Below are 461373 nucleotides of genomic sequence, written 5' to 3' on the forward strand. Positions count from 1 at the left end.
TCACGCTGATGCGCTCGCAACAGCGTACCGACCTGTTCGGCATCCAGCAGACCAGGAATACCCAGGAAGTCCTGCTCCTCTTCACTGCCCACGGCAAGGTTGCCGGAGGCGAACTCGGCACCATCGAACAGCACACCGTGGAAGGACGCCTCGGAGCCGAGCGCCTCGAACTTGCCGCGTGCCAGCTGCTCGGAGGCGCGCTCCTCGCGGTTTGCTTCTTCGAGCAGGTGATCGTCCAGGCCCTCAACCATGGGGTCGATTTCCTGGGGTGCGCCGCGGTCGAGGGCGTGGTCGCGTTCTACTTCCATGTCGTTGGCGAGCATCATCAGCTGCGGCACAGACGGCAGGAACACGGAGGCGGTTTCGCCGCGCTTGCGGGCACGCACAAAACGGCCAATCGCCTGCGCGAAGAACAGCGGGGTGCTGGTGCTGGTGGCGTACACGCCCACGGCGAGGCGGGGCACGTCCACGCCTTCGGACACCATGCGCACGGCGACCATCCAGCGCTGCGTGCCTTCACGGAATTCGTCAATTTTTGCGGAGGCTTCACGGTCGTCAGAGAGAATCACGGCGGGGTATTCGCCGGTAATTTTTTGAAGCTGCTCGGCGTAGGCTTTGGCGTCCGCGTGGTCGGTGGCGATGACGAGCGCACCGGCGTCGGGCACGGTGCGGCGCACCTCGGTCAGGCGCTTATCGGCCGCCGCGAGCACGGTCGGAATCCATTCGCCGTTGGGGTCGAGGGCGGTTCGCCACGCCTGGGAGGTGATGTCCTTGGTGAAACCCTCGCCGAGGTTTGCCGCCATTTCCTCACCGGCGGAGGTGCGCCAACGCATCTGACCCGAGTACGCCATGAAGATGACCGGGCGCACCACGTGGTCCTTCAGCGCGGGGCCGTAACCGTAGGAGTAGTCTGCCTTGGAACGGCGGATACCGTCGTTATCGACCTCGTAGGTGACGAACGGAATCGGGGAGGTGTCCGAACGGAACGGGGTACCCGTCAGCGCCACACGGCGGGTCGCGTCATCGAACGCTTCACGCAGGCCGTCGCCCCAGGACAGCGAATCGCCGGCGTGGTGAATCTCGTCAAAAATCACGAGGGTTTTCGTCGCCTCGGTGTTGCGGGCGTGCAGCTGCGGCTTATTCGCAACCTGCGCGTAAGTCAGCGCCACGCCCTTATAGTGGCGGCTAATGGTCACATCCGCGTTCTTGAAGTTCGGGTCAATCGGAATACCGACCTTCGCGGCGGCGTCTGCCCACTGCTTCTTCAGGTGGTCGGTCGGCGCCACAACAATGAGCTGGCGAACCGTGCCGCGGTTGAAGAGTTCCTTAGCGAGGGTCAGCGCAAAGGTGGTTTTACCCGCGCCGGGGGTTGCGACTGCCATGAAGTCGCGGGGGTTGGTTTCGAAGTACTTCTGCATGGCTTCTGCCTGCCAGGCGCGCAGGCTGACGGAAGTACCCCAGGGGGCGCGGTCGGGGTATGCCGGGGAGAGCTTCGGCTTCACCATACTGTCGAATAGTGTGGGTTCCTCTGCGGGTGCGCTCATTCTCTCCTTCTTCCTCGTCTGCCTCTGCTGTTGCGGCGGGTTAGGCTCGGGACGGCTGATGCCCGCCGGGCACAGCGAGGTTAAATTCTAGCACCACATCCGCGGGTTGGGCCGGGCTGTGGTGCAAGAATTTGGTGCTAGTCAGCAAAGTCTCATGGGCGGTGTTGTGCCGTTGAGTCTGGCTGCTGCGTGTTATTCAGATGTAGTTATTTCAGTCGTATTGTCTGAGGTGTCTTGCTTGGCGCGTATTATTCGCCGGAGCCGTTGTCGCCGTCGTTACCGGGTGCGAGGCCTTCGTAGATTTCCTTGCACTGGGGGCAGACCGGGAACTTCTGCGGGTCACGGCCGGGTACCCACATTTTGCCGCAGAGGGCGCGTACGGGTTCACCGGTCAGCGCCGATTCGAGGATCTTTTCCTTGCGTACGTAGTGGGAGAAGCGCTCGTGGTCGCCGGGCTCAGAAAGCTGGGTTTCTTCGCGTTCGAGCAGGGCGGTGCCGCCTGCGGTTCCGGGGCCAAAGGGGTCTTCGATGCCTTCGATCGAGCTCATGTTTCTCCTTGATGATGAGGTGGGATACATAGGGTGAGGGGTGCCGCTGCACGGTTGGGTGATCGGCGCCTTCTCTATTTTAGTAGCTGTTGCGTGGTGCTGGGCCCAGGGGCGGTCAATATGGAGGCAGACCACAGCTAAGGCGCAGACTCGTAGTGTTGCGGCGAGCTTCTTTCCGCTAGAAGTTCGGGGCTAGAATTTCGGGCGGTATAGAAGCATAGAAAAGGGGTTCCGTGCCAGGCTTAGTACCTAACACGGACCCCTTCTCGTTTATTCCTGATGTGCTGGAGCTTCGACTCTCGTTAGTTCGTTTGGAAGCGTGCCACGCGTTCCAGCATCTTGGAGCTGACCTTGTCGTAGCGGTGACCGCCCCACGCCACGCCGCCCACGAGCAGTGCGGCACCAATCAGGAGCTGAATCAAGCCACCGAAGACGAGGGTTAGTAGATCTTGGGTCACGAAAATGTACACAACAACCGAGATACCGCCGGGTAGCGCGCTGAGCATCACCAGAATTACGGTGAGCATCAGCAGCAACTGATTAGCGAAGCCCTCATTGTTCTTCGGGTTCTTGAACGGGTTAGCACCCGGAGGCGCCACGGGCGGGCTAATGAAGGTGTCCATCACACTGCCCATGCCAGCCGCTGCGGCGAGCACGCCCAGCTGGTGCATCAGCACAATGGGGAAAAGCTCCAGGTGTCCATTTGCCGCTGAGGCGACGAACACCATCACCACTACGATCGGAACCATCAGGATGCTGTAACCCCAAAGACGGCCGAGACGATCGTCAATACCGCGTAGCGGGGAGAGCACGTGTAGGCTGAATGCGGTGTTGTCGTATGAGACGAGGTAGCACATGTAGTAGCCGGTGAAGACGGTGCAGAAGTACATCCAGAATCCGAAGAGTTGCATGACGCCGCTATTGATAATCTGGTTAGCTTCAGCCGCGTTGATGCCATTAAAATCAACCTGGGTTTTAACGGACCCTACAGAGCTCAGGAACAGCGGCATACCCACCGTCAGTATCAGGTAAAGCATGGCGGTGCTTACGGTCAGCAACTGCAGACGGTTGTCTTTCAGAAATGAGTGCAGGGTTCGTGCCGCCACGGCGCCGCGCGGGGTTGAGGGGAACCGTGCAAACAGGCCCAAATCACCTGCGGCGACTTCGGTTGCGCTGGCGTGGTGGGCGCTACCGCCCACATTCGCCATGGAGCGTGCCAGGTTCTTACCCCACAGCAACCAACCGCCGACCAGGTAGACGAGGGTCAGAGCCAGGCAGCCAAGGGCAACACCCATATTGCCGGTCGCCATGAAGTAGGGCACCGCAAATGCCGATCCGAAGGGCGTCACGCTGAGCCACGGCAGGTAGGGCAGCACCTCTTCCCAGTGCTTGGTCAGGTAGGTTATCGTTCCACCGAAGATAAAGCCGGCGCTCATCATCAGTAGCATGGCAACGATCATCAGGGTGTTGGCGATGCGCGGGTTATCGTTCAGCGCCATGCCCAGGCGGTTGGCGAGGCGCGCCCACACCATGAGGTTCGCAAGGCCGAGCACGCAGCAGATGAGGTACACGACCAGCGCGAGCGGTTGCGATATAAACGCGATAGCGCCCAGCAGCACGGCAATGATGCTCGCGATGCCGGGGATACCCACGAACCCGCCGAGGAACTGGCCCTTCTGCAGGGTGGAGGGTTTGATGGGGAAGAGCACGAATCGGCTCTCGTCCAGGGTGCCGTCCAGTCCGCTAAAGAAAATGGGGACGATAGCCCAGGCGAGCGCAATAACAGCGCCTACCAGGAGGGCGCCGAGCTGACCGTATTCGGGTACCTCCGAGTTAGCGATAACGTATGCGGAGCCGAGGCCGAAGAGCATACCGCCCGCATAAAGCGCCGCAAAAATCAGGCCGATGAGCGCCCAGATGCTTCGGCGGAAGGAAGCGAGCACATACTGCCACTTTAGTGAGACGAGGTGCCCAACCATGACAATCCTTCCGAGGAGGTGCGGCCACCGACCAGCTGCACGAATCGTTCTTCAAGGCTCACGCCGGCGCGTACTTCGTCGACGGTTCCGGCGGCGAGAATACGGCCGGAGTCCATGACGGCTACGTGGTCGCACAGACGCTGAACAAGGTCCATAACGTGCGAGGAGATAATGACAGTTCCGCCGGAGGCAACGAAGCCACGCAGAATGTCCTGAATGTTGGCTGCGGAGACCGGGTCGACCGCCTCGAAGGGCTCGTCCAGGATCAGCACGGAGGGCGCGTGAACGAGGGCGGCGGCGAGCGCAATCTTCTTGGTCATACCGGCGGAGTAGTCGGCAACGGCACGGCCTGCAGCGTCGGTCAGGTCCATTGCGGCGAGCAGGTCCTTGACGCGGGAGGCAACGGTTTCCTTATCGATTCCGTGCAGGTAGCCGGAGTAGGTGATGAGCTGCTCACCGGTGAGCTTGTCGAAGAGGTGCACGCCGTCGGGTAGCACGCCCAGGTGTGCTTTGGCTTTGAGCGGGTCGGCCCACATGTCGATGCCGCGCACGTATGCGGTGCCTTCGTTGGGCTTGAGCATGCCGGTGACCATGGAGATGGTGGTGGTTTTACCGGCGCCGTTGCGGCCGACCAGTCCGTAGAACGATCCGGAGGGGATGTCGAGGTTGATGCGGTCGACGGCGACCTTCTGACCGAATGCCTTGGTGAGGCCGCGGATTTCGATGGCGGGGCGAGCGCCAGCTGCCGGCACGGTCTGCAGGGTGACGGGTAGCTGCGGTGCTACCGATGCGGGAACTACAGCTTCCGGAGCAGCAGGCTCTAGGTTTGCAGATTCGGGGGCTACAGCCTGGGGCGCTGCCGCGGCGGGTGTTGCCTCTAGTGCGGTCTCTTGTACCGGGTTCTGCGGTGAACCTGGTTCTTGCGGATTCGGGTTCTGGGAAATGTGACTAGTGTTCATATTCTCACCCTATCACCCCCCCATGAGGTCTAGCAGGTTTGGTGATGAAACCTGCATTATTAAGTACTCACAATGCATAATATGGACATTTCGGGGTGCTATAGATGCCATCCAACCGCGCTATCAGACAGGTTGAGTCACCTGCTCTCGCTCTCTCCCCCGCCTCAAAACCACTTCAAACCCGCGAACGCAGAACGGGCTACCGCCTACCCCGCAGCCCGAGTGCGGGGGTAGACGATAGCCCGTCCGTAATTCAAAGTTCCAGGGTCAAAGTGTCAGCCGATTAGACCGGTTCATGACGATTCCCGGATGACAGCTGTTTTTAGAACAGCGCCATGGTCAGTGCCGCACGCGCCTTGACGGTGCGCGGGTCAGATGCACCCACCACGTCGAAGAGCTGCACGAGGCGCTCGCGCACACGCCCCTTATCGTCGGGGCCTACCGCACTGAACAGGCGCAGCAGATGGTTGTATGCATCCTCCACGTGACCGCCCACCAGGTCCAGGTCGGCTACGTTGAACGCGGCGTCAATATTCATGGGGTCTGCCGCAGCCGCCGCGCGTTCGGTTGCCATGTCCAGGTCCTTCACGCGAGCGAGCAGTTCGACCTGTTCCAGGCCGAGCTTCGCTTCCTTATCGCCGGGGTTCTCGGTGATCGCCTTGCGGTATGCGGCGCGGGCGCCCTCCAGGTCGCCGCGGTCAAGGGCGGCGACGGCTTCTGCGTGCAGGGGCGGCAGGGGCTTTTCGTCTTCGGGAACGACCGGGTCGAAGCCGCCGGGCAGCTGGTACTGTGCCGCGAGCTGCAGAACCTGGGAGAGCACATCGCCGAGGTCTTCTGCGCTGACCGGGCCGGTGTAAATCGGTGCCGGGCGGCCCGCCAGAACGGCAACGCCCGCGGGCACGCCGCTCACGCCGAATGCCTGGGCTGCTTCAGGGAGCTTAGTAACGTCCACGGCGGCACAAATCATGCTACCTGCGGCGGAGTCGACGAGCTTCTGCACGCCTTCGAGCATCTGCAGGGAGGACGGCGAGTGCGGCGCGTAGAGCGCAAAAATCACGGCACCCTGGCTGGAGAGCTGCACGAACTTCTGGAACTCTTCGGGGGTGTTGACCTCGTAGCGCCAGGTGGGAGCGGAGGGGGTCTGCTCGCCACCCTGTGCACCAGCAGACTGTGCCGCTGCGTTCTGTGCCCCGGCGTTGGGGTTCAGTTCCATGGCGTTGCGTACGGAGGCGGGAATCTCCTGCGCTGCCCCGTTCTGTGCTGCACCACCCTGCGCGACGTTACCCTGTGCCGCGTTCTGGGATGCGCCGCGGTCTGCCGGATCAAAAATAATGCTCATCCTGGGCTCCTTTACGTTCTGTATCTATTGTTGCGTGCGGGCTAGATCCTTCACGCGTTCCTTTCTCTATTATCCCCGCATTACGCCGTTGCGAGTGCGCGTTCCCTGCCGCCTACGCTCTGAGCTCATGCCGGGACTAGCGCTTAGACTAATCCTTGAACAGCGCGTAGATATCTCTCCCACTTGCGCTCCCCTATCTCTAACGTTCACCCTTGACGCCGTAACAAAGTAAACCAGCCGGTAGAATGGCACAGTAGAGAAAAATACCCGGAATGATCCGGAAAGGAAGAGCATGAGCGAGAAGAAAGCCTCAGCAGCTCACGAAGAGACGACATCGTCCCACGAGACGCGCAAGAAGGAATCCCTCACCGACCAGCTGACGGAGACCTTCAGCGAGATAACCGAAAGCATTAGCCAGGTGCGTTCCAACCGCCGCCGCGCTTCCATGCCTCCTACGGATACCATCCCGGTGGTCCCTGCCGCTTCTGAGGATGTGCCTCCCGCCCCGAAGGTGGTCGGTAACGGCAAGACCTCCATGATGCATAACCCGGTTGCTTTTGGTTTCCTCATGACCGTGGGTGTGGGTTTGGCGCTCCTTGCCTACTACATTTTCAATAATGTGGGTGCCCTGGTGGGTTGGGTGACCGGCGCTATTTTCATTGCTCTGGGTCTGGACCCGATTGTGCGCCGCCTGGAGTCTTGGGGCATTAAGCGCGGTATCGGTGTGATTGCTGTGCTTGCTGGTTTTGCTGGCGCTGTGACCGGCCTGGTCATGACGATTGGCCCGGTCATTAGCGAGCAGGCGTCTAAGTTTGTTCAGTATGCGCCGGGTATTTATCAGAACACGATTGATTCTGATTGGTATCACGAGCTTGATCAGCGTTTTAGCATCAGCACCTGGGTGAATGAGAACGTCCCGAAGTTCTTGGAGTCGACGTTCTCCTCTTCGCAGGTCAATAGCTTCATGTCTAGCCTGGTTACGGCTGGCTCCACCCTGGCGCAGAGCGTGACCGGCGTGATTATTGTGCTGTTCCTGTCCCTGTACTTCCTCACGTCGATGGACACGATTAAGGCGTGGGGGGTGCGTCTGGCGCCGGCATCTAAGCGTGTGCGCGTCAAGTACATTACCGACAAGATTACTGAGTCGGTGGGTAACTACGTTATGGGTCAGGCGATGGTAGCCATTCTGAACGCCCTCTTCGCATTCTTCATAATGTTGTTCTTGGGCTTTAGCTTCCCGCAGTTGATGGCTTTGGTCGTCATGATTCTGGCGTTCATTCCGCTGGTTGGTGGTGTGATTGCGCTGGTTTTGACTTCGCTGATTCTGCTGACTCAGGACTGGAGTCTGGCGCTGTGGTTTGCGGTGGCGTACTTCCTGTACTTGCAGGTGGAGGCGTACCTGATTTCTCCGCGTATTATGGCTCGCGCTGTCTCGGTTCCTGCCGGTGTTGCGATTATTTCGGTGGCTGCCGGTGGCGCGCTCTGGGGCGTGCTGGGTGCGCTGATTGCTATTCCGGTGGCGGCTTCCATGCTGATTCTGGTGCGTGAGGTGTTCATTCCTCGCCAAGATCAGCTGTAGTCACCTCTAGGTTCCCTACGCGTTCGTTGCTCTTCCACCGAGCAGGCATTGCATATAAGACAAAAGGCGGCGGCTTTGGATGTTCTATCCAAAGCCGCCGCCTTTATATTTTTATGCCGAACCTTAAAGCTCAGTGATTTCTTCTGCCACCGGGCCGCTGTACTCGGTGGGCAGTTCGGTGGGTACACCGGTCACGATGCTAACCACGGTGTTCAGAACCTGCTGCACGGACTTCTCACCCACCCACAGGTGCTTGCATCCCTCAAAGGGAATCACCTGAGTACGCGGTACAGCCGCAAAACGCTCACGCGCCGCCGGAGGCTGCAGGTAGTCGTCGTGCTCGGGCACCAGCGCGTACAGCGGGTTCGAGATCTTGTTCCACTCGTCCAGCTCAGCCGGGTGCACGCGGTGCAGCGGCGGGGAGAGCAGAATAGCGCCGGTGAACTCGTTCGCGTATTCGGGCGCATACTTGAGCACCAGTTCGGTGCCGAAGGACCAGCCGATGAGCCAGGGGTTCGGCAGGGCGCGCTCGCGTACGAACTTCAGGATGGCGTCGAAGTCCTTCTTCTCGGCAAAGCCACCGTCAAAAACTCCTTCGCTGGTGCCTCGAATCGAGGAGGTACCGCGAGTGTTGAAACGCAGCACCGCAATGTTCGACAGCGCCGGCAGGCGGAAGGACGCCTTCTTGTACACGTGCGAGTCCATGTAGCCGCCGTGGGTGGGCAGCGGGTGGAAGGTCACCAGGGTTGCCTTGATGTCGCCTTCGGGCAGGGCGAGTTCACCGACGAGGCGCTTGCCGTCCGCGGTGGTGACGGTGAAGTTCTCGCGGCGTGCCGGCAGGACGGTACGTGCCTTAATGGGGGTGGGTTCAGCGGCGGTGCTGAAAACGTAGCGAGCGGGATCGAATTCCTGCTCGCGGGTGATATCGGCGGTGTTGCTCATTGCGTTCCTTCAAGAATTGGATTCGAGAATGTGGTCTTGGTCGAAATATAGTCTTAGGCTGCACCTTATGTGCGATGTTCAGCCTATTTGCGACGGATTCGCCAGCAGTGCTGATGCCAGTGCCTGCGCTCATCAATGGCGCGGCTACGTCCCATCGTGTGGCTTTCTTGCCACACCACCAGATGCGCTGTTCTGGGCGGAATCGGGCGGTAGCATTCGGGGCAAGTGTAGGTTTTTTGGGCGTTGACGGCGGGAATGTATTGCACCAGCCAGTCACCGTATCGGTCACGTTCCAACCTGGGTGCAGGGTCGAGGATCCTGCTGATATCACGCCCTGCAGGTGCTTGACGGTGCCACTTATCGCTGGTGGTGCCGGATACTCGCCTGCCGGGATGATTCTTACGTGCCATGAGCCCTATTCTACCGCGCCGCTGGGCTATCTCTACCTACCGGCCCTGCCGCTGTTCGCTCTGCGCTCTTCCCCGTTCTGACCTGGCGCTCCCCCACCCTGTACCGCCCCCTACTGTGCCCTGTACCGCACTCCGTGCCGTGCACAGGTTCCCTAGCTCATACCCTCACCTGCTAGAGCCAAACACTCGTACCTGCTAGAGTGGACGGATGCGTATTGTCATTGCTGAATGCTCCGTAGATTATGAGGGCCGCCTCCGCGCCCACCTGCCCCGCGCTACCCGCCTGCTGATGGTCAAGAATGACGGCTCCGTCCTCATTCACTCCGACGGCGGTTCCTACAAGCCTCTGAACTGGATGAGCCCTCCCTGCTCCCTGCTGGTGGCTGAGCGCAAGGATGTTCCGCAGAGCATCCGTGAGGATCTGGAGTCTGATGTTCAACAGCTGTGGACCGTTCAGGCGGCGAAGAGCGATGACCGCCTCATGATTCGTATCTACAAGATTGAGCACGAGTACACCACCGACCTGGGTGTTGACCCCGGCCTCATTAAGGACGGTGTGGAGGCTGACCTGCAGCGTCTGCTTGCCGAGCAGATCCACACTCTCGGTGAGGGCTATTCGCTGGTGCGCCGCGAGTACCCGACCGCTATCGGTCCGGTAGACATCATGGCGAAGGATGCGCACGGCGTCTCCGTGGCGGTCGAGCTCAAGCGTGTGGGCGATATTGACGGCGTGGAGCAGCTGACCCGTTACCTGGAGCTACTCAACCGTGACCCGCTGCTGGCTCCGGTGCGCGGCGTGTTTGCGGCGCAGACGATTAAGCCGCAGGCTCGTACCCTGGCTGAGGACCGCGGTATCCGCTGCGTGAGCCTGGATTACGACGCGATGCGCGGCGTGGACGATTCGGCTGACCGTCTGTTCTAAACGGCTCTCTGTTCTAACCAGCTCTAGCTAGGCGGCTACACATAGCTTGAGGGGCGCCTCCCAACCATGGGAGGCGCCCCTTTCTGTGCACGCTGTCATTCTATGCACGCCATCTTTCTGTGCATTCTCTTTCTGCGCGCGCTCTTCTACACACACCCTACCCCTGATACACCAATCGCCGGTGCCCCTCCCCTTTCGGGAAGGAACACCGGCGAGGTGTACACAGCGGTCAATTCCCCCTGCGGGGAACCGGCTTTAGATCTGTGCGTGCTTTGCAGCGATGGTCACGTGATCGTTCGAGACGGTCAAGAAACCTGCGTTGAGGGTGGTCTTAATGGTCTCACCCTCAACAGGTTCAATGAGCAGCTCGCCGTCCTGTGCCAGCAGCGTGCAGGTGGGGATCATACCCGGCAGGATGCCGAGGTCACCGCTGACGGAGCGTGCACGAACGTAGTTCGCTTCGCCAGTCCACACGACGCGTTCGCGGGAAACAACTTCAACTTTCAGAGCCATGATTACTTAGCTCCAGTCTGTGCCTTGATTTCCTCGTAGCGGCGCATAACGTCGTCCATACCACCAATGTTGTAGAACGCCTGCTCGGGGATGTGGTCGACATCGCCGTTGCAGATCATCTGGAAGGACTCGATGGTGTCCTTCAGCGGAACGGTCGAACCCTCGACACCGGTGAACTGCTTTGCGGTGTAGGTGTTCTGGGAGAGGAACTGCTCGATACGACGTGCACGTGCCACGACAATCTTCTGCTCCTCGGAGAGCTCGTCCACACCCAGAATCGCGATGATGTCCTGCAGTTCCTTGTTCTCCTGCAGAATAGCCTTCACGCGAATTGCGGTGTCGTAGTGCTCCTGACCGATGTACTGTGCGTCCAGAATTCGGGAGGTGGAGGACAGCGGGTCAATTGCCGGGTACAGACCGCGCGATGCGATTTCACGAGAGAGCTCGGTGGTCGCATCCAGGTGCGCGAAGGTGGTTGCCGGCGCCGGGTCGGTGTAGTCATCCGCAGGCACGTAAATTGCCTGCATGGAGGTGATGGAGTGACCGCGGGTGGAGGTAATACGCTCCTGCAGCAGACCCATTTCGTCCGCCAGGTTCGGCTGGTAACCCACTGCGGAGGGCATGCGGCCCAGCAGGGTGGAAACCTCAGAACCTGCCTGAGTGAAACGGAAGATGTTGTCGATGAACAGCAGCACGTCCTGGTTCTGAACATCGCGGAAGTACTCCGCCATGGTCAGACCGGTCAGTGCCACGCGCAGACGGGTTCCCGGGGGCTCATCCATCTGGCCGAACACAAGAGCGGTGTCCTTCAGAACGCCTGCTTCTTCCATTTCGACCCACAGGTCGTTACCCTCACGGGTACGCTCGCCAACACCGGTGAACACGGAGGTACCACCGAAGTTACGAGCCACACGGGTAATCATTTCCTGGATCAGCACGGTCTTACCCACGCCTGCACCACCGAACAGACCGATCTTACCGCCCTTGATGTAGGGGGTCAGAAGGTCGATGGACTTAATACCGGTCTCCAGCATTTCGGTGGAGCCTTCCAGCTCTGCGAAGCCGGGAGCGGCACGGTGGATCGGCCAGTAGGTGTCAGCCTTGATCTCGGAGTTCGGCACGTCGAGTGCGTCACCGAGAACGTTGAAGATGTGGCCCTTCACGCCGTCACCAACGGGGACAGAGATCGGTGCGCCGGTGTCGACTACAGCCTGACCGCGGACCAGGCCGTCAGTCTGCTGCAGGGAGATAGCGCGAACGATCGAGTCGCCCAGGTGCTGTGCGGTCTCGAAGGTGATGGTGCGGGTGCGACCGTCGAGGGTCAGCTCGGTGGTCAGAGCGTTGTAAATCTCGGGGACCTGACCGGCGGGGAACTCGACGTCGACCACGGGGCCGATGACGCGGGCAATACGACCCGTTGCGCCCTGAGTCGGTGCGGAGACCGATTCGTTGTAGGTGGCAGTCATATTTCTCACTTACTTAGAAAGTTTGGACAGTTGATGGCTTCGTTGGCGTACCAATACTAGGAGCCGAGGGCGTCTGCGCCGCCCACGATTTCGGAGAGCTCCTGAGTAATTTCCGCCTGACGTGCGTTATTCATCAAACGGGTGTACTTGGTAATCAGCGTCTCAGCGTTGTCACCTGCGGTCTTCATTGCGCGCTGGCGGGATGCCAGCTCACTTGCTGCTGCCTGCAGGAGGCAGGAGAAGATACGGGATGCAACGTAGCGCGGCAGCAGCTCGTTGAGCACTTCCTCAGCGGAGGGCTCGAACTCGAAGGATGCCGCCTGCTCGTACTCAGCCTTGGTCAGTTCCTGGTCGGGAACGATTTCCTCGCCCATAGCCTTTGCGTCACCCACGTGGATGGGCAGCAGACGCAGAATCTTGGGTTCCTGAACAACCATCGACTTGAACTCGGTGTACACGATGTGCAGTTCGTCCACGCCGCCCTCTTCGAAGGGCAGGTCGTAGGCTTCGAGCAGCGCGTCACGAATTTCGACGGCGGTTTCAACGCGAGGTGCATCGGTGTGGCCCTCCCACGCACGGGCGTAGGGGCGCTCACGGAACTCGAAGTAAGCCTTTGCCTTACGGCCAACCAGGTACAGCTGTACCTCCTGGCCGTTAGAGCGCAGCCTCTCAATCAGAGATTCGGTACGACGCAGGATAGCGGAGGAGTACGAACCTGCCAGGCCGCGGTCGCTGGTGACAACCAGGATTGCGGAGCGGCGGTGTTCGTAGGTTCCGAACTCGTGCGGCTTGTGAATCAGCGGGTGCTTGATGCCATGCTGAGTCGCAACCGCAGTCACCACGCGGGTCAGAGCGTTCGCGTAGGGGCCGGCTGCCTGAGCAGCGTTACGAGCCTTGTTAATGCGGGAGGTCGCGATCATCTCCATCGCCTTGAAGATCTTCTTCATAGACGACGTCGAAGCAATCTTCTGTCGGTAAACCCTAATCTGGGCTCCCATAGAGCTTCCTTTCTCCTTGCTTTCTGCCCCGCCCCAGCCTCATAGCTGAGGCGGGGAGAAGGCGAGGACTAATCGCTAACCGATGGTTTCCTGAGTGATGTCGCTATCGCGAGCTGCCTTGTGCTCCTCGTGACCTGCGTCGACGAGGTGGCTGCTGCCCTCAGACTTGAAACCCTGCTTGAAGTCAGCAACTGCGGTCTTCAGCGCGGCAACGGTGTCATCCTCAAGCTTGCCGGAGGAAGCGATATCGGTCAGTACCGAGGTCTTGTGACGCAGGTACTCGATGAAGCCTTCCTCAAAGCGCAGCACGTCGGAAACCTCAATGTCGTCGAGGTGACCGGAGGTACCAGCCCAAATGGAGACAACCTGCTCTTCAACTGCGTACGGGGTGTACTGCGGCTGACGCAGCAGCTCGGTCAGGCGAGAACCGCGGGTCAGCTGTGCCTTGGTAGCGTCGTCCAGGTCGGATGCGAACATTGCGAACGCTTCCATAGCACGGTACTGTGCCAGCTCCAGCTTCAGGGTACCGGAGACCTTCTTCATAGCCTTGGTCTGTGCGGCACCACCAACACGGGAGACGGAGATACCGACGTCGACTGCCGGACGCTGGTTAGCGTTGAACAGGTCGGACTGCAGGAAGATCTGGCCGTCAGTAATGGAGATGACGTTGGTCGGAATGAAGGCGGAAACGTCGTTTGCCTTGGTCTCAATGATCGGGAAACCGGTCATCGAACCTGCGCCCAGGTCGTCGGAGAGCTTAGCGCAACGCTCCAGCAGGCGGGAGTGCAGGTAGAAGACGTCACCGGGGTATGCTTCACGTCCCGGCGGGCGGCGCAGCAGCAGGGACACAGCGCGGTATGCTTCTGCCTGCTTCGACAGGTCGTCGAAGATGATGAGGACGTGCTTGCCACCGTACATCCAGTGCTGGCCGATAGCCGAACCGGTGTAGGGTGCCAGGTACTTGAAGCCTGCTGCGTCGGATGCGGGAGATGCCACGATGGTGGTGTACTCCAGCGCGCCGCGAGTCTCAAGGGTGTGGCGGACAGCTGCAATGGTGGATGCCTTCTGGCCAACAGCCACATAGATGCATCGAACCTGCTTGTTGGGGTCACCCGAAGCCCAGTTGTCCTTCTGGTTCAGAATGGTGTCGATCGCAATAGCGGTCTTACCGGTCTGGCGGTCACCAATAATCAGCTGACGCTGACCGCGACCAATCGGAATCATCGAGTCGATTGCCTTCAGACCGGTCTGCAGCGGCTCGTGAACCGACTTACGCTGGGTCACGCCGGGAGCCTGCAGCTCCAGTGCGCGGCGGCCTTCAGCCTCAATGGGGCCCAGGTCATCGATCGGGTTACCGAGGGGGTCAACAACGCGACCGAGGTACGCGTCGCCAACGGGCACCGAGAGGACCTCACCGGTGCGGTGTACGACCTGGCCCTCTTCAATACCGGTGAAGTCACCCAGGACAATCACACCAATATTGCGGGTATCCAGGTTCTGTGCGAGGCCGAGGGTGCCGTCTTCGAAACGAAGCAGCTCATTCGCCATAACCGAGGGAAGGCCCTCGACACGAGCGATACCGTCGGAGGCCGATACAACTCGACCCACCTCAACACGTTCTGCATTGCCGGGTTCGTAAGACGCTGCAAACTCGTTCAGCGCATTACGGACATCTTCGGCATTGATGGTCAGTTCGGCCATCTTGTGTCCCTGCTCTCTCATTGTGGTTGCATTCCGTCAACGGAACCAACCGAAACTTGCAATTCGGGTTGAACGGGCGGGCAATGCCACTGCTTCTGCGAAGGAGGCATCTGCCACGCACCCGCTACCCGAGGTATCTTCTAAATCACCGTTGCGACGAACGGTTCAGCGTCGCTAGCTTGAGCCGCTAGCCGATGGAACGAGCCAGGTCGGACATGCGGGTCTCGACGGTACCGTCGATCACCTCGTCGCCCACCTGAACACGCAGACCGCCCAGAACGGCGGGGTCCACCGAAACGTCGAGCTTCAGCTCACGGCCGTACACGGCGTTGAGCGCGCGACCGAGACGTTCAAGCTGTGCCTGCGACAGCGCAATCGCGCTAGTTACTCGCGCAATGTAACGGTTCTGTCGCGTGACGATGATTTCTGCGAACTCATCGGCTACCCGTGCAGCGTGACGGCCGCGGGGGTTGGAGCCAACTCGTTCGAGCAGAAGCACACCTTCGGCGGTGGTGGCGGGGCCACCGAGCGCCACGGCGAGCTTCTTCTTTGCTTCTTTGCTTGCCTGATGGTCGGACAGCGCTTCCTGCGCCTGAGCGTTGGAATCAACGGTACGCACAAAGGTGAGTAGTTCGTTGAGTACCTCGTCCAGGGCGTCCACGCCACCGCGAGACTGAGCCGATGCGGTCACGGCGAGCACTGCTGCACGCTCCAGGGCGTTCGCCAGATCAGCATCATCAGACCAGCGCTGAGCCACCGCATTGGTGAACACAGCCATAGCCTGAGAAGAGATCTTGCCGCCGAAGACGGTGTTAGCGATACCCTGACGTGCTGCTGCATCACGCGAAGAATCGGTGACAGCACGGCGCAGGGTGCCGTTGTGGTCGAGAACATCAACCACAGCGAAAAGCTCGCTCGCCAGGTTCAGGGGCTGCAGGGAAGCGTGAGCTTCCAGCACCTCTTCCACCTTGCTCAGTGATTCAGTAGATACTCCTGCCATTACCGAGCCGCACCTGCGTTCTGCTTCTCGGTTTCAAGGTCAGCAAGAAAACGATCTACCACACGGGCCGATCGCTCATCATCGTTGAGGGCTTCGCCCACAATCTTGCCGGCAAGGGTCGTAGCAAGAGTGCCAACCTCGGAACGGAGGGACACTGCTGCTGCCGCACGCTCTGCCTCGATAGCCTTTGCTGCATTATCGCTAATGCGCTGAGCCTCAGCGGTTGCACGCTCGCGAGCATCGGCAATGATTGCCTCGCCCTCTGCGCGTGCCTCTTCACGAATCTTCTGAGCCTCCAGTCGAGCGCTTTCGAGCTGCTGGGTGTACTCATCGCGAGCCGCTGCAGCCTCTGCCTGTGCCTTCTCGGCCTTGGCAAGGCCACCTTCGATTGCTTCCTTACGGTCCTGGTAGATCTTCTCGAACGCCGGGACAACGTACTTAGCAACGATGTAGTAGAGGATCAGGAATCCGATGAGGGTAATGACAATTTCCCCGACGTCGGGAATCAGGGGGTTCGAAGTTGCCTCCGCTCCCCCTTCGCTTGCCAGATAAATCATGGAGGGAATCCTGTTCTATGGGATGGGTCGTTTAGGATGTGGCAGAGCCGGTTACTTGATGAAGACGAGAACCAGGCCCAGAATTGCCAGTGCCTCGACCAGTGCGAAGCCCAGGAACAGCATGGGCTGCAGGGTCTTCTGGGACTCGGGCTGACGAGCAACGCTGGTCATGTATGCCGCGAAGATCAGACCCACGCCGATGCCGCCGCCAATAGCTGCCAGACCGTAGCCAACCGCAGTGATGGAACCAACCATTATTTTTCCTTTCAACAGTGTTCGACCGGGAACATACCCGGACCGAACAGAGTTTGATTTGAGTTAATAGCCCGCACAGTGAACGTGTGGGTTGCTTTATTCACGCCCAATGACGAACGCGAAAACCTAAAAAACTAGAGAGTTTAGTGTCCCTCGGAAACCGAGCCCTGCAGGTACACAGCCAGCAGTAGAGCGAACACATAAGCCTGGATGCACTGAATCATGAATTCCAGGAAGTACAGGAACATGCCCAGAGCACCGGGAGCAATAGCGGCCAGGTAGCCGATGCCGCCCAGAGTCTCAACCATGTAGGTCACCATGCTGGATGCAACCATCAGCGCCAGGTGACCACCGAACATGGTCGCGAAGAGACGCAGCGCGTGAGTTGCGGGACGAATCAGCAGGTTCGAGAAGAACTCGATCGGGATCAGGATGGGGTAAATCCACACCGGCAGACCCGAAGGCATGGTGATGTCCTTGAAGAAGCCGCCCAGGCCCTTGCGCTTGATACCAACGCCAACCCAGGTCAGGTACGCTACGCCAGCCAGTGCGTAGGCGCTACCGGGGTGGGAGAAGGAGGGCAGCTGAACAAACGGAATCGAACCGAAGAGGTTGTTCACCAGAACGAAGAAGAAGGAGGCGAACAGAATCGGCACGAAAGGCTTGTAGTGCTGTACGCCCAGGGTTTCCTTACCGAGGGAGTTACGAGCAAACATGTAGCCAGACTCAGCGATGAACTGAGTCTTGCCGGGAACCATGGCGCGCTTACGTGCTGCGGTGAGGAAGAAGACCGCGATAATCACCACGGACAGCAGAATCAGTACGTTCTGCTTACCGAAAGCGAAATCACCAATGGTGAAGAAGGGGGGCAGATGCATGTCTTCGGGGGTCGGCGGCACATAGGCTTCCGCGAGGATCAACCCGTTCTCGATCAAAGCAAGTCCTTTCTTGCTACTAGTGGCTATCAAGAGCCCATGTCTGCCTCTAAGCGACTGACATGCTAACTACATGGATGAATGTGTGACCTAGCGGTCCGCGTTCAATGACCTAGCGGTCTTTATTCTGCCTGGTCATGTGGGTAAAGACGAGGGTCAGACCTCCGACAGCGCCAATCAAGACGCCAACCCACACCAGCCAGGTGGTGGAGAAGACCAGGTCACCGAGGTAACCGATGCCTCCCCACACTGCTACACCGATGATCAGATAGAGAATCGACATGACTGCGCCGGAGAGACCTCCGTCAGATACCAATTCTCCGGTAGTGCGGAGCTTTTTATCTCCGTCCCACCATTTCTTCTCTTCGGCCAAACGTATTTCCTTTCAAACACCGATCGCGTTACCGACCATGGTCTTCTAGATCGGTGTCGAAGTATAGAATTCTCAGTCGTGCGATGCTGACTGTTTCAATAACAATCCACAGAATCACGCCGGTACATGCGCCTGCGAGAGTCCAACCGTGCCTCAAGTTCTCGGGGAACGGCACAAACATCAATACCAAACCGAGTAGGGCAATCTTCACGAGGTAGCTCACCACCAGCGATTTGGGTACACCCCAGTCGAAAATGGGAGCAACCAACATAACTAATACGCCCAGAGTGAAGCATATATAGATTATCAGAAAGCCCAATGTTATTCCTAGCGCGCCCACAGGGCCCGCAAACAGGTACGCACTCATCATACCGCCCAACCAAGCCAGCAGAGAGTAAGCCGATACCCTGTAGAACAAAAATTTCCAGGAAAGCTCCTGGCTCTCAAAAGAAGAGGCCTTCAAACCTGCTTGAGCGCGCTCTCGGCGGCGTTTCTGCTGCCGCCTACGTTCCGCCGGCGGATACCACAGAACGTCCACCACGCGCCTCCAGAGAGGCTCAGCAGGAACCTCAGCCGAAGGTTTAGAGTGTTCAGAAGTCATTAGTGTTTCTCCCCACGGTTTCGATGAGAAGACGGCTGAATAGAGGAATGAGCAGCAGAGGAGCGAGCAGTAGAAGAGCCGTCTGCACGGTCTTTCACAGAATCCGGCATAATCGGCTCCGGATGCAACGAGGTCGGCTCCACATTCTCAGGAGTCGCCGGAACACCAGTTGCAGAAGTCAACGAACCGGTAGCAGGCTCCGAAACAGTCTTCTTCGCCTCAGGAGCTGACGTCTCAGGAGTCGAGGCAAAACGCTTCGACAAATCAATCGCAGAAGTAGGAGCCTCGCCGCCAAAGAGCTGCGGCATACGCAGATACACGACCAACACGGCAAGAGCCACCAGCACCACGCCCACGGTCGCCACAACAGATCCCGCAGTGTACAGGTCAGACGCAAACGCCAACAGCACCCACACCAAAATGGTCGTACCCGTCACCACGGCGGTCGAACCAAGGTGGCTGAAACCAACATCCGTCAGACGCTGATACGTGTGAGTACGGTGCGGCTTATACCACTGCTCCCCCGCCATAAAACGACGGAACAGAGTCGTACCCGCATCCGCAAGGTAGGTCACCAGCGGAGCAAAAGACAGCAGGAACGGAACATCCGCAAACCACGCACCCACAGCCATCGTGCCCAGCGCCGCACCCAAAACATAAGAACCCGCGTCGCCCAAAAACACGTTCTTACCGGGGCGCACATTCCACGGCAGGAACGCCGCAAAAGCACCGGCAACAGCCACACCGGCCAACGCCAGCCACGGCAGGTTCACCATCCAGCCGGTCAGCGCATACGCCAAACCAGCCACCAGGCCGTGAGCACCAGAAATGCCGTTAATGCCGTCCATAAAGTTCGCCACGTTAATGTAACCGGCAATAAAAATCGCACCCAAAACCAGCAGCAGAATGTTCGTGCCCTGCACCGTCGCAAAGCTTACGCTCACCAGAAGACCAATGACCAACTGCAGGCCCGCACGACGCACAATGCTCACGCCGCGAATATCCTCCAGCCAGCCCAGGGCAAGAGCGCACAGAATCGCCGCGGCAATCGTCACCGCCAGCTGCAAAGACTCAGAAGAACGGTACGTCCAGCCAAACAAAGTAGCCGCCACAAACGCCAGCAAAGTCGCTGTAGCAGTCGCCAAACCCATACCGCGGTAGGTCGGAGCAGTATGCGAAGAACGCTCATTAGGAACATCCACCATATTGTTGCGGTGCAAAATCGGGCGCACCGCAAACGGCAAAAGGGCACCCAAAACAAAAGCAAGAGCAAAAATACTCAACAGCTCAGAAAAGGAGGTCATACCAGCTCCAAGGCATTGGCACCGTCGAAGCTGGAACCAAACTCCAGAATCGCGGCTAAGGGACGATATGTGTGTAGTGTGTGTTTACTTCGTATTCTATAGAACTCTTCTGAAGCCCGGGGCTAAACGTTACAGAATCTCTCCATACGCTCCGCATATTCTGCGTCCTGAAATGTTCTACACCGAGAAAGGGAAAAACACCGGATGCCGCACCCGCCACGCAAGTGCAGCATCCGGTGTCATTCCGTAAAGATTAGAACGTCTGTGCATCCGCCAGAGTACGCGGATCAGGGGCACGCTCCAGGCCATGACGCTCATAGCCGCTGTGCTCCCGATAGTTCTGAATCCACCGCTCATAATCGAGCTCATCAGGGTCAAGTGCCGGGGCACTCGACCGGGAAATATACCGGTTCTCCTCACTCGGTACCAGCTTCTCGGTACCGCCGAAGAGAGTCTCATCCAGCTTCTCACCCTTGCGAAGACCAATCTCCTTGATCTCCACGTCATACCGCTCATATGCCTGGCGCATCGCCTTCGCAACGTCCAGAATCTTGACCGGCTGGCCCATGTCCAGCACCATGACCTCGCCCGGGCGACCAATTGCACCGGCAAGCATCACCAGCAGGCAGGCATCGGTAATCAGCATGAAGTAACGGGTCGCGCGCTTATCCGTCAGGGTAATCGGACCACCCGAAAGAATCTGCTTCGTAAAGAGCGGCTTAATCGAACCGCGCGAACCAAACACGTTACCGAAACGAACCGACACGTAAGTGTTGCCGGTCTTCTCGCCAAAGTACGCGGTCAGACGCTCCGCCACGCGCTTGGACTGGCCCAGTGCAGTCTTCGGGTCCGCAGCTTTATCGGTCGAAACATTCACGAAGGTCTTTACGCCCACCGCCTCCGCGGCACGCAGCACGTTGAGGGTACCCAGAGAGTTCGTCTTCCACGCCTCCTGCGGGTACGCCTCCAGCGCCGACACATGCTTCAAAGCCGCAGCGTGGAACACCACCTCGGGGCGACGCTCACGGAAAATCTCCAGCAGATTATCGCCCTCACGAATATCAGCCAGAATAATGCGGTCATCGTCCAGGCTCGATTCGTGAGTAATCGAAACCTTCGTCTCCATCAGCAGAGTCTCATCATGATCAAGCATCATGAGGGTCTCAGGCTCAAACTCGCTAATCTGACGGCACAGCTCAGAACCAATCGAACCGCCCGCACCCGTGACCAGCACGCGCTTACCGTGCAGATACGAACGCAGAATATCGCGGTCAATATCGTAGTTAATCTCGCCACGAATCACGCGCATCAGGTCGTTATCGCTCGCGGTAATCAGACGCTCACCCATCAGGCGAGCATTCGCGCTACTAATACGCTGAACCTCAACCTTAAGCTTACGCATGCGGTTGCAGAAGGACTCGAAGTAATCCTCCGGCATATCCGAAATCGTCACCAGAATCTTACGGGTACCCGACTCACGAATCACCTGCTCCAGCTCGCGGTACGTCGTAATCACCGAAATGCCGTGGAACTTCGTACCAGCCTTCAGCTGGTCATCGTCGAAGACCGCAACCGGGCGAAGCTTCGCCTCCTCATCATGCAGCATCGAATCCATGACCATGCCGCCAATAAAACCGGCACCGTACACAATCACCGGCTCACCGGTCAGCTCACGCACCGCACCGCGCTCAGTGTACACACGCTTCGCCATACGGGCACCAGCCATCATAATCAGGCTAAATGCCGCCGCAATCGCAGGCACACTATGCGGGATATGCGGCAGACCCAGCAGCTCATCCACAAAGGAGAAAGCAGTCAACGCCGCGCCCGCACTCAAAGCAGCCGCACCGGCACGCCATGACTCGTCAAACGAACCGTACGAATACACGCCGTTATAAATCTTCACGCCCGCCAGACCAATAGCCAGATGCAACACCACAGCCAAAGTAGCGGTCATCGTCAACGACGCCGGGTGAATAATATCGAACACCGAGCCGTTACTGAGCAACACACTATAGCGGAGCATATATGCGAACAAAACCGCCAGCAGCCACGCGCTCGAATCAATCAGAGCCTGCGCAATCAGCCACCACGGCTTACGCTCATACAGGCGGTTCACCAGCATCGTGCCGGAGTCACCTTCCGTCACCATCGTGCCGCGCTGAGCAGCCTTCTGCATCACCACATGAGCGTGAGGTTTCAACTGAGCCACTACATGCCTCCTTCAGATGCGGTACCAGAAGAACGAGAAGAAGCACGAGCCGTCAAAGACGACAACGCACGAAACGCCGAACGGCGCACCTGCTCAGGAATAAAACGGTACACACTACGCACCGCCATATTCTGAGCCCACTGAAGCTTAGAAATACCGTGACCGGTGTACAGTCGACGCTGAATCGCCAGATCCTGCAACCAGGCGTCCACTCCCCCGCGTTTCGTGTACGCGCCCGCACCCACGCGGTAACGCACCAGAGCCTCGGGGATATTACCCAGACGGTAGCCGGCATCGCGCAGACGCATCCACAGCCACCAATCCTCAGCACCGGGCACAAACTCGTAACCGCCCAGCTGCTGCACGGCGCTCTTCACAAACGCCACAGACGGGTGATAAATCGGGTTACGCGAATCCATCGCGCGCAGCAGACGCGCAGAATCAACAATCGCCTCGCGAGTCGACTCCACCGCAGTATTGCTCTCATTCACCTCAAGCATGGCAGAGCCCAGCACCGTGTAGCCGCCCTGCGCCAGGGCAGGAATCAGACACGCAAAACGAGTCGGCTCAGACAGGTCATCAGAATCAGCACGAGCCACCAGCTCATAGGAACACGCCTGCAGACCGGCGTTCAGCGCCTCCGCCAAACCAACATTCTGAGCCAGCTCCACCACCTGAATCGGCGGGCAATCCAGATTCTCGGCGCGCTGAACCCAGCGGTCCACCACGGCATCCAGCTCGGGGGTCAACGGGCCGTCCTTGACCAAAACCAGTTCAGAAGGACGCACCGTCTGGTTCAGAAGATTCGACTCCAACGCCTGATCCAAGTAGGCGGGATTCTCCTTCGCGTACACGCTCATCAGCACCGAAAAATCGGGTACAGAGCTCACACAACCGCGCGCCTTCTCAGCCTCAACGGCACTAGCAGAAGCCGGCACGCCGTAGCGGCCAGGGAAAGTCAGCGGGTAAATACCCTCAAGCACCTGAGCATTCGGGCGAGGCGCGCGCAAACCATCACGCACACCATTGAGGAAATACCCCAGGTAGGTGCGGCGGTCATCAGTACGCAGAACAGTAGAAATCCACAGGCGCGCCGAGGAGCCACCGTAGAGCAGCTTCTCCAGCGGGTTCAGGGTACGCGAACGGGTAAAGACCCACAGCTTATTACGCACATCGTTATAGAAACGCGGACCCGGGTCAGCGTTCGTCGTACCAAAAGTCTTCGTGTGATGCTTAGCCACCGAGGAAGGTACCGCAATACCGTCACGGTGATGAATCAGACGAGTCGAAAACTCGAAGTCATCATTCCAAATGAAGAACTCAGCAATCGGCAAACCACCATTACGGCGAATAGCCTGCGCATCCATCAGAATCGACACGAACGAGGCGCTACGAATCGGGCGGGCACCCACAGCCTGCGCACGAGCATGACGCTGCTCCCCCGCCGCAAACATGGTGCGCGGAGTATTCATCGGGTGATCCTCGCCGTTCGTCCACACCACGCGAGATGCCACCACCGCGGGGCGCTGCGAAGGCACCGGCGAATAGTTCAGCCAGGCGGCAACCGCCTCCGACAGGGTGTTCTCGGTCGGCTCGGTGTCATCGTCCATCACCCACACCAGGTCCGGGTTATGGCGTTCCAGGGCGCGATCAATACCCACCGCGAAACCGCCAGCGCCACCCATATTGCTCTCCAGGCGGATGCAGTCCACCGGCAGCTCATAGTCCAGGGCGCGCAGATACTCGGCGGTACCGTCCGTAGAGGCGTTATCAACAATCACCACCGCAGCAGGCACGCGCTCACCAGAAGCGATACCAGCGAGGGTCTTCGGCAGCAGGTCCTCACGGTTATAGGTCACCACCACGGCGACCGTGCGGGGATACTCGCTCAAAGAATTGCGAGAAGAAGACTGGTCGGAAGAAGGCTGTTCTGAAGAAGGCTGGGCAAAAGCGGTCACGTCGCTGTACTTTTCTGCCATAAGTTCTCCCTCCGCGGCGCGATGCGCCTGAATCAGCCGGTACGCAATACACCCATACCGTGCCGGGCGCTTCTGGTGTTTCTCACGCCCGCAGTATTCAACCGTGTGGATATATCACTCAAAGAAAACATTTTACCCGCGGTCTCCACTAGAGAGTGAACCATCACCCCAAAAGACGCGCTATATGACAAATAAACAACCGAATTCAGTTGATTTATCCGCATATCGGACGTACCCGCACACCCACTTTTGGGTATCCATCAAGCTATCAGCTTCACAGCCTGTGTTTGCGCTGTGCACCCCGTGCGAAAAAACGACCAGAGACCGAATAAAACCCCACAAATTCCCCATAAACTGTTCAAATATGGGAAAGTTGAAATGACCCCATTTTTCCCCGCAACGTACGCGGGCTCGTGAGAGGTAAAAGAGATGTCCGAATCCAAGTGGAAAGTCATTGGCGCCAGCGGCTTCGTTGGTTCCTCCATCGTCGCGCGTCTGAACGCAGAAGGTATCAGCGTCGACCCCATTGAGGCACCTCGACTCGCAACCCGAGCCCTTGACGTAGACAGCATCATCGACGAAGCAGACCAGCTTGAAGGCATCATCGACTCCCTCGCAGAAGCCTTCGCGGGCGCGCAGGTTGTCGTCAACGCAGCGGGCCTCGCCGCACCCAACATGCAGGATCTGCCCCCGCTTGTCGGCGCAAACGCCCTGCTTCCCGCCGTAATCGCAATCGCCGCGCAGCGCACCGGCGTGCGCCGCGTCATCCACCTCTCCTCCGCAGCGGTACAGGGCCCGCGCCTCGTGCTGGATGACTCCGAAGAGACCAACCCGTTCAGCGCGTACTCCTTCTCCAAGGCGCTCGGCGAAGAAGCACTGCTCGACCTGCAGGACTACTTCCTCGAAGAGCACCCCGACAGCGCACCCGAACTGTGCATCCTGCGCGCAACCAGCGTGCAGGGCCGCGGCCGACGCACCACTGAACTCTTCGCCAAGATAGCCTCCTCCCCCTTCGCCTCCGTTGCGGGTGCAGGCACCGGCAAGTCCCCGGTCTCCAGCGTGCACGCCCTCGCAGAATTCGTGGTCATGCTCGGCACCTTCCCCGGCGAGCTACCCGCCATCGTGCTGCAGCCTTGGGAAGGCGCAACCGTCGCCTCCGCAACGCTGGATGCAGGCCGCCGCAAGCCGCTGCACCTGCCCGAATGGCTCTGCCGTGCAGCAGTGAAGGCGGGTTATACCGTCTCCGAGCTGATGAACGATAAGTTCTCCGGTTCCGTGCGCAAGGTCGAGGTCATGTGGTTCGGCCAGGGCATCGACGATTCCTGGGCACGCGAAAACGGCCTGCTGCCCACCCCGCGCGTGCGTGAAGTACTGCGCAACGCCCACACCGCGTTGGGTAAGAAGAAGGACCGCCGCTTCGACAAGAACTAGGTGGTGCAGAACTAGATAGCGTGTGTGCTCTCCTAGAGGTGCACAGCCTGAGGCACGTAGCCTAGGGGCTTGCTGACTGAGGCGCAGAACCTAGAGACTCATAACGAAAGGGAACCCCCGATATATCTGAACGATATATCGGGGGTTCCCTATACGTTTATATGTTCCGAGATTTTACGCTCCAGGCTCTATAACGCGCAGAGGTTTAGAGGTGATCCTCCGGGGCGTCCTTCTGCTCGGTCTTTGCCTCAGCCTCAGTTGCAACAGCCTCGGTCTCAGCCGCCTCAGCCTTAGCAACATCAGTCTTAGCGTCTTCAGCCTTAGCTTCTGCCGGCTTAGCCTCGCTCTGAGCGGGGGCACTCTTAGCGGCAATCTCAATCTTCGACTCGCCAAAGACCAGCGCACGCGCAGTATCAGCAGGAACCGGCAGAGTCTGCGGCTCATCCGCACGAACCGGCTTCGGAGTGTTGTCACGGTAGCCGCGCGCACGCTCCTGATCCACGCCGGTGCTGAATGCGGAAGACAGCGCCGAACCAGCGCCCAGCAGGGACGCCGCGACAGAGCCGGCAGCCGGCGCCGAAGCGCGACGAGCAGGCTCACCGCTCACAGTATGGGTGCTGTCCCACTGCTCGTATGCCTCATCCAGGTCAGCCTGATCGTCCAGAGCACGCTCAGAAGGAGTCGACTCAGACGACGCGGAAGAAGCAGACTCAGCTTCCTCAACCTTACGAGCCGCCTGCTCGTCAGCCTCCGCACGAGTCAAGATGGTCGGAACAACCTCGCGCAGTTCCTCCACCGAAATTGCGCCCTCACGAACCACCACGTAGGGGAAGGAGGTGCAATCCAGAATCGTGGACGGTGCCGGCTCACGCTCAGTCACCACAACCACGCCGTCCTCATTCGGCTCAGATTCAAGCGGCTTAGGACGAGCGCCACCGTCAATGATCACGGCAACGTCCTCGCCCAGGGAATCCATGGCGGTCTGCGCATCCAGAGCGGCTTCCTGACCGGTCTTGTTCGCGCTCGAAACCGCCAGCGGACCGTGCTCAGTCAGCAGCTTCAGGGCGAACTCATCATCGGGAACACGCACGGCAACGGTACCGCGGGTCTCGCCCAAATCCCAGCTCAGCGACGGGTACGCGTGAAGAATAATAGTCAGCGCGCCGGGCCAGAAGCGGCCACCCAGGTCGTAAATATCGTCCGGAACGTCGTCGACCACGCCAGCGAGCGCAGCAAGATCAAAGATCAGTACGGGCGGCGGCATGGTGCGGTCGCGGCCCTTATCTGCCAGCAGCTTGGCAACGCCTTGATGCGAGAAAGCATCGGCGGCAATACCGTAGACGGTATCGGTGGGCATCACAATCGTGTCGTGCGCCTTCAGCGCCTCGCGGGCAGCCTCGATGGCCTCGCGGGTCTCAGTTTCAGTCGTTACGGGGTACAGCTTTGCAGTCACGGGTCTTATTCTCTCATGTTTTTCTGGATGCGGCGAGACACCGGCACCCACAACGCGCCATGTGGAAGCGCTCTTCCGGGGGTTCGTCATATTTCACCGGCTCTAGGCTGGTTACGGGGGCGGACGCGTTGCCTTCACGCAGCCCAGCACGGGCTAGGTGGTGCATTTACTAGTCTAAAGGCTCTAGTGGGCGCGGTTTATAACCGACGCTATGACGCGGACGATTATTCAGGTCACGCACCGGGTAGCAGCGCTCGAAGCCGACGCGTGCTAGCAGCTTGGCGACGGCTTCTTCCTGGGTGTCGTCGTGCTCCATGATGAACAGACCGCCGGGGGCAAGAAGCTCGAAGGCGCGGGCGGCAATTGCGGAGGGCATCTGCATGCCGTCCTCTCCCCCGCCGTACAGCGCCATGTCCGGGTCGTGCAGGGCGGCTTCCGGGTCGGCGGGTACGTTCGCCGGCGGAATGTACGGAGGGTTCGAGAGTACCGCGTCGAAGGTTCCGGCAAGCTCGGGCAGGGCGGTGAGAGCGTCCCCCTGCACCAAGTGCACGCCGAGCGGCTCCAGATTTTTACGGGTGTAGGGGATGGCATCTTCGGAGAGTTCCACCGCGAACACCTGGGCGTTCGGCAGTTCGCTCTTGATTGCCGCGGCGATAGCCCCGGAGCCGGTGCATAGGTCGACGATGCGCAACTGACCGGTTGCCGATTTGGTGCCGCTTGCTGATTTGGTGCGTGTGTTCAGCACTTTGAGGGCTTCTTCGACGAGTAGCTCGGTCTCGGGGCGGGGTACGAACACGCCCGGCCCGACCGACAGTTCTAGACGGTAGAAGGGAGCGGATCCGGTGATGTGTTGCAGCGGTTCGCGGCAGGCGCGGCGGGCGACCAGTGCCTCGTACTCTGCGACCTGTTCGGGGGTGAGCCGCTCCCCCATGAGCGCGGCGTGCTGGAGGCGCGAGCGTGAGCCGTCGTAGAGCAGGTGCGCGGCGAGTAGCTCGGCGTCGACGCGGGGGCTGGGCACCTGCGCCAGTGCCGCGGTGGCGCGTGTGAGTACCTGCGCGAGTTCTTCCCCGCGCGGGTCGTGCACATTCACCTTCATGAGCTCTCCTTTTTCATCTCTCAACGGCTCAAAACCTGTCACAGTATATGGCTGAGGGGCTCCACCGCCGTAGCGGCGAGCCCCTCACCAACATCTCACGTCGATTCAGCGAATCGGCACGAGTCTATATACAGAACTACTTCTGTACAGAGCTACTTCTACTTCTGTTCCTGGCCCACCTGAGCGAGGCGGTGCGCCTCATCCATTTCAATAGCGGACTGAACCACAGGCTCCAGGTCACCATTCAGTACAGCATCCAGGTTGTACGCCTTGTAGCCGGTACGGTGATCCGCAATGCGGTTCTCTGGGAAATTGTAGGTACGGATACGCTCCGAACGGTCCATGGTACGCACCTGCGAAGCACGGTGCGCCGCGTTCTCAGCGTCAATCTGCTCCTGCTGGTGAGCCAGCAGTCGCGCACGCAGAACGCGCATCGCAGCTTCACGGTTCTGCAGCTGAGACTTCTCATTCTGCATCGCCACCACAATACCGGTCGGCAGGTGGGTAATACGCACCGCCGAGTCAGTGGTGTTCACAGACTGGCCACCGGGGCCCGAAGAACGGTACACGTCAATCTTCAGGTCGTTCTGGTTAATCTCGATTTCCTCGGGCTCATCCACTTCGGGGAACACCAACACACCGGCGGCGGAAGTGTGAATACGGCCCTGAGACTCAGTCGCCGGAACACGCTGCACACGGTGCACACCACCCTCATACTTCAGGTGCGCCCACACGCCCTCAGCCGGCTCATTCGAGGAGCCCTTAATAGCAATCTGGGCATCCTTATAACCGCCCACGTCAGTGCTGGTCGAAGAAATAATCTCAGTCTTCCAGCCCTTGTGCTCGGCGTAACGCATGTACATGCGCAGCAGGTCACCAGCAAACAGAGCCGCCTCGTCACCACCGGCACCAGCCTTCACCTCAAGAATGACGTTACGGCCATCATCCGGGTCACGCGGAATCAGCAGGCGGCGCAGCTTCTCCTGAGCAACCTCCAGCTCCTCCTCCAGACCGGGAATCTCCGCCGCGAAATCCGGATCCTCATCAGCCATCTCGCGAGCAGCCTCAAGGTCATCCTTCAGCGAAGTGTACTTATTGTATGCAGTCACAATACCGGTCAGCTCCGCGTAGCGGCGGCCCACACGGCGTGCCTTACCCTGATTCGCCTGCACGGCGGGGTCAGCCAGCTGATTCTGCAGGTCAGCGTGCTCATCCAGCAGAACCTGAATAGATTCAAACATTCTGTTCTCTCTTCCATCTCCCGCACTTTACGCCGCACGGGCAGGCACTAGACATCTCACACCCCTCACAACGGGGATGCACAAAACGAACGGCTCACGCGCCCCACCCACAATGAGGAGGTGGGGCGCGTGAGATACGAGCCTTAGTCGACCAGACGCAGACCGTTCTTCTGAACCGTCAGAAGGAACTCCACGTTGCTTTCAGTCTTACGCAGCTGGTTGGTCAGAACACCCAGAGCCTGCTCGGGTTCCATACCCGCCAGGGCACGGCGCAGACCCCACATAATCTTGATCTCATCCGGGGAGAGCAGGTTCTCCTCGCGGCGAGTACCAGAAGCATTAATATCAACCGCCGGGAAGATACGCTTATCCGCCAGCTGACGGGACAGGCGCAGCTCCATGTTACCGGTGCCCTTGAACTCTTCGAAGATCACTTCGTCCATCTTCGAGCCGGTCTCAACCAGGGCGGTAGCCAGAATGGTCAGCGAGCCGCCCTCTTCAATGTTGCGGGCAGCACCGAAGAACTTCTTCGGCGGGTACAGTGCGGCAGAATCCACACCACCGGACAGGATACGACCGGATGCGGGAGCCGCCAGGTTGTATGCGCGGCCCAGGCGGGTCATGGAGTCCAGCAGCACGACCACATCGTAGCCGAGCTCCACCATACGCTTCGCACGCTCAATAGCCAGCTCAGCCACAGTGGTGTGATCCTCAGCGGGGCGGTCGAAGGTCGAGGCAATAACCTCACCCTTAACGGTGCGCTGCATATCGGTTACTTCTTCAGGACGCTCATCCACCAGGACCATCATCAGGTACACGTCCGGGTTGTTCACGGTAATCGCGTTCGCAATAGACTGCAGCATGAGGGTCTTACCCGCCTTCGGCGGGGACACAATCAGACCACGCTGACCCTTACCAATCGGGGACACCAGGTCCACCACGCGGGTGCCCAGCTTCTTCGGGGTGGTCTCCAGGCGCAGACGCTCCTTGGGGTACAGCGGAGTCAGCTTCGAGAAGACGCGGCGGTTCGCTGCTTCCTCAACGCTCTGACCGTTAATCGCCTCAACCTGAACCAGCGCATTGAAACGCTGACGGTTGTTCGACTCACCCTCGCGCGGCACACGAATCGCACCGAGCACGTGGTCACCCTTACGCAGATTGTACTTCTTCACCTGAGCCAGGGAGACGTACACGTCGTTGGTGCCGGGCAGGTAGCCGGTGGTACGCACGAAAGCGTAGTTATCAAGAATGTCCAGAACACCCGAAATCGGTGCCAGCACATCGTCTTCGTTCAGGCGAGGCTCGTTCTCCTCGCGGCGGCGAGCCTGCTTCTCAGCACGCTCAGCCTGGCGGTCACGCTTAGTGCGACGCTCGGTGCGCTCCGCGCGTTCTGCACGCTCAGCAGCCTTACGCTCGGCACGTTCACTACGCTCAGCGCTGCGCTCTGCACGCTCAGCCTGACGGTCACGCTTAGTGCGGCGCTCGGTACGCTCACCATCCTGATCGCGGCGACGCTCACGAGTGCGGGTACGCTTCGAGCTCTTCTCACCGTCGGGGGTACCAAAAGTCATGTCCAGGGCAGCGTTCAGGCTGTCCAGGCTCGCGGTGCCGTCAGCGGTAGTAGCCTTCAGCTCAGCAGAGTTACCGGGCAGGTCAATCTGCTCCGAACGCTCGCCAATACGCTCAGCAGCCAGCTCAGCGCGCACATCCAGCGGAGGAAGCTCAGCGGGCTTCTCGTCCTTACGGGTGCGGGTGCGGCGGGTACGCTTCTCAGACTTCTCGTTCTGCTCAGTCTTCTCGGACTTCTCAGCCGATGCGTCCTCACCCTCAGCGGCACGGCGAGCGCGCGCACGCTTCTGAGCGGGAGTCTCGTAACGGGAAGAGCGGGTGTGCTTCTCAGACTTTTCAGCCTTCTCAGCGCCCTCAGCGGGGGCTTCAGCAACCTCAGCGTTTTCGGTCTTCTCTGCCTTTGCCTCAGCATCCTTCTGGGCGCGAGTACGGCGGGTACGGCGAGGCTTAGACTCCTCAGCCTTCTCAGCAGCGGGGGTATCAGCAGATTCAGCAGCAGCCTCAGTGGGCGCGTCAGACTTGGATGCTTCAGACTTGGGCGCAGCAGGAGCGGCTACGGCGCCACCACGCTGATGCTCCTCAAGAGCCTGAACCAGCTCAGCCTTCTTCAGCTTCAGATAGCCTCGGATACCAAGCTGCTGGGCGAGGACACGCAACTGCGCGACCTTCAAGTTCGCAAGTTCCGGTGCGGCAGCTTCCGTACCGTACTCATCGGTGACAACAATATTCTTTGCCAACTACAATTCCTTTGGTTATAAGCCCTGAAAATCTTCAGAATAAAGATCGGGCGGGCGCTATAGCGCGGTCAAAGGTTTAGACACTGCCGAAAGAAAACAGCAGTCTGCACCTTCGACTCCCTCGAACCGCACTGGAGGCGGTTCGCGTCTCTTACCGTACCCGCTGATTCAGACACAGCGAGCACACACGGAAGATAAGGCGCTCTATCACAAATGTGGGCAAGCCCAAACCATCATCTCTAAGAACCATCTACGCGAGATGAAGAGGACGGATTGGTCACTTTGAAAGGGCACCCGCCGCGAAACCGAACCCCCAGAAAAGTCTTCCCCTATGCGTCAGAAATAAAGAAAGACATTAATCCCAAAGGCACTCCCCCGAACCCTGCCGGCTCCCGCTCAGATACAAAAGCATCTGAGGCATCAGGGGAAACGGAAGTACGTTACGAAGGATAGTATCGACGGTCTACATTGAACGACGGGCGAACCTCAACATAGGACGAACTAATAACGTCCTACTGAGTAACTATAACACCTTCAGTGTCAATTTCAAGGGGAAGCACCCGCCAGTTCAAGCGGCAATCCACAATAGCGCTACAAGGGTGAGTCGCCTCAAACTCGGCAATCGCCTCCTGAACCTGTCGCACCTGCTCGTCACCGTGCGCAAAGGTCAAAACAGTAGGGCCAGCGCCAGAAATCACCGCAGCAAAACCCTGACTGCGCAGGTACGCAACCAGCACAGCGGACGGCTCCATCGCGGTCACGCGGTACCCCTGATGCAGGTAATCCACGGTCGCATCCATCAGGTACTCGGGAGCATCAGAGAGAGTGCGCACCAGCAACGCCGCACGAGCGGAGTTCGCCACCGCCTCAACGTGGGGCATCTCCTCAGGAATCAACGAACGAGCAAGCTTCGTCGACACCTCATAATCGGGCACAGCCACCACAGGGTGAACATCAGGATGCACCGGAATAATCAAGGTCTTCCAGTTGCCCATCTCACCCCAGGACACCGACAGGTTGCCGTAAATCGCCGGAGCCACATTATCCGGGTGGCCCTCCATATCGGAGGCGACCTGCAGCATCTGCTCACGGCTCAGACGGTGCTCCTCCGGTAGCAGACCGCTCGCCGCAGCTACACCCGCCACAATAGCCGACGCCGAAGAACCCATACCGCGAGAATGCGGAATCTTATTATCAGCAATCAGCTTCACCGGCGGCAGTTCATCCAAACCAGCCGCCGCAAAACCAGCCTTCATCGCCTGCAAAACCAGGTGGCTCTCGTCGCGAGGAACATCCGCGCTACCCTCACCGCTGAGCTCAAACTCCAGGCCGGATTCAATACGCTCAACAACCAGCTCATCATAGAAGCCAAGACCCAAACCCATGCTGTCATAGCCGGGGCCCAGGTTAGCGCTCGTAGCGGGAACGCGGACCTTAACGGACGCGCCCACCGGAATATCAGAAATATGCAGGGAAGACATGAGAAGAACCTCGCGATCGGTGACGTAATGAGTGAATAGGTGAAAGATACAAAAAGGGCTGTCATGCAGGTGCACCCCGCCCCGAAAAATCGGGACGGAGTGCACAACGTAGTATGAATAGGCTAGTGCAAATCGAGAATATCTGCCACAGCAACCACGTCGAAGGGAGCCTTAGTCGGCTCAACCTTCACGCCGTTCACAGCCTGCAGAGCCCACTGCGGGTCCTTCAGACCGTGACCGGTCACGGTAATCACGATGGTCTTACCCTCGGGAGCTTCACCGGCGCGGTGCTTCTTCAGCAGACCCGCAACGCCAGCAGCCGAAGCCGGCTCCACGAAGACACCCTCACGGGCAGACAGCCAGCGGTGCGCCTCCAGAATCTCCTCATCGGTGACAGCCTCAATCACGCCGCCGGACTCGTCACGAGCAGCTTCAGCCTTCTCCCACGAGGCGGGGTTACCGATACGAATCGCGGTCGCAATGGTCTCAGGAGCCTCAATCGGGTGACCAGCAACGATCGGTGCAGCACCAGCAGCCTGGAAACCCCACATAATCGGACGCTTAGTCGCAACCGGCTCCAGAACCTTACCGTCACGGTTGGTGTAAGGCTCCGAGTACTCCTTGTAGCCCTTCCAGTACGCGGTGATGTTACCCGCGTTGCCAACCGGCAACAGGTGGTAATCGGGAGCATCACCCAGGGTGTCGACAACCTCAAACGAACCGGTCTTCTGACCCTCAATACGGTAAGGGTTGACCGAGTTCACCAGGAACACCGGGTAGTTCTCGCTGAGCTTGCGAGCAATCTCCAGGCAGTTATCGAAGTTGCCGTCAATCTGAATGATGTCAGCACCGTGAGCGATAGCCTGAGACAGCTTACCCATAGAAATCTTGCCGTCCGGAACCAGCACTGCACAGCGCATACCAGCCTGCAAAGCGTACGCGGCAGCCGAAGCGGAAGTGTTACCGGTCGAAGCACACACAACAGCCTTCGCACCGTCACGCTTAGCGGCGGTCATCGCGCTGGTCATACCGCGGTCCTTGAACGAACCGGTCGGGTTCATACCCTCAAACTTCAGGTAAACGGTGTTACCGGTCTCAGCAGACAGTGCCGGCGCGTGAATCAGCGGGGTACCACCCTCACCCAGGGTCACAGCCTTCACATCGTCCGCGAAAGGCAGACGGTCACGGTACTCATTGATAACGCCCTGCCACACGTGTGCCATTGGCTTCTCCTTCAATCTTGGCGCCCCGCTCACCGGACCTCCCATAGGTCCGGCGCGGTAGCGGGTACGCGGGTTAGTTAGTGAGCGATGCACCCGCAAGCGAGCATCGCAGGTTTAGTGAGCGGCGCGTGCCGCACATAGATAACGCTTTTGAACCTTAGTGCTTCTCGGACTCCACGCGGATGACCGAGTTCACCTCACGCACAGTGTCCAGAGCGTCAATCACAGCAATCGCACGGCGCAGATCGGAATCCTTCGCCGAGTGGGTCACCATACGAATCTGAGCCGCGCCCTCCTTCGGGGTGGACTGGCGCAGCGAATCCACCGAAATACCGTGCTCGGCAAGGATACGGGTAATATTCGCCAGAACGCCCAGGCGGTCCTCCACCAGAACACCCACCGAGTAGCGGGAAATCACATTGTCCAGGCTAGTTGCGTGCAACTGAGCGTGAGAAGTCTCCGGAACACCGGGGCCGCCCAGCACCAGACGACGCGCCAGGGACACGAAGTCACCCAGAACAGCCGAAGCAGTCGGAGCGCCACCCGCACCGGGACCGTAGAACATCAGCTCGCCAGCGTTCTCCGCCTCCACGAACACAGCATTGAACGCACCGTGCACGCCCGCCAGCGGGTGCTGACGCGGAATCAGGGTCGGGTTCACGCGAATGTTCGCGCCGTTCTCACCCTCGCGCTCGCAAATAGCCAGCAGCTTGATGACGTATCCATCAGCATCCGCGGCAGCAACATCATCAGCGGTGATGGAGGTAATGCCCTCGGTGTGCACATCATCGATGGTGAAGTCAGAGTGGAACGCCAGCGAAGCAACAATCGCAGCCTTCGACGCGGCATCGTGGCCCTCAACGTCAGCGGTCGGGTCAGCCTCCGCGTAACCCAGCTTCTGAGCCTCAGCCAGTGCATCCGCGAAGGAAGCGCCGGTGGTGTCCATCTGGTCAAGAATGTAGTTGGTGGTGCCGTTCATGATGCCCAGAACGCGGGTCACACGGTCACCAGCCAGGGAGTCACGCAGGGGGCGCAGAATCGGGATAGCGCCCGCAACAGCAGCCTCGTACGAGAGCTGAGCACCGGACTCGTCAGCGGCAGCCTGCAGCTCCACACCGTGCTTAGCCAGCAGCGCCTTGTTACCGGAGACCACAGACTTACCCGCCTTCAGAGCACGCAGAATGCGAGTGCGAGCCGGCTCAATACCGCCGGTCAGCTCGATGACCACGTCCGCCGCATCAATCAGGGATTCAGCGTCGGTGGTGTACAGCGAGGGGTCCGCATTCCAGTGGCGGGATGCATTAGTATCGCGCACAGCAATACCGATCAACTCCACGGGGGCGCCAATGCGCTTCTCAAGGACGGCGTTATCCTCGACCAGGATACGAGCAGCCTGGGAACCGACATTACCGGCACCAAGCAGTGCTACTTTGATCTTTTCAGCCACGATAGTCTCTTTCTACGGTCTGTTCCGGGTTCGCCCCGGTATCTCTTCGGGCTAAGGCACGGATGCGGCGCAGAGCACGCACCCAACAACCACTTTATCAAGAGGCGGGGACGGCTCAGCAGCCTCAAGGTGCGACTTTTACTCTCTGAGATGAGGTTTCCCTCACAGTTATGAGGTGAACCTTATCTTCTGCAAAGTTTTGAACGCACAAAACCGTGAAGCCCCACCCGCAACCGCCACCTCACGACGCGCATTGCAAGGACGGGAACTTCACGGTTTCTCAGGTTCCGGGGTTCTGAGGTTCTGGGGTTATGAGCTAAGGACTCTAGATATCCGAGCCCATATCCAGCGCCAACATATCCTCCTCGCACTGACGGCGAATCATCACGCGCGAAGGCTGACCCTGCGCGGTCGCAATCACCGGCGGGCGAGTCAAGAAGTTATAGTTCGAACCCAGCACATAGCAGTACGCACCGGTCGCCGGAACCGCCAGAATATCGCCAGCCTGCAGATCAGCAGGCAGGTAGCAGTAGCGAACCACCACATCGCCGGACTCGCAGTGCTTACCCACCACGCGAGAGAGCACCTGCTCCCCCGCCGGGGCGCGATTCGCCAGGGTCACCGAATAATCCGATTCGTACAGCACCGGGCGGGCGTTATCGCTCATACCGCCGTCCACCGAAACGTAGCGGCGCACGCGAATCTCGCCGTTCTCGTCCTCGATGCTCACGTTCTTGATGGTGCCGACCGTGTACAGGGTCGCGCCCGAAGGACCGGAAATGGAACGGCCCGGTTCGAAAGACATGTGCGGAATCTCCATGCCCAGACGCTCGCAGGTCGCCGCAACGGAAGCGGCAATCGACTCGGTCACCTCGGTAATGGAGCGGGGGTGATCCGCCTCGGTGTAGCCAATACCGTAGCCGCCACCCAGGTCCAGCTCCGGCAGGGTCACGCCCAGGTCACGGTTGAGGCGGTTCATGAACTCCAGGGCGGTAGTAGCCGCCTGCTCGAAGCCCTCCGCCTCAAAAATCTGCGAACCGATATGGCAGTGAATACCGCGGAAATCCAGGGAATCGGTCGCGTTCAGAATCGCGGCAGCCAGTGCCGCGTAAGAATCGGTCGCCTCAACACCCCAGTGTTCCATCTCTGCTTCTTCCAGACCGGCGAGCGCGGCGGTGCCGGGCTGCAGGGACATGCCGAACTTCTGGTCCTCGTGCGCGGTCGCAATGGACTCGTGAGTCGAAGCATGCACGCCGGGAGTGATGCGAATCAGCACCGGAACCGGGGCGTAAGGCTCCTCGCCCTCAGCCACACGCTCGGCGGCAAGCTCGGCGTACACGTCCTCAATGAGCTTGAGCTCGTCCACCGAATCAGCCACCACGCGGCCCAGACCGTTACGGATCGCGCGGGCAATCTCAGCCTCCGACTTGTTGTTACCGTGCAGAGCGATATTCGCGCCCGGCATCTGCGCGCGCAGAGCCAACGCCAACTCACCACCGGAGGCGGTATCCAGGCACAGCCCCTCCTCGGTCGCCCAGCGCGCCACCGCGGTGGACAGGAACGACTTACCGGCGTAGTAGACGCTCACCTTCGCACCGTGCGCGGCGAAAGCCTGCTCAAAAGCAGTGCGGTAGGCGCGGGCGCGGGCACGGAAAGTCGTCTCGGAGAAAACGTACTGCGGGGTTTCGTGCTCAGCGACCAGGTCGCTGACGGTCACGCCATCAATACATAGCTCGCCCTGCTCATTGCGGGTGAAGGAGTCAGTCCAGATGGTGCGGGACAGGGCCTCGGGGTGCTCGGGGTAGGTGAGCCATTCGGGGGCGTAGAGGGCGCGGGCTTCGCTCATCGTGTCTCTTTCTTAGCTATCTTTGCCGGCATACGCTCAACCCCCGCCCCGGTCATACGGGGTCGGGGGTTGAAACGAGAGTATTACATGCGCTCGGGTGCGCTCACACCCAGCAGGTTCAGACCGTTAGCCAGCACCTGCTCTGCTGCGTTGTTCAGCAGCAGGCGGGTACGGTGCAGGTCGGTGACCTCTTCATCAGCCTTGGGGGCAACGCGGGAGACGCCGTACCAGCTGTGGTACGCCGAAGCGAGCTGCTCCAGGTAGCGGTTCACGCGGTGCGGCTCGTAGAACTTCGCGGCGTCGCGCACGGCGGCGGGGAACTGGCCGAGCACAGCCAGCAGCTCACCGTCAGCAGCCGAGTCGAGCAGGGAGGTGTCCACGCCGTCCTCAACCTTCACGCCAGCCTCCGCGGCGTTACGTGCCACAGCGGCGGTACGTGCGTGAGCGTACTGCACGTAGTAGACCGGGTTCTCGTTGCTCTTGGAGGTCAGCAGGCCCAGGTCAATGTCGATGGGGGTGTCCACCGAGTAGCGGGTCAGCTCGTAGCGTGCCGCGTCAACGCCAACGGCCTCGACCAGGTCCTCGAGGGTGACCACGGTGCCGGCGCGCTTGGACATACGGACGGGCTTGCCGTCCTTGACCAGGTTCACCAGCTGACCGATCATGACCTCAATCTGGTCGGCGCGGTAGCCAAGAATCTGGGCGATAGCCTTCAAGCGGCCCACGTAGCCGCTGTGGTCAGCACCGAGCATGTAAATCGCCACGTCGGCAGGGTTTACCGCACGGGTCATCTTGTCCTGGTAGTAGGCGATATCGCCCGCCACGTAGGCGTGGTTGCCGTCAGACTTGATGACCACGCGGTCCTTGTCGTCACCGTAGTCGGTGGTGCGCATCCACCATGCGCCGTCAGCCTCGAAGAGCTGGCCGTTCTCACGCATGGTCTCAAGCAGGGCGTCCACCTTGCCGCCTTCAAACACGGAGTTCTCGTGGAAGAACACGTCGAAGTGGGTGCCGAACGCCGCCAGGGACTCCTTGATCTGATCGAACATCAGGTGAGTACCGATTTCGCGGAAAATCTCTTCGGGGTTCTCAGCCTCAAGCGCGTCGGGGCGCTGAGCCAGAATCTGGTCCTTAATGTCAACAATGTACGCGCCAGCGTAGCCGTCCTCGGGGGTCTCCTCACCGCGTGCAGCGGCAATCAGGGAGCGCACGAAACGGTCAATCTGGGTGCCGTGGTCGTTGAAGTAGTATTCGCGCACCACGTTAGCGCCCTCAGCCTCAAGGACGCGGGCGAGCGCATCACCGACGGCAGCCCAGCGGGTGCCACCCAGGTGGATGGGGCCGGTGGGGTTCGCGGACACGAACTCAAGGTTGATGGTCTTACCGGCGAACTTGTCGCTACGGCCGTATGCTTCGCCAGCCTCAACGATGGTGGCGGCAAGCTCACCGGCAGCTGCGGCGTCCAGGGTGATGTTCAGGAAGCCGGGGCCAGCAATATCTACGGATGCGACACCGGGGATGGCGCCAATCTTCTCAGCCAGAAGAGCTGCTGCCTCGCGCGGGTTCTTGCCCACCTTCTTGGCGAGCTGCAGAGCGACGTTGGTTGCCCAGTCGCCGTGTTCGCGGGACTTGGGGCGCTCCACTCGGACGGCGGGCAGTTCAGCGCCCTCCACGAGGGTCAGCTGGCCGGAGGAAATGGTTTCTTCAAGGGCAAGCGCAATGGCTTCGGAGAGTTCTTCAGGAGTCATAACAAACTATTCTAGCAAGCCTTGGCAGGTGCCTGACCCGTTATCTAGTGCTTATCTGATACCATAAGTGGGTTGCCTCTGTAGCTCAGCGGATTAGAGCACCAGTTTCCGGTACTGGGGGTCGAAGGTTCGAATCCTTTCAGGGGCACGATGTTCTTATTCGAGAGGGAACACGGGAGCCGATACTCACACAGCGGGTGTCGGCTCCTTTTTATTTAACGTCCACCTCTGGGCAAGCGTTCATACGGCACTCTCCAACACCAGAGCGTGGACACTACCCGCCTCCCTATTGTGGCAACGCTCGCACCCTTGAGAGAATGGGGAAACGCGCACACCGTTCACATCAGCACGGCCCAAGTCACAACAGCGGAGGTAACCCGATGACCACCATGCGCCAAATCCAGCTCACCGAATGGGGCGACGAAAGCGTTCTGCACGAAGCAAACGTACCCATCCCCTCGCCGGTGCGCGGTCACGTGCTCATAAAGACGGTTGCCGCCGGTGTCAATCCGATTGATGTGACCACTCGCAAGGGTCTGGGTCCCGCCGCTCAGCTGGCAGATCCGTCGTACAAGCCCTTCGTGCCCGGCTGGGATGTTGCCGGCACCGTGGTTGCTACCGCCGGCGACTACACAGGTTTTAAAGTGGGCGACGGCGTATTTGGTCTTGTTTCTTTCCCCTCCCCCGCCGGCGCGTACGCCGAGTATGTTCTCGCCCCGGCGCATCAGCTGGTGAAGGTGCCCGCCGATGTTCCCTGCGCACAATTGGGCGGCGCTCCCCTAGCGGCGCTGACCGCATACCAGGCACTCTTCGAAGTAGCGCGATTGAAGGAAGGCGAGCGCGTGCTCATTCACGCCGGTGCCGGAGGGGTCGGTCACCTCGCCGTTCAGCTGGCGGCTCAGGCGGGCGCTCAGGTTTTTGCGACCGCTTCCGCGGCGAACCACGAGTTTGTGCGCTCGCTCGGTGCCCAGCCCATTGATTACCGCACCGAGGATTTCCGTGCCGTACTGGGGCAGACCATGGACGTGGTGCTCAATTCCACCGGTCAGCAGACCTTCCTCGATTCGCTGGAGGTGCTGGTTCCCGGCGGCCGTATTGTGACCCTGACCAGCCCCGATCCGCTGGATGTGGCGCGTGAGCGCGGCTTTGAGGCGCAGTGGCTGACGGTTCACCCGGACCGTGTGCAGATGCAGGAGATTGCCCGCCTCATGTCCCTGGGCCTGTTGAAGGTGCACGTGGATCAGGTGCTTGATTTTTCGCAGGCTGCGCAGGCTCACGCCCTGGTGGCGGCGGGACGCACCCGCGGCAAGATCGTACTGGTTCCCTAACGCGGCGCTGATTTATGCAGACTTCTGAGAGCGCGCCGAAGATTGAGGGCGCAATGAACGCTGAGGGTGCGATGAACGCTGAGAATACCGAGTACCGCTGCGGTTTTTACCGCGAGGCGGGCTTTTACGATGCCCACTCGCTACCCGACTACGGCGCGCAATCGCCGGTAGCTCGCGAGGCGTTCGCCTACGACTTCTTCCCCGCGGCTGTTGAAAGTTCTTCCCCCGCGCCGCTGCTTGTGTGGGTTCACGGTGGCGCCTGGCGCTTCGGCACCAACCAGGCCCTACGCGACACCGTCCTGCGCACCCCTAACGGGGAGCAGCCCAACACCCAGGCGCTCATGCGCGCCGCCTTTCAGCAGGCAGGCTGGGCGGTCGCATCCATCAACTACCGGTATTCGCATCAGGCGCTCTTCCCCGGCGCCCTGCACGATGTGAAGGAGGCGGTGCGTTTCTTCCGCGCCAACGCGCACGAGTTCGGTATTGACCCGCAGCGCATTGCGGTAGCGGGCGGAAGCGCCGGCGGGCACCTGAGCATGCTGGTTGCGCATACGGGAGATTCCGCCGCAGAGAGTTCCGCGAGCGCGCCCGAGCACGAGGAATACTTTGAAGGCAGGGCGGCGAGCGCCTACCCGCACCATAGTTCGCAGGTGGCGGCGGCGGCTTCGTTTTACGGGGTCAGCGATTTGAGGACCATCTTCACCGACCGTCCCCTGGCTGGCTACGCCCTCGATCACCCCGAGGATGACGGCGCCGAATGGCGACTGCTGGGAAGCACCTACCCGGTGCCCGCCGATGCGTCTACTATCGACGCGTCCAAGGGTGAGCGGGCGGTTCCGGGTGTCTGCATCGAGCGTGCCCAAAAGAACTGGGAGCGTGCGCATCCTATCGATGCGGTACGCCCCCAGAAACGAGTGAATAAGTTCGAAAGTGCCTTAGCACAGGGTGCAAGCGGCGGTGCCACGCCCCTCATGCTCGTGCACGGTATTAGTGATTCGTGTGTGCCGTACCAGCAATCGGTGCGGGTGTATCAGGTGCTGCGCACGCGGCAGGTGCCTACCGATTTGGTGCTGGTTCCGGATGCCGAACACGGGGATTCGCGCTGTTTTAGCCCCGAGATTGTTCAGCAGATGCTGCAATTTCTGAACCGTACTGTCTGACCAGAGTGATTGATCAGACGGTGATTGATTCAGACGGTGATTGACCAGATGCGGGTTTAGCGAACGCGGCGGTTCACGTATTCGTGCTCAAGGCGGTAACGTTCGAGGTCATCAAAAGCAACGCGACGGTGCGTGTTAATGCGCTCGAACGGAATATCTCCGCGCTCCAGCAGGCGAACAACGGTCGGGCGGGATACGCCCAGGTAGTCTGCCGCCTCCTGCGTGGTCATCAGGCGGTCCTGGCGTACCACGCAGACATCCTTACGGTCGGCGAATGCGCGCGCTACGGAGGTGAGGGGTCCGTACATTTCGGGAGAAATCTGTACGCGCTCGCCGTCGCCGGTGACCAGGTAGAGGGTTTCTTCGGCGCTGAGGCGGTCGAAGTGGGTGCGCAGACTCGCGTGAACGAGGGCTTGGAAGAGTTCTTCGCAGCGGTGGTGAATTTCTTCCTGCTGCCCATCTTCGCAGCAATCCAACACTGCAGCACGTGTTGCCGGGTACGTCTTTGGTGATGGCATAGTCACTCCTTCGTTACTGTGTTATTCACCACTGTAGCAGTTGAACGAAACTATCGAAAGAAAGTTAAGAAGCACAGTTAATTCGCATCTGTAGTGCATATAATTCAAATGAATATTTATTAGCTATATAGATAGCATTTGATGTTATTTATTATATCTTAACTACCCTTTTGAGGGCCATCATTCCGCCGCTGCCCACCCCGGGTTCCCGCGAACAAACCCAAATATGACAAACAAAGCACACCCCAAGCCCACCGCGGGCAAGGCGAGTACACTGGATAGGATATGTCTGAGCAGAAATCCACGAAGAAACACGCAGATACTTCTAAGGCCCCCCGCACCGCCCCCACCATGGCGAGCATGGCAGCCGCAATCCACGCGGCAAAGGTACGATCCTCCGAAAAAACCGGTGCAAAAACCAGTGCAAAAACCGGCGAAAAGACCGCAGCTAAAACCGCTGAGAGCAACGCGGTAAATAACGGCGCCCCGAAGAAGGGTGCGCAGAAGAACAGCGCCCAGAAGAATAACGCAGACCGCCAGAACTCCTCCCGCGGTGCCTCCGAACGCAACTCCAACGCCTCCCGCTCCAACCGACGCGGAGGCGGTCCCAACCGCGCCCGCAAGCAGGGCAACCAGCAGGGCGGCAACCAAAGCAACCAGGGCAACCAGCAGGGCGGCAACCAGCAGAACCGCCCGGCACCGCGCCGCTACGAGCCGCTCATCCCCGAGGTCATCACCTACCCCGAAGAGCTGCCCGTCAGCGAACGCCGCGAAGACATCATGAACGCGATCCGCGACAACCAGGTCGTCATCATCGCGGGTGAAACCGGCTCCGGTAAAACCACCCAGATTCCCAAAATGTGCCTCGACCTGGGCCTGGGCGCAAAGGGCCTCATCGGCCACACCCAGCCGCGCCGACTCGCCGCACGCTCCGTCGCCGAACGCATCGCCGAAGAACTCGGACAGAAAATTGGCGAAACCGTCGGCTACCAGGTGCGATTCACCTCCGAAGTTGGCGAACACAGCGCCATCAAGCTCATGACCGACGGCATTCTGCTCGCCGAAATTCAGACCGACAAGCTACTGCGCCGCTACTCCACCCTCATCATTGACGAGGCGCACGAACGCAGCCTGAACATTGACTTCATCCTCGGCTACCTCAAGCGCATCCTGCCGCAGCGCCCGGATCTGAAGGTCATCATCACCTCCGCGACCATCGACCCGGAACGTTTCGCGCGCCACTTCTCCCCCAGCTACGTGCCGGGCAAGGGCATCGTCGACGAAAACCTCAGCGCCGAAGAACGCGAAATCGCCGAAGCTATCCTGCCCGACGACGCGCCGCCCATCATTGAGGTGTCCGGCCGAACCTACCCCGTGGAAATCCGCTACCGCCCGCTCGACGAGGAAGACTACCTCAGCGACGACGAAATCGAAGACGACCACGACCCCACCGACGGCATCCTCGACGCCATCAAGGAGCTCTCCAAGGAAGCCCCCGGCGACATCCTCATCTTCTTCTCCGGCGAACGCGAAATTCGCGACGCCAAAGACGCCATCGAGGCAATGGTTCTCAAGTCGCCGCGCCTGAACTACGAAGTGCTACCCCTGTACGCGCGCCTCTCGCTCGCCGAACAGCACCGCGTGTTCTCCCCCGGATCCCGCCCGCGCATCGTACTCGCCACGAACGTTGCCGAAACCTCGCTGACCGTGCCCGGCATCAAGTACGTCATCGACACCGGCACCGCACGCATCTCCCGCTACTCGGCACGCACCAAGGTTCAGCGCCTGCCCATCGAACGCATCTCGCAGGCAAGCGCCAACCAGCGCTCCGGTCGATGCGGCCGCGTCAGCGACGGCATCGCAATCCGCCTCTACTCCGAAGAAGACTTCAACTCGCGCCCCGAGTTCACCGACCCCGAAATTCTGCGCACCAACCTCGCAGCCGTCATCCTGCAGATGATTGCAATCGGCGTGGTCCGCGAACCCGGCGACATCTCCCGCTTCCCGTTCGTGCAGCCGCCCGCATCCCGCGCCATCAACGACGGCGTGAACCTGCTCCGCGAGCTCGGCGCGCTCACCGAACGCCCCCGCGCCCCCCGCAAGGTCCGCGGCAATAGCGCAACCCTCACCGCCATCGGCCGAGCCATGGCGGCATTCCCCGTGGACCCGCGCCTGGCCCGCATGATCATCGAAGGCGGCCGCCGCGGCTGCGCCAAGGAAATGATGGTGCTCGCCGCCGCCCTGACCATCCAGGACCCGCGCGAACGCCCCGCCGACGTGCGCGCCGAAGCAGACGCCATGCACGCCCGCTTCATCGACGACACCTCCGATTTCTCCTCCTTCCTGCTGCTCTGGGACTACATCAACGAACAGCAGGCGGCGCTGTCCTCCTCGCAGCTGCGCAAGATGTGCCACCGCGAGTTCATCAACTACCTGCGCATCCGCGAGTGGCAGGACCTCTTCGCGCAGCTACGCGAAATGGGACGCACCGCCAACATTCACGCCAGCGGCGGCAGGGACATCAACGCCTCCGCCCACGAAATCGACATCCACAAGAGCCTGCTCTCCGGCCTGCTCTCGCACGTGGGCGCCAAGGAAGAACGCGAAAAGGACTCCAAGGGACGCAACCGCGGCCCCCGCGAATACCTCGGCGCACGCGGCACCAAGTTCGCGATCTTCCCCGGCTCCGGCCTGTTCAAAAAGAGCCCCGACTGGGTGCTCTCCGCCGAACTCGTCGAAACCTCCCGCCTGTGGGCGCGCACCAACGCCTCCATCGACCCGCAGTGGATCGAAGAAATCGGCAAGCACCTCATCAGCGTGCAATACTCCGAACCGCACTGGTCCCTCAGCTCCGGCGCGGCAGTCGCCTACGCCAAGGGCACCCTCTTCGGCCTGACCATTTACGCCGACCGCCCCGTGCAGTACGCCCGCGTAGACGCCGCAGCAGCCCGCGAACTGTTCATCCAGTCCGCCCTCGTCGAAGGCCAATGGCACACCCAGCACAAGTTCTACCTGCGTAACCAGCGCGCCCTCGCCGAAGTCGAAGAACTCGAAGCACGCCTGCGCCGCCGCGACCTGCGCGTAGACGACTCCGTACTCTTCGCCTTCTACGACGCACGCATCCCCGCCCACGTGACGGATGTGCGCTCCTTCGACAAGTGGTGGAAGCAGGCACGTCTCGAAGACGACAACTACCTGGACTTCAACCCCGAAAAGCTCATCAACGAGGAAGCCGCCGACTACGACGACTCCCAGTTCCCCCGCCAGTGGGTGCAGCGCACCGACAGCGGCGAACTGACCCTCGACCTGCGCTACGAATACGCCCCCACCGCCGGCATCGGAGGCGCCCGCACCGACGCCGCCAAGCGCGACGGTGTGGCCGTGCAGGTACCGATTCTCTTCCTCAACCAGCTGAGTCCCGAACCGTTCCGCTGGCAAATCCCCGGCCTGCGCCACGAACTCGTCACCGCACTCATCAAATCGCTCCCCAAGGCGATTCGACGCAACTTCGTGCCCGCACCCGACGTGGCACGCGCCGCCTGCGCCGCCCTGGAAGAGGACTACTCCCCCGCCACCGACGAACTCATCCCCTCCCTGGCACTCGTACTACGCCGCCTGCGCGGCGTCGTTGTCGAGCCCGAAGCCTTCAACTGGGACGCCGTGCCCGAACACCTGAAAATGGGATTCCAGGTGCGCAACGCACGCAACAAAATCCTCGGCGAAGGCAAGGACCTGCGCGCCCTGCAGCAGCAGCTCCACAAGGAGATCCGCAGCGCCCTCGCCGACTCCCTCGGCGCATCCGACGACACCATGGCAAAAATGGTGGCGCTCGCCCAGGGCGGCACGGGCAGCTCAGGCAACTCGGGTAGCTCCGCGGCTTCTGCGAAGAAGGGCGCGAAAAACGCACAGGGCGGCACCGCGCAGACGGCACAGCCGACCGACGCACACGGCTCGCAGGTACGCGAAATCAGCGGCCTCACCGAATTCCCCGCCGACCTCTTCCCCAACGGAGAAATCCCCCGCAAGGTACAGCGCATCATCGCCACTCAAGCGGTCAACGGCTACCCCGCCCTCGTCGACGAAGAAACCAGCGTAGGTCTGCGTATCTTCCCCACCGAAGCCGAACAGCTCCACGCCCAGCGCCGCGGCATCATCCGCCTGCTCCAACTGCAGGTGCCCTCGCCCGTACGCTACGTGAGCGAACACCTCTCCCACAAGGAGAAAATCGTCTTCACGCAGAACCCGCACGGCTCCATCGACGAACTCATCCGCGACTGCACCGTCGCGGCACTCGACCACCTCGTGCCGCACACCCCCATCTTCACGTACGCCGAATACAGCGAACTCTACGAGCACGTACGTGCCGAACTCATCGAGACGGTCTTCGACGTCACCAAGCTCGTCGCCGAAATCCTCTCCGAAGCCACCGCGCTGAAGAAGGCCATCAAGAAGGCAACCTCGCTGACGACCATGCACGCCGTCTCCGACGTGAAGGCACAGATGGAGAACCTCGTCTACCCCGGATTCGTGGCGAAAACCGGCTACGACCAGCTGGTTCACATCCCGCGCTACCTCAAGGCCGCCCAGGTGCGCCTGACGAAGCTCGGCCCGAACCTGCACCGCGACAACCAGCTCATGCTCACCGTGCAGGACCTGGAAGACTCCTACGATAACGCGGTCAAGTCGCTACCGGCAGGCACCATCGTGCCGGATGCGCTCCACCGCGTGAACTGGATGATTGAGGAGCTGCGCGTCAGCTTCTTCGCACAGGAGCTTGGTACCGCCTACACGGTGTCTGAGAAGCGCATTGCAAAGGCTCAGCGTGAGGCGCTGGACGCTATCAAGCGTTAGATCTTGAGACTACCGGTTGTGCGGACGGCGGTGTTCGTCCTCGCTCCTACAGGGGAACCCGCCCTCGCTTCGCTTCGGGCACCCTGATGTCGCTACGGACGACACCGCCTTCCGCGGTAGGTTCCCGCCTCGGCTTGCGCCGTGAACGGCAAAGAGCCCCCGCACGATCACCTCGTGTGGGGGACTCTTTGTGTCTCTACGGTTTTCTACACCCGATGGGTCGGCAAGCTATGCACTTCCTCCGCTCCTACAGGGGAACCCGCCGCGCCCGGACGCTCCGCTCTTCCTTGCTCCGCTGCGGAGAGCGCCCGGGACGGCACCCTGATGTCGCTTCCGGAAGGCATAGCCGCCTCCCACCCGTGAATTGGCAAGAGTAACCAAGAAGGTTAGGCTGCCGCCTCGCAGAAGGTCACCGTCACGGAGCCGTTACCGCGCTCGCGCATCCACTGCGGCGCATTCTCAGCCGAAACAATCGCGCCCTCGCTCACGGACGGTGCAATGTACGAGCCGCCCGCGCCACCTGCGCCGCCCTGCATCGTGTAGCCGACGCCCTGACGCACGCCAGTCGGGCTGTTCAGCCACTTCTGGGTCAGCACAATCGAGGAGACGGACTGCGCCGCGCCGGAACCGCCGCCTCCGTAGCCTGCGCCGCCGCCACCGGACACCACGGACTGGTAGCCGTTGAAGTTCTGTGCGTACGCGCCCTCGTCATGGTAGATGTCCAGGTCCCAGCTGCGGTCCTCGTAGGTGCCCTTCTCGTGCACGCTGGCAGGGTTCTCATCCAGCTGGTAGGAGTACGCGCCCGCACCGTCACCGCCGTTGCCCGCGAAGCCGCCCGTGCCCGCGTTACCGGCAACAAACTGGCTGAACAGCACCTGGCTGTTGGTGGTTTCAAAGCCGATGATGGGGCCGCTAACCGGCAGGGTGCCTGCCGCGCCGCCTGCACCGCCTACGCCCGCTGCGCCGCCGAAGCCGGAGTTGTAGGTCAGGACCTTGGTGCGTTCAGCCTTGTAGATTTCGGAGCCGGGGGTGCCGTTGGAGCCTGCCGCTGCGGAGGCGCTACCCGCCGCGTCGAACTGCGGGGATGCATCCGAGCCGAGGGGCGCCACACCTGCGTCGATCTGGCCGTCGAGGTTGGAGTACCAGGGGTCTGCGTAGGACACGCCGGAGCTGGTCATGCCCGCGCCGCCACCGCCACCTGCCACAGCTACGACGGCGCCGTCGATGAGCAGTGCGGAGGAGCCGCCGCCGGATGCGGCGTAGACCTGGCTCTTGGAGTTCGCCGGGTCCGCGTACTTGGCGTCGACCTGCGCGGTGATGTTGCCGGGGATGGTGTAGACGGGTACGGAGCCGCCGTTACCGTAGCCTTCACCGCCGGCGGTGGGGGTGAGGGAGCCGTCACCAATACCGCCTGCTGCGGCGATGATTTGCACGGTGGAGCCGGGGGTGACGGGAATGATGCCGCTGACCTTCGCGCCGGATCCGGCCGGGGTCATGCGGTTGTTGGTGCCGCCTGCGCCGCCAACCAGCTCGAAGCGGAGCTTGTGAACGTTGTTGGGCACGGCGAAGCTCTGCACGGTCTTGGTGCCTTCGTCGGTGCCGGAGATGTTGTACGCCGGGTGTGCGGCAAAGGTGCAGTCTGCCGCGACGGACGCTGCGTAGGAGGGGATGGTTGCGGAGGCTGCGACGACGGGTGCCGCCCAGGCTGCACCGGCGACGAGCTTGCGGCGGGTCATGGAAGTAGACATGGTATGCCCTTTATTCAGTTGGGGTGATGTGTGTGTCGCGGATGCGGGAGCCTGTAGGTCTGCGCCCGGACGCTGAGGAAAAGCATACCTTGAACCTCAGCTTTAACATAAATCCCTGGTTAGCTAAATCCCTGGTTAGCGCACTGTATGGGTGCCTTTGGACGCCTCGCGCTCCCTTCCTGCGCTCCTGCAGGGGAACCCGCCGCACCCGAACGCTCCGCCGATCCTTGCTCCGCTCCTCCTTGCTTCGCTACGGAGAGCGCCCGGGGTGGCACCCTGATGTCGCTTTTGGGTGGTGCGGCTTTATGCGAGCCGCACGTTCCGTCCGCGTACGCAACGCCAGCAGAGGGTCTGCAAGTTCTCGGGCTCGTTGTTGCCGCCTTCGGAGAGCGGCACCTTGTGGACGACCTCTAGGATGAGGATTCGTTCACGCATGATGGAGTTGCTGCATCCGGGGTTTTGGCAGGTGTAGTTGTCGCGTTCTTTGATGCGTTGGCGCAGTTGGGCGGTCATGAGGGTGCGTTCGCCGCCTTCGGGCCACGCCCAGCGTATTTTGCGTTCTAGGGTTTCGGAGAGCGCGTCGAGGGTTGGGGTGTCGAGGGTGACGGTGACGGCGCGGTTTTCTTTGCCGCCGGGCGAGGCGTATTCGAAACGGTAAACGGGGTACGGCACGGTCAGTCCCACGTGGCAGACGTTGAGTTTGTTCCAGAACTCGTTGGCGTATTGCTTGGTGATGAACTGGGGCGGGTTGATGTGTGCGAGCATGTCGTCTTCGCGGCGTCGCACGTTGTCGATCGCGGTTTCGAGGCGCGCGATATCGTCGGAGAGTCGTTGTACGTCTTTGAGGGTTTGCAGGTCGGCTTCAATGTGGAAGTATTTGGTGAGGCTACCGATGGGGTCCCGCTCAGCTTCTTGGATGGTTGAGGCAGAAGCGGTGTAGACGTGCGGGTGGCGTCCTTCAGGTTTCTTCTGTAGCAGCGTCTGCCAGGTTTTGGGTTGTTGAACTTCGACGGTGGCGAGGTGGCTGTACATGCCGTTGGTGGGGGTGCCGAGTTCGTAGATTCCGCGAGTGTAGATGTCGTGTATGTAGCTGGCGACTTCGTTGTATTCGCTGGCGAGTGTGGCGGTGCGTTGGCGGTGCGTCTGGAATTCGGGGGATGCGAAGTACCGGTTTTTGCGGATGGTCAGGATGATGCCCAGAATGAGCACGATGATGACAACGCCAAGGATGACGTACCAGAGGGAGAAGGCGAGGCATACGGCGAAGAAGATGCCGAACCCTTTGAGGAAGGATTTCACGGGTGTTCCTTTGCGATACGGCGGTGTATCTGTGAGTGATAGATTTCCTCCATTAGAGTATCGGAGGTGGGTACCACGCGCAAAGCTTTTGGTCATACCAGTGAGCTATTGAAAAGGTTCGGCGGCAGGCTTACACCTTCCGGATGCGCCCTCAGGGTGCCCGAAGCGAAGCGAGGGCGGGTCCCCTGCGACGGCGCAGAGGAAGTGTGTAAGATGCACGCCTTACAAATGCAGGCTTGGCGGAGCCAGCAGAAGGCCGAGAAGGTGACAGCTCCCTCCCCCTCCAGTTCGTTATGCCGGTATCGTGCACCCAAGCCCCGCACTTACTGAACCGGGGCCGAGTGTTTCACCTACGAGGCGGAGGGGTGGTGTCCTCCGTCGTGATGTCCGAGGCGCTGAGCGGTGCGAACGTATTTTCCGGATGCGCCCTCAGGGTGCCCGAAGCGAAGCGAGGGCGGGTCCCCTGCGACGGCGCGGAGGAAATATACGCAGCACCGCCTCCAGAGCATGCATAAGAACAAGGAGGAGCACCCCCTCCGCAAACCCAAGAAACCAAAAAGTTAAACACAAAACCCCTTAGCCGTAAAGCTAAGGGGTTTATCTGTGCGCGATACTGGGATCGAACCAGTGACCTCTTCCGTGTCAGGGAAGCGCGCTACCGCTGCGCCAATCGCGCTCACAAAACAGTTGTTTTGTTGCGAGGTGAGGACGGGATTCGAACCCGCGTACACGGCTTTGCAGGCCGCTGCCTAACCACTCGACCACCTCACCGCATACGCTCCACGAAGGAACGCGTTCGAACTCTTGGAGTCCTTACGAGCGGTTGACGAGACTTGAACTCGCGACATCCACCTTGGCAAGGTGGTGCTCTACCAACTGAGCTACAACCGCATATCAGCGTATTCAATTTGAATCATTCCGAGGAGTTTTTCGCTCCGTCGTGCTGACAGGTAAATACTATACGGGGTTTTTGAGTGTTTGCCAAATCCTTTGCCAATTACCCTATGTTCCGCGTGTTTCCGGGGCAGAACGGGGTGTTTTGCTTTGTTTTTGAGGAGCGCGAGCAAAATTTATTTCCATGGTGCCGGTCACATTTTCAGGGTTTTGGGGTGGTTACTGGTCCCGTGAGGGTAGCTGCGGGCGCACGATACCCACTGAGCATCCACAAAATTTTTCAAAAGAGAACGAAAAGGAGGGGCGGGGAACCGGGTCCCCTACCCCTCCCCTATGAAATCCGCACCGGAAATCCGCACCGGCGAAAACGCCAGGCTCATGTTTTCTAGAGTCTCTAGAGTTCTTCGAAGAAGAGTCGCTCGTAGACCTTGCGGGCGTTGCGGGTTTGGCGCAGGTAGTCCTCTTCGAGGGCGCGTGCACTGCCGGCGGGGTATCCGCACCAGCGGGCAATCGCCTCCAAATCGTCACGACCTGAGGGCAAAGTATCCGACTGGCGTACGCCGCGTAGCACGTTGCCGCCGCGAATCTTCGTGGCAAGCAGCCAGGCGCCGCTGAGGATTTCAGCGTCCGCAGCCTCGACCAGTCCCGCCTCAACCGCCGCGTCCAGCGCTTTCAGGGTGGAGGTGGTGCGCAGCCCCGGCACGGCGTGCGCGTGGCGTAGTTGCACAAGCTGGACCAGCCATTCCACGTCGGAGAGTCCGCCGCGGCCGAGCTTGAGCTGGCGGGTGCGGTCGGCACCGTGCGGCATGCGTTCGTTCTCGACGCGCGCCTTCATGCGGCGAATCTGCTGCACCTGTTCGGGCGTGAAAGTTGCCGGGTAGCGGTACGGGTCGATGAGCTCCACGAAGGCGTGCCCGAGCTCCTCGTCGCCGGCGATGGGGCGGGCGCGGGTGAGCGCCTGGAATTCCCAGGTTTCCGCCCAGCGTTCGTAGTAGGAGCGGTAGGAGTCCAGCGAGCGCACGATAGCGCCCTGCTTGCCTTCGGGGCGCAGGTCGGCGTCCACTTCGAGGGGCCGTTCGGCGCGAATGGCGGGCTTGACGGGCTGTTTGAGGAGCGCCAGGGTGCGGTTGACGATGCGTGCCGCCTGTTCCTGTGCGGCGTCTTCGTCGGCCCCGTCGAGGGGTTCGTGGACGAACATGACGTCCGCGTCGGAGCCGAAGCCGTTCTCTGCGCCGCCGAGGCGGCCCATGCCGATGACGGCGATGCGGGTGAGCAGCTTCTCCCCCGCTGCCTCCTCAGCTTCGGCGGCTTCGGTAGCTTCGGCTGCTTCGGCAGGTTCAGTACTTTCCTGTGCCGCCTGGAGTTCGCGCAGGGCAATCTGCAGCGCCGCACCGATCGTGCACTCGTCAATGGCGGCAAGACCGGCGCAGGTGTCCTCGATGTCGACGATGCCCAGCGTCCAGCCCATGGCGGTGCGCAGGGTTTCGCGGCGGCGCAGGTAGCGCACGGCGCGCATCGCCTCGGCGGCGTCCTCGTGGCGTGCCAGCAGGGAGGAAATCTCGGAGGCGAGCGCCTCCTCCCCCAGCGGTTTGAGGTCGGCGACCTTGTCCAGCCAGGCGATGGATGCTGAGGCGTCCTCGAGCAGGTCGGTCATGAGACGCGAGCTGGAGAGCAGCTGGCTGAGGCGTTCGGCGGCTGCGGGTGAGTCGCGGAGCATGCGCAGGTACCAGCTGGTGCTGCCGAGCGATTCGGAGACGATGCGGAATCCGAGCAGGCCGGCGTCCGCGTCCACACCGCAAGCGAACCAGCCCAGGAGCACGGGCATGAGGTGACGTTGAATGTCTGCACTGCGGGAAAGACCCGTGGTGAGTGCCTTGATGTGGCGCATGGCGCCGCGCGGGTCGCGGTAGCCAAGGGCAGCCAGACGGTCCTGTGCCGCCTGTTCGCTGAGCACCACTTCGTCGCGGCTGAGCGTGGAGACGGCGGCGAGTAGCGGGCGGAAGAAGATTCGCTCGTGCAGTGAACGGACGTTCCGTTTAATTTTCTGCCACGCCTTGAGCATCTGCTCGGCGGAGAGCGTGCCGTTGCGTTCCGGGGACAGAATCGAGCGGGCGAGGGCACGCTGTTCGGCGTCCTTCTCGGGCATCAGGTGGGTGCGGCGCAGCTGCTGCAGCTGGATGCGGTGCTCCAGCACTCGCAGCTTCTTGTAGTCGCGGCTGAACGCCTCGGCATCGGTGCGGCTAATGTAGCTGACGGCGGTCAGCGCCGCCAGGGAATCCACGGTGGATTTGGTGCGCACGGCGGGGTCGGTTCGACCGTGCACGAGCTGCAACAACTGTACGGTGAACTCAATATCGCGCAGACCGCCCGGTCCCAGCTTAATCTGGCGATCCACCTGGTGCGAGGGAATATTGTCGGTCACGCGGGCGCGCATCGCCTGCACGGATTCCACAAAGGAATCACGGGCGGCGGACTCCCACACGAAGGGGTCGATTGCGCGGGCGTAGCGGGCGCCCAGCTGCGCCGAACCGGCGATGGGGCGCGCCTTGAGTAGCGCCTGGAACTCCCAGTTTTCGGCCCAGCGTTTGTAGTACTGAACGTAGGATTCGACGGTGCGAACGAGCGGGCCGTCCTTGCCTTCGGGGCGCAGGTTCGCGTCGACCTCCCAGAGGGCGGGTTCGGGTGCGGGGCCCATGATGGCGCGGGTGAGGGCGTGCACGAGCTCCGTGCCGATGGCGGAACATTCGTTCTCGGTGAGCTTGAGCGGGGCGCTCTCCCCCTCCACCCCGGTATTGGCTGCCCCGGTATTGGGCGCGGCAGCGGGTTCTACGGGCGCAACCACGTACACCACGTCAACGTCAGAGATGTAGTTCAGCTCGCGGGCACCGCACTTACCCATGCCAATAATCGCCAGGTCCAGGGCATCTACGGCTTCGCCTCGGCGTGGAGCCACCAGGCCGGGGCCCAGCCCCTCCGCTACCTCGGTACGCGCAATGGCGAGCGCACCCTCCAGCGCGGCAGCAGCCAAATCGGCGAGGTGACGACCGATGGTGGGCATCATTTCGACCGGGTCTTCACAGCACACGTCGAGCAGGGCGATGCGCGCCAGGGCGGCACGGTAGGCAACGCGCAGGGTCACGTAGCCGTCTTTGCCGGTCTGTTCGGCGGCAGCGCGCGGACGCTCCGCACGGGGGTCGGCGCCGAGTGCGGTGAGGATATCGCGGCGATAGGGGGTGTCCAGCGGTGCGATGGGGGTCAGGAATTCCCCGTCGGTTTCCGGCAGAATCGACGCCGGGTGCTGGGAACGAATCAGCACGCTCTCAGCCGGGTACACCTGCGTGTCGAAGAGCGGGTCGATGAGCTCGGGGCGGCGGTAGAGAAAATCGCCAATCGCCTGGGAGGCACCAAGCAGGCGGTACATGCCGAATTCTTCTTTGCCGCGGTTGGCGCGCTCGGCGACCGCCGGGTGCTTCTCGATGAGGCGCACGAGGGCGGGCAGGGCAATATCCGGTGAGGGGGCGAGGTGCAGCCCGGCAAAGAGCGCATCCTGCGAGACGTGCTTCAGTTCGGGTGCGTTGAGCCAGCGTTCGGCCTTGGACGGGTCGTGGAAGCCGGTGGCAATCATGCGGGTGTGCATGCGTAGCTGGGCTTTGCGTTCGGCTTCGGCGCGCTGCTCGTCGTCGAGCGCGTCGGGGGCAATGTCGGTGAGCGGTTTGGGTTCTTTGGCGGGGTCGATAATGCGGATGAGCCCGGTGGCCGGGTAATGGGAGCTGTCAGTCATAGCGTGAGAACCGTGGGTAGAGATCGGTGGGTAGAGACCTGTGGGTAGAGACCTGTGGGTAGGGAATAGATCCGTGGGGTGGAGAGTAAAGATTTCGGCGAAGACAAGTAATGCTGATACGCCTGTGGGCGGTACCCGCCGGCATGTTGACCGGTAGCGGGTACCGCCCTGAGGCTGTCAGCGTTCACTCATCGTCCGAGGAGGTGAAAGGATCCAGCCGTTAGAGGATTCCGAGGTTGTGCTTGAGCTCGTACGGGGTCACCTGAGCCTGGTACTGGTCCCAGTCGGCGCGCTTATTGCGCAGGAACTGCTCGAAGACCTGCTCACCCAGAACCTCCGCCATAAACTCGGATTCTTCGGTGATGTTGATGGCTTCACGCAGGGATGCGGGTAGCGGGTTGTAGCCCATGGCGCGGCGTTCGGCGTTGGTCATGGCGGCGAGGTCTTCGGTCACGGCGGGCATGAGTGGGTACTCGTTTTCGATGCCCTTCAGGCCTGCGGCGAGAATCACCGCGTAGGCGAGGTACGGGTTCGATGCCGAATCCAGGCCGCGGTACTCGATGCGTGCGGACTGCATCTTGTTCGGCTTGTACAGGGGCACGCGCACGAGCGCGGAGCGGTTGTTGTGGCCCCAGGAGACGTAGGAGGGCGCCTCGCCACCGCCCCAGAGACGCTTGTAGGAGTTGATGAACTGGTTGGTGACCGCGGTGAATTCGGGGGCGTGCTTGAGCACACCGGCAATGAAGTGGCGTGCGGTCTTGGACAGCTGGTATTCGGCACCGGCTTCGAAGAATGCGTTGGTGTCGCCTTCGAAGAGGGAGAAGTGGGTGTGCATGCCGCTGCCGGCGTACTTGGTGAAGGGCTTGGGCATGAAGGTGGCGTACATGCCCAGCGAGTAGGCGACTTCCTTGATGACGGTGCGGAAGGTCATGACGTTGTCGGCGGTCTGCAGGGCGTCGGCGTGGCGCAGGTCGATTTCGTTCTGGCCGGGGCCGGTTTCGTGGTGGCTGAATTCGACGGAGATGCCGACTTCTTCGAGCATGGTCACTGCCTTGCGGCGGAAGTCCTGCACGATGCCGCCGGGGGTGTGGTCGAAGTAGGATTCGTAGTCCACGGGCACGGGGAATCCGTCAGCACCGAGCTTGGAGGATTCGAGCAGGTAGAACTCAATTTCGGGCGAGGTGTAGCAGGTGAAGCCCATCTCGGCCGCCTTGTTGAGCACGCGCTTGAGCACGCCGCGAGTGTCGGAGGCGCTGATCTCGCCGTCGGGGGTGAGCACGTCACAGAACATGCGGGAGGTGTAGTCTTCCTCGCCGCGCCAGGGCAGAATCTGGAAGGTGGAGGGGTCCGGCTGCAGCAGCATGTCGGATTCGTAGATGCGGGAGAAACCCTCAATCGAGGAGCCGTCAAAGCCCAAGCCCTCATCGAAGGCGCTTTCTACTTCAGCCGGTGCGAGCGCAACGGATTTGAGGGTGCCGACCACGTCGGTGAACCAGAGGCGGATGAAGCGGATGTCGCGCTCTTCGATGGTGCGCAGTACGAATTCCTGTTGACGGTCCATGAGTTGCCCTCTCGGTGCGGGCGCGCATCCGCACGGTACCCGTCTGTGGGTGGCGGAGGCGCGCTAAATTTGCTGCCGAGGTGCGGAAGACCCTGCTACGAAAGGCCCAGCTGCGGAAGACCCTTCATGTCCCGTAGGTTCCAGAAGATTCCAGAGGATTCCAGGGGGGTGCGGCGGGCGGCGTGCCAGCGGTGCTGGCGCCTCCTTGCCCCGGCGTGTGTCCTGTTGTTATCTAGCCTATCGGGTTCTGCTGTGTGGCGGGTGGGTGGGAGGTTTCGTTTGTGTAAATTCTCGCTTGTGTGCTGCGGTAGCTCAGATTCTGGGCGGTGCTGGGGTGATGGAGGGTGACCGCTCCCCCACTTTTGCTACGGTCGGGTGGTTACTCCCTACCTATGCTTGTCTACCTGTGCCCAGATAGTCGGCATATGACGGTTCGCGGGGCGTGTTCAGGGTCGCCTTGCGATAATGGGGGTATGCTACATTCCATTCTTCTTCCCTCGACCGTACAGCTTCCGCTGGCGTCCAGCATCGTCGCTGCCGACCCCACCGGTTTAGAGTGGCTGCTGCTTATTGCGGCACCGGTTGTTTTCTGCATTGTCTACCTGGCGTGCATTATGGCGATTGCGGCGTTTGGTCCGCTGGTCATGAGGAACAACAAGTCTGGCGGCGCAACCTACCTGCTGGACCGCCCTTCCCGCGTGGCGTTTAGGACTCGCACCGTGGCGTTCTTTGCTGTGGTGGGTGCGTTTGTGGAGCTTCTGTGGCTCGGTTATACGGGTCGTGTGGGGTCGATTGCGGTCATTCCGATTCTTCTCTTCACGTGGTCGTGGAAGTTCGCGTTCTTCTTCCTGCCGTTGCAGCTGATTCGTGCCTGGTATGTGCACGCAACGCGCGGCAAGTATGATTCTCTCTCCGCTGAGGGCGCTCAGCGCCGTGAGAAGCTGAACCGCAAGAGCGCCTACGAGGTGTCGAAGATGATGCAGCGTGAGCCGCAGCAGTTCGCGATGAGCAAGGAGCTGCATACGCTGGCGCGCGGTCAGAAGATTGCGGGTGTGCGTCCATTCCAGAACCTTGACGAGGCGGGCAAGAAGCGCCGCACGAACTATACGGTGGAGCTGGCTGTGGCGCTCATGCAGGCGCGTGCCATGAACCCCGGCAAGCTTCCTTCGGAGGCGTTCGGTGAGAGCATCCTGGGTATGGGTGTTGGCATAACGTCTGATCGCGCGGTGGAGCAGACCTGGTTGACTCTGTGCACGGAGCGTGTCAACGCACCGGATGCGCCGAACTACCCGGATTCGCTGTACCCGGTTGCGGCTCGTTTTTCGCTGTTTACCACAATGTCACTGTTGCAGCCGGTGATGGGTCGCCCCTATTCGCCGTTTACTGCTAAGGATGCGCGCCGTTTTGTTCCACGTGATTTCTCGGCGGATACCGTGCTGTTGAAGACTGAGGAGCTGGGCAAGAAGGCTCTGGCGCAGAGCGCGATTTTCCGTCAGATTCATGAGCGTCTTCTGCCCTTGCATCAGCAACAGCCTCAGCTGGTGGATGGCCGCGCCCTGGCGTATTGCGGTGCCCTGCAGGCGACTGTGGCGAAGGCTGAGGCAGAAAGCCAGCGGTTGACGAGCCAGATTCTGGCGGCGGCGGCTTCTGAGCGCGGCATCCTGTCCTATGGTTTGTTCTCGCAGATTGCTGAGGATTATCAGTGTGTTCAGCGTCTGCTGAATCTGATGGTGAAGGCGACCGCGGACATTGAGCGTTTTATCAATGCGGTGGAGGCGCTGGTGCAGATGCATTCCGGTCCGGTTCAGCCCTCCGGTATTGCGTACGAGAAGGCGCAGATGGAGTACATCGCTGCTCTTCTGGACGTTATTGTCTTCTCTTCGCACGCCCCGCTTGCCGGCTCTATTCAGGCGTCGTACGCCCTGCTGAAGGCAGACTATGAGGCGTTTACTTTCAACACCACCGATGAGTTGAGCCGCAGCTACTGGTTGCAGTACGCGAAGAACGCGGTGAACGCCTGCGATACGGGGCTGTCTCAGGGTTATGAGGGTTTCTTCGGCACCGATGACGCGGCGAAGAAGGCGTGGGAGTCCTACGCGGAGGACGTTGTGAAGGAAGTCTGCACCTACTCGATTACCCAGCTCTACTGGGATGCGCTGGTGCAGCAGGCGCTCATTCAGCGCGATCTGCCGCGCGAGTTTGAGGATGCTTCTTCCGCTATTCCGGAGCTGATGAATAAGAACGCCGCTGCGTCGTTCCCGACCTACTACATCAACCTCATCTGGAACTAGGCATAGTTGTTCCCTCGTGGTGAGCGGTACGCCAGGTTGGAGCCGTACAGGGTTAGAATAGTCAGCATGACTACTGAGCGTTCTTCCGAGATCTCTTCGCCCTACGCGGCACAGCCTGCCGCTACCTCCGCGGATGCTCCCGCGACTGCTTCTGCATCCGCATCGGCACAGAAGCCTTTTGACCTGGACACCGTCAAGAAGGTGCGTACCGTTCACCTGGCGCAGGCCAAGGCGACCGGGCAGAAGTTCTCCATGCTGACCTGCTACGACGCCCTGACCGCGCAGATTTTTGATCGCGCGGGCATCGACATGCTGCTGGTGGGCGATTCCGCGGCGAATGTGGTGCTCGGTTACGAGTCGACCCTGACCATTACCCTGGATGAGATGATTCCGATGGTTGCGGCGGTTTCTCGCGGCGCTTCCCGCGCCATGGTGGTTGCCGATTTGCCGTTTGGTTCGTATGAGCAGTCCCCGCAGCAGGCGGTGGCGAGCGCTGTTCGCCTGATGAAGGAGGGCGGCGCGCACGCGGTCAAGATTGAGGCGGACGCTTCGATGACCGAGTGGGTTCGTGCCCTGGTGCGTACCGGTATTCCGGTGGTGGCTCATGTTGGTTTCACCCCGCAGTCGGAGCATGCCCTGGGTGGTTTCCGGGTTCAGGGCCGCGGCGATGCGTCTGCGCGTGTTCGTGAGGATGCGGTGGCGTTGGCTGAGGCTGGCGCGTTCTGCGTGCTCATGGAGATGGTGACCGCCCAGACCGCGCAGCTGGTGGATGAGGCTGTGGGCGCCGTGCCGACCATCGGCATTGGTGCCTCGAATGTGACGACCGGTCAGGTGCTGGTGTGGCAGGACATGATGGGTGTTCGTTCCGGTCGCGTGCCTCGTTTTGTGAAGCAGTTTGCGCAGGTTGGCCAGGTCATGGAGGACGCTGCGCGTGCTTATCGTGAGCAGGTTCGTTCGGGTGAGTTCCCGGCGGCTGAGCACACTTTTGAGTAGGCTTTAGGCTGAGAAGAAAGCCTGAGAAAAAGCTTGATGAAGAAAGACCCCCGTATCCGGTGTTTCCGGGTGCGGGGGTCTTCTGTGTCTCAAACTTTTTGTGGTGTTGGTAGCCTCAAACAACGCCGGGAGCGTTGAATCTTTAGCTCCAGTCGCTGTCCTTATCCCAAGCTTCGTTGCGTTCGCGGGCGCGGTCCATGGCGTGTGCCGCCTCCTCGTAGGTTTTGAAGGGGCCCCACAGGGAGGTGACGGCGCTCTGCTGGCCGTGCTCAACCTCGCCGGTTTTGAGGTTGTACCAGTACTCATCGGGATGCGGGCTGGTGGCTTCGGTCGCCGAGTTCAGGGTCTTTTCGACCGCCGATTCGATGGCTTCGCTCAGGCGGTTTTTCTTCTCACTCATGGGTTCTCCTTCGATGGTGAGGGGTTGGTGTTTCTAGCTTCTCACGCGCAGGGGTTCGTGGCAATGTGGCAGGCGGGGCTTCTCACGGTCCTCCTCCCCTCCCGGTCTTCTGTCCCTGCCTTCCACCCCGCACACTTTTACCGCTCGCGTGCATGAAATTTTATTCACAATCTGGGAAAAAGGTACGGCTTATGTATCCGCCGCTTTTTAGCGCTCCCGCAAGGGACACAACCCGCCCGCGCCCGGTAAGATGAAACTATGTCTTCAACCAAAACGAATACTTCGCATAATCTTCCCGCAGAGCCCGGTCGCGCACCCGTCGGTTGTCTGACCCCCGGACGCGTCACTCCCATGCGCCCGGTCCCCTCGCACATTGTTCGCCCCGAGTACGTGGGTAAGCCCACCGCCAACGAGGGTAACGACTCGAACATGTACACCCCCGAGGAAGTTGAGCGGGTTCGCGCAGCCGGCAAGGTCGCGGCAGGCGCCATCGTTGAAGCATCCAAGATTTGCGTGCCCGGCACCACCACCGACGAGATTGACGTGCTGGTCCACGAGTACATTTGCGACCACGGCGCGTACCCCTCCACCGTGGATTACCGCGGCTACCCCAAGTCCGTGTGCACCTCCCTGAACGAGGTCATCTGCCACGGCATCCCGGACTCCACCGTGCTGGAGGACGGCGACATCCTCAACCTGGACGTCACCGCATACCTGGACGGCATGCACGGCGACACCAACAAGACCCTGCTCATCGGTAACGTGGATGAAGAGTCCCGCCTGCTGGTTGAGCGCACCGAGGAGTCCCTGAACCGCGCGATTAAGGCTGTGAAGCCGGGCCGCCAGATCAACGTGATCGGTCGCGTCATTGAGAAGTATGCGGCACGTTTCGGTTACGGCGTGGTTCGCGACTACACCGGTCACGGTGTGGGTCGTGAGTTCCACTCTGGCCTCATAATCCCCCACTACGATGCGGCACCCGCCTACGACACCGAGATCCGTGAGGGCATGATTTTCACCATTGAGCCCATGCTGACCCTCGGCACCATCGAATGGGATCTGTGGGATGACGACTGGACCGTGGTCACCCGCGATTGCAAGCGCACCGCACAATTCGAGCACACCCTCGTGGTGACCGCTGACGGCGCGGACATCCTCACCCTGCCCTAAAGCGCAGACCTCTGGGTTTCCTACCCCGCAGGTACGACTTGTGCAGGTACGAGCCCAGCACCTCACTTTTATATCAGTTCACCCACTAACAAACCCGCCCGCTCCCCCAGTTACACGGCAGTAGGCGGAACGAAAGAGAGAAAACCATGAGCGATTACGCAGAACCCGGCGTCATCACCGAACTGCCCGCACCCACCCCCAAGGACCTGCAGATTGGTGTGGACATTGGAGGCACCGGCATTAAGGGCGGCATCGTCGACCTGCGCACCGGCAACCTCGTGTCCGACCGCTTCCGCATCGACACCCCCAAGCCCGCAACCCCCGCCGCTGTGGCTGAGGTTGTACGCCGCGTAGTTGATGAGCTGCAGGGCCGCGACCTGGCGCCGGACCCCGAGTCCGCTGTCGGCATTGACTTCCCCGCAGTGGTGAAGAACGGTATGGTCTTCTCCGCAGCGAACGTGGACGACTCCTGGATTAACACCGACCTGGAGCAGGTCATGAGCGAGGCGCTGGACGGCCGCACCGTCTACGGCCTCAACGACGCTGACGCAGCAGGCCTGGCTGAGGCAACCTACGGTCAGGGCCGTAACCGTGACGGCCTGATCGCTGTCATCACCCTGGGCACCGGCATCGGCTCCGCCCTCATCAACGACGGTAAGCTGATCCCGAACACCGAGCTGGGTCACCTGGAGCTGGACGGCCACAACGCCGAGTCTCAGGCTTCCGCTCGCGCCCGCGAGGTGCACGAGCTGTCCTGGAAGAAGTACGGCAAGCGCCTGTACCGCTACTTCGAGCACGTTCAGATGCTCTTCTCCCCCGACCTGTTCATCATCGGCGGCGGCATCTCCAAGAACCCGGAGAAGTTCATGCCCTACTTTGAGGATCAGATTCGTACCCCCATGGTCATGGCTGCCCTGCGCAATAACGCCGGTATTGTGGGTGCGGCACTGTGGGCTGGCGGTATGCTGCCCGAGCGTCAGCGCCGCGGCGAAGCGTAAGAGCTACTTCCCGCTGTACCCGCGGCCGCGTCAGCGCCGCGGCGAAGCGTAAAGCCTAAAAGCAACTGAAAGGGACCGCCTTTCCGAATGATTCGGAAAGGCGGTCCCTTCTGCATGCCGCCGCTCGTCTATAGCGGCTACCGGTTTAGTTAGCTACTGGGCGATGCGGTCCTCACGCAGACGCGCAATCGCCTCCTCAAAGTCTTCAAGGTTCTCAAAGGCCTGGTACACGCTCGCAAAACGCAGGTAGGCGACCGCGTCCAGCTTCGACAGCGGCTCCAGGATGGTCAGACCCACCTCGTGCGCGTTAATCTCCGCCAGACCGCGAGCACGAATCAGCTCCTCAACTTCCTGGGCGAGCTTCGCCAAATCGTCCTCCCCCACGGGGCGGCCCTGGCATGCCTTACGCACGCCGGCGGCAATCTTCGAACGGTCAAAAGGCTCGGTCACGCCGGAACGCTTAATCACCGAAATGGTGGTGGTTTCAACGGTCGTGAAGCGGCGAGCGCAGGAGGTGCACTGGCGGCGGCGGCGAATTGCGGCGCCGTCATCGGTGGTGCGGGAATCCACCACGCGCGAGTCGGTGTGCTTGCAATAGGGGCAGTACATTCGTTTCTCCTTGGCTGGGCGCTAGCGCCCGCGTATACAGCGCTCAAGAATATTTATACCTATTCTACCGTGATATACAGCGCAGACACCGTATGTTGTGAGTGAATATACGCTCAGGGTGGACTCTGCTATGCAGAATCCACCCTGTCATTCCCCTCACGGGGGCGTTATGAGCGCGCGTTATGAGCGCGCGTTGTTAGCGTCGAATGCAGCTCGGACCGAAAATCGTCTTGATTTCACCGAAGAGGCTCGGGTTCGGTTCCACGCGCACACTCGGGTCCAGCAGCACCAGTTGCTCCTTATCGCGGGTACGCACGAGCATGCGCACATCCGCGGTGCCCTTGTGGTCGCGCAGGGTCTCCTTCAGCTCCTTCAGGTTCGCCTCGGTCACCAGGTACTCGGGTACCACGATGGTGATGGGTGCGGCGCGGCCGTCATCGCTGATTTCCAGGATCTGCAGTTCCTGCGCGCTCATGTTCACGCTGCCGTCGTCGCGGCGTTGCACGCGGCCACGAATCGAGCAGATGAGGTCATCCGCCAGGGCGGCGCCCATCGTCTCGTAGGCGCGGGAGAAGAACATGACCGTAATGGTGGCGCCCGAGGGGTCTTCCAGCTCCACGGAGGCGTACTGGTTACCGCTGGACTTGGCGATACGGCGCGAAACGCCAGTGAGCATACCCGCAATGGTGACGGTTTCGCCGTCGCGCACGTGCGAGTCTTCACCGATGATGTCGTGCACCGAATGGCTTGCCGCATCCGAGAGGGCACGCTCCAGGCCGCGCAGCGGGTGGTCCGAAACGTACAGGCCCAGCATGTCACGTTCAAAGTTCAGCTTCTCGCGGCGGTCCCATTCAGGAACATCAGGAATGGTCACGGTCAGCTCATCGCCCAGGGCGTCATCCATGCCGAGGGAGCCGAAGAGGTCGAACTGACCCGCTGCCTCCTTACGCTTGACCGCCACGGCGGCGTCCACTGCCGCCTCGTGAATGAGAGACAGCGAACGGCGCGTGTGGCCCAGGTCGTCGAAAGCGCCCGCCTTAATGAGCGATTCGATGGTGCGCTTATTGCACACCTGCAGCGGCACCTTCTTCAGGAAGTCGTTGAAGGACTCGTAGCGGCCCTTCTCCTCGCGGGCGGCAATCATGCCTTCGACCACGTTCGCGCCCACGTTACGGATCGCGCCCATACCGAAGCGGATATCGTCACCAACAGGGGCGAAGGTCAGGGTGGACTCGTTCACATCCGGTGCGAGCACGGTAATGCCCATGGCGCGGCACTCATTCAGGTACAGCGCGAGCTTGTCCTTGTTATCGCCCACGCTGGTCAGCAGCGCGGCCATGTACTCCTGCGGGTAATGCGCCTTCAGGTACGCAGTCCAGTAGGACACCAGACCGTACGCGGCCGTGTGCGCCTTGTTGAACGCGTAGTCAGAGAACGGCAGCAGAATATCCCAGAGCGCCTTAATAGCGCCCTCAGAGTAGCCGTTAGAAATCATGCCGTCGTGGAAGGTAGCGTACTGCTTATCCAGCTCCGCCTTCTTCTTCTTACCCATCGCACGGCGCAGAAGGTCTGCCTCACCCAGAGTGTAGTTCGCGACCTTCTGAGCAATCGCCATCACCTGCTCCTGATACACAATCAGGCCGTAGGTGGTGTCCAGAATGTCCTTCAGCGGCTCTTCCAGCTCGGGGTGAATCGGCTCAATCTCCTGCTTACCGTTCTTACGCAGAGCGTAGTTGGTATGCGAGTTCGCACCCATCGGGCCCGGACGGTACAGCGCCAGCACTGCCGAAATGTGCTCGAACTCCTCGGGCTCCATGAGCTTGAGCAGCGAGCGCATCGGGCCGCCATCGAGCTGGAACACGCCGAGGGTATCGCCGCGCGCCAGCAGACGGTACGATTCCGGGTCGTCCAGCGAGAGAGATTCAAGGTCCAGGTCAATGCCTCGGTTAGCCTTAATGTTCTCCACCGCATCAGAGATGATGGTGAGGTTACGCAGACCCAAGAAGTCCATCTTGATCAGGCCCAGGCCCTCACAGGTGGGGTAATCGAACTGGGTGATGACCTGGCCGTCAGCCTCGCGGCGCATCACGGGGATCACGTCGATAAGGTCCTTGCTGGACATAATCACGCCCGCAGCGTGCACGCCCCACTGGCGCTTCAGACCTTCCAGGCCCTTCGCAGTTTCGAACACCTGGCCGTAAATCTTATCGACCGGGTCCTCAATGAGGGCGCGCAAATCTGCCGCCTCGGCGTAACGCTTATCCTCTTCGTTGTACACGTTCGCCAGGGCAATGTTCTTACCCATGACGTCCGGCGGCATCGCCTTGGTGAGGCGCTCGCCGACCGAGTACGGCTGATCCATCACGCGGGAGGCGTCCTTGAGCGCCTGCTTCGCCTTAATGGTGCCGAAGGTGACAATCTGTGCGACCTTCTCTTCACCGTACTTTTCGGTCACGTAGTCGATGACTTCGCCGCGGCGACGATCGTCAAAGTCCACATCGAAGTCGGGCATGGAGACGCGGTCGGGGTTGAGAAATCGCTCGAAAATCAGGTCGTGGTCGAGCGGGTTCAGGTCGGTAATACGCATCGCGTATGCGACCATGGAGCCTGCACCGGAGCCACGGCCGGGGCCCACGCGAATACCGTTGCGCTTCGCCCAGTTGATGAAGTCGGCGACCACGAGGAAGTAGCCGGGGAAGCCCATGGAGGTAATAACCCCCACCTCGTACTCTGCCTGCTTGCGCACAGCGTCGGGAACACCCTGCGGGAAGCGGTAGTGCAGGCCCTTCTCAACCTCCTTCACGAACCAGGATTCCTCGTTTTCGCCCTCGGGCACGGGGAAGTTCGGCATGTAGTTCGCCTTGGTGTTGAACTCCACGTTGCAGCGTTCAGCGATTTCGAGGGTGTTCTCACACGCGCCGGGAATGTCGCCGAACAGGGCGTACATTTCTTCTGCCGAGCGCAGGTAGAAGTTATCCGCGTCGAACTTGAAGCGCTTGGGGTCGGTGAGGGTCGATCCGGACTGCACGCACAGCAGCGCCGCGTGGGCGGTGTGGTCTTCCTGGCGGGTGTAGTGCAGGTCGTTGGTTGCGACGAAGGGCAGGTTCAGCTTCTTGGCGAGGCGGTGCAAATCCTCCTGGACGTTGCGTTCAATGTCCAGGCCGTGGTCCATGACCTCGCAGTAGAAGTTATCTTTGCCGAAAATATCGCGGAATTCGCTCGCTGCCTGGACTGCCTCGTCGAACTGGCCCAGGCGCAGGCGCGTCTGAACCTCACCGGAGGGGCAGCCGGTGGTCGCAATCAGACCCTTCGAGTAGGTCTGCAGCACCTCACGGTCCATACGCGGCTTGTACAGCTGACCTTCCAGCGACGCAATCGAGGAGGCACGGAACAGGTTGTGCATGCCCTCGGTGGTTTCAGCCCACATGGTCATGTGGGTGTACGCGCCACCACCGGAGACGTCGTCGCGGGAGCCGTCGCCCCAGCGCACACGCGAACGGTCGGTGCGGTGCGTGCCGGGGGTCAGGTACGCCTCCACACCAATGATGGGCTTGATGTCGTGCGCTTTAGCCTGGCGCCAGAAGTCGAAGGCACCAAAGAGGAAGCCGTGGTCACTGGTCGCCATGGACTTCATGCCGAGTTCTTTAGCGTGGGTGAACAGGTCACCCAGGCGCGCGGCACCGTCGAGCATAGAGTACTCGGTGTGCACATGCAGGTGCGTAAATTCTTTGGTTGCCACGGATATCTCCTGGAGGTGTGGGTTGGAGGATGGGCGGTGAATGTGAAGCTGTGTGCGGCGGCCCGCGGGCGGCTCTACCTAGCTGGGCTGTCTAGCAGAGCCGAGCTGTCTAGCCGAGCTGAACCTTACCCTCACGCAGAGCGGTCAGCGCGTAGGACAGGTCGAGCGGGTACTCGCTGGTGAAGGTCACGCGCTCACCGGTGCCGGGGTGGTCGAAGCCCAGGCGGTGCGCGTGCAGCCACTGGCGAGTCAGACCCAGTTCGGCGCTAAAGCGCGGGTCAGCGCCGTAGGTCAGGTCACCGCAGCAGGGGTGGCGCAGCGCGGAGAAGTGCACACGAATCTGGTGAGTACGTCCGGTTTCCAGGTGCACCTCTACCAGGGATGCGGGGCCGAAGGCTTCGAGCACATCGTAGTGGGTGATGGAGTTGCGTCCGTCTTCAACCACGGCGAACTTCCATTCGTTGCCGGGGTGGCGGCCGATGGGTGCGTCGATGGTGCCGCGCAGAGGGTCGGGCAGGCCCTGCACGAGGGTGTGGTAGACCTTGTCCACGGTGCGTTCCTTGAAGGCTCGCTTGAGTTCGGTGTAGGCGCGTTCGCTGCGGGCTACGACCATCAGGCCGCTGGTGCCCACGTCCAGGCGGTGCACAATGCCCTGGCGTTCTGCCGCGCCGGAGGTAGCAACCGAAATGCCCTCGCCCATGAGCGCGGAGATGACGGTGGGGCCGTGCCAGCCGGGTGAGGGGTGTGCCGCCACGCCTGCGGGCTTGTCCACCACAACGATGTCCTCGTCCAGGTGCACGATGCGGAAGCCGTCCACCTTCTCGGGGCGGATGTCCGCCAGATCGCGCGGTGCGGGGGCATCCACGACGACCTCGTCCCCTGCGGACAGTTTGTAGGACTTGCCGATTTTCACGGCCTTGCCGTTGTTGGTCACGCTCACGTGGCCGTCACGAATCCACCCGGAGGTGCGGGTGCGCGGTGCGTCGAGGGCACCGGCGAGCGCGGCGTCCAGGCGCATACCGGCAAGCGCGCCTTCAACGGTGAATTCGGCGCGGATGCGTGCCGAATCTTCGGCGGCGTTGGTGGTTTCGCTCATGCGGCTCTCCTTCGGGTGGTGTTTGCTTTGGTTGTCTGTGTGGGAGGGTTGTCTGTGTGAGAACGTCTGTAGGCACGTGTAACGGCGATGTAGCCGGACAAGAAGCTACTTGGCGCTCTTCCCTGCCGCATTCTTGTCGTCAGCCTGCACACGGGTGCCGTTGAGGTTCAGACCCTTGAAGTTCAGTAGCACAATGAACGCCATGCACACGCAGATTGCGGAGTCTGCAATATTGAAAATCGCGAAGTTCGGCACGGAAATAAAATCGACCACGTGGCCGGAACCGAAGCCGGGCTCACGGAAGAGACGGTCGAAAAGGTTGCCGCAGATACCGCCGAGCAGACCACCCAGCGCGAGGGTCCAAGACAGGGCACGGGTGCGGCGCAGCAGGTAGAGCACCACGGATGCGGCAACGATCATGACGAGGGTAAAGACCCAGGTGACGTTCTCACCCATGCTGAATGCGGCACCGGAGTTACGGATCGAGTACCACCACAGAAGCCCGTCAATGACGGTGATGCGCTCCCCCAGCTGCATCTGAGTAACGACCAGGTATTTGGTGCCCTGGTCGATTGCGAATACGACGGCGGCGAGCACGAGCGCGAGGATGCCCGCGGAGCGAGCCGAAAGGATGCGCACGCGGCGTCCGTCAGCCTTTGTAGCGGTGTGTGAGACTGAGGATTCAGCAGTCTTGGGGGTGTTGGTCATAGCTCTCCTCTAGTCTGTGCCGGTTGCTACGCGCCCGAACGCAAACCTGGTGCGGTACCGTTCGATAGTGCCCCTCTAGCTTAGCAAATCGGGGTAGTGCATCGAGTATTCGGCGGTGATTTGGCGGATGCTCTCCCCCGCTTCGCGTGCTGGGTTCTGCGTGCTGGGTTCTTGGGGGTTCTTGGCTCGTGCCGGGCGGACATGAGAATACCGCCCGGTTCTCTCGATCTTCCCCGGTGAATAGCGGTGGAAGAGAAAGAAGCCGGGCGGCATACGCCTCAAAGCGTCGTTAGCTTAGCGTCGTTAGATTATTCTGGCACGCTGATTTATGCGGAAGCCTCGATTTTATGCGGAAGCTTCGATGGACTTGAGGTTCTTCAGCTCCTGAACCTGTGCATCCAGGTGCTGCAGCAGCTTGGAGCGGTAGCGGCTCTCGAAGCCGCGCAGAGCCTCAACAGCAATCTCCAGTTCTTCCTTCTCGTCGGTGAGGCGAGAGAGAACCTCTTCGCGCTGCTGCTGAGCTTCGCTCACCATAGCGTCTGCCTTCCTCTCTGCCTCTTCGAGCAGTTCAGCCTTAGCCTTCTCGCCCTGTGCCACGTAGTCGTCGTGAACCTTCTGCGCCATGGCGAGCAGCGCCGCCGCATCCTGAGGTGCAGCCGATGCCGCCGAGGACTGTGCGGGTGCTACAGCCGCTGCGGGGGAATCGGGTGCGTTTGCAGAGAGCTGCTCAACCTGACGCTCCAGGGCGTCACGCTCGGAGTAGAGTGCGCGCAGTTCGACGACGAGCTCGTCCAGGAAGTCATCGACCTCGTTGCGGTCGTAACCGGACTCTTCGGTTACGATCTTGAAGCTCTTAGTGATCAGGTCTTCGGGGGTGATTGCCATGGGCTTCTCCTCTGGGTATCCCTACGGTGTTTGGTGGTGAAGATGAGTGCCGCGGATTCACCAGCCAGATAGGTCGTGGCCCCAATATTTCAGGGTCCCGATGGTTCAGGGCATGGTCATGCCGCGATGCAGTCGTTGGCACCAATTCTACTATTCTTTGGTTTCTGTGCCCGGTTATACGTCGGTTGAACCGTAAAATATTGCTCTGCGCAAGGGTGGGATTCACCACGTCTAATATCCTCCCTAGTCCCCGCTATCACCCGTGTATTTTCTGCCCTGCGGTGCATTTCGAGGTGGTTTTCGAGAAGGCATTTTGACGCTACCCCCGGCACTATACACAGGCAGAACGCAGGCACAGAACCCAGGCACAAAACGCAGGCGCAGAAAACCCCCGCTCTGCATCAACCCGTGAACGGGTCAGGCAGGCGGGGGTCCATCGTTTCTTAGCTATCGTCTCTTATTCCCAAGCTGTCGCCTCTGAGCGAGGCAGTCGCCTACGAGAAGGCCGCGGTCATCCGCATCATGATGCTCAGCAGCAAAGACAGCAGAACAATCAGAATCAGGAAGCCGGTGTCCAGCGCAACGTTACCCACACGAACCGGCGGAATCAGGCGGCGCAACTGGTTCATCGGCCAGTCAGTCACCGCGTACACGCCGCTGGCGAAGAGCAACACAATGCCCTTGGGACGCCACTCCGGTGCGAACATGCGCACCCAGTCAAAGAGCATGCGCAGCAGCATCGCAATGTAGAGAACGTAGACGACAATCGTAATGAGGGCGAAAATATAACCCATCTATCAGTCCTTAGCCCTGGTCGAAGGGGAATTCGCCGTCGGTCTCAAAGCCGGCGGGAACCTCGGAGTTAGCCACACCCAGAACCTCCAGGTTGGAGGGGGTCAGCAGGAACACCTTAGCGGTGACGCGCTCAATGCGGCCCTCCAGTGCGAATGCCAGACCGGATGCGAAGTCCACCAGGCGCTTTGCGTCTGCGTCAGGCATTTCTTCCACGTTCATAATCACGGGGATGTTCTCGCGGAATGCCTCACCAATGATCTTTGCGTCATTGTAGGAGCGGGGGTGGATAGTGGTGATGCGACGCAATTCGTCCTCTTCTTCCTCGTAACCGTAGGTGTATCCGTTGGTTTCTTCGGGCTCGTAGCCCTGGTCGTAGTAGCCGTCGTTGGAGTACGTCTCGGCGTACTGCTCGGTGTATTCGGTATTCGGCACCGGGGTGTCCTCCCAATTGTCTGCGCTGGCGTCGTCCCAAGTCTGCTCGGTTTCTGCCAGATCAGCTGTGGTTTCAGGTGTATGAGCGGTGGCGTATGCCGCTGCATCTACGGTTGCTCGTCCGTCGGCAGGTTCTTCTGCGTCCAGATACTCGGTTTCTGTACCGTCATCGTAGCTATCAGCCTGCAGGTACTCTTCCTGTTCAGTATAGGCGGGTTCGTCCTGCGGGTGGTAGGTTTCGCTCTGCGACTCGGCATCGCTGTACTGTGCCGAGCCGGGCAGTGCTGAGAGCCTGTTGGCGCTGTCGGTCTTCTGCGCTGTAGCAGCCTGCCCTGCGGAGGCGTTTGCCTCCCGGCGGGTTTCAGCCTGCACAGCCTGCGGGGATTCTTCCGGCGTCGTCTCAGCGCCCTGGTATCGTTCCAGGCCGAGGAAACCCGCCAGACGGCTTTGTTTCGCCATGATTCTCTCGCTGTTCTTTCACGTTGGTGGTGTACAGGTTCTGCCGTGGTGCTTCGTCAGAAGGTGTGTGCGTAACGGTACGCCATGCACCGGCATGTATATATTACCAGCGCCCACCCCGCGCAGGCGGTCAAGGGCACCGATGATTATGCCGCCAGTCTGCCCCGAGGGTAGCCCAGAGCTCGAAGGGCAACGTACGGTGTGTACCTTTGTTGCGAGGCTAGAGCGCCGGGCGCTGACCCATGATGTCGCTACCCACGCGCACGCAGGTCGAGCCCCAACGCACCGCCGCCTCCAGGTCCCCGCTCATGCCGGCGGAAATCTCGGTCGCGTGCGGCACCTGCTCACGCACCAGCGAAGCCAAACCGTAGAGCTTCTCAAACGCCTCATCAGGGTTCATGCCCAGCGGCGCCACCGCCATCACGCCACCGCAGCGCAGATGCTCGTGATTCTCGATGCGCTCTACCAGCTCCAGCAGCTCGGAGGCGCTCGTACCGCCGCGCGCGCCCTCGGCGGCATGGCCAGCCGTCGCAACCTCCGCCAGGGACACCTGCACCAGGCAGGTCAGCGCACCATGCTCCGCTGCAGCGGGTGCGGGCGCCTCCCCCGCCTCAAAGCGAGAGAGCTGGTTCGCGTACGCCTTCGCCAGCGCATCCGCCAGGGAGGGGCGGTCCACCGAATGCACGCTGGAGGCGTACTTGACCACAGACTTCGCCTTATTCGTCTGCAGCTGGCCAATAAACGCCCAGTGCGGGGGCTGCACCTCACGCTGGGCGCAGTATGCGGCAAGCTCACGAGCCTTCGCGCTCGCCTCCTGGTCGCGGTTCTCACCGAAGAGGGCCACTCCCCCATCCAGCAGCGCCGCCGCGTCGGAGGCGGGGAAGAACTTCGTGACCGTCACCAGCTGCACCGGAGCGCTCGCCTCGGTACGCACGGCGCTGTGGTCCTGCTCCGCGGTGCGGATACGCTCAAGCACGCGGCGGTAGTTCTGCAGCAACTGCTCGGCACGTTCGGGAGTGTACTGCAGGTTCTCTTCTACGTTCATTTCAGACATCTTCTCTCCTTCAGCGGCTCTATCTTTAGCGACCCTATCTTTAGCAGCTCTAGGCGGCGGGCTCTGCCGCCTTCTCAACCCACACCAGACCCGCGATACGGCCCGGCTTCTCACCGCGGTTCGTGAACCCGCGATGCGAATACACCTCGGGCTCCTCAAACGTGCACTGCGCACAATCCATGCACACCTCCACGCCTGCATCCTCCAGCACCGCGCGGGCACCGGCGGGCAGATCCAGGCCGGGAGTGTGCTGGCTGGTCACCGCGTGCACCTGCGGAATCAGTTCGGTGGACTCGGTGCGCATCGCCTCGGGCACCTCGTAGCAGCTGCCGCAGATGCTCGGACCCAGCCAGGCGGTAATTTTCTCCGCGCCGAGCTGGCGCATCCGCTGCACGGTCTGCTGGAGCACGCCGTCAAGCAGGCCGCGGCGACCCGCATGAGCCACCGCCAGAATCGGTTGCCAGTTCGCGACCCGCTCACCCACCAGCACCACGGGAATGCAGTCCGCCACCATAATCGCCAGGGGAACGCCCTCACTGCTAATCGCCGCATCGGCGACCGGAGAGTTCTCCAGCACCGCGCGGGCACGCTCAACCGTACGCTCCTCGGGTGCACCGGGCGCGTAGGATTCCACCGGGTAGTCTTCCGGGTAGGCAATCTGCACACCGTGCACCTGGTTCAGGTAGAAGAACGGGTCGGTACCCAGCGCCTCCTCCAGGGCGGCACGGTGGTTGAGGGTGCGCACCAGGGAGGCATCCATACCGCCGCCAAGCTCATCGTCCACGTGCAGGCCCAGGTTGCCCGCCGCGCGGGAGGTGAAACCCACCCGCACACGCCAGGGACCCAGGGTGCGGGTATCGGCAGAGGCAAGTAGCGAAGTTTTGGGGTTATCGCTCATCTTCTATTCCTTCATCAGATGTCAGCGGGTATAGCAAAGGGGAGCCGAGAACAGCACAATGTGCGTGTTTCTCAGCTCCCCTATAGCTTCATAAGACTCTCAGCCGTACAACGCTAAGCGTTCCCAGCCGAGCAGACTACTTCAGGAAGTCAGGGACGTCCAGGGTGTCGCGGCGAGCCGGAGCTTCCTCCACAACCGGGGGAAGGTCAACGTCGAAGCCAGCAGCACCGGTGGAAGCCGGAGCAGCAGCGGGTGCGTTGTAGCCGTAGCCGTTAGCAGCCGGAGCGGTGGAACCGCCGAAGGATGCCTGGGTGCGCTGAGCCTGAGTAGCCGCAGCAGTGGAAGCGTTGGAGTTGGTCTCCGGGTTCACTGCGTCGAAGCCAGCAGCAATCACGGTCACGCGAGCCTCATCACCCAGTGCGTCGTCAATAACAGCACCGAAGATGATGTTTGCGTCGGGGTGAGCAACTTCCTGAACCAGGCGTGCAGCCTCGTTAATCTCGAACAGACCCAGGTCGGAGCCACCCTGAATGGACAGCAGAACGCCGTGTGCACCGTCAATGGATGCTTCCAGCAGCGGCGATGCGATAGCCAGCTCAGCTGCCTTCACGGCACGGTCCTCACCGGATGCCGAGCCAATACCCATCAGAGCCGAACCTGCACCCTGCATGACGGACTTAACGTCAGCGAAGTCAAGGTTAATCAAGCCGGGGGTGGTGATCAGGTCGGTAATGCCCTGCACACCGGAGAGCAGAACCTGGTCAGCGGACTTGAATGCGTCCAGCATGGAGACGTTGCGATCCGAAATCGACAGCAGTCGGTCGTTCGGAATAACAATCAGGGTATCAACCTCATCGCGCAGAGCAGCGATACCGGTCTCAGCCTGGTTGGAGCGGCGACGGCCTTCGAAGGTGAAGGGGCGGGTCACCACACCAATGGTCAGAGCGCCGAGGGAGCGGGCAATACGTGCCACGACGGGTGCGCCACCGGTACCGGTGCCACCGCCCTCACCTGCGGTCACAAAGACCATGTCTGCGCCCTTGAGGACTTCCTCAATTTCCTGCGCGTGATCCTCGGCTGCCTGACGGCCAACCTCGGGGTTTGCGCCCGCGCCAAGACCGCGGGTCAGCTCACGACCAACGTCCAGCTTAACGTCTGCATCGGACATCAGCAGAGCCTGAGCGTCAGTGTTGATAGCAATGAACTCAACGCCGCGCAGACCAACCTCAATCATGCGGTTGACTGCGTTGACGCCACCGCCGCCGATACCAACGACCTTGATGACTGCCAAGTAGTTCTGGGGAGTTCCAGCGTCCATGTATTCCTCGATTGTTCCGTGTTCCAGCTTCGGAAGACCCGCAGCTTAATCTAAGCCTGAAGGTTTCCTCTAAAGAATGACTTTATCTGCTAGGATACCAAACTGTTTTTGTCGGTTCCTAGTCACACAGCGCAATTACCCCCTCTTTTTGTGTATTTCACACAAAAAGGGAGGATAAAGCGCCTGAATGGCTCCCCTAACGGGTCACCGGTACGCGCGGGGCAGACACGTCATAGACGGTCACCTTCTGCGTCTGTGCCTCGGAAGAACTCTCCTCCTGAGCACGCTTAGCAATAGCCTGGCGCAGGGAGAGAAGGACCTTAGCCTTCAACTCGCTCTCCTCAGCGGTTCCCCACTGCACCGTAGTATTATCCCTCAAGGTTAGAGTGATACTTGAGGTTGAGGTGGCGCCGGCTTCCTTAACCTGAGCTAGAAGCTCAGAGGGCATCGCCGAAAGCGCGGTAGAAATAGTGCGAAACTCAGCCGAAGTCTTCGGGTCATCACCGCTGAAACGCACCAGCGGCACCGACGTATCGGGCTGAGTCGCCGACTCCAGCAGGCTCACACCATCACTATCAACAGTATGGTACGTATCGCCCTGCTTCACAACCGCAACCGCGGTACGCTCCTTCAGAGTCACCACCAGCTCATGCGGCGGGCGGCTCTCCACCTGCACACTACGAATCACATTATCCTGCCCAATCAGCTCACGCACCTTCTTCTCGTCAATGCGAGTGAGCGGAACACCGTGCAGAGGCTCCAGCTTCTGCTCCACTTGACTGGTTTCCAGCAGGGATGCGCCGCGCACCGTAATCTTCTGAGTCGCCAGCAGGGGCGAGAAGAAGACCAGCACCACGTACAGCACCGCAATAATAGCCAGCGCCGAGGCGGTGTACAGCAGCTTACGGGCACGAGTCAGAGGCGCACGTTCCTTACGGGGGCGCTCCTCAGCACGCAGACCGTCCAGGCCCGGATCCTGACGCAGACGCTCACGCTGAGCCTGACGGCTCGCCCGCTCGCGTTCCTTCTCAATCTCCGCGGCACGCTGCTGCTCACGCTCAGCACGCCAACGACCGAAACGGCTCGCGGGGCGAGGCTCTTCAGAGGCCTTCTCCCCTGCCTTATCGACGGTCTTATCGGTGCTTTCTTCAGCCTTCGGAGCGGCAGACTCTTCGCGAGATTCAGCAGAACCGGCAGACGCCTTGCCAGCGGTGGACACCGACTTCTTGTCAGAACCCTTATCGCTATCCTTGCCTACGCTCTTCTCCGACTGCGAGGACGCGACCTGAGCAGATGCAGTCTTAGAAGATGCAGTCTTAGACGAAGAATCCTCAAACGCCTCAACATCAAACAGCACGGGAGCGTGCTCAACCTCAGACACGGTACGACCGGTCATCAGCGCCGAACGCACCGAATCCTTCAAAGACTGCGCCGAAGAATGAACCGCCGCAGCGCTCTTGGAAGCCGCAGAATCAGTACCGTGCTGAGCGGAGGCCTTATGCACCACAGGCTTACGCGGCATGTGTCGAACGGAGCTCGAAGACTGAGTAGCGGCAGAGCCGGCAGATACCCCAGAAGAGGCAGGCTGAGCGGATGCTGCAGGTTTTACAGATTCGGCAGCCTTTGCGGTCTTTGCCGCCTGAGGCTGAGCTACCTGAGGCTGCACGGACTTAGCCTGCACAGACTTAGCCTGTACCGCCTCAGCCGGTGCCACCTCAGTCTGCACATTCTCAGGTGCTTGCTGGGCACGCAGACGAGCACGCGAACGCGGGGCCTTCGGCGCGCGCGAGGAGGAATGCCCCTCCGAAGAGAGACCAGAACTCATCGGCACAGCCTAAGCCTCCGACTTCTTCGACTCGCCACCGTGACGGACCTGCAGGGACTCCAGCAGACGCGCACCCAAAGCGGTCACGTCACCAGCACCAACAGTCATCACGATATCGCCGGCCTGAGCGCAGGCCACAATATCCTCAATCGCGCTCTCAGCCGTAGCGTAACGAACCTCAGAGAAACCAGCACCGGTAATCAGCTCACTGGTCACGCCCTCAATCGGCAACTCACGAGCCGGGTAAATATCCAGCACATGAGCGCGGTCAGCCATCGACAGGGCCTCCGCAAATTCCTTCGCGAACTCACGAGTACGAGAGAACAGGTGCGGCTGGAAAATCACGTACAGGTTATGGCCATCAGCCACGGTACGGCCGGTCTCCAGGGCACGGAACACCTCGGTCGGGTGGTGCGCGTAATCGTCAAAGACCTTCACGCCAGCAACCTCACCGCGCAGGGTGAAGCGGCGGTCAGCGCCCACAAACTCAGCCAGCGCACGAACAATATCGGCAGCCTCGTAACCAGAAATGAGCGCCGAGATAAAAGCAGCCGAAGCGTTCAGCTGGTTATGGATACCGGGCACCTTCAGAGCAAGATCCTGCTCACCCTCATAACGCACTCCGCGGCATTCAAAAGACCACGACAGGTGCGACGATGAGGAAGAACCAGCGCTCGTAATCTCGCTAATGCGCAGGTCAGCATCCTCAGACTCACCGTAGGTCACCACGGGCACACCCGCCGCACGAGAACGAGCCGCCAAAGTCGCCGCGCCCTCATCATCAGCGCAGGTCACCACAACACCGTTAGGTGCCAGCGAACCCACAAAACGGTTGAACGCCTCAAAGACACGCTCGTCCGTCTCGTAGAAGTCCAGGTGGTCCGGCTCAACATTCGTCACCACAGCAATAGCCGGGCGGTAACGCACAAACGAGCCGTCCGACTCATCAGCCTCAGCCACAAAAATCGACTCCGGACCCTGAGCACCCAAGTGAGCGTTCGTGCCGCGACCAGCAATCACAGTACCCACTGCAAAGGACGGATCCGCACCCAGCTGATCAAACATCACAGAAATCATGGAGCTGGTCGTGCTCTTACCGTGAGTACCGGCAACAGCAATCACCTGAGACTCACCCATCACAGCGGCAAGCGCTTCAGAACGATGCAGCACACGCAGACCCTGCGCGCGAGCGGCAGCAAGCTCCGGGTTATCCTCACGAATCGCAGTAGAAATCACCACGGTATCAACGTCCACAATGTTCTCAGCCTGCTGAGGAACACCCACACGAGCACCCGCAGCACGCAAAGACTCAACAGCAGCCGACTCGGCACGGTCAGAACCGCTCACCGTCACACCAGCCTGCAGCATCAGAGCGGCAATAGCGCTCATACCCGCGCCACCAATACCGATGAAGTGCACACGGCCCAACTCGCTCATCTTCGCACGCTCAGGGAACGGCGGGTTCAGCGGTGCCGGCAACACCATCTCAAGATTCATCAATTCAGTCATTACTTCTCAGCTGCCTTCAATACTGCTTCAGCCATAACGCGCGCCGCGTCACGGATACCAAGTTCATACGCCGCAGCGCCCATACGCTCCAGCTCCTCCGGGTTCGCCATAAGAGCCGGAATCTCACGGGCAAACCACTCACCGGTGACCTCTGCATCCTTCACCAGCAGAGCCGCAGACGCCTCCACCAGAGAACGAGCATTCAGAGCCTGCTCACCATTACCAATGGGAAGCGGCACAAAAATCGCGGGAACACCCACCGCAGCAACCTCACTGACGGTCGCCGCACCCGAACGCACCAGCAGAAGATCAGCGGCAGCGTACACATCCTGCATGCCGTTGCTGAACTCAATCTGACGGTAATTCGGCGCGCTCAACAGCTCACCGTTCTCATCCAGAACAGCCTTACCCTTACCGGTAATATGCAGAATCTGGAAGTCCCACTCAGCAAAGTGGTCACGGCACGCCGCCACCGCGTTGTTCAGGCTCTGCGCACCCAGCGAACCACCGGTCACAATCACGGTCGGCTTCTGCGGGTCCAGACCCAGGTTACGGCGAGCCTTCGAACGGTGCGCCTCACGATTCAGGTAGGCAATCTCATCCTTCATCGGCATGCCCACCAGGGTCGCGCGCGGGAACGGAGTATTAGGGAACGCCACACCGGTGAACTTCGCGAACGTACCACCCAGGCGGTTCGCCAAACCGGGCTTCGCGTTCGCCTCATGAATCACCACGGGAATCTTAGACATCAACGCCGACAGATACGCCGGCGGGCACACGTAGCCGCCCACGCCAACGACCACATCTGCATCTACGTCCTTGAGGATGCGGCGGGTCTTCGACAGGCCACCAAAGAACTTAGCGGGGAAAGCCAAAGCGGCACGGTTAATGCTACGAGGGAACGCCGCACGAGGAATAAACTCAATATCGAAACCAGCTGCCGGAACCAGCTCGGCTTCCATCTTGTCCGCAGTGCCCAGCATCAGAATCTTAGCGTTCGGTTCAAGATCACGAACCGCACGCGCAATCGCGAGCATCGGATTAATATGACCGGCGGTGCCACCACCGGCGAAGACTATAGAGGGCGCCTTCTTCGTCATAGGTCTTTCTCCCAACACATCGGTACAGCATCATTTTACGCTATCGCACCTGTTCAAAAGAGCGCCCCCGCCATTGAGCCATAACTCAATAGCGAGGGCGTTATCTCATATTCAGCACATATTCATTACGGGCGGAGGCACAAACCGCGACCCGCTCCCCCGAATCTCAGTCCCCGCAACGCAGGCTTCGCGGAACGGGTTCCACGGGGCTTAGCCCTGCTGGCGAGTGTTGCGCTGAGCGGAGTTCCGAGCCGCCCCCTGAGCCGGACGCTGCCCGTGCTGAGCACCGTTCTTCGGAGCATCATTCTTCGGGGCGCCCTTTGCCTGGGCACCCTGTCGCGGTGCCGCCTGACGCTGAGCACCCTGACGAAGATTACCCTGCTGAGGATTACCCTGTCGCTGGGCACGACGCTGACGATCCTCAGGATGCAGCGGTTGCAGACCCGCAGGCAGCGAACCCGACGGACGGTGCTGGGCGCTACGAGGCTGGGCACCGCGAGGCTGCTGCACTCGCTTCTGCGCGGCAGGCTGCTGAGCAGTACGAGGCTGAGCATCACCAGCCTGAGCGGTACGAGACTGAGCGGGGCGCTGCTGTACCGCCTGCTTCGGTGCCGCTTGCTTCGGAGTCACAGGCTTCTGGCCTACAGGCTTCGCAACAGTCGTCTTCTGAGCGGGGCGAGCCTCGGCCGGCTTACCCTGTGTAGCTCGGGTAGAGGCAGTGCTCTTCTGAGCAACACGAGCCTGCTGACCGGTACGAGGCTGGGCGGAAGCCTTCTTCGGCGTTGCCACCGTCGATGCAGGCTTCTGCGAGGCCTTCTGCTTCTGAGTTTCGGTTTTCTGCTTCTGCGCTGCGGCCTTCTGCTCTGCCTTCACACGGGCAGCTTCCTCACGAGCCAGACGAGCCTGCTCCTTCTGCTGCTCCCGAACCTGACGCTCCTGCTCCTTCTGCTGCTCACGAGCCATACGAGCCAACTCACGCTGCTGATCCGGCGCAAAACCCAACCAGCGGCGCAACGTACTCTCCGGGCCGAAAACAACCTTCAAAGGATTATGTTCCTTCAACAGGTGGCCACCGGCAGCCGCACGAGCAGCCTCCTCCTGATTCAGCACATCCTGCAAGGGCGTACGACGCTTCCAATCAGCATTCGCACGACGAACCTCACGCGCGCTCTGGGTCTCAATATTCGACGGTGCCGTCGCGCCACGCAACGGAGTCTGCCGCGCAAACGCCAACAACAAACCCGCCGCAAACAACGAAGACAACAGCGACGAACCGCCATAAGAGACAAACGGCAGAGGCACACCAATCACCGGCAAAATACGGGACACCATACCCATATTGATAATTGCCTGAGAAGTCAGCCAAATCATGATGCCGCCCGTAGCCAAACGCACCAGCGGGTCAGTAGTGCGCAGCATAATACGAACCGCACAATACACCAGGCCCGCATACAGCAGCAGAACCGCCAGCGTACCCAGCAGGCCCAGCTCCTCACCAATAATGGCGAAAATATAGTCGTTATGCGCCTCAGCCAAGTAGTTGTACTTCTGACGCGACTGGCCCAGACCAACACCGAGGAAACCACCGGTCGTCAGTGCCACCTCACCAGAATTCGCCTGGTCACAGTTAGCGTTCGTACACGAACCCCAAACACCGAAAATACGAGCCACACGGTTCGCGCTACTGAGAACACCCACCAGAGCCAACGCCGCAAACGCGCCGCCAATCTTCAGCAGCGAGCTGCGAGAAGCACCCGCCAGCCACATCATGCCCACAAAGATGAAGCCGTACACCATGGCGGTACCCATATCGCCACCGAGCATAATCAGCAGCACCAGGGCACCCACACCATAAATCGAGGGGAACAGAGTACGCCAAATACTGCGAGAAATATCGCCGTGACGGCTATACACCCACGCCAGCCACATAATAATCGCCAGCTTCGAAAACTCCGACGGCTGAATCTGCACGCCGCCGGGGAATTTCAACCAGTTACGGTTACCGTTCACCTCAACGCCAACAACCACCACAGCAAGCTGCATGACCAACGCGGCAATCAGCATCGCGTTCACCACAAACTCCTTGTGATAAACACCCACCGGGATACGCGTAATACCCGCCATCGCAATCACGCCAAGCACCAAGAACATGACCTGCGACGAAACCTGCGAGAACGGCGACTGCCCCTGAGAAATCATGGTGACGCTCGAGGCCGACAGCACCATAATGCAGCCAAAAATAGCCAGACCCAAGGTGGTCACCAGCAGCATGACCGGCACATCCCACAGGTCAGCCTTCAAACCACGACGGTACAGCCTACCGGCACGAGCACGGAACGGCGCAGAGAAATCCTCCCAACCGGCTCGCAAAGACGCCCAACGACCACTCGCGGTCGAACGCGCCGAAGAAGCCGAACGCTCCGAAGATGCGCTGGTACTCACATGCCCTCCTATAGGCCTCAACTGCCACGGATTCGTCGTGGCGACTACACGAAAAAGGTTCAGGGGTGGGACACCGTTACCATCCCACCCCCGAGAAGAACCCGCAGAAAGCGTCCCGGTCACCCGAGACGCCCCCTGCAGGCAACGTCCTAAGAGTCTGCCAGCTGGGCGGCAACAGCATTCGCAAACGCATCACCGCGCACCGCATAATTCTTGAACTGGTCCATCGACGCAGACGCGGGAGCCATCAGCACGGTATCGCCCGGATGCGCCAGCTCAGCAGCCTTCGCAACGGCCGCGTTCATCACGGCAATGCCGTCCGAAGAATCAGCCACAGCGGCGGTCATATTGTAGGTCGGAACCTCCGGAGCGTGGTTAGCCAACGCCGACTTCAACGCCGCAGTATCAGTACCGATAATCAGCACAGCCTTCAGGCGCTGAGCGTGAGCGGCGATCAGCTCATCGTACTCAACACCCTTCGACAGGCCGCCAGCAATCCATACCAGAGACGGGTAGCCGCTCATCGACGCATTCGCGGCGTGAGGATTCGTAGCCTTCGAATCGTTCACCCACATGATGTCGTTTGCGTAGCCCACCAGCTGGTTACGGTGCGCACCGGTCTTGAAGGAACGCAGGCCAGCGCCCACAGTCTTCGGGTCAATATCAGCCGCACGGCACAGCGCCGCAGCCGCCAGAGCGTTCTCCACGGTGTGCTTCGCGGGCATCTTACCGGGTGCCGGTGCCAAATCCTCTAGAACAGCCAGCTCGTACGCCTCGTTGTAGCGGTTCTTCAAGAAGGCACGGTCCACCATGATGTCCTCAGCCAGGCCGAGCATCGACACGGCGGGCATCTCAGTGGAGCTGAAACCAATCGCGCGAGCGCCCTCAATAACGTCCGCGTTCTCGACCATGCGCAGGGTGTCTACGTGGTCGGTGTTGAAGATGCAGGCAACCTGAGTGTGCTCGTACACACGTGCCTTATCGGCCTTGTAGGCGTCGAACGAGCCGTGCCAGTCCACGTGATCCTCAGCGATGTTCAGAACCACCGAAGCATACGGGGACATCGAGTAGGTCCAGTGCAGCTGGAAGCTGGACAGCTCCACCGCGAAGAACTCATAGGGCTCATCGTCGGCAATGGCGTACACGATGGGCATGCCCACGTTACCCACCTGAATAGACTTCTTACCGGCAGCCTTCAGGATGGAATCAACCATACCCACGGTGGTGGTCTTACCGTTCGTACCGGTCAGGCACAGCCACTTGGGGGTCGGTCGGTCGCTGCGCTCATTCAGGCGCCACGCCAGCTCCACATCGCCCCAAATCTGGATGCGACGCTCATAGGCGTCCAGCATGACCGGGTGGTCCGGACGCACGCCCGGGGAGGTCACCACAAGCTCGGGTTCCTGACCGTCCACCAGGGGCAGTGCACGCATGTGCTCGGGACCGAACAGGCCCTCAACATTACCGTAGGCGTTCTTGTAAATCTCGATGCGCTCACGCTTCTCCGGGGTGTCAGCCCCGTCGATGACAACGATATGTGCACCCAGCTGGGCGAGCACATCGGTCGCGGCGTCGCCGCTGGTACCCATGCCCACCACAACCACGCGCAGGTTAGCCCAGGGGGCACCCCAGTGAGTCAGCTCCGCGAGGCGCTCGTTCTCATATACCGGGTTCACCGCAATAGCGGCGGCGTTCGCTTCAATGCGAGCGGCATCCGGCTGTTCATTAGTTGACATTAGTGAATCACTCCAGAAGTCTGCGAGAACCAGTCACCGAAGAACAGCGCCAGGGCAACGAGCACGCAGAGGGCGTTAACAACCCAGAGGCGGAACACGGAGTTCACTTCGCCGCTGCTGACGGTACCGGGGGCAAGACCCTTCTTATCAATTGAGTATTTGCCGTTGACGCCGACCTTCTCCATGTGGTGGTGGAAGGGGGTCATACGGAAGTAGCGGTGCGCGTGCAGGGGCTTCTCCCCCGCTGCAACCGAACGCTTACGGCTGGTCTTGAACACGAACTTCTGCACGATCACAGAGAACACTTCCAGCACGGGGATCAGAGCGATGACCAGCAGAAGCAGCTCGGTGCGGGTGAACAGCGCGAAAGCAACCATTGCGCCACCGAGTGCCAGGGAGCCGGAGTCGCCCATGAAGATCTGTGCCTTCGACACGTTCCACCAGAGGAAGCCCGCCAGCGAACCCACCAGGGATGCGGCAATCAGTGCCAGCGAACCGGGGTCGCGCACATCGTAGCAGGCGGTGCCGGCGCCAGCGGAGCAGGCGTGCACGTACTGCCAGATGCTGATGGTCAGGTAGCCGGAGAAGATGGTCATCATGATGCCGCCAGCCAGGCCGTCCAGACCATCGGTGAAGTTTACAGCGTTCGTGCCGGACAGAGAGATGATGGTAATCCACGCAACCATCAGGATGCTGCCGAAGACCGCACCCGCCGCGAACAGGTCGATGGGCAGGTCACGTACAAAAGAGATAGCGGTCGACGCCGGGCGAGCACCCGACTCGTTCGGGAACTGGAATGCCAAGTACGCAAAGGGCAGGGTCACAGCCAGCAGACCAATGGTCTTCTGCTTCTCGGTCAGACCCTCGTTGCCCTTATTGCGGAACTTCATGATGTCGTCCGCCGCACCCACACCGAGCATGCCCAGGGTGAAGGCGATGGTCAGCCACGCGGTCGCGGTCGGTACCGGCGCGGTACCAAAGAGCAGGGCGCTCACCGCCAGGGTCAAGAAGTAGGCGAGAATCGCCGCGGGGATGAAGATTAGACCTGCCATAGTGGGGGTGCCCGCCTTATGCTGGTGGGCTGCCGGGCCTTCCTCACGAATGAGCTGGCCAAGCTTGAGGGACTTCATCTTCTTGATGAACACCGGCAGCGCGGTGAGGGAGATGAGGAATCCGAAGATTCCAGCAATCAGCACGGTAATCATAAAGCGCTACCCTTCGTTCGTGGTCTGTTCGGTCGAGGTACGGTCACCGTTAGCGGCACCGTCCAGGTGAGCGGCAAGGTGGTCACTCAAATCGGTGGTTTCAACAAAGTCACCGGCAGAAAGCCAGGTCGGTGCCTGCTCTTCCTCAGTGCCGAAGGTGTACTCAGCGAAAGCAACCTGGTCGCCCAGAATGCCCAGCTTCGCGCCGTTCGAGGATTTGAAGAGCACAATGTCGCCGGGGCGAACCTCGGCGCGCAGAATCTGCTCTGCCTCTTCCGGGGTCTTCACCCAGGTCGCCTCATTACCCCAGGAGCCTTCCAGGTGAGCCGCGTTGTAGGTCGGCTTCGTCTCATCACCCACAGCAATCAGCTTGGAAATGTTCATACGCACCACGAGGCGGCCGATGCGGTCGTGCTCCTCCACGGAGGCGTCACCGAGCTCCAGCATGGCGCCCAGAACAGCCCAGGTGCGGTGCGGCTGACCGGTCGCCGGGTCAACGGTGCGGCCCAGCTGCGCCAGAGTGCGCAGTGCCGCAGCCATCGACTCGGGGTTCGCGTTGTAGGCGTCGTTAATGACGGTCACGCCGTCGGCACGGTCGGTGCGGGCCATACGCCACTTCGAAGCTGCCGCCGCCTTGTTGAGGGCGCGAGCAATCTTCTCACCCGAAATACCGCTGTTGTAGGCGATCGTCGCCGCAGCCAGCAGGTTGTGCACGTGGTGCTCACCGATCAGCTGCGAGGAAATCTCGTACTCGCTACCGTCGGGCAGGCGCAGAGTGAATTCGGGGCAGCCGGCGTCGGTGGTGCGCAGGTTCAGCGCCGCCACGTAGCGTTCGTAGGGCTGGCCGTTCGCGTCGGTCTTCTCACCCACGCCAAAGTAGGTAATGGGTGCAACCGAACGCGACGCCATACGCAGTACGCGCTCATCGTCAGCGTTCAGCGCCAGGGAACCGGTCGGCTGAACGCCCTCAGCCAGCTCGCCCTTGGTGCGCTCAATATTGTCCACGCCGCCGAACTCGCCAGCGTGCGCGGTACCAACCTTCAGAATCGCACCGTGGTCGGGGTGCGCAATATTCGCCAGGTACTCGATGTTGCCCACACGGTCCGCACCCATCTCAATGACCAGGTAGCGGGTGGACTCATCCGCGCGGAAAACGGTCAGGGGCACGCCCACTTCACTGTTGTAGGAGCCGACCGGGGCAACGGTCGGGCCCTCCGGGGTGAAAATGGCGGCAAGAAGGTCCTTGGCGGTGGTCTTACCGGCAGAACCGGTAATACCGATAACGGTCAGCTCGCCCTGAGTGCGCATCTGCTCAATGGAGTAGCGCGCCAAATCGCCCATCGCCAGCACCACATCGGGCACCTGGATGCTCGGGTAGGGCACGCCCTGCTCGTCGAGTACTTCACGCTCGACCAGCGCCAGGGTCGCACCCTTCTCAAACGCCATGGGGATGAACCTGTGGCCGTCAGTGACCGCGCCGGGCTTCGCCACGAACAGGGTACCGGTCTGCACCTCACGGGAGTCGGTGGTGGCGAAGTCTGCGTACACCTGCTCCTCACGGCCCTCCAGGCCGATAGCGGTGCCGCCGGTTGCCTCAATAATCTGGGCGGCGCTGAGCTTAATCATTCTTCACCATACCTTCAGCGGTCTTAGAGTCACTTTCATCGAGCATGCGCTGGTAGTCAGGCAGGATCTCGAAACCGTGCGCACGCAGGGCACGGGCGGTTTCAACGCGGTCGTCCAGGGCGATATCCACGCCGTCAACATCCTGTTCGGTTTCGTGGCCGCGGCCAGCAATCAGGATGGCGTCATGCTCGCCCGCCAGGGCAATTGCCGCATCAATAGCGGCGGCACGCGGAGAAATATTCAGGATCTGGGTGGCTCGGCGGTTCTCAGCCTTCTGCGCGCCCTCCTCAACGGCGGCACGAATCGGCTCGGGCGCCTCACCGTGCGGATCGTCATCAGTCACAACCACAATATCTGCGTACTGTGCCGCAATCGCACCCATAATCGGGCGCTTGAGCTGGTCACGCTCACCGGTCGCGCCGAAAACAATCATGACCTTGCCGTCGCCGGGGCGGTCCATCGCCTCCAGGGCACGGGTCAGGCCGTCAGGGTTGTGGGCAAAGTCCACAATCGCGTGCGGAGCCAAAGAAATCAGCTGCATACGGCCCGGCACCACCGGAGTCAGAGCCGAACCGGACGCCAGCTCGGGCAGCAGGCGCTCACGCTCAGCAGAGTCAGTGTCCAGGTACGCCATGAGCGCCGCCAGCGCGGCATTCGAAACGTTAAAATCAGCGGGCAGACCGGTGTAACATTCAATGCTCTCACCGGCACCATTAGCCACGTGGAAGCGGTGGCCCAGGCCCTCACGCTGAACCTTCACCACAGCCCAATCGCGGGCACCAAACTCTGCGGGCACCTCAGCCAGGCCGGTACCTCGAGCAGTTACCAGACGGTGAACCTGCTGCGCACCCATCTGCTCGCAAGCGGTGGAGAACATCTTCTCGCCCCACTCGTCATCAGCAGTAATCACCGCCAGCTCGGCGCGCTCGGGAGTGAACAGCTGAGCCTTCGAGTCGAAATAATGCTCCATGGTGCCGTGCAGATCCAGGTGATCCTGAGTCAGGTTCGTAAAGCCAGCAACCGCATACTTCACGCCGTCCACACGGTGGTAATCAATCGCGTGCGAGGACACCTCCATCGCCGCGCAACGCACCTGATGCTGACCCATAATCGTCAGCAGAGAATGCACGTGAGGAGACTCCGGGGTGGTCATCTTCGAAGGAACCGACACACCATCAATCAGAATCTGAATAGTGCCAATCAGACCCGTCTTCACACCCAGGCCGGTGCGGAACACCGACTCCAACATGTAGGTGGAGGTGGTCTTACCGTTCGTACCGGTCACCGCGTAACGGTGAGTAGCGGGGAACGAAGCCGAACCATAAATCAGCGCAGCCAACGGACCAACGTACTCGCGCAGGTTCTCAGTCACCAGGACAGGCACCGGCGCCTCACCCAGCAGCTGCGCACCGGCAGCATCCGTCAAAATAGCGGAAGCACCCAGATTCAACGCGGCCTCAGCAAACTGCGCACCGTGCACCTTCGCACCGGGCAGAGCCACGTACAGGTCCTGCGGGCGAACACCTCGGGAGTCCATGCTAATACCGGTAACCTCAACGGAATCACCGGATTCAGAACCCTGAACGCCACTAGCCAGCTGGGAACTCACCTGAGCACCCAATCCCTGCAGATGTTCGCGAAGGTGCGCCAAACTCACCGGGCGCACAGCATTCGGGCGCAGAGTCTGAGCGTCGCCGCCCAGCAGGTTCTGGCCGGGTGCGTGAGATGCGGTATCCATCGTCCTTCTTTCCTCTCCGCTGTCCGAAGCGGTGAGCTCTGTATGGTCAATGCGCTCAAGGCACACAGGGTCATTCAATATTCTACGGGCTTTAGGCTTCGACAGGTGTTCAGTCCCGGGGCTTCTTCATCACGAATCAGCTACCGGGAACCTCTCCCCCGCTCGCCTTTAGCTCGTCTTATTGGGGCTATCCTCAGCAAAAAGCGGAATCAACTCCGGTTCACCGGTAGAACGCGGCACATTATAGGTGTGCAGGGTCTTCTCCATAATCTTGGAGAACTCAGCCGTCGTACCGTTCGCACCCACGCTACCCTCAGGACGCTGCATGGTCACCGCCACCAAGAACTGCGGGTTCTCAATCGGCGCCACACCAATAAAGGAGGTCGTGTTGCCGTCGTAGCCGCCCTTCTCACTCGGAGTTTCCGCAGTACCGGTCTTACCGCCCACGCGGTAGCCGGTCACCTTCGCCGGACGGGCGTGGCCTTGCTCCACCACATTCTCCATGAGAGTCAGGCAGGAAGCGGCAGTCTCCTCGCTGACCATGCGTTCGCCAGGCTCTACGGCACGCTTATGTTCGGTACCGTCGGCGTCAATGATCGCGTCCACAATGCGCGGCTTCAGACGAACGCCCTTATTGCCCAGCGCCTGGAAAATCATGGCGGTCTGCAGCGGAGTCTGCGCAACACCCTGACCGAACAGCACAGTGTACTGCTGACGGCCATCCCAATCACGCCAATCAGCGATTATACCCTGCTCCTCACCGGTCAGCTCAATGCCGGTAAACTCGCCGACGCCGTACTTCTTCAACCAGTTGTAGCGCTCTTCCTTGCTGAGCTTCTGACCGACCAGCACCGTACCGGTGTTCATCGAGTCATGAATAATGCCCGAGAAAGTACGCCGCTGCGCCCCGTGCTCAAACGCATCCTTGAAAGTCTGGCCGTCAATCGTGAGGGTCGCGGGCACATCATACACACTAGTCGGAGTCGTCAGGCCCTGCTCAATCAACGCAGAAGAAGTCAGCATCTTCTCGGTCGAACCGGGCTCCACGTTCTGCGAAATAGCGCGCGGAGTCATATCCGCCGCATCCTCAATGGTTGCCGCACCCGGGTCCATCGTAGAGGAATCAGCGAGAGCCAAAATGGAGCCGTCACGCACATCCATAACAATGGCGGTACACCATTCAGCCTTCAGCTCCTCAGCGCGAGCACGTACCACCTGCTGCGCAAAATACTGCACATCACGGTTAATGGTCAGACGAATATTCTTACCGTCCACCGCCAGGCGCTGCTCTTCCTTCGCCACGGGGATACGCACACCATCAGCACTAATCTCGTAGGTACGCTCACCGGGAGTACCGGCAAGCTCCTTTTCGAAGACACGCTCAATGCCCACCGAGAAGTTACGGGAAACCGTACCGCCCTTACCGTTGCCGTCAGCCTCTTCAACAATGTTGTACTTGCCGACCACAGAGCCGCCCACACTGCCATTGGGGTACAGGCGCTGGGAGAACGCCTCACCGTAGATGAAGGGCGCACCCAGGGCATCAATCTTATTGAAAATTTCCGGGGTGATATTCGCCTTAATCACCGAGTACTTGGAGGTGCCATCCAGCTTGGACTTGATGAACTCGTCGGTAATGCCCGGGTCAACGGTCTTGAGAATATCGACCATCTCGTACACCAGCTGGTTGGGGGTCACCTCAATCTTCTGGGTGCGGTCCTCGTTGTAACGCTTGAAGGTCGCCACGGCGCTCTGATCTGCGGTCAGGTTATAACGCTGCACAGTACGCGCCATAACGTTGCCGTTGATATCGAGAATCTGACCGCGCACAGCCGGAAGCACCTGCGAGCGCAGACGCTTCTGACGGGACGCATTCGCCACCGCACCGGGATCAAAGCCCTGGCGGATAAACAGGTTCGCACCGATGACGCCCAGAGCGCAGGTGGCAGCGGCGCCTGAGACAAAGCCACGGCGGGTCAGATCCGGCTGACCGGATGCCGATTCGTTCGCGTTCTTACGCGCGTCGGAGCTCATGCGGTGGTCCTTTCGCTGGTCTAGTCTATCGGTGATGCTACGCATCCTGTGGTCAATGGTGTTTATCGTGCAGCCTGGCTTGCTGCGGGCTGCTGAGCGGCGCTCGGTGCGGCGGAAGCGGCGGGGCTAGCTGAGGGGCTCGGTGCGGGCTGCGCTGGGTTAGCCTGCTGTGCCGGGTTAGCCTGCTGAGTAGGGCTTGCCGAGGCGCTTGCAGATGCCTTAGCCGCAGCACTCGCCTGGCCGTGTCGCTGCTGGACGGACTTGTCAGCTTCCACAATGCCCTTGGCGTAGCTTTCGTTCGAGCCGGCCGCCGGAGGCGCAATCAGGTTCTCCTGCTTAGACCCTTCAGCACCGGTCGGGCTTGCAACCGGGGTGGGGGTGCCCTCAATCGTGGAGGACTGCAGGTTCAGGGTCGCCTGCGAAGAGCTCACAAACATGCCCAGGGTACTTGCTCGAATCGCCAAATCCTGCGGGGCTTCCTTGAAGCCAATCTCCTGCTGCAGCGCCTGGTTTTCTTGCACAAGCTGCTGCTCCTGCGCACGCAAATCCACCATGTCGTACTGGCGGCTCACAATCAGCACGTTGAGCAGCAGAATAAAGATCAGGGTCAGCGGGATTGCCGCGAAGACAGCGAGCATCGTGGGCGGGCTGAGCTTACGTGCTCGGCGGCGCACAGTGGACAGCGGGTTACGCTGCTTAGGCTTCTCTTCTCGGGTCTCTTCGGTGCGTGCTGCTGCACGGACGCTCGAGGGAACACGGCTTGCGTTCGTTGAGGTGCGCTTACCGCCGTGCGATGCGGCGGTGCTGGCGGGGCGGACCACCGGCTGGGAGGCGGTGACCGGCTCCAGACGCGCGGCGCGGGTACGGCCGGAGTGGGCTCGGGTGGAGGCGCGGCTCACCCCGGTAGCGCCGCCGGTAGAGCCAGTAGAGGATGCGCGGGTAGAGCCAACGGCGCCGGGGGTGCCGGCGGCAGGGCGCGAGGAACCGGCGCGTCGACTCCGCGGGGCGCCCTGGGTGCGGGTGGGGCGCTGGGATGCGTGCTGGGTGCTCACTCTTCTTCGCTTTCTGTCTTCTACTTGGCGGGGATGCGGATCTTCTCGGCGGCGCGCAGCTTGGCGCTGGCGGCGCGGGAGTTCTGTTCGATTTCCTCGTCGGTAGGCGGTTCGGCGCCGCGGGTAATGATTTTGACGGTGGGCTTGTGTTCTTCAAGCTCTACCGGGAAGCCCTTGGGCGCCTTGGAGGTTGCCTCTGCGGTCAGTGCCCTCTTGACGATTTTGTCTTCGAGGCTGTGGTAGCTCATGGCGACGAATCGGCCGCCGAGGTTGAGCGCCTCCAGGGCTGCCGGCACGGCGCGTTCGAGGGCTTCAAGCTCGTGGTTCACCTCGATACGCAACGCCTGGAAGGTACGCTTGGCGGGGTGGCCGCCGGTGCGCTGCGCGGCGACGGGCACCGCCTTCTGGATAATGCGCACGAGCTCACCGGTGGTTTCCAGGGGCGCGTTGGCGCGGGCGGTGCAGATGGCGCGGGCGATACGCGATGCGAACTTCTCTTCGCCCCAGTTGCGGATAATGCGGCGCAGCTGGTCTTCACTGTATTCGTTGACGACAATGCGGGCGGTGAGCTCATCTTCGGAGTTCATGCGCATGTCCAGGGGCGCGTCGTAGGAGTAGGCGAAGCCGCGGGTGCGTTCGTCCAGCTGCATGGAGGAGACGCCCAGGTCCATCAGGATGCCGTCGATGCCCTGCACGCCGGCGGTTTCCATGGCGCGGTCAATTTCATCGTAGACGGCGTGGACGGGCACGAAACGCTCACCGAAGCGTGCCAGACGCTCACCGGCGATGGCGTGCGCCTGCAGGTCGCGGTCAATACCGATCAAAACAAGGTTTTCGAAGCGTTCGAGCAGCGCCTCGGAGTGGCCACCCATGCCGAGGGTACCATCAATAACGTAGGCGGTGCCGCGTTCCTCAACGGCACGCTCAATACCGGGCGCCAGCAGGTTAATGCAACGGTCCAGCATGACGGGCACGTGGCGTTCGCTGGCTTCACGCTGGGAGAGGTTCTCAATGGATGCGCCGGTCACCTTAGCGGCAGCGCCGGAGGCGGTCGTACCGGTTTCGGGGGCGTGTTCTACGCTCATGGGTGCTCCTGTGAGAGTTTGTCCTGCGGGAAGGCTTACGGAAGAGTGGTGCGGGTGCTAGAGATGCCGGGGCGGTAGCCGTCGCGTCGGCGGGATGCCGGTTAGAGCAGCGGGCTGAACGGGTCCTCGTCGAGGGCAGCGAATTCAGCTTCGGTGCGGGCGAGGTATTCTTCCCAGGCTGCGGCATCCCAGATTTCTGCGCGGGTTCCGGATCCGATGACGACGAGGTTGTCGGTCAGCCCCGCGTATTGGCGCAGTATCGGCGGGATGGTGATGCGTCCCTGCTTGTCGGGCAGTTCGTCGGAGGCTCCTGAGAGGAAAACTCGCAGGAAGTCTCGGGCGGCTCGTCCCGGCAGGGGTGCGGTGCGCATCTGTTCGTGGATGCGTTCAAATTCTGCGGCGGGGAAAACGTACAGGCATCGTTCTTGACCGCGGGTCAGAACGAGGCCTGCTGAGAGTTCCTCACGGAATTTGGCGGGAAGGATGATGCGTCCTTTGGCGTCCATTCGTGGTGAGTAGGTACCAAGGAACATTCACTTCACCTCCCCGATGTGTGCCGTTGCGCTAAAGCCTGCGGGAGCGGGGTTGCTCCACAATCCTTGGAGGTGCCGGTGGCGGGGTGTGCCGGGCCGGCGCCTCCGCCGCGTGTTTGAGGGCACGGCGATAGGACTGACTTTCAGCTTTCCTCTCCACTTTACCCCACTTTCCACCACCTACCCCACCCGGCAGAGTATCTTTTAGTGTTTTTATGCTCTCTTCTGCATTTTTAACGCTGACGCACAGCTTCTACACAGCTTCGGGCGTGCGTACTCAGCGCTCCACCCTCATCATGCTTGCCATGTCCAGGCTCAAGGGCGGGGCTAGTTTCAGGGGGGTTAGTTTCGGGGTTTGGCGTGCTCCGCCCACCAGCCCCTCATACTTCCATCTCTCACCAGTTCGGGCATAGAAAAAGCGGAGGTAAGAGAATTCTTACCTCCGCTTAATCAGTCTTGAGTCAGTCTTGAGTTTTGAGATTTTCGCGTCGGGGGTCAGCCCTATGAGCTGGGCCGCGAAGCTTCTGCACCCTGAATACTTTAGAACTGAACGCTTTAGAGCTGACCGTTATTACGCTCATCCCAACGGTCCTCCAGGCGGTTCATGAAGGAAGAGCGTTCCTTCTGCTCACGCTGACGCACACGGGCTGCGCCTTCCGCCTTACCACCGAGGAAGGAATCTACCGGGGTCTTCTTGCTGGTGGTTGCGAAGTACACGCCACCGGCCGCGAAGAGGAAGCCGAATACACCCAGCCAAATCATGTTAGATGCGACCGCACCAATAATGATGCCCAGGCCAATGAGAACGAAGAGAATACCGAGAGCCAAGTGGCGAGCGCTAAAGACCGGCGCGGTATTGCCGGTTGAAGACATGGAGGAGGCAAAGTGCGGATCCTCATTGCTCATGAGTTCTTCGAGCTGGTCCAGAACCTTCTGTTCACGCTCGGACAGTGCCATCGTTTTCTCCTTTGAGGTGTCTTTGCTCAAGATGACGTCGGTATCAACCGGGTTAGGACCGGGTTAGCTAGTGTATCAGCTAGCGCGGTGAGCGCTTCTTGCCGGCCGTATGCTTCCCATCGTACCGCGCCGGGTGGGGTTGGCGCATTCTTTTTCGGTCAGAAGCTCTTTATGTCTTTCTTCCGCCTTCTGCGAAGGTGTTCCTCGCCCGCACTTTACGAGTAACCGGCTGCGATATAGCCGCTGACCATGCTATGGCCCAGGCTGTATCGACTCCCCAGTTGTTGCCCCTCAGCTATTCCTTATTGTGGCTCTTTTCTTCGATATTCTTCTCTTCGATATTCTTCTCAGGCGCGGTGACTCCGGAGGCTGGTTTGAGGCTTTCCTGCGAGTACTTGCGGTGAATGGCGTCCATGACGTGCTCCACCTCGGACCATCTGCCGCTTTTCACGAGGCGAGCACCAGACCCCAGGCTATTGCCCGCTCCCCCGCCGCCTCGTTGCACAGAGACAGTTTGTGCAGAGGCGGTTTGTGCAGAGGCGGTTTGTGCGGAGCGTGAGCTTGCCCCACTCTCGATGGAATCGAAGAGGGTTTGTTGCACCCCGTCTTCTGCGCGGGCGAGCTTTTCGGCGCGCACTCCGATAAGTCGCAGGGCGCGGGGCGCATCCTGCCCTACCAAGATTCCATCTGCGCGCAGTGCTTCCAACGCCAAGGAGGCAATCTGCATGCCGGAGTCCACGGGTACGTTCAGGGCAATAGCGCGGGTATGCGTTTCGAAGGTGCTGTAGCGGATTTTGAGACTGAGCCCGCCGGCGAGTTTCCCTGCGGTGCGCAGGCGCTTTCCCAGCTTGAGACTCAGCTCCCGAATAGCAGCACTAATCTCCCGGGCATCGGTCGTATCCGTCTCGAAGGTGTGCTCGCCACCCATGCTTTTCTCTTCGCGTTCGGTGATCACGGGGCGCTCGTCAATGCCGCGCGCCATGGCCCAGAGGTGCTCGCCCTGGGCGGTGCCGAAGCGTTCTTTGAACCAGTCCAGGCTCATGGACCTCATCTGGGCGATGGTGTGAATACCGTATCGGGAGAGCTGCTCGGTGCTTTTCGCGCCCACTCCCCACAGGTCGGAAACTTTTCTCGGGTCAAGAAATTCTTGAACGCGCTCGGGCGGGATGACCCACAGCCCGTTCGGTTTACTACCGGTGGAGGCCATTTTGGCGAGCAGTTTATTGGGCGCAACCCCCGCGGAGGAAGGCAGGGAGAGTTCCTGGGCGATGCGGTCGCGAGCGCACTGCGCCAGGGCGACGGGGTCTTGACCGTGTAGGTAGGCGCCGGTTAGGTCCACGAAGGCTTCATCCACGCTGACCTGCTCAACGTAGGGGCTCAGATCGTTCAGGATTGCCATGACGGCGCGGGAGTAGTGCCGGTAGTCGCCGCGCAGCGGCAGGACGGTGGCGTTGGGGCTGAGGTTCCGGGCGCGGCTGAGCGGCATGCCGGAGCGCACTCCGTGGGCGCGTGCCTCGTAGGAGGCGGAGCAGACGACCGAACGGGGCCCCAGGGGTGCCACGATGATGGGTTCGCCGCGCAGGGCGGGGTTTTCGAGGAGTTCGACGTTGACGAAGAAGGCATCCATGTCCAGGTGCATAATGACGCGGCCATTCCTTGCACCACTGTTCCTCGCACCGCTATTCTTGCCGGTTCGCGTCTGCCCCATGTCGCCTCCTCTCATAGCTTCTACGCCCACCTACCGAAAATATAGCACATTTCTACGAAAAATAGAGGCAATATATCGTAAACGTGTTCGTAAATGCGTTCTCTTGGGCTTTTCTCCACTAAGCTAGAAGAAGTGCACACCGCACCCCATCAGGACCGTACACAGCGACCTTCAGCGAGGATAGTATGACTCCCCCTTCTCCTTCCGGAGCACCCACTCCCCAGGCGACCGAGAGCCTCACCGTAGCGGCGCCGAATATCCCGGCGGCTTCTGCGCACCTTGCTGAGCGTATTGCTGAAGAGCAGCGAGCCTACCTGCACGCTTTTGACACTCTCATGGCTGAGTTTTTTACCCGCCAGCGCGAGCTGCTCGAGGGCATTTCTGCCGAAACTCTACCCCTGCTGGAGGCTATTGAGTCCCTCTCCACCGGCGGCAAGCGCCTGCGTGCCCTGCTGAGCTACTGGGGTTGGCGAGGTGCGGGCGGCGCACCCGTAACCGAGGACCGCGCATCCTGGTCTATTGTGAAGGCAGGCATGGCGGTGGAGCTGTTCCAGACCTCCGCGCTGATTCACGACGACATTATCGACCGCTCCGATACCCGCCGCGGCGCACCCTCCGTGCACAAGCGTTTCGAGGCGGCGCACGAGCAGAATAGCTGGCGCGGTGATGCTTTCAACTACGGTCTGACCGGCGGTATTCTTGCCGGTGATCTGACCCTGGCGTGGTCTGCGGAGGTTTTCGCGTCCCTGGGTGAGGGAGCGATTTATGGCGCCCCCGCGCGCACTATTTTTGACCGGATGCGCACCGAGGTTCTGGCGGGTCAGTACCTGGACGTCTACTCCGAGGTTCTCGAAACCGAGGACGCTCAGGCGGCTCTGCAGCGTGCCCTGAACGTGATTCGTTTCAAGTCCGCCAAGTACTCGTGCGAGCACCCCTTCACGATTGGTGGCGCTCTGGCTCTGCAGGCTACCGCGCTGGAGAACGGCGCCGGTGCCGTGAGCGAGCAGCACCCGGTACTTGTCGGTTACCGCGCGTTCGGTCTGCCGCTGGGTGAGGGCTTCCAGCTGCGTGATGACGAGCTGGGCGTCTTCGGTCAGCCCGAGGTGACCGGTAAGCCCGCCGGCGATGATCTGCGTGAGGGTAAGCGTACCGTCTTGGTGGCGCTCACCTCCGCCGCCCTCGACGAAAAGGATGCGACGCTTCTGCACAATAGTTTGGGCAACCCCGAGCTGAGCGATGAGCAGGTGGAGCGTATCCGCGAGCTGATGGTTTCTTCGGGGGCTTTTGCCAAGCATGAGCAGCTGATTGAGCAGAAGTCTCAGGCTGTGTTTGAGGCGCTGGAGGCGATGAACCTGGACGAGCTGGCGCACGCGGCGCTGACCGATATTGTGGGCCGTGCGCTACGCCGTAAGGCATAGAAGGTCACTACAGTTATAGACGTTAAATAGTTGAGGCGGCATACCGGAGTATGCCGCCTCAACGTATTTAGCTATAGTGCCGGACCGCTATTACCAAGCTGGTATCACCAAGTAGGTACTACCAAGCCAGTGCCTGCGCACGGCGACGGATTTCAGTCTTACGACCGTCGATCAGTGCGTCGATGGGACGGCCGGGCAGGGACTCGTCGTTGGTGTACAGCCACACGATGGCTTCTTCATCGCTGAAGCCGGAATCCTTCAGGACCACGAGGGTGCCCTTGAGAGATTCGAGAACTCGCGAACCGTTCAGGAACAGTGCGGGTACCTTGCGCACGTTGGTTTCCGGGTCGCGCAGCGCGATGAGCGTACCGTCAGAAATCAGGTTGTGTACGCGGGTCACCTTCAGGTCGAGGGCCTGCGCAATTTCGGGGATAGTTACCCAATCGCCGACGAGGGCGAAGGTCTGAGCAATATTTTCGTTAGTCACCTTTTAAGAGTGCCAGAGCTGGCACGTATTTACCACTTTTGACCCGCCGCGCTTTCGGTGCCCCTCCCGGTTTCTTTCGTTATAGTGTGCTGCCGCGGTTCGTGAGGCGGAGTCGGGTCCGTGAGGTGGGGCCGGGTCCGCCGGCTTTTTGTAAGAGTTCGCTGAGTGTTCACCTGCCAGGCCCCCTGTGGCATCGCGTCTCTCCAGGTGGGCGGGCTAAAATGTTGAGACGTATGAATACTCCCAGCCCACGCCGGATTTCTCCCGTGAACCCTCGTTCTTCTTCTAATACTTCTGTTCCTCCCGCCACTCGTCCCGCTGCCCCCGATACCTCTATCGGTTCTTCGCAGTGGCTCAGTGGCGCCATTATTGAGGGTCACTACCAGGTGGGTTCGCTCATTGGCCGCGGCGGCATGAGCGAGGTCTATTATGCGCTGGACCTGTGGTCGAATAACCCGGTCGCACTCAAGGTTCTCTCCCCTGCTCTGGCCGAGGATGCGGCAAACCGCCAGAAGTTCCACCGTGAAGAGCGTTCGATGCGCCAGGTGGGTGGCGGCGGACATACGGTGGGCGTGATCTCTTCGGGTACCGAATATTTTTCGGGTCAGATGGTCATGTACATCGTCTTGGAGTATGTGCACGGCTGCACCCTGAGTCAGCTGTTGCGTGTGCGTAATGCCCTGTCCCTGGGTGAGGCTCTGGATATCCTCATTCCGGTGGTGGAGGCGCTCTCGGAGGTGCACGCGAACCGCTACCTGCACGGCGATATTAAGCCGGGCAATATTCTGCTGGACGCTAACGGCCAGGTGAAGCTCACGGACTTCGGTCTTTCCCGCCGTGATGATCAGGTGGATGCGGGCGCCCCCATGGGTACCCCCGCTTACGTTGCACCGGAGGTCCTGGACCCGAAGGTGAAGGTCGGAGCTCAGGCTGATATTTTTGCGCTCGGTGTGATGATGTACCGCATGCTTTCAGGTCGTCTGCCCTTTGTGGGTCTGGAGAATGACCAGCAGGTGCTCTACCACAACGCCAACATTGAGATGCCCGCGCTGACCGATGTGGCGCCGGGTGCAGACCGCGACATTGCGGGGCTGATTTCGTGGTGTACCCGCAAGCAGCCTCACGCCCGCCCGGAGGATGCGACCGAGCTGTTTACGGCTCTGCTGGAGATTTCTGAGTCGTTGGGTGAGTCTGAGCGTGCTTGGCGTGCCCCCTCGTGCCCGGAGCCGGAGCTTCCTCTATGGGAGGCTGTTGCCGATATTGCGGAGCGTAGCGGTGCCGCGCAGATGGTGCGTAACACCCCGATTAGCGCGTTTAGCGATGCCCGCGATCTACTCGCCTACGATGTCTACTCCCCCGACAGCCTCGTGTACGATGCCTCGACGGCGGGTCAGGGCGTGCACCTTGCCGACGTGGACGCTGAGGACTCCGTGCTGAACCGCCAGGGCATTCCGCCGCTGGTGAGTTCCGCCTCCGATGATGACGACTCTGACGCTGACCAGGAGCAAGACGGCGTAACGGGTAAACCCGGTAAGCGAGGCCTGGGCTCGTTCATGGGCCGCCGCGCATCCGCTGCGAAGAGCCCGCTGACTCAGTCCGTTGGCATTGGCCCGCAGACGGAGCAGGAGTTCATCTCGGCTCACGGTGAGTACGCCCCGATCCATGCCGAGCGTTCGTTGAGCCCCTCGGGTTCGCGCCGTTCGAAGGCTAAGGGGGCGGCGAGCACTTCTGAGGCTTCAACGGCTGAGGAGACCGCTTCTTCTCAGGATTCCGAGCAGTCTTCGCAGAAGGATCCTCGCCTACCCGCCAAGCAGTTTAGGACTCCGCCTTCCGGTATGGCGGTGGGCGGTTGGGCTCTGGTGCTGATTCTGCTGGGTATGGGTTCGAGCTTTACCGGTTGGTGGCTTGCGACCTCGCTGGTGCAGTCGCAGTGGTGGCGCAATATTGAGGCGTTCCTGACCTTCTAGCGCCCTGATCGTCTAGCGCCTGTAGTGCCGCTCTTCTGCCGCGCCATTCTTTTGCCGAGTGCAGGTTAAACGCAAATGCCCGGGTCTTCATCCTTGTCAGGTGAAGACCCGGGCATTGTCGTGTCTACTACTCCCTACCGCCTATCGCGGCGAACAGCGTAAGCGTTTTATGCGCGGTTCTTGAGGTACTCGGAGACCAGGAACGCGATTTCCAGGGACTGCGAGTGGTTCAGACGCGGGTCGCACAGGGACTCGTAGCGGTCAGCCAGTGCTGCCTCGTCGATGGCGTCGGAGCCGCCCAGGCATTCGGTCACGTCGTCGCCGGTCATTTCTACGTGGATACCGCCGGGGAACGAGCCCAGCGCCTCGTGCACCTCGAAGAAGCCGCGAACCTCGTCGAGCACGTCGTCGAAGCGGCGGGTCTTGTAGCCGGAGGGCACAGAGATGGTGTTGCCGTGCATCGGGTCGGTAACCCAGACGACCTTCGCGCCTTCAGCCTGCACGCCCTCAACGATCGCGGGCAGCTTCTCGCGGATGTTCTTCGCACCCATGCGGGTGATGAAGGTCAGGCGGCCGGGCTCGCGGTTCGGGTCGAGCTTGTCGATCAGTGCGAGTGCGTCCTCTGCGGTGGTGCTGGGGCCCAGCTTCACGCCGATGGGGTTGCGGACCTTGGAGAGGAAGTCGACGTGTGCATCGTCGACGCCGCGGGTGCGCTCGCCAATCCACAGGAAGTGTGCGGAGGTGTCGTAGGGCAGCTGGGTGCGCGAGTCGATGCGGGTGAGGGCACGCTCGTAGTCCAGCACGAGCGCCTCGTGGCCGACGTACAGGTCGGTGGTCTTGAGCGCTTCGAAGTTAACGCCGCAGGCTTCCATGAACTTGAGGGCGCGGCCGATTTCGCTGGCGGTCTCCTCGTAGCGCTCGTGCGCGGGGTTGGAGGTGAAGCCGCGGTTCCACTGGTGCACGGCGCGCAGGTCTGCGAAGCCGCCCTTGGTGAAGGCGCGCACCAGGTTCAGGGTGGAGGCGCTGGTGTGGTAGCCGCGCAGCATGCGCTTGGGGTCGTGTACGCGGGCTTCGGGGGTGAAGTCAAAACCATTGACGGTTTCACCGCGGAAGGAGGGCAGGGTGACGTCGCCGCGGGTTTCCATGTCTGCGGAACGGGGCTTGGAGAACTGACCCGCCATGCGGCCCATCTTCACCACGGGCATGGAGGCGCCGTAGGTGAGCACTGCAGACATCTGCAGGATGGTCTTGACGCGGCCGGAGATCTTGTCGGCGGTTGCGCCCGCGAAGGTTTCTGCGCAGTCGCCGCCCTGCAGGAGGAATGCGCGACCTTCAGCAACCTCACCGAGTGCCTGGCGCATAGCGTCGACCTCACCGGCGAAGACGAGCGGCGGTACCGAGTTCAGCTCGGCGATGGTGCTCTCAAAATCTTCGTGCTCGCTCCAGGTGGGCTGCTGGTCAATGTGCAGCTGGCGCCAGGTGTCCAGGCCGTGGTCGGGGGCCTGCGAGGTGCTGAGGTTTTGATTGCTCATCTTCACTCCATCGGGATGGTCTTGTGCGTTTTCTGATTCAGCCCCGTTTCGGGTGCTCGGCGCACCGTGTATGGCGTGCCAGCTTACGATTTTTCAGGCTGAATAGACCTAATTGTACTCTTGCTTGCTTCAACACCTAACCCCGAGGTCAGGTACATCTCACATGTTTAGATAGCGTCCCGGTGTCGGTGATAGATGTCGGCGATCAGCGGGTTGATGGGCAGCGGGATAAAAGGAACGGTTGCAGAACGGCAGACGAAAGGGCGGGAGGCGGTATGTACGCATCCCGCCCTCTGGCGTATGTGGGCACCCGGGGAGCTGTCCCAGGGAGCTGGAGCTGTCTCAGGGTGCTGTCTCAATGTTTAGTGCTGCAGGTGTACGACTGCTTCGTCAGCACTCATGTTCTTATCAGCCATGAGCTTCTTAACGCGGTCGGCGTACACGTCCACGTATTCCTGGCCGCTCAGGGCACGGATCTCGGAGCCAATACGGTCGGCGATTTCACGCTGAACGCGATGGCTCATGTCTGAGCCGTCGGTGTATTCCTCGAAGGTGAGGGGCTTGCCGATGATGGTGCGCACCCGAATGGGCTTGCCGTCGTGGCGCAGGCGAATACGGTTCGAGCCGGAGGGCTGAATCAGGTCGGTACCAATCTGGCCGACGGGCACTACGGGCACGCCTGCTTCAACTGCGAGGCGGGCGACGCCGACCTTGGGGCGGTAGCCTCGTCCGTCGGGGCTACGGGTGCCTTCGGGGTAGATGCCGATGACGCCGCCGTCCTTGAGGACCTGCGCGCCGGCGTTGAGGGATTCCTGGCTCTTCTGGCCGCCGGAGCGGTCCATGGGAAGCTGGCCGACTCCGCGGAAAAATGCCGCCATGGCGCGGCCCTTCACGCCGGGGGTGGTGAAGTAGTCGCTCTTGGCGAGGAAGTTTACGGTGCGAGGCATGGCGAGAGGAATAAAAATGGAGTCGCAGAATGCCAGGTGGTTGCTGGCGACAATGTAGGGACCCTCGGGCAGATTTTCGAGGCCCACCACGTCATGGTGGTACAGTCCCCGCAGCAGGGGGGAGCCAAAAATCTTGAGCGTTGAATAGAGGGCGGTGTTAGGCATGGGGTCTCCTCTCTGAATGTTCCCGGCTCAATTCTAGCGTGTCTGGAGAGGCGCGAGAGAACGCGCGATAATTAAAGAAAGAGAACGATTTTTCTGCGCACCGGTGTATCGGTGCGCTGGGGGCGATATACCAGCACCGGTGCTGTATCCGCGGTAGCCGGTCAGGATACGCTATAGAGCCTCACCTGCACTCATATTCGTGCAGGTTGGCGAAGGAGGACCATGAGCATTTTCGATAACTCGCTGGAACCGCTCAAGCGGATGCGCCGCAAGGCTCGCGAGCGCCGGCTTCTTGCGACCCAAAATGTTAAGGATTCCCTGGCGCGTCGTCTCGGGGAAGAGCAGGATGCGTTCGATCACTCCCCCGTGTCTTTTACCCCTGATTCGGCGCAGCATCCCGTGGGTATTTTGCTGGTGCATGGTTTTACGGGTTCGCCGCACAGTATGCGCCCGGTAGCGCAGCGTTTTATGGAGCTCGGCTATGCGGTGGAGATGCCCGTGCTGACTGGTCACGCGACCCGTTGGCAGGATTTGCGTGATAGCACGTACCAGCAGTGGCTGGCTTCTGCCGAGCAGGGGTACCGTCGTCTGACCGATCAGGGTCTGCAGGTGGTGGTCATTGGCATGTCCATGGGTGGCACGGTGGCGACTCATCTGTCGGCTCGTCTGCCGGTGGTGGGCACGGTGCTGATTAACCCCTATATGGTGGATGTGAACCCGATGATGCGTCACGCCGGTAGGGTCTCGAAGGTTCTGCCGGTGCTCAAGGCGATTGGTTCCGATATTGCGGTTCCGGGTGTGAATGAGGGCGCTTATTCGCTGGTTCCGACGGCGGCGGTGCATCAGTTGCATCTTTTGGGTGCTGAGACTCGTGCCCTGATTCCGCAGTTGAAGTCGCCGGTCCTGTATTTGCGTTCACTGGGCGATCATACTGTGTCGGATAGCTCCCACAAATATTTTCTCGAACATTGTTCAGTTCCTGTAGAATTTAGGTGGCTGACCCGCAGCTACCATGTGGCAACCCTGGACTATGACGCAGAGTATCTGCTCTCCACCATCCAAGATTTTGTCGCATCCCTAAACCACTAATTCTGCGGCTCCGCTCGCTGCAACTGGCGCAAGCATCACCCGCCGTGGCGAGTAGAACAGCAGATAGATATTACGGCTCCTCGGGCCATCGAGGGCACCCCGCGGCACCGGATCCGCCACGGGCTCACGCCCTGATTTGAAAGGCGCATTATGAAAGTCTTCTCCACTCCCGCTGAGGTTATTGTCGACCCCTCGCTGAACCTGACAAGCATTGTTGAGCGCCACCGTGCCGATAGCTCCAATCCGGTGCTGTACCGTCGTCAGATGTCTCCGGGTAACTGGCAGCCGGTTCGCGCCCAGCAGTTCCACCAGATGGTGACCGACCTGGCTAAGGGCATGATTGCCGCTGGCATCCGCCCGGGTGACCGTGTGGGTATTATGAGCCGCACCCGTTTTGAGTGGACTGTCATTGACTTCGCGATTTGGTATGCCGGCGCTGTCTCCGTGCCGGTGTATGAGACGAACGCTGCCGCACAGGCGGCATGGGCGCTGTCCCATTCTGAGGCAGTCGCTATTTTCGTCGAGGATGAGAAGCTCCTGAATCGTGTGGCTGAGGCGGAAGAATACGCCGCTTCTACTTCTGAGCCGTGCCAGCTCAAGCACCGCTGGGTCATTGAGAACGGCGACCTTGATACCCTCAGCGCTCGCGCGTCCGAGGTGAGCGCTGAGCAGCTGGAGCAGGTACGTTCCGCTGCAGGCTGTGATGACATCGCGACCATTGTGTACACCTCCGGCACGACCGGTCGCCCCAAGGGTTGCGCACTGACTCACGGTCACTTCCTGAACCTGAGCGCGAACACCAAGTTTGCAGAGTCTGAGATTGCGAACTCCCGCAACTCCTCCATTCTTTTCTTGCCGCTTGCGCACGTTCTGGCGCGCCTGATTCAGGTGCTGGCGCTGGACGCCGGCCTGGTCATCGGCCACTCCCCCAATATCAAGAACCTGGCTGCTGACTTGGATAGCTTCAAGCCGACCATGCTGCTGGTGGTGCCCCGCGTCTTTGAGAAGGTGTACGAAGGCGCCATGGCGAAAGCAGCTAAGGGCGGTAAGTTCAATAAGTCGCTCTTTGAGCGTTCCACCGACATTGCAGTGCGCTGGTCGCAGGCGAAGGTTGAGGGCCGTGTCCCGCTGAAGCTGGCAGCGCAGTACGCTCTGTACGACAAGCTGGTCTACTCGAAGCTGCGTGCGGCTCTGGGCGGCGAGCTGCGTTACGCGGTTTCCGGCGGCGGCCCCCTCGGCGAGCGCCTGGCGCACTTCTTCCACGCGGTAGGTGTGCAGGTGGTTGAGGGTTACGGTCTGACCGAGACCTGCGCCCCGATTGCTGCTGGCCGCATCAACCCGTACCAGATTGGCATGATTGGCCCGCTCATCCCCGGTTCCGAAGGCTATATCGCTGAGGACGGCGAGCTTCTGGTTCGTGGCGTGGGAGTGATTAGCAGCTACTACAAGAACCCCGAAGAGGACGCTCAGGCGTTCACCGAGGACGGCTGGTTCCGCACCGGTGACCTGGCTCGTTTCGATGAGCGCGGCTACCTGAAGATTGTGGGCCGCAAGAAGGAAATCATTGTCACTGCCGGCGGTAAGAACGTGATTCCGGGTATTGCGGAGACTCATCTGCGTACCTCTCCCCTGGTTTCTCAGGCGATGCTGATTGGCGATGAGAAGCCGTTCATTGCGGCTCTGGTGACTCTGGATCCGGATACCCTGCCCGAGCAGTTGGAGCACCTGGGTCTGCCGCGTTCGCTCTCCATCCCGGAGGCTGCTGTTCACCCGGCGGTTCGTGCCGCGATTCAGAAGCTCGTGGACGAGGCGAACCAGCTGGTTTCCCGCGCCGAGGGTATTCGCGAGTTCCGTATTATGAACCGCGACCTGACCGAGGCGGACGGCTATCTGACTCCTTCGCAGAAGCTACGCCGTGCGAAGATTTTGCAGGACTTCTCCTCCTACGTGGATGAGATGTACGGCAAGGTTTCCGATAGCACCTCGGATTCTTTGGCTCGTCTGCAGGAGTACGCGGCGGAGCAGTCTGAGAAGTTCGCTGAACTGCGTGAGCAGGCTGCTGAGCGTCTGCACGAGTACGCGGATCATCAGGCGGAGCGTCTTGCCGAGCTGCGTGAGCAGGCGGCTGAGAAGTTTGAGGAGCTGCGTGAGCAGACCGCCGAGATGATGCAGAAGCCTCATGAAGAGAAGGATAAGGACTCTTCCGCCGAGGATTCTTCCACTGAGGACTCTTCCGCAGCGGCTCCCGCTGAGAAGCCCGTTGAGAAGACCGCTCAGACTGAGAACAAGACCGCGCAGCGGAGCCCTCAGAGGTCTGAGGGCGACAAGGCATAACCGGCTCTGGCCACCGTCAACGAGAGGCCATATACAAGAGGAGGGGGTCGTACCGCTTAGGTACGACCCCCTCCTCTCATATATTGGCTCGTGTATGTTGACCGCCCATAACCTTCGGCTTCCGCGCGTTATCTAGCCGGCGTTAGTTGGTGAGCGTTAGTTGGCGGGCTCGTCGAATTCCAGGCCGAGCAGCGCGTTCTCAACGATTTCGGTCAGTGCCGGGTGAATCCAGTACTGGCCGCGTGCGAGGGTGCGCGCATCCATGCCGAAGCTCATTGCCTGCAGCAGCGGCTGGATGAGCACGGAGGACTCTTCACCGACCAGGTGCGCGCCGAGCAGCTCGCCGTTGTCCTTGCGGGCAATCAGCTTGCACAGGCCGACCTTGTCTTCCATTGCCCAGCCGTAGGCGGTGTCACCAAAGTTCTGTGCCTTGACGGTAATCTCAAAGCCTTCACGTTCAGCTGCCTGGCGCGCCTGCTCTTCGGTCATGCCGACCACGGCGATCTGCGGGTTGCTGAAGACCGCAGCCGGTACGTAGCGGTGGTCGCTGGCATGCAGGTCCTCGGGGTGGCTGAGGTTGTGCTGCACAACGCGTGCCTCGTGGTTTGCCACGTGCTTGAGCTGGTAGCGGCTGGACACGTCGCCGAGGGCGTAGACGCCGGGTACGGGTGCGCCGTTGTAGAGCACGCGCTGGTACTTATCGACGCTGAGCTGACCGCCGTCCTGCACGTCGAAGTAGTTCTTCGCGTTGAGGGTGTCGGTGTTGGGGCGGCGGCCGGTTGCCACGAGCACAGCGTCTGCCGGGATTTCGAGCAGTTCTTCACCGTTCTCGGTAGTGTGCTTAGCTACGACGGTTACGCTACCGTCGGCGTTCTCACGGATTTCGGAGAGGGACGCATCCTTGACGATGTTCCACTGCTTGCTTGCGGCTTCTTCAAAACGTGCCACCACCTCTTCGTCCACGCCGCGCAGCAGGCGGGAGGAGCGGTTCAGCTGGGTTACTTCGGTGCCGAATGCGGAGAAAACGTGGGAGAATTCTGCCGCAATCACGCCGCCGCCGATGACGACCATACGGGCGGGCAGCTCGTCCATGCGCATAACGTTGTCGTTGGTGTAGACCTTGGAAGAGTCGATACCGGGCACGGGAGGCAGCACGGCGCGCGAACCTGCCGCAACGACAATCTGGCGGCCCTGCAGGCGGGTGCCGTCGGTCAGTTCGACGGTGTGGGAGCCGACGAAACGCGCGTACTGGTCGTAGAAATCGACGTTGGGCAGACCGGCACGCCAGTTGCGGCCGCCTTCAACAATCGGGTCAATGCGGGAGGCAAAGATGCGGTCACGAATCTGCGCCCAGTGCACGGCATCTACGTGTGCATCGACGCCCAGGTGCTTGACCTCGCGGGTCTTCTGCGCGATGGTCGCCGGGTAGACGTACATCTTGGTGGGGATGCATCCGACGTTCAGGCAGGTGCCGCCGAAGATACCGCCGTCGATGAGGGCGACCTTCTTGTCGTCCCATTCGGGGCCGATGAGGGTGTTTCCGGATCCGGAGCCGATGACGATGAGGTCGTACTGTGCTACGCCGTCAATGCGTTCTACGTTCTCGATGCTCATATGGTCCTCTCGTTGATGGTGTTGAGGCTGGGCTCATTCCCAGCGTGCCCCTCGATGACGGGCTTATTCCTGTTACTGCCACTATAACGTGTACGGGCGGCACGCTATTCCCGCTATCTCATCTCTTTACCTGCTGATACGCGAAAGTGCGCCCTCCCAAAGACCGCAGCACTGAGAGCACAGCGCTGAAAAAACAGCGGTTCTTTGAGAAGACGCACTCAAGCATTGAAACTATGTATGCCCGCGGATTAGTAAGGCCCAGATGTCTGCGCTTAGATATCAGCGCTTAGAGATCGGCCATGAGCCCAGCCAGCAAGCGGGTGAAGTCAATGGCGGGATCAACCGATTCTTCGTCGGGCCAAAAATGAATCGGGTACGCGGCACCCTGGGCGCGCTGCAGCACGGGGCTTTCAGCGAGCACGGGTTCTGCCACGAGCTCGCCGAAGAGGGAGCGCATTTCGTCGCGTCGGTAGCGGTGTTCGCTGTCGTTGGGGCGCATCTTGTTGATAACTACTCCCGCACCGTCAATGCTGATGCCGCTTTCCTGCTGAAAACGCACGATGGCGCGCAGGGTTCGTTCGGTGCCCGCCACGGAGAAGAGAGATGGTTCAGCGACCGAGAGGATACGCTCACTCACCGCCCAGCCCATCGAAGACAGGGTTCCGAGGAACGGCGGGCAGTCAATCAGAATCACGTCGTAGGCGTCCGCTGCCGCCTCCACCATGCGCTTGAATCGGCGGATGAACGGCGCGGCTTCCTGCCGGTCCACGAGGGTGGAGCGCGCCGAGCCTCGCGCCACCTTCACGCTACCGGTGGTCACGGGGTTATTGGTCAGCAGGGTGGGTTTGCCGACGAGCGCGTTCCAGGAGGAGCTACCGGCTTCCTCCGCGAAGGCGCGTTCATTGGAGCTGGCAATCAGGGAGGCGACGTCGGGGATGGTTTCATCCACTGCCAGGCCGGTGCTGGCGTCGCCGTGGGGGTCGAGGTCAATAACAAGTGTGGAGAGTCCGCTGTGTAATGCCGCGGAGGCGAGCCCCAAAGTGATGGACGTTTTGCCAACGCCACCCTTGAGGCTGCTGATACTGACGATGCGGGGCATGCAGGTCCCTTTTATGAGTGAGGTGTAATGCCCCTTTATTTTAGCGAATCTTCGCTTTTCTTCTGGCTCTGACAGGGGTGTATCTTGAGTTTTTTCTCAAGTGAGCATTGAATATTCCCTCGCATTTAAAGCTTCAGCCCGCGCTCGCTACCCGATAGGTAGTGAGCGCGGGCTGATTCACGTTTTGTGTTTTATGCCTGTGCGCGGCGGGCACGGCGGGCGGCAAGTTCGTCGCCTTCGAAGTTTTCGTGCATCTCTTCGCCGGGCTGGCCGTTGAGGTTCATTTCGATTTCGCGCCAGACGCGACCGATAGCGATGCCGAAGACACCCTGACCTGCCTGAACCAGGTCAATGACTTCGCTCGGGGAGGTGCATTCATAGACGGTGGTGCCGTCACTCATCAGGGTAATGTTCGCGAGGTCGTCAATGCCGCGGGTACGCAGATGCTCGATGGAGGTGCGAATCTGTTGCAGGGACACGCCGGTGTCGAGCAATCGCTTCACAATCTTGAGCACGAGCACGTCGCGGAAGCTGTAGAGGCGCTGGGTGCCGGAGCCGGATGCGCCTCGCACGGTGGGTACGACCAAATCGGTGCGTGCCCAGTAGTCGAGCTGGCGGTAGGTGATGCCGGCTGCCTTGCAGGCGACGGCGCCGCGGTAGCCGAGGTTTTCCTCGACGACAGAGACAGGGTCGGTGAAGAGCACGCCCTGTTCACCACGCGGAGGCGGTGCTACAGGGAAGAGGGTATCGAAGCCATCCAGGGGCTGGTCGAAGCCCTGGGGTGCGTGCGTGGTTGCGGCCTCGCCTGCATTTTCGGCTACCTGCTGCTCTAGCACGGTCCCTCCTTTTCGTTAAACCCTTTTAAGTGCTTCACCGCGCCCTATCAAATGCGGTCGATATCGTTCCGGTGTAGACCCGATTCTCGGGGTGAGATTCTAGGGTTGAGGTCTAGAATCTGCGTCTATGATTCGCGTGGCTCCTCTACTGGGTTCCGGCGCGGTTTTCAATACTACACAGCGGTTCGACAGTGCGACCGATGCGCGATAGGCGCGGCTGTTCAATCTATTTTAACTGATAGAGGGCTCTACTTAAAATTGAACCCACCGGAGCGAATGATCTTTTCAGATTCATTCTTGCCTCATTAACGCCGTGTAGGGGCGCCCCTCCCCCCTGTTCCGTTCGCTTTTTCTGGGCGCCCCGCACAGGGGGAGTTAAAACAGGGGAAGTTTAAAAAGTAAATGCGTACGGGCTGGTAGTCCGTACGCATTTACCGCTGAGTTGAGTGAATAGCCTTGGCAGGCCGGGAGCCCCCTGGTGAGAAAGCTCTTCGTGTTGGACGAAGGGGTAGAAATTCCGAGCGTGCCAGCGTCGGCTTCGTCCAAGTCTAGAGGCCGCTACCCGTTGGTGCGGGTAGGGACTATAGAGGGAATCACCGTGGTCAGCGGTGTTTCCCGAGGGAAATCCCCGTTCGGGGTGCGGTAGAACCGCTGAGGGTTTACGAGCGGCAGACTGTCCGGTAGTCTGCGTCTTCGTGCGCCTACTCGTAGGTAGGCATTGCCGATTCGACGAGGGTTGCGTGCAACTGCAGGCACAATTTGCGAATCTTGTCGGCACGTTCCTGCGCCTGAGCCTGGGAGGCTGCGTCGCGGCGCGAAGCCAGCGGAGCTACCGCAATTTCCACGAGGGAGATTTCGCGGTCTGCTGCAGACTTGAATGCGCGCAGGTGACGGGGCTGAATGCCGTGCTGGGTCAGCTCTGCGCTCACGCGGGCGATCAGCACGTCGTAATCGGTGTACTCCACATCCGACCCGTCTTCGAGCAGTCCAAAGTCAATCAGCTCGCGAATCAGTTCGGGGGTGGTGTTAGCGTATTCTGCCAGCTCGCGGAGAGTGTAGGTGCGACCTTCCTGCTCGTTCGGGCCAAGGACGGTGTCTAGCACGTCTTCGCTTACGGTGGCAGGCATGGAGTTCAGTACGCGACCGGCTTCCATGTCCTCCAGGTGCTGACGGATTACCTTGAGCGGCATGTAGTGGTCGCGCTGCATGGTGAGGATGTAGCGCAGGCGCTCAATATCCGTCTGGGAGTACTTGCGGTAACCGGTTTCGGTACGGCTGGGGTGCACGAGACCGCGCTCCTCCAGGAAGCGGATCTTGGATGCACTAATTCCGGGGAACTCCAGGTCAAGCTGGCTAAGAACCTGACCAATGGTCCGGCTCTTAACGTCACGCGGGTTACGGTCAGAGCCGCCGTTCTCCACGTCCTCTAGTTGAACCTCAGCGTTAGTGAGGTTCTCATCGATGCGTGAGGTCATCTATGTCTTTCGGGTACTTGTTCAGACGATGTCGATACGAGCCGAAATTTGAGTGAGTGGCTCGTTCCCCCGGTCGGGGGTCTCGCTCCGTGCCGAACATCTTTGCTTAGTGTTGAGAGTGTGATAGATAAGTTTAGTTGTTTATCACGAAATGATAAACCGCAAACCTTCGAGACAATCTTATAGCCTCACAAGGCATTTTGCTATTTAGTTCGCCCTTTTCAGGGGCTTTTTGAACCCAAAAATAGCCACACAATCAAACATTAATCAGTAGAGACAGTACCAATTTTAGCAAAATTCCAATACTTCGAACACATATATCTCATATTGGACTGCTTTACGAGGAAAATTTTATCTTCTCGCGATAGTTGAAGTTTTCATCACATTTAACTTGAAAGAGGCTCCCACTAGGGGTTTAGTCATCCTTCAAGCCCCTTTAGTGAATTCCTACACCTTCAAGACGAACCTTAAATGCGCCCAACTATTTGCGTTTGTGTGCATTTTAAAAGAAAAACGGCGAGACCAATCGGTCTCGCCGTCTCACCACTACATACCTCTTATCCGAGGCCTATAGAAGGTCTTAGAGTCTATCGACTTAGAGCTTGTCCAGCTCAGCCTTGTACGCCTCTGCATCCAGCAGGTTCGCCAGGTCATCAGCGTTCTCGGGGCGAATCTCAATGATCCAGCCCTCGCCGTAGGGATCGGAGTTAACCAGTGCGGGGTCATCCTCCAGGCCCTCGTTCACTGCGACAATCTCGCCCGCAATGGGAGCGAAAAGATCAGAGACAGACTTGGTGGACTCAATCTCACCGAAGCTATCCTCAGCAGCTACAGAGTCGCCGACAGAGGGAAGGTCGACGTAGACGACGTCACCCAGTGCATCCTGAGCGTGGTCGGTAATACCAACACGTACGGTGCCCTCGGCGGTGAGAGCGGAAACCCACTCGTGCTCAGAAGTGTACGAGAGTTCTGCGGGAACGTTGCTCATAGCAGCGGTGTCCTTTCAGTGTGTTCTTGCGTAGCGCGGACCGTCCCGCGCACGGTGTCGTTCCGTATGTGGGATGACGGAACGTCCTACACCAATTATCACATAAGAAGTAACGCGGGGCACGTCCAAACACCCCCGTACCACTTCTATGACACTATATTTTCCTTATCCTATCTAACCGCTCAACAAGCGCCCCTTCCCAAGGCCCTAGAAGCACCCCTATTACTCACCTCCAGCAGGGAGCCATCAGACACACCAAAAGGCTCAGGGCCCCACACCATGATGGTGCAGGGCCCTGAGCCTTAGGCTAGAGAGCTAAACTCTCACAGCGCCTTAGCGGGAAGAAATGACGCGCTCGGAGAAGCGGTTCGGGTTACCGAAACGGTGTGCGGTAATCGAAACAGCCTGCTCGCGGAGGAAGGGCAGCATCTCGATACGGCCAGCCTCGGTGACGGGTGCGAAGTACACTGCAACGTCCGGGCGACCACCCAGTGCGGTGTAGAGGGACTTCTCATCGTTACCGATGTAGCGGATACGGGTGCCTTCCAGCGGGGTACCAGCCAGTGCGCGAACCGGGGTCTTAGCGTTCGAAGCCAGGTACTCGCGGAACTGAGCGTCCGACTTAACTTCGTACTTGATGCCCTTGTTCTCGAGGACGCCACGAACGTCGACCGGCAGGTCCTTACCGACGGACAGAGCAACCGGTGCGTTAGCTGCCAGACCGGCGAGCACAACGCGCAGGGTCTCTGCTGCGGATGCGGACTCGTCTGCACGAACCAGAACCTGGGTAGGTACGTAGCGCAGGATGTTGCGCTCCACGCCCAGCTTCGAGGGATCGTGACCGAAGCCGAACTCGGTGTCCCAAGCGTGTGCGTCAGAGGAGACACCGCGCTTGATGAATGCGAAGTCCTCACGCTTGCCCAGCTCGGAGTTCTCGATGGTAGCCAGGGTCTCGCGGACGGTCACCGACTGGGTGGTTGCGGTCGCGGTTGCCTGTGCGGGCTCCCAATCGGACAGAGCGATCAGGTAGCTGGGGCCACCAGCCTTGGTACCGGAGCCAACGGTGGACTTCTTCCAACCACCGAAGGGCTGACGCTGAACGATTGCACCGGTAATTGCACGGTTGACGTACAGGTTACCTGCCTGGACCTTGGAGAGCCACAGCTCGAGCTCGTCAGCATCCAGCGAGTGCAGACCTGCGGTCAGGCCGTAATCGGGTGCGTTCTGCAGCTCGATTGCCTCTTCCAGGGTGTCAGCGGTCATGATACCCAGGATGGGGCCGAAGTACTCGGTCATGTGGTACTCAGAACCGGGCTTGACGCCTTCACGAACACCGGGGCTCCAGAGGCGACCGGTCTCGTCCAGTTCCTTGGGCTGGATGAGCCAGCGCTCGCCCGGGCCGAGGGTGGTCAGACCGCGCAGCAGCTTCTCTTCCGGCTTCTGAACAACGGGGCCCATCTCGGACTCGATGTCCTGCGGGTGTGCCACGTGCAGGGAGCTGACAGAGTCAATCAGCTGACGACGGAAACGCTCGGACTGTGCAACGGAGCCAACCAGGATGACGGTCGAACCAGCGGAGCACTTCTGACCTGCGTGACCGAATGCCGAGTAGACGACGTCCTTGACGGCGAGGTCGATGTCAGCGTTCGGGGTGACGATGATGGAGTTCTTACCCGAGGTCTCACCGAACAGGGGCAGGTCATCACGCCAGGAGCGGAAGAGCTCAGCGGTCTCGTAACCACCGGTCAGGATCAGGCGGTCAACCTCGGGGTGCGAGATGAGCAGCTTACCTGCAGCGCGGTCAACAACCTTGACGAGCTTCAGAACTTCCTTGGGAACGCCTGCATCCCACATGATCTCTGCGATCAGGGCACCGGTGCGAGCGGTGATGGTTGCGGGCTTGAAGATGACAGCAGAACCTGCAGCCAGACCAGCCAGAACACCACCGGCGGGAATAGCGGTCGGGAAGTTCCACGGGGGAACAACCAGGGTCAGGTCAACAGACTTGGGCTTTGCGCCGTCGATCTTCTCGAGGTCCTCAGCCAGCATTGCGTAGTAGTATGCGAAGTCGATTGCCTCGGAGACCTCGGTGTCGCCCTGCTCCAGGGTCTTGCCAGCCTCAGCTGCCATAACCTCCAGCAGGTCACCGCGGCGCAGTGCGATAGCCTTACCGACCTTGCGCAGAATCTCTGCACGCTCGTGGCCGGAGAGCTTGCCCCATGCCTTACCAGCTTCCTCAGTTTCCTTGATCAGCTTCTCAGCGTCAGCTTCGCTGGTCAGCTCGTTAGCCTTGAGGGTTTCGATGCCCAGCTTGGTGGTCTTGGAACGCTCGAGGATTGCGCGGCCCCACTCGCGGTTACCGGAGAGTGCAGGGTCGGTGTCGGGGGTGTTCTCGAAGCGGCCTGCCGGTACGAAGACGTTGTCCTCGTTCTCGGTCAGACGGTTCTGGGTGCGCTTGGATGCGGGAACCTCGTCGGTGACGGAGTTCAGTGCACGCATGAAGCGGTCCTCTTCGCGCTTGAAGATGGACTCGTCGGTTGCCAGGTCGAAGATACCGGACATGAAGTTCTCGGAGGAAGCGTTCTCCTCGAGACGACGGATCAGGTATGCGATAGCAACGTCGAATTCCTTGGGGTTCACGACGGGCACGTACAGCAGCAGGTGGCCAACGCGACGGCGGATGATCTCTGCCTGCTGCTCAGCCATACCAATCAGCATCTCGAACTCGACGCGGTCCTTCACGCCGCGGTCCTCGGACAGCAGCAGTGCGAAAGCAACGTCGAAGAGGTTGTGGCCTGCAATACCGAGGCGAACGTTCTTCACGTGCTCGGGGCGCAGTGCGTAGTCCAGAACGCGCTTGTAGTTGGTGTCAGCAGCCTGCTTGGTGTCCCAGGTGGTCAGCGGCCAGCCGTGCATAACAGCTTCGACGATTTCCATGGAGAGGTTTGCGCCCTTAACCAGGCGGACCTTGATGCCTGCGCCGCCAGCAGCAACGCGCTTTGCGGACCACTCCTGCAGGTGCTGCATTGCAGCCAGGGTGTCGGGCAGGTATGCCTGGAGCACGATACCGGCTTCCAGGTCCTTCAGGTGGGGCTGGTCCAGGATCTTGGTGAACACCTCAATGGTGAGGTCCAGGTCCTTGTACTCCTCCATGTCCAGGTTGATGAACTTCTTGGGGGAGCTGGATGCAGCCAGCTCGTACAGCGGGGTCAGGCGGCGAACAGCGGTCTCAACGACCTCGTCGAATGCCCAGTGCTGGTGGGGGCCGGAAACAGCGGACACCTTGATGGAGACGTAGTCAACGTCGTCACGTGCCAGCAGGCGCTTGGTCTCAGCCAGGCGGTGCTCTGCTTCCTTGTCACCCAGAACTGCCTCACCGAGCAGGTTGACGTTCAGGCGGTTACCGGTCTTGGTCAGCTCTGCAATTGCGTCGCCCAGCTTCTCCTCGGAAGCGTCGACGATCAGGTGACCAACCATCTCGCGCAGCACGCGGCGTGCAACGGGAACGGTGGGCCATGCGACCTTGCCAGCCAGCTTGCCACCGAAGCCAACAGCGGACTTCATGTACCAGGGCAGGAAGGAAGGTGCCAGGCCGGAAATGCGGGAGAGGTTGCGGCCGGAGACGTTGTCGTCTTCGGGGCGAATAACGCCATCAACAAAGCCGACGGTGAAGGGAAGACCATTGGGGTCCTTCAGAACACCGGCGAGCTGCTCAGCCGCGAAGGTGGGCTTGATCGACTGGGACTCGTTTACCCACTGGCGAACAAGCTGACGAGCTTCCAGAGCCATCTTCTGGTAGTGCTCAGATGCGAAAGGATGGGTCATCCTTGACTCCTAACTATCTCACTGTGTGCGGTGCACACCACGTTTGGCGATGTCTCTATTTCACCACAAAAGGGTAATAAATACCTCATTAGAAAAACTGAATGTTTTTTCCAAAATCCATTTAGTTTTTCTAAATGATTGTGCGGTGAGGTTTTCACCCCACGCCCCCTCCGAACCTCCTGTTCGAAGAGACAAGGTGAAGTTTGTAGCGACATCGCTATCCATCTCTCTCAGGCTAGCACTTTCAGAAAGCAAATACCGAACCGATTTCGTAACAATCGAACACTTCAAAACCATTCCCAAAAGCATCTTCGGCTCTAAGAATCATCACATTCAGCGCGAAAATACTCGCTACACAAGCCAACATGCCGGCACCCCACTTCAGGCGTCTCAAAAAGAGCCAGCCGGAAGCCCACGCGGTACCATAGACAAGAGTCCACGATGAGAGACGCACCACGGAAGAACTCAGAGGCACAATCTGCAGAACAACCGGGCGCGCCAGGGAGGAAACACATGTCAATCTACGACATCCGACGCATGCAAATGCTCCTCGAAATCCAAGAACGCGGCACCGTCATCGCTGCCGCAGAAGCGCTCAGCCTCACCCCCTCCGCCGTCTCCCAGCAGATTGCCACCCTCGAAAAAGAAACCGGCACCCCGCTTCTGCAGCGCATCGGCAGGCGCGTACAGCTCACCAGCGCCGGACTCATCATCGTCGACAGCGCCCGCAGCATCCTGCGCGAACTCGACCGCATGCAAACCTCCGTCGCCAACCTCACCGGCGAACCCGCAGGCATGGTCCGCCTCGCCATCTTCCAGTCCGCGGCCTTCGCACTGCTACCGGAAACCCTCAGCTACCTTGCCGAACACGCACCCTCACTCACCCTGCAGGTACTGCAAATCGACCCCGAAACCGGAACCTCCCTGACTCGAAGCCGCGAATACGACATGGTGCTCTCCGAAGCCTACCCGCACCACCACATCCCCGAATACCCCGAACTGCACTCCGAACTACTCACCGAAGACCCGCTCAGCCTGATTGTGCCCAGCACCTCCACCATCACCTCAATCGAGGAGGCGCACGCACTGCCCTGGGTTCTCGAAATGGAACAGAACACCTCCCGCAGCTGGGCGCTCAACCAGTGCCGCACCGCAGGATTCGAGCCGGTCATCCGTTACAGCGCCAATGACATGATTACGAACTCCAACCTCGTCAAAGCAGGATTCGCCGTCACCATCGTGCCCGGCTTCATCCTCTCCTCCCTCTCCACCACCGAGGGGCTACGCATCGTCGAGCTACCCGGCAAGCCCTGCCGCAAAATCTTTACCGCCGTACGCCGAGAGTCCGCCGCCAACCCCGCCATCGCCATGGTGCGCGAAGCACTGCACCACGCGGTGCAGGTTGCATTCGGCGAACACGACAGGAGCGAAACCGCATAAGAAAAATTAACTGCCAGCCACGCCAGCAGACTAGACAATGCAAAGGTCGGGGCCGTTCCCAGGAACGACTCCGACCTTTCAACATACCTTTTTGAACAGGCGCCTATATATAAGGTATAAAAACACACAACGGAGCCACTCCCCCGCCGCGCCCATCCTTCACTAGGCCATTTTTCACAAGGGCCAGCTCAACTGCTAGTTCAGCGAAGCAACCACAGCCGGGCTCTGCACTTCGTAGAACGAAGAGGACAAACCAGCCGCCGCCATATCCAGCACAGCGCTCACATGAACCTGCTTCAACGCAGAACCGGCAACATCCGAAGCCACCTGATAATTCAGCTGAACATCCAAGCGGTGACCGCGAGGAATAGCAGTACGCAACTCCAGAACGTTCTCGCTGCCGGCACCAGCTTGACCGGTCTGCTCGCTACGGCGCACCGCATCAAGATTCAGAGCATCCACAGGAGCCACCAGGGCTGAAGCACCCAGGCTACCCGAAGGTAGCACCGCCTGCCCCGAGGTAACACGAAGAGTCACCGCTGGATTCAACAACAAACCAGTCTTCGGGTCCTGCGCGCGAGCACGCACCATCAGGCGAGTACCCACCGGCAGCGTCGAATTGCCCTCATTAATAATGCTCAGGCGAGTCGGCAGATTCCGGAAAGCAACAGTACGCGCCGGCTGACTCTGCAAAGACACAGCCTGCACACCGTTAGCAGCCTTCAACTCCAGGCGGATGCACGACTCGTTATAGCGCATCGGAACCTGCACCAGCGCAGAACTCGCCGCGCCACCGTGCTGACCGCGTTGCCCGCCGCGCTGTCCGCCAGGACGCTGGGTCACGGGGGTCACGCGAGCGCGCTTACCGCCCGAACGAGTTGCCGCCTCCGCAGCGCTCACGCCGCCAGCTACCAAGGCAGCCGAAGCGCCCGCAACCTTCAACGCGGTACGGCGAGAAGCGTTCATCAGATTATTCTTAGTCATTTTCTACTCCTCTAAGCCTTCGCGATACGGTACACGCCGCTAATCGTGCCCTGCCACCAGGTGCCGTAACGGTCAATCGTGCCCACCATCTGCAGGGTGTCACCACCGCCAAGCAACAGGCTCACATGCTGAGGCAGGCGCTGCTCATGCATCGTCTTACCGGTTTCCATGTCCAGCGCGACCGCCCACGCGTAGGCGCCATTCGCCAAACCAGCCGGACCGCGGCGACGCTCACAGGTGTAAATCAGACCGTCAGCAGTGGAGTAACGAGGAACAGCCGAAGAGTACACGTCCTTACGGTCCCACATCTTACGCAGACCGCGGTCGGTAATATCCCAACGCTCCATACCGGGAGCAAAAAGCGCATTCGCAGGAACCGACGGGCCGGCGCCCTCCGGGTACTTCGGGTAGGGGTAGCCGTAGGTGCTTGCACCGACCATCGTGTTACCCACACCGATCATGGAATTCTCAGTGCCAGAGGTACCGGCAGTAAACAGGCCAGCGCTACCGACCTTCACACCGTTATCAGTGCGGTACACAATGACCGACTCCTGAATATCAGAGTTATCGGTCAGCATCACGTAATCCGAACCGTTCGGGCCAAAGAACGTCGGGGAGGCACCGGAACCCCACGCGAGCTTACCGGGCTTGCGGGCGCTACCTCGATCGTACGCATGCCACCACTTGAGGGTGGGCGCACCGGTTGCGGTAGCGTTCAGCATATAAATAGCGTGGGAAGTAACCACACTCACGCCCTGCGGGCACGCCGAAATCGAGTTATCGATACGCTCACCCGCAATCGACGCCTTATTCAGGCGCATCGAGCGAATCGTGCCGCGGGCAGAATCAATCACCGCAATGTAGCCGTTCTTCGTCGCAACCCAAATGCGACCGGACCAGTCGGGTACCAGACCAACCACAGCGTCATTGGCGCTCTGGGCGAGCATGCGGCTCAGGTCAATACGCTCATCAACTCGGATGCTGCGACCGTCAGCAGAGTGGGAGAGGCGCAACAGGCACTGAGAGCCATCCACCAGAACCATACGGTCCTGCGCGTCAAGGTAGGCGTACACACCACCGAGCAGCGCGCCCTTCGGGATGTCCAAGTGGGAGAGCTCGCGGCCGGTATGCGGGTCAAGGATAGAGAGCTTCGGGGTGATGAACTCGCCGTGGGCGAAGACCTGGGTGCAGAGCACCTGAATGAAGCCGTCACGTCCGGCAAGAATCGTCGGGCAGGCGCCGCCGAGCTTCGTGCCGGTAATCTTCCAGTCACCGGCGCCGGGGCCGGCAAGAGGAGTAGCGTCGGAAGACTGGGCATCACCGTGCATGGTGGTAATGCCGGGTGCGCCCAGGTGCGGATTCGCCTGGGCGTTATAGGTGGGGGTCATGGTTGGTTCTTTCTAACGGTGAGTGGCGCACACCTTCAATGGAGTGCACAAATATGCGCTTTCACATGCGCAAACGTTTCACATTGTAGGGTCAGAAAGCAGTTTTTGACGACACTAAAGGACACCTTGAAACATTGTTCAGGCGACGCTTGAGATCTTCACCTGGAAAGCTCTCAAGCACTACCTTTCAGATTCAAGGCGCCCCTTTACCCCATCACCACGGACTCTCATACCCGCGGCGATTATTTTTAGCTATTTCTCCATGAGCGCCTTTGCCAGGGCATCATCAAGAACCAAGTCAGTAATTGCGCCCGTACGCAACGCGCCGCGCAAAGCACGCACACGGTGAGTACCGGACGCAACGCAAATACGGCGCGGAATGCGGGCAAGCTCCTTCGGAGTCGGACCGGACGCACGCTTATTCAACTCAAGATCAGCCCACGAGCCGTCCTCACGCAGAAGAATCGTGCACATATCCCCCACAACGCCCAGCTCACGCAACTGACGCTGCTCCTGCACCTCAAAATAGCCACCCGAATACACGTGAGAAGGAATAGGTCCACCAAAAGCACCCACGCCAAAAATAGCGAGGTCAACATTCTGCTGGGCATGCAGATTCTTCTGCACGCTACGCTCACGCCACATGGCGGTCTTCGTGTCCGCATAGTCAAAGAACGCGGGAACCGGAAAATGGATAGTCTGCGCATCATAGGCATTCACCAACTGCCCCAGCAGGGAACCCAGGTACGGAATGCCCGAATGGTGCGCGTTACCGGCACCATTCATCTGCACCACAGTCACGCCCTTCAGAGGGCGGCGCGGCAGATGACGAGAAATCTCGGTCATCGTTGAACCCCACGCCACACCCAGGCTCGTTCCATTATCAATCAGGGAATCAAGTAGAGCCGCCGCAGTACGGGATACCTGGCTCATGCGGGCGATGGGGGTGGCGTCCGAACGGACATTCACGAGAGTAACGCGCACCTTATAGCGCTCACCGATGCGGCGCTCAAGCTCGCTGCGGGCACGGAAGGAATCATCTAGACGGATCTGCACCATGCCGCTCTCACGAGCACTTTTAAGCAGACGCGACACAGTGGCTCGAGAAACCCCCAGACGAGCCGCGATAGCGTCCATCGTCATGTTGTGAATGTAGTAAAGCTGCGCTGCCTCGTAGGTATGGTTAGCGCGTTCGTTCATCTGCCACAGACCCCCAGTGAAAATCCGTTCATACTGCTTGGTTATTATTTCACCATTGGGTTTTACTAAATGCAAGATGAAACCCCCACGCCGCACAAGCGGCAATACAGGAAAGAGCAGTACATGAGCTCCCAGCACATTGCACAGCAGTCTCAGCTGACCGCCGAGTCCCGCGCCAAGGCGCTCAAGAGCATGGTCAACGAAGAACTCGACATCTTGGTCGTCGGCGGCGGCATCACCGGTGCAGGCATTGCCCTCGACGCAGCAACCCGCGGTCTGCGCACCGGTATCGTCGAAGCAGGCGACTGGGCTGCAGGCACCAGCGCATGGTCCTCCAAGCTCGTTCACGGCGGCCTGCGCTACCTCTACAACCTCGACTTCAAGCTCGTGACCGAAGCACTGACCGAGCGCGGCCTGCTGCTGAACAAGATCGCACCCCATCTGGTGCACGCACAGCCCTTCCTGTGGCCCCTGAAGATGCCCGTCATCGAGCGCGCATACTCCGCAATCGGCATCGGCATGTACGACACCCTCGCATTCCTCGGTTCCCGCGGCAACAAGGGCGTCCCCTCCCAGCGTCACTTCACCAAGACCGGCACCAAGACCGTCTTCCCCGACATCAAGGACTCCGCATTCAGCGGCGCAATCCAGTTCTACGATGCACGCGTTGACGACGCACGCCTCGTCATCGACGTCGTCCGCACCGCTGCAGGCTACGGCGCACTGGCTGCATCCCGCACCCAGGTTGTCGGCTTCACCAAGGATGCATCCGGCCGCGTCATCGGCGCAGAGCTGGCAGACTTGGAGACCGGCGAGCGCCTGAACGTACGCGCAAAGCACATCATCAACGCAACCGGCGTGTGGACCGAAGAGTCTGAGTCCCTGGCTAACCCCGATGCAGGCCTGGAGGTTCTGGCTTCCAAGGGTATCCACATCGTGGTTCCCCGCGACCGCATCAACGCAACCAGCGGTATCTTCACCAAGACTGAGAAGTCCGTTCTCTTCATCATCCCCTGGCAGCGTTACTGGATCATCGGCACCACCGACACCCCCTACTCCGAGGACCGCGAGCGCCCCGTCGCAACCAGCAAGGACATCGACTACGTGCTGATGCAGGCTAACAAGCTGATCGCTAACCCGCTGACCCGCGAGGATATCATCGGCACCTACACCGGCCTGCGCCCGCTGCTGCAGCCCAAGGTCAAGGACGGCGCAGCATCCACCAAGGTTTCCCGCGAGCACACCGTGACCGAGGTTGCCCCCGGCATGAGCGCAATCGCAGGCGGCAAGCTCACCACCTACCGTGTGATGGCTGCCGACGCTGTGGACTTCGCACTGGGCGAGCAGGCTAAGCAGAACCCCTCCGTAACCGCAACCATCGGCCTGGTCGGCGCAGACGGCTACCACGCAATCGCTGCTAACCGTGCACGCTACGCAGAGCGTTACGGCTGGGATGAGGACCGTATCACCCACCTGCTCGAGCGTTACGGATCGCAGATTGAGGACCTCGGCGCTCTCATCGACGCTGACCCCTCCCTCGGTGCTCCCCTGGCTAAGGCACCCCAGTTCCTGCGTGCAGATGTCGTCTTCGCTGTCCGCTACGAAGGTGCCCTGCACCTGGAGGATGTACTGGTCCGCCGCGTACGCCTCGACCTTGAGCAGCGCGACCGCGGCCTGGCAGCAGCAGACGAAATCCTCGACATCATGCGTGCCGAGCTCGGCTGGGACGACAAGAAGGTCAAGGAGGAACTCGACCTCTACGCCGCACGCGTACAGGCTATCCGCGAGGCAGAGTCCACCTCCACCGACGCTGAGGCATCGGCAAAGATTGAGGCTGTCACCCCCGTGGCACCCCGTGTGAAGCTCTAATCCGTAGAGATTCCACGCACCTTTCGTGACCGGTTATCCGGTACGAACCGACCGTTCACCCCTCACCGAGCATGGGTTATCTCATATTTTCGGTGAGGGGTGGACGAGAGGTTAAATAACCGTTTACGATAATCCCCTGCATAAGAAGCAGCGAGCTAAATACAGGGTTAACCCACTGGTACGATCTGCTTCTCAATCAGACATTCAACCAACAATTTTCGTAGCAACCGCTACACATTTCAGCACAGCGTTGTGCCCCGATCCGCCCGTGCGGTGAGGATGCACGGGAACATGCAAGCAAAGGTTCGCTTGCCTTCCAGACGCTTCGTCTTCAAGGAGCAACAATGTCTCTTCTTGCTTCCGCAGGAACTGTACTTGCAGCCGGCTCTTCCGCTCTCGTGGATGCATCCGGCGCCCCCACCACCCTCGGAATCTTCGCTTCCGAGTTCTTCGGCACCTTCATCCTGATTCTGCTCGGTGCCGGCGTATGCGCCGCAGTGACCCTCAAGAAGTCCTACGCTAAGGACGCAGGCTGGGGTGTTATCACCTTCGGATGGGGTCTGGCAGTGTTCACCGCCGTGTACCTCTCCTTCCATTCCGGTGCACACCTGAACCCCGCTGTGACCGTTGGCCTGGCAACCGCAGGCAAGGACCTGGCAACCGGCGTTCCCGCAACCCCCGGCAACATTGCCCTGTACATCGTCGCTCAGATGCTCGGCGCAATGGCCGGCGCAACCGGAGCGTACCTCACCTACAAGAAGCACTTCGATGAGGACCCGGGCGACCGCCTCGGCATCTTCGCAACCGGCCCCGCCATCAAGTCCTACGGCTGGAACTTGCTCACCGAGATTATCGGCACCTTCGTCCTGATTGGCTGGATCATCGCATCCGGTAAGACCCCCGCCCAGACTGGCCCCTTGGCTGTTGCCCTGGTCGTTGTATCCATCAGTATGAACCTCGGTGGCGCAACCGGTTCCGCTATCAACCCCGCACGTGACCTCGGCCCCCGTATCGCCTACACCTTCCTGCCCATCCCCGGTAAGACCGGTTCCAACTGGTCTTACGCATGGGTTCCGGTTGTTGGCCCAATCATCGGCGCTATCCTCGCAGGCCTGATCGTTCCGGCAGTTCTGCCCCTCTAAACCTCTCTAATACCCCCGTTCTTTTGTTCTAAGGAAAAATCAATGACGACTTCTCTGCACTCCGCAACCCTCAACGTCGAACGCAAGTACATCCTCTCCATCGACCAGGGCACCACCAGCTCCCGCGCGATCCTGTTCAACAAGGCGGGCGAGAACGTGGCTCAAGGCCAGCTCGAGCACGAGCAGATCTTCCCCAAGGCCGGCTGGGTCGAGCACAACGCAACCGAGATTTGGCAGAACGTCCGTAAGGTCGTAGCAATGGCTATGGCAAACGGCGAAGTCAACCACCACGAAATCGCTGCAGTCGGCATCACCAACCAGCGTGAAACCACCGTCGTGTGGGACAAGAACACCGGTGAGCCCGTCTACAACGCAATCGTCTGGCAGGACACCCGCACCCAGGAAATCGTTGAAGAGCTCGCAGGCGAAGAGGGCGTTGGCAAGTACCACGACATCGTCGGCCTGAACCTCTCTACCTACTTCTCCGGCCCCAAGATCAAGTGGATCCTGGACAACGTTGAAGGCGCACGCGAGCGCGCAGAACGCGGCGACCTGCTCTTCGGCAACACCGACACCTGGCTGGTCTGGAACCTGACCGGTGGTGTTGACGGCGGCGTTCACGTCACCGACGTAACCAACGCATCCCGTACCCTGCTGATGAACATCCGCACCCTCGAATGGGATCCGCAGATCGCTGCAGACATGGGCATCCCCATGAGCATGCTGCCCGAAATCAAGTCCTCCTCCGAGGTGTACGGCTTCGGCCGCGCAACCGGTCTGCTTAACGGCACCCCGATTGCCGGTATCCTGGGCGATCAGCAGGCTGCCACCTTTGGCCAGGCCTGCTTCGAGAAGGGCATGGCGAAGAACACCTACGGTACCGGTAACTTCATGCTCATGAACACCGGCAACGAGCCCGTCTTCTCCAACAACGGTCTGCTGACCACCGTCGCATACAAGATTGGCGACGCAGCACCCGTCTACGCTCTGGAAGGCTCGGTCGCAATGAGCGGCTCCCTGATCCAGTGGCTGCGCGACAACCTGCGCATGATTGAGCACGCTGCAGAGTCTGAGGAACTGGCTACCTCCGTCAAGGACTCCGGTGGCTGCTACGTTGTTCCCGCATTCTCCGGCCTGTTCGCACCCCACTGGCGTTCCGACGCTCGCGGCGTGATCGTTGGTCTGACCCGCTACGTGAACCGTGCACACATCGTGCGTGCGGCATTGGAAGCAACCGCATTCCAGACCCGCGAGGTTCTCGACGCAATGAACGCTGACTCCGGTGTTGAGCTCTCCGAGCTGCGCGTGGACGGCGGCATGACCGCTAACGAGTTCCTCATGCAGTTCCAGGCTGACATCCTCGGCGTTCCCGTAATCCGCCCGAAGGTTGTTGAGACCACCGCTCTGGGCGCAGCATACGCTGCAGGTATCGCTGTTGGTTTCTGGACCGGCGAGCAGGACGTTGTGGACAACTGGGCTGAGGACAAGCGCTGGCTGCCCTCCATGGAGCCCGCAGAGGTTGACCGCCAGTACCGCCTGTGGAAGAAGGCTGTCTCCCGCACCCTCGAGTGGGTTGACGAGGACGTTCCGACCGCCTAATCACAGCACCCGTTGCCTAACGGCACGGCCCGCGTACTAGCGACGCCCCGGCTGCTTCTCCCCCGCTATGGGGTTGAAGCAGCCGGGGCTTTTCGCTGTTTTATGACGCTCAATTCAGCGTTTATTGCGGCGTAATTTCTACAAAAATTAGTGCTAGGGTACCGTTGGTTTTTGTAAATTTGGTATCTTCCGCCGATCACCTGGCGCGGTGTTGTTCGTGAGGTGTCAGTACCGCACAGGACGCGTACGCGACATATTCATGCGCTGTCCTGACAGGAATCGACGATTCGCGCTGATACTTTATTTACGTTCCCGTCCGCCGTGGTGCTTCACGTACCGCGGCGGACGGACTTTTAGCTCTTGTTACAGGCTTCTCTGCGTTAACGACAAGTGGGGAATCGCTTCTCTTATTGCAGTTCTCACCGTAAAAATCACTCGTTTTATGCCTCTTGTTGAGATACCCGTTCACCTGTTATGTGGGGTTGGTCTAACAGCGTTTGTTTGCCTTTGATGTCCACTTCAAGCGCCGTATCATAGATATATAGGCTTATTGATTCTAATCTGGCCGCCGAAGATGGCGGTTGGTTACGTATCTGGCACCTTCCGGTGCTCATGAGAACGGAGAGAGGCTCCGTTGGAAGGAGGGAGCGGGTTTTCCCGCACCGATTATGGTTGATGTCCGTCGCCGTAAGCTTGCAATTATTGCTATGAACGTTTCGGTACTTGCAGCTGCTCTCTCCTGGCTGTTAGTGCTCTTCTCCGTTATGTATTCTCCCGCAGCTGTACCGTGGGCTCTGGGCGTTGCTATCGTACTGACTGTGATTGGCGCCTACGCGCTGTACCGCTACTACTCCAAGTACTCACACGTGCTCCCGAACGAGGACCCGGACGCGCACGATGTGCTCGGTCACGACCTGCACTCGACTCACCTGCCGCATCTGCACCACACGGAGGGCAACGCTGACCGCGCGTAATTCTGACGGAGCGTAATTCTGACAGGGCAGCCGCTAAGTAGCGAGCTTCTCTAGCCTTAGACAGCATAAATGTGCCGCCTCACTGATACCGGTGAGGCGGCACATTTACTTTAAGATTGCGGTTCAGAGTCCGGTCCTGCAACCATGTCTGAACGGTTCGATTCAGCGCTTTGACGCGATTCAGCTTCGGCTCTGGCTAGTTCTATCTTCTTGTTCTCTTGAACGATAAGAGCATTATATTTCCAGCCGGGGATTCGTTCAACAAGCCACCCAACCCAGATGAGCGCAGCGGTAATGAGAGCGACAGGAATCAGAAAGATGAGGACTTTCGGGTCGCGGGTATGGTCTGAGGTGCTCCCCGCGGTGAGCTCCCACAGCGCAAGGATTGGTACCGCCATTATAGGCATCACTATAAAAAGGATGATGGCATAGTAAATGCCCATCATGCTACCGGGCCTACCTCTATTCATACGGGCCTGGGTAACAGCTCTCTTCAGACGTTTGTATTCCTGCAAGGTTTCACCGTCTAGATGCGAAGCATCAGGGATCTTGGCCATGACGTACTGTACGGCTTCAAGATCTGAGGGCGAGCAAATAAAGATATGTCCCTGGGACATAACGGTATATTCTTTCGCGATGTCGAGGCACGCCTGCGCGTAACGGTTATTGAGCTCTCGGCTCTCCGGGTTTTCGTTGAGTTGCCGGCGGATATCTTTCAGGTCTTCCATGTTTCTCCTTGCAATTTCAGTCATCGTTGAACCCATCGGTAAGGCACGAGAAACACAGGTCACCCCCACCCGGTGCGGGGTGGAGAAGCCGGAGTATTGAATTGCGGTGTATCGGTGTGTACTTCACAGAATGCCAGCTCTTCGGGCTCAATCAAAATTGGCAGGCATCCTGAGATATTTCAACGGTGGTGCATACATCTCATACATTGCGGTCAATTATAGACAAAACCCGGCACGGGTACGGTACGGAGGCGCCCCTCCCCTATGATGGTTGAAAGGGATATTTGCCCCTAATACCATCTGCAGTACACACCCACGAGCCAACGAGGAAGAGCATGACCAAAGCGACCGATTCGCCGCAGCCGCCGGAAGCGTTCACGCGCTGGCACACTCGCTACTCGAGCCCCATCGGCGTGCTCTACATTGCCGCCCGCGCGGATGCGATTGTGGGCATCTGGTACGAGGATCAGGCGCATTTTCCTCTCCCCCATGAGCTCGGTGAGCTGATCGAAAATCCCGAAACCTATCTGCGGGAGCACGGCACGGCGGAGGATGAAGAGCCTGCCGGCGAGTATGCTGCGGCGCAGTTGCTGTCTCGCGCTGAGGTAGAGCTTTCCGAGTATTTTGAGCGCAAGCGCACTTCTTTTACGTTGCCGTTAGATCCTGAGGGCACCGACTTTCAGCTGATCGTGTGGGAGCATCTGAAGACTGTTCCTGCCGGGTACACCACCACTTACGGCGAGATTTCGCGTGCGGTTGGCCCGGGTGCCCCGGCGCAGGCTGTGGGTCAGGCGGTCGGCCGCAATAAGGTTTCTATTATGATTCCCTGTCATCGCGTTATTGGTGCTGACGGTAGTCTGACCGGTTACGCTGGCGGGGTTGAGCGTAAGCAGTTCCTCCTCGATTTGGAGGAGCCGGAAGAGGTGCGGGAGGCGCGGCTCTTCTAGCGTCTATCGGCTAGTCTTCGAGGCTTATGACGGGGTGGGGTATACACTGGGTGCGTACCCCACCTTTTTTCGTACCTGTTTTCGGTTTTGTTGACCCACAACACGACATGTAATCGAATATAGTTGCGATTCGCTCTTGCTAGAGCTAATGTTTAAGTAGAACATGCTTCCGAAATACTCGGATCAGCTCAGCAATATCAGAGAGGAGAAACCATGACCTCGCAACCCAATATTCCCGCCAAATCCTTCGAAAACACCCCGAGCTACCCCACGTGGGTAACCGACGAACTTCTGCGCGACTACTACGACACCGAATGGGGCATGCCCATCACCGATGAGCGGGGACTCTTCGAAGCCCTGAGCCTCGAGGCTTTTCAGGTGGGGCTCTCCTGGCGAACAATTCTTGCCCGCCGCGAAGCATTTCGTCGCGCTTTCGAGGGTTTCGATCCCGAACGCGTGGTTGCCTTCACCGACCGGGATGTTGCGCGACTCCTTCAGGATGAGGGCATCATCCGTAATGAGCGGAAGATTCGCGCGGTTATCTCCAATGCGCGGCTGACCATTCGGATGCGTGAGCTTGCCGCCGTGCCGCATGAGACTTACGCGGAGGATATTCGCCTTCCCCTCATCATTCCCACTTCTACCCCGACCAATACGGATAGCCTTGAGACGGCAAACACCCGCCGTCGTCGAGTTCGTACCCTCAGCAATGAAGACCTGAACCGGATGCGCGAACGCATCCTGCCTGACGGCACGCGGGTACCGGTCGGGTTGCCAGCGTGGCTGTGGTCCTTCGCGCCGAGCGAGACGATCGCACCGCATACGCTGGAGGATATTCCTACCGATACGCTCGAGTCCGCGCTTCTTGCCAAGTCTTTTAAGGCACTGGGTGGAGTATTTTTGGGTCCGGTGACCGCCTATGCGCTCATGTGCGCGGTCGGCATGGTGGATGCACACCTGGTGGGCTCGCATCGGCGCGGCTGTTCGGGTCTTTTCGCCTAAACCCTCGAGCCTCTGACACGAAGGCGCGCGCGGGCAGAGAAAAACCGCATGCCACTTCGGTGAAGTAAGCATGCGGCTTCGATGCGTCGAGAGCTTCCGCCCTGAGCTAGATTGTCGCAGAATCAAATCGTCGCAGGATTAGAGCATCACGAAGAGGAAGATCAGGGACAGCAGCGGCGGGGTCAGCTGAATCAGTGCCGGCTTGCGCTTATCCGGGGAGGTGAGGAACAGGTAGGCACCGGCAACCGCCATGGAGCCCAGACCTGCGAACATGAGTGCCACGCCCACCTGCGGGGAGCCGAACCAGAAGGCGAGCAGACCGGTTGCTGCGATCCAGGCGAGCATCAGGTTGTACAGGCCCTGGTTTGCCGCCATCTCCTTAGTGGACTCGGCAAATTCTTCGGTCATGCCGAAGGTTTCGCGGCCCTTGGGCTTAGTCCACAGGAATGATTCGATAATCCAGATGTACACGTGAATAGCGATTGCTACGAATGCAAAGACGGTGGTAATCGTTGCGAGCGTCTGCATTGTTTTTCCTTAAGCAGTAGGTGTTCTATTAGGCACCTGCCCGTTCTTTCTTCTGAGCACAATCTGTGGTGATGTGCAGAATCATGCAGGAGCAAGCACAAGAAGTAATTCTACGCCTCTTCCCGGCCTGTTGGAACTTCCCTGAATATGCGTGAAACCCCTCGATTTGTCTTCTGCAGGGAAAATTGCAGGGTTCTCATCGAGGGGTTTCGTATGCAGGGTTACGCCGAATCCGGTATCGGTCTTTAGCCCATCATGAGCGACAGAGCGAAGGACCAGACGCAGACCAGGCCCAGCAGAATAGCGCTGTACTTAATGGACATGGAGGTAATCTTCGATTCCTCGCCAGCGCTATTTACTGCGGCCGCCGCGATTGCGATGGACTGCGGGGAGACGATCTTACCCATCACGCCACCGGCGGTGTTTGCGGCAACGAGCAGGGTCGGGTCAACAGCAATCTGGGCTGCGGTGGTGGACTGCAGGCCCGCGAAGAGCACGTTAGCGTTCGTCACGGAGCCGGTCACGAACACGCCAATCCAACCGATGATCGGGGACAGCAGAGGGAAGACCGGGCCGGCTGCCGCGAGCGCCAGGGCGATGGAGGTGGTCATACCGGCGTGGTTCATCACGTTTGCAACGGACATGACCAGGCAGATCATGAGGATCGGCATCTTCAGCTGGTTCCAGGTGCCGCCGAGTTCTTCAAAGGCTTCGCCCCAGCTAATCTTCGAGGTCAGCACGGTAATGAGTGCCGCCACCAGAATTGCGGTGCCGGATGCGCCCAGGGTGTTCCATGAGAACATTGCGGTCACGGTCTTACCGGCACCGGTGACGATTGCCTCGTGGATGCCGGGGATGGGGAACGCCAGGGTTGCGGCACCCAGCGGACCAGTGGTTGCGAACACGGGCTTGAGCGCGGTGGACCAGAGCAGGATGGTTGCGGAGAGGAAGATGAAGGGGCTCCATGCCTTAACAATCTCAGCGCCGGTGTGCTTGACGCCCTGCTGCGCCTGAACTTCTTCGAGGCTGGGAGCGGTAGGTTCACGGTAAATGTGCTTGGGCTGCCAGGAACGCATGACGAGTGCCAGCGCCACCAGGGACAGCAGTGGCGGGATGATGTCGACCAGTTCGGGAGAGCCGAGCAGCATCAGGATAGCTGCCTGACCGCCGGAGAAGATGACACCGGTCATGAGCGCTACGAGACCGACTTCGCGGATGCCGCGCATACCGTCCTGGATGGCGACCATCAGTACCGGCACGATTGCCACGAAAATCTGCAGTACCGGGACCATACCCGCGGACAGGTGTGCGGTGTCCAGGCCGCCGACCTTAGCTGCGGTGGTCACGGGAATACCGATAGCGCCGTAGGCGCCGGATGCGGCGTTGGCTACCAGCGCCAGCATTGACGCCTTGAGGGGGTTGAAGCCCAGGGACACCAGCAGTGCCGCGGAGATAGCAATGGGGATACCGAAGCCTGCCGCGCCTTCGATGAAGCCGCCGAAGCAGAAGGCAATCAGTAGCACCTGGATGCGCTGGTCGTTCGAGATGGAGGAGACGGAGGCGCGCACGATGTCGAAGTTACCGGCACGCACGGCGATGCGGTAAAGCCACACCGCCATGAGCACGATCCAGCCGATGGGCCATGCGCCCGAGAGGAAGCCGGAGAGGATGGAGCCGGCACCTGCGGTGATGGGCAGGCCGAAGACGGCGCAGCCGATGATGAGGGTGGTGCCGAGGGTCAGCAGTGCTGACTTGAGGCCGCTGAGTTTCAGGAGGGTCAGGCCCAGCAGGAAGAGGATGATGGGTACTGCTGCGACCAGTGCGGAGAGCACCGGCGAGTTCAGCGGGTTATAGGTTTGCTGCCACATAGGGCGGGTGTTCCTTTCGGTCTGTGCGTTGTTGCGGTTGCTTCTTCCGATACGGCTCCTGTGCTGTATGGAAGCGCTAGGCCGCATAAAACCGATGGGTTCCTCCGCTATGTGGCGGAGTGACCCATCGGTGAAGCGTTATGGTCATCAGTTCCCAGGGGCTGAAGTTGTTCCCTGGTTTTAACTGAAAGAAAGCGGGATTATTCCCGCTAACTAGGTGCTTGTGACTTTATCTGTCTAAGCTATCAGGTCTCCCCCATGAGTTCAGGATAGGATAACCTTAAGTGTGCACAAACGATATTTATGTGCATATTTACGCTCCCCGGTATTCGCCCCCCCTAACCGCTCTCCTTCGAGCCATCAGCCGCGCATCCCACCGCACGCCCCTAACAAGCCTAGATAACGTAAAAGCCCCCTCCTACCGAAGTAGAAGGGGGCTTGATACAGACCGTATTGCGGCGCCTCACTCTCAACCAGAGCGGGCTACACGCATCGGAGCTTCACGCTGTTTAGGAAACAACCAGGGACAGGACGTAAACCCAAACACAGGTGATAGCCAGCAGTGCTGCACTGTACTTGATCGCCATGGAGGTAATCTTGGATTCCTCGCCGGAGCTGTTCACAGCAGCCGCTGCAATTGCGATGGACTGCGGGGAAACAATCTTCGCCATCACACCACCGGCGGTGTTAGATGCAACCAGCAGGGTCTGGCTGACGCCAATCTGCTGTGCGGTGGTAGCCTGCAGGCCAGCGAAGAGGATGTTGTTGTTCACCACGGAGCCGGTCACGAACACGCCAATCCAACCGATGATCGGGGACAGCAGCGGGAAGATAGCACCCACAGCGGCAACAGCCAGTGCGATGGAGGTAATCATACCCGCGTAGTTCATGACGTTAGCAACGGACATGACCAGGCAGATCATGAGGATCGGGGTCTGCAGCTGCTTCCAGGTTGCGCCGAGTTCCTCGATAGCCTCGCCCCAGCTGATGGAGGAGGTCAGGATGGTGATGATGGCAGCCACCAGAATTGCGGTACCGGATGCGCCCACAATGTTCCAGGTGTAGGTCACGTCAATAGGCTTGGGGGTTGCAACGATCGGTGCCGCCTGCGAGATGCTCTGGTGCAGCCAGGGCAGGGAGAACGTGACGTTGGTGAAGCCGAGCGCGCCCTTAGCGGCGAAGACGGGCTTCAGAGCGGTGGACCAGAGCAGAATCACGACGGACAGGTAGACGAAGGGGCTCCATGCCTTGAGGATTTCGCCACCGGTGTGCTTGGTGCTCTGCTGAGCCTGAACTTCTTCCAGGGAGGGAGCGGTGGGCTCGCGGAAGATGTGCTTGGGCTGCCACTTCTGCATGATGAGTGCCAGAGCAATCAGAGCCAGCAGCGGCGGGATGATGTCGACGAGCTCGGGGTTACCGAGGGCTGCGAGCAGGACGGACTGGCCGCCAGAGTAAATCAGACCAACGATCAGTGCTACCAGACCGACTTCGCGGATACCGCGCAGACCGTCCTGAATAGCAACGAGCAGTACGGGGATGAGAGCCGCCATAATCTGGAGAACCAGGACCATTTCGATGGACAGTGCGTGCAGGTCCACGCCACCGCGGGTTGCTGCGGTGGTCACGGGGATACCGATAGCGCCGTATGCACCGGAGCTCACGTTAGCAATCAGTGCGAACATTGCAGCCTTGAGCGGGTTGAAGCCCAGGGACACGAGCAGTGCAGCACAGATAGCAATCGGGATACCGAAGCCTGCAGCGCCTTCGAGGAAGCCACCGAAGCAGAATGCGATCAGTAGCATCTGGATGCGCTGGTCGGTAGAGATGGAGGAGATGGAGGAGCGGACGATTTCAAAGCCGCCAGAACGCACGGAAATGCGGTAGAGCCACACTGCCATAAGCACGATCCAGCCGATGGGCCACATGCCCGAGAGGAAGCCGTAGAGGATGGAGCCTGCACCTGCGGTGACGGGCATGCCGAAGATGGCGCAACCGATAACCAGTGCAATGACGAGGGAGATAACGGCAGATTTAATACCGCTGAGCTTCAGGACGGTGAGGCCCAGAAGGAAGAAAATAATCGGGACTGCTGCCACGAGTGCGGAGAGTGCGCTCGAGTTCAGCGGGTCGTAGACTTGCTGCCACATGATGTACTGTGTTCCTTTCCAGCCCACGGGGGCGGGATCGAGTTGTGCCGTAAAACCTTCCCAGCAACGCTTGTGGCGGCGTGTGTGCCGTGTGTTGTAGGTGCGTGCACCTAGCTGTTTGATGCGTTAAGGACGCTATCCCTTGGGATATATGCCTTCACTTGGGTTCGTGTTGGTTTTGCGGCTATGAAATTTAGCGTGTTGAAACGGCGTTTTTGTCACAAAAACCTAAATATTCCTTGATTTGTCAAGGGAATTTCAGGGTCAGGACAATGAATCCTTAATCCCAAAAACGCAATTCCTTGTGTACCCAATGTACCACTTAACACCCACAAAATCGGGCATATTCCAACATTTAGATTCAAGCTCATAATTGCAACCTAACCTAAAGCCCACCCCGGGTTGAGGGCTCATCCAGCCCCCTCCCCCGCTATTTCAAGGAAGAAACAGCACCCCGGCGCTTTCGGCAGTACACACAGAGCATATCCTGATTACAAACCGCTCAAACTATCAAACCCCGCGAACCCCTAAACGGCATACAAAAAAGCTCCGGAAGGAAAAACCTTCCGGAGCTTTATCTGTCGGGTTGACAGGATTTGAACCTGCGACCCCTTGACCCCCAGTCAAGTGCGCTACCAAGCTGCGCCACAACCCGATTCGTTATTCACGATATTGTTTTCAAGGTTTCCCCTGAACACTCGAATAACTATACCGGGCTTTCAACCCCCACGCAAGCCAGAATCCCCATTTTTAGAAAAAATCTTAAAAATCTTTCTCGCGCAGATTTTCTGCACAGAATCCAGCACGTGGGGGCCAAGCCTAGCAAGGGATCAGCCCAGCACCACGGCATCGGGCAGGCACATCCCCGCTACTAGCGGCGGCCGCCCTTACCCTTCTTAGCCTTCGCGCTCTGACGCTCACCCAGGGAGCGGCGCTCACGCACACGCATCGAAATCTCAATCGGAGTACCCGTGAAATCAAAAGTCTCACGCAGACGACGCGTAATGAAGCGGCGGTAACCCGGATCCAAGAAACCGGTCGTAAACAGCACGAACTTCGGCGGACGCGAAGACACCTGAGTACCGAACAGAATACGCGGCTGCTTACCGCCACGCAGAGGGTGCGGATGCGCGGCCACAATCTCGCCCAGGAACGCGTTCAGGCGACCGGTCGGAATACGCGAATCCCACGACTCCAGCGAGCGCTCCAGGGCGGGCACCAGCTTGTCCTTGTGCCAGCCGGTCTTCGCCGAAATGTTCACGCGAGGAGCCCACTGCACGTGCGCCAGGTCGCGCTCAATCTCACGCTCGAGCATGTCGCGGCGATCCTCATCGAGGGTATCCCACTTGTTGAATGCCAGGACCATTGCACGACCCGAATCAATCACAGTCTGCACAATACGCACATCCTGCTCAGAAATCGGCTCGGAAACGTCCAGCAGCACCACGGCAACCTCAGAACGCTCCAGAGCAGTCTGAGTACGCAGCGAAGAGTAGAACTCCGCGCCCTTAGCCATGTGCTGGCGACGGCGAATACCCGCCGTATCCACGAAACGCCAGGGGTAGCCGCCCAGCTCAATAATCTCGTCAATCGGGTCACGAGTCGTACCAGCCAGGTCGTTCACCACGGCACGCTCAGAACCAGCCAGCTTGTTCAGCAGCGAGGACTTGCCCACGTTCGGGCGACCCACCAGAGCCACACGACGCGGGCCACCCAGCGCCTCCGGCTGAGCGAACTGCGAGTGCTCCGGCATGACCTCAAGGATCTCGTCCAGAGCATCCGCCAGGCCGCGGCCGTGCAGACCCGACACCGGGAACGGCTGACCCATACCCAGCGACCAGAGGTTATAAATCTCCGGCTCCAGGTGAGCATCGTCAATCTTGTTAGCAATCAGAATGATCGGCTTCTTCACGCGGCGCAGCATACGCACAATCTGCTCGTCCGAAGCGGTCACACCCACACGGGCGTCCACCACCAGGACCACAACATCGGCCTGCTCCACAGCAATCTCAGCCTGCTCAGCAACCTGAGCATCAATACCGCGGGCGTCAGACTCCCAACCACCGGTATCAACCAGGGTGAAGCTCTTACCCAGCCACTCAGCCTTATAAGACACGCGGTCACGAGTCACACCCGGCTTATCCTCAACCACCGCTTCACGGCGGCCCAGAATACGGTTAATGATGGTCGACTTACCCACGTTCGGGCGGCCAACAATCGCCACTACCGGATCAGCGAGCTGCTCTTCCTCTTCCTCAATGTCGAAGCCCCAGGCACCCAGCAGGGCGCGGTCCTCTTCATCCAGGTCGTAATCCTCAAGGCCCTCAAGCAGAGCCTGAGCACGCTGGTCAGCGGTCTCATCATCAATCTCAGCGAGGCGCTCGGTAACGTCGTCCTCGCCACCGCCCAGGTACTTCTCTTCGTAATCGTCGCGGATAGCGTCCTCAGCCATGCGCATTCCTTTCTCTACCCGCCCCGCGCCCAACCCGTAGGTCAGCACGCGAGCGCGGCTCAACGTCTTATCGGGAGCGGATGCACCACTCCCCCAGCGTTTCGGCGGGGCCTAACCCGCGCGCTTCGCCTTCAACTGGTCATTCACAGCGTTAATCACTGCAGAGACCGTCGCATTAAAATCAAGATCCGAGCTGTCCACCAGGGTCACGCCCTCGGCAGCTTCCATAAAGTTATTGACCTTCGAATCCTTCGCATCACGCTCAGCGATCTGCTTGCTCAAGTCACCCGAAGCGCCGGACTTCTCCGCGTTCTCCAGGCCACGGCGCGCCATGCGCACCTCTTCAGAAGCAGTCAGCAGGATGCGCGCATCAGCGTCAGGAGCGACCACGGTGGTGATGTCGCGGCCCTCAGCGACCATGCCGTTAATAGCGTGGTCAATCATCCAACGCTGCAGGCCAATCAGGTGCTCACGAACCGCCGGAACCGAAGCCACAGCAGACACCGCCGAAGAAATGCGCTCGCTACGAATCTCCTCACGGATATCGGTCGAACCCATCAGAATCTCTTCTTCCTTAATGTTCGTACCGAACACCAGGGGCATCTCCTCGACAGCCTTCGCGATCGCCTCAGCGTCGTTCAGGTCAATGCCAAGTTCCAGCACACGGTAGGTTGCGGCACGGTACATTGCACCGGTGTCCAGGTACGCCAGGCCAAAGTGGCGTGCAACTTCCTTAGACACAGACGACTTACCGGAACCGGAGGGACCGTCAATAGCAATCGTCAGTTTAGGGTTCTCGTGCATCAGCACTCCTTAAAATTCGTCTCAAACTTTATGCCGGAAAATACAGCTTTAACTCTACTTCACAACACGCCAACCGCGAGCCGACAAATCGCGGACCAGCGCCTCATGAATAGACGGATTGACCGAGATTTCAGCCATACCCACCGGGGCACCCGTCGAGTGCTCCAGACGCAAATCCTCAAGGTTCGCACCCAACTCACCAATCTCGGCAAGCAAACGAGCCAGCGTGCCGGGGGTGTCGTCCACCAGCACCGTCATCTTTGCGAACGCGGCGGGGGCAGTACCGTGCTTACCCGGAATACGGCTCACGCCCGCGTTGCCTTCGCTCATCAGCTGCGCCAAATCCAGGCGAGCGCCGGAAGCCGTCGGGTTCTCCAGCGTCGCGATGAGGCGGTTCAGGTCATCACGCACACCGTAGAGAGTCTGCACAATCGGGTCAGCGTTCGCCGCAAAAATCTGCACCCACAGCGTCGGGTCTGAAGCCGCAATACGCACCGTATCGCGCAAACCCTGACCCGCCAGGGACAGCGCATACAGCGGAGTGTCCTGCAGACGCGAAGCCAACAGCGAGCTCATCGCCTGCGGCACATGAGAAATCAGGGCAACCGTCTGATCATGCTCCTCAACGCCCAGAGAAGTCACAATCGCGCCCAGCTCCACCGCCACAGAACGCACCAGACGCACACACTCGGGGCGAACCGAATTGTGCTCGCAGATGATCCACGGACGCGCCTGGAACAGCTCACCGCGAGCAGCCACCGGGCCAGACTTCTCACGTCCAGCCATCGGATGCGAACCCACGTAACGGGACGCATCCGCACCCGAGGCAAGCACATCAGCCAGCGGCTGCACCTTCACCGAGGCAACATCCGTCACCACGGCGCCGGGGTAGCCCGCCTCCGGTCGAGGCGCATAGGTGTTCAACGCGCGAGCGCACACGGCACCGGCACTATCCGGAGGCGCAGCCACCACCACCAGCTGCGGGGCGAACGCGGCGCGTTCCTCCTCCGACAGGGTGGAGAAGCTTGTACCGGCACCGATATCCTGCGCCACAGCCTCGGCGGTGGGTGAAATATCTTGGACGTACACGTCCTCGCATCCTGCCGCACGCAACCCCAAACCAATGGAGGCACCCAGCAGACCCGAGCCGATAATGAGCACCGGTCCGGTCAGTGTTGAGTCGATGGGCAGCTCAGATGCGGAAAGCTCAGCGGGCAAGCTCATGACAACTCCTTAGCGTTATTACATGTCGACCGAAGCGAGCAGGTGACCGATCTCGACCTTGGAGAGGTTACGGACGGTACCCTGCTTCTGCGAACCAATACGGATCGGGCCCATCTCGACGCGGACCAGGCGCTCAACCGGGTAGCCGACAGCGTCGAAGAGACGGCGCACGATGCGGTTCTTACCGGAGTGGATGGTCACCTCAACGAGCACGTGGCCGGGAGTGGAGTCCACCAGCTTGAACTCGTCCACGCGAGTCACGCCGTCTTCCAGGCGAATACCCTTCTTCATGGCTGCGCCGACGCCGGGCTCCATCGGGCCGGGAACCTGCACCAGGTAGGTCTTGGGCACCTCGTAGGAGGGGTGGGTGAGGCGGTTCGCCAGTTCACCGTCGTTGGTCAGCAGCAGCAGACCCTCGGTTTCGACGTCCAGGCGGCCCACGTGGAACACGCGCTCGCTCATGGAGGAACGCAGGAAGTCAGAGATGCAGGGGCGACCTTCGGGGTCTTCCATGGTGGAGACCACGCCGGCGGGCTTGTTGAATGCCATGTAGACGAGCTTGTCGTTGGTCTGAACGGTCATGCCGTCCACCTGCACGGTCACCTTGGAGGGGTCCACGCGCACACCCAGCTCGGTCACGACTTCACCGTTAACGGTGACGCGGCCTTCGGTAATCATTTCTTCGCAGACGCGGCGGGATGCCACACCGGCCTGAGCCAGCAGCTTCTGCAGGCGCACGCCGTCGTGGTCGTAGAACTCGTAGTGGTCTACCGGGGCGTTGCGGGGGCGGCGGGGGCGGTGCGGGCCAGCGTAGTTGCTGACGCGGTATTCGCCGCGCTCGTTTGCGAAGGCTTCACCGGAGCGGTAGGGGCGGCCCGGTGCGCGGCGTTCGCGCTTGGGCAGTTCGGTACCGCGGCCTCGACCTGCGCGGCCTGCGCCGAACTTCTTCTCGCCAAACTTCTTCTCGCCAAACTTCTTGTCACCGAACTTCTTCTCGCCGAAGCCCTTTGCGCCGCCCTTGCCTGCGCCGCTCTTCGGTGCGCCGGGACGACCGCCGCGTGCGGATGCGCCCTTAGCGCCGGGCTTACCGCCCTGACCGGGACGAGCAGCGCCGGGACGGCCACCGCGGGAGTTCTGGGGGCGACCGGATGCAGAGCGGCCGCCGCGGGAGGAGTTTCCATATGCCATGGTGTTCTTCTCTTTTCTGTCGTATAGTGCGAACGTTTCAGGCTTTTCCAGAACGTTCGTTCGTCTTATTGATTCGTTGTCTTAGTCGTTGCCCTCGGCAAGCACTGCGGCTTCCGTGTCATCGGGCAGGAAGGGCGCGAGCGCCGGTAGCTCCTCCAGGGAGTTCAACCCGAGCTTCGCCAGCAGCAGCTCCGTGGTTTCGTAGAGGGTCGCGCCGCTTCCGGCTTCTCGCCCTGCTTCACGAATCAGCTGCCGTTGCAACAGCTGACGGATTGCCGCGTCCGCGTTTACGCCTCGAATGGAGGCTACCCTCGCCCTGGTCACCGGCTGCTGGTAGGCAATCACGGCAAGCGTCTCGTAGGCGGGCTTGCTGAGGGTCGCGCTCTTGGAGCGGGTCACGAAGCGTGCCACCCAGGGGGCGAAGTCGTCGCGGGCGTAGAGCTTCCAGCCTCCTGCGATGTTCCGCAGCTGGAATCCGCGCGGTTCGGGCGCCACCCGGTTTTCGTCTTCTCCGTAGCCGCTTTCTTCGCCGTTGTACTCGCGGTACAACTGGTCGAGCGCGTGCTCAACAGCTCGTTCGCTGACGATGAGCGCGGCGGAGAGTTCTTTGACGCCCACGGGCGCTTCGGCAACGGCGAGGATCGCCTCGATGGCGCTTTTGACGCCGCCGGGGATTGCCTCGACCTTGGAGAATTCGGCTTCGGCATCGACCGCCACACTGGGTGCGGTGGAGGGGCCTCCCGCCGGAATCTTCGCAGGTTTCTTCTCTGCGTGGGGCGCAGGTTCCTGCGGTGCCTCGGAGCTGTCGGAAATGTCGGAACCATCGGAGTCCTCTACCGTTTCAGCGGCTTCAGCCTCCTCAGCTTCTTCGGTCACCTCATCCAAAGGAGCTGCCGATACCGCATGCTCAGCCGGCTCAGCTTCCGCCTCAGCAGGCTTCGAGATTTCAGCCTCTGCCGCCTCTACCGGCGCCAAATCGGCCTGTTCCGAATCCTCGTCTGCGTTCGGATCCCAGTAGCCCATGTTCACGATGGCAAGGTCGTCAGGGGTGAATTCACGGTCAAAGCGTGAGCCGTGATTACTCATAATCCTCCTCTACCTGTTCCGTGTTAGCTTCAGATTCGTTCGCAGAGTCGTTCACTTCGGGTGATTCAGGCGCTTCACTGATTTCGTGCGCTTCCTGAGCGCCTGCGGCATCTGCAGTTTCTTCGCGAATCACGAATTGTGCCGCGCTCGCGCGTACCCGAATGGCTCCGAGCGGTGCGTCCTGTTCTACGTGCAGGGCGCCTTCTTTGTAAAGCTCCAGTAGCGCCAAGAAACGAACCACCGCGATTTCTAGCTCACCGGATCCTTGAACCAGTTCGGTGAAGCTGAGTTCCCGCGCCGCGGTATCGAGCAGGCTGTGCAGAATGTAGTGTTCTTCAGCCGCGATAGTGGTCAGCGGAACGTGCAGGTGCTCGTTGAGTTCTTCAACGATTTCTTCGGGTTCCGGCTCGGGCTCTTTGGGGGTTCGGCTCAGCGCGGCGGCGGCGATGCGGGCGAACTCTTCGGCGCCTCCGGTGAACACCAGCTCGGGTAGCGCCTGGGCGAATCGTTCTTCGAGGGCTACCGCACGAGGAAAACGTTGTGCTTCTTGCGCCCAGCGTTCAGCAAAAATATCGGCAACTTCGCGGTAAGCGCGGTATTGTAGCAGACGGGCGAAAAGCAGGTCGCGTGCCTCCAGCAGTGCAACGTCCTCTTCGAGGGGTTCACGATGCTGCGGGAGCAGGCGTGCGGTTTTGAGTTCCAGCAGGGTTGCGGCGGTGACCAGAAATTCGCTGGCTTCGTCGAGTGCGCGTTCGGTGCCTTCAGCGTAGAGGGCGTGCAGGTATGCGAGGAACTCGTCGGTGACCTCTGCGAGCGCCACCTCGGTAATGTCGAGTTTGCGGCGCGAAATCAGGGTCAGTAGAAGATCAAAGGGACCCTCAAAATTACTGAGGGTGAGGGTGAAACCGCGTTCCGGGTTCTGCAGGCCGCGGCCCTCAGTCCGGGCGTTTGCGGCGGTGTCTGCGTTCGGTGTCGGTACCCTCACGGCAGCGACGTTCGTGGTCATAAACGACCTATTCTCCTTAGGTTTATTCTCCCCGGCTTCGTTGGTGCCGTCTCAGATGCGGCTTCCACTTCGCCTATTTTCGGCGCGAGTAGTGTGCGGGGGTCTTTAGAATCCACACAATTATACGCCCTCTGCCGGTGTGACTCAAGGGTGAGAGTCACCTCAGCAGAGGGCGTATAGATGTGGGGGCTTTAGCGTGCGCCGCCCTTATAGATCAGTTCGCGTGCCACCTGGCGGTATGCTTCCGCGCCGGGGTGGCTGGAGGCGTAGCTGAGAATCGGCTCAGCGGACACCGACGCGTCCGGGAACTTCACGGTGCGCTTGATGACGGTGTCGAAAACCTTGTCGCCGAATGCGTCCACGATGCGTGCCAGAACTTCCTTGGAGTGGATGGTGCGCGCATCGAACATGGTGGCAAGTACGCCTGAGATTTCGAGGTCGGGGTTCAGACGGTCCTGAACCTTCTCGATGGAATCGACCAGCAGTGCGACGGCGCGCAGTGCGAAGAACTCACAAATCAGCGGAATGATGACGCCTTCGGAGGCGGTCAGTGCGTTGACGGTCAGCAGGCCCAGGGAGGGCTGGCAGTCGATGAGGATGACGTCGTATTCGTCGCGGACCTTGCGCAGCGCCGAGGCGAGAACCTGCTCGCGAGCCACTTCGTTGACCAGCTGAACTTCAGCTGCGGAGAGGTCAATATTGGCGGGCAGCAGGTCGATGTTCTCCACGCCGGTAGGCAGGATGACGTCCTTGATGTCGACCTTGCGGTCCATCATGACGTTGTAGACGGTTAGGTCCAGTTCGTGCGGGTTCGCACCGAAACCGGCCGAGAGAGCACCCTGCGGGTCGAAGTCGACCAGCAGCACCTTACGGCCGCATTCTGCCAGTGCCGCGCCCAGGTTAATGGTGGAGGTGGTCTTACCCACGCCGCCCTTCTGATTCACCATAGAGATAATGCGGGCGGGACCGTGGCTGCTCAGCGGAGCCGGGTCGGGGTATACGCGCAGGGGTCGACCGGTGGGGCCGAGTTCTTGAGCCTGAGCTTCAGTCAATGGTTCACCTTCATCAATGAATTCGAAGTTTTAAAGTTTAAGCGTTGTCTATAAGGTTACCTCAAGAGCGCCTGTTCCGCGGATTGACGGGGTTTTATCCCCGTTCGTGGGCACGCGGATGCGCCATGCGGTACACCTCCATGAGCCCCTCAGGCGTAACCTTGGTGTACACCTGAGTGGTGGCGATGGAAGCGTGCCCGAGCAGTTCTTGCACCACGCGAATATCGGCACCGCCCTGCAGCAGGTGCGTTGCGAAGCTGTGGCGCATGGAGTGCGGTGAGAAGTCGGAGCTGAGCCCGGCGGCTTCGGCGGCTTCCTTGAGGATGAGCCAGGCGCCTTGGCGTCCGAGTCTGCTGCCTCGGCCGTTGACGAAGAGCGCGGCGGTGCCTTTACCGTGCGCTACGAGGGAGGGGCGGGCACGCACCAGGTAGTCTTGGATTGCTTTTTGGGCGTAGCTACCAATAGGTACGAGTCGCTCTTTATTTCCTTTGCCGAAGAGTCGAACGTAGCCGGGCAGAGTGATCTGGTTGCCGTCTTCATCGGTGAGGGTTCCTTCGAAGTGCACGTCGTCGATATCGGCGTTGAGCATTTCGCTCACGCGCGCGCCGGTGGCGTAGAGGAATTCGAGGATGGCTCGGTTACGTAGCCCGGTTGCGGTTTCGCGGTCGGGTACGGCGAGTAGCCGCTGGATGTCTTCTACGCTGACTGCTTTGGGTAGGCGTTTAACGTTCTTGGGCGGGGTGACCGGTGCCGCCGGGTCGGTGGGCACGATGAGCGCGGAGACCCAGAAGGCGTGTGCTCCGCGGACTGCCGCCATGGTGCGGGCGATGGAGTTCGGGCCCAAGGGCAGGGGCAGGCTCGGCGCGCCTTCAGCGGTTGGCGTTTCTTTTTCTGGCGCCCCGGCTTTCTCCGGCTGCCCGGCACGACCTTTTCCAGTACCTCGCCCCGACTCGGAGGCGATCATCAGCGCCAGCGATTCTGCGGCTTCTTCCTGTACTTCCTGAAATTCCTGCGCGTTCTGCTTGTTCTTCTCCCCCGCTTCAAATCCGGCAAGGGGCACGGTGGGGGCGGCGAGTTCCCGCATGAAGGAGCGTACCTGCGCGGTGGTGATGCGTTCGGGGTCGATGACGCCGAGGGTCGCCATGTAGGCGCTGTATCGTCGCAGGTCGCGCGCGTAGGAGGCGATGGTGTGTTCACTGCTTCCTCGCTCCACGCGCAGGTGGATGAGGTACTGCTCGATGGCTCTCTGCAGCGGGGTCTGCGCCTCCTGGTGGGAAGCACCCAGGGCAGAAGAACCCAGCATGGAGGAACCAGCAGAAGAGGGCACGCCGAGCAGACCCGCGCCGCGGGGTGTCTTGCTCACCGTACTTTTTGCCTGCTTCACGCTATCTCCTCTGCCGGTTCTGTTGATATTTGGGCCTCTTGACGTTTGGGTTTGCCGTAGGCGAGACTACTCCCCCGCCCTACGTTCGGTTCTTAGTGGTTGCGGAAGTTCTCCGGCTTTTCGCGGCGCTGTCCCATGTAGGGGTGGAACTCCCAGCCGCCCTCGGCGGGGCGCAGACCTTCAAAGTTGTTCTGCGCCGCCGCGTAGGTGGCGAGTACCGCCTGGATAGCGAGCGCGTTGTGAACCTTTCCGCCCAGTACCAGCTGTACTGCCTCGGCGAGGGGCACCCAGCGGTAGGTCATTTCTGCTTCTTCGTCGGTGCGTTCGCTACGTTCTTCGGCGGGCAGTTCCGAGAGGTTACGCGCCAGGTAGACGCGGCCTGCTTCGCTGGTTGCGCCGGGGCTGCTGAAGTAGTCGGTCAGTGCGTTCCAGGTGTCTGCCTGCAGGTCTGCCTCTTCGGCAAGTTCGCGCTGCGCGGCGACCAGGGGGTCTTCACCGTCGATGTCGAGCAGTCCTGCGGGTACTTCCCAGAGGTTCATGCGCACCGGGTGGCGGTACTGGTTGAGCATCAGCAGTTCGTTGTTGTCGTTGAGGACCGCCACGGCGACGGCGCCGGGCATTTCCACGACGTCGCGGGTCAGCACGGTGTTTTTGTTGAGTTCGTACTCTTCAACGGTCGTTTCGATCACGTAGCCGCTGTACTTCACGGTGCGGGTGCGGATGGTGCGTTCGGAGGGTGCATCAATAATCTGCTGGTTGTTGCTCATTCTTTCATTGTAGGCGGCTTCTTAGCCCCGCTACGTTTGGCGCGTCAGGTACGGGCACGGAATAAGGCATGTTCAGGTTTAAACGAAAGCATCCCGCTCTCCCCTGCGCGGGGTGAGCGGGATGCTGAACGTTTGTGCCTAGACGTTAGGCGCCGCGGCGCTCCAGAGCAGCCTTAATCAGGCCGGAGAAGAGCGGGTGCGGGCGGGTCGGACGCGAGCGGTACTCGGGGTGTGCCTGAGTTGCCACGTAGTAGGGGTGTGCTTCTGCAGGCAGTTCCACGTACTCGACCAGCGAGGAGTCCGGGGAGGTACCGGAGATGCGCAGGCCTGCTTCTTCAAGCTGCTCGCGGTACTCGTTGTTCACCTCGTAGCGGTGGCGGTGACGCTCTGCAACCTCGGTTGCACCGTACGCCTTAGCTACCTGAGAGCCGGGAACAAGGTTTGCCTTGTACAGGCCCAGGCGCATGGTGCCGCCCAGGTCGCCTGCACCTTCGACGAACTGCTTCTGCTCTTCGATGGTTGCGATGACCGGTACGGAGGTTTCCGGATCGAACTCGGTGGAGGATGCTTCGGTCAGACCCAGTACGTTGCGTGCGTACTCGATGACCATGGACTGCAGGCCGAGGCAGATGCCCAGGGTCGGAAGCTTGTGCTCGCGTGCGTACTTGAGGGCACCGATCTTGCCGTCCAGGCCGCGGATGCCGAAGCCGCCGGGCACGAGGATTGCGTCCATGTTGCGCAGCTGGTGGTCTGCATCTTCGTCGGTTGCGCACAGGTCGGCTGCAACCCACTTGATGTTGACCTTCACGTTGTTTGCGAAGCCGCCGGCGCGCAGAGCCTCGGAGACGGACAGGTATGCATCGGGCAGGTCGATATACTTACCGACCAGGCCAACGTTGACCTCTGCTGCGGGGCGGTGCACTGCGTCGAGCAGGCGGTCCCACTGGGTGAAGTCCGGTGCGGGAGCCTCAATGCCGAAGTAGTCGAGGATGTAGTCGTCGAGCTTCTGGCTGTGCAGGGTCTTGGGGATGTCGTAGATGCTGGGTGCGTCGGCGCAGGAGATGACTGCGTCGCTGTCCACGTCGCATGCGTTACCGATCTTGGTACGGTGCGAGACGGGGACCTCACGCTCACAGCGCAGGATCAGACCGTCAGGCTGGATGCCCAGGCCGCGCAGTGCTGCGACGGAGTGCTGGGTCGGCTTGGTCTTGAGCTCGCCGGAGGGGCCGATGAAGGGTACCAGGGAGACGTGCAGGAAGAAGACGTTCTTGCGGCCAACATCGCGGCGTACCTGGCGTGCTGCCTCCATGAAGGGCAGGGACTCGATATCGCCGACGGTACCACCGATTTCAGTGATGATGATGTCGGGTGCGTTTTCAATTTCCGCTGCGTGACGCATACGGGCCTTGATTTCGTCGGTAATGTGAGGGATGACCTGGACGGTGTCGCCGAGGTATTCGCCGCGGCGTTCCTTTGCGATGACGGAGGAGTAGACCTGGCCGGTGGTCACGTTAGCGGACTGGTCGAGGTTTTCGTCCAGGAAGCGCTCGTAGTGTCCGATGTCGAGGTCGGTTTCAGCACCGTCGTCGGTGACAAAGACTTCACCGTGCTGGAAGGGGTTCATCGTACCGGGGTCGACGTTCAGGTAGGGGTCGAACTTCTGCATGGTCACAGAGAGGCCACGTGCGCGAAGAAGCTGACCGAGGGAAGAGGCCGACAGGCCCTTACCGAGAGAAGATGCAACGCCGCCGGTCACGAAAATCTGGCGGGTTACCTTGTCGTTAGAGGACGCGTTCAGAGCGTTATTTTTTTCATTCACCACGGAATTCAAGCCTACCATTTTCTTGTCTGCTATCCAAGCAGAGGGTTTTGCCGCGAGAGGATTCTCTCAGGCGGCTTTCCCTCCCCTATTTGTCCTTATCACCACTGTAAACGGAGCTGGGGATTTATTATTCCCGCCGCGCCGTGTAGAAGCAGGTGTAGGAGCATTCACAGAGTATCTCACATCCTCTGGGCTCCATGCGCCGCTATTGGTCACCGGCGCGGGTAACACCGACAACTTTCTGAGGCGTGCTCGCGTGCCTCAGCACCTTTGATGGTCTTTGGTACGAAAGATGCCACCTTTCGGCGCTTTTGCCAGCACTTTCCTCATGCTTTTCCCTGCCGGTTTGCCGCCGGCTTGCCGCCGGCTTGCCGCCGGTTTCAGCGCCCCTGCGGCACTTCTCGACCGGCGGCAAGCAACTCTCGGGCGTGCTCTCGCGCCGATTCTGATTGATCGTGCCCGGAGAGCATTCGCGCCAGTTCCACCACGCGTTCCTCTTCGGAAAGTACCTTGACCTTTGAGAGGGACGCGTCATCGTTTTTCAGCACGAGGATGTGCTGGTCCGCGAAGGCGGCAACCTGCGGCAGGTGGGTGACCACCAGAACCTGCACGTGTCGGGCGAGCATGGCGAGGCGGCGACCGATTTCGATAGCGGCCTTACCGCCCACGCCGGAGTCCACCTCGTCGAAGATGAAGGTGGGTACGGGGTCCACTTCGGCAAGCACTACCTCCAGGGCGAGCATCACTCGGGAGAGCTCGCCGCCGGAGGCGCCCTTACCGAGCGGGCGCGGCACAGCGGTTCGGTGGGGCGCCAGCATGAAGGTCACGGTGTCTCGACCGTGTACCGAGAACTTTTCGGCTTCGGCAACTTCCACGACCAGGGAGGCGTTCGGCATGGCAAGAGCAGTGAGCTCCTCGCTGACGGCATCCGCCAGTTTCTGCGCGGCGGCACGGCGCAGGGCGGTCAGCTCTTCTGCCTGGGCGCCAAGTACCTTGCGTAGCTGTACCAGCTCGGTTTCCAGGGTTTCCTGTCGCTGCGGGTCATCCACCAGGGTTTCGAGGCGTGCGCTGGATTCTTCGGCCCATTCGAGGACCTCTGCAATGTCGGCACCGTACTTGCGGGTGAGGGTCGCCAGCTGGGCGCGGCGAGTCTGCACCTGCGCCAGACGTTCGGGGCCTTCAACATCCAGGGAGGCCATGTAGGAGGACAGATCCGAGGAGATATCGGTGGCAAGAATCAACAGTTCGTTGACGCGCGCGGCGAGGGAGGCAAGCTCTTCGTCAGCGTCTGCCTGCGCCTGTAGCGCGGAGCGGCTTGCATCGAGCAGGCTCATGACGCTCTGCTCGTCGCCGGTGGAGTATTCGCTACCGCTGAGCGCTGCGGAGGCGGTTGCCGACGCAATGCGTAGTGCCTCCACGTTCATGAGCTTCACCATTTCGGCTTTGAGCTCTTCTTCTTCGCCCGCCTGCGGGTTGACGGCGCTGATTTCTTCGAGGGCACCCTGCAGGGTCTGCGCTTCGAGGGCTCGTGCGCGCGAGTTTTCGCGTACTTCCTTCAGCTCTGCGGCGGCGGCGCGGTATCGCTCGTAGTTTTCGCGGTACTTCTCCAGCAGGTTGGCGAGCTCTTCGCCGGCGTACAGGTCGAGGGACTGGCGCTGCTCTGCCGCTGATTTGAGGCGCAGCTGATCGGACTGGCCGTGGACTGCAACAAGAGTCTGACCAATCTGAGACAGGGTTCCGATGGGTGCGGAGCAACCGCCGACGTGGGCGCGGGAGCGTCCCGAGGCGTTGACGGTGCGCGCCAGAAGCAGTTCGGAGGTCTGTTCGTCAATGTCTTCGGCGGTGCCGCCGGCTTCTTCGGCAAGCTCGAGGGCGCGGTGCCCGTGGGGCAGGCGAATCACTGCTTCGGCGAGGGCGCTCTTAGCACCGTTGCGCACGCTGGAGGCGTCGGATCGGGCGCCCAGGAGCATGCCGAGGGCGGTGACAACCATGGTTTTACCTGCGCCGGTTTCGCCGGTCAGCACGGAGAATCCGGGTTCGAGGGGGAGCCTCGCATCGGTGATGATGCCGAGGTCTCGAATATGGATTTCCTCAATCACGAACGTTCATTCCTTTTCTTTAGTGCTTCTCGGTGTCCTGCGGGCCGCGCCAGCCACGGATCGGAAGCTCAAATTTACGCACCAGTCGCTCTGAGAAGGGAGCCGGGTGGATACGGGCGAGCAGCACCGACTTTTCGGAGCGTCGCACCTCAATACGGGATCCGGGGTCCAGCTCCACGGTTCGGCGGCCATCGCACCAGAGCACGCCGGAGGCACCGTTTCCGGGCATCATTTCTACCGCCAGGGTGGAGGTTGGCGCTGCTACCAGCGGGCGCGCGAAGAGCGCGTGAGCCGAGAGCGGCACCATGAGAATTGCTTCAACTTCGGGCCAGACGACCGGGCCACCGCCGGAGAAAGCGTAGGCGGTCGAGCCGGTGGGGGTTCCCATGACCACGCCGTCGCAGCCAAAGCTGCTGAGCGGGCGGCAGTCCACCTCGATAATGACTTCAATCATTTTTTCGCGGTTGCCCTTTTCGACACTGGCTTCGTTCAGCGCCCAGTCGCTGTGCACGCGCTTGCCGTCGTTCCAGACTTCCACATCAATTGCCATGCGTTCTTCAACGGTGTATTCGTTGTTGACGATGCAGCGAACGGTTTCGGTCAGGTCGCTCTCTTCAGATTCGGCGAGGAATCCGACGTGTCCCAGGTTCACGCCAATGAGCGGAACGCTGGTTCGGCGTACCATTTCTGCGGCGCGAAGAATCGAACCGTCACCGCCGAGCACCACGCCGAGTTCAATATCGATGAGCGCTACAGATTCGTGGACGACCTGCACGGGGACGGGCTCGTCCCAGTTTTCGCTCAGGGTCTCCAGATCGGAGCGAGTCATGACGGGTGCGAGTCCCGCTTCGTAGAGCTGGGTGCATGCCTGTCGGGCGGCATCTCGTGCTTCTTTGCGCCCCACGTGGGCGAAGACGAGAATCTTACGGTGACGCTGCCCTACCGAGTCTTCGGAACCATAACGATCAGGCTCATGGCGTTCGGAACCATAACGCGCACCTGCGGCAGCCACCTGTGCGGTTGCCTCCTGCGGTGCGTGGCTTTCGTGTTCTGCCATAACGACTCTCTCCCATCGGGTGTTGAGATGGTGTATCTACACCTATCATACCGAATATGTTCTCGAAAATTTCCCAAAGCACCATATTTTTAGAAAATTATTTCGAATAGCGTACAGCTGGGTCTCTCTAAAATACCCATGACTATAGCGCCAGTGAATAGCACGACAGCCTGAGAATACCCCGTCCTCAACGCGTCCTGCGTTACCGGGCGGGTTTCTCAGACTGCCTGAGCACTATTTATTTTCGACACCATATCTATTTTCGGCACCGTGTTTATTTTTGACACCAGAGGAAGTACTCTACGTTGCCGTCCTGTCCGGGGAGCGGGCTGGGTTCCATACCCATCACGCGCAATCCGTGGCTTACCGCAGATGCCTGGACTTTTTCCACTGCTTCACGGCGGGCGGATTCTTCGTGCACCACTCCCCCGCGTCCGATGCGGTGCTTGCCGACCTCGAATTGCGGCTTGACCATGAGCACCAGGTCGCCGCCGGTTTCGGTTGCGTTCGCTAGCGCCTCCATGACCAGGGTCAGCGAGATGAACGAGAGGTCAGAAACCGTCAGTTCGACCTGCCTACCAATGTCTTCGGGCTTCATGTAGCGAACGTTGAGCCCTTCGTACACGCCAACTCGCGGTTCTTCGCGTAGCGTGTCCACGAGCTGCCCGTGTCCCACATCAACGGCGGCTACGTGGGCGGCTCCTCGACGAAGCAGCACGTCGGTAAAGCCTCCGGTGGATGCTCCCGCGTCCAGGCAACGCTTGCCCTCCACCTCAATATCGGGGAACGCGTCGAGGGCACCGGCGAGTTTGTGCCCTGCGCGGCTGACGTATTCGGTCAGCTCGCTCTGGCGCACGTAGAGGGTGTCCTCGGGACCTACGAGCATGGACGCTTTGCGTGCAACTTTGCCGTTGACTTGCACGTCTCCTGCCGCAATGAGTTTTGCGGCTAGGGTTCGGGAGCTCACGAATCCAGCTTCAACCAGGTATTTATCGAGGCGCACAGTGTCCTTGTCTTCTTTCTCTCGTCTGGTGACGGGTTATCTAGTGCCCCCTCAGAGCATCGCTGTTCTGAGGGTTCACCGCCGCGAACTAGGAGAGGTTTTCGAGGTCCTTCTCCAGTTGCTCACTCATCGTTTCGAGGCGCTTGACGCGCTCTACGGGGTCCATGGCGAGGGTCGCCGCCAGCTGACGCTCAAATTCTGCGTCAAGCTCAGTGTTTTCCTCTGCCGTGCTGTTAGTCTCCGGTTCTTTAGGCACCGGGAATCCCCTGGATGTTGGGGCGTGCACCCTGTTCGGGGTTTGCTGCCCACCATGCCGCGCAGGCTACACGCCATGCTTCGGCTTCGCTCTCGCTGCCCGCGAATGCTTCGACATCTTCATTCTCGGGGCCGGTCAGGCTGAGGTTTTCACCGCGAACTCGTGCCTGCCAGGTGGGGCCGGTTGCGATGACTTCGTCGCCTTCGTAGAGCACCTCAATTTCAGGGTAGGGTGCAAAGAAGTCCTCGAGGGTGCGCAGAATATAGGTCGGACGCTGGTTCGGCACGGCCTCGATGACGTCCTGGTAGGTCTGTACGCCGGTGAGGACGAGGGCGCCGTCCATCTTTGCATTGTTGGCGCCGAGAATGTCGGTGTCCAGGCGGTCGCCCACGATGACGGGGCGGCTGGAGTTCACAGCCTGAGCTGCGGTGTGGAAGATGGGCGCTTCGGGCTTGCCCGCGACGAGCGGAGTGCAGCGGGTTGCGCTTGCCACGGCTGCTACGAGGGTGCCGTTACCGGGTGCCTGGCCTCGTTCCTTGGGGATGCTCTGGTCGGTGTTGGTTGCAATCCAGAGGATGTCGGGGTTTGCGAGGGTGTAGGCGGCTTCCGCAAGGTCTTCCCAGCCGATCTTGGGGTCGAATCCCTGAATGACGGCTACGGGGCCTTCTTCTTCCTTGCGTACGGTTTCGAGGCCTACTGCACGAACGCAATCGGCAAGTGCTTCGGTGCCGGTGATGAGTACCTTGGAGCCTGCGGGTACATGCTGTGCGAGCAGTGCGGCACCTGCCTGTGCGGAGCTGACGACGCGTTCTGCTCGGGTGTGCACACCCAGTTCACGCAGGTGCTCTGCTACAGATTCTACGGAGCGCGAGGCGTTGTTGGTAACGAAGATAACCGGTACGTTGAGTTCTTCTTCGGCGCGGTTGAGCGCTTCGGGTGCACCTTCGATAGCGAAGGGGCCTGCATAGACTACGCCGTCCAGATCGGAGAGGAGGGCATCGTAGCGGGATAGGAGTGCGTTCGTGGTCATAGAGTGTTCCTCTCGGGGTCTCTGGCGGTTGTCGCTATTAATCGTACCTGTTAGACACTCTAGCGTTGGTGCCTTCGGGCGATTATATGAAAAACCGCTGGACGCTCTCCCCTGCTTGGGTGCGGCGTCCAGCGGTTTCACGCTGACACGTAGGTCAAGTATTCAGAATTCTTAGATTCGCTGCAGTCTTATTCTGCGGAGTTTTCTTCTGCTTCTTCAGGCTTGGGTGCTTCGGTCTTAGGCGCTTCGGTCTTCTCGTCCTCAGCTACTTCGTCCTGGGTTTCGCTTGCTTCCTCTTCTGCGGAAGCTTCAGCAGTCTCTTCCGCTTCGTCTGCAGTCTCAGTGAGTTCTACGGACTTCTCTTCCTGTTCGAAGAGGCCTGCTTCACCGAAGATGTCGAAGATTTCGGGTTCTGCGAAGTTGCCCTGGCCCAGTGCTGCTTCTGCCATGAAGGCGAGGCGTGCCCAGCGTTCTGCTTCCTGGTTGCGGCCTGCGTTAGCCAGCGCGTCGGAGTATGCGCTGAACAGGCGGGGGCTGTACTCGAAGGCGCGCTTGGGGTTCAGCTGAGGAATCTGCAGTGCTACGACAGCCTCAGACTTCTTGCCCTGATCGCTGAGGATACCGGATTCAACGATGGCGAGCTCTACGCGCACGTTGGCGGGCAGTTCTTCCTTCTTGAATTCTGCAATCATTTCCATTGCCTTGGGCAGGCGGCCGAGTGCACGCTCGCAGTCCACCAGCAGTGCTAGGTGGTCTACGGAGCCGCTGATACGGCGGTGGGTGCGCAGTTCGCGCAGTGCCAGTTCGAAGTCTTCTGCCACGTATGCGGCGACGCCAACAGCTTCGCGTACTGCGGCAATACGACCCGCGCTGCGGGATGCGGCAACGGCGTGTTCCAGCGCGAATTCGGGGTCGATGTCGAGGTAGCGACCTGCCATGGCGAGGTGCTTTGCGACGGTTTCTGCGTTGCGCGGTTCTAGGGCGCGCAGCTGACGGAAGGTTGCACCGTCCAGCTCACGGCCGGTGATGTCGTCGTCAATTTCCGGTGCCTTGGGCTTTGCAGGACGGTAGCCTGCACGGCCACCGATGCTGCGTACTTCTTCGCGAGGTGCTTCAGCCTCGGGACCGTTGGAGCGAGGTGCCTTGGAACGGGAGTCGGAGCGACGACCGTCGAACTTCTTGCCTCCGCGGTCGTTACGTTTGAAACCGCCCTTGCCGCCAAAGTTCTTGCCGCCCTTCTTGGAGCGGAAGTCCTTTCCTCCGCTGTTCTTGCGGTGCTGGCGGGGGCCGGAGCCGTTAGACTCGTGACGGGGGGTCTCAGACATGAATCTCCTTGGGAGGTATCCGCCAGTGTGGGCGGGTAGGGTATGCAGTCGATTCGGGCGAACCGCTGCCTGAGGCATCAACTCTATGAGGGGTGCTTTAGATACACCCGCTAATGCCTAAACATAAGCCATACCATTTTAGTATAGAGAGCACCTTCCGTGCACCCGTACTGATGGGATGTTAAAGACAAATGGGGAGGCCGTTAGGTCTCCCCAAACAAAAATAGCCCCGGCGAAGCCGGGGCTATTGAATAATAAAGCGGCGATGACCTACTCTCCCACACCCACAAAAGTGCAGTACCATCGGCGCAAAGAGTCTTAGCTTCTGGGTTCGGAATGGAACCAGGCGTTTCCCTCTTGCTATAATCACCGCAAACCTACGGGATTGTTATCCAAAAACCATACAGTGAACGCAAACAACAAAACACTTCTTGAAAAGTAAGCCTTCGGCCTATTAGTACCAGTCAACTCCACGAGTCTTCAGTCCCCGCTTCCATACCCGGCCTATCAACCTCATCATCTATAAGGAGCCTCACACACCAAAAAGTGCCAGGAAATCTCATCTCGAAACAGGCTTCCCGCTTAGATGCTTTCAGCGGTTATCCCTCCCGAACGTAGCCAATCAGCCATGCACCTGGCGGTACAACTGACATACCAGAGGTTCGTCCGTCCCGGTCCTCTCGTACTAAGGACAGCCTTTCTCAAATTTCCAACGCGCGCAGCGGATAGGGACCGAACTGTCTCACGACGTTCTGAACCCAGCTCGCGTACCGCTTTAATGGGCGAACAGCCCAACCCTTGGGACCGACTCCAGCCCCAGGATGCGACGAGCCGACATCGAGGTGCCAAACCATGCCGTCGATATGGACTCTTGGGCAAGATCAGCCTGTTATCCCCGAGGTACCTTTTATCCGTTGAGCGACGGCCGTTCCACAACGTACCGCCGGATCACTAGTCCCGACTTTCGTCCCTGCTCGACCTGCCAGTCTCACAGTCAAGCTCCCTTGTGCACTTACACTCAACACCTGATTGCCAACCAGGCTGAGGGAACCTTTGGGCGCCTCCGTTACACTTTAGGAGGCAACCGCCCCAGTTAAACTACCCATCAGGCACTGTCCCTGAACCAGATCATGGCCCGAAGTTAGACATCCAGATTGACCAGAGTGGTATTTCAACAACGACTCCACACAAACTAGCGTCCATGCTTCACAGTCTCCCACCTATCCTACACAAGCCAAACCAAACACCAATACCAAACTATAGTAAAGGTCACGGGGTCTTTCCGTCCTGCTGCGCGAAACGAGCATCTTTACTCGTACTGCAATTTCGCCGAGTTCATGGTTGAGACAGTAGGGAAGTCGTTACTCCATTCGTGCAGGTCGGAACTTACCCGACAAGGAATTTCGCTACCTTAGGATGGTTATAGTTACCACCGCCGTTTACTGGGGCTTAAATTCTCAGCTTCGCCCAAAAAGGGCTAACCAATCCTCTTAACCTTCCAGCACCGGGCAGGAGTCAGTCCGTATACATCGTCTTACGACTTCGCACGGACCTGTGTTTTTGATAAACAGTCGCTTCCCCCTGGTCTCTGCGACCCATACACGCTCCAGGCAGCAAGTGCCCATCACGCTCAAGGTCCCCCTTCTCCCGAAGTTACGGGGGCATTTTGCCGAGTTCCTTAACCATGATTCTCTCGATCGCCTTAGTATTCTCTACCTGATCACCTGTGTCGGTTTAGGGTACGGGCGGCTAAAACCTCACGCCGATGCTTTTCTCGGCAGCATAGGATCACCAAATCCCCCAAAAACGGGGTCCCATCACGTCTCAGGCACACAGCCGGCGCATTTAACAACCGACAACCCTACACGCTTAGACCACGACAACCATCGCGTGGCTTGGCTACCTTCCTGCGTCACACCTGTTAACACGTTTACCTCCAAAGATCGGGTCCCACAACCCACACAACACACAAACAAAAGCCTGCACATCATGCTTCGCATGGTTAGCATCACAATATCAGTATGGGCGGTTTTTCACCGGTACGGGAATATCAACCCGTTATCCATCGACTACGCCTGTCGGCCTCGCCTTAGGCCCCGACTAACCCAGGGCAGATTAACTTGACCCTGGAACCCTTGATCATCCGGCGGATGAGTTTCTCACTCATCTTTCGCTACTCATGCCTGCATTCTCACTCGCATAGCCTCCACCACTGGTTTACACCGCAGCTTCACCGGCTACACGACGCTCCCCTACCCAACAACCCTCAAAGGGTCATTGCCACAACTTCGGCGGTGTACTTGAGCCCCGCTACATTATCGGCGCAGAATCACTTGACCAGTGAGCTGTTACGCACTCTTTCAAGGATGGCTGCTTCTAAGCCAACCTCCTGGTTGTCTAAGCAACTCCACATCCTTTCCCACTTAGCACACGCTTAGGGGCCTTAGTTGGTGGTCTGGGCTGTTTCCCTCTCGACAATGAAGCTTATCCCCCACTGTCTCACTGCTACGCTCTCACTTACCGGCATTCGGAGTTTAGCTGACGTCAGTAACCCGTGAAGGCCCATCGGCCATCCAGTAGCTCTACCTCCGGCAAGAAACACGTAACGCTGCACCTAAATGCATTTCGGGGAGAACCAGCTATCACAGAGTTTGATTGGCCTTTCACCCCTATCCACAGCTCATCCCCTCCATTTTCAACTGAAGTGGGTTCGGTCCTCCACGACGTCTTACCGTCGCTTCAACCTGGCCATGGATAGATCACTCCGCTTCGGGTCTAGGTCATGCCACTCAAACGCCCTATTCAGACTCGCTTTCGCTACGGATACCCCACACGGGTTAACCTCGCGACATAACACTAACTCGCAGGCTCATTCTTCAAAAGGCACGCTGTCACCCCAAAAGGCTCCAACGGCTTGTAAGCACACGGTTTCAGGTACTATTTCACTCCCCTCCCGGGGTACTTTTCACCATTCCCTCACGGTACTGATTCACTATCGGTCATTAAGAAGTATTTAGACTTACCAGGTGGTCCTGGCAGATTCACACGAGATTCCACGAGCCCCGTGCTACTCGGGTGGCCACACCACGGACAGAACAATTTCGATTACGGGACTCTCACCCTCTACGGCCGACCATTCCAAGTCGTTCACCTACCATCCTGAACATCATGCCGGCAGCCAGTTAGAACTGCCACTGTGACTCCCACAACCCCCATGATGCAACGCCTAACCGCTATCACACACCACAGGTTTAGTCTCTTCCGCTTTCGCTCGCCACTACTCACAGAATCATTACTTTATTTTCTCTTCCTGCGGGTACTGAGATGTTTCACTTCCCCGCGTTCCCCCCAACCAGCCTATACATTCAGCTGGCGGTAACTCACCATGAAGATGAGCCAGGTTTCCCCATTCGGAAATCCTCGGATCACAGCCCAGTTATCGGCTCCCCGAGGCTTATCGCAGATTCACACGTCCTTCATCGGCTCTTAATGCCAAGGCATCCACCGTGTGCCCTTAATAACTTACACACAATCAAGAAAAATAAGAATCTAAAATCAACAATCAAACCAACACCAAAGCATTGATTCAACGCAAATTCCAGAAGATGCTCGCGTCCACTATATAGTTCTCAAACAACAACCCACAACACAACAACAACACAAACAAAAACATTTGCATCATCACCATGCCAGGCAAACAAAGGAACAACACAATGTGTTACCCCAAAACCCAACAATGCGCCTCATCCAACCCAAAACCAACATTCCACCCATGAGCAAAACCACCCACCCGACACTCGCGGACAGCATGGCCAACTAAATGTGCTCCTTAGAAAGGAGGTGATCCAGCCGCACCTTCCGGTACGGCTACCTTGTTACGACTTAGTCCCAATCGCCAATCCCACCTTAGACGGCTCCCTCCCAAAAGGGTTAGGCCACCGGCTTTGGGTGTTACCAACTTTCGTGACTTGACGGGCGGTGTGTACAAGGCCCGGGAACGTATTCACCGCAGCGTTGCTGATCTGCGATTACTAGCGACTCCGACTTCATGGGGTCGAGTTGCAGACCCCAATCCGAACTGAGACCGGCTTTTAGGGATTAGCTCCACCTCACAGTATCGCAACCCTCTGTACCGGCCATTGTAGCATGCGTGAAGCCCAAGACATAAGGGGCATGATGATTTGACGTCATCCCCACCTTCCTCCGAGTTGACCCCGGCAGTCTCCTATGAGTCCCCACCATAACGTGCTGGCAACATAGAACGAGGGTTGCGCTCGTTGCGGGACTTAACCCAACATCTCACGACACGAGCTGACGACAACCATGCACCACCTGTATACCAGCCCCGAAGGGAAACACCATCTCTGATGCGGTCCAGTATATGTCAAGCCTTGGTAAGGTTCTTCGCGTTGCATCGAATTAATCCGCATGCTCCGCCGCTTGTGCGGGCCCCCGTCAATTTCTTTGAGTTTTAGCCTTGCGGCCGTACTCCCCAGGCGGGGCACTTAATGCGTTAGCTACGGCGCGGAAAACGTGGAATGTCCCCCACACCTAGTGCCCAACGTTTACGGCATGGACTACCAGGGTATCTAATCCTGTTCGCTCCCCATGCTTTCGCTTCTCAGCGTCAGTTACAGCCCAGAGACCTGCCTTCGCCATCGGTGTTCCTCCTGATATCTGCGCATTCCACCGCTACACCAGGAATTCCAGTCTCCCCTACTGCACTCTAGTCTGCCCGTACCCACTGCAATACACGGAGTTAAGCCCCGGCCTTTCACAGCAGACGCGACAAACCGCCTACAAGCTCTTTACGCCCAATAATTCCGGACAACGCTCGCGCCCTACGTATTACCGCGGCTGCTGGCACGTAGTTAGCCGGCGCTTTCTCTGCAGGTACCGTCAATCTCTCTTCTTCCCTGCTAACAGAGGTTTACAACCCGAAGGCCGTCATCCCTCACGCGGCGTCGCTGCATCAGGCTTGCGCCCATTGTGCAATATTCCCCACTGCTGCCTCCCGTAGGAGTCTGGGCCGTGTCTCAGTCCCAGTGTGGCCGGTCACCCTCTCAGGCCGGCTACCCGTCGTCGCCTTGGTGAGCCATTACCTCACCAACAAGCTGATAGGCCGTGAGCCCATCTATAACCACTACATAACGCTTTCCACCAACACCCCATGCGGAGATTGGTCGTATCCGGTATTAGACCCAGTTTCCCAGGCTTATCCCAGAGTTAAAGGTAGGTTACTCACGTATTACTCACCCGTTCGCCACTAATCCACCTAGCAAGCTAGGCTTCATCGTTCGACTTGCATGTGTTAAGCACGCCGCCAGCGTTCGTCCTGAGCCAGAATCAAACTCTCCGTTGAAAAATAGAAAAGCTTGATAATCTGATCTCAAACAGCGAATCACACACGGGGGTGCGTGACTCAAGCTGACTAAATTTGAAACCATTTGATGATTATCAAATATCAATAAATATTTGGTATTAGTTTCAGTTTCCATCACCATTCGGTGATTTTATTGAACAAAGCACACTATTGAGTTCTCAAGCAACACACCGATTCAACACCTCAACTTACTCTATTTGAGAAGTCTTACCGTTGAACGGTCATTCATGTTTTTTCATCGCTACCGCGTTCCCGCGGCAACCCAATCAACTATACCAGCGTTTCGTTTGCCATGCAAATCCGTTTTCCGTGATTCACACCACAAAGTTTCTTTCCTAAACTCTTCCATTATCACCAATCAGGCGACCCGGATTTCCTTCAAGCAAGAAACCAAAACACTATACAATTGAAAGTCATTCAACCGCTTCTGACTAGGAGAAACACCGAAGAAGTTCTTCGTTTTTTCCTCCTCGCCGCGGCGACTCATACAACTATACAGATGCCGAAATGGGTCTGCAACCCGAAATAGGGTGAAGTAGACCACAAACAAGGCCTTGAAAGAGTCTCAGATACCCTTCCAGACACCAAAATACCTAGTCAGGGCGTTTTATGGGTGGTAAAAAATCTTTAAAAACTTCCAAAAAACCTCAAAAATCTGCGAATTTCCCTCCCTGAAGGCCGCTGGAGCCCGAAAACAGAGACGCAAGGTGCCCCAAAGCCCCCGTAAACAAAGGCCCTCGTAAACAAAGACAGGCACAGAACCAGGTGGCAGGTGGCAGGTGGCAGGTGGCAGGTGGCAGCAGAACGATACAAGAAGAGCCCCTTCCTAACGGAGGGGCTCTGTGTATATAGGGAACGTATAGAGGGAACAGAAAAGGAGGGGCACTCCCCCACCGAACATTCAGTACCGAACACCCAGTACTCAACGCTCAGCAGAGAAGAGCCCCTCCCCTTTCTATATGTATCGAGAAGACTAGATTAGCGCTGTATTAAATCAGCTCTACAGCACCCTGGTTCTTCTTGCCACGGCGAACCATCGCAAAACGACCGTGCAGCAGATCATCCTTAGAAATAGCTGCGTCCTCGCCCTGAACCTTCACGCCGTTCACCGAAGCGCCGCCCTCCTTCAGAATGCGACGAGCCTCAGAGTTAGACTTCGCAAAGCCCAGCTCAGTCAGAACAGAAATCATGTCCAGACGATCCTCGGTCAGCTTCGCAGAAGGAAGCTCCGCAACCACAGACTCCAAGGTAGCCTCATCCAGAGCAGCGAAATCGCCCTTACCGAACAAAGCCTCCGAAGCAGCCACAGCCTGATCAGTAGCCTCAGTACCGTGAACTAGCGAAGTCACCAGGTACGCCAGAGTCTTCTGAGCCTCACGCTTAAACGGCTCCTTCTCAACCTTCTCCGCAAACTCAGCAATCTCAGCACGAGTCAAGAACGTAAAGACCTTCAGACGATCCACCACATCCGCATCCGCAGTGTTCAGCCAGAACTGGTAGAAAGCATACGGCGAGCACATCTGCGGGTTCAGCCAAATAGCGTTACCCTCACTCTTACCGAACTTAGTGCCATCAGAGTTAGTAATCAGCGGAGTACCAATAGCGTGAACGCTCTTACCCTCCACCTTACGAATCAGCTCAGTACCGCTCGTCAGGTTACCCCACTGATCAGAACCACCGGTCTGCAGAGTACAACCGAAACGACGGTTCAGCTCCAAGAAGTCCAGGCCCTGCAGAATCTGGTACGAGAACTCGGTGTACGAAATGCCCTCATCAGAGTTCAGGCGCTTCGCAACAATCTCCTTCTTCACCATGGTGCCCACGCGGAAATGCTTACCAACATCGCGCAGCAGCTGCAGAGCAGACATCTGACCGCTCCAGTCCAGGTTATTCACCATGCGGGCAGCGTTCTCACCCTCGAAAGAGAGGAAACGCTCAATCTGAGCGCGCAGAGACTTAACCCACTCAGCAACAACCTCAGGAGAGTTCAGCACACGCTCAGAAGTCTGACGCGGATCACCAATCAAACCGGTGAAACCACCCACCAGACCCAGCGGCTTGTGACCAGCCAGCTGCAGACGACGCATCACCAGCAGCTGCACCAAGTGACCCAGGTGCAAAGAAGCCGCAGTCGGATCATAACCCGTATAGAAAGTCAGGCTCTCCTCGCTCAGCGCCTTCTCCAGAGCAGCCTCGTCAGTGCTCACGTGCACCAGGCCGCGCCACTTCAGCTCCTGCCAAATATTCTCGAAGGTATCGTCATTATGCTGCGCGTTGAGGATCTCGGCAGACATGCTTCTCCCATTCACAAGGTAACAACGCCCGAAGGCGCTCGAACAAAATATGTAACAAGCCTAGCACCGCACCAGCCCAAACGCTCAGAAAAACCCAAGCGAGCGCCCAAACCGGTGCGGCACCGGCTCACAGAAATAACAGATAGAGGCTACACAAGCCACCAGGCTACAGACCCGCGGGCATCCGCGAACCCACCATGTGCAGGCGCTGAGTCGGACGAGTCATCGACACGTACAAATCACCCACAGCACCATCAGCATCATCAATCAGCTGCTGCGGCTCAACAATCACCACAACATCAAACTCCAGGCCCTTCGCCTCCCACGGAGTCAGAACCAGCACCTGATTCTCCAACGCAGTCTGCGCGGTACCCGTACGATCAGCATGGGCACGAGCCACAGCCTGAGCCGTCTGAACATACAGGCTCGGCGGGCACACCACACCAATCAGAGCGCCACCCGAATGAGCGACCTCCTCACTGACCACAGCCACGGTCTGCTCCACAACAGACTCGGAAGCAACCTCATGAACCAGCGGAGCCCAACGGCCCTCACGCACAGCACGAGGCGCAGACACCTCATAGCCAGCAGCCTGAGCAACCGACACCGCCGCCTCCGCAATCTGAGCCGGAGTACGGTAATTAATCGTCAGCTCCTCCAGAGTGAAACGATCACCGACAAACGGCTCCAACGCCTGCGACCACGAGGAAGCAGCCGCAGCAGAAGAAGCCTGAGCAATATCGCCCACAATCGTGAACGACTTCATCGGGCAACGACGCATCAGCAGACGCCACTGCATGGGCGAGAGCTCCTGAGCCTCATCCACCACAATATGGCCATACGCCCACGTACGATCAGCCGACGCCGCAGCCGCAGCAGTCATACGCTCGCCACGAACCTCATTCATCATCGCAATCTGCTCAGGAGTAATCACGCCATCAGCGCCAATATCCTCCAGCGACTGGTGAACATTCTCCAGAGCCTTCGCCGCATTCTCAAGGTTCGCGCGATGCTCCGCCGCAGCACGAGCCGCAGCAGCCGCACCGGTCACCTTCGAAAAATCACCCAAAAGCTCAGCAGCCTCATCCAACAGAGGAACATCAGCCTCCGTGAAAGGGGCATCCGCCGGGCGAGCCAGCAGCTCACGCTCAGCCTTCGACAACTCACGAGTCGCAGACTCCAGATAGTGCGGCTTCGAGAACAGCGAGCGCAACAGAGTCTCCGGTGACAGCGGCATCCACGCCAGGTTCAAGGCACGGCGCACATCCATCGAGGCACGCACATCATCCTGCAGATACGGACGCTCCACCACACGACCCGCCGCACGGTTCAGCTGATCATCCAGCTTCGCGGTCAGCTCCTTCAACAGAATCTTCACGAACGTCTCACGAGCCTCATTATGCGGCTTGCCCGTCGAACGAGCACGAGAACGAGCCGAACGAACCATCTCCGGAGTCAGCTCAACATCAGTGCCCTCAACATTCAGACGCTGAACCTGAGCCGGCACCTTCTGACGATCCGCCACCGCACGCTTAATAACCTTCACCATGCGCAAATCGCCCTTCAACGCGGCAACCGCACGGTCCTTCTCAGGCACAGCACGCAGACCCGGATACAGGGTCGCCAACGAAGACATCACCACGCCGGTCTCACCCAGCGAAGGAAGCACACGCTCGATATACCACATGAACGAATTCGACGGACCAACCACCAGCACGCCAGCCTTCGACAGGCGCTCACGGTTCGTATACAGCAGGTACGCCGCACGATGCAGCGCCACAGCAGTCTTACCGGTACCCGGACCACCCTGCACAACACGCACGCCCGGCAGCTCCGAGCGGATAATCGCATCCTGCTCAGCCTGAATCGTCGCCACAATATCGCCCATGCGGCCGGTACGCTTCTTATTCAACGCCGCAAGCAGAGCGCCCTCACCGTGGAGGGCGTCCTCATCCTGCAGCATCTCCGAATCGAAGACCTCATCCTCAATATTTACGACAGTGCGGCCCTCAAGCATCAGGTGACGGCGGCGGCGCACACCCATCGAGTGGAAAGCAGTCGCCTGATAGAACGTACCCGCCTCCGGAGCACGCCAGTCCATCAGCAAACGCTGCTGATTGCTATCCGTAATACCAATACGACCGATATAACGCACCGCATCGGCGCCCTCACGATCCATATCCAGGCGGCCAAACGTCAGACGAGAATCCACAGCATTCAGCTGCGCCAAACGATCCTCATAGTGAGTAGCAAAAGAGTCACGCTCCGAACGGTTCTGATGACCGCCCACCGCCTGATTCTTACGCACAGCAGCCAGCTTCTCAGCCGTCTCCTCACGGAGCTCATCCAGGCGAGCATACACGCGAGCAACATACTCACGCTCCGCAGCCATCTGCTCAGCAAACAGCTTCTCAGCCGCCGAAGAATCAGCAGGCTGCTGGGGTAGAGATTCAGATGACACGTAAGCTCCTTAAACCTATGGTGCCTCAAAGACAGGGTGCGACAGACACCCAAAAATACGGGTCACTATTTTACAGGACAGGCTCCGAAGGGCAGAAATATTACCCCCGCATAAAACCCACACAGGCATACACAGCAAAGTGCCCCACCGGCTCAACCGGCGGGGCACCCCTCGTCAATATCGGCTGCGCACACCCAAAGGGCGGTCAGCCTCACACTCTATAAAACTACTTCGACGGCAACGGGTACTCAGACACCAAGCTCAGCGTCTCAAGACGGTAACCGTCCAGCGCCTCACGGCCGCCCAGACCATCCAGCTCCAGAAGAGCGCCAACGCCGGCAACCTTCAGGTTCGCACGCTCCACCAGCTTCGCGGCAGCCACCAGGGTACCGCCAGTCGCCAGCAGATCATCCAGCAGAAGAACACGAGTGCCCGGCGCGAAATCATTACAGTGAATCTCAATCGCCGCGCTACCGTACTCCAGCGCATACTCCTCACGGTACGTCTCACGCGGAAGCTTACCCGCCTTACGGACCGTCATAACGCCAGTACCGGTAGCGTACGCGAGCGCAGAAGCCAGCAAGAAACCGCGAGCCTCAACACCAGCCACCACATCAAACTGACCCTCAAAACGAGCAGCCAGCTCATCAATGCACGCCTTGAACACCTCAGCATTAGCGAAGAGAGTGGTCACATCGTAAAAGAGGATACCCTCGTGCGGGTAATTCGGAATCGTAGCGCAAGCAGCCGGAATCAACTGCTCAATAGGGGTTCGCGAAGCCTCAGAAGCGGGAACGCTCATGCTCTCTCTTTCGTGAAGGGGATAGCCCCGGAAAAAACACTCGGGAACAATAACGCGGTAGAAGCCGCCTACAAGATTCTACCCCCTTCACCCGCGGTTGTCCTCAGATGAACACCAAGAACCGTCTACCGGGATTAGCCCCGCTGAATCAAAACCCGCAAGTCACGCTTAAGAATCTTGCCGGTCGGGCCCAGCGGCATGCTCTCCACCATCACGTAGCGGCGAGGATACTTATACGCCGCCAAACGAGTACGCGCCAACGCATTCAACTCCGCCTGCAGCACACCCTCATCAGCACCCGGACGCGGCATCACCACGGCGACGACCTCCTCGCCCACGCGCTCATCCGGCACACCCAACACCGCTACCGACTGCACCTGCTCATGGGTATAGAGAACATCCTCAATCTCACGCGGATACACCGAATAGCCGTTACGCAGAACCATGTCCTTAATACGATCCACAATAAAAATATTGCCCTGCTCATCAACACGAGCAACATCGCCGGTCGCAAACCACTCGCCGTCAAAAACCTCAGCAGTAGCCGCCGGATTATTCCAGTAGCCAGCCATCACATTCTCACCGCGCACCCACAGCTGACCGCTCACACCCGGCGTGCACTCAGAACCTTCCGGGCAACGGACCTGCACCTGCACGCCCGGCAGCACACGACCCACCGAACCGAGCACCATGCCAAACTCCGCCTGATTAAACGAAACCACCGGCGACGTCTCACTCAAACCGTAGCCCTCATACACCGGGCACTCAATCAGCGTTTTCAACGCAGAATGCACCGGCGCAGGCAACGGCGAACCGCCCGAAATACCGAAACGGATGCGACCACGCAGCGAGCGCGCACGCTCAGGCTCAGCCTCCAGCGCCGCCGCTAACGACACATACATGCTCGGGACCGCCGCCAACACCGACACCCCCGCACGCTCCATCAGATTCAGCGCACCATCAGGGGTAAAACGCGGCAGCAAAGCAACCGTAGCCGACGCCGCAAACGCCGCGTTCATCGACACCGTCTGACCAAACGCGTGGAACAGCGGAAGACCGCCAAAAATGACGTCCTCAGCGGTGAAACCAAAAACGCTCACGCAACTACGAGCATTCGAGAGGATATTCGCGTGAGTCAGCGTCGCACCCTTCGGGCGGCCCGTCGTACCCGAGGTGTACAGAATAATCGCCGGGTCACTCGCCGCCACCGGGACAGGCTCCAGCACCGCATCGGACAGCCCATCAAAAGGAGCCATCGGTGAGCCCTCTCCCCCGGTGAAAATCTCGCAACGAATCGAGCCGTTCTTCACCGGCACCGTCGAGGAAGCCTCCGACGCCAGACGAGTACCCGCAAAAGCAAAAAGCACCTTCGCTCCGCTATCGCGCAGATGATACTCCAGCTCAGCACCCGACAACAGCGGATTCAACGGAACACAAATCGCACCCGCAGCCACAATGCCGTAATACAGTGCCGGCATCAACGCCACATTCGGCATAGACAACGCCACACGGTCACCGCGCTCAACACCGAGCGCCGCCAAATGACGCTGAACCTGCGCGGTAGCGGACGCCAACTGCGCGTAGCTCACCACCTGCACATCAGCAGAGTCAGAAGCCGGAATCGCCAAAGCCGCCTTAGCCCCGGCATCAGAAGCAGCCTCCGCCAACAGGTAGGCAATATTGTTCGCTGAATCGTGCATTTCAGACATGATAGAAAACTCTCACCACAGAAAAATCGGTATATCTAGAAGAGGAGAAGCCGAGCTAGAAGCCCGGCAAAGAGCCCGAAGACAGCAGAAGGGCGTACCCTCAACCGCTCCCCCGAAACATCAGAAGAACAGCGCAAGATACGCCCCAGCTACTACTGAGCAGCAGACCAATCCAAGAAGCTCTCGGCAAGCGCAGCCCCGCCATTGGGGTCACGAGTAACCACTATGACCGTATCGTCACCGGCAATAGTGCCCATAATCGCTTCAAGACCGCCCTGATCAATCGACGACGCCAAGAACTGCGCAGCACCCGGAGGAGTACGCAGAACCGTAATATTTGCCGAACCCTCAGCGGTAATCAGCAGTTCCTTAAACAGGGAAATCATACGGGCATCAGGTGCAGTACCACCGCCACGACGGGCAGGGTAATTCGGCACAGCATAAATCAGGCCGGCGCCTTCATCGCGGATGCGCTCAGCGCCAATTTCAACAAGATCACGGGAAAGGGTCGCCTGAGTAACCTTCATACCATCATCGGTCAGGTACTGCGCCAGTTCAGCCTGGGAGCGGACACGTCGGGTCTGCAGCAATTCAACGATGCGTGCCTGACGCGCGATCTTGGTCGAGGGGAAAGGCATAATATCTCTTCTTCCTACGGTGCCAATCACGAATTCAGAACGGAGCTGCCCAACGGTGGCGCAGCGCAACATTCTTTACTACCCAAGATAATACATATGCACATAAATATGCGCACCAAATACGGATTATTCCAAGATATGGGGGAAATTTCAGGGTTTATCTCACCAGCTGTCACGCAAAACGCCGCGAATGTAGCGTGTATCTACACATTCGGGCGCATAACCTCGCAATGAATGCATAGCGTGCAAGAATATTGTGGGCTGGGGCGCCGCACCGATCAAGAAACCCCCGGTACGCGAGCACGAAAAAGGAGCCCGCCTCCAGCACACCACGTGCGCCAGAAACAGGCTCCCTCAACAAAACCTTGACCGGTCAGTCCTTAGGATTCAGAACGCCTAGCGCTCGTCCTCCACCAGACCGTCCAGATCCTCATACTCGACATCGCGCGAACGGCGGTTCAGCCACACAGCAAAACCCAGACCCAGCAAAAGCACCAGCACCGCACCAACAATACTTGCGATACCGGCAAAACGCTCAGCATTCACGCTTGCCTCAGTCACAGGCTTCAACGTGCCCTTCTCAGCGGTGTAGACAACCTCGAGGTTTCCGTTCTTCTCCACCAGCAGGCCATCCACCTCACGCGGGAACTCGGAGGGAACATCACCAGTCTGCGAACCGCGGAACTCAATCGGAGCCCCCGAAGTCACCTGATACTTATCCTTCAGGTTCGACACATAGGTCTTACCGTTCAGCGCGTCATCAGCCGGCAAATTGCCCTTATAACGAGCCACATTACCCTTCGTAATCAGGTCAGGAGTCAGATCCTGGTAGGTGCCCTGAATAACCCAGCTCTTACCGGCATACTCAGCGTTATTATTCACCGACGCAAAAGCACGGACACCCACAACAGCCAAAACAATGGAAAGAATAACCGCAACAGCAGCAGAAAGAACCGACAGCCAGTTCACGCCCGGACGGTCATCCAGCTCTTCCTCACTCATCGCGAAAAGAGAGGAGTTCTCTTCCTCATCGTCGTAATCCTCGTACTCGTCGTACTCCTCATATTCAGAATCCTCGTACTGAGAATCACCATACTCAGAATCTTCAAAGTAGGTTTCTTCGACCTCCGACTGTGACAGCTCATCCTGCTCGCGCGAGTTCTCTCGATTAGCCATTACTCTCTCCCTCACTTCATCTATCTTCTAGGGTACCCATAACCACATGAGTTCACCAACGAAAGCGCTTATCAACGCTTCATAAACCAACCCCACCGGTAAACCCGCTACACAACACCAAAAGCTACGGGGTGGGAGCCAACAACTCCCACCCCGTCAGCACTAGGCATTACGCCATAGGGTCAGACCGGTTAGACACGCGGTTCCGCACCCAGCTGCTCAACAGCCGCAGCCACAGCAGCCTCACGAGCAGCCGACGCCTCATCAGCAGTCAGCGTACGATCCGGCGCGCGGAAACGCAGAGCAAACGCCAAAGACTTCTTCGACTCATCAATACCGACACCGCGGTAATCGTCAAAGACGCGGATATCCTCCAGTAGCTCACCAGCGCCCTCACGCAGAACACGCTCCACCTCAGAAGCAGGCAGATCGCGGTCCACCAGAAGCGCTACGTCCTGAGTAGCAGCCGGGAAAGTCAGCACCGGAGTAGCCTGACGCGCCTCAACACGAGCCGCAAACAGCGCCGAGAAATCCAGCTCGAACGCACAGGTACGCTCAGGCAGGTTCAGCTCCTGCAGAAGCTTCGGGTGCAGCTCACCAGCAAAACCAACACGCTCACCGGCAGCATTCAGAACCTCAGCCACACGGCCCGGGTGGAACGCAGTATGCACACCGTTACGCATCTGAATCTCAGCCGAAACAGCGCCAGCAACCAGACGCACAGCATCCAGAGCGTCACGCCAATCGTAAGCGCGCGGAGCAGCACCGGGCATCACCTCATGCTCAGTACCGGCAAACAGGCCAGCAATGAAAGTAGGCTGATGCGGAATACCGGCATTCAAATCAGCCAGTACCTCATCCGAAGGACGAGCACCCAGCGGCGGAATAGACTCCGAACCCAGCTGCTCACCCGGAATGAACACGTGACCCGCCTCAAAAATAGCCAGGTTCTTGAAACCGCGAGACAGGTTACGTTTCAGATCCTCAACCAGGCCTGGCAGCAGCGAGCGGCGCATCCAGCCCTCAGCCGAAGAAATCGGGTTCTCCAGGCGAATCGAAGGAACCTCAGTCACCGGGTTCTCAGGGGTGCTCACCCACGGAGCCGACCACAGGTTGTTCGCATCAGCCGACACGAAGGGGTACGCGAAAACCTCAGTCAGACCCGCAGCCGCCAGCGCGTTCAGCGCACGACGCTTACCCGCCTGCTCCGGAGTGTAACCGCGACCGGCAGGAGCCACCGGCAGAGTCGAGGGGATGTTCTCGTAGCCGTCAATACGTGCGATCTCCTCAGTCAGATCCTCCTTCGCACGCAGATCAGTACGCCACGACGGGACAGTCACCGCGTAACCAGACTCGGTACGCTCCACCGTACAACCGATCTCACGCAGGCAGGACTCGATCTGCTCCGGCGAGTAATCCACGCCAATACGACCGGCGGTGTAATCAGCGGGCAGATCAATCACGACCGGCTCATAGCCGAGAGACACATCGGTAACGCCCGGCTCAGCCTGAGCGCCAGCCAGCTCAACCAGCAGCTCAACCGCACGCTGAGCAGCCGCAGCCTGAATCTGCGGATCCACGCCACGCTCAAAACGCTTCGAGGACTCAGAAATCAGCTTGTGACGGCGAGCAGTACGAGCCACCGACACCTCATCAAAACGAGCAGACTCCACCAGAATGCGGGTGGTCGAATCAGTCACCTCAGTCGAGGCGCCGCCCATCACACCGGCAAGACCAATTACGCCGGAATCATCAGCAATGACAATATCCTCGGGGTGCAGGGTACGCTCAACACCGTCCAGGGTCACCAGCTTCTCACCGGCAACGGCGCGACGCACCACAATCTCACCCTGAACCTTGTCAGCATCGTAGAAGTGCAGAGGCTGACCGGTCTCCAACATCACGTAGTTCGAAATATCCACCGGCAGCGACAGCGAGCGCACACCCGCCAGACGCAGACGCGAAGACATCCAGGTCGGAACCGGCGCATCCGCCTTAACACCCGACACCTCACGCATCACAAAGCGAGTGCATGCGGGGTTACCGTGAATCGGGGCGTCATCACGCAGAGAAACCGGGTGACCGGACTCGTTCGCCTCCGGGGCGCGCTCGCCGTACGCCAGCACAAAATCCTCGAAGGAAGAACCGGTAGCGTGGCACCACTCGCGAGCAATACCGCGCAGAGAGAACGCGTAACCGCGGTCCGGGGTCACGTTCACCTCAGCAGCCTGATCGTACAGGCCCAGTAGTTCCATTGCGTCGGTGCCAACCTCCGGGTCCAGGCCCAGAGTCGAAAGCACCAGAATGCCGCCGTGATCATCGCCAATACCCAGCTCACGAGTCGAAGCAATCATGCCAGCCGACTTGTGGCCGTAGGTCTTACGGGCGGTAATCGCGAAACCACCGGGCAGAACAGCGCCGGGCAGGGTCACAACAACCTTGTCGCCGGGCTTGAAATTGTGGGCACCACAAATAATGCCCTGAACGCCGGAAGGCTCAATGCCCTTACCGGTCAGAGTCTGCTCCTGACCCTCCGGAACCACACGCACCTGGCACCAGTTCACGGTCTTGCCGTTCGAGTGGGTCTCAGGCTCCATAGAGAGCACCTGACCAACCACAATCGGGCCGGACAGCTCATCAGAGGGGCGGTGAACGTCTTCTTCTTCCAGGCCAACCTTCACCAGGGTTGCCATCAAATCTTCAGCCGAAGCATCCTCAGCTACAGGCACAAACTCGCGCAGCCATGACAGGGGTACACGCATAATTTAGATCTCCATCCCGAACTGCTCAGAGAAACGGATGTCGCCTTCAACCATGTCATGCATGTCGGCGACGTTGTTACGGAACATGAGGGTACGTTCAATACCCATACCGAAAGCGAAGCCCGAGTACTCCTCAGGATCAATACCCGCAGCACGCAGAACATTCGGGTTCACCATGCCGCAGCCGCCCCACTCAATCCACTGCGGGCCGCCCTTAGCGTTCGGGTGCCACAAATCCAGCTCAGCGGAAGGCTCAGTGAACGGGAAGAAGTTCGGACGCAGGCGAATCTTAGCGTCCTCACCGAACATGGCGCGTGCCATGTACTCCAGGGTGCCCTTCAGATCAGCCATCGTCAGGCCCTTATCCACGGCAAGGCCCTCAATCTGGTGGAAGACCGGGGTGTGGGTCGCGTCCAGCTCATCGGTGCGGTACACCTGGCCCGGGCACACAATGTACAGCGGCAAATCACGCGAAAGCAGCGAGCGCATCTGCACCGGCGAAGTGTGAGTGCGCAGCAGCAGGTGAGCGTTCTTCGGCTCAACATAGAAAGTGTCCTGCATTTCGCGTGCCGGGTGATCCGGCTTAATGTTCAGAGCGTCAAAGTTGTACCACTCAGACTCCAGCTCCGGGCCGTCAGCAACTTCCCAACCCATACCGACGAAAATGTCAGTCAGACGCTCCTGCATCAGAGCAATCGGGTGGCGACCGCCCAGGGAACGGCGAGGCGAAGCAGCAGAAACGTCCACAGCTTCCTCAGCCAGGATGCGAGCCTCACGCTCAGCCTCCAGCTCAGCGGTACGAGCCTCAATAGCCTCAGTCAGGGCGGCACGAGCCTGACCCATCAGCTTACCCACCGGGCCCTTGTGCTGGTTCTGAAGATCACGCATCTGACGGTTAGCGATGCTCATGATGCCCTTCTCACCGAAGAAGCTCAGGCGCACCTCCTTGAGGCTGTCAAAGTCCTTAGCCTTCTCGCGAATCTCCTGCTTGGCACGCTCACGCTCAGCCTCAAAAGCCTCACGGATAGCGTCCAAACCGTTCTCGGGGTTCTCCTCCAGAACCTGCGCAATGCGGGCGAGAACCTGAGCCGGGCCGTTAAGACCCTCGTGTTCCTGCACGGAATCGGTCATTGTCACTCTTCTCTGCATACCACCGGCACTATGCCGGCTGGCTCGTAATACACCTTAGGCAGCACCGTCTGCTCTCCCCGGCTGCCCGCACAGGGTGCGGAACAGGGGTAAGCGACGGGCGCATATCCTATCCATTTTAGACCAGAGAAGGAAGCGTAAACAGCAGAACGCCCGGATAGTCCATCCGGGCGTTCTAGAGTATATCTTTTCAACAACAGGGTTGAAGGGGCGCCTCTACTTCAGAGCCTGCTTCACAGCCGGGTCGAAAGAAGCACGAATCCACAGCACGTTCGCAATGAACCATGCCGCGTACAGGGGCACAAAACCGTAGCGCTGAGCGTCAATGACATTACCAATCAGAGACAGAATCGCCACGAACGCACCCAGAATTGCAAAAATCAGACCAACGGTCAGACCCAGACGCTTGCCCTTCTGAATCGTGAAGTACACCCAGGTATACACGACAGCCGACACAATCAGCAGGCCGATACCGCCTGCAATACCGACCTCCGGCAGACCCTGCAACGGGGACAGGTTACCCGGCGCAAATGAGGAAATAACACCGTGGATCAAGCAGAGCAGCGCGGAGACAATCATAATCTCCTGCAGACGCAGAATCTTCGGGTGCTTGGTCGGCGAATGGAACAGAATCCCGCGCGAATCAGCGCCGCCTTCCTGAATATAAATAGCTTGAGTGTCCGAGGGAACCGCGTCGGAGCGGTAGGTACCCGGATCAAACGGGGGTTGAGCAGTCATCATTGTCTCCCAATACGTATGTGATTTCTCCCTCAATACTACCCGCCTACCGGTTGGTTTCCAAAGTATGCACCCGTGTCGAACCCATATGTGACAAAGTCCCCTCCCCAATCAAAACCCACCAAGAGACAACCCAAACACCCCGCCGCTAGCAAAGCAGCCACCGCACGAGCCTTAACGGAAGAAAGCAGGAGGCAAAACACCTCCTGCTTTCACCGTGCACAATGCACAAGCCAGCACGCTAGCTGAAAAGACCCGAGCAGATGTAGTCGTTCTCATCCTTCACACCCGGCGGCACCGCGAACAGCGCACTACCGGTATGACGCAGATACTCACTCAAAGCATCCGAAGAAGTCATCGTGCTCAGCATCGGAATAAAATGCGTGCGCGGATCGCACACATACGCGATGAAGAACAAGCCAGCGTCCAGACGGCCCAGCTCATCAGCGCCATCCGTGTAGTTGTAGCCGCGGCGTAGAATCTGCACACCATCATTCTGATCCGGGTGCATCAGACGCATATGCGAATCTGCCGGAATCAGAGGACCCGAGCGGCCCTTCTCCGAAAAATTAGGAGCCGTGAACTCATCGCCACCAGACAGCGGCGCGCCAGTGACCTTAGTGCGGCCCACAATCTCCTCCTGCTCACGCAGACGGGTGCGGTCCCACGTCTCAATATTCATGCGGATACGACGAGCAGCCAGATAGCTACCGCCCTCCATCCACGCCGGGTTATTCGCCGAATTCTCGGACGAAGTCCACACATGCTTCTTCAGCAGATTCGGGCTCTCCACCTTCAGGTTGTTCGTACCGTCCTTGAAACCGAACAGGTTACGAGCCGTCACCTGGCTCGTCGACGTCGAAGAAGTACGACCGAAGCCCTGCTGATTCCACGCCACCACGGCACGGCCACCAGCAATACGAATCAGGTTACGAATCGCGTGGAACGCCACCTGCGGGTCATCCGCACACGCCTGAATGCAAATATCGCCGTTGCTACGCTTATCTTCCAGCGCATCACCGGTCATATGAGGGATGCGGACCAGCGCCTCCGGGAGCTTAGAGGCAAAGCCGAAGCGATCCTTGCCCTCATCATCAACGAAGAAGCTACGACCCAGACCAAAGGTGAGAGTCAGGTTCGCGGCAGACAGGTCCATCGCCTCGCCGGTGTCCTTAGGAGGCGCCTCATAGGAGCGGTCCTCGCCCACCAGCTCGCCCGCCTGCAACTTCGCAGCAGCGGCACTCCACTCCTTGAACAGGGACTGGATTTCGTCACGGTCGGTAGTCTTTAGGTTCAGCGCCGCAAAATACATGCGGTCCTGCACCTCAGTCGAGATGCCGCTCTGATGCTCACCGTAGAAAGAATGGGAATCCTTCACCGCAGTCGAGGAAGCACTCGCAGAAGTCTGCGCGCTGGAGTTGGAGGAGCAGCTGGCGAGCGCTCCGAGAGCACCCAGAGCACCGGCACCAGCCAGTGCGGCGCCGAGCGCACCGCGACGGGAGGTACCAGCAGGCTTAGCTTCGGTAGCTACTTCCGGGGTGTGGTGGTTGGGGTCGGTAGGCATGGGAAGGCCTTTCGTATGGTGTGTGAATGATGAAGAATGCAGCGGCTACTATGCGAGCAACACTGCATGAAAAATGCACCTGTGCCGGGCAGAGACACGAGGGCAGAGACACGAATCAACCGTAGTCCCCACCCGGCATACCCGCGGATATCACATACCGCGGCAGGTGAGAGTCGGCGGGATACTACTTAGTACCCGCGCCGGTCACAACCTCAGTCATCTTCGAAACCGGCTCAGAGAGCGCCTCCACAGCATCGGAGAGCTCACGTACCTGCTCCTTGGTCAGCTCCTCGTAGGAAACGAAGCTATCGCCCTTCTTGTGCTGGTTCAGCAGCTTCTGCACAGCGTCGAACTTCTTCGCGATGTCCTCAGCCAGCTTCGGGTCCTTCTGCTTCAGAATCGGCAGAACATCCTCATACGCCACGCGGGCACCATCAATATTGCCCTGGAAGTCGGACAGGTCAGTGTGCGACCAGGTCTCTTCCTCACCGCTAATCTTGGTGTTGACCACCTCATCCAGCAGTTCCTTGGCACCGTTAGAAATCTGGAAAGCCTCAAGCTTGAACTCGGAGGAGTGAACCTCGTCGTAGAGCTTCTGGGTGTCAGCAACAAGCTTCTTCGCCAGCTCAGCGCGCTGTTCCTTGGTCAGCGGAGTGTACTCCTTACCGCCGTTCTTCTCAGCGGTGGGCTGCCACAGATCCTTCTCAATCTTGTGCCAGCCGGTCCACTCCTTGCCCTCTTCCACGTCTGCTTCACGTGCGTCCAGGGCGGGATCCAGATCGCCGAAGGACTCAGCCACCGGCTCAATGCGTTCGTAGTGCAGGCGTGCGGAGGAGTACAGTGCCTTCGCTTCTTCCACCTTGCCGGCGGTGTACAGCTCAGCGAACTGCTCAGTCTTAGTCTTCAGCGCCTCCACCTGGTCCTTGACGTAGGCGGTGTACTGGGTGACAGCGGTATCACGCAGAGCCTGCTCATCAGCGGAGATAGTCCCCGCGTTCTCGTTCTTAGTCACGGTGAAATCACCGGTGATACCGTCACCAACCATGCCGGGCTTGCAAGCAGTCTTGTAGCTGCCCTCGCTCAATTCCACGGTCAGGTCGCGGCTGAGGTTCGGACCAATGTTCTCCACCTCGGAGATAATGCGCAGACCGTCAGAGCCAAGCACATAGAACTCGTTGACCTTAGTGCCCTCATTCTTGACCTTGAAAGTCACCTTTCCAGCCTTCGCAGTGGTCACCGAGAGCTTGCAGGCGGTATCGGATGCGGTCACATTAATGACGCCGTCGGAAGCCGCCGCGCCCGAAGCCGAGGACGAGGACGAAGACGAAGCTTGGGTGTTGGGGGTGCAGCCGGTCAGCGCGAGCGCACCAACCGACAGCAGTGCACCGGCGGAGGCGAGAGTCTTACGCATTGGTTCTCCTTATGTATGGTCCCGTGAAGGGTGAATGTATGAGTAGGTAGGGTTCGCGACCAGTCATTGCCGCAAAAATCTAGGGGTGCCTCCCCTAACAAGGTGGAGGGACAAGGTGGAGGCTAGATCGGCTGAGGACGCCATCTTTTAGGCTGCGGCCTTTTCGGCCTCAGACTTCTTAGCCGATGCCTTCAGACCCGGGCGCTGCGCACGGATAAACAGCGGCATCACGATGCCCACGTACAGAATCCAGGCGCCCGCCTCAAGCCAGGTGGTGGTCGAGGACAGGTTGAATACAGCCTTGAGTAGGGTGCCCACAAAACCGCTCGGATCAATGTAACGGTAGGACTCGAACGCGATATTGTTCAGACCCGGCAGGATAGCCGCCTCCTGCAGGTCGTGAATACCGTACGAGAGCACGCCCGCCGCCACAATGACCAGGAACGCGCCGGTAATCGTGAAGAAGCGGGAGAGGTTAATGCGCATCATGCCGCGCATCATGCCCCACGCCATCACAATGGCGATCGCGATACCGACCAGCGCGCCGAGCATGGGGGTTGCATTAGCTTCCTGACCGGCGGTGCGGGTAGCCGACCAGATAAACAGGGTGGTTTCCAGGCCTTCACGGCCCACGGAAAGTGCCGCCAGCAGAACCACAGCCCAGGCGCTGGTCTGTGCTGCGTCTAGCTTGTCTTTGAGCTCAGCAGAGAGCATGCGGGCGTTTTCTGCCATCCAGAAAATCATCCAGGTGACGAAGCCAACCGAAATGATGGACAAGGAGCCTCCGATGGCTTCCTGCGCTTCGAAGGTGAGGGTTTCAGGTCCGAAGGTCAGCAGAGCGCCAAAGCCGAGGGACAGCAGGACCGCCACACCGACGCCGGCCCACATGGGTGCCAGCAGGTGAGTGCGCTGCGTTTTGCGGATGTAGGCGAGCAGAATACCGACAACCAGTGCCGCTTCGAGGCCTTCACGCAGACCAATCAAAAAGTTTCCGAGGAAGGCTCCCCAAAAGTTCATCTCAGTATCACCAATTAAATAGTTTTTTCTTACCTAATAAACATACGGTGATTGGCGCAGGATTTCATCCCGGATTTTGGGGCTACACATACCTAAAATCGCCTATCTCTTTACGGTGCATGTTCTTAGACACGACCTGTAGCCATAACTTTACGCGCTTTGAATAAACACCCCAATAAACACGCAAGTCAGAATCATATGGCGCATAAATCACCCTCAAAATATGCATCAAGGCGGGACTCCCCACAGGGAATCCCGCCTTCAAAAAGTGTCAAAAAAGATAGAGAAAATTTATCCTGTTACCGCCGCGAATTTGTCACACAACGGCGAATTAGCCTCGCACCGAACTAACACAGAGTCTTAGCGCTACAGCGTTAGGATTACGCCTCGCCAACACCTGCATCCTGCAGCTGCTGAAGAAGAGCCACAACAATCGGCAAATCCGCCGGAATCCACGGCAAACCCAGCAAATCGTCATACGCCTGCGCGTCATCCTTAGACTTCGGTAACGGCATCCACCGCAGAGCACTGTGGTCTTCCAACGTATCCGGAGTACCCGAAAGAATCTCAGCAAAGAACACACGCATCGCCAGACGCTCGCTCAGGCGCCAGCCCTGCGGGTACGCACCGGGCACCTCAGCGCCCAAACGCGCCTGCACGCCCAGCTCCTCCTTCAGCTCACGCACCAGCGCCTGCTCACAGCTCTCCCCCGGCTCGACCTTACCGCCCGGGAACTCCCACATGCCGGCAACAGTCTGCGGCTCAGAACGCTGAGCCACCAGCATACGGGTCGGAGCCTCCAAAGAATCAACCACGGCGGCGCCAACCACCTGAACCTCAAACGAGGGCGACACTTCACTCATCTTTCTCTACCTTCTTCTACGCTTTAGATTCCTTCGTCGGATGCGCATCTTCAGCAGCGTGCTCCGCTACTTCCTTCTTAGCATCCTCAGTAACCTCAGGCTCAGGAGCTTCCTCCACGCCTTCCTGCCACTCTTCTTCCTCATCATTCATATTCGAGGCTTCTGCCACCTCACGGCGAATAGTAGTGCCGTCATTGAGCAGAATCAGAAGGCGGTTACCGTTCTTGAACTCCATGAGGAAAACATCCTCAAGTTCGACCCCAACGGCACGCAACTGCAGGTACACCCAATCCTCGGTCTTGTGCGCATCCGCGATATCGCGAGTGACCAATTTGCCCTTCACGATCAGAGCAAAGTTCGGCACGCCGTCACCCTTACAGATCACGCTCAGCGCACCGTTCGGTTCAATCTGAGCGAACTCAATTTCTTCCAGGTCGTAAATACCCTGCGCACGAAGGTCAGCAATCAGGCGCATCGGATCAAGAACCACATCTGCCTGCTGGAAGCTCTTAATATCGATATCACCATCCGTAATGACCGGCACGCGCTGCTCACGCACCGCCATATGCAGAAAACGAATCTTCGTGGTCGCCACGTTCAGCAGCTGAATCATGCACAGCGTAAACACCATGTAGATGACAAAGTAGAACAGGCTAATCTGCGTGCTGTACAACACGCCACCGAACACACCACCGATGACAAAGTTACCGATGGTATCAATCGGGGTCTGGTGCCCTGCCTGAGAACGGTGAGTCAGACGCAGGTACACCAAAAGAATGATCAGGCCAACGAAAATCTTTAGCAAACCCTCAACGATCATCTCAACGGTCATACCAAAAAGCTCCTATAACTAAGCCCGGAAAATATCCGGCTCCAAATAAATGATGCGTGCCGCAGGAACAGCCTCGCGAATACGTACCTCAGCCGCGTCAATCTCATCAGCAACCGCGCGACCAGTGTCAGCATCATGAATACGAATCTTCGCCGCCACCAGAATCTCCTCAGGACCCAGGTGCACGGTCTTAATGTGGATAATGCGCTCGCTATCGCCATCCTCAATCGCCGCGCGAATCTTCGCCAAATCCTCCGGCGAAGCAGCCTCACCCAGAATCAGCGACTTCATCTCCACCGCAAGGAACACAGCAATAAAGACCAGCAGCACACCAATAGCCAGGGTGCCGAACGCATCCCACAGACCATTACCGGTCAACAGGGTCATACCCACACCAAAGAGCGCAAAAATCAGACCCAGCAACGCACCCGCATCCTCCAGCAGAAGCACCGGAAGCTCCGGGTTCTTCGAAGTACGCAAGAAACGCATCCAGCTCTGCTTGCCCTTCAGCTCACGCGACTCCTTCACCGCTACGCGGAACGAGTTACCCTCCAGCAGAATCGAACCCACCAGAACAGCCACCGGAACCCACTGCCACTCAGTAATACCGTGCGGGTCATGCAGCTTCTCATAACCCTCATACAGAGCGAACAAGCCACCCAGGGCAAAGATAATAATCGACACAATAAACGCGTAAATATAGCGGTTACGGCCATAACCAAACGGGTGTTCCTCATCAGCCTGCTTCTGCGAAGCGCGACCGCCCAGAAGAAGCAGAAGCTGATTACCCGAGTCAGCCACCGAGTGAATAGCCTCCGCCAGCATCGACGAAGAACGAGTCAGCGCAAAAGCCAAAAACTTCAGCACCGCAATACCCAGGTTCGCACCCAGCGCCGCAATAATCGCGCCCGAACCCGAATGACCAGAAGGAGCAGACATAATTTCCCTTTCTCAGCCCTCAACTAAAACTCTAAAACCTATACGGCTAAAGCGGCCCACCGCTGTGCCACAGCCGCGAACCGCCCAAAACCTAGCGAGAAACGCCGCGCTGAGCCATCGCCGAAGCATACAGACACACAGCAGCAGCCGTACCCACATTCAAAGACTCAGCCGAACCATAGACAGGAACAGCCACGCGCATCGTAGCGGCAGCCTTCTCCTCAGCATTCAAGCCCTGAGCCTCATTACCGAAAAGCCACATGGTCGGCTTCGAAAGATCAAAATTACCCTTCACACCGGACGGGGCACTCGCCTCCACACCGGCACGACGAGCCACCGTGTACTCACTCAGCTCCTGCAAATTCACCGCACCATAGCCGTCAGCAGCCAACACAGCAGTACCCTGAGACTTCACATCCTCCGCGAAATCCTCCAGCTGCACGCCCTGAATAATCGGCACATGGAACAGCGAACCAGCGGTAGAACGCACCGTCTTCGGGTTATACAAATCCACCGAACCCTTAGTCGTAATCACCAGGTCAGCACCGGCCGCATCAGCCACACGAAGAATAGTGCCCGCATTACCCGGATCCTGCACACGAGACAGCACAGCAATCAGCTTCGGGTTCAACGCGCCCTCACCCCACAGCAGCGAGAACGACGCATCCACCATAAAGGAAACCGCAATAATACCCTGCGGGCTCACCGAATCAGCCATCGCCTCCATCACCTCATCGGTCACCACACGCATAAAGACGCGGCGGCCCTCCTCCGGGGTCGGGGTGCCGTACATCTGCTCCAGCAGCTCAGCAATATCCTCATGACGGTCAAAAGCCGCCTCCGTAACGTAGACAGCATCCAGAATCGGCTTCTTCAGATGCGCCTTCAACGCCTCACGCACAGCCTGCGGGCCTTCCACCAGGAACTGGCCCTTCTTCGTGCGGGCAGCGCGGGTGCGCAGCTTCGCAATATCGCGCACACGATCTGCCTGCGGATTGGACATCACAACGGGGGTACTAATACGTTCAAAAAAGTTCACTCTTAAAGGGTACAGGCAAAGGCACACCCAAAAACACGGAACAGCCACAAGCACAACCCCAGATACGCAGAAAGCGGCCGCCCACACTCAAAAGTGCAGACGGCCGCTCACGACGCTTAAGCATCCTACCCCGAACCTAGATCTTCGAGGTAAGAACACAACCTAGGCTAATTACGCCTTGGGAGCCGAGGTGTCCTCGGGCAGGTTGTTCTTAGCAATCTCAACCAGTGCGTTGAAGGCGGCGGGCTCGTTAACAGCCAGCTCAGCCAGCATACGGCGGTCAACCTCAACACCAGCAGCCTTCAGGCCCTGGATGAAGCGGTTGTAGGTCAGGCCCTGTGCGCGGGAAGCAGCGTTGATACGCTGAATCCACAGGCGACGGAAGTCACCCTTCTTCTTACGACGGTGGTCGTAGCTGTAAACCAGCGAGTGAGTGACCTGCTCCTTAGCCTTACGGTACAGGCGAGAACGCTGACCGCGGTAGCCGGATGCACGATCGAGAATAGTACGGCGCTTCTTGTGCGCGTTAACCGCGCGCTTCACACGTGCCACGTGTGTCTCCTTCGTCTTATGTCCTGAACAGCTCACATATCACGCTGAACAGGAGCGAGTCTTTAATCAGTGCGCACCACTATCAGTGCGCCAGGTGCAGAGAGTAAGCGTTGCTTACTTACCCAGCATCTTCTTGACAACCTTTGCCTGGCCGCCGGTAACGATCTGGTCAGAAGCCAGACGACGGGTCAGACGAGAGGACTTGTGCTCCAGGTAGTGGCGACGGTTCGCCTGCTGGCGCTTAACCTTGCCGCTACCGGTGAGCTTGAAGCGCTTCTTAGCACCAGAGTGGGTCTTCTGCTTCGGCATAGCTGCCGTTCTCCTTACATTCATCCCCCGCCACAACAGCGGGGTAGCTTAGTGGGGCTGCGTACGCGAACGCATCAGCCCCAAGGACCAAAGGTGAGGCCCCCCCAACGAGGTGCCTCGGAACCGGCACCGGGTGAACCCGCAACACCCACCGAGCGGTGGAGGCGCGTGCCCATCCTAAAGTGACGACCCGGTTCCCTACTCGGCGGAAGCCTGTGCCTTCAACTCGGCAGGCATAGCGTCTGCCAGAGAATTAGTTACGGGCTTCGCCTTGGTCGTGTCAATACGCTCGCGACCCTTGCGACCGCCGGCGCCCTGCTCACGGCGAGCCTCTGCCTTACCGCGAAGCGGAGCCAGAACCATCACCATGTTGCGGCCATCCTGACGGGGGCGAGACTCAACGGTGCTCACCTCAGCCAGCTCAGCCGCCAGACGCTCCAGCAGACGCACACCCATCTCGGGGCGCTGCTGCTCACGACCACGGAACTGAATCATTGCCTTGACCTTGTCACCACCGGAAAGGAAACGACGAGCGTGTCCAACCTTGGTTTCGTAGTCGTGGGTATCAATCTTCAGGCGGAAACGGATCTCCTTCAGAACGGCATTAGCCTGCTTCTTGCGGGATTCACGAGCCTTGATTGCGGCTTCGTACTTGTACTTACCGTAATCCATGAGCTTGCACACGGGCGGCTTCGCGTTCGGGGCAACCTCGACCAGGTCGAGTTCGGCGTCCTCAGCCAGACGCAGAGCGTCCTTCAGAGGGACAACGCCTACCTGCTCGCCACCGGGACCGACAAGACGGACCTCGGGAACGCGGATACGATCGTTAATGCGTGGTTCGCTAATGACTAGCTCCTGTGCTCTGTGGGTTTCCCCGTGAATACTATCCGTTGCGGGCACTAAAAAAGCCCCCGCAGTTACACAAGCGGAGGCACAAACCAGCGTACGCCGAAAGCGGCGGACAAACCCGTTCACCTCAAAACTCGCAAGCTAACGCTTGCGGCGGTCAACCGGGTGGGAGGCACGCTCCACTTGCAAACTGCCTACAACCATACCGCAGAACCCCCGACAGGCGCAAGGGATTAGACGTAAAACACCATAAAAATTGCGGGGATTCCTCCAACGATTCCACAGAAGCGCCCACTCTTAAGGACGCATTTACCGAAACAAACGAAATATGAGATTCTAGGACTATGAGCACTGAAAACACGAGTTTCCGCTTCACCGCGGAAGAAGAAACCCCCGTACACGGCCACACCGAACTCACCGAAGAGCAGGTCGAAGCCGTCAACGAACAGCTGCGCGACATCGCAGACGTACCCGCCATCGAAATCATCAGCTCCGCAGCCATCCACATGATGAGCGCCGCAGCCGTCAAGTGCGGCCTGGCAGCAGACGAAAACGCCGACGACCTCAAGGACCTCGACGAAGCACGCAAGCTCATCACCGCACTTGCCGGCCTCGTCACCGCCGCAGCACCCGAAATCGGCTCCCAGCACGCAGCACCCCTACGCGACGGCCTGCGCACCCTGCAGCTCGCATTCCGCGAAGCATCCCCCTTCCCGGACGAACCCGGCAAGGGCCCCGGCGAAAAGCTCACCGGCCCGGTGTACTAAGCCAACTGGTTTGCTGAGCCAACTGGTTTGCTGAGCCAACTGGTTTATGCGATCACGATGCCCCGCCTCCCTCGCACTGAGGAAGACGGGGCTTCGTCATATACAACACCTATGCGGATAAGAAATCTGCGGGGATAAGAAATCTACGTAGGCTAGATACGTGGGCTAGGGCGAACCGGTAGCTTTAGCGGGAGTCAGATTTAGCAGGAGCGATAGCTTTAGCGGGAGCCAGCGGCCTCAAGAGCCTGCTCAAAACTAAAGTTACCCACATACAGCGCCTTACCAAGCACCACGCCCTCCAAACCAGAAGGCACCATAGAACGCAGCTTCACAAGATCATCCAGCGACGACACGCCGCCAGAAGCAACCACCGGACGGTCAGTCTGAACCAGCACCACATCCAGCAGCTCCGCACCGGGGCCCGCCAGAGAACCGTCCTTACTCACATCCGTGACGATATAGCGGCGCACGCCCGCGCCCTCCAGCCACGCCAGCGCCTCCGCCACAGCAGGACCCGACCAGTCGGTACCGCGAGCCACCGTCACCCAGCCCCGCTCGGGGGTGTAACGGGCATCGAGGCCAAGAGCCAGAAGATCAGAATCGGCATAACGAGCCAGAGTATCTTCAAGCCAGGAAGAATCCGCCAGAGCCGCACTAGTCACGTTCACGCGGTCCGGATTCAGGCTCAGGGCGCGTTCCAGACTCTCAGCATTACGCACACCGCCGCTGACCTGAATACGAACCGGAGCGGAGCCGGCCATCCGGGCGTTCTCGGCACGGACGGCGGCAACCACCTCAGCCAGAACCTCAGTATTCGTACCGCGACCAAACGCCAGATCAAGGTCCACCAGGTGAATCCAGCGAGCACGAGCCTTCACCCAGGTCAGAGCCGCCTCAACCGGGTCGAGGCGCTGCTCGCCACCGGAGAGGGTACCGCCCACCGGGCGCACCGCGTAGCCTTCAGAAATATCAACAGCGGGCAGAAGTTCAAGAACGGGTGCAGACATTAGTTACCTCCCGCATGAGCAGCAGCGGAGCCCTCAGAGGACAGAGATTCAGAGGATAGCGAGAGGCGACCAGTCACCGCCAGGGACGCAACCCAGCGACGAAGAAACTCCGCACCCAGCTCACCAGATCCCACCGGGCAGAACTGCACCGCCGTCAGCGGGCCGTTCTCAACCGCCGCAATATAGGCAGGCTCGGTGACAGTCCACGTCACCGCCGGCGGGGCAATATATTCAATGCTCTGATCAAAAGCCCACTCAAAAACGCCGTGCTCAGATTTGAACTGAGCCTCACCCTCAAGACCCTTGAGCAGCGCACTATCGGAGGAAGAACGAAGGACAGAAGCACCGGGCACCAGGTCGCGGGTAGAAAGCTCCACGCTCTCGCCGGGCCACTCCCCCATGCACTGCACCTGAATCTGCCCCATCTGCGGATGCTTCACCGTCACCGAGTCGAAGAGGCAGCTCAACGCTGCACCGGCAACCAACACCGGACGACCGCCAGCCACACGGCGACCAATCACGCGCTCAGCGTCCTTAGCTTTCAGGTCTTCGTACGCTTCAAGAGAGCTCGCACCGCCGGTCACCACCATGCCGTCAGCCTCACGCAACTGATCGGGCACAGCGGTCAAGATAACGTCCGCCCCCGCATCCTGAAGAAGCTTCACCAGGGCACCACGAGTTCCGGGTTCCCCCAAAACGGCAACCACAGGACGAGCAGTCTGAGCACTCTGTGCAGATTCAGTTTTGACGGGTGTGGGTTCAACGGGAACAGGCATCGGTGCGCTCCTAGTTCATAGGCTCAAGAATTCGACTCAAGCGCTCTAGCTTGAGAGATAGAGGATTCGGAGTCAAGACATCAACCTCACGCAGAAGCCAACCACACACGGGTCCGTGCTTAGCGCTGAGGCTGAGGAATTTCCAGACGCTGACCGGCATCAACAGAGGTGCTGGTCAACGAGTTCAACTCCATAATACGAACCACAGTATCACGGGTGTCACCCTGCGGATCCACCGCCTGAGCAATATCCCACAGGGTCTCACCGTGCTTGACCACAACGACGGTTCGAGTCACCGAAGCGTTCTCCATGGAAGCAGAAGCCGCCGGGCCAAAGAAGCTAATAGCGCCGAGCACAATCAGCGCCGCCAAAGTCAGCAGAGGCAGCCCCTTCAGGAAACCGCGCGGGGTGCCAAGACGACGAATAGAAGCGGGAACCTCGCGCAGAAGCTCGCCACCCTTAGCCAGAAGAACACTCTTCACGCTGGGCGCCTGCGCATCAGAAGCAGCCTGCGCACCAGAAGCTACAGAGCGAACCGGCGCCTGAATAGAAGCAGCAGGGGTAGAAGCAACGGGGGTAGCAACGCCGGGAGCTTGGGTAGGCTGAGCTACCTGCGCAGGACGGGGTGCATGAGCCGCACGAGAAGAGCGAACAGACTGCGAAGACGCAGGCACACGAGAACGCCCCTGCGCGGTACGGACAGCCGTGTTGCGGGCGGGTGCGGTGCGGGCGGGGTGAAGTACCACCAAACCTGCCGGAAGGTGTGCAGAAGTGCCACGAGAAGCAAGAGGTGCTGCAGTAGTCATTGTGGTTCCTTTCTCTCAGCTCTCCCCGGGGTTACCCCGCGGGTCTAGCAATGCCGAGCGATACCCGCTCGGAGGTCCTAGTTGAGTGATAACTATGGAGTGGTGATTGTTAAGCGATAACTAGTGGATAGCTATTCTCTAGTTAGGTCAGAGCGTCGGGTGCACCGGGTTAGAGGCACAGGGTTGCCCCGGAACCCCATCCCCTGCGCTCTCTCCTCGCCAGATGCCCTCTAGAGCATCCGGGGTAGATCATGCGAAGAGAGAAGCAGAGGATTCGAATACATTCGAACACTCATTCACTCTCCTCTCCCGAAAGACTCCGGGTCGAATCTTCGAATATTTTTCGAACATTCGCCCGTAAATCCTGAATTTCAGGAGAGATTCAAGAGTATATACGAACTCTTGTTCTAAAGTCTAGCAGAGATGTACTAAAAATTTCTTCGAGTTTCGAAGAAAAAATCTAGAATATTTGTTTGAGTTTTTCGGTGTAGTGTTCTACACTGGTGTCAAGAGACGTTCCACACGCTCCTGATGAGTCCTACTCACAGCAGGTTTCTGTACCCGTTACAGCTTGGTTCTGTATCGAGTGCAGGTGCCGCTGGCTGAGTTTTATAGGGCGGAGGCGCATACTCGTTGCCTGTGTATCGCTCCGGTATCGCTCCGGCACGGATAGAATTCCTCCACCCCCTGACGAGATAAGACCCATTTCGGCAGAACCCCAAAAAATTTTTAGGACACCATCAGAAAACGTGTGAAGCACCCATCCGTGCCCCGACCGGACTGTGGCTCAGACAGACTGCAGAGACCGGAATACAGAAATCGGGGCACAGACCGAAGGAAAAGAAATGGCAACAGCACCCCGTCCGGCGCTGACCGCGCGCCAGCAGAAGATTCTTGACGCGATCCGCACCGAGATTGAACAAAAGGGTTACCCGCCGTCCATGCGCCAGATTGGTGACATGGTGGGTCTTGCGTCCCTGTCCTCGGTCACTCACCAGCTCGGTCGCCTCGAGACCATGGGCTACATTCGCCGCGACCCCAAGCTCCCCCGCGCTATTGAGGTGTTGGATGAGAACGGCGTCGGCATCCACGGTAGCGCTTCCTCTTCCCTGCCCGAGCTGCCGAACTTCGAAGTCGGCGATGAAGACCTCGTACCCGTTCCCCTGGTTGGACGAATTGCAGCGGGCGGTCCCATTACCGCCGAGCAGTCCGTGGAGGATGTGCTCGCCCTGCCCCGCCAGCTGGTCGGTAGCGGCAAGCTCTTCATGCTCAAGGTCAAGGGCGATTCTATGATTGACGCCGCAATCTGCGACGGCGACTGGGTGGTTGTCCGCGAGCAGCACACCGCAGACAACGGCGATATCGTTGCTGCGCTACTCGACGATGAAGCAACCGTGAAGGTGTTCCGTCAGGTCGACGGCCACACCTGGCTCATGCCGCGCAACTCCAACTACGAGCCGATTATGGGCGACCGCGCAACCGTCATGGGTAAGGTCGTCTCCGTGCTGCGTAGTCTTTAGAAGATGTAGTCTCTAGAAGACGCTGGCTCTAAATAGCACAGCCTCTAGAAGACATCACCGTTAGGGCTTTGAGCTCTATATAGAAATCACCCCGGTGATACGTGAAGGTTCACGTATCACCGGGGTGATTTCTATATGTCCAAATTTATATGTCCAAAGCGGGGCGGTGGTGTCAGGAATGGACCCTGCCCGAGCTAACGCTCAATACTCGCTGAAAGACGAGCCAGTGCACCAATGACGGCTGCCTTATTCTGCGTCGACCACATCGGCGGCATCGCCTTCATCAAGAAACCGCCGTAGCGTTTAGTCGCCACACGAGAATCCAGCACAGCCACCACGCCGCGGTCAGACACCGAACGGATTAGGCGACCCGCGCCCTGCGCCATACGAATCGCCGCGTGGTGAGCAGAAACCGCCATAAAGCCGTTACCGCGGTGACGGTTCACCGCCTCCGTACGAGCCTGCGCAATCGGGTCATCCGGGCGCGGGAACGGAATGCGGTCCATCACCACCAGGCGGCAAGAGTCGCCGGGAACGTCCACGCCCTGCCATAGGCTCATCGTTCCGAACAGGCATGAGTCGATGTCCTCGCTGAACTCCTCCACCAGGGCCTTGAGCGAAGACTCTCCCTGTAGAAGAATGTTCAGGTCACTATGCTCACGCATGTACTCGGCGGCACGCTCAGCGGCACGCTTCGAAGAGAACAGGCCCAGGGCGCCGCCCTCCGACGCCTCGCACAGCTCACGTAGACGCTCCAGCTGACCCTCGTGCACACCAAATCCCGGAGGCTTCAAATCTCCGGCAACATACATGATGCCCTGCTTGCGGTAGTCGAACGGCGAACCCACATCGATGCTCGTCCAGCGCGGCGCGCCCTCACCCTGCAGTCCCAGGGCACCGGCTGCAACGTCAAAAGAGTCACCCACCGTCAGGGTCGCACTCGTCAGAATCACGGTGCGATCAGCGAACAAGCCGTCACGCAGCTGCAGGCCAACGCTCAACGGAGCGATATTCAGGGTCGCCGGGTCGGTGTCGGAAGCAGCCACATAGCGGCCGTTCTCCCAGCCGCCCTGACGAGAAATCCACAGGACGTCCTGCTCGCCCGAAGCCTCCAGAATGCGGCTACTCATATCGTGTACCTCAGAGACACGCGAGCGCGCCATCTGCAGGCCGGCGTCAACGTCCTGACCGTCCGGTTTTGTATCGGACAGGGCAGTGCGGGCGGCATCGTTGACCGCAGAAATAGCGGTCAAAAGGCGACCGTCCAGGCCCTTCAGCAGGCCCTCGGCAAGACCCTCGAAAGCGGTCTCCAGGGTGCCAGCTGCCATTTCCAGCGCGCCGGAATCAGCCTTCGAATGCTTCTTCACGCTACGTGCCGCACGGCGAACCATCGCAACCGTCAAAGAACCAGACACGGCGCCGGTCACGCGGTCCACCAACTCATGAGCCTCATCAATAATGACCGTCTCATGCTCGGGCAGAACCTTCATGCCTTCAAAAGCGTTAATCGCCAGCAGGGCGTGGTTCGTGATGACAATGTCAGCCTCAGCGGCACGGCTACGCGCCATCTCACTAAAGCACTCTTCCACCAGCGGGCAGCGGCGGCCCAGACACTCAGCGGCACTGACCGACACCTGAGCCCAGGCGCGGTCAGAGACGCCGGGCTTCAACTCGTCACGGTCGCCGGTCTCCGTGCGGTCAGCCCACTCGCGTAGGCGCACCACTTCCTCACCCACGCGGGAGGTCGAAGAAGGCATGTCAAAGAGAGCATCCGGTTCGTCTTCCGGGTAGCCGCCCTCCAGCTTGTGCAGGCAGAGGTAGTTATTGCGGCCCTTGAGCAGAGCCACCTGCGCCTGCGACTCCGGGCGCGGCTCCAGCGCTTGCAGAAGACGCGGAATATCGCGGTTCACGATCTGCGCCTGCAGGGCGAGGGTCGCCGTCGCAACCACAATCGGCTGGTCCGACTCCCCCACCCGCGCCAGGGCAGGAACCAGGTAGCCCAGGGACTTACCGGTACCGGTACCCGCCTGCACCAGCAGATGACGCTGAAGTTCAAGAGCCTGCGCCACATGCGCCACCATGGTGCGCTGACCGGCACGGTTCTGACCGCCGGTGGCGGCAACCGCCTCGTCCAACAGAGTCAGGGCATCCTTCGCACCGGGCAGGGTCTCAAGCTCCTGCCCGGTGAATCGGGTGCCGTCGGTTGCCGGTCCGGGTACGGTTCCGGGGGCGTTTTTGGGCGCGTTGATGCTCTCGGTCACGCTCATACGCCCCTAGAGAGCCTCAGCGGTAGAGGCCTGCTCGGAAACAGAAGCGGTCGCTTCAGCCAGGGCGTGCGCCTCCGCAAGTTCCTCTTCCAGAACCTCCAGCAGGTCGCCTTCCAGCACATACTCGGACAGTTCGGAGGCGACATCCTCACGGACCAGAGCCACCACGAAGGTGCCGTCCGATACGAAATCGGTGCTCTTAATTTCGGCATCCCACTCGTGCAGGCGCGAAATAATCTCACCGTGCGAGTACGGAATCAGCAGCTTCACCTCAATGGAGGGGCGCGGAATGGTGTCCGCGATCTTCTGCTTCAGCTCCTCAATACCCTCACCGGTGCGCGCCGAAACAATCACGTGCTCCGGCTCGCGCTGACGCATACGCTCCAGCACGAACGGATCGGCGGCATCCGCCTTATTCAGCACAATGATTTCGGGAATATGGCGGGCGTCAACCTCCGCGATAACCTCGCGGACAGCACGAATCTGCCCCTCCGGGTCCGGGTGCGAAGCATCCACCACGTGCAGGATGACGTCAGCGTCAGCGACCTCTTCTAGGGTGGAGCGGAACGCCTCCACCAGCTGGGTCGGCAACGAACGCACGAAACCGACCGTGTCAGAGAGGGTGTAGCCGATACCGTCCGGGGTCTGGGCCTTACGGACGGTCGGGTCCAGGGTCGCAAACAGGGCGTTCTCCACGAGCACGCCGGCATCGGTCAGACGGTTCAGCAGGGAGGACTTACCCGCGTTCGTGTACCCGGCAATAGCAACCGAAGGCACACGGTTACGGCGACGGTTCAGGCGCTTCGTCTCACGCGCCGGCGCCATCGCAGCAATCTCACGCTTAAGCTTCGCCATGCGAGCGCGCAGGCGGCGGCGGTCCATCTCAATCTTGGTTTCACCGGGACCACGCGAACCGATACCCTCACCGGCTGCGGCACGGCCACCCGCCTGACGGGACAGGGACGCACCCCAACCACGCAGACGCGGTAGCATGTACTCCAGCTGAGCCAGCTCAACCTGCGCCTTACCCTCGCGGGACTTAGCGTGCTGAGCGAAAATGTCGAGAATCAGGGCGGTGCGGTCAATGACCTTGACCTTCACGATGTCTTCGAGGGCACGACGCTGCGAGGGAGCCAGTTCGGAGTCGACGATGACGGTGTCGGCGCCGGTCGCCTCCACAATGTCCTTGAGTTCCAGCGCCTTACCTGAGCCGAGGAAGGTGCCGGGGTCCGGCTTGAGGCGGCGCTGAACCAGGCCATCCAGAACCTCGGAACCTGCGGTTTCAGCCAGTGCCGCGAGCTCACGCAGGGAGTTCTCTGCGTCCTCTACGGTGCCTTCAGTCCACAGACCAGCCAGCACCACGCGCTCCAGGCGTAGCTGGCGGTACTCGACCTCGGTGACGTCTTCAAGTTCGGTGGAGAGGTTCGCGATACGGCGCAGTGCGCGGCGCTCAGCGAGATCTTCCTGGTCACCGTCATATTCGGAGTGCTCACGCTGAACGTCAGAAATTTCGCGCGCGCGAGTATCCAGCACACGGCGGCTATTGTTGCCGTGGGTGCTGGAAGAGTTATCGCTGTGATGCGCGGTACCGGCTGCGTCATAAGTAGTGACGGAGGCGGCGGCCTGGGAGCGGCCCAGAACGCGGTCTACGGTGCGGCGTAGCTGCTCATCGCTGGGCAGCTTTTCGGTATCAGATACGGGGGTGTTCTTAGAATTCATACGACTCTAATTCTACCGCCGTTGCCCGCATCAGGTAGGGGGTTCGGTCGCCTGTGCGCTCAGGGCGTGCAAGCTGCCGACCCGCCCCGCGCATACACTGCCCGTGTGCGGCGGGTTCTTGCCCTACCGGTACACTGGATAGCATGAGCGAGCAGCATTATTTCTCTGAAACCCCCGAGACCGAATTCAAGCCCCGCCCCGTGCAGGTGGAGCTTGCAGGCCGCAAGGTCACCGTCACCACAGCTAACGGCATTTTCAGCCCCTCCGGCATTGATAAGGGCACCGCTATTTTGCTGCAGGAAGCACCCGACCCGCAGGGTACACGCATGCTCGACATCGGTTGTGGTTGGGGCCCCATCACCCTGACTTTGGCGATGCTCGCCCCGCAGGCGCAGGTGCACGCGGTGGATGTGAACTCCCGCTCCATTAGCCTGACCGAACGCAACGCCGCCGCTCTCGGCCTGTCCAACGTCACCGTGGGAACCCCCGAGTCGGTTGACCCCGAACTGCGTTTTGACACCATCTGGTCGAACCCGCCGATTCGCGTGGGCAAGGAGGTTCTGCACGAGATCCTGCTGACCTGGCTGCCGTGCCTGGCGCCCGGCGGTGACGCCTACCTGGTGGTTCAGAAGAACCTGGGCTCTGATTCTTTGCAGAAGTGGATGGACGCGCAGCTTGGACAGCTGTACCCCGGCGAGTTTGAGGTGTCGCGCTATGCGACCTCGAAGGGCTTCCGTATTCTGCAGGTGCACCGCTACGAGGACTAAACCTCTGGCGCTCAATGCTCTGGTGCTAAATGCTAAAAACATAAAAGCGGCGGGTATTTTCTGAACGTGTTGTCAGAAAACACCCGCCGCTTTTGTCGATAAAATCTCTGTTCTAAGACTGCTCTATCGCTGCAGACTATCGCAGCACGACGGTCGCAACCATCTGCGCCGGACCAGCCAGAACAACATGCTCCAGGTCGTCCGGACCCAGCACGAAAGTCACCGCGAGGGTACCGCCGGGTACATGCACCAGCCACTCATCAGGTGCTTCCTCGCCGCCCCAGAAACGAGTCGCCGCAGCCGCCGCACACGCGCCGGTACCGCAGGACAGAGTCTCACCCACGCCGCGTTCGTGCACGCGCATACGGATAGCACCCACATGCGCACCGCTCTCAACGTCCAGGTCGACCGGCACCACAAACTCAACGTTCGTACCGTTGACCGGAGCGGGGTTCACCTGAGGCAGGCTGTGCAGGTCCAGGCCGTCCAGCTTACCGTCGGAGCCGAGCATCACCACGGTGTGCGGGTTACCCATCGAAATGGACAGGCCAGCGCGCGGAGTCTTCAGGCCGCGAGCAGACACCAGGCAGTCCTCGCCCCCCTCGCGGGCAGCGTCACCGTGAATGAAGCTCCACGGACCCATATCAATCGCGTAACCATCTTCGGTGCGCGCCACAGTCTTCACGCCCGCACGGGTACCAATCTTGACGGTCTCGCCCACCTCAAGCTCAATCAGGCCCTCAGTGCGCAGGTACTCCACGAACGCACGTACACCGTTGCCGCACATTTCAGCGACAGAGCCGTCACCGTTGCGGTAATCCATGAACCAGACAGCGTCCGGGTGCTCCTCGAGCAGCTTCTGACCCGCGCGGGAGGCGGTGCTGCGGGCAGCACGAATGAAGCCGTCCGCACCAATGCCGAAGTGGCGGTCGCAGGCGCGGGCTACCAACTCGGGGGTGAGGGCAATTTCTGCGTTCTCGTCCGTCAGAAAGATGAAGTCGTTACCGGTGCCGTGACCCTTGGTGAGGGTCAGGCCTGCCAGCTCGCCCCAGATGGAAGGGTTCTCGCTCATATGCTGTCCTTAAAGTTGGTGACCAGTCCGTCTATGATTTTACCGCGCCGACCGGTTCGAAGGGGTATCTGTTCGGTTGCGGCTCGTTATTGTGGTTTATCGGGTGCTTTCGCGGATGATGGCTTCCGCCTCATCTGCAAGGGTGGGTGAGAGCGCATCCAGCCAGTGCACGCGCGGGTCCGCACGGAACCAGGTCAGCTGCCGGCGCGCAAACTGGCGGGTCGCAATGGTCGTATCCTCAATCGCCTGCTCCACGCTGTAGCCCAAATCCTCAAGGGCGCGCGCGAACTGCGCGTAACCAATCGCGCGGGAAGCAGTCTTACCCTCCTGCAGTCCCTGCTCGTTCAGGGTGCGAATCTCATCGAGCAGACCCTGCTCGTGCATCAGCTCCACGCGGCGGTGCAGACGCTCGTGCAGCAGGGCGCGATCCATATCCAGACCAATCTGAATACTCTCCGTCACGTACTCGCGCACCGGCATGAACGCCGAGAACGGGCGACCCGTCACCTCGAACACCTCCAGGGCACGAATAATGCGGCGCTCATCCTTCACGCGCGCAGCCGACTCCGGGTCTACCTCCGCCAGGCGGGCATGCAAAACACCAATACCCTCGGTACGTGCCTGCTCCTCCAGGCGCTCGCGCACCCGCGCATCCGTGCCGGGGAACTCCAACTTATCCAGAGCGGCACGCACATACAGGCCGGAACCACCCACCAGAATCGGGTAGCGGCCACGGCCGCGGATCTGCTCAATCAGCTCACGGCTACGCTCCTGGAATTCCGCCACGGACGCCTCATCCCGCACATCCATAATGTCCAGCAGGTGGTGCGGAACGCCGCGCATCTCCTCCGCAGTGACCTTCGCGGTACCGATATCCATACCCCGGTAGAACTGCATGGAGTCAGCGTTAATGCACTCACCGTTCAGGCGCTGAGCCAGCTCAATGGCGAGCGCGCTCTTCCCGGTGCCGGTCGGGCCCACAATAGCGATAACGGGCAGAGTTTCGGAGATAGTCATGCGCCCCATTCTACCGGTTCCCTCGCCCCCACTTGCGGTGGCGGCAAGAGCCCGAGGAACAGGGCGCATGATTCGTTATAGGTTTTAGGGGCGCAGACCGATGGTCGGCATGCCCAGACCCACCGGCGCACCGGGCACCTGGGTGGTACCGGTACCGCAAGAGTCAGCCTGGGAGCGGTCCCACGCGTCACCGGCGCGGGTGCGGCGCAGCTGGTACTGCTCGGCGGTCGGGTCAGAAATCAGGTGGAAGGAACCAGCCTCGGTAATGGGCACGGTGACCATGTCGCCGGGGCGGGGAGTCTCGCAACCCTCGGGCACCGAGAAGTGCACGAGGCGCTGGTCCGGGCCACGACCGGAGAGGCGGTGAGTCTGGTCCGCCTTACGACCTGCCTCCGCAACGACCATCAGCTCGACGGTCTTGCCGAGCTGCTTGCGGTTCTCCTCGCCGGCGATGCGGTCCTGCAGGGCAATCAGACGCTCGTAGCGTTCCTGCACGACCTCCTTCGGGATCTGGTTCTCCATGGTCGCCGCCGGGGTGCCGGGGCGGATCGAATACTGGAAGGTGAACGCGGAGGAGAAACGAGCCTGCTCCACAACCTTCAGGGTGTCCTGGAAGTCCTCTTCAGTCTCGCCGGGGAAGCCCACAATGATGTCGGTGGTAATCACGGCGTTCGGGATGCGCTCGCGCACCTTGTCCAGAATGTTCAGGAACTTCTTGGAACGGTAGGAGCGGCGCATATCCTTGAGCACCTTATCGGAGCCGGACTGCAGCGGCATGTGCAGTACGGGCATGACGTTCGGGGTCTCCGCCATCGCGTCAATCACGTCATCGGTGAACATTGCCGGGTGCGGGGAGGTGAAGCGTACACGCTCCAGGCCCTCAATCTCGCCGCAGGCACGCAGCAGCTTGGAGAATGCCTGGCGGTCGCCGAACTCCACACCGTAGGAGTTCACGTTCTGGCCCAGCAGGGTCACCTCGATAGCGCCGTCATCGACCAGCGCCTGAACCTCAGCGAGAATGTCGCCGGGGCGGCGGTCTTTCTCCTTACCGCGCAGAGACGGCACGATGCAGAAGGTGCAGGTGTTGTTACAGCCCACCGAGATGGACACCCAGCCGGAGTACACGTGGTCGCGCTTGGTCGGCAGGGTGGAGGGGAAAACTTCGAGGGATTCGAGCAGTTCTGCCTGCGCCTCGTGGTTGTGGCGGGCGCGCTCCAGTAGCGCCGGCAAGGAACCAATGTTGTGGGTACCGAACACGACGTCCACCCAGGGCGCCTTCTCAATGATGGCGTCCTGGTCCTTCTGCGCCAGGCAGCCGCCCACAGCGATCTGCATGCCCTTGTGGGCGCGCTTGACCGGCGCCAGCTGACCGAGGTTGCCGTACAGGCGGTTGGAAGCATTTTCGCGGACCGCGCAGGTGTTGAACACCACCAGGTCGGGCTGGGTGCCTTCCTCAGCGCGAACGTAGCCGTTAGCCTCCAGCAGGCCGGACATTCGTTCGGAGTCGTGCACGTTCATCTGGCAGCCGAAAGTGCGCACTTCGTAGGTGCGGGGGCTGGTTTCGGGGGTCTGGGCGGAATCGCTGAGGGTCGAAGTCATGCCCTATAGGGTATCCGATGGGGGATAATGGCTCTATGCAGGTTTCCCTTAGTAGCAACTTTCCGGCTCTGTCACCGAACGATTCTTCCGCCCCCACCCCTGACGGGGAGCGTCTGAACACCCTCATTGAGGAGGCGATTGCCGCCTACTCCCCCGTGCCGCCTCAGGCGAGCGCTGATTCTGCCTCGATGCGTCAGACCCTGATGCAGCTGCTCAGCTGGGCGCATTCTTTGGAACAGGTGGCTGGTCGCGCGGTTGAGCGCGTGCAGATTCTGGGCACCGGCATGCGTTCCGTTGTGGTGCGTGTGGCGTATGAGCCTGCCGCCGAGTCTGCCCAGTCTTTCGAATCTGCACAGTCTTTGCCGACCTCGATTATCGTGAAGCGTTACCGCCGCAAGGATTCGACGGTGAACGCGGGCGGTTTCGGGTACCTGCGCGAGCGCTACGGTCTGGAGGCGCTGAACCAGCAGGTTCCGGGTCTGTTCCCACAGCTCTACGGCGCGGATCCTGAGCTGCGTGTGCTGGCTCTGGAGGATGTGAGCGCCGGAACCGTGGAGGGCGAGCAGTATTCGGTCGCGCACGCCCTGCTGGAGGGCACCGAGCAGCAGGCGCTGGATGCGCTGAACTACTACATTGAGGCGTACCGTTCCCTTGCCGCCAGCGGCATTATGGGCGAGGCGGTGGAGGATTACCGCCTGAACCTGGCGCGCGCCGACCGCAAGGCACAGTTCCCGGGCGCTATTGCCTCGCCGGGTTTGGCCGAGCGCGGTTTGAAGAAGCTGTACGGTGTGGCTGACGAGGCGCGCACCCCCGAGCACGATGCTGACAGCCCGGCTTCCAGCTCTGCCGCGCATGAGGACGCGCCCGTTCTTCCCGCCGCCGTTGAGGAGCTGTCCTTCCGTTTCCGCCGCGTTCTGCAACCTTTCTTTACCAAGCGCCCGCCGGTACCCGAGCAGTTCAAGCTCAACCGCGGCAGGGTGTATATGCTCTCTTCGGGCGATTTTTCGCCGCAGAACGTGCTGGTTGGTTCGGCGGACGGCGCGCAGGTGCGCATGGTCGATGCGGAGGGCACCTGCCTGCACCACCGCGGCTTCCCCTTCGTTGAGGCGATGCTGGGCTTCCCCTCCTCGCCGGAGTACCCGCGCTATCGGGTGGACCGCAAGAAGGCGCTGCCGGCGCTGTACTCTGCCCTCTTTGAGGACGCCCCGCTGGATGAGCACCTGGCAGAGGACCTTGCCGTGTGCACGGCGGTGACCGTGTGCGCCTTGTTGGAGCTGTACTCTTCTTCGGCGCGTTCCGATCTGTTGCCTCGTATTCGCCGTGAAGGTGCGCAACTGATGCGCCTGCTCCTAGAAATCGCCGGTTCTCAGGATGCAACCCTCGCCGAGCTCGCGAACCGTCTGGGAGCCGCTGAATAAGCAGCGGAGTAAACAGCGGATATAGCCTTCGACAAGGCGTTTGATAAAGCTCAAAAGCGTAAGGGTGAGCCCGCCACAGAGTATGTCTGTAGCGGGCTCACCCTTTATTGTGCCTATTTTTACGGTCACCCCGGCATGGGTCTATCCGTGCGTGCGGACCATCTTTATTCGCCCTCTACCAGAGCTCGTCCTCCGCACCGTAGGCGGCGAGTTCCTCACGAATCACCGACAACGACACCGAGGAGGAGTACCCGCGGCGAGCCAGCATCCCCAGCAGTCGGCGGGTCACCCTATCCTTTTCAGCGCGGTCACTCAAATCCATGCCGAGGCGCAGCTTCTTACGCACCAGCTCGGCGGCGTCCTCACGTTCCTGCTCGTCGGTGCGCTGAGCCAGTGCGTTCTCTGCCTCTTCACCGCGCACCCCGCGTTCAGCGAGCTCACGGCGCAGCGCGGCGCGGGAGAGCTTCTTGGTGCGGCTCTTCTGCGCCACGAACGTTTGGGCGTATTCGGCGTCGTCAATGAGTTTTGCCGCCTCGAACTTATCGAGCAACGGCTCAATGAGCTCCGTGTCAAAGCCTTCTGCCTGCAGCTTCTTCCGCAGCTGACCTCGGGTTTTTGCCGAGTACGCCAGCTGGTTGTACACGATGGTTTTAGCGCGCGTGTAGGGGTCTGTTTCTTCCGCGGCTCGGGCGGCACGCACCTTCTGCTTCCAGGAAGGCACGTTGCTTTCCGACGGTAAGGAAACCTGTCTCATCTGAGAGCCGCCCGGTTGGGAGCCGCGTGCTCGAGAACCGCCCTTTGGGGATCCAGCCGAAGCGGCGCGGCGCTTTCCGGTACCGACGCCCTGTGCCTCCTCCTCGGCAATACCGCGGATGAGCGCTTCTTCGGCGGGGGTGAGTTCTTCGTTCAAGCTACTTCCCTCCCTAAATAGGTTGCTCCCCGAGCCGCGGCCCGCAGGACTCTTGCGGGTTTCCTCGTCGTCACTTCGAGCCCCGAAGGCGGGCGCGTAGGGCGAGCGGCTCCGCATTTTCTCTTGCTGCACCGCACTCATGCGGCGGAACCCGCGCTTGTAGTCGGTGTTCTTGGAGGCACGCGAAGACTTGCGTTTCTTCTGCTTAGCCCGCTGAGCGGCTTGCCTCTCGATCTCGTCCTTCTCTTCGGCAGTGAGCCCCGATCCGATGGATGCGGCACCCGCTCGACTCATGCGCCCCGCCGCCATAGGGCGCGGCTCAGCACCGCCGGGGGTGAAGGCGCGTTGGGGCGCTTCGTCAATAGAGACGGCGGGCAGGTTCGGGTCAACGAGCAGGCTACGGCGCGGGGATTCGCTACCTTCTTCGGAACTGCCATCTTCAAAGTTGCCGGGCACAGCCTGCAGGGGTAGCTCGGGTACGCGGAACTCACCGGCGTAGTCGCCGCCGTTATCGCGGGCAATGCTTTCTTCAACAAAGCCGTGCGAGGCGGGGTGCCAGTCCGGGAACTCCTCAGCGGCTACCGAATCCGTCCTCCTGTTCCGCACCCACTTTTTGGGTGCGTTTTCTGTGGCCGCTGACTTCTTCTGAGGCGCTGACTTCTTCTTATGTGCGAGCTTTTCAGCCTGCCGCGCTTTCGGCTTGGGTTTTTGGGGTGAGGGTTCTTGGCCCCCACGCTGCTCCGCTATCGCTTCTGGGGGTGCCGCTTCGTCCGAGGGTACCCAATATTCCCCCGCATAATATTCCCCTGTGTACTCTGCTTCAGGGTACAAAGGCTCTGCCGGATACGCAGGTTCATCCTCGTAGGGAGGCTCGTCAGGGTATGGGGGCTCATCCTCATACGGGAGCTCTCCAACAATAGGAGGCGCAACAACAGGAGGTGTCTCCCAGTTGAGGGTGGGCTCCGCCAGGGCGGCGGGCGCCTCAAAATTGAGCGCCTCGAAGCCGCCTACCTCAACCGGCGGGGCGGTAGATTCAAACGAACCGGTAGCTTCAAAGGAAACAGGCGCAGAGAAAGTCGAGTCCTCGAAGGCAGGGTCATGGAAGGCTGACCCCTGCAGAGCTGAGGAGCCGAAGTGCGGTTCGGTCGCATCCAGCGCCGCAAAACCAGCGTCGCCGTCACGCGCGCTGTTTCGCTCGTGCTCTTCATGACCGTTCTGTTCCGTCATGTTCAGTTCCTCCTCTCCCCTGTGTTGGCTCGCTTGATGGCCCGTGCGCCGGGGTTGTACGGCGCTCCCCCATTGTAACGAGGCTTTATCTCGGCGCCCCCGATACTCCCCTTAATGCACGCCCGTTAATGCGCTTCCGTTAACGACAGATTGCCGTGCACCGTGCGGAATGCACAGCACACGGCAATTAGTCGTGGCGTTAGCAAGAAGCTACGCGGGCCGGTTTAGAACTCCTCAGCCAGCTCGTCCAGCGGGTCGTTACCCTCGGACTCAGCGGCTACCTGCTCCTCAGCTTCTTCCTCAATGATGCCCAGCTTCACCAGAACCTTGTACTGCAGTTCCTCGGTGAGCTCGGGGTTGTCCTTGAGCAGCTTACGAACGTTCTCGCGGCCCTGGCCCAGCTGCTCACCGTCGTAGGTGAACCATGCGCCGGACTTCTTGACGATGTCGTTCTCCACCGCCAGGTCCAGGATGCCGCCCTCAACGGAGATGCCCTCACCGTAGAGGATGTCGAACTCAGCCTGCTTGAAGGGCGGAGCCATCTTGTTCTTCACAATCTTGGCGCGGGTGCGGTTACCGATCGGGTTAGCGCCGTCCTTGAGGGTCTCAATGCGGCGGATGTCGATACGGACCGAAGCGTAGAACTTCAGCGCCTTACCACCGGTGGTGGTTTCGGGAGAGCCGAAGAAGACACCAATCTTCTCACGCAGCTGGTTGATGAAGATTGCGGTGGTGCCGGTTGCGGAGAGGCGGCCGGTAATCTTACGCAGCGCCTGGCTCATGAGGCGAGCCTGCAGACCCACGTGGGAGTCACCCATGTCGCCTTCAATTTCGGCGCGGGGAACCAGCGCGGCGACGGAGTCGACGACCACGATATCAACGGCGCCGGAACCAACCAGCATGTCCATGATTTCCAGTGCCTGCTCACCGGTGTCGGGCTGAGAGACCAGCAGCTGGTCGATGTCCACGCCCAGCTTAGCCGCGTAGATTGGGTCCAGTGCGTGCTCGGCATCGATAAACGCCGCCACGCCGCCTGCCTTCTGAACGTTCGCTACAGCGTGCAGCGCAACGGTGGTCTTACCGGAGGACTCGGGACCGTAAATCTCGATGACGCGGCCGCGGGGCAGACCGCCAATACCCAGAGCGGCATCCAGGGCGATAGCGCCGGTGGAGATAACCTCGGTCTTGGTGATTTCCTTATCACCCAGGCGCATGACTGCACCCTTGCCGTAGTTCTTGTCGATCTGTGCCATCACGGCTTCAAGTGCCTTGGCGCGACCCTCTTCGGGAACGCGAGCTACGCTCTGAGACTTGGTGTTCTTAGCCACGGTAGTACCTCGTTCTTTGTGTTGTCAGTGGTTGACGGGAGTAATGTTTCTTCGGAATCGGTGGGACTCGTAATCGAGACCTTGAAGGTTTTGGCCTACCGGTTCCTTCTGAGACTACTCTAGGGTCACAGCCTGACAGGATAAGGCCATTTTTTAAAATCTGTGGAAAACTTTGAAGATTTTTCCAAAAAATTCCTGATGTGGAAAAGTCTAGCATGAGTCGAACAAAATTACGACCCAGTTTCGAATAAATCGGATAGGGTTTCGGCATATATTTTCGAAAAACCCCGGATTATCGGCTAATTATTCGAAAATACCTCCCGCGCAGGCGCTAGCACTCGAACAAACGGCAGGCCCCGCCCCTACGCGAGAAAACGCCAGACTCACCGACTAGCGCAATGGCTCCTTATCGGGACCCAGGCGGCGCTCCTGCGGAATCTCCTGCTCCTCACAGATCGCAAGCCACACATCCTTCGGGTTAACGCCCTGGTCCAGCGCCTCCGCAGCGGTCACATGCCCCAGAGAGCCCAGCACCAAGTCACGCGCCAGCACCGGCGCATACCCGGCACCAAACTCATACTCCATGCACGCCCAAAATTCGCTCAGCTTCACAAGCACTCCTTACGCTTCACCGCTAGTTCGCTTCATAATTCGTCACATCGCCCACATCTCGCCCGAGAGCAACCCCCAGAATAAACCGAGAGTAAAGCCAGAATAAGCGATGCCGCACACCCCCACCTTACGGGGATGCACGGCATCGCTTCACGTTTAGCGCGGCATGTGCCGCCTCTCGTTACTTCGAGAGAATGTAGTAATCGCTCTTGTACTGCTCAGACATCTCAGCCGGAACAGTATCCGGAATCTGAACGCCCTCGAGAACCGCCATACGGTCGGCAACCTCACGCAGCATCTGGGACATCGGAATGTCCAGAGCCTGGCAAATCCACGCCAGCAGTTCGGAGGAAGCTTCCTTCTGACCGCGCTCAACTTCGCTCAGGTAACCGAGGGAAACACGGGCACGCTGGGAAACCTCGCGCAGGGTGCGGCCCTGACGCTGGCGAACATCGCGAAGAACCTCACCGATTGCCTGTCGCAGGGGAACAACCTTAGCTTCCTCAACGACCGGGGCGACCTGCCGGGGGGTCTCCTCGATTTCCTTCCACTTAGTAATGCCATTAATCGATACGCGCTGCTTAGCCATGAGCTTCTATATCACTTTCCTGAGTAGGTATTCCCGACCTGCGGGACTGTACAGAGTTAAGCCTAACTGATTTTTGGAGCGTGAGCTAGGGGCCCCGCCATTTTCGTCCTCTTCTTATGGCTTGTATCTATTCAAACAGGCGAACCTATGCCTTTATTCCTGCGGAGCTGAAAGAACCCTGTGAATATATTTGAACCGTATTTTTTTAGGTAGGCGCCGCACAGACGACGACACAGCCGTTCCAGGCACCGCACAGCCCAGCCCTAGCACGCTACGCCAGCTCGTCCTTCAGAACCCCACCGGCACCACCGCGCACCGCACGTGCCAGCAAAGCAATCGCATCCGCGCTCGCCGCCGCACGAATCTGCGCGCGATCCCCTGAATAGTGGCGCTCAAACACCTCAGAACCGCCCGGGGAACACACACCGATATAGACCGTACCCACCGGCTGACCGTCCGCAGGGTCAGGACCGGCAACACCCGTGGTCGACACCGCATAATCGGCACCGCACACACGCGCCGCACCGACCGCCATCTGCACCGCCACCGCAGGATGCACCGCACCCTCACGCGCCAACAGCTGAGCGTCTACGTCCAGCACCTGAGCCTTCACCTCGTAGGCATAGGAAATCACGCCGCCGCGGTAATACGCGGATGCGCCCGGCACCGTACAAATCGCACCGCCAACATCCCCGCCGGTCAGCGACTCAGCCGTCGCCACCTGCACCGGGCCTTCCTGGGCGGCGCGCAACTGCACCGCATCACGCAGCAACAGCGCCGCCGCCTCCGGGGTACCGGAGAAAACCTCAGCGGAGGAAAGCTCAAGGGACAGAGCATCTTCAAGTACGAGGGGAACCATTATTCTCTCCTTTCAGCGGCGAACCGCCGCCCAAAACCTCACGCGGCACACAACGCACCGCAGGTACAGCGAAGGGGAGCAGCACACGCCACTCCCCTCGCCTCTAATGACCGCCGCCCTGGGAAGCCTGAGCCTGCAACCAGTTACGACGCAAAATATACGCATCACGCACATACACCAGGCCGGTCCACACGGTAATCGCGGTGACCGCGCCCATCAAAACCCAACCAGGAATCAGCCAGCCAAGACCCAGCTGACCCAGCGGCATAAGCATCAGCACCAGCGCCACCGTCTGCAGCACGGTCTTAATCTTGCCGCCCTTACTAGCGGCCATCACACCGTACTTAATAACGAACAGACGCATGATTGTAATGCCCCACTCGCGCAGCAAAATCACAATCGTGACCCACCACCACAGCTCACCCAGCGCCGACAGCACAATGAACGCCGCGCCAGTGAGGAACTTATCGGCAATCGGGTCAGCAATCTTACCAAAGCTCGTAATCAAGTTACGCGAGCGCGCCAGGTAGCCATCCGCCCAGTCCGTGAGCATGGCAAGAATAAAAATAATCCACGCCAGCCAGCGGTGCGTCGGATCAGCGGCACCAAAAGTACCGCCCGCAACCAGGGCAACAATGAAGAAAGGAACCGCAATAATACGCAGAACCGTCAACACATTCGGCACATTCCAGTTCGAAGGCTTCGCTGTGCTGACCGCACCGGCGGATGCGGAATTGCGAGCTTCACTCATAACGGCTCCTTACGGGTAGATGGCTTTCGACGGTGAGAGACCGCGTACGCACCGACACCTAAACGTATCGGGGATACGCAAACACCCCGTACCGTCCATTATACGTGTGCCGTAGCAGACATCACAGGGACGATACGGGGCGCATGTCGCGCACTCACTCAGCCGAGTGGACTCAGCCGAATGGATAGGGCGCTGAAAGGCTAACGGCCGGTCAACTGCCAGGCGTCCTCCGAGCCCTCATCATCGGGCTCATCGAAATAGTCGGTGACCGGCTCACCCGGGTCCACCGCGTTCGCGTACGGGTCGGCGGTCGGAGGCTCCTCACCGCGAATACGCGCCAGGGTCGCCTGCAGGTCATCCGGGCGGATCAGCACCTCACGTGCCTTCGAGCCCTCCGAGGGGCCCACCACGCCCTGCGATTCCAGCAGGTCCATGATGCGGCCAGCCTTCGCGAAGCCCATGCGCAGCTTACGCTGCAGCATCGAGGTCGAACCGAATTGAGTCGTAATCACAATCTCCGCCGCCTGCAGCAGATCATCGAGGTCATCGCCGATTTCCTCATCAATCTGCTTCTTCGCGGCAGAGACCATCACGTCCTCACGGTAGATGGTCGGCGCCTGCTTCTTCACGTGCTCAACCACGGCGTGAATCTCAGATTCAGACACCCACGCGCCCTGAACACGCATCGGCTTCGAGGCACCCATCGGCAGGAAGAGCGCGTCACCCTGACCAATCAGCTTCTCAGCGCCGGGCTGATCCAGCACCACGCGAGAGTCAGTGACCGAGGAGGTCGCAAACGCCATACGAGATGGAACGTTCGCCTTAATCAGACCGGTCACCACATCCACCGACGGACGCTGGGTCGCCAGCACCAGGTGAATACCCGCCGCACGCGCTAGCTGCGTAATACGCACAATGGCTTCTTCCACGTCACGCGGAGCGACCATCATCAGGTCGGCGAGCTCGTCAACAATCACCAGCAGGTACGGGTACTCGTGCACCGTGCGCTTGCTACCGGGGTCGGGCTGAACCTTACCCTCACGCACCGCCTTGTTGAAGTCGTCCACGTGCTTATAGCCGTAATGGGCGAGGTCATCATAGCGGGCGTCCATCTCACGAACCACCCACTGAAGAGCCTCAGCAGCCTTCTTCGGGTTCGTAATGATGGGCGTAATCAGGTGCGGAATACCCTCGTATGCGGTCAGCTCCACACGCTTCGGGTCGACCATCACCAGGCGCACCTGGTCGGGGGTTGCGCGCATCAGAATCGAGGTGATCATCGAGTTCACGAACGAAGACTTACCCGCACCGGTCGCACCAGCGACCAGCATATGCGGCATCTTCGCGAGGTTCGCCAGCACGAAGCCGCCCTCAACGTCCTTACCCACACCCATGACCATCGGGTGGTGGTTCGCGTGAGCCTGCGGGGAACGCAGCACGTCGCCTAGCGCAACGGTCTCACGGTCCGTATTCGGAATCTCAATACCAATCGCAGACTTACCCGGAATCGGGGACAGAATACGAACATCCGGGCTCGCCACAGCGTACGCAATGTTCTTGCTCAGCGCGGTCACACGCTCCACCTTCGTGGCGGGACCCAGCTCAATCTCGTAGCGGGTCACGGTCGGGCCGCGCGAGAAGCCGGTGACCTGCGCATCCACCTTGAACTGCTCCAGCACATTCGTCAGAGCCTCAACCACGTGCTCGTTGACCTCGGATGATTCCTTAGCGGGAGGACCGGAAACCAGCATCTCCTCCGAGGGAAGCACATAGGTGCCGCGGGAGGACTGCACAACCTGCTCGCCGCGCGCCTGCTCGGTGGTCGCCACCTGAGTGTTATTCTGCAGCGGGCGGGATGCGCCAGCCTCGGGCGCTCGCGAAGCCGCGGGAGCCGCGGGAGCCGCGTTCTTCGGGTGCGCACCCGGCGAGTGCATGCGGGTCGGGATCGGCGGCTGAGCCGCGGATGCGGCAGGAGCCTGGGACGCGGAAGCCGAGCCGGCGGGCTGTGCGGCAGACTGCGCAGGGTTCACTACCTGGTGCGGCTTCGTCTGCGGTGCAGCTTGCTCAGAAGCGCCGAAGCCATCGTATGCCTCAACGTCAAAGAGGGGCTCCTCGCCCGGAATACGGTTCACGCGGCCGTTCGCCACGGCGGCGCGCTGCACCTGGTCCAGGCGGGCTGCGGGTGCATCCGATGCCTCAACGTCGAAGAGGTCGGGGCTACTCGAATAAGTGCTGTTCTGCGCAGAAGCACCCTGCGCCGTACCCTGCGCAGCCGGTGCCTGGTTGAGGCGACCGGGCAGGCGGGACAGGCGGTTCGGCTTAGCCGCCGGGCGCGCCTGCTGAGCGGAATCCTGTGCAGAGTCTGCCGGCTGTACCGGCATCTGCGTAGTCTCCGGGTGAGTCTCATCCACCACGGCGCTCACGAATGCTTCATCACCGGCGTACTCGTCCAGGGAAGAATCGGTCGACTCAGCGGGAGCAAAGCCCAACCAGCCGCGTAGACGAGAGAACAGGCCGCCAGACTTCTGAGCCGTGCGTGCCGGTTTCTCATCCTCGTACAGGTAGCTACGGTCGTGCTCCTCAGCGTTTAAATCCACGGTCTGAGTCGCATCCGAAGGGGTGTCCTTCACGGAGGTTCGAGTCGTGCCATTGGGCTTCTCACCCAGAGCCAAACCGACCAGGTGCAGGGTACGCGGCACCACCTGACGAATCGGAGTGTTCGTCAGAACCATCAGACCGGCAATACCCAGCAGCAGGTGAATCAGAATCTCAACGAACGCAATACCGCCGCTCACACGCACAATGGGGGTGCCCAGCAGCACGCCAGCCACGCCGCCACCAGCCCAGACGGCGTCAAACCCATCCGCAAAAGTCGGGTGACCCGCATGGCGAGCAAAGAACAGGGAGGCCGCCACCAGCATGATGAAGGAGCCCACCGCCACGCGGTTATTACGTTTAATCAGGTCGGGTCCACGGAAAACACACCACGCCATGATGAGGCAGAACACCGGAATCAGCAGAGCGCCCTGACCGAAAATACCGCCCAACATGGTGTGCCAGGCGTCCAGGGGCGCTCGCAACAAACCGAGGGAGGTGTGGGCGCGCCAGTTGTACCACTCCACTCCGGCGCTAATCAGGCCGAACAGCAGGATGGTGAGCGCGCCGCCGTCGCGGCGGTCTTCGGGCGCAAGGTCGGTGCGCACCGCGCCAATGGAGCGGAAGAGCCCACCGATAGCGTGAGCAATGCTCAGCCAGACGGAGGAGATAGCACCCGCAACAGGGTTCGCCGCGTTGGCACCGCGCTGGGCGCCACCTCGGGAGGTGGTGCGCTTGCGGGTGGTCTTCTTAGTGTTTGCTTTAGTAGAGGTCGTGTTACGACCCTTCGTGGTCCGTGGAGCCATACCTTTTAGGGTATCAACCTTCCCGTTAATGTACCGATTCTTTCGTTATCAGTGAGCTAAAAAGTGCGCCCCGCCCGGTGCCTGTGAGGGCATTGATAGGGCGCTGATGAGGCGCTTCTCCCCTGCCGCGCTCACTTTCGACCTGCTTTCGCGTAGCTTTCACGTAGCTTTCGCCCATGCGTTCTGCAGATACACAGCAGGCGGGGCCGACACAACGTATCGACCCCGCCTTTTCGCTGTTTACAGGCAGCTAGCCTCGCGTAGCGTGTTAGTTCTTCGCGGCCTTCGAGGTGTTCTCAACAACCACGGGAACAATCATGGGCTTGCGGCGCAGACGGCGAGAAATCCAGGCACCGATGGTGCGGCGCACAATCTGCTGCAGCTGCTGCACGGTGTGCACCTTCTCGGGTGCGCGGTGCAGAGCATCCTCCAGAGCGGCGGTAATCTTCGGAACGATCTCGTCAAAGACCGAGTCGTCCTCAGCGATACCGCGAGCGTGAATATCCGGGCCGGTCACCACGCGCTTAGTTGCGCGGTCAATGACGGTCACGATAGACACGAAGCCCTCTTCACCCAGGATGCGGCGGTCCTTCAGGTCGCTCTCGGTGACCTCACCGACGGAGCGGCCGTCAACGTACAGGTACTCGCAGGGAACCTCGCCCACCACGGACGCCACGCCATCGCGCAGGTCCACGACGGTGCCGGACTCGCAGAGCAGCACGTTCTTCTTCGGAACGCCGGTCTCCATCGCCAGGTCGCCGCTGGCAATCAGGTGGCGAACCTCGCCGTGAACCGGCATAACGTTCTTCGGCTTGAGAATGTTGTAGCAGTACAGCAGCTCACCCGCGGCAGCGTGACCGGAAACGTGAACCTTCGCGTTGCCCTTGTGCACCACGTTAGCGCCCAGCTTCATGAGGGCGTTAATGATGCGGAAGACGCTGGTCTCGTTACCGGGAATCAGCGAGGACGCGAGCACCACGGTGTCGCCGGGCTCAATCTGAATCTTGTGGTCACCGTTCGCCATGCGCGACAGTGCCGCCATCGGCTCGCCCTGCGAACCGGTGCACATCATTACAATCTGGTCGGGGCGGTAGTCGTCAACCTTCTTCAGATCCACCAGCACGTTCGCGGGAACCTTCAGGTAGCCCAGCTTCTCAGCAATGGTCATGTTACGCACCATGGAGCGGCCCACGAGCACGACCTTACGGCCACGCTCAGCGGCTGCGTCCAGTACCTGCTGCACGCGGTGAACGTGCGAGGAGAAGGACGCCACAATAATACGGCCGCTTGCGTCACGGAAAACGTTCGACAGCACCGGACCGATGTTCTTTTCGGTCGGGGTGAAGCCGGGAACCTCAGCGTTGGTGGAGTCCGGCAGGAACAGGTCCACGCCCTCCTCGCCCAGGCGGGCGAAGTGGCGCAGGTCGGTCAGGCGGCCATCCAGCGGCAGCTGGTCCATCTTGAAGTCGCCGGTGTGCAGAACCTTGCCAGCCTTGGTGCGGATGTAGACAGCCAGCGCATCCGGAATCGAGTGGTTCACCGCAACGAACTCGCACTCGAACGGGCCGAAACGCTCCACCTGGTGCTCCTTCACCGCGAGGGTGTAGGGCTTGATGCGGTGCTCGGCGAGCTTCGCCTCAACCAGTGCCAGGGTCAGTTCGGAACCGACCAGGGGGATGTCGGGGCGGCGGCGCAGCAGGTAGGGCACCGCGCCGATGTGGTCCTCGTGGCCGTGGGTCAGAACCATGGCGACCACGTCGTCCAGACGGTCAACAATGTAGCTGAAGTCGGGCAGGATCAGGTCCACGCCGGGCTGGGACTCTTCGGGGAAGAGCACGCCGCAGTCAACAATCAGCAGCTTGCCGTTAATTTCGTACACGGTCATGTTACGACCGACTTCGCCCAGGCCGCCCAGGGGCACCACGCGCAGGGTGTCCTTCTTCAGGCGGGGCGGGAGGGGAAGATTCGCTTCAAAGACGCTCATCGTGTGTCTCCTCTTTCTTCTATGTTTTCTTGTGATGTCTGTGATTCGTAGGCGACGCTTCGTACCGCAAGCACTCCGGCTGATTCGGCTCTCATATGCCGAGGCTGCGAAGGTGCTGCCGGTGCGTCCAAATCACCGAAAGTATTCAAAAGTATTTGGGGCGTAGTGCGCGGGTGCCTCTGCCTAAGGCCCTGTCTGAGTGGGGGCTAGAGTCGCTTGATTCAACAGGCAACGATAAACCGCGGCAATACGCCAGAGCGGACCCCTCACCTAGTGTTAGGTGTGGAGTCCGCGTCCGTTGGCTATCTCATGCGTCCCGAGGGCGGGGCGTACGATAGCCGAAGTCCTCTATATATACGCGCTCTGCACGAATAGTTGTGCAGGTTCTGCGTTAAAGTTTAGGCGTTCTTCAGGGTGTGAGCGATGCTCGAGGAGAGCAGATCAGCTCGCATAGCCTGGGCAACCTCCGGTTCGGAGAGTACGTGCGGCAGGCGAACGACGGGCTCATCCAGCACACCCTGCCAGGAAAGAATTTCCTTGGCGGCAACGCAACCGGGGGCACGGCCCATGGTTGCTCGGACAATCGGAGTCAGTTCCAGGTGAAGACGCTGCGCCTCCACCAGGTCCTGTGCAACGACAGCATCAATGAGGGCACGGAAGAGTCCGGGTGCCACATGTGCAGTCACCGAAACGAGGCCGACGGCGCCCATTGCCATCCAGGGAAGGGTCAGTCCGTCGTCGCCGCTGTAGTAGTGCAGGTCGGTGGTTGCCATGACCTCGGTTGCGGCACCGAAGTCTGCCTTAGCGTCTTTCACCGCTACAATACTATCAATTTCTGCAAGGCGACGGTAGGTTTCGGGTGCGATGGGGATGCCCGCACGACCCGGAATATCATAAAGCATGACGGGGGTCTCAGTTGCTTGAGCAACGGTCGCAAAATGGGCGTAGACACCCGGCTGAGTCGGCTTGTTGTAGTAGGGGGTCACAACCAGCAGACCGTCCACACCAATCTTTTCGGCGCGGTGCGCCAGCTCAATAGTATGCGCGGTATCGTTCGAACCAACACCGGCAATAATCTTCGCGCGAGAACCGACGGTATCCTTCACAATCTGGAAGACGCGCTCGTTCTCGTCATCGGTCATGGTGGAGTATTCGCCGGTGGTACCGCAGACCACCAGGCCGTCGTGGCCGTTCTCCACAAGGTAATTCGCCAGGTCTGCGACCTGCTTTTCGTCAACGGAGCCGTCCTTCGCGAAGGGGGTCACCATTGCGGTCAGGAGGCGACCGAAGACGGGTTCAACAAAAGTACCGGGGTTCGAAAGGTTCTCAGACATATGTCCAGAGTACGCCCGAACTGCAGATTTTTGCTACAGAACGCATAAGTTTTCATGCATGTTCTACTATTCGGACTTTTTCAAATCCGCGGTACTTTCGCGGAGATTCCCCCACAGAAGCTATGAACACAGAGGCTATGAATACAAGGGCTATGAAACCGGGCGCGAAGCCTCGGCGCTATCTACCAACCGCACACCGAAAATAAATGCGGCATTAAGGATGGGCCACCAGGGCAGCCCCTAGCGCATACCCTTCACCTGGCCGCCCGAACGCAGCGCCCACGCGTTACGCATCGCCGCGCGGGCACGCTTGCGCTCGCCGCCCGCATCGTACATGCACGCCAGGTTAAACCACGCCTTCCAGCTATTCGGCTCCTGCTCCACCGCCGCCGCGAAGCTCTCAAACTCCACCGCAGCAGCCTCACGGTCCACACGGCCGGAGGGGGTGCGCGGCAGGGTATCCTCCGCCAGCTCGCCCGAAGCCGCAAGCTCATGAGCCATACGCTGAATACGGGCACCGAAAAGCACCTCACGCACCAGCGCCCATGCGCCCAGAATCGGCAGTAGAATCATGCCCGCGCCAAGCACAATGCCAGCCACAGAACCGGAGGTGAGCATCACGAAGCCCTGCTGCGCAATATGCGCCAGGTACAGGGTCAACAGGGCGCAGGTCAACGCCGCGAAGGTCTTACCCCAACCGCCAGCATCCACTGTCACAAAGACGGCACTAAAAATCAGCACGCCCAAAATAGAGGCACGCACCGTCAGCGGCAACGGCAGAATCAGCACGGTCAGCACCATCAGCACGCACGCGCAGATGCTCCACAGGCGCAGCGAAGTCCACCAGGGGCTACGAGCCTCAGAAGATGCCTGCAAATTCTCAGGCGAAGTCTGTTCAGACAATACTCTCTCCTAGGACAAATCCATGTAGGCGTCCAAGCCCACGCTCAAACCGGGATGCGCCGCCACCTCACGCACACCCAGCAGAACACCGGGCATAAAGGAGGCACGGTCAAAGGAATCGTGACGGATCACCAGCTGCTGACCGGGGTCACCCAGCAGAATCTCCTGGTGAGCCACCATGCCGCGCAGACGCACCGCGTGCACGTGAATATCGTCAATTACGGCGCCGCGCGAACCCAACGGGTCGGAGGTGGTGGCATCCGGGCTCGGACCCACGCCAGCCTCCGCGCGGGCGGCAGCCACCTTGCGGGCAGTGTGCACAGCGGTACCGGAGGGGGCGTCCACCTTATTCGGGTGGTGAATCTCAATGATCTCTACCGACTCAAAGTAGCGAGCCGCCTTCGCAGCGAACTCGGTGGCGAGGATCGAACCAATCGCAAAGTTCGGGGCGATGAGCACACCCACCTCGGGGTGCTCAGCCAGTAGTGCCCGCAGGGAGTCCAGGCGTTCGGGGGTCCAACCGGTCGTACCCACCACAGCGTGCATACCGTGCTCCACCGCGAAGCGCACATTCGCCTCGCTGGATTCGGGAACGGTCAGGTCAATAACAATCTCTGCGCCAGCGTCAACCAGCTCCTGCAGGTCGTCGCCACGGCCCAGTGCCGCCACCAGGTCCATGTCTGCGGAGGTGTTGACGGCGCGCACCGCCTCGGAACCCATGCGGCCTGCGGCACCGAGTACCGCTACCTTCCAGATTTTTTCGTCGCCCTCGTGGGCCATGATTCTCTCCTCCGTAGCTTTTGTGCACCCCGACTATGGGGCTTTTGCGGCATACAGCCCCTATTATCCCCTGTCCGAACGCGCTGGGCGTCATCGTACACACTGGGTGAGATGCCCCACGGAACCTCAACGGCATAAAAAGCGCAATAATCTAACCGTCATATAAGTCGTTTAATACGTTATCTATAGATAGCAACCATATAATTAGGAAGTATTTCTCTATTTTCCATCCTACGGAGTGCTTTCACAGTATGAAGTCCCTCTTTACATCCTCCGTGCGTCCAGATGAGGCTAACCGGCGTTATATTCTGCCGGGTCTGGACGGCCTGCGAGCAATCGCTGTGCTCCTCGTGATGGTGTACCATTTCTGGCCCACCGTGCTACCGGGCGGCATGATTGGCGTGGATATCTTCTTCGTCATCTCCGGTTTCCTGATTACCTCTCTGCTTCTGCGTGAGGGTGCGCTCACCGGCAAAATTGCCCTGGGCAACTTCTGGATTCGTCGTGCCCGCCGCCTGCTTCCCGCCATTACCCTGCTGATTCTGGTCATGGGACCGGTCAGCCTGCTCATTGGTGGCGATATTCAGGTGAATCTGGGCCGCCAGCTTGCCGGTGCGGCGACCTTCTCGTCCAACTGGATTTCTATTTTTGCCGGTAACGACTACTTCGCGCAGACCTCCCCGGAGCTCTTCACGAACTTCTGGTCCCTGGCGGTGGAAGAACAGTTCTACGTGGTCTGGCCCCTGCTGATTGTTGGCGCCGGGGTGCTGCTACGCCGGTCGTGGCGTCGTTTCAGCGTGGTCATGGTGCTCGGTATTATTGCGTCGCTGAGCACCGCCACCGCGCTGCTGATGTCCGGTGCCCCCATTAGCCGCGTCTACTACGGCACCGACACTCACCTGTACGGCCTGCTGCTCGGTGCGCTACTGGCGTTTGCGCGCCCCTGGTCGCTGTACCCGCCGCTTCAGCAGTCCGTGCTGTACCGTGTGGCTCAGCCCTTCGGCCTGGTCGCTTTCGCCCGCGTCATGATCAGCTGGCTGTCCCTGTTCGCGCTGATTCCCTACGCGATTTTGGTTCCCGAGTCGGCACCCGGAGCGATTCCCTGGGGCCTGTTCGGCGCCTCCCTGCTGGCGCTGGGCGTGATTCAGGGTATGCTGCCCGATATGCTCGCTGGTGCCTCCGAAATGCTGCGCCGCCTGCTGAACTTCACTCCCCTGCGTTGGGTGGGCGAACGTTCCTACGGCCTGTACCTGTGGCACTGGCCACTCGCCGTGGTCATGCACTACCTGATGGGTGCGGACCGCTCCCCGCTGGTGAACGTGGGCGTTCTGGTGGCGACCTTCGCTATTGCGGAGATGTCGTACCGCTGGGTTGAGACCCCGATTCGCCGTTACGGTTTCCGCGGTAGCGCGAACCGTGTGGTGGCGGCGTTCCAGTCCTCGCGCACTAAGTTCCTGCCAGTTTCGGTGGCTCTTGCCGTTGTCGTGGCTGCTGCTTCTACCGGCCTGGCGGTGCACACCGCTCCGGCAATGACTACCGCCCAGCAGTCCGTTGAGGACGGTAAGCGTGCCGCCGCTGAGCGTCTGAAGGCTCGTCAGGAGGCGCAGGCTGCGAGCGCCTCTGCAAACCCGAGTGCTTCTGCTGCGGGTAAGGATGCGAAGGCTTCGGCTAGCCCCTCAGCCTCGGCAGTTTCGGCAGGTTCGGTGAATTCCTCGCAGGTGACCATTGTGGGTGACTCCATTGTGGTGGCGGTATCCCCCGAGCTGTACGACAAGATGCCCGAGGCGCAGATTGATGCAGCGGAGGCACGCACCATCGCCAAGGCCCTGCCGATTATTAAATCCATGGGTGCCAACGGTCAGATTCGTAAGACCTTCGTGCTGTCGGTGACCGCGAACTCGACCATTCTGGACGGTCAGCTCGACGAGGTTCTGGCGGCTATACCCGCCGATTCTAAGCTGGTGCTCGTCACCGGTTACGGCCCGCGCAACCTGACCTGGATTGACTACTCGAACGGTAAGATTCGCGAGTTTGCGGCTCAGCATCCCGACCGTGTGGTCATTGCGGATTGGAACTCTACGATTCGCCAGGCTCTGCAGACTCAGAGCGGTCTGCTGGCCTCTGACGGTGTTCACCCGGAGGCTGCCGGTCAGGAGCTCTATGCCCAGGTGCTGATGGAAGCTATTGCCAAGGCACAGAAGTAGCCCTGAGCAGTAGCTCTCAGAGGTAGCTTTTTTCGGTGCTGCCGCTCATGCTGAGCGTCAACAGCATGGGCGGCTAAGCACCCGGAAGTACCTCTTGGTAGCGTCTCTTCGATAGATACCAATGCAAACAAAATGCCCGTTCCCTTCCCCGCATTGGGGGTGTGGGAACGGGCATTTTCGTGCCGTAAGCGTTGAGGGTTAGCGCACGATGGTGGTAATCATCTGCTGCTGCCCCAGGTACGCCGCCAGGTCGCGAACCTCCTCCAGGGAGACCGCACGAATCTTCTCCAGCAGCTCATCGGTGCTGGTAAACAGACCCGAATCCAGCTCGGCGCGGCCCAGGCGGGACATACGCGAACCGGAATCCTCGCTACCGAGCACGGTGGAGCCTGCCAGCTGGCCGCGGACCTTCGTCAGCTCCTCCTCGGTAATACCGGCGGTGGCGAGCTTATCGAACTCGTAGCCCATGACCTCGCGCACCTGCTCGGTCTTAGCGGGCAGGCAGCCCGCGTACATGCCGAAGTAGCCGGCATCCGAGTATGCACCGGAGAACGCAAAGGTGCTGTACGCCAGACCGCGCTTCTCGCGAATCTCCTGGAACAGACGCGAAGACATGCCCGCACCGAATGCGCTGGTCAGCACGCTCATCGCGTAGCGGCGGTCATCCCCGGCGATAATGCTCGGGCAGCCCATCACAATGTTGGTCTGCTCGAAGCCCTTCTCCACCTCACGCAGCTCGCTCAGCGGAACAATGCCGCTGTCGGTGCGCACGCGACGCGGTGCGGGCGCCACGCCCTCCTGCAGGTTCCAGCCGTAGCGGGTCAGCGCCTCCAGCACGAGGCGGACCATGGTGCTGTGCTCCAGCGAACCTGCGGCAGAAATAACCAGGCGGTCCGGGGTGTAGTAGCGCTTGTAGTGCTCCCACACGGCGTCACGGGGCACCTCGGTAATCTCCTGCGGGGTACCGCCAATGGGGCGGCCCAGCGGGTTCTCGCCCATGAGCTGCTCCACGAAGTTCTCGAAAGCAACGTCGGTCGGGTCGTCCTGGTCCATGGCGATCTCTTCGAGGATCACGCCGCGTTCCTGCTCCAGGTGAGCCGGGTCCAGCAGGGCGTTGGTGACCATGTCGGTGATGACGTCCACCGCCATGGGCGCGTCATCGTCGAGCACACGCGCGTAGTAGCAGGTGTGCTCCTTAGCGGTCAGCGCGTTGGATTCGCCGCCTACCGCGTCGAAGGAGGATGCAATGTCCAGGGCGGTGCGGGTTCCGGTGCCCTTGAACAGCAGGTGCTCCAGGAAGTGGGTGGAGCCGAGCATGCCGGGGGCTTCGTCGCGGGAGCCGACTCCCACCCAGAATCCGATGGATACGCCGCGGGTACCGGGCATTTTTTCGGTAATCACGCGTACGCCACCGGGCAGGATGGAGCGGCGCACCTCGTTACCGCCCACACCCTCGTAGATGAGGCGGCCGTGCTCGTAGTTGAGCTCTTCGGCAATCGCCTCAAGCTCGACGGGCAGGGAAATAGACATTCAGCATCCTTCGATATTTCGATTAGCTAATTTTTCGTTCAAGAGAGCGAGGCAACGCAAACAGCGGAACCCGCAGTTTCTGAGCGCAGTACCCCATCAAGAGCGAGGCGAGGATCGCGAAGATCGTTCCTCCCACCAAGAACAAGGGCACCGAGAAGAAACCGGACTTCGTCAACACGAAACGGAAAGCTGCACCGCACACAATATGCGCGATAAAGATTTCCAGAGAGTGACGGCCCAGGTAGGCGAGCCAGCCACTCCACGGAACCCGCGCCAGCAGGTAGGAGAGCGAGAGCACCGCCAGCGAGGACAGCAACGAAGCGACAATACCCATGGCGATTGCCGCCGGGTTATTCGCAAAGTAGGGCACCACAGTCGGCGGAGCGGCCTGTACATTCACCAAAATTACGGTGTAGATGGCAAGACCGACTACCGCAATGGCGGCGTGTACTGCCAGCGGTACGGACTCCATAATAGCCTGGAACCTCTCGTGGCCTAGAGCCACACCAAGCATGAAGAAGACCGCTAGAGAGATACCTCCAGTACCTACATAATCGCCGCTATAGCCCCAGAAGACGATGGCAAGAACCGCGCACACCGTCATAACTGCGTAGGCTTTGATGTCCTTCTGCCAGACGCGGCCCAGCACAGCAATAATGGTGACAATCATGAGCCAGGGGAAGAACCAGAGCTGACCCTCGGGCTTCCACAATTCAAGCAGGCTCATAACAGTTGTCTTATCGGAAGAGTTAGAGGGAAGCACAAGCTTCATACCCACCTGCAGAACCTGCCAAATAACATAGAGGTATCCGAAGAGAACCAGACGCTTCGTCAGGTATGAGGAGGGAGTAGTCTTCGTTGCTCCTCGTGCCACAAAAAGGCCGCTCAGAAAAGCAAAAACTACCAGGTGCCAGAAATAAACCCCATAATCCAGCATGAACTTGTAGGGGCGCAGGGCCTCGGTGCCCAACCCTGATGCCCACATTCCTCGATGAATATGTCCAAAAACAATCGCGATAATCGCGATGCCCTTGGCAATATCAATCGTCGTATCTCGTCGAGTCGACAATTCCGATATTCCTTTCATAGTGAGAACAGCAGTCTGCATTCCGCTGTTCTCTGTCCTCATGAGATGAGGGGCGCCCGGTGCATCCGGCGGGGAGTGAACCGCACCGGGTGCGCCGAACGCCCCTCATCATTTAGCGGGGGTTACGACTACTCGTCGTCGCCACCCTCAACAACCGGTGCCAGCGAAAGCTTGCCACGGTCATCAATCTTGGTGATCTCCACCTGAACCTTCTGGCCCACGGAGACAACGTCCTCAGCGTCAACAACGCGCTTACCGCCGTTGAGCTTACGCATCTCGGAGATGTGCAGCAGGCCGTCCTTACCGGGGGTCAGGGAGATGAACGCACCGAAGTCGGTCACCTTCACCACGGTACCCAGGTAGCGTTCGCCAACCTCGGGAACCTGCGGGTTAGCGATAGCGTTCACTGCCGAACGTGCAGCCTCGGCGGAGGGGCCGTCAGCTGCGCCGATGTATACGGTACCGTCGTCCTCAATGGAGATGTCTGCGCCGGTGTCTTCCTGGATCTGGTTGATCATCTTACCCTTGGGGCCGATGACCTCACCGATCTTGGCAACCGGGATCTTCACGGAAATAATGCGCGGTGCGAACTCGCTCATCTCATCCGGTGCGTCAATCGCGCTGACGAGCACCTCGAGGATGTGTAGGCGAGCCTCACGTGCCTGGGTCAGTGCGCCAGCAAGCACGGATGCGGGGATACCGTCGAGCTTGGTGTCCAGCTGGATAGCGGTCACGAACTCGGAGGTACCTGCAACCTTGAAGTCCATATCGCCCAGTGCGTCTTCCGCGCCGAGGATGTCGGTCAGGGCTGCGTAGCGGGTCTCGCCGTCAACCTCGTCAGAGACCAGGCCCATTGCGATACCTGCAACGGGTGCGCGCAGCGGCACACCGGCGTTCAGCAGGGACAGGGTCGATGCACAGACCGAACCCATGGAGGTCGAGCCGTTGGAGCCCAGAGCCTCAGAGACCTGACGGATCGCGTAGGGGAACTCTTCGCGGGAGGGCAGCACCGGGGTGATTGCGCGCTCTGCGAGTGCACCGTGGCCGATTTCGCGGCGCTTGGGCGAACCCACGCGGCCGGTCTCACCGGTGGAGTACGGCGGGAAGTTGTAGTGGTGGATGTAGCGCTTGGACTTGAGCGGGTGCAGGGAGTCCAGCTGCTGCTCCATCTTGAGCATGTTCAGGGTGGTGATACCCATAATCTGGGTCTCGCCACGCTCGAAGAGGGAGGAGCCGTGCACGCGGGGCAGGATTTCAACCTCGGCGGTGAGCTGACGGATATCGGTCAGGCCGCGGCCGTCGATGCGCACCTGATCGGTGAGGATGCGCTGGCGCACGATGTGCTTGGTCAGGGCGGCGAATGCCACGTCGACCTCGTTGGAGCGCTCTTCGAATTCCTTGCCCTCGCCGGTCAGAGCCTCCTTGAGGTCTTCCTTCAGCTCGGCTGCGGCGGCTTCGCGCTCCTGCTTGCCGGCGATGGAGTACACCTCGACCAGGCGGTCTGCGGCGAATTCCTTCACGGCTGCGTCCACGTCCTCGCCGTGGCCGCCGAAGAAGGGCAGCTCGAGGGCGGGCTTGCCGGCGCGGGCTGCCAGGTCGGACTGAGCCTTGCACAGGGCGGCAATGAAGGGCTTAGCGGCCTCTAGACCCTGGGCGACGACCTCTTCGGTGGGGGCGGTCTGGCCGTCCTCCTTGATGAGCTTCCAGGAGTTGTCGGTGGCCTCAGCCTCGACCATCATGATGGCCACGTCTTCGGTACCGTCAGCCTTGGTGACGATACGGCCTGCAACAGCCATGTCGAAGACAGCGTTTTCCAGCTGGGAGTACTTGGGGAAGCAGACCCACTGGCCGTCAATCAGGGCCATGCGCACGCCACCGATGGGGCCGTTGAACGGCGCACCGGACAGGGAGGTCGATGCGGATGCAGCGTTGATTGCGAAGGTGTTGTAGATTTCGTCCGGGTTGTAGGTCAGGACGGTCACGACGACCTGCACCTCGTTGCGGATGCCCTTGGTGAAGGCGGGGCGCAGCGGGCGGTCAATCAGGCGGGCTGCCAGAATGGCCTCGGTGCTGGGGCGGCCTTCGCGGCGGAAGTACGATGCCGGGATCTTGCCGGCTGCGTACATGCGCTCTTCCACGTCCACGGTCAGCGGGAAGAAGTCGAAGCCCTCGCGGGGAGACTTGCCGACCACGGTTGCGGAGAGCAGGGTGGTCTCGTCATCGATGGTGACGAGCACCGAGCCGTTAGCCTGCTTGGCGAGACGGCCGGTTTCAAAGCGCACGTGGCGCTTACCGTAAATGCCGTTGTCGATTTCGACTTCAGCAAACTTGATTTCGGGACCTTCCACGGTTCCTTCTTTCTTCTTGGCAGGCCGTACGGCGCACGAGTCGGCCTTCGATAGGAAACCACGGCACCTCTCCCCTACCTTGTACATCACGTGTGTGCGCGACGTGTGACGGCAAGGTGGTGGGGGTGGTGTTATTCCGTAATTCGCTACCGAGGACCGCGGCGTGTGTGCCGGCACGGCCTTCTATTCTTTCTTTCAGGTGGGACGGCATCTTCTCACGATTTCTCGCTACGGAAGCTAACGTTAGATTCTCGCGCTAGAAACTAGCGTTGGAATCTAGCGAGCGGAAGATGCGCCCCTCAACGCGGCAGTACGGACGCGCTGGCGCTACCCGCCTCCGTGATGGAGGCATGGTAGTGCTGACAGCACGTCCGCACACACCGCCTAAAGGCGATTAATCACCACAAAAGCGTCAAGACGCTCCTGTTTTATCGGCGCAGGCCCAGGCGCTCGATCAGCGAACGGTAACGCTCGATGTCGACGCTCTTCAGGTAGCCGAGCATGTTGCGGCGACGACCAACGAGGATCATCAGGCCACGACGGGAGTGGTGATCGTGCTTGTGGAACTTCAGGTGCTCGGTCAGGTCGGCGATACGACGAGACAGAACTGCAATCTGAACCTCGGGCGAACCGGTGTCGCCCTCGTGGGTTGCGTATTCCTTGATGATTGCCTGCTTGACAGCGGGATCCAGTGCCACTTTTAACTCCTAGAGTTAGTACCGCATACGTCCCGTACGGACGGTTGCCGCCGGGTGGTGGGCTTACGCCCTGTAATACACGTCGTCTACTGCGGACTGCAGACGCGTTCCTCCCATTCTACGCTACCGGGGCGCTTTCGCGGAAGGGTGAGCAGAAGCCCGGCCACAGGTAGCTCATCACACTACCGGTCGCCGGGCTTCACAGCCGGGTTCTCACCCCTGGCTCTCACGCGGGATTCTCACACCGGGCTCTCGCACCGGGTTCTACGTTGAGAGTCAGCGTTTACGCTTCTGCTCTCTACGCTTCAGCGCGAGCGCGGACCACCACGAGGCGGTAGTAGCCCAGCAGGAACAGGCACCAGATTGCGCCCATCACCAGCGCCAGCTGGGTATCGGCAAAGCAGCCGAAGAGCACCACGATAAAGATCATGAACGCCAACGCCAGGTAGCTCAGCCACAGGGGCTGGCGTACCGGCTGCGCTTCGGTATCGGCGCCGCTGCGCTTGAACGCGATGTGCGCCAGCAGAATCATGACCCACACGAACACGGTTGCGAAGGTTGCCAGGGAGGCGACCACCTCGAACGCGTTCTCGAAGAGCACATTCACGATCACGCCGACCGCCATGACCAGCACCATGATGAGGGTGGTCATCCAGGGCGCACCGTTCTTGGTGACCTTCGCGAAGGAGGCCGGTGCCAGGTTCTGCTTCGCCAGGCCGTACATCATGCGGCCGGCACCGTACACGTCCGCATTCAGCGCAGAGATTGCGGCGGTAATGATGACCACGTTCAGAATCGAAGCGGCAGCCGGAATACCCAGGCCCTCAAAAATCTGCACGAACGGCGAGTTCGCCTTCGTCACCGAGTACCAGGGGTACAGGGACATGATGACCGAAAGGGTCAGAATGTAGAAGATGAGGATGCGGAACGGCACCGTGCGAATCGCCTTGGGGATTGAGGTGCGCGGGTCCTTCGCCTCACCGGCGGCAATACCGATGTTCTCAATACCGCCGAAGGCAAACATCACCACGGTAAAGCAGGCGAGGAAGCCGGTAAATCCATTCGCGAAGAAGCCGCCTTCAAGAGCCCAGAGGTTCGTGACGGAGGGCGCCACGGAGTCGTGTGCCTGCACACCCACGAAGAGCAGAATCACGCCGCCAACAATCATGGCGATAATGGCGCTGACCTTCACGAGGGTAAACCAGAATTCGGTCTCACCGAACGCCTTGACCTTCGCCAGGTTAATGGCGAGCAGAATCAGCAGGACTGAAACAATCCAAATCCAGGAGGGGCTGTTCGGGAACCAGAACTTCATGTACACGGCAAAGGCGGTGACGTCCGCAATGGCGACCAGCGCCATTTCCAGGGCGTAGGTCCAGCCGGTCACGAAGCCAGCCCAGCGTCCGAGGTAGCGGGTGGCGTATTCGGAGAATGCACCGGAGACCGGGTGCGCCAGGGCGAGTTCGCCCATTGCGCGCATCACCATGAACACTGCCGCGCCGCCAATAACGTAGGCAAGTAGCACGGAGGGGCCCGCAAGCTGAATGGCGGACGCCGAGCCGTAGAACAGGCCGGTGCCGATGGCGGAGCCGAGGGCGATGAACATGATGTGGCGCAGGGAGAGTCCACGCGCTAGCTGCGGGTTCTCGGATGTCTCTGCTCCCTGCTGTACCGGGGATGAGTCCGGAGTGGTATTCATCTTCTTCTTTTCCTTTACCTCGTGGGGTGTACCCGCCGGTGGCGGGGAAACGTATCGGGTGGTGCCTCGCAGGTGTTGTCCTGGTAGGGCACCGCTTGGTTTACTCCCCATCGAGTAATGGGGCGTTGTGCAGAAGGTGTTGCCTTCGCGCATCGCCCCGGCGCATTCCCACCCAGCCTGAACGGTGGGTGGGAATGCAAAAGACGGCGGGAAGGCAACGTTGCCTTTCCGCCGTCTTTGTGTTAAAGACTACTTCTGTCGCTTACGTCCAATGACGATGGAGGACAGAGCGGTTACAGCAGTCACGGTGTAGACTGCAGGCCACGCGCCAAGCTTCTTGGCGAGCGGATGAGCGGCGCCGAACGCGCCGAAGTAGAGAGCGGTGAGGAAGGTGGCACGGCCTGCGCCAGCCTTACGCTTCCAATTCTTGTAAGCCACGGCACCGCACAGTGCCAGGACAGCGCCACCGAGCGGGCGGATGCCGGTGCTAGATGCAACCTTGTAGCCACCGAGCAGACCGGTGACGGAGGCGAGGGTCGGACAGAACTTCACGACGTACTCCTCTGTGAGATCGGATAGTTTCTTCAAACATAGTACTCCACAACACACAGAATGTATATTCACCGCGATTAATATTTCTGCATTTCTCACGAGCCGGGTCCATCAAGGTGCCGGGCGGCAGAAAGAGTGGCGTACAAAAACCGGCGTAAAAAGACCGCTACGAAAAGACCGGCTCAAAAACCGGCACAAAAATGCCGGGGCGCAAACCATTGAGGTTCACGCCCCGGCACTTCTCAACGCGAGCCCACATCTGGCCGCATGCCCTAAATCTTTAGAGCGCCAGATCTTTAGAGAGCCAGGTCCAGCGCCTCCAGCTGCGCTTCGGTCCACAGTTCAGCAGCCAGCTGCAGAGCGTAACGAGCCGAACGAGGAGCCACTACATCCACGGAGAGGTGGAAGTCCTGGTCAGCCTCCGGGCCGCACAGGTCAGAGACGCAACGCACACCGATAAACGGAATCTCGTAGTTGTGGCAGACCTGCGCAATAGCGGTGGTCTCCATGTCGGTGCTGATGGCACCCTCGAATGCTTCGCGGGTGTCCTTCACGTTGTGGGCGGTCACGAAGGAGTTACCCGCCAGCATCTGGCCGCGGCGCACCTCCCACGGGCTCTCAGCCTGCTCACGCACCGGCTCCAGTGCGGCGAGCGCATGCTCCAGAGCATCCTGCCACTCATCCGCCTGACCGTCGTAGCTTTCGGGCATGCCGGGAACCTGGCCGCGCGCGTAACCGAACGCGGTCGCGTCGGCGTCAGTGTAGGTGTAGTTCTCGCCAATCAGCACGTCGCCCACGTTGATGCCGCGAGCCAAACCGCCGGCGGTACCTGCGCTAATGACGCCCAGGCAGTTCGAGGAGTAGCTAATCGCCTCGGTGACGGCGCTCGCCGCGTTCACCAGACCAATCTTGGAGCGAACCAGCAGCAGCGGAACCTGGTCCTCGCCCACCTGCAGGTAGCGCGGGTGGAATACCGCGGCACCCTCGGTGAAGGAGGGCTGCAGCTCCTCGGTCACCTTCAGGAAGGGTGCGAGCTCCTCATCCATAGCCACCTGAATGATGATGGCGTTGGACATGCCGTCCATCAGCTCAAACATGCTGTTGAACGCCTCAGCCGGGTCGAAAGCGTTCGGGTCAAAGTCCACCGGGTTGAAGGCGGATGCGAAAGCGTCGGGAATCTGTGCGCTCATTACGCCATCACCTGCGCCCACTCATCGCGTGCCGCGAGGAACTCGCGAGCCGCCGCCTGCGCGCCTTCGAGGGTGTGGTTGGCGCCCCAACCGCACTGCACCTCGTTCGCTGCCGGAACCTCGGTCGCGTTGAGGATATCGTTGAGGGTTGCTTCCAGGATGGGGAAGAACTCCTCGGGCTCCAGGCCCAGGGTCAGCGCGTAGAAACCGGTCTGGCAACCCATCGGGGAGAAGTCAATCAGACGGTCGGTATGGTTGCGCATGTGCTCGGCGCTCAGGTGCTCGATGGAGTGCACGGTCGGCATTTCCAGGTGCGCGGTGTTCGGCTGGGTGAAGCGGATATCGTACTTGATGAGGGTGTCGCCACCGGGCAGGACCTTGCGGTCTGCGATACGCACGTAGGGTGCTGCTACGGCGCGGTGGTCGAGGTTGAAGGATTCGACGTTCATTTTTTCCATACCCCTATCTTCTCTTAAAACCGGGGCGACTAAAACGGGGAGGGCTAAAACAGGGGTGCCGCGCGGGTAACGCAGGATGTTTCATGGGCGACGCACAAGGTCAGGCGCAGTACAGTGCCCACTGCAGCGCATCCGGTCGGGTACGCGAAGCCCCGGCGGCAGATCCGAAAATCTTACCGCCGGGGCATCACACGTCATCACCGCAGAAAACGCAGGCTGCGGCTCCCAATAGTGGGGTGAGAGGTGGTGGGGTTAGAAGTGGGGATGCTTCACTTCCGCCTGCACCGGGCACTCCGGCGGGCAGTAGTTCTTCGCGTCCTCAGCCAGCACCTCGCGGGTCTGCACCACGTCATCGCTAATCTGCTCGATCAGCGCCTCAACGCCGGTGTACGCCACCATGGGGCGCAGACGCTTCACGAATTCAATCAGCACACGCTGACCGTACAGGTTGAAATCCTCCACGCGCTCTTGCGGGCGGTCAATCACGTGCGCCTCAACCTGGCGGTGCTCAATACCGTCAAAGGTCGGGTTCGTACCCACCGAAATAGCGGAGGGGTGACGGTTACCGGATTCGTCCACGAGCCAACCGGCGTACACACCGTCGGCGGGAATCAGTCCGCGCGCCTCAAGCTCAAGGTTCGCGGTCGGGAAGCCCAACTCGCGGCCGCGCGCCAGACCGTGCACGACCTCACCAGCCATCATGTGGTGGCGGCCCAGCAGCTCGGTTGCGGCGGGCATATCGCCCTCCAGCAGCAGCTGGCGGATGCGGGTCGAGGAGCAGCGGGTGTTCTCATCCACCATCAAATCCTCAACGACCACGACCTCAAAGCCGTACTTCTCCCCCAGCTCACGCATGGTGTTCAGGTCGCCGGAGTTGTTCTTACCAAAGCGCACGTCGTCACCGATGACCACAAAACGCGCGTTCAGCGCATCCACAAAGGTGGACTTCACGAACTCCTCGGGGGTCTGCGCAGCGAACTCCAGGTTATAGTTCAGCAGCAGGTAGTCGTTCAGACCCAGCAGGCACATGAAGTAGCGGCGCGAACCCTGACCCATAATGTCGTGGTGGGCCGCCTCGGGACGGTGCACCTGCATCGGGTGCGGGTCAAAAGAGACCGCGATAGAGCTCAAACCGTGCTCTTCAGCAAGGGAGACCACGCGCGAAATCACGCGGGCATGTCCACGGTGCACGCCGTCAAAATTGCCGATGGTCACGACCGAGGGGCCGTAGCCGGCGGGGACCTCGCTCAAAGCGGTGTAGAGGGTCACGGGCTCTCCTGAAAAAGATAAATGTACCTAACCATCCTAGACCACAGGCGGCAGGATGCAGAATTCAAAACGGGAATCAACAGGGAATGAAACGGCGCCCCTCACAGGCGGTGCCCTCTCCCCTAGTGCGGCGGATGCGGCGGGGCATCTGACACGCAACTGTGCAGCCTCCGCACATGGAAAATCCACGCACATCACCCCGCCCGCAGAAAACCCAGCCTATAAGCAAGCCCCGCCCAGAAAAAAGCCCGGGCAGGCACCCCACCGTGCGGCAGGAACCTTCCCGGGCGTTACGACTACTTACGAGTCTGGTTACGAGAAGCCTTCAGCATCTCCTCGCGAATCTTATTGGACTTGTTAATCCAGCCGTACCACACCAGCAGGCACGGAGGAATCACAAGCTCAGTCACCATCAGCACGATCAGCGACCAGTGCGGGGTGCCAAAGAACGCCCACGACAGGATACGACCCACGCCGCCCAGGAAAACCACCAGGCAGGAGAACGCGAGCATGTTCACCCACTTGAACTTAATGGCAATGAACACGAAGGACAGGCCCACGCCCACATAGGTTGCCGCGAAGAACACGTAGTTCGACTGCACCGAGGGGTTCGCAAAATCCTGAGGCGCATCCGGAATGACGCGGATACCGCCCAGAACCTGCCACACACCGTACGCAATCATGAACAGACCGTACAGCGCCACCGCCGCGCGGAACGCCGCACGGTTCTGAGGCTTAGCCGCCTCCTCAATGCTCTTGGGGCGGGCAAACGCCTCGCGGGTTGCCTTCTTCTCAGCCTTCTTATCTGCCTTCTGCGACGCCTTATCGCTGGACGCCGGTGCGGCTACGCGAACACCCTCGGGTGCCTTCGCCGCAGAAATGGGCTCAGCGCTCTTAGCGCCGGTAGCCTTCGCGGCACCGCCCTGAGTAGCAGCTCCGGTCGCAGCAGCCCCGGTTACGGTAGCTTCAGCCTGTGCAGACTCCACACGGGGTACCGGCGCGGTACGAGGCTCACTCGCCTTCTTAGCGGAGCTCTGGTTCTCGCTCATCTTCTCTCCTTCAGCAGGGCCGGGCGGCACCCGCACGAGTAGTCATGTGTGTTCAGGGGTTGTTTACGTTAGCGTGTTGAATGAATAGGGCGCATATTCAATAGGCGCTGAATCAATCAGGATTGAAGGATTCAGGTTTGGGCAAATCAGCTTTGGGTAGGCGCAAACACCGAACCCTCTTCGCCCATCATAAGCCCTCAACGCCTAGTTGAAGGAACGATTCGCCTCAAAAACCAGCACCGGGGCGGCCTGCACCTTCCCGCGCTGCTTCTTATTCTCCAGGAGAGCAACCAGGGTACCGTCCGGAGCGAAGCCCGCCACAATACCCTCAACGCTGGCATGCTGCACCGCGCCGGACTCATCCGCGCTCGCGTGCACGGAACGCTTCACCACGGAACCGTCACCGCTGGGGCTAATACGACGACCGTAGGAAATATCGCTCGCCTCCGCAGCAGAGAGCTCACGCGCACCAAAGATGCGGCGTGCTGCCTCCTCCAGGGGAAGCAGCGGCAAATCTTCCAGCGGTGCCTCGGACTCTTCACGGCGCTGCTTCAACTGCGCCAAATCGGCGGCATCCTCAAGCACCACAGCACCCACACGGGTACGGCGAAGAGCCGTCAGATGGCCACCGGTGCCCAGAATCTTGCCCAGATCACGCGCCAGGGCACGAATATAGGTGCCCGAGGAACACGAAACCGTCACCTTGCAGTCAATCACGGGAACCGAGGTTGCCGCGTGTTCGCCCTCGTTCTCGGGGTCCTCAATCACGTACTCGGCAAAACCGGGGTTGATGAAATGTACCGTGAACTCGCTAATCGTCACCGGACGCGCCGCCAACTCAACCTGCTCACCGCTACGCACACGCGCATACGAACGAACACCGTTGATCTTAATAGCGGACACCGCAGAAGGAACCTGCAGAATATCGCCGCTGAGCTGCGCCACAGCCTCCAGGATGCGCGCACGCATCTGCTCAGCGTCCAAACCGGTCAGCGCCTCAACGGCATCAGGATGCGCGGCGGTGTGCTCACCCTCGGCGTCCTCAGTCAGCGTCTCAATGCCCAGGCGAATCGTCGCGTCATAGGTTTTATCCTGACCGACCAGGTAGGTCAGCAGCTTCGTCGCCTTATTGATGCCCAAAATCAGCACGCCGGTCGCGGCGGGATCCAGCGTACCGGCGTGACCAACCCGCCGGGTGCCAGCAATACGACGCATCTGAGAGACTGCGTCGTGGCTACTCATCCCGGCGGGCTTATCAATGACCATCAGGCCGGACGGGCCCTGAGGTTGCTTCTTCGCCACTTAGGCGTCCTCACCCTCGGCAGGCTCGTCCTTCTTGTAGGGGTCAGCCTCACCAGCGTACTCGGCACCCTCAGCTGCAGCAGCCAGGGCGGCGTCGCGCTCGCGAGTCTCACGCAGAAGCGCCTCAATGTGGAAGGCGTTCTCGGGAACCTCGTCAGCGACGAAAGTCAGGGTGGGGGTCAGGCGGGCAGTGATGTTCTTACCCACCTCGGCGCGCAGAATGCCCTTAGCGGATTCCAGCGCCTTCTTAGTGTTTGCGGCGTCCTCTTCGGAGCCGAACACGGTGTAGTACAGGGTTGCGTGCTGCAGGTCGTTGGTCACGCGGGCATCGGTAATGGTCACAAAACCGAGGCGGGGATCCTTAACACGACGCTCCAGCGCCTTCGCCACAATTACCTTGATGCGGTCGGCAAGTCGTGCCGCGCGGGCTGCATCAGCCATGTGTTTCTCCTTGAAATCTCGTGGTGCTTCCGCGAACACTCGGGGTGTTGCGGAGGCGTTCCAGGTAATGCGGAAGCGCCCGCCCCGCCAGCATCCGCCCCTCAGGCTCTATTCTCTAGAAGCCTGCGGGTGCGGGAACACTAGCGGGTGACGGGCGCATCAGCGTGTGAGTCTTAGACACGCGGCTTTTCGCGCATCTCCCAAGTCTCGATAATGTCGCCTTCCTTGATGTCGTTGAAGGAGCCGAGGCCAATACCACACTCGAAACCTTCGCGAACCTCGGTAGCGTCGTCCTTGAAACGACGCAGCGACTCGATGGTGAGGTTGTCTGCCACCACAGAACCGTCGCGCACCAGGCGTGCCTTGGCGTTGCGCTTGATGATGCCGTTCTTGACGATCGAACCTGCGATGTTGCCCCACTTGGAGGAGCGGAAGACCTCGCGGATCTCTGCGGAGCCGAGCTCCACTTCCTCGTACTCGGGCTTGAGCATACCCTTGACGGCCTGCTCAATTTCCTCAATCGCACGGTAGATGACCGAGTAGAACTTCATCTCGACGCCTTCGCGGTCGGCAAGTTCTGCAACGCGCTCTGCCGGGCGGACGTTGAAGCCGATGATGACCGCGTTGTCCACGGTAGCCAGGTTCACGTCGTTCTGGGTAATAGCACCCACACCGCGGTGGATGACGCGCAGCTGAACCTCGTCGCCACCGGCGTCGATCTTCATCAGGGACTCTTCCAGCGCTTCCACAGCACCGGAGACGTCACCCTTAATGATCAGGTTCAGGGTGTCCATCTTGCCCTCAGCCACAGCGGCGTCGAAGGACTCGAGGGTCACGCGCTTACGACGCTTAGCCAGCTGAGCGTTACGATCAGCAGCCTCACGCTTCTCAGCGATCTGACGAGCGGTGCGCTCTTCCTCGGTGGAGAGGAAGGTGTCGCCTGCACGAGGAACGGTGGACAGACCCAGCACCTGAACGGGGCGGGACGGGCCAGCTTCCTTCACAGCCTGACCGTTCTCATCGAACATTGCACGAACGCGACCGTGAGCAACACCGGCAACGATAGCGTCACCGACGTGCAGGGTACCGGACTGAACCAGGACGGTGGAAACCGCACCGCGGCCCTTGTCCAGGTTTGCTTCAATAGCAACGCCGCGTGCTTCCTTGTTCGGGTTAGCGGTCAGTTCGAGCACGTCAGCGGTCAGGGTGACAGCCTCAAGCAGCTCGTCGATGTTGGTGCCGTTGCGAGCGGAGACGTCCACGAACATGGTGTCGCCACCGTACTCTTCGGGGATCAGACCGTACTCGGTGAGCTGGCCACGGATCTTCTCCGGGGACGCGCCTTCCTTATCGATCTTGTTCACAGCAACCACGATCGGCACGTTAGCTGCCTGTGCGTGGTTCAGTGCCTCAACGGTCTGGGGCATAACGCCGTCATCAGCTGCGACCACGAGGATTGCCACGTCGGTGACCTTCGCACCACGGGCACGCATAGCGGTGAACGCCTCGTGACCGGGGGTATCGATGAAGGTAATCGCGCGGTCTTCACCCTCAACGGTGGTGTGGACCTGGTATGCACCAATGTGCTGGGTAATGCCGCCGGCCTCACCCTCAATGACGTTGGTGTTACGGATAGCGTCCAGCAGGCGGGTCTTACCGTGGTCAACGTGACCCATGACGGTAACAACCGGGGGACGAACCTCCAGGACGTCCTCGCCCTCAGCTTCTGCTTCGGCTTCGAGGTTGATGTCGAAGGATTCGAGCAGCTCGCGCTCCTCATCCTCCGGGGAAACGATCTTGATGACGTAACCCAGTTCGGCACCCAGCAGCTCGAAGGTCTCCTCGTCCAGGGACTGAGTCTGGGTAGCCATCTCACCCAGGTGGAAGAGAACCGTAATCAGCGATGCCGGGTTTGCACCAATCTTCTCAGCGAAGTCCATGATGGACGCGCCGCGGCGCAGACGAATCTCGGTCGAGCCGTCGCCGCGAGGAACAACCACGCCACCGGGTGCCGGTGCGTTCAGCTGCTCCTGCTCATGGCGGCGAGCTGCCTTGGACTTGCGGCCCTTACGCTTGGAGCCACCGCGACCGAATGCACCCTGTGCATTACCGCGACCGCCGGGGCCGGGACGACCCGGACCGCGGTTGAAGCCGCCGGAACCGCCGCCGCGACGTGCGCCGCCGCCGTTACCGCCACCGTTGTTGGAACCGGACGCGCCGCCACCAACGTTGGAAACCTTGGGCATCATCGAGGGGTTCGGGCGTGCGCCGCCGCCACCAGCCGGACGGGGTGCACCGGGACGTGCGCCACCTGCCGGGCGAGGACCGCCGTTACCACCGGGACGTGCGCCACCTGCGGGGCGGGGACCGCCGTTACCGCCGGGGCGTGCGCCACCGTTGCCACCGGGACGACCGTTACGTGCCGGACGGGGACCGCCGGAACGCTGGGAGTCGCCGCCGCCACGCTTCATGCCCTGCTGGGATGCGAAGGGGTTGTTACCGGGGCGAGGACCGGGCTTGGGGCCGGGCTTCGGAGCGGCAGGCTTGGGTGCTGCCGGCTTCGGTGCTGCCTCGGGGCGTGCCATGCCCTGCTGGGATGCGAAGGGGTTGTTACCCGGGCGGGGGCCGCCGGGCTTGGGTGCTGCTGCCGGCTTTGCGGCGGGCTTAGCTGCTGCAGGCTTGGGAGCTGCGCTCTCAGCTGCGGGCTTGGGTGCCGACTTAGCGGCAGGCTTAGCCGCTGCGGGCTTGGGAGCCGGCTTAGCGGCAGGCTTAGCCGCTGCGGGCTTGGGAGCCGGCTTAGCTGCCGACTCTGCGGGACCTGCCTTTGCGGCAGGCTTAGCCGCTGCGGCGGGGAATTCCGCGCGCAGCTTCTTCAGAACCATGGGGTTCAGGGTGGAAGAGGAGCTCTTAACGAACTCGCCCATATCCTTGAGCTTGGCGATAACTTCCTTGGAAGGTACGCCTACTTCTTTAGCAAACTCGTGTACTCGAGGCTGAGCCAAATTTTCTCCATTCCCGGTCCGCACCGGGAATGGTGCGGACACTAATGTTTACGGGGTGCACGCCCGAAGGCGCGCCAATTCGTGAAATTGCCGGTGGGTGAGCACGAAAGGGTACTCATTTCGCGGCACTCATTAGATATCCATCAGTTTTCTGACTCGCTTTCAGATAAGAAGTCGTCAAACTCGTTGACTTACAGAGGGCATATACCCGAAAAGCGTCTACGAGGGGGTCGAGTCCGCAATCACGGCTCGAATCTGCTCGCAGCACGCCTGCAGCTGGGCTGCAGGGACCGCTTTTTTGAAGGCTCGCGCCAGACCGTTCTTTTTCTGCAGAGCGGCTACGCACTTTTCGCTCGGATGGATCCAAGCGCCTCGTCCGGGCATAGTTCCCGCCGTATCGGGCTGATAGGGCGGGGTGTCCGTCTGCTCGGTAGCAGACGTGACGAGTGTGCGGGCGATGCGCAGCAGGTTGCGCTGTTCATCGCGGGCACGGCATCCGATGCAGGTGCGGACCGGTCCTTCAAACGCTTCGGAGGTTGCGGTGAGGTCGTGATTGCTCATGGTCCTCTCCCCTCTCTAGCGTGTGTGCAGAACCGCGTTCGCAGTACATTCGTGATGCTCTATCCGGTGTGTGCGAGGGCGCGTTAAAGCGCCCGGTTACACACCGGCACATCTTAATAGTGTATCCCGTTTTTAAGAATCATGGGCAAAACTGTGACGCAGGCGCAAGAACACCGGGCACGTTCCTGCCCGATCTCTTGCGCCTGCATCAAAAGGATATGCCGCGGGATACGCCCCTCACCGGGGCTAATGCTTATTCAGCGTCCTGTGCGGACTCTTCTTCTGATTCTTCAGCCAGGCTACGAGCCACGCGAGCTGCAACCTCTTCCTCGGCACGAACCTGAGCGTACTTGGACTCGGAGAGAATATCGATACGCCAGCCGGTCAGCTTCGCTGCCAGACGTGCATTCTGACCCTCACGGCCGATAGCCAGGGACAGCTGGTCATCCGGAACCACGGCACGAGCGGAGTACTCACGCGGGTTCGCGATAATGACCTCGGTGACCTTCGCCGGGGACAGCGCCGCAGCGATGAAGGTTGCCGGATCGGTCGAGTAGTCGACAATGTCAATCTTCTCGTCGTTCAGCTCGGCAGCAACCGCACGCACGCGGGCACCCATATCGCCGATGCACGCACCCTTCGCATTAATGGTCGGGTTCTTCGCGGACACAGCAATCTTGGAGCGGTGGCCAGCTTCACGGGCGATGGAGTTAATGGAAACCAGGCCCTCAGAGATTTCGGGAACCTCGTGCTCGAACAGGCGCAGAACCAGGTTCGGGTGCGAACGAGAAACCACAATCGAGGGACCCTTGGGGCCGCGGCGAGCCTCAACCAGGTAGGCGCGCAGGCGGGAGCCGTGCGGGTACTTCTCGCCCGGAACCTGCTCGTTGCTGGGCAGAACAGCTTCAACGGTGCCCAGGTCAACCTGAACCATACGCGGGTTGTTGCCCTGCTGAATCACGCCGGACACCAGGGTGCCCTCACGGTCCTTGAACTCACCCAGAACGGATGCGTCCTCAGCGTCACGCAGACGCTGCGAGAGCACCTGACGGACGGTTGCGGCAGCGATACGGCCAAAGTTGTTCGGGGTATCGTCGAACTCGTCAATCTTCTGGTTGTCCTCATCAAGCTCAGGAGCCAGAATGACGAACTCGCCGGTGGTGTGGTCGATGACGGCACGAGAACCCTTAATGGCGCCGGGCTGCTTCATGTACGCGAGCAGCAGGGCGTTCTCAACCAGGGTGAAGAGCTCCTCCATGACGAGAGAGCGCTGCTTCGCCAATGCGCGCAGTGCGCCCAGGTCAATAGTTTTAATATCCTCCACGCTTTTCAGCCTTTCCCAGTTAGCACGGCGCCGGGACGCTTAGTGCGCCCCGGCTCCCGAACGGTATATACCTGGCACGGAGCACCCCGTGCCTGAAGCTTTAATAACTCTATTCTACCGGCTCAGCGGGCGAATTGAAGTCAATCTCGACGTGAGCAGAAGCAATATTTTCCCACGGAAGCAAGCTCGGCTCGTGGTAGGACTCCTTCTGACCCTTCTTCGTGTTCTTCTTACGAGCCAGCACCGGACCTTCATCCTGCACCTCGTGCAGACGCGCCAGGTACTCGGTGCCGTCGGGTGCGGTGACCGCGATCAGGCGGGTACGGGCACGTTCCCAGTGGCGGCGCTCGGTCAGGGCACGGGTAGCACCCGGCGAGGACACCTCCAGCTCGTAGGGGAAGAACTCGTCGTTCTCATCCGCACGGTCCAGGGCGCCCGAAATCGCACCGGAAATCTCCGCGAGGGAATCCAGCGACAGCGAATCGGTACGCTCAGCGGTGTAGTCCACCGTAATCTTCACGGTGCGGTTCGCCGCCGGGCCCGAAATCTTCAGACCCTCCAGCACCAGCGAGAACTCGGAGATAACCGGGGCAATCGCCTCGGCAACCTCTTCCTCACGGATCGCGCGGGTACCCACGCGCACCGGTGCCTCCACCACGGGCTCACTCTCAACTCGAGTGCGGGGAGTGTTCACACCATTCGCCACGCGGGATGCGGCACGGCGAGCGCGTGCATTCGGGGCGCTCTTCTTAGAGCCAGAACGCTTCGGCTTATATGCCATAGTTCTCTTCTTTCATTCTTCCGCCGCTACCCTGCCCCACCTCTTGGGAGGCGGGGCAGGTGGCGACGGTTTTACGTTTTTGCGGGCTAGTGGCGTGCCTTAGGCGCCGCGCACCTCAGCGATGACCTCAGCCACCGCGTTCTCGACGGACACCTCGCGAGCCTCACCGCTGCGGCGGTCCTTCAGTTCCAGCACGCCGTCCTTGAAGCCGCGACCAATCACCAGGATGGTGGGCACACCCAGCAGCTCGGCGTCGCCGAACTTCACGCCGGGGCTGGTCTTCGGGCGGTCATCCAGCATGACCTGCAGGCCGGCGGATTCCAGGGATGCGCTGAGCTCTTCAGCGTACTCGTGGGATGCTGCATCCTTGCCGGTGATGACGATGTGCACGTCTGCCGGTGCCAGGTTACGCGGCCAGATCAGGCCCTTCTCGTCGTGGTTGCCCTCGGCGATAGCAGCCAGTGCGCGGGTCACGCCCACACCGTAGGAGCCCATGGTCACGGTCTGCAGCTTGCCGTTCTGGTCCAGAACCTTCAGACCCAGTGCCTCAGCGTACTTGCGGCCCAGGGCGAAGATGTGCCCCATCTCGATGCCGCGGGCTGCGACCAGTTCGCCGGAGCCGTCCGGTGCCGGGTCGCCTTCGCGCACCTCGCACGCCTCAATGACGCCGTCGGCGGTGAAGTCGCGGCCGAAGACCAGGTTCGCCACGTGCTTGCCCTCTTCGTTTGCGCCGGCCACCCAGCGGGTACCGCGCACCACGCGGGGGTCAACGAAGAAGGGAATACCGGTTGCGGAAGCCACCGCATCCTCGTCCTCGGTGTGCGCACCGAACAGGGGCGCATCCAGGCTCAGGCCGGGGCCAATGTAGCCCTTGACCAGCTGCGGGTATGCCTTCAGGTCCTCTTCGCTGGCTGCCTCAACCTCAACCTCGCCGCCGATGCCCAGCAGGGCACCGATGTTGACCTCAACGCGGCCCAGGTCCACGGCACGGTCGCCGGGAACGCCCACGGCGAAGACCTTACGCTCGCCGGAGGGGGTGATGACGGTGCCCAGGAAGCACTTGAGGGTCTGCGAAGCATCCAGGGTGCCGCCGGTAACCTCGGAGTGCAGCTCGTTCATGCGCTCCACCAGGGTCTCAATGGTGGCGGAGTCGGGGGTGCCCACAAGGATTGCCGCCGGGGTGTCCTCGGTGATTTCGATTTCCTCGGGAACCACGGTGGTGACGGCCTCAACGTTTGCCGCGTAGCCGCCCGCGGAACGCACGAAGGTGTCCTCACCGATGGGGGTCGGGTGCAGGAACTCTTCACTGCGGGAGCCGCCCATCGCGCCGGACTGTGCGGTCACAATGACAATCTCCAGGCCCAGGCGCTCGAAAATGCGCTGGTAGGCGGCACGGTGCGCCATGTACGCCTCGTTCAGGCCCTCATCGTCAATGTTGAAGGAGTAGGAGTCCTTCATGACGAACTCGCGGCCGCGCAGCAGGCCCGCGCGGGGGCGTGCCTCATCGCGGTACTTGGTCTGAATCTGGTACAGGTAAACCGGCAAATCCTTGTAGGAGGAGTACAGGTCCTTGACCAATAGGGTGAACATTTCCTCGTGGGTGGGTGCCAGCAGCATGTCTGCACCCTTGCGGTCCTTGAGGCGGAAGAGGTTATCGCCGTACTCGTCCCAGCGGTTGGTTGCCTCGTAGGGTTCGCGGGGCAGCAGCGCGGGGAAGTGAACTTCCTGCGCGCCAATGGCGTCCATCTCTTCACGGATGATGTTCTCGACCTTGCGCAGTACCTTCAGGCCCAGGGGCAGCCAGGTGTACACGCCGGGGGCTGCGCGGCGGATGTAACCGGCGCGAACCAGCAGCTTGTGGCTGGCGACCTCAGCGTCTACGGGGTCCTCGCGCAGAGTGCGCACGAAGAGGTTGGAAAGGCGAAGTACCACGATTCTCCTTGAAAGGTCGATAGGTTTAGGTGGGGTGCCCACGGCTCACCGGGTAAGCCGTAAATAGGCACAGTCGTCTTTAATTTTATAGCGTTTTAGGGTTCGGCGTGTTTAGCGCTCAAAAATGATGGTCGAGAACTGCCCAATCTGCTCCCAACCAGTCCCCCGGTACATGGCAAGAGCACGGGCGTTGTAGTCGTTCACGTACAGGCTCAAATGCGGGTAGTAGCGCTGCAGAATCTGCGCGGCGGCGGCAAAGAACGGCTTAGCCAGACCGTAGCCGCGGTAGTCCGGATGCAGCCACACGCCCTGCACCTGCGCGGCGTCCAGGTTCACGATGCCCGCATCCGCCTTGAAGATAACCCGCCCGTTCACATCGGTGACAATGGCGCTGCGCTGACCGGCAATGAGCGTGCGCAGGCGCGCCGCATAGCCGTCACCGTAGCGAGCAACCGGGTCGAAGCCGACCTCCTCGGTGAACATGGCGGCCGCGGCGGGCAGAAGCTCCCCCAGGTCCGCAGAGGTGGCAAGGCGCGCATACCCGGCAGGCTCACCGCTGAGTTGGACAGCACCGGCGGGGCTCTGCCCCGGCTTGAGGGGCTCGGGTTTGATGGGCACGGGTTTGAGAGGCGCGGGCAGGTGCGCCGGCAGCTCAGGAAGCTCCGCGGCGTAGAAGCGAGCGAGATCCTTCTCCGGCGGCAGATACAGCAGCGGCTGATTGGAACGCTCCGACAGAACCCGCGCACGGTGATCACAACCGTCACCCAGGCTCGGCTGCAGTATCTGCAACAGCGGGCTCTTACCGCCGCGAGTCTGCTCGCACAGCTCCTGCATGCGCGTCCACAGGGGCATCACGAAGGCGCTCTCACCGAACATGGAATCCAGGCGAGAACCCACCTGCAGAAGTAGCTGAGCCAGCGCGTCACGATGCGCGAGCGCCGTAGCATCCAGGGTGGGAGTGTCCGGGGCGGGGGCATCCGCCGCTTCAGCCCCATGAGAGTCCGCACCTTGCTCAGCATGTTCAACAGCGACACCGCACAGCCGCACCGGCACCACATTCGAACCCAACAACAGCACACAGCACAGCTGCCCGTCACGTTCACAACCCACAAAACCCTGATAGTAGTGCAGCGGAATACGCGGGGACCTCATCGGAAGAGGGCACGCCAAATAATGCTCAATGGAGTACAGATTCGGGACCGGGTCACTGAACAGGACCTCCTCCAGCTCATCGCACCACCGAGCATCCAGAGCAAAAACGTGTTCCTTCACGCGATCAGGCATAGGGAAAGAATCCATCGACGAAACAGCAGCAGACGAAACAGCAGCACGCCGGGCACGATTAGCCTTACGGCGGCGAGAAAAAAGAGTGAACATGACCTGTTGAGTGATAGAGAAAGAGCGACAAAAATAAGTGAAAACACGGGGACACGCACCCCGAAAAAGCAACCGGATCCTGCGGCCACAACCAGCAGCGGCAAGCACCAAGCCTGCCACCACCATAACCGGACATAACCGGAAAAGCGCGGAGGCGCCCTCACCAGGGCGCCTCCGCGCACAAAAGCTAACTAGCTCACCGAAACAGCCGGGGACCCCTCGGGAACATACTCGCCCGAAGCCTCCATCTCAGCAGCAATACGGGTCGCCTCTTCAATCAGAGTCTCAACGATCTGATCCTCAGGCACAGTCTTAATGACCTCACCCTTCACAAAAATCTGGCCCTTACCGTTACCGGACGCCACACCCAGGTCAGCCTCACGAGCCTCACCCGGACCGTTCACCACGCAACCCATCACGGCAACACGCAGCGGAACCTTCATGTGCTCCAGGCCCTTAGTCACGTTCTCAGCAAGCTCCCACACGTTCACCTGCGCACGACCACACGACGGGCACGAAACGATATCCAGCTTGCGGGGGCGAAGGTTCAGCGACTCCAGGATCTTGGTGCCCACCTTCACCTCCTCAACCGGAGGAGCAGACAGCGACACGCGAATAGTATCGCCAATACCCTGAGACAGCAGAGTACCAAACGCCACCGAGCTCTTAATAGTGCCCTGGAACGCCGGACCAGCCTCAGTAACACCCAAGTGCAGGGGCCAGTCACCACGCTCAGCAAGCTGACGGTACGCCTCCACCATCACCACAGGGTCATTATGCTTCACAGAAATCTTGAAATCGCGGAAACCGTGCTCCTCAAAGAGCGACGCCTCCCACACAGCAGACTCAACCAGAGCCTCCGGAGTAGCCTTACCGTACTTCTCCAACAGACGCTTATCCAGCGAACCAGCATTCACACCAATACGCAGAGAAACGCCGTGGTCCGAAGCCATCTGAGCGATTTCCTTCACCTGGTCATCGAACTTACGGATATTACCCGGGTTCACACGCACAGCACCGCAACCAGCCTGAATAGCCGCATACACGTACTTCGGCTGGAAGTGAATATCAGCAATCACCGGAATACGGGACTGCTTCGCAATAATGGGCAGAGCCTCCGCATCCTTATCAGTCGGGCACGCCACACGCACAATATCGCAACCGGCAGCGGTCAACTCAGCAATCTGCTGCAGAGTCGCACCAATGTCGTGGGTCTTAGTGGTCGTCATCGACTGCACCGAAATCGGAGATTCAGAACCAACACCGACAGAACCCACCTTAAACTGGCGAGTCTTACGACGCGGGGACAGAACCGCGGGAGCGGGCTTCGGCATACCAAGGCTGACCGACAAGGTTTTCCTCCATACATGGGTTATGAAGGACGTACGACGCATCCTTCGTTCAACTTTTTATTGTGCCACTGACGCGAAAGAAAGCACTAATACGGGTACCCTTACCGCGCGCAACAACACACTAAAACAGGGTGATGGGCTTAACAATATCCGCCACAATCAGAATGACAGACATCACAATAAACGCGCCTGCCACCACATACGTCAACGGCAACAACTTCACCGGATCAAACGGACCCGGATCCTTACGCCCAGTCAAACGTGCAAAGAAACGACGCACCCCCTCCCAGAGCGCACCCAACACGTGGCCACCATCCAGAGGCAGAAGCGGAATCAGATTAAACGCAAAAAGCATCAAATTCATATTCGCCACCAGCGAGACCAACATCGCAGCCTTCGCCTTCACATCAATACGGTCAGTAGCCGTCACCTCACCGGCAATACGACTCACACCAACCACAGACACCGGCGACTCAACACTACGCTCACCACCAGTCACCAAAGTCACCGTCAACTCCCACACACGCTGCGGCAACGACAACATCGACGAACCCACACGAGAGAGCGTATCGCCCACCATCGCAGGCACCTCAGTAATAGAACCAGGCACCAACTCACTCGACGGCGACACACCCACAAAACCGCCGCGAGTCGTCGCAATCGAACCATCCGCAGCACGCGCATACTGGCCCTTACCATCAGAAACCGGGCGGATCATCTCAACCGGAGTCACCAACAAATCCAGACGCTGACCATCACGCTCCACCGTCAAAGTGCTCGGGTGAGAACCCGCCGCACGAATCGCCGAAGACACCGCCTCCCACGAACCCGTCGACGCACCATTCACAGCAACCACACGGTCACCCACCCGCACACCAGCAGCCTTCGCAGGCGACGGAGTGGACTTATCCGTACACTCGCCATAGCTAATCGAATCATGAGTGACATTCACGCTCGGCACGCACTCAGACACCGCTGACACCTTATTCGTCACCTGCGCCGTACCAAAACCACAAATCAGCACAGCAGTACACACCACACCAATCAGCAGGTTCATCGTCGGGCCACCCAGCATAATCACCATGCGCTTGAGCACCGGCAACTTATAGAACAGGCGGTCCTCATCGCCGGGCTTCAGACGCTCAGCATCCGCCGCACGCGCTTCCTCAGCCAAGGACGCAAACGGGCTGGTACTGCCCGAATGGCCCTCCTCATGGTGCTCCTTCACCTCAGCAGGGCTCGGCGGGTACATGCCAATCATCGAAATGTAGCCGCCCAACGGGATCGCCTTGAAACCGTACTCAGTCTCGCCGCGGCGGAAAGAGAACACGGTCTTACCGAAGCCAATCATGTACTGCGGAACGCGCACATTGAACAGCTTCGCGGGCACCAGATGCCCCACCTCGTGCAGGGCAATCGAGACGGCAATAGCGATTGCCATGAGGATAATGCCCACAGCGTACAGCAGGATTTCCACGCTTTTTCTCGTTTCGGTTCGGGGATACGAAGCTTCTAGGATACTCGCTTAGCCTGTGAAGGCGCCCTCCCCCGCCTCATATGACTATGCAGGACGGTGTGGGTGGGTACGCTATACCCTTCCTCCGGTGAGGTGCGGGCATGTGGAGGGGTGGTGTTCGTCCTCGTTCCTACAGGGGCACCCGCCCTCGCTTCGCTTCGGGCACCCTGATGTCACGTTCGGACGACACCGCCCCTCCACACGCACGCTAGGCTACCCGAGGTGGCGCGCCGTGTTTTCCGGATGCGCCCTCAGGGTGTCACACGGACGCTCTTCCGCAGCGAAGCGAGGAGAAAGCGGAGCGTCCGGGTGACGGGTGCCCCTGCGTAGGCGCGGAGGAAACATGCGGCGTGCCTCCCCAAACGCTATGGTGCTGAATGAGGACGAACACCGCACCTTCACGCCTTCCTCAACAACTAGCCTGCCGCCAGGGTCTGTGCCGGATCAATACGCGAAGCCTTCGCCGCCGGGTACAGACCAGCCAACACACCAACCAGCGCACCAGCGCCCAGGCCCAGCAGAATAGTGTCGGCACTAATAATCGGCGTCCAACGGTTCATCAAAGACACAATCGAGATGCCGTTAACCGCCAGCACAATACCAGCCACAGCGCCCAGGATGCCGGTCAGCAGCGCCTCCGCCGAGAACTGCAGCAGAATACCCGAAGGGCGCATACCAATAGCCAGACGCAAACCCACCTCACGGCGACGCTCCATCACCGCAACCAGGAACGTGTTCATAATGCCCATTGCACCAATCACGAGGGTAATAACGCTCATGGCAAGAAGCATGGTGCGTTGCTGCTGGTCGACGGCTTCGCGAAGGGTCTTCGGCTCCGGCGGAACACTCACGCTATACAGCGCGGGGCGTTCCGGCGAGAGCGCGTACGGTGCTTCCTCCGCAATCTGGTTTGCGGCACCGGCAACAGTACTCACCACAATCTGAGTGGAACGCTTACCGGTCTGCGCCGCAACGGCACCGCCACCGGCAGCGGGCTGCGATTTTTCAACATCGGCACCAGGCTTCGCACCCAGAGGCAGGTAGACCGAACCGTACGACAGAGTCAGCGAGGGATTCTCCCGCACCACACCGATGACAGTGTACGGCTCATCGTGAATATAGACCGTAACTCCGGGGCTATAGGGTAGCGCAAGCTGGCGCATCACGCTTTCGCTGAGCACCACGACCTTATCGTTACGCTCCACGTGCCCCTCATCGAAGGTACGGCCCCACACCAGCTCGTGACCCTGCACGCTAAAGATAGTGGGCGTTGCAGCAAGGACGGACGCCGTCACGTTAGCGCCGCGCTCGCCAAAGTTGTCGGGGCCGCGCTGAATATCGGTGGATTCATCCAGCTGATCCACCAGCGCGGTACCGGTCACTCCGTTCAGCTGGCTAACACGCCGATAATTCTCGCTTGCCGCTAGGCTCAGAAGTTCAGCCCGGCTCATAGCTTCGGTTCGGGTAGAGCTAATCGTCAGGTGCTTAGCTCTAAAAATGTCGAAGCTGTCCGCCAGCTGCCCAGAAATGGTGGCGGTCAGACCAACGGTCAGCACAAGCGAAGCGATACCCAGAACCACACCAAGCATGGTGAAGATATTGCGCCTCACCCGGTGAACGGTAGCGTCCCACGCTTCTTTGAGGGAGGCGAGCGCCCAGGGTGCACGCCCGCTCCCCTGCGGCTTAGATGCTTGTTCCTCAGTAAAGCTAGGCTGGTTCAGAAGCTCACGAGCGGTCGTTTCTTCCTGCTGCGGCGCTTTCTGCTCGATGAGCTGCCCCTCGTGCATGCGCAGCACCCGGTCGCAGTGCTCCGCCACGAGCGGGTCGTGGGTAATCACAATCGTGCTTTGCTGATCGCCCGTACATTCGCGGAGCAGGTCAATCACTTCACGGGTGAGCTCTTCATCCAGCGAGCCGGTCGGCTCATCACAGAGCAGCAACGCCGGTTCCCCAATGAGCGCACGAGCAATAGCCACACGCTGCTTTTCACCGCCTGAGAGAGTGGTGATGGGTGCATCCGTTCGGTGGCTCAGCCCCAGCAGGGCGAGAGTATCCGCAACCCGTTGCGCTCGTTCTGCCTTGGGGACACCACGGTAGATGAGCGGTAGCTCAACGTTGCGGTACACGTTCTTATGCTCGATGAGGTGGAACGCCTGGAAGACGAAACCGATGCTGTCCAGGCGCGCTTCAGCTCGCTGTGCCGCGTTGAAGGTTGCGGTGTCTGTACCGTCCAGCAGGTAGCTGCCGGAGGCGGGCGTGCTGAGCAGACCGAGGATGTTCAGCAGGGTTGATTTGCCGCTGCCGGACGGTCCCAGGATTGCGACGACTTCTCCGTAGCGGACTTTCAGGTCAATATTTTTGAGCACGTCAATTCGAGTGTCACCCTGCATAAAGTGCTGGGACACTCCCTGAATATCGACGCTATAGGCTGGTGGGTGCGCGTGAGCAGCGCGGGAGTCAGTCATGGCTACTCCCTACTTTTTCTCGCGCATGATTTTGACGCTGTCGCCTTCGTGCAGGTCACCGGTGACGGCGTTCTTGCCATTGGCGTTGCTGATGACGGTAACGGTTACCTCGCGTTCTTCGCGGGCCTTCGATCCGTTGGAGCTTTCGGGGCCGAGCACGATGACTCGGGTCTGTCCGTCACGGGTGTAGAGCGCCGATGAGGGCACAACCAGGTGCGTTTCGGGGGTTTCTTCGAGGGTGAGTTCCGCGTTGACGGAACCTCGGAGGCTGTCCGCCTTATCCCCTACGTCGAGGGTGAGGATGCGTTCGCCTTCGGTGCCTCCTGCCGCACCGGCTACGCCGTTGAGGTTGGAGCCAGCTGCGCCTTCTGCACCATTAGCCTGGCGACCGGCCTGGCTGTTGCCTGCGGCGCCAGCAGCTTCAGAAGTGTTCTTGTAGCCGAGGGTTGCGACGTACTCAGTATCGCCGAGGGAGGGCACGGTTACCTTCTGACCGCTACGAGCTTCGGGGGTGAGCCTGCCGGTGGTTCCGGTGCAGCTGAGAGTCTTGTTACCTTCTGCGATGGTGGCTACGGGACCGTCCGCGATAGCGCCGGTTGCGCGGGGGTTGCCGGTGACGAGTCCGGCACGGTTGATGATGAGGAAGTAGCGGGCGGGAATGGGCTGGTCAGTCTTGACGTGCGCGTAGCCGAGGCTGTCGAGGAGGTTGTTGAGAGCCTCGTAGGTGTCTTCGGTAATGCGCGCGGGCTGCGGGCCCTGACGTCCCATGGCGGTCAGTGCCTCGTTGAGGAGTGCGGCGTCGGGGCCGCTATCATCGAGTTTGAGATCGCGGTAGAGCGCGAAGCCGCCGGTGAGGGTGATGAGAGGTTCACCGTTGACTTCTGCGATGAGGGTTCCGTTGCCGACGGTGTCACCGTGTTTGATGGTGATTGCGGTGTACTGTCCTTCGCCGCTGTAGCGTAGCGGGGTTGAGGTGGCATAGTTGGCGGTGCAGGTCAGCGGCACGGTGGTGCGCAGTTTCTCGCGGGTGACTGTGGCGGTGATGGTGGAGGGGTCCGGGGGTGCCGCTTCTGCGTCTTTTTGGGCGGTGGTTTTGATGTTTTGGGCGCTGATGAGCGTGCCGACGGTGATGATGAGGAGCAGGGCGATAATGCCGTAGAGCCAGAGGGTTTTCTTCTGGCGGGTGGGGGTGGCGCTCATGGTGTCCCTTCTTTGGGTGCGCGTGTGGGAACGCTATTGTCTGTGCCGTTTGGGCTTAGGCGGCGGCGGTGCCGTGTGGGGTTAGTTTGTGCCCGGCACGGGGATACGTGCCGGGCACAATACGCTGTGACGAGGTGTAGCCGTTGCAGCTACTCTGTAAGCCTGTTCTGGTTAGTCCGGTCTGATTAGTCCGGTCTGATTAGTCCGGTCTGATTAGTCCGGAGGGTTAGCTCAGAATCTTTCGGGCGTTCTCTTCAGCGGTTTTCTTGGCGGTGGTCACCTGCTCGATGAGGCCCTGCTCCTTTTCGAGGAAGGAACTCAGGTAAGCGATAGCTATCTTCCGCTGTTCGGCATCCAGCCCGGTTGCTTCGCGGCAGGTCGCGTCGTTGATTGCCAGTTCGTGGGTGTCTTGGTTGTTCTGGCGGTACTGTAGGCGAGCCATATCCGGAGTGGTGTAGTCGCCTCCAAAGTGTTCTTTCATGCACTGTGCCCACTTCTCGGTGGCAGGCCCAAGGTCTTTGAAGATTGCGTCGTTGTTAAGATAGTGAACGGCAGTAATGTAGACCTTTCGTATGGTCGCGCGGGATTCCTCTGAACCGAAGACTGCGCGGGTGGCTTCTTGCCGGCAACCGCCCTTTCCTTCGGTACCGTCAAGAGCCTGCTTTTCAGCGTCGCTCATAGTCCGGCTCTGCTCTTCCAGCTCAGCAGTCACCAAGGATGAGCGCTCTTTGTATCCGCGAGCGCGGGCATCCGCAACGGTGAGAGGTTCGAAACCAGTGGTCTGTAGCAGCGGGGGTTCAGTTTCTCCTGCAGGAACCTTGTAGTTCTGGAATCCTCGTTCAGCCATGCACTGGCTCAGGGAACGCTGGTAGGCACGAACAACGTTGTCAGAAAGTGAGGCGAGGTTCTCTACTTTTTCGATAGCTTGACTATCGGGGCTCTTGGAGGCGCTATACGCCTTCTCAGCGTTAGCGGAAGCCGAGGAGTCGGCACTGGGCTGCCCGGATGCGCAGGAGCTAAGCACCAGGGTCAGCGGGAGTAGAGCCCCGGCGAGGGCTCGTAGGGTGTTCTGTCGACGCATAGGTGTGCACTTCCTCGTGAAATATAGCTGCATCTTTGTTCACTCGTTCACAGGGCTCATCGTTGTTTGCCCTTGAGAGAAGATGATTTGAACACTAGCCTACCATGCAGTGTCTGGGCGGCGCACCGCATGTTTTTCTATCGGGATACGGGGTGGCGCGCCGTGTTTTCCGGAAGCGCCCTCAGGGTGTCACACGGACGCTCTCCGAAGCGAAGCAAGGAAGAGCGGAGCGTCCGGGTGACGGGTGCCCCTGCGTAGGCGCGGAGGAAACATGCGGCGTGCCGTCCCAACCAGCGAGGCGAAGACGAACACCGCCCCTTCTGCACCGGCCGCATCCCCTAGAAATGCGGGTGCCTCCCCCAGAACCGGTTAGTTGCCGGTCATACCCAGCAGCTCATTCGCGCGAACGCGAGCCCAACGCTCCGCGTTCAGCACAGCCTCCAGCGTCAAATCAGCGTCAGAGACAGCCTCAGCGCTGCCGGTGTGCTCCTCCAGCACGCGCGCGACCGAATCGACAATGTCGGTAAAGCGAATCGCTCCCGCATGGAATGCAGCGACGGCTTCCTCGTTGGCGGCGTTGAACACTGCCGGGTGGGTGCCACCGATCTTACCGGCGTCCTTGATCATGCGCACGGCGGGGAATGCTTCCTCGTCCAGAGGCTCAAAAGTCCAGGATGCCGCCTTCGACCAGTCACAAGCGGGCACGGCACCGGGGATGCGGTGCGGCCAGGTCAGACCCAGCGCGATGGGCAGCACCATGCTCGGCGGCGACGCCTGCGCGATGGTCGAGCCGTCCACGAACTGCACCATGGAATGCACGATCGACTGCGGGTGAACCGCCACGTCAATACGGTCCAGGTCCACGCCGAACAGGTGGTGTGCTTCAAGCACTTCGAGTGCCTTGTTGACCATGGTTGCCGAGTTGGTGGTGACGACCAGGCCCATGTCCCAGGTGGGGTGTGCGAGCGCCTGCGCGGGGGTCACGTCGTGCAGCTGTTCGCGCTTGTAGCCGCGGAACGGGCCGCCCGATGCGGTGAGAATCAGTCGGTCGATTTCTGCGTCAGTTCCGGAGGCGAGTGCCTGCGCGAGGGCGGAGTGTTCGGAGTCGACGGGCACCATGGGGGTGTTCAGGGGCGATGCGTCGACGGCGGCGCGTACGAGCGGGCCGCCTGCGATGAGGGATTCCTTGTTGGCCAGTGCCACGCGGTAGCCGCTGTTGAGGGCGGTGAGGGTCGGTTCCAGGCCGATGGAGCCGGTGATGCCGTTGAGGACGGTGTCTGCCGGGTGTGCTGCCGCCTGTACGGAGGCTTCGGCGCCGTGAGCGATTTGCGGGGTGTAGCCGGTAATGCCGGCTTCGGAGGCTGCCGCTTCGATAAGTTCGCGGAGGCGCTGCGCGTCTTCTGCGGTACCGCTGGTGGCGATCAGTTCGGCGCGCACGTGCACTGCCTGGCGTGCGAGCAGTTCGAGGGATCGGGAGCCTGCGGAGAGGGCGACGACCTTCAGCGGTGCGTCGTCGGCGGAGGCGCTGGTGCCCTTGAGCGCGGCGAGGTGGTCGATGACTTCCATGGCTTGGGTGCCGATGGAGCCGGTTGAGCCGAGGAGGGTGACGCGCTGCGGTGCGCGGGTGAGTTCTGTGAGGGCGTCGGTGAGGCGGTCGCGGCTGCCGCCGACGCGTGCTGAGGATCCAAACTTCATGGTTCTAGTGTCTCATGAGCTCGCGGCTTCGCAGAGGCACGCTGATTCGCCGCTACGTAGAAGGACTCAACCTAGATGAGCCCAGCGTAGAAGAATCCCCCACCCTGTCATACGGGGCGGGGGATTCAACACATAACGTTTTAGAGCAGATCTTGCAGCAGCTCAATGCAGCGGTCCAGGAAAGCATCCACCTGCGATTCCTCGTAGCTGACGGTGCCGGAGGCGGGGCGGAACTTTGCGTGGCGCACCACGGAGGGGTCCAGCGGCTCTTCGCTGTTGAGCTGGGCGTACACGCGGTCGCAGATGGCGTCCACATCGCCGACGAAGTAGCCCATGTGGCGGCGCTTGCTGGGGCGGCGGAAACGCTCACCGGCGGGGCGTTCCAGGCGGCCAGCGAGCAGCTCGCCGGTCTCCACTAGGGAGCGTTCCCAGTTGTCCAGGCCGTACGCCTCAATGTAGCGGCTGCGTTCGAGCTTGGCGAAGCGTTCCTCAATCTTTTCGAGGGCGCGGTCGACCACATCCAGCTGGTAGCCGCCGGGCTCTTCACGGAAGACGACCTGGCGGATTCGTCGGGAGGTGTAGAGGTCTTCGGGTAGCTCGGAGGCTCCGCTGAGCTTCTCGTAGTCCTCGGCAAGGCGGGTGAACAGGCGGTCTACTTCACTGCGCTTGTAGCCGGGTTCGGTTTCTGCTGCACGGGCAAATCCGTCTCCGCGGGTGGTGCTTGCCAAGGTGGCTCCTCTCGACGATTGAACTTTAAGAATACCAATGCTGAGGCTACCCGATGCAAGGTTGGCGGGCGGTGTCTTAGATATAGTCCCCTACACCCCTGATTCACCGGGTACAGAAAAGGCAGGTACAGCAAGATGGGTACAGCAAACGGGTATAGCAAAGGCGAGGCGCCCCTCCCCCACTCGTGGGAAGAAACGCCCCGCCTCCTGCAATCAATCAAAGCTTCAGGCCTAGAGCGGCATAATAAACCGGAAAATCAGGCAACCAGCCGCCGCAGCAAAAAGAATCGAGTCCAGGCGATCCATCATGCCGCCGTGACCGGGCAGAATATTCGACATGTCCTTCACACCCATACGGCGCTTGAACACGGACTCCACCAGATCACCGGCAGTCGAAGCGACCACCATAACCGCCGCCAGCGGAATAGCCCAGTACCAGGGCGACCCCATGACCGCCAAGGCGATAGCACCAACAACCGCCGAGCCGACGAAGGATCCAGCCAGGCCCTCCCAGCTTTTCTTCGGGGAAATCTTCGGCGCCATCGGGTGCTTACCCCAATTCACACCGGCAATAAAGCCGAACGTGTCATTGCAGATGGCCATCAGCAGAATCATGAGGACGCCACGCTCGCCGTGGTCCGTCTGGAAGTAGACCATGGCGATGCCCAGCATCAGCGGCACCCACAGCAGAGCCAGGGCGCTACCGCTCAAAGACTTACCCAGTGAGACCTGACGGTCAGCACGCACAAGAGCAGAAGAGAACAGCAGCACCAGCAGGCTCACCGCCAGGGCGATGCCCAGCCCGGTAAAACCGAACAGGTACGACACCACCACAATTGCGCCAGACAGGCCACCCAGCAGGTACTCCGGGATGCCGTAGCCGCGGCGGGTGTTGAGCACGTGCCCAATCTCCCAGGCGCCCAAAGCTGCCGCGCCGGTAGCGATCGCAACAAAAATCGGCTGGTACATCAGACCCAGCGCCAGCAGCATGCCGAAACCAACGCCCACACCAATGGCGGCGGGCAGGTTACGGCCAGCTTTGGCGCTGCGCGACTTCACCGGCGTTGCAGCGGTCTGCGGGCTCGGCTGTGGCGCAGGCGGTGCGCTTCTCTCTTCTTTCGCTTCTTTGCGTGCACTCATTAGGGTTTAGACCTCGAGCAGTTCAGCTTCCTTGTGCTTGTACAGTGCGTCGACCTGGTCGATGTGCTTCTTGGTCTGTGCGTCCAGTTCCTTCTCAGCGCGTGCGCCTTCGTCCTCACCGATTTCGCTGTCCTTGACGAGCTTGTCGATAGCGGTCTTAGCGTGGCGGCGAACGTTACGGATGGAAACGCGGGACTCCTCAGCCTTGCTGTTGACGAGCTTGGTGTATTCCTTACGGCGCTCAGCGGTCATTTCGGGCATGACAACGCGGATAGCTGCACCGTCGTTGCTGGGGTTAACACCCAGGTCAGAGTCACGCAGAGCCTTCTCAATAGCCGCCAGTGCGGTCACGTCGAAGGGAACGATCTTGACGGTACGTGCGTCCTCAACGTTGAAGGACACCAGCTGCTGCAGCGGGGTCGGTGCGCCGTAGTACTCGGCGGTCAGGCCGCTGAAGATTGCGGGGTTCACACGACCGGTACGAACCTTAGCGAACTCAGTCTTGGTTGCTTCGATGGTCTTTTCCATCTTCTCGCCGGCTTCGGCAAGGATTTCTTCGATCACGAAAGGATCTCCTTTGTCGGTATTCTGGGGTACCAGAATTGTCGGTGGGTGCGCGTTCAGCCTTCATGATTTCCCTACCGGTTCGCGGCGCATCCGAGGCGAAAACCTGAGGAATAATGCGAAGTCGACGGGAAAGAGGCAGAACGTCGTATTTGATATAAGTCTAGACGGTACCGGCGGGCATAAGCGAGTTTTAGCGCCTACCCGCGCGGTACCGTCCAGAATAAGTCCGGGCTATCGAGCACGGTCACAATCAGAGGGGCATCAAACATGCCCCGGCCTAGAAAATTAGGCGTTAGCGAGTAACGAGGGTACCCATCTTCTCGCCCAGAATCGCGCGGGTCACGTTACCCTCACCCTGCATGCCGAACACGCGCATGGTCACGTTGTTGTCACGGCACAGGGAGAACGCGGTCTGGTCCAGCACGCGGATGTTGCGCTGCATTGCCTCATCGTAGGTGAGGTTGTACAGGCGCTCAGCGTTGGGGTCCTTGTTCGGGTCAGCAGTGTAGATGCCGTCCACGCCGTTCTTAGCCACCAGAACCTCATCTGCGTGGATTTCCAGGGCGCGCTGAGCAGCCACAGTGTCGGTGGAGAAGTAGGGCAGACCCGCACCAGCACCGAAAATCACGACGCGGTCCTTCTGCATGTGGCGAATCGCGCGGCGAGGAATGTAAGTCTCAGCAACCTGCGGCATGGTGATAGCCGACTGAACGCGGGTGTCAATACCCTCCTGCTCCAGGAAGTCCTGCAGAGCCAGGGAGTTCATCACGGTGCCGAGCATACCCATGTAGTCTGCACGGGAACGATCCATACCCGCCTGAGAGAGTTCAGCGCCACGGAAGAAGTTACCGCCACCAATCACGATGGAGGTCTCAACCTCGCCAACAGTTGCGGCGATCTGCTTAGCGATGCTGCGCACGACCTCGGTCGAAATGCCAACTTCACCGCCACCAAAAACCTCACCGGAAAGCTTGAGCAAAACGCGGCGGCGGCCGGTTTCGTCACGGTGCATCGGGCGGGGATTCGCTTCAGTCATGGTTCCTCCAGTGGCTTACCTAGGGATTGTTATGGGTGATTGGGGCGGACTCCTGCCGCCTAGTCCTTATCAAGGATACAGCAAAGCCGGGTAGCCACCAGTGGTGACTACCCGGCTTCAGGCTATAATCCCAACCTCATACGATTTCCCTTACCGGGAACCCGCAATACGGAAGGGTAGAACTGCAGCGAGTCCTTATGCGCCCACGCGGAAACGTGCGAACGCGGTAGCGGTTGCGCCAGCCTCGGACAGAACCTGTGCGACAGACTTCTTGGAGTCCTTCGCGAAGTCCTGATCGAGCAGGGTGTTCTCCTTGAAGAAGCCCTTCAGGCGACCCTCAACGATCTTGTCCAGAATCTTCTCGGGCTTGCCCTCAGCGATTGCGGTCTCGCGAGCAACGCGCTTCTCGGTCTCGATCTGGTCTGCGGGGATGGACTCGGAATCCAGGTACTTGGGGCTCATTGCAGCAATGTGCACTGCAACGTCGTGTGCGATCTCGTCGGTGTTCTCACCGGAGACAGCCAGCAGAACGCCAACCTGTGCCGGCAGGTCCTTGGAGGTCTTGTGCAGGTAAACTGCAACGTTCTCGCCCTCAACGCGTGCAACGCGGCGGACAACGATCTTCTCGCCGAGCAGTGCACCAGCGTCGGTGGTCAGCTCCTCAACGGTCTTGCCCTCGTAGGATGCAGCCTGCAGCTCTTCCAGGGTGGAAGCGTTAGCAGCAATAGCAGCCTCGAGCACGTTCTGGCCGAAAGCGATGAAGGGGTCGGACTTTGCCACGAAGTCGGTCTCAGAGTTGACCTCGATCATGTAGCCAACGCCGTTCTCAACGCGTGCAGCTACCAGACCCTCAGCGGTTGCGCGACCCTCGCGCTTGGTGATGCCCTTCAGACCCTTAACGCGGATAATCTCGGCAGCCTTCTGCTGGTCGCCGTTAGCCTCGTCCAGAGCCTTCTTGACGTCGAGCATACCTGCGCCGGTCTTCTCGCGCAGTGCCTTGATGTCTGCTGCGGTGTAGTTCGCCATTGTGAACTCCTTGTGTTGCTGTAATAAATCGGGATGACATCCCGGTGGTACAAATGGCGGACGGCGCCGCGCCCAGGTCAGGGCGGGCGCCGTCCGAACGTGGTCCCCGCAGGCGGGGGCCACAAAGCATAAAGCTTAGTGGGCTAAGAAAGCTTACTTAGCTGCCTCTTCAGCCTGTGCAGCCTCGTGCTGCTCCAGGAGCTCGCGCTCCCAAGCTGCCATGGGCTCCTCAGCTGCTTCAGCCTTGCCGTTCTTCTTAGCGTTGCGCTCGATCAGGCCGGCTGCCACTGCGTCAGCAATCACGCGGGTGAGCAGGTTGACGGAGCGGATAGCGTCGTCGTTACCGGGAATCGGGAAAGCAACCTCGTCGGGGTCGCAGTTGGTGTCGAGGATAGCAACAACGGGGATGCCCAGCTTCTGAGCCTCGTTAACTGCCAGGTGCTCCTTCTTGGTGTCAACAACCCACAGGAGGGAGGGAACCTTGGACAGGTTACGGATACCGCCGAGGGTCTTCTCGAGCTTCTCGAACTCGCGACGCATGAGGAGCAGTTCCTTCTTGGTGTAGCGAGAACCTGCTACATCGTCGAAGTCAATCTGCTCGAGTTCCTTCATGCGCTCGATGCTCTTGGAGATGGTGCTAAAGTTGGTCAGCATACCACCGAGCCAGCGGTGGTTCACGTAGGGCATGTTCACGCGGGTTGCCTGCTCAGCGATAACTTCCTGAGCCTGCTTCTTGGTACCCACGAACAGGATGTTGCCACCGTGTGCGACGGTCGACTTAACAGCCTCGTATGCCTTGTCGATGAAGGCGAGGGACTGCTGCAGGTCGATGATGTAGATGCCGTTGCGCTCGGTCAGGATGAAACGCTTCATCTTGGGGTTCCAACGGCGGGTCTGGTGACCGAAGTGAACGCCGGAGTCCAGCATTTCACGCATAGTTACGACGGGCATGTCGTCTCCTTTTTGGTGCCGCGCGGACCTCCCATTCGGGCTAGCCCAACGCGCGCATAGTAGTTATCAGTTTTTCCTGGCGGCGGTTAGCGTTCACGGTTACCGTTTAGCTCAGGCCCTAACCACCCTGTGTGGGTGGACCGAAGGTCCCTTATCGGCTCCCCATTTGAGGATGCCGCTCACGCCGCGCGTCGTCAGTGAAGCTGTGCGGAATCCCTCGATGAGGGAGAATACCCGCGCAGGCACACTGCAATACGACATTGTACCGTATATTCCGCGATTAATCCGCCGGATTAGGGTTAAAACCTGCGCAGGCGCGGTGAGTGTGTGCAGGGGCACTGTGGATAAAGGATTTTAAGGCGAAAACGGCGGGGTTATCCACAATTTTTCGTGAGGCGCTACGGGGCGAGGCAATTCGTGATGTGCTCAGAAGATGAAGCAGAACATGAAGACATTAGCGACAACGCTACGGCGCACGATGCTGGTGGCGTGCTGCCTGCTGGGTGCACTTGTGATCTCGGGTGGGCAGGTCTGTTCAGGCTGGCTCAGTTTTACAGGCGGGGCAGGGTTTACTGACGGTGCCGCATCAAGTACACAAGTTCCCGGCAACGCGCACATTCCCCACACCGTTGAGCTCACCGCGAGCCGACTACGCTACCGCTCCCCCACCGCCGAATCCAGACCGCGGGTGATCCGCCCCTTTGAGAAGCCCACCCAACGCTGGAGCGCGGGGCACCGCGGCGTAGACCTTGCCGTACCCGTAAACGACCGGCGCGTCTACGCACCGGCACCCGGAAAAGTGGTTTTCAGCGGCACGGTCGTCAACCGCAAAGTACTGGTCATTGCGCATCCGGATGGGCGACGCAGCACCTTCGAACCCATGGACGAAGCACTACCGGTCGGCACCACCGTTGCAGCCGGTGATGTCATCGGCACTGTCGCAGGAACGGCGAACGGCAACAGCGAGCGCCCCTACCGGCGATGCTCCACCCCCTGCCTGTACTGGGGTGTACGACAGGGAGGCGCCCGCGGGGACGGCAGCGGCAAGACCACCGAGTACGTCAACCCCATGAGCCTGCTGGGGTCGAAGAAACCTAGCATTCTGCTACCCGTGCCGGGCGGATATTAGGCGTGGGTACTGGTTATTAGGCGCGGGTATTAGCGCCGAGTATGAGCCGAACCAGATACAGCTGTGGCCCGTCACCTCCGGGGAAGGAGGCAACGGGCCACAGGAGCCAGCCTAAGTTGTGCCCACTAGCGTAGGTGCTAGAGGCAGCTACTTACTGGAGGACGTCACCGTCATCAGCACCGAACTGGTTCGGCTGTACAGGCTGCTGAGCAGTCTGACCGGGCTGAACCGGCTGCTCAGTCGGAGGGATATACGCGGGCATTGCCTTGGTCGGCTCGTTCTCGCCGTAGTTCACGCCGTGCTGCGGGGTGAACACCTGAGTCGGCGAATCATCCCCCGTAGCGTAGGCGGTGTTCTGCGCCGGGTAGCCCCCCTGTGCCTGGTAACCGGGCTGAGCGGCATAACCATTCTGAGTAGCGTAGCCGCCCTGTGCCTGGTAGCCGTTCTGTGCGTCAGCCTGGGTTGCGCCGTAACCGGTCGCAACACCCGCCGCCGCGCCCAGTGCCGCAGCCGAAGCGGCACGACGCTCACGACCCTTCGCGCGAGCCGCCGCAATCTTCTTGCGGAACAGGAAGAGCAGAACCAGGATGAGCAGCAGCAGACCCACAATAACCGCATCCACGATTACGTCGGTCATGCTCAGACCGGACACCGGAACAGTCAACGCGTTACCGCTAAACACACCGTTCTCACTCTTGACGCTCAGCTCGCCACCATTGACGGTGAACTGTACACCGGCACGCGCCAAATCATAGTTGAGGGTGTTCACCTTCTGCTGGTCCAGCGAGGAGAAGGTCGGTGCCTTGAAAGTGAGTTCGTAAGGAACACGGTAGTAGTTACCCAGCTTCTGAACGAGCTTAATATCCGGCTTCAGAGTGTAGTCACTGCCGAAGGGGTGGTAGCCACCGGAGCGGGTGACGGTCACCTTCGATTCGGGCAGGTATTCATTCAGTCGCTGGTTGAACTCAGCTTCGTCTTTACCGCGAACCTTCACGCTCACGATGGTGGCGTCGCCGTCCTGGCGGACCTCAGTCTCGTCATTGCTACCACCAGCAAAAGCATTCTTCAGAGCCTCTTCTGCACCAGCTACGTCAGAGCTCGGGAAGGAGTAGAGGAAACGTGCCTCCATGGAACCGTCCAGGCCCAGGGAAGTAGCCACCTTCATGCCCTTCATAGCCACCTGCTGCGAAAGGTAACGGCTCAGGTGAAGGACGCTCTTCGAAGAGGAAGAGCCAGAGTTGCCGGTGTTATCAACCTGATAGCTGTGGTCGGAGCTGTCCTTCAGGATGACTTCCAGGCCGTCGCCTTCCGGAGAACACAGCAGCGAGCAGTCCAGCACGCCCTTCATGGTCTTACGCACATAGAAGGTCTTCGACTCTTCCTTGACCTCTCGGGTGTAGCTCAAATCGGTGGTACCTGCACCCAGCAGCTTCTTCAGCTTAGTGTTCAGGTCGTCCAGGGAGGATGCGCTGAAGGTCAGGGTACGACCCACTTCTTCCTTCGCCGCACTGGTAGAAGCAGATGGAGCCATGTAGGTTGCCTGGGAAGACTCCAGACCCTTCTTCAGCTCGGAGCCTTCAGGCTTGACCTGGTTCAGGTAGGCGTCGATCGCAGCAGCGGTCTCCGAGTTCATGATGTCCTTCGCTACGAAGGAGGCAGTAGCAGAGTAGCCACCGTCCTTTTCCTGAAGCTCAAGAACCATCGCCTTGAATCCACGGTCCTGCACGTCCTTCGCAGAGATAGTGGAACCGCCGGAATTCTTTACTTCCTTCTCGCCAAACTTCACAGTGGTTTCGCTGCCGCTGCTGTTGAACACACTGTTCTTGTTGGAGGATTCAATCACGCCATCAACAACAAGAGCTTCGGGGACCCAATCCAGCAGCTCCTTCGAGCTGAAGTTTTCCTTCACCTGGATACCCTGCACCAGGCCCTGCTCGGTATTGAGAATAGTGACGGTAGGCTCGGTCTTGGAACCAGCAGCCTTCAGGATAGAAGCAACCTTGTTACGGTACTCATCCACAGAGGAGAAGGGAATGGTGAAGGTCGCACGTGCCTTGTCACCCTCAGACTGAATACCACCGTATTCCAGGCCCTCGGGCAGGTGCTTACGCACGGACGCATCCAGAGCCTCCGAACCGCCCCTAATCTTGTCCTTGTTGTCCTTGAGGTTAAAGGAAACCTGCATGGTACGGGTGCCCTTCTCGGCACTCTCAAGGCCCAGCTGAGTCTCAATCTTCGCACCGCAGGCACTTAGAATCAGGGCGGCAATGGTCAGCAGAACCGCCAGGAACATCCAGCGCTGACGAGTCGGCGCGCTCGGGGCGTGAGTCATCGCGTGCATACTAGGCTCCCATCAGGCGAATAGCCACGTAGTAAACAATCATGGAGGCAAAAACCCACGCAGTGCTCAACGCTGCATGCATAATAATCGGGGACTTCGCGAAACGACCCAGACGGTTCAGGCCCAGGTAGGTGAGCGCCTCGCCCGAGAACACGGCGAAAGCAAGCCCCAGGCCCATGAGCATGGTCAGGAAGGACGCACCGTCACCGCTACGGCTGAGGGTCATGAAGAACACGAGCAAGTTCAGCAGCAGGAACGAAGGAATCAGCGCCAAAGAAGACACCGACACCGCGTGCATACTCGCGGTGAAAGACGCCGGAGCCTTGCCGATACGCGCGGTCAGTTGCAGCTGCACACCGCGCAGAACCTGCACACCGAAGATGGCGAGAGCCATCAGCACGTACGCCAGAATCATGCGTCCGGTCGGCACGGCCTGCGAGGCGTAGGCGCCACCGTAGGCACCGCCTCGACCGTACATATAGCCCATCATGGACATCGCGACAGTGGCAGCCAGGATAACCAGCCGGCTGAAGAAGAAAGCGCCCACCAGCGACTGCAGAGTCGTGGGAACAATCCAACCCCACGCACCTGCGGAAGAGATGCGGGCGTGCGCGGTCGCCGGGTTGCTGGAGAAAACATCCAGGAACGCGTTCCAGGTAGCCCCCAGCGCCTTCACTGCCGGATGCGGTGCGCTCGGCGCATAGGTTGCCTGGCCGGGCTGACCGGGCTGCGCGGCCCCAGGCTGAGCAGTACCGGGCTGGGGTGCGGCGGCGGGCTGACCGGGCTGTGCGGGGGTTGCCTGAGCCTCAGAATTCGGCTGTGCATTAGCGTTTGCCTGAGCGGGCTGGGGTGCCTGCTGAGGCTGAACAGGCTGCTGCGGTGCTACCGGTGCGGCAGGCTGAGCAACATTACCCTGCTGGCTCGGCTGCACGGGCTGGCTCGGCTGGGCAGCCTGAGCTGCATTACCCGGCTGAGCAGCCTGACCCGGAAGCGAAGCATCCTGCGCGGGATGCGCGCCAGCATCGTAGCCGTAGCCGCCGGCTGCACCCTGCGACGGGTTGTTGGGAGTGTTCTCCGACATTGAGATCCTCTCGTATGGTGTGTGGATGCAACACCTACCGGCTGAATCGGCATCTACCGGCGGCATCACACTGTCTTTCGTGACAAGACTCTTCAACCCTACAGTATTGAACGCTATGATGCGTCTTCGTTCGTCATTTACTCATTTTCATCACCGTTGATGCATTCCATGAACAAAAATAGGCACCCTGAGTGCACGACAAAAGAGCACGAAAAGAGGGCACGAAAAAGCCCCGCCCGCCGACAAGTGGGTGAAGTCGACGGGCGGGGCCGTAGGGAGTGCGGGGCTCGAACCCGCGACCAAGGGATTATGAGTCCCCTGCTCTAACCGGCTGAGCTAACTCCCCATCCGGTGCAGTGACGGCACGCAATGGGCGCCAGCACCATCCTCTAGAGTACCTGAACGGCGACTGAGAACGAAAAACGCTCTCTCCTACTCAACGCTCAGAATCTAGAGAAGCTTAGCGGCGCGAATCCAGGTAACGCTGGTACGGAGCATCACTCACGTACAGTTCCTCGAAGGTGCGCCAGGTGTTCTCAGCGCTGTGGAAGCCCACGATGCGGCGGGACTCGCGGCCCATCTGCTCACGCTCAGCGGCGGGCAGGGAGAGCACCGCCTCCAGCTTCTTCGCCAAATCCTGAGCGTTATTGGGTTCGAAGAGGTAGCCGTTCACGCCATCCTCCACCAGGTGCGGCAGAGCCAGCGCGTTCGCAAGCACCACGGGGGTGGAGGCGCTCATCGCCTCCAGGGAAACCAGGGACTGCAGCTCGGCGGTACCGGGCTGGCAGAACACGTCAGCCATCTGGTACACCTCGGGCAGATGCTCATCCGGAACGAAGCCACGGAAAATCACGCGGTCGGACACGCCGCAATCGTGCGCTTTCTGCTCAAGAGCTTCACGCAGCTCACCGCCACCGGCGATATCCAGCACCACGTGCTCGAGAGTGTCGGGCAGCAGGGAGAGCGCCTCGATGAGCACGTCCACGTTCTTCTCTTCGGCAAGGCGACCCACGAAGGCAATACGCAGCTCACCGGGAACCTTGCCAGCGTCAGCGCCCTCAGCCAGCTCGTAGTCGCTGATCTCAATACCGTTAGAAACCGGCATAACGGGGCGGTCAAAATGGCCCAGGTCGCGCATCGCATCCGCACCGATCTGGGTGGGGGTGGTAACGACCGCAGTCTTGGAGAAGCAGAAACGCATGTCCTTCCAGGTGACCTTCTCAATCACGCGCTTCACAGGAGCGGGGAAAGGCAGGAACGGGTCAAGGTTCGCCGGCATGAAGTGGTTCGTTGCGATAACGCGGATACCGCGGCGCTTCGCCTGGAAGATGAGGGCACGGCCAATAATGTAGTGGCACTGCACGTGCACCACGTCCGGGCGGACCTCGTCAAGGATTGCACCAACCTCGGACCAGATCTCCCAGGGCACGCAGATGCGGTTCGTCTCGTGGGTCGGAGGCAGGTGCGAGCGCAGGCGGTGCTCCACGATGCCACTCTCTACTTCGGTGCGGTAGCTGGGGCCGGGGATGGGGCTGGCGGCGACCACGTGCACGGAGTGACCTCGCTTGAGCATGGAGGTGGCGAGGCGGTGACCGAATTGTGCTGCACCGTTGATGTCCGGCGGGTAGGTTTCTGCGCCAATCAGAATCGTCTTTGCCTGTTCCATGACGGGGCTCCTCATCGGGGTGTAGTGTGTCGGTGACTTTGGGGTTTCGGGTGCGACGGTGCGCCGCTTCTACCTCTGTCTGCCGCGTGCACCGGGTGGGTCCAGTACGTACAGCACTTGTCTATTCTACCTGTGAGCTGCGTCCTTCTCCGACTTGAGGCGGGCGGCTTTGGCTGGGAGTTACCTCTAAACCAACCGTTGAGACAGACGCCCGGAACCTGCCCGTAGACGCACAAACGCCCCGATACAAGTATCGGGGCGTTTGGACGCTTGGCGTTAAACCTGTGCGCCGGCTTTAGCGGCGACTGGGTTTATGGTGTACCGGGTTTAGCGGCGTACCAGGCGGTTCAGGAAGTGCAGGACGGTTGCAATGGATGCGCCCAGTGCTGCGAAGGACTTCCAGCGTGCCTGCAGAACCTCGGGCTTGCGCACGTTCTCTGCCAGGCCGCGGCCGGTAGCTGCTGCACCTGCGGCAACCTCGGAGGGCACTGCCTTGAGAGCATCCAGAGCCTGCTGGGTGTTGTTCTGAACGTCGCCGGTGTAGGACTGCAGGTCGTCGCGCAGGGCTGCCAGGTGCTGGCGGCGTTCTGCGGTGCGCTGCTTGAGCTCTTCGAAGGTCGGCGGCTTGGGCTCTTCCTCACCGCGTGCCTTGCGCTCTTCAGCTTCCTGACGTGCGCGTTCTGCTGCTTCTTCAGCTTCCTTAGCCTTCTGCTCTGCACGCTCTGCCTGTTCCTTCTTCAGGCGCTCAGCGGACATGGCGGTACCTTCCTTGAGTACGCCGAGGTCGAAGAGCAGACCGAAGATTGCGGATTCGGGCTTGAACGGCAGCTGTGCCTTGACCTTCTTCAGACCGACCAGGGCGCAAATTGCCAGGACGATGAGGAAGATGAGGGCGAAGACCAGCGCGGATGCCCAGTAGGGCATGACGGTGCCGAGGCCGAGGATTGCTGCGGCGACCAGCGCAATGATCAGGAACAGACCGAAGACTGCTGCGACGCCGAAGAAGGCTGCGCCCTTACCAACGGCGATACCCTTGGTCTTCAGCTCGTGCTTTGCAATCTGGATTTCGTCCTTGACCTGGCTGGGTCCGAGGGTCTTGAAGGTTTTGCCAGCGTCGATGATGTTCGCGACGCCGGACTTAATCCCGCTGATGCCAGCAAAGAAACGCTTGGGTGCCTTGGGATTAGTAGTAGTGGTCATGACCACCTCTCCGTGACGTGTTTTTGGAGGCTTCTTTTTCGCACTCCACCTCCTATAGTTTAGCCCCTTATGATACCTCCGCGTGACCGTTTGGGTGGGGGTTTGCGCTATCTCTTCAGGTATTTTCGACTTTCTGGAGGCTACATTGAGCTGCAGGCGTAGCTTTCTGGGTTTGGTTGCGCCTGTGGATTTGCTCTGGAGTAGGCGTAAGAGGATGCCGATGCGCCGCTCCCCCGCTACGCGCCGAGTGGGCGTGTGGTTGATGTGGGTAAGGAACTTCTCTGTGCGTTAGACTTCACATTTTTGCAGGGTACATTTTTGCAGGATGAAGTATCTTTGCCTCGCCGGGGGCGTAAGCCCGAGGAGTTACTCATTCACGACTTGGAGAGAACGTTCCGACTGGACTCGACACAGCGGGGTAACGGTTTTTCCGAGCGCGAGAGGAAGTAAAAACCGTTACCCCGCCGAGGGCGCAAGCCCGAGGGCCTGGAGGGAGCGCCCCAGCGCCTGCGTAGGGCGGAGTGGTTACTGGTTCACGACTTAGAGGGAACGTTCCGACTGGACTCGCCTAGCGAGGCGAAGATTTTCCGAGCGCGCGAGGAACCAAAAATCTTTGCCTCGCCGAGGGCGTAAGCCCGAGGGGTTACTGGTTCGAGCCAGAGGAACGTATATAGCAAGAGCCCCGGAACTTCGTTCCGGGGCTCTTGCTATATTTGCTCCCCCGACTGGACTCGAACCAGTAACCCTTCGATTAACAGTCGAATGCTCTGCCAATTGAGCTACGGGGGATTATTGTGTTTTAGTTGCTGGTTTCCCTTGCAACGAGTAATAACTATACCGGGGCTGTTTGGGCTCCGCAACTTGAAATGCCGTGAAGTGCATCACTTTTGGGTTGTGTGGCTGGTTTGGGTGGTGAGGGAAGCTTCTACCCCGCGGTATTCCCCGGCTACCTGTGGAACGTAGAGGTTCTGCAGGCAGCCGGGGTATTCACAAGGAACCGTACTTAGCCGCGCTGGGCTGTGAGCTGGCGGCGGCGCATTTCCAGTTCGAGGAGCTGACGCTGTACGGCTTCGAACTCTTCGTCGTCGGGGTTGGCGCTGAGCTGTTCCAGGCGCATCATCAGGTCGGATTTTTGGCGGGCGATCTGCTGTTCAAACAGAGCATTGAGCGCGCCAGTCACAAAACCGGGCAGGCGCTCGGCGCTGCTGACCGGTAGCGGTGAGACGGCGAGCTCCGCGATGGCGGGGTGCACGCCATCCACAGCGCCGGAGCGCACGCAATTGATCCATTCGATGCCGGGGGTGGGCGCCATGACGGTTGCCGCGTGAATAATGCCGGCGGCCACCTCGCGGTGGGTGCGGTAGCGGAACTGCACGGTGGCGAGGTTGCGCCACTGTTCCACGCTGATGAGCTCGGGGTGCTGCAGGGCAATCTCGAGCGCCGCCTTTTCGAGGCGGGCAACCGGGTCGCGCGGGTCGGGGGTGAGGAATTCCTCGACGGCGGGGACGGTCGCCTCCGGCTGGGGTGCGGTGGTCTGAATGCTGCTCGGCGGGTGCGCGGCAGCGTTCTGCCCGGCGTAGGCGCTGGGTGCGGCGTGGTCTTCCGGGGGCGGTGCGTCGTAGGCGGGGTCGTAGGGCGCGTCAGCATGAACTGTCCCCTGGCCACCCGCGTAACCCTGAGCACCCGTATAGCCCGGCGCGCCCGCATAGCTCGGCGTGCCCGGCGTGCCCGGCACTCCCTGCGGCCCCTCGTTCAGACGCTCGTAACGCGGCGCGGCTGCGGGAGCCTCCGCCTGCTGGGAGCGAGAAAGCTTCGGGTGGTTCTGCGCATATGCCACGGCACGCTGAATCTCGTCAAGCTCCAGACCGAGCTGACCGGATACCTTACGCATGTAGGCGGGGCGCAAGTCGCGGTCCTTAATGCCGGCAATAATCGGGGCGATAGCGCGCATCGCCAGCACACGGCCCTCAAGGGTCGCCAAATCGTACTTGGCGAGGGTCGAATCAATCGCGAACTCGAACAGCGGGCGGCGCGAAGCAATCAGCGAGCGCACGGCGGCGTCACCCTTGTGCAGGCGCAGGTCGCAGGGGTCCATGCCGTTCTCGGCAACCGCCACGAAGGTCTGCGCGACGAAGCGCTGGTCCTCCTGGAATGCAGCCATGGCGGCTTTCTGGCCTGCGGCGTCACCGTCGAAAGTGAAGATGATTTCGCCGCCGGAGCCGTCATCGGTAATCATGCGGCGCACCATCTTGATGTGGCCGGGACCGAACGCGGTGCCGCAGGTGGCAACGGCGGTGGTGATGCCGGCGAGGTGTGCCGCCATGACGTCCGTGTAGCCTTCCACGATGACGACCTGCTTGGTCTTGGTCATATCGCGTTTTGCCAGGTCAATGCCGTAAAGCACCTGGGATTTCTTGTACAGCTGCGTCTCGGGGGTGTTCAGGTATTTGGGGCCTTGGTCGTCGTCGAAGAGGCGGCGGGCACCGAAACCGATGGTTTCACCGGCGATGGTGCGAATCGGCCAGATGATGCGGCCGCGGAAGCGGTCGTACAGGCCTCGGTTGCCCTCCGAGAACATGCCGGTCGCCTTCAGCTCCTCGTCCGTGAAGCCCTGGGAGCGAAGGTGCTTGAGCAGGTGGTCCCAGCCGCGCGGGGCGTAGCCGACACCGAACTTGCGGGTAGCGGCGGGGTCGAAACCGCGGGCGCCGAGGAAGCGCTGCGCCTCCTGAGCATCAGCGCTATAGAGGTTACGTTCAAAGAACTCGGCGGCAATCTTGTGCGCGTCAAGCAGGCGGCGGCGCATACCCGCCTCGTAGCGGTCACCGGGCTTACCGCCCTCATAGTGCAGGGTGTAACCAATACGGGCGGCTAGACGCTCCACCGTCTCAACGAAGCTGGTGTGTTCCATCGCCATGACGAAGGAGTACACGTCACCGGATTCACCGCAGCCAAAGCAGTGGTACGAGCCGACCTGCGGGCGCACATTGAAGGAGGGCGTGCGCTCGTCGTGGAACGGGCACAGCCCCTTGAAGGTGCCTATACCGGCGCTTTTGAGGCTCACATAGCCTTCAATGATTTCGCGGATATCGGTACGGGCGCGGACTTCGTCAATGTCTTCTTTGCGGATTAATCCAGCCATAAACTCAATTCTACGGTGAGGGTCAACAGGTAGCCTCTGCAGGCGTTATAGGCGCGGGAAATAACGCACGAACAGGCTCACAAAAAGGATGCGCCGCGACGCGCAAACAGCACGCCGCGGCACACAAGTACAGGTGTTTAGCCGCCGGAAATATCCAGCTCAGCCTCCGCCAGGCCCAGACGCTCAGCGTCCCCCAGGATACGCGAATCTAGCCAGCCATCGGGCAGGTGCGGCTGCTTGGGGCTGCCGGCGCGACCGCGCGAACCCTCCACAGCGGCACCCGGGTAACCAATCGAGTGGTCCAGCTGAGCAATCAGTTCACGGAACGTCGCCAGGTCGGGCACCTGAGCCATCTTCGCGCGCAGCTCGCCACCAACCGGGTAGCCCTTGAAGTACCACGCCACGTGCTTGCGGATCTCGCGCAGGCCTCGGGTCTCATCGCCGAAGGTTTCCACCAGCAGTTCTGCGTGGCGGTAAATCATGTCCGACACCTCAGTCAGGGTCGGGCGGATACGCTCCGACGAACCCTCAAACGCATTCTGCAGGTCACCAAATAGCCACGGGCGACCCTGGCAGCCACGACCAATCACCACGCCATCCACGCCGGTCTGCTCAACCATGCGCACCGCATCCTCGGCAGAGAAAATATCGCCATTACCCAGGATCGGCACGTCCGGAATCAGCTCACGCAGCTGCGCAATAGAATCCCAGTCAGCCTTACCCGAATAATGCTGAGCCGCAGTACGACCGTGCAGGGCAATCGCCGCAACACCGGCATCACGCGCGATCTTGGCGGATTCCAAGAACGTAATGTGGTCATCGTCGATGCCCTTACGCATCTTAATAGTCAGCGGAATATCGTTGCGGGACGCCTCCTTCACCGCGGTCTGCACAATCGCAGTGAACAGGTCAGTCTTCCAGGGCAGGGCGGCACCGCCACCGCGGCGAGTCACCTTAGGAGCCGGGCAGCCAAAGTTCAAGTCAATGTGGTCGGCACGGTCCTCTTCAACGACCATGCGCACAGCCTTACCGACGTTGACCGCGTCCACACCGTAAATCTGGATGGAGCGGATCTTCTCGTCCGGGTCATGCTCAATAATGCGCATGGACTCGGGCTTACGCTCCACCAGGGCGCGCGCAGTCACCATTTCGGTAACGTACAGGCCGCCGCCATATTCACTGCAGAGGCGGCGGAAAGCCTTATTGGTCACGCCAGCCATCGGGGCGAGAACCACGGGAGTATCAACGGTCAGATTGCCCAGTTTCAGGGGCGGAAGGGTAAGACGGGGTGCTTCAGAATTCACCCCTATATTGTGGCATACGGGGGCAAATCGAGAACCGGACTCAGCTGAGGGGGTACAGGAGCACTGTGCAAGCTCAGCAACCGTGAGGAGGCGCAGGTACGCGAGAGGGGCGGAGGAGCATTCCACTCCCCCGCCCCTTCAGCAAGAGTCAGCCAGCAGGTTCAGTACCGAGAATCTACTTGGCAACCTACGAACCTACTCGAGAATCTACTCTCGAACCTACTCGGTCACGTAAATATAGGTCGGGTCACCCTCCACCGAAGCAGTACCGGCACGCAGCAGCACGTCGGTCACCTGAACCAGCGCCTCCATGGCGTCGTCAACCTCAACCAGCACCGGGTACTTAGCGCTCAGCAGGGACAGCACCTGCATAATCGCCTCCACGGCACCCTCATTATCGAAGTCGTAACCCAGCAGCAGTTCGGTGGCGGTGTTCTCATTCACCAGCGCCGCCTCCGGGTCCGTCTCAAAGGGGTGGTAGCTCACCGCAAACGCCACAATCGGGCCCTTCTTACCCTCTGCAGCCGCCTCACGAATATGGTCACGAAGCACCACGGCGCCAAAAGCACGCACCTCATCCGAGAGGAAGTAGCGGTTCACGGTGCCCAAACCCACCTCAGCAGGAACATCCCACTCGTGGGCGCGGCGGTAGAAATCCCACAGCGCGGCTGTCAGCTCAACCGAACCGGTCGCCAAATCCTCAATCGCCTGAGTCTCGTTACCGTCAGCGTCCTCACGCAAAGACACCGGAGGAATCGCACCCGGCTCCACACGTACCATACGGGAACGCTGAATCAGCTTCATACCAGCAGCCTGCGCAAACTCCTCACCGTCACTAAACGGCGACAGCTTCACGCGCAGAGCAGTGGTCTGACCGTGCGCCGCCGCAATCTCACGTAGCGCATTCAACAGGGCAGTACCAATACCCTGACGGCGGTGATCAGCTGCCACCTCAATGTAGGACCATAGACGCGTCGGATGCAGCAGCGAAGCCACCACAGTACCCGCAGCCACCGGCACACCAGAAACAGTCACCACCAGGGTGCGGCTAAACGGCGCATCCGTATCCGGGCCGAAAAGGCCACGCTGGCGCTCCTCAACCTCATTGCGGGCAGAGTTCCAAATCTCAAGCAGGGCAAGGTCATCACCCTCCTGCCAAGGGCGAATCTCAAATTTTTCGCTGAGGCGTTCAGCCATATCCGTGCACCTTTCCTTTGCTCGCATCAATCGTGCCAATCAGTCTAACCAGGGTAGCCTAAATACACGACGGCGGGTAGCCTCTTTCGCTCTAAGAGGCTACCCGCCGACCATGTTATAAATTATTTTTAGCCTGCCAGGCGTGCAGCCAGGTAAGACTTCACCTGATCCAGAGCCACACGCTCCTGGTTCATGGTGTCGCGCTCGCGGATGGTCACAGCCTGATCCTCAAGAGTGTCAAAGTCCACGGTGATGCAGAACGGAGTACCGATCTCATCCTGGCGGCGGTAACGGCGACCAATAGCGCCCGCCTCGTCGTAATCCACGTTCCACAGGCCACGCAGCTCGTTCGCCAGCTTGGTTGCGGGCTCAGACAGTTCAGCCTTCTTGGACAGCGGCAGAACAGCAGCCTTCACCGGTGCCAGGCGCGGGTCGAGCTTCAGCACGACGCGCTTATCCACGCCACCCTTAGTGTTCGGTGCCTCATCCTCGACGTATGCGTCAACAAGGAACGCCATCATGGAGCGGGTCAGACCAAAGGACGGCTCAATCACGTACGGCACGTAACGCTCACCTGTAGCCTGGTCGAAGTACTCAAGCTTCGCGTTAGAGTGCTCATTGTGCACGCCCAGGTCGTAATCGGTACGGTTCGCAACGCCCATCAGCTCACCCCACTCGGAACCCTGGAAGCCGAAGCGGTACTCAACGTCAATAGTGCCAGCCGAGTAGTGTGCACGCTCCTCCTGAGGAACGTCGAAGCGGCGCATGTTATCCGGGTTAATACCCAGGTCAACGAACCAGTTCCAGCAGTCCTCAACCCACTCGTTGAAGTACTTATCAGCGTCATCCGGGTGCACGAAGTACTCAATTTCCATCTGCTCGAACTCACGAGTACGGAAAATGAAGTTACCGGGAGTGATCTCGTTACGGAACGACTTACCAATCTGGCCAATACCGAACGGCGGGCGCTTACGAGAAGCAGTGACCACATTGTTGAAGTTCACGAAAATACCCTGAGCGGTCTCGGGGCGCAGGAAGTGTAGACCCTCCTCATTATCAACCGGGCCCAGGTAAGTCTTCATCAGACCGGAGAAGTTCTGCGGCTCAGTCCACTCACCACGAGTACCACAGTTCGGGCAAGCAATCTCCTCCATACCCTCAGCCGCGCGGCCCTTCTTCGCCTCAAAGTTCTCCAGCAGGTGATCCTGACGCAGACGCTTGTGGCACGACAGGCACTCAACCAGCGGGTCGGTGAAGGTCGCCACGTGACCGGATGCCTCCCACACCGCACGAGGCAGAATAACAGAGGAGTCCAGGCCAACCATGTCCGCACGGGAGCGGACGAAACGCTGCCACCACTGCTGACGGATGTTTTCCTTCAGCTCTGCACCGAGGGGGCCGTAGTCCCATGCGGAGCGGGAACCGCCGTAAATTTCACCGGCCTGGAAAACAAAGCCGCGGCGCTTCGCGAGCGCAATAACGTTATCGAGGGTGGACTTTTCAGCCATAGTTACTCCTTCTGCCCCGCCACCGGCTGTGACGTGCGTGAGTTCGGGTTCATAAGGGACGCGACCCAGAACGGGGCGCCCGTATTCGCGCTCATCGGCGCAATATGCACACTTTTTGATGCAAGACACTAGGGTACCATCACCACCCCACCCCTGGGTATGCCTACCCGACCCACCACTCCCCCATTTTTACCGGACGCCAGGATGCACCCGGCGGGATAAACTAGAGAGCATGGAAGAAATTTTTATTCGCGACGACATGATCCGCCTCGGTCAGTTCCTCAAGCTCGCCAACCTCGTAGAGGACGGCGCGCAGGCACGCGAGGTCATTCAGCACGGCCTGGTAAAGGTCAACGGCGACATTGAAGAAGCACGCGGCAAGCAGCTGCACCCCGGCGACACCGTCAGCTTTAACGGCGTGACCGTGAAGGTTGCGCACGAGGACTAGCCAGACCTTTTATTCCGTTTAGATAGGGTGTTAGGTCAAGGCGAGGGGCGATGCTCGTCCTCGTTCCTTTCCCTACCCCCTACCGGAGGCGGGGCGCGCCGCATATTTCCTCCGCGCCTACGCAGGGGCACCCGTCACCCGGACGCTCCGCTTCCTCCTCGCTCCGCATCGGAGAGCGTCCGGGCTGACACCCTGAGGGCGCATCCGGAAAACGCGGCCGCGCCCGCACAGCTCTACGGACAGGCCTGCTAACTCCAGCGCGGAAAGGCGGTATCGTCCGAAAGTGACATCAGGGTGCCCGAAGCGAAGCGAGGGCGGGTTCCCCTGTAGGAACGAGGACGATAACCGCCTTTCCAAGCGGAACCGTGCATCCCACGCGGAAGCAGAACTACAGTAAAGCCCCCGAGTCATCAGACCCGGGGGCTTTCCACATGTCGTTTTAGGCGTCAGAGCCTTCCGCGGTGCCGGTCGCCTCCGCAACCTTCTGCGCACGAATACGCGGCTCCTTACCCTGCACCTTCACCTCCAGGAACTCGCCCACATGGCGAATCTCCATGGCGCTCACGCCGTGACCCGCACCGGCGTACAGCACCTTAATGCCGTCGGTGTACTTGCGGATCCAGTCGTAGGTGTAGTTCACCATCTCCTGCGGGATGACGGGGTCTTCCTGGTCGCGGCCGAAGAACACCGGCAGTTCGGTCTTCTTCAGCTCCTCATCCTTGAAGTACGGCGAATCTGAGTCCACCGCGTAGCCGGACAGACCCACCACGGCGGCGAACTCGCCGGGAGCGTGACGCACCATCGAGGTTGCGATACCCATGCCCTGCGAGAAGCCCAGCAGGGTCACCGAGGCGTACGGGGTGCGGTTCGCGCGTACCCACTCCAGCACGTAGTCGCTGGCCTGCTCGATGGCGCGCTGATCGGATTCGAGCTGCTGGTTTAGCGGGTACCACTGGTAGCCGATAGCGTCCGCAGCAATGTAGGCGCCGGTCGAGTCCGCAGAGAACTGGGTACCGACCGGCTGCGGTGCACGCATGGAGGCGTAGGTGAAGCCCTCCTGCGGAAGGTGCGCCGCCAGAGACAGCAGATCGTGTTCCTGGGAGCCGTAGCCGTGCAGCATGAGCACCAGGTGGGTGCCTGCGCGTTCGTTCTCGGGGCGGGTGTATTCGACGACGTATTTGTTTTCGCTCATGCACCCATCTTAGCGAGGACTCCTCCACAAACCTGCACCGCAGGTTCCGCCGCTAGCTTGACCCTCACCTAACGTGAGGTTTTAGAGTGAAACCATGGACGCGAACATAACACCGCCTGACGGGCAACACGAATACACCGTAGGAGAAGCGGCATCATTGCACGGGCTAACAGTGCGCACGCTTCACCATTGGGAGCAGCGGGGCTTACTCAACCCGGCACATGATGAGTTCAACGGGTACCGGTACTACACCGATACAGACCTTGAACGAATCACCGTCATCATGGGATACCGCGCCACCGGCATGAGCCTTGATGCCATTCACAAAATACTGCAGGACGAAGCGAACAGCACCGAGCATCTGCTCGCTCAGCGGGATATGCTTCAACGCAAAATCGCCGCGTACGGGCGCATGCTTGAAACCATCGAACACCTTTTGGAGGACACCATGGCACCTAAGAATGAGCAGCTCAGCGCTGCCGAAAAAGCAGAGATTATGGGTGAAGGGTTCAGCCTCGCCCACCAGCAGGAAGCGCAGGAGCGTTACGTGAAAACTGACGACTGGGCTGAATACCAGCGCCGCACTGCCTCAATGGACCGTGCCGACTGGCAGAACGGCAAACAGCAGATTGACGAGGTAGAACAGGCCCTCGTCGAGGCATTCAACCGCGGCGTGCAGCCGGGCAGTGAGGAGGCGAACGCGCTCGCCGAGCGGCACCGCGCCTCCCTGTTCTTCTTTGAGGTCACCCCCGCTAAGCACGCTATTCTAGCCCGCGGTTACGTTGAGGATGCCCGCTTCAAAGCGTACTACGAGAAGCTCGCGACCGGGCTCGCGGAGTGGTTGCGAGATGTCATCTACGAGAATGCTCGTGCACACGGTGTTGACCCGCAGGAAGCTAACTGGGGGTAAGCTACCCGAGGTTAAACCTTCGGGCTGAAAATACCCAGTAGCTAGGGGTGAGTAGCTGAGTGTGAAAGCTGAGCACGAAAAAACGCCCGGTATTCCCCGTGATAAGGGGAATACCGGGCGTTACATGCTGTATCTGCATGAAAACTAGATGGCTACCTAGCGGGTGCCGTCGAGGTGACGGCGGTGCTCCTGAATACGGCGATCCAGGTGCTCAAGGTTCTGTTGCAACCCCGCAATCTCATTCTCAATCTTTCGGCGGGCTCGCTCCATCACGTCGATGGAGAGAGCATGATCATCCGGATTGTCCAAGATTGTACGAATGTCGGCAAGACTCATGCCGGCCTGACGGCAGGTAGCAATAAACCGTGCAGCGGAGATAGACTCCGCATCAAAAATACGGGTTCCGTGAGCATCGCGGGGCACAGCAATGAGCCCCTCTTTTTCGTAATACCGCAGGGCGTGGGTGCTCACCCCCAACTGCTCCGCTACCTCTTGAATACTTACCACAACTTCAATGCTATGGGGTTAGAGCAGGTCTAAAGCAAACCGAGAACCATTACCTTCCAGTGCAACAGGAGGGTACTTCCGCGGTATCTCGCGGCGGTTTCAAAAGCATCTAAAAACCCGGAAAATATTCCCCGGCTTGGAACAATACCCGTCAGGCGGGTGCAATAGAATGCCGGGCGTTCGCATCATATGAATGCCCGGCATTCTATTGCATAACCCTGAGGGTGAAGGTTAATTCTCGGTGGACGGAAGAACCTGTGAAGACACTATCTGCCCGCCCGAAAATTACCGGCACTTAGGTGGCGTAAACAGCATCCAGAGGGCACAATCAACGCCCCGTGGATGAACATCCCGTGGATGCTCGCGATTCTAGCGGGCCGCCGTAGCGTACAGGCGAGTCATCGAGTCCAGCGCCTCACGCTCACGCTGCGCCTCACTCGGGGCTGCGGATTCATCTTCAACGCCGAGGGCACGCGCCAGAATCTTCTCCACCTGCTTCGCCTCAATCAAGAAGCCATCATGGCCGTGATTCGACTCGATAATGTCCACGGGCACCGGGGTGGGCAGCGCCTCCGCCAGGCGGTGCGACTCATGCGGGAAGAACAGACGGTCCGTGTTCACCGCCGCAATCGTCCACTCGCAATCGGTGTGCGCCAGCGCCTGCGCCAGGGTACCGCGGCCACGTGCCACGTCGTGCGAAATCAGTGCCTCGTTCACGGCAAGGTAGCTGTTCGCGTCAAAACGCTCAACCAGCTTGGCGCCGTGGTGGTCCAGGTAGCTTTCGATGGCGTAGCGGCCACGCGGCTCACCCAGCGAGCCGCCCACGGTGCTTTCGCCACGGTTCTCTTCGCGGCCGAAGCGGTGCTCCAGCTCGGCGGGGCTGCGGTAGGTGGTGTGCGCGATACGGCGCGCCAGGGCAAGACCGTTTACCGGCGCGGGACCGGAATAGTAGTCGCCGCCGGCGAAGTTCGCATCCGAACGAATCGCAATGTTCTGGGTGTGAGCCCACGAAATCTGCTCCGCAGTAGCCGAAGGACCGGAGGCAATCACCGCACATCCGCGCACCAGCTCAGGGTTAGTTGCCGCCCACTCCAGGGCGCGAGCGCCACCGAGGGAACCACCAATCACGTAGCGGAAGCTGGTCACCCCCAGGGCACGCGCCAGGCGCGCCTCAGCGCGCACAGAGTCGCGGATGCTCACCTGCGGGAAGCGGGAGCCCCAGTGTTCACCGGCGCCCGGGTAGCCTTCGGGAATGATGCTTGCCGGTCCGGTGGAGCCGTAGCAGCCGCCCAGAATATTGGGTGCAATCACGAAGTAGCGGTTGGTGTCCACGACCGAGCCGGGGCCCACGATGCCTTCCCACCAGCCGTCGGATTCGATAGCGCGAATCAGCGGGGCGGGCATATCGGGGGTGGGTACGCCGCGGGAAACATGCGTGTCACCGGTGAGCGCGTGCAGGATCAGGATGGCGTTATCGCCAGCCTCGTTGAGGGTGCCCCAGGTTTCGTAGCCGATGATGACCTGCGGCAGGGTCACGCCGGATTCGAGCTCCAGGTCGCCGATGTTCAGCTGACGCAGGTAGCCTTGCGCTTCCGGATGTTCGCGCTGAGTGCCCGCCACGGGGATGGGCGCGGTGACAGGCTGGTTGATAGTGCCGGGCTGGGCGGTACCAGACTGGCTAGTGCCGGACTGGCTAGTGCTCTGGGTGGTCATGGGGGGGTTCCCTTCACTGGGTTGGCCGGCGAGGTGGTGCCGGGTGTGAGCGGGGTAGGTGTGAGCGGGGTACTCGTCTGCAGGTAGAAGGAGCAACGGGTTGGGCGGCTCCGCGCCGCGCAGTGACAAAATGCTCCATAACGGGGAATCCGCAGGTGGACCGAGAAGCCGTAGCTTACCGGTCCACCTGCGGGTTGCATCACCGTTTAGGAGAGGGTGTCGAAGCCCAGCTGCAGGTCGGCGAGAATATCGTCAATGTTCTCAATACCGACTGCCAGGCGGACGAAGTTCGGGTACACACCAATCTTCTCCAGCTCCTCAGTGGAAAGCTGAGCGTGGGTGGTGGAGGCGGGGTGAATCACGAGCGAGCGCACATCACCGATGTTCGCCACGTTGGAGTGCAGCTTCAGTGCGTCCACGAAGTTGCGGGTCTGCCCCAGGGTTGCATCCTTGAGGGTGAAGCCGAGCACCGCACCGGGGCCCTTGGGCAGGTACTTCTGTGCGCGCTCGTACCAGGGGGAGGATTCCACGCCAGCCCAGATGACCTTCTCGACCTGCGGGTTTGCTTCGAGCCAGTGGGCAACCTTGGTGGCGTTCTCAATGTGGCGTTCGATGCGCAGGGAGAGGGTTTCCAGACCGATGCCGATGTTGAAGGCGTTGGTCGGGGAGATAGCGGCGCCGGTGTCACGCAGCAGGGAGACGCGCGCCTTCAGGATGTAGGAGAGGTTCGCGCCGAATGCGGAGTCCTTGCCCAGGTCGCGTGCGTAGACCAGGCCGTGGTAGCCGGGGGCGGGCTGGTTGAACTTGGGGAACTTCTCGGGGTCTGCACCGTAGTCGAAGTTACCGGAGTCAACAATCACGCCGCCGATGGAGGTGCCGTGGCCACCCAGGTACTTGGTGGCGGAGTGGACGACCACATCCGCGCCGTGTTCAATGGGGCGCAGCAGGTAGGGGGTGGGTACGGTGTTGTCCACAATCAGGGGTACACCGTTTTCGTGCGCGATTGCTGCGATGGGCTCAATGTCGAGCACGTCGTTGCGGGGGTTGGGCACGGACTCGCCGTAGAACAGCTTGGTGTTGGGGCGAACCGCGGCGCGCCACTCGTCCAGGTTATCGGGGTCCTCAACGAAGGTGGTTTCGATGCCGAGGTCGGCGAGGGTGTACTTGAGCAGGTTGTAGGTGCCGCCGTACACGGAGGGGGAGGCAACAATGTGGTCGCCTGCACCGGCAATGTTCAGGATTGCGTAGGTGATGGCCGCCTGGCCGGATGCCAGCAGCAGCGCGCCTACGCCGCCTTCGAGGGAGGCGATGCGGTTTTCGATGACTTCCTGAGTGGGGTTGGTCATGCGGGTGTAGATGGGGCCCAGCTCGGCGAGGGCGAAGCGGTTCGCTGCCTGCTCGGCGCTGTCAAAGACGAAGGAAGTGGTCTGGTAGATGGGTAGTGCCCGAGCTCCCGTTGCGGCATCCGGTGCCTGTCCCGCGTGAATCTGGCGGGTTTCGAACTTCCAACCGGCGGGGTTGGCGGGAGTCGGGACGGTAGTGTTGTTGCTCATGCGTGGCTCCTAATGGGGATTCTTAGGGGGCCGCATGCCGAGCGGTACAGGAATCGTCGTCGAATAATCCTGTCACGATTGATGTACCGGATTCGGTCACATCGGTCCCGCGCTTGCGTCACGCTTTTGCGTGTCGCCTGGTCTTCACCCAGGGCACCCCACCGCGGAGGAGGGTTGCCGGCCAGCTAGCTGGGGCTTATCGCTGGCGCTCTTGACCTGTATTCAGGGTGTCATAGGGCGCGGGGCGGGGTCAAGGATTTTGTGGGTGCGCGGCACTTTAAGACATTTCATTGCAAAGATGACGTTTTTTAACGTCTGTAACAAAACGTTAGTAACGAAGCCGGGGCAGTCGGGGTGCGAAGGTACCCACCCAAAACCGCCCGTATAGTAACCCTCATCACTTTTAATCGTGCTTTTCGGTACACTGGGACTACGCATACACTCGTGCGGGGCTTCACACACGTCGCCTACCCCTCGCCTACCCTTCCGGCGCAGAAGCCGGAAAACCGACCTCAAAGGTTGTCCATCATGTCTCTCGTTCTCGATGCGGCGCAGCTTAGCCGCATCTTTGGCACGGGCGAACGCGCCTTCACCGCCGTCGACCGCGTGTCCCTTCGCATCAGCTCCGGCGAGATCCACGCCCTTCTCGGTCCCAATGGTGCGGGTAAAACGACGACCGTGCAGATGTGCTCGACTCTACTCTCCCCCACCGGCGGTAGCCTCACCGTGAACGGTATTGACGCTATCGCCCACCCGCAGCGGGCGCGCCGTCACGTGGGTCTCGCTTTGGGCGGGGATAACGGCTTCTACCCGCGCGCCAGCGCACGCGATAATCTACTGTTCTTCGCAGATATTGCGGGGGTCTGCGGGCGGGCTCGACGGTACGAGGTGGAGCATGCTCTAGCCCGCGTGGAACTCACCGACGCCGCCACGCGGCCCGTTCAGGAGTTCTCCCGCGGCATGAAGCAGCGCCTACACATTGCCCGCGCTACGCTCGGCTCCCCCGCTCTGCTCCTGCTGGATGAGCCAACGAACGGGCTCGACCCCGATATCGCTATGACCGTGCGTGCCCTGATCCGTTCCCTCGCAGAAGACGGTGCCGCCATTCTGCTGACGAGCCACCTGCTGGGCGAAATTGAGGATCTGGCGCACACCATCACCGTTTTGGGTGCCGGCTCCGTTGCTGTGAGCGGTAGCCTCGAGGATGTTGCCGCACACGCCGGTATTGCCGCCACGACCGTGGTTCAGGTTGGCGCCAACGCGACCGAGGGTCTTGATACGCTGCGCGGATTCCTCAGCAATCAGGCGGCGGTACTTTTTGCCCCGCGCGGTTCCGGCTGGGAACTCACTCTCTACTGGCACGGCGAGCGCGCCACCTTCGAGGCGGGCGCGGCGCACCGCATCCTGGCGGAGGGGCTTGCCGCCGCACGCATCGGGGCGCGGACCGAGCCGTACACGCGACCGGCGACTCTGGAAGAGGCATACCTGGCAATGGCGGAGGGGCTCAAGCGATGAACGCACACAGCGCGCACGGTAGTGAAGGTGTGAAAGACCCCCGGCAGCAGACCCAAGGGTACGATTTGAGCCAGGAGTGCGCCCGCCAGTTGCGACTTATGGGCTTTAGCCTGCGGCAGTTTCTGACGGTCCCCTACTTCATTCAGCTGCTCATCAGTACGGTGCTCGGGTCGGTTATTATTCAGGCTCTTGCAGTGCACGCGGCGGCGCAGAGCTCCGAGGGCCACTCCGTTGACCCGACCCTGGCGTGGACTCGCGCCGGTATTGTGGGCATGTGGTCGGTCTGTATTGTGTCTGCGGGCATCATTAATTTTGAGCGTTTCCGCGGGACTCTCGTGTACCTGTGTTCGGGGTCGATTTCTCCGGTGCGGGTGCTGGCGGCTATAGTTTCGAGCGCCTCCATTGTGGGTCTGGCGGCCCTACCCCTGTCGTGGCTCATCTGGGCTCTTGTGACACTCAATCCGCAGGTCACTGACTTTTCCGCCCTCTGGCCCCGCTACGTTCTGGGCGTTCCTCTGCTGTGGCTTGCGTGCCTGTCGGTCACGTTCATGATTGCGGTGTTCTTCGTGGCGACGCCGAACGCTATCGCCTACGAGGAGCTTCTGCTTGTGCCGGTGTTTATTCTCTCCGGGGTTCTCTTCACGACCGTTGAGGCGCCCGACTGGCTGAACGCTGCGGGTGTGCTCATCCCCCTGCAAGCGCCGGTGCACCTGCTACTTGGGCGTACCGCTATCACTACCCCGGCGGATGCGTTCCTGCCCGTGGCGCAGACCCTATTCGTGAGCTTCATCTGGGCGTTGTGTGCCTTCCTTTTCGCTCGCAAGGCTCTCGCCTCCGCCCGTCATCACGGCACCCTGGGGGCGATGTAGCGTGCGTGCTCTCTCTTCTGTTGCCCTGCCTGGCGCTGTATCACTGTCTGGCACGGTGCGTCGGGCTCTGTCTACCGCCTCTATTGGCTGGTCGTCGTCCATTACCTTTGCGACCCTCGGAACGGCTATCACTACCCTGGTGCTCGTGCCGGGCCTCAACGTGCTTTTCACGGTGCTTCTGGGCGCCGACCTCGCCGCAAACGATACGGTACGCATCGGCTGCGCAACCGCCCTGATTGCCACCCTCAGCTCGGTGGCCGCCGGTATTGTCGCGCGCGTCGCCACTGACCGTTGGATTGGTGTCTTCGAGTACGTATGCACGGCACGCCCCGTGGATGCGGGCTATTGGCTGGGCGCGGCGGCGGTGCCGGCCCTGTTGGCGTCCGTGACGGGTCTGAGCAATGTGGGCATCGTGTGGTTGCTATCCCTCACTGTGCCCTCTACCGGAGCGGTTTCGGGGCTTCTGCTGGGCGCTCTTGCGTTGATGCCGGTTGCGGTTCTGGGCGGGGTCTGCCTGGGCATTTTTGCCGCCGGCCTGGGACTATACCTGTCGGATCCGTATACGGGGTCCAATTTTCTGGCGATTATTCTGCCGGTCAGCGCGGGCGTGATTGTGCCGGTGAGCACCTACCCCGCGTGGCTTGCGTGGCTGTGTTCGTGGGTTCCGGGGTCCCGGCTGGTGCAGGCGTTAGATACCTCTGGCGGTATTGCGGGCAGCACCGCGCCGGATCTCTTCGCGCTCTTGGCTGCAGACACAGCCCTGGGGGTGCTCTACGCCGCTATCGGGTTGGGGCTGACGTATCTTGCGGCCCGCCGCATCCGTGCCGGTGCCCGCGCCTCGCTGCTATAGGGTATGAAACCCAAAAAGAACGAACCTTTTAAGTGCCCACTACCCGGCGCATTATCCAGGTGTCATATTCAACCGGGCGCCACAACCAAGAAAGAACCTCCTGTGACCATCACTCCCGCCGCGTACACGCTAGAGACCCTCGGCTTCGACCCATCCTGGCAGGGTGCGGCAATCCGCGCCGCGTTCACCCTCGACGGTACCCTCGAGGATTTCACTCTCGCCCGCGTCAGCGCCGTGCACCGCACCCGCTGCGAACTGCTGACTTGTGAGCGGGGCGAGCTCGTGAAGCTCTCCGCTCCCTTGCGTCCGGTCGAAAATGACTACGGCGAAGAAGAGTACCCCGTCGTGGGCGACTGGGTGCTGGCTCAGCCCATCCCCGGGACCGGTAGCGATAGCCAGCCCGCGGAGCATAAGCCCCTCGCGATTCTGCCCCGCCGAAGCTACCTCACCCGCCCCAGCGCCACCCGCGAATCCTCGGATCAGCCTGTCGCCGCCAACGTGGATATGCTCTGCATCGTTGAGCCGTGCTTCCCCGAGCCGTCCATCGGGCGAATCGAACGCTACACCACTCTGGCGCACGCTTCCGGGGTGCAGGTCGCGCTGATTCTCACCAAGGGTGATTTGGTGACGGCGGAACAACTCGCCGGGTATCAGGAATCCCTGGGTAGCGGCGTGGATGCGGTGCTCACCGTCTGCACGGACAACGGCTACGACCCCGCCCCGGTTGCGGAGCTTGTCGCCGGGCGTACCGCCGCGTTCCTGGGCCGCAGCGGTGCCGGAAAATCTACCCTCGTCAACGCCCTGCTCAACCCCGGAATTGACCCCCGCGAAGATGCCGCAGAATACCAGGTTCAGGCTACTTCCGCGGTTCGCGGAGCCGACGGCAAGGGGCGCCACACCACCACCAGCCGCCAGATGATTGTTCTGCCCGGTGCTGGATACTTCGGTGCTGGAGAATCCGGCGCAGAAGGCTCCGATGCAGAGCCCTCACTCGGCACGGTACTGATCGACACCCCGGGCGTGCGAGCCCTCGCCGCCACGAGCGACAGCGCCGCCATTGACGAAACCTTCGACGACGTCTCCAGCTACGCCTCCTCCTGCCGGTACAGCGACTGCTCCCACAGCTCCGAACCCGGATGCGCGGTGCAACAGGCTCTCGCTGACGGTGCCCTCGACCCCGAGCGCTTCGAACGCTACCGCAGGATGATTGCCGAATCCGCGCGCCTACGTCTGCGGTCTCAGGAGCGCGAATACCGGCAGAGCAACCGCGCCTTCACGAAGGCGAATAAGGCGGGTCGCCGCACCCTCATGTCCCTTAAGGGGCGCGCCAACTAGCCGCTGAACGCACACGTCCCGGCGAGGCTCCGGTGAGGCTTCCACAGGCTGAACCGGGTACCCCTGCGCAGGCGGCAATATAGTAGCCTCCCTCACTCTTCGATACACTAGAACTAGGCGTGCCCACAGTCCCCCGCACCCCGTCCCCTCGGCGGTAGAAGAGGCGGGCGCAGACGGCACACACCATTCACAAACCCATAACCCAATGAAAGAGGTGGCAGCATGGCTGAACAGAACCTCACCCCGCCCGTACCGAAGAAGGTCGAGCACCGCCGCGAACACCACGGCGACGTCTTCATCGACCCCTACGAATGGCTCCGCGACAAGGAAAGCGAAGAGGTCCTCAACTACCTCAAGGCAGAAGCCGAATACACCGAAGCTGTCACCGCAGACCAGCAGCCCCTCCGCGAATCCATCTTCAACGAAATCAAGGACCGCACCCTGCTGTCAGATCTGACCGTCCCGAACCGTATCGGTGACTGGTGGTACTACAGCCGCATGGTACCCGGCGGCCAGTACCCCGTCTTCTACCGCTACCCCGCCCTGCACGAAGGCGACGAGGTGGTGCGCTACACCCCGCCGACCGTCACCCCCGGCGAAGTACTCGAGGGTGAAGTCATCATCCTCGACTGCAACGAATACGCCAAGGACATGGAGTTCTTCTCCCTCGGCAGCTTCCAGCCCGCACGTAACGGCAAACTGCTGAGCATCTCCGTGGACGAAAAGGGCGACGAACGCTACGAGCAGCGCTTCCTCAACATGGAAACCGGCGCCTTCCTCGAAGACACCATCCCCAACATTGCGGCGGGATCCTTCTTCATCAACCACGCCGAACAGCTCATCTACCTCGTCCCCGACGAGTCGTGGCGCCCCTGGCGTGTCTACGTGCACGACGTCGGACAGGACACCGAAGACCACCTGATCTACGAGGAACCGGACAACACCATGTGGCTCGGCGCCGCCATGAGCTCCGACCGTTCCTCCGTGGTCATTACCAGCTCCAACTCCGAATACACGGAAGTGCGCCTCATCCCCACCCGCGAACCCAAGGGTGAGCCGACCCTGCTCATCCCCAAGAGCGCGGGCATCGAATACTACGCCGAGCCGCTCAACATTGCCGGCGAACAGCACCTGCTGATTCAGCACGACTACAATGCACTGAACTCCGAGCTGGTCCTCGCAGACATGCCGCGCGAAGGTGAAAGCCTCGAAGAGTACGCGCAGCGTTGGGTGCCGGTCATCCGCCACAGCGAACACGTGCGCCTGGAGGGCTTCACCTTCACCGCAACGCACCTGGTCGTCACCGCCCGCGCGGACACCACCACCCGCATCTTCCTCGCACCGCGTGAGCAGTTGCCCATCCAGTGGCGCCGCCGCCGACCCGCCGGCGTGACCTTCATGGAACCTGCCGGTTTCGACGAGGAACTGTACACCGCCTCCGTGCTGCGTGCGGAAAACTACTCCCCCGTGCTGCGCATCGCCTACACCTCGTTCCTGACGCCGCGCCGCGTCTACGACTACTTCCCCATGTCGCAGACCCTGCTGCTGCGCCGTGAAACCCCGGTACTCGGCGGCTACAACCGCGAGGACTACCGCGCCTACCGCGACTGGGCGCCAGCGGCGGACGGCACGCTCATCCCGATCTCGGTGATTCACCGCGCCGACCTGGACATGAGCAAGCCGCACCCGGTCATCCAGTACGGTTACGGCTCCTACGAGTCATCCATGGACCCGATGTTCTCCATCCCGATGCTGTCGATCCTGGACCGCGGCGTCATCTACGTCATCGCGCATATTCGCGGCGGCGGCGAGATGGGCCGCTCCTGGTACCAGAACGGCAAGAAGCTCGCGAAGAAGAACACCTTCACCGACTTCGTGGACGTCACCAGCTACATTGCGGCTAAGCCGTGGGCTGATGAGGCGCATATCGGCTGCTACGGTGGTAGCGCCGGCGGCCTGCTCATGGGTGCTGTGCTGAACCTCGCCCCCGAGAAGTATGCCGCCTGCCTGGCTGCCGTACCGTTCGTGGATGCGCTGACCACCATCCTCGACCCGGAGCTGCCGCTGTCGGCGATGGAGTGGGAAGAGTGGGGCAACCCGATTGAGGACCCGGAAGTGTATGCCTACATGAAGTCGTACACCCCGTACGAGAACATCCGCCCGGTCCGCTACCCGGCGATTGCTGCGGTGACGAGCCTGCACGACACCCGCGTGCTCTACGTGGAGCCTGCGAAGTGGGTTGCGGCGCTGCGTGAGCAGATTGACCCGTCGTCGCCGGTGCCTCTGCTGAAGATTGACATGTCGGGTGGTCACGGTGGCGGTTCCGGCCGGTATACGCGTTGGCGTGAGATTGCGTGGGATTACGCGTTCCTGCTGAGCAACCTCGGCGTTACTGAGTAGGCTGTATACACGCCAACCGCACATTAAATAGAACGCTCCGTCTGTATCTTGAGGGATACGGACGGAGCGTTTCTCGTTTAAGTACATTGCGTTACTGGAGGGACGGCGTTCGTCCTCGTTCCTCTCAGGCTGGGAGGGGCGGGGCGCCGCATATTTCCTCCGCGCCTACGCAGGGGCACCCGTCACCCGGACGCTCCGCCCCTCCTCGCTCCGCATCGGAGAGCGTCCGGGCTGACACCCTGAGGGCGCATCCGGAAAACGCGGCCGCACCCGCACAGTATCCCAGCGCGGAAAGGCGGTATCGTCCGAACGTGACATCAGGGTGCCCGAAGCGAAGCGAGGGCGGGTGCCCCTGTAGGAACGAGGACGATAACCGCCTTTCCAAGCGGAATCTGAGAGAGCACGAAAGAGGCGCCGCCTCCCACCTCGGGAGACAGCGCCTCTTTTACGTTAGAGCCGGGTCAGCGGAAAAGCTTAGCCTTCCACGCCGCACTCAGCCAGGATCAGCTCACGCACGCGGGCGGCGTCAGCCTGACCGCGGGTAGCCTTCATGACCTGACCGACGATAGCGCCAGCAGCCTGAACCTTACCGGCACGGATCTTGTCGGCAACGTCGGGCATTGCTGCCAGTGCTTCCTGGACGGCTGCGGTGAGCGCGCCGTCGTCAGAGACCACGGCGAGGCCGCGTGCCTCAACGATTTCGGCGGGGGTGCCTTCACCGGCGAGGACGAACTCGAGCACCTGGCGGGCGATCTTGTCGTTGATCTTGCCTTCGGAGATGAGCGCTTCGAGGGCGACCACGGTTGCGGGCTCCACGCCGAGGGCGGTGAGCTCAACCTCAGCCTGCTTTGCGCGGCGGGCGATTTCACCCATCCACCACTTGCGGGCTGCTGCTGCGGTTGCGCCTGCGGCGACGGTCTCTTCGATGACGTCGAGTGCGCCTGCGTTGACTACGTCGCGGAACTCTTCGTCGGAGTAGCCCCATTCGCCCTTGAGGCGGCGGCGGCGTTCTGCCGGGGGTTCGGGCAGTTCGGCACGCAGACGCTCAATCCACTCGCTGTTGGTGACGACCGGTACGAGGTCCGGTTCGGGGAAGTAGCGGTAGTCGTCAGCGTCGGACTTGGGGCGACCCGAGGAGGTTTCGCGGGTGTCTTCGTGCCAATGGCGGGTCTCCTGGGTGATCTTTTCGCCGCGTTCGAGGATCGCTGCGTGGCGGCGAATCTCGTAGCGGACGGCGCGCTCAACCGAACGCAGGGAGTTCACGTTCTTGGTTTCGGAGCGGGTGCCAAACTTTTCGGCGCCCTTGGGCATGAGGGAGACGTTGGCGTCGCAGCGGACGTTACCGCGTTCCATGCGGGCGTCGGAGATGCCGAGGGAGCGGACGATGTCGCGGATTGCGGCAACGTAGGCGCGTGCCAGTTCGGGTGCACGCTCGCCGGCGCCGACGATGGGTCGGGTGACGATCTCAATCAGGGGCACGCCTGCGCGGTTGTAGTCGACCAGGGAGGAGGTTGCACCCTGGATTCGGCCGTCTGCACCGCCGACGTGGGTGAGCTTGCCTGCGTCTTCTTCCATGTGGGCGCGCTCAATTTCGACGGTGAAGATGGTGCCGTCTTCGAGCTCAACGTCCAGGGAGCCGTTTTCCGCGATGGGGCCGCCAGCCTGGGAAGTCTGGAAGTTCTTCGGGGAGTCCGGGTAGAAGTAGTTCTTGCGGGCAAAGTAGGACTTGTCTGCAATCTCGCAGCCCAGTGCCAGGCCGAGCTTGATGGCGGACTCAACAGCGGTCTTGTTCACCATGGGCAGCGCGCCGGGCAGGCCGAGCGATACGGGGGTGACGTTGGTGTTGGGTTCGTCGCCGAACTCGTTGGGTGCGGAGTCGAACATCTTGGTTTTGGTGTTCAGTTCGACGTGCACCTCGAAGCCGAGGACCGGGTCGTACTTTTCGATGGCTTCTTCGAAGCTGAGGACTTCTTCACTCATTACTTGGTTCCCCCAAAGTCAAAGTCGCGGATCAGGGTTTCGGTGTCGGGCAGGCTCTTGTAGAGCGGTGCGCCCCACTTTGCGGTCAGCAGTTCTTCCAGGGCTGCACCGACGCGGTAGAGGCGTGCATCCTCGCGGGCGGGTGCGGTGAACTGGATGCCGACGGGCAGGTTGTTCTCTTCGGAGAGGCCGCCGGGCAGGGAGAGCGCCGGGACGCCTGCCAGGTTGACGGGCACGGTTGCGACGTCGCCCAGGTACATTGCCATGGGGTCGCCTTCGGTCTTCTCGCCGAGTTTGAACGCGGTGGAGGGCGCGGTCGGGGAGATGAGCACGTCGCACTTTTCGAATGCTGCTGCGTAGTCTCGCTGGATGAGGGTGCGTACGCGCAGTGCGGCGCCGTAGTAGGCGTCGAAGTTACCTGCGGACAGTGCGTAGGTGCCGAGGATGATGCGGCGCTTGACCTCGTGGCCGAAACCTGCGGAGCGGGTTGCGGACATGACGCGTTCGATGGTGACGGGGCCGTCTTCGGGTACGACGCGCAGGCCGTAGCGGACGCCGTCGTAGCGTGCCAGGTTGGAGGACACCTCGGAGGACATGATCATGTAGTAGGCGCTGATGGCTTCGGTGACGGAGGGCAGGGAGACCTCGATAATCTCTGCGCCTGCGGCACGCAGCTCTTCGACGGATTCGCGGAAGCGTGCGAGGACGCCTGCTTCGAAGCCTTCGCCGTCGCCGCCGCCGAGTTCCTTGATGACGCCGATGCGCAGGCCGGACAGGTCGCGCTTGCGTGCGGCTTCTGCGCCTGCCTTGGCTCCTTCAACGAAGTTGCCGGGCTCATCGGGCAGGGAGGTTGCGTCGAGCGGGTCGTGGCCTGCGATCGCTTCGTGGAGCAGTGCGGTGTCCAGGACGGTGCGGGCGACGGGACCGACCTGGTCGAGAGAGGATGCCATGGCGATGACGCCGTAACGGGAGACGGAGCCGTAGGTGGGCTTGACGCCGACGCTACCGGTCAGTGCTGCGGGCTGGCGGATGGAGCCGCCGGTGTCGGTGCCGAGCGCCAGGGGTGCCTGGAAGGCGGTGACGGCTGCTGCGGAGCCGCCGCCGGAGCCGCCGGGTGCGCGGTCGAGTGCCCAGGGGTTGCGGACTACGCCGAATGCGGAGTGCTCGTTGGAGGAGCCCATTGCGAATTCGTCGAGGTTGGTCTTGCCGAGGATGGGCATGCGTGCTTCGCGGACCTTGCGGGTGACGGTGCCGTCGTAGGGGCTCATCCAGCCTTCGAGCATGCGCGATGCTGCGGTGGTGGGCTGGCCCTTAGTGACGATGAGGTCCTTGACGGCGATGGGTACGCCTGCGAGCAGGGGCAGTTCCTTGCCTGCTGCGCGGTCTGCGTCCACTGCTGCTGCGGTGGCGAGTGCTTCTTCGGCGTTGATGTGCAGGAAGGCGTTGAGGCCGCTCTTGCCGTCTGCTCGGTTATCGCTTAGGGGTGCGCCGTCGGTGGCTGCGATGCGGTCCAGGTGTGCCTGGGTGAGCTCGACGGAGGTGATTTCGCCGGATGCGAGCTTTTCTGCTGCTTCTGCGGCGGTGAGCTGGATCAGTTCGTTCACTTGGTTGTTCTCCTCTTAGTCTTCGTCGAGGATTGCCGGCACGCGGAACTTGCCGTCCTGTGCGTCGGGGGCGCCGGAGAGCGCCTCTTCCTGGGTGAGGGTGGTGACGGGTACGTCTTCGCGGAAGACGTTCTCGAGGGGGATGGGGTGGCTGGTCGCGGGGATGTCGGCAGTTGCTTTCTGCGACATGGTCTCAACGGATGCGACGATGACGTCCAGCTCAGACGCCATCGCGGTGAGTTCTTCATCGGTCATCTCAATGAGTGCCAGCGATGCCAGGTGCTTTACCTGTTCAAAGGTGATGGCAGACATGGTTCTCCCGTAGTTTGTTTTCTTGTCTCTTCTCTAGTGTAGTGGAGGTTGCGTGTTCCGTCTCATTGGGGGTTGGAGGGTTTACCTGCTGGTTTGTGTGTTCAGGCGGTGTCCTTCTCCCCTGTTTTAGGGTTAAATGCTCAACGCCCCGCTCCTCGTGTGAGGTGCGGGGCGTTGGGCCACAACGTGTCCACGTTACGCTTGAGGGTTAATCCTTAGGCGGGGATGGTCAGAACCTGGCCGGGGAAGATCAGGTCAACGTTGTAGATGATGTCGGTGTTCGCAGCTGCGATTGCCTGGTAGCCGCCTGCAACGCCGAGCTTTGCAGCGATCAGCGAGAGGGAGTCACCGGGAACCACGGTGTAGGTGCCTGCTGCAGCCTTGGGAGCTGCAACGGGTGCTGCTGCGGGAGCCTCAACTGCCGGTGCAGCGGGTGCTGCGGCGGGTGCCTCAACTGCTGCGGGAGCTGCCTGAGCTGCCGGTGCAGCGGGTGCCTCAACTGCTGCGGGTGCAGCCTGAGCTGCAGGAGCTGCGGGTGCAACCTGTGCCGCGGGAGCGGTGTAGGTCTGCTGGGTCTGCGACTGTGCAGCCACGGTGGTGGTGGGCTCGGTGTAGGTGGGAGCTGCGCCGGTCTTGCCGTAGAGGCCAAGCTTAGCGGAGCATGCGGGCCATGCGCCCCAGCCCTGGATAGCGAGCAGACGCTCGCCAGCCTCGATCTGCTGTGCACGGGAAGCGGTCGCGGGGGAGCCGGACATGCCGACGCCGTTCCAGGACTGCTGGGTGAACTGCAGACCGCCGTAGAAGCCGTTACCGGTGTTGATGGACCAGTTGCCACCGGACTCGCACTGTGCCAGTGCATCCCAGGTAGCACCGTCTACTGCGTTTGCAGCAGGCATCGACAGGGTAGCTGCTACAGCGCCACCGATGGCGAGAGCTGCTGCGGTACGACGAATGGAAGTGTTCTTCATAATGCTCCTTGGGGCCGTCCCCGCTCGTTCCGTCCCCGGAACTCTAACGCGCCGCCGCTCACCCTTTGATAACGAAGTAGGTTACTCATGTTCTGGCTCTACCATGTGAGCGGCTCTCCACCGATTTCATGTCACCGTGAGCGATTCTGCACTTGTGTGCGGAATCCGGGTGGCACTTCCTCGATGGGGACGTGCGGTAGAACCGGGCATCGTTTCAAGCATTCCAAGCTTGAAACCACACAGGCGATTCCCTTGCGAGAATCTATCTGGTCTCAAAGATAGCCGAGGTTTTTTATGATTCCAACCTGATTTCAAGTTCACAGCGAACGTCCCGAGTTCTCCCAGGGTTCTTTCAGGTAAAAAGTGCAGGAAACATTAATTAAGACCTCGAGCCCCGCGTACCTTAGGGGTTTTCCCCCGAAATTTCGGGGTTTTCTAGGGGTTTAACTCGGATGCACTCCCCCGCTGAGCTTTCTGATTCGGGGTTGATGAGCGCCACCTTTAAGGGTTTTGAACGGCGTGTAAATATTTTTTAAATATTTCTTCGCTTTGGGAGTGTTTTAAGGCGCTTCCACCTTAAAAGCTGTGGTAATTATAAATGCCAAAAATTGGCATTCAGGCTCTGGAGCACGCACTCCAGAGCCTGAATGCTCTATATATTGCACTCTATATATTGCAGGGGTCAGGTTCAGATGACCCCGCTACCGGGCCTACTCGGCGGTAGCCTCGACCGCCTCCGGACCGCCCTCGAGCAGGGCGGTGAAGCCCTCCTCATCCAGTACCTTCAGTCCCAGCTGCTGAGCCTTATCCAGCTTCGAGCCGGCGTTCGCGCCTGCGACCACAAAGTGGGTTTTCTTAGACACCGAACCGGATGCCTTACCGCCGCGAGAAATAATGGCTTCCTTCGCACCGTCACGGGTGTAGCCGTTCAGCGTACCGGTCACGACCACGGTCAGACCCTCCAGGGTGCGCTCCACGGACTCGTCGCGAGTATCTTCCATACGCACGCCGGCGGCAGCCCAGGAGTCCACAACCTCGGCGTGCCAGTCCTCAGCGAACCACTCAATAATCGAGTCGGCAATCGTGGTGCCCACACCGTCCACAGCGGCAAGGCGTTCACGGTCAGCCTCGCGGATCGCCTGCATCGAACCGAACTCCGCGGCGAGCGCGCGGGCAGCGGTCGGGCCCACGTGGCGAATCGAGAGGGCAACCAGCACGCGCCACAGCGGCTGCTGTTTTGCCTTCTCCAGCTCGGCGAAGAGGTTCAGCGTATTCTTCGTGGGCTTCGGCTCGGGGCGTGCCTTGGTCGGTTTGGTGTAGAAGTAGGGCACACGCTCCATCTTTCCGGTGCCCACGCCCTTGACCTTCTTCTCACGCTCGATGGTGACCTCGCGCAGGTCCTCGATGTTGAGGCTGAACAGGTGTGCCTCTGTCGTGAGCGGAGGGGTGTCCGGGGTTGCGGGGCTGGTGAGTGCCTTTGCTGCTTCGTAGCCGAGCGCCTCAATGTCGAAGGCGCCGCGGCTTGCCGCGTAGTACACGCGCTCGGTCAGCTGTGCAGGGCAGGAGCGCGGGTTCGTGCAACGCAGGTCCACGTCGCCTTCCTTGCCGGGGGCAAGGGGCGAGCCGCAGGAGGGGCATTCGCTGGGCATGACGAACTCGCGTTCGGTGCCGTCACGCAGGGCGACCACGGGGGCGACAATCTCGGGGATCACGTCGCCTGCCTTGCGCAGCACCACGGTGTCACCGATGAGCACGCCCTTAGCCTTGACCACGTCCTGATTGTGCAGGGTGGCGCGTTCCACGGTCGAGCCGGAGACGAACACGGGCTCCATGACGCCGTAGGGGGTCACGCGGCCGGTGCGTCCCACGTCCACGCGGATGTCCAGCAGCTTGGTGTGCACCTCCTCGGGCGGGTACTTATACGCAACCGCCCAGCGCGGCACGCGGGAGGTGTAGCCCAGCTGAGCCTGGGTCGTGAAGTCGTTGACCTTAATGACGATGCCGTCGATTTCGTGCACTAGGGAGTGGCGCTGCTCGCCGTACTTGTTAATGAAGTCGAACACCGCCTCGGTGTTATCGGCGATTTCGCTGTAGGGGCTCACGGGCAGGCCCCAGGAGGCGAGCAGGTCGTAGGTCTCGTACTGGGTGGCAATATCCAGGCCGGTGCGCGACCCGATGCCGTGCACGTACATGCTCAGCGGGCGCGATGCGGTCACCGCCGCGTCCTTCTGGCGTAGCGAGCCTGCCGCGGCGTTACGCGGGTTCGCGAAGGGGTTCTTGCCGGCGGCAATCATGGACTCGTTGAGCTTCTCAAAATCGGCGGAGGAGATGAACACTTCGCCGCGGATTTCAATCTCTTCGGGGTGGTTCTCGCCGGTCAGCTGCTGCGGGATGCTCGCAATGGTGCGCACGTTGTGGGTGACGTCTTCGCCGGTGGTGCCGTCGCCGCGGGTTGCCGCGCGCACGAGGGTGCCGTTGCGGTAGAGCAGGTTCACCGCGAGGCCGTCAATCTTCAGCTCGGTCAGCCACTGCGGTGCGCTACCGGTGAGGTTGCGGACACTCTCATCGGTTTTGGTCAGCCAGGCGCGCAGCTCCTCGAAGGAGAAGACGTCCTCGAGGGAGTACATGCGCTGCAGGTGGGTGACGGGCGCGAAAGCTTCGATGGCTTCACCGCCGACTTCCTGAGTGGGCGAGTCATTCGCAATGATGAGCGGGTGCTCCGCCTCTATGATTTCGAGGCGGCGGTAGAGCGCATCGTACTCGGCGTCGGAGAGGAAGGGCGCGTCCTCGTTGTAGTAGGCGCGGCGGGCGGCACGAATCTTATCGGTCAGTTCCGCGTACTCGGCACGCAGGGCCTCGGTAATTTCCGCGGTGTTTTCTGCGGTGCTCTCTGCTCGAGTCTCGGCGGGGGCAGTCTGCTGGGTGGTGTTGTTCTCAGTCACCCGTCCAGTCTAGCGTTTTTGCCGGTCCTCTCCCCTATTACTCGTCATCCTCTCCCCTATCGCTCGTCATATTGCCGGGTTCCGCAGGCGCATATTCACTGCCTCTACGCTCAATCTCTACGGTCAGTAACGCTGCCTTCGGATACAGTTCACCCCCGCCTCCTATAGGCGCTCAATCGAGCACCCGAGAAAACGGGGGTGAATCACACGGTATGAAGTTTAGGCTTCGACAGCGTCGGCAACAATCACGGTAATGTTGTCGCGGCCGCCCGATCGTAGCGCCTCGTGCTGGAGCACGTCAGCGGCGTCCTGCGGGTGGCGGATCGAAGTAAGCACGCGCGCCATGTACTCGTGCGAAAGCTCACCGGAAAGACCGTCGGAGCAGAGCATCAGGCGGTCACCGGCGCGGGCGGGCAGAACCCAGAAGTCCGGTTCCCAGTAGTTGCCGGTACCCAGCGCGCGGGTAATCACGTTGCGGCGCGGGTGGGTCAGCGCCTCCAGGGCGGTAATCTGACCCTCGTCGACCAGGTACTGCACCTCAGAGTGGTCGCTAGTGACCTGCTCCAGCGAGGCGGAGCCCTCAGCGCCGGGCAGCTTCTCCATGGCGGAGTGGTGAATACCCTCGTCCTCACGTAGCAGGCGATAGGTTCGGGAGTCACCCACGTTGAAAATAACCCACAGGTTACGGTCACCGATGCTGGTCAGCCAGGCGCCGGTGACGGTCGTACCGCCGGAGCGGGAGAGCGCCTGCTTAATTTCTTCGTTGGTTTCGCCGAGGATATCGTGCAGGCGGTTCAGGGTGCCCACGATTTCGTTGTTAAGCAGGGTGTTTGCGCGGCGGCGGCGCTTGGCGGGGTCTTCCTCGTCAATAGCTGCGAGGCGCTCAAGGTAGGTCTGCTGTTCCTCTTCGCTACGGCCACCGGGCATCGTGAAGAACGGCGAGTAGGCGAGCTGACGCACGCACAGGCGCGAAGCAACCTCGCCCGCCTCGTGGCCTCCCATGCCGTCCGCGACCACGCAAAGGGAACCGGCGACGACCATCGAATCTTCGTTATTTTCTCGATGTGCGCCGCGGTGCGTTGCACCACCGGTACGTAGTTTCAGTTCAGTCATGAGAGGTCTATCTCCATTGTGTAGTTCACGCGACGAGTCACCGCCACGGGGTCTACGTTACCAAAGCTTCTAACGTTTCGCGTTCCTTGAGAGGTGAGAGTATAGCGATTTCCCACCTGTCGGAGCGTGTTTGCTGTCTCATTATCGGTCAGCACGGTACCCGGTTCAGCCAGGGAGACCAGGCGCGCAGCCAGATTCACGCTGGAGCCGTACACGTCGCCGCGGTTAGCCAGAACCTCGCCCCAAATGAAGGCGACGCGTGCATCCGGCAACTGCGGGTCGGCACCGATCTTTTCGGAGAGCTGCAGGCTAATTTCTGCGATAGCGTCCGGGGTTTCAGTGAGGAAGAAAACTTCGTCACCAAGAGTCTTAATAATGCGACCGCCCAGGGGTGCGATAACGTCCAGGCAGCTCTGCTCGAAGTGGTTGATGAGCTGAGAGAGAGCCGCGGCGTCCAGGTTACGCACCAGGGAGGTGTACGAGACCAGATCAACGAATCCGACACCGCGCACCAGGGGCAGGCGGGAAAGTCCGGAGGTGGTCACATTGTTTTCGCGCAATCCCAAGCGCAGGATTCCGGCGTACATCTGGCGACGGTATGCGTACAGCGCCAGACGCTCGAGAACCTCAAGGTAGCGCGGGAAGTCTTTGAGGAGCTTGCGGCGGGCATCATTATCGCTGAGGTTTTCGGTGACCATGATGTTGTGCACGAGCGCCTCAATCTGCCAGGCGACGGTGCGGTCGGTCAGTTGACCTTCGGCGCGCACGAGGGATGCCACATATTCCATGCGGATGTCGCCTTCTGCGTCCAACTTCTGCAGGTCGGCGAGCATCTGCACGTCTGTTTCAGTGAAGTAGGGCGCGTGGTCGGCAATGGTCGGGAAGCCCATGTTGTGCCAGATGCGCTGGGCGGTTTCGAGGGGAAGTCCGGCGCATTCTGCGGCTTCTATGGGGGTGTAGCGGCGGCCCTGTCCCAGGAGCGACTTTTCGAGGGCTCGGATTCCTGCCTTGGATTCCTCGTCTCGGTAGATATTGTTCTGGGCGAGGTTCTGCAGAATTTTGAGGTTCAGCATTTGGGTTTCGGGGCCCATGGTGGCGCCGGTGCCCTGCGGAGAGTGTGCAGGTTTCTGGGGGTCTGCCGTGCTCATTGCCGCTGCCGCTCCTTTCAAATCTGCCGAATCATCTGTTCTATCGTGCGAGTGCGCTAGCGTGTGCCGTGCGTCGATTGTGCACTGCTTCACTGTATAGCGCCTTGTTACTATACCCCCACTGCGATGTTATGGGCGTCAAAGCGCCCACATCCAAAGATATTTTAGTGGAGTAATTCACATTTAAGAATACTCTAATCCGCATTTTTTCGGCAGATTTAGGTGCCGGGTTAGACTCTGAGCCAACCGGCCCGCCCCCCTGTAGCGGGCGGCCGCACCCCGGAGAGGGCTAGATGTAGCGGGAGCGCAGGGCGTAGTAGTCGCGTCGGGCGGCCTTAATTTCTTTTTCAAAGCGCTTGGGCTCGGGCACGTAGGTCAGGCGGTGGTGCACCCCGCGGCAGACCACATACACCGAACCGTAGCCCAGCCACGCCCCCAGGCCGCGCTGTTTTGCCCAGCGTTCCCCCATGGAATCCAGGTAGAGGGATTCATCTCCGCTGCGGGTCATCATGCCGCGGCGCACTACGAGCCGGTGGGTGGTCAGCAGGTAGTAGGTGGTTGCCCAACGCCAGGCGGTGCGCACGGCGCTAATCAGGGTACCTACCGCACAGATCATGCCGAGAGTCCACAGAATCGGTGAGGACCGTGCCGTGGAGGCGAAGGTTGAGGCGGCTATAGCAACCAGCAGGTAGGCGAGCGCGGGCAGCAGGGCACCGTAGTGCTGTCGGGTCGCAATGATGACATGCTCACCGGGGTTGAGTTTTCCGCGCAAACGCATGGTGTTCCTTAGCTGTGCTGGTTGTTATGTTCCGGCTGGAGGCGCCGGTTGAGGTGGTGTGGGGTGATGGAGTTGCCGTGCTGGGCAGAAATTTTATGGGCTGAAGTTTTATGGGCAGAAATTTTAGGGGTTGGTTCTAGTGTGCCTGCTGAAAATCTCCGTAGCTACCGTTGGCGGGGCGAAGGTGCTCAATATCGCCCACCGCGTAGGGCTCTAGGGTTCCGTCCTCGCGGCGAATGAGGATGCGCCCCTGCGCGTCAAGGTCTTCGGCGATGCCTTCTACGGTGCTTCCGTCGGGCAGGCTCATGCGCACGCTGGCTCCGAGGGTTGCGGTGGCGGCGCGTGCCTGGTCGAGCAGGCTGATGCTCTCGGGCTTGAAGGGGTCGGAGTTGAGGGGGTCGGGGCGTTCGGGGTCGCCGCCGGCGCGCACGAAGGCGCGGTAGCGGCGGGCGAAGATGCTCAGCAGTCGGGTGAGCACCTCGGAGGAGTCGATGACCTGCCCGGTGCACAGACTCAGGCTGGTTGCGGTGGGCACAGGCAGCTGTTCGGCGGACATGTTCGTGTTCTGGCCGATGCCCACAATAATGCTGCGCCGCCCCTCGGTGGAGCCGCTTTCGGGAACAAGCTGGGCGAGGATTCCGCAGCCCTTAGCGCCCTGTGCGATGACGTCGTTGGGCCATTTGAGGGCGGCGTCTACCCCGTAGCTGCGCCAAATATCGACCACGCTGAGCCCGGCGATGAGGGTCAGCCAGTGGTAGCTGTCTTCGGGTAGTTCTCGGGCGAGCGGGTCTGCGGAGGCGTGCGGGCGCACCACGATACTTGCGGCGAGGCAGGCTCCGGGTGGGGCGGTCCAGGCTCGGGCGAGGCGGCCGCGTCCGGCGCTTTGGTAGAGGCTGGCGTAGACGGAGAGCTCGCCGAGCTGTTCGCGTTCGGGGTCCGTGCCGTCCATGAGTAGTTCGCGGGCGCGGGTGGTGGTGGAGTCGACTTCATCGTAGAGGTGTACGCTGGAGTACCCGGTTTCCATTGCGATGGTGCGGATGCGCGGGGCATCCAAAACCGAATGACCGCTCTCGGTATGCATATTCTCTTCCATGGGCTGCGCCTTTCTGTCCTGTCCAAAACTACTCTGCCGTATGTCGACCCGCTTTCAGCTCACCGCCAAAACCTGCCGGTTTCTACCGAGTCGCACTGGCTTCTCACCATATCAATTTCTTGCCGCCGGTGATGCCCGTCCGGCGCCCGAGACGGTACATTAGACAGTGAGGGTGCATGAAGCACCGACCGGCTGCGGAGGTTCCTCCGCCCTGCTCGAAAGAAGACCGTTATGGCTTATTACGCAATTACTTATGTTTACGCAGCTCCCGAGGAGCAGGCGAAGTACCGCCCGGCTCACCGCGAGTACCTTGGTTCGCAGATTGAGGCGGGCAACCTGATTGTTTCCGGTCCTCTGCTGGATGGCGAGACCCCCGCCGGCGCTCTGCTGATTGCAAAGGTCGACTCCGTTGAGGCGGCCGAGAAGCTGGTTGCCGGCGACCCGATGAACATTGGTGGAGCGGTTCTGTCTCACACCATCACCGAGTGGAACCCGGTTCTGGGCACCATCTAAGCGTCATTCACGCTGAAAAAGCTTGAACGTGAACCCCCTTTTTTCGCCGGCAAGGTTTGCCGGTGCGAGAGGGGGTTTTCTGTGCTCTCTTGAGTCGTTCTTTCGCACTTTTCGTTCGCTATATGCACCTTCTTCTGTGCTGAGTGCATAAAAGTGTATCTAGTGTTGATATTCTGGCTTCTCACCTGGCATATGTGCGCTAGTTCGCACTATAGTTGAAAGATATGCACATTGTTCAAGAGTGCTCTTCGGGGCACCTGAGCACCCTATCACCGCAACCACTGGCTCCCGACGATCGGGTGGAGCAGGAACGAGGAATAATGTCCGAGAACCTCCAGCAGGAATTTGACTTGAGCACCACCGCCGGTAAGCTCGCTGATTTTTATGCACGTCGAGAGCGCAGCTTCGCGCCCAGCGGTGAGGCAGCTATTGAAAAGCAGCACGCGCGCGGCAAGCACACCGCCCGCGAGCGCATCGACATGCTTCTGGACGAGGGTTCTTTCGTAGAGTTTGATGCCCTTGCCCGCCACCGCACCACCGCATTCGGTATGGAGGCGAAGAAGCCTCTGGGCGATGGTCTGGTCTCCGGTTACGGCACCGTGGATGGTCGCCTAGTTGCCGTGTATTCGCAGGATTTCACCGTCTACGGCGGTTCCCTCTCGCAGGTGAACGGCGAGAAGATTGTGAAGGTGCAGAAGTTCGCGCTGAAGAACGGCTGCCCGGTTATCGGCATTAACGACGGTGGTGGCGCCCGTATTCAGGAGGGCGTGGCTTCCCTGGCGATGTTTGCCGATATTTTCCGTATGAACGTGCGTGCGTCCGGTGTGGTTCCGCAGATTTCGGTCATTATGGGCCCCTGCGCTGGCGGTGCCGCGTACTCCCCCGCGCTGACTGACTACATCATCATGGTGGACAAGACGTCGCACATGTTCATTACCGGCCCGGACGTCATTAAGACCGTGACCGGCGAGGACGTGGACATGGAAACCCTCGGTGGTGCGCGTCAGCACAACTCTGTGACCGGTACCAGCACCTACCTGGCTGAGGATGAGGAAGACGCTTTCGACTTTGTGCGCGAGCTTCTGGAGTTCCTGCCCTCGAATAACCTTGCGGAGTCCCTGCCCCTGGAGCATGACCAGGAGGCGCAGGTGAGCGTGGACGATCTGGATTTGGATACTCTCATCCCGGATTCGGCGAACCAGCCTTACGATATGCGCGCGGTCATTGAGTCCGTGGTCGATGACGGCCACTTCCTGGAGATGCAGGCGCTGTACGCCCCGAACGTGATGATTGGTTACGCCCGCGTTGAGGGCCGCACGGTCGGTATTGTGGCAAACCAACCGATGCAGTTCGCCGGTTGCCTGGACATTTCTGCCTCCGAGAAGGCTGCCCGTTTTGTGCGTCATTGCGATGCATTCAACATTCCGATTCTGACTTTTGTGGATGTTCCCGGCTTCCTGCCCGGCACCGATCAGGAGTTCAACGGCATTATCCGCCGCGGCGCTAAGCTGCTCTACGCTTACGCGGAGGCGACCGTTCCGCTGGTTACCGTCATTACCCGTAAGGCGTACGGCGGTGCGTACATTGTGATGGGCTCGAAGAAGCTGGGTGCCGACATTAACCTGGCGTGGCCCACCGCTCAGATTGGTGTGATGGGCGCTCAGGGCGCGGTGAATATTCTGTACCGTCGTGAGCTGGCTGCTCTGGCAGCTGAGGGCGGCGATGTTGAGGCTCGCCGCGCTGAGCTGATCGCCAAGTACGAGGAAGAGCTGCTGAACCCGTACCAGGCTGCTGAGCTGGGTTACATTGACGAGGTTATTGCCCCGAGTGAGACTCGCGTGCGCATTATTTCTTCACTGCGTGCCCTGCACGATAAGCGTGCGTCTACCCCGGCAAAGAAGCACGGCAACATCCCACTGTAGGCTTCCGTTGTGCGTTGTGCCCGCGCCGCCTGTGGCGCGGGCATTCCCAGGATTTTAGGTTTTCCCAGGATTTTAGGTTTTCGCAGGGTTTTAGGTTTTAAGGAGGCGTGCCTTTGGCAGGCTACAACCCGCTGAGTTATTTCTCATTCGGTAAAAAGAAGGATAGTTCGGAGGCTACTGAGAGCGCCGAGCAGCTTGAGCGTAGCTCCGCACGTTCTTCTGCGCACGCGGATACCGCCTCCAGCGCCGCGAAGGATTCCGCTCAGTCTTCGGTGGATACTGACGCTGAGCAGGAGCCGCTGCTGAAGGTGATTAAGGGCTCCCCCACTCCGGAGGAGATTGCCGCCCTCACTGCTGTGGTGGCAATGATGCAGGCGAGCGCCGCAAAGCAGGAGCAGAACTTGCTGGTGGGTGCCGCTTCGCGCATCCTGAACCGCGGTCAGCGCCTGGGTGTTTCGTTGCGTCCCGGTCCCGGTTCGTGGAGGCGCGCTCGCCCCATGTAGCGCGGGCTGATAACTCTGCTTCTTATATTCCCGTCACGCCGGCTGGTGTGACGGGAATATATTGTTTTGCCTCAAATTCAGGATATATATTGCGCTATTGAACATCTAATGCGCTGATTCTTGCGGTTTTGTCATATTAGAAACGATAAAGCGATGATGATACGCCCTGATGCTACGATGTATATACCGTCACATAAGTATTAATAATTGGCAGGGACCATGGCAAAGATGCTGAATAAAAACCATAGGCCCCCACCGGATGTCTACATCGCGCTTCTGTTGCCGACGCTACGGCGCTTGTCGAAGACTGTGCCCCGCACCGCCGCCTATGTTAGTGAGCAGTTGCGGCAGCAGACTAAGGCGTTGGGGTCGAAGAAGAACCTACCGGCTCTTGAATCCACCGATTTTGCGGTGGCTGTGCGCACCACCTTGAAGATCTTGGTGGCACTTCGTTATGCCCAGTTGATGCCTCGTCTGACCCCGTGGGAGAAGAGGAAGTATCTGCTCACTCCCCTGGGTGCAGAGCTGACTTGCACCCCGCATCTGCACGGTTCGGTGCCGCCGCGGGTGGTGAAGCAGGTGCAGGCGTTGTGCGCTCAGAGTCTGACGGCAAAGAGCGCGAAGAAGCTGAAGAAGCAGGCGAACGCGCTATTGGAGAATGCGGAGGAGGAGCATCGCCTCATTTTTGGTGCTTCTGATACCGGCACCCTTCATGCTCTGCCGCATTTCTCAGGCGCTGATTATGCTCAGCTGAGCCCCGCTGCTTATGCTGCAGCCGATGCCGGCTACCCTATACCCGCCCAGGATTCTGCTGGAACTGCGAATTCTTGGCCTGCCGGTCAGTCTCCGCTGGATATTATTTTGCGTGCCAGCGATTCGCCGGTGATTCACGCTCAGGCTGAGTTTGCTGAGCATTTTACGCAGGATTTGATTCAGCATATTCACGCGGTGACGCCAGAATATTTTGAGCAGATTGTTGCCGATATTTTTACGGCTCTTGGTTTTAGTACCGAGGTGACCGGCGGTGCTGACGATAAGGGCGTTGACGTTATTGCCCGCTATTCTGATGGGCTGGATTTCGCGCCGATTTATATTCAGGTGAAGCATTATTGCGGAACCATGAAGGTCACCCCTAACGAGATTCAGAAGCTCGCCGGTGCGGTACTTTTACACGGCGGTTTGCAGGGCGTTTTGGTGACCTGCGGTGCTTTTGCGCATCCGGTGCCTAAGTATTTGCAGGGTTTGCCGGGCGCACGCAATATTGCTCTGGTTGATCAGCACCACCTGGTGGAGCTGATGATTCGCCACCGTGTGGGTGTGCTTGATGGTGAGGGCGAGTGCGGTTATCGCATTGATGAGGAGTATTTTGCCCGCGGCATGGAGTAGACCTCACCGTTTGGAGTAGCCCTCGCGGTTTGGAGTAGCCGGGGTGTTTTTGGGGTGGGTATTTCCCTCTAAATATCTCTGACCTTCGCGCATTTCCTGCGTCATTTCACTTAATGTATTTTCACTTTTCCGCGAGGATATTTTTCACATATCGGCTGGTTTTAGAAATCTCGATGATTTCTGAAACCAGCCGATACAATAATGAAGGTAATGCGTTATATATTCTTCGCGTTATTTCACGAAGTGAATATACCCGCGACGGTCTAGACACTTCACCATAATTTAAGCGTTCTTTTCGAGTGCACGTCATAGAAGACCGTACGTAAGCGGAACGGGCTGAGAAATCTGCCGTTCCTACTTCTCTTCACGTGCTTCTCTTCATGAGGGGTTACCAAAGTGTCGGCGGGTTACCAAAGCGTCGGCCCAAAAATAAAGATGGTGTCACCCAGTATTGTGTGAATATTTTCCCGCTCGAATGACTGCACTCTATGAAGAACGCCCGCACGATAAATAACACCAGATAAGGAGCCCAGCGTGGCTTTTGTGAATAAAACAATGCTCCATATCGACCATTCCGAATTGCACTCTTTGCAGCAGGAAACCTCGTGGGAGGCCCTACCCGAGGAAGCACGCACTCTCAGCGTTGCGGCGGCTTTCTCTCTGCTCCGCCATTTTGAGCGCGCTCAGGATCGTGGCGAGAAGGTTTTCTTCCCCGATATGTACACCCCCGTAGGTGTGGACCTGGGGTTCAACATGACTCAGCGTTTCATTGCGGTCGGTGACAATGTTCTCTTCCGTGAGGCGCTCAATAAGCTGATCGCGGCACTGGTCAATGCTGACTATCTTGAGGTGTCCCTCAGCCAGCTACATCCGGGCAACTTGCACTACACCCTCAGCGAGGCTGGCCGCGAACTGCTCGGCACCCCGAAGGAACAGCAGGCGCAGGCGCTTCTGCCGGTTCTGCCCCTCCTCAGCGGCGTGTACCTCTACTACCTGAAGCAGTTCTACCCGGTTCTGCTCTCGCACATTACCGTGCATGAGCTTCTGCCCATCGTTCTGAGCGTGACCCCCTCCTACCCCGCGGCGGCGCCCGTGAAGATTCGCGAGCTGGTGCTGCGCGAGTGCGGTTTTGTGCAGGGCTGGTACGGTCTGTCGTACCTGGAGCAGCGCATTATTGAGCCGGTGATTGCTCAGGCGCTGAGCCTGCTGACCCGCGAGGGCTACCTGCGCACCAAGACGATTCACGAGCACACGGATTCTCCGCTGACTCTGTACTCGCTGTCGCCTTCCGCGAAGGACCTCGTGGAACGCTACGAAGAGACCGGCGTGCCGGCGAGCGAGCTGAGCTCCGTGCTGGCGCTGGTGAAGGATGAGGGCGCCTCCATTACGGCTGAGGATATTGCCGCAACCGATGCTCTGCTGACCCATATGGGCGTTCTTCTGCTCGACACCCTCAACGACCATGGCGCCGATGTGGAGCTGAGCCTTCCGAGCCTGGAGCAGGTCTTTGACCGCGACGAGCGCATCCAGCAGGCCTCCTCGAACCCCTATTTTGTGCAGATTGACGCGCAGGATTACCTCTACGATGTGCTGACCGCCCACCACTACCTCTCTGAGCGCGAGACCGTCTACTCGCTGGGTCCTGCTTTCGCGCCGGCTCTGGCGCAGATGGCTGAGCCGAGCGTTCAGAAGCTGGTGGCCTCGGCCCTGCTGGATCCTGCGGCGGTGGACGCTCTGCCGTACCCGCATCAGCTGCTGTACCCGATTCTGAAGCTCGTGGAGGAGAACCCGCGTATCTCCTACTACGACATCTACGATGAGTTGAAGATCGCCCTGGATATCCCGTACCTGCAGGGTGAGGTTGCTCCGCACCGTTATAAGCTGACCCCGCGTCTGCGTAACCGCTATTCGGTGGCGATGCACGTGCTCAAGGGCGAACGCTACCTGAACGCTCTGCGTGAGGGTACCGGTCGTACCTCCCGTAAGAACCCGGAGCGTTATGAGCTGAGCGAGGCGGGTAAGGAGCTGCTCAAGCGATTCCCGGAGGGCGCTCCGGAGGCGGTGACCGCCCGCATGGCGCCGCTGCCGCCGCAGTCGCTCAAGCACAAGCTGCCTCAGGATATTGCGGCTGAGTTGCAGGCTCGTGAGGAGGCTCTTCAGGCCGCTAAGGAGGCGCGCGCGGCGGAGCGTCAGGCTCGTCTGGCTGCTCGTGAGGGTGCTTCTCGTGAGCCGTTGGCTCCGGTGCCGGGTGCTTCTCCGGCGTTGTTGGCGCGTCCGGCTGGTTCGCCGGTAGCGGCTACTGTCCAAGCGACTACTGTCCAGGCACCCGCTGAGGTTCCGGCGGCACCGGTCGCTGAGGCTACCGCCCAGCCTGCTGTGCCCGCTCCTGCTGTTTCTGCGCCCGTTGCAGCTCCTGTTCAGCCGGTTGTTTCCGCTCCTGCTGTGTCCACTCCGGCTGTTTCGACTGCTGAGCCCTCGACCGCGCTGCAGGTGGCTGCCGCTCAGGTGCGTGAGGCGCTGAAGCGTTACCGTCAGGTCTTCCGCCGCGAGGCGCTGGCTCCGGCACTCGCTCAGGTGTCTGAGGAGCGCTTCCGTAGCATTGGTTTCGATCTGTTCCTGATGCGCGGCTACACGGTAGAGGCTCTGGATGCTCAGGGCGTGGACGGCGTAGCAACCCCCGCCTCCGGCGAAAAAGAACGCGCGTTCTACGTGCGTACTCTGCGCCCGGTAGCTGGCGGTGTGCTCTCCGCAAGCGTTCAGCCGCAGGATATTACCGCATTCTTCCTGGCGATTCACGCCCGCGGCGGTCAGCTCGGCACCTTCATCACGAACGCTGCGTTCAGCGATGAGGCGTACGACGAGTTCATCCGCTGCTCGACCAAGTACCCGAACATTCTGGTGGACTTGGTCTCCGGCGATGAGCTGCAGGACCGCCTCATTGCGCACCGCCTCGGCGTGGTCGAGGGTGCGAACGGTCTGCTGGAACTCAACGGTGAATACTTCGCCGGCTAGCAGTTTTTAGCCTATCTGGGGCGCCCCGGTCTTCTCTTCCCTGCGCGTTCAGGGAGAAAGCCGGGGCGTTTTCGCGCCTTTACCCCGGTGAGTTGTCCACAGGTAAGCCGTTTTCCTCGCATTCGGTGCCGCTCAATCCGTAATATTGCCGGTTTAGGCGACCTAAATCACCGAAATTCGTGGTTCAAGGCACACCCCTGAGTTAGGATATGAACATGAGCACTTACCAGGAACTTCCCAGCATCTACCGATTGAAGCGCTCGCTGACCGACGTCGATCAGATTGCTAACGAATATTTTGAAAAGGTCCTCGACCTGAACCCCGTCCAGGCGACCGAACTTGGTCGTAAAGGCGTAGAGACCCTATACCCCGACTACTCGCCCGCCGGCGAGAAGGCTTTTGCGCGCCTTGCGAAGAAGACTTTGAAGAAGGTTGACCGCGTTCTGCCTATTGACGACGTTGACCTGGTCACCCTGGATGCTCTGCAGGAGCGCCTGAGCCTGTACCGCAAGCAGTACAAGGCTGGTTTTGGTGGCTGGCAGCTGAACAATATTGCCTCCGTCCCGCAGGAGGTGCGCTCGGTTTTTGACCTGATGAAGCGCAACACCCAGCAGGACTGGGAGCACATTATTGGTCGTATGCACCGCGTGACCGAGGCGTTGGAGGGCTACATCCAGACTCTTGAGGCGGCTCGTGAAGAGGGCAAGGTTGCCCCGCGCCGCCAGGTGGATATTGTCATTGAGCAGACCGCCGCATACTACGCTCCCGGTGGTTTCTTTGACGAGCTCGCCGCCGAGGTCGCCGAAGCGGTCCCCTCCTTGAAGGATGAGGCTGCCGCCGGTGCCGAGGCTGCGAAGGAAGGCTACCGCCGCCTCAACAGCTACCTGGTGGAGAAGCTGCAGCCGGTCGCTCCCTCCCGCGACGCTGTGGGCCGTAAGGCGTACAGCCTGCACTCCCGTTCGTTCCTGGGTACCACCATTGACCTGGACGAAACCTACGCCTGGGGCGTGAAGGAACTGGAGAGCATTATTGCTCGTCAGCGTGAGGTTGCCGAGGAGATTGAGCCGGGCGCAAGCATTGAGCGTGCAAAGCAGCTGCTCGATGAGGATCCGGCGCGTCAGCTGCACGGCACCGATGAGCTGAAGGCGTGGATGCAGAAGCTCGCCGACGCCGCGGTAGAGAACCTGGCTGGCAGCCACTTCGAAATTGGCGGCCCCATGCGCCGCATTGAGTGCTGCATTGCGCCCACGAACGAGGGCGGTATTTACTACACCGGCCCCTCCCCCGATTTCTCGCGTCCGGGTCGCATGTGGTGGTCGGTTCCCGAGGGTGAGGACACGTTCACTACCTGGCGTGAAACCTCCACCGTGTACCACGAGGGCGTTCCGGGCCACCACCTGCAGATCGCTATCGCTACGGCTCTGCAGGGCACCATGAACTCCTGGCGCACGAACATGCTGTGGGTTTCCGGTCACGGTGAGGGCTGGGCACTGTACGCCGAGCGCCTCATGGAGGAACTGGGCTACCTGAAGGATCCGGGTGACCGCATGGGCATGCTGAACGCTCAGCGTATGCGCGCCGCCCGCGTGGTCTTCGATATTGGTGTTCACTGCGAGATGCCGATTCCCGATGAGTGGGCTGAGCAGCTGGGCGTTGAGCAGGGCACCATCTGGACTTCTGAGCTGGGTTACGAGTTCTTGAAGCTGAACCTGGACGAGTCCGAGGGTCACCTGCGTTTCGAGTTCCTGCGTTACCTGGGTTGGCCGGGTCAGGCGCCGAGCTACAAGATTGGCGAGCGCCTCTGGCTGGAGCTGCGCGATCAGGCTCTGCGCCGCGGCGATGACATGCGTGCGTTCCACACGCGTGCGCTTCTGCTTGGTTCGGTGGGTCTGGACACTCTGCGCCGCGCCCTGACCGATGAGATGATGCTTCCTCTGGATACTGAGGATGACGACGACGAGGACGACGAATAACCTCTAGATGAGTAGCCTCTGGACTAGAGCCTCCGCATAGGAACTCTATAGATGAAGCCCCCGCTTCAGCTTTGGCTGAGGCGGGGGCTTCGCTGTATTTTCGTGACTTCTGAGTGCTATCCGAAGTTTGCGGTGCCGGGGTCGGTGGTGCCGAACCCCATGCCGGTGGAGTCGTTCAGATCCACCAGGTGCGGGGCGAAGCGGCACCAATAGTCGGTGAGCGCGCCGTTCGATTCGCGGATACCCACGCCTACGGTGCGTCCGTCGACCACCCACACGCCGAGGATGGGGTGGCTGACCGGGTTGATAATGCCTTCGTAGCGCGGTGCCGGGATGTACTCCTGGTAGATGAATTCGCTTTCGGGGGCGTTGGCGAAGAAGTCGTCGTCTTCGGGTTTGATGAAGACGTCGTAGTCGGGGGCGTAGATTTCTACGCCGTCGCCTTCGCGTCCGAAGATGGGTTTGCGAACCCAGTTGCGCATGCCGCCGCGGTGGCCCGCGTAGGTGGGTACGAGGTTCGGGTGGCCCGGGTATTTATCCCAGAGCGCGGCGAGCAGCAGCTTATTGGAGAGGAACATCTTCCACGCCGGCTCGATCCAGCGGTCCATAGCGCCGTGGTAGGCGAAGAGGAGCTTGTCGTAGCCTGCTTCGCTGTCGGTGACCAGGTCTTCCCAGGGGTAGAGCTTGAAGAGATTGGTGATGGCGCGCCCTTGGGCGTCTTCCCAGCTCTTGGTTTCTTCGTTGAAGATGACTTCGTCGATGGGAATCATGTGGGTTTTGATGCCCGCCTGCTGCGCCGCGTAGGCGATGAGCCAGAGGTTGTTGTAGTCCTCGTTGTTCTCGTCAATCTCGGGGCTCACGTGCGCCAGATGCAGTACGGGCTTCACGCCGGCGGTGATTTCGGGGGCAAAGATGTGGCGCCAACGGTTGGTGAAGGCTTCACCGATTTCGCCCCAGTGGGCGTAGCCGCGGGTGTCGAGGCGCTGGTCTTTCGCCCAGGTTTTCTGGCTGACTGCCGCCTCCACGATACCGGTGGGGGTGTCGGCGTTGTATTCGAGCAGCTTCATGGGGTCGCCGGGCACGCCCGAATAGGTGAAGTCGAAGCGTCCGTAGAAGTCGGCGTCGCGGCGGTTCCAGGATTCTACGGCGAGGTTGAACGCCGCCTGGGGCAGGCCGAGGGTACCGAACGCGCCGGAGGCAATATACTCGACGGTTTCCAGGCACATGCGGTGCATTTCTTCCGCCTGGGCGCGCACAGAGTCCATTTCTTGCGGGCTGAAAATGTAGGCGGCGTATTCGTTCCAGTAGTGGTCGGTGTCGTGGGGGCCGTCCACGCTGTAGGTGAGGCCTTCCTCAATGATGACGTTCTCCCAGTCGGGTCGGCCGACGGGAAATTCTTCGCGGCGCATGAGGGGCTAGGCTCCTTCGAAGTAGTGAATGGAAAATAGTGAGGAAAATGCGGGCGGGACCGCTCAGTCCCTGCCCGCATTCAGTGTCATGGCTGATGGCTTAGCCGCCGGAGGTACCGCCACCGGACTTCGAGCCGCCGCCGAAACCGCCCTTGCTGCCGGACTTCGAGGAAGAACCAGACTTCGACGAGGAGCCAGACTTCGAGGACGAACCCGACTTGGAACCGGACTTCGAGGTGTTCGACTTGCTGTAGGAGCCGGTGCTACCGCTATTGCTGGTGCCCTGCTTACCGCTGGAGACCGAGCCGGTCGTCTTATTGCGTACCGCGGAGGTCTTACCGGAGTTGTTGGTGCTAGTCACCTTGCCCGAGGAGACGGTGGAGGACTTCTTCGCGGTGCGGTAGGAATCTTCGAAGCTACCGCCCTTGGAGGACACACCGCTGTAGACGGTGCCGTTGCTGGGGCGGGTGGTGCTGCCTCCGGAGAGCTTGGTGCCCACACCGGGAACCGTGGGGGTGCCGGTAGAGTTCGCGGCACTTTGGCGGCCCAGGTAGTACCAGAGGAACGCATTCGAATTATTGTGGGTGGTGGTCGAACCAGATGAGGTAGAACCGGAGGAGCTAGAGGAGCCCGAGGAACTGGAAGAACCCGACGAGCTCGACGAGCCCGAGGAATCGCTACTGGACGAGTCGGTCGGCTCCTGAACACCTGCCTTCTCGCATTCGCTATCTTCCACGCGCAGACCAGTCTTCGCATCCTGGCAGACGCGGGCGTACTCTTCGCCCTGCGACAAGAATGCGTTCTCTTCCTGGTGCATGGAGTTGTAGGCGAAGATGCCACCGCCAACCAGCAGCACGCCAGCGCCAGCTACGGCAATCATCTTGGCGATGCCGGGGCGGGTCGCGCCCAGGTTCAGGGTCTGCTGGGCTGAGGTCTGTGCGGCGCGGGTAGCGAAATCTGCAACCGCTTCCATGCGCTTGCGGGGCTTCTTCGGGCCGTTAGGGGTGGTGGTTCCGCCGGGGTATTGGGGAGCAGAACTCATGCATCTCTCCTTGAAAGGTGGTGCGTGGCGTAACGCTCAACGCGTACATGAAGCTGAGTGGGTACAGCATCATCCGGCGACTTTCGCCGGACTATCGGTGTGGTTCCAGCATATCAAGCCCTAGCTTTCGGATTATTAGCTGACGGCAAAATCTCAGCAAGCTTCCCCGCATGTTGCGCAGTTGTTTCCTTTCTGTTTGCTTTTGCGGTGGCTCCCGAATAACTATCAGCCGTTTTAACCGCCTATGGGGGTCAGCTGGCGGCACCAATGGATGCACTTGTTGGATGCGCTGGTGGGCGCGCTGTTGGATGTGCCGTTGGATGTTTTGTTAGTTGCGCTACCGAAAGGTGCTCTCTCTCTCTCTCTCCCCCCCCCCCGAAAGGTGCCGCAGGAAGGTCACGATTCGTCATACATCCCCTCCACTGCACCGGGTTGCAATACTTCTTCACACAAACTCGCGCCGGAGTGCGCAAAAGTTTTAGAGTATGCCACATGTCTACACCGCATGCATCATCTCGTTCACCTCTGCCCAAGTGGGCTACTTCTTTCGGCAACCAAATCATTGCCTCCCTCATTCTGGGTATTGTTCTCGGCGCGCTCGCTCTCGCACTGGGTGGGGACGCGAAGAGCAACCCCAACTGGCTCATGGTGACCTTAGATACCATCGGCTCCTCCTACGTCACCCTGCTGAAGGCTGCTGTTGTTCCGCTGATTTTCACCGCCGTGGTCGCCTCCATCTCGAACCTGTCGCAGGTGACGAACGCGGCGCGTCTGGCGGTTAACACGCTCATCTGGTTTGCGATTACCGCGTTCTTCGCGGTGCTCATTGGTATTGCAATGGGCCTGATTGTCCAGCCGGGCGTGGGCGCGCAGGTGCAGGGCAATGCGTACACCGGCTCGACCGGTTCGTGGACCGCATTCCTGACCGGTCTGATTCCGGTGAACTTCCTGGGTCTGGGTGTCAGCGCTAAGTCCGGTGATTCAGGCATCACCGCCTCGGCATCCTTTAACGTGCTGCAGATCCTGGTCATTTCCGGCGCGGTCGGCATTGCCGCACTGAAGGTCGGCGAGTCCGCTAAGCCGTTCATTGACGTGGTCAAGAGCGCCCTGGCGATTATTCAGAAGATTCTGTGGTGGATTATTCGCCTGGCACCGCTGGGCACCGTGGGTCTGATCGCTAAGGCAGTGTTCGCGTACGGTTGGGCGTCGATGGGTTCGCTGGTCGCGTTCGTTATCGCCCTCTACATTGGCCTGCTGCTGGTCTTCCTCGTGGTCTACCCGATTATTGTTCGCGCGAACGGCCTGTCGGTCCGCCAGTACTTCTCGGGCGTGTGGCCGGCGCTTCAGCTGGGCTTCGTGTCCCGCTCCTCCATGGGTTCGATGCCGATGACCCAGACCGTTGCCGAACGCAACCTGGGTGTTCCCCGCGCCTACGCATCCTTCGCGGTTCCGCTGGGTGCGACCACCAAGATGGACGGTTGTGCCTCGGTTTACCCGGCTCTTGCCGCGATCTTCGTGGCTCAGTTCTACGGTATTCAGCTGGACTTCACCCAGTACCTGCTGATTGTGATGGTGTCCGTGCTCGGTTCGGCTGCGACTGCCGGTACGACCGGCGCTATCGTGATGCTGACCCTGACCCTTTCCACTCTGGGTCTGCCGCTGGACGGCGTGGGTCTGCTCCTGGCGATCGACCCGATTGTTGATATGGGCCGTACCGCTCTGAACGTTGCCGGTCAGGCTCTGGTTCCCGCGATTGTGGCTCGCCGCGAGGGCATTCTGGACGAGGAGCTCTACAACGCTCCCCGTTCGGAGGGCGGCTTCGTGGCTCAGGAATTCTACGATGAGCGCATCGCCGGTGAGGCGCAGCGACTTCACGAGGTGGAGGACGCGGTACGCCGCTAATCTGGCGAGCTCATCAGGCAAAGGTTCACGCGCACGGCGCTAGGCGGTACCGCTTAGCGCCGTGTAGCTTCTCCACCGCCCGCGCCTCCCCAGCATGGGCGCACAGCACGGACGAAATACATTTGTCAAACGTCATAAAAATGTCATTATTGATTCTTCTTTTCTTTAATTCTTGAGAAGAGTTATGATTTTGAACGGCGTGTTCCATCTCCTACGTGGTTGAGGGGGATGGGACACGCTCTTTTTATACCCGCCGGGCTCGGCACTCCAGCCCGTCCCTCCCACAGATCACGCCCCCCCAGATTACGCCAAGGATCCATATTCAACGCTGACGCGCCGACTGAGGGGTTCCACCTAGTGACCCTCAATCTGCACCCGAGAGTAAAACTCACCGGCGACACTCTAAAATAGAACCCATGACTACCAGCGCTTCACCGACCCGACTGATTCTTGCCTCCGCCTCCCCGGCGCGCCGCAAGCTCCTGGAAGACTCCCGCATCGCGTTCACGGTGCGCGTCTCCTCCGTAGATGAGGACGCCGCACTCGCCACCGCCAACGAGCAGGCGCGAGCGCAGGGCCGTGCGGGACTCACCCCGGCTGAAACCGCCTCCCTGCTGGCGCAGTTGAAGGCGCAGGCCGTTGCCGCCGAACTTGCCGCCGAGGGTGTGCGCGATGCGCTGGTTCTGGGATGCGATTCGGTCTTCGAGTTTGAGGGTGTTGCCTACGGCAAGCCGCACACCGCCGAGGCGGCGCGCGAGCGCATCAGCGCCATGAGTGGCAACTACGGCGTGTTGCATACCGGTCACGCGCTCGTGGATTTGCGCGACATTGAGCCGGGTGCCGAACTGCCCGCCGCTTCTGAGCTACCCACTGTTGCTGAGCTACCCGCTGTTGCTGAGCTATGCAGCGCTACCGTCCACTTCGATACGCTCAGCCCCGAAGAGATTGAGGCGTACATTGCTACCGGCGAGCCGCTCTGGGTGGCCGGTTCCTTTACCCTGGACGGCTACGGTTCGGCGTTTATTCGCGGTATTGAGGGCGAGTTCCACACGGTGGTGGGCCTGTCCATCCACGCGCTACGCGATATGCTGCGCCGCCGCGAGGTTGCTGTGACCGAATTGTGGCTAGCGCCCGAAGACGAGGATTAGATCCAGCGTAATCGTATAAATCTGTCTCAAAGCGCGCTCTGGAATACACATTATTGAACACCAATCGATAAGATAGAACAGTATGATGCGCGTTATATTCGCCAATCCTGCCGATGTATCCTTGGAGCAGGAGATTAAAGGAGAGCTTTAAGTGACTCAGCACCAGGCAGAAGCCGCCAAGAAATTTACTGCAGTCCCCGGCCGCCACACCGGCCCGGTCAGCAAGATTCTAATCGCTAACCGCGGTGAAATTGCTGTCCGCGTGATTCGTGCAGCCCGCGATGAGGGCCTGCAGACCGTCGCCGTCTACGCTGACCCCGACCGCGACGCCCAGCACGTAAAGCTTGCCGATGAAGCCTACGCTCTCGGCGGCGCCACCGCGGCACAGTCCTACCTGGTCATGGACAAGCTCATTGAGATTGCTATCCGCTCCGGCGCTGACGCAGTGCACCCCGGTTACGGTTTCCTCTCTGAGAACGCGCAGTTCGCGCAGAAGTGCATCGACGCGGGCCTGACCTGGATTGGCCCCTCCCCCGAGTCCATTACCCAGCTGGGCGATAAGGTAGCGGCCCGCCACATCGCGCAGAAGGTGGGCGCTCCCCTGGTGCCCGGCACCAAGGACCCGGTCAAGTCCGCCGATGAGGTTGTTGCTTTCGCGGATGAGCACGGTCTGCCCATTGCGGTGAAGGCCGCATTCGGTGGCGGTGGCCGCGGCATTAAGGTGGCACGCGACCGCGAGAGCATTGTTGAGATGTACGAGTCCGCTGTTCGCGAGGCTACCGCGGCGTTCGGTCGCGGCGAGTGCTTCATCGAGCGCTTCCTGGATTCGCCCCGCCACGTTGAGACCCAGTGCCTGGCGGATGCGCACGGCAACGTTGTGGTGGTTTCCACCCGTGACTGCTCCCTGCAGCGCCGTAACCAAAAGCTCGTTGAGGAGGCGCCCGCCCCCTACCTGAGCGATGAGCAGAATGAGCGCCTGTACGAGGCGTCCCGCGCGATTCTGCGTGAGGCTGGCTACCAGGGCGCCGGCACCTGCGAGTTCCTGGTCGGCACCGACGGCACCATTTCCTTCCTTGAGGTCAACACTCGACTGCAGGTGGAGCACCCGGTCTCCGAGGAGATTTCCGGCCTGGACCTGGTTCGTGAGCAGTTCCGCATTGCTCGCGGCGAGAAGATTGAGGAGAAGGACCCGGTTCTGCGCGGTCACTCCTTCGAATTCCGTATTAACGGTGAGGATGCGGGCCGTTCCTTCATGCCCGCCCCCGGCACCATCGAGAAGATGACCGTGCCCACCGGCCCCGGTGTTCGCTGGGATTCCGGCTTCGTGGCTGGCGACGTTATCGGCGGTAACTTCGACTCCATGCTGGCTAAGCTCATTGTCACCGGCGCGGACCGCAAGCAGGCTCTGCAGCGTGCCCGCCGTGCCCTGGCTGAGCTGAGCATTGAGGGTATGCCCACCGTCATTCCGTTCCACCGCGTCGTGCTGGATGATCCCGCTTTCGCGCCGGCTGAGGGCGGCGAGTTCAAGGTGCACACCCGCTGGATTGAGACCGAGTTCAACAACACCATCCCCATGTACTCCGGTGCACCTGGTAGCGTGGGTTCCGATGAGGATGAGCGCACCACCGTGGTTGTCGAGGTCAACGGTAAGCGTATGGAGGTGTCCCTGCCTGATTTGGGTGGCGGCACTAAGCCTGCGGCTAAGCCCGCCTCCAAGACCCGCAAGTCTCGTTCGGCACGCGGCGCGGCAAAGGGTGGCGGCGACGAGCTGACCAGCCCCATGCAGGGCACCATCGTGAAGGTTGCGGCTTCTGACGGCGACACCGTTGCCGAGGGCGACCTGATTCTGGTGCTGGAGGCGATGAAGATGGAGCAGCCCATTACCGCGCACAAGGCGGGTAAGGTTTCGGGTCTGTCCGCTAAGGCCGGCGATACCGTCACCTCCGGTGCGGTGCTGGCGACCATCAAGTAACGCTTCGCCGCGATACCGCGGTCTCGCGAGCGCTATAGGCTACACAGATCCCCCGGAAGGGTATGAGGTCCCCTCTCGTATCTTTCCGGGGGATTTTCTGTGTCCGCCCTGTCTGTTTCTGCGCTCTTGCCTGTTTCTGTGGGGTTTTGAGCAACTACCTATTGCGATTACGTCCAAATAGTGGCTGTATTTGTTGGGTCTCTTCTGAACAGAGTTATAATGTTGCACTTTAGAGGAGCCTTTCAGATTCCTACGCTCACCGCACCCCACCCGATGCGGTCGCAGCACCCGGTACGCACCTACGGCACACCCGCCTCCCACGCTGACCGGCAACGGAACACCTACCTCAGGCTCCATGTGTACACACAAATTCACCATCTCGGGAGTTTTCCTCATGAGCACCTCTGCACCCGACACGAAAGCGTCTGCTGCATCGGTGAAGAATACGACTCCTCGCAGTCGAGTTATTCTTGCCTCGCTCGTTGGTACCACCATCGAGTTCTACGATTTCTACATTTACGCCACCGCAGCAGTGGCTGTGTTCCCCGTGCTGTTCTTCCCCTCGAAGGACGCAACCACCGAGCTTCTGGCATCCTTCGCAACCTTCGGCGTCGCCTTCATCGCGCGCCCCCTCGGTTCCGTAATTTTCGGTCACTTCGGCGACAAGATCGGCCGTAAGGCAACCCTCGTCGGTGCACTGCTCACTATGGGTCTGGCAACCTTCATCATCGGTCTGCTGCCCACCTACCACCAGATTGGTCTGTGGGCACCGACTATGCTGACCATTATGCGTTTCTGCCAGGGCCTGGGCCTGGGCGGCGAATGGTCTGGTGCGGCACTGCTCGCCAGCGAATACGCTGAGGACGGCAAGCGTGCCCGCGCCGCCATGTGGCCGCAGCTCGGTGCCCCCATCGGCTTCGTGCTAGCCAACGGCTTCATGCTGCTGCTGACCAGCTGGATTTCCTTCAACTCCGCAACCGACGCTAAGAACTTTGATCACCCCTTCCTCATCTGGGGTTGGCGTATTCCGTTCCTGATGTCCATCGTGATGGTCGCTGTCGGCCTGTACGTGCGTTTCAAGCTGGAGGAGACCCCCGTCTTCGCCAAGGCTGCCGCTAACAACGAGAAGGTTAAGACCCCGCTCGTTGAGGCGTTCAAGGTCGCTTGGTGGCCCATGATTCAGGGTACCTTCATCATGGTGGCATGCTACGTACTGTTCTACCTGATGACCGCATGGGTTCTCTCTTACGGTATCGGCAAGGCGGATAAGGGCGGTCTGGCTATCCCCTACCGCGAGTTCCTCGTGATTCAGCTGATCTCTATTATCGGCTTCGCAATCTTCATCCCGATCTCGGGTTGGCTGGCTGATAAGTACGGCCGCCGCACCCAGCAGCTGTGGACCACCATCGCGATGGCAGTCTTCGGTCTGTGCTTCGGCCTGCTCATCTCCCCCTCCGTCGTTGGTACCGGTGCGAATGCGAATGTCGCAGTGGTCACCCTCTTCATCTTCATCGGTATGTGCCTGATGGGTCTGTCCTTCGGTTCCATGTCCGCATACTTGCCGGAGCTGTACCCCACCAACGTGCGTTACACCGCCAGCGGTATCGCCTACAACGTGGCGTCCATCCTCGGTGCGGCGCTGACCCCGTTCGTGGCAGTGTGGCTGAACTCCTCCTACGGTGTGGGCGCTGTGGGCGGCTACCTGGCATTCGCCTCGATCCTGAGCGTTATCTTCATCCTGCTCACTCACGAAACCCGTGACGTGGACATGAACGCTGTCAGCACCACGAAGTAAAACTTCGAACAGCTAACGTCTCTGACGGCAAAGCGGTGGGGGTCGCCTCCTGAATTCCTTAGATTCAGGAGGCGACCCCCACCGCTTTATTGTTTTCCGGGATACTGCGCCAGGCGTGCAACGCCCAGCTCAGCACCTCGTGTGCGCGGATTACAGGCCGCGAGTGTGCAGCTTGCGAGCCGCCTCAGCGATAGAGCCGGAGAGCGAGGGGTAAACCGTGAAGGTATCCGCCAGGTCATCCACCGCAAGCTTCTTCTCCACCGCCAGGGCAATGGGGTAAATCAGCTCGGAAGCACGCTGACCAACCACCACGCCACCAATGACAGTGCCGGAGTGGCGGCGTGCAAAAATCTTCACGAAGCCATCGCGCATCGCCATCATCTTCGCGCGCGGGTTCGTACCCAGCTGCAGGGTTACCACATCACCACGGTAGGCGCCCTCGGCAAGATCCTTCTCGCTCACACCCACGGTCGCAATCTCCGGGGAGGTGAAGATATTCGCGGCAACCTTATCGGTACGCAACGGACGCACCGCATCACCGAGGATGTGCGCCATAGCGATACGGCCCTGCATCGCAGCCACGGAAGCCAACGGGTACACGCCCGTGCAGTCGCCAGCGGCGTAAATGCTGTTCACGCTCGTGCGGGACACACCGTCCACCTTGATGTGGCCGCTCGAGGTCTGCTCCACACCGGCAGCTTCCAGGCCCAAATCCTCAGTGTTCGGAATCGAACCAATAGCAACCAGGCAGTGAGTGCCAGAGACCTTACGGCCGTCCGACAGGGTCACGATGACGCCGGTACCATCCTCAGTGCGCTCAACAGCAGCGGCACGAGAACGCGGCATCACTCGCACGCCGCGACGCTCAAAGACGTCCTCCAGCACGCGGGCTGCGTCCTCGTCCTCACCGGGAAGCACACGGTCACGCGAAGACACCAGGGTCACCCTCGAACCCAGGCCGTTATATGCCGAGGCGAACTCCGCACCGGTCACACCCGAACCAATCACAATCAGTTCCTCGGGAACCTCGCAAAGGTTGTACAGCTGAGTCCAGGTCAGAATGCGCTCACCGTCAGGCATACCGGTCGCCATTTCACGCGGATGCGTACCCACCGACAGCAGCACAAAGTCCGCCTGCAGGGGGTAGACCAGACCAGCCTCATCAGTCACCTGAACGGTGTGGCGGTCCAGGAGCTTACCGGTACCGTGAATAATCTTCACACCAGCAGAAGCCAGGGCACGCTTGATGTCGGCAGACTGCTGTTGAGCCAGGTCGCGGACTCGGCGGTTCACGCGGTCCATATCAACACGCAGCTGAGGCGCCTTGCCCTTCGTGTTCTCAATGCCCAAGCTACCTGCCTCGGAGAAGCGGGTCATCATATCCGCCGTAGCGATCAGGGTCTTAGAGGGCACAACGTCGGTCAGAACGGCGGAGCCACCAATGGCATTGCGCTCAATCAGAGTCACGTCCGCGTTGGATGCGGCAGCCACCATCGCTGCCTCGTAGCCGCCGGGGCCACCACCAATAATTACAATTCGCTGAGATGCATAGTTCACCTTTGAAGTCATGCCTTAATTGTGAGCTATGCCGCCGCTACGGGGCAAACGCACTCGCCGTGCAGATATGCCATATTGTGGCAACCTGCACGGCGAGCATTTACTTGGGGCATGCCGGCTAGACGGAGCGCTCCCCTACTCCTCGAGGGCCTGCGGCTTCTCCGCGTAAATCGAGTTGATAAACTTCTCGGCCCACTCCAGCATGGGGCGGTCCACCAGCTCCTTGCCGCCAACCGGCATGGTCTTCGGGCGCGGCACCAGAGTCAGCCAAGTGTCCATACCCTTCGGCTGGGCGTGCGTGGAACCCGGGTACACGCGCTTCAGGCGCATCTGGCGGGACTCCGGCAGCGGCGTAGCGGTCACCACGCGCACCTTCGGGCCCAACACCACCAGCTCGTGAATACCGGCGGCACAGGCGTGCATACGCACCGTCGCCACGGCAAGCAGGTTCTCTACCGCCTCCGGCAGCTCACCGTAACGGTCAACCAGTTCCTCGCGTGCCTCCGCGATCTTCTCTTCGGTATCGGCGGCAGCGATCTGACGGTACGCCTGCAAGCGCAGACGCTCAGAATCAATGTAGGTGTGCGGAATATGCGCGTTGACGGGCAGGTCAATCTTCGTTTCGACCTCTCGCTCTTCCTTCTCGCCGCGGTAGTTCGCCACGGCCTCACCGACCAGGCGCAGGTACAGGTCAAAACCAACGCCGGCAATATGACCGGACTGTTCGCCGCCGAGCAGGTTGCCGGCACCGCGAATCTCCAGGTCCTTCATGGCCAGCTGCAGGCCCGCACCCAGCTCGTTATGGGTCGCCACAGCCTTCAGACGCTCGTGCGCAATCTCGCCGAGGGTCTTATCCACCGGGTACAGGAAGTAGGCGTAGGCGCGCTCGCGGCCACGACCCACACGTCCACGCAGCTGATGCAGCTGGCTCAGACCGTAGTTCTGGGCGTGATCAACAATGAGGGTGTTCGCGTTCGAAATATCCAGGCCGGTCTCCACGATGGTGGTGCAGACCAGCACGTCAAAGCGGCGCTCCCAGAAGTCCACAATAATCTGCTCCAGGCGCGATTCACTCATGCGGCCGTGGGCGGTGGCGATGCGCGCCTCCGGCACGAGCTTGCCGATTTCCGCGGCAACATCATCGATATCAGCCACGCGGTTGTGTACGAAGAACACCTGTCCTTCACGCATGAGCTCGCGGCGAATTGCGGCAGTAATCTGGCTGTCGGTTCGCGGTCCCACGAAAGTCAGCACGGGGTGGCGTTCCTCCGGCGCGGTGGCAAGGGTGGAGGTCTCTCGAATACCGGTGAGCGACATTTCCAGGGTGCGCGGAATGGGGGTTGCACTCATGGCGAGCACGTCCACGTTGGTGCGCATCTGCTTGAGCTTTTCCTTGTGCTCCACGCCGAAACGCTGCTCCTCGTCAATGATGACCAGGCCCAGGTCCTTAAACACCACGCTGTCCGAGAGGATGCGGTGGGTACCAATCACCACGTCCACCGCGCCGGAGGCGATTTCTTCGGTAATCTGGCGGGTTTCTTTCGCCTTCTGGAAGCGGGAAAGCACGCGAATCTTCACGGGGAAGCCCGAGAAGCGCTCGCTAAACGTCTCGTAATGCTGCTGGGCGAGCAGGGTCGTCGGCACGAGTACGGCAACCTGTTTGCCGTCCTGTACCGCCTTGAATGCGGCGCGCACGGCGACCTCGGTTTTGCCGAACCCCACGTCGCCGGAGATGAGGCGGTCCATGGGGATTTCTTTCTCCATGTCTTCCTTCACCTCGTGGATGGCGGTGAGCTGGTCGGGAGTCTCGTTGTAGGGGAAGGACTCTTCCAGCTCTCGCTGCCAGGGGGTATCTGCGGCGAAGGCGTGACCGCGCGACGCCTGGCGTGCCGAGTAGAGTTTCACCAGGTCGGCGGCGATTTCCTTGACTGCCTTGCGAGCGCGGGACTTGGTCTTAGCCCAGTCGCTACCGCCCATCTTGGACAGGCTCGGGTTCTCGCCACCCACGTAGTTGGAGATGAGGTCCAGCTGGTCGGAGGGCACGAAGAGGCGGTCGGGTGCGCCGCCGCGCTTGGCGGGGGCGTACTCGATGACCAGGTATTCCTTCATGGGCTGCACGCCATTGACCGGGGATGCACCAGCCACCGGGCGGGAGGTCATCTCGACGAACCTGCCGATGCCGTGGCGTTCGTGCACCACGTAGTCGCCGGGGTTCAGCGCGAGCGGGTCGACGGCGTTGCGGCGGCGGCGTGTCTTGAATTTCTGTCCGGCGGCACCTCGGGGTGCATAGGTTCCGCGGCGGCCGAGCAGTTCGGCTTCGGTGAAGACGGCGAGCTTCGCCTCCTCAATCAAGAAGCCTGCGGAGGCGGGCGCCTCACACACCTCGACGATGCCGTGGTCGAGCTTGCCGGCGGGGTCCGCTTCGAGGCTGGTTCGGCGGGCTGCGGGTACGGCGGGTGCCCCTTCGCCGGAGTGGAAGAGGTCGATGAGGCGGTCGGTGGAGCCGCGGCCGTTGGTGAGGGCGAGGACGGTCCACTGTTTCTGGATGAGGTCGCCGACCTGACTGAGCATACGTTCGACGGAGCCGTTGAATGCGGTTGCGGGGGTTGCGCTGACGGTGTAGGTGTCGATTCCGTCTTCGATGGCGTCGGCGATGCTCTGGTTTTCGAGCGCGCCTGGGTTTTCGAGTGCACCTGCGGCGGCATCTTCGAGCAGGTCTGCGTCGGTGACGAGTTCGGTGATTTCCCACCAGCTGAGCTTGGCTTCGAGTGCCTGTGCGGTAGTTTGGTCGATGGTGCGGAATCCGCTGTCGCTCATGCGTAGCTGGCCGAGGTCGATGGGTGCTACTGCATCGGCTTCCGCGGAGGTGTCCCATGCGGCGGCGAGGAATTCTTCGTTGGTGGCGACGAGGTCTTCGGCGCGGGCGCGCACGCGCTCGGGTTCGACGTTAATAATCATGGACCCTGCTGGCAGCAGCTCGGTGAGGGTATTCATGGATTCGATGAGCAGCGGGGTGAGCGATTCCATGCCTTCGACGTAGATTCCGCCGGCGATCTTTTCGAGCATGGTTGCGGCTGCCGGGTAGTCGGCTTTCAGGCGTGCGGCGCGGCTCATGACCTCGGGAGTGATGAGCAGTTCGCGGCAGGGCAGCAGGGTGAGTTCGGTGAGTTCTTCTCCCCCGCTGAGGGTGCGCTGGTCGGCGACGGAGAAGTGGCGCATTTCGTCGAGCTCGTCGCCGAAGAATTCGAGGCGGACGGGGGTGGTTGCGGTGGGCGGGAAGACGTCGATGATGCCGCCGCGTACGGCGTATTCGCCGCGCTTGGCGACGAGGTCTACGCGCGAGTATGCGGCGTCGCTGAGGCCTCGTACAACGTCTTTGAAGGGGTATTCTTCGCCGCGAACCAGGTGTACGGGTTCAAGTTTTTCGATGCCGGTGACGATGGGCTGGATGACGGCGCGTACGGGCGCGATAACGACCTGGGGGCGCTTGGTCGCTTCCCCGGTCATGGCGCGCAGTACCTGCAGGCGGCGGCCTACGGTGTCGGAGCGCGGTGAGAGGCGTTCGTGGGGCAGGGTTTCCCAGGCGGGGAAGAGCGCTATGTCGGCGGCGGGTAGGTAGGCGCGCAGGGCTGCGGCGAGGTCTTCTGCTTGGCGGTCGGTGGGGGCGATGATGAGGCTGAGCGCTTCGGGGGTGGTTGCGCGTACGGCGGCGGAGACGTCGGCGATGAGTGCGGCGTGGGTTCCGGCGACGGCACCGATGAGGGTGCGTGCGCTACGTTCAGCAGGGTTCGCGGAGGCGGCGGTGCGGATCGCGACCCAGCTGCTGAGTTGGTTGAGGGTGTTCAGGAGGGGGCGCAGGGGTGCTTCGGGGGGCTGTGCGGTAGCTTTTCGGGTGGTACTCACGGGTTCTCCTGAATCTGCGGTCCTCGGTTCCGGCGGTTTGGCTGGTGGAGGGTGCCGACCGGCGGTCGGTGTAAGGTGGTGTCGGGTGGGGTGCCCGAGTGTTTTATTTTGAGGAATTTTATGTGCACTTTTTGGTGATGTGCGCGGCTTTTCTATTGTAGGTCTACTCTGCTTTTTATGGCATTTTTCTTTCGTGGGGTTCTTTGGCTGTAGATATAGCTTTTTGCACCCGGTTGTCGCTTTCATTGGCGATATATGAGTATGGTTTTATTCTGTGTCATTTCTTGTGCCACAACGCCGATTTTATAGGGCGTAAATCACACTCTCACCCGCATTTTTGCACTTTGTGCACCATTATTTTCACAGCTTAATCCTGTACCCTAATCATTAACACTTACAGAAAAACCACACAGTATATCTCCTTCCGGATTCTGATTACCTCTTCCAACCAACCTCAGGTTTTCAGTATTTACTGCGGTTTTTCTAGTGCAATAATTCACCGTTTCTTTCGATGTTTCTTCCGGAACGTCGCATCAGAAAGACACAAATGACAACCACATACACGAACAATCCCGCTGAAAAGCCCCATGCCCATTCATGGTCTGCTAAGAAGTGGGCTGCTTGCGCACTCGCTTTTGGTACTGCTTTCACTGCGGCACCGCTTACTCCTATTACTCCCGCCTCGGCTGCTACCGGCACCCATGATGGTTCCAGCAGCGATAAGGCGGCTGCTTCCTGCTACGAGGTCAAGCAGGTTAATCCTTCTGCCCCTTCTGGCACTTACTGGCTGTACACCCCGCAGATGAGCGGCCCGGCACAGTTCTACTGCGATCAGGAAACTGATGGCGGCGGCTGGGTCATGATTGGCCGCGGTCGTGAGGGTTGGACCGAGTCCTACAATGGCACCGGCGACCCGAATCAGCTGCATCAGAATCCCACCGGTCCTGCCGCTTTTACGCCGGTCCAGCTTCCCGCAAACACTGTCGATGCGCTGCTGAACGGCATTAAGCCTCAGGATCTTCCCGACGGCATGCGCCTGCACCGCGCCCACAATGCGAGGGGCACCCAGTGGCAGAACGTTTATGTTCAGCGTCCTCAGACTGAGCAGTGGACCTGGGCGATGAGCTACGGTCAGCGTTGGGGCAACGTAAAGTTCACCGGCGCAGGCATCAACCGCACCGCTCATATGGGCGGTTACCCCTCGGAAATGGCTCCGGGCATCACCACCAGCTCGGTGCGTTTCTTCGCTAACCCGAACCAGGGCTACCAGATTGGTTTTGCGTACGGCGCACTGGTGAACTTCGGTAATGAGAATTCTGATTCGTATATTTACCACAAGCGCGGTTCCTTCGGTTACTCTATCCCCTTCACTCAGGTGTTCCTGCGCCCGAAGCTGACTCAGCGTGACTTGAACTTCTCGCAGATTGGTTCTGGCTCTGCCGCCAGCAACCGTCGTGCTCTGCCCAATAGCTACACGATGCCCGTTCGCTGGCGCACCAGTGAGCAGACTGGCACCGGCAAGAAGAACGAGATGAACACCTACGTTCAGGCTATTACTCAGGTGGGCGATACCGTCTTCACCGGTGGTGACTTCAAGTATGTGGAGTCGGCTGGCGGCGAGCGCGTGGATCAGTCGTACCTGGCTGGCTACAACGTGGATTCGGGTGAGCTGGTTCGTTCCTTCCGCCCGACCTTCAACGGTCAGATTAAGGCTCTTGAGGCTCTGCCGAATAACCGCCTGGCGGTTGGTGGCGAATTTACCGAGGTGAATGGCGAGAAGGTTAACCACTTTGTCATTCTGGACGCGACCACCGGTCAGATTGACCGCACGTGGGATGTTCAGGTTCAGCGCCGCAGTGGCGATGCCGCCCAGGTGAAGACCCTACTGGTTCAGGACGGTTACCTGTACATTGGCGGTAACTTCACCCATGTGAAGGGCAATACTTCTAAGGCGTACGCTTACTCGCGTGGTGCCGCTCGTATTAACCTTTCGAACGGTGCGGTGGATTGGAATTGGCGCCCGAACTTCAACGGCACGGTCAACGGTATTACCGCTGCATCCGATAACTCGACTGTTCACGCTGCGGGTTACTTCACTGAGCTGAATAACCAGCGTGCGTTCCGTCTGGCTGCTTTGAATGGTTCTAACGCTTCGAACATTAAGTGGGAGTGGGAGCCGTCGCTGAAGCTGAACATTACTGACCGTATTGTGTACGCGTTCCAGTTCGATGTTCAGGATGCTGGCTCGACCGTGTGGACTGGCGGTGCTGACCACCTGATTGCGAACTACTCGAAGAATGGTTACGGCCGTATTTCTTCGTCGATTTCTAAGTACGGTGGCGACTGGCAGGATCTGCACCTGAGCGGTAACACCATTTACGGTGCATGCCACTGCGGTGACGTGCTCTTTGAGGGCTCTACCGGTTACCACACCTACTGGAAGGAGTCGAAGGCAGTTCACCGTATGCGCCTGGTCGCAGCGTTCGATAAGGACAGCGGCGAGGTTATCGGTGAGTTCAGCCCGGTTCTGAAGGGCGCTAGCGGCTACGGTGTGTGGGAGTCCTTCGTGGATTCTCGCGGCAACCTGTGGGTTGGTGGCGACATTAACCGTTCGCTGGGTGCTAATGGTGAGCAGCGCACTGTCGGTTTCGCTCGCTTTGCTCCTCGCGATGTAACCGCCCCGTCGACTCCGTCGAACCTGTCGGTTCAGCGTGATGGTTCAGTGGATAAGCTGTCCTGGTCTGGCGTTCGTGAGAGCGGTGCTCGCTACCAGGTGCTGCGTGATGACCGTGTGATTGCTACGGTCTCGGGTACCAGCTACGAGGTTGAGCACACCGATGGCGCTCGCTACTACGTGCGTTCCATCGATGCATCTGAGAATTTCTCGGCTTCTACGGGAGCTGCTCAGGCTTAGGTCAGGTTGTTGATCTAGTTTCTTTGAGCCGCCGCCTGATGTGGGCTCTGCAGGGTTTGCGGGGTTCGGATCAGGCGGTGGCGCACCCGGGGTGTATACCCCCCTATAGTTTTGGTTTGGCCCGAGTTGCCCAGTTTGCTATCGCTTCGCCTCTGCGGCGGCTATGATGGGTTGGGATTCATTGCGTCGGATGGGTTGCTTCCGTCCTTTCCGATGATGGGCTGAATCTTGGTCTGTGGTGTTTTTTCGCTGTTGGTACGACAGTGGAAACTTCACAGATTTTTAGCGTTCTGCTTCTTACGGGTGCGGTGCCGTTGTTGGCTTCGTGCGTGAGGGGCGGGGCGTATTCATTCAATTTCCGATAACTACACTCACTGATTCCGGCAGCAGACTCTCTGTTAGTGCAGTTCATAACGCTTCTTCCCTCCCCGATGCATGGTTACTATGCTGTGCCCTGTGTTGGGTGGATGTTGCTGTGTGAATTGCATTTTTCTGTTGTGTACCGGTTGAGGTCTCTAGGAGAGACATATGAATTTTCTTCCGTTCACGCGTGGAGGGCGCTCACAGGGCGTTGCTTCCTCCGCTTCTGAGGGCTCTCGCGTAGGCTCTCGTTCTGGGTCCCGCGCTTTGGGTGCGGCGGCTGCTTCTTTTGCGATGGTTGCGGCGTCTTTGGGTCCGATTGCTTCGGGCGCTCAGGCTGCTGACGCACGCTATTATGATGGTTCGTCGAGCGAGCGCGCTGCGGCGAGCTGCTGGGAGGCTAAGCAGAATAATCCGCGTGGCAAGAGCGGCGCGTACTGGCTGTACACCCCCGCGATGAGTGCTCCCGAGCAGTTCTATTGCGATCAGGAAACTGATGGTGGCGGCTGGGTTATGATTGGCCGAGGTCGTGAGAGCTGGACTGAGAACTACTACGGTCGTGGTAGTGCTGATCAGCTGTATAAGAACCCGACCGGCTTTGATGCGGTGCAGCTCTCCGGCGTGACCGTGAATGCGCTACTGAACGGTACCCGTCCGCAGGATTTGCCTGACGGTGTGCGTTTCCATCGCGCGATGAATGTTGAGGGCACTACCTGGCAGGATTTTAAGGCTCACCGTGATTCCAGTACCGAATGGACTTGGACTTTGCGTTCGAAGATGTTCTGGTCAAATATTTCGGTTAAGAACACCTGGCAGTACAGTAACCGTTATGACTACGCCAACCGTGGTCAGGTGGCTGGCAACATCTTCACCCATGAATCTGATGATTTCCGTTCTCTGAACTTCGAAGAGAAGGCATCGCAGGGCTACAAGTTGGGCTTCACCTACGGTCGAAACGCCCGGATTACATGGTGGACTGAGACCTACCTGATGAACCGACCTTCGGCGTATATTTACCGCCCGGCGAATGATTCGACCACTCCCCTGGTGTTTACTCAGATGTTCTTGCGTCCGAAGGTGACTCAGAACGATTTGGCGGCTAAGGGTCTGCATGCTTATGGCCCGCAGGGTGCTGCTGCAAGTAACCACCGCGCACTGCCCAATAGCTACTCTGAGAAGTGGAAGTGGCGTACCAGCGCTGAAACCGGTACCGGCAAGAAGGGTGAGATGAACACCCAGGTTGAGGCTATCACCGAGGTTGGTGGCGCTGTCTTTACCGGTGGTGATTTCGCGTACGTTGAGTCGGCAAGCGGCGAGAAGGTTGAGCAAGCTTTCTTGGCTGCTTACGAGGTGGGTACCGGCGAGTTGCGCCGTTCCTTCCGTCCGAAGATTAACGGTCAGGTGAAGTCGGTTGAGGCTCTGCCGAACGGCCTGTTGGCTGTGGGCGGCTCCTTCGATCAGGTGAACGGCGAGTACTACAACGGTTTCGTGCTTCTGGATCCGCAGACCGGTCAGGTGGCTAAGGATTGGGATATCCGCGTGGTCAGCCGCATCACTTCCCTGCCGGTACAGATTAAGACCCTGCACGTGCGTGACGGTTACCTGTACATTGGCGGTTCCTTCACTCATCTGAAGGGCCAGACTTCCCCCACCTACGCGTATGCGAGGAACCTGGCTCGCATTAAGTTGAGCAACGGCGAGGTGGATTGGAACTGGCGTCCGGTCTTTAACGGCACGGTCAACGGTGTGAGCGCTTCCGAGGGCAACGCCGATGTGTACGTTGCTGGCTACTTCACTCAGCTGAATAATCAGGAGGCGTTCCGTCTCGCTCATATGCAAGGTAATAGCACGAACCCGCTGACCTGGAACCACCGTCCTTCGTACACCCCCAAGAGTGCCCGAACCTGGGATCTGAAAAACGAGCGCAAGATGTGGGGCTTCCAGTTCGATGTTCAGGACGCTGGCTCCTCTGTCTGGGTGGGTGGCACCGAGCATATGATTAGCCGTTACGAGAAGAGCTCGATGCGCCGCACCGATAGCGCGATTACTCGTGAGGGCGGCGATTTCCAGGATCTGCATCTGAGCGGCAACACCATTTACGGTGCGTGCCACTGCGGCGATTTCCTCTTTCAGGGTGCAGACACTATCGATTCGGAGTGGGAGAACGCGACTAACGCTCAGACCATTCGTCTGGTAGCTGCGTTCGATAAGGACAGCGGCAAGATGCTACCGGAGTTTGCACCGATTATGAACGGTGCGTATGGCTATGGTGTGTGGGAGTCCTTCGTGGATTCGACCGGCACTCTGTGGGTTGGTGGCGATATCCGTAAGTCACTGGGTGCTAACGGTGTGCAGCCGACCATTGGTTTTGCACGTTATGCACCTCGCGATGTGACTCCTCCGGCTCCCCCGAGCAACCTGAAGGTTACGACGAACGGTTCTAAGGATCAGCTGACCTGGTCGGGTATTTCCGAGCGTAGGGTGAAGTACCAGGTTCTGCGCGATGATCGTCCTATTGCAACGGTTACGGGCACGAGCTACTCGGTGGATCACCGCGACGGCGCCCGCTACTATGTACGTGCGGTAGATACTGCGGATAACTATTCGGCAAGTACCGAGGCCGTTCAGGCGGCATAACCCCCCATCAGGGCAATATCCACTTTATGACAAATAATTTTAGTGATGTTCGCCCTATTGTCCCGGGCTGGTTTTCAACCAGCCCGGGACTTTTTTGCACATAGTGAATCTATTTCATTCATTTACATGAAGGTTTTTTCATGCAGAGATATATATTTACCTCGAATCAAGTAAAAATAGAGTATTAGTTAGGGCTTATTCTCATCATTTATAAAAAACGTTATTTTTGTGAGTCTAAGTATTTTCCCAGCTTTGCGTGTTAACCTTTAGGTGCTTAGCCATTGGGCGAGGTATTATCTTCCGGAATATAGTCATTCTCACTCCAACCACTAAAGAGGCTTCCCATGTCAGTGTTCTTCAAGCACCCCTCCCGGTCCCGCCTTCTGGGCACTTTGGGTACCGTTGCGGTATCCGCCCTGGTCCTGAGCGCTTGCGCTACTGAAAACCCAAGCTCCGATAGCTCTTCTTCTGCGTCTGCATCCGCGAGCGTTTCCGCGTCTGCGCACGCTTCGTCAAGCCAGTCTTCGAGTGCTTCCCCCCAGGTTTCTGAGCAGGGCACCGCAGAAGCATCCGCTAACGCTTCGGCTGAAGCAAAGGATGGGGCAAAGAGTGAGGCGACCTCTTCCGACGGCCAGAAGCTTGAAGAGATTTACACTGGTGCTGAGGAGATGAAGAAAGCTTCTTCCGTACCTGTTGACGCTGAAGAAGTTAAGAAGACTACCGAGCTGGTCAACTCTTTTGAAACCATTCTGACCAAGGTTAAGGCAGCCCCCTCTGCTGAGGCTTCGCCCGAGCGCACCGCTGATCCGAGTAGCGATGAAGAGGCTGAGCAGCAGAACGTTGAGCGGGCCCGCGCTGTTCTCGATGATGAGACGATCCGCTCCATCGAGGCCGTGGCTGTTGATTCCGCTGCGGCTGAGTTTGCTGTGCAGGCTTCCGAATACGCACTGGCTGGCTGGCACTATGAAGGTTCTTCCACTGTCGTGGGCACTCCCCGCATGGCTGAAACTCAGTACAAGGGTCAGCCCGCGCGCATGCTGGAAGTATGCATGGATTCTTCCTCTGTGAAGATCTATGACGAGAATAATCAGCCCGTTAAGGATGACAATTCTCCCAAGCGTTCACTCAATATTTACACCCTCGTTCAGGTCGATGGTCAGTGGAAGATTGCGACCCATGATTTCCCGAACAATCCTGATTGCTAGGGTCTAATTAAAGATGCCGGTTTCCAACTAAGAGGTTTCCAACTAAGATTCGCTGGAAACCGCGCACTATCATCCATAGCGCATTAATGTTGATGCGCACTCGATAACATTTCTTGGCATTCATTGGAGATATTATGAAAGCCCACTTTGGCATGACGAGCTCAGGCTTTTCTCGTTCTGCTATAACCCGCTCAACTCTTTGCTTGAGCATTGCTACGGCTTTGGCTTTGCCCGTAGCTATCCCCGCTATTACGCCGAGTACCGCTGTCGAACAGACTGCGGCAAAAAGGGACTCTGCTTTCTACAATGGCACGACCTCCGAGCGTGCTGCCGCTAGCTGTTGGGAAGCCAAGCAGGCTAACCCCGAGGCAAAGAGCGGCGCCTACTGGCTGTACACTCCCGCGATGAGCCAGCCGGCACAGTTCTACTGCGATCAGGAAACTGATGGCGGCGGCTGGGTCAAGATTGGTGAGGGCCGCGACGGCTGGACCGAAAACTACGAGGGCCAGGGAGACACTTCCCAGCTCTACAGCGATGCTGCACCCGCGTCATCCGGTTTGACTCTCGAGCAGGGCAAGGCTCTACGCTCGGTGCCCGCCGCGAAGACCCCGATTCAGCTTTCGGGCACCACTATTTCTCAGCTACTCAACGGCGTTCGCCCCGATCAGCTACCCGACGGTTACCGTTTCCGCCGCGCCCTAAACACCTCGGGCACCAAGTGGCAGGAGGTGACGGTTGACCGCCGCCAGACCTCCGAGTGGACCTGGGCTCTGCGTTCGAGCGCTATCTGGTCGAATACGACCATCACCAACCCTGACGAGTTCTCTTCCTATAACGACGAGGGCCGCAAGTACTGGACTAACAACACCTGGGAAGACCACATTCTGCGTGGCCAGAATAACGGCTTCAAGGCTTTGATATTTGATGAGTTGGCTTCGCAGGATTACCGCATGGGTTTCCGTTACGGTGCTAACTCCCCCATTTCGCAGGATGGCTCTGAGCCGGCGATGACCGACGCGCAGAACTCCTATATCTACGGTAAGGAAAGCAACGGTGAAACCTCTTTCGGTTACACCCAGATGTTCCTGCGCCCTAAGCTAACCCAGAATGATTTGAACCTGGGCGCTATCCCGGATTCCGGTACCCCGGCAAGCACTCGTCGTGCCCTGCCCAATAGCCGTTCGGCGGATTGGCGCTGGCGAACCAGCACCAAGACCTTCACCGGTGAAACCGGCGAAATGAACACCTACGTTGAGGCCATCACCGAGGTCAATCACGGCAACGGCACCTCTAGCGTGTTTATTGGTGGTGACTTCATGTACCTTGAGTCCTCTTCCGGCGAGGTGGTGAAGCAGTCTAATATTGCTGCCTTTGACCCGGTGACCGGCGATTTGCGCCGCGATTTTAAGCTGACTGTTAACGGTCAGGTGAAGGCTGTTGAGGCTCTGCCGAATAACCGCTTGGCTGTTGGTGGTAACTTCAAGCTCGTTAACGGTGAAAAGCATGAGAACTTCGTCGTTGTTGATGCCACGACCGGTGAAGTTGCCCCGGAATGGGCCCAGGTTAGCGTCGAAGATCGTATTCTTACTGAGCCCATGACGGTGAAGACCATCCACCGTCAGGGTGACTACGTGTACATCGGTGGCACCTTTACCCACGTTCATGAAAGTGAAAAGGCGGGTGCTGCGTATTCGCGCAATATTGCCCGTTTTAAGCTGGGCGAGCCTTCTGACGGCGTGCCCGGTATCGTGAGCGTGGATCGCGATTGGCGTCAGGTGTTCAATGGCACCGTCAACGGTATTAGCGCTTCCGCTGATAACTCTCATGTTTATGTTGCCGGCTACTTCACCTGGCTCAACGGCGGCCTTGCCTACCGCGTGGCTGATATTACTCAGCATATGCAGAAGGGCAGCCCGTGGGCATACCAGCATTCTGAGATTCCGGCCGGCGCTAAGGTCTCTGACCTGCGTAGTGAAACCAAAATTTGGGGTTTCCAGTTCGACGTCCAGGATGCCGGTACCGGCGTCTGGGTGGGCGGTACTGAGCACCTCATCTCTCGTTACGATAAGGCGTCCTTGACCCCCACCTACACCGCGATTACCCGCAATGGTGGCGACTTCCAGGATCTGCACCTGAACGGTAACACCATCTACGGTGCCTGCCACTGCGGCGATTTCCTCTATCAGGATTCGCGTAACAAGCAGTCTCCTCTGAACGGCTCAAGCGTGGTCCACTCAATCAAGCTGGTTGCTGCTTTCGATAAGGACAGCGGTAAGATGCTGCCGGAGTTCTCCCCTGCTATTAAGGGTGACCACGGATTCGGTATCTGGGAGTCCTTCGTGGATTCGACCGGCACTCTGTGGGTTGGCGGCGATATTCACCGTTCGCTAGGTGTTCACGGCACTCAGGATACCGTCGGTTTTGCGCGCTTTGAGGCTCGCGATGTGACTCCTCCGGCTACCCCGCAGAACCTGAAGGTAGAGCTAAAGGACGATAAGGACGTTCTGACGTGGGATTCTGTGCAGGATACCGGTAGTGTTCGCTACCAGATTCTGCGTGATGACCGAGTCATCGCTAGCACTTCGGATACGAAGTTCGAGATTGACCACACCGACAACGCACGTTACTTTGTGCGTGCTGTGGACAGCTCGGATAACTACTCTGCGTCCACTCCGGTCCAGGTAGCTCCGGTTCGCCCGACTCCTACCCCCACGGAGACCGCGACCGAGACTCCTACCGCTACTGCTGACCCCACGGCAAGTGCTGATCCGACCGCGAGCGCTGATCCCAGTGCTTCGGCAAGCGCTACCCCGAGTGCAGAAGCGACTACTGAGGTACCGAAGGAAGAGAACCCGAAGCCTGCCGATCCCAAGCCTGAGGATCCGAAGGACGAGGCTGCTAAGGATCAGATTGTTCTGCCCTACGCGTCCGAGTGGAAGTACATGGTCTCCAGCAAGGCTCCTAACCGTAAGTACGGTTGGAAGTACAACTTCCGCTTCTCCCTGGAAGATATCGCGCAGGAAGCATGGCAGACCGGCAAGACCCCGATTGGTGTCGGCACCGGTAACCTCAACACCTCCGTTAAGGTTCCGCTTCTGCGTACCCACCCCAATATCTACGCCTACACCACCATCCAGCTCACTCGTGAGCAGGCAAGCCGCGACCTGGTGCTGACCACCTACGCGGATGACGCTATTGCGGTGGGTGTCAACGGTGAAGAGGTTGGTCGTTCCAACTTCGACACCCGTGGAAGGCTGTGGAATAGCGCGATTGCATCGAGCTCGATTGATACCGCTACGGCTCAGAAGACTCCTGTGACCTTCACCGTTCCGGCTTCTCAGCTGAAGGCTGGTGAGAACCTCATCGCTGTTGAGGTTCACCCGGGCATTAGCCGACGTAACGTTCGCCCGAATGTGAGTTTCGATTTGCAGGCTACCTCCAAGGCACCGGTTGCTGAGCAGCCCACTGAGAAGGAAGCTGACAAGGAGGCGGAAGCTCCCGCCGCAAACGAGGCTGAGCAGCCCGTGGTCGACAACGCGAACAATGTGAACAACGCTGCCGCTGAGCAGGGCGAGCGACGCATTGTCAATAACGGAGTCGGAACCCGTGTTCCGATGTGGTCCCGAAGGAACTAATACCTTTTAGACAATCTCGCTAAATGGGGTTTGATTTTCTGAAATTTCAGGAAATCAAACCCCATTTGCGTGTTCTGCTCGCTTTTCTGTGTTTTTTTGCATCATTAATTCCGGTTATTTGCAGTTCTGTTATGTGCATCTCTGTACAATGTTCAGAAATGTTTTCTAAATCCAGAATTCACAGGGACAAAGCGTCGATAACCCCCGTCTAACACCGCACCGAACCTACCCGAAGGATCCCGCAAATCTGCACCAAAGCGCATTGTCAGAGGCTTTTTACGACACAATTGTTGACCCTGACCACACGCCCCCTATTGCACTTCATCTCGTTGTAAAATATCTATATAGTGGTGTATGTGAAAAAGGGACCAACCACCTCTTTTTTCGCGTGCGAGACTTCCGGACTTTCTCGCAGCCACCCCGAAAGGGAGTAATTCACTCTCCTTCACTCCTCTCACCGATTCAAAAGGAATGTGCATGTCCACCTCTGAGGCACCTCACGCCCCGAACTCCGCACCCGCATCGGGATTTTCTGCGAAGTTTTCCCGCACCCTGCGCTCTCTTGAAGCAGCGCAGAAGCCCGGCATTGGCGTTCCCGCCTACACCCGCTGGGTCAACCGCCGAGTAGCACGCTACTTCGCCGCGGCAGCTGTCGCTCTGGGCATTACCCCCAACGGCGTCACCGCAATTTCCGCTGCATGTTCCGTTGCAGGCCTCATCGTTCTGATTACCTGCCCGCCCAGCATTGGTGTAGGTATCTGCGTTGCCCTGCTTTTCGCTCTCGGTTACGGCCTGGACTCCGCTGACGGCCAGGTTGCTCGCGTAACCGGCGCATCCTCCCCCGCCGGTGAGTGGCTCGACCACGTGGTCGACTCCATCCGTGTGCCCTCCGTGCACATGGCAACTCTGCTCTCCTTCCTGCTGTACCCTGCGCACTACTCCTTTACCGGTTCCAACGCATTCAACGGCTGGATCATTGCGATGCCCATGATTTTCACCGCGCTGACCGCCGGTCACTTCATGAGCCAGATTCTGGCTGAGCAGCTGCGCAACAACCGCAAGACCGCCGCTCCCCCGACCGGTGGTCCCCTGCGCTCCTTCATTAACCTACACATGGACGCTGGCACCCTCTGCTGGATTTACATTTTCCTTGGCTTCGGCCCCGTATTCGTCATCGTCTACGCACTGCTTCTGCTGGCTAATGCCGCAACCGTCCTGCTGTCCATGCGTCGCAAGTACGTTAGCCTCGCGACCCCCGCTGAGTAAGGAGAATCCCAATGATGCACTTCACCTTTCGCAACCCTGCTGTTTCCGCCGTTATCGCGACCAACGGCAAGCGCCCCGAACTGCTTCGCGTGGCTGTCCGTTCCATCCTTGAGCAGAGCTACCGCGGCTTCGTTGAAGTCGTTGTCGTCTTTGACCGTGTTGAGCCCGACCGCCTCGAGGACATTGAGGTCGGCGAAAACCGTGCTCTGAAGATTGTCTCCAACACCCGCTCCGGCGGTCTGGCTGGCGGCCGCAACAGCGGCATCATCGCCTCCAGCGGTGAGATGATTGGCTTCTGCGATGACGACGACTACTGGATGCCCTCCAAGCTCACCCAGCAGGTCGCTCTCTGGCGCGAAAACCCCGAAGCAGCCGCTATCTCTTCGGGTATTACCGTCCGCTCCGGCGGCCAGGACATCGTGCGCCTGGCGCCCGAGCGCGCAACCTTCGCAGACTTCCTGCGTTCGCGCATTACCGAAATTCACCCCTCCGCCATGCTGTACTCCCGCGAGGATCTGCTCGGCGTTGACGGTAAGCCCGCCCGCATCGGCCTGGTCGATGAGGAGCTGCCCGCCGCCTACGGTGAAGACTACGACCTGCTGCTGCGCGCAACCCGCCACGGCGATGTGCTGAGCGTACCCGAGCCGCTGATTCTGGTGCTCTGGGACCGCCCCTCCTTCTTCTCCGGCAAGTGGCAGTCCATGGTTGACGGCCTCAGCTACATTCTGCGTAAGTTCCCCGAATTTGAGCAGGATCCCAAGGGTCTGGCGCGTATTGCCGGTCAGATTGCATACGCGCAGGCGTCCCTGGGCAACAACAAGGAGGCGCGTGCCTACGCTCGCGCTGCTCTGCGCCGCGATCCCAAGCAGCTTCGTGCGTGGGCGGCGTATGTTGTGTCCACCGGCGTTATTAAGCCCGCTACTCTTCTTGATCTCGTCCAGAAGACCGGTCGAGGTCTCTAACCAGGTATCGCACAGACATGGTTTCCTCTTCCATTCTTTCTCCTCCGGGCACTTCGCCTGTGGCACTAAAGGATTCCGCCGGATTGGATAGTACTCCGCCCAGCGGTATTCTGCGTGCCCGCGCGCGCAACCGTCCGGTATCTACGGCGCAGAAGAAGCTCCCCGCCTGGCCTCTGCTGGCGTTGCTGTACGGCTTCCCGGCGCTGTGGGCTTTGGGTGTGCTTCAGATTGCGCCGCTGGTACTGGCAGCGATTATGCTTTTTTACCTCATTATTCGAGGTAATGTGCGCGTGCCCGGTTCTCTGTGGGTGTGGGGTGCATTCTGCGTGTGGGTTGTTGTTGCGGCCCTTGCGCTGACCCGTTCGACTGACATTATTGGTTGGGGTCTGCGCTTTGTAAATATTCTCAGTGCCGGCATTTACGCCCTGTACTACTACAATGCGCGCTCCTCTATTAGCGTCAATAGGCTGCTGGGCGGTCTGGCGACTCTGTGGGTGACCCTCATTGTTCTGGGTTACGGTGGTGTTCTTTTCCCCGAGTTCCGTCTGCGTACTCCGATGAGCTTCATCATGCCTGCTGGTTTTATGCAGAACCCGCTGGTGCGCGACTACATGCTTCCTCCCCTGGCTGAGGTTCAGCGTCCTTGGGGTGCTCCCGAGGCGTATATTCGACCCTCCGCGCCGTTCCCCTACGCGAATAGTTGGGGTCTGGCGTACACCCTGCTCACCCCGGTAATGCTGGCGTGCTTACTTCGCCTGCGTTCCATCTGGCTGCGTATTGCGTTGCTGATCGGTATGGCGCTTTCTACCGTGCCGGCAATTGCGACCAGTAACCGCGGCATGTTCATTGGTCTAGGTATCAGCGCAGCGTACGTACTGTTGCGTCAGTTCCTTGCGGCTAATTGGCGTGCTGTGGGTATGGGTATTGCGGCGATTGCGGCTGTGGTTGTGGCGCTCTTTGCGTCGGGCACCGTGGATAACATTCTGGGTCGTCAGGACTACTCGGACTCCACCGGTGGCCGTGCGGCACTCTACCGCGCCACCTGGAAGGCAACCTTGGAGTCCCCGATTATCGGTTACGGCACTCCGCGTATGGAACCGAGCATTGGCGTGTCAATGGGTACCCAGGGGTACCTGTGGACTCTGATGTTCTGCTTCGGCTTCGTGGGTCTGGCGCTGTTCGCGCTCTTCATGGTGTGCACTGTGGCAAGCGGCGCGCGCGTGAAGACCACCTCCGGGTACTGGCTACATAGCGTGCCGGTCGCGTGCTGTGTTGTCTTCATCTTCTACAGCTTCGATATTGCTCAGCTGACCATTCTGATGCTCGCGTCGATGGCGTGTATCCGTTCCATTCGGGATGGTGAGGGGCTATGACGAAGAACCAGTCCCCCCGTGGTTTAGAGACCACTGCGGTTTCAGCTTTCGATGATGCCTACTCGACGGGCGGTCACCCTAGCCGCCGTGCACGCCTGCGTGAGAGCGGCGAGTATGTGGAGCAGGCCGACTCACTGGCAGAGTCTTCTGCCGATGAGTTTGCTCCGACGGTGGACGATATCCGTTCCGGTCGTTTTCCTGCGACCACGGCACTGTCGATTGTGCCTCCGGCTCAGGGCTTTGCATCCGAGGAGTCGTTGCCCGAGTCTTTGGAAGCGGGTTCTTCGGAGTCAGGTTCTTTGGCTACAGGTTCCTCAGCGGCGAACGCTAGCGCTGTGGCGGGTGCTCATCTGCCCGGTTCCCGGCGGATAGCCCCGGCTACTGCTGAGTCTGTAGAAAAGGTGCAGGAAGAAAAGACTCCGAATGAGAAGGCTAAGCCTTCCGCATCAGGTGCTCAGGCTGATAGCGCATCCGCGAAGAGCGCGCCGGTTAAGAAAGCTCCCGGAAAGGGTAAGCAGCCCAGCCTCGCGAAGAGCGGCTCTCTTGCTTCTCTGTGCGTGATGTACGGTGCGGGTATCGCGTTCGTGACCACGATGGTGGTGTCGAACGGTATTGGTGCTGAGGGTTCGGGCGAGTTTTTCCGTCTGATGGCGTTGTTCGCGATTGCGATTTCGCTGGTGACTTTCGGTGCGGATACGGGCTTGGTTCGTACGATGAGTGCTCAGCGTGCGCTGGGTCGTTACGGTGTGCTTCCGCAGCTGATCCGTTACGGTCTAATTCCTTCGCTGGTGACTTCGGTGCTTCTGGTGGTGGGTGTGTACACCTACACCGAGATTGTGCCGATGGCTCCCGAGTATCAGGCGGCAATGCGTGTCAGTTCGGCTTTCGTGCTGATAGCGGCGCTGATGACGGTGTTCTTCGGCGCTCTGCGTGGCCTGCATCGTGTGGTGACTTTTACGGTTCTGCAGAATGTTCTGCTTCCTACTCTGCGTTTTGCGGCGGTGGGTTTGGTGGTTCTTTTCTCGGGTCAGCTCATGGATTTGGTGTACGCCTGGACCGTCCCGGTGGCGATTACTGCGGTGGTTGCCCTGTGGCTTTTGGAGCGGGCGTTCCCTTCCGAGGAGCATGTGGCGGTTCTTCCTTCTGAGGATTCTCCGGCTGAGACGTTCCGTTCGTTCTGGGGTTTCAGCTCTGCACGCGGTGTCGCTACCATTGTGGAAACCATCCTGGAGTGGATTGACGTGCTGGTGGTGACGGCGTTCTTGGGTGCCGCTGCTGGTGGTATCTATGGTGCTGTGAACCGTTGTGTTCGTGTGGGCACCATGATTGAACACACCGGCCGCGTGGTGACCGGCCCGTCGATTAGTGCGGCGCTGGCGACTCGTCAGCTGGATCGTGCTCGAGATATTTTCCTTTCGACCACTCGCGTGTTGACTGCGTTGTCTTGGCCGTTCTACCTCTCCCTCGCGTTCTTTGGTCCGACTCTTTTGGGCTTCTTTGGTAAGGGCTTTGAGGCTGGCGCCGGTATTCTCTGGGTGATTTGCCCGGCGGCGATGCTGTCGATGAGTGCCGGTGGCGTGCAGTCTGTTCTGCTGATGAGCGGTAAGAGCCGCTGGCAACTGTTGAACAAGCTCTCCTCCCTGGTGGTGGCTGTGACTTTGAACTTCACCTTGGTTCCGGTATGGGGCCTGTACGGTGCGGTGACGGCTTGGGCTTCTGCTCTGCTGATTGACACCTTCCTTGCGAGCTACCAGGTGTTCCGCCTCGTCGGTATTCGCGCTTCGGCCCGTGAGATGGCTCCTTCGCTCTTCTTGGGCGCGGCTGTTCCGACAGCGTGTGCTCTGGTGTCTTTGACTTTCTTGGGTCAGAGCGTTCTGGGCGTTATCGTGTACGTGGTGCTACTCGTTCCGGTGTACGGTGTGGTACTGTACCGCTTCCGCAAGGCGCTGGGTATTGAGCGTTTCCTCTCCGCCCGCCGCGCGAAGACTTAAAAGCCTTCCGCTTCTTCTACGTTTTCTCCGATATTTAGTGTCCGTTTCTCTTCCTCTAGGATGTCCTCATGGATAACACCTCTCATACCTCCTCGGTTACCCTTGGCAGCCAGGTACGTCGCATTTTCCGACACCGTCTGCTAATTCTGCTGTCGGTCGTGGTTTTTGCTGTGGCGGGTGCCGCTTACGGCTACATGACCAATAGCAAGTACACTTCTAAGGCTTCGCTGGTTGTTTACCCGCTGGTGGTTGATCCCGCCGGTACCGGTAGCGCTAACTCCGCGAAGGTGGATATTGCTACCGAGTCTCGCGTTGCTTCCTCTCGTGAGGTTGCGCAGAACGCGGCTAAGGCTCTGATTGCTAATGGCGATACCCTCTCTGAGGCTCAGCTGACCAGCCGTCTGATGAACTCCGTCAAAGTGACCGGCACCTCCCAGACTGCTGTTCTGGATATTGAGGTGACCCGCCCCAACGGCACGGAGGCTGCACGTTACGCTAACGCTATGGCAAACGCGTACCTGCAGGTTCGTTCCGAGGCTCTGAAGAGCAGCGTTGATTCTGCTCTGCACCAGATTGATGAGCAGATTTCTGCCCTCGAGGGTGATAACAACCGTGCGGCTCTGCTTTCTCAGCTACAGGAGCGTCGCGCCCAGATTCAGCTGACTTCCACCACCGGTGGCCGCGTGATGAGCGAGGCTCAGGTTCCGGCTTCTTCCTCGGCGCTTGGCCCGGTGAAGATGGCTGTTGTTGGTGCTGTTGCCGGTCTGCTGATTGGTGCTGTACTGGCTTACGGTCGTGACCGCACCATGCGTCACGTTGGTTACGCTGACCGTCTGGAAGATGCTGGTATCCCGGTTCACGAGCTGGGTTCCTCGTCTGAGGCGAATGACGCCTTCATGCTGCTGCGCACCATTGGCGCTCCCGATGGCGATGTGAAGAGTGCTGGCGCATCCGGTATTGTCATTCTGCCCGGTACTGACCGCGGCGTTGAGCACCTGTACCAGATGTTGCAGCGCGTTCTGCCCACCGAGTACGCACGTTTCACCGACTACGCTTCGGTCCGTGACGCTCTGACCCGCCACACTCCCGAGTCGCTGGTTGAGAAGAGCGAGACTCCTCTGGTAATTAGCCTGAGCACCGCTACTCCCCTGTCGACCCAGCTGCGCTTCGTTCAGGCCGGCGGCGTGGCTCTGGTTCCGGTGACTGCGGCTACTTCTCTGCAACAGGTTCGTGAGCTTTTCGCGCAGCTGGATCAGCTTGAGGGTGTGAACGCTCTGGCTGTTTTCCTGGACCGCGAATAAGCTAGGCCGGGAGTAAACTGGACCGCGCATCATCGGGGTCTACTGATGGATACCTCGCCTCTGTGCGGGTTCGTCCTTCGTCCTTGAGTGTAGGGTCGGTAACGCCTGTTGAGGCGGATCTGTTGTAGCAGGTCTGTTGATGCAGATCTATTGATGCAGGCGTTGCCGGGCCCGACGGCTCACCCTTATCTTCTCTTCTTATTTTTCTCTTGTATTGGGGCTTTAGGAGAACACTATGACTGAGGCAACTTCCTCTCAGGCACCGAAGAAGAAGCTTCTGCTGGTTTCTAGCAGTGGCGGACACTTGAAGCATCTGACGGCTACTTCTGCTGCGTGGCAGGATTATGACCGCGTGTGGGTTAGCTTTAAGCAGCCCGATGTTGAATCTTCTCTGGCTGATGAGAAGACCTATTGGGCTTATTACCCGACCACTCGAAATATTAAGAACGCTATTCGTAATCTGTTCTTGGCATTTCGTATTTTTCCGAAGGAACGTCCGGATGCGGTTGTTTCTGCCGGTGCCGGTGTTGCCGTTCCTTTCTTTGTGGCGGCTAAACTCTTTGGCGTAAAGACTCTTTATATTGAGTGTTTTGACCGCCCAACTCTGCCGACGATGACCGGCAAGATGCTGTACACCTTTGCTGATCGAATTATTGTTCAGAGCGAGGAACAGCAGGAGAATTTCCCTGATTCTCGTGTGATTCATCCCATTTTCTAAGAGTGATGAATTTATCCTGAAAATAGCGTCCTCGCGTGTGCTGAGGGCATTATTTTCAGGGTATAGTATTTATTAAACATACAGATACGCGTAAGTCGTGCGCTCCACTGTGGACTCACCATCCAAGCGAACTAACCACTCGCCAGAGAAGCGTATGCGGAGATTACTCACCATTTTCTCCGGCACGACGCCGCCGCGTATGCCAATTGATGCCCTCCGGATTTTTGCATCAGGTATACGGGGTTACTACCGATAAATACATAGAGAGGAATAGGCTATGTCTATTCAGAACTTCCCCCGCGTCAGCGTTGATACTTCCAAGTTCGACCTGCCCGTATTTGCCCCTGCCGTCGCGCCCGTTCGTATTCCTACTAAGACTTACGATTTGGTGGTGTCCCTCGGCACCGACGTTCACACTTTTGATCGTCTCCTGCGTTGGGTTGAGGCTTATCTTGAGGCTCACCCCGAGGTCACCTGCCTCGTGCAGCACGGCCACACTGCGCCCATTAAGCACGCAGACAACCTTAAGCTTCTTCCCGCCTCCGAGCTGCTGGACTACTACGCAACCGCACGCGTAGTGCTAGTTCAGGGCGGCCCCGGCTCCATCCAGGATGCACGCCGTACCGGCGCTCTGCCGCTGGCTGTTCCGCGCCGCGCAGAGTTCGACGAGGTCGTTGACAACCACCAGGTCCCCTTCACCGCTCTGATGGAGAAGCGCGGTCACGCTGTTGTTGTTGAAAGCCGCGAAGACCTCTTCGACAAGCTGGATCTTGCTCTGGCGAACCCCTCCCTGTTCCGCACTGCTGAGCCCTACATCTCCACCCCGGAGATTTCTGCAGCGCAGCTGGGCGAGGAACTGCGGGATCTGCTCGCTGGCAAGACCCACCGCAAGGATTCCTTCTGGGGTCGTCTGAAGCAGGCCGCTCGCGCACACCGTGCGGGTAAGGCTGAGATGGCTCGCATCGACGCAATGGCTCCTAGCGCCTAACCAGCGCGCCTAAAAGCTTTAGCTTTCTAAGCCCAGCATCCTTAGTGATGCGATGTGGGAGCCGCCCGGAGGTGTGTCCCACTTTTAGACCGGCATGCGAATCCTCCAACCACCCTGTGAGAGGCTGTGGACGTTTTCCCTTGTTCACGGCATATTCTCAGGTGGATTCGCGTCTTTACATTGGTTGCGAAAACCCCGCGCACCGTATCCTTAGATAGGGATAATGCGCGGGGTTTTCGCGCACTACGAAAGGAACAATTATGGCAGTTCAGGAATCGACCGTTATCAACGCAAGCGTTGAGCAGGTTATCGAGGCGTTCTCTAGCGAGGATTTCGCACGCTTCGTATGCTCCGAGGTTGGCGTGGAGTTCGGTAGCTTCTCCGTTTCCGGTGACACCTCCGCTGAGTTCACCGCAACCACCGAGCGTACCGTGCCCGCTGAGCGTGTGCCGGACATCGCTCGTAAGTTCGTCGGCAACGGCGTTGCTATGACCCAGGTGGACACCGTAAGCGCACCGGCTGCTGACGGCTCCCGCACCGTTTCTACCGAGGTCAAGGTCAGCGGCGTTCCCGTGTCCGCTCAGGCTACTCAGAAGCTGACTCCCGAGGGTGAGCAGACCCGCCTGGACGTTAACGGTGAGGTCTCCTGCTCCATCCCGCTGGTGGGCAAGAAGATTGCAGCCGCTGCTGAGCCTCAGGTTGGCCGCGTGCTGAAGGTTCTGGGTTCCTCCGCTGAGAAGTGGCTGGCACAGCGCTAAAGCTTATAAGACGCTCACCTTTGAGGTGCAGCTGATATACCGCCAATATGCAGAGGATCCCCGCCGTAAGTAGTTACGGCGGGGATCCTCTGTGTGTCTTGATAAGTCTCGATGAGTCTCTATGGGCTCTAGCGCACCTATGAGGGCGTAGGGGCGTTAGGAGGCGACGATCGCCTCGGAGTATTCGCGCTCGCCGAGCAGCTCAGCGAAGCGGCGCATCTCTACGCGCAGGTCGTGCTCTGCTTCGAGCAGGTCAACGACCTTGCGCAGCTTGGTGCTGGAGGTGTGCTCGGTGTAGGGGAAGTAGTGTACTTCCACACCGACCTCTGCGAAGCGTGCTTCCAGGGCGTTGCCCTTTTCGGTGTCCTTCCAGTCGTCGCCCTTGAAGAAGACGTTGAAGGGCTTCTGCTTCCAGGTTTCGAGCTTGTCGGGGGTGGTTTCGACGTGCACTTCGTCCACGTAGTCGATGTGGCTGACGATAGCAGCACGCTCTTCGATGGGGATAACGGGGCGGCGGCCCTTGGTCACTTCCAGAACGTCATCGTGCACGACGCCTGCAATGAGGTAGTCGCAGTTTTCCTTAGCCTTGCGGAGAATCTCGAGGTGGCCGTAGTGGAAAAGGTCGTAGGCGCCTGCGGCGTAGCCAATAATCATGGGGCTTCCTTGTGGTTGGTAGCGGCGATGGTTATTCCGGTGTGGTTGAAATACCGGAAGGGGTGAGAAACATAACCGTTATCTGTAGTGATGGCAGGAGAATTAGCGAAGATTATTCAGCACTGAGAAAGTATTCTCTCTACGCTGTTTTTCTTCTCGCTATCACGTGAGAATATGCGGGTCCGAAAAGAGTTTCTCGAGGGTGCTGGTTGGGCGCCCTTGGTCCTTTTATTTTACCAGTCACCTTTTTGAAGGAAAAAGGAAAAGATATAAATATGAGGCGGATACGGTGTAGTATCCGCCTCATATTTTCATCCTATTGATTTAAATCAAAGAAATCTTATATCAAGAAAGAGTAGGGTGTAGATTCTCGACTCGAGTCTCGTTCGGTGCTCACCGCTAAAAGTTCATCGAAAAACATTACACATCCATGCAATATATTGTCGATGGATCCATTCGATATTTTCGATTGGCGTTCAAATATTGGCTACTTACCAAACAATCCAACCTACCCCCTCGGCAAAGAATTAGTTCTTCGCGACTGCTTCCTTAGTAGCTTCCTCAACCGCAACCCACGAAAGCATCGCGCACTTCACGCGCGCCATAAACTTCGAAACGCCAGAGAAAGCCGCCATATCGCCGTACTCCTCTTCGTCCAGGGTCACCTTACCGCGCGAGCGCAGCATCTCGCGGAACGCATCCACGTGGCTCTGCAGCTCGGAGACGGTCATGCCCGGAGCCATTTCAGAGAGCACGGAGGCGGCAGCCATGGAGATGGAGCAACCGTCGCCTTCCCAGGAGATCGACTCGATGGTCTTCTCGCCGTCCTTCAGCTCGTCAGAGAGCACCACGCGCAGGTTGATTTCGTCGCCGCAGGTGGGGTTGTACTGGTGGTTATCGGCACTTGCGTGACCGGCGGGTACCTCTACGAGGTGCTCGCCGCTGCGCTGCTTAGAATGCTCCAGAATAATTTCCTGGTACAGGGATTCAAGAGACACGGTGATCTTCTTCCGTCAGTTGGTATGTCTGAAAAATTGGGGCGTTAGCTTCTAACGCGTCTGCTTTTAGAAGCCGAAGTAGGGGCGCACCTCGGCGAGTGCCTTCAGGAAAGCGTCCACGTCTTCGGTGGTGTTGTAGATGTAGGTGGAGGCGCGGGTCGAGGCGGTCACACCGGCGCAGCGGTGCAGCGGCTGGGCGCAGTGGTGGCCCACGCGCACGGCGATGCCCTGGGTGTCAAGCAGCTGGCCCACGTCGTGCGGGTGCACGCCCTCGATGGCGAGAGCAACCAGGCCGGCACGTTTGGTGGGGTCGGTGGGGCCGAGCAAGCGCACACCGTCAATCTTCTGAACGCCCTCAACGAGGCGGGCACCCAGTTCGTGTTCCCACGCCTCAACGTTCTCCATGCCCAGGTGCTGCAGGTAGCGCACGGCAGCGGCGAAAGCGACTGCCTGCGAGACACGCTGGGTACCTGCCTCAAACTTGATGGGGGCGGGCATGTACTCGGCGTCCTGCAGACCCACGCGGGTAATCATGGAGCCACCGGTCAGGAAGGGCGGCAGAGCTTCGAGTAGTTCGGCACGGCCGTAAAGGGCACCGATACCGGTGGGTGCCAGCATCTTGTGGCCGGAGAACGCCGCGAAGTCGACGTCCAGGGCGTGGAAGTCTACGGGCATGTGCGGTACGGACTGGCAGGCATCCAGCACGACGAGCGCGCCGTGCTTGCGCGCCATGGCGACCATGCGGGGCACATCGGTAATCGCGCCGGTCACGTTCGAGACGTGGGTGAACGCCACGATGCGGGTCTTCTCGTTGATGATGCCCTCGGCTGCCGAGTAGTCGAGCTGACCGTCCTCGGTGGAGGGGATGTGGCGCAGAGTCGCGCCAGTACGCTGGGCAAGAATCTGCCAGGGAATGAGGTTCGCGTGGTGCTCAATCTCCGTGGTGACGATTTCATCGCCGGGCTTCAGCGCGAAACGCTCAGCGGCGGGACCGCCGATGCCCTGGGAGGCGTTGCCGATGGAGTAGGCAACCAGGTTCAGTGCCTCGGTTGCGTTGGAGGTCCACACGATTTCTTCGTCAGTGGCACCGACGAAGTTCGCTACGGTGGTGCGCGCATCCTCAAACAGGTCGGTTGCTTCGACCGCGAGGGTGTGGGCGCCGCGGTGTACGGCGGAGTTAGCGTGCAGGTAGAAGTCGCGTTCTGCGGTGAGAACCTGAAGGGGTTTCTGGCTGGTCGCCCCCGAATCCAGGTAGACCAAGGGATGCCCGTTGACCTCAGTGTTGAGGATCGGGAAGTCCTGGCGAAGCTGGCGTACGATCTCGTCGCTCAGCGGGGTGTTGGCGGGGGTGGAGTATTCAGCCACGGGTACCTTCTTCTCTCGCTCATACGCTCCACGGTCGGGTATTTTCCCGTCGTGGAGCGTATAACGTCATTCTTTTCTAGCTTATTCCCTCACCGGGCTCTTGCATAGTTAGGTAGAGCCTAGTTCACACATCGGCCCGCATCATGCATTACCCCAGTTCAGTGTTGACCCAGTTCAGTGTTTACCCGGCACGGGTCATACGGCTAGGAACCTGCGCCGTGGTAGCGCTGCTGGGTTGCCAGCAGGCCTTCCTTTACGAGCATCATCGTTGCATCCGCTGCGTTTGAGATGAGGAAGGGCAGGTCCTTCGCCTCGGTGCTGCTGAAGGGCTTGAGCACGAAATCTGCGGTGTCCATGCGTCCAGGAGGTCGACCGATGCCGGTGCGAACACGGTAGTAGTCCTTGGTACCCAGCGCCTTGGTGATATCGCGCAGACCGTTATGACCGCCCTCTCCCCCACCAATCTTGAGCTTAATAGTGTCGAAGGGGATATCCAGTTCATCGTGCACCGCGATGATACGGTCGGGGTTAATATCGTAGAACTGGGCTAGAGCCGATACCGGGCCGCCCGAGGTGTTCATATAGGTCAGGGGCTTGGCCAGCACTACCTTGGGTCCGCCTATACCCAAACGTCCTTCCAGCACCTGGGCGCGCGCGCGTCCGTGCTTCTTGAAGCCACCGCCTACTTCACGCGCCAGTTCATCAACCACCATCTGGCCGATGTTATGGCGGGTTTTCTCGTACTCCGGGCCCGGGTTCCCCAGACCAACAATGAGCCACGCATCAGACATATCTTCGCCCTTTCCACGGCGCTGTAAAAGGTTTTTAGAAAATTCATGGACTACACCATTCTATGAGTATGGCCCGCTACCACCTCAGAAGAGAGGTAGCGGCGGGCCATCCACAAATCATTGTTGCGCTAGGCGCAGGGCGCGGTCTAGTGCTTTGAGTTATCTGAGTCGTGAGCTTCGCCAGCCTGATCTGATTCCTCGGAAGCTTCAACGATGTCACCCTCGGGTGCGTTTTCGCCTTCTTCACCGGGCTCGGGAACGTCGAGTTCCTCGGGCTCAGAAACGTTAACGATCAGCAGTTCAGCGTCTGCAACCAGGGTTACGCCTGAGGGCAGTTCAACGTCTGATGCCAGAACGTGAGCGCCAGCTTCGCGGCCTTCGATGCTCACGGTCAAAGCTTCGGGTGCCTTCAGTGCGTCAGCTTCAACCAGAAGAACGGTTTCTTCCTGGTTAGCAACGGCGCCAACAGCAGGCTCGCCTTCAACGTGTACAGGAACCTCAATCTCAACGCGCTCGCCGCGCTTAACGGTCAGCAGGTCGATGTGCTGCAGTTCAGGGCGGATTGCGTGACGCTGGATGTCCTTGATCATTGCGAGGTGTGATTCACCTTCGATGTCGAGGTCGAGGATAGCGTTGGGGACGCGGGCAGCCAGGGTGGTTGCGTGGCCGGGGAGTACTACGTGCTTGGGCTCTTCGCCGTGGCCGTAGATGACGGCGGGGATGTCGCCTGCCATGCGGATGCGGCGCGCGTAGCCCTTGCCGAAGTCGCTACGTACGGTAGCTGAAATTTTGATGGTATCTGACATGAGTTGTCCACCCTTTCTTGGTTAGAAGTTATGCGCCAAGTGGAATAGGGACTGGCGCCAGAAATCTCTTTCCAACCAGCCACCGTCAGTTACGGACCTACACGTTTCGTGTATTCCACCGCCTTGGCCAAGACAATATTGTACAGGTTCCCGGCTCTTCTTCAAGGGCCGGGAACCTGTGATATGGCGTTTTTCACGCCTTTTATGCTGTTGTCAGCAGATATAGAGCCAAATCTTTAGAGGATTAGGAGCCCATTTCTGCAAGGTAGGCGGCGAGCGCCTCGCGGTGATCGCGCGGGGTGAAGCCTGCAGCGATCAGCTTGGACAGGTCCATTGCCGAGTTCGTCGGACGGTGAGCGAAGAGCTCAGCGTTGGCGAAGTATTCCTCGGTGGTGGTGTCGCTGACTCGTGCCGGGTCGTGGCCGGTACCCTCGTACACTGCGCGAGCGAACTGTGCCCAGTTGATGACTTCACCGGTGTTCGACACGTTGTAGGTGCCGTACTCAGCGCCGGAGAAGAGCAGATGCAGGGCAGCTGCTGCCAGATCCTGGGTGAAGGTCGGGCGGCCCCACTGGTCGGCGACCACGGACGGGTCGATACCGCGCTCAGCCAGGGATGCCATGGTGCCCACAAAGTTCTTGCCGGCGCCAACAACCCAGCTGGTGCGCAGGGTGTAGTGCTTACGCCATGCGGCAGCGGCAACCTCACCGGCAGCCTTAGAAGCGCCATAGACGCTCAGCGGTGCCAGGGGGTAATCCTCCGGGTATTCCTCACCCAGGGGCAGGGAACCGTCAAAGACGTAGTCGGTGGATACGTGAACCAGCGGCAGGTTAGCTTCTTCGCAGATGGAGGCAAGAGCGCTCACGCCCAGGGCGTTAGCTGCCCAGGCGTCGCGGCGGCCCTCGGGGGTTTCTGCCTGATCCACTGCGGTGTACGCTGCTGCGTTGATGACCGCGCGGAAGGAGCGCCAGCGGAATGCGTCGCGCCACTGCTCGGGCTTACCCAGGTCGAGGCGGTCGCGATCCACAGCCAGGAAGGGGACGTTCTGCTCGGTGAGCTGGCGAACCAGCTCGGTGCCGAGCTGACCACCCGCGCCAATGATTAGGATCGGGTCGGCTTCCAGGGGCTTGATCTCGTTCAGACGCGGGTGGTTACGGTCCTTCTCGGAGAGCTCTGCCTTCGCCAGGTCGATGGGCCAGTCGATTGCGACGGTCTCATCGGCAAGGTTCAGGAAGCTGTAGCCGGATACTGCATCCGCCGACCAGTGGTCGTTCACCAGGTAGGTGTAGGCGGTGTTCTCTTCCAGGGTCTGGAAGGAGTTACCCACGCCGCGGGGCACGAAGATTGCGGTGTCCGGGCCCAGCTCCACGGTGACGACCTTGCCGAAGGACTCGCCGGCACGCAAGTCAACCCATGCACCGAAGATACGGCCGGTCGCAACAGAAACGTACTTATCCCACGGCTCGGCGTGGATACCGCGGGTGGTACCTACCGAAGCGTTGAACGAGATATTGTTCTGGACGGGGTTGAAGTCGGGCAGACCGGCTGCGACCATCTTCTCGCGCTGCCAGTTTTCCTTGAACCAGCCGCGGTTATCGCCGTGAACCGGCAGGTCAATAATGAGCAGGCCGGGAATCTCGGTTTCAGTAACCTTCAATTCCTTGGTCATTACTGGCCAGCCTTTGCGTACTTAGCCTCAACCTCAGCCTTCAGGGGCTCCCACCAGCCGCGGTTGTCGGTGTACCACTTAATGGTGTCGGCAAGACCGGACTCGAAGTCGGTGAACTTCGGCTCCCAGCCGAGCTCTGCACGCAGGCGGCTACCGTCGATTGCGTAGCGTAGGTCGTGACCAGGGCGGTCAACCACGTGCTCGAAGTCGTTCTCATCCTTGCCCATCAGGCGCAGGATGGTGCGCAGAACGGTGATGTTGTTCTCTTCGCCGTCTGCACCGATGAGGTAGGTTTCACCAATCTTGCCCTGCTCCAGGATGCGCAGCACAGCAGAAGAGTGGTCGGATGCGTGAATCCAGTCACGAACGTTCAGGCCCTCGCCGTACAGCTTCGGGGTCAGGCCCGAGAGGATGTTAGTGATCTGGCGGGGGATGAACTTCTCGATGTGCTGGTAGGGGCCGTAGTTGTTGGAGCAGTTAGAGATGGTTGCTTCAATACCGAAGGAGCGGACCCATGCGCGCACGAGCAGGTCGGAACCTGCCTTGGTGGAGGAGTAAGGGGAAGAGGGGTTGTAGGGGGTGGTTTCGGTAAACTTTGCCGGATCGTCCAGCTCGAGGTCACCGAAGACCTCGTCGGTGGAGATGTGGTGGTAGCGAGTGCCGTGCTTACGGACTGCTTCCAGAAGGCTGAAAGTACCGATGAGGTTAGTGTGAATGAACGGTTCGGGGTTGGACAGGGAGTTGTCGTTGTGCGATTCCGCAGCGTAGTGGACAACAGCGTCTGCCTTGCCGACCAGTTTGTCAGCCAGCTCGCGGTCGGCGATGTCGCCTACGACGAGCTTGAAGCGGGATTCAGGAAGACCTTCCAAAGACGCAGCGTTTGCGGCGTAGGTCATCTTATCCAGCACAGTAATAGTGTGATCAGTGTTATCGATGAGGTGGTGAACAAAGTTCGAACCAATAAAACCGGCACCGCCGGTAACAAGAATGTGAGCCATACGGTAGATTTTACCTGGCTAAACGGTGATTTTTATGCCTCAACAAAGAGATAAACATGACACAATAAGAAGTTATGAAGGGAATTATTCTTGCCGGCGGTACCGGAAGCCGTTTGCACCCTATCACTCAGGGCATTAGCAAGCAGCTCACTCCGGTCTATGACAAGCCGATGATTTACTACCCGCTGTCCACTCTCATGCTGGCGGGTATCCGCGATATTTTGATTATTACCACTCCTGCCGACCAGGAGCAGTTCCAGCGACTGCTCGGTGACGGCTCCCGTTTCGGTATTAATCTCGAATACAAGGTGCAGCCCTCCCCGGATGGTCTGGCACAGGCATTTATTCTGGGCGCCGACTTTATTGGCAACGACCCCGTAGCACTCGTGCTCGGTGACAATATCTTCTACGGCCCCGGTCTGGGCACTCAGCTTGCCACCTACGAGCAGAAGGACGGCGCAACCGTCTTCGCTTACCGGGTTGCTGACCCTCGCGCCTACGGTGTGGTGGAGTTCGACGAGGACTTCAACGCGCTGTCCATTGAGGAGAAGCCTGAAAACCCCAAGAGCGACTACGCTATTCCGGGTCTGTACTTCTACGACTCGAAGGTTGTCGAGTATGCACGCCAGATTAAGCCTTCACCGCGCGGTGAGTTGGAAATCACTGACCTCAACCGCGTCTACCTGGAACAGGGTAAACTGAAGGTTGAGGTTCTGCCTCGCGGTACCGCGTGGCTCGACACCGGAACCTTTGATTCACTCGCTGATGCCACTAACTTCATCCGCACTGTTCAGAGCCGTCAGGGCCTGTCAGTTGGTTGCCCGGAGGAAATTGCGTGGCGCCACGGTTGGCTCTCCGATGAGCAGTTGCGCGACATCGCTACCCCCCTCGTTAAGAGCGGTTACGGTAGCTACCTGCTCGGATTGCTCCGCTAATAAACACCGGGGGATCTTCGTATCCCTTCACCGCCTGCAACAACACTCCACGTTGCAGGTACACTAACTCAAACTTTCTGGAGTATTCTCACTACCATGACCATTTTGGAATTTTTCCGCACTACGAGGGCTAACCTCTGGCTGCTGATCATTGGCATCGTTGTCGGTGCCGCAGCGGGCTTCGGCTATGCCTCTCTCCAGCCGAAGGTCTACGCTGCTTCGTCCTCGGGCTACGTGACCGTGGGCGAGTCCGGTACGGTGGATGTTCTCTCGGGTTCTTCGGCTGCTAAGGAGCGTGCTCGCTCCTACGCTGCTATCGTCTCCTCTGAGGCCGTGGCACAGAAGATTAAGCAGAACAACCCCGAGCTGTCCCTGAGCACCGGTCAAATTCGCGCGAGCCTCACCGCAACCGCTGGTGACAACGCTGCACTGATTACCGTGAGCGCGCAGGCTTCTTCCCCGAAGAACGCACAGTTGCTCGCTAACGGTGCGTTGCAGGCTACCGCCGACTACATCAAGGAAATTGAGCAGAACCCCGGTAACGCTCAGGCACTGGTGAACGGCGAAAACACCGCCGCATCCCCGACCACCAACAACACCGTTCGCGTGATTCCGCTGAACAACGCAAGCGTGAACCCCCCGCTGGTAGCTCCGAATTACCAGCAGAACGTGCTCATCGGTGCTGTTGCTGGCCTTGGTCTGGTGTACCTGGCGATCTTCCTGCGCCGCGCACTGGATCAGCGCATCCGCACTCGTGACGACGCTACCAAGGCAACCGGCGCGAGCATCCTGGGCGTTCTGCCCGTCAGTGACGACCTGAACGAAGAAAACATCGTTAACGGCAACACCGACGACCACATCGCGCAGGAATCCATTCGTCAGTTGCGCACCAACCTGCGCTTCGTGAACGTTGACACTCCCCCGCGTTCGTTCATCGTCACCTCCGCAGTGCCCGGTGAAGGTAAGTCGACCGTGTCGCTGTCGCTGGCTCGCGCAATGGCTGATGCAGGTTCGCCCGTCATCCTCATTGACGCCGACCTCCGCCGCCCGACCGTGGCTAAAAAGCTGAAACTCGACGCTAAGGTCGGTCTGACCCAGGTTCTGGCTGGCCAGGTCGAGATTGCTAACGCTGTGCACCAGCTGGGCGATTCGAACCTCTTCGTCCTGCCTGCAGGCCGTATCCCCCCGAACCCCTCCGAGCTTCTGGGCTCCGATAAGATGCGTCAGCTGATTAACGAGCTCTCCGAAGAGTTCATCGTGGTCGTCGACGTTCCGCCGCTGCTGCCCGTGACCGACGCTTCGCTGCTCTCACACTCCGTGGATGGCGTGATTCTCGTTGGTTCTATCGGCCGAAGCCACCGTGAACAGATGACTGAGGCTGCAAGCATCCTGAAGAAGGTCAACGCGAAACTCCTCGGTATGGTTCTGAACCGTGCACCCCGTAAGGGTCTGGGTAACTCCTACTACGGCTTCGGTTACGCAAGCGCCTACGTTGGTTATGCAACCTACTACGGTTACAGCAAGGACGGCGATAAGAAGTCGTCGAAGAAGTCCTCAACCAAGAAGTAATAACGTAATAAGCGCCCTAAACTATAGGGAGCGACTTAGGGCGGGATGGGCAGTATTTTCTGCCCGTCCCGCCTTATACTTATCTGGTATACATGTGCACCGAAAGGCTATTGTGACCACTCACTCACCCAATACCCCGGAGCCGCAGACTACTCCGCTCGCGGCACGGATTCGGCTTGCGCACGCCTACTTCCAGCGGATTGCCGACATGCACTCCATCGATATTCTGCATGTCAAAGGCTACGCTTTCTCCCAGGAAATTTATCGCAAGGGCAGGTACAGCTCCGACGCTGACCTACTCGTCCGTCCCTCTCACGTGGACCGCTTTGTAGAGATCCTTCTGGCAGATGGATGGCGTATCCAAGCCCACTTCGAAACAGGTTCCGTGTTCGAGCACGCGATGACGCTCTACCACGCTTCATGGGGCCTGACCGATATTCATCGTTTCTTCCCCGGTCTGGGACGCCACGGCGACTACGAGAAGGCTTTCGACCGTATCTGGGCGGCGCGCAAGACCCGTATGATTGCTCACCGTCCCTGCACTGTCCCCAGTGACCTGGATGCGCGTCTTCTCGTAGTGCTTCACCGCGCTCGCGCTGCCTCCCGTTACAGCGCAGATATTAACTACCTGGTCTCCCTGCTCTCGTACAGCGATTGGCAGCGCCTGCGAGCCCGTGCGGAGGAGCTTGACTCCTCCTTGGCATATAGCGCGGCTATGGGCGGTCTGGAGCAGTACCGTGACGACCGCGACTACCTGCTGTGGCTGTCGGTCTCACAGGACGTCCCCCACTATATTCAGTGGATTGGGCGCCTGCAGTCGGCGACCACCCTGCACGATAAGCTACGCACTCTCAAGAACATTTTCCTCGTGAATAAGGACCACTTGGCGATGCAGCTGGGACGTACCCCCACCAAGGCAGAGATACGTGCCAAGTTCTTTGAGCGTTTCGGAATCAAGGTGAAAAAATGAGCAATCCGGTAGATTCCCGTCAGACCGTCTACGGTATCCCCGAGAACATCGCGTACGTTCATTCTGAAGAGTTCGCTAAGTACTCCCCCACGGCAACGTATCTTGCGAATCTTGCCAACGGTGAGCTATCTGTTCTTCAGGATTCAGCCTCCATTATTTGGAGTATTTTTGAAGACCCGATGTCTCTACAGGACGCTATCGACCTGCTCTGCGATATGTATGAACAGCCCATAGAAACTATGGGGCCGCAGATCGAGGGTTTTATTCCCGAGCTACTCTCCAAGGGGCTCCTAGAAGCCCGCTAAGGCTCTCAGAAGACACAAAGAAGGCGGGGCGGTAGAACTTATAAAGTTCTACCGCCCCGCCTTCTTCTATGAGCCGTCTTAGCTCTTTTAGTCTTCGGGCAGAGCCTGCACGTACATCTTCAGACGGCTGATGAAACGAGCCTCCGAGAAACCGTCAACGTGCTCACGGATGTAGTCGGCATCCCAGTCATCCGGGTTGAAAGCCTTGAGGGCCTCCACCAGCTGCTCCACGGTCGGCTGGTTGATGAACATGCCGGTCTTGCCTTCCTGAATAGTATCCAGGAAGCCGCCCGCACGGTAGGCAATCACAGCCTTGCCGCTAGCGCCCGCCTCCAGCGGAGTAATACCGAAGTCCTCATAAGAGATAGCCAGCAGCGCCAAGCAGTGACGGTACGCGTAACGAAGCTGCGCATCCGAGACACCCGAAGCAATACGAACAGTCGGGCCAGCAAGAGCCTCCAGGCGTTCCTTCTCCGGGCCGCGACCAATCACCAGCAGCTTCTTACCCAACTCATTACACGCCTCAACAGCCTTATCAACATTCTTGTAGGGCAGCAGGCGAGAAACAATCAGGAAATAATCGTCCGATTCGGTGAACTCTTCCAGACCCGGAATAGGCTCAACCGGTGCGGTGGTATCTACCGAGTGCGGCGGGAAGAAAATCGGAACGTCCTTCTTGCCGTAGACATTCTCGATGCGCTTCTTAATCACGCTCGCATTCGCCACGTACACCGCCGAACGGTGAGCCGCCCAGTGATCCCACATCATCAGTGCAGGACGCAGAGTCTTCAGTAGCAGCGGCACGGGGCCGGTGCTCTTCTCACCCAGGTACTGATCGCTCAGGTACAGCCAACGCGCCGGCGAATGGCAGTAAATGAACTTACGACCGGCGAAGTTGAAGCCGTGCGCCCAACCGGTCGTCGACACCACAGCACGCTCAGCCGGCACCTTCAAGAAAGAAGAAGCAAGGGGCAAAATCGGCAACGCCATACGGTGGTTACGACGCAGGTAACCAATCTTGTTCAGCGGGCTGGTAATGATCTTCGCGTCTTTGAACTCAGGGAAGGTACCCTCCGGATCGTACAGAGTCGTGTAAATCGGTGCGTCCGGGAACGCACGGTGCATCGCCAGAACGACACGCTCCGCACCGCCGCGCTGAGTCAGATAGTCGTGGGCAATCGCAATCTCTTCAGTCGCCTCAGGCTTGATCAGCGGCACGTAACGGCGCGCCAGGCTGCCAAGCTTCTTGAGGCTCTTCGGGATATCAGCAAGCACCGCGTCAGGATTCTTCGGCCCGGTAAACGGAGCGGAGGTCAAGAGCTGAGTGAGTGACATTTCCTATTCCTCCTAGAAAACTTTCTGAGCGCGCTCAGGGTAGTGAATACCGGCGTAGGATGCAGCCTCAACCTGCAGTGCCACGAGCTTCTCAGCTGCCTTAGCGGGCAACTTCAGCAGAATCTTATCGCTCGCATCGCCGAGGGCCTTAATGGTCTTCTCGGTAGTGAAGCGAGCGAGGGTCTTGACCAGCAAACCCCACGCGCCCGTCGGATTCGGAGCGGGGTGTGCTTCCTCGCCATGCTTACGCACGAAGATGGTGCGGGCAGAGCCCGAGTGCAGGGCACGCAGGGCACGCACTGCAGTGGTGGTAGCCTCCGCATAGTGCTTGACCTCAACTTCATCAGAGATGATGATGCGACCACCAGCGTCATGGACCATTTTGCCCATGTCCACGTCTTCCCACCCGTAGAGGCGGTACGCAGGATCGTATCCGCCAGTACGGTCAAAGTACTCCGCAGAGATAGAAGAGTTACCATTCCAGTACAGCCAACGGCCTTCTTCAGCTACGCTGAGGGCGCCTTCTTTGAACCGGGCATCGCGGAAATTACCGTACACACGAGAATAGGGAGTGTCCGGGTACACGTTCTTCAAGGTGCCAATCACACCGTCGTAATCACGGTGCAGGCGAATCTGCGCCTCGACATAGTCAGTAGCAGGCTCAAGATCGTCATCGCAACGGATAAGAATATCCGCATCAGCGGCACGGTGGCCAGCGTTCAGCGCTGCCACGCGACCGCGGTTCTCCTCGAAAACGATCTTGGTCAGGTTCAGCTTGCCTTCTGCAATGTAGCGGTCAAGCACAGCTTCGCTGTTATCAATATCGCCGTCGAGGACCACGATAACCTGGAAGTCCTTCTCGGTCTGGGCAGCAAGCGCATCCAGCGGGTAGTGCAGAATATCTGCACCACCGCGAGAGGGGATGATAACCGCAGCCTTGTAGCGGTGGGTAGTCGTCATAATTTTCCTTCGGGTTTGAGTGAGAGAGTATCCGTTGGGAATGATCTATAGGTTTAGAAGCACCTTAGCGGATAAAACGTTCCAGAATCTCACCAACACGGACCTTGCCTGCTTCAGGCGAATAGTTCTCCTGCCAACGCCAGAACAGCTCGGAGGTACGTTCTGCCAGCTCTTCACTCTCTTCACGGATTTCCTGGCCCAGCTTCTCAATCGCCTGAGCAAGTGCCTGAGGCTGATTCACAGGAACAATATAAGGGTAGGAGCCATTGCCGCCCACGACCTCCATCAAGGGTGCGGCGTCGCTGATAACGACAGGGATGCGCGCGCTCATCGCTTCAGCGACCACAAGGCCAAAGGACTCTTCAGCACCCGCCGAGGGGACAACCAGCATGTCAATGTTAGAGAACAGGCGGTCAGGAGTGGTCCAGCCCAGACGGGTGCTGAACGGTGCGACACGAGCCAGAGCAGTTTCGACTTCAGCACGGCCCTCCTCAGAAGCGAAGACAGGCTCACCGCCAATAATGAAGTCGTAGATGATTTCGTCCTTATTAAGGATGCTCAACGCCTCACACAAAGCAGGAATACCCTTAGCGGGGGTTAGACGCCCCAGGAAGCCGACGCGGATTCGGCGCTCCCCCACACGGTGATCCAGCTCGGTAGAAACGCCACTGACCCAGTTTGCAAAAACCTCACTGCCAGGGCAGGCACGCGCCACATAGCGGCTTGGGACCAGAGTAACCAAAGCATTACGCCGGGCGAAAGGTACCAGCTTAGCGTTGATACCGGTAGCAAACTGGTGCAGATGCACGATGCGGTTCTTACGACCACCAGTAGCGGTCGCAGGGACCAGCCCATTACACCAGAGCAGAACATCCTTATTGTGGGCGTGCCAAGCGCGCAGGGCAAGCATGTACTGTGCACGGTTCTTTGCCGGCAGAATAATACAGGCAAAGCCCTCGTCCGCTGCTGCCTCCATAAGTTGCTTCGGTTCGGAGGGGCCAACAATGGTGACCTTGTAGCCGAGGCTACGGGCTGCGCGGGCGATGTTCAGAAGCATAACCTCGCCGCCGCCAATATCACCGTTATTAGTAGCGATGTACAGTTCTTTCTTCAACGTTCTACTCCTAGAGCAAATGACGAGGGGAATAGTTCTTCTAGGGAATCATTAGTACTCCCCAGATACGCCAAAACAAGGCGCTCCAATAAGCGTTTCAACAAATATGTAGCACGCTATGCTGGAGACTTAGAGAAACTACCTGCCGAGGCAGACGACACAATATGAATATCCTCTACGCCTTATGGATGTTCTGGGTCGCTAGCACGTGGTTATCGGCTTCTTCAGCATCACGAATCTCAATTCGCTCGTCGAAGCCTTCGATACTTGCCTCATCGTGGCCAGTGCCCAAACGCTGTTCGCGTTCAATCAACAACACACGCAGAGCCAAACCACAGGTGACGGCCCACGGCCAGGTGTAGAACACCTCACCCAGACGAGAAGCACAAATCATGATGGCAACACCAGCGCCCTGTACAACATAGAACTTTGTAGGTAGTGTCTTCTGGCCGCTAAACACATTCACGATAAAGAGCAGCGTGATGGTGACAACCAGAATCATCCACGGCCAGCCGCCCTCAACCAGAGCAGACCAGTACGAGTTATGGAAAAACCAGGTCTTCGAACCAGTATGGGCTAGATAAACGTATGCCTCACCCAAACCCTGACCGAAGAAGCCAGAAGCCTGAACCTTAATCTCAGATGCCTGGTCAATCAGCGAACGAAGCGCATCCGTACCGGTACGATCTGCGAAGACACCGGACTGTGCGTAGTCACTGGTCAAAATATCAATCAGCCAGTACAGGGCCACACCCAAGGCGATGCGACCGAAAGTCTTCAGACGGTTCGCGATGACAATCCAAATCAGGCCTGCAACATACGCCGCAATAGAGGTACGAGAACCCGTAGCCCATAGCAGACCGGAGAAAACAACAATGGCGCCGATAACTTCAAACTTGTTACGGGCAAAGCTCAGAATCAACAGACCAAACAGACAGTACACCAGACCCGAGAAGTTTTTGTCATTCAACCAACCGGTCAAATAACCGTAGTAACCAGTTACCGGCGCAAACCCAGCAAAATAAGCCACTGCGTTAAACATAATCGCTAGTGAGTAGCCCAAAATAATGGACCGGATATGCAAGCGTCCGGCAGCAATAGCCCAAACCAGCACTGTTGCTGCCACCAGACGAAGTAAGCGTCGTGTCCAATCCGATGCATCCTCTGAATGCACACCGTTGATTGAAACGATTGCCAGGTAACCCATCGCAACGAACATGATGGCGCGCAAACCGGAAAAATGGCTGACGTCAAAGGTCGGCTTACGGGTCAGACCGTACGCTGCCAAAACAAGAATGACCACCTGGTTAAAGGGCAAACCAACACCCGGTACCGCCTCACCAAAAAGCAAGAGGAATGCCATGATGAACTCAGGCATACGAATCTGGCTGGTCTGATGGCGGACGTAATTGCTACCGCGAGACACAGTTTCAGAGAAACGCGAGACCTCTGGCTTCTCGGAAGGTTCGTTCAGATGCGCGTAAACCTGCGAAGTCTGGCTCATCATCGGCCTCCTCGAAGTACACGAGTGTAAATATCAACCGTCTGAGCAGCCATCTGCTCATTTGAAATCCAGGTGAAAGGCTCAGGCTTGCCCTTCTGTAGCTGCGCGCGCATAGCCTGCAGAACGTCCTGAGTCAGGGTTGCGCTCTGACGGTCTACCAGCTCATCGGCACTCAGAATCTCCGGGTTGCCGCCCACAGCAGTAGCGACCGTCTTCAGACCGGCTGCCTTAGCATCCAGCAGAGTGTAGGAGCAGTTCTCCCACACCGACAGCTGAACAATCATGTCGCTACGGCCCATCGCCTCAATCGGGTTCACGAAACCGCTGAAGGTCACCGAGTCCCCCAGGTTCAGACGCTGAGCCTGAGCCTGCAACTCGGATGCCAAATCGCCAGAGCCCGCAATCTCAAGATGAGCCTGCGGGTAATCAATACGAAGCTGCGCAAAAGCATCCAGCAACACGTCAATACCCTTCTCAGGGGACAGACGAGACAGAGAAAGAATACGAGGACCGCCCTCAGCGGGTACACGCTGCTGCTCAACAGCCGCGTGCACCTCCGGGATATCCACGCCGTTATACACCAGCTCCACGCCGCGAGCGCCCCACTTGGCACGCATCTGATCAGCGGTGGAACGGGAAACAGCAATCGCCTGGTCGGTGCCCCACAGGCGCACACGGTGGACGGTCTCCATGAGCTTAGAACGCCAGGAGCTACCGTGGTACACCGAGTCATTACCGGCGATACCGTGTTCAGTGGTCAGAAGCTTCGGCACGCAGGTGCCGCGCTTAATCACGCTACGGACACGCAGAGTATTCACCACGGCGGTCGCTACAACGTCCGCATACGCAAGGTGGCTGTGCACAATATCCGGGTGGAGCTGCTCAATAGCCTTCTGCAGAGAGGTAAAGGAAGTCTTAAAACCGTAGTCGGGGCCAAATTCAGCCTTGATGACGGTGACGCCCAGTTCCTCAAGGCGGCTCGTGAGCTTACCTTCGGGTGCGAGAACCACCAGGTTAAAGCCGGGGAGCCCGGCACGTGCCATATCGACAACGTGCCGAGCTACTCCACCAAAATCGGGAACCGGAACGACCCACAGGGCAGTGGGAAATCCGTTTGAATTCATGAGTGAGTGTCTACTTTCTACAGCCACTTCTCGAGGCGGTCCAGCGCGGTGAAGAAGCCCTCACCGTTGTTGATGTGGCCCTGCCAGATTTCGGGAATGAAGGATGCCTTCGGTGCCAGCTCACGCAGCTGCTTACCCAGGGATGCCCAGTCGACATCGCCTTCGCCGACCTGAACGCCCTCACCGTCAACGCCGGTGCCGTCCACCAGGTGCAGGTGGATGGACAGCGGTGCCAGCTGCTCAACAGCCTCCGACAGCGGAATGTTCAGGAAGTTACATGCCAGCATGGTGTGAGAGATGTCCAGGCAGAGTGCGGTATCAAATGCACGCGAGAACTCTGCGGTGTCCTTCGGATCCAGGAACAGGTTGTGGTACTGCTGACCACCCATCAGCCAGGGGTACGGGGGCAGAGTCTGAGCCGCCAGGCGAACACCGGATGCGTCCAGACGCTTCAGTGCCTCACCGATACGCTCGTACTTCTCAGCACGTGCGGATGCGGGGATGTGCTTGTCCTTGGTGAAGCCGCCCATGGTCACGACCATGACCGGGTCCTCGTCTACGGTGAAGTAGCGGGTCAGGTCACGGGTAATGTCGATGGTGCGCTGGACCTCAGCGATGGAGCGCTCCCACACCTCGGGATCCTTCGATGCGAGGTCCACCAGGAAGTCGCCTGCGAACAGGTCGGGCAGGTGGGTGGTGAAGCCCATATCCAGCTTGGAGTCAAAGACATCGTCGATGTTAATCTCGAGGTCCTTGTAGGAGAAGTGGAACTCCAGGAAGTCCGGCTTCGCCTCTTCAATCAGCGGCTTGTAGTCGTGGTAACGAACCGGCAGACCCCAGGGACGGTCGAACTTGAAGTCGCGGCGGGTCACCAGGTCGTCCTTCAGGTCGCCCTCGAAGAAGAACGAGCCTTCTTCAACGTCGCGCTGCATGGTGCGGCCCAGCAGCTGCGGCAGGTAGTTCGGCTGCAGACCGCGGCCGGGGGACTTCACAGCAACGTCAGCCTCGGTCACGACCTCGCCCTTAGCGATGTGGCGGGTAGCAACCAGGGACTTTGCCAGGTTCACGCGGTTCATCAGCTCACCGGTGGACACCTCACGAGGAGCAGCGGAACCAATAGCGGTCTCAACCTCACGGATCTGCTGAACCATTGCCTTGAATTCCTCAGGCAGCAGGGAGACGGTGTGGTCGTTACCCTCGAGGGTCTTGTCGGTGGTGAAGTGCTTCTCAATAATCTTCGCGCCGCGAGCAACAGCAGCGATCGGCACGTGGTAGCCGCGCTCGTGGCCGGAGTAACCGACCAGGCACTGACCAATCTCAGCCAGGCGGTCCATGTACGCCAGGTTGACGTCCTTGAAGGGTGCCGGGTATGCGGACTGGCACTGCAGCAGAGCGTAGGATGCGCCAGCGTTACGCAGCAGAGCCACGGACTCGCGGATTTCCTCTTCGCGGCTCATACCGGTGGAAACCAGCATGGGCAGACCGCGAGAAGCCACGTCGCGCAACAGCTCGTGGTTGGTCAGGTCAGCAGAAGCAATCTTCATGCCCTGGATGCCGTAGTCAACCAGCGCCTGAACGGAGGGTGCGTCCCAGGGGGTGCACATGATGTCCATGTCGTGCTGCTTGACGTGGTCGAAGACCTCGTACATCTGGTCAACGGTCAGGGAGAAGCGGGACAGCAGGTCCAGGGTGTACTGAACGCCCAGGTCCTCACCTGCGGTTGCCGCACCGCGCTGGCGGTACAGAGCGTCCATGTCGCGCAGCTGGAACTTCACAGCGTCCGCGCCGGACTCAACAGCCAGATCCACCAGTTCCTTAGCGAAGTCAACGCTACCCTGGTGGTTGTTACCAATCTCAGCAATGATGAAGGAGGGGGAATCCTCGCTGATGGTGTGCTTACCGATGCGCAGAACGTCCTGCTCATCCATTGCCAGCGCCACGAGGTGACCGCGCTCGTCGGTCAGCGGCACGTGGTTGATACCCTTCGCGAAGTATGCGCGCAGAGTCTCGGGATCAGCGTCAGCCGGTGCGGTCTGCGGGTTGGTGTTTGCAGCGTCCAGGGCGCTGGTCTCCAGGGATGCAGTGGGGTTAGCAATCAGCCAACGACGGAAGTCGCCATCAGAGAGCGAACCGCGCAGGATACCGGACTCGTTCACCAGGAAGATGATGCGCTGGCCGTTAGCAGAAATCTTCTGCAGAGCGTTGAGAATCGGGTCTTCAGCGAAGACCACGTAGGGGGCAATATTGCGTTCAATAATCACGATTTTGACCTTTTCGTTTGAGTGTTTAGTTGAATGCCTGAGTGCCGGTCAAGCCGGGAGCGGCAGACGAGGTACTGCCGCTAGTGAAGGTTACTTGCCTTCGGCCAGGATCTGAGTGAGCTGGTGCTCTGCCACGGAGAAGTCAATCGGTGCGTCAATGTCGACGCCCTCGACCTCGTCCAGCATGAACAAGTCAATGGTACCGCCGGGGTAGCCCGCCAGGCGGTTGTGGTGGTCCATGTACACGTGGGTCTTGGTGATGTACATCGAACCGTTCTCACGGTAGCGGAAGGTTTCCTTGGTCAGCTCCTGGCGGCGCGGACGAGCCATAATCTCGAACGCCGCGGTGGGCTCACCGTCAGCGTGCCAGGTCCAGATGAACGGACCAATCGGAATCACACCGACCATGGAGTCCTTGCCGTTCTCCGCGAACTGGCGGACCGCACGAGCCAGAGTGCCGGGCAGACGCACGGGGCTGGTTGCCTGCAGCAGCATGACTGCATCGGGCTCCCAACCGTTTTCGGTGTAAAACTCGATAGCGTGCTCGATGACCGGCTCGGTTGCAGTGGTGTCTTCAGCCAGGTGTGCCGGGCGAATGAACGGCACCTCCGCACCGTACTCGCGCGCGATATCAGCCAGCTCAACATCATCGGTGGAGACGACAACACGCAGCTCGTGCTCGCCGGCTACTTCTTCCTTAGCATCCAGTGCCTGCTCGATGGTCCATGCAACCAGCGGCTTACCCGCGATGGGGCGCAGGTTCTTACGCGGAATGCCCTTCGAGCCACCGCGCACGGGGATGACGCAGAGAATACGCATTATGCCTCCAAAGTTTCAATCATTAGTTCAGCGATACGCTGTGCAGGTTCCTTGTTCGGCTGAACCGGTGCCGGGGTCGGTTCCTGACCCCACTGGTTCATGCCGTAGCGGTCCCAGAATTCTACCAGCCATGCCGGCGGTGCCGGGTGGTAAACCCACGCCGGGATTCCGCGGATTGCAGCCTCCAGAACACCGGTAGAGAAGATGGATACCACCGGGTTCGGTACCTCGTTCAGCGGGGTGCCGGAACGGTCAATGCGGATGCCTTCCTTCTCCCACAGCTGGTGGGTCAGCACCGACAGCTTATCCTTCTCACTCGGGTGCGGGCGGTAAACACCGCCGAACTTCTTCAAGAAGGAGTGGGAAGCGTACGCGAAGGATGCGCGCGGCAGTTCCGCGCCGTGCATCTGCCCCAGGAAGATCGGTTCCAGGTCGTTCTGCTTCTGCGCCTCAGCACCGGCGGCCTTCTGTGCTGCAAGGTAGAGCAGCTGCGAACCCACCGCGTGAGTGGTGACGTCGCGGCGACCCGATACCCAGAACTGAGCGTCAGCTTCGCTGAAAGCCAGCAGGGTGCATCCGACCGGTAGCGGCGGTGCCTGAGGCACCAGCAGACCGTGCTGGACCACCCAGTACTCAGCGCCAATCGCGCGAGAAAACTCATAAGCTGCCGCGCCACGCGCCAAGTAGTGACCCAGGGAAAGAACCACGCGTACACCGGGCAGTAGCTCCTGCAATTGGTTGCCCGTCACTTCCTGTTTAGTCCAGGCATCACGGCTGTAACGCTCGGTGGCATACTGACCGTTGAGGTACTCCGAGGCGTCCTCGGGGACCCACAGAGCCACGCCCACGTTCTCAAGATACTTGAGAGGCTCCAGCAGGGAGTTACGGCTCGTCGGGGAGAAAGAATCGAGCACGATGAGCACACGGGATACAGCTCCGCGGGTGTAGAGCACGCCTCCGACGGGGCCTTCCTGCTCGGCGGTACCGCCGCGCAGACGGTTCACGAGCTGACGCGCCTCCGTCTTAGCCCAACGCAGGGTATTCTGGCGCTTCTGCCAAGCCGCCCAGGCATCAATATCAATGGGATACGTCAGGCCCATAGCTGCTCCAAAATCTTTACACGCTGATCGAAAGTGTGCTCAGCCAGAGTACGCTTCTGACCGGCTTCACGAATCTGACGAGCCCACTTCGGCTCACGGAAAATACGGGTACAAATCTCGATGAGCTCATCAATGCTCTCGTAGACCAGAACCTCTTCGCCAGGAATGTAGTAGCGATCCACGTCAGCACGGTCAATCACCTGCAGAGCGCCCACGCCGGGAGCCTCAAAGGTACGCATGGTGAAACCATCCTGATTATTGTGGATGTTCAGCGTTGCCGGGGAGGACGCCATAATGCCGTACGCCTCGGAGCGGTCAACATCGCGACCTGCGGGCACGCCGGAGTCCTTGAACTGCTTAGTGCGCAGAATATCGTAGGGGTGACGCGACCAAGCACGACCGTAGGCACGCACCGGCAGACCGGCTGCGACCAGCGCCTGCAGGGTCTCCTCACGGTTGGGGTACTTAGCGCCCACAAAGTTGATGGAGTCCTCGCGCATAGGGACGACCGGGCAGTGGGTATCGTAGGCGTTAGGCATGTCGAGCACCTCGAAGCCCTGTTCACGCAGGTGCTGCGCATCCAACGGGCTGTAACTTGCCAGCGCGCCCAGGTGGTGCAGGTCCTCTTCGGTGTAGCTCATGCGGCGCATTTCGTCGTAGAGCCAGGTGCCGTAGCGAACGCCGGAGGTCTCCAGCAGGTCCCACCATTCGCGGGAGAGCATATCGCCCTTAATGACCAACACAATATCGGGGCGGAACTCGTTGAAAGCGTCAATAGCCTTACGGGTTGCCTGCGTTGCGAAGCTTTCGGGGCGGTACTTCTCGGGCAGTTCGTGGGCAAGCTTGTTGAGGATGCGCTCGGGCAGAGTACCCGGGGCATCGTAGATGTGGGTGCGCACTTCGTATCCGTGCACTTCCAGGGATGCCTGAATTGCCTTCCAGTACCCGTGGAATGCGGGCGAGAGCAATAGAAGTTTGGGCTGAGTCATATGAGGATTGAATCCTGTCGGCGTTTGCTATTGGAACCCGCAGGGCAAAACCGTGCGGTGCTATGTGTTGGAGTGAAGAGGAGCGGACAGTTTCACCTGCACCTTGAGATAAAACATACCTACTGGAATTTTACAACGAAAGCAGGAGACGACACACTCGAGTGCACTGTGTCGCCTCCTACGTTCTATGTGAGCCTTCTTATGAAGACAGCAAAAATCTTACGGAACCATCACGGTAAATTCCGGAGGGTCGTACCTAGTTTTCGCGGCGCTCTGCCTTGGCGATACGCTCCAGCTCAGCGGCGAGGAAGCCACGAGCGTCCACGTCCTTATTGCGCAGGCCGCGCACCGAGTTCACCAGGAAGTTCGCGTAGCTGGTAGCACGCAGAGCCGCAGCAAGCTTCTTCTCCCAGCCCCACTTATCCGCATAAATGAAACGAGCAGTGGTCAGCCACTGTACACGGCGCTCGGAGGGCGAAGACCCGCCGCCCTCGTGGGTTACAGTCACCGAAGGAATCAGGTAGCGGTCCACACCAGCGTTCGAGAGGCGGTACTGGAAGTCCACCTCTTCGCTGTTCATGTAGAAACGCTCATCCATGCCACCAATGCGGTTGAAGGTCGCGCGAGGAACAACCATGCACGCACCCATAACCCAGTCGACCTTCGCATCGGAGGTGCCGGTGCATGCCTCAACATCGTGGCCAACGCCGCGGTGCCACCAGTTGGTCGGCTTGAAACGAGCCAGCGGAGTGAACCATTCCCACGCCACATGCGCTGCGGTGGGGAACTTACGTGCCACCCACTGCTGCTTACCGTCGTGGCCAATGATCTGCGGGCTAGCCAGCACCTCGCCGTGGCGCTCCACCGCTGCAAGCATGCGCGAGACGAAGGTGTTATCCAGCTCCAGGTCGCTGTTGAGGATGAAAACCCATTCACCGGTCGCGGCAGCAACACCGGAGTTCACAGCCTTACCGAAACCACCGTTGACGGGGCGGCGAACCACCGTCACGCCCTCAACCTCGGGGAAGGGGGTGGGAGAAACATCATCAGAAACAATAATTTCGATATCGGCGGGGTCAATACCCTGCTGAGCGCGCAGAGTGTCAATAATGGCAAGAACCGGTTCCGGCTCGCCGTAGAAAGGAATAACCGCAGATACGCGGGGAGTATGAGTCACAATATGTCCTTTGAGTGAGGTTCCTGAAATTCACAAGTGATAGAAGGCTAAATATGGGGGCGACCGTATCTATATCTGCATACGATCACCCCCATAGTTTCAATTAGTCGGGCAGCTGGCCCAGGCGAACGAGGTTCGCGAATTCTTCGTTTGCCGCCTGAACTTCCTTGAAAGTTCCCTTATTAGCAATGCGGCCCTGGGAGAGGTATACCAGCTGATCAACGTTGCGCACCGTGGAAAGACGGTGAGCCACGATAATCACGGTAATCTCCTGGGAGATACGGTTAATGGTCTGAGTAATCTTGTGCTCAGTCTCATTATCCAGTGCACTGGTCGCCTCATCCATAATCAGCAAGCTCGGGTTACGGTACATTGCACGCGCAATGCCCACACGCTGACGCTGGCCACCGGAGAGGCGGTTACCGTTCTCACCAATCGGGGTATCAATGCCGTCTTCCAGGGTCTCGACAACGGGCATCAGCTCCGCTAGCTCAAGGCAGTAGAGTACACGATCGTCATCAATGCACTGCTTGGGAATGCCGAATGCGACTGCCTCACGCAGAGTACCGTTGCCCAGGTAGGGATCCTGGGGAACATAACCAATCTTCTGGTACCAGGAAGGCAGGTCAGTATGGATGTCCCTACCCTGGCTAGAAATCGTGCCGCTCGTCGGGGTGAGTAGGCCAAGGATTAGGTCAACCAGGGTAGTCTTACCCGAGCCTGAACCACCAACGAAAGCAACCGAGGTACCTGCCGGCACATCCAGCTGAATGTCCTTAAGGACGTCCTTATCACCGTCCGGGTAGCGGTATACCAGGTTATCAACCAGCACATCCACAGGCTCAATAGCCGGGTTAATGATAGTTGCCGGATCGAAATCGCCCTTAGGGCCAACCATCTGCAAACGCTGCTCTTCAGGGCTCATCGAGCGGATAACCTTGGCAACTTCCTCACTCGCGAACTCATTTGCACGGATGCCACCCAGAGAAGCAACCATACGGGTAGCGTTCGGCAGAATACGGATGCAAGCGGTTGCAAAAAGCATCAGAGCAGGCAGACTATCGGCTCCCTGGGTCGAGGTCATCAGACCCAGAAGACCTGCGATACCGACGATGAAGATAATTTCTAGAGCGTACTTGGGGAAATCCGCGAAGAAGGAAATATTCACATCGCTATTCACGCTACGCAGCGCATGCTGGCGGTACTCCTCAACGGTCGATTCACGCGAATTAGAAATACGAATCTCGCGGAAGCCCTTGATGTTGTCGAAGAGCGAGCGAAGGGCGTCACGACCGGCACGAGCAGAAATCTCACCGTACTTAGCGTTACCGCGGCGCAAGAAGAACTGCATCACAGAGATAGTGATACCGAAGTAAGCGAAGGCAATCAAAGCCGGAATCGGCATAACGCACAGAATCATCACCAGCAACACAAGAATCGAAAGTAGATCACCGATGAAGTTAATAATTGCACCGACGTAGCCGCGGTAGGCGAACACCACATAAGTACCGATCAGATACACAGTATCTTCAGGCTGGGACTTCCTATGGTTGAAGTAGCTATCCTTCATGTAGTGGTTAAGGATAGTCGTCGACGTCGCCAACTGCTGGTAACCGGTGAATTTCAGACTCCAGCGCTTAAAAATGAGCGATGCAATACCTTTAAAGACAAAGGCCAACACCAGAACAACGCCCAGATAGAGCACCAGCTCAGATCGCTGAGGATTACCAAAAATATCCGAGAGAACAGCCAGGTAACCAGTAAGTTCCGCGCCCATCGCAATATTCACAATGGGAAGAACGGCAGCAACACCGACCATTTCCATCAAAGACAGGATGAACAGGCCGATTAGGTTAAAGACAAGTAGCGTAAAGCTTCGTCCGGGGAAAAACAGGCGAAGCTGAGTATAAATGCTCTTCATTGGTCCTCGTTGGTGAGTATACTCGCTGGCCCCTGAGTGAGAAAAGACCAACATTGCACGCCAATTTTAGCACGCGACATCTAAATATTTTCGGTATCAAGCTTGTACTTTAGGTCATCTTTAGGTGGACGAAGGACCTCTAATTCTCACCTAAAATATAAGACATTTGGGGGTATTTGCCACACACAGGAAAAGGAACCGTTGAAGGTACAAGTAACTCGGTATGATAGATACTATTCATTCAGCAAACCCAGCACTTCCGGCTTCACTGTTCACTGTTGGGTACGTCAATTAGAAAAGGCTTTTTGATGGGCATCTTCAACATCAAGTCCCTCAAGGACAAGTACGCGTGGGGGTCCTCCGAGGACAAAACCAACTCCGCAGAAACTGCCGAGGCGCAGCCAGCAACCACCGCTTCTTCCTCCGCAAATATTGCCGACGGAGTCCGCTCCCTCATTAAGAGCAACCCCGAACTGGCAGGCAAGAACCGCCGCGGGGTAGCAGGTCGCGCCATCATCCCTGACGGTTCGCTCCGTGAAGCCATCGAAGACTACGAAGTCCGCTCCCCCGCCGCAGTAGCTTCCCAGGAAGTCACCCCCGAAGAAGAGCTCAGCGCCGACGGCACCGCTACCGTCTCTGCACAGCCCCTCACCCACACCGATATCAAGGCTACCCCCGGTGACATCCTCGACGTAGACGGTAAGCCCACCGGCCCCAGCATTATCCGCGTGGGTCAGCACAACGCACCCACCGTTGATGCTGAAGAGCTCGCCGACCCGAAAGAAGCCAACAGACGGAACGCAGGAAACGCGCAGCCCTCCCCCGCTACTAACACCCGCAGCGAACGCACCCCGCAGTTCAAGCTCTCCCCCAAAAACCTCAACCGTACCGGTAGCAGTAGCGGTGACGGCCCCTTCGAAGCCGTCTTCGTCTGCACCGGAAACATTGCCCGTAGCGCATCCGGCGAGGTCATCTCCAAGCACCTTGCCGCAGAGTACGGTCTGGAAGACAAATGGATCTTCTCCAGCGCAGGCACCGGCGCTCTCGTCGGTCACGGCGTCTACGAACACGTAGCAAACGAGCTCATTGAGCGCGGCTACAACCCGGAGGGCTTCGCATCCCGCCAGCTCAACGAGCAGATTATCGAGAACGCCACCATCATTTTGGTGGCCGAAAAGGTACACGCCGATTGGATTGTGCGCGAGTGGCCCCAACACCACTCCAAGATTAAGCTGCTCAAGCAGGCTGCTCGCATTCGCGAGGATGCACGCCGCGCCGAGCCGCTTTCTTACCTCTACGCCTACGGTGCCCGTCCGCTTGATAGCGACAAGCTGGAAGACCCCTACCGCCGCGGCCCCGCAGCAGCGAAGGTTGCAGTGGATGAGGTGGAGCAGTCCCTGCGTGTGATTCTGCCCTGGCTCGCACAGGCACACTGCTAAGCATACGACGCTAAATACAGCACTAACCCGGCTGGAACAGGCCTCTGTTCCAGCCGGGTTAGCTTTAGCCTCTATCACAAGAAAGTCCCCCACCGACCACGGTCAGCGGGGGACTTTCTACATGCTCTGAGAAAACTTAGTGATCGAAAATCTCGGTCACAGAGCCCTCGTCGAAGACCTCACGGATAGCGCGAGCAATCAACGGAGCGATGGAGAGAATAGTCAGGTTATCGAACTGCTTCTCTTCCGGCACGGGCAGGGTGTTAGTCACGACGACCTCCACAGCACCGCACTGAGACAGACGCTCAGCAGCCGGATCGGACAGAACCGGGTGGGTAGCTGCGATAATAACTTCCTTCGCGCCCTTGTCCATGAGGACCTTCACAGCGCCAGCAATGGTGCCGCCGGTGTCAATCATGTCGTCAATCAGCACACAGGTACGACCCTCGATGTCACCCACAACAGCCTTAGAAACAGCATGGTTGGGGACGTTAATGTCGCGGGTCTTGTGCACGAACGCCAGGGGTGCGCCGTCCAGCAGATCAGCCCAGTGCTCAGCCACGCGGACACGACCGGTATCCGGGGACACAACGGTCACCTTGGACAAGTCTTCCACGCGCTCGCGGATGTGCTTAGCCAGAACCGGAATCGCGAAAAGGTGATCCAGCGGGCCGTCGAAGAAGCCCTGAATCTGCGAAGTGTGCAGATCCACGCACATCAGGCGGTCAGCACCAGCGGTCTTGTACAGGTCCGAAATCAGACGTGCCGAGATGGGCTCGCGGCCCTTGTGCTTCTTGTCCTGACGAGCGTAGGGGTAGAAGGGAGACACCACGGTAATGGAACGAGCGGATGCACGCTTGAGCGCATCAATCATAATGATCTGCTCCATGAGCCACTCGTTGATGGGTGCCGGGTGCGACTGAATCACGAACGCGTCCGCACCGCGCACCGACTCCTCAAAGCGGACGTAGGTCTCGCCATTGGCGAAGGTATATGCGGAGGTGGGCAGCAGGTCGTGATCAAGTGCCTTCGCAATCTCCTCGGCAAGCTGGGGGTGTGCTCGACCGGAGACCACTACAAGCTTGCGCTCACCGGGGTTGGTAATCTCGCTACTCATGGTGTTGTTCTTTCCTCGAATTAGGATTCTGCCGGTTCCTGCGCACCAGCTGCCTTAGCAGCCTCAGCAGGTTCGGTACCGGCACGGTTCTTCAGGACCCAGCCCTCAATAGTGCGCTGGGAAGTCTCAGAGTAGGCGAGGGCGCCCGCAGGAACATCCTTACGGATCAGCGCGCCCGCGCCGGAGTATGCACCGTCACCCACAGTAACGGGTGCAACGTAAATACCCGCGGATCCCATGCGGGCATGCGCGCCAATAACGGAGCGGTTCTTCACCAGGCCGTTATAGTTTGCAAAAATAGAGCCAGCACCAATATTCGCGCCCTCACCGATGGTGGCATCACCAACGTAGGACAGGTGCGGGACCTTAGCGCCATCGCCAATCTGCGAGTTCTTAGCCTCACAGAAGGTGCCGAGCTTAGCGTCCTTGCCCAGGGTGGTACCGGGGCGCAGGTATGCGAAGGGGCCAACAGTTGCGCCTTCGCCAATGACAGCGCCGTGACCGTGCGCGCGGATGACGGTAGCGTCAGCCTCAACGGTCATATCAGTCAGGGTGGTGTCCGGGCCAATGGTGGCGCCGGTAGCGACGGTGGTGGAACCGTGCAGCTGCACACCGGGCAGGAGAGTCACATCGTTCTCAATGGTGACGGTGACGTCAATCCAAGTGTTCTCAGGATCAACGATGGTCACGCCGTTACGCATGTGAGCCTCAAGGATGCGGTTGTTGAGCATACGACCCAGCTGAGCCAGCTGCACGCGGTCGTTAGCGCCCTCGACCTCCCAGCGGTCGTCAATAGCCAGAGCGGAGGTGCGGTAGCCCTTAGAACGAGCAATGGACAGAACGTCGGTAATGTACTTCTCACCCTGTGCGTTGTTGGTGGTCACCTCGAGCAGTGCCTCACGCAGAACAGCTGCATCAAAAGCGTAAATACCGGAGTTAATCTCGGTGATTTCAAGCTCTTCGGGGGAAGCGTCCTTCGCCTCAACAATGGCGGTCACTTCGCCAGCCTGATTACGGACAATACGGCCGTACGCGCCGGGCTCATCCACGTGAGTGGTCAGGACGGTAACAGAGTTCTTGTCTTCCTCGTGGAAAGCAATCAGTTCGCGCAGAGTCTCGGGGCGCAGCAGAGGAACGTCACCGTAGGTCACCAGGACGGTGCCGGAAACGGGAGCCTGCGCATCCAGAGCGTTCAGACCGACCTCAACAGCGCGGCCGGTACCGGGAATCTCATCCTGGTCAACAATGGTTACTTCAGAATCAAAAGCGAGGACGTGCTCAGCAACCTTATCGCGCTGGTGGCGCACCACAACAGCAAGGCGCTCGGGGTTCAGGTCACGTGCCGCGGCAACAGCGTGCTCCACCATGGAACGACCACCAATACCGTGCATAACCTTGGGGGTAGCGGACTTCATGCGCGTACCAGCGCCTGCGGCGAGAACAATCACTGCAGAGGGTGCCAGTTCAGTATTCACTGGGAAGACTCCTTAGACGAGGTTGTAAGAGTGAGGAGTGAGCGCGGACCGCTAACTCTCTAATCAACGGTGCCGTTGAGTGCTTACGCTCCGCCACTAGGACTCGAACCTAGACAAACGGCTCCAAAGGCCGCTGTGCTGCCATTACACCATGGCGGATTATCCATACATTCACATGAGGTCTTGGTTACAGGCTCTCATTGTCATTGACCGCCATTTTGGGCACAGAACAGCGCAATGCAGGAAATGCTTTCCTCAGTTTATCAAATATCTGTGCTCAACTTAGCCGCGTGCCCCGCAATCCCCACAGCTTTTCTCACCGCCATCGAGTACCCTCTCATCAAAGCCTGGAGCGCTACTTGAAGTGAAGACTCACCCTGTACCCTAGAAGGCGTGGCACATCTACTTGGCGGCGAATCGCTGCACCTCGAATTCCCTACCCGAACCATCTTTGAAGGCATCACGGTCGGCCTGAACGAAGGCGACCGCATCGGCATTGTCGGTCGCAATGGCGACGGCAAGTCCACCCTCATGAAGATCCTGGCCGGCCGACTCGAACCGGACTCCGGCCGCGTCACCGTGCGCGGCGGCACCCGCATCGGCTACCTCGACCAGTCAGACGTCCTCGACGACGACCACACCGTCGGCTACGCAATTGTGGGCGACACCCCCGAATACGAATGGGCGTCACAGGCACGCATCCGCGATGTCATCTCCGGCCTGGTCTCTGACCTGCCCTGGGACGCACCCGTCTCTTCGCTCTCCGGCGGTCAGCGCCGACGCGTAGCGCTCGCCTCCCTGCTCGCGCAGGAGTGGGACGTGCTCATGCTCGACGAGCCCACCAACCATCTGGACGTTGAAGCCATCACCTGGCTTGCCAACCACCTGAAGTCCCGCTGGCCCAAGAACGCGGGCGGCCTCATGGTCGTCACCCACGACCGCTGGTTCCTCGACGAAATCTGTACCGACACCTGGGAGGTGCACGACCGCATCGTCGAGCCCTTCGAGGGCGGTTACGCGGCGTATATTCTGCAGCGTGTGGAACGTGACCGTCAGGCAGCCGCCGCGGAGGCGAAGCGTCAGAACCTCATGCGCAAGGAGCTCGCCTGGTTGCGCCGCGGTGCACCCGCGCGTACCTCCAAGCCGAAGTTCCGCATTGATGCCGCCAACGCCCTCATTGCGGACGTTCCGCCGGTGCGTGACACCGTGGAGCTGAAGAAGATGGCGGTCTCCCGCCTCGGCAAGGACGTGGTCGATCTCGAAAACGTTTCCGTCGTCTACGATGATCCCTCGATGCCCGACGGCAAGCGCCCGGTGCTGAAGAAGGTCACCTGGCGTATTGCCCCCGGCGAGCGCACCGGCATCCTGGGCGTGAACGGCGCGGGTAAGTCCACTCTGCTTTCGCTCGTGACCGGCGATTTGAAGCCGACCGAGGGCCGTGTCAAGCACGGTAAGACCGTGAAGATTGCGACCCTGACCCAGCAGCTCGATGAGCTCAACGAGGTCGCTAACGACCGCGTCTCGGATGTGATTGGCCGCAAGAAGCGCAGCTACATTGCCGATGGTAAGGAGCTGTCACCCTCGCAGATGCTGGAGCGTCTGGGCTTTACCAGTGCGCAGCTGTCTACGCCGGTCAAGGACCTTTCGGGTGGTCAGAAGCGTCGCCTTCAGCTCATGCTGATTCTGCTGGATGAGCCGAACGTGCTGATTCTCGACGAGCCGTCCAACGACCTGGACACCGATATGCTCGCCGCGATGGAGGACCTGCTGGACACCTGGCCGGGCACCCTGCTGGTGGTCAGCCACGACCGTTACCTCATGGAGCGTGTCACCGATCAGCAGTACGCCGTGATTGACGGTTCGTTCCGTCATCTACCCGGCGGTGTGGACGAGTATTTGGCGCTCTCTGCGGCCGGTGCTGGCGGTTCTGCCGCCGGTAGCGCGCAGGCGCGTGCCGCCTCCTCGGTGCAGGCTTCTGCTGAGCCGGATACCCCGAAGGTCTCCGGTGCTGAGTTGCGTGCGGCGCAGAAGGAGTCCGGTGCGATTGAGCGCCGCCTGGCAAAGCTCGTTGCAGAGCAGGAAAAGCTCTCCGAGCAGATGAGCGCGCACGACGCCTCGGACTACGCCGGTTTGGCGGCACTCGGCGAGCAGCAGCAGGCACTTCAGGATGAGATTGACGAGCTAGAAATGCGCTGGCTCGAACTCTCCGAGCTGCTGGGCTAACACCAATTTCATGTGCCATATGTAACAGCGGATTTCTCATCTGCTTCTGCTGGATACCGCCTCGTTCCGGGGCGGTATCCCGTTACTATAGGTAGTAGCTTTTAACACTTTTAGGGAGCAATTTTCCCGCCCACCCTTATGAAGGTATCTATGCTCAACACTCTCAAACAGCTCAAGCATCAGCATTTTCTGAAGCAGAAGACTAAGCGCCGCGCGGCACGCATCGAAAAGTTCCGCGCCTCCGGCGTCACCATTGGTGACGGCACCTACGTGCACCCCAGCTCCGAAATTCTTCCCGGTGCCCAGATTGGCTCCGGTTGCTGGGTCAACCGCGATATCTTTATCGACCGTGCCGCGCAGATCGGTGACCGCGTCTACCTGGGTCCGCGCGTCACCCTGTGCACCGCAAGCCACGAGATGGGCCTATCCCGCCAGCGTGCCGGTGAAAATATTGAGGCCCCCATCGTGATTGGTGACGGTTCCTGGCTTGGACAGAATGTATCCGTCATTGCCGGCGTGACCATCGGTGCCGGATGCATGATTGCAGCGGGTGCCGTCGTTGTATCTGATTGCGAGCCGAATGGCCTTTACGCTGGTGTCCCTGCCCGCCGCATCAAGGAACTCGGTGAATAACATGAGCGAAAAGTACGAGTACGAGGCTTCCGTCGTCATCCCCGCGTACAACGCGGCCCCCTTCATCACAACGCAGCTGGAAGCTCTAGCTAAGCAAACCACCACCCGCTCTTTTGAGGTGGTCATCAGCGATAACGGCAGTACCGATAACACCATCGCTCTGGTTGAGGCTTTCAACGCCCCTTACCCCCTCCGCTGGGTGGATTCCAGCAATATTAAGGGCCCCGCTAACGCCCGTAATGTCGGCGCACGTGAGGCACGCGGCAAGATTCTCGTCTTCTGCGACTCCGACGACTATGTAGAAACCGGGTGGCTGGACGGTCACTTGGCGGTCCAGGATGAGCACGGTCCCGCACTCGTTTCGGGCGCTAACCTGCATAACAACAACCCCGTCGAGGTGCTCAAGGCCTACGGTGTTCCCCTCGACTCTGATGAGAAGGTCCTAGCGAATCCCTCTCTGGTAGAGGCCGAAGAAGAAATCCCGCCTTTCGCCGGTTTCCTGCCCTCGATTACCGGCTGCAATTTCTCCGTCCCGCGCGATGTGTACCTGCGCAACAGCGGCATGGACTGCAGCTACATCGCAGGTTCTGAAGAAACCGATTTTTCCTGGCGTGTTAGCCAGAGCGGTATCCCCTTCTACAAGACCTATGCAGCGCTGGTACACTACCGTCTTCGTTCTACTCCGAAGAAGATTTTCCGTCAGCAGCGCAACTACCAGCACTACCGTATGCTCCTGTGGATGCGCTTCAAGGACCAGGGTATGAATGGCCCCAGCATCAAGTATTCCGTCATCGCTCTGGCAAAGTCCCTACCGCTGTTGCTTTCCCCAGCCACTCGTCTGGTGGGTGCACGAGAAGCAGGCGCGAACCTGGGTGCGCTTGAGGGCATGTTCCAGTACCGCTTCCGCACGGTTCCCGAGCGTCAGCTGATGGATAGCTAAAAATACCGTAGATATAAGAGAATGCCGGTTCTAGATTCACTCTAGAACCGGCATTCTCTTATATTCAGGTTTATATTCGCGCCCTAGACTAGCGCTGAATCGAGGCGAAAACTTCTTCCCAACGGCGAACAATATGCTCCGGGGTGTATTCCTGGGCCTTCTGGAAGCAACGCGCAGACTTCTCCTTACGTTGCGCATCATCGCCCATCGCAACACGCAACTGTTCGGTCAGCGCTTCTATGCTACGCTCCTGAGCCAAGTAACCCACCTGGGGAAGCACATCACGCAAAACCCAGCACGAAGGGTAGGACACCATGGGAGTACCCACACGCATCGCTTCCTGCAGGGACATCGGTGCGCCCTCAAAGTCAGACGCGCCAATGGTCAACGACGCTTCGGCATACGCCTCAAGTACCTGCTCAGAGTTCAGAGGACCGCCCACCACGATACGCTCAGCTAGGGCAGAATCCAGAGAATCAATACGCTCCTTCATCTGACGCTCAATCGCTTCATCGCCGCTACCGTTAAGCTTCAAAATCCACTCGGGGAACTCCGTCGCACACGCGATAAAGCTCTCTAGAATACGCATCAGGCCTTTCTCCTCAGAGTAGCGGCCGATAAATTGCACCACCGGTTTCTTCTGCTCAGCCAACGCCAGAACCTTCCGCTCAACAGCAGGGTCCAACGATGCGTTCAGGTTCGATACTGCATCCACCGGGCGGTTCAGCCACTGGGCAAAAAGCTGCGCATCACCTTCAGAAAGCGCAACGAAAGAATCAAAGGTATCGGAAATCTGCCGCAGCTCTTTCTCTGCGTCCAGGCGGTACGAGCTGTCATAGCTACTATGGAACTCGTACAGATAGCCAATCCCCTGCTTCTGAGCAGAACGCGCATAATCCACCAGGTACGCGGCGATACCGGTCATCGTCGTCAAGATAACAGTCTCCTCGCCCAAAGACTGTAGGTAACGCCGGGTACGTGCCGCGTTATATCGGTCCCACAGAGCCGTAAAACCCTTCTTAGCAGCAAGCACCGTGCCCAAGGGTCCGGGATTGTCAAAAGCCAATTTATTGTGGGTAGTCTTCGAGACGAGATCTCCGGAGTGCACCACAAAATCGGGGGTCACGGCATCCGGGTTATTGCCCGTATTGTCGAAAAGTGCCATATAGCTAACGTTGTAGCCTGCCTTTTCAAATGCGCGGCCCAGCAACCTATTGACCGTCGTAATACCGCCCAGAAGGCTAAAACGATCCTGGGCGATAACAATATTTTTAACCTTCATCGTATTCTCCCTTTCAATTAGAGAACGGTAGAAGTCAGTGAGTGATAGAACTGTTATCTATGGTGCCAGATATAATCACGATAATCAGGCACTCATCGCGTTCACGGCGTGGTGGCCAGCGGCACGAAGAGAAGAAGCGAGAGCCTCCGCTCGGTCCTGTGAAGAAACCAGTAGAAGCACCGTCGGACCGGAACCAGATACCAGGGAGGCGTACACGCCCTCGCTATCGCGCAGGTTTAGGGTCTGTTCCAGCTGCGGGGCGCACGAAAGCGCGGGAGCCTGCAGGTCATTACGCAGTAGCGGCGCCAAGGAGTCGAGCGCCGCCTCCGAACCGTCATAAGAGCTCAGCGCGGACAGAAGCTCTGCGGGTTCCACCAGCTCACCGGAGGCGGGGTACAGCCCCGAGGTGCGGCCGGTATCCAGTTGCTTGAACACGCTGGGGGTTGAGAGGCCAAACTGGGCAGCCACAATTACCAGGTGCAGAGGTTCTCGAGGCGCCGCGACATTCTGCAACTCGGTACCGGTCCCCTGCCCCAGGGCGAGGGTCTGCTCGAGCGCGGCGCGCACGCTAAAGGGAATATCGGCGCCCAGCTGCGCGGCGAGACGCTCATAATCTGTCTGGGTCAGCAGCGCACCGGTGCGGCCGGTTGTGTACAGGTAGCGGTCCGTAGCAATCAGCGCGGCGGCGGCATCAGCGGAGCCGCCAGCCATGCCGCCTGCCACGGGCACAGCCTTCGCAATATGCAGGTGCAGTGCCGGCTCAGATTCAACGCCGTGCTCCGTAAGGATTAGCTCGGCAGCACGGTACACGAGGTTCCGCTCGTCCATCGGCACGTCGGCAGGGTCGAACTGCCCCGCCTGCATCTGCTGATCCACCAGGGAGCCGGGCACAATATCCATGCTCAGACTCAGCCCCGGTGTCTGCCCTTCAGAGACCGTGATGGTCTCCGTTAGAGAGACCGCCGCAAAAAGCGTAGTCAACGGGTGGTAGCCGTCCGGGCGGACATCCCCCACGGCGAGGTACAGATTGACCTTACCGGGAGCATCAACCGAAATAGCAACCTGGGAGGCGGTACTCATCAGCGCATACACCTTTCGCGCGGGAACTCGCGTGAGAACGTCAGTGAAAAATTCAAGAGCCGGAAGAAGCTACTGCGCTACAGGCTCAGCCGGGACAGTCAGCGAAGCCTCCGCAATACGGATAAAGCCGTGAATATCCAGCTTTTCGCCGCGTTCCGTCGGAGCGATACCGGCAGCCACCAGAATCTGCTCCGCACGCGCACCCGAACCCGCCCAGGAACTCAACGCAGCACGCAGAGTCTTACGGCGCTGGGCGAAGGCAGCGTCCACAATCGTGAACACCAGGTCACGGTCAACGGTAGAGAGCGGCTCCTCGCGCATGCGGAAACCCACCAGGCCCGAGTTAATCTTCGGTGCAGGCCAGAACACGTTCTTGCCAATCACGCCCGCCTTATACACCTCGGCATACCAATTAGCCTTCACCGAGGGCACACCGTAAATCTTTGAACCCGGGGTCGCCGAAAGACGGTCGGCAACCTCGTCCTGAACCATCACCAGGGCGTGACGGATGCTCGGGAACTGCGCAAACAGGTGCAGAAGCACCGGAACCGCCACGTTATAGGGCAGGTTCGCCACCAGAGCATCCGGAGTGCGAGGCAGCTCGGTGACCTTCAGGGCGTCCATGAGCACCACGTCAATATCGCCCGCCTTCTCGGGGCGGAACTTCTCAATCGTGTGCGGAAGCTGGTGAGCCAGCGGCGGATCAATCTCAACCGCAACCATGTCCTTCGCAGCGTCCAGGATACCGAGAGTCAACGAACCCAGGCCCGGGCCGACCTCCAGCACCGTCTCCTCCGGAGAAATCTCTGCCGCGTTGACAATACGACGAATCGTATTGGGGTCAATCACAAAGTTCTGCCCAAGAGTCTTCGTAGGACGAATACCGAGCATCTCGGCAAGCTCGCGAATCTCAGCAGGGCCGAGCAGGGGCAGATCGTTCACAGCGTTCCTTCGGTAGGTGTAGGGTTCTACACTCCAGGTTACCGTGCCAGGCGGCGCTTCACATCTTCAACGGTAGACAGCAAAGTATTCTTAGCGTTCACAAGGCGCATCTTGGGGGCAAGGGCGATACGCAACCGATCCCATACGCAAGTTCCACGCTGGTTAGCATTCAGGCACTCCAGATGGCTCATTCCTGACTCCAGCAGAGTGCTGCTTCCTTCCCAGCTACATAGACCAGGCTGCACAAAGCGCACGTCCAAGCCCCATTCTTCGTACAGGGGATAATCATCAGCCACAGTACCGGGAGCCTTGTGTTCAAAATGCTTCACTAGCTGTTCTGCGCCCGAGCGGGACAGCAAGTATAGGCCGGCACACCCCAGACGGTGAGGACCATACATTTTCCCCATGCGGTACTTGCCATAGACCGACGGAGAGAGAAGAGAAAGACGGATATAGTCCACGCGCGGGTTCATGACGCCAGCTTGGGATGAGTAACCATCGCAGAGATTGACAAGCTGTACCTTGGGATAACGCTCAATAATCCGTTGCACTACCTTATCGGCATCAGCGGAGACGAGGGCATCATCCTCAGCAAACACGCCCCAGTCAGCGTCACTTGCCAGAAAATCACGCCACATATTCAGGTGGCTGAGCATGCATCCTTTTTCAGCTGCCGAAGGGTCACGGTCCCAGCGTTTGCGGAAAGCCTCGGTGTCAAAATCTGCATCGGACAGATGATTATCGCGGTTGTCCACCGCAGAGTATCGTTGAAAATCCCGAGCGGGGGCCCCAACGGAGAAAAAAGATTCAAAACGATTAGCCGTGTCCAAGCCCAGGACGTACTTTAGGACTTTTGCCATGATGTTCCCTTTTTTTAATGGCACACCCATACAGCCTTTATGCAAAACACTATAAGCTTTGTATGCGTCGCCGAAATGTTGACTCTGCAACAGCAGGTACGAGGCGCGCCAAAAACGCACACGCACCATGACATATCGCCTAGTCGATGAGTGAATGATATATATAAAACACCCTATCACCCAAGCTAAGATAGCCCCAACAATTAGCACACAGCTTCCTGTTGTGTCTCACACTCTGCAAACCACCTTACGCACGAGAGCTGAAAACACCCACAAAAAGTCCCTCCCCACCACACATGTGGCGAAGAGGGACCTCGCAAAGAGGCTTACTTACTTCATCTTGCCCAGGCGTTGCGTTACCTCATCGAGGGTCGCATCCAGAGCGTTCTTCGCATTTGCAATACGCTTCTTCGGAGCCAAGGCAATGCGCAGGCGATCCAAAGCGCTCGCACCCTTCTGCTTCTCGGTCAGCATCTCCAGCTGACTCTTGCCGGAATCTAGGATGACGCTGCTACCTTCCCAGTCGCATAGGCCCGGCTGCACAAAACGCACATCCACACCCCACTGCTGGTACAGCTTGTAATCGTCAGCCACAGTGCCCGGCACCTTGTCCTTAAACTGCTTGAGCAGCAGCTCAGCACCCGAACGGGAAATCAGGTACAGACCGGTGCAGCCCAGGCGGGTCGAACCGTACAGCTTACCCATACGGTACTTACCGTGCACAAAAGGAGACAGCAAAGACAGGCGAATATAGTCCACGCGCGGGTTCATGGTGCCCGCCTTGAACGAGTACGCATCACACAGGTTCACCAGCTGAACCTGCGGGTACTTGGTGATGATTGCGTTCACCACCGCCTCAGCGTCCGGAGAAATAAGGACGTCATCCTCAGCAATCAGAGCCCAGTCAGCATCCGATGCGACAAAGTCCTCCCACATCTTCACGTGGCTGAGCATGCAACCGCGCTCAGCCGGAGTGGGGTCACGATGCCAGCGGCTACGGAAAAGTTCAACATCAAATTCGTCATTAGTCACATGATTATCACGGTTATCCACCGCAGAGTAAGGCACAAAATCCTTCGCGGGCGCGCCCACCGAATAGAACGATTCAAAACGGTTCGCGCCATCCAGGCCCAGAACATACTTCAGAATCTTCGCCATAGTGTCCTCTCTAAAGCACCAGTTGCCGGGTGCTAAACATAAAATCTCGTAGGGACGTTTGCAGCACCAAATTTTGAACACGTCATTGAGGCACTATACGTACCTAAATACTGCAGACCAGATCATGGCATAGCTGTTTGAGTGAGTTATTTGTAGTTGCTACAGTCTAGCACGCAGACACGCACCGCGAGGCGATACAGAGTAGCTACCCGCTACAGGGTGTACGCGCCTACCACTGGCCGTAAACCCGCTCCGAATTCTCACGGATACGGCGGCAAAGCGTCTCCAGCTCCTCACCGCGGTGAGCCGCCATGAACCGCACCGTGTAATTCGTCATGTAGGACGCATTCGGGCGGCCGCGGAACGGATGGGGGGTCAAGAACGGCGCATCCGTCTCAGCCAGAATCAGCTCCGGACGAGCCATCGCCAACGACTCCTGAATACCCTTCGAATTCTTGAAAGTCACGGTACCGGCAAAGCTCATATACCAGTCGCGCTCATTGCAGATCGCGGCAAGCTCCGGGCCACCCGAGTAGCAGTGGAACACGGTACGTTCCGGGGCGCCCTCTTCATCCAGGATGCGCACAACGTCCTCGTGCGCGTCGCGGTCGTGGATCTGCAGCGCCAGGTTGTGCTTCTTCGCAATGCGAATATGCTCGCGGAAGCTGTAGTGCTGCGCTTCCATACCTTCTTCGCCGGTACGGAAATAGTCCAGGCCGGTCTCACCAATAGCGCGCACACGGTCGGCGGTGGCGAGCTCGTCAAGGGTGGCGAGCGCCGCCTCCAGCTGACCGGCTGCAGCCAGCTCGGGGGCGGTATTGGGGTGAATCGCAATGGCGGCGAGGACACGCTCATCAGCCTGCGCGGCGGCGACCGCGTACAGGGAGGAGGGGATATCGCATCCGACCTGCACGATGGCGCCGATGCCGAGCTTTTCGCCGGCGTCGAGCGCGTCGCGAGCGCTAATTTCTACTTCACCGTCGAGCAGGTCCATGTGGGTGTGGTTATCCACGATGGGGTACGGCAGCGGCTCGGGAGCGGGCGGGAAGACCAGATTACGGCTGCGGCCATTCTCGCCGGTGGTGGAGCGGCGGCGGGTTCCTTCTCCGCCTTCTGCGTCGCTGATACCGGTGTAGAGTTCCGCCTGATAGGGTGCGGGTACTTCACCGGGGACCGGTTCCCAGCCGTTAGGCAGAGCGGTTGCCCGAAGTGCCGCGGGGGTGGGCAGGGTGTAGTTCGCCAGGGCGGCAAGGGAGTTCAGGTACTCCTGGGTGATTTCAGGACCGGGATGGCTCTGACACATGGATAAATCCTCTGGATAAAACTGCGGGGTAAAACTGGGGGTAAAGCTACGGGGTGGTTCTGGGTTATTCAGAACGGGCAGCCAGCGCCGCCTCGTACAGGTCACGTTTGGAGGTGCCGGTCTCGGCGGCGACCGCGGCGCAGGCGCTCTTGAGGCGCTCGCCGCCCGCTACACGGTCGAGAACCAGTTGCACGACGTCCTGCGCTTCGGGGGTTTCGGGGGCTTGTGCGCCCTCGACAATAATGACGATTTCGCCGCGGATGCGTTCAGCCTCAGCCCATTCGGCAAGCTCTGCCAGAGTACCGCGTCGAACCTCTTCGTGGAGCTTGGTTAGCTCACGGCTAACCGTTCCGCGGCGCTCAGCACCGAAGGTCTGCACGAAGTCTGCCAGGGTCGCGGCGGTGCGGTGCGGGGATTCGTAGAAGATCATGGTGCGCTCCTCCCCCGCCAGCGATGCGAGGCGGCGGGTGCGCTCGGAGCCCTTGCGGGCGAGAAAACCTTCGAAGGTGAATCGTCCGGTGGGCAGGCCGGAAAGCGTGAGCGCGGTCAACGCCGCGGAGGGGCCGGGCACCACGGTGACGGGCAGGTCGGCTTCTGCGACGGCTGCGGCGGCAACGTAGCCGGGGTCGGAGATGGTAGGCATGCCCGCGTCCGAGAGCAGCAGCACGCGCTGACCGTCCTGTACCGCTTGCACGATGGTTTCGCTGCGTTCGGCTTCGTTGTGGTCGTGGTTGACGATGATGCGGCCGCGGGTGCGCACGCCAAGCCCGGAGGCGAGGGTTCGTAGCTTGCGGGTGTCTTCAACGGCGATGAGGTCTGCGGTGGCGAGGGCTGAGCGCAGTCGGTCGGAGGCGTCAGCGAGGTTGCCGATGGGGGTGCCGCCGAGGATGAGCACACCACCTTCTTCGGAGGTGACGGCGGTGTCAGCAGTGTCAATCTCGGGTGCCTCGACCGTTTCTGAGGGGGCTGTGGTTTCTGAGAGGTCGGCGGTTTCTTCGGTGTATTCTGCGGGTGCGGTCATGACAGGCCTCGTGTCTGTGTCTGGTCTTCGTGTACCCACTAAGTGTAACGCCCGCGCTCCACCCAGTGCCGGGTGAGCTTGCGGGGTGGGGTTGCCGGTAAAAGCGGCTGGTGCGGGCGAGCTACGGTGCGTCATATAAGCCGTTCACGGGCTGAAATGGTGCATCGTGCGTTCTGACCCTTTAGGATTGATGGGGTGAAGATACCTAAGCTACTTTCTCCCGCATCTGCCGCTCCGGCTGGTCCGGCTGATTCGACCCGTTCTTCGTCTGAACGCGGTCGTTACAGCCTCGATTCTCTGCTGGATGCGCTCGCTGTTGCCTATATTCGTGCCCCGCGTTGGGGTTGGTTGGCGCCTGCATTGATTGTGCTGGTTGCCGGTATTCTGCGTTTTTATAATTTGGCGCATCCGAATGCCATTGTTTTTGATGAGACGTACTACGCCAAGGATGCCTATTCGTATGTGCATTATGGCTATGAGTTGAGCTGGTCGAAGGACGCTAATGCTTCCTTCGCGGCCGGCCACCCGTCGGGTCTGTTGCCGGATTCGCCGGAGTATGTGGTGCATCCGCCGTTGGGTAAGTGGATGATTGCCGCGGGCATGGCAATCTTTGGTGATAATAATCCCTTTGGTTGGCGTGTTTCTGCTGCGGTGATTGGCACCCTGTCGGTGGCGTTGATTGCGTATGCTGGCTGGTTGCTGTTCCGTTCGATGACGGTGGCGACTATTGCGGCGCTTCTGGCTGCTGTGGATGGCCTGATGCTGGTGGAGTCTCGTTTGGCTCTGCTGGATATTTTCCAGATGTTCTGGATTCTCGCGACTTTTGTGTGTCTGGTGCTTGACCGTATTCAGGCGCGGCGCGTGTTGGCGCGCAATATTGCGGAGGCGGCACGTCAGAATAGCGGTGTGCTTCCGCCGATGCCGTGGGGCCCGAGCATGGGTCTGCGCCTGTGGCGTTTCGCCGCGGGTGTGTGCGCCGGCGCTGCGGTGGGTGTGAAGTGGAATTCGCTGTTCTTCGTTGCGGCGATGGGTCTGCTGACGGTGTTCTGGGATATTAACGCTCGCCGTATTGTGGGCCTGGACAAGTGGGGTTTGACGGCGCTGGTGCGTGACGGTCTCCCCGCGTTTGTTCAGATGATTGGTGTGGGCCTGCTGGTGTATTTGAGCACCTGGGCGGGCTGGTTCCAGTCGTCGAACGCGTATTTCCGCCGTTGGGCTGTTGAGAACCCGGGCAAGGGTGTCATGTGGCTTCCTGAGGATCTACGTTCCCTGTGGGAGTACCATGTCTCGGCGTTTAAGTTCCATTCTGGTTTGAGCAGCCCGCACACGTATTCTTCGCAGGCGTGGCAGTGGCTGGTTTTGGGCCGCCCGACCTCGTACTACTATGAGTCGCCGAAGCTGGGTTCTTCGGGTTGTACCGTGAAGTCCTGTTCCGAGGCTATTTTGAATATCGGTAACCCGGCCATTTGGTGGGCTTTTATTCCGGCGATTATTGTGGCGCTACTGGTTCTGCTGCTGAAGCGAGATTGGCGTTTTGGCGCGCTACTGGTTGTGTTCGGTGCGGGCTATTTCCCGTGGTTTATGTACCCGAATCGCACGATGTTCTACTTCTACGCGCTGTCCTTTGAGCCGTTCCTGATCCTGCTGTTGGCGGGCGTTTTGGGTCTGGCGCTGTCGGGTGCTCGCGGTTCGGTGTTACGTGCTCGTTTGGGCGTGACGCTGGTGGCGATATACCTGGTGGGCGTGCTGGTGTTGAGCGCGTACTTTATGCCGCTGTGGACTGCTCAGGTGATTCCGTATGAGCAGTGGTATTCGCACATGTGGTTTAAGTCCTGGATTTAGACTCGAGTTTTAGGCTCGGGTTTTGAGCTCGGGATCTCGGCTGAGGTTTTAGCCCTGGTTTTAGTCCTGGGTTGATTTAGGCCTGGGTTGAGGCGCGAGCGATGCGAGCTTGGGTATAGCGAAGGGGGCTGGGTTCTACCGCGTGGTAGAGCCCAGCCCCCTTTGGGTGCCCTTTCCACGCTGGTTCGCGCGGTGAAGTGGCTGATGATTTTTAGTTGTCGCCGACGCGTGTTTTAGTTATCGCCAACTCGTGCGGAGGCGAGCTTGACGCGCAGTTCCTGGCGTTCCTGGCGGCGGCGTTCTGCTTTGAGCTTGCGGTATTTGGTGGGCCAGGTGGTCACGAGCAGGAGGGTAATCTGCGCTGCCACGAGGAGCGCTACGGCGATTGCTGCGTCGATCCAGAATTGCGGCGGGTAGAGGCGGATGAGGGAGCTTCGTACGGAGAACTCCCAGTTGCCCTGCGGGAAGAATACCTGGTGGAAGGTGGTGAACAGCCATTCCCAGCCGAAGACGCCCACAACGCCGAGCACCGCGATGAGTCCCAGGGTAATCCATGCGCCGCTAAAGAGGCTGCGGCGGATGGCTCCAGGGGCGCGCTCGCGCAGGGAGATGCTGCTAAAGAGCGTCAGCAGGAAGAGCGCGGCAACGGCTACGGTGGCAATGAGCAGTACCCACTTCACGTCGTGCATGTGGTTCACTTCTGCTTCGGTGAAGGCGAGGGTATTGTCGGCACCGGTGGTGACGCGAGCGAGGTATTCTCGCGGCGCGAAGTTATTGATGTAGTCCACGCCGTAGGAGCCCAGGCGCATCCTCTCAATGAGGTAGTAGCCATAGCTGTCTTCGGGGAATCCGGGGCGGTGGTATTCGAGCCAGAGGAAGGGCGCGGAGGCTACGGCACGAATCGCAATCATGAGTACGGTCAGCGGTACGGTGAGCGCGATGAGCGTTGCGCGGAGCTTGAGGAAGCGCGGGGTGTCTTCCACGGCGTCTTCGCGGGCTGCGGCGCGTTCTGCAGCTTCGGGCGAGGCTGCCAGGGAGGACAGCGGCGCGTTGGGGTCTGCAACCGCGTGGGTGTGACCGGTACGGGTGGTTTCGGTGCGGTACTTGCGTCCTGCGGTGGAGGCGCTTGCCGCCTCCGCGGTAGCGACGGTTTCTGCTTCGGTCGCCTTTTCGGCTTCTGCTGCTGCAGCGGCTTCTGCTTCGGCGGCCTTCTGCATGGTTTCGCGGTTGAGGTCGCTGAGCGTCGGGTTTTTGGGGGTGTTCTGCGAGTCGCGGACGAGGGGCACGAAGCCGGTGGAGACGTTGGTGCGGGTGCGTACGCGGGTGCCGACGCCCTGTTCGCGTAGTTTGCTGCGTGCGGGGACGACGGGTACGTTTCCGGTGGGCAGGTCGGGTTCTTCGGCGACGGTGGGTACGTCTGCTGCGATGCGTCCGAAGGCGCCGGTGTGCGGTGCCGGTTCGCTGGTTTTAGTTTCGGTGCGTCGGGCGTGGAGTAGTTCTTCGGCGTTGGTGCGGCGGATGGCCGGGCGCAGTGCGCCCCACATTCCTCGGTGTGTTTCTTTGGTCATGGATCTCGCGTTCTTTTCGAGTGATCGGTGTTTGAGTGAGTTGCGGGTATCTGTACTATCTGCCAGTTTCTCATACGCAAAGAACCTTCCGCATGAATTCGCGGAAGGTTCTTTGCATTCGGGTGTTTAATTCTTGGTTTTAGATTCTAGGATTCGGTGGTGTCCTGAACGGGTACCTTGTAGACCACTCGCCAACCCTGCGGTGCCGTCAGTCGTGCAGCATGATGGTTGCAGAGATCGTAGGCGTGGGGTTCGCGGAACTCAGAGAGTGCGTCGATAAGTGCCGTGGAGTCTGCGTAGGAGTAGTGGAGAGTAACAGTCGCCTCTCGCTGGCAGGTCTGGCGGGAGCACAGTCGTGCGGTCTGCATGTGGGTGGTACCTTCCTGGCTTAGTTCGCCTGCTTGCGCAGTCGGCGGCGTTCACGTTCTGACAGCCCGCCCCAGATTCCGAAGCGCTCGTCATTGTCCATTGCATATTGTAGACATTCTTCGCGCACGGGGCATACACCGCATACCCTTTTGGCGTCTCGGGTGGAGCCGCCCTTCTCGGGGAAGAAGGCTTCGGGGTCGGTCTGGGCGCAGAGTGCTTCAGCTTGCCAGGCGAGTTCTCCGTCTTCGCCTTCGGTTCCGTAGAGCCCTGCCGCTGCGGTCCATACGTCGGTGCAGGGAGGCATGTTTTGTTCTGCGTCTGCGAGAAAGGCGTCGGCGGCTTTTTCGAGAGATTGAGTGGGATTCATGCTACGGTGCTGAGCGCCTGATGCGCGCGCGGCCGCGATGGAGCGGTCCGATGCAATGTAGGAGCCCATGGGTTTTCCTTCCGTGTTCTCATTGTGAGCTTAATGAGTCTGCGGATCCGTCGTGGACGGAATCTTAGTGTGTATGGTGTGGCATGGTTTGCTGTGGCCTCTACGGTCCCTTCCAGAGCAAACACGCTTATATATCTATTAGACGTGCGACACGCCGTTTCGTCAAACTAGACATAAACAATATTTAGATGTATATGTTACAAGCATCATATTTAATGTAAATATGACCTTTATATATTTTTCAGACTCCCACTTGTCCTTAGTCACACCCTGAGTCAACCTCAGGTTTCGCCTTTTCGGAGGCACTTTCCAGCATCTGCAAATTCCGCATCTTGACCGCAAATAATAAGGGTTCATGACGACCACCCCACCCACCCCACCTCGAACACAGGGGAAAGAACCCAATAATTAGATAAGAAAAACTTATCGTTTTCCCCATGCAGTTTCTGAATATTTTTCGAGGCATTGCGAAGCATTTACATTTCCAATTTATATGCATGTCGTATTTCAAAATAGGACCTTAGTTAGTGCAAGGGTGTTAGTGCAAGGGTTTTTCATCATTAGGTTTTTTCATGCACCATTAGAACTTTTTACTTTACTTCTGTACTTTGTAGCCCAGTGACCGGCACGCTCCGCCTCACCCCCCCCCCCCCCGCAGGACCGCCCCTGCGCCTCCGCATCTTCTGAACCGTACGGTAGAGTGAAACCCATGGTTACTCTCTCCCCCACCGGCGCATCCATGCCCGCAACTCTGAACCGCTTCTTCGAGAAACTCAGCACTCAGCAGACCCCCGCCCTGATCTGGTATTCGGCGGCAGGCGAGCGCATTGAGCTCTCTGGCAGGGTCCTCATGAACTGGGTAGACAAGAGCGCAAACCTGCTGGTTGAAGAGTGCGAGCTGGCGCCCGATGAAGGTTTTGATCTGCAGGCTCCGCTGCACTGGCGCACCATTGTTCTGGGTCTGGCGGCGTTGCGCGTGGGCTCGATCCTCGATCAGGACGAGCCTCTGGTTGCCGTAGTCTGCACGGAGAAGGAGGCGGGCTACACGAATGACCCCGCGTACCTTCTGGCGGTTGAGCGTGCACCACTGGCGCTTTCCTATACCGGCGATCTGCAGGCGCTGGCTCCCCACGCCGAGGAGGTGCTCGATTATTGTGCTCTGGTGCGTAGCTTTGGTGACCAGTACTCGGGCCTGCTTCCGAACGATTCGGCAGAAATCATTGAGGGTTTCAGCTATGCGGAAGCCTACGAGCAGGTTCTTACGCAGGCGCAGACCTATCGCACGGCGGGCTATACGCTCCCTTCGGGGCAGCGTGCACTCGCGCTGGAGTTGAGCCCCGACTACGGTTTTGACGCCTCGGAGGCGACCCTGAGCACCTTGCTGGAGGTGCTAGCTATTTTGACTTCGGGCCATGCGGTGTTTGTGGCTGACCCGAGCGTGGACTGGCAGGATGAGCAGCTGGCATCCTTGATGGCTTCTGAGCGTGCGGTGGAGATTCCCCGCGCATAGCTTCTCAGCCCTGCGGCTCCGGTGGCGCCCCTCCCCTGTTGCCCGAAAAATCGTATGGAAGGCTAACGACCGCACGGAACACCAACAAACAAGCGCCAACAAGCGCAGCGCCAATAAACATATAGGGCTTTAAATGATTCATCCCCCGATACCGTTCGTATCGGGGGATGAATCGTTATATCACGTTCTAACTATGCTGTTTCTACAACCTGAGGAGCTTAGGAGTTCTGAGATCCGGGCTTCGACTGTGCCTCGGGTGCAGCCGCCTCAGAGGTTACCTGACGCAATGCAGGCTCTTCGCCGTCGAGAATTGCGGCGGCTTCATCAAACATGCGGCCGAGCTCTTCATGATCGGTGCCTTCGCCGTCTTCAACCTTCTGGCGGTGCGAACCGTACACCCAGAAGCGGTAGAGGAAGTAGCGAAGAATGGTGCCCAGAATAGTACCGATGATCGTACCGGAGATGAAGGATGCCTCGGGGGTGCGCAGGTTTAGCACGTAGGTACTGAATGCCACGCAGCTGGCCTCAACGAGAATGCCCAGCAGGTTCACCAGACCGAACTCGATGGCTTCGCGCTTCCAGTTTTCGGAGCGGGAGTCGCGGAAGGTCCACAGGCGGTTCATGAGCCAGGAGAAGATGGTTGCAACAATACTTGCAACGACCTTCGCCTTGGTGTGGGACTCCGACATGATGGTCATCATCAGCACCCACACCGTCACAGAGTTCACGATGAAGGCGGCGCCGCCCACGGTACCGAATTTGAGCACCTCAATACCGTAGCTGTCCCAGAGGGATTTCAAGCGTTCGGTGAGGGTCGGTTTCGTCTGTGCGCTCATGCGGGACCTATCTAGCGGGGTTTTATCGGGGAAAAAGGTGCCGATGCTGCGACGGTGAACGTTGGTTACGTTGTCACTGCGTGATGCTTCAGCCTCTTTTACAAGCTCTTATATGTTAATACAGTCCCGGTGGGTTATTTGTACCTTTGAGAGTTTTTCCACGGACCTCCCAGCTAACGAGATATTCCCTTTCATTTCAGGTTGACAGGGTAGAAGGCACGTTTTGCTGGCTTTCACCCGCATCAACGCCCACATATTGGGCTCTGCATCCCCGTTGAACTTATTCTGCGACCCTAATGTGGTCTTGCTCCCACAGGCTCTCTGAAACCCGGTACACTTAGGTGATGTGACTTACCCTGTGACTGGACCCGTAATTGGCGTCATCGGCGGAGGCCAGCTGGCCCGCATGATGGCTCCCGCAGCAACTAACCTTGGCCTCGACCTGCAGATTCTTGCGGAGGCGCCCACCGTCGGCGCCGTGGCGGCGGTACGTACCGCGCCCGTCGGGGATTACAAAGACCTGGACACCCTCCGCGAGTTTGCTCGCGGCAAGGATGTCATCACTTTCGATCATGAGCATGTGCCCACCGAATTTCTGCGCGCCCTCATGGCGGAGGGCGTGAATGTTCAGCCCCGCCCCGAAGCCCTGCAGTACGCTCAGGACAAGCTCCTGATGCGCGCCGCCGTTGAGCGTCTGGGTCTGCCGAACCCGCGCTGGGCTGAGGTTTCTACTCTGGACGAGCTGCTCGCCTTCGGCGATGAAATCGGCTGGCCCGTGGTGCTGAAGACCCCGCGCGGCGGCTACGACGGTAAGGGCGTGCTCGTCCTGGATTCTCCCGAGGAGGCTCGCGAGCGCAGCACCGAATGGTTCGAGCAGTTGCCTTCCCGCACCGACTTCTCCTCCCTGCTTGCCGAGGAGAAGGTGCCTTTCACTCGTGAACTTTCCGCGCTGGTTGCTCGCCGTGAAAGCGGCGAGGTGCGCCCCTGGCCGGTCGTTGAGACCATTCAGGTGAACTCCATCTGTGATGAGGTCATTGCCCCCGCGCAGAACCTGGACCCCGAGATCGCTGAGGCTGCCGCAGCCGCTGCGGTAACTATTGCCTCCGAGCTGGGCGTCACCGGCGTGATGGCGGCTGAGCTTTTTGAGGTTCCCGGCTCCCCCGCAGGCTTCTACATCAACGAGCTGGCAATGCGCCCGCACAATACCGGCCACTGGACTCAGGACGGCTCGGTGACCAGCCAGTTTGAGCAACATCTGCGTGCTGTCCTGGATTTGCCGTTGGGTGACACCTCCGTACTGGAGGGTGTTGCCGTGATGAAGAACTACCTGGGCGGCGAGAACGAAGACATTTTCGGCGTCTACCCGCTGGCGCTCTCGGCCGAGCCGCGCGCGAAGATTCACTTCTACGGCAAGGAAACCCGCCCGGGCCGCAAGATTGGTCACGTGAATATTACTGGCACGGTGGCTGAGCTTGAGGCACTGCGCCACAGCGCCGCGAATGCCGCCTCCATTTTGCGTGACGGCCGCCCCCTGTAGCCCTATTTTTAGCCGGTGCGTGGGGTGAGAGCATCCTGCGTATCCGACGCACCCTATTGATGGTGGTTCGCCACCGCATTCTGAAAGGATATGAGGATTATGTCTCAGTCTCCCTATGATTCTTCCCAGCCCATTGTTGGCATTGTGATGGGTTCGGATTCGGACTGGTCGGTCATGGAGGCCGCAGCCGAGGTTTTGGAGGAGTTCGGCATCCCCTACGAGGCTGATGTTGTGTCTGCGCACCGCATGCCCGAGGACATGATTGAGTACGGCAAGAAGGCTCACAGCCGCGGTATTCGCGTCATTATTGCCGGTGCCGGCGGTGCCGCTCACCTGCCCGGTATGCTAGCTTCCGTCACCGCGCTGCCCGTGATTGGTGTTCCGGTGCGTCTGAAGAACCTTGAGGGCATGGACTCGCTCCTGTCGATTGTTCAGATGCCCGCTGGCGTTCCGGTGGCTACCGTCTCCATTAATGGCGCTCGCAATGCGGGCCTGTTGGCTCTGCGTATTCTGGGTTCGGGCACTGACGCATTCGCTCAGCAGGTTCACGCTGATTTGCGTCAGTTCTCCCAGGATCTGCGCCAGAGCGCGATGGACAAGGGCGCGGCTCTGCGCACCCGCGTTGCCGAGGCGAAGGCTAAGGCAGCCGCTGAGCGCGAGGCGGAGGAAAGCTCCTCTGCACCCCGGCCCATTCCCACTCCCGAAGCGTCGTCGGAGCCCCAGGCTTACGTTCCCTAAGCTCGGATACACTAGAAGGATGAGCAATATTCTTCAGTCCGATATTTGGGCACGTTTTCAGGAATCTAATGGTCACACCGTGATTCGTAAGAGCGGTAACGGCTGGTCATACCTTGCGACCGTTGAGGGCGGCGCTACCGGCCGCTACCTGTACAGCCCGTACGGACCGGTCGCCTCCAGCGCTGTGGCTTTTGATGAGGCTCTCACGTCGTTGAAGGAAGAAGCTGCGAAGCATCGTTGCCTGTTTGTGCGCATTGAGCCCACTGAATCCGCTATTTGGGGTAATCAGGATGCGGCTACTTTCTTGGCTCGTCGCGGTGCGGTTCTGGCTCCTCGCCAGGTGCAGCCTTCGCACACTCAGATTATTGATCTTTCGGGCTCTGAGGACGAGATCCTCAAGGGCATGAAGTCCAATAACCGCAACCTGCACCGCAACATCCACAAGAAGGGCGTGACGATTGAGGTTTCGACGAACCCTGAAGATTTGTCGATTCTGTTCGCATTCTTGGATGAGACCGCAGACCGCAACGGTTTTAACCGTCAGCAGGATGACTACCTGATGCAGGTTGCTCGCGTGCTGATGCCTGCTGGTGCGGCATCCCTGTACATTGCGAAGCTGACCGACGAGAACGGTGAGAGCACCCCGATTGCGGCGGCGTTTGTGTACGATTCGGATGACACCCGCACCTACGCGCATGCGGCGGCTTCTTTTGAGCATCGTCGCCTGTCCGCGGGTATTCCGGTGGTGACAAACTTTATCCTGGACGCTAAGCGTAAGGGTCTGAAGTACGTTGACCTCTTCGGCATTGCGCCGGAGGATCAGCCGGATCACGAGTGGGCTGGTTTCACGAAGTTCAAGAAGTCCTTCGGCGGCGAGTCGGTGGAGTACCCGGGCACCTGGGATGTTCCGGTGTCCTCGCTGGGCTACCGCGCCTACACGCTGGCGTATAAGGCTCGTCCGGCGGTTCGTGATGCTGTGTCGAAGGCGAAGGCGAAGGTTCAGTCTTTCCGCTCTCGCTAACGGGTTCAGGCGTACCGCTGCTGGGGCGCATCCTGATGCCTAAAAGCTAAATACATGAGGGAGCCGCCCTCACCGAGTGTTTCGGTGGGGGCGGCTCCCTGTGTTTGGGTTCTATATCGAAGGCTTAGGCTTCGCCGGGGCTCTTGGTGTGCGAGAGGATTTCGCGCAGGCGGGAGAGGCGGTGCTCAGCTTCGACGGTACGGACGGTACCGGAGGAGGAACGCATAACCAGCGACTGGGTGGTGACAACGTTCTTGCTGTAGCGAACACCGCGCAGCAGCTTGCCGTCGGTGACGCCGGTTGCGGCGAAGAAGCAGTTGTCGCTAGTGACCAGGTCGTTGGTGGTCAGGATGCGGTCCAGGTCGTGGCCGGCTTCCAGTGCCTTCTCACGCTCTGCATCATCGGTCGGTGCCAGGCGGCCCTGGATGATGCCGCCGGTTGCCTTGATTGCACACGCTGCGACAACGCCTTCGGGGGTGCCGCCGGTGCCGAGCATCAGGTCCACGCCGGTGTTCTCGCGGCAGGCTGCGATAGCGCCTGCAACGTCACCGTCGAGGATGATGCGGGTACGAGCGCCTGCCTCGCGGATTTCCTGGATCAGCTTGGCGTGGCGGGGGCGGTCCAGCACGCAGACGGTCAGCTCGCTGACCTTCTTGCCCTTTGCCTTAGCGACGAGGTGCAGGTTCTGCTTGACGGGCAGGCGCAGGTCGACGAATTCGGCGGCTTCGGGGCCGGTGACCAGCTTCTCCATGTAGAACACTGCGGAGGGGTCGAACATGGTGCCCCCGTCTGCTACGGCAATCACGGAGAGGGCGTTGTCCATACCGAGTGCGGTCAGGCGGGTGCCGTCGATGGGGTCCACAGCCACGTCGAGGGAGGGGCCGGAGCCGTCGCCGACGTTCTCGCCGTTGTACAGCATGGGGGCCTGGTCCTTTTCGCCTTCACCGATGACGACGGTGCCGTTGAAGCTGACGGTGGAGAGGCGGTAACGCATTGCGTCTACGGCTGCACCATCTGCGAGGTTCTTTTCGCCTGCGCCAACCCAGGGGCCTGCAGCAATTGCTGCTGCTTCGGTCGCGCGGACCAGTTCCATTGCGAGGTTGCGATCGCCGTGATTGTTGTTCGTAGTCATAGACTCACCTTCGAGATTTCTGAATACACTGTCGGCTGGCTGGTTCTTTCCAGCACGAAGCGCCGACGCAGTAGTGCTCCTTTCAGGATAGCGCGCGGGCGCTTCGTTTTTCTTGTTCTGAACGAGTTTGCGTGCGTGTTGACTTTATGGTGAGCAGATGCGGCAGATCGGTGAGGGCTGCGTCTCTCTTCACATTGTTTTTGCGTCATTGGGCATCAAGATTGGGGTTGTAAAGGCGCGCCATACTAGCTATTTTTCGCATTTTTAAGGCATATTTGAGGTAGGTTCTTTTCACCGGGAAGCTTCCGGCAAGAAACTCAGCTTCAGCGCGAGCGCCTGAAGCCCCCGCATACCCGTTCGCAGATTCGCTGTCTTGGCGGCACGCGTTATCTGTACCTGTCCGCTAAGGAGCATCACATGGCTGGCATTCAACCGACCCCCGCAGAGGCGTGGAAGCGCCTTCGAGACGGCAACCGTCGTTTTATTGAGGGCAGCAACGAGCACCCCAACCAGGACACGATTCGCCGTACCGACCTGGCGGCGGGTCAGTTCCCGTTTGCCTCAATTTTCGGTTGCGGTGACTCTCGCCTGGCGGCGGAGATTATTTTTGACCTGGGCCTGGGCGATGCGTTTGTGGTGCGTACCGCCGGCCACGTGTTGGAGAATGCGGCTCTCGGTTCGCTCGAGTATGCGGTCGATGAGTTTGAGACCCCCATCGTGATGGTTCTCGGTCACGACTCCTGCGGTGCGGTCACTGCCGCTAGCAATGCTCTAGACTCTGGCGAGATGCCGCACGGCTTCATCCGTAACCTGGTGCAGCACATCCTGCCTTCGGCAATGTCTCCGAAGCTGCCGGAGAACCCGACCGTCAACGACATGGTGCGTGAGCATACTCGCCAGACCGCTATCCGCATTATCGAGCAGTCCCACATCATTTCGGATGCGGTGGTTGAGGGTAAGGTCGCCGTGATTGGTGTCTTCTACCACCTGAAGGAGGGTAAGGCGGAGCTGGTGTTCAGTTCGCAGGACCTGACCCTGCCGGAGGAGAAGAACGACGCGCAGAACCCGCCGACCCAGGCGCTTCCGGTGGTCGTGAAGACTCCCCCGCGCGTTGTGGTTGCTGAGAACCTGGACTAGTTTTCCTCTTCTCCGCTCGTTACGAGCCTTAGCGCGAGAACCCACATACTCGCACTTAAGAACAGATTTTTCTATGGGATACCCCCGCCACGGTAGCGTGTTCGCACATCTGCCGGGGCGGGGGTTTTACGCGCCTTCTCACGCCGCAAAATTTATGAGCGTTTTTCCTCTTTTGACACCTTTTCGAGGCGACGTAAGCCACTTTGAACGCCTATGCTAGAGGTATGGCTGAAAACATTGAATACCGCATTGAACATGACACCATGGGCGAAGTTCGCGTTCCGGCTGATGCACTCTACCGTGCACAGACTCAGCGCGCAGTCGAGAACTTCCCGATTTCGGGTCAGACCCTCGAATCCGCCCATATTCGTGCGCTTGCCCTCGTGAAGAAGGCAGCCGCGACCGCCAATGAGGAACTCAAGGTGCTCGACGCTGAGCGCGCCCAGGCTATCCGCGATGCAGCGGATCTGGTAGCAACCGGTAAGTACGACGCCCACTTCCCCATTGACGTCTTCCAGACCGGTTCCGGTACCTCCTCGAACATGAACGCGAACGAGGTTCTGGCAACTCTGGCAACCCGTTCCCTGGAGTCCAAGGGCATTGAGGTTCACCCCAACGACCACGTGAACGCTTCCCAGTCCTCCAACGACGTCTTCCCCACCTCCGTGCACGTTGCTGTGACCGAGGCTCTGGTGAAGGACCTGATTCCCGCTCTCGAGGTGCTCGCTGAGTCCCTGGAGCGCAAGTCCGTTGAGTTCAAGGACGTTGTGAAGTCCGGTCGTACCCACCTGATGGACGCAACCCCCATCACCCTGGGCCAGGAGTTCTCCGGCTACGCCGCAACCGTGCGTTACGGCATTGAGCGTGTGAATGCTTCCCTGCCCCGCGTGGCTGAGGTTCCCCTGGGCGGTACCGCTGTGGGTACCGGCATTAACACCCCGGACGGCTTCTCGGCTCGCGTGATTGAGCTGCTCGCTGAGGAGACCGGCCTGCCCCTGACCGAGGCTCGTAACCACTTCGAGGCTCAGGCTAACCGTGACGGCCTGATTGAGGTTTCCGGTCAGCTGCGCACCCTGGCGTACGGCCTGATGAAGATCAGCAACGACATCCGCTGGATGGGTTCGGGCCCGAACACCGGTCTGGGCGAGCTGCACATCCCCGACCTGCAGCCCGGTTCCTCGATTATGCCCGGTAAGGTCAACCCGGTGATTTGTGAGGCTACCATCATGGTTGCCGCTCAGGTTATCGGTAACGACGCAACCATTGCTCTGTCGTCCACTAACGGCGCGTTTGAGCTGAACGTGGGTATCCCGGTGATGGCTGCTAACCTGCTGCAGTCGATCCGCCTGCTCGCTAATGTTTCTCGCGTTTCGGCTGAGAAGATGATTGACGGTCTGACCGCTAACGTTGACCGTTGCCGTTTCCTGGCTGAGGCTTCGCCGTCGACCGTGACCCCGCTGAACAAGCTGATTGGTTACGAGGCTGCTGCGAAGATCGCTAAGTACTCGGTGGCTCACAAGGTGACTGTCCGTGAGGCAGTTGTGGCTCTGGGCTACGTGGAGCGCGGCGAAGTGACTGAGGAGCAGCTGGATGCGGCTCTGGACGTCACCAAGATGCTGGGCAACTTCTAATCTCACCCGCCTGAACCTCGCCTGAGGTTCGCGACTTAACCATAGAGGGAGGGGCGACTCGCCATGACGACGGGTCGCCCCTCCCTCTGTGTATGTTCTCCGCCCCGTCATTAAGTGGGTAGCGGGTTCTCACTATTGTTCAACGATATTGAACACTTTGAATTGTTTATAGTGGACCAGCGTGTAGATGAGGCAGAGTACAGCCGGGATACTGACGACAAGCGCAGCGTTGAAGGAGCCGAGATGATCGAGCATCAGTGCTACCGCACCCATGGAGTACAGCGTTCCTAACCCAAATACGGCACCGTCAAGGGAGCTGGCACGCCCCAGTAGCTCATTCGGTGTAATGCAGTCGCGAAGATTGTTGGAGAAGATGAAAGCTGATGCCCATCCTACGTCCAGGATGAAGAGCAGGGCGCCGAGCACTACGGGGTTATTGCTGACGGTGACGAGCGGTATTCCGAGCAGGGATACGACGTTAGCGACCAGTAGCATTCCTCGCGTGTTCTCAAAAGAGAGGAAACGATCGATGATGAGTGCCGCGACGATACCGCCGATACCGCTGCAGGCCATAATCATGCCTACCACTGAGGCTTCAAAGGTGAGTTCCTCGTACAGGCGGTAAATAATGATGAGTGAATACGATGCTGTAGCTGCCGCCAAGAAGAACGTGTAGACAAGGATAAGTCTCTGCGGGGCGCCGGAGAACATGTATTGGATGCCGTCAAACATCCGGTGAATAAACCCATGTTGTGCGGTTTCGCGTTGCTCAGTTTTAGCTTCCATTTCTACGGATGGCAACGTTGCGTATGAAATAGTTGCCGCTCCGAAAAGGAGCACCGGGACGATAAGACCGACCGTTGAGCCTGCAACAAGGACAATAAATCCTGCTGTAGGGGGCGCAATGATTGCAGATATTCCCTCGCAAATTTCACGACGTGCATTGTATGAAAGAAGGTTTTCTCGTCCGAGAAGCTGCGGAATATATCCTGCTTCTGAGGCAGCAGCCAGTTCAGAGAAGACACCGCTCACAAATCCTAGTGCGGCGATGGCGAACCATGACAACATATGTTGCTCAATCATCAACGCCAAGGTAAGGATGCTGAGGATGTTTACTGCTCCGGCAATCACGATCATAGGTTTTCGAGGCAGACTATCAGATAGGGTTGCTAGTGGATATGCCAAGGCGATATTGGGGATTTGCATGGCTACTGCCATTACGCCAGCCAGCCCAATTTCGCCTGTACTAGCGAGAATCGCGATGGGTAGGGCGAAGGAATATATTCCTGTACCTACCAGAGAGCCGATAAGGGCTATGTAGATTCTCCACGGTATTTTGTGTGTTGTCATGCTTTATTCCTTCCAGGGCGCGTCAAAATAGCGACCAAGAATTGCGATGAACACAATGAGCCTAGTTCACAGAAAAATGGCATGCCTTAAAGATTTATAGGCAGAGTAAAAGGAAAGCGACCACGCTCACCAGAACATCACGTGAACGGATTTTTTCGGGTTACTGACTAATACGGGGCCGTCACTCCCAATGTAACCCGCGTCATATATAAAGCATCTCATGCGCACCACCCATAACTCGACACACAGGCACAACTTAAAGTAAAAAAAGACAAAAACAAAATAAAGCCACGGCAAATTTTAGGCCTCCAGCCCCTCACTCCCACAAAAAAGCAGGAAGAACCACCCAATAACATGTAACAAACTGTCGTAAAAATGCTGGGAGGGGCGACTCGCCATGACGGCGGGTCGCCCCTCCCTCTGTATCTACACGCCTCACTCGGTGGCTTTTACGGAGTCTAGTAGCCGGTCTAAAGCTCTTCCGGCGGCACCGACTCCAGCCCAAAACGGCAGTGGCCATCATAGTTCAGCGCCGCATCAATACGGTCCAGCATCCGTTCCGAAAGCAACGCACGCTCCGTCGGGTCAGACACATCCACCCAACGCACCTGCGAAGACTCCTCGTCGTTCACCTTCGCCTCGCCAGAAACCCAGCGGCACAAGAACGTATGATCCAAGAACTGGCAGCGGTCACCATTACCGAACTGCATCGGCGGGTCAGCCTTCACCTGCGCCAGCTCCAGCACCTCAATCTGCACGTTCGCCTCCTCCTGCGCCTCACGCATGCAGGTCAGTGCGGGGCTCTCCCCCGGGTCCACAATGCCCGTAATCGGGGTCCACGCCCCGTTATCGCTACGGCGCACCAGCAGCACCTTAGAATCCTGCTCACGGTACACAACAGCCGTCGCACCGGACAGCCACAGGTAATCCGAGCCGATCCGCTCACGCAGCTTACGGATATAGGGAGGAGTAGGCATAACATCAACCTTTCAAAAGCCCCGGTAAGCCCACCGGGAAATAGGTGCTAGAGAGCAGAGCAAACAGCCGCGAGCCGCACGGAGAATGAACCATACGAAGAACGAGCCCGCCACTTAGCCGGACGGTCACCCCACTTCGGAATCTACCACAGAGAATACGCCGGAGCCGCCAACGCCACCAGCGCACCCAGAAGCATAAACGGGCCAAAAGCAATGCGAGTGCTACCGCGCGCCTTAGTGAACAGCACCAGAGCCAAAGACACCAGACCACCGGCAAGGAACGTCACCAGCGACGCCCACCCCAGGTTCGCCCAGGACAGGTACCCAAGCACACCGCCCAGAATGCCGGCAAGCTTCACATCCCCGCGGCCCAGCGCGCCGAACGACAGAATACGCAGAAGCCCATAGCAGAACCACAGCACCAGACCGGCACCAATCACACGCCAGATATCGGCGGGGCGACCGGCAAAAAGCAAAGACACCGGCAACGCCGTATAGGTGGCAATAGCCAGAGGAATCAGGATGCGGTGTGGCAGGCGGTGTTCCCGCACGTCAATACGCCACAGCCGCAGGGCGCACCACAGAAAATACAGCAGGTAGCTGCCGAGCACCAGAGCGGCAATAACGGAGGCGCCGCCAGCGTTGTAGAGGCGGGAAAGCTCAGCGAGCATAGAACGTCCATTCTGTATTGCTGGAGGCTGTACTACCGGAGGCTGCTAGCCGGGAACCATCTAGCAAGGAACCAGCCAGCCGAGAAACAAGCGCCGACGACACTAGAGCGCACAGGTTCTAGGAGCCGAAGCGGCGGGAACGGTTAGCGTAATCCCGCAGAGCACGCAGAAAATCAACGCGCGTGAAATCCGGCCACAGGGCACGGCAGAAATAAAACTCAGAATACGCGCTCTGCCAGGTCATGAAACCGGACAGGCGCTGCTCGCCCGAAGTGCGAATCAGCAGGTCCGGGTCGGGCATATCGGCGGTGTACAGGTGCGAAGAAATATCCTCCACGCTCAGCTGTTCGGCAAGCGAGTCCAAGGATGCGCCCTCAGCGGCGGCCTCACGCAGAACCGAGCGGACCGCGTCCACAATCTCCTGGCGGCCGCCGTAGCCGACCGCAATGTTCACGCGAACACCGGGCAGGTGTGCAGTCTGCTCAATCGCCCAGTCCAGGCGCTCGTGTAGCTGGCGAGGAATCAGGTCAATGTTGCCGATGGCGCGCACCGGACCGCAGGCGGATTCCACCAGACGCACCAGAAACGCATCAATCACAGCGACCAGACCGGTCAGCTCCTTCTCGGGGCGCTTCAGGTTCTCAGTGGAGAGCATGTACAGGCTCACCTGCGGAATCGACAGCTCAGTACACCAGGCCAGAAAATCAATAATTCGCTCCGCCCCGGCGGCGTGGCCCTCACGGGTGCTCAAGCCGCGCTGAGCCGCCCAGCGGCGGTTACCGTCCACCAGCACTCCAATATGTGCCGGCAGGGATTCGGGGCTCAGCGAGCGCGCCAGAGCCTGCTCATAGACGGTAGGCTCAGTGACAGTGCCGGGGTTGCTGGCGTGGCCGTGCACAGTAATCACGGGCAGGGCGTTGGCGCTCATAGCTCATACCTCATTCGGCTGTCGTGGCAGATAATTCAGCGGGCTCATAACGAAAGAGTCCAAGCTCTTATTCTACGCCGCCGCGCCGTACCTTCGCGGCAATCGGCATCGCGGTTGGGCTGAGAATCGGCTCAAAATTTGTGGCGGCTGGTAGCGGCATGCGGGGTTGTATACGGGGGGCTGCACACATCGTGTGCCTAAGAATGGATGATGCCCTTCACCCACGACTCATATCGTGGGTGAAGGGCATCATTGTAACGCGGGGCGATGCGGCGCCCCACTCTAGATAATGTAGAGGCTAGATGACGTAGTAGTCGCTCAGGCCCTCATCCAGGCTAGATTCGGGCAGCTGAACCTCCGTGTGAGAGGCAGCCAGCGTGTAATCCTCCCAGGGCCAAATATCCTTCAGCTGTTCGCTGGGAACAGCGAAGAACACGCCGTTCGGGTCCACCTGCGAGGCGTGTGCCAGCAGAGCCTGATCGCGCTGCTCAAAGTGCTCGTGAACCAGGATGCGGGTCGTAGTCTCGTGGCGAGGCGCCTCCCCCGAGGAGGCGCGGTGCGCGAGGTTCTCAATCCAGCCGCTCAGCAGGCTCTCACCGTGCGTATCGAGCAGATGCTCGTGCAGGGCGAGGGTGCGTTCGGGGTTGAATGCGCGGTCGTAATAGAGCTTCAGCGGGGTCCAGGGCTCGCCCTCCCCCACGTAGGCTTCCGGGTCGCCTGCCTTCTCGAATGCTTCCACGGCAACCTTGTGGGTCATGATGTGGTCGGGGTGCGGGTAGCCGCCAATCTCGTCATAGGTGATGATGATGTGCGGGCGGTACTCACGCACCAGACGCACGAGCGGCGCGGCGGCACGGTCCAGGGGCATGGTGCCAAAGCTACCGAAGGGCAGCGGCGGCATGGGGTCACCCTCCGGCAGACCGGAATCGAAGAAACCAATCCAGCGGTGCTCAATACCCATGATCTCGCGAGCAGCCGCCATTTCAGCGCGACGCAGACCCGGCAGGTCACGGTGCGCACGCGGACTATTAGCAATCTCCTCATTCAGGATGTCACCGCGCTCGCCGCCGGTCATTGTCGCCACCATGAAGCGGGCACCACGGGCAATATACGCCGAAGCGGTACCGGCGCCCTTGGAGGACTCGTCGTCCGGGTGCGCGTGCACCGCGAGGATGCGCAGGCCGGTGTAGTCCTCATCCAGCGGTTTGAGGGAGTCCACGGGAGGGTGAGTCGGCAGGTTTGCCTTCAGCTGTTCAATGGCTTCGCTCACGGTGGTCTCCTTTAGGTGATGCGCCAGGGGGTCGATGATGTGTCTGTGAATCGCGGATGCGAGCGCTACGCGGCAGAAATTTTACGGTTGTAGCTTCTCGTATGATACCCAAGGATAGCGCCGGTACACTAGCGCAGATGACGCCGTGTGACATCGTGAAACATGCCGTCATATCAGCAGATTCTTGGGCATGAAACAGGCTGATGCTGGCGGGTTGTTCAGCTACCGGCGTGCGTACCGGCAAAGATATGCTCAGATGCACTCAGACGCGCTCAGATGCGTTCAGAGGGGAAGATACGACCGGTATAACAGCCGAAAATCCTCCGGTGCTCTAGAATAGGTCTGTTGATTCATTCCGTTACCGCCTCCCCGCCTTTTCTATGGCGCACGGTAGCGGGTTTATTCGTTTCGCACCGGCTAAGCCGGCGCATAAGCAAAGGACACGCATGGCTGAAAACACCGGTGCATGGCTCACTCAGGACGCCTTCGACCGCCTCACTCAGGAGCTGGAGCACCTCTCCGGTCCGTACCGTCAGGAAATTGTTGACCGCATCGCCCAGGCGCGCGATGAGGGCGACCTCCGCGAGAACGGCGGCTACCACGCGGCACGCGACGAGCAGGCTAAGAACGAGGCGCGCATCAAGCAGCTCAAGCACCTGCTGGAAACCGCGCAGATTGGTGAGGCACCCGTTGATGACGGCGTGGTAAGCCACGGCATGGTCATCGAGGCTGAGGTTGCCGGCCGCACCCTGAAGTTCCTGCTCGGCTCCCGCGAAATTGAGGACACTCTGCCTGCAGGTAGCGACCTGAAGGTCTTCTCGGAGAAGTCCCCCCTCGGCGCAGCAATCATGGGTGCTAAGCAGGGTGACGAGGTTTCCTACACCGCTCCGAACGGTAAGGAACTGAGCGCCAAGATTGTCTCCGTAACCCCCTACCAGGGCTAAGAGAGACTCAAGCGTATAGAAACAGTGCGGGGTGCTGAACAGAAAAGGTCAGCACCCCGCACTGTTTTTGTCTATTGAATTGCATTCTGCCGATAAAGCTCAGGCGCAACTATTACAGCTCGTCGGCTCATAAATATATCGGCTTAGTAGACGATGATGGGCTTGAAACCCGCATCCTCCAGGGCGGCAATCACCTGGCGGCAATGCTCCACGCCCTTGGTCTCCATATCGATCGTAATCGACACGTCACCCATGGAGAGAGAGCCACCCACGCGGGTGTGGTCCACACCGGTCACGTTCGCGTCATTCTCAGAGATAATGCGGGAAATGGTCGCCAGCTCACCCGGACGGTCAGAAAGCATCATCTTCACGGTCATGTAGCGGCCAGCCGCAGACAGACCGCGCTGAATCACCTTCAGCATCAGCATCGGGTCAATATTGCCACCGGAGAGCACGCACACGACCGTACCCAGGTCGCCGTACTCTTCCTTCAGCTTGCCGTTCATCAGCGCCGCCACGGGCACCGAACCGGCAGGCTCCACCACAAGCTTGTTACGTTCCATCAGGAAAATCAGGGCGCGAGCGATATCGTCTTCGCTCACGGTCGCCACATCATCCACCAGCTCCTTGATGATGGAGAAAGGCATCTGGCCGGGGCGACCCACCGCAATACCGTCAGCGATGGTAGAAACCTTCTTCAGCGGTACCAGAGCATCCGCAGCGAGGGACAGCGGGTACGCCGCCGCGTGCTCCGCCTGAACACCAATAATCTTGATCTTCTTGCCGAGCTTCTGCTCCTTCGCGCGGATAGCAGCGGACAGACCCGCCAGCAGACCGCCGCCGCCAACACCCACAATCACGGTGTCAACGTCCGGAACCTGCTCCAGAATCTCCAGACCGATCGTGCCCTGGCCGGCAATAATGTCTTCATTGTCGAAGGGGTGCACAAACACAGCGCCGGTCTCTTCGGCGTAGCGCTTCGCCTCCGCCAGAGCCTCATCCACGGTCACACCGTACAGCTCAACCTCAGCACCGTGATCACGGGTCGCAGTAATCTTCGGCAGCGCCGCACCCAGCGGCATGTAAATACGAGCCTTAATGCCCAGACGGTCAGCCGCCAGAGCCACACCCTGAGCGTGGTTACCCGCGCTCGCCGCCACGACGCCGCGCTTCTTCTCCTCCTCGGAGAGCTTCGCCATACGCACATACGCGCCGCGCACCTTGAAGGAACCGGCACGCTGCAGGTTCTCACACTTGAAGAAAACCTCTGAACCGAGGCGCTGGCTTAGCGCACGCGAATGAGCGACGGGGGTGCGTTCAATAACGCCTTCGAGCAGCTCTGCGGCACGTTCAATGTCGGTGATGGTCACGGGCAGGGAGTCGAGATTTACGCTCACGAGGTTTCCATTCTGATGGTACGTATTCTGGCGGCACCTAGCCCCACACGCTAAAAGGCGCGCGGTGGCACAGTGCACACTCCATTTTAGAGGATGCACCGGCATAAAGCAGGGGCCGTCCCCGCACTCTCAGCAGATAGTGCAAGAACGGCCCCCGCCCTAGGTTATGTGCGAGCGTCTAGCCCGCGGTTAGTCACAGTGAACCAAGTTCTAAGCCTTCTCAGATTCCTTAGATTCTTCAGAGCTTTCGGACGTCTTAGATTCCTTCGCCTTTTCAGACTCTTCAGCCTTCTTACGGCGCTCCAGCTCATGCGGGAAGAGGAACTCCTCCTCACGAGGTGCCTCCTTCTCCCAGCCGCGATTCGCCAGGTAACGCACCACCGCGTTGACCACAGCCAAAGTCGGCACAGCGAACAGAGCACCCACCGCACCAAAAATCATGGAGCCACCAGCCACCGAGAAAATAACCGCCAGCGGGTGCAAGGAGACAGCCTTACCCATAATGAGCGGCTGCAGAATATGGGACTCGAGCTGCTGAACCAGCAGAACAATACCGAGCATAATCAGCGCCTGCACCGGACCCAGAGCAACCAGCGCCAACAGCACAGCCACCGCACCGGAAATGAGGGCACCAATCACCGGAACGAAAGAGCCGAGGAAGACCAGCACACCCAGCGGAATAGCCAGCGGAACACCCAGGATTGCGGCACCAACACCGATGCCGACAGCGTCAATAGCCGCCACCAGAATCTGAACGCGCACGTACGCACCCAGGGACTTCCAGCCCGCACGACCCGCACCGTTGACGGCGGCACGCGCATCCTTCGGGAAGAGGCGGGTGACGAACAGCCAGATACGCTCGCCCTCCATCAGGAAGAAGACCAGGGTAAACAGGGTCAGCAGGGTACCGGTCGCAACCTCAGCCGCAGTCGAACCCACCTGAGACACACCGTGCAGCACGGAGCTGGGGTTATTGGTGACAGCGCTCTCCATCTGATCCAGCAGCTGGTTCAGCTGGTCGGCACCGAACTCATAACCGAGGTCCTTCAACCAACCAATCAGCTGCTGGTAGCCCTGCATCGCCTTATCCGCCATGGACACAAAACCACGCACAATCTGCTGACCGGTCAGCGAAATAATACCGGCGAGCACCAGAATCATACCGATTTCGGCAATAGCCGCCGCGCCACCGGCACGAACGCCATTCTTACGCAGAAGCATCACGGCGGGGCTCAGCAGAGCCGCCAGCAGCAGAGCCACCAGAAGAGAAATAACCAGCAGGGAGACGTGCCCCAGACCCTTCCAAAGGATCCAACCGGCACCGGCAATCATAATGATGCGCCACGCCCATGCACCGGCAACTTCCATAGCAAAAGGCACTCGGTAGCCGCGATCCTCCTCGGCTACGTGTTCTTCTGCAACAGGTGTAATTTTCACGGTGTCTCCAAATCGTTATCGGTGTCGCGCCCGAGCGGGGCAGCTCGGCTGTCCCAGCGGAGGCGGTACATGGTGATGGTGTTGTGCCCCTCCCCTGCGCCTCGATACATCGGGGAAGTAAAGCGGCAAAGGCGACGGCACCATCACGGTACCGCCGCCTCATCATGAGCTTTAGTCGTTGCTAAAGATGCTTGCCAGGTACATGAGAACACGCAGGATCTCAACGTACAGCCAGACCAGAGAAGCGGTCAGGCCGAAAGCAAGGCGCCAGGACTCACGCTCGGGCAGGCCAGCCTCCACAGCCTCGGAGGTGGTGGTGAAGTCCAGCAGCAGCGAGTAGGTTGCCAGCGCAACAGCGAACAGGCCAACAACCAGGCCCAGCGGAATACCACCGATAGAGAAGCTGTTCAGCGAGGAACCGAAGATACCCGCGCCCAGGATCGAGATGAGGCCGTACGCCATGTAACCGATAGCGCCAATCATGAAGATCTTGTTGAGCTTAGGAGTTGCGCGTAGCTTGCCGTTCGCGAACAGAGCCAGGGTGGTACCTGCGACCACGAGGGTTGCCAGAACAGCCTGGACAGCCACGCCGGGGTAGCGCATGTCCACAACAGCGGACAGGCCGCCGAGCAGCAGGCCTTCCATGAAGGCGTAGGTCATGACCAGGACCGGGGAAACCTTCTTCTTGAAGGAGTTCACCAGACCCAGGACCAGACCGCCAATCATGCCCAGGAGTAGCAACACCGGCATGACCCATGCAACAGCGGCACCGACAGCGACCAGGCCCAGGTTGATGCCGGTCTTAACCATGACATCGTTCATGGTCAGGCGCTCACCGGCGGGAATGGGCTCCGAGTAGGTGGGGGCTGCTACGCCGTAGTCAGCCTCACCGTACGGCTGACCGTACTGTGCCTGCTGACCGTACTGTGCCTGCTGACCGTACTGGGGCTGACCGTATGCGTTCTGACCGTAGCCCTGCTGGCCGTACTGGCCGTAGGACTGCTGACCGTACTGACCGTAAGTCTGCTGGCCGTAGCCCTGCTGCTGACCGTACGCCTGCTGGTTGTTCTGCTGAGACTGCGCACCAAAGCGACCGAAACGAGAGTCACCCTGAGTGGCATTCTTCGTCATTGAATTCAGAAGCGGATTTCCCGCCATCATTCTCTCCTTCATACGGGGACAAAACTAATTCTTGTTAATTCTATCGGATAGATTCTGCGCTCATGGGCGCTGTTCGTTACCAGCAAGCGCATCTGGCGACCTTGCCAGAATATTTCAGGGCGGTGTTTACCTGAGGTTCACCCAAGTCCACACCGCCCCGCACGCAAACGCTTCTGTGTGCCTCTTCGTGAAGTCTCTATTGCGAAGCTTCCAAACGATCCAGGAGCTGCTCCAGATAATCCAGAACTGCTTGCTCCTCGTTCGAGCCGATCACCTCGTCAGCAGCATTCCGCACAACCTCCGGGGCGTTAGACATAGCAACACCCCAGCCCGCATAGCGGAGCATCTCCATGTCATTCTCACCGTCACCGAAAGCGAGAATACCCTCCGGGTCGGCGTTCAGGCGCTCACACAGGTCCTTCAGACCGGTTGCCTTGTTAACACCGGCACGCACCAGGTCGATGGCACCGAAGCCACTCACCATCGGGGTGACGGTCTGCGGAAGAGCCTCACGCAGGTAGACGCTCAGCTGCCGCGTCTGCCTCGGCGGAGTCAGCAGCGGGAACTTAATGGGCGCACCCTCAAAATCTTCAATAGAGTCAACCATGACCGAGCCGGGGAAGAAGAACGCCGCAAAATCCTCCAGCGTGAGGGTTTCGGGAAGCTCCTGACCGGTGTCTTCAAAATAGCCGCGAATCATGTGCACAATCTGGTCGCAACGGTCCTTGGGCAGGTAAATGCCTTCGGTGGTGCAGACCAGCAGACCGATCTGATCCAATCCCTGCACTACCTCAATAATGCGCGGCACATCTTCGTCCAGAAAGGGATGCACGGCAAGCTGACCGCTCTCATCAGCAAGGTACGCACCGTTTTCAGCAATATAGATAAGGCCTCGCCCCTCAAAGCCGCGCATATAGTCCTGCAGCTTGGCGTAGGTGTTTCCACTCGCCACGACAAAGTGGATTCCCTGCGCCTGCAGACGCGATAGGATGCGCGAGAAACGTTCGGTGTCGAAAGTTTTAGAATCGGTGAGGAAGGTGCCATCCATATCGACGGCAATGATGGAGGGTTTAGTCTGCATGCTGCGCCTTTCTGACTCTGCTACCCCGTTCAGTGCTACCCCATTCAGGCGGGGTGCGTCTGCGGCTGTGTCTCTCTATAGGGTCTCACGTTTTTGAGCTTCAGAAGACGGTATGCGGGCGTTATTTGAGTATGGAGCTCCGTCACAAAACGTCATCTAAACCCCCTGTTTTGCACTCTTTTTCTCCACAAACTAGACTTACTTGAAGTGTAAAACTTTACTTGTCAAGCTTGAAGGCATGAACAACACCACGAAATACAGCGGCGCAGGCAAGTTCTCCATCGACGCGCTCGTGACCGCGCGCCGCAAGTAAGCTTTGAACCGCCTCCTGCCTCCACACATGACCGAGGCAGGCAATCACCTGCAGGTTCACCAGACTTCACCGCCAGCCGTCCTGATTCCGGCAGAGGACGAGCTCTTCTATCCGCGGTGAAGAGAGTGCGCGGAATGCCATAGCCCGCACCGCCACTCCACGATGCCCCCGATAGTATGGGTCGGGGGCATCGCCTTTTAACTTCCAAACAGCAAACCCCAAACCTGTAAACCTTCAGACACGCAAGCGGCGGCCCCTCCCCCACGGGAAGAGCCGCCGCTCACTTATATATGCCTATCGGCTCTATATTGCCTCTCAACGCAGTGCCCCCACTGGGACTCGAACCCAGAACACAAGGATTTTAAGTCCTCTGTCTCTGCCAATTGGACTATGAGGGCGTATCCCGAACAGTCCGGGACACAAATATTTATTATTCCACGAAAACGCACCCGAACCTAAGCAGAAACACATTTCAAACAGTTCCCCGCACCCCGCCGTAGCAAGCATCATGCAAAAGCACTGGTGGGCGGCTAAGCTAGACAGCTCGCAAGCACTCAGGCACACAATGGGCGGTGCAGAAGACCGAAGTCTTCCACACCGCCCTTTGCTTTATCTCAAGTGCGCTATCTCAGGGAGCATACCCCTAAGTCAGGCTATTTTAGAGCTTTGCCTTCTGGCGTGCCGGTGCAGTACCGGTTGCTTCCTGGAATGCCAGGCGCGGGGAGCGCTGGTGGCGAATCGAGGAGGTGTCGCGGCCGAAGATCTGGTTCAGTGCCCAGGTGGTCATAACGCGAACGGTACGCTCGGTGGTGGGGATTGCAGAGCCGTGGTAGCCGCGGTGCATGATCCATGCCAGCGGGCCGCCAATGGTCTTGCCCTTGAAGTTTGCAACGCCCTTCCACAGGCCCAGACCTGCCACAACACCGATGGTCTCGTGGTAGTAGTCGGTCAGGGGCTCGCCGCGGCGAGCAGCCAGCAGGTTCTTAGCCAGAACGACAGCCTGGCGGGAAGCGTGCTGAGCGTTGGGAACGCAGAAGCCACCCACGCCGCCGCCGGAGAGGTCCGGAACAGCTGCGTTGTCGCCTGCAGCCCATGCACCCTCAACCACGCCGTCATCGCCGGTGACGCGCAGGTCTGCGCTCACGCGAACGCGGCCACGCTCGTCGATCGGGAAGTCGGTGTTCTTCAGCATCGGGGATGCTGCCACACCTGCGGTCCAGATCAGGGTGTCGGTCTTGATCTCGCCTGCGGGGGACTTGTCAGCCATGTTGATCAGCTGCAGGTTGCCGTCGGTTGCGTCGGAGAGGGAGGTGTTCAGCAGAATCTCGATGCCGCGTGCACGCAGCTCTGCAACAACCTTCTCTGCACGGTCTGCGGGGACCTCGGGCATGATGCGCGGTGCAGCCTCGACCATGACGAAGTGCAGGTCGGAAACGGAGAGACGCTCGTTGCGCTCGACAGCAACGCGTGCCATGTCCTCGAGCTCGGAGATGGTCTCAACGCCAGCGAAGCCACCACCAACGATGACGAAGGTCAGGGCGCGGCGGCGCTCTTCAGCGTCGGACAGCATGGATGCAACCTCGATGCGGTCCAGAACCCAGTTACGAACGGAGACTGCCTCTTCAATGGTCTTCAGACCGATAGCGACCTCTGCCAGACCCGGAATCGGGAACGCGCGGGTCACAGCGCCTGCGCCGAGAACAATCTCGTCGTACTTCAGCTCGAAGGGCTCACCGTTGTCGGTGGGCTCAACAACAGCGGTGCGGTTTGCGTGGTCGATGGAGACAACGCGGCCGGGGATCAGCTCGGTGTCGCGCAGGTGCTGGCGCAGCGGCACAGTTGCGTTACGGCCTTCCATGGAACCTGCTGCAACCTCGGGGAGGAAGGGCTGGTAAGTCATGTAGGGGTTCGGCTCAACGATGGTGACGACGCCACCGGTCTCCTTGATAGCCTTCTGGATCTTCTTAGCAACGGTGAAGCCAACGTAGCCGCCACCGACGATCAGGACGCGAGGACGGTCCTGTGCCACCTTAGTGAATGCCATTTTCTTACTTCCTAGTCTTCAGGTACCGAGGTTCGGTAGCCCCGGTAGGTTGATATGTGCAACTTTCGGCTCGTTCCGAAAGCTCCCCTGACGAACAAAGCGGCTCGCTCTGGAAGTCCTTGCGCAACGCGAAGTGGCTAGCAGCTCGAGCCTGTCTATCACATACCTGTTGTCTTTTATTTTACGCCTTTGTTTAGGTGATTTCGCACTTATGGCCCCTTTGAGCTGACCCTAAGTTAAAAGTTTTGAAGATATGAACAGGGTTCATCTCGTGATGTGGGTTACGGTCTAAATCACTCTTTCCGTTTTTTACGCGGTATGTTCGATATTTTCGTTTATTGGGGTGTTCCCCCGTCGAAAGCCAGCCCCCGCATAACAAAGCCCGGGACTAACTCAAAAGTCAGCCCCGGGCGAACAGGAGATGCCCCCCACAGAGAAGAAAAACACCGGCATCCCAGACTCACAAGAACCCTAACGAGTCCCCTTCCGAGCACCCTGCTGCGACCCCTTTGAAACACGGTGCTTTCCGTGATGAGTACCCGGATGATGTGCCATCTCACGAGCCATCCGCGCAGCCTGCCCCGCGCTCACATGCATCCTGTGCAAACGATGCACAGAACCAGCCGTAATAATCGTCAGCCACAACACCAGCGCCGCCAAAATCACCGGTGGCAACCAGCCACGATCCTCCGGAGGGCGACGCGCATCCGGCGCCGCCGCCTTCACAATGCTCTCACCCTCCTCATGGACCGGCGCAGCATCGCTAGGAGTCGGATCGCTCACCTGCCGCTTACGATGCACCGCAATCCACTCAGAAATAGAACCCAACGGATTCGCCGTCACCGTAGGCGCCGCCAAAGCCATTGCATCCTGCGGATTGAAAATACCGTAACCATACAAAGGGTCACGGCCCGTCACGCCAGCATCATCAGCCGAAGCAATCAAACGCTGAGCCAACTGAGCCGCAGACTCCTTCGGATACTTCTGCTTCAACAACGCCGCAACACCCGTCACCAAGGGCGCAGCAGCCGAAGAACCAGACCAAATCATGTACCCATTACCCGGAGCAGCCGCAATCATATCCGTACTCGGAGCAACCACAGCAATCGAAATGCCCTGAGTCGACGAGCCCTCAGCAACAGCCTTCTTCCGGTCAATACCACCAACCGTCAACACGCCAGGAATCGTCGCCGGAGCACCAACCTGCGTCAAGCCGCTACCGCGGTTACCCGCAGCCGCAACAATCAGCACGCCCTTCTGCTCAGCGTAGGCAAACGCCTCATCCCAGCTCTGCGGCCAGCTCGTCTTATTCGAGCCAATCGACATGTTAATAATCTGAGCCCCATTATCGACCGCGTAACGCACCGCCGCCGGGATCTGCTCATCAATGCTCTTACCGCCGGTCGTACCCATATTCAGCGAAATCGGCAGAATCTTCGCATCGGGAGCTACACCAATCACACCGGTCGGCTTACCCGGCTGACCTGCAATTGCAGAATAGCCCCGCGTATCGTGACCGTGACCGGCAATCAGAGAAGCGACCTCCGTGCCGTGCATCGGCTCAGCGCCCAGGCCCTTCCAGCCGTCCTCGCTACCAACGCCCGAGGCGTCATAACCGCGCAGAACATTACCTTCAAGATCCGGGTGGGTACCGTCCACGCCCGTATCAATCACAGCAACCGTCACGCCCTTACCCGTAGCCTGCGACCACAAGGACGTAATACCGTACTCATTCAGCCAATACTCACGCTGACGAACATCATCACCATTCGTGGTTGACGCGCCCTGACTCGGAGTCGCCGAAGTCTTCGGAACCGCAGTACCCGACGGCGAAGGAGTCGCCGTCACCTCCCTCTTAGGGCTCGGAGACGCAGAAGCGGAAGGAGTCGGGTCCGTCGCCCAGGCAGCAGGCGCCAGCGGGGTCCACAACGGCAGAAGAGTCAACGCGGCACTAGCGCCCAAAGCTGCAACCTTAGGGATGCGGCGAGTAGCGCCTCGGTCAGAACCAACCGAGGCGCGCACACCAAATACACGAGACGCACAGGCGAAAGACGGCGCAAAAGACCAGCCGGTCAGGGGCATACCTCGCCGACGCTCAGAATGGAACATTAAAACTCCTCAAGCTGAGCCGCGCCGTGAACCACCATCGGTTCACGGCGCGAGCGCTCAAGCCTACAGCTGGGACAGAGCGATACCGTCCAGAATGTCGTGCTCGCTGACGGTCACCGAATCCACGGCGCCATCAGTCATCTCATTCAGACGGGTCAGGATGCGGGCGTAAATCGTCGCGCCGGCACCAATCACATCCACCCGGCCGGGGTGCATGTAGCCAAGCTCCTCACGCTCGGTGCGGTTCAGCGAAGCCAACCAGCGGGCGGTCTTCTGAACGGTCTCCACCGAGAAGCTCTGAGCGTTAATAGCCTCAGAATCATAGCGGTCCAGACCCAGCGCAGCGGCAGCCACAGTGGTCGCGGTACCAGCCACAGCAACCACGCGGCGCGCATTCTGCAGGGGCACAGTCTTACGCGCCACCTCGAGAGCCTCGTCAGTATCAGCCTCAACACGAGCAATCTGCGACTCGGTCGCCGGGGCGCTGAGCATGTGACGCTCAGTCAAGCGCACACAACCAATATTGACGCTACGGGAAGCCTTCACACCCGACTCGTCACCGAGCACGAACTCAGTCGAACCGCCGCCCAGATCGAACACCAGGGTGTCGCCGTCGCCGTAGCCGACAGCGCGCACCGCACCCGCGAAGGACAGCGCAGCTTCCTCATCACCGCTAATGACCTCGGGCTCAATACCCAAAATCTCGCGGATACCGTCCACGAACACCTGGCGGTTACCCGCATCGCGAGTCGCACTGGTCGCCACGAAACGCACCGAATCAGCGCCGTGCTCCTTCAGCAACTGCGCGTACTCACGCGCCGCAGCGAAAGTACGGTCCAGCGCTTCCTGCGCCAGCCAGCCGGTCGCGTCCACGCCCTGACCCAGACGCACAATGCGCATCTCACGCACAACGTCCTTCAGAACGGTCTTCTCAACCCCGTCCACCACCTCAGTAGTGGAATCAGCAATCAGCAGGCGAATAGAGTTCGTACCGCAGTCAATCGCACCAACGCGCACGGTGGGTTCCTTTCAGGTCTTCAATAAATATTCAGCGCCAAAGGCACCGCGAGCGCCGCAGGCGAAAAATTTTCGCTTTTCGGCGCTCTTTCTTCTATCTATTATGCGCCCGCACCGTCCCTCAAGACGATGCGGGCGCACCAGAATCATTATTTAGGCTTCTTCACGCCACGCGGGGTCGCAGGAGCAGACCTCGGGGGTCCACCACTCGGCGATAGCGTCCAGGCCGCGGTCACCCATCGGGTTCACGCCGCGACCCACCGACAGGGTGTGGCCGATAACGGCGTGCAGGCACTTCACGCGGGTCGGCATACCGCCGGCAGAGATACCGTCAATCTCCGGGACCTCTTCGGTGCCGCTGATCAGGCGGATGCGTTCACGCTCAGCCAGGTAGTTCTCGTGTGCGGCAGCGTACTGTGCCGCCAGGTCGGCATCCTCAGCGAGCGAGTCGGTCATCTCGTACATCAGGCCGCCCGCCTCCAGGCGGGAAGCCGCAGCGGTAATCACCGGATGCGCCAGGTAGAACACGGTCGGGAAGGGGGTGCCGTTGCTCAGGCGCGGCGCGGTAGCAGCCACGAGCGGGTTACCGCACACGCAACGTGCCGGGATCTCAATCACGTCGCGGACCTTACGGCCCAGCTGCGCCGAGAGAACACGGATGTCCTGCTCGGTGGGGGTCAGGGTTTCAACAGTTACGCCGAAGCCGCCGGGGGTGCGTGCCTTCAGCTCTTCAATGGTGTTTTCGGTGCTCATAATCCTAAGTTTCTGGAGCGAGGGGTCACCTCGTCCGCTTATGCCGGGTGCTTGCCGGGTTCTTGCCACGGCAGGGTTCCTGCCGGTGGCTGGGGCTAGTTCTTTTCGAGAGAATCCCAAATCTTCGTGGTCCAGGCGTCCTCGGGGGCGTTCTTCGCATTCGCAGAAGTACCGTCAGCCTTCGTGGAGTCCTCGGTAATGCCGGTAACCACGTAGGGGGTGTCGCCGGGGTTCACATAGTAGAGGCGGCTACGTGCCTGCTGGCGAACGTAGTTGTCGTCGTTCCACCAGGTCTGCTCCGCCTTCAGCTGAGCGTTCTCCTGCTGCAGCTGGGAAATGTGCGTGTTGATTCGCTTGATTTCCCGGTCCTGGTCAAAGTAGGTGACCACCGGGTATGCGGTACCGAGCGCAATCACACCCACCACAACAGCGGTCAGGAAGCTACGACCGGAGAACATATGAGCCGCCACGGGGGCGTCGTATCCGCCCTCTTCACGGCCCTGCTGGGCTGCGGCGCGGCGGCGAGCACGCTCCTCACGGCGAGCCTGCGCCTGACGTTCACGCTCAGGGTGACGCTCGCTCAAACCCACGCCAAAGAAAAGAGCGCTTGCCTTCTTTAACAGGGAGGTGCGAGCTTCCTTCGCGGCGCCACGCGACGCATTGGAGGAGGTAGCGCCCTGAGCGGGTTCGGTGGAACTCTTAGAGTGCGACCGGGTCTGCTGGTTTGCTCGCTGGCTCATTGCTCTATCCCTCGTTCCATTCTGTACCGCTAAGCGCTTCCTTCATATTCTACCGGGTTTGTTGGGGTTATCCGGCGCTATGTTGTGGCCGCTACATGCGGCATCGTATGGGCTGAACCTCGTGCGCTGCCGCCGCAACTAGCCTCAACACCGTGACTAACCTCAACATAGAGCAGGAGGCGGTGCCACTCCCCTACGGGGTAGCACCGCCTCCGCTAAATTCTGATTACAGTCGAATCATAAAGCCTGATTATCCAGCCTGAATAGCATCCAAGGCTTTGATGAGATCGGCAGAAGCCTCGGGCTCGACCTTGCGAGTAAACCACTTGCCCGACTCTAAGATAACGGGGAGATCTTTCAGAGTGAGCACCTCAGGGTGAGCTCCTCCCCTACTCCAATCAATGTAGTGGTGGTTTGCGTGATTCTCAGAGCCCTTTGTTCCCGGCGCCAGCTGGCCATCGGTTGCCCAAGCCTCCGCATTCTCACGAGCAGGCGTATTGAGGAGTACGCTCTGCATCCACATCTCATCAGGCATAGGGGCAGAGCGGAAGATTTTGGTAACCTCTCGACCCTTCGGGGTCTTCAAAAAGTCCATCACCTGAAGAGCGGCCGAGCGGGAAATCGTCCAATAAGCCGACCCCTGATAAAACTGGACAGGCAAATTCTTGCGCGGAAACATACGGGAAATCTTGTAGTAGATTTTACGTACACGGTCACGTAGGGTTCCCTCAGGAAATAGGGCCTCAAAATCTTTATACTCTCGGTACTGCACCAAAACGTAGTTACGCATTCCGGGGGCTAGCGCATAGAAGCTTACCCAGGAGTGCTCCAGATTTTCGGGTCGGGCAAGATAATCAGCGTATTCGCGGAGAGGACGCACGGGATAGCACTGCCCTGTAATGCATGCGTAATGAGTTACCTCCGGATATTCCTTCAAGGCCTGGGCAAGCATTTTTTGAGTTGCCTTGACAGCAGAATAACCTGCCCAACGCACGTTTTCACGTTCACGGACGTAAGATACGCCCTCAACGTAGAAGTCTTCCTGATTTGCTTTTTTATCGATGTGTGCGACGCACTTACCGCCTGATGCCAAGATGTGTCCCACCAGTTTCTTGAACTGCTCAGGATACTTATGGGCAAGGATAAGATAGCAGACTGCCATGATTCTCCTATATGAAGTGTGAGCAAAAAAGCATGCTATCGACATACAAAATATAGGCTGCGCCGAAACAATCTATCGTGATACCACATCACAATATAGTTCAGCACGACCCAAGTAGTCGGATAGGAACCCCCTGAGGGGCTCAGATGTTTAAGGCTTTATTGCCGCTTTAAAATCCTTTGAAAGGATAAAGTGTGAGTGACTATCTACAAGGACATTGTATGATCTTGACAAGGGGAAACAGGTTTATAACACGGTAAATGACACCATGGTCTGCATCACGATGTACTATGCGTGACGGGCCTCTTCTACGGGAACCCTAAGCTCAAGAAACCCAGGCACAGAGCAGGAGGCGGTGCCACTCCCCTACGGGGTAGCACCGCCTCCTTGACGTCTAACCGCTTACGCGGTCGGATACTTCAGTAACTTATGCCTTGAAGCGGGGGAATGCGGACTTGCCAGCGTAAACAGCTGCCTCGCCCAGCTCTTCCTCAATGCGCAGCAGCTGGTTGTACTTAGCAACGCGCTCGGAACGTGCGGGAGCACCGGTCTTGATCTGGCCAGCGTTGGTTGCAACAGCCAGGTCGGCGATGGTGACGTCCTCGGTCTCACCGGAACGGTGAGAAACCATGCAACGGTACTCGTGGCGCTGTGCCAGCTCCATTGCGTCAAGGGTCTCGGTCAGCGAACCGATCTGGTTCACCTTCACGAGCAGAGCGTTTGCTGCGCCGTTCTCGATACCGCGAGCCAGGCGCTCGGGGTTGGTCACGAACAGGTCGTCACCGACGATCTGGACCTTGTCACCAATCTGCTCGGTCAGGGTCTTGTAGCCCTCCCAGTCGTTCTCATCCAGGGGATCCTCGATGGAAACCAGGGGGTACTTTGCAACGAGGTCAGCGTAGTATGCGCTCATCTCAGCAGCGGACTTCTTCTGGCCCTCGAACTCGTATGCGCCGTCGTTGTAGAACTCGGAGGATGCAACGTCCAGTGCCAGTGCAACCTGCTCGCCCGGCTTGTAGCCAGCCTTCTCGATTGCCTCAACGATCAGGTCCAGTGCAGCTGCGTTGGACTCCAGGTTGGGTGCGAAGCCACCCTCGTCGCCCAGGCCAGTTGCCAGGCCGCGGTCGTGCAGCACGGACTTCAGGGAGTGGTAAACCTCAACACCTGCGCGCAGAGCGTCAGAGTAGTTGTCGAAGCCGATGGGAGCAATCATGAACTCCTGAATGTCAACGTTGGAGTCTGCGTGAGAACCACCGTTGAGGATGTTCATCATGGGGACGGGCAGAACGTGAGCGTTCGGGCCACCGAGGTACTTGTACAGGGGCAGGTCAGCGGACTCAGCAGCAGCCTTAGCAACAGCCAGGGAGACACCCAGGATTGCGTTTGCGCCCAGCTTGCCCTTGTTGTTGGTGCCGTCCAGAGCAATCATGGCTGCGTCAACAGCGCGCTGGTCGGAAGCCTCAATGCCGATGACCTCTTCAGCGATTTCTTCGATAACAGACTTCACTGCACCCAGAACGCCCTTGCCCAGGTATACGGACTTGTCGCCATCGCGGCGCTCAACAGCTTCCCACTCACCGGTGGATGCGCCCGAGGGCACAGCTGCGCGTGCGAAAGCACCGTCTTCGAGCAGAACCTCAACCTCAACGGTCGGGTTGCCACGGGAATCCAGGATCTGGCGTGCGTGAACTGCGGTAATAACAGCCATGAATAGTTCTCCTTATGAGATGTCAAGGATGTGAACGGCTCACCCGGTAGTGGACAAGTCGCGTCCCCTAAATTCTAGCAAAACTCCCACACAAACACACTAGTTGCCACCGCTTTTTTATTGCCTTATTGAAGGTCTCAATAACCCTTAGTCGCGCGCTACAAAGCGGAACAAGACCCACACTCCCCCACATTGGGAGAGTGTGGGTACCGGCTCAAAGCACAACATGAGCCCAAATGCCGGGGTCGAACGCACGGGTAAGTACACGAGAAATAAATCCTTATCCCGACCCCCTAAACCTGCGACAACCCCAGAAGCTCCGTGTACAGCTGCTCGTCACGTTCAGTGAACACGTTGAAAACCACCGCGGGTACTGACTGACGCGCCGCGCGTGCCGCATCAAGCTCCTCACGAATCGTTTCAACCGCACAACGTGCAGCCTCCTCCTGAGGGAACCGGAACTCGCCGGTACTAATGCAACACAATGCCACAGAACGCATACCCCGCTCTATCGCAGCCCGCAGACAAGAGCGATAACAAGAAGCCAAAGCCTGCCGATCTGCCTCAGTCACTTCCCCGGCAATAATCGGACCAACCGTATGCAGCACATAGCGACTCGGCAGACGATGCGCACCGGTCACCATCACCGAGCCGGTCGGCTCCGGCATAGGCCGCTGCGCCACCTCCCGGGCACATTCAGCCCGTAACCCCACCCCGGCGGCACGATGAATCGCGTTATCAATGCAACGATGCTGCGGCACAAAACAACCCAGCAGATTCGAGTTCGCCGCATTCACAATGCCATCAACCTGCAGACGGGTAATATCCCCGCGCCACAGGTACATTCCCGCGTGCTCTCCCTCGGCAGCCGTAGCATCAGCCAAACTAGCTAACGGCGGCAACAACGGCTCATACTCGGCAAACGCCGCCTCCTCCAGGCTAAGAAGTTCCTCCCCTGTTTCGGCGGGCACACGCACCGCGTTGAGGGAGCCAATCAGCGTCCACAACTGGTGCGGGTCATCAGGCAGAGCTGGCAACACCTGGCCAGTATTCTGCGCATACTCTTCCGCCAGGGCGAGAGCGTAGTCTTTGAGGGCGCTCACGAGACCGTCTCCTCATCCTGCGGCTCAGCCCCATACGATCCTGTCCGCTTCAGCAAATCTCGAAGAACCTGATGTGCATCTTCCGCGAAGGACACAGTCTTTTCGCGGTTCTCTTCCGTTGCTTGAGGGTAGTCTCGGTTCAGACGCACCAAAGTCGCAGTATCGAGCACATGCGTAATCCGCTCAAAGGGGAAACGAATCCAGGTCGGGGTCATAAAACCAACCCCAAGCTCCAGAAGAAGAACCTTCTTACCGGGCATGGACTGCAGAACCTCTTCCCACCGCTTCTCCTGACGCTGGCGAGCAGGAGGATTTACGAAGGAGCCGTCAATGCGAAGATGAGTAGTTAGCGGCGCACCGCATCGCGGGCACATTGGTACCAGTTCTGAAGGGATGCGCAGGTTTTCATCAGTATGCGCCACCATAGCCCGAACCATTTCTTCGTTGTCGTAGACCTCCTGGGTGCAGGGGCGAGAGCACTGAAATGCCCCATAATTGCCCTGCTGCTCAAAGATGCGTTCAGAATCAAAACCCGACTTTTCGAAGAGAGAATCAACATTGGTGGTCACGATGAAGTATTCCTTATCTGCAACCAATTCACGCAACTGCTCATACAGGGGAAGACTGCCAGTTTCGTAACGGTTGAAAAGGATGTGCCGTGCCCAGTAACCCCACTTCTCTTCGAGGGATTTGAAGGGGTAGAAACCAGCCGAGTACATATCGGTCATGCCGTACTTCTGGATGTACGGGGCGAAGTTGTTTGTAAAACGCTCACCGCTGTAGACGTGACCTGCCGCCGTTGAGAATCCAGAACCGCCGCCAATGACAATGAGGTCTGCTTCTTGAATAGCCTTGGCGGCACGCTCAATGGACTGGAAGTAGGCAGAATCAGCCGAGGTTCCGCGCACATTCTGCTGGGCATTCGGGTTGGATATGGTGGTCATTCTTCCTCCTGACGGGACGCCCCAATCATTACTATCTTTTAGAAACTTAGTGATATGGAGATAGTAAACGAGGGTCCCATAGTCACTTCAACGTAACTACAGGACCTTCAAAAGGTGATTTGCCCCACCGGGTAGATCACATATGTTTAGAAGCTCGGCTCATCATGCGTGTGCTGAGCAATATAGCGGCGAGTGTACGAACGCAGGGCACGCTCAGCATCCAGGCCGTTACGCTGTGCACGGCTCACCAACGCAAAGAGCAGCTCGCCGAACTCCTCCTCAGTGTGCATATAGCGCAGGTCATCCTCCATGCTCGTCGGCTCCGGCGGCAGAATAATACCCGCCTTACGTGCCTTCACAGCAGTCTTCTCAGCCATAGCGAGCGCCGGCAGATGCGGCGGAATACCGTCTAGCGCGCCACGGTCGCTCTTCTCCTTCTTCTTCAACGCATCCCACGCCGCCTGCTGCTCAGCTGCGGTGCGGGGCGCCTCCGAAGAGCACTCAGACTCAGCCGCGAACACGTCGGGGTGGCGGGAACGAAGCTTCTGTACCAGGCCCTCAACCACCTGCACAATGTCGAAGCCCTGCGGGTTTGCCGCAGCAATATCGGAGTGGAACACCACCTGCAGCAGCACGTCGCCCAGCTCCTCGCGCAGCAGCGGCATATTCGGCTCGCCACCGGTTTCTACCGCCTCAACGACCTCGTAAGCTTCCTCCACCAGGTAGCGGATCAGGGAGGCGTGAGTCTGCTCAGCATCCCACGGGCAACCGCCCGGTGCGCGCAGCAGCGCCATGGTTTCCACCAGGGCACCGAAGGCCTCAGCCGCACGGGCGGCAGTGTCCTGAATGTTCTGCGCCGCAGAAGCCTCAGGAATATTAGGGGTATCAGTCATAACAATCTTCCTCATCGAAAAAATGACAAACATAGCACGCCGCGCCGACCCCCACACGGGGAGCCGGCGCGGCGCACCTTACAAGGGTTTAGAGGTTCCAGTGCGAAAGCGCGCTCGTCATATGAGCCGGAATCTTCGAACCCAGACGCGGGAACATGCGCAGTTCCTCAACGTAACGCTCAGCATCCAGCGGACGCGGGTAGGTGACAAACGCCTGCTCATTCGCATAATCGAATGCCGCCTGGACCGGCACGCCCGGAGTGAAGGTCAGGCTCATAGCCAGCGGCGAGCCCTCGCCCTCGCTGTACGAGTCGGTCTTCAGAGCCGGGATGTCCAGCAGGGTTTCGGGGATCAGCTCGAAGGTGCGGACCTGCTCCCAGAAGCCGTTGCGGCGCACGTGGGTCAGAGCGTCGTAGTAGGAGCCGAGGGCGCGTACACGGATCAGCACGGTGGTTGCGTCCTTTGCGGTGCCGTTCTCGCCGAAGAGGTGCTCGACGACCGGTGCCAGACGCTGAGCGACCTGAGCCTCAGTCAGCACCAGGTTGCCGGTTGCCAGCTGGGTCTCCGAGGGAACCAGCGGGCTCTGCACCGCCGCGGAGGGGGTGTCCGGCTCAGCCACGATGGTGGGCAGCTGGTTGAGCTCGCTCAGCGCGGACGCCGAGATGCTGGAGGAAAGACCCGCGGGTGCGGTCTCCGGCAGAGCTGCGGGTGCCGCCTCTACTGCGGGAGCCTCAGCAATCTTGGCTGCGGGGGTCACCTCAACGGTCTTGAACTCAGCGGCCTTCTCAGCGGGCTCTTCCTGAGCGCCGGTAGCCTTCGCCTCGGACGCCTTTACCTCAGATGCCTTTGCCTCGGTAGCCTTCGCAGTGGCGCCGGCGGTACCCGCTGCGGCAGCTGCGGCAAGAGCACCAGCCAAGCCGGGAGCCACAGATGCGCTCTCAGCGGCAGGCTCAACGTCTTCGAGGGCAGGTTCCTCAGCGTGCGCTTCAGCGGATGCAGCAGAGGCCTCGTGCTCGGGCAGCAGTTCAGAGTCGTCCAGGAACGCGGGCAGGGCGGGCTCTGCGGCCGGCTCTTCTGCAGTTTCTTCAGCGGACTGGGTGCGATCCAGGGTGAAGGACTCTGCAACCACGGGGGCGGTTGCCTTCTGGTCCTCGACGGCCGGAACATCCTCAGCGGGTGCTTCCTCAGTGGGTTCCTCCTCAGCGTCCAGCTTCTTCTGAGCGTTGGCAACGATGGCAGCCAGGGCGGCTTCCATATCTTCGCCAGATTCATCAGAGGCCTGGGCAGGGGTCTCGGAAACCTCAGCTGCTTCGGCGGCGAGCTCTTCAGCCTGCTCAGTTTCGGACTCTACGGTAGCTACACCGAAGACAGGGTCGTTCTCGTAGTCGTACTCGAACTCCGCTTCAACCGGCGCAAACTCAGCCTGGGCAGGCGCGTCAGAAGCTTCAACAGCCTCCTCTACGCCTTCCTTCTCCTGCGCAGAAGCGGCAGCGGCAGAACCAGCCACAGCGGTACCGGCAGCGGCAAGACCAGCAGCGGCCAGCAGACCCGAAGAGGTACCCTCTTCAGCGCTCTCAACTACAGGCTCTTCAGCGGCTTCGGCAGTAGCCTCTGCCTCGTTCGCAGCCTGCTTCTCGGCGAGTTCCGCCTCAAGCTCACGCTCAATAGCTTCACGTTCAGCCTCAACCGAGTCAACGCTCTGAACAGCGGCTTCCTGAGGCTCATCCTGCAAGGTAGCCTCAGCAGCCTCAGCGGTCGCAACGGGCTTAGCCTCGACGGCGGAGCCTTCCAGCAGGAAGCTTTCGCCGGTAGTCTGACCGTCCGCAGCACCCAGGTAGGATGCGTGAACCTCCAGACCATCGCCCAGACGCGGCTTCAGAGAGACAGCCGCACGGTTCCAGGTTGCGCCTGCCTGCTGAGCCTCGGTGTACAGTGCCGCAACGGGCGCGAACCAGTCAACACCGGGCACGACAATGCCGGTTTCCACCTCACGGCCGCGGTGCAGCAGACGGTAGTGCATATCCTCATCGACCTGGCGCAGTTCCAGGCTCATGGTGCCCGAACCGCGGGTGCGCATGAGCTCCGCGAGGCCGTGGAGAGCGCGCTGCTCGGGGAGAACGGGCAGGGTTGCCGCACCCTCAACGGGCTCGCTCAGGATGATGGATTCGGCAACCAGTTCAGCTTCATCTTCGCTGAGCTTCTGCTCAGTTTCCTTCAGCTCAGCAGCGGGTTCCTCAGCGGACTGCTCACAAGCAGCAGCCTCGTGCTTCTCTGCTTCCTTCTTGTCGATGCCCTCTGCGGTCAGCGCGACGCTCTGAGAGGTGCCCTTTTCGGTCTTCTCCTCAGCCTTTTCAGCCTTTACGGCAGAAGCAACGGTAGCTGAAGCAGCCACAGTGGCGGCAGTAGCGGCGAGTGCAGGAGCTGCCGAGGAGTTCTTGGCGGGCTCGTCTTCCTCAGAATCGGCACCTTCAGCCGCGAAGTCCGAAACCTTGGTAGCAGGTTCTTCCACTGCGGTTTCTTCGGCTGCGGTTTCTTCCACGGTGCTTTCTTCAACAGCGGAGGCATCGAAGATCAGCTCTGCGGTGTTCTCCTCTTCAGCGTCGAAGTCCTCAGCCTCAAACGATTCAGAGACGGATACTTCGCGCTTCTCCTCAACGGATACAGCGGAGAGCAGCTCGGTCTCGTCCGAGACCGCGTTTTCTTCCTCAGTGAGTTCAGAGGCCAGCAGCTCAGGTGCCTCGACGACAGCCTCAATCGGCTCTTCCTCAACAGCGGCAACAGGCTCTGCAGCTTCTTCTGCGCCCGCGGTAAGGTCAACGGTCTCTTCGGTTTCGAAGTCTTCAGCAGCCTCAACATTTTCGGGTGTTTCAGTAGCAGCCTCGGCAACCTCGGTAGCTTCAGCGGAGTCTGCCTCCTCAGCAACTACCTCATCAGCAGCTTCAGCGATTACCTCGCCGGAAGCGACCTCGCCGAAGGTCTCCTCTTCGCTGTCAAGGGTAATGCCCAGTCGAGCAGCGTAAGCGGCAGCCAAATCGTCCAGACCGGCGTTCTGTGCCTCGGTGGCAGCGGCGCGGGTGCGGGCGGCCTTCGTGTCTTCACCGGTCAGGGAGTCCTCGGCATCTGCGGATGCATCCTCTGTTGCAGTCTCAGATACAGAATGAGCGTTCTCAGACTTTTCTTCGACTACCTCAACTGCGGCAGGTGCAGTCGCCTCAGCTTCTTCGCCAGCTTCATCTTCAGACTTCTGGGCGCGCAGAGCACGCAGGTGCTCCTCAAACTGGGAACGTGCATCCTCTGCAGCGTCCTTCGGTTCCTCAACATCAGCCGGGGCTTCCTCAGGCTCAACAGATGCACCCTCAGCTTCAGCCTCTTCGTCATCACGCAGGAACGCGGGGGTAGCGGGCTTGGGCGCCTCAGCAACCGGGGCGGCATCTTCTTCAATGTCCTGACCCTCAGCTACCTGCTCAACCTCAACAGGCTCCTCAGATTCCTGGGGGAAAGCACCAAGCGCAGCCAGCAGGCTACGACGCTCCTGCTCCTCAATCTGTTCCTCAGTCAGCTCATCAGCAGCGGAAGATTCTTCAACCTTCTCATCGCCGTTCAGGAGGGCACGCTTGAGGTCTTCAACAGCGCGGTGCTCTTCGTTCTGCTCTTCGTCGTTGTTCTGCTGGCGTGCGCTTTCAGACTTCACGAAGCGGCGCAGGGAATCCTCCCACTGCTGCTGTTCCATAATCTTTTCGCTCAGTCGTGCGCTCTTGGGGGCGTCTTCGCTTGCCTGTTCCTTCTGGACCTTAGCAGTTTCGGCGCTCTGTTCTTCGCGCGACTGTTCATCCAACTTCTTCTTGCCGATTCCAAAGAAGCTCATTGGGTGTCCTCCTCCGGCGTGCGCCGTGTGATGATGCGCCATCTCCTTCATCCCCCGCAGGTGTGTGGACACGGGGTCCGGAACGTGACGCAAATGTCCTCATAATCCTTTTAATTCTATCGCGTGCATAGAGTTTCACCCCGCTACTCGGTGAGAGGTAACGGGGTGAAACTTGTACAGTTTTCAAGGCTTGATGTGGCTGTGTAGTCGTACTTTCAAGCCTGGCTTATAAGCTTTCGAGAAGCTCTTTAGCGTGCCTCATCGCGGATGGGGTTCGCCGCCTTCGCGGCCTTCGCCAACTCAAAACGGACAGCACGCAGGGCGGTTGCCGCCATGACGCGAATACCAATGCCAATCGCCTGCTCGCTCGGGGCGTAATCCCCCTGATGCAGATCGTAGGTGGGGTCACCCGGGGCGCGAGTACCCAGACGGAACATGGATCCGGGAACTTCCTGCAGCATCCACGCGAAGTCCTCGCCGCCCATAGACTGCTCGACCAGCACGATGGAGTCCTCGCCCAGCTCAGCGCGGGCCGCGTTCTCAAGCATGGTGGTTTCCAGGTCGGTGTTCACGACCGGAGGCACGCCGCGGATGTGTTCCACACGCGCCTTCACGCCGAAGGGTACGGCAACCTGCTCAATCACTTCGTCCAGCAGGTTACCTGCCTGGCGCCATACCTCAACGTCCAGGCAACGCATGGTGCCCGCCAGGTAGCCCTCGGCGGGAATAGCGTTGGGTGCAACGCCGGCGCTGACCTGGCCCCAGGCGACCAGCACGCCCGAACGCACGTCGGTGCGGCGGGTCAGCACGGCGGGAACCTGCACAGCAATCTGGCTCATCGCGTAGATGAGGTCTTCGGTCAGGTGCGGGCGGGAGGTATGACCGCCGTGGCCGCTCAGGTGAATCTTCACGGTGTCGGATGCGCTAGTAATCGCACCGATGCGGGTACCAATCTGGCCCAGGTCCACCTTCGGGTCGCAGTGCAGGGCAAAAGCACGCGGAATGTCCTTGAGCAGACCCTGCGAAATCATCTGTACCGCACCGCCGGGTAGCTGCTCCTCAGCGGGCTGGAAGAGAATACGGACGCTACGACCCAGCGGGGTCTTCTCGTTCAGCTCGTGCAGCGCCAGCGCCACACCGAGCATAACGGTCTGGTGAATGTCGTGACCGCAGGCGTGCATCACGCCGGGCACGGTGGATGCGTAGGGCAGGTCGGTCTGCTCAACAATGGGCAGAGCATCAATATCGGCGCGCAGAGCCACGGCGAAGGGGCCGCTTCCAATATCGACGTAGCAGCCCGTACCTTCGCAGGCGACGGGGTTCATGCCGGCTTCTCGCAGGCGATTCATGAGGCGCTCAGTGGTCGCCACCTCACGGAAGGAAAGCTCCGGGTTGGCGTGCACTTCGCGGCGGAACTGCACGAGGGTACCCATCATGCGCTCCACCCAGTCGTCAAAGACGGGGGTGGACAAATCGTAGCGAGAATTAGCGAAAACCATACACAGTAGAATAACGCCGCACACCGAGGTTTACCTACCTACTCCCCCTTTCTGACGGCCCTCGAGAATATCTATGACTTTATGACAGATTGTGAAGAGTACTCCCGCCCGCAGAAGCCCCGTTCAATGCGCTGCCCTACGATTTGAAGCCGGTCCTTTTCCTGTTAAAGCGATTCAAGCCGCCACCCGGTGTGGGTGACGGCTTGAATCGTCAATGCTGTATCAGCTGATACCGTGTGCTCCGATTAGAGCGAGCGGCTCAGGATTGCCTGCTTCACCTCGGCAATAGCCTTGGTGATCTGGATGCCACGGGGGCAAGCCTCGGTGCAGTTGAAGGTGGTACGGCAACGCCATACGCCTTCCTTGTCGTTGAGGATCTCCAGACGCAGGTCGCCTGCATCATCGCGCGAGTCGAAAATGAAGCGGTGTGCGTTCACGATAGCGGAGGGGCCGAAGTACTGACCATCGGTCCAGAAGACCGGGCAGGACGAGGTACATGCTGCACACAGGATGCACTTGGTGGTGTCATCGAAACGTGCACGGTCCTCAATGGTCTGCAGGCGCTCACGCTCAGGCTCGTTCGAGTCGTTGATGAAGAACGGCATGATTTCGCGGTATGCCTGGAAGAAGGGCTCCATGTCAACGATGAGGTCCTTTTCGCAGGGCAGACCCTTGATGGGCTCAACGGTAATCGGCTTGGACAGGTCAAGGTCCTTCAGCAGGGTCTTGCAAGCCAGGCGGTTACGGCCGTTGATGCGCATTGCGTCCGAGCCGCAGATGCCGTGTGCGCAGGAGCGGCGGAAGGAGACGGAACCGTCCACTTCCCACTTGATCTTGTGCAGAGCATCGAGCACACGGTCGGTGCGGTACATGGTCAGCGGGAATTCATCCCAGTATGCCTCGGAGGAAACTTCCGGGTTGTAGCGACGAATCTTGATGACCACATCGTAGGTGGGGATGGAGTCGGAGTCGCCGCCGGTCATACCCTCAAACAGCTTGACGGATTCCGGTTCGGGGAGTTCGTTTTCAGCCATTTTAGTACTTACGCTCCTTCGGCTCGTAGCGGGTGTAGACAACGGGCTTGGTTTCGAATCGCAGGCCCTTGACACCCTCAAACTCGGATTCGGGGTCGAGGTAGACCATCGAGTGCTTCATGAAGTTGACATCGTCACGCTTGGGGAAGTCCTCGCGGTAGTGACCACCACGGGATTCCTTACGGTGCAGTGCGCCAACGGACATGACCTTTGCCAGCTCAATCAGGAAGCCGAGCTCAACAGCCTCAAGCAGGTCGAGGTTGAAGCGCTTGCCCTTGTCCTGGATGGAGATGTTCTTGTAACGCTCTTCCAGCTTAGCGATGGTTGCCAGTGCTGCGCGGATGGTCTCTTCGGTACGGAACACCTGCATGTCAGCTTCCATAGCCTTCTGCAGGTCTGCGCGGATAGCGCCGACCTTCTCGGTGCCCTTGCCTTCGAGGATGCCGTTGAGCATGTTCAGCACGCGATCTGCTGCATCGTCCGGAACCGGCACGAATTCAGCCGATGCTGCGTACTCTGCTGCCTTGCGGCCAGCACGCTTACCGAACACGTTGATGTCCAGCAGGGAGTTGGTGCCCAGACGGTTTGCACCGTGGACGGACACACACGCAACCTCACCAGCTGCGTAGAGGCCGGGGATGGTCTCTTCGCTGTTGCGGTAGACCTCGGTCTCGTTGTTGGTGGGGATACCGCCCATTGCGTAGTGCGCGGTGGGGAACACCGGGATGGGCTGGTGGTGCGGTTCCACTGCCAGGTAGGTACGAGCGAACTCGGTAATATCGGGCAGCTTCTCGTCGATGTGGGAGGGCTCCAGGTGGGTCAGGTCCAGCAGCACGTAGTCCTTGTGGGGACCGCAGCCGCGGCCTTCGCGCACCTCGTTTGCCATTGCACGTGCCACGATATCGCGGGGTGCCAGGTCCTTAATGGTGGGTGCGTAGCGCTCCATGAAGCGCTCACCGTCAGCGTTACGGAGAATACCACCTTCACCACGAGCACCCTCGGTGACGAGAATGCCCAGGCCAGCCAGGCCGGTCGGGTGGAACTGAACGAATTCCATGTCCTCCAGGGGCAGGCCTGCACGCAGTGCGATAGCCATGCCGTCACCGGTGAGGGTGTGTGCGTTGGAGGTGGTCTTGAAGATCTTGCCACAGCCGCCGGATGCGAAGATCACGGACTTAGCCTGGAAGACGTGGACCTCGCCGGTTGCCAGGTCGTAGGAGACGACGCCGGCGGGGCGGGGCTTGCCCTCTTCGTCCTTGACCAGAATCAAGTCGAGAACGTAGAACTCGTTGTAGAACTCCACATTGTGGCGAACGCAGTTCTGGTAGAGGGTCTGCAGAATCATGTGGCCGGTACGGTCAGCTGCGTAGCATGCGCGGCGCACAGCAGCCTTACCGTGATCACGGGTGTGACCGCCGAAGCGGCGCTGGTCGATGCGGCCTTCGGGGGTTCGGTTGAAGGGAAGACCCATCTTTTCCAGGTCGAGCACAGCGTCGATAGCTTCCTTAGCCATGATTTCTGCTGCGTCCTGGTCAACCAGGTAGTCGCCGCCCTTGACGGTGTCAAAGGTGTGCCACTCCCAGTTGTCCTCTTCAACGTTTGCCAGAGCGGCGCACATGCCACCCTGTGCCGCACCGGTGTGGGAGCGGGTGGGGTATAGCTTGGTCAGTACCGCGGTGCGAACTCGCTGGCCGGCCTCAATGGCGGCACGCATACCTGCGCCGCCGGCACCGACGATCACTACATCGTACTTATGTACCTGCATGATGTTCTTTCTGTGTTTTAGATGTTTTCGTTTGTCTCGGATACGTCGCCGTTAGCGTGCCGAGCAGAAGCTGGGGAGCAGTTCAGCCGCTGCGCCGGAGGGGCAGGGGTCGAACGCGAAGATGGTGAGGGTACCAATCAGCAGGACGAATGCGCATGCTGCGAAGAGGATGACCTTCAGCCAAATACGCAGGCGATCCTTCTCAGCGTAGTCGTCAATGATGACGCGGATACCGTTAGCACCGTGCAGCATAGCCAGCCAGAGCAGCAGCAGATCCCAGACCTGCCAGAAGGGGTTCGCCCACTTGCCGCCCACGAAGCCGAAGTCGATAGCGTGGATGCCGTCGCCGACCATGAGGTTGGAGAACAGGTGGCCGAAAATCAGCACGACGAGTACGACGCCGGACAGGCGCATACCGAGCCAAGCGAACATCTCAAAGTTGTTGCGCTTGGAGGAGGAGCGGTTGTACTTTACGCCGTCGATGCGGTTATCGCGCAGACGGGGTACATAGGTGCGGGGCTTGAGCGGAGTAGCCATTGTTTAGTGACCTCCCATGTGCGAGAAAACGATCGGCAGGTGACGTGCGGCGAAGCCAGCAACGGTGATTGCCCAGAGGAAAAGCACAACCCAAAGAATCTTGATGTGCGTATAGGTTGCCTTCTGGCTGATTTCGACGTTGCCGTCCTTGTTCTTCGCCTGAATGTGCTCCACGTGCGAGTTGGTTGCCTTACCCCAGAAGTCAATGAGGATAATGCGAATACCGTTGAACGCGTGGTAGACGATGGCGGCGACAAGCGCGGTCTCACCCAGACCCATGATGGGGTTCTTGTACAGGCTCAGTACGCCATTGTAGGCCTCCGGGGAGATACGCACGACGGCAGTATCCAGGATGTGTACAAGAAGGAAGAAGAAAATCGCGATACCGGTAATGCGATGAGCAACCCAGGACCACATGCCCCAGCGGCCGCGGTAGAGGGTTCCTTTAGAACCATTCAACACTGAATAACCTCCTGCTGCGACGGCGAGCATCTGGGTTCTGGTACCGCATTTTTAGGCCCCAGCTTCCAGGCACAGCTGTGTGCTCACCGACTGCTTTTTGTTCGTCTGTTACTTCCAAGATATCAGGTAAATTCACAGCTTACTGACACCCTGTTTAGGGTTTTTTTACAGGTTCTAAAAGGGAATTAGGGCATGTTTTTATTGCGATATCGCCTACTTCCCCGTGTTTGTACGGGACTTACCTTAACCTAACCTCAAACATCGCCTAAATGAGAGCCGCCTGACACTTTTTTGTTAAAACCTAAAAGAATTCGATATATGACAAATTCACCCGCTATTCTTGAAGCGATGAATACTGCACTCACTCGATTCCGCCCGCTTATTCCCGCCGGCGGTGTTGGCTCGCGTTTGTGGCCCCTGTCCCGCGCGCACGCCCCGAAATTCCTGCTCGACCTCACCTCGTCGGGCAATTCTCTGCTGCGTGACACCTACGACCGTCTCATCGACCTCAGCAACGGTTCCGTCATGGTGGTTACCGGCACTTCGCACGCCAATGCGGTTACCCAGCAGATTCCTGAACTGCGTGCCGCTGACCTGGTGCTGGAGCCCTCCCCCAAGGATTCGGCTGCAGCTATCGGCCTGGCTTGCGCTATCATCCACCGCCGCGAACCGGACGCCATCATTGGTTCCTTCGCAGCTGACCATGTGATCAGCCCCGTGGATGAATTCCACCGTGTTGTGACCGAAGCTGTCGTCACCGCGGCAACCGGCAAGATTGTCACCATCGGCATTACCCCCACCGAGCCCTCCAGCGCGTTTGGCTACATTCACGCCAGCGAGCCCCTGGGCATCGAGGGTGCACCCAACGCTCAGGCTGTGGACACCTTCGTGGAGAAGCCCGATGCCGCTACCGCGCAGAAGTACCTGGACTCCGGTGAGTACACCTGGAACGCGGGCATGTTCGTGGCACCGGCGGCCCTGATGCTCAAGCACCTCGAAGCGAACGAACCCGAGCTGTACGCGGGCATTATGGAGATTGCTAACGCTTGGGACACCCCCGAGCGCGAGGCTGTTATGGACCGAGTCTGGGAGACCCTGCCGAAGACCGCTATTGACTACGCTGTGGCTGAGCCCGCAGCGGCAGCAGGCGACGTCGCAATGGTTCCCGGTTCCTTCAGCTGGGACGACGTTGGAGACTTCGACGCTGTGGCACGCCTGAACACCGAGAAGAGTGGCGAAGAGCTGACCATTCTCGGCGAGAAGGATAACGTCATTAACCACGGTTGCTCCGGCATTATTGTCGCGAACACTGACCGTAAGATCTCTATCATTGGCCTCGACGACATCGTTGTGGTGGATACCCCCGATGCTCTGTTGGTCGCTCCGCGCTCCAAGGCACAGGCTGTCAAGGATGCCGTGGGCGAGGTCAAGGCACGAGGCCTGAACAACCTCCTCTAAATTTTTGGCTCTGAGTAGATAGCCCCGCGCAGTTAGCCCCACACAGTTAGCCCTGTGCAGTTAGCCCCGCGCGAGTGCTTGAATCCTGCTCGAGCACAAGATACCTCTAGAAACCGGTTCTCTTCTTTTCAGAAGGGAGCCGGTTTTCTTATGCCCCGATGATTATGCTCCGATGGGTCATTGGGTCATTTCGCGGGTGGATTCAAGACTTTTCCCTAGTGGGAGCGTGGAAGGTTGTTTCCTGCGGCCAAGCAGGGGATGGCACGCCTTACTCACCCCGCGTAGACTGCACATCCAGAGTCTGATACACACCGAGAACCACCCCTTATAGAGAACCATTCTCATGTTAGCCTTAGTAGATGCACATGACTCGTAAGTTTTTCCTCACCCGCGCCGGCGCACTCGGCGCAGTAGCCGCCCTCGCCCTGACCGCATGCGGCACCCAGAACGCCCAGACCAGCCAGAACGCACAGACTAGCCCCAGCGCCTCCACCTCCGCGAGCGCAACCCCCGCACCCATCACCGAAGGTAAGGGTCCGGCAAGCCGCGTCGCCATCACCTACGACGGTGGCGTGCTCGTCTATGACGCCAAGGATATGAAGCTGCTCGCAGACATCCCCAAGGAAGGCTTCCTGCGCCTCTCCGACGCTGGCGATAACCGCCACCTCGTCGTTGCAGACGGCAACAGCTACACCTTCCTGGACACCGGCGTATGGTCTGTAGCGCACGGCGACCACTCGCACTACTACACCACCACCCCGTCGCTGTCTTCGCTGTCTCTCGCGGCTGACCACACCGGTCACGTCATCAAGGACAACGGCAAGGTTGCGGCATTTGCTGACGGTACCGGCTCCTTCGCCGTGTACGACCCGGCGAAGCTGACCCACGATAAGCGCACTGCTTCCTCCCTGGAGACCACCACCGTCACCCTGCCCAAGCCGCACCACGGCTTCGCAATCCCGCTGCCCAACGACCAGTACCTGGTTGCGGTCGGCGATTCGAAGACCCGCACCGGTGCCGCGGTTGTGGACGCGCAGGGCAAGACCGTCACCGAGAGCCCCGCCTGCCCCGGCGTTCACGGTGAAGCTATCGCCAAGGACGGCGCGTTCTCCATCGGTTGCACCGACGGCGCGCTGATCTACAAGGACGGCAAGTTCACCAAGATCACCAACCCCCAGGACCCGTACTCGCGTTCCGGTAACCAGGCTGGCAAAGCTGATTCCCAGTACGTTCTGGCGGACTACAAGACCGACAAGGACGCCAAGCTGGAGCGCCCCGAGAAGTTCTCCATTATCGACACCGTTGCGGCAACCCGCACCGTCTACTCCCTGCCTTCTGGCGTGAGCTACACCTTCCGTTCGCTGGCTCGCGGCCCCAAGGGTGAGGCGCTGCTGCTGACCACCGACGGCAAGCTGCGCGTCTTCGATCCGGCAACCGGTGCCGAGCTAGGCTCTGTACAGCTCATGGAGGCGTGGACCGAGTCTGAGACGTGGCAGGACGAGCGTCCGGCACTGTGGGTAGACGGTAAGACCGCCTACGTGACCGACACTGCGACCAAGAAGCTCATTGCGGTGTCCCTGTCGAACCCGGCAGCGCCGAAGGAGCTGATGAGCGTGGAGCTTCCGAAGACCCCCAACGAGATTCTGGGTGTCTCCTCCTCGAACGCTGCACCGGTTGAGGCTGAGGCGCACGGCTCTGCTTCCTCCTCGGCTTCGGCTGACGCGCACGAGTCTGGTGAGGCTCATAACCACGAGTCCGGCGAGGGCCACTCCCACTAGGGCTCTCACGCTGAGATAGCTCTCTCTGAGATAACTCTCTCTGGGATAAACCTAGCGAAAACGCAAAGAGAGATGCGACCGATAACTTATCGGTCGCATCTCTCTTGCTATATTCCAGGTTTATACGCCGGCTACTAACGCAGCGGCAGAACCCGAATTTCTTCCCAGTCCTGCCCGTCATAGGAGTAGCAGTGCAGGTGATCCACGGTAAAGGTGCGCTGCTCGGCGGGCAGAGCGTCAAACACCTCACGGGCGTTCGCCACCTGCGCCTGCGTAAGCCCTTGACCCAGGGTCACGTGCGGCACATAGGGGAAGGACGCCGCACCGGCACCGAATAGCTCAACCAGCTTCTGGTGAATCTGCTCGAACTCGGCCTTGCCCGCCTCCAGGTTCAGGTACTCCACCTCGGTGACCGGGCGGAAGGAGTGCACCGAACCCCAGCGCGCCTCAAAACGCGGCGCATCCAGCGCCTCGCGGAACTGGGGGGACTGCACCGCAGCCAGGAGAGACTCGGTCAGCTCCGTCAGGTACACGGTCACGTGGGTGCTGATAGGTGCCACCGCACCACCGGCTACCGCGCGCTTCCACTCTTCCAGGCGCTGAACATTCTCACCGCTCACGTGCGCAATAACGCTCAGGTAGCGGTGACCGGGCTTCAGGGTCGGGGATACAGGAGCCGTCGTGGGGCTCGAAGAGTTCTCTTGTGCTGTCATCTCAATCGTGCAGGTAATGCGGCGCCTCAGCCAATCTGGCTGAACAGCGCGCTAGATTGCGGCGGCAGGCAGGAAGCCAACCTTCTTGTACACGTTCTCAATGGTGACCGTAGCGATCTCGCGGGCAGCGGATGCGCCCACAGCCAGCAGGCGATCCAGCTCGGCGGGGTCGTCCATCAGCTCGAGGGTACGCTCACGCACCGGGGTGAGGCGCTCCACCACGATATCGGCAAGGTCAACCTTCAGGTGGCCGTACATCTTGCCCTCGTAGCGTGCCACGATCTCGTCGATGCTCTCGCCGGTCATTGCCGAGTAGATGGAGAGCAGGTTGGAGACGCCGGGCTTAGCCTCGCGGTCGTAGGCGATGACGGAGCCGTCATCGGTCACGGCGGACTTAATCTTCTTCTGGGTTGCCTTCGGGGTGTCCAGAAGCTTGATCAGGCCCTTGTCGGTGGCTGCAGACTTGGACATCTTCGAGGTCGGGTCCTGCAGGTCGTAAATCTTAGCGGTTTCCTTCAGGATCACCGGCTCGGGCACCACGAAGGTCTCACCGAAACGGGAGTTGAAGCGCTGAGCCAGGTTACGGGTCAGCTCCAGGTGCTGACGCTGATCCTCGCCTACGGGCACGCCGTCCACCTGGTAGAGCAGGATGTCGGCAGCCATCAGAATCGGGTAGGTGAACAGACCCACGGAGGCGTTCTCAGCGCCCTGCTTCTGGGACTTGTCCTTGAACTGGGTCATACGGGACGCCTCACCAAAGCCGGTGAAGCAGTTCAGAACCCACGCCAGCTGGGCGTGCTCGGGCACGTGCGACTGCACGAACAGCGGGGTGCGGGTCGGGTCAATGCCGGAGGCGATGTACTGCGCCGCGGTCAGGCGGGTACGCTCACGCAGCTCCTCGGGGTCCTGAGGAACGGTGATAGCGTGCATATCCGGAATAAAGAACAGGCATTCGTTATTCGGGTCGTCCTGCAACGCCACCCAGTTGTTCACAGCACCAATGTAGTTACCCAGGTGCATCGAATCAGCCGACGGCTGCGCACCCGAGTAGATACGCGCCTTCTGCTGAGAGGCGTTAGGGATGAGGGACTTATCCTGCTTCTTTTCGTCTGCCATAGTTATTTCCTGTGCAGTTCTTCCTGTGCGGTGCTGCGAACGGTGCAGCACATCTTCAAAAACTTATCTGTACGCGCAGTACGCGTCTTACTCACCGATGCGGTAGTCAACCACGAGCGGCGCGTGATCGCTGAAACGCTCATCGTAGCTTGCCGCGCGGTCCACAACCGCCTCCACGGCGCTTTCGGCGAGCGCCGGGGTCGCCATGTGGTAGTCGATACGCCAGCCTGCGTCATTATCGAACGCCTTACCGCGGTAAGACCACCAGGTGTAGGGGCCGGGCACCTGACCCGCCAGCTCACGAGCCACATCGCGGTAGCCGATATCGCCGAAGAAGCGGTCAAAGTAGGCGCGTTCCTCCGGCAGGAAGCCGGCACGCTTCTGGTTAGCCTTCCAGTTCTTAATGTCCAGCTCGGTGTGGCCAACATTCAAATCGCCCACGATGAGCACGTGATCCGAGTGCTTTGCCAGCTCAGGCATGCGCACCAGCATGCGCTCCAGGAAGCGGTACTTATCGTCCTGCTTCTGGGTGCCGACCTCACCGGAGTGAACGTAGGCGCTGACCACGGTCAGGGTCTTACCGTTGGGCAGAACGTAGTCCGCCTCAACCCAGCGGCCCGAATCGTCAAAGTACTCTTCGCCAATATTCGAGCGGGTCGCTACCGGCTGGTTCTCCAGGACTTCACCGGCTGAGTTCGGGGTGCGGCGGGTCGCCACCAGCACGCCGGCGCGGCCCTTCGCGGCAGCCTCCGCGTGCAGGATATGCCACTGGGATTCGTCCAGCAACTCACGCACGATAGCGTCGGGGGCGCGCACCTCCTGCAGGCAGAGAATGTCGATGTCACGGCTCGCCAGCCACGCCGCCATATCCTTCTTGTAGGCGGCTCGGATACCGTTCACATTCACGCTCGCCACGCGAAGCAGACCGCTCGGGCGGGGTGCAGGGGTGTTAGAAAAATGCATAGTCTTAATTATGCCAGTTTGAGGGAAGAGAAATTTTCACTCGTGCGCGTTTTTTCTCTGGCTGAACGGTAAACTATTGGGTGATGAATTCGCACTCCTCACAGACCACCGACCACGGTGCCCCCTCACCTTCTGCGGGCACCACCGCATCCGAAAGTACCGCTCACAACGCTGAGAGCCGCTACGAGCTACCCCCGATTCCCGGCCCGAAGTACGAGCAGGTTATCCACTACATTGAGCAGCGCTACATTATTCCCGGCAAGCCCGGCGATAAGCTGCCCACCGAGCGCATGATTCAGCAGAACTTTGGGGTGAGCCGCCAGACGGTTCGTAGCGCCCTGAAGGTTCTGATTGAACGCGGCCTGCTCTACAACGTGCAGGGCTCCGGCACCTACGTTGCCGAGCGCACCGACGCCACCTACATTCCGCGCGTGGACACCTTCGTCGACGATATGCGCCGCCGCGGCTTTGAGGGCTCCACCCGCATGATTGCGACCCGCTGGATGGACGCCACCGAAGAGATCTCCACCCACCTGTCCGTACCGGTGGGCGAGCAGGTGCTGTTCGTGCGCCGTCTGCGTCTTGCCGACCACGAAGTCATTGGCTTTGAGCGTTCCTACTTTGTGAAGGCCGCTGCAAGCAGCATCCTGGACGCCATGATGGCGGAAATGTCCGGCGCTTCGAGCTCCTTCGACCAGCTTGCCGACACCCCCAACGCCATTAAGCACGCCCGCGTACGCACCAGCGCAGCGCTCTTCACCGACGCCGACGCCGAGGCGTTCAACCACCAGGTTCCCGTGGGCGAGGCGGCATTCAAGGTCTGCGCGACCGGTTACACCGAAGAAGGTAGCCCGGTCGAGTACTCAGAGACCCTGTACCTTGCCGACGCCTACTTCTACGAGATGATTCTCTAGCATCTGCCTTCTCTCGTGTGATGACAGTGTGAAGGGCGGTGCCCCGGTAGATTGTTCTACCGGGGCACCGCCCTTTTGAGTTATCGGCTCTGAATCAGCTCTGAAACGTTGCGGGCCTTATGCCGCCTGACGCTCCGCAGTCTCCACCACGTTCACCAGCAGCTCCGCGCGGGTCATCGGGCCCACACCGCCGGGGTTCGGGGAAACCCAGGACGCCTTCTGCGCAGCCTCCGGGGAGACGTCACCGAAGAGCTTCTTCTTACCGGTCTCCGGGTCCTCAGCGCGGGACACACCAACGTCCAGCAGGATTGCGCCGTCCTTGACCTGGTGAGCCTTCAGCACGTGCGGAACACCCACAGCGGCAACAATGACGTCAGCCTCGCGCAGCACCTCGTCCAGGTTCTCGGTACCGGTGTGCGCCAGGGTTGCGGTCGCGTTCACCTCGCGGCGAGTCAGCAGCAGACCCAGCGGGCGACCCACGGTAATGCCGCGGCCGAGCACCACAACGTTCTTACCGTTCCAGTCGATGCCGTGGCGCTTGACCAGCTCAATGACACCGTTGGGGGTGCAGGGCAGCGGGGAATCCAGCGGCTCAGAAACGTTCAGCACGAGCTTGCCGAGGTTGGTCGGGTGCAGGCCGTCAGCGTCCTTTTCGGGGGCGATGCGCTCCAGCACGCGGTTGGTGTCCAGGTGCTTGGGCAGGGGCAGCTGCACAATGTAGCTGGTGCACGCCGGGTCGTTGTTCAGCTTGTCGATCTCTGCGTCGAGCTCTTCCTGAGTGATGTCACCGGGCAGGTCCACACGAATGGAGTTAATACCAATCTCTGCACAGTCGCGGTGCTTAGCGCCCACGTACGAGCGGGATGCGGGGTCGTCACCGACCAGGACGGTACCCAGGCCGGGGGTAATACCCTTAGCCTTGAGCGCCTCGACGCGCTCCTTCAGCTCTTCCTTGATGGCTGCGGCGGTTGCGTTACCGTCTAGAATCTGGGGCATTGTTTTTCCTTCCATAGGTTGCGGCGGGGTTCGCCGAAACGGACGGTCTGTGTGTTGAGTTCTAGGGTGTGTGCCTAGCAGGTACCGCTCCCCCGCGACATCCCTCGACGGATGTAGCGGGCAGGGCGGTACAAGTATCAGGGCGAAATAACCCCGCCCGCTCAGCACCCGCGGGGGATGGTGAGCGAACGGGGTCATTCATGGGTCTACCAGTTCTCGCTACCCTGGTAGAGGGGGTACTTGGCGCACAGTGCGTCAACGCGGGCACGCAGCGCAGCGATGTCCGGGTTCGGCAGCAGTACGGAAGCGATGATGTCGGCCACCTCAGTGAAGCCTTCAGCGTCGAAGCCGCGGGTTGCCAGCGCGGGGGTACCGATACGCAGACCGGAGGTCACCATCGGCGGGCGCGGATCGTTCGGCACAGCGTTACGGTTGACGGTAATACCGGCCTCGTGCAGCAGGTCCTCTGCTTCCTTGCCGTTGAGAGCGTGGTCGCGCAGGTCAACGAGCACCAGGTGAACATCGGTACCGCCGGAGGCAATCGCAACGCCGGCGTCCTTCACGTCCTGCTGCAGCAGGCGGTTCGCCAGGATCTGTGCACCCTCAACGGTGCGCTTCTGACGGTCCTTGAACGCTTCAGATGCGGCAACCTTGAACGCGGTAGCCTTCGCAGCAATCACGTGCATGAGCGGGCCACCCTGCTGACCGGGGAACACTGCGGAGTCAATCTTCTTCTTCAGCTCCTCGGTGCAGAGGATGAAGCCGGAACGGGGACCGCCCAGAGTCTTGTGAACGGTGGAGGAGACCACGTGCGCGTGCGGGACGGGGTTCGGGTGCAGACCCGCAGCCACCAGGCCCGCGAAGTGAGCCATGTCCACCCACAGGTATGCGCCGATTTCGTCAGCAATCGCACGGAACGCAGCGAAGTCCAGCTGACGGGGGTACGCGGACCAGCCGGCAATAATCAGCTTGGGGCGCTCGGCAAGAGCCAGTTCACGCACCTGCTCCATGTCAACGCGACCGGACTCGTCCACGCTGTACGCCACAACGTTGTACAGCTTGCCGGAGACGTTCAGCTTCATGCCGTGGGTCAGGTGGCCACCGTGTGCCAGGGACAGACCCATGATGGTGTCGCCGGGGTTCAGCAGTGCGTGCATGACGGCGTTGTTCGCCTGCGCACCGGAGTGGGGCTGAACGTTGGCGTGCTCGGCGCCGAAGAGTTCCTTTACGCGGGAAATCGCGAGGTCCTCGACGATGTCGACGAATTCGCAGCCGCCGTAGTAGCGGCGGCCGGGGTAACCCTCAGCGTACTTGTTGGTCAGTACCGAGCCCTGGCTTTCGAGGACGGCACGGGGGACGAAGTTCTCGGATGCAATCATCTCGAGGGTGTTCTGCTGGCGCTTGCGCTCCAGCTCAATGGCTTCTGCAACCTCGGGGTCGAGGTCGGCGAGGGGCATCTCGAGGATCTTCTGCTCGGACATTACGCTCCTGGGAGTGTTTTTGCGTTATCTTCGGTCGCTCATCATCGGGGCTGCCGCGGCGTACGCCGGGCGGTTTTTAGGAGGCGGCGCGCGCCTCCAGCTGAAAACCCTGAATGAAAAAATATGAGCTACACCTCATAATACCGTAAAGCCCGCTTTCCTTCGAGAAGAAAAACGGGCTTTACAAAGCATCACGATGAAGTTTTTACGGCGTCGGCGCGACACCAGCTAGGGGCATACAACACACCCCGGCAGGCTGATTGGCGACAGTTAAGCGGGTCTACACACCCTACGCCTGACGCAGGATAGCGGAAGCATACTCCAGGTACGCCTCGCGAGCGCTCTCCTTCTTACCGCCAGCCACCAGCTGGGTCTGCACCACGTAACCGGTCAGCACCGACAGCACCGCGGCACCGATAACGGTCAGCCATTCTTCAAGCTCCTCTTCGGTGAAGTCCAGCTCAGCGGCACCCCAGGCGCGGTAGCGCTCCAGGGACTGATCGCGCAGGTAGCTCAGCTGTTCAGACACCACGGTCGCCAGCTGCGGCATTGCCACAGCCTCGCCCCAGGTGACGAGCAGGTGACGGCGAATCTTGGGGGTATCCAGCACCTTCAGGCACCCGAACACGTAGTCCCAGGGCTGTTCGGCGCGGATGCGGTCGAAAGGCGCCATGTCCATGCGGGCTGCCGCCAGGATAATCTCATCCTTGGAAGAGAAGTGGTTATAGATTGCTCCAGCAGACAGGCCGGTGGCCGCAATAATGTCGCTCATCGAAGCCTTCTGATAACCGTGCTTGATGAAGCATTCGCGGGCGGTCTCTACAATCTGAGAACGCCTGTTCTTTTTGTATTCTTCGCTGACTTTAGGCACATCCTAATCCTAGCGAACTTTTAGCCAATCCGTGCGCATCCCGGTCGCCCGTGACGCGCCTGCATGCGCAAATTCGGCGCAAAATAGAGCAAAAATTCTATAAATCGACTGCCCACAATACGGATGCCCAACGTGAATGTCTCAGCGCGGGTATCCTCATGCAGATTCCCCAGCACCGATGTCCCAATGCAGACGCCCCAGCACGGATGTTTCAGGTAGAGAGCACGAAAAAGCGGGGCATCCCAGGCTTACCCGAAGGCTCACCCTAGAATGCCCCGCTCACAGCGGGTAGCTCAGCGCAGGCTGAGCCCGCTACATATTTTTAGTGGAAGAAGTGGCGGGTACCGGTCAGGTACATGGTCACGCCAGTAGCCTTAGCCGCCTCGATAACTTCCTCGTCGCGGATCGAACCGCCCGGGTGCACAACGGCACGCACACCGGCATCCAGCAGCACCTGCAGGCCGTCAGCAAAGGGGAAGAACGCATCGGATGCGGCAACCGCACCGCGGGCACGCTCGTTACCTTCACCGCCGAGAGTGTTCGCGCGCTCCACCGAGAGCTTGCAGGAATCCACGCGGTTCACCTGGCCCATGCCGATGCCCACGGCGGCACCGTTATCGGCAAGCAGAATAGCGTTGGACTTGGGCGAACGCAGTGCACGCCACGCGAACTCGAGGTCGCGCAGGGTTGCCTCGTCAGCCGGCTCACCGGCGACCAGGGTCCAGTTCTTCGGGTCGTCGCCCTCAGCCTGCAGGCGGTCAGCCTCCTGGAAGAGTGCGCCACCGGAAATGGGGCGGTACTCGATAGCCTCGCGGGCAAAGCCCTCGGGCAGAACCAGCAGACGCAGGTTCTTCTTCTCGCGCAGGATCTCCAGCGCCTCGGGCTCGAAGCCGGGAGCCACAATCACCTCGGTGAAGATACCCTTGACAGTCTGAGCCATAGCGGCGGTCACCGGGCGGTTAGCGGCAATCACGCCACCGTATGCGGACAGCGGGTCGCATGCGTGCGCCTTCGCGTGAGCGTCCGCAATCGGGTCAGCCGCGCCGGGGGTTGCCACAGCAATACCGCAGGGGTTGTTGTGCTTGATAACGGCAACGGCCGGCTCGTCAAAGTCGTAAGCGGCACGCAGCGCAGCGTCAGCATCAACGTAGTTGTTGTAGCTCATCGCCTTACCGTGCAGCTGCTCCGCCTGAGCAATGCCGGGGGCTGCGGCGGGGTCAGCGTACAGGGCGGCGCGCTGGTGCGGGTTCTCGCCGTAACGCAGGGTCTCGCTACGCTCAAAGCCCAGGCCTGCGTACGGGGGCCAGAAGTTAGCGTCCTCATCCTGCAGGAACTGGGATGCGGTCCAGGTAGCCACAGCGGTATCGTACGCGGCGGTGTGGGCGAACGCGCCAGCAGCAAGGCGGCGGCGCTCATCCAGGGAGAAGCCACCGTTCTTAGCGGCCTCAACGGTGCGCGCGTAGTCGGCGGGGTCCACAACAATTGCGACGGCGTCGTGGTTCTTCGCGGCGGCGCGAACCATGGAGGGGCCACCAATGTCGATCTTCTCGATAATGGCGTCCTGATCGGCACCGGAAGCAACGGTCTCAACGAAGGGGTACAGGTTCACAACCACCAGGTCGAACGCCTCAACGTCCAGCTCTTCGAGGGTGTCGATGTGCTCCTGCTTGCGACGGTCAGCCAGAATACCGGCGTGGATGCGCGGGTGCAGGGTCTTCACACGGCCTTCGAGGCACTCGGGGAAACCGGTCACTTCGGTGACCTCGGTAACGGGTACGCCTGCTGCCGCGATGGTGGATGCGGTAGAGCCGGTGGAGACCAGCGCGACGCCAGCCTCGTGCAGGCCGCGGGCGAACTCCTCCAGACCGGTCTTGTCGTAGACGGAAATGAGGGCGCGGCGCAGGGGCACGCGATCGAGCTCAATGAGAGACACAAATACTCCGATGCTTTAGACGTGCACGCCGGTTCTCGGCGGCACAGCTGGTGGATGGACGTAGCCTGCCAGGATCGACAGGATATGTGTGGGGGTATTCCCCGCCGCTGTGCACCTTCCCCTCAGGGGTATTCGGGTGCCACAACGGAACGTGTGTGGGCGGCGGGGTTTGAGCTCGGCTCAATCCGCCGCGAAAAATTTAGTGGGCGGAATTAGCTGTCAGATGCAGTGCCGCGGGATTCAGCGCCGTGAGATTCAGCGAGAGATGCGATGGTCTGCACGAGCAGGCGGCGCTCCTGCACCTTAATGCGTTCGTGCAGGGTCTCTTCGGTGTCGTCGTCCAGAACGGGCACTGCCGCCTGGGCGAGGATGGGGCCGGTGTCAACGCCCGCATCCACAAAGTGGACGGTCAGGCCGGTAATCTTCACACCGTGCGCCAGGGCGTCACGCACGCCGTGCGCGCCCGGGAAGGAGGGCAGCAGGGCGGGGTGGGTGTTAATAATGCGGTTGCTGAAACGCTCGACCAGCTGCGCGTCAACAATGCGCATGAAGCCGGCGAACACAATGTAATCGGGGTCGTAGGAAGCGATCTTTTCTTCCAGCGCGCGGTTCCAGGAGGGGCGGTCGGCGTAGTCGCCGGGCTGCACCAGGAAGGTGGGTACACCCGCCGCCTGGGCACGCTCAATGCCCAGACAGGGCTTGTCGGCGCCCACTGCCGCAATGTCGAGGGGAAGCTCGCCCGCTGCTACAGCGTCGAGGATGGACTGAAGATTCGTTCCGGAGCCGGATACCATAACCACAATTCGCACCCGACTAGCATAACCCATCTCACACCCTTATCCAAAGGGGTAAGAGGTTCACAACAGGCCCAAAGCCCAAAGGTGAGCACAAAGAAACCCCGGCGGGACAAATCCTCACCGGGGTTCACTGGAGTTCATGGGGGTTCACCGGGGTTCGCCGGGGCTAGCCGGGGTTCACCGGGCGCAAACTCAACAGGTCGCGAACTCGATAGGTTGCATACTCAATAGGTCGCGGGCAGGCGGGGCGGTACCCTTATAGGTATGTCTACTCCCCCGCAGAACACTCCGAAGAACAACCCGAATAACACGCCGCAGCAGCCCACCCCGAACAACGGCGCACCGCAGAACCAGCAGGTTCCGCCACGAGCGCCGCAGCAGGCACCGCAGAACATGCAGCTTCGAGGGCCTCAGGGTAAGAAGCCGCGCAAACCCATCGACCCCATCGAACAGCAGAAAGCGAATATTCGCACCTCGCTCATGCTGATCGTTGCCGCGCTGGTCATTTTTGCGGCGTCTTCCTTCGTGCTCTCCACGATGCCGCTTTTCTTGGCGCTCTTCCTCTTCGCGCTCGCCGGCATCGCCCTGAGCATTATTGCGATCGTGCGCACCGCAGTCTACCGCGGTCCCTGGTTCTTCTACATTGCCGCGGGCGTCAGCATTATCTACGGCGCTATGACCCTGCTCGGCGGCATCGGTCTTGCCTTCATGCCCGGCGCGCAGGAGTACCGTGAGTGCCGCGCCGCCGCGCTGACTCAGACCGACATGTACACCTGCGACCAGAAGTTCCAGGGCACGATGGACAAGCTCACCGGCGCATCCAGTTCTAGCTCTTCATCCGCGCGTTAGTTCTTCTTGCCCTGAGTACTAGAGCCCTGGGGCTTCGAGGAGCTGACATCCAGCGGGGGCAGCTCCACGGTAGAGGCCTCATCGGTCACCAGCGGAAGGATGCCGGTCTGGCTACGCACCTCAAAGATGCGCTTCATCGCCTGATCGGCTGAGAGGACATCCAGCTCGCGATCCACAAAATCACGCTCTAGGTCGTTCTTCTGCTTCTTGCGTGCCGCCTTAGCCGCCTTCTTCGCCTCACGCTTCTGCGCACGCTCGTACGCGCGGTCGCTGGCACGGTCCTGAGCGGAATCCTGCGCGGCGGACTCAGCGTGGGCGGCGTCAACTGAGCCATCCTGCGCTGCGTCATCCTGAGCTGCGTCATCCTGAGCTGCGGCGGGCTGTTCAAGGCCAAAGCCGAAGTACGCCATGATGCGGCTCGCACGGCCCTTCGAACGCGGTGCCTGCTCTGCAGACTCTTCGACAGTGCGCTCACGCTCCACAGGTTCAGCAGCCTCGTAGACGGGCTCCTGAATCAGCTCGCGGGTCTCCTCATCGGAGGGGTCATGAGCGTACGCGGCGGGCTCATACGCATCGTGTTCGTACGTAGCGTGCTCGCTGGAGGCAGGCTCGGCAACATCCTCAACCTGCGCAGAGTCAGCGTGGGCAGAGTGCAGGTAATCGACCTGCTGAACGGCCTCAATCGGCTCGTACTCCTCAGCAGAGCTCTTTTCAACAAGGCTCTCTTCAGCAGTAGCCTCTTCGGAAGCCGGCTCCTGAGCAACGTCCACAGCAGGTTCCGCTACTACAGGCTCTTCAGGCGACACTTCGCGCTCTGCAACAATCTCGGCGAAAGCGTCCGCCGCCGCACGCTGCGCCAGCTGCTCGGTCGCCTCCACCGGGACAGCAACCACAGGCTCCTGCGGATGCACCGGAACGTGACCGGTCGCCACCTCAGACACAACAGACTGCTCAGACGCCACGGACTGCTCGGCCTCAACAACGTTCTCGGAATCCTGCGCGCGTGCCGCTTCCTCAGCCTCACGCTCGGCAGCTTCACGCTCAGCCGCCTCACGTGCCGCAGCTTCCTCAGCCTCACGCTCCATACGCTCCGCACGCTCCTGGGCACGCTGCTCACGACGCTCCGCAAAACGCTCGCGGCTCTGTGCAAAACGCTCACGGGTCGAGGCAGTAAACCTCATCAGACGCTCACCCAGGTTCGGGCGCTCATCCGCAAAACGAGGCAGCTCACGGCTGCTATCCGGCACGAGAGCGCGGCTCAGCAGCATACCGAACGTCACGCCGGCACCCACCGTCAACGCGGTATGCGCCGCAAAAGTCAGCGGCTCAGCACCAACCTCCGTAAAACGACCAATACCCAGAGAGCCGTACGAAATCCAGCCCAGCCACAGGGCACCAAACGACGTCAGAATACCGGTCATCACGCCCAGCACCACGGCAGAAATCAACGCAGACAGCGGGCGGAACGGAACCTTCAGAGCAACCCACTCATCCAGGTGGTCCTCGCCCTCACGCAAGAACCACCAGCCAGCAATCGCCCCGGCAGTCAGCGGCACCAGCAGACCCACCAGACCGAACGTGCCCATCGACTCGGGCACAGCACCCAGAATCGGAAGCATCGGCAAAGTACCAACATCGCTACTGGTCAAACCAACCGAGGTACCCGCACCAAAGGAGAAACCGGCACCGGTCGACCACGCAATCGCATAAATCACCAGGTTCGGCAAGAAACCCAGCTGCAACAGAGTCACCGCAGTATCACCCACAGCGCCCGCATGCAGCTCCTGGTAGGTGGCAACAATCTGCGACCAGCCCGCCAAAATACCGATACCCAAAAGCACCGCACCCAGACCAATCAGCGCCACAAAAGCAACCACCGCAGCACGCACCACAGCCCAGGCATACGAACCCGCCCAACGCGAATACTGACTCATCTGCGAAATCTGCTCCGCAGTATCAACACCCACCATGCGCGAGAGCGAACGCGCCTCACGGTAGCCGCCCCACATCAGACCAGCCACCACAATACCCAAAGGCACCAGGGCAGCATTCAACGCCTGAAGAGGCTGCGGATGCGGGCTCGCCCAACCGTACATCGCCGAACTAATCAGCGCATAGGTCACCGAACCGGACAGCACCGGAATCAAAAACTCACCCTCATACGAGGCGCGCGCCAAGCGACGACCCGAACGATAACAGAGCAGCAGAGGCAGAATACTCAAACCCAGCGGCACCAGCGTCATCGTGCCGGCAGAAGCACCAAAAGCAGCCGCAAGATCCAGGGGAACACCGTGAATCAGAAGCCACAGGTGCGCCGACATGGCGGCCACGGAGGAGAACTCCATGTCGCCAAAACCCTTGGTCGCCCACACGGCAGACATCGCCGCAAACACTGCAACAGCAGAGAACAGGGCAGTAACAATTAGCTCAACAACACCCTGAAGCCACAGAGGCATGGGCATGGAATAACGAGAGATAGGTGAGGTGCTTTTCATCGTCCTTCAATCATGCCACGAATTAACGGCGAAACCCGCCTCCGATTAACACTCGAAAGCGGGTTCTCACAACTATTCACACAGGGATGCACACAGACGCGCACGCGTGGAGGCGCATCCGGCAAAGTTTTAATCCTCAGTCCACGGGTTGGAAGCCTGAACACCCCAGGCGCGGTACACCTGCGCCTTAGAAGAAATCAGCTCCAAATCATAGGCACTCGCGCTCGCCGCCATCAGACCCTCCAGGGCGGCGGTAGGCAGCGGACCGGCATCATCACGACCCACAGCATGCACGCCGCGCGGCGCCTGACGGCCAGCCCACTCGAGGCTCACGCGCGCATCCACATTAATAACGTGGTCGCCAAAGCGCTCAAGAAGTTCGGTAATCCAGCGATCGGTTTCCGGGTAGGGGTACAGGCCCTTCAGCTCACCAATACTCAGCACAGAAATGTACATGTGTCGGAACGAGCGGCGGCGCAGAAAAGCGACCACGGCGGGGTCAGGATCCGCCTTACGGATCTCCGCAAGAACGTCGGAGTCCAGGAGCATACCGGAGAAATTCATACCCCTAATGCTACGCTACGCGCAGACCGGCGTACTCAATAGCGGGGATGCCCTCGGGGTTGGGCAGAAGAAGGAAGTTCAGGAACTCGTCGCGCTTAGAAGAAATGCGGGAGTAATCGTCAATGCTGACTGCGGTGTATCCGCCTCGCGCGGGGACAGCTGCGGCACGCAGGCTTTCCTGGTAGGAGCGGGAGGGGTTCAGAGAGATTGCTGCTTCGGTTGCAGAGCCGTTGTACATGTGACAACCTGCGCCGTGAGTGGCGCGATCCTTTCGCGTTGCTCTTGTCTGTACCAATTACCACCGGTTATTCCGGTGGTGAATACAAACCGCTTCGTCATCCGAGCCACCCGTGAACATGGGGTTGGCGTTCGACCATAGTCGGAGCTTATCAGTCGAAACTCTTGAAGCTGGGTTTAGCTTACAGCATTTTCTCAAGTTAAGTAAAGCGTTTTGTGAAAGAGATTTAGATTATTAGCATTTTGGCTTGTGGAAACGTTTTAAATGGCGTGAATTTTTGATACTGCGCGGAATATCTTATGTGAATACCGGTGTTTTTATGCGTTAAAAACTCCCCCACCACAAATACGAAATACACCCCAAACCACCGCTCAATAGTCGCCTCGGAAGCCTGCTCTGCAACCAGCTCGGCATCCAGTTCGGCAGCCGCCAGCACATGACCGGCGACAAGGCGCAAACCCGCACGATACGCGATAATGAGCTGGTGAGCGCCAACAACCCCTTCCCCGAAATTCCCGTCACCGTACCGCAGATTATTCGCCAGGCCGGGCACCGCACCTACCAGCGCGGTGTCGCCTACCAGCGCAACCGCGAAGTCATCCGCTACAGCTACGACGAAGACAACAGCACCCTCACCGGGCTCGTCAACGGAAGCACCATCATCCCCTACGAAGTGACCATTCGCTTCTTCCCCGCCGTCAGCGGCTCCGCAACCTTCACCGCCCGCTGCACCTGCCCCGTGCTCACCGATTGCAAGCACGCCGTAGCGCTCATGCTCACCGCGCTCGACCGCGCCTCCGTAGCGAAAAAGGCACTCAGCGAACACCCCGGACCGGTCGGCTTACCCTCTGCTGTGGCGAGGGGCGCAGCTGAGGCAAAGGGATCCGCGGGTTCAAAGAGCGAGGATCTTGCGGAGGCGAAGAAGGCCGCCGACCCGCTCGCGGCACTGCGCGCCTCCGGTGCGCTCACCACCGCGGCGAACCTGCCCGCACCCGATGCGGAGACTGCCGAGCCCAAAAACCCGCAGGGAAGCTTTGCGCTCAACGAGCTAGGCTCCTCCCCCACGGTGCTCGACCCCACAGCGCTCGATGGCGCCACCTCTAAAATTTCTGCCTGGCGGCGCGACCTCTCCTCCGTTCTTTCCGCACGTCAAGACCTTGCGGGCATTGATTCGATGCGTGTGAGCGGTGCCCTGGATTTCTCGCTGAGCGTCTCCGGTTCCTACGCGCGCGGCCGCAATATGCCCGGCGCAACCCCCAGCATTAACCTGCTTGCCCGCCCGCTCATGGCGTCCAAAACCGGGCGCTGGGTCAAGGGCGGACTCAGCTGGGAAACCTTCGCCTCCAGCGTGGGCGGACCTGTCGGGCGGCACGAAATCTACCCCGAACACGAACGATTCTTCGCCGAACTCTACTCGATTGCCCGCCCCTGGCAGAACATGTATTCCTCGCACCGCGACTGGATTTCGATCAGCGCATCTGCCTCCACTCTGCTCTGGGACGTGCTCGCCCGCGCGGAGGATATTGGCCTGCCCCTGCTCGTCAACGGTCGCGAGGTGAACTACGCCGTGCTGAGCCCCGCACAGGTGCGCCTGCACGCCGCCGCCGCAGAAGATACACCCGGAGAAAGCACCGGCCTGCAGCTTCAAGCCGCGCTCAGCTGGGAAGGACACGAAGGTGAACTATTGCGTCAGCTCTGGCTGCCCGCCGCGCACTGCCACCCCATCGGCACCCCGCGCACCGGATTCTTCGCCCTGGGCGGGCTGGTGCAGCAGGAGTACGAGCAGGCGGCAAAGGCGGTGCACTGGAAGACCGCGCGCCCCGGCGCACTGGATGAAGTGGGGCGCGAGTCCTTCGTGCACAAGGCCGCGCGGGAAGCGTCTGCTGAGCCCCCTGCCCCGACCATCAACCCGGCACAGGGTGAACGGGTGCGCTACTCCCCCGCCGTGCCCGAACTGCCCGAGGGCGTGGAGCTGGCGCTCATCCCCCTGGTCGAGCCGCTCGATGCCGCCTCCGAATCGCTCATTAGCGCAGGAACCGTGCACATTCCCGCCGCCGAACGCGCCACATTCCAGAAGGAATACCTGCCCGCGCTCAGCCGCTCCATTCCCTCGCTGACCCCCGATCCGGCGCTGGCGCTGCCGCGCGTGAAGCCGCCGCACCTGGTGCTTGAAATCAGCTTTGACGAGCAGGTACGCCACGACGCGCAGCTGAGCTGGCATTGGGAGTACCCGCTGAACCCCTTCGCGGAGGACGGCACCGACGAGGCGAGCGCAGAGGAGGCAAACGCACAGAATCCTACGACCGGCTCCGATGTGTACTCCCTGCCCGTTTTCGGCTACCCCGGTGAAGAGGGCGGTGAGGTTCGCGATGAGCGTTTTGAGGCGCGCGTACTGCGTTCGGTGCGCGCTATTCTTGCCGCTCACCCGGCGCTTTCCGGGCTGGAGGAGCGCCGCATCGAAGGCTGGGAGACCCGCGAGTTGCTCAGCGCGATTCTGCCGAAGCTTCGCCGTGTTTCCGCTGTTCAGGTGCGTTTTAACGGCACTCCGCCGCAGTTCGTGGAGGCAACCGACGCGCTCATTGAAATCACCGTGAGCGAGGGCAATTCTCGCGACTGGTTCGGCCTGGGCATTGCTGTGAAGGTCAACAACTGGACCGTGCCATTCGCCCAAATTTTTGAGGCGCTAGATCGCGGGGCGGACCGTATTCTGCTCGGTAACGGCACCTACTTCTCACTGCGTCGTCCCGAGTTTAAGACCCTGCGCACCCTCATCGCGGAGGCTCGCGAACTCGACGATGCGGGCGGCGAGCTACGCATTAACCGTCACCAGGCGGGGCTGTTCTCTGAGCTGGAGTCGCTGGCGGCGAGTGTGCATACGACCGCGCGGTGGGACGCTCAGGTACGTTCGCTGCTGGAGCTGGTCGAGGGCCTGGAGGATGCCGAAGAGAGCGCCGAAAAGGGCTCTGAAAAGGCTTCTGACAAGGGTGCTCAGGGCTCCCCCGCACCCCAGAAGGCTTCCCGTCGGGTGATCACTCAGCGCCCGGTACCCGCCGGCCTGCAGGCGACCCTGCGCCCCTACCAGGTGGAGGGTTTCCAGTGGCTGTCGTTCCTGTACGAGCAGCGTCTGGGCGGTATTCTCGCCGACGATATGGGTCTGGGTAAGACCGTGCAGGCTCTCGCCCTGCTCGCCCACGCGATCGAGGAGCATCGTGCCGCCTCCGAGCGTGCTGCCTCCGAGCGTGCCGCATCCGAACATGCTGCCGAGTGCGGTGAGAGCGTCGAGCCGTTCGCGCCCTTCCTCGTGGTTGCGCCGACCTCCGTCATCGCCAACTGGACGGCGGAGGCGGCACGTTTCCTGCCCGAGGCAAAGGTCGTGACCATTACCGAAACCACCGCCGGTAAGACCCCGCTGGCTGAGCGCATCGCAGGGGCGCACCTGGTGCTGACCAGCTACACGCTGCTGCGCATGGACGAGGACGCGTACACCGGCTACGCCCGCACGCTGGGCCGCACCGTTGACGAATCCACGGGTGAACTCTCCGCCCCCGAAGGCTGGGGTGCGCTCCTGCTGGATGAGGCACAATTCGTCAAAAACACCGGCACCCGCGCCTGGTCCATTGCCCGCGCGATGCCCGCCCGCACCAAGATCGCGATGACCGGCACGCCCATTGAGAACAACCTCATGGAGCTGTGGGCGTTGCTGGCGATTGTGGCGGACGGCCTGTTCCCCTCCGCCCGTGCGTTCCGTGACCTGTACGCTCGCCCGGCGGAGTCCGGTGAGGACCCTGCGCACGCCGCGGCGACGGCTGCTCGTCTGCGCCGGCGCATCCGCCCGCTCATGTTGCGCCGCACCAAGGAGCTGGTGGCGGCGGAGCTTCCGGCGAAGAACGATACGCGCGTGAACCTGCCGCTGGCTCCCGGTCACCGGCGCATCTATGACACGCATCTGCAGCGTGAACGTCAGAAGGTGCTGGGTCTACTGGAGGATATGGACAAGAACAGGTTCACGATCTTCCAGTCGCTGACCCTGCTGCGCCGTCTGGCGCTTGATGCCGCGCTGATTGACCCGGAGGCCTACGCCGGGGTGTCGTCGGTCAAGCGCGACTACCTGGTTCAGCAGCTACCCGACCTGCTCGAAAAGGGCCACCGCGTGCTGGTGTTCAGCCAGTTCACCGGCTACCTCAAGAGCATTTCGGCGCGCCTGGCGGAGGAGGGCATCGGCCACCTGTACCTGGACGGTTCGACCCGCAACCGCGCCGAGGTCATCGAGGCGTTCACGAGCGGTCAGGAGCCGGTGTTCCTCATTTCGCTCAAGGCTGGCGGTTTCGGTCTGAACCTGACCGAGGCGGACCACGTGTTCATCATGGATCCGTGGTGGAACCCCGCCGCCGAGCAGCAGGCGGTGGACCGTATTCACCGCATCGGCCAGGACAAGGAGGTGCACGTCTACCGTCTGGTCGCTGAGGGCACGATTGAGGAGAAGGTCATGCAGCTCAAGGAGTCGAAGGCCGCGCTCTTCGATGCGGTGGTCGGTGAGGGCGAGTTCGCCTCCGCGGCGGTGACGGCTGAGGATGTGCGTGAGCTCTTCGCGCCGGCTGTCGAGCGGTAGCCGCCTTCCAGCCTGAGCGGTAGCCTTCGAGTCTGCTGATATGTCTGGCACCCGTCATCTTTCGTCACGTGGTTACGCCTCGGGCTAGATTCACACCCGATTCCGCTGCGGCTCTTCTCAGCGGGGGCTCTGAGGCGTAGCCTTGAAGGACTACTTACGGAGGCGCCGCCTCCCCATAGATTCCAAAGGAGCATCATGAGCTACAACGTACCTAACGTAAAGTTCCACGACGGCCGAACCATTCCGCAGCTGGGCTACGGCGTATGGCAGATTGAGGACGAGGTCGCCGAGAAGATTGTGAGCACCGCCCTGGAGATCGGCTACCGCCACATCGACACCGCCGCTAGCTACGGCAACGAGGCGGGCGTGGGCCGCGCTATCGCTAACTCTGACGTGCCTCGCGAAGACATCTTCCTCACCACCAAGCTGTGGAACTCTGACCAGGGTTACGAGAGCGCTTTCGAGGCATTCGAGGCTTCCCTGGAGAAGCTGGGTACCGACTACGTTGACCTGTACCTGATTCACTGGGCTAAGCCGCAGCAGGGCCTGTACCTGGATTCTTGGCGTGCGCTGATTGAGCTGCAGAAGCAGGGTAAGGTCCGTTCGATTGGTGTTTCGAACTTCCCCGAGGAGCAGCTGCGCGAGATTATCGAGGAGACCGGCGTGGTTCCGGTCATCCACCAGGTTGAGCTACACCCCTACTTCTCGCAGGAGGCGCTGCGCGCCGTTCACGCCGAGTACGGCATCGCGACTCAGGCATGGAGCCCGCTGGGCAACGGTAGCGATCTGCTGCAGAACCCCGTGCTGGCTGAGATTGCGGAGCGCCACGGCGCAACCCCCGCGCAGGTCGTGCTGGCATGGCACCTGGCTAAGGGCACCGTGGCTATCCCGAAGTCCGCGACCCCCTCCCGCATTAAGGAGAACCTGGCGTCGGTGAACGTGAAGCTGACCGCCGAGGACATCGCGGCTGTGGATGCGCTTTCCAGCCCCGAGGGTCGTATTGGCGCTGACCCGGCGAACATCGACTTCTAAGCTGGTGTGTCGAGTCCCGCGTCTGGGGACTTGAAGCTAGGCAGAGTAAAGCCCCGACAGGCACAGTTAGTGCTTGTCGGGGCTTTATTGCGTTCTCAGGGTTGACGTTCTCAGGTCTGAGTTTTTAGCGAACGCTAGTTCTCGTCCTCTACCAGCAGGGAGAGGGAGATGCGGCGGCGTGCCGGGTCGACCTCCACCACGCGCACCTGCACGATGTCGCCGCTGCGCACAATATCGTGCGGGTTCGCCACGTAGCCGCGGCTCATCTGCGAGATGTGCACGAGGCCGTCCTGATGCACACCAATATCCACGAACGCGCCGAATGCCGCCACGTTCGAGACGGTACCCTCGAGCACCATACCGGGGCGCACATCCTCGAAGTGCGAGACGGACTCGGAGAATCGGGCGGTGCGGAAGCTACCGCGCGGGTCCAGGCCGGGGCGGCGCAGCTCGGCGAAGATGTCCTCGACCGTGTACACGCCGGCGGTGCCTTCTTCCGTACTGCCCTGTTCGTGGCTGTCCTGCACATAGTCGGCGGGGTTCAGCCCGGCGAGCGGGTCGCTACCATCCGAGGTACCCAGGGCGCCGGCAACCCAGTGGGCACCGTTGCGTGCCTGCGCGTCGGCAATAATGCGGCGCGCGAGCGGGTAGGCTTCCGGGTGCACCGCGGAGGCATCCAGCGGCTCCTCACCGCCGCGAATGCGAATGAATCCTGCCGCCTGGCGGAAGGTTTTCGCACCCAGTCGCGGCACGTTCAGCAGCTGCTGACGGTTCGTGAAGAGACCGTGTTCGGTGCGGTAGGCGACGATGCGTTCGGCGGTTACGGTACCCACACCCGCCACGTGCGCGAGCAGCTGCACGGAGGCGCTGTTGAGGTTCACGCCCACGGCGTTCACGCAGTCTTCGACGGTGTCATTGAGGGCGCGGCGCAGGGCGGCGGGCGGCACGTCGTGCTGGTACTGGCCCACACCGATGGACTGCGGGTCGATTTTGACGAGCTCGGCGAGCGGGTCCTGCAGGCGGCGGGCGATGGAGACGGCGCCGCGTACGGTCACGTCGTAGTCGGGCAGCTCGGCGGCGGCGAGGGCGGAGGCGGAGTAGACGGAGGCGCCCGCCTCAGAGACGGTCACCTTCTGAGGTGCTTCTACGCCGTCCTCACGCAGGGTGCGAATCAGTTCGCTGGCGAGCTTGTCGGTTTCGCGGCTTGCGGTGCCGTTGCCGATGGCGATGAGTTCCACGCCGTGCTCGCGGCAGGCGGCGGCGAGCTCGCGCAGTGCTTCTGCCCACTGGTTGCGCGGGGCGTGCGGGTAGACGGTGCCCACGCGCAGCGGCTCACCGGTGCCGTCAACTACGGCGTATTTCACGCCGTGGCGCAGGCCCGGATCCAGGCCGAGGGTGGTTTTGTGACCGGCGGGTGCGGCGAGCAGAATGTCGCGCAGGTTGGAGGCGAACACCTCGGTGGCGTGCTGCGCGGCGGCATCGAGTAGCTGGTGGCGGATGCGTTCGGCGAGGCGCGGGCGCAGGTGGCTGCGCCATGCGGTGCGGACGGTGGCGGCGAGCCAGCCGAGTACGCGGTCTTCGTCATCGACGGTGTTGAGCACCTGCACGGGGATGCGTAGCGCGGCGGCGACTTCACGCTCGTATGCAGAACGGACGTTCTCGTAATTTTCGGCGGCGGCCTCAGCTTCGGCACGGGCGGCACCACGCAGGCGGCTGAGCGCCACGGGGGCGGGTGCCACATCCACCTTGAGGCGCACCACGCCGGCGTCCTTGGCGCGGTGCAGCGCCAGCACGCGGTGCGGCGGAATGGAACGAATACGGTCCGAGAAGGCGAAATAGTCGGAGAACTTCGCGCCGGTGCTTTCCTGACCGGCAATCACGCGGGACTCAATCACGCCACTCTCACGCAGGCGCTTGAGGAGCTTTTCGCTCAGCACCGGGTCGGTGAGGGCACGGTCAATCAGGATTGCGCGGGCACCGTCGAGGGCCTCTTCGGCGCTGTGAATCTGCAGGGCTTCATCCGCCTCTGCAACCTCAACGCTCTCGTCCTCGTCGTCTTCGGTGCCGTCGGTAATGTACGCGGCGGCGATGGCGTGCGCCTCGGCGAGGGGCACCTCCAGCAGGTCTTCAACGAGGGAATCAAGCCCGGCGGCACGCGCCATCTGGGCGCGGGTCACGCGCTCGCTGCGGTACGGGGCGTAGATGGCGTTCACGTCTGCGATAGTGGCGGCGTTCATGAGCGAGGAACGCAGTTGCAGCAGGGTGAGCGGGTCGATGAGGCCTTCGTCGGCGCGTTCGGTGAGCGCTTCGAGCACGCGATTGCGGCGCTCTTCGAGGGCGCGGAGCTGACCCAGGCGCGACTGGATGGTGCGTAGCTGGGTGTCGGTGAGCGCGCCCGTTGCTTCTTTGCGGTAGCGGGCGATGAAGGGTACGGAGTTGTCGGCGTCGAGCAGTGCCACGGCTGCGCGGATGCGGTGCGGCGCGATGCCGGTTTCTACGGCGAGCGCGTTGATGAGGTGCTCGGCGGGTTGCTCAGTCTTGCCGCCGGTTTCGTGTTTTTCGCGGTGTGCGGGACTGCTGGGTTCGTTGCCGGCGGCGCTACTGGGCGCAGGGTCTGCAGCTCGATCCGCGCGCGGGCGGATGCTACTCGGGAGGGGGTGTTCGCTCATCCTTCCAGTTTCGCATATTTCGCCGCGGCTCATGGGTTGGCCGGTAATGCTGAGAAAAGAGTCAGCGCGGGGCGTATTTTGCTCGCCTGTGCGGGTGCGGGTCAGCGTATTTTTCTATCGCATCTTCTAGTGCAGATTACGAGTCTTTACGCACATTTTGCCCTGTGGGTGCGCTAAATATTGTCATCTTTCCGTAAGAAACCGTGTTAGGGGTTCACGTATTTGAATAGTGCTTAGTTTCAGCGATAAATTTAGATAAAAGAGCATATTTTTTGAAAAAATATCGCTTATTTATGCAGATAAGGGGTGGCCTCACACCACGCAAACACCCTTATCTGCGTGCACACGTTCAGGGTTTCGGCGGCACGGTACGACATGGTGCCGCCACATCCCGCAGATGAAAGAGGGACCCATGCGCGAACAAGCCGCGCTATCAAACGCCCCGGAGGGCTACTTAGATTTTCACGACGAGTACGCGGAACTCATCGCCGAACTCGCCGCGCTGGGGTTCACCCCTAGCCAGGTTCTCCGCCGCCTCAACTTTCTGTACCCGCACATCAACAAGAAGCACCTGAACTATGCGCTGAACTCCGGCATCTGGCAGTTTGGCCCGGTCACAGCAGACGCCCCGAGCTACACGATGCTCGCCTGCGGCCTCTGGTACATTTTCGCGGAAGCCTACGATCTGCCCCCGGAGCCCGAGTACGCGGCGCTGATTCTTGATTGCGACATTATCCACGACCTGCCGCCTGCGCTGGAGGCGCGCCACTTCGACAGCGAGGATATTTCCCACATCCTGGCGAAGATCGGCGCAACGCTCAAGTACCTTGCCGCGCACCCTTACTCCCAGCTGGAGGAAGAGGTGTACGCGCAGACCCTCGAGGACATCCGGCTGCGCGGCGTAGCAGAAATCGGCACCAAGGGCGGTAGCCTCTACACCCTGCTTGCCTCCAGCATGGAGGGCGAATCGGCGTGGCCGGCACCGGTTCAGACCGCGAACGATTACCTCGGTGACGGCAACTGGGGTCTGGGCATGCTCCGCACCGGCATCTACCCGGCGGAGGCGCTCGAGAACGAGTGGTACATTGACGCCGCCGCGGTACCCGAGGATTTTGCCTCGAAGACCCTGAGCCTCTTTTTGAGCTATTGTGCCCGCTACGACCGCGAACCGACGGCTCTCGTGTACGGCTACTGGTCGACTATTCAGACTCTGATTGGTGAGGTGCCGCCCCTGGGTGCGGTGCGCGCCAAGTTCGGTTCCTGGCAGGCGACCCTGCATCGCGGGCGCGCGCAGATTGCCCGCGAGCTACGCCTGTGGACGAAGAACGAAACCAACGCAGCTGCCGTGGAAGCGAATGAGGCGGAGGAGCTTGAGCTCCTCGACGCTGAGCTGACTAACACTGAGCTCACCGAAGCAGAACTAACAGAGCTGGATACCCCGGACGGCTCCCCTGCGGGCGCTCCCGCGGAACCGGCAGAGCCGGCAGAGCCCGCACGTCTAAGCGCCCGCGAACTCACCGAGCAGGGCATCGGCGTGGTGCAGACCGCCCACACCGACCTGGCGGCATACCACCGCACTCGGTGGGAGCAGACGGTGGAAGTCTTCGGCGAACGCCTCGCGCAGCTTGCCTGGAACCGCCGTCTGAGCACCTACTACTTCTTCGACGGCGCCTGCCTGGAAGACGCCGACCCGACCCCCGTGGTGACGGTCTTCCGCTCCCCCACCGGCTTCCTCTGCGAGCTTGAACCCACCGTCGAGGCGCTACCCGCCTTCGACCCGGAGTTCCTGCAGGAGCACGGCTGGAGGCACCCGGTGCCGGTGCATGCGCTGTGGAACCTGCACGCGCTCGATCCGATGGAGGCAGCTGCCGCCGTCATTGAGGCGATGCGTTCGGGTTGCGGTTGTGAACGCTGGGATTTCTACCGCACCGATGACGACGACGACCCGCTTGCCGAAGAGACTGAGATGGCGTTCGTCTAAGCCCCCCGTCTAAGCGCACTCCCGCGAGCCTCTCAAATTCTCATCCCTGGAGACAGCGAAAGCCCGCGTCCCCACTCCCCAAGAGGAGTAGGTGACGCGGGCTTTACGCATGCACTGGTAGCCGGTACCGATAGCCGGCGCGGCGTAGCGTAATTGCTTAGCGTGCCGAGAAAATCTCGGACGCCTCCACAATCGCAATCTGCGCGGTGCGGGTCGAGATTGCTTCGTGGCGGCGTGCATCCGCACGGCGCTTGAAGAACCAACCAATACCCAGAATCGCGAACCAGACGGGCATCGCGAGCAGACCCCTGAGGGTTTCTTCATCCATGGCCAGCACACCGATGGTGAAGGCGAAGAACGCCAGGGACAGCCACGCGGAGAAACGGCCGCCGGGCAGACGGAACTTCGACTTCTTGTGGCGCGAGGGGAACTTCTTGCGGTACATCAGGTAGCTGACCATGATCATTGCCCACGCGAAAATCACGAGTACCGCAGCCACGGTGGTGACCAGGTTGAACGCGCTAGAGATTGAGTCACCCGCGTAGAGCAGCACAATCGAGGACAGCAGCATCACGGCGGAGAGGAACAGCGCGTTACGCGGCACACCGTTCTTAGAAATCTTGCCCAGGAACTGCGGTGCGCTGCGCTCGCGCGCCAGACCGAATGCCATACGCGAGGTGGAGAAGATACCGGAGTTTGCCGAGGAGGTTGCGCTGGTAATCACCACGAAGTTGATGATGTGCGCGGCGATACCCAGGCCCGCCAGAGTGAACATGGCGACGAAGGGGCTCTTATCGGGGCTGACGAGGCGCCAGGGGGTAACCATCAGGATGACGGCGAGCGCGCCCACGTAGAAGACCATAATACGTACCGGCACGGCGTTAATTGCCTTGGGCAGGGTCTTTTCGGGGTCCTGGGTTTCTGCGGCGGTGGTACCGACGAGCTCTGAGCCCATGAACGCGAAGACGGCAATCTGGAACGCGCCGAGGAAGCCGATGAAGTGGTTCGGGAACATGCCACCGTCGTTCCAGAGGTTTGCGACGGACGCCTGCGCGCCGCTGGGTGAGGTGAAGCCGATAGCGACCATGGCGCCACCAACAATAATCAGGGCAACGATGGCGACAATCTTGATCATGGAGAACCAGAATTCGATTTCGCCGAAGTTCTTCACGGACACCAGGTTCAGGGTCAGCAGAACGCCGATGACGGCGAGCGCCGGAATCCATGCCTGCAGGTCGGGCCACCACAGACGCAGGTAGCCAACAATTGCGATGATGTCCGCGACGGCGGTGACCACCCACATGAACCAGTAGGACCAGCCGAGGAAGAATCCGCCCATGGGGCCGACGAGGTCGGTGGTGAAGTCGGAGAAGGACTTGTACCTCAGGTTGGAGAGGAGGATCTCGCCCATAGCTCGCAGCACCAGGAAGATGACGGCGCCAATGAGCATGTACACGAAAATCACGGAGGGGCCCGCCAGGGAGATAGCGCGGCCGGAGCCCATGAACAGACCGGTACCGATGGCGCCACCGATTGCGATGAGCTGGATATGTCGGTTGCTCAGACCGCGGTGCAGTCGCTCTCCCTGCTCGGGAGCTTTAGGATTCAGGGTGACGTTGTTCTGCTCAGTCACAGCGTCCTCTTTTCTGCGGTTGGTACCCCGTACCGCTTGTGTCGCTGCTGGAATAAGAATTACTAAACACAGCAGGCACAGTCACTGTATGTTTATGCGGCCATGCTTTGCGGGGTGTCCCCGGATTTCGGGGCGCGGCTGGGGCTCCATGCCAGCTACCGCGCGGTACTCGGAAGTGTCACACTATCGACTAACGCGAAGTTTTTCTGGGAGCTCTCACAGCTACTTGGATAGTTATTCTACAGGTGTTCAGGGTGCAAAAACAGGTTTTGACACGAAAAAAGTGACTTATCTCTATTATTGAAATCACATCAAGCGGTGCAAAAATGCCGCCTAGCACCCGACCAAGGGACGCAAGAAAGCCCCGCCTCCGCATCCCAAAGAACGCAGAAACGGGGCTCAAACGCTACACCAACAGCGCCGCAGAAAGAACAGAATTACTTCTGAGCAGCCTCTTCAGCAGGCTTCTCGGCAGCTAGTGCGCGAGCACGCTTCGCCGCATGATGGCGAGTCAGAATCTCATAGCCAATAGCCAGGGCAATGAACCAGACGGGGGTCAGCGCCAGACCGACCGCGGTATCCGGGTACAGGCTCAGGGCGTAAACCATCACAGCAAAGAAGACCAGGCCGAACCAGCTCATGCCAATACCCCAGGGCATCTTGTACTCGGATGCTTCGTGGCGCTCCGGGAACTTCTTGCGGTACACCAGGTACGCAATCAGGATCATGCTCCAGGTGAAGATACCCATCATCGACGCCACAGAGGTCACCACGGTGAACGCCTCCATGATGCCATTACCCGCGTACAGCATGACCAGGCTGAACAGCAGCAACACAGTGGTCAGGTACAGGGCGTTCGCGGGCACACCGTTCTTGGTGAGCTTACCGAGGGCAGAAGGTGCCGCCCCCTCGTGCGCCAGACCGTAGACCATGCGGGAGGTCGAGAAAATACCGGAGTTCGCCGAGGACGCCGCGGAGGTCAGCACCACGAAGTTCACCAGCGACGCAGCAATACCAATACCCGCCAGAGAGAACATGCCCACGAAGGGGCTCATGGACTTATCCAGCTTGTCCCAGGGGGTGACGGCAAGGATGGTCAGCAGGGGCAGGGCGTAGAAGAGGCAAATGCGGAAGGGCACCGCGTTAATAGCCTTGGGCAGGGTGCGTTCGGGGTGCTTAGTTTCAGCCACGGCAGTACCGACGAGCTCGGCGCCCACGAATGCGAAGAGAGCAATCTGGAAGGAACCCAGGAAGCCGGTCACACCCTGAGTGAAGATACCACTACCGGAGGGGCCGGGGTGATCCCACAGGTGCCGCAGGGATGCGGTGGTGCCGTCAGGGCTGGTGAAGCTGAAGGCGACCATGAGCGCACCCACCACGATGAGCAGCACAATGGCGACGATCTTAATGACGGCGAACCAGAACTCGATTTCGCCGAAGTTCTTCACCGAGGGCAGGTTCAGCAGCAGTAGCGCAATGATGACGACAAGCGCAGGAATGAACTTGGGCATGTCGGGTAGCCAGTACTGCACGTAACCGGTGATTGCGATGACATCCGCAATACCGGTGACCACCCAGAAGAACCAGTACGACCAGCCAACGAAGAAGCCGGCGCGCAGGCCAAGGATGTCGGTGATGAAGTCGGTGAAGGACTTGTACTTGGGGTTCGAAAGCAGAATCTCACCCATGGCGCGTAGCACAAAGTAGATAATGCTACCGATAATGGCGTAGACGAAGACGATGGAGGGGCCGGTCAGGGCGATGGTCTTTGCTGAGCCGAGGAAAAGGCCGGTACCGATGGCGCCGCCAATTGCAATGAGCTGGATGTGTCGGTAGCTGAGTCCGCGCTGGAGCTTGGAGTGCTCTGCTTCGGAGTCTAGGCCGGTGACGGAGTTGTGCGGCGTTGGCTGCTGTGTCACGTATTTCTCTTTCCTGCGTCGATTCGCCCTAAATTTCACTCGGGGGCGAGTCCGGGTGGTTGGTATTCGTGCATATTTCGTGATGGCAAGAAGGAGGGGAGCCTCGAGTTTCCTCAGCCTGCGCGGTGCGCTTGAGCTTGTGGACTCCGATTTTGCGGGGCTTCCGGGTTCCTGCATCACCAATAGTGAATTATGCAGAGAATGCATAATTTCAAATTTTACCCCCTCATACCCACACAAGTACAAGGAATGCAACATCGCCAGATTTTTGAGACGGGACGAACCTGTGGCATCTCTCAGCCTCCACCCGAAACACGCCCCGCATCACCCTTAGATAGCACCCCTTCTCTGCAGGCTTCTCCCGGGTTTTCAAAAAATATTCAGAAACTTTACGTGTAAAACTTTACAAGGCGAGAAACCGAGTCTAGAGTAGAAACCGTTCAACGAAAACCTAACCAACCAACTACAGATCAGAAGGACACAACAATGGGCAAGTTCTCCAACGCAGCACTGCGACTCACCGCCGGCGCACTCATCCTCGACGCAGGCGTCAAGAAGCTCAAGGCAGACGAAGGCACCTACGCCTTCCTGCAGCAGATGGCGGCAACCGGCGTTCCCGCAGTCTCCAAGCTGGACGCAGCAACCTTCGGTAAGCTCATCTCCGGCGCAGAAACCGCACTCGGTGCAACCCTGCTGACCCCCTTCATCCCCGCACGCCTGGCGGGCGCAGGTCTGACCGCATTCGCGGCAAACCTGATGACCATGTACTTCCGCAACCCGGACATGCACGACAAGTTCTTCCGCCCCACTCAGGACGGTCAGCAGCTCGCAAACAACATCGTGCTGCTCGGTGCGGGTCTGGCACTGCTGGGCTCCAAGAAGTAAGCTCCGCAGGCTAAATTGCACAGACGACCTCACGAAAGTGCGGCGGGAACGGTATTCGTTCCCGCCGCACTTTTGTATGCCCGCAAAATTTCTATGCCCCTCAGACCGGCGTGCGCCCGGCTAGTTCAGCCTCACGCCAGCCCCGCACGCCCGCTAACCACACGGTGTAGCGGCCCTGCGCTATTCTTTTAGGTATGTCTACTGAGAACACGCAGCCTAGCCAGGCACCCGAATCCACCGAAGAAAAGGCCAAGAAGCCGGTTCCCGAGGAATTCTTCCGCCAGCCCTACTCCTTCGTCCGCCGCGGCGACCGCCTCACCGCGCGCCGCCAGAAGGCGTGGGACACCTACTCCCCCACCCACGTGCTGGATATTCCCCGTCTGCGCACCGACACCTCCGTCGCACCTGAGGCGACCTTTGACCCGGTCGAGATTTACGGCCGTGAGGCGTACCAGGTCGTCGAGATCGGTTCCGGTCTGGGCGAGGCGATTGTGCACCGCGCGGCTGAGATACCCGAGGCAAACTTCCTCGCCGTTGAGGTGTACACTCCCGGCATCGCGGACCTGCTGTTGAAGATGGGCAACGCCGGCGTGGAGAACGTGCGTGTGGCTCAGGCGAACGCACCCGAGCTGCTCGACAACATGCTTGAGGAGAACTCCGTGGACGAGCTGTGGGTGTTCTTCCCGGATCCTTGGCATAAGTCCCGCCACCACAAGCGCCGCCTAGTGTCTCCGGCGTTCGCTGATAAGGTTGCGCGTGTGCTCAAGCCCGGCGGTATTTGGCGTCTGGCGACTGACTGGGAGGAGTACGCCCTGGTCATGCGCGAGGTTCTGGAGGCGCACCCGGACTTTGAGAACGTTCACCCCGGCGCTGGTGCGACCGAGGAGGATCCGCAGGGTGGTTGGGCTCCGCGTTGGGAGGGTCGTACCCTCACCAGCTTTGAGCGTAAGGCGCAGGAGGCGGGCCGCCGCGCGCACGATCTGACTTACCGCCGCAAGTAAGCGGGGCAGCGTTAGCGAGAGTTACCGCCAGGTGTTTTCTCGCCACCGCGCAAAGTGCATACGTTAAAGCAGGTGAGGCTCCCCGGTCGTTCGGGGAGCCTCACCTTCTTGTATGTATGCAAATTTTTCTATATCTAAACCCTATGACTCTTCATTCGGCATACGTTCCAATGCCTTCTTATAGATAAGCCGGTAAGAATCATTTCTAAATTTTTCAAAATCTTCCAATTTCTCTATTTCTTTCGAAATATTAATCTGTATGGGTTCACCCGTGGGTTCTTCAAGAATCGAGAAATTTCCTATAGGGACATAGTACAGAGGGTACTCAACAAGACCAGTTTCTTTAATGGAGCACCCTTTTAGCTCACGTTCTCCCATAGAATATATACTAAATGGACTTATCTCATTTTTTTCAAGACCCATCATTACAAGGTAAGCCAAATAGGGCGATAGAATCATTCGATGTGCCTCAGATTGTTCTGCAACCCTAAATCCAAGATCAACATCAACTCCAATAAAATCTATAAAATAGTCTTTTTGAATCTCTCGGAGATTAATTCTACGATCACTGAAGGATTTCAGGTCAGTGGAACTTCCAATACCCAAACTTCCTACCTGATTTTTTAAATCCTCCTTATCGTTTAGATTGTTATTCCAGTCCTTAGGTATGAGATTCCATCGATAATCCCAAGGGTTCCCTTGCGAATGAAGAAGAAAAGCGTAGCTACGCAGTTTTAGGGTGTATGACAAACCTGAAATCTGACTGGGAGAAACTGATTCAAGAGTTGCAATAAATTGCTGCAACACTTCGCCAATAGTTACCGGTTCAGGCTTGCCATCGACTCCAATAGGTATGGTTCGAAGATATACCAGCTCATCACCCCTGACCCTCCACAAGAACCACCCTGCATCGCTTGTAGATTCAACCTGATGACTAGGCTTCCTTAGGCCTTTATCGAAACTTTCCATAAATCTTGATATTGCACCGACACCAGATAGTGGGTGCTGATTTTTCAACGCGGTAGATTCACTAATATCAACACCACATACCAATATAGCTTGAGAATTACCTCTGAATTCAGGAGATAATACAGAGTTAAAATTTAAAAATTCACCACAACTCAAAATTATTTCACATTCTTTCCAGGTAGCTTACACAAGAATATCACCGAACACAAAATAATACACACAACAATTACAAGAGTGCACATCCATTCTTCACGGAAGAATTTAGAGGGATCTGGAGTAAACCCAACAAGAAGCAACGCAAGAGAGAAAGAACTTAAAAATACAGAAGTTTGTAAATGCTGGACATTTTTAAATTTTTTACTCGCTATCTGTCCAAGTTTAACCAATTGTTCACCTAAATCTTCAAGTTTTTGATCTCTTGTGAAATTAGACAATCCATCAGGTTTAATGCCTTCCACATATGACCCATAAAAGAATATATTGTTCTCTTTACTACTGCTGGACGTCGTATTAGGGAACTGTAGAAACCCTATTATGAAAGAGATAAGTACAAAAACAATGAAGAGGACTGTAAATAGAATGGTCCACAAATTCCAAAAGTTGTCGGCTTTCTCGATGGCCGGGATAAGTGCTCCATAAGCCGCTACGATAAAGCCCTGGACAGCCAACAGCATCTGGATTCTCACATCAGCATTCTTGATCCAATCAGAGAAGTACTGGATAATCTTCCACCTCTCCTCATAACTCACGCCCCGCTCAATCTGACCTGTTGCTTGAACTCCAGCCGGTACCTGATTTTTGTCAGTTGTTGCATCGTCAGAGCCTGCCCGATTCTCAGTAACTTTCTGTTCTTTGATAGCTACTGGCTTCCACTGCATAAAGGTGTTCCAGACGAACAAATTTTTCACTCTGCCAGCCCCTCCCTTATCTCAGTACCCCGAGCTTGTTAGTTCAACTATGCTATCTCCAACTATATAGCCAAGCAGGTGAGGCTCCCCGGTCATTCGGGGAGCCTCACCTTCTTGTGTGTGGGTCCAAGTGCATGCGGGGCGGGGGTCTACCCTCCCTCGCTCGTATGACACAAAGACGCACAAGCCTATATGGGCGGCTGACCAGCTCAAATGAACTAGAAGCGAGCTAGCCGATCCGTTTATCCCAGTGTAGCGGGTTTAGCCGGTTTAGCGCGGCGATTTCGTATCATCCGCCGTAGCCGGTTAGCGCGACTTGCGGTAGAGCACCACCGCCGAAGAACGCTGACGAGGCGCCGGGCGGGTACCGCGGGCAATATGCACCACATCGCCGCTGGTACCGGCAGCGAACACGCGCTCCGACATGCCCATCTTCACCTTCGCGTCCTCAACCTGACGCTGCAACTCCGCAATCTGCTCCTGCTGCTCCTCCACGAGGGACTGCAGCTCAATAATGCGGCGAATACCCTCCAGGGAGACGCCCTCCTGCGAGAGCTGCTGAATCTGCTGCAGACGGTTCACGTCACGCTGCGAATAGCGGCGCGCCTTACCGGGCGCACGCGAAGGCTGGACCAGGCCGATACGGTCGTACTGGCGCAGGGTCTGCGGGTGCATGCCCGCCAGCTCAGCCGCCACAGAAATCACGAAAACCGGGCGGTCCACGCTGTGCAGCGGCTCGCTACGACGGGACTTAGATGATGATTCTCGAGATGCCATGGTTTACTTCGCTTTCTTCAACAGATCCTTACGCGGGTTCTCCTGCGGAGCCAGTTTTACGAACTTATCGAATGCTTCCTGTGCCTCTGCGCTCAGCTCGGTGGGCAGTACAATCTCCGGGATGACCAGCAGGTCGCCGTCGCCGCCCTTAGCCTTGAAGCCGCGGCCCTTAGCGCGCAGTCGGCGGCCGACCTGGCCGGGTGCCAGGCGCAACTTCACGGTGGATGCGTCGGGCAGGGGCACCTCAATGACGGCGCCGTCAACAGCCTCGGCGAGGGTGACGGGTGCGCGCATAACCAGGTTGTTGCCCTCGCGCGAGTACACGGAGTCATCGGAGACGCGCACGGTGACCTTCAGGTCGCCGCCGCGCAGGCCCTTGCCGCGCAGGCGCACCTTCTGGCCGTCCTTGATACCTGCGGGGATGCGTGCCTCGGTGTGGGAGCCGTCCGGCAGGAACACGGTCACGGTCGCACCGGTGTATGCCTGGGCGAGGCTGATGCGGGTGCTGGTGGTGCTTTCTTCGGGTGCCGCGTGCTGTGCGCCGCCGAAGCCGCCGCCTCCCATGCCGCCGAAGTCGGCGCTGGTGAAGCCTGCGGAGCGTCGGGAGCCGCCTGCGCTACCACCGAAGAGGCCGCCGAGCAGGTCGTCAATATTGATGCCTGCGCCGCCGTTGCTGAAGCCGCCGAATGCGTCCGCGCCGGGGTAGCCGGTGTAGCTACCACCGCCGAAGCCGCCGCCTCCGAATCCGCCCATGCCTGCGGCACCGTAGCGGCGAATCTGGTCGTACTCTTCGCGCTGCTTCTTATCGGAGAGCACGTCGTATGCTTCCGAGATTTCCTTGAACTTCTTCTCTGCCTGCTTGTCGTCAGGGTTCAGGTCCGGGTGGTACTTGCGGGAGAGCTTGCGGTACGCCTTCTTGATGTCGCTTTCGCTTGCGTCTTCGCTAACGCCCAGTGCCTTATAAAAGTCGTCGGTCAGCCAGTTTTCACTTGCCATGTTGTGTTTCTCCTTCTGCGGTGATGCGCCGCCCTCCTCGGTTACGGGACGGCTAGCAGGGCACCACGTTCTTGTCTTAATGCTCTATATAAAAGTTTAGTCTACTTGACTCAATTTTGGAAGGGGGTAGACCAAAATTTAGCGCCCTACAAGGCTTTTTAACCACCGCCGCTACATGCCGAGACCACGCACATATCGCAAGCAAACAACAGGGCGGGCACTCCCCACCAGGGAGAGCACCCGCCCGTCGTTAGTTATTCAGCCAATGCTTAGCCGACCACTTTACGGTGCGACAGCCACAGCCACCTGAGCGGTACGAACCACGCGGTCGTTCACGCGGTAGCCGTAACGCAGAACCATGGAGACATGATCCTCAGCCACCTCGTCGGTGGGCTGTTGCAGGACAGCTTCGTGGATGTTCGGGTCGAAGGCGTCGCCTACTTCACCGAAGCGCTCCACGCCCTGCTTGCCGAGCAGCTCTTCGAGCTTGGTAGCGATGGAGGCGAAGGGGCCTTCCTGCAGGTCGCCGTGCTTGCGTGCGGCGTCGATATCATCGAGCACCGGCAACAGCGCGGTCACCAGTTCACTGGTTACGAAGCCTCGCAACTGCTCCTTTTCGCGGGCGGTGCGGTTCTTGAAGTTAGTGAACTCGGCTTGCAGGCGAAGCAGGGAGTCCAGGCGCTCTGCGGCAAGTGCCGCATCCGCAGATTCTGCTTCTACGGCGTCCTGGAGCTCAGCCTCGACGGCTTCCGCAGCGTCTTCGGCGGTTTCGACCGATTCAGCTTCGGGGTGGCCTTCCGCTGCGGGGGCGTTGAATGCCTCCTCCAGCGGGTCGGGGGTGACGTTTTCCTGCTCAGCCATGATTACTTCTTCTCGTCTTCGTCGATAACCTCGGCGTCGACAACGTCCTCATCAGCGGCGGGCTTGGACTCGGATGCCTCAGCCTGTGCTGCTGCGTAGAGTGCCTCGCCCAGCTTGGATCGGGATGCCTGCAGCTTCTCGAATGCGGACTTCACTGCTGCGTCGTCGTCGCCCTCGAGTGCCTTCTTCAGCTCGTCGACATCGCCCTGGACCTCGGTCTTGACGTTCTCGGGCAGCTTGTCGCCGTTCTCCTTCAGGAGCTTCTCAGTGGTGTATGCGACGGACTCGGCTTCGTTGCGGGTGTCAGCAGCCTCGCGGCGTGCCTTGTCCTGCTCTGCGTGTGCCTCTGCGTCCTTGACCATGCGGTCGATGTCGTCCTTGGAGAGGGAGGTACCGCCGGTGATGGTCATGGACTGCTCAACGCCGGTGCCCTTGTCCTTTGCGGAGACGTGGACGATGCCGTTTGCGTCGATGTCGAAGGTGACCTCAATCTGGGGCACGCCACGGGGTGCGGGGGCGATGCCGGTCAGCTCGAAGGTACCCAGGTTCTTGTTGTCGCGAGTGAACTCACGCTCACCCTGGAAGACCTGAATGGTCACGGAGGGCTGGTTGTCCTCTGCGGTGGTGAAGGTCTCAGAACGCTTGGTCGGGATTGCAGTGTTGCGCTCAATCAGCTTGGTCATCACGCCGCCCTTGGTCTCGATACCGAGGGAGAGGGGGGTGACGTCGATCAGCAGAACGTCCTTACGGTCGCCCTTCAGAACGCCTGCCTGCAGTGCTGCACCCATTGCCACGACCTCGTCGGGGTTCACGCCCTTGTTGGGCTCGCGGCCGGTGAGCTCCTTGACGAGCTCAGCGACGGCGGGCATACGGGTGGAGCCACCGACCAGAACGACCTCGGAAATCTCGGAGATGGACACGCCAGCTTCCTTGATTACGTCGAGTACGGGCTTCTTGGTGCGCTCGAGCAGGTCGCGGGTCAGTTCCTCGAACTTTGCGCGGGTCAGCTTCTCATCCAGGTGGATGGGGCCCTCGGGGGTGACGGACAGGTACTGCAGGGAGATGTTGGTGCTGGTTGCGCTGGACAGTTCCTTCTTAGCCTGCTCAGCTGCTTCCTGCAGACGCTGCAGCGCGATCTTGTCCTTGGACAGGTCTGCGCCGGTGTTTGCCTTCACCTGTGCGAGCAGCCACTCGACGACGCGCTGGTCCCAGTCGTCGCCACCGAGGCGGTTGTCACCGCTGGTTGCGCGAACCTGGATGGTGGAGAAGCCGTCGTCGTCCTTGCCAACTTCCAGCAGGGAGACGTCGAAGGTACCGCCACCGAGGTCGAAGACCAGGATGAGCTCGTCTTCCTTGCCCTTGTCCAGGCCGTATGCGAGTGCTGCGGCGGTGGGCTCGTTGACGATACGCAGGACGTTCAGGCCTGCAATCTCGCCGGCTTCCTTGGTTGCCTGACGCTCAGCGTCGTTGAAGTATGCCGGGACGGTGATGACAGCGTCGGTGACGGTGTCGTTCAGGAATGCCTCTGCGTCGCCCTTCAGCTTCATGAGGATACGAGCGGAGATTTCCTGCGGGGTGTACTTCTTGCCGTCGATCTCGGTGGTCCAGTCGGTGCCCATGTGGCGCTTGACGGAGGAGATGGTGCGGTCGACGTTGGTCACTGCCTGACGCTTTGCGACGCTACCGACCAGAACCTCGCCGTCCTTGGAGAATGCGACGACGGAGGGGGTGGTGCGGGTGCCCTCTGCGTTAGCGATGACGACCGGGTCGCCACCTTCCAGTGCTGCTACGACCGAGTTGGTGGTACCGAGGTCAATACCTACTGCACGTGCCATATGTTTATTCACTCCTTAGGTGTTAGTGCCCCGCTTCTTCTAATGCGAGGCGGGTTAGTTTGAAAGTTTTGGAGGCGGTCGGTGCTGCGCGTGCCGCCCGTGTGGGGTGGTCTGCGCGGCTTCCTTGAGCCTTGTGTACTCAAGTATGCACCCTCTCGGAAGGGCTGTCAAGAGACTTGAGCGTATTTAACTCAACTTTTTTTCGCGAGTTCGTGTGAGGGGCGGGTTTTTCGGGGTGCCGGAGGGGTGTTTTGCGGGGAAAATCGGAGCGGCGGCGAGGCGCGAATGGGCGGTTTTGCCGCGGAATTCCGGGGTTTTTGGTCTGGATGCGGGCGCGGCGCAGCGATTCAGCGCACGGCGGACGCTACCGGGCGGTCGGGGCGAAAAAATTTTTAAAAATCGGGTGAAAAAGGGCGAAAAACCCAAAAATTGGGGTGCGAGAGGTGCCGAAAGGCGGTTTGGGAGCACCTTATATAGAGTGTGCGGGGTGATTTTTAGGCGCGATTCTTAGGCCTGGCGGCTAGGCCTCTGGCGGCGTTGTTAGAGGTGCGCTTCGTGCAGGCGCCTCAGCTGCAGACACCCACCTGAGATCTCAGAGTTTCGCTTCTCTTATATATGGAGTACCTGTCTGCAAGCTTCATCGCTCACTCTACGGCAGTGTCTTCGCTTGTCCGACCCACAATTTCTCTAACCTTCACCTGTGGCTTGAGGCTACCCGCCTGCCGTATGCTTGGTTACGACCATATCCTCTCAATGTAGATAGGCCCCCATGCAAGAGCAAAGTAACCCAGTGCCTACTGGCTGCCATGGACTTACCAGCGCGTCCAAAAGCAAAACCGTCAAATATAGATCAACGAAAATATCGGGTTGGATTTTCGCCATCGCCCTAATCATCCATGGCTT

At 59.8% G+C, this 461373-nt stretch carries 344 protein-coding genes, 9 tRNA genes, 3 rRNA genes, 1 pseudogene and 2 riboswitches (2 of these 359 cut by a window edge); of the genes and pseudogenes, 84 read left to right on the plus strand and 273 right to left on the minus strand.

Going from position 1 to position 461373, the window contains the following annotated elements:
• The 5 genes from RM6536_RS00625 to RM6536_RS00645 form a co-directional block, all read right to left on the minus strand.
• Window positions 1-1544, minus strand: the 5' portion of a protein-coding gene (locus RM6536_RS00625; RefSeq protein ID WP_060823631.1) for a DEAD/DEAH box helicase. Its footprint begins 244 nt before the window's first position; only the first 1544 of its 1788 coding nucleotides appear in the window; the start codon lies at window positions 1542-1544; its stop codon lies beyond the left edge, outside the window.
• A gap of 248 nt (window positions 1545-1792) precedes the next feature.
• Complete coding sequence (locus tag RM6536_RS00630) at window positions 1793-2092, minus strand: DUF3039 domain-containing protein (RefSeq protein ID WP_005506434.1); 300 nt, start codon at window positions 2090-2092, stop codon at window positions 1793-1795.
• Between the two features lie 302 nt (window positions 2093-2394).
• Complete coding sequence (locus RM6536_RS00635; RefSeq protein WP_060823632.1) at window positions 2395-4071, minus strand: hypothetical protein; 1677 nt, start codon at window positions 4069-4071, stop codon at window positions 2395-2397.
• Window positions 4047-5030, minus strand: coding sequence for an ABC transporter ATP-binding protein (locus tag RM6536_RS00640; protein ID WP_060823633.1), 984 nt, complete (start codon window positions 5028-5030; stop codon window positions 4047-4049). The genes RM6536_RS00635 and RM6536_RS00640 overlap by 25 nt, the downstream gene beginning before the upstream one ends.
• A 322-nt stretch (window positions 5031-5352) precedes the next feature.
• Window positions 5353-6369, minus strand: a complete 1017-nt coding sequence (locus RM6536_RS00645) for a tetratricopeptide repeat protein (RefSeq protein WP_060823634.1) — start codon at window positions 6367-6369, stop codon at window positions 5353-5355.
• 292 nt (window positions 6370-6661) lie between these two features.
• On the opposite strand from RM6536_RS00645, the gene RM6536_RS00650 reads away from it, so the two are divergent.
• Complete coding sequence (locus RM6536_RS00650; protein WP_060823635.1) at window positions 6662-7948, plus strand: AI-2E family transporter; 1287 nt, start codon at window positions 6662-6664, stop codon at window positions 7946-7948.
• A 123-nt stretch (window positions 7949-8071) separates the two neighbouring features.
• Here RM6536_RS00650 and RM6536_RS00655 read toward each other — a convergent pair whose 3' ends face one another.
• Entirely contained in the window at window positions 8072-8890 is an 819-nt protein-coding gene (locus RM6536_RS00655; protein WP_060823636.1) for an alpha/beta hydrolase, read from the minus strand.
• Between the two features lie 83 nt (window positions 8891-8973).
• Window positions 8974-9300 carry an ATP/GTP-binding protein gene (locus RM6536_RS08915; protein ID WP_081094630.1) on the minus strand — a complete coding sequence of 109 codons (327 nt, stop codon included), beginning with the start codon at window positions 9298-9300 and terminating at the stop codon, window positions 8974-8976.
• Between the two features lie 208 nt (window positions 9301-9508).
• On the opposite strand from RM6536_RS08915, the gene nucS reads away from it, so the two are divergent.
• Window positions 9509-10222, plus strand: a complete 714-nt coding sequence (gene nucS, locus RM6536_RS00660) for an endonuclease NucS (protein ID WP_060823637.1) — start codon at window positions 9509-9511, stop codon at window positions 10220-10222.
• Window positions 10223-10477: 255 nt separating this feature from the next.
• Here nucS and RM6536_RS00665 read toward each other — a convergent pair whose 3' ends face one another.
• From RM6536_RS00665 to RM6536_RS00725, 13 genes are all read right to left on the minus strand, one after another.
• Window positions 10478-10735 carry an ATP synthase F0F1 subunit epsilon gene (locus tag RM6536_RS00665; RefSeq protein ID WP_060823638.1) on the minus strand — a complete coding sequence of 86 codons (258 nt, stop codon included), beginning with the start codon at window positions 10733-10735 and terminating at the stop codon, window positions 10478-10480.
• Window positions 10736-10737: 2 nt separating this feature from the next.
• A complete protein-coding gene (atpD, locus tag RM6536_RS00670; RefSeq protein ID WP_005507810.1) occupies window positions 10738-12201 on the minus strand; it encodes a F0F1 ATP synthase subunit beta in 1464 nt (487 codons plus the stop codon).
• 56 nt (window positions 12202-12257) lie between these two features.
• Window positions 12258-13199 (minus strand): F0F1 ATP synthase subunit gamma, encoded by a 942-nt coding sequence (locus RM6536_RS00675; protein WP_005506457.1) that lies wholly within the window; start codon window positions 13197-13199, stop codon window positions 12258-12260.
• 75 nt (window positions 13200-13274) lie between these two features.
• Complete coding sequence (gene atpA, locus RM6536_RS00680) at window positions 13275-14900, minus strand: F0F1 ATP synthase subunit alpha (RefSeq protein ID WP_060823639.1); 1626 nt, start codon at window positions 14898-14900, stop codon at window positions 13275-13277.
• 187 nt (window positions 14901-15087) lie between these two features.
• Window positions 15088-15900 carry a F0F1 ATP synthase subunit delta gene (locus RM6536_RS00685; RefSeq protein WP_049350325.1) on the minus strand — a complete coding sequence of 271 codons (813 nt, stop codon included), beginning with the start codon at window positions 15898-15900 and terminating at the stop codon, window positions 15088-15090.
• A complete protein-coding gene (locus RM6536_RS00690; RefSeq protein ID WP_049326923.1) occupies window positions 15900-16457 on the minus strand; it encodes a F0F1 ATP synthase subunit B in 558 nt (185 codons plus the stop codon). The genes RM6536_RS00685 and RM6536_RS00690 overlap by 1 nt, the downstream gene beginning before the upstream one ends.
• A gap of 51 nt (window positions 16458-16508) precedes the next feature.
• On the minus strand, window positions 16509-16712 hold the full coding sequence (gene atpE, locus RM6536_RS00695) for an ATP synthase F0 subunit C (protein ID WP_005506461.1): 204 nt from the start codon (window positions 16710-16712) through the stop codon (window positions 16509-16511).
• 143 nt (window positions 16713-16855) lie between these two features.
• Window positions 16856-17647, minus strand: coding sequence for a F0F1 ATP synthase subunit A (atpB, locus tag RM6536_RS00700; protein WP_005507804.1), 792 nt, complete (start codon window positions 17645-17647; stop codon window positions 16856-16858).
• Window positions 17648-17759: 112 nt separating this feature from the next.
• Complete coding sequence (locus RM6536_RS00705) at window positions 17760-17930, minus strand: hypothetical protein (protein ID WP_231917973.1); 171 nt, start codon at window positions 17928-17930, stop codon at window positions 17760-17762.
• Between the two features lie 118 nt (window positions 17931-18048).
• Complete coding sequence (locus RM6536_RS00710) at window positions 18049-18621, minus strand: hypothetical protein (RefSeq protein WP_060823640.1); 573 nt, start codon at window positions 18619-18621, stop codon at window positions 18049-18051.
• Window positions 18621-19925, minus strand: coding sequence for an MraY family glycosyltransferase (locus RM6536_RS00715; RefSeq protein ID WP_060823641.1), 1305 nt, complete (start codon window positions 19923-19925; stop codon window positions 18621-18623). The genes RM6536_RS00710 and RM6536_RS00715 overlap by 1 nt, the downstream gene beginning before the upstream one ends.
• 253 nt (window positions 19926-20178) lie before the next feature.
• The gene (locus tag RM6536_RS00720) at window positions 20179-22137 is read right to left on the minus strand and encodes a polysaccharide biosynthesis protein (RefSeq protein WP_060823642.1); all 1959 of its coding nucleotides are present in this window, start codon (window positions 22135-22137) and stop codon (window positions 20179-20181) included.
• The gene (locus RM6536_RS00725) at window positions 22137-24116 is read right to left on the minus strand and encodes a glycosyltransferase family 2 protein (protein WP_060823643.1); all 1980 of its coding nucleotides are present in this window, start codon (window positions 24114-24116) and stop codon (window positions 22137-22139) included. Before RM6536_RS00725 ends, RM6536_RS00720 begins: the two co-directional genes overlap by 1 nt.
• Before the next feature lie 429 nt (window positions 24117-24545).
• On the opposite strand from RM6536_RS00725, the gene RM6536_RS00730 reads away from it, so the two are divergent.
• Window positions 24546-25547, plus strand: a complete 1002-nt coding sequence (locus RM6536_RS00730; protein WP_060823644.1) for an NAD-dependent epimerase/dehydratase family protein — start codon at window positions 24546-24548, stop codon at window positions 25545-25547.
• Between the two features lie 205 nt (window positions 25548-25752).
• On the opposite strand, the gene RM6536_RS00735 is transcribed toward RM6536_RS00730, so the two are convergent.
• The 9 genes from RM6536_RS00735 to argS all read right to left on the minus strand — a co-directional run bounded on the left by RM6536_RS00735 (window position 25753) and on the right by argS (window position 39388).
• On the minus strand, window positions 25753-27000 hold the full coding sequence (locus RM6536_RS00735) for an L-threonylcarbamoyladenylate synthase (protein ID WP_060823645.1): 1248 nt from the start codon (window positions 26998-27000) through the stop codon (window positions 25753-25755).
• A gap of 169 nt (window positions 27001-27169) precedes the next feature.
• Entirely contained in the window at window positions 27170-28096 is a 927-nt protein-coding gene (prmC, locus tag RM6536_RS00740) for a peptide chain release factor N(5)-glutamine methyltransferase (RefSeq protein WP_060823646.1), read from the minus strand.
• Window positions 28097-28254: 158 nt separating this feature from the next.
• Entirely contained in the window at window positions 28255-29337 is a 1083-nt protein-coding gene (gene prfA / locus RM6536_RS00745) for a peptide chain release factor 1 (protein WP_005507792.1), read from the minus strand.
• Window positions 29338-29480: 143 nt separating this feature from the next.
• Window positions 29481-31643 (minus strand): transcription termination factor Rho, encoded by a 2163-nt coding sequence (rho, locus tag RM6536_RS00750; protein ID WP_060823647.1) that lies wholly within the window; start codon window positions 31641-31643, stop codon window positions 29481-29483.
• Window positions 31644-32155: 512 nt separating this feature from the next.
• Window positions 32156-33124, minus strand: coding sequence for a homoserine kinase (thrB, locus tag RM6536_RS00755; RefSeq protein WP_060823648.1), 969 nt, complete (start codon window positions 33122-33124; stop codon window positions 32156-32158).
• Window positions 33125-33246: 122 nt separating this feature from the next.
• On the minus strand, window positions 33247-34347 hold the full coding sequence (gene thrC / locus RM6536_RS00760) for a threonine synthase (protein ID WP_060823649.1): 1101 nt from the start codon (window positions 34345-34347) through the stop codon (window positions 33247-33249).
• A gap of 157 nt (window positions 34348-34504) precedes the next feature.
• Window positions 34505-35794 (minus strand): homoserine dehydrogenase, encoded by a 1290-nt coding sequence (locus tag RM6536_RS00765; RefSeq protein WP_049337337.1) that lies wholly within the window; start codon window positions 35792-35794, stop codon window positions 34505-34507.
• Between the two features lie 325 nt (window positions 35795-36119).
• Window positions 36120-37640: a diaminopimelate decarboxylase family protein gene (locus RM6536_RS00770; RefSeq protein ID WP_060823650.1), complete on the minus strand. Its 1521-nt coding sequence runs from the start codon at window positions 37638-37640 to the stop codon at window positions 36120-36122.
• Between the two features lie 83 nt (window positions 37641-37723).
• The gene (argS, locus tag RM6536_RS00775; protein ID WP_060823651.1) at window positions 37724-39388 is read right to left on the minus strand and encodes an arginine--tRNA ligase; all 1665 of its coding nucleotides are present in this window, start codon (window positions 39386-39388) and stop codon (window positions 37724-37726) included.
• Window positions 39389-39462: 74 nt separating this feature from the next.
• Here argS and RM6536_RS00780 point away from each other — a divergent pair.
• From RM6536_RS00780 to RM6536_RS00790, 3 genes are all read left to right on the plus strand, one after another.
• A tRNA-Arg gene (locus tag RM6536_RS00780) sits at window positions 39463-39536 on the plus strand.
• 232 nt (window positions 39537-39768) lie between these two features.
• Entirely contained in the window at window positions 39769-40716 is a 948-nt protein-coding gene (locus RM6536_RS00785) for an NADP-dependent oxidoreductase (RefSeq protein ID WP_060823652.1), read from the plus strand.
• Window positions 40717-40730: 14 nt separating this feature from the next.
• Window positions 40731-41876, plus strand: a complete 1146-nt coding sequence (locus RM6536_RS00790) for an alpha/beta hydrolase (protein ID WP_060823653.1) — start codon at window positions 40731-40733, stop codon at window positions 41874-41876.
• Between the two features lie 56 nt (window positions 41877-41932).
• Here the strand turns inward: RM6536_RS00790 and RM6536_RS00795 are convergent, their stop codons facing one another.
• Window positions 41933-42394: a helix-turn-helix domain-containing protein gene (locus RM6536_RS00795; RefSeq protein ID WP_060823654.1), complete on the minus strand. Its 462-nt coding sequence runs from the start codon at window positions 42392-42394 to the stop codon at window positions 41933-41935.
• Between the two features lie 285 nt (window positions 42395-42679).
• Here RM6536_RS00795 and hrpA point away from each other — a divergent pair, with 285 nt between their 5' ends.
• Complete coding sequence (gene hrpA / locus RM6536_RS00800) at window positions 42680-47245, plus strand: ATP-dependent RNA helicase HrpA (RefSeq protein ID WP_060823655.1); 4566 nt, start codon at window positions 42680-42682, stop codon at window positions 47243-47245.
• 386 nt (window positions 47246-47631) lie between these two features.
• Here the strand turns inward: hrpA and RM6536_RS00805 are convergent, their stop codons facing one another.
• From RM6536_RS00805 to glnA, 7 genes are all read right to left on the minus strand, one after another.
• The gene (locus tag RM6536_RS00805) at window positions 47632-48993 is read right to left on the minus strand and encodes a hypothetical protein (RefSeq protein WP_060823656.1); all 1362 of its coding nucleotides are present in this window, start codon (window positions 48991-48993) and stop codon (window positions 47632-47634) included.
• A gap of 303 nt (window positions 48994-49296) precedes the next feature.
• The gene (locus RM6536_RS00810) at window positions 49297-50292 is read right to left on the minus strand and encodes an HNH endonuclease (protein ID WP_060823657.1); all 996 of its coding nucleotides are present in this window, start codon (window positions 50290-50292) and stop codon (window positions 49297-49299) included.
• A 604-nt stretch (window positions 50293-50896) separates the two neighbouring features.
• A tRNA-Val gene (locus RM6536_RS00815) sits at window positions 50897-50968 on the minus strand.
• A 24-nt stretch (window positions 50969-50992) separates the two neighbouring features.
• A tRNA-Cys gene (locus RM6536_RS00820) sits at window positions 50993-51063 on the minus strand.
• Window positions 51064-51110: 47 nt separating this feature from the next.
• Window positions 51111-51183 (minus strand) — tRNA-Gly (locus RM6536_RS00825).
• A 397-nt stretch (window positions 51184-51580) separates the two neighbouring features.
• Complete coding sequence (locus RM6536_RS00830; protein ID WP_171840165.1) at window positions 51581-54967, minus strand: bifunctional [glutamine synthetase] adenylyltransferase/[glutamine synthetase]-adenylyl-L-tyrosine phosphorylase; 3387 nt, start codon at window positions 54965-54967, stop codon at window positions 51581-51583.
• Window positions 54968-55187: 220 nt separating this feature from the next.
• On the minus strand, window positions 55188-56528 hold the full coding sequence (glnA, locus tag RM6536_RS00835) for a type I glutamate--ammonia ligase (protein ID WP_012903787.1): 1341 nt from the start codon (window positions 56526-56528) through the stop codon (window positions 55188-55190).
• A 473-nt stretch (window positions 56529-57001) separates the two neighbouring features.
• Here glnA and RM6536_RS00840 point away from each other — a divergent pair, with 473 nt between their 5' ends.
• Both RM6536_RS00840 and panB read left to right on the plus strand, forming a co-directional pair.
• The gene (locus RM6536_RS00840) at window positions 57002-58819 is read left to right on the plus strand and encodes a hypothetical protein (RefSeq protein ID WP_060823658.1); all 1818 of its coding nucleotides are present in this window, start codon (window positions 57002-57004) and stop codon (window positions 58817-58819) included.
• A 66-nt stretch (window positions 58820-58885) separates the two neighbouring features.
• The gene (panB, locus tag RM6536_RS00845) at window positions 58886-59812 is read left to right on the plus strand and encodes a 3-methyl-2-oxobutanoate hydroxymethyltransferase (protein ID WP_060823659.1); all 927 of its coding nucleotides are present in this window, start codon (window positions 58886-58888) and stop codon (window positions 59810-59812) included.
• A gap of 142 nt (window positions 59813-59954) precedes the next feature.
• Here panB and RM6536_RS00850 read toward each other — a convergent pair whose 3' ends face one another.
• Window positions 59955-60212: a hypothetical protein gene (locus RM6536_RS00850; protein ID WP_081094631.1), complete on the minus strand. Its 258-nt coding sequence runs from the start codon at window positions 60210-60212 to the stop codon at window positions 59955-59957.
• Between the two features lie 258 nt (window positions 60213-60470).
• Here RM6536_RS00850 and map point away from each other — a divergent pair, with 258 nt between their 5' ends.
• Window positions 60471-61382: a type I methionyl aminopeptidase gene (gene map, locus RM6536_RS00855; protein ID WP_060823660.1), complete on the plus strand. Its 912-nt coding sequence runs from the start codon at window positions 60471-60473 to the stop codon at window positions 61380-61382.
• Window positions 61383-61528: 146 nt separating this feature from the next.
• Entirely contained in the window at window positions 61529-62380 is an 852-nt protein-coding gene (gene ppgK, locus RM6536_RS00860; RefSeq protein ID WP_060823661.1) for a polyphosphate--glucose phosphotransferase, read from the plus strand.
• A gap of 153 nt (window positions 62381-62533) precedes the next feature.
• Here ppgK and nrdR read toward each other — a convergent pair whose 3' ends face one another.
• The 24 genes from nrdR to dinB all read right to left on the minus strand — a co-directional run bounded on the left by nrdR (window position 62534) and on the right by dinB (window position 94923).
• Window positions 62534-62989, minus strand: a complete 456-nt coding sequence (gene nrdR, locus RM6536_RS00865; protein WP_005506525.1) for a transcriptional regulator NrdR — start codon at window positions 62987-62989, stop codon at window positions 62534-62536.
• A gap of 196 nt (window positions 62990-63185) precedes the next feature.
• Window positions 63186-66728: a DNA polymerase III subunit alpha gene (dnaE, locus tag RM6536_RS00870; RefSeq protein ID WP_060823662.1), complete on the minus strand. Its 3543-nt coding sequence runs from the start codon at window positions 66726-66728 to the stop codon at window positions 63186-63188.
• Between the two features lie 109 nt (window positions 66729-66837).
• Window positions 66838-67824: an RluA family pseudouridine synthase gene (locus tag RM6536_RS00875; RefSeq protein WP_060823663.1), complete on the minus strand. Its 987-nt coding sequence runs from the start codon at window positions 67822-67824 to the stop codon at window positions 66838-66840.
• Between the two features lie 105 nt (window positions 67825-67929).
• A complete protein-coding gene (lspA, locus tag RM6536_RS00880; protein WP_145974227.1) occupies window positions 67930-68532 on the minus strand; it encodes a signal peptidase II in 603 nt (200 codons plus the stop codon).
• Window positions 68533-68877: 345 nt separating this feature from the next.
• The gene (locus RM6536_RS00885; RefSeq protein ID WP_049345219.1) at window positions 68878-69417 is read right to left on the minus strand and encodes a DivIVA domain-containing protein; all 540 of its coding nucleotides are present in this window, start codon (window positions 69415-69417) and stop codon (window positions 68878-68880) included.
• A 494-nt stretch (window positions 69418-69911) separates the two neighbouring features.
• Window positions 69912-70211 carry a YggT family protein gene (locus RM6536_RS00890; RefSeq protein WP_049326900.1) on the minus strand — a complete coding sequence of 100 codons (300 nt, stop codon included), beginning with the start codon at window positions 70209-70211 and terminating at the stop codon, window positions 69912-69914.
• A 10-nt stretch (window positions 70212-70221) separates the two neighbouring features.
• Window positions 70222-71103, minus strand: a complete 882-nt coding sequence (gene sepF / locus RM6536_RS09190; protein ID WP_060823664.1) for a cell division protein SepF — start codon at window positions 71101-71103, stop codon at window positions 70222-70224.
• A gap of 220 nt (window positions 71104-71323) precedes the next feature.
• Window positions 71324-72157 (minus strand): YggS family pyridoxal phosphate-dependent enzyme, encoded by an 834-nt coding sequence (locus RM6536_RS00900; protein ID WP_060823665.1) that lies wholly within the window; start codon window positions 72155-72157, stop codon window positions 71324-71326.
• A 49-nt stretch (window positions 72158-72206) separates the two neighbouring features.
• Window positions 72207-73055: a polyphenol oxidase family protein gene (locus RM6536_RS00905; protein WP_060823666.1), complete on the minus strand. Its 849-nt coding sequence runs from the start codon at window positions 73053-73055 to the stop codon at window positions 72207-72209.
• Window positions 73056-73191: 136 nt separating this feature from the next.
• Window positions 73192-74373, minus strand: coding sequence for a cell division protein FtsZ (gene ftsZ, locus RM6536_RS00910; RefSeq protein WP_005506541.1), 1182 nt, complete (start codon window positions 74371-74373; stop codon window positions 73192-73194).
• 196 nt (window positions 74374-74569) lie between these two features.
• Entirely contained in the window at window positions 74570-76198 is a 1629-nt protein-coding gene (locus RM6536_RS00915) for a cell division protein FtsQ/DivIB (RefSeq protein ID WP_231917974.1), read from the minus strand.
• Between the two features lie 9 nt (window positions 76199-76207).
• Window positions 76208-77707, minus strand: a complete 1500-nt coding sequence (gene murC / locus RM6536_RS00920; protein ID WP_060823668.1) for a UDP-N-acetylmuramate--L-alanine ligase — start codon at window positions 77705-77707, stop codon at window positions 76208-76210.
• Window positions 77707-78807 carry an undecaprenyldiphospho-muramoylpentapeptide beta-N-acetylglucosaminyltransferase gene (murG, locus tag RM6536_RS00925; protein WP_060823669.1) on the minus strand — a complete coding sequence of 367 codons (1101 nt, stop codon included), beginning with the start codon at window positions 78805-78807 and terminating at the stop codon, window positions 77707-77709. The genes murC and murG overlap by 1 nt, the downstream gene beginning before the upstream one ends.
• 210 nt (window positions 78808-79017) lie before the next feature.
• A complete protein-coding gene (locus RM6536_RS00930) occupies window positions 79018-81249 on the minus strand; it encodes an FtsW/RodA/SpoVE family cell cycle protein (RefSeq protein WP_060823670.1) in 2232 nt (743 codons plus the stop codon).
• Between the two features lie 149 nt (window positions 81250-81398).
• On the minus strand, window positions 81399-82985 hold the full coding sequence (murD, locus tag RM6536_RS00935; RefSeq protein WP_060823671.1) for a UDP-N-acetylmuramoyl-L-alanine--D-glutamate ligase: 1587 nt from the start codon (window positions 82983-82985) through the stop codon (window positions 81399-81401).
• The gene (gene mraY / locus RM6536_RS00940; RefSeq protein WP_060823672.1) at window positions 82985-84190 is read right to left on the minus strand and encodes a phospho-N-acetylmuramoyl-pentapeptide-transferase; all 1206 of its coding nucleotides are present in this window, start codon (window positions 84188-84190) and stop codon (window positions 82985-82987) included. Before mraY ends, murD begins: the two co-directional genes overlap by 1 nt.
• 6 nt (window positions 84191-84196) lie before the next feature.
• The gene (locus tag RM6536_RS00945; protein ID WP_060823673.1) at window positions 84197-85816 is read right to left on the minus strand and encodes a UDP-N-acetylmuramoyl-tripeptide--D-alanyl-D-alanine ligase; all 1620 of its coding nucleotides are present in this window, start codon (window positions 85814-85816) and stop codon (window positions 84197-84199) included.
• A complete protein-coding gene (locus tag RM6536_RS00950; RefSeq protein ID WP_060823674.1) occupies window positions 85809-87554 on the minus strand; it encodes a Mur ligase family protein in 1746 nt (581 codons plus the stop codon). Before RM6536_RS00950 ends, RM6536_RS00945 begins: the two co-directional genes overlap by 8 nt.
• 168 nt (window positions 87555-87722) lie before the next feature.
• Window positions 87723-89588 carry a peptidoglycan D,D-transpeptidase FtsI family protein gene (locus RM6536_RS00955; RefSeq protein WP_060823675.1) on the minus strand — a complete coding sequence of 622 codons (1866 nt, stop codon included), beginning with the start codon at window positions 89586-89588 and terminating at the stop codon, window positions 87723-87725.
• Window positions 89589-89650: 62 nt separating this feature from the next.
• Complete coding sequence (locus RM6536_RS00960; protein WP_060823676.1) at window positions 89651-90640, minus strand: amino acid ABC transporter ATPase; 990 nt, start codon at window positions 90638-90640, stop codon at window positions 89651-89653.
• Window positions 90641-90660: 20 nt separating this feature from the next.
• Window positions 90661-91725: a 16S rRNA (cytosine(1402)-N(4))-methyltransferase RsmH gene (rsmH, locus tag RM6536_RS00965; RefSeq protein WP_060823677.1), complete on the minus strand. Its 1065-nt coding sequence runs from the start codon at window positions 91723-91725 to the stop codon at window positions 90661-90663.
• Window positions 91726-91826: 101 nt separating this feature from the next.
• Window positions 91827-92258: a division/cell wall cluster transcriptional repressor MraZ gene (mraZ, locus tag RM6536_RS00970; RefSeq protein ID WP_060823678.1), complete on the minus strand. Its 432-nt coding sequence runs from the start codon at window positions 92256-92258 to the stop codon at window positions 91827-91829.
• A gap of 555 nt (window positions 92259-92813) precedes the next feature.
• Window positions 92814-93215 (minus strand): DUF3040 domain-containing protein, encoded by a 402-nt coding sequence (locus RM6536_RS00975; protein WP_049337555.1) that lies wholly within the window; start codon window positions 93213-93215, stop codon window positions 92814-92816.
• A 295-nt stretch (window positions 93216-93510) separates the two neighbouring features.
• Window positions 93511-94923, minus strand: a complete 1413-nt coding sequence (dinB, locus tag RM6536_RS00980) for a DNA polymerase IV (protein WP_060823679.1) — start codon at window positions 94921-94923, stop codon at window positions 93511-93513.
• A gap of 185 nt (window positions 94924-95108) precedes the next feature.
• Here dinB and RM6536_RS00985 point away from each other — a divergent pair, with 185 nt between their 5' ends.
• Window positions 95109-96341, plus strand: coding sequence for a polyprenyl synthetase family protein (locus tag RM6536_RS00985; protein ID WP_060823680.1), 1233 nt, complete (start codon window positions 95109-95111; stop codon window positions 96339-96341).
• A 118-nt stretch (window positions 96342-96459) separates the two neighbouring features.
• Here the strand turns inward: RM6536_RS00985 and RM6536_RS00990 are convergent, their stop codons facing one another.
• A complete protein-coding gene (locus tag RM6536_RS00990) occupies window positions 96460-96828 on the minus strand; it encodes an Rv2175c family DNA-binding protein (protein WP_060823681.1) in 369 nt (122 codons plus the stop codon).
• Window positions 96829-97094: 266 nt separating this feature from the next.
• Between RM6536_RS00990 and RM6536_RS00995 the strand changes: the two genes are divergently transcribed.
• Window positions 97095-98795, plus strand: a complete 1701-nt coding sequence (locus RM6536_RS00995; RefSeq protein WP_231917975.1) for a serine/threonine protein kinase — start codon at window positions 97095-97097, stop codon at window positions 98793-98795.
• Between the two features lie 167 nt (window positions 98796-98962).
• Here the strand turns inward: RM6536_RS00995 and RM6536_RS01000 are convergent, their stop codons facing one another.
• Window positions 98963-100327 carry a class II 3-deoxy-7-phosphoheptulonate synthase gene (locus tag RM6536_RS01000; protein ID WP_060823683.1) on the minus strand — a complete coding sequence of 455 codons (1365 nt, stop codon included), beginning with the start codon at window positions 100325-100327 and terminating at the stop codon, window positions 98963-98965.
• Window positions 100328-100689: 362 nt separating this feature from the next.
• Window positions 100690-101439, minus strand: coding sequence for a lysophospholipid acyltransferase family protein (locus RM6536_RS01005; protein WP_060823684.1), 750 nt, complete (start codon window positions 101437-101439; stop codon window positions 100690-100692).
• Between the two features lie 222 nt (window positions 101440-101661).
• On the opposite strand from RM6536_RS01005, the gene RM6536_RS01010 reads away from it, so the two are divergent.
• The gene (locus tag RM6536_RS01010; protein WP_060823685.1) at window positions 101662-102528 is read left to right on the plus strand and encodes an alpha/beta hydrolase; all 867 of its coding nucleotides are present in this window, start codon (window positions 101662-101664) and stop codon (window positions 102526-102528) included.
• A gap of 150 nt (window positions 102529-102678) precedes the next feature.
• Window positions 102679-104862: an AMP-dependent synthetase/ligase gene (locus RM6536_RS01015; protein WP_060823686.1), complete on the plus strand. Its 2184-nt coding sequence runs from the start codon at window positions 102679-102681 to the stop codon at window positions 104860-104862.
• Window positions 104863-105018: 156 nt separating this feature from the next.
• Here RM6536_RS01015 and RM6536_RS01020 read toward each other — a convergent pair whose 3' ends face one another.
• From RM6536_RS01020 to RM6536_RS01045, 6 genes are all read right to left on the minus strand, one after another.
• Window positions 105019-106476: a mycothione reductase gene (locus RM6536_RS01020; RefSeq protein WP_060823687.1), complete on the minus strand. Its 1458-nt coding sequence runs from the start codon at window positions 106474-106476 to the stop codon at window positions 105019-105021.
• A 286-nt stretch (window positions 106477-106762) separates the two neighbouring features.
• Entirely contained in the window at window positions 106763-107575 is an 813-nt protein-coding gene (locus tag RM6536_RS01025; protein ID WP_060823688.1) for a ParA family protein, read from the minus strand.
• Between the two features lie 191 nt (window positions 107576-107766).
• Window positions 107767-108411, minus strand: a complete 645-nt coding sequence (locus RM6536_RS01030; protein ID WP_005507725.1) for a MerR family transcriptional regulator — start codon at window positions 108409-108411, stop codon at window positions 107767-107769.
• Window positions 108412-109112: 701 nt separating this feature from the next.
• Window positions 109113-109886, minus strand: coding sequence for a MerR family transcriptional regulator (locus RM6536_RS01035; protein WP_049337539.1), 774 nt, complete (start codon window positions 109884-109886; stop codon window positions 109113-109115).
• A gap of 595 nt (window positions 109887-110481) precedes the next feature.
• Complete coding sequence (gene gcvH / locus RM6536_RS01040) at window positions 110482-110874, minus strand: glycine cleavage system protein GcvH (RefSeq protein ID WP_049337538.1); 393 nt, start codon at window positions 110872-110874, stop codon at window positions 110482-110484.
• A gap of 333 nt (window positions 110875-111207) precedes the next feature.
• Window positions 111208-114699: a bifunctional proline dehydrogenase/L-glutamate gamma-semialdehyde dehydrogenase gene (locus RM6536_RS01045; protein WP_060823689.1), complete on the minus strand. Its 3492-nt coding sequence runs from the start codon at window positions 114697-114699 to the stop codon at window positions 111208-111210.
• Between the two features lie 513 nt (window positions 114700-115212).
• On the opposite strand from RM6536_RS01045, the gene RM6536_RS01050 reads away from it, so the two are divergent.
• On the plus strand, window positions 115213-116139 hold the full coding sequence (locus RM6536_RS01050) for a LysR family transcriptional regulator (protein WP_049354895.1): 927 nt from the start codon (window positions 115213-115215) through the stop codon (window positions 116137-116139).
• 195 nt (window positions 116140-116334) lie between these two features.
• Here the strand turns inward: RM6536_RS01050 and RM6536_RS01055 are convergent, their stop codons facing one another.
• The 3 genes from RM6536_RS01055 to RM6536_RS01065 all read right to left on the minus strand — a co-directional run bounded on the left by RM6536_RS01055 (window position 116335) and on the right by RM6536_RS01065 (window position 119711).
• Entirely contained in the window at window positions 116335-117123 is a 789-nt protein-coding gene (locus RM6536_RS01055) for a hypothetical protein (RefSeq protein WP_060823690.1), read from the minus strand.
• A gap of 11 nt (window positions 117124-117134) precedes the next feature.
• The gene (locus tag RM6536_RS01060; RefSeq protein ID WP_060823691.1) at window positions 117135-118511 is read right to left on the minus strand and encodes a hypothetical protein; all 1377 of its coding nucleotides are present in this window, start codon (window positions 118509-118511) and stop codon (window positions 117135-117137) included.
• A 252-nt stretch (window positions 118512-118763) separates the two neighbouring features.
• Entirely contained in the window at window positions 118764-119711 is a 948-nt protein-coding gene (locus RM6536_RS01065; protein WP_049359844.1) for a sugar-binding transcriptional regulator, read from the minus strand.
• A 123-nt stretch (window positions 119712-119834) separates the two neighbouring features.
• Between RM6536_RS01065 and RM6536_RS01070 the strand changes: the two genes are divergently transcribed.
• The 4 genes from RM6536_RS01070 (at window position 119835) to RM6536_RS01085 (ending at window position 125295) form a co-directional block, all read left to right on the plus strand.
• Window positions 119835-121580, plus strand: coding sequence for a glycerol-3-phosphate dehydrogenase/oxidase (locus RM6536_RS01070; protein WP_060823692.1), 1746 nt, complete (start codon window positions 119835-119837; stop codon window positions 121578-121580).
• Window positions 121581-121924: 344 nt separating this feature from the next.
• Complete coding sequence (locus RM6536_RS01075; protein WP_049345271.1) at window positions 121925-122722, plus strand: MIP/aquaporin family protein; 798 nt, start codon at window positions 121925-121927, stop codon at window positions 122720-122722.
• Window positions 122723-122764: 42 nt separating this feature from the next.
• Window positions 122765-124321, plus strand: coding sequence for a glycerol kinase GlpK (glpK, locus tag RM6536_RS01080; RefSeq protein ID WP_060823693.1), 1557 nt, complete (start codon window positions 122765-122767; stop codon window positions 124319-124321).
• Window positions 124322-124989: 668 nt separating this feature from the next.
• The gene (locus RM6536_RS01085; RefSeq protein ID WP_231917976.1) at window positions 124990-125295 is read left to right on the plus strand and encodes an N-acyl-D-glutamate deacylase; all 306 of its coding nucleotides are present in this window, start codon (window positions 124990-124992) and stop codon (window positions 125293-125295) included.
• A 110-nt stretch (window positions 125296-125405) separates the two neighbouring features.
• On the opposite strand, the gene RM6536_RS01090 is transcribed toward RM6536_RS01085, so the two are convergent.
• A complete protein-coding gene (locus RM6536_RS01090; RefSeq protein WP_145974228.1) occupies window positions 125406-126047 on the minus strand; it encodes a hypothetical protein in 642 nt (213 codons plus the stop codon).
• Window positions 126048-126358: 311 nt separating this feature from the next.
• Between RM6536_RS01090 and RM6536_RS01095 the strand changes: the two genes are divergently transcribed.
• Both RM6536_RS01095 and RM6536_RS01100 read left to right on the plus strand, forming a co-directional pair.
• Window positions 126359-126970, plus strand: coding sequence for a methylated-DNA--[protein]-cysteine S-methyltransferase (locus tag RM6536_RS01095; RefSeq protein ID WP_060823696.1), 612 nt, complete (start codon window positions 126359-126361; stop codon window positions 126968-126970).
• Window positions 126971-127183: 213 nt separating this feature from the next.
• Window positions 127184-127972 (plus strand): DNA-3-methyladenine glycosylase I, encoded by a 789-nt coding sequence (locus RM6536_RS01100; protein WP_060823697.1) that lies wholly within the window; start codon window positions 127184-127186, stop codon window positions 127970-127972.
• A gap of 138 nt (window positions 127973-128110) precedes the next feature.
• Here RM6536_RS01100 and RM6536_RS01105 read toward each other — a convergent pair whose 3' ends face one another.
• From RM6536_RS01105 to infC, 42 genes are all read right to left on the minus strand, one after another.
• A complete protein-coding gene (locus tag RM6536_RS01105; protein WP_060823698.1) occupies window positions 128111-128500 on the minus strand; it encodes a DUF1304 domain-containing protein in 390 nt (129 codons plus the stop codon).
• 245 nt (window positions 128501-128745) lie between these two features.
• Window positions 128746-130368 carry an L-lactate permease gene (locus tag RM6536_RS01110; protein ID WP_060823699.1) on the minus strand — a complete coding sequence of 541 codons (1623 nt, stop codon included), beginning with the start codon at window positions 130366-130368 and terminating at the stop codon, window positions 128746-128748.
• 509 nt (window positions 130369-130877) lie between these two features.
• Window positions 130878-132515, minus strand: coding sequence for an L-lactate permease (locus tag RM6536_RS01115; protein WP_060823700.1), 1638 nt, complete (start codon window positions 132513-132515; stop codon window positions 130878-130880).
• A gap of 581 nt (window positions 132516-133096) precedes the next feature.
• Window positions 133097-133170: transfer RNA gene (locus RM6536_RS01120), tRNA-Pro, on the minus strand.
• A 216-nt stretch (window positions 133171-133386) separates the two neighbouring features.
• Window positions 133387-134967 carry a ribosome biogenesis GTPase Der gene (gene der / locus RM6536_RS01125; protein WP_060823701.1) on the minus strand — a complete coding sequence of 527 codons (1581 nt, stop codon included), beginning with the start codon at window positions 134965-134967 and terminating at the stop codon, window positions 133387-133389.
• Window positions 134968-135078: 111 nt separating this feature from the next.
• A complete protein-coding gene (gene cmk, locus RM6536_RS09110) occupies window positions 135079-135771 on the minus strand; it encodes a (d)CMP kinase (protein WP_060823702.1) in 693 nt (230 codons plus the stop codon).
• A 54-nt stretch (window positions 135772-135825) separates the two neighbouring features.
• Entirely contained in the window at window positions 135826-136995 is a 1170-nt protein-coding gene (locus RM6536_RS01135; protein WP_060823703.1) for a prephenate dehydrogenase, read from the minus strand.
• Window positions 136996-137013: 18 nt separating this feature from the next.
• Entirely contained in the window at window positions 137014-138183 is a 1170-nt protein-coding gene (locus tag RM6536_RS01140; RefSeq protein WP_060823704.1) for a pseudouridine synthase, read from the minus strand.
• A gap of 81 nt (window positions 138184-138264) precedes the next feature.
• A complete protein-coding gene (gene scpB / locus RM6536_RS01145; RefSeq protein WP_060823705.1) occupies window positions 138265-139269 on the minus strand; it encodes an SMC-Scp complex subunit ScpB in 1005 nt (334 codons plus the stop codon).
• Window positions 139262-140275, minus strand: a complete 1014-nt coding sequence (locus tag RM6536_RS01150; RefSeq protein ID WP_060823706.1) for a segregation and condensation protein A — start codon at window positions 140273-140275, stop codon at window positions 139262-139264. Before RM6536_RS01150 ends, scpB begins: the two co-directional genes overlap by 8 nt.
• Before the next feature lie 191 nt (window positions 140276-140466).
• Window positions 140467-141327: a ParA family protein gene (locus RM6536_RS01155; protein ID WP_005506637.1), complete on the minus strand. Its 861-nt coding sequence runs from the start codon at window positions 141325-141327 to the stop codon at window positions 140467-140469.
• Window positions 141328-141421: 94 nt separating this feature from the next.
• Entirely contained in the window at window positions 141422-142711 is a 1290-nt protein-coding gene (locus RM6536_RS01160) for a site-specific tyrosine recombinase XerD (RefSeq protein WP_060823707.1), read from the minus strand.
• A gap of 92 nt (window positions 142712-142803) precedes the next feature.
• Window positions 142804-143478 (minus strand): NUDIX domain-containing protein, encoded by a 675-nt coding sequence (locus tag RM6536_RS01165; RefSeq protein ID WP_060823708.1) that lies wholly within the window; start codon window positions 143476-143478, stop codon window positions 142804-142806.
• A 145-nt stretch (window positions 143479-143623) separates the two neighbouring features.
• Window positions 143624-145318 carry a CTP synthase gene (locus RM6536_RS01170; protein WP_049354916.1) on the minus strand — a complete coding sequence of 565 codons (1695 nt, stop codon included), beginning with the start codon at window positions 145316-145318 and terminating at the stop codon, window positions 143624-143626.
• A 362-nt stretch (window positions 145319-145680) separates the two neighbouring features.
• On the minus strand, window positions 145681-147399 hold the full coding sequence (recN, locus tag RM6536_RS01175; protein WP_060823709.1) for a DNA repair protein RecN: 1719 nt from the start codon (window positions 147397-147399) through the stop codon (window positions 145681-145683).
• Window positions 147400-147418: 19 nt separating this feature from the next.
• Window positions 147419-148456: an NAD kinase gene (locus tag RM6536_RS01180; RefSeq protein ID WP_081094633.1), complete on the minus strand. Its 1038-nt coding sequence runs from the start codon at window positions 148454-148456 to the stop codon at window positions 147419-147421.
• Window positions 148457-148730: 274 nt separating this feature from the next.
• Window positions 148731-149459, minus strand: a complete 729-nt coding sequence (locus tag RM6536_RS01185; RefSeq protein ID WP_060823710.1) for a TlyA family RNA methyltransferase — start codon at window positions 149457-149459, stop codon at window positions 148731-148733.
• 88 nt (window positions 149460-149547) lie between these two features.
• Window positions 149548-149715 (minus strand): hypothetical protein, encoded by a 168-nt coding sequence (locus RM6536_RS01190; protein WP_060823711.1) that lies wholly within the window; start codon window positions 149713-149715, stop codon window positions 149548-149550.
• Window positions 149708-150745: an HAD-IIA family hydrolase gene (locus RM6536_RS01195; protein ID WP_060823712.1), complete on the minus strand. Its 1038-nt coding sequence runs from the start codon at window positions 150743-150745 to the stop codon at window positions 149708-149710. The genes RM6536_RS01190 and RM6536_RS01195 overlap by 8 nt, the downstream gene beginning before the upstream one ends.
• A gap of 188 nt (window positions 150746-150933) precedes the next feature.
• On the minus strand, window positions 150934-152070 hold the full coding sequence (locus RM6536_RS01200; protein ID WP_060823713.1) for a hypothetical protein: 1137 nt from the start codon (window positions 152068-152070) through the stop codon (window positions 150934-150936).
• Between the two features lie 257 nt (window positions 152071-152327).
• Window positions 152328-152444: ribosomal RNA gene (gene rrf, locus RM6536_RS01205) — 5S ribosomal RNA — on the minus strand.
• Between the two features lie 60 nt (window positions 152445-152504).
• Window positions 152505-155598 (minus strand): 23S ribosomal RNA (locus RM6536_RS01210).
• A gap of 305 nt (window positions 155599-155903) precedes the next feature.
• A 16S ribosomal RNA gene (locus RM6536_RS01215) occupies window positions 155904-157432 on the minus strand.
• The 16S, 23S and 5S rRNA genes sit together here, the layout of an rRNA operon.
• Window positions 157433-158442: 1010 nt before the next feature.
• Window positions 158443-159747 carry a tyrosine--tRNA ligase gene (gene tyrS, locus RM6536_RS01220; protein WP_060823714.1) on the minus strand — a complete coding sequence of 435 codons (1305 nt, stop codon included), beginning with the start codon at window positions 159745-159747 and terminating at the stop codon, window positions 158443-158445.
• Between the two features lie 166 nt (window positions 159748-159913).
• Window positions 159914-162208 (minus strand): HelD family protein, encoded by a 2295-nt coding sequence (locus RM6536_RS01225; protein ID WP_060823715.1) that lies wholly within the window; start codon window positions 162206-162208, stop codon window positions 159914-159916.
• Window positions 162209-162434: 226 nt separating this feature from the next.
• On the minus strand, window positions 162435-163010 hold the full coding sequence (locus RM6536_RS01230) for an adenine phosphoribosyltransferase (protein ID WP_060823716.1): 576 nt from the start codon (window positions 163008-163010) through the stop codon (window positions 162435-162437).
• Between the two features lie 134 nt (window positions 163011-163144).
• Entirely contained in the window at window positions 163145-164719 is a 1575-nt protein-coding gene (locus tag RM6536_RS01235) for an AMP-binding protein (protein ID WP_060823717.1), read from the minus strand.
• Window positions 164720-164871: 152 nt separating this feature from the next.
• Window positions 164872-165357, minus strand: a complete 486-nt coding sequence (locus RM6536_RS01240; RefSeq protein WP_044150633.1) for an arginine repressor — start codon at window positions 165355-165357, stop codon at window positions 164872-164874.
• 396 nt (window positions 165358-165753) lie between these two features.
• Window positions 165754-166533 (minus strand): hypothetical protein, encoded by a 780-nt coding sequence (locus RM6536_RS01245; RefSeq protein WP_044150636.1) that lies wholly within the window; start codon window positions 166531-166533, stop codon window positions 165754-165756.
• A gap of 191 nt (window positions 166534-166724) precedes the next feature.
• On the minus strand, window positions 166725-169295 hold the full coding sequence (pheT, locus tag RM6536_RS01250; RefSeq protein ID WP_060823718.1) for a phenylalanine--tRNA ligase subunit beta: 2571 nt from the start codon (window positions 169293-169295) through the stop codon (window positions 166725-166727).
• A gap of 3 nt (window positions 169296-169298) precedes the next feature.
• Window positions 169299-170426 (minus strand): phenylalanine--tRNA ligase subunit alpha, encoded by a 1128-nt coding sequence (gene pheS, locus RM6536_RS01255; protein WP_049328035.1) that lies wholly within the window; start codon window positions 170424-170426, stop codon window positions 169299-169301.
• 234 nt (window positions 170427-170660) lie between these two features.
• The gene (locus RM6536_RS01260) at window positions 170661-171182 is read right to left on the minus strand and encodes a hypothetical protein (protein ID WP_060824868.1); all 522 of its coding nucleotides are present in this window, start codon (window positions 171180-171182) and stop codon (window positions 170661-170663) included.
• A 241-nt stretch (window positions 171183-171423) separates the two neighbouring features.
• Window positions 171424-172746, minus strand: coding sequence for an iron uptake transporter deferrochelatase/peroxidase subunit (gene efeB / locus RM6536_RS01265; RefSeq protein ID WP_060823719.1), 1323 nt, complete (start codon window positions 172744-172746; stop codon window positions 171424-171426).
• A gap of 184 nt (window positions 172747-172930) precedes the next feature.
• Window positions 172931-174157: an iron uptake system protein EfeO gene (efeO, locus tag RM6536_RS01270; RefSeq protein WP_012903882.1), complete on the minus strand. Its 1227-nt coding sequence runs from the start codon at window positions 174155-174157 to the stop codon at window positions 172931-172933.
• A gap of 147 nt (window positions 174158-174304) precedes the next feature.
• On the minus strand, window positions 174305-175174 hold the full coding sequence (gene efeU, locus RM6536_RS01275) for an iron uptake transporter permease EfeU (protein ID WP_060823720.1): 870 nt from the start codon (window positions 175172-175174) through the stop codon (window positions 174305-174307).
• A gap of 380 nt (window positions 175175-175554) precedes the next feature.
• Entirely contained in the window at window positions 175555-176037 is a 483-nt protein-coding gene (locus RM6536_RS01280; RefSeq protein WP_060823721.1) for a (deoxy)nucleoside triphosphate pyrophosphohydrolase, read from the minus strand.
• Window positions 176038-176053: 16 nt separating this feature from the next.
• Entirely contained in the window at window positions 176054-176869 is an 816-nt protein-coding gene (locus RM6536_RS01285; protein WP_060823722.1) for a DUF421 domain-containing protein, read from the minus strand.
• 18 nt (window positions 176870-176887) lie between these two features.
• Window positions 176888-177808: a cation diffusion facilitator family transporter gene (locus tag RM6536_RS01290; RefSeq protein ID WP_060823723.1), complete on the minus strand. Its 921-nt coding sequence runs from the start codon at window positions 177806-177808 to the stop codon at window positions 176888-176890.
• 91 nt (window positions 177809-177899) lie between these two features.
• Window positions 177900-178901: a TrmH family RNA methyltransferase gene (locus RM6536_RS01295; RefSeq protein ID WP_060823724.1), complete on the minus strand. Its 1002-nt coding sequence runs from the start codon at window positions 178899-178901 to the stop codon at window positions 177900-177902.
• A gap of 117 nt (window positions 178902-179018) precedes the next feature.
• On the minus strand, window positions 179019-179399 hold the full coding sequence (gene rplT, locus RM6536_RS01300; protein ID WP_005507127.1) for a 50S ribosomal protein L20: 381 nt from the start codon (window positions 179397-179399) through the stop codon (window positions 179019-179021).
• Between the two features lie 114 nt (window positions 179400-179513).
• Window positions 179514-179708, minus strand: coding sequence for a 50S ribosomal protein L35 (gene rpmI, locus RM6536_RS01305; RefSeq protein ID WP_004006287.1), 195 nt, complete (start codon window positions 179706-179708; stop codon window positions 179514-179516).
• A 198-nt stretch (window positions 179709-179906) separates the two neighbouring features.
• A complete protein-coding gene (infC, locus tag RM6536_RS01310) occupies window positions 179907-180608 on the minus strand; it encodes a translation initiation factor IF-3 (protein ID WP_005507875.1) in 702 nt (233 codons plus the stop codon).
• A gap of 293 nt (window positions 180609-180901) precedes the next feature.
• Here infC and RM6536_RS01315 point away from each other — a divergent pair, with 293 nt between their 5' ends.
• Window positions 180902-181324 carry a DUF1844 domain-containing protein gene (locus RM6536_RS01315; protein WP_012903892.1) on the plus strand — a complete coding sequence of 141 codons (423 nt, stop codon included), beginning with the start codon at window positions 180902-180904 and terminating at the stop codon, window positions 181322-181324.
• Window positions 181325-181542: 218 nt separating this feature from the next.
• Here the strand turns inward: RM6536_RS01315 and RM6536_RS01320 are convergent, their stop codons facing one another.
• From RM6536_RS01320 to RM6536_RS01330, 3 genes are all read right to left on the minus strand, one after another.
• On the minus strand, window positions 181543-182331 hold the full coding sequence (locus RM6536_RS01320; RefSeq protein WP_060823725.1) for a HisA/HisF-related TIM barrel protein: 789 nt from the start codon (window positions 182329-182331) through the stop codon (window positions 181543-181545).
• Entirely contained in the window at window positions 182331-183107 is a 777-nt protein-coding gene (locus tag RM6536_RS01325) for an imidazole glycerol phosphate synthase (RefSeq protein WP_081094634.1), read from the minus strand. The genes RM6536_RS01320 and RM6536_RS01325 overlap by 1 nt, the downstream gene beginning before the upstream one ends.
• Window positions 183108-183226: 119 nt before the next feature.
• Complete coding sequence (locus RM6536_RS01330) at window positions 183227-183913, minus strand: LysM peptidoglycan-binding domain-containing protein (RefSeq protein WP_012903895.1); 687 nt, start codon at window positions 183911-183913, stop codon at window positions 183227-183229.
• 845 nt (window positions 183914-184758) lie between these two features.
• On the opposite strand from RM6536_RS01330, the gene lexA reads away from it, so the two are divergent.
• A complete protein-coding gene (lexA, locus tag RM6536_RS01335; protein WP_005507880.1) occupies window positions 184759-185433 on the plus strand; it encodes a transcriptional repressor LexA in 675 nt (224 codons plus the stop codon).
• A gap of 194 nt (window positions 185434-185627) precedes the next feature.
• Here the strand turns inward: lexA and RM6536_RS01340 are convergent, their stop codons facing one another.
• The gene (locus tag RM6536_RS01340; RefSeq protein WP_060823726.1) at window positions 185628-187700 is read right to left on the minus strand and encodes an ATP-dependent DNA helicase; all 2073 of its coding nucleotides are present in this window, start codon (window positions 187698-187700) and stop codon (window positions 185628-185630) included.
• A gap of 6 nt (window positions 187701-187706) precedes the next feature.
• A complete protein-coding gene (gene hflX / locus RM6536_RS01345) occupies window positions 187707-189419 on the minus strand; it encodes a GTPase HflX (protein WP_060823727.1) in 1713 nt (570 codons plus the stop codon).
• Window positions 189420-189562: 143 nt separating this feature from the next.
• On the opposite strand from hflX, the gene RM6536_RS01350 reads away from it, so the two are divergent.
• Window positions 189563-190186, plus strand: coding sequence for a class I SAM-dependent methyltransferase (locus RM6536_RS01350; protein ID WP_060823728.1), 624 nt, complete (start codon window positions 189563-189565; stop codon window positions 190184-190186).
• Between the two features lie 136 nt (window positions 190187-190322).
• Here RM6536_RS01350 and dapF read toward each other — a convergent pair whose 3' ends face one another.
• The 3 genes from dapF to miaB form a co-directional block, all read right to left on the minus strand.
• Window positions 190323-191258 (minus strand): diaminopimelate epimerase, encoded by a 936-nt coding sequence (gene dapF / locus RM6536_RS01355; protein ID WP_060823729.1) that lies wholly within the window; start codon window positions 191256-191258, stop codon window positions 190323-190325.
• A gap of 96 nt (window positions 191259-191354) precedes the next feature.
• Window positions 191355-192275, minus strand: a complete 921-nt coding sequence (gene miaA / locus RM6536_RS01360; RefSeq protein WP_060823730.1) for a tRNA (adenosine(37)-N6)-dimethylallyltransferase MiaA — start codon at window positions 192273-192275, stop codon at window positions 191355-191357.
• A gap of 84 nt (window positions 192276-192359) precedes the next feature.
• Window positions 192360-193874, minus strand: a complete 1515-nt coding sequence (miaB, locus tag RM6536_RS01365) for a tRNA (N6-isopentenyl adenosine(37)-C2)-methylthiotransferase MiaB (protein ID WP_049328025.1) — start codon at window positions 193872-193874, stop codon at window positions 192360-192362.
• Window positions 193875-193909: 35 nt separating this feature from the next.
• On the opposite strand from miaB, the gene RM6536_RS01370 reads away from it, so the two are divergent.
• On the plus strand, window positions 193910-195292 hold the full coding sequence (locus tag RM6536_RS01370) for a hemin ABC transporter substrate-binding protein (RefSeq protein WP_060823731.1): 1383 nt from the start codon (window positions 193910-193912) through the stop codon (window positions 195290-195292).
• 175 nt (window positions 195293-195467) lie between these two features.
• Here the strand turns inward: RM6536_RS01370 and RM6536_RS01375 are convergent, their stop codons facing one another.
• The 11 genes from RM6536_RS01375 to dapB form a co-directional block, all read right to left on the minus strand.
• Window positions 195468-197429 carry a regulatory protein RecX gene (locus tag RM6536_RS01375; RefSeq protein ID WP_060823732.1) on the minus strand — a complete coding sequence of 654 codons (1962 nt, stop codon included), beginning with the start codon at window positions 197427-197429 and terminating at the stop codon, window positions 195468-195470.
• A 224-nt stretch (window positions 197430-197653) separates the two neighbouring features.
• Window positions 197654-198757, minus strand: coding sequence for a recombinase RecA (recA, locus tag RM6536_RS01380; protein ID WP_060823733.1), 1104 nt, complete (start codon window positions 198755-198757; stop codon window positions 197654-197656).
• A 390-nt stretch (window positions 198758-199147) separates the two neighbouring features.
• A complete protein-coding gene (locus RM6536_RS01385) occupies window positions 199148-199369 on the minus strand; it encodes a DUF3046 domain-containing protein (RefSeq protein ID WP_005507110.1) in 222 nt (73 codons plus the stop codon).
• Between the two features lie 181 nt (window positions 199370-199550).
• Window positions 199551-199958: a helix-turn-helix domain-containing protein gene (locus tag RM6536_RS01390; RefSeq protein WP_005507109.1), complete on the minus strand. Its 408-nt coding sequence runs from the start codon at window positions 199956-199958 to the stop codon at window positions 199551-199553.
• A 271-nt stretch (window positions 199959-200229) separates the two neighbouring features.
• A complete protein-coding gene (locus RM6536_RS01395; protein ID WP_060823734.1) occupies window positions 200230-200820 on the minus strand; it encodes a CinA family protein in 591 nt (196 codons plus the stop codon).
• A gap of 100 nt (window positions 200821-200920) precedes the next feature.
• Window positions 200921-201568: a CDP-diacylglycerol--glycerol-3-phosphate 3-phosphatidyltransferase gene (gene pgsA / locus RM6536_RS01400; protein WP_060823735.1), complete on the minus strand. Its 648-nt coding sequence runs from the start codon at window positions 201566-201568 to the stop codon at window positions 200921-200923.
• 200 nt (window positions 201569-201768) lie between these two features.
• A complete protein-coding gene (locus RM6536_RS01405; protein ID WP_060823736.1) occupies window positions 201769-204969 on the minus strand; it encodes an FtsK/SpoIIIE family DNA translocase in 3201 nt (1066 codons plus the stop codon).
• 268 nt (window positions 204970-205237) lie between these two features.
• Entirely contained in the window at window positions 205238-206953 is a 1716-nt protein-coding gene (locus RM6536_RS01410) for a ribonuclease J (protein ID WP_060823737.1), read from the minus strand.
• A gap of 398 nt (window positions 206954-207351) precedes the next feature.
• Window positions 207352-208287 (minus strand): 4-hydroxy-tetrahydrodipicolinate synthase, encoded by a 936-nt coding sequence (gene dapA / locus RM6536_RS01415; protein WP_060823738.1) that lies wholly within the window; start codon window positions 208285-208287, stop codon window positions 207352-207354.
• A gap of 240 nt (window positions 208288-208527) precedes the next feature.
• A complete protein-coding gene (locus RM6536_RS01420) occupies window positions 208528-209190 on the minus strand; it encodes a tetratricopeptide repeat protein (protein ID WP_060823739.1) in 663 nt (220 codons plus the stop codon).
• A 9-nt stretch (window positions 209191-209199) separates the two neighbouring features.
• Window positions 209200-209970, minus strand: coding sequence for a 4-hydroxy-tetrahydrodipicolinate reductase (gene dapB / locus RM6536_RS01425; protein WP_060823740.1), 771 nt, complete (start codon window positions 209968-209970; stop codon window positions 209200-209202).
• Window positions 209971-210221: 251 nt separating this feature from the next.
• Here dapB and RM6536_RS01430 point away from each other — a divergent pair, with 251 nt between their 5' ends.
• On the plus strand, window positions 210222-212174 hold the full coding sequence (locus tag RM6536_RS01430; protein ID WP_060823741.1) for an acyltransferase family protein: 1953 nt from the start codon (window positions 210222-210224) through the stop codon (window positions 212172-212174).
• 198 nt (window positions 212175-212372) lie between these two features.
• Here the strand turns inward: RM6536_RS01430 and RM6536_RS01435 are convergent, their stop codons facing one another.
• The 30 genes from RM6536_RS01435 to rpsB form a co-directional block, all read right to left on the minus strand.
• Window positions 212373-213704, minus strand: coding sequence for a M16 family metallopeptidase (locus tag RM6536_RS01435; RefSeq protein WP_005507100.1), 1332 nt, complete (start codon window positions 213702-213704; stop codon window positions 212373-212375).
• 22 nt (window positions 213705-213726) lie between these two features.
• A complete protein-coding gene (locus tag RM6536_RS01440) occupies window positions 213727-214773 on the minus strand; it encodes an acyltransferase family protein (protein WP_171840167.1) in 1047 nt (348 codons plus the stop codon).
• Window positions 214774-214919: 146 nt separating this feature from the next.
• The gene (locus RM6536_RS01445; protein ID WP_060823743.1) at window positions 214920-217139 is read right to left on the minus strand and encodes a polyribonucleotide nucleotidyltransferase; all 2220 of its coding nucleotides are present in this window, start codon (window positions 217137-217139) and stop codon (window positions 214920-214922) included.
• 428 nt (window positions 217140-217567) lie between these two features.
• Entirely contained in the window at window positions 217568-217837 is a 270-nt protein-coding gene (rpsO, locus tag RM6536_RS01450; protein WP_005507098.1) for a 30S ribosomal protein S15, read from the minus strand.
• Between the two features lie 298 nt (window positions 217838-218135).
• Entirely contained in the window at window positions 218136-219536 is a 1401-nt protein-coding gene (locus tag RM6536_RS01455; protein WP_060823744.1) for an amino acid permease, read from the minus strand.
• A 249-nt stretch (window positions 219537-219785) separates the two neighbouring features.
• A complete protein-coding gene (locus tag RM6536_RS01460; RefSeq protein WP_060823745.1) occupies window positions 219786-220088 on the minus strand; it encodes a hypothetical protein in 303 nt (100 codons plus the stop codon).
• A gap of 296 nt (window positions 220089-220384) precedes the next feature.
• Window positions 220385-221278, minus strand: a complete 894-nt coding sequence (gene mtnN / locus RM6536_RS01465) for a 5'-methylthioadenosine/S-adenosylhomocysteine nucleosidase (RefSeq protein WP_060823746.1) — start codon at window positions 221276-221278, stop codon at window positions 220385-220387.
• The gene (locus RM6536_RS01470) at window positions 221278-221736 is read right to left on the minus strand and encodes an S-ribosylhomocysteine lyase (protein WP_005507094.1); all 459 of its coding nucleotides are present in this window, start codon (window positions 221734-221736) and stop codon (window positions 221278-221280) included. Before RM6536_RS01470 ends, mtnN begins: the two co-directional genes overlap by 1 nt.
• Before the next feature lie 252 nt (window positions 221737-221988).
• The gene (locus RM6536_RS01475; protein ID WP_060823747.1) at window positions 221989-223005 is read right to left on the minus strand and encodes a bifunctional riboflavin kinase/FAD synthetase; all 1017 of its coding nucleotides are present in this window, start codon (window positions 223003-223005) and stop codon (window positions 221989-221991) included.
• Between the two features lie 296 nt (window positions 223006-223301).
• On the minus strand, window positions 223302-224054 hold the full coding sequence (locus RM6536_RS01480) for a DUF4345 domain-containing protein (protein WP_060823748.1): 753 nt from the start codon (window positions 224052-224054) through the stop codon (window positions 223302-223304).
• 204 nt (window positions 224055-224258) lie between these two features.
• On the minus strand, window positions 224259-225356 hold the full coding sequence (gene truB, locus RM6536_RS01485) for a tRNA pseudouridine(55) synthase TruB (RefSeq protein ID WP_060823749.1): 1098 nt from the start codon (window positions 225354-225356) through the stop codon (window positions 224259-224261).
• Window positions 225357-225797: a 30S ribosome-binding factor RbfA gene (gene rbfA, locus RM6536_RS01490; RefSeq protein WP_005507090.1), complete on the minus strand. Its 441-nt coding sequence runs from the start codon at window positions 225795-225797 to the stop codon at window positions 225357-225359.
• A 173-nt stretch (window positions 225798-225970) separates the two neighbouring features.
• A complete protein-coding gene (infB, locus tag RM6536_RS01495) occupies window positions 225971-228799 on the minus strand; it encodes a translation initiation factor IF-2 (protein WP_060823750.1) in 2829 nt (942 codons plus the stop codon).
• Window positions 228800-229018: 219 nt separating this feature from the next.
• The gene (locus tag RM6536_RS01500) at window positions 229019-229360 is read right to left on the minus strand and encodes a YlxR family protein (protein WP_060823751.1); all 342 of its coding nucleotides are present in this window, start codon (window positions 229358-229360) and stop codon (window positions 229019-229021) included.
• A gap of 253 nt (window positions 229361-229613) precedes the next feature.
• Entirely contained in the window at window positions 229614-230684 is a 1071-nt protein-coding gene (gene nusA, locus RM6536_RS01505; protein WP_060823752.1) for a transcription termination factor NusA, read from the minus strand.
• 109 nt (window positions 230685-230793) lie between these two features.
• A complete protein-coding gene (rimP, locus tag RM6536_RS01510; RefSeq protein ID WP_060823753.1) occupies window positions 230794-231465 on the minus strand; it encodes a ribosome maturation factor RimP in 672 nt (223 codons plus the stop codon).
• Between the two features lie 99 nt (window positions 231466-231564).
• Entirely contained in the window at window positions 231565-233397 is a 1833-nt protein-coding gene (locus RM6536_RS01515) for a proline--tRNA ligase (protein WP_060823754.1), read from the minus strand.
• A gap of 111 nt (window positions 233398-233508) precedes the next feature.
• Window positions 233509-234774 carry a GNAT family N-acetyltransferase gene (locus tag RM6536_RS01520; RefSeq protein ID WP_081094637.1) on the minus strand — a complete coding sequence of 422 codons (1266 nt, stop codon included), beginning with the start codon at window positions 234772-234774 and terminating at the stop codon, window positions 233509-233511.
• Window positions 234775-234965: 191 nt separating this feature from the next.
• Window positions 234966-236108, minus strand: coding sequence for a flavodoxin-dependent (E)-4-hydroxy-3-methylbut-2-enyl-diphosphate synthase (gene ispG, locus RM6536_RS01525; RefSeq protein WP_044142245.1), 1143 nt, complete (start codon window positions 236106-236108; stop codon window positions 234966-234968).
• Window positions 236109-236247: 139 nt separating this feature from the next.
• On the minus strand, window positions 236248-237603 hold the full coding sequence (locus RM6536_RS01530; RefSeq protein ID WP_049356017.1) for a M50 family metallopeptidase: 1356 nt from the start codon (window positions 237601-237603) through the stop codon (window positions 236248-236250).
• A 455-nt stretch (window positions 237604-238058) separates the two neighbouring features.
• Window positions 238059-240107, minus strand: coding sequence for an ATP-binding cassette domain-containing protein (locus RM6536_RS01535; protein WP_049348866.1), 2049 nt, complete (start codon window positions 240105-240107; stop codon window positions 238059-238061).
• A 9-nt stretch (window positions 240108-240116) separates the two neighbouring features.
• Window positions 240117-241307, minus strand: a complete 1191-nt coding sequence (locus RM6536_RS01540) for a hypothetical protein (protein WP_049341686.1) — start codon at window positions 241305-241307, stop codon at window positions 240117-240119.
• 226 nt (window positions 241308-241533) lie between these two features.
• On the minus strand, window positions 241534-242388 hold the full coding sequence (locus RM6536_RS01545) for a hypothetical protein (protein WP_060823756.1): 855 nt from the start codon (window positions 242386-242388) through the stop codon (window positions 241534-241536).
• A gap of 369 nt (window positions 242389-242757) precedes the next feature.
• Window positions 242758-244083: a 1-deoxy-D-xylulose-5-phosphate reductoisomerase gene (dxr, locus tag RM6536_RS01550; protein ID WP_060823757.1), complete on the minus strand. Its 1326-nt coding sequence runs from the start codon at window positions 244081-244083 to the stop codon at window positions 242758-242760.
• 140 nt (window positions 244084-244223) lie between these two features.
• On the minus strand, window positions 244224-244811 hold the full coding sequence (locus RM6536_RS01555) for a cell division protein DivIVA (RefSeq protein WP_060823758.1): 588 nt from the start codon (window positions 244809-244811) through the stop codon (window positions 244224-244226).
• 231 nt (window positions 244812-245042) lie between these two features.
• Window positions 245043-245951: a phosphatidate cytidylyltransferase gene (locus RM6536_RS01560; RefSeq protein ID WP_060823759.1), complete on the minus strand. Its 909-nt coding sequence runs from the start codon at window positions 245949-245951 to the stop codon at window positions 245043-245045.
• A gap of 6 nt (window positions 245952-245957) precedes the next feature.
• Window positions 245958-246515: a ribosome recycling factor gene (frr, locus tag RM6536_RS01565; RefSeq protein WP_060823760.1), complete on the minus strand. Its 558-nt coding sequence runs from the start codon at window positions 246513-246515 to the stop codon at window positions 245958-245960.
• Between the two features lie 295 nt (window positions 246516-246810).
• Window positions 246811-247554, minus strand: coding sequence for a UMP kinase (gene pyrH, locus RM6536_RS01570; RefSeq protein WP_005507067.1), 744 nt, complete (start codon window positions 247552-247554; stop codon window positions 246811-246813).
• A 195-nt stretch (window positions 247555-247749) separates the two neighbouring features.
• Complete coding sequence (gene tsf / locus RM6536_RS01575; protein ID WP_005508816.1) at window positions 247750-248580, minus strand: translation elongation factor Ts; 831 nt, start codon at window positions 248578-248580, stop codon at window positions 247750-247752.
• A gap of 153 nt (window positions 248581-248733) precedes the next feature.
• A complete protein-coding gene (gene rpsB, locus RM6536_RS01580; RefSeq protein WP_005508818.1) occupies window positions 248734-249531 on the minus strand; it encodes a 30S ribosomal protein S2 in 798 nt (265 codons plus the stop codon).
• A 688-nt stretch (window positions 249532-250219) separates the two neighbouring features.
• Here rpsB and RM6536_RS01585 point away from each other — a divergent pair.
• Window positions 250220-250660 (plus strand): M23 family metallopeptidase, encoded by a 441-nt coding sequence (locus RM6536_RS01585; protein WP_060824870.1) that lies wholly within the window; start codon window positions 250220-250222, stop codon window positions 250658-250660.
• Between the two features lie 151 nt (window positions 250661-250811).
• Here the strand turns inward: RM6536_RS01585 and RM6536_RS01590 are convergent, their stop codons facing one another.
• From RM6536_RS01590 to RM6536_RS01635, 10 genes are all read right to left on the minus strand, one after another.
• The gene (locus RM6536_RS01590; protein ID WP_060823761.1) at window positions 250812-253001 is read right to left on the minus strand and encodes a hypothetical protein; all 2190 of its coding nucleotides are present in this window, start codon (window positions 252999-253001) and stop codon (window positions 250812-250814) included.
• 1 nt (window position 253002) lies between these two features.
• Window positions 253003-254082, minus strand: a complete 1080-nt coding sequence (locus tag RM6536_RS01595) for a hypothetical protein (protein ID WP_060823762.1) — start codon at window positions 254080-254082, stop codon at window positions 253003-253005.
• A 272-nt stretch (window positions 254083-254354) separates the two neighbouring features.
• A tRNA-Ile gene (locus RM6536_RS01600) sits at window positions 254355-254428 on the minus strand.
• Window positions 254429-254542: 114 nt separating this feature from the next.
• Window positions 254543-255748, minus strand: a complete 1206-nt coding sequence (locus RM6536_RS01605) for a glycosyltransferase (RefSeq protein ID WP_060823763.1) — start codon at window positions 255746-255748, stop codon at window positions 254543-254545.
• Window positions 255749-256075: 327 nt separating this feature from the next.
• Window positions 256076-256948 (minus strand): phage holin family protein, encoded by an 873-nt coding sequence (locus RM6536_RS01610; protein WP_005508823.1) that lies wholly within the window; start codon window positions 256946-256948, stop codon window positions 256076-256078.
• A 716-nt stretch (window positions 256949-257664) separates the two neighbouring features.
• Window positions 257665-257737, minus strand: a tRNA-Asn gene (locus RM6536_RS01615).
• Window positions 257738-257951: 214 nt separating this feature from the next.
• Entirely contained in the window at window positions 257952-260087 is a 2136-nt protein-coding gene (dnaG, locus tag RM6536_RS01620; RefSeq protein ID WP_060823764.1) for a DNA primase, read from the minus strand.
• A gap of 137 nt (window positions 260088-260224) precedes the next feature.
• On the minus strand, window positions 260225-261391 hold the full coding sequence (gene dusB, locus RM6536_RS01625; protein ID WP_049355088.1) for a tRNA dihydrouridine synthase DusB: 1167 nt from the start codon (window positions 261389-261391) through the stop codon (window positions 260225-260227).
• A 219-nt stretch (window positions 261392-261610) separates the two neighbouring features.
• Complete coding sequence (locus RM6536_RS01630) at window positions 261611-262588, minus strand: GNAT family N-acetyltransferase (RefSeq protein WP_081094638.1); 978 nt, start codon at window positions 262586-262588, stop codon at window positions 261611-261613.
• 128 nt (window positions 262589-262716) lie between these two features.
• Complete coding sequence (locus RM6536_RS01635) at window positions 262717-264096, minus strand: glycine--tRNA ligase (RefSeq protein ID WP_060823766.1); 1380 nt, start codon at window positions 264094-264096, stop codon at window positions 262717-262719.
• Between the two features lie 232 nt (window positions 264097-264328).
• Between RM6536_RS01635 and RM6536_RS01640 the strand changes: the two genes are divergently transcribed.
• Window positions 264329-264544: an RNA-binding S4 domain-containing protein gene (locus RM6536_RS01640; protein ID WP_060823767.1), complete on the plus strand. Its 216-nt coding sequence runs from the start codon at window positions 264329-264331 to the stop codon at window positions 264542-264544.
• A gap of 439 nt (window positions 264545-264983) precedes the next feature.
• On the opposite strand, the gene RM6536_RS01645 is transcribed toward RM6536_RS01640, so the two are convergent.
• Window positions 264984-265736 (minus strand): alpha/beta hydrolase, encoded by a 753-nt coding sequence (locus RM6536_RS01645; RefSeq protein ID WP_060823768.1) that lies wholly within the window; start codon window positions 265734-265736, stop codon window positions 264984-264986.
• A gap of 94 nt (window positions 265737-265830) precedes the next feature.
• Here RM6536_RS01645 and RM6536_RS09130 point away from each other — a divergent pair.
• Window positions 265831-266112, plus strand: a pseudogene (locus RM6536_RS09130) (MerR family transcriptional regulator); the annotation flags it as partial.
• A 72-nt stretch (window positions 266113-266184) separates the two neighbouring features.
• Entirely contained in the window at window positions 266185-266646 is a 462-nt protein-coding gene (locus RM6536_RS09135; RefSeq protein WP_231918011.1) for a TipAS antibiotic-recognition domain-containing protein, read from the plus strand.
• Between the two features lie 156 nt (window positions 266647-266802).
• On the opposite strand, the gene RM6536_RS01655 is transcribed toward RM6536_RS09135, so the two are convergent.
• The 3 genes from RM6536_RS01655 to RM6536_RS01665 form a co-directional block, all read right to left on the minus strand.
• Window positions 266803-267153: a MerR family transcriptional regulator gene (locus tag RM6536_RS01655; protein WP_049327987.1), complete on the minus strand. Its 351-nt coding sequence runs from the start codon at window positions 267151-267153 to the stop codon at window positions 266803-266805.
• A 369-nt stretch (window positions 267154-267522) separates the two neighbouring features.
• Window positions 267523-268866, minus strand: coding sequence for a homoserine O-acetyltransferase MetX (gene metX, locus RM6536_RS01660; protein ID WP_171840168.1), 1344 nt, complete (start codon window positions 268864-268866; stop codon window positions 267523-267525).
• Window positions 268867-269072: 206 nt separating this feature from the next.
• Entirely contained in the window at window positions 269073-270419 is a 1347-nt protein-coding gene (locus RM6536_RS01665) for a bifunctional o-acetylhomoserine/o-acetylserine sulfhydrylase (RefSeq protein WP_060823770.1), read from the minus strand.
• 104 nt (window positions 270420-270523) lie between these two features.
• Window positions 270524-270636, minus strand: a riboswitch (SAM riboswitch).
• Between the two features lie 311 nt (window positions 270637-270947).
• Here RM6536_RS01665 and RM6536_RS01670 point away from each other — a divergent pair.
• The 5 genes from RM6536_RS01670 to RM6536_RS01690 all read left to right on the plus strand — a co-directional run bounded on the left by RM6536_RS01670 (window position 270948) and on the right by RM6536_RS01690 (window position 277388).
• Window positions 270948-271934 (plus strand): ABC transporter ATP-binding protein, encoded by a 987-nt coding sequence (locus RM6536_RS01670; protein ID WP_060823771.1) that lies wholly within the window; start codon window positions 270948-270950, stop codon window positions 271932-271934.
• Window positions 271931-272803 (plus strand): ABC transporter permease, encoded by an 873-nt coding sequence (locus tag RM6536_RS01675; RefSeq protein WP_060823772.1) that lies wholly within the window; start codon window positions 271931-271933, stop codon window positions 272801-272803. Before RM6536_RS01670 ends, RM6536_RS01675 begins: the two co-directional genes overlap by 4 nt.
• Window position 272804: 1 nt before the next feature.
• Complete coding sequence (locus tag RM6536_RS01680; protein ID WP_060823773.1) at window positions 272805-273653, plus strand: hypothetical protein; 849 nt, start codon at window positions 272805-272807, stop codon at window positions 273651-273653.
• Window positions 273654-273755: 102 nt separating this feature from the next.
• Entirely contained in the window at window positions 273756-274988 is a 1233-nt protein-coding gene (gene rsgA, locus RM6536_RS01685; RefSeq protein ID WP_060823774.1) for a GTPase RsgA, read from the plus strand.
• A 222-nt stretch (window positions 274989-275210) separates the two neighbouring features.
• Window positions 275211-277388 (plus strand): S9 family peptidase, encoded by a 2178-nt coding sequence (locus tag RM6536_RS01690; protein ID WP_060823775.1) that lies wholly within the window; start codon window positions 275211-275213, stop codon window positions 277386-277388.
• Between the two features lie 474 nt (window positions 277389-277862).
• Here the strand turns inward: RM6536_RS01690 and gatB are convergent, their stop codons facing one another.
• The 9 genes from gatB to RM6536_RS01735 all read right to left on the minus strand — a co-directional run bounded on the left by gatB (window position 277863) and on the right by RM6536_RS01735 (window position 289314).
• Window positions 277863-279368, minus strand: a complete 1506-nt coding sequence (gene gatB, locus RM6536_RS01695; protein ID WP_060823776.1) for an Asp-tRNA(Asn)/Glu-tRNA(Gln) amidotransferase subunit GatB — start codon at window positions 279366-279368, stop codon at window positions 277863-277865.
• Window positions 279368-280972, minus strand: coding sequence for an Asp-tRNA(Asn)/Glu-tRNA(Gln) amidotransferase subunit GatA (gene gatA, locus RM6536_RS01700; RefSeq protein WP_060823777.1), 1605 nt, complete (start codon window positions 280970-280972; stop codon window positions 279368-279370). Before gatA ends, gatB begins: the two co-directional genes overlap by 1 nt.
• A gap of 15 nt (window positions 280973-280987) precedes the next feature.
• Entirely contained in the window at window positions 280988-281284 is a 297-nt protein-coding gene (gene gatC, locus RM6536_RS01705; RefSeq protein WP_005507016.1) for an Asp-tRNA(Asn)/Glu-tRNA(Gln) amidotransferase subunit GatC, read from the minus strand.
• Window positions 281285-281499: 215 nt separating this feature from the next.
• A complete protein-coding gene (locus RM6536_RS01710) occupies window positions 281500-282252 on the minus strand; it encodes a transglycosylase family protein (protein WP_060823778.1) in 753 nt (250 codons plus the stop codon).
• A gap of 710 nt (window positions 282253-282962) precedes the next feature.
• Window positions 282963-285194, minus strand: coding sequence for an NAD-dependent DNA ligase LigA (gene ligA, locus RM6536_RS01715; RefSeq protein WP_060823779.1), 2232 nt, complete (start codon window positions 285192-285194; stop codon window positions 282963-282965).
• Between the two features lie 219 nt (window positions 285195-285413).
• The gene (locus tag RM6536_RS01720; RefSeq protein ID WP_060823780.1) at window positions 285414-286307 is read right to left on the minus strand and encodes a PP2C family protein-serine/threonine phosphatase; all 894 of its coding nucleotides are present in this window, start codon (window positions 286305-286307) and stop codon (window positions 285414-285416) included.
• On the minus strand, window positions 286304-287455 hold the full coding sequence (locus RM6536_RS01725) for an adenylate/guanylate cyclase domain-containing protein (RefSeq protein WP_060823781.1): 1152 nt from the start codon (window positions 287453-287455) through the stop codon (window positions 286304-286306). The genes RM6536_RS01720 and RM6536_RS01725 overlap by 4 nt, the downstream gene beginning before the upstream one ends.
• A 289-nt stretch (window positions 287456-287744) precedes the next feature.
• On the minus strand, window positions 287745-288233 hold the full coding sequence (locus RM6536_RS01730; protein WP_060823782.1) for a glucose ABC transporter permease: 489 nt from the start codon (window positions 288231-288233) through the stop codon (window positions 287745-287747).
• A 136-nt stretch (window positions 288234-288369) separates the two neighbouring features.
• The gene (locus tag RM6536_RS01735; RefSeq protein ID WP_231917978.1) at window positions 288370-289314 is read right to left on the minus strand and encodes a biotin--[acetyl-CoA-carboxylase] ligase; all 945 of its coding nucleotides are present in this window, start codon (window positions 289312-289314) and stop codon (window positions 288370-288372) included.
• Between the two features lie 243 nt (window positions 289315-289557).
• On the opposite strand from RM6536_RS01735, the gene RM6536_RS01740 reads away from it, so the two are divergent.
• From RM6536_RS01740 to RM6536_RS01765, 6 genes are all read left to right on the plus strand, one after another.
• Complete coding sequence (locus tag RM6536_RS01740; protein ID WP_049341641.1) at window positions 289558-289839, plus strand: YciI family protein; 282 nt, start codon at window positions 289558-289560, stop codon at window positions 289837-289839.
• Window positions 289840-290159: 320 nt separating this feature from the next.
• Window positions 290160-291761 (plus strand): acyl-CoA carboxylase subunit beta, encoded by a 1602-nt coding sequence (locus tag RM6536_RS01745; protein ID WP_060823784.1) that lies wholly within the window; start codon window positions 290160-290162, stop codon window positions 291759-291761.
• 107 nt (window positions 291762-291868) lie between these two features.
• Window positions 291869-292264: an acyl-CoA carboxylase subunit epsilon gene (locus RM6536_RS01750; RefSeq protein WP_231917979.1), complete on the plus strand. Its 396-nt coding sequence runs from the start codon at window positions 291869-291871 to the stop codon at window positions 292262-292264.
• A 297-nt stretch (window positions 292265-292561) separates the two neighbouring features.
• A complete protein-coding gene (locus tag RM6536_RS01755) occupies window positions 292562-293650 on the plus strand; it encodes a restriction endonuclease (protein WP_231917980.1) in 1089 nt (362 codons plus the stop codon).
• 588 nt (window positions 293651-294238) lie between these two features.
• Window positions 294239-296662, plus strand: a complete 2424-nt coding sequence (locus RM6536_RS01760; RefSeq protein WP_231917981.1) for a restriction endonuclease — start codon at window positions 294239-294241, stop codon at window positions 296660-296662.
• Between the two features lie 215 nt (window positions 296663-296877).
• Complete coding sequence (locus tag RM6536_RS01765) at window positions 296878-298635, plus strand: DUF885 domain-containing protein (protein ID WP_060823787.1); 1758 nt, start codon at window positions 296878-296880, stop codon at window positions 298633-298635.
• A 116-nt stretch (window positions 298636-298751) separates the two neighbouring features.
• On the opposite strand, the gene RM6536_RS01770 is transcribed toward RM6536_RS01765, so the two are convergent.
• Window positions 298752-300044 carry a glutathionylspermidine synthase family protein gene (locus RM6536_RS01770; protein WP_060823788.1) on the minus strand — a complete coding sequence of 431 codons (1293 nt, stop codon included), beginning with the start codon at window positions 300042-300044 and terminating at the stop codon, window positions 298752-298754.
• 100 nt (window positions 300045-300144) lie between these two features.
• The gene (locus RM6536_RS01775; RefSeq protein WP_060823789.1) at window positions 300145-301086 is read right to left on the minus strand and encodes a hypothetical protein; all 942 of its coding nucleotides are present in this window, start codon (window positions 301084-301086) and stop codon (window positions 300145-300147) included.
• Window positions 301087-301578: 492 nt separating this feature from the next.
• Here RM6536_RS01775 and RM6536_RS01780 point away from each other — a divergent pair, with 492 nt between their 5' ends.
• The 4 genes from RM6536_RS01780 to RM6536_RS01795 all read left to right on the plus strand — a co-directional run bounded on the left by RM6536_RS01780 (window position 301579) and on the right by RM6536_RS01795 (window position 307903).
• Window positions 301579-302988 carry a dicarboxylate/amino acid:cation symporter gene (locus RM6536_RS01780; protein WP_060823790.1) on the plus strand — a complete coding sequence of 470 codons (1410 nt, stop codon included), beginning with the start codon at window positions 301579-301581 and terminating at the stop codon, window positions 302986-302988.
• A gap of 416 nt (window positions 302989-303404) precedes the next feature.
• Window positions 303405-304136 (plus strand): Maf family protein, encoded by a 732-nt coding sequence (locus RM6536_RS01785; RefSeq protein ID WP_060823791.1) that lies wholly within the window; start codon window positions 303405-303407, stop codon window positions 304134-304136.
• 151 nt (window positions 304137-304287) lie between these two features.
• Window positions 304288-306108 (plus strand): acetyl/propionyl/methylcrotonyl-CoA carboxylase subunit alpha, encoded by a 1821-nt coding sequence (locus RM6536_RS01790; protein WP_060823792.1) that lies wholly within the window; start codon window positions 304288-304290, stop codon window positions 306106-306108.
• A gap of 394 nt (window positions 306109-306502) precedes the next feature.
• Window positions 306503-307903 (plus strand): MFS transporter, encoded by a 1401-nt coding sequence (locus RM6536_RS01795; RefSeq protein WP_060823793.1) that lies wholly within the window; start codon window positions 306503-306505, stop codon window positions 307901-307903.
• A 150-nt stretch (window positions 307904-308053) separates the two neighbouring features.
• Here RM6536_RS01795 and RM6536_RS01800 read toward each other — a convergent pair whose 3' ends face one another.
• Both RM6536_RS01800 and mfd read right to left on the minus strand, forming a co-directional pair.
• The gene (locus RM6536_RS01800; RefSeq protein WP_060823794.1) at window positions 308054-309472 is read right to left on the minus strand and encodes an NAD(P)H-quinone dehydrogenase; all 1419 of its coding nucleotides are present in this window, start codon (window positions 309470-309472) and stop codon (window positions 308054-308056) included.
• 123 nt (window positions 309473-309595) lie between these two features.
• On the minus strand, window positions 309596-313363 hold the full coding sequence (mfd, locus tag RM6536_RS01805) for a transcription-repair coupling factor (RefSeq protein ID WP_060823795.1): 3768 nt from the start codon (window positions 313361-313363) through the stop codon (window positions 309596-309598).
• Window positions 313364-313910: 547 nt separating this feature from the next.
• Between mfd and RM6536_RS01810 the strand changes: the two genes are divergently transcribed.
• The 12 genes from RM6536_RS01810 (at window position 313911) to RM6536_RS01865 (ending at window position 333471) form a co-directional block, all read left to right on the plus strand.
• The gene (locus RM6536_RS01810; protein WP_060823796.1) at window positions 313911-316277 is read left to right on the plus strand and encodes a fibrinogen-like YCDxxxxGGGW domain-containing protein; all 2367 of its coding nucleotides are present in this window, start codon (window positions 313911-313913) and stop codon (window positions 316275-316277) included.
• Between the two features lie 528 nt (window positions 316278-316805).
• A complete protein-coding gene (locus RM6536_RS01815) occupies window positions 316806-319274 on the plus strand; it encodes a fibrinogen-like YCDxxxxGGGW domain-containing protein (RefSeq protein WP_060823797.1) in 2469 nt (822 codons plus the stop codon).
• Window positions 319275-319618: 344 nt separating this feature from the next.
• Window positions 319619-320479: a hypothetical protein gene (locus tag RM6536_RS01820; RefSeq protein ID WP_060823798.1), complete on the plus strand. Its 861-nt coding sequence runs from the start codon at window positions 319619-319621 to the stop codon at window positions 320477-320479.
• 227 nt (window positions 320480-320706) lie between these two features.
• Window positions 320707-324114: a fibrinogen-like YCDxxxxGGGW domain-containing protein gene (locus RM6536_RS01825; RefSeq protein ID WP_231917982.1), complete on the plus strand. Its 3408-nt coding sequence runs from the start codon at window positions 320707-320709 to the stop codon at window positions 324112-324114.
• A gap of 477 nt (window positions 324115-324591) precedes the next feature.
• Window positions 324592-325380, plus strand: coding sequence for a CDP-alcohol phosphatidyltransferase family protein (locus RM6536_RS01830; RefSeq protein ID WP_060823800.1), 789 nt, complete (start codon window positions 324592-324594; stop codon window positions 325378-325380).
• A gap of 11 nt (window positions 325381-325391) precedes the next feature.
• On the plus strand, window positions 325392-326342 hold the full coding sequence (locus RM6536_RS01835) for a glycosyltransferase family 2 protein (RefSeq protein ID WP_060823801.1): 951 nt from the start codon (window positions 325392-325394) through the stop codon (window positions 326340-326342).
• Between the two features lie 83 nt (window positions 326343-326425).
• A complete protein-coding gene (locus RM6536_RS01840) occupies window positions 326426-327715 on the plus strand; it encodes an O-antigen ligase family protein (protein WP_231917983.1) in 1290 nt (429 codons plus the stop codon).
• On the plus strand, window positions 327712-329706 hold the full coding sequence (locus RM6536_RS01845; protein ID WP_060823803.1) for an oligosaccharide flippase family protein: 1995 nt from the start codon (window positions 327712-327714) through the stop codon (window positions 329704-329706). The genes RM6536_RS01840 and RM6536_RS01845 overlap by 4 nt, the downstream gene beginning before the upstream one ends.
• Before the next feature lie 68 nt (window positions 329707-329774).
• Window positions 329775-331007, plus strand: a complete 1233-nt coding sequence (locus RM6536_RS01850; RefSeq protein ID WP_060823804.1) for a Wzz/FepE/Etk N-terminal domain-containing protein — start codon at window positions 329775-329777, stop codon at window positions 331005-331007.
• A gap of 235 nt (window positions 331008-331242) precedes the next feature.
• On the plus strand, window positions 331243-331725 hold the full coding sequence (gene pssD / locus RM6536_RS01855) for a PssD/Cps14F family polysaccharide biosynthesis glycosyltransferase (RefSeq protein WP_049327955.1): 483 nt from the start codon (window positions 331243-331245) through the stop codon (window positions 331723-331725).
• A gap of 277 nt (window positions 331726-332002) precedes the next feature.
• The gene (locus RM6536_RS01860; RefSeq protein ID WP_060823805.1) at window positions 332003-332713 is read left to right on the plus strand and encodes a glycosyltransferase; all 711 of its coding nucleotides are present in this window, start codon (window positions 332003-332005) and stop codon (window positions 332711-332713) included.
• A 260-nt stretch (window positions 332714-332973) separates the two neighbouring features.
• Entirely contained in the window at window positions 332974-333471 is a 498-nt protein-coding gene (locus RM6536_RS01865; protein WP_060823806.1) for a DUF2505 domain-containing protein, read from the plus strand.
• Between the two features lie 156 nt (window positions 333472-333627).
• On the opposite strand, the gene RM6536_RS01870 is transcribed toward RM6536_RS01865, so the two are convergent.
• The 7 genes from RM6536_RS01870 to rfbB form a co-directional block, all read right to left on the minus strand.
• Window positions 333628-334125, minus strand: a complete 498-nt coding sequence (locus RM6536_RS01870; protein WP_060823807.1) for an adenylyltransferase/cytidyltransferase family protein — start codon at window positions 334123-334125, stop codon at window positions 333628-333630.
• A gap of 527 nt (window positions 334126-334652) precedes the next feature.
• Complete coding sequence (gene sufU, locus RM6536_RS01875; RefSeq protein ID WP_060823808.1) at window positions 334653-335123, minus strand: Fe-S cluster assembly sulfur transfer protein SufU; 471 nt, start codon at window positions 335121-335123, stop codon at window positions 334653-334655.
• Window positions 335124-335189: 66 nt separating this feature from the next.
• Window positions 335190-336488, minus strand: a complete 1299-nt coding sequence (locus RM6536_RS01880) for a cysteine desulfurase (RefSeq protein WP_060823809.1) — start codon at window positions 336486-336488, stop codon at window positions 335190-335192.
• 203 nt (window positions 336489-336691) lie between these two features.
• Window positions 336692-337279, minus strand: coding sequence for an aminoacyl-tRNA hydrolase (gene pth, locus RM6536_RS01885; RefSeq protein WP_012904011.1), 588 nt, complete (start codon window positions 337277-337279; stop codon window positions 336692-336694).
• Window positions 337280-337425: 146 nt separating this feature from the next.
• Window positions 337426-338085, minus strand: a complete 660-nt coding sequence (locus RM6536_RS01890; RefSeq protein WP_012904012.1) for a 50S ribosomal protein L25/general stress protein Ctc — start codon at window positions 338083-338085, stop codon at window positions 337426-337428.
• Window positions 338086-338329: 244 nt separating this feature from the next.
• Complete coding sequence (rfbD, locus tag RM6536_RS01895; RefSeq protein ID WP_060823810.1) at window positions 338330-339754, minus strand: dTDP-4-dehydrorhamnose reductase; 1425 nt, start codon at window positions 339752-339754, stop codon at window positions 338330-338332.
• Window positions 339754-340752 (minus strand): dTDP-glucose 4,6-dehydratase, encoded by a 999-nt coding sequence (rfbB, locus tag RM6536_RS01900; protein WP_060823811.1) that lies wholly within the window; start codon window positions 340750-340752, stop codon window positions 339754-339756. Before rfbB ends, rfbD begins: the two co-directional genes overlap by 1 nt.
• Before the next feature lie 74 nt (window positions 340753-340826).
• On the opposite strand from rfbB, the gene rfbA reads away from it, so the two are divergent.
• From rfbA to RM6536_RS01920, 4 genes are all read left to right on the plus strand, one after another.
• Window positions 340827-341687, plus strand: coding sequence for a glucose-1-phosphate thymidylyltransferase RfbA (gene rfbA / locus RM6536_RS01905; RefSeq protein WP_049359620.1), 861 nt, complete (start codon window positions 340827-340829; stop codon window positions 341685-341687).
• 96 nt (window positions 341688-341783) lie between these two features.
• A complete protein-coding gene (locus RM6536_RS01910) occupies window positions 341784-343256 on the plus strand; it encodes a polysaccharide biosynthesis tyrosine autokinase (protein WP_060823812.1) in 1473 nt (490 codons plus the stop codon).
• A gap of 112 nt (window positions 343257-343368) precedes the next feature.
• On the plus strand, window positions 343369-344226 hold the full coding sequence (locus tag RM6536_RS01915; RefSeq protein ID WP_060824873.1) for a nucleotidyltransferase family protein: 858 nt from the start codon (window positions 343369-343371) through the stop codon (window positions 344224-344226).
• Window positions 344223-344531: a PqqD family peptide modification chaperone gene (locus RM6536_RS01920; RefSeq protein ID WP_060823813.1), complete on the plus strand. Its 309-nt coding sequence runs from the start codon at window positions 344223-344225 to the stop codon at window positions 344529-344531. Before RM6536_RS01915 ends, RM6536_RS01920 begins: the two co-directional genes overlap by 4 nt.
• An 87-nt stretch (window positions 344532-344618) precedes the next feature.
• Here the strand turns inward: RM6536_RS01920 and RM6536_RS01925 are convergent, their stop codons facing one another.
• The 11 genes from RM6536_RS01925 to RM6536_RS01975 form a co-directional block, all read right to left on the minus strand.
• On the minus strand, window positions 344619-345866 hold the full coding sequence (locus tag RM6536_RS01925; RefSeq protein WP_060823814.1) for a glycosyltransferase: 1248 nt from the start codon (window positions 345864-345866) through the stop codon (window positions 344619-344621).
• A 12-nt stretch (window positions 345867-345878) separates the two neighbouring features.
• Window positions 345879-346826 (minus strand): glycosyltransferase family 2 protein, encoded by a 948-nt coding sequence (locus RM6536_RS01930; protein ID WP_060823815.1) that lies wholly within the window; start codon window positions 346824-346826, stop codon window positions 345879-345881.
• Between the two features lie 64 nt (window positions 346827-346890).
• Complete coding sequence (locus RM6536_RS01935) at window positions 346891-347940, minus strand: glycosyltransferase family 4 protein (RefSeq protein WP_060823816.1); 1050 nt, start codon at window positions 347938-347940, stop codon at window positions 346891-346893.
• Window positions 347941-348115: 175 nt separating this feature from the next.
• Window positions 348116-349447, minus strand: coding sequence for an O-antigen ligase family protein (locus tag RM6536_RS01940; protein ID WP_060823817.1), 1332 nt, complete (start codon window positions 349445-349447; stop codon window positions 348116-348118).
• Complete coding sequence (locus RM6536_RS01945) at window positions 349444-350568, minus strand: glycosyltransferase (protein ID WP_060823818.1); 1125 nt, start codon at window positions 350566-350568, stop codon at window positions 349444-349446. Before RM6536_RS01945 ends, RM6536_RS01940 begins: the two co-directional genes overlap by 4 nt.
• A gap of 17 nt (window positions 350569-350585) precedes the next feature.
• Window positions 350586-352829 carry an N-acetylneuraminate synthase family protein gene (locus tag RM6536_RS01950; protein ID WP_005506934.1) on the minus strand — a complete coding sequence of 748 codons (2244 nt, stop codon included), beginning with the start codon at window positions 352827-352829 and terminating at the stop codon, window positions 350586-350588.
• Window positions 352830-352919: 90 nt separating this feature from the next.
• Window positions 352920-353648, minus strand: coding sequence for a cytidylyltransferase domain-containing protein (locus RM6536_RS01955; RefSeq protein WP_060823819.1), 729 nt, complete (start codon window positions 353646-353648; stop codon window positions 352920-352922).
• Window positions 353648-354748 (minus strand): hypothetical protein, encoded by a 1101-nt coding sequence (locus tag RM6536_RS01960; RefSeq protein ID WP_060823820.1) that lies wholly within the window; start codon window positions 354746-354748, stop codon window positions 353648-353650. The genes RM6536_RS01955 and RM6536_RS01960 overlap by 1 nt, the downstream gene beginning before the upstream one ends.
• Window positions 354739-355737, minus strand: coding sequence for a CgeB family protein (locus RM6536_RS01965; protein ID WP_060823821.1), 999 nt, complete (start codon window positions 355735-355737; stop codon window positions 354739-354741). The genes RM6536_RS01960 and RM6536_RS01965 overlap by 10 nt, the downstream gene beginning before the upstream one ends.
• Window positions 355738-355993: 256 nt before the next feature.
• Window positions 355994-356914: a glycosyltransferase family 2 protein gene (locus tag RM6536_RS01970; protein ID WP_060823822.1), complete on the minus strand. Its 921-nt coding sequence runs from the start codon at window positions 356912-356914 to the stop codon at window positions 355994-355996.
• A 103-nt stretch (window positions 356915-357017) separates the two neighbouring features.
• Window positions 357018-358835, minus strand: coding sequence for an ABC transporter ATP-binding protein (locus RM6536_RS01975; RefSeq protein WP_060823823.1), 1818 nt, complete (start codon window positions 358833-358835; stop codon window positions 357018-357020).
• A 308-nt stretch (window positions 358836-359143) separates the two neighbouring features.
• Here RM6536_RS01975 and RM6536_RS01980 point away from each other — a divergent pair, with 308 nt between their 5' ends.
• Entirely contained in the window at window positions 359144-360274 is a 1131-nt protein-coding gene (locus RM6536_RS01980; RefSeq protein ID WP_060823824.1) for a low molecular weight phosphatase family protein, read from the plus strand.
• A 136-nt stretch (window positions 360275-360410) separates the two neighbouring features.
• Here the strand turns inward: RM6536_RS01980 and RM6536_RS01985 are convergent, their stop codons facing one another.
• From RM6536_RS01985 to RM6536_RS01995, 3 genes are all read right to left on the minus strand, one after another.
• A complete protein-coding gene (locus RM6536_RS01985) occupies window positions 360411-361391 on the minus strand; it encodes a ribose-phosphate diphosphokinase (protein WP_060823825.1) in 981 nt (326 codons plus the stop codon).
• Between the two features lie 20 nt (window positions 361392-361411).
• A complete protein-coding gene (gene glmU / locus RM6536_RS01990; protein ID WP_060823826.1) occupies window positions 361412-362866 on the minus strand; it encodes a bifunctional UDP-N-acetylglucosamine diphosphorylase/glucosamine-1-phosphate N-acetyltransferase GlmU in 1455 nt (484 codons plus the stop codon).
• 88 nt (window positions 362867-362954) lie between these two features.
• Window positions 362955-363025 (minus strand) — tRNA-Gln (locus RM6536_RS01995).
• 234 nt (window positions 363026-363259) lie between these two features.
• Between RM6536_RS01995 and RM6536_RS02000 the strand changes: the two genes are divergently transcribed.
• The 3 genes from RM6536_RS02000 (at window position 363260) to RM6536_RS02010 (ending at window position 366662) form a co-directional block, all read left to right on the plus strand.
• Entirely contained in the window at window positions 363260-365089 is a 1830-nt protein-coding gene (locus RM6536_RS02000; protein WP_060823827.1) for an ABC-F family ATP-binding cassette domain-containing protein, read from the plus strand.
• 150 nt (window positions 365090-365239) lie between these two features.
• Window positions 365240-365722, plus strand: a complete 483-nt coding sequence (locus RM6536_RS02005) for an acyltransferase (protein ID WP_060823828.1) — start codon at window positions 365240-365242, stop codon at window positions 365720-365722.
• Between the two features lies 1 nt (window position 365723).
• Window positions 365724-366662, plus strand: a complete 939-nt coding sequence (locus RM6536_RS02010) for a glycosyltransferase family 2 protein (protein ID WP_060823829.1) — start codon at window positions 365724-365726, stop codon at window positions 366660-366662.
• A gap of 88 nt (window positions 366663-366750) precedes the next feature.
• On the opposite strand, the gene RM6536_RS02015 is transcribed toward RM6536_RS02010, so the two are convergent.
• From RM6536_RS02015 to rsmI, 7 genes are all read right to left on the minus strand, one after another.
• Window positions 366751-367944, minus strand: a complete 1194-nt coding sequence (locus tag RM6536_RS02015) for a glycosyltransferase (RefSeq protein ID WP_060823830.1) — start codon at window positions 367942-367944, stop codon at window positions 366751-366753.
• Between the two features lie 84 nt (window positions 367945-368028).
• A complete protein-coding gene (locus RM6536_RS02020) occupies window positions 368029-369024 on the minus strand; it encodes a 4-diphosphocytidyl-2C-methyl-D-erythritol kinase (RefSeq protein WP_060823831.1) in 996 nt (331 codons plus the stop codon).
• Between the two features lie 69 nt (window positions 369025-369093).
• Complete coding sequence (rsmA, locus tag RM6536_RS02025) at window positions 369094-369966, minus strand: 16S rRNA (adenine(1518)-N(6)/adenine(1519)-N(6))-dimethyltransferase RsmA (protein ID WP_060823832.1); 873 nt, start codon at window positions 369964-369966, stop codon at window positions 369094-369096.
• Between the two features lie 38 nt (window positions 369967-370004).
• A complete protein-coding gene (locus RM6536_RS02030; RefSeq protein ID WP_231917984.1) occupies window positions 370005-370955 on the minus strand; it encodes a glycosyltransferase family 25 protein in 951 nt (316 codons plus the stop codon).
• A 201-nt stretch (window positions 370956-371156) separates the two neighbouring features.
• Entirely contained in the window at window positions 371157-371984 is an 828-nt protein-coding gene (locus RM6536_RS02035; RefSeq protein WP_060823833.1) for a glycosyltransferase family 25 protein, read from the minus strand.
• 229 nt (window positions 371985-372213) lie between these two features.
• Window positions 372214-373287: a TatD family hydrolase gene (locus RM6536_RS02040; RefSeq protein WP_060823834.1), complete on the minus strand. Its 1074-nt coding sequence runs from the start codon at window positions 373285-373287 to the stop codon at window positions 372214-372216.
• 64 nt (window positions 373288-373351) lie between these two features.
• On the minus strand, window positions 373352-374308 hold the full coding sequence (rsmI, locus tag RM6536_RS02045; protein WP_060823835.1) for a 16S rRNA (cytidine(1402)-2'-O)-methyltransferase: 957 nt from the start codon (window positions 374306-374308) through the stop codon (window positions 373352-373354).
• 195 nt (window positions 374309-374503) lie between these two features.
• Here rsmI and RM6536_RS02050 point away from each other — a divergent pair, with 195 nt between their 5' ends.
• On the plus strand, window positions 374504-376150 hold the full coding sequence (locus tag RM6536_RS02050; protein ID WP_060823836.1) for a dolichyl-phosphate-mannose--protein mannosyltransferase: 1647 nt from the start codon (window positions 374504-374506) through the stop codon (window positions 376148-376150).
• A gap of 233 nt (window positions 376151-376383) precedes the next feature.
• Here RM6536_RS02050 and RM6536_RS02055 read toward each other — a convergent pair whose 3' ends face one another.
• The 3 genes from RM6536_RS02055 to RM6536_RS02065 form a co-directional block, all read right to left on the minus strand.
• Window positions 376384-377718 (minus strand): DUF1461 domain-containing protein, encoded by a 1335-nt coding sequence (locus tag RM6536_RS02055; RefSeq protein WP_060823837.1) that lies wholly within the window; start codon window positions 377716-377718, stop codon window positions 376384-376386.
• 146 nt (window positions 377719-377864) lie between these two features.
• Window positions 377865-378086: a DUF3499 family protein gene (locus tag RM6536_RS02060; protein ID WP_060823838.1), complete on the minus strand. Its 222-nt coding sequence runs from the start codon at window positions 378084-378086 to the stop codon at window positions 377865-377867.
• 20 nt (window positions 378087-378106) lie between these two features.
• Window positions 378107-378523, minus strand: coding sequence for a WhiB family transcriptional regulator (locus tag RM6536_RS02065; protein WP_060823839.1), 417 nt, complete (start codon window positions 378521-378523; stop codon window positions 378107-378109).
• A gap of 709 nt (window positions 378524-379232) precedes the next feature.
• Here RM6536_RS02065 and RM6536_RS02070 point away from each other — a divergent pair.
• Window positions 379233-380033 (plus strand): TIGR03089 family protein, encoded by an 801-nt coding sequence (locus tag RM6536_RS02070; protein ID WP_060823840.1) that lies wholly within the window; start codon window positions 379233-379235, stop codon window positions 380031-380033.
• 218 nt (window positions 380034-380251) lie between these two features.
• On the opposite strand, the gene RM6536_RS02075 is transcribed toward RM6536_RS02070, so the two are convergent.
• Window positions 380252-380869 carry a GtrA family protein gene (locus tag RM6536_RS02075; protein WP_060823841.1) on the minus strand — a complete coding sequence of 206 codons (618 nt, stop codon included), beginning with the start codon at window positions 380867-380869 and terminating at the stop codon, window positions 380252-380254.
• Window positions 380870-381215: 346 nt separating this feature from the next.
• Here RM6536_RS02075 and RM6536_RS02080 point away from each other — a divergent pair, with 346 nt between their 5' ends.
• The 3 genes from RM6536_RS02080 (at window position 381216) to RM6536_RS02090 (ending at window position 384165) form a co-directional block, all read left to right on the plus strand.
• Complete coding sequence (locus RM6536_RS02080) at window positions 381216-382406, plus strand: 5-(carboxyamino)imidazole ribonucleotide synthase (protein ID WP_060823842.1); 1191 nt, start codon at window positions 381216-381218, stop codon at window positions 382404-382406.
• A 99-nt stretch (window positions 382407-382505) separates the two neighbouring features.
• A complete protein-coding gene (gene purE, locus RM6536_RS02085; RefSeq protein WP_060823843.1) occupies window positions 382506-383144 on the plus strand; it encodes a 5-(carboxyamino)imidazole ribonucleotide mutase in 639 nt (212 codons plus the stop codon).
• A 19-nt stretch (window positions 383145-383163) separates the two neighbouring features.
• The gene (locus RM6536_RS02090; RefSeq protein ID WP_060823844.1) at window positions 383164-384165 is read left to right on the plus strand and encodes a lipid II:glycine glycyltransferase FemX; all 1002 of its coding nucleotides are present in this window, start codon (window positions 383164-383166) and stop codon (window positions 384163-384165) included.
• A 124-nt stretch (window positions 384166-384289) separates the two neighbouring features.
• Here the strand turns inward: RM6536_RS02090 and glpX are convergent, their stop codons facing one another.
• Window positions 384290-385297 carry a class II fructose-bisphosphatase gene (glpX, locus tag RM6536_RS02095; RefSeq protein ID WP_060823845.1) on the minus strand — a complete coding sequence of 336 codons (1008 nt, stop codon included), beginning with the start codon at window positions 385295-385297 and terminating at the stop codon, window positions 384290-384292.
• Window positions 385298-385714: 417 nt separating this feature from the next.
• Between glpX and RM6536_RS02100 the strand changes: the two genes are divergently transcribed.
• A complete protein-coding gene (locus RM6536_RS02100; RefSeq protein ID WP_060823846.1) occupies window positions 385715-386434 on the plus strand; it encodes a carbonic anhydrase in 720 nt (239 codons plus the stop codon).
• A gap of 224 nt (window positions 386435-386658) precedes the next feature.
• Window positions 386659-388065, plus strand: coding sequence for a class II fumarate hydratase (locus tag RM6536_RS02105; RefSeq protein WP_060823847.1), 1407 nt, complete (start codon window positions 386659-386661; stop codon window positions 388063-388065).
• A gap of 132 nt (window positions 388066-388197) precedes the next feature.
• Here RM6536_RS02105 and RM6536_RS02110 read toward each other — a convergent pair whose 3' ends face one another.
• The 5 genes from RM6536_RS02110 to mca all read right to left on the minus strand — a co-directional run bounded on the left by RM6536_RS02110 (window position 388198) and on the right by mca (window position 393261).
• Window positions 388198-389415 (minus strand): MFS transporter, encoded by a 1218-nt coding sequence (locus RM6536_RS02110; RefSeq protein ID WP_060823848.1) that lies wholly within the window; start codon window positions 389413-389415, stop codon window positions 388198-388200.
• Window positions 389416-389885: 470 nt separating this feature from the next.
• Window positions 389886-390392, minus strand: a complete 507-nt coding sequence (locus RM6536_RS02115) for an NUDIX hydrolase (protein WP_060823849.1) — start codon at window positions 390390-390392, stop codon at window positions 389886-389888.
• 143 nt (window positions 390393-390535) lie between these two features.
• A complete protein-coding gene (locus RM6536_RS02120; protein WP_060823850.1) occupies window positions 390536-391063 on the minus strand; it encodes a prepilin peptidase in 528 nt (175 codons plus the stop codon).
• A 118-nt stretch (window positions 391064-391181) separates the two neighbouring features.
• Entirely contained in the window at window positions 391182-391991 is an 810-nt protein-coding gene (uppS, locus tag RM6536_RS02125; RefSeq protein ID WP_005508943.1) for a polyprenyl diphosphate synthase, read from the minus strand.
• A gap of 298 nt (window positions 391992-392289) precedes the next feature.
• Entirely contained in the window at window positions 392290-393261 is a 972-nt protein-coding gene (mca, locus tag RM6536_RS02130) for a mycothiol conjugate amidase Mca (protein ID WP_060823851.1), read from the minus strand.
• Between the two features lie 446 nt (window positions 393262-393707).
• Here mca and greA point away from each other — a divergent pair, with 446 nt between their 5' ends.
• A complete protein-coding gene (gene greA, locus RM6536_RS02135; RefSeq protein ID WP_060823852.1) occupies window positions 393708-394205 on the plus strand; it encodes a transcription elongation factor GreA in 498 nt (165 codons plus the stop codon).
• A 143-nt stretch (window positions 394206-394348) separates the two neighbouring features.
• Here the strand turns inward: greA and ilvA are convergent, their stop codons facing one another.
• The 21 genes from ilvA to sdhC all read right to left on the minus strand — a co-directional run bounded on the left by ilvA (window position 394349) and on the right by sdhC (window position 421229).
• Entirely contained in the window at window positions 394349-395602 is a 1254-nt protein-coding gene (gene ilvA / locus RM6536_RS02140; RefSeq protein WP_060823853.1) for a threonine ammonia-lyase, read from the minus strand.
• A gap of 210 nt (window positions 395603-395812) precedes the next feature.
• Complete coding sequence (locus RM6536_RS02145) at window positions 395813-397039, minus strand: AI-2E family transporter (protein ID WP_060823854.1); 1227 nt, start codon at window positions 397037-397039, stop codon at window positions 395813-395815.
• A 171-nt stretch (window positions 397040-397210) separates the two neighbouring features.
• On the minus strand, window positions 397211-398197 hold the full coding sequence (locus RM6536_RS02150; protein WP_060823855.1) for a Bax inhibitor-1/YccA family membrane protein: 987 nt from the start codon (window positions 398195-398197) through the stop codon (window positions 397211-397213).
• A gap of 199 nt (window positions 398198-398396) precedes the next feature.
• The gene (locus RM6536_RS02155) at window positions 398397-399281 is read right to left on the minus strand and encodes a Cof-type HAD-IIB family hydrolase (protein WP_060823856.1); all 885 of its coding nucleotides are present in this window, start codon (window positions 399279-399281) and stop codon (window positions 398397-398399) included.
• A gap of 637 nt (window positions 399282-399918) precedes the next feature.
• Window positions 399919-399992: transfer RNA gene (locus RM6536_RS02160), tRNA-Leu, on the minus strand.
• Between the two features lie 260 nt (window positions 399993-400252).
• Window positions 400253-401638 (minus strand): NAD(P)/FAD-dependent oxidoreductase, encoded by a 1386-nt coding sequence (locus RM6536_RS02165; RefSeq protein WP_060823857.1) that lies wholly within the window; start codon window positions 401636-401638, stop codon window positions 400253-400255.
• Between the two features lie 471 nt (window positions 401639-402109).
• Window positions 402110-403747, minus strand: coding sequence for a S8 family peptidase (locus RM6536_RS02170; protein ID WP_060823858.1), 1638 nt, complete (start codon window positions 403745-403747; stop codon window positions 402110-402112).
• Window positions 403748-403810: 63 nt separating this feature from the next.
• Window positions 403811-404764, minus strand: coding sequence for an exopolyphosphatase (locus RM6536_RS02175; protein WP_060823859.1), 954 nt, complete (start codon window positions 404762-404764; stop codon window positions 403811-403813).
• Window positions 404765-404917: 153 nt separating this feature from the next.
• Complete coding sequence (locus RM6536_RS02180) at window positions 404918-405517, minus strand: DUF501 domain-containing protein (RefSeq protein WP_049341514.1); 600 nt, start codon at window positions 405515-405517, stop codon at window positions 404918-404920.
• A gap of 95 nt (window positions 405518-405612) precedes the next feature.
• Window positions 405613-406257 (minus strand): septum formation initiator family protein, encoded by a 645-nt coding sequence (locus RM6536_RS02185; protein WP_060823860.1) that lies wholly within the window; start codon window positions 406255-406257, stop codon window positions 405613-405615.
• 250 nt (window positions 406258-406507) lie between these two features.
• Window positions 406508-407419 carry a beta-1,6-N-acetylglucosaminyltransferase gene (locus RM6536_RS02190; protein WP_044150735.1) on the minus strand — a complete coding sequence of 304 codons (912 nt, stop codon included), beginning with the start codon at window positions 407417-407419 and terminating at the stop codon, window positions 406508-406510.
• Between the two features lie 427 nt (window positions 407420-407846).
• Window positions 407847-409127, minus strand: coding sequence for a phosphopyruvate hydratase (gene eno, locus RM6536_RS02195; protein WP_060823861.1), 1281 nt, complete (start codon window positions 409125-409127; stop codon window positions 407847-407849).
• Window positions 409128-409420: 293 nt separating this feature from the next.
• Entirely contained in the window at window positions 409421-410230 is an 810-nt protein-coding gene (locus RM6536_RS02200; RefSeq protein ID WP_060823862.1) for a macro domain-containing protein, read from the minus strand.
• The gene (locus tag RM6536_RS02205; RefSeq protein WP_197664998.1) at window positions 410227-411174 is read right to left on the minus strand and encodes an SIR2 family NAD-dependent protein deacylase; all 948 of its coding nucleotides are present in this window, start codon (window positions 411172-411174) and stop codon (window positions 410227-410229) included. Before RM6536_RS02205 ends, RM6536_RS02200 begins: the two co-directional genes overlap by 4 nt.
• Window positions 411175-411320: 146 nt before the next feature.
• Complete coding sequence (locus RM6536_RS02210; protein WP_060823863.1) at window positions 411321-412067, minus strand: MazG family protein; 747 nt, start codon at window positions 412065-412067, stop codon at window positions 411321-411323.
• Between the two features lie 88 nt (window positions 412068-412155).
• Window positions 412156-415932: a hypothetical protein gene (locus RM6536_RS02215; protein WP_060823864.1), complete on the minus strand. Its 3777-nt coding sequence runs from the start codon at window positions 415930-415932 to the stop codon at window positions 412156-412158.
• A gap of 248 nt (window positions 415933-416180) precedes the next feature.
• Window positions 416181-417431 carry an amidohydrolase gene (locus RM6536_RS02220; RefSeq protein WP_060823865.1) on the minus strand — a complete coding sequence of 417 codons (1251 nt, stop codon included), beginning with the start codon at window positions 417429-417431 and terminating at the stop codon, window positions 416181-416183.
• 245 nt (window positions 417432-417676) lie between these two features.
• The gene (locus RM6536_RS02225) at window positions 417677-418465 is read right to left on the minus strand and encodes a succinate dehydrogenase iron-sulfur subunit (protein WP_005506828.1); all 789 of its coding nucleotides are present in this window, start codon (window positions 418463-418465) and stop codon (window positions 417677-417679) included.
• 1 nt (window position 418466) lies between these two features.
• A complete protein-coding gene (gene sdhA, locus RM6536_RS02230; RefSeq protein WP_060823866.1) occupies window positions 418467-420230 on the minus strand; it encodes a succinate dehydrogenase flavoprotein subunit in 1764 nt (587 codons plus the stop codon).
• Window positions 420231-420281: 51 nt separating this feature from the next.
• Window positions 420282-420767 carry a succinate dehydrogenase hydrophobic membrane anchor subunit gene (locus RM6536_RS02235; RefSeq protein ID WP_060823867.1) on the minus strand — a complete coding sequence of 162 codons (486 nt, stop codon included), beginning with the start codon at window positions 420765-420767 and terminating at the stop codon, window positions 420282-420284.
• A 3-nt stretch (window positions 420768-420770) separates the two neighbouring features.
• On the minus strand, window positions 420771-421229 hold the full coding sequence (gene sdhC, locus RM6536_RS02240; RefSeq protein ID WP_005506819.1) for a succinate dehydrogenase, cytochrome b556 subunit: 459 nt from the start codon (window positions 421227-421229) through the stop codon (window positions 420771-420773).
• Window positions 421230-421577: 348 nt separating this feature from the next.
• On the opposite strand from sdhC, the gene RM6536_RS02245 reads away from it, so the two are divergent.
• On the plus strand, window positions 421578-422687 hold the full coding sequence (locus RM6536_RS02245; protein WP_060824876.1) for a mannose-1-phosphate guanylyltransferase: 1110 nt from the start codon (window positions 421578-421580) through the stop codon (window positions 422685-422687).
• 365 nt (window positions 422688-423052) lie between these two features.
• Window positions 423053-424465, plus strand: coding sequence for a hypothetical protein (locus tag RM6536_RS02250; RefSeq protein ID WP_419865837.1), 1413 nt, complete (start codon window positions 423053-423055; stop codon window positions 424463-424465).
• A gap of 134 nt (window positions 424466-424599) precedes the next feature.
• Here RM6536_RS02250 and RM6536_RS02255 read toward each other — a convergent pair whose 3' ends face one another.
• The 3 genes from RM6536_RS02255 to RM6536_RS02265 all read right to left on the minus strand — a co-directional run bounded on the left by RM6536_RS02255 (window position 424600) and on the right by RM6536_RS02265 (window position 427257).
• Entirely contained in the window at window positions 424600-425178 is a 579-nt protein-coding gene (locus tag RM6536_RS02255; protein WP_060823869.1) for a 2'-5' RNA ligase family protein, read from the minus strand.
• 51 nt (window positions 425179-425229) lie between these two features.
• Window positions 425230-426294, minus strand: a complete 1065-nt coding sequence (gene trpS / locus RM6536_RS02260) for a tryptophan--tRNA ligase (protein WP_060823870.1) — start codon at window positions 426292-426294, stop codon at window positions 425230-425232.
• Between the two features lie 87 nt (window positions 426295-426381).
• Complete coding sequence (locus tag RM6536_RS02265; RefSeq protein ID WP_005506814.1) at window positions 426382-427257, minus strand: exodeoxyribonuclease III; 876 nt, start codon at window positions 427255-427257, stop codon at window positions 426382-426384.
• Window positions 427258-427337: 80 nt separating this feature from the next.
• Between RM6536_RS02265 and RM6536_RS02270 the strand changes: the two genes are divergently transcribed.
• Window positions 427338-428171, plus strand: coding sequence for a GntR family transcriptional regulator (locus RM6536_RS02270; protein ID WP_060823871.1), 834 nt, complete (start codon window positions 427338-427340; stop codon window positions 428169-428171).
• 117 nt (window positions 428172-428288) lie between these two features.
• Here the strand turns inward: RM6536_RS02270 and RM6536_RS02275 are convergent, their stop codons facing one another.
• The 5 genes from RM6536_RS02275 to purN form a co-directional block, all read right to left on the minus strand.
• Window positions 428289-429167 (minus strand): bifunctional methylenetetrahydrofolate dehydrogenase/methenyltetrahydrofolate cyclohydrolase, encoded by an 879-nt coding sequence (locus RM6536_RS02275; protein WP_005508973.1) that lies wholly within the window; start codon window positions 429165-429167, stop codon window positions 428289-428291.
• 206 nt (window positions 429168-429373) lie between these two features.
• On the minus strand, window positions 429374-430648 hold the full coding sequence (gene glyA / locus RM6536_RS02280; protein ID WP_060823872.1) for a serine hydroxymethyltransferase: 1275 nt from the start codon (window positions 430646-430648) through the stop codon (window positions 429374-429376).
• 289 nt (window positions 430649-430937) lie between these two features.
• Window positions 430938-431519: a TetR/AcrR family transcriptional regulator gene (locus tag RM6536_RS02285; RefSeq protein WP_005506809.1), complete on the minus strand. Its 582-nt coding sequence runs from the start codon at window positions 431517-431519 to the stop codon at window positions 430938-430940.
• Window positions 431520-431841: 322 nt separating this feature from the next.
• Window positions 431842-433452: a bifunctional phosphoribosylaminoimidazolecarboxamide formyltransferase/IMP cyclohydrolase gene (gene purH / locus RM6536_RS02290; RefSeq protein ID WP_060823873.1), complete on the minus strand. Its 1611-nt coding sequence runs from the start codon at window positions 433450-433452 to the stop codon at window positions 431842-431844.
• Between the two features lie 212 nt (window positions 433453-433664).
• Window positions 433665-434246, minus strand: coding sequence for a phosphoribosylglycinamide formyltransferase (gene purN / locus RM6536_RS02295; protein WP_060823874.1), 582 nt, complete (start codon window positions 434244-434246; stop codon window positions 433665-433667).
• Window positions 434247-434513: 267 nt separating this feature from the next.
• On the opposite strand from purN, the gene RM6536_RS02300 reads away from it, so the two are divergent.
• A complete protein-coding gene (locus RM6536_RS02300) occupies window positions 434514-435098 on the plus strand; it encodes a hypothetical protein (protein ID WP_060823875.1) in 585 nt (194 codons plus the stop codon).
• On the opposite strand, the gene RM6536_RS02305 is transcribed toward RM6536_RS02300, so the two are convergent.
• The 4 genes from RM6536_RS02305 to RM6536_RS02320 all read right to left on the minus strand — a co-directional run bounded on the left by RM6536_RS02305 (window position 435095) and on the right by RM6536_RS02320 (window position 438852).
• Window positions 435095-437593: a DUF6350 family protein gene (locus tag RM6536_RS02305; RefSeq protein WP_060823876.1), complete on the minus strand. Its 2499-nt coding sequence runs from the start codon at window positions 437591-437593 to the stop codon at window positions 435095-435097. The two genes, RM6536_RS02300 and RM6536_RS02305, sit on opposite strands and share 4 nt — an antisense overlap.
• A 129-nt stretch (window positions 437594-437722) precedes the next feature.
• On the minus strand, window positions 437723-438157 hold the full coding sequence (locus RM6536_RS02310) for a plasmid stabilization protein (protein ID WP_049341485.1): 435 nt from the start codon (window positions 438155-438157) through the stop codon (window positions 437723-437725).
• A 10-nt stretch (window positions 438158-438167) separates the two neighbouring features.
• Window positions 438168-438395: a hypothetical protein gene (locus RM6536_RS02315; RefSeq protein ID WP_005506796.1), complete on the minus strand. Its 228-nt coding sequence runs from the start codon at window positions 438393-438395 to the stop codon at window positions 438168-438170.
• Between the two features lie 35 nt (window positions 438396-438430).
• Window positions 438431-438565, minus strand: a riboswitch (SAM riboswitch).
• A gap of 56 nt (window positions 438566-438621) precedes the next feature.
• On the minus strand, window positions 438622-438852 hold the full coding sequence (locus RM6536_RS02320) for a hypothetical protein (protein WP_145974230.1): 231 nt from the start codon (window positions 438850-438852) through the stop codon (window positions 438622-438624).
• Here RM6536_RS02320 and RM6536_RS02325 point away from each other — a divergent pair.
• A complete protein-coding gene (locus RM6536_RS02325; protein ID WP_060823878.1) occupies window positions 438832-443004 on the plus strand; it encodes a DEAD/DEAH box helicase in 4173 nt (1390 codons plus the stop codon). The genes RM6536_RS02320 and RM6536_RS02325 overlap by 21 nt on opposite strands.
• A 195-nt stretch (window positions 443005-443199) precedes the next feature.
• A complete protein-coding gene (locus tag RM6536_RS02330; RefSeq protein WP_060823879.1) occupies window positions 443200-444036 on the plus strand; it encodes an aldo/keto reductase in 837 nt (278 codons plus the stop codon).
• Between the two features lie 134 nt (window positions 444037-444170).
• Here RM6536_RS02330 and RM6536_RS02335 read toward each other — a convergent pair whose 3' ends face one another.
• Window positions 444171-446705: a helix-hairpin-helix domain-containing protein gene (locus tag RM6536_RS02335; protein WP_171840169.1), complete on the minus strand. Its 2535-nt coding sequence runs from the start codon at window positions 446703-446705 to the stop codon at window positions 444171-444173.
• A gap of 412 nt (window positions 446706-447117) precedes the next feature.
• On the opposite strand from RM6536_RS02335, the gene RM6536_RS02340 reads away from it, so the two are divergent.
• Complete coding sequence (locus tag RM6536_RS02340; protein ID WP_060823880.1) at window positions 447118-448686, plus strand: hypothetical protein; 1569 nt, start codon at window positions 447118-447120, stop codon at window positions 448684-448686.
• A gap of 157 nt (window positions 448687-448843) precedes the next feature.
• Here the strand turns inward: RM6536_RS02340 and RM6536_RS02345 are convergent, their stop codons facing one another.
• Window positions 448844-450319, minus strand: coding sequence for an amino acid permease (locus RM6536_RS02345; RefSeq protein ID WP_060823881.1), 1476 nt, complete (start codon window positions 450317-450319; stop codon window positions 448844-448846).
• Window positions 450320-450756: 437 nt separating this feature from the next.
• A complete protein-coding gene (locus tag RM6536_RS02350; RefSeq protein WP_060823882.1) occupies window positions 450757-452238 on the minus strand; it encodes an amino acid permease in 1482 nt (493 codons plus the stop codon).
• Window positions 452239-452724: 486 nt separating this feature from the next.
• Here RM6536_RS02350 and RM6536_RS02355 point away from each other — a divergent pair, with 486 nt between their 5' ends.
• Window positions 452725-453123, plus strand: coding sequence for a hypothetical protein (locus RM6536_RS02355; RefSeq protein ID WP_060823883.1), 399 nt, complete (start codon window positions 452725-452727; stop codon window positions 453121-453123).
• 194 nt (window positions 453124-453317) lie between these two features.
• Complete coding sequence (gene trmB / locus RM6536_RS02360; protein ID WP_060823884.1) at window positions 453318-454124, plus strand: tRNA (guanosine(46)-N7)-methyltransferase TrmB; 807 nt, start codon at window positions 453318-453320, stop codon at window positions 454122-454124.
• A gap of 141 nt (window positions 454125-454265) precedes the next feature.
• Here the strand turns inward: trmB and RM6536_RS08980 are convergent, their stop codons facing one another.
• From RM6536_RS08980 to dnaK, 6 genes are all read right to left on the minus strand, one after another.
• Window positions 454266-455249 (minus strand): hypothetical protein, encoded by a 984-nt coding sequence (locus RM6536_RS08980; protein WP_145974231.1) that lies wholly within the window; start codon window positions 455247-455249, stop codon window positions 454266-454268.
• Window positions 455250-455251: 2 nt separating this feature from the next.
• Window positions 455252-455971 (minus strand): Pycsar system effector family protein, encoded by a 720-nt coding sequence (locus tag RM6536_RS02370; RefSeq protein ID WP_145974232.1) that lies wholly within the window; start codon window positions 455969-455971, stop codon window positions 455252-455254.
• Window positions 455972-456307: 336 nt separating this feature from the next.
• Window positions 456308-456778, minus strand: a complete 471-nt coding sequence (locus tag RM6536_RS02375) for a heat shock protein transcriptional repressor HspR (protein WP_012904111.1) — start codon at window positions 456776-456778, stop codon at window positions 456308-456310.
• 3 nt (window positions 456779-456781) lie between these two features.
• A complete protein-coding gene (locus RM6536_RS02380; protein WP_060823887.1) occupies window positions 456782-457774 on the minus strand; it encodes a DnaJ domain-containing protein in 993 nt (330 codons plus the stop codon).
• A gap of 282 nt (window positions 457775-458056) precedes the next feature.
• Entirely contained in the window at window positions 458057-458635 is a 579-nt protein-coding gene (locus tag RM6536_RS02385) for a nucleotide exchange factor GrpE (protein ID WP_060823888.1), read from the minus strand.
• A gap of 2 nt (window positions 458636-458637) precedes the next feature.
• Window positions 458638-460470 (minus strand): molecular chaperone DnaK, encoded by a 1833-nt coding sequence (dnaK, locus tag RM6536_RS02390; protein WP_060823889.1) that lies wholly within the window; start codon window positions 460468-460470, stop codon window positions 458638-458640.
• 790 nt (window positions 460471-461260) lie between these two features.
• On the opposite strand from dnaK, the gene RM6536_RS08985 reads away from it, so the two are divergent.
• On the plus strand, window positions 461261-461373 hold the start of the coding sequence (locus RM6536_RS08985; RefSeq protein WP_145974233.1) for a pentapeptide repeat-containing protein. The gene runs 1288 nt beyond the window's last position; 113 of the gene's 1401 nt are visible here — the first part of the coding sequence; the start codon lies at window positions 461261-461263; the stop codon falls past the right edge of the window.

The sequence above is a fragment of the Rothia mucilaginosa genome (assembly GCF_001548235.1).
Classification (GTDB): Bacteria; Actinomycetota; Actinomycetes; order Actinomycetales; family Micrococcaceae; genus Rothia; species Rothia mucilaginosa_B.

Coding starts and splice junctions, on each gene's coding strand:
- RM6536_RS00630 (WP_005506434.1), bottom strand. CDS start 2,092: ATGAGCTCGATCGAAGGCATCGAAGACCCCTTTGGCCCCGGAACCGCA.
- RM6536_RS00635 (WP_060823632.1), bottom strand. CDS start 4,071: ATGGTTGGGCACCTCGTCTCACTAAAGTGGCAGTATGTGCTCGCTTCC.
- RM6536_RS00640 (WP_060823633.1), bottom strand. CDS start 5,030: ATGAACACTAGTCACATTTCCCAGAACCCGAATCCGCAAGAACCAGGT.
- RM6536_RS00645 (WP_060823634.1), bottom strand. CDS start 6,369: ATGAGCATTATTTTTGATCCGGCAGACCGCGGCGCATCCCAGAACGCG.
- RM6536_RS00650 (WP_060823635.1), top strand. CDS start 6,662: ATGAGCGAGAAGAAAGCCTCAGCAGCTCACGAAGAGACGACATCGTCC.
- RM6536_RS00655 (WP_060823636.1), bottom strand. CDS start 8,890: ATGAGCAACACCGCCGATATCACCCGCGAGCAGGAATTCGATCCCGCT.
- RM6536_RS08915 (WP_081094630.1), bottom strand. CDS start 9,300: ATGGCACGTAAGAATCATCCCGGCAGGCGAGTATCCGGCACCACCAGC.
- nucS (WP_060823637.1), top strand. CDS start 9,509: ATGCGTATTGTCATTGCTGAATGCTCCGTAGATTATGAGGGCCGCCTC.
- RM6536_RS00665 (WP_060823638.1), bottom strand. CDS start 10,735: ATGGCTCTGAAAGTTGAAGTTGTTTCCCGCGAACGCGTCGTGTGGACT.
- atpD (WP_005507810.1), bottom strand. CDS start 12,201: ATGACTGCCACCTACAACGAATCGGTCTCCGCACCGACTCAGGGCGCA.
- RM6536_RS00675 (WP_005506457.1), bottom strand. CDS start 13,199: ATGGGAGCCCAGATTAGGGTTTACCGACAGAAGATTGCTTCGACGTCG.
- atpA (WP_060823639.1), bottom strand. CDS start 14,900: ATGGCCGAACTGACCATCAATGCCGAAGATGTCCGTAATGCGCTGAAC.
- RM6536_RS00685 (WP_049350325.1), bottom strand. CDS start 15,900: ATGGCAGGAGTATCTACTGAATCACTGAGCAAGGTGGAAGAGGTGCTG.
- RM6536_RS00690 (WP_049326923.1), bottom strand. CDS start 16,457: ATGATTTATCTGGCAAGCGAAGGGGGAGCGGAGGCAACTTCGAACCCC.
- atpE (WP_005506461.1), bottom strand. CDS start 16,712: ATGGTTGGTTCCATCACTGCGGTTGGCTACGGTCTGGCAGCTATTGGC.
- RM6536_RS00705 (WP_231917973.1), bottom strand. CDS start 17,930: ATGTCGATTCTCTATCTGATCATCGGTGTAGCAGTGTGGGGAGGCATC.
- RM6536_RS00710 (WP_060823640.1), bottom strand. CDS start 18,621: ATGACTTCTGAACACTCTAAACCTTCGGCTGAGGTTCCTGCTGAGCCT.
- RM6536_RS00715 (WP_060823641.1), bottom strand. CDS start 19,925: ATGACCTCCTTTTCTGAGCTGTTGAGTATTTTTGCTCTTGCTTTTGTT.
- RM6536_RS00725 (WP_060823643.1), bottom strand. CDS start 24,116: ATGGCAGAAAAGTACAGCGACGTGACCGCTTTTGCCCAGCCTTCTTCA.
- RM6536_RS00730 (WP_060823644.1), top strand. CDS start 24,546: ATGTCCGAATCCAAGTGGAAAGTCATTGGCGCCAGCGGCTTCGTTGGT.
- prmC (WP_060823646.1), bottom strand. CDS start 28,096: ATGAAGGTGAATGTGCACGACCCGCGCGGGGAAGAACTCGCGCAGGTA.
- prfA (WP_005507792.1), bottom strand. CDS start 29,337: ATGTTTGAATCTATTCAGGTTCTGCTGGATGAGCACGCTGACCTGCAG.
- thrB (WP_060823648.1), bottom strand. CDS start 33,124: ATGTCTTCCCTGCATATTTCTGATATTCCGGTGGGCGCGTCCGTTAAG.
- thrC (WP_060823649.1), bottom strand. CDS start 34,347: ATGGCACACGTGTGGCAGGGCGTTATCAATGAGTACCGTGACCGTCTG.
- RM6536_RS00770 (WP_060823650.1), bottom strand. CDS start 37,640: ATGAGCGAAGCCCGCGCCCTCTACGCCCCCGAATGGCTCACCTACCCC.
- argS (WP_060823651.1), bottom strand. CDS start 39,388: ATGACTCCTGAAGAACTCTCCGAAGCCATTGCGCTTGCCCTTGAAGAA.
- RM6536_RS00785 (WP_060823652.1), top strand. CDS start 39,769: ATGACCACCATGCGCCAAATCCAGCTCACCGAATGGGGCGACGAAAGC.
- RM6536_RS00790 (WP_060823653.1), top strand. CDS start 40,731: ATGCAGACTTCTGAGAGCGCGCCGAAGATTGAGGGCGCAATGAACGCT.
- RM6536_RS00795 (WP_060823654.1), bottom strand. CDS start 42,394: ATGCCATCACCAAAGACGTACCCGGCAACACGTGCTGCAGTGTTGGAT.
- hrpA (WP_060823655.1), top strand. CDS start 42,680: ATGTCTGAGCAGAAATCCACGAAGAAACACGCAGATACTTCTAAGGCC.
- RM6536_RS00805 (WP_060823656.1), bottom strand. CDS start 48,993: ATGTCTACTTCCATGACCCGCCGCAAGCTCGTCGCCGGTGCAGCCTGG.
- RM6536_RS00830 (WP_171840165.1), bottom strand. CDS start 54,967: ATGACTGACAGCTCCCATTACCCGGCCACCGGGCTCATCCGCATTATC.
- glnA (WP_012903787.1), bottom strand. CDS start 56,528: ATGGACCGTCAACAGGAATTCGTACTGCGCACCATCGAAGAGCGCGAC.
- RM6536_RS00840 (WP_060823658.1), top strand. CDS start 57,002: ATGCTACATTCCATTCTTCTTCCCTCGACCGTACAGCTTCCGCTGGCG.
- panB (WP_060823659.1), top strand. CDS start 58,886: ATGACTACTGAGCGTTCTTCCGAGATCTCTTCGCCCTACGCGGCACAG.
- RM6536_RS00850 (WP_081094631.1), bottom strand. CDS start 60,212: ATGAGTGAGAAGAAAAACCGCCTGAGCGAAGCCATCGAATCGGCGGTC.
- map (WP_060823660.1), top strand. CDS start 60,471: ATGTCTTCAACCAAAACGAATACTTCGCATAATCTTCCCGCAGAGCCC.
- ppgK (WP_060823661.1), top strand. CDS start 61,529: ATGAGCGATTACGCAGAACCCGGCGTCATCACCGAACTGCCCGCACCC.
- nrdR (WP_005506525.1), bottom strand. CDS start 62,989: ATGTACTGCCCCTATTGCAAGCACACCGACTCGCGCGTGGTGGATTCC.
- RM6536_RS00875 (WP_060823663.1), bottom strand. CDS start 67,824: ATGAGCGAAACCACCAACGCCGCCGAAGATTCGGCACGCATCCGCGCC.
- lspA (WP_145974227.1), bottom strand. CDS start 68,532: ATGACCAACACCCCCAAGACTGCTGAATCCTCAGTCTCACACACCGCT.
- RM6536_RS00885 (WP_049345219.1), bottom strand. CDS start 69,417: ATGGCAATCACCCCCGAAGACCTGATCACTAAGAGCTTCAAGATCGTA.
- RM6536_RS00890 (WP_049326900.1), bottom strand. CDS start 70,211: ATGGGTTATATTTTCGCCCTCATTACGATTGTCGTCTACGTTCTCTAC.
- sepF (WP_060823664.1), bottom strand. CDS start 71,103: ATGGCGAAACAAAGCCGTCTGGCGGGTTTCCTCGGCCTGGAACGATAC.
- RM6536_RS00900 (WP_060823665.1), bottom strand. CDS start 72,157: ATGTCTGAAATGAACGTAGAAGAGAACCTGCAGTACACTCCCGAACGT.
- RM6536_RS00905 (WP_060823666.1), bottom strand. CDS start 73,055: ATGAGCGATAACCCCAAAACTTCGCTACTTGCCTCTGCCGATACCCGC.
- ftsZ (WP_005506541.1), bottom strand. CDS start 74,373: ATGGACGCTGGAACTCCCCAGAACTACTTGGCAGTCATCAAGGTCGTT.
- RM6536_RS00915 (WP_231917974.1), bottom strand. CDS start 76,198: ATGAGTTCTGGTCTCTCTTCGGAGGGGCATTCCTCCTCGCGCGCGCCG.
- murC (WP_060823668.1), bottom strand. CDS start 77,707: ATGACTGAATTGATGAATCTTGAGATGGTGTTGCCGGCACCGCTGAAC.
- murG (WP_060823669.1), bottom strand. CDS start 78,807: ATGACGAAGAAGGCGCCCTCTATAGTCTTCGCCGGTGGTGGCACCGCC.
- murD (WP_060823671.1), bottom strand. CDS start 82,985: ATGTCAACTAATGAACAGCCGGATGCCGCTCGCATTGAAGCGAACGCC.
- mraY (WP_060823672.1), bottom strand. CDS start 84,190: ATGATTACCGTGCTGATTGCTGGAATCTTCGGATTCCTCATCTCCCTC.
- RM6536_RS00945 (WP_060823673.1), bottom strand. CDS start 85,816: ATGATTAAGCTCAGCGCCGCCCAGATTATTGAGGCAACCGGCGGCACC.
- RM6536_RS00950 (WP_060823674.1), bottom strand. CDS start 87,554: ATGGATACCGCATCTCACGCACCCGGCCAGAACCTGCTGGGCGGCGAC.
- RM6536_RS00955 (WP_060823675.1), bottom strand. CDS start 89,588: ATGAGCTCCGACGCGCGTAAGAACGCGAACGAATCGGCATCCGGTCAG.
- rsmH (WP_060823677.1), bottom strand. CDS start 91,725: ATGAGCGTAGAACACGCCCCCGAAACCGGTACGACCGCCTCCGGCGCT.
- mraZ (WP_060823678.1), bottom strand. CDS start 92,258: ATGTTCCTTGGTACCTACTCACCACGAATGGACGCCAAAGGACGCATC.
- RM6536_RS00975 (WP_049337555.1), bottom strand. CDS start 93,215: ATGGCACTGTCCGAGCGTGAACAGAAGGTTCTGGACCAGCTCGAAGAA.
- dinB (WP_060823679.1), bottom strand. CDS start 94,923: ATGGGGCAGACGCGAACCGGCAAGAATAGCGGTGCGAGGAACAGTGGT.
- RM6536_RS00985 (WP_060823680.1), top strand. CDS start 95,109: ATGACTCCCCCTTCTCCTTCCGGAGCACCCACTCCCCAGGCGACCGAG.
- RM6536_RS01000 (WP_060823683.1), bottom strand. CDS start 100,327: ATGAGCAATCAAAACCTCAGCACCTCGCAGGCCCCCGACCACGGCCTG.
- RM6536_RS01005 (WP_060823684.1), bottom strand. CDS start 101,439: ATGCCTAACACCGCCCTCTATTCAACGCTCAAGATTTTTGGCTCCCCC.
- RM6536_RS01010 (WP_060823685.1), top strand. CDS start 101,662: ATGAGCATTTTCGATAACTCGCTGGAACCGCTCAAGCGGATGCGCCGC.
- RM6536_RS01015 (WP_060823686.1), top strand. CDS start 102,679: ATGAAAGTCTTCTCCACTCCCGCTGAGGTTATTGTCGACCCCTCGCTG.
- RM6536_RS01020 (WP_060823687.1), bottom strand. CDS start 106,476: ATGAGCATCGAGAACGTAGAACGCATTGACGGCGTAGCACAGTACGAC.
- RM6536_RS01025 (WP_060823688.1), bottom strand. CDS start 107,575: ATGCCCCGCATCGTCAGTATCAGCAGCCTCAAGGGTGGCGTTGGCAAA.
- RM6536_RS01035 (WP_049337539.1), bottom strand. CDS start 109,886: ATGACCTCACGCATCGATGAGAACCTCACTAACGCTGAGGTTCAACTA.
- gcvH (WP_049337538.1), bottom strand. CDS start 110,874: ATGAGCAACGTTCCCGCAGAACTCTCGTACACTTCTGAGCACGAGTGG.
- RM6536_RS01045 (WP_060823689.1), bottom strand. CDS start 114,699: ATGACCCATCCTTTCGCATCTGAGCACTACCAGAAGATGGCTCTGGAA.
- RM6536_RS01050 (WP_049354895.1), top strand. CDS start 115,213: ATGTCAATCTACGACATCCGACGCATGCAAATGCTCCTCGAAATCCAA.
- RM6536_RS01055 (WP_060823690.1), bottom strand. CDS start 117,123: ATGACTAAGAATAATCTGATGAACGCTTCTCGCCGTACCGCGTTGAAG.
- RM6536_RS01060 (WP_060823691.1), bottom strand. CDS start 118,511: ATGACCCCCACCTATAACGCCCAGGCGAATCCGCACCTGGGCGCACCC.
- RM6536_RS01065 (WP_049359844.1), bottom strand. CDS start 119,711: ATGAACGAACGCGCTAACCATACCTACGAGGCAGCGCAGCTTTACTAC.
- RM6536_RS01070 (WP_060823692.1), top strand. CDS start 119,835: ATGAGCTCCCAGCACATTGCACAGCAGTCTCAGCTGACCGCCGAGTCC.
- RM6536_RS01075 (WP_049345271.1), top strand. CDS start 121,925: ATGTCTCTTCTTGCTTCCGCAGGAACTGTACTTGCAGCCGGCTCTTCC.
- glpK (WP_060823693.1), top strand. CDS start 122,765: ATGACGACTTCTCTGCACTCCGCAACCCTCAACGTCGAACGCAAGTAC.
- RM6536_RS01085 (WP_231917976.1), top strand. CDS start 124,990: ATGGTTGATGTCCGTCGCCGTAAGCTTGCAATTATTGCTATGAACGTT.
- RM6536_RS01090 (WP_145974228.1), bottom strand. CDS start 126,047: ATGACTGAAATTGCAAGGAGAAACATGGAAGACCTGAAAGATATCCGC.
- RM6536_RS01095 (WP_060823696.1), top strand. CDS start 126,359: ATGACCAAAGCGACCGATTCGCCGCAGCCGCCGGAAGCGTTCACGCGC.
- RM6536_RS01100 (WP_060823697.1), top strand. CDS start 127,184: ATGACCTCGCAACCCAATATTCCCGCCAAATCCTTCGAAAACACCCCG.
- RM6536_RS01105 (WP_060823698.1), bottom strand. CDS start 128,500: ATGCAGACGCTCGCAACGATTACCACCGTCTTTGCATTCGTAGCAATC.
- RM6536_RS01110 (WP_060823699.1), bottom strand. CDS start 130,368: ATGTGGCAGCAAACCTATAACCCGCTGAACTCGCCGGTGCTCTCCGCA.
- RM6536_RS01115 (WP_060823700.1), bottom strand. CDS start 132,515: ATGTGGCAGCAAGTCTACGACCCGCTGAACTCGAGCGCACTCTCCGCA.
- der (WP_060823701.1), bottom strand. CDS start 134,967: ATGGCTGAGGACGCTATCCGCGACGATTACGAAGAGAAGTACCTGGGC.
- cmk (WP_060823702.1), bottom strand. CDS start 135,771: ATGCACGAGAACCCTAAACTGACGATTGCTATTGACGGTCCCTCCGGT.
- RM6536_RS01135 (WP_060823703.1), bottom strand. CDS start 136,995: ATGAGCTTGCCCGCTGAGCTTTCCGCATCTGAGCTGCCCATCGACTCA.
- RM6536_RS01140 (WP_060823704.1), bottom strand. CDS start 138,183: ATGGCATATGGAAACTCCTCCCGCGGCGGCCGCTCTGCATCCGGTCGC.
- scpB (WP_060823705.1), bottom strand. CDS start 139,269: ATGAGTAATCACGGCTCACGCTTTGACCGTGAATTCACCCCTGACGAC.
- RM6536_RS01150 (WP_060823706.1), bottom strand. CDS start 140,275: ATGACCACGAACGTCGCTGCCGTGAGGGTACCGACACCGAACGCAGAC.
- RM6536_RS01165 (WP_060823708.1), bottom strand. CDS start 143,478: ATGAGCAACAACCAGCAGATTATTGATGCACCCTCCGAACGCACCATC.
- RM6536_RS01170 (WP_049354916.1), bottom strand. CDS start 145,318: ATGGTAGGCTTGAATTCCGTGGTGAATGAAAAAAATAACGCTCTGAAC.
- RM6536_RS01180 (WP_081094633.1), bottom strand. CDS start 148,456: ATGGCAGAACACGAAAGCCACGCACCGCAGGAGGCAACCGCACAGGTG.
- RM6536_RS01195 (WP_060823712.1), bottom strand. CDS start 150,745: ATGACCACGAACGCACTCCTATCCCGCTACGATGCCCTCCTCTCCGAT.
- RM6536_RS01200 (WP_060823713.1), bottom strand. CDS start 152,070: ATGTCTGAGACCCCCCGTCACGAGTCTAACGGCTCCGGCCCCCGCCAG.
- tyrS (WP_060823714.1), bottom strand. CDS start 159,747: ATGTCTGCCGAGATCCTCAACGCGCAGCATAATGACGATACCTTCGAG.
- RM6536_RS01230 (WP_060823716.1), bottom strand. CDS start 163,010: ATGAGCGTTCCCGCTTCTGAGGCTTCGCGAACCCCTATTGAGCAGTTG.
- RM6536_RS01235 (WP_060823717.1), bottom strand. CDS start 164,719: ATGTCTGAAATGCACGATTCAGCGAACAATATTGCCTACCTGTTGGCG.
- RM6536_RS01240 (WP_044150633.1), bottom strand. CDS start 165,357: ATGCCTTTCCCCTCGACCAAGATCGCGCGTCAGGCACGCATCGTTGAA.
- RM6536_RS01245 (WP_044150636.1), bottom strand. CDS start 166,533: ATGGCTAATCGAGAGAACTCGCGCGAGCAGGATGAGCTGTCACAGTCG.
- pheT (WP_060823718.1), bottom strand. CDS start 169,295: ATGCGTGTACCCCTGTCATGGCTGCGCGAGTTTGTGCCTGTAGCTGAG.
- pheS (WP_049328035.1), bottom strand. CDS start 170,426: ATGACCGATTCCGTGCAGGAACACGAGGGTCTTAACGGCCCGGCTCAG.
- RM6536_RS01260 (WP_060824868.1), bottom strand. CDS start 171,182: ATGACTGCTCAACCCCCGTTTGATCCGGGTACCTACCGCTCCGACGCG.
- efeB (WP_060823719.1), bottom strand. CDS start 172,746: ATGCCTACCGACCCCAACCACCACACCCCGGAAGTAGCTACCGAAGCT.
- efeO (WP_012903882.1), bottom strand. CDS start 174,157: ATGCGTAAGACTCTCGCCTCCGCCGGTGCACTGCTGTCGGTTGGTGCG.
- efeU (WP_060823720.1), bottom strand. CDS start 175,174: ATGAACTTTTGGGGAGCCTTCCTCGGAAACTTTTTGATTGGTCTGCGT.
- RM6536_RS01280 (WP_060823721.1), bottom strand. CDS start 176,037: ATGAGTGAAGTGTCGCCCTCGTTTGAGGTTCAGGTGGTTGGCGCCGCC.
- RM6536_RS01285 (WP_060823722.1), bottom strand. CDS start 176,869: ATGACCGTTGAGATGATCGTTGAGGGTTTGCTAAAGATTTTCGTTGGC.
- RM6536_RS01290 (WP_060823723.1), bottom strand. CDS start 177,808: ATGTCTGCTCCTTCTGGTCATTCGGGTTCGGGCGCGATTATTGCGGCG.
- rpmI (WP_004006287.1), bottom strand. CDS start 179,708: ATGCCGAAGCAGAAGACCCACTCTGGTGCTAAGAAGCGCTTCAAGCTC.
- RM6536_RS01315 (WP_012903892.1), top strand. CDS start 180,902: ATGAGCACTGAAAACACGAGTTTCCGCTTCACCGCGGAAGAAGAAACC.
- RM6536_RS01320 (WP_060823725.1), bottom strand. CDS start 182,331: ATGTCTGCACCCGTTCTTGAACTTCTGCCCGCTGTTGATATTTCTGAA.
- RM6536_RS01325 (WP_081094634.1), bottom strand. CDS start 183,107: ATGCCTGTTCCCGTTGAACCCACACCCGTCAAAACTGAATCTGCACAG.
- RM6536_RS01330 (WP_012903895.1), bottom strand. CDS start 183,913: ATGACTACTGCAGCACCTCTTGCTTCTCGTGGCACTTCTGCACACCTT.
- lexA (WP_005507880.1), top strand. CDS start 184,759: ATGGCAACAGCACCCCGTCCGGCGCTGACCGCGCGCCAGCAGAAGATT.
- RM6536_RS01340 (WP_060823726.1), bottom strand. CDS start 187,700: ATGAGCGTGACCGAGAGCATCAACGCGCCCAAAAACGCCCCCGGAACC.
- hflX (WP_060823727.1), bottom strand. CDS start 189,419: ATGAATTCTAAGAACACCCCCGTATCTGATACCGAAAAGCTGCCCAGC.
- RM6536_RS01350 (WP_060823728.1), top strand. CDS start 189,563: ATGAGCGAGCAGCATTATTTCTCTGAAACCCCCGAGACCGAATTCAAG.
- dapF (WP_060823729.1), bottom strand. CDS start 191,258: ATGAGCGAGAACCCTTCCATCTGGGGCGAGCTGGCAGGCCTGACCCTC.
- miaA (WP_060823730.1), bottom strand. CDS start 192,275: ATGACTATCTCCGAAACTCTGCCCGTTATCGCTATTGTGGGCCCGACC.
- miaB (WP_049328025.1), bottom strand. CDS start 193,874: ATGACTTCGACCCTCAGCGATTCCGCCCAGACCCCCGAAACCAGCCCC.
- RM6536_RS01370 (WP_060823731.1), top strand. CDS start 193,910: ATGCAGGTTTCCCTTAGTAGCAACTTTCCGGCTCTGTCACCGAACGAT.
- RM6536_RS01375 (WP_060823732.1), bottom strand. CDS start 197,429: ATGACGGAACAGAACGGTCATGAAGAGCACGAGCGAAACAGCGCGCGT.
- RM6536_RS01390 (WP_005507109.1), bottom strand. CDS start 199,958: ATGGCTAAGCAGCGCGTATCGATTAATGGCATTACTAAGTGGAAGGAA.
- pgsA (WP_060823735.1), bottom strand. CDS start 201,568: ATGAGTGAAGCTCGCAATTCCGCATCCGCCGGTGCGGTCAGCACAGCG.
- RM6536_RS01405 (WP_060823736.1), bottom strand. CDS start 204,969: ATGGCTCCACGGACCACGAAGGGTCGTAACACGACCTCTACTAAAGCA.
- RM6536_RS01410 (WP_060823737.1), bottom strand. CDS start 206,953: ATGAGCGTCTTTGAAGCGAATCTTCCCCTCCCGCCCCGCCTGAAGAAG.
- dapA (WP_060823738.1), bottom strand. CDS start 208,287: ATGTCTGAGAACCTTTCGAACCCCGGTACTTTTGTTGAACCCGTCTTC.
- dapB (WP_060823740.1), bottom strand. CDS start 209,970: ATGGCCCACGAGGGCGACGAAAAAATCTGGAAGGTAGCGGTACTCGGT.
- RM6536_RS01430 (WP_060823741.1), top strand. CDS start 210,222: ATGAAGTCCCTCTTTACATCCTCCGTGCGTCCAGATGAGGCTAACCGG.
- RM6536_RS01435 (WP_005507100.1), bottom strand. CDS start 213,704: ATGTCTATTTCCCTGCCCGTCGAGCTTGAGGCGATTGCCGAAGAGCTC.
- RM6536_RS01455 (WP_060823744.1), bottom strand. CDS start 219,536: ATGAATACCACTCCGGACTCATCCCCGGTACAGCAGGGAGCAGAGACA.
- mtnN (WP_060823746.1), bottom strand. CDS start 221,278: ATGAGCGCACAGATTCCCGACGCTTTCGCATCCGCCTTCAACCCGGTG.
- RM6536_RS01470 (WP_005507094.1), bottom strand. CDS start 221,736: ATGGAAAAAATGAACGTCGAATCCTTCAACCTCGACCACCGCGCCGTA.
- RM6536_RS01480 (WP_060823748.1), bottom strand. CDS start 224,054: ATGAGCGAGAACCAGAGCTCCGCTAAGAAGGCGAGTGAGCCTCGTACC.
- rbfA (WP_005507090.1), bottom strand. CDS start 225,797: ATGGCTGATGCAGCCCGCGCGGCACGACTTGCCGACCGCATCAAGGTA.
- RM6536_RS01500 (WP_060823751.1), bottom strand. CDS start 229,360: ATGAGCAATCACGACCTCACCGCAACCTCCGAAGCGTTTGAAGGACCG.
- rimP (WP_060823753.1), bottom strand. CDS start 231,465: ATGGCATATAAGCCGAAGCGTTCTGGCTCTAAGAAGAGCGCCCCGAAT.
- RM6536_RS01520 (WP_081094637.1), bottom strand. CDS start 234,774: ATGTTCACTCTTTTTTCTCGCCGCCGTAAGGCTAATCGTGCCCGGCGT.
- ispG (WP_044142245.1), bottom strand. CDS start 236,108: ATGCCGAAGCCCGCTCCCGCGGTTCTGTCCCCGCGTCGTAAGACTCGC.
- RM6536_RS01535 (WP_049348866.1), bottom strand. CDS start 240,107: ATGACTGACTCCCGCGCTGCTCACGCGCACCCACCAGCCTATAGCGTC.
- RM6536_RS01540 (WP_049341686.1), bottom strand. CDS start 241,307: ATGAGCGCCACCCCCACCCGCCAGAAGAAAACCCTCTGGCTCTACGGC.
- RM6536_RS01545 (WP_060823756.1), bottom strand. CDS start 242,388: ATGCGTCGACAGAACACCCTACGAGCCCTCGCCGGGGCTCTACTCCCG.
- dxr (WP_060823757.1), bottom strand. CDS start 244,083: ATGAAGTTTGGATCCTCAGCACGCGTCGGCGGCAGCCGCGACCGCCTC.
- RM6536_RS01560 (WP_060823759.1), bottom strand. CDS start 245,951: ATGAGTGCACGCAAAGAAGCGAAAGAAGAGAGAAGCGCACCGCCTGCG.
- pyrH (WP_005507067.1), bottom strand. CDS start 247,554: ATGACTGAAGCGAATCCCCGCCCGATGCACCGTGACGAAACCGGCCGC.
- tsf (WP_005508816.1), bottom strand. CDS start 248,580: ATGGCGAACTACACCGCAGCAGACATCAAGGCACTGCGCGAGAAGACC.
- rpsB (WP_005508818.1), bottom strand. CDS start 249,531: ATGCCCGTCGTAACTATGCGTGAAATGCTGGACTCCGGCGTTCACTTC.
- RM6536_RS01590 (WP_060823761.1), bottom strand. CDS start 253,001: ATGCACGCGATGACTCACGCCCCGAGCGCGCCGACTCGTCAGCGCTGG.
- RM6536_RS01595 (WP_060823762.1), bottom strand. CDS start 254,082: ATGTCGGAGAACACTCCCAACAACCCGTCGCAGGGTGCAGCCGGCGGC.
- RM6536_RS01605 (WP_060823763.1), bottom strand. CDS start 255,748: ATGGAACAGGCAAAGACGATTCTGATTGGCGCAGAAACCTACCCGCCG.
- RM6536_RS01610 (WP_005508823.1), bottom strand. CDS start 256,948: ATGACCACTACTACTAATCCCAAGGCACCCAAGCGTTTCTTTGCTGGC.
- dnaG (WP_060823764.1), bottom strand. CDS start 260,087: ATGGCTGGATTAATCCGCAAAGAAGACATTGACGAAGTCCGCGCCCGT.
- RM6536_RS01630 (WP_081094638.1), bottom strand. CDS start 262,588: ATGGCTGAACGCCTCAGCGAAAAATTTGAGATTCGCCCTTGGCAGGAG.
- RM6536_RS01635 (WP_060823766.1), bottom strand. CDS start 264,096: ATGGCTGAAAAGTCCACCCTCGATAACGTTATTGCGCTCGCGAAGCGC.
- RM6536_RS01640 (WP_060823767.1), top strand. CDS start 264,329: ATGGAAGAAATTTTTATTCGCGACGACATGATCCGCCTCGGTCAGTTC.
- RM6536_RS01645 (WP_060823768.1), bottom strand. CDS start 265,736: ATGAGCGAAAACAAATACGTCGTCGAATACACCCGCCCCGAGAACGAA.
- RM6536_RS09135 (WP_231918011.1), top strand. CDS start 266,185: ATGGCACCTAAGAATGAGCAGCTCAGCGCTGCCGAAAAAGCAGAGATT.
- metX (WP_171840168.1), bottom strand. CDS start 268,866: ATGACCACCCAGAGCACTAGCCAGTCCGGCACTAGCCAGTCTGGTACC.
- RM6536_RS01665 (WP_060823770.1), bottom strand. CDS start 270,419: ATGAGCAACAACACTACCGTCCCGACTCCCGCCAACCCCGCCGGTTGG.
- RM6536_RS01670 (WP_060823771.1), top strand. CDS start 270,948: ATGTCTCTCGTTCTCGATGCGGCGCAGCTTAGCCGCATCTTTGGCACG.
- RM6536_RS01675 (WP_060823772.1), top strand. CDS start 271,931: ATGAACGCACACAGCGCGCACGGTAGTGAAGGTGTGAAAGACCCCCGG.
- RM6536_RS01690 (WP_060823775.1), top strand. CDS start 275,211: ATGGCTGAACAGAACCTCACCCCGCCCGTACCGAAGAAGGTCGAGCAC.
- gatB (WP_060823776.1), bottom strand. CDS start 279,368: ATGAGTGAAGAAGTCCTCAGCTTCGAAGAAGCCATCGAAAAGTACGAC.
- gatC (WP_005507016.1), bottom strand. CDS start 281,284: ATGTCTGCCATCACCTTTGAACAGGTAAAGCACCTGGCATCGCTGGCA.
- RM6536_RS01710 (WP_060823778.1), bottom strand. CDS start 282,252: ATGAAGAACACTTCCATTCGTCGTACCGCAGCAGCTCTCGCCATCGGT.
- RM6536_RS01720 (WP_060823780.1), bottom strand. CDS start 286,307: ATGACTGAACTGAAACTACGTACCGGTGGTGCAACGCACCGCGGCGCA.
- RM6536_RS01725 (WP_060823781.1), bottom strand. CDS start 287,455: ATGAGCACGGCAGACCCCCAGAAACCTGCACACTCTCCGCAGGGCACC.
- RM6536_RS01730 (WP_060823782.1), bottom strand. CDS start 288,233: ATGCGTTTGCGCGGAAAACTCAACCCCGGTGAGCATGTCATCATTGCG.
- RM6536_RS01735 (WP_231917978.1), bottom strand. CDS start 289,314: ATGCATACCGAGAGCGGTCATTCGGTTTTGGATGCCCCGCGCATCCGC.
- RM6536_RS01740 (WP_049341641.1), top strand. CDS start 289,558: ATGGCTTATTACGCAATTACTTATGTTTACGCAGCTCCCGAGGAGCAG.
- RM6536_RS01745 (WP_060823784.1), top strand. CDS start 290,160: ATGTCCGAGAACCTCCAGCAGGAATTTGACTTGAGCACCACCGCCGGT.
- RM6536_RS01765 (WP_060823787.1), top strand. CDS start 296,878: ATGAGCACTTACCAGGAACTTCCCAGCATCTACCGATTGAAGCGCTCG.
- RM6536_RS01770 (WP_060823788.1), bottom strand. CDS start 300,044: ATGCGCCGCGAAGAATTTCCCGTCGGCCGACCCGACTGGGAGAACGTC.
- RM6536_RS01775 (WP_060823789.1), bottom strand. CDS start 301,086: ATGAGTTCTGCTCCCCAATACCCCGGCGGAACCACCACCCCTAACGGC.
- RM6536_RS01780 (WP_060823790.1), top strand. CDS start 301,579: ATGTCTACACCGCATGCATCATCTCGTTCACCTCTGCCCAAGTGGGCT.
- RM6536_RS01785 (WP_060823791.1), top strand. CDS start 303,405: ATGACTACCAGCGCTTCACCGACCCGACTGATTCTTGCCTCCGCCTCC.
- RM6536_RS01795 (WP_060823793.1), top strand. CDS start 306,503: ATGAGCACCTCTGCACCCGACACGAAAGCGTCTGCTGCATCGGTGAAG.
- RM6536_RS01800 (WP_060823794.1), bottom strand. CDS start 309,472: ATGACTTCAAAGGTGAACTATGCATCTCAGCGAATTGTAATTATTGGT.
- RM6536_RS01810 (WP_060823796.1), top strand. CDS start 313,911: ATGACAACCACATACACGAACAATCCCGCTGAAAAGCCCCATGCCCAT.
- RM6536_RS01815 (WP_060823797.1), top strand. CDS start 316,806: ATGAATTTTCTTCCGTTCACGCGTGGAGGGCGCTCACAGGGCGTTGCT.
- RM6536_RS01820 (WP_060823798.1), top strand. CDS start 319,619: ATGTCAGTGTTCTTCAAGCACCCCTCCCGGTCCCGCCTTCTGGGCACT.
- RM6536_RS01830 (WP_060823800.1), top strand. CDS start 324,592: ATGTCCACCTCTGAGGCACCTCACGCCCCGAACTCCGCACCCGCATCG.
- RM6536_RS01835 (WP_060823801.1), top strand. CDS start 325,392: ATGATGCACTTCACCTTTCGCAACCCTGCTGTTTCCGCCGTTATCGCG.
- RM6536_RS01845 (WP_060823803.1), top strand. CDS start 327,712: ATGACGAAGAACCAGTCCCCCCGTGGTTTAGAGACCACTGCGGTTTCA.
- RM6536_RS01850 (WP_060823804.1), top strand. CDS start 329,775: ATGGATAACACCTCTCATACCTCCTCGGTTACCCTTGGCAGCCAGGTA.
- pssD (WP_049327955.1), top strand. CDS start 331,243: ATGACTGAGGCAACTTCCTCTCAGGCACCGAAGAAGAAGCTTCTGCTG.
- RM6536_RS01860 (WP_060823805.1), top strand. CDS start 332,003: ATGTCTATTCAGAACTTCCCCCGCGTCAGCGTTGATACTTCCAAGTTC.
- RM6536_RS01865 (WP_060823806.1), top strand. CDS start 332,974: ATGGCAGTTCAGGAATCGACCGTTATCAACGCAAGCGTTGAGCAGGTT.
- RM6536_RS01870 (WP_060823807.1), bottom strand. CDS start 334,125: ATGATTATTGGCTACGCCGCAGGCGCCTACGACCTTTTCCACTACGGC.
- pth (WP_012904011.1), bottom strand. CDS start 337,279: ATGTCTGATGCGTGGCTCATTGTTGGTCTGGGGAACCCGGGCCCGGAG.
- RM6536_RS01890 (WP_012904012.1), bottom strand. CDS start 338,085: ATGTCAGATACCATCAAAATTTCAGCTACCGTACGTAGCGACTTCGGC.
- rfbD (WP_060823810.1), bottom strand. CDS start 339,754: ATGACCAAGGAATTGAAGGTTACTGAAACCGAGATTCCCGGCCTGCTC.
- rfbB (WP_060823811.1), bottom strand. CDS start 340,752: ATGGCTCACATTCTTGTTACCGGCGGTGCCGGTTTTATTGGTTCGAAC.
- rfbA (WP_049359620.1), top strand. CDS start 340,827: ATGAAGGGAATTATTCTTGCCGGCGGTACCGGAAGCCGTTTGCACCCT.
- RM6536_RS01910 (WP_060823812.1), top strand. CDS start 341,784: ATGACCATTTTGGAATTTTTCCGCACTACGAGGGCTAACCTCTGGCTG.
- RM6536_RS01920 (WP_060823813.1), top strand. CDS start 344,223: ATGAGCAATCCGGTAGATTCCCGTCAGACCGTCTACGGTATCCCCGAG.
- RM6536_RS01925 (WP_060823814.1), bottom strand. CDS start 345,866: ATGTCACTCACTCAGCTCTTGACCTCCGCTCCGTTTACCGGGCCGAAG.
- RM6536_RS01930 (WP_060823815.1), bottom strand. CDS start 346,826: ATGACGACTACCCACCGCTACAAGGCTGCGGTTATCATCCCCTCTCGC.
- RM6536_RS01940 (WP_060823817.1), bottom strand. CDS start 349,447: ATGATGAGCCAGACTTCGCAGGTTTACGCGCATCTGAACGAACCTTCC.
- RM6536_RS01945 (WP_060823818.1), bottom strand. CDS start 350,568: ATGAATTCAAACGGATTTCCCACTGCCCTGTGGGTCGTTCCGGTTCCC.
- RM6536_RS01955 (WP_060823819.1), bottom strand. CDS start 353,648: ATGCGTATTCTCTGCGTCATCCCCGTGCGCGGTGGCTCGAAGGGCATT.
- RM6536_RS01960 (WP_060823820.1), bottom strand. CDS start 354,748: ATGGGCCTGACGTATCCCATTGATATTGATGCCTGGGCGGCTTGGCAG.
- RM6536_RS01965 (WP_060823821.1), bottom strand. CDS start 355,737: ATGACTCAGCCCAAACTTCTATTGCTCTCGCCCGCATTCCACGGGTAC.
- RM6536_RS01975 (WP_060823823.1), bottom strand. CDS start 358,835: ATGAAGAGCATTTATACTCAGCTTCGCCTGTTTTTCCCCGGACGAAGC.
- RM6536_RS01980 (WP_060823824.1), top strand. CDS start 359,144: ATGGGCATCTTCAACATCAAGTCCCTCAAGGACAAGTACGCGTGGGGG.
- RM6536_RS01985 (WP_060823825.1), bottom strand. CDS start 361,391: ATGAGTAGCGAGATTACCAACCCCGGTGAGCGCAAGCTTGTAGTGGTC.
- RM6536_RS02005 (WP_060823828.1), top strand. CDS start 365,240: ATGCTCAACACTCTCAAACAGCTCAAGCATCAGCATTTTCTGAAGCAG.
- RM6536_RS02010 (WP_060823829.1), top strand. CDS start 365,724: ATGAGCGAAAAGTACGAGTACGAGGCTTCCGTCGTCATCCCCGCGTAC.
- RM6536_RS02015 (WP_060823830.1), bottom strand. CDS start 367,944: ATGAAGGTTAAAAATATTGTTATCGCCCAGGATCGTTTTAGCCTTCTG.
- RM6536_RS02020 (WP_060823831.1), bottom strand. CDS start 369,024: ATGAGTACCGCCTCCCAGGTTGCTATTTCGGTTGATGCTCCCGGTAAG.
- RM6536_RS02030 (WP_231917984.1), bottom strand. CDS start 370,955: ATGGTGCGTGTGCGTTTTTGGCGCGCCTCGTACCTGCTGTTGCAGAGT.
- RM6536_RS02035 (WP_060823833.1), bottom strand. CDS start 371,984: ATGGCGAAGATTCTGAAGTATGTTCTGGGCCTGGATGGCGCGAACCGT.
- RM6536_RS02040 (WP_060823834.1), bottom strand. CDS start 373,287: ATGTGTCAGAGCCATCCCGGTCCTGAAATCACCCAGGAGTACCTGAAC.
- rsmI (WP_060823835.1), bottom strand. CDS start 374,308: ATGACCGCACCCGCAGAATACACCGAAGAAACCGCCGACCTCTCAGAA.
- RM6536_RS02055 (WP_060823837.1), bottom strand. CDS start 377,718: ATGACCAAAGAAACACACCGAGGAATGTGGGGCGCACTGCGCCCGGCC.
- RM6536_RS02060 (WP_060823838.1), bottom strand. CDS start 378,086: ATGCAGACCGCACGACTGTGCTCCCGCCAGACCTGCCAGCGAGAGGCG.
- RM6536_RS02065 (WP_060823839.1), bottom strand. CDS start 378,523: ATGGGCTCCTACATTGCATCGGACCGCTCCATCGCGGCCGCGCGCGCA.
- RM6536_RS02070 (WP_060823840.1), top strand. CDS start 379,233: ATGGTTACTCTCTCCCCCACCGGCGCATCCATGCCCGCAACTCTGAAC.
- RM6536_RS02075 (WP_060823841.1), bottom strand. CDS start 380,869: ATGAGCGCACAGACGAAACCGACCCTCACCGAACGCTTGAAATCCCTC.
- purE (WP_060823843.1), top strand. CDS start 382,506: ATGTCTCAGTCTCCCTATGATTCTTCCCAGCCCATTGTTGGCATTGTG.
- RM6536_RS02090 (WP_060823844.1), top strand. CDS start 383,164: ATGAGCAATATTCTTCAGTCCGATATTTGGGCACGTTTTCAGGAATCT.
- glpX (WP_060823845.1), bottom strand. CDS start 385,297: ATGACTACGAACAACAATCACGGCGATCGCAACCTCGCAATGGAACTG.
- RM6536_RS02100 (WP_060823846.1), top strand. CDS start 385,715: ATGGCTGGCATTCAACCGACCCCCGCAGAGGCGTGGAAGCGCCTTCGA.
- RM6536_RS02105 (WP_060823847.1), top strand. CDS start 386,659: ATGGCTGAAAACATTGAATACCGCATTGAACATGACACCATGGGCGAA.
- RM6536_RS02110 (WP_060823848.1), bottom strand. CDS start 389,415: ATGACAACACACAAAATACCGTGGAGAATCTACATAGCCCTTATCGGC.
- RM6536_RS02115 (WP_060823849.1), bottom strand. CDS start 390,392: ATGCCTACTCCTCCCTATATCCGTAAGCTGCGTGAGCGGATCGGCTCG.
- RM6536_RS02120 (WP_060823850.1), bottom strand. CDS start 391,063: ATGCTCGCTGAGCTTTCCCGCCTCTACAACGCTGGCGGCGCCTCCGTT.
- uppS (WP_005508943.1), bottom strand. CDS start 391,991: ATGAGCGCCAACGCCCTGCCCGTGATTACTGTGCACGGCCACGCCAGC.
- greA (WP_060823852.1), top strand. CDS start 393,708: ATGGCTGAAAACACCGGTGCATGGCTCACTCAGGACGCCTTCGACCGC.
- RM6536_RS02150 (WP_060823855.1), bottom strand. CDS start 398,197: ATGGCGGGAAATCCGCTTCTGAATTCAATGACGAAGAATGCCACTCAG.
- RM6536_RS02155 (WP_060823856.1), bottom strand. CDS start 399,281: ATGCAGACTAAACCCTCCATCATTGCCGTCGATATGGATGGCACCTTC.
- RM6536_RS02165 (WP_060823857.1), bottom strand. CDS start 401,638: ATGGCATTCACTAAGGTGGCACAGGACCGTCCTCGCGTCCTGATCGTC.
- RM6536_RS02170 (WP_060823858.1), bottom strand. CDS start 403,747: ATGTTCCATTCTGAGCGTCGGCGAGGTATGCCCCTGACCGGCTGGTCT.
- RM6536_RS02180 (WP_049341514.1), bottom strand. CDS start 405,517: ATGAGCACCGAAAACACCATTGAAGAGCTGAAGGCACGCACCCCCGGC.
- RM6536_RS02185 (WP_060823860.1), bottom strand. CDS start 406,257: ATGAGCCAGCGAGCAAACCAGCAGACCCGGTCGCACTCTAAGAGTTCC.
- RM6536_RS02190 (WP_044150735.1), bottom strand. CDS start 407,419: ATGGCAGTCTGCTATCTTATCCTTGCCCATAAGTATCCTGAGCAGTTC.
- eno (WP_060823861.1), bottom strand. CDS start 409,127: ATGGCTGTTATTACCGCAGTTCACGCACGCCAGATCCTGGATTCCCGT.
- RM6536_RS02205 (WP_197664998.1), bottom strand. CDS start 411,174: ATGACCACCATATCCAACCCGAATGCCCAGCAGAATGTGCGCGGAACC.
- RM6536_RS02210 (WP_060823863.1), bottom strand. CDS start 412,067: ATGACTGATACCCCTAATATTCCTGAGGCTTCTGCGGCGCAGAACATT.
- RM6536_RS02215 (WP_060823864.1), bottom strand. CDS start 415,932: ATGAGCTTCTTTGGAATCGGCAAGAAGAAGTTGGATGAACAGTCGCGC.
- RM6536_RS02220 (WP_060823865.1), bottom strand. CDS start 417,431: ATGGTTTTCGCTAATTCTCGCTACGATTTGTCCACCCCCGTCTTTGAC.
- RM6536_RS02225 (WP_005506828.1), bottom strand. CDS start 418,465: ATGGCTGAAAACGAACTCCCCGAACCGGAATCCGTCAAGCTGTTTGAG.
- sdhA (WP_060823866.1), bottom strand. CDS start 420,230: ATGCAGGTACATAAGTACGATGTAGTGATCGTCGGTGCCGGCGGCGCA.
- RM6536_RS02235 (WP_060823867.1), bottom strand. CDS start 420,767: ATGGCTACTCCGCTCAAGCCCCGCACCTATGTACCCCGTCTGCGCGAT.
- RM6536_RS02245 (WP_060824876.1), top strand. CDS start 421,578: ATGAATACTGCACTCACTCGATTCCGCCCGCTTATTCCCGCCGGCGGT.
- RM6536_RS02250 (WP_419865837.1), top strand. CDS start 423,053: ATGACTCGTAAGTTTTTCCTCACCCGCGCCGGCGCACTCGGCGCAGTA.
- RM6536_RS02255 (WP_060823869.1), bottom strand. CDS start 425,178: ATGACAGCACAAGAGAACTCTTCGAGCCCCACGACGGCTCCTGTATCC.
- trpS (WP_060823870.1), bottom strand. CDS start 426,294: ATGGCAGACGAAAAGAAGCAGGATAAGTCCCTCATCCCTAACGCCTCT.
- RM6536_RS02265 (WP_005506814.1), bottom strand. CDS start 427,257: ATGCATTTTTCTAACACCCCTGCACCCCGCCCGAGCGGTCTGCTTCGC.
- RM6536_RS02275 (WP_005508973.1), bottom strand. CDS start 429,167: ATGCCCCAGATTCTAGACGGTAACGCAACCGCCGCAGCCATCAAGGAA.
- glyA (WP_060823872.1), bottom strand. CDS start 430,648: ATGTCCGAGCAGAAGATCCTCGAGATGCCCCTCGCCGACCTCGACCCC.
- purN (WP_060823874.1), bottom strand. CDS start 434,246: ATGGTATCCGGCTCCGGAACGAATCTTCAGTCCATCCTCGACGCTGTA.
- RM6536_RS02300 (WP_060823875.1), top strand. CDS start 434,514: ATGTCTACTCCCCCGCAGAACACTCCGAAGAACAACCCGAATAACACG.
- RM6536_RS02305 (WP_060823876.1), bottom strand. CDS start 437,593: ATGAAAAGCACCTCACCTATCTCTCGTTATTCCATGCCCATGCCTCTG.
- RM6536_RS02310 (WP_049341485.1), bottom strand. CDS start 438,157: ATGAATTTCTCCGGTATGCTCCTGGACTCCGACGTTCTTGCGGAGATC.
- RM6536_RS02315 (WP_005506796.1), bottom strand. CDS start 438,395: ATGTACAACGGCTCTGCAACCGAAGCAGCAATCTCTCTGAACCCCTCC.
- RM6536_RS02325 (WP_060823878.1), top strand. CDS start 438,832: ATGACCGGCGACAAGGCGCAAACCCGCACGATACGCGATAATGAGCTG.
- RM6536_RS02330 (WP_060823879.1), top strand. CDS start 443,200: ATGAGCTACAACGTACCTAACGTAAAGTTCCACGACGGCCGAACCATT.
- RM6536_RS02335 (WP_171840169.1), bottom strand. CDS start 446,705: ATGAGCGAACACCCCCTCCCGAGTAGCATCCGCCCGCGCGCGGATCGA.
- RM6536_RS02340 (WP_060823880.1), top strand. CDS start 447,118: ATGCGCGAACAAGCCGCGCTATCAAACGCCCCGGAGGGCTACTTAGAT.
- RM6536_RS02355 (WP_060823883.1), top strand. CDS start 452,725: ATGGGCAAGTTCTCCAACGCAGCACTGCGACTCACCGCCGGCGCACTC.
- trmB (WP_060823884.1), top strand. CDS start 453,318: ATGTCTACTGAGAACACGCAGCCTAGCCAGGCACCCGAATCCACCGAA.
- RM6536_RS02370 (WP_145974232.1), bottom strand. CDS start 455,971: ATGCAGTGGAAGCCAGTAGCTATCAAAGAACAGAAAGTTACTGAGAAT.
- RM6536_RS02375 (WP_012904111.1), bottom strand. CDS start 456,778: ATGGCATCTCGAGAATCATCATCTAAGTCCCGTCGTAGCGAGCCGCTG.
- RM6536_RS02380 (WP_060823887.1), bottom strand. CDS start 457,774: ATGGCAAGTGAAAACTGGCTGACCGACGACTTTTATAAGGCACTGGGC.
- RM6536_RS02385 (WP_060823888.1), bottom strand. CDS start 458,635: ATGGCTGAGCAGGAAAACGTCACCCCCGACCCGCTGGAGGAGGCATTC.
- dnaK (WP_060823889.1), bottom strand. CDS start 460,470: ATGGCACGTGCAGTAGGTATTGACCTCGGTACCACCAACTCGGTCGTA.